The sequence below is a fragment of the Pseudomonas sp. UV AK001 genome (assembly GCF_046097675.1).
Taxonomy (GTDB): domain Bacteria; phylum Pseudomonadota; class Gammaproteobacteria; order Pseudomonadales; family Pseudomonadaceae; genus Aquipseudomonas; species Aquipseudomonas kribbensis.
Genome location: NZ_JBJUVZ010000005.1, coordinates 1 through 399,875 on the forward strand (window position 1 = coordinate 1; position 399,875 = coordinate 399,875).

At 61.4% G+C, this 399,875-nt stretch carries 336 protein-coding genes, 2 tRNA genes, 3 pseudogenes and 1 riboswitch; of the genes and pseudogenes, 171 read left to right on the top strand and 170 right to left on the bottom strand.

Annotated elements, in window-relative coordinates; translation table 11 throughout:
* From ACKLNA_RS15500 to ACKLNA_RS15555, 12 genes are all read left to right on the top strand, one after another.
* On the top strand, positions 1-94 hold a 94-nt coding region (locus ACKLNA_RS15500; RefSeq protein WP_408986549.1), incomplete at its 5' end, for a hypothetical protein.
* Positions 95-355: 261 nt separating this feature from the next.
* Complete coding sequence (gene hutI / locus ACKLNA_RS15505; protein WP_408986353.1) at positions 356-1,561, top strand: imidazolonepropionase; 1,206 nt, start codon at positions 356-358, stop codon at positions 1,559-1,561.
* 10 nt (positions 1,562-1,571) lie between these two features.
* On the top strand, positions 1,572-2,372 hold the full coding sequence (hutG, locus tag ACKLNA_RS15510; RefSeq protein WP_408986354.1) for an N-formylglutamate deformylase: 801 nt from the start codon (positions 1,572-1,574) through the stop codon (positions 2,370-2,372).
* A 204-nt stretch (positions 2,373-2,576) separates the two neighbouring features.
* A complete protein-coding gene (locus ACKLNA_RS15515; RefSeq protein ID WP_408986355.1) occupies positions 2,577-3,524 on the top strand; it encodes a choline ABC transporter substrate-binding protein in 948 nt (315 codons plus the stop codon).
* Entirely contained in the window at positions 3,524-4,429 is a 906-nt protein-coding gene (locus ACKLNA_RS15520) for an alpha/beta hydrolase (RefSeq protein WP_408986356.1), read from the top strand. The genes ACKLNA_RS15515 and ACKLNA_RS15520 overlap by 1 nt, the downstream gene beginning before the upstream one ends.
* Positions 4,430-4,533: 104 nt before the next feature.
* Complete coding sequence (pip, locus tag ACKLNA_RS15525) at positions 4,534-5,505, top strand: prolyl aminopeptidase (protein ID WP_007952436.1); 972 nt, start codon at positions 4,534-4,536, stop codon at positions 5,503-5,505.
* Positions 5,502-5,939 (top strand): D-aminoacyl-tRNA deacylase, encoded by a 438-nt coding sequence (gene dtd / locus ACKLNA_RS15530; protein ID WP_248743166.1) that lies wholly within the window; start codon positions 5,502-5,504, stop codon positions 5,937-5,939. The genes pip and dtd overlap by 4 nt, the downstream gene beginning before the upstream one ends.
* Before the next feature lie 321 nt (positions 5,940-6,260).
* Entirely contained in the window at positions 6,261-8,075 is a 1,815-nt protein-coding gene (locus ACKLNA_RS15535; RefSeq protein ID WP_085711291.1) for a glucan biosynthesis protein G, read from the top strand.
* Entirely contained in the window at positions 8,068-10,638 is a 2,571-nt protein-coding gene (gene mdoH, locus ACKLNA_RS15540) for a glucans biosynthesis glucosyltransferase MdoH (protein WP_119429550.1), read from the top strand. The genes ACKLNA_RS15535 and mdoH overlap by 8 nt, the downstream gene beginning before the upstream one ends.
* 189 nt (positions 10,639-10,827) lie before the next feature.
* Entirely contained in the window at positions 10,828-11,625 is a 798-nt protein-coding gene (locus tag ACKLNA_RS15545; protein WP_085711037.1) for a transporter substrate-binding domain-containing protein, read from the top strand.
* A 141-nt stretch (positions 11,626-11,766) separates the two neighbouring features.
* The gene (locus tag ACKLNA_RS15550) at positions 11,767-12,726 is read left to right on the top strand and encodes an amino acid ABC transporter permease (RefSeq protein WP_007952431.1); all 960 of its coding nucleotides are present in this window, start codon (positions 11,767-11,769) and stop codon (positions 12,724-12,726) included.
* Complete coding sequence (locus tag ACKLNA_RS15555; protein WP_114881121.1) at positions 12,719-13,453, top strand: amino acid ABC transporter ATP-binding protein; 735 nt, start codon at positions 12,719-12,721, stop codon at positions 13,451-13,453. Before ACKLNA_RS15550 ends, ACKLNA_RS15555 begins: the two co-directional genes overlap by 8 nt.
* 50 nt (positions 13,454-13,503) lie before the next feature.
* Here the strand turns inward: ACKLNA_RS15555 and ACKLNA_RS15560 are convergent, their stop codons facing one another.
* From ACKLNA_RS15560 to ubiE, 11 genes and pseudogenes are all read right to left on the bottom strand, one after another.
* Complete coding sequence (locus tag ACKLNA_RS15560) at positions 13,504-14,376, bottom strand: methyl-accepting chemotaxis protein (protein ID WP_371856501.1); 873 nt, start codon at positions 14,374-14,376, stop codon at positions 13,504-13,506.
* A pseudogene (locus tag ACKLNA_RS15565) lies at positions 14,359-15,420 on the bottom strand (methyl-accepting chemotaxis protein); the annotation flags it as partial. The gene ACKLNA_RS15560 and the pseudogene ACKLNA_RS15565, both read right to left, overlap by 18 nt.
* 105 nt (positions 15,421-15,525) lie before the next feature.
* Positions 15,526-16,233, bottom strand: a complete 708-nt coding sequence (locus ACKLNA_RS15570) for a 16S rRNA (uracil(1498)-N(3))-methyltransferase (RefSeq protein WP_085711040.1) — start codon at positions 16,231-16,233, stop codon at positions 15,526-15,528.
* Positions 16,230-17,018 carry a twin-arginine translocase subunit TatC gene (gene tatC / locus ACKLNA_RS15575; RefSeq protein WP_065261773.1) on the bottom strand — a complete coding sequence of 263 codons (789 nt, stop codon included), beginning with the start codon at positions 17,016-17,018 and terminating at the stop codon, positions 16,230-16,232. Before tatC ends, ACKLNA_RS15570 begins: the two co-directional genes overlap by 4 nt.
* Complete coding sequence (gene tatB, locus ACKLNA_RS15580; protein ID WP_408986357.1) at positions 17,015-17,467, bottom strand: Sec-independent protein translocase protein TatB; 453 nt, start codon at positions 17,465-17,467, stop codon at positions 17,015-17,017. Before tatB ends, tatC begins: the two co-directional genes overlap by 4 nt.
* Positions 17,468-17,477: 10 nt before the next feature.
* The gene (locus ACKLNA_RS15585; protein ID WP_007952423.1) at positions 17,478-17,756 is read right to left on the bottom strand and encodes a twin-arginine translocase TatA/TatE family subunit; all 279 of its coding nucleotides are present in this window, start codon (positions 17,754-17,756) and stop codon (positions 17,478-17,480) included.
* Positions 17,757-17,781: 25 nt separating this feature from the next.
* Positions 17,782-18,114, bottom strand: a complete 333-nt coding sequence (locus ACKLNA_RS15590) for a phosphoribosyl-ATP diphosphatase (RefSeq protein ID WP_007952422.1) — start codon at positions 18,112-18,114, stop codon at positions 17,782-17,784.
* Positions 18,107-18,508, bottom strand: coding sequence for a phosphoribosyl-AMP cyclohydrolase (hisI, locus tag ACKLNA_RS15595; protein ID WP_025110285.1), 402 nt, complete (start codon positions 18,506-18,508; stop codon positions 18,107-18,109). Before hisI ends, ACKLNA_RS15590 begins: the two co-directional genes overlap by 8 nt.
* Positions 18,509-18,588: 80 nt before the next feature.
* Positions 18,589-20,193 carry a ubiquinone biosynthesis regulatory protein kinase UbiB gene (gene ubiB, locus ACKLNA_RS15600; protein ID WP_085683997.1) on the bottom strand — a complete coding sequence of 535 codons (1,605 nt, stop codon included), beginning with the start codon at positions 20,191-20,193 and terminating at the stop codon, positions 18,589-18,591.
* Positions 20,190-20,813 carry an SCP2 domain-containing protein gene (locus ACKLNA_RS15605; protein WP_007952419.1) on the bottom strand — a complete coding sequence of 208 codons (624 nt, stop codon included), beginning with the start codon at positions 20,811-20,813 and terminating at the stop codon, positions 20,190-20,192. Before ACKLNA_RS15605 ends, ubiB begins: the two co-directional genes overlap by 4 nt.
* Positions 20,813-21,583 carry a bifunctional demethylmenaquinone methyltransferase/2-methoxy-6-polyprenyl-1,4-benzoquinol methylase UbiE gene (ubiE, locus tag ACKLNA_RS15610; RefSeq protein WP_007952418.1) on the bottom strand — a complete coding sequence of 257 codons (771 nt, stop codon included), beginning with the start codon at positions 21,581-21,583 and terminating at the stop codon, positions 20,813-20,815. Before ubiE ends, ACKLNA_RS15605 begins: the two co-directional genes overlap by 1 nt.
* A gap of 165 nt (positions 21,584-21,748) precedes the next feature.
* Between ubiE and ACKLNA_RS15615 the strand changes: the two genes are divergently transcribed.
* The 3 genes from ACKLNA_RS15615 to ACKLNA_RS15625 all read left to right on the top strand — a co-directional run bounded on the left by ACKLNA_RS15615 (position 21,749) and on the right by ACKLNA_RS15625 (position 23,472).
* Positions 21,749-22,024 carry a polyhydroxyalkanoic acid system family protein gene (locus ACKLNA_RS15615; RefSeq protein WP_085711042.1) on the top strand — a complete coding sequence of 92 codons (276 nt, stop codon included), beginning with the start codon at positions 21,749-21,751 and terminating at the stop codon, positions 22,022-22,024.
* A 160-nt stretch (positions 22,025-22,184) separates the two neighbouring features.
* A complete protein-coding gene (locus tag ACKLNA_RS15620) occupies positions 22,185-22,607 on the top strand; it encodes a phasin family protein (protein ID WP_085711043.1) in 423 nt (140 codons plus the stop codon).
* Positions 22,608-22,617: 10 nt separating this feature from the next.
* The gene (locus ACKLNA_RS15625) at positions 22,618-23,472 is read left to right on the top strand and encodes a phasin family protein (RefSeq protein ID WP_408986358.1); all 855 of its coding nucleotides are present in this window, start codon (positions 22,618-22,620) and stop codon (positions 23,470-23,472) included.
* Positions 23,473-23,530: 58 nt separating this feature from the next.
* Here ACKLNA_RS15625 and ACKLNA_RS15630 read toward each other — a convergent pair whose 3' ends face one another.
* From ACKLNA_RS15630 to ACKLNA_RS15675, 10 genes are all read right to left on the bottom strand, one after another.
* Positions 23,531-24,151 (bottom strand): TetR/AcrR family transcriptional regulator, encoded by a 621-nt coding sequence (locus ACKLNA_RS15630; RefSeq protein WP_085711045.1) that lies wholly within the window; start codon positions 24,149-24,151, stop codon positions 23,531-23,533.
* A 30-nt stretch (positions 24,152-24,181) separates the two neighbouring features.
* Positions 24,182-25,864, bottom strand: coding sequence for a class II poly(R)-hydroxyalkanoic acid synthase (phaC, locus tag ACKLNA_RS15635; RefSeq protein WP_408986359.1), 1,683 nt, complete (start codon positions 25,862-25,864; stop codon positions 24,182-24,184).
* Between the two features lie 139 nt (positions 25,865-26,003).
* Entirely contained in the window at positions 26,004-26,858 is an 855-nt protein-coding gene (phaZ, locus tag ACKLNA_RS15640) for a poly(3-hydroxyalkanoate) depolymerase (RefSeq protein ID WP_408986360.1), read from the bottom strand.
* A 140-nt stretch (positions 26,859-26,998) separates the two neighbouring features.
* Complete coding sequence (phaC, locus tag ACKLNA_RS15645; RefSeq protein ID WP_408986361.1) at positions 26,999-28,678, bottom strand: class II poly(R)-hydroxyalkanoic acid synthase; 1,680 nt, start codon at positions 28,676-28,678, stop codon at positions 26,999-27,001.
* Positions 28,679-28,935: 257 nt separating this feature from the next.
* The gene (locus ACKLNA_RS15650; RefSeq protein ID WP_085711048.1) at positions 28,936-29,313 is read right to left on the bottom strand and encodes a gamma-butyrobetaine hydroxylase-like domain-containing protein; all 378 of its coding nucleotides are present in this window, start codon (positions 29,311-29,313) and stop codon (positions 28,936-28,938) included.
* Positions 29,314-29,389: 76 nt separating this feature from the next.
* Positions 29,390-30,727, bottom strand: coding sequence for an ATP-dependent protease ATPase subunit HslU (hslU, locus tag ACKLNA_RS15655; protein ID WP_085711049.1), 1,338 nt, complete (start codon positions 30,725-30,727; stop codon positions 29,390-29,392).
* 54 nt (positions 30,728-30,781) lie between these two features.
* Entirely contained in the window at positions 30,782-31,312 is a 531-nt protein-coding gene (gene hslV / locus ACKLNA_RS15660; protein ID WP_007968352.1) for an ATP-dependent protease subunit HslV, read from the bottom strand.
* Between the two features lie 155 nt (positions 31,313-31,467).
* Positions 31,468-32,184 (bottom strand): SPOR domain-containing protein, encoded by a 717-nt coding sequence (locus ACKLNA_RS15665; protein WP_085711050.1) that lies wholly within the window; start codon positions 32,182-32,184, stop codon positions 31,468-31,470.
* 1 nt (position 32,185) lies between these two features.
* A complete protein-coding gene (argS, locus tag ACKLNA_RS15670; RefSeq protein ID WP_408986362.1) occupies positions 32,186-33,922 on the bottom strand; it encodes an arginine--tRNA ligase in 1,737 nt (578 codons plus the stop codon).
* 142 nt (positions 33,923-34,064) lie between these two features.
* Complete coding sequence (locus tag ACKLNA_RS15675) at positions 34,065-36,284, bottom strand: primosomal protein N' (protein ID WP_408986363.1); 2,220 nt, start codon at positions 36,282-36,284, stop codon at positions 34,065-34,067.
* Positions 36,285-36,453: 169 nt separating this feature from the next.
* On the opposite strand from ACKLNA_RS15675, the gene rpmE reads away from it, so the two are divergent.
* The 3 genes from rpmE to ACKLNA_RS15690 all read left to right on the top strand — a co-directional run bounded on the left by rpmE (position 36,454) and on the right by ACKLNA_RS15690 (position 38,949).
* A complete protein-coding gene (rpmE, locus tag ACKLNA_RS15680; RefSeq protein WP_007952398.1) occupies positions 36,454-36,672 on the top strand; it encodes a 50S ribosomal protein L31 in 219 nt (72 codons plus the stop codon).
* 41 nt (positions 36,673-36,713) lie between these two features.
* On the top strand, positions 36,714-37,496 hold the full coding sequence (locus ACKLNA_RS15685) for a thermonuclease family protein (RefSeq protein ID WP_408986364.1): 783 nt from the start codon (positions 36,714-36,716) through the stop codon (positions 37,494-37,496).
* A 184-nt stretch (positions 37,497-37,680) separates the two neighbouring features.
* Entirely contained in the window at positions 37,681-38,949 is a 1,269-nt protein-coding gene (locus ACKLNA_RS15690) for a malic enzyme-like NAD(P)-binding protein (RefSeq protein ID WP_085711053.1), read from the top strand.
* 350 nt (positions 38,950-39,299) lie between these two features.
* Here ACKLNA_RS15690 and ACKLNA_RS15695 read toward each other — a convergent pair whose 3' ends face one another.
* Entirely contained in the window at positions 39,300-41,747 is a 2,448-nt protein-coding gene (locus ACKLNA_RS15695; RefSeq protein WP_408986365.1) for a penicillin-binding protein 1A, read from the bottom strand.
* Between the two features lie 216 nt (positions 41,748-41,963).
* Here ACKLNA_RS15695 and ACKLNA_RS15700 point away from each other — a divergent pair, with 216 nt between their 5' ends.
* From ACKLNA_RS15700 to hemE, 11 genes are all read left to right on the top strand, one after another.
* Positions 41,964-43,028 (top strand): pilus assembly protein PilM, encoded by a 1,065-nt coding sequence (locus ACKLNA_RS15700; protein ID WP_085711055.1) that lies wholly within the window; start codon positions 41,964-41,966, stop codon positions 43,026-43,028.
* Positions 43,028-43,594 (top strand): PilN domain-containing protein, encoded by a 567-nt coding sequence (locus tag ACKLNA_RS15705; protein WP_408986366.1) that lies wholly within the window; start codon positions 43,028-43,030, stop codon positions 43,592-43,594. Before ACKLNA_RS15700 ends, ACKLNA_RS15705 begins: the two co-directional genes overlap by 1 nt.
* The gene (gene pilO, locus ACKLNA_RS15710; RefSeq protein WP_408986367.1) at positions 43,591-44,214 is read left to right on the top strand and encodes a type 4a pilus biogenesis protein PilO; all 624 of its coding nucleotides are present in this window, start codon (positions 43,591-43,593) and stop codon (positions 44,212-44,214) included. Before ACKLNA_RS15705 ends, pilO begins: the two co-directional genes overlap by 4 nt.
* On the top strand, positions 44,211-44,735 hold the full coding sequence (locus tag ACKLNA_RS15715) for a pilus assembly protein PilP (protein ID WP_134825217.1): 525 nt from the start codon (positions 44,211-44,213) through the stop codon (positions 44,733-44,735). The genes pilO and ACKLNA_RS15715 overlap by 4 nt, the downstream gene beginning before the upstream one ends.
* A 13-nt stretch (positions 44,736-44,748) precedes the next feature.
* Positions 44,749-46,827, top strand: a complete 2,079-nt coding sequence (gene pilQ, locus ACKLNA_RS15720; protein WP_085711059.1) for a type IV pilus secretin PilQ — start codon at positions 44,749-44,751, stop codon at positions 46,825-46,827.
* A 4-nt stretch (positions 46,828-46,831) separates the two neighbouring features.
* Positions 46,832-47,350 (top strand): shikimate kinase AroK, encoded by a 519-nt coding sequence (gene aroK / locus ACKLNA_RS15725; protein ID WP_011332081.1) that lies wholly within the window; start codon positions 46,832-46,834, stop codon positions 47,348-47,350.
* 142 nt (positions 47,351-47,492) lie between these two features.
* Positions 47,493-48,593, top strand: a complete 1,101-nt coding sequence (aroB, locus tag ACKLNA_RS15730; RefSeq protein ID WP_119429530.1) for a 3-dehydroquinate synthase — start codon at positions 47,493-47,495, stop codon at positions 48,591-48,593.
* Between the two features lie 10 nt (positions 48,594-48,603).
* Entirely contained in the window at positions 48,604-50,196 is a 1,593-nt protein-coding gene (locus ACKLNA_RS15735; RefSeq protein ID WP_408986368.1) for an AAA family ATPase, read from the top strand.
* A 350-nt stretch (positions 50,197-50,546) separates the two neighbouring features.
* Positions 50,547-54,992: a glutamate synthase large subunit gene (gene gltB, locus ACKLNA_RS15740; RefSeq protein ID WP_408986369.1), complete on the top strand. Its 4,446-nt coding sequence runs from the start codon at positions 50,547-50,549 to the stop codon at positions 54,990-54,992.
* 33 nt (positions 54,993-55,025) lie between these two features.
* The gene (locus tag ACKLNA_RS15745; protein ID WP_007909438.1) at positions 55,026-56,444 is read left to right on the top strand and encodes an FAD-dependent oxidoreductase; all 1,419 of its coding nucleotides are present in this window, start codon (positions 55,026-55,028) and stop codon (positions 56,442-56,444) included.
* A gap of 190 nt (positions 56,445-56,634) precedes the next feature.
* Entirely contained in the window at positions 56,635-57,702 is a 1,068-nt protein-coding gene (gene hemE, locus ACKLNA_RS15750; protein ID WP_007952372.1) for a uroporphyrinogen decarboxylase, read from the top strand.
* Positions 57,703-57,774: 72 nt separating this feature from the next.
* On the opposite strand, the gene ACKLNA_RS15755 is transcribed toward hemE, so the two are convergent.
* The gene (locus ACKLNA_RS15755; protein WP_408986370.1) at positions 57,775-59,049 is read right to left on the bottom strand and encodes an MFS transporter; all 1,275 of its coding nucleotides are present in this window, start codon (positions 59,047-59,049) and stop codon (positions 57,775-57,777) included.
* Positions 59,050-59,167: 118 nt separating this feature from the next.
* Here ACKLNA_RS15755 and ACKLNA_RS15760 point away from each other — a divergent pair, with 118 nt between their 5' ends.
* Positions 59,168-60,064, top strand: coding sequence for a LysR family transcriptional regulator (locus tag ACKLNA_RS15760; RefSeq protein WP_039766450.1), 897 nt, complete (start codon positions 59,168-59,170; stop codon positions 60,062-60,064).
* Here the strand turns inward: ACKLNA_RS15760 and ACKLNA_RS15765 are convergent, their stop codons facing one another.
* Entirely contained in the window at positions 60,065-60,502 is a 438-nt protein-coding gene (locus tag ACKLNA_RS15765) for an excinuclease (protein WP_408986371.1), read from the bottom strand.
* Positions 60,503-60,620: 118 nt separating this feature from the next.
* Here ACKLNA_RS15765 and ACKLNA_RS15770 point away from each other — a divergent pair, with 118 nt between their 5' ends.
* Together ACKLNA_RS15770 and ACKLNA_RS15775 are read left to right on the top strand one after the other, a co-directional pair.
* Positions 60,621-60,926, top strand: coding sequence for a type II toxin-antitoxin system RelE/ParE family toxin (locus ACKLNA_RS15770; protein WP_102620197.1), 306 nt, complete (start codon positions 60,621-60,623; stop codon positions 60,924-60,926).
* Positions 60,923-61,210, top strand: coding sequence for an addiction module antidote protein (locus ACKLNA_RS15775; RefSeq protein WP_408986372.1), 288 nt, complete (start codon positions 60,923-60,925; stop codon positions 61,208-61,210). Before ACKLNA_RS15770 ends, ACKLNA_RS15775 begins: the two co-directional genes overlap by 4 nt.
* 47 nt (positions 61,211-61,257) lie before the next feature.
* Here ACKLNA_RS15775 and ACKLNA_RS15780 read toward each other — a convergent pair whose 3' ends face one another.
* From ACKLNA_RS15780 to ACKLNA_RS15880, 21 genes are read right to left on the bottom strand one after another with little or no spacing between them, the layout of a single operon-like run.
* Positions 61,258-61,698 (bottom strand): excinuclease, encoded by a 441-nt coding sequence (locus tag ACKLNA_RS15780; RefSeq protein WP_119429522.1) that lies wholly within the window; start codon positions 61,696-61,698, stop codon positions 61,258-61,260.
* A 20-nt stretch (positions 61,699-61,718) separates the two neighbouring features.
* Positions 61,719-62,954 carry a beta-ketoacyl-ACP synthase gene (locus ACKLNA_RS15785; protein WP_085711068.1) on the bottom strand — a complete coding sequence of 412 codons (1,236 nt, stop codon included), beginning with the start codon at positions 62,952-62,954 and terminating at the stop codon, positions 61,719-61,721.
* Positions 62,954-63,682: a 3-oxoacyl-ACP reductase FabG gene (gene fabG, locus ACKLNA_RS15790; protein WP_408986373.1), complete on the bottom strand. Its 729-nt coding sequence runs from the start codon at positions 63,680-63,682 to the stop codon at positions 62,954-62,956. Before fabG ends, ACKLNA_RS15785 begins: the two co-directional genes overlap by 1 nt.
* Positions 63,675-64,139 (bottom strand): hotdog family protein, encoded by a 465-nt coding sequence (locus tag ACKLNA_RS15795; protein ID WP_408986374.1) that lies wholly within the window; start codon positions 64,137-64,139, stop codon positions 63,675-63,677. The genes fabG and ACKLNA_RS15795 overlap by 8 nt, the downstream gene beginning before the upstream one ends.
* The gene (locus ACKLNA_RS15800; RefSeq protein WP_408986375.1) at positions 64,136-65,332 is read right to left on the bottom strand and encodes a beta-ketoacyl-[acyl-carrier-protein] synthase family protein; all 1,197 of its coding nucleotides are present in this window, start codon (positions 65,330-65,332) and stop codon (positions 64,136-64,138) included. Before ACKLNA_RS15800 ends, ACKLNA_RS15795 begins: the two co-directional genes overlap by 4 nt.
* Entirely contained in the window at positions 65,329-65,811 is a 483-nt protein-coding gene (locus ACKLNA_RS15805; RefSeq protein ID WP_408986376.1) for a hypothetical protein, read from the bottom strand. The genes ACKLNA_RS15800 and ACKLNA_RS15805 overlap by 4 nt, the downstream gene beginning before the upstream one ends.
* The gene (locus ACKLNA_RS15810) at positions 65,811-66,536 is read right to left on the bottom strand and encodes a class I SAM-dependent methyltransferase (protein ID WP_408986377.1); all 726 of its coding nucleotides are present in this window, start codon (positions 66,534-66,536) and stop codon (positions 65,811-65,813) included. The genes ACKLNA_RS15805 and ACKLNA_RS15810 overlap by 1 nt, the downstream gene beginning before the upstream one ends.
* Entirely contained in the window at positions 66,533-67,780 is a 1,248-nt protein-coding gene (locus tag ACKLNA_RS15815) for an NAD(P)/FAD-dependent oxidoreductase (protein ID WP_408986378.1), read from the bottom strand. The genes ACKLNA_RS15810 and ACKLNA_RS15815 overlap by 4 nt, the downstream gene beginning before the upstream one ends.
* Entirely contained in the window at positions 67,767-68,927 is a 1,161-nt protein-coding gene (locus tag ACKLNA_RS15820; protein ID WP_408986379.1) for a sodium:proton antiporter, read from the bottom strand. The genes ACKLNA_RS15815 and ACKLNA_RS15820 overlap by 14 nt, the downstream gene beginning before the upstream one ends.
* Positions 68,924-71,263 carry an MMPL family transporter gene (locus tag ACKLNA_RS15825; protein WP_408986380.1) on the bottom strand — a complete coding sequence of 780 codons (2,340 nt, stop codon included), beginning with the start codon at positions 71,261-71,263 and terminating at the stop codon, positions 68,924-68,926. The genes ACKLNA_RS15820 and ACKLNA_RS15825 overlap by 4 nt, the downstream gene beginning before the upstream one ends.
* Complete coding sequence (locus ACKLNA_RS15830; protein WP_408986381.1) at positions 71,247-71,849, bottom strand: outer membrane lipoprotein carrier protein LolA; 603 nt, start codon at positions 71,847-71,849, stop codon at positions 71,247-71,249. Before ACKLNA_RS15830 ends, ACKLNA_RS15825 begins: the two co-directional genes overlap by 17 nt.
* On the bottom strand, positions 71,846-72,271 hold the full coding sequence (locus ACKLNA_RS15835; RefSeq protein WP_085685400.1) for a thioesterase family protein: 426 nt from the start codon (positions 72,269-72,271) through the stop codon (positions 71,846-71,848). The genes ACKLNA_RS15830 and ACKLNA_RS15835 overlap by 4 nt, the downstream gene beginning before the upstream one ends.
* Positions 72,264-73,808: a histidine ammonia-lyase gene (gene hutH / locus ACKLNA_RS15840; RefSeq protein WP_408986382.1), complete on the bottom strand. Its 1,545-nt coding sequence runs from the start codon at positions 73,806-73,808 to the stop codon at positions 72,264-72,266. Before hutH ends, ACKLNA_RS15835 begins: the two co-directional genes overlap by 8 nt.
* Positions 73,789-74,736: a glycosyl transferase gene (locus ACKLNA_RS15845; RefSeq protein WP_408986383.1), complete on the bottom strand. Its 948-nt coding sequence runs from the start codon at positions 74,734-74,736 to the stop codon at positions 73,789-73,791. The genes hutH and ACKLNA_RS15845 overlap by 20 nt, the downstream gene beginning before the upstream one ends.
* On the bottom strand, positions 74,733-75,467 hold the full coding sequence (locus ACKLNA_RS15850) for a glycosyltransferase family 2 protein (RefSeq protein WP_408986384.1): 735 nt from the start codon (positions 75,465-75,467) through the stop codon (positions 74,733-74,735). Before ACKLNA_RS15850 ends, ACKLNA_RS15845 begins: the two co-directional genes overlap by 4 nt.
* Positions 75,460-77,139, bottom strand: a complete 1,680-nt coding sequence (locus ACKLNA_RS15855) for an AMP-binding protein (RefSeq protein ID WP_408986385.1) — start codon at positions 77,137-77,139, stop codon at positions 75,460-75,462. The genes ACKLNA_RS15850 and ACKLNA_RS15855 overlap by 8 nt, the downstream gene beginning before the upstream one ends.
* A complete protein-coding gene (locus tag ACKLNA_RS15860; RefSeq protein WP_085711081.1) occupies positions 77,136-77,681 on the bottom strand; it encodes a hypothetical protein in 546 nt (181 codons plus the stop codon). The genes ACKLNA_RS15855 and ACKLNA_RS15860 overlap by 4 nt, the downstream gene beginning before the upstream one ends.
* Positions 77,678-77,932 carry an acyl carrier protein gene (locus ACKLNA_RS15865; protein ID WP_007909503.1) on the bottom strand — a complete coding sequence of 85 codons (255 nt, stop codon included), beginning with the start codon at positions 77,930-77,932 and terminating at the stop codon, positions 77,678-77,680. Before ACKLNA_RS15865 ends, ACKLNA_RS15860 begins: the two co-directional genes overlap by 4 nt.
* Positions 77,933-77,941: 9 nt before the next feature.
* The gene (locus tag ACKLNA_RS15870) at positions 77,942-78,202 is read right to left on the bottom strand and encodes a phosphopantetheine-binding protein (RefSeq protein ID WP_169428534.1); all 261 of its coding nucleotides are present in this window, start codon (positions 78,200-78,202) and stop codon (positions 77,942-77,944) included.
* On the bottom strand, positions 78,183-78,992 hold the full coding sequence (locus ACKLNA_RS15875; RefSeq protein ID WP_248738577.1) for a 1-acyl-sn-glycerol-3-phosphate acyltransferase: 810 nt from the start codon (positions 78,990-78,992) through the stop codon (positions 78,183-78,185). The genes ACKLNA_RS15870 and ACKLNA_RS15875 overlap by 20 nt, the downstream gene beginning before the upstream one ends.
* A complete protein-coding gene (locus ACKLNA_RS15880) occupies positions 78,968-79,693 on the bottom strand; it encodes a beta-ketoacyl synthase chain length factor (protein ID WP_408986386.1) in 726 nt (241 codons plus the stop codon). Before ACKLNA_RS15880 ends, ACKLNA_RS15875 begins: the two co-directional genes overlap by 25 nt.
* Positions 79,694-80,063: 370 nt before the next feature.
* On the opposite strand from ACKLNA_RS15880, the gene ACKLNA_RS15885 reads away from it, so the two are divergent.
* Complete coding sequence (locus ACKLNA_RS15885) at positions 80,064-80,834, top strand: ParA family protein (protein WP_408986387.1); 771 nt, start codon at positions 80,064-80,066, stop codon at positions 80,832-80,834.
* Positions 80,835-80,879: 45 nt separating this feature from the next.
* Here ACKLNA_RS15885 and trxC read toward each other — a convergent pair whose 3' ends face one another.
* Entirely contained in the window at positions 80,880-81,314 is a 435-nt protein-coding gene (gene trxC / locus ACKLNA_RS15890; RefSeq protein ID WP_114881153.1) for a thioredoxin TrxC, read from the bottom strand.
* Positions 81,315-81,508: 194 nt separating this feature from the next.
* Between trxC and ACKLNA_RS15895 the strand changes: the two genes are divergently transcribed.
* Both ACKLNA_RS15895 and ACKLNA_RS15900 read left to right on the top strand, forming a co-directional pair.
* Entirely contained in the window at positions 81,509-81,805 is a 297-nt protein-coding gene (locus ACKLNA_RS15895; RefSeq protein WP_408986388.1) for a type II toxin-antitoxin system HigB family toxin, read from the top strand.
* On the top strand, positions 81,802-82,203 hold the full coding sequence (locus tag ACKLNA_RS15900; RefSeq protein WP_408986389.1) for a type II toxin-antitoxin system HigA family antitoxin: 402 nt from the start codon (positions 81,802-81,804) through the stop codon (positions 82,201-82,203). Before ACKLNA_RS15895 ends, ACKLNA_RS15900 begins: the two co-directional genes overlap by 4 nt.
* A gap of 132 nt (positions 82,204-82,335) precedes the next feature.
* Here the strand turns inward: ACKLNA_RS15900 and selO are convergent, their stop codons facing one another.
* From selO to ACKLNA_RS15925, 5 genes and pseudogenes are all read right to left on the bottom strand, one after another.
* Positions 82,336-83,799 carry a protein adenylyltransferase SelO gene (selO, locus tag ACKLNA_RS15905; RefSeq protein ID WP_408986390.1) on the bottom strand — a complete coding sequence of 488 codons (1,464 nt, stop codon included), beginning with the start codon at positions 83,797-83,799 and terminating at the stop codon, positions 82,336-82,338.
* A 48-nt stretch (positions 83,800-83,847) separates the two neighbouring features.
* Positions 83,848-87,201, bottom strand: coding sequence for a mechanosensitive channel MscK (gene mscK / locus ACKLNA_RS15910; RefSeq protein ID WP_408986391.1), 3,354 nt, complete (start codon positions 87,199-87,201; stop codon positions 83,848-83,850).
* Positions 87,202-87,235: 34 nt separating this feature from the next.
* Complete coding sequence (locus ACKLNA_RS15915; protein WP_085711091.1) at positions 87,236-88,978, bottom strand: potassium/proton antiporter; 1,743 nt, start codon at positions 88,976-88,978, stop codon at positions 87,236-87,238.
* 157 nt (positions 88,979-89,135) lie between these two features.
* Positions 89,136-90,008, bottom strand: a complete 873-nt coding sequence (locus tag ACKLNA_RS15920; protein ID WP_371850982.1) for a methyl-accepting chemotaxis protein — start codon at positions 90,006-90,008, stop codon at positions 89,136-89,138.
* A gap of 30 nt (positions 90,009-90,038) precedes the next feature.
* Positions 90,039-90,788 (bottom strand): annotated as a pseudogene (locus ACKLNA_RS15925) (MCP four helix bundle domain-containing protein); the annotation flags it as partial.
* A gap of 251 nt (positions 90,789-91,039) precedes the next feature.
* Here ACKLNA_RS15925 and ACKLNA_RS15930 point away from each other — a divergent pair.
* The 3 genes from ACKLNA_RS15930 to ACKLNA_RS15940 all read left to right on the top strand — a co-directional run bounded on the left by ACKLNA_RS15930 (position 91,040) and on the right by ACKLNA_RS15940 (position 93,607).
* Positions 91,040-91,270, top strand: a complete 231-nt coding sequence (locus ACKLNA_RS15930) for a hypothetical protein (RefSeq protein ID WP_408986392.1) — start codon at positions 91,040-91,042, stop codon at positions 91,268-91,270.
* A complete protein-coding gene (locus ACKLNA_RS15935; protein WP_408986393.1) occupies positions 91,267-91,569 on the top strand; it encodes a cell division protein ZapA in 303 nt (100 codons plus the stop codon). Before ACKLNA_RS15930 ends, ACKLNA_RS15935 begins: the two co-directional genes overlap by 4 nt.
* Positions 91,570-91,669: 100 nt before the next feature.
* Positions 91,670-93,607 (top strand): methyl-accepting chemotaxis protein, encoded by a 1,938-nt coding sequence (locus tag ACKLNA_RS15940; protein ID WP_408986394.1) that lies wholly within the window; start codon positions 91,670-91,672, stop codon positions 93,605-93,607.
* A 237-nt stretch (positions 93,608-93,844) separates the two neighbouring features.
* Here the strand turns inward: ACKLNA_RS15940 and ACKLNA_RS15945 are convergent, their stop codons facing one another.
* Both ACKLNA_RS15945 and putA read right to left on the bottom strand, forming a co-directional pair.
* A complete protein-coding gene (locus ACKLNA_RS15945; protein ID WP_408986395.1) occupies positions 93,845-95,647 on the bottom strand; it encodes an acyl-CoA dehydrogenase in 1,803 nt (600 codons plus the stop codon).
* A gap of 143 nt (positions 95,648-95,790) precedes the next feature.
* Positions 95,791-99,744, bottom strand: a complete 3,954-nt coding sequence (putA, locus tag ACKLNA_RS15950) for a trifunctional transcriptional regulator/proline dehydrogenase/L-glutamate gamma-semialdehyde dehydrogenase (RefSeq protein WP_408986396.1) — start codon at positions 99,742-99,744, stop codon at positions 95,791-95,793.
* A 459-nt stretch (positions 99,745-100,203) separates the two neighbouring features.
* Between putA and putP the strand changes: the two genes are divergently transcribed.
* The 5 genes from putP to ACKLNA_RS15975 all read left to right on the top strand — a co-directional run bounded on the left by putP (position 100,204) and on the right by ACKLNA_RS15975 (position 106,228).
* Positions 100,204-101,688, top strand: a complete 1,485-nt coding sequence (gene putP / locus ACKLNA_RS15955; protein WP_085711096.1) for a sodium/proline symporter PutP — start codon at positions 100,204-100,206, stop codon at positions 101,686-101,688.
* Positions 101,689-101,915: 227 nt separating this feature from the next.
* Positions 101,916-103,931 carry a type VI secretion system tip protein VgrG gene (locus ACKLNA_RS15960; RefSeq protein WP_408986397.1) on the top strand — a complete coding sequence of 672 codons (2,016 nt, stop codon included), beginning with the start codon at positions 101,916-101,918 and terminating at the stop codon, positions 103,929-103,931.
* On the top strand, positions 103,876-104,628 hold the full coding sequence (locus tag ACKLNA_RS15965; protein WP_408986398.1) for a DUF4123 domain-containing protein: 753 nt from the start codon (positions 103,876-103,878) through the stop codon (positions 104,626-104,628). The genes ACKLNA_RS15960 and ACKLNA_RS15965 overlap by 56 nt, the downstream gene beginning before the upstream one ends.
* A 333-nt stretch (positions 104,629-104,961) precedes the next feature.
* Positions 104,962-105,282, top strand: coding sequence for a hypothetical protein (locus ACKLNA_RS15970; RefSeq protein ID WP_408986399.1), 321 nt, complete (start codon positions 104,962-104,964; stop codon positions 105,280-105,282).
* A 106-nt stretch (positions 105,283-105,388) separates the two neighbouring features.
* Complete coding sequence (locus ACKLNA_RS15975; protein ID WP_408986400.1) at positions 105,389-106,228, top strand: 23S rRNA (adenine(2030)-N(6))-methyltransferase RlmJ; 840 nt, start codon at positions 105,389-105,391, stop codon at positions 106,226-106,228.
* A gap of 49 nt (positions 106,229-106,277) precedes the next feature.
* Here the strand turns inward: ACKLNA_RS15975 and msrA are convergent, their stop codons facing one another.
* From msrA to aceE, 5 genes are all read right to left on the bottom strand, one after another.
* Positions 106,278-106,943, bottom strand: a complete 666-nt coding sequence (gene msrA / locus ACKLNA_RS15980; RefSeq protein WP_085732613.1) for a peptide-methionine (S)-S-oxide reductase MsrA — start codon at positions 106,941-106,943, stop codon at positions 106,278-106,280.
* Between the two features lie 105 nt (positions 106,944-107,048).
* On the bottom strand, positions 107,049-109,745 hold the full coding sequence (locus ACKLNA_RS15985) for a bifunctional diguanylate cyclase/phosphodiesterase (RefSeq protein WP_085711103.1): 2,697 nt from the start codon (positions 109,743-109,745) through the stop codon (positions 107,049-107,051).
* A 239-nt stretch (positions 109,746-109,984) separates the two neighbouring features.
* Entirely contained in the window at positions 109,985-111,382 is a 1,398-nt protein-coding gene (locus ACKLNA_RS15990; protein ID WP_408986401.1) for an alkaline phosphatase D family protein, read from the bottom strand.
* Positions 111,383-111,660: 278 nt separating this feature from the next.
* Entirely contained in the window at positions 111,661-113,625 is a 1,965-nt protein-coding gene (gene aceF / locus ACKLNA_RS15995) for a dihydrolipoyllysine-residue acetyltransferase (protein ID WP_408986402.1), read from the bottom strand.
* Between the two features lie 11 nt (positions 113,626-113,636).
* Positions 113,637-116,282: a pyruvate dehydrogenase (acetyl-transferring), homodimeric type gene (gene aceE, locus ACKLNA_RS16000; RefSeq protein WP_408986403.1), complete on the bottom strand. Its 2,646-nt coding sequence runs from the start codon at positions 116,280-116,282 to the stop codon at positions 113,637-113,639.
* 262 nt (positions 116,283-116,544) lie between these two features.
* Between aceE and ACKLNA_RS16005 the strand changes: the two genes are divergently transcribed.
* The 16 genes from ACKLNA_RS16005 (at position 116,545) to ACKLNA_RS16080 (ending at position 134,559) form a co-directional block, all read left to right on the top strand.
* Positions 116,545-116,670 (top strand): hypothetical protein, encoded by a 126-nt coding sequence (locus ACKLNA_RS16005; RefSeq protein ID WP_256579510.1) that lies wholly within the window; start codon positions 116,545-116,547, stop codon positions 116,668-116,670.
* The gene (gene glnE / locus ACKLNA_RS16010; RefSeq protein ID WP_408986404.1) at positions 116,667-119,609 is read left to right on the top strand and encodes a bifunctional [glutamate--ammonia ligase]-adenylyl-L-tyrosine phosphorylase/[glutamate--ammonia-ligase] adenylyltransferase; all 2,943 of its coding nucleotides are present in this window, start codon (positions 116,667-116,669) and stop codon (positions 119,607-119,609) included. Before ACKLNA_RS16005 ends, glnE begins: the two co-directional genes overlap by 4 nt.
* 51 nt (positions 119,610-119,660) lie before the next feature.
* Complete coding sequence (gene waaF / locus ACKLNA_RS16015; RefSeq protein WP_408986405.1) at positions 119,661-120,695, top strand: lipopolysaccharide heptosyltransferase II; 1,035 nt, start codon at positions 119,661-119,663, stop codon at positions 120,693-120,695.
* A 1-nt stretch (position 120,696) separates the two neighbouring features.
* Positions 120,697-121,758: a lipopolysaccharide heptosyltransferase I gene (waaC, locus tag ACKLNA_RS16020; RefSeq protein ID WP_408986406.1), complete on the top strand. Its 1,062-nt coding sequence runs from the start codon at positions 120,697-120,699 to the stop codon at positions 121,756-121,758.
* Complete coding sequence (locus ACKLNA_RS16025; RefSeq protein WP_114881172.1) at positions 121,758-122,879, top strand: glycosyltransferase family 4 protein; 1,122 nt, start codon at positions 121,758-121,760, stop codon at positions 122,877-122,879. The genes waaC and ACKLNA_RS16025 overlap by 1 nt, the downstream gene beginning before the upstream one ends.
* Positions 122,880-123,686, top strand: coding sequence for a lipopolysaccharide core heptose(I) kinase RfaP (rfaP, locus tag ACKLNA_RS16030; RefSeq protein WP_408986407.1), 807 nt, complete (start codon positions 122,880-122,882; stop codon positions 123,684-123,686).
* Positions 123,686-124,420 carry a lipopolysaccharide kinase InaA family protein gene (locus tag ACKLNA_RS16035; protein ID WP_408986408.1) on the top strand — a complete coding sequence of 245 codons (735 nt, stop codon included), beginning with the start codon at positions 123,686-123,688 and terminating at the stop codon, positions 124,418-124,420. Before rfaP ends, ACKLNA_RS16035 begins: the two co-directional genes overlap by 1 nt.
* Positions 124,417-125,169, top strand: a complete 753-nt coding sequence (locus ACKLNA_RS16040; protein WP_408986409.1) for a lipopolysaccharide kinase InaA family protein — start codon at positions 124,417-124,419, stop codon at positions 125,167-125,169. Before ACKLNA_RS16035 ends, ACKLNA_RS16040 begins: the two co-directional genes overlap by 4 nt.
* A complete protein-coding gene (locus ACKLNA_RS16045; protein ID WP_408986410.1) occupies positions 125,169-126,620 on the top strand; it encodes a lipopolysaccharide kinase InaA family protein in 1,452 nt (483 codons plus the stop codon). The genes ACKLNA_RS16040 and ACKLNA_RS16045 overlap by 1 nt, the downstream gene beginning before the upstream one ends.
* 159 nt (positions 126,621-126,779) lie before the next feature.
* Positions 126,780-127,115, top strand: a complete 336-nt coding sequence (locus ACKLNA_RS16050; protein ID WP_248743109.1) for a YceK/YidQ family lipoprotein — start codon at positions 126,780-126,782, stop codon at positions 127,113-127,115.
* A gap of 172 nt (positions 127,116-127,287) precedes the next feature.
* Positions 127,288-129,045, top strand: coding sequence for a carbamoyltransferase (locus tag ACKLNA_RS16055; RefSeq protein WP_007952261.1), 1,758 nt, complete (start codon positions 127,288-127,290; stop codon positions 129,043-129,045).
* Complete coding sequence (locus ACKLNA_RS16060; RefSeq protein WP_408986411.1) at positions 129,029-130,159, top strand: glycosyltransferase; 1,131 nt, start codon at positions 129,029-129,031, stop codon at positions 130,157-130,159. The genes ACKLNA_RS16055 and ACKLNA_RS16060 overlap by 17 nt, the downstream gene beginning before the upstream one ends.
* Complete coding sequence (locus ACKLNA_RS16065; RefSeq protein WP_408986412.1) at positions 130,159-131,055, top strand: antimicrobial resistance protein Mig-14; 897 nt, start codon at positions 130,159-130,161, stop codon at positions 131,053-131,055. The genes ACKLNA_RS16060 and ACKLNA_RS16065 overlap by 1 nt, the downstream gene beginning before the upstream one ends.
* An 8-nt stretch (positions 131,056-131,063) precedes the next feature.
* Complete coding sequence (locus ACKLNA_RS16070; protein WP_408986413.1) at positions 131,064-132,509, top strand: PIG-L deacetylase family protein; 1,446 nt, start codon at positions 131,064-131,066, stop codon at positions 132,507-132,509.
* Positions 132,506-133,660, top strand: coding sequence for a glycosyltransferase (locus ACKLNA_RS16075; protein WP_408986414.1), 1,155 nt, complete (start codon positions 132,506-132,508; stop codon positions 133,658-133,660). The genes ACKLNA_RS16070 and ACKLNA_RS16075 overlap by 4 nt, the downstream gene beginning before the upstream one ends.
* Positions 133,661-133,674: 14 nt before the next feature.
* Positions 133,675-134,559 carry a glycosyltransferase gene (locus ACKLNA_RS16080; protein WP_408986550.1) on the top strand — a complete coding sequence of 295 codons (885 nt, stop codon included), beginning with the start codon at positions 133,675-133,677 and terminating at the stop codon, positions 134,557-134,559.
* Positions 134,560-134,604: 45 nt separating this feature from the next.
* On the opposite strand, the gene ACKLNA_RS16085 is transcribed toward ACKLNA_RS16080, so the two are convergent.
* Together ACKLNA_RS16085 and ACKLNA_RS16090 are read right to left on the bottom strand one after the other, a co-directional pair.
* Positions 134,605-135,825 (bottom strand): acyltransferase family protein, encoded by a 1,221-nt coding sequence (locus ACKLNA_RS16085; RefSeq protein ID WP_408986415.1) that lies wholly within the window; start codon positions 135,823-135,825, stop codon positions 134,605-134,607.
* Between the two features lie 2 nt (positions 135,826-135,827).
* Positions 135,828-137,693 (bottom strand): O-antigen ligase family protein, encoded by a 1,866-nt coding sequence (locus ACKLNA_RS16090; RefSeq protein WP_408986416.1) that lies wholly within the window; start codon positions 137,691-137,693, stop codon positions 135,828-135,830.
* A gap of 154 nt (positions 137,694-137,847) precedes the next feature.
* On the opposite strand from ACKLNA_RS16090, the gene msbA reads away from it, so the two are divergent.
* The 3 genes from msbA to hldE all read left to right on the top strand — a co-directional run bounded on the left by msbA (position 137,848) and on the right by hldE (position 142,102).
* Positions 137,848-139,650 carry a lipid A export permease/ATP-binding protein MsbA gene (msbA, locus tag ACKLNA_RS16095; protein ID WP_408986417.1) on the top strand — a complete coding sequence of 601 codons (1,803 nt, stop codon included), beginning with the start codon at positions 137,848-137,850 and terminating at the stop codon, positions 139,648-139,650.
* A gap of 164 nt (positions 139,651-139,814) precedes the next feature.
* Positions 139,815-140,519 (top strand): sulfotransferase family 2 domain-containing protein, encoded by a 705-nt coding sequence (locus ACKLNA_RS16100; RefSeq protein ID WP_408986418.1) that lies wholly within the window; start codon positions 139,815-139,817, stop codon positions 140,517-140,519.
* 158 nt (positions 140,520-140,677) lie between these two features.
* Complete coding sequence (hldE, locus tag ACKLNA_RS16105) at positions 140,678-142,102, top strand: bifunctional D-glycero-beta-D-manno-heptose-7-phosphate kinase/D-glycero-beta-D-manno-heptose 1-phosphate adenylyltransferase HldE (protein ID WP_248738544.1); 1,425 nt, start codon at positions 140,678-140,680, stop codon at positions 142,100-142,102.
* Between the two features lie 66 nt (positions 142,103-142,168).
* Here the strand turns inward: hldE and ACKLNA_RS16110 are convergent, their stop codons facing one another.
* The 4 genes from ACKLNA_RS16110 to ACKLNA_RS16125 all read right to left on the bottom strand — a co-directional run bounded on the left by ACKLNA_RS16110 (position 142,169) and on the right by ACKLNA_RS16125 (position 145,620).
* On the bottom strand, positions 142,169-143,137 hold the full coding sequence (locus ACKLNA_RS16110; protein ID WP_408986419.1) for a metal ABC transporter ATPase: 969 nt from the start codon (positions 143,135-143,137) through the stop codon (positions 142,169-142,171).
* 31 nt (positions 143,138-143,168) lie between these two features.
* Entirely contained in the window at positions 143,169-143,981 is an 813-nt protein-coding gene (locus ACKLNA_RS16115; RefSeq protein WP_408986420.1) for an aldo/keto reductase, read from the bottom strand.
* On the bottom strand, positions 143,978-145,153 hold the full coding sequence (locus tag ACKLNA_RS16120) for an NAD(P)/FAD-dependent oxidoreductase (protein WP_408986421.1): 1,176 nt from the start codon (positions 145,151-145,153) through the stop codon (positions 143,978-143,980). Before ACKLNA_RS16120 ends, ACKLNA_RS16115 begins: the two co-directional genes overlap by 4 nt.
* 134 nt (positions 145,154-145,287) lie before the next feature.
* A complete protein-coding gene (locus ACKLNA_RS16125; protein WP_408986422.1) occupies positions 145,288-145,620 on the bottom strand; it encodes a DMT family transporter in 333 nt (110 codons plus the stop codon).
* Positions 145,621-145,722: 102 nt separating this feature from the next.
* Between ACKLNA_RS16125 and ACKLNA_RS16130 the strand changes: the two genes are divergently transcribed.
* Together ACKLNA_RS16130 and waaA are read left to right on the top strand one after the other, a co-directional pair.
* Entirely contained in the window at positions 145,723-146,625 is a 903-nt protein-coding gene (locus ACKLNA_RS16130) for a LysR family transcriptional regulator (protein WP_408986423.1), read from the top strand.
* Between the two features lie 11 nt (positions 146,626-146,636).
* Entirely contained in the window at positions 146,637-147,917 is a 1,281-nt protein-coding gene (waaA, locus tag ACKLNA_RS16135; protein ID WP_408986424.1) for a lipid IV(A) 3-deoxy-D-manno-octulosonic acid transferase, read from the top strand.
* A gap of 30 nt (positions 147,918-147,947) precedes the next feature.
* On the opposite strand, the gene ACKLNA_RS16140 is transcribed toward waaA, so the two are convergent.
* The gene (locus ACKLNA_RS16140) at positions 147,948-149,381 is read right to left on the bottom strand and encodes a TolC family outer membrane protein (RefSeq protein ID WP_408986425.1); all 1,434 of its coding nucleotides are present in this window, start codon (positions 149,379-149,381) and stop codon (positions 147,948-147,950) included.
* A gap of 206 nt (positions 149,382-149,587) precedes the next feature.
* Positions 149,588-149,693: riboswitch (TPP riboswitch) on the top strand.
* A 146-nt stretch (positions 149,694-149,839) separates the two neighbouring features.
* Here ACKLNA_RS16140 and thiC point away from each other — a divergent pair.
* Both thiC and cytX read left to right on the top strand, forming a co-directional pair.
* Positions 149,840-151,729 (top strand): phosphomethylpyrimidine synthase ThiC, encoded by a 1,890-nt coding sequence (gene thiC / locus ACKLNA_RS16145; RefSeq protein WP_085711132.1) that lies wholly within the window; start codon positions 149,840-149,842, stop codon positions 151,727-151,729.
* Positions 151,730-151,869: 140 nt separating this feature from the next.
* On the top strand, positions 151,870-153,162 hold the full coding sequence (gene cytX, locus ACKLNA_RS16150) for a putative hydroxymethylpyrimidine transporter CytX (protein WP_408986426.1): 1,293 nt from the start codon (positions 151,870-151,872) through the stop codon (positions 153,160-153,162).
* Here the strand turns inward: cytX and ACKLNA_RS16155 are convergent.
* Positions 153,131-153,877 carry an RsiV family protein gene (locus ACKLNA_RS16155; RefSeq protein WP_408986427.1) on the bottom strand — a complete coding sequence of 249 codons (747 nt, stop codon included), beginning with the start codon at positions 153,875-153,877 and terminating at the stop codon, positions 153,131-153,133. The genes cytX and ACKLNA_RS16155 overlap by 32 nt on opposite strands.
* A gap of 230 nt (positions 153,878-154,107) precedes the next feature.
* On the opposite strand from ACKLNA_RS16155, the gene ACKLNA_RS16160 reads away from it, so the two are divergent.
* From ACKLNA_RS16160 to ACKLNA_RS16200, 9 genes are all read left to right on the top strand, one after another.
* Complete coding sequence (locus tag ACKLNA_RS16160; protein ID WP_134825273.1) at positions 154,108-154,725, top strand: NUDIX domain-containing protein; 618 nt, start codon at positions 154,108-154,110, stop codon at positions 154,723-154,725.
* Positions 154,716-155,168 carry a DUF1249 domain-containing protein gene (locus ACKLNA_RS16165; protein ID WP_085711136.1) on the top strand — a complete coding sequence of 151 codons (453 nt, stop codon included), beginning with the start codon at positions 154,716-154,718 and terminating at the stop codon, positions 155,166-155,168. Before ACKLNA_RS16160 ends, ACKLNA_RS16165 begins: the two co-directional genes overlap by 10 nt.
* A 116-nt stretch (positions 155,169-155,284) precedes the next feature.
* Complete coding sequence (gene cpdA, locus ACKLNA_RS16170) at positions 155,285-156,100, top strand: 3',5'-cyclic-AMP phosphodiesterase (RefSeq protein ID WP_408986428.1); 816 nt, start codon at positions 155,285-155,287, stop codon at positions 156,098-156,100.
* Positions 156,101-156,196: 96 nt separating this feature from the next.
* Positions 156,197-156,805, top strand: a complete 609-nt coding sequence (locus ACKLNA_RS16175; RefSeq protein ID WP_408986429.1) for a YqiA/YcfP family alpha/beta fold hydrolase — start codon at positions 156,197-156,199, stop codon at positions 156,803-156,805.
* 50 nt (positions 156,806-156,855) lie between these two features.
* A complete protein-coding gene (gene parE, locus ACKLNA_RS16180; RefSeq protein WP_114881197.1) occupies positions 156,856-158,763 on the top strand; it encodes a DNA topoisomerase IV subunit B in 1,908 nt (635 codons plus the stop codon).
* Positions 158,763-159,752: an esterase-like activity of phytase family protein gene (locus ACKLNA_RS16185; RefSeq protein WP_408986430.1), complete on the top strand. Its 990-nt coding sequence runs from the start codon at positions 158,763-158,765 to the stop codon at positions 159,750-159,752. Before parE ends, ACKLNA_RS16185 begins: the two co-directional genes overlap by 1 nt.
* Positions 159,749-160,273: a TIGR02281 family clan AA aspartic protease gene (locus ACKLNA_RS16190; protein WP_114881199.1), complete on the top strand. Its 525-nt coding sequence runs from the start codon at positions 159,749-159,751 to the stop codon at positions 160,271-160,273. The genes ACKLNA_RS16185 and ACKLNA_RS16190 overlap by 4 nt, the downstream gene beginning before the upstream one ends.
* Positions 160,274-160,280: 7 nt before the next feature.
* Positions 160,281-162,545 carry a DNA topoisomerase IV subunit A gene (parC, locus tag ACKLNA_RS16195; RefSeq protein WP_085732649.1) on the top strand — a complete coding sequence of 755 codons (2,265 nt, stop codon included), beginning with the start codon at positions 160,281-160,283 and terminating at the stop codon, positions 162,543-162,545.
* A gap of 231 nt (positions 162,546-162,776) precedes the next feature.
* Positions 162,777-163,487 (top strand): membrane integrity-associated transporter subunit PqiC, encoded by a 711-nt coding sequence (locus ACKLNA_RS16200; RefSeq protein ID WP_408986431.1) that lies wholly within the window; start codon positions 162,777-162,779, stop codon positions 163,485-163,487.
* 360 nt (positions 163,488-163,847) lie between these two features.
* Here ACKLNA_RS16200 and ACKLNA_RS16205 read toward each other — a convergent pair whose 3' ends face one another.
* The gene (locus tag ACKLNA_RS16205) at positions 163,848-165,359 is read right to left on the bottom strand and encodes an AhpA/YtjB family protein (RefSeq protein WP_085711144.1); all 1,512 of its coding nucleotides are present in this window, start codon (positions 165,357-165,359) and stop codon (positions 163,848-163,850) included.
* Positions 165,360-165,493: 134 nt separating this feature from the next.
* Between ACKLNA_RS16205 and serB the strand changes: the two genes are divergently transcribed.
* Positions 165,494-166,708, top strand: a complete 1,215-nt coding sequence (gene serB, locus ACKLNA_RS16210) for a phosphoserine phosphatase SerB (protein WP_007952163.1) — start codon at positions 165,494-165,496, stop codon at positions 166,706-166,708.
* Between the two features lie 40 nt (positions 166,709-166,748).
* Here serB and ACKLNA_RS16215 read toward each other — a convergent pair whose 3' ends face one another.
* Complete coding sequence (locus tag ACKLNA_RS16215; protein WP_408986432.1) at positions 166,749-168,503, bottom strand: molecular chaperone; 1,755 nt, start codon at positions 168,501-168,503, stop codon at positions 166,749-166,751.
* A 222-nt stretch (positions 168,504-168,725) separates the two neighbouring features.
* Between ACKLNA_RS16215 and ACKLNA_RS16220 the strand changes: the two genes are divergently transcribed.
* Positions 168,726-169,127, top strand: coding sequence for a lectin OAA (locus tag ACKLNA_RS16220; protein WP_085711146.1), 402 nt, complete (start codon positions 168,726-168,728; stop codon positions 169,125-169,127).
* A gap of 60 nt (positions 169,128-169,187) precedes the next feature.
* On the opposite strand, the gene asd is transcribed toward ACKLNA_RS16220, so the two are convergent.
* Genes asd through ACKLNA_RS16235 form a run of 3 tightly spaced genes read right to left on the bottom strand, consistent with a single transcriptional unit; the run spans position 169,188 to position 172,460 of the window.
* Entirely contained in the window at positions 169,188-170,048 is an 861-nt protein-coding gene (asd, locus tag ACKLNA_RS16225) for an archaetidylserine decarboxylase (protein WP_065258758.1), read from the bottom strand.
* A gap of 18 nt (positions 170,049-170,066) precedes the next feature.
* On the bottom strand, positions 170,067-170,882 hold the full coding sequence (rhdA, locus tag ACKLNA_RS16230; RefSeq protein WP_134825282.1) for a thiosulfate sulfurtransferase: 816 nt from the start codon (positions 170,880-170,882) through the stop codon (positions 170,067-170,069).
* Positions 170,883-170,921: 39 nt separating this feature from the next.
* Entirely contained in the window at positions 170,922-172,460 is a 1,539-nt protein-coding gene (locus tag ACKLNA_RS16235) for an HDOD domain-containing protein (protein WP_408986433.1), read from the bottom strand.
* Positions 172,461-172,626: 166 nt separating this feature from the next.
* Here ACKLNA_RS16235 and motA point away from each other — a divergent pair, with 166 nt between their 5' ends.
* Positions 172,627-173,478: a flagellar motor stator protein MotA gene (gene motA / locus ACKLNA_RS16240; protein WP_085711149.1), complete on the top strand. Its 852-nt coding sequence runs from the start codon at positions 172,627-172,629 to the stop codon at positions 173,476-173,478.
* Positions 173,479-173,481: 3 nt separating this feature from the next.
* Complete coding sequence (gene motB / locus ACKLNA_RS16245) at positions 173,482-174,558, top strand: flagellar motor protein MotB (RefSeq protein ID WP_134825284.1); 1,077 nt, start codon at positions 173,482-173,484, stop codon at positions 174,556-174,558.
* A gap of 48 nt (positions 174,559-174,606) precedes the next feature.
* On the opposite strand, the gene rsgA is transcribed toward motB, so the two are convergent.
* A complete protein-coding gene (gene rsgA / locus ACKLNA_RS16250; protein WP_085711151.1) occupies positions 174,607-175,638 on the bottom strand; it encodes a small ribosomal subunit biogenesis GTPase RsgA in 1,032 nt (343 codons plus the stop codon).
* Between the two features lie 107 nt (positions 175,639-175,745).
* On the opposite strand from rsgA, the gene orn reads away from it, so the two are divergent.
* The 8 genes from orn to ACKLNA_RS16290 all read left to right on the top strand — a co-directional run bounded on the left by orn (position 175,746) and on the right by ACKLNA_RS16290 (position 187,932).
* Complete coding sequence (gene orn / locus ACKLNA_RS16255; protein WP_007950739.1) at positions 175,746-176,288, top strand: oligoribonuclease; 543 nt, start codon at positions 175,746-175,748, stop codon at positions 176,286-176,288.
* Positions 176,289-176,433: 145 nt separating this feature from the next.
* Positions 176,434-177,045 (top strand): trimeric intracellular cation channel family protein, encoded by a 612-nt coding sequence (locus ACKLNA_RS16260; protein WP_064379088.1) that lies wholly within the window; start codon positions 176,434-176,436, stop codon positions 177,043-177,045.
* Positions 177,046-177,168: 123 nt separating this feature from the next.
* On the top strand, positions 177,169-178,200 hold the full coding sequence (locus ACKLNA_RS16265) for a hypothetical protein (protein ID WP_408986434.1): 1,032 nt from the start codon (positions 177,169-177,171) through the stop codon (positions 178,198-178,200).
* Positions 178,201-178,563: 363 nt separating this feature from the next.
* Positions 178,564-179,100: a hypothetical protein gene (locus tag ACKLNA_RS16270; RefSeq protein WP_408986435.1), complete on the top strand. Its 537-nt coding sequence runs from the start codon at positions 178,564-178,566 to the stop codon at positions 179,098-179,100.
* 74 nt (positions 179,101-179,174) lie between these two features.
* Positions 179,175-179,972 (top strand): leucine-rich repeat domain-containing protein, encoded by a 798-nt coding sequence (locus ACKLNA_RS16275; RefSeq protein WP_408986436.1) that lies wholly within the window; start codon positions 179,175-179,177, stop codon positions 179,970-179,972.
* Between the two features lie 278 nt (positions 179,973-180,250).
* The gene (locus ACKLNA_RS16280; protein WP_408986437.1) at positions 180,251-181,198 is read left to right on the top strand and encodes a hypothetical protein; all 948 of its coding nucleotides are present in this window, start codon (positions 180,251-180,253) and stop codon (positions 181,196-181,198) included.
* A 118-nt stretch (positions 181,199-181,316) separates the two neighbouring features.
* Positions 181,317-186,095, top strand: coding sequence for an RHS repeat-associated core domain-containing protein (locus ACKLNA_RS16285; RefSeq protein WP_408986438.1), 4,779 nt, complete (start codon positions 181,317-181,319; stop codon positions 186,093-186,095).
* 346 nt (positions 186,096-186,441) lie between these two features.
* Positions 186,442-187,932 carry a leucine-rich repeat domain-containing protein gene (locus ACKLNA_RS16290; RefSeq protein ID WP_408986439.1) on the top strand — a complete coding sequence of 497 codons (1,491 nt, stop codon included), beginning with the start codon at positions 186,442-186,444 and terminating at the stop codon, positions 187,930-187,932.
* Positions 187,933-187,942: 10 nt separating this feature from the next.
* Here the strand turns inward: ACKLNA_RS16290 and queG are convergent, their stop codons facing one another.
* Complete coding sequence (gene queG / locus ACKLNA_RS16295) at positions 187,943-189,013, bottom strand: tRNA epoxyqueuosine(34) reductase QueG (protein WP_408986440.1); 1,071 nt, start codon at positions 189,011-189,013, stop codon at positions 187,943-187,945.
* Between the two features lie 63 nt (positions 189,014-189,076).
* Here queG and ACKLNA_RS16300 point away from each other — a divergent pair, with 63 nt between their 5' ends.
* From ACKLNA_RS16300 to ACKLNA_RS16355, 12 genes are all read left to right on the top strand, one after another.
* On the top strand, positions 189,077-190,576 hold the full coding sequence (locus tag ACKLNA_RS16300) for an NAD(P)H-hydrate dehydratase (protein WP_408986441.1): 1,500 nt from the start codon (positions 189,077-189,079) through the stop codon (positions 190,574-190,576).
* Positions 190,564-191,034, top strand: a complete 471-nt coding sequence (gene tsaE / locus ACKLNA_RS16305; RefSeq protein WP_408986442.1) for a tRNA (adenosine(37)-N6)-threonylcarbamoyltransferase complex ATPase subunit type 1 TsaE — start codon at positions 190,564-190,566, stop codon at positions 191,032-191,034. The genes ACKLNA_RS16300 and tsaE overlap by 13 nt, the downstream gene beginning before the upstream one ends.
* Positions 191,035-191,085: 51 nt before the next feature.
* Positions 191,086-192,471 carry an N-acetylmuramoyl-L-alanine amidase gene (locus ACKLNA_RS16310; protein ID WP_371320912.1) on the top strand — a complete coding sequence of 462 codons (1,386 nt, stop codon included), beginning with the start codon at positions 191,086-191,088 and terminating at the stop codon, positions 192,469-192,471.
* Entirely contained in the window at positions 192,468-194,375 is a 1,908-nt protein-coding gene (gene mutL / locus ACKLNA_RS16315; protein ID WP_408986443.1) for a DNA mismatch repair endonuclease MutL, read from the top strand. Before ACKLNA_RS16310 ends, mutL begins: the two co-directional genes overlap by 4 nt.
* Positions 194,375-195,346 (top strand): tRNA (adenosine(37)-N6)-dimethylallyltransferase MiaA, encoded by a 972-nt coding sequence (gene miaA / locus ACKLNA_RS16320; protein ID WP_408986444.1) that lies wholly within the window; start codon positions 194,375-194,377, stop codon positions 195,344-195,346. The genes mutL and miaA overlap by 1 nt, the downstream gene beginning before the upstream one ends.
* Before the next feature lie 93 nt (positions 195,347-195,439).
* Positions 195,440-195,700 carry an RNA chaperone Hfq gene (gene hfq / locus ACKLNA_RS16325; protein ID WP_007902656.1) on the top strand — a complete coding sequence of 87 codons (261 nt, stop codon included), beginning with the start codon at positions 195,440-195,442 and terminating at the stop codon, positions 195,698-195,700.
* 12 nt (positions 195,701-195,712) lie between these two features.
* Entirely contained in the window at positions 195,713-197,014 is a 1,302-nt protein-coding gene (hflX, locus tag ACKLNA_RS16330) for a ribosome rescue GTPase HflX (RefSeq protein ID WP_064379099.1), read from the top strand.
* Between the two features lie 96 nt (positions 197,015-197,110).
* On the top strand, positions 197,111-198,283 hold the full coding sequence (hflK, locus tag ACKLNA_RS16335; protein WP_085711157.1) for an FtsH protease activity modulator HflK: 1,173 nt from the start codon (positions 197,111-197,113) through the stop codon (positions 198,281-198,283).
* Complete coding sequence (gene hflC, locus ACKLNA_RS16340) at positions 198,283-199,152, top strand: protease modulator HflC (protein ID WP_408986445.1); 870 nt, start codon at positions 198,283-198,285, stop codon at positions 199,150-199,152. Before hflK ends, hflC begins: the two co-directional genes overlap by 1 nt.
* 313 nt (positions 199,153-199,465) lie before the next feature.
* On the top strand, positions 199,466-200,653 hold the full coding sequence (locus ACKLNA_RS16345; protein ID WP_114881212.1) for an ATP phosphoribosyltransferase regulatory subunit: 1,188 nt from the start codon (positions 199,466-199,468) through the stop codon (positions 200,651-200,653).
* 54 nt (positions 200,654-200,707) lie between these two features.
* Entirely contained in the window at positions 200,708-201,997 is a 1,290-nt protein-coding gene (locus ACKLNA_RS16350; protein WP_085711159.1) for an adenylosuccinate synthase, read from the top strand.
* A 140-nt stretch (positions 201,998-202,137) separates the two neighbouring features.
* Positions 202,138-204,072: a methyl-accepting chemotaxis protein gene (locus ACKLNA_RS16355; protein ID WP_408986446.1), complete on the top strand. Its 1,935-nt coding sequence runs from the start codon at positions 202,138-202,140 to the stop codon at positions 204,070-204,072.
* 41 nt (positions 204,073-204,113) lie between these two features.
* Here the strand turns inward: ACKLNA_RS16355 and ACKLNA_RS16360 are convergent, their stop codons facing one another.
* The 4 genes from ACKLNA_RS16360 to ACKLNA_RS16375 all read right to left on the bottom strand — a co-directional run bounded on the left by ACKLNA_RS16360 (position 204,114) and on the right by ACKLNA_RS16375 (position 207,232).
* The gene (locus tag ACKLNA_RS16360; RefSeq protein ID WP_408986447.1) at positions 204,114-205,679 is read right to left on the bottom strand and encodes an ABC transporter permease; all 1,566 of its coding nucleotides are present in this window, start codon (positions 205,677-205,679) and stop codon (positions 204,114-204,116) included.
* Positions 205,679-206,689, bottom strand: a complete 1,011-nt coding sequence (locus ACKLNA_RS16365) for an extracellular solute-binding protein (RefSeq protein ID WP_114881215.1) — start codon at positions 206,687-206,689, stop codon at positions 205,679-205,681. The genes ACKLNA_RS16360 and ACKLNA_RS16365 overlap by 1 nt, the downstream gene beginning before the upstream one ends.
* Before the next feature lie 187 nt (positions 206,690-206,876).
* Positions 206,877-206,963: transfer RNA gene (locus ACKLNA_RS16370), tRNA-Leu, on the bottom strand.
* 182 nt (positions 206,964-207,145) lie between these two features.
* A tRNA-Leu gene (locus ACKLNA_RS16375) sits at positions 207,146-207,232 on the bottom strand.
* 225 nt (positions 207,233-207,457) lie between these two features.
* Here ACKLNA_RS16375 and rnr point away from each other — a divergent pair.
* The 7 genes from rnr to dnaB all read left to right on the top strand — a co-directional run bounded on the left by rnr (position 207,458) and on the right by dnaB (position 214,758).
* Positions 207,458-210,088, top strand: a complete 2,631-nt coding sequence (gene rnr, locus ACKLNA_RS16380) for a ribonuclease R (RefSeq protein WP_408986448.1) — start codon at positions 207,458-207,460, stop codon at positions 210,086-210,088.
* Positions 210,085-210,852: a 23S rRNA (guanosine(2251)-2'-O)-methyltransferase RlmB gene (gene rlmB, locus ACKLNA_RS16385; protein ID WP_096819812.1), complete on the top strand. Its 768-nt coding sequence runs from the start codon at positions 210,085-210,087 to the stop codon at positions 210,850-210,852. Before rnr ends, rlmB begins: the two co-directional genes overlap by 4 nt.
* A gap of 306 nt (positions 210,853-211,158) precedes the next feature.
* The gene (gene rpsF / locus ACKLNA_RS16390; RefSeq protein ID WP_007950702.1) at positions 211,159-211,587 is read left to right on the top strand and encodes a 30S ribosomal protein S6; all 429 of its coding nucleotides are present in this window, start codon (positions 211,159-211,161) and stop codon (positions 211,585-211,587) included.
* A 28-nt stretch (positions 211,588-211,615) separates the two neighbouring features.
* Positions 211,616-211,846 (top strand): 30S ribosomal protein S18, encoded by a 231-nt coding sequence (gene rpsR, locus ACKLNA_RS16395; protein WP_002551829.1) that lies wholly within the window; start codon positions 211,616-211,618, stop codon positions 211,844-211,846.
* A gap of 37 nt (positions 211,847-211,883) precedes the next feature.
* Positions 211,884-212,774 carry a hypothetical protein gene (locus ACKLNA_RS16400; protein ID WP_085711164.1) on the top strand — a complete coding sequence of 297 codons (891 nt, stop codon included), beginning with the start codon at positions 211,884-211,886 and terminating at the stop codon, positions 212,772-212,774.
* Positions 212,775-212,793: 19 nt separating this feature from the next.
* Positions 212,794-213,240 (top strand): 50S ribosomal protein L9, encoded by a 447-nt coding sequence (gene rplI / locus ACKLNA_RS16405; protein WP_003186385.1) that lies wholly within the window; start codon positions 212,794-212,796, stop codon positions 213,238-213,240.
* Positions 213,241-213,360: 120 nt separating this feature from the next.
* Complete coding sequence (dnaB, locus tag ACKLNA_RS16410) at positions 213,361-214,758, top strand: replicative DNA helicase (RefSeq protein WP_085711165.1); 1,398 nt, start codon at positions 213,361-213,363, stop codon at positions 214,756-214,758.
* A gap of 9 nt (positions 214,759-214,767) precedes the next feature.
* On the opposite strand, the gene ACKLNA_RS16415 is transcribed toward dnaB, so the two are convergent.
* Positions 214,768-217,335 carry a hypothetical protein gene (locus tag ACKLNA_RS16415; protein ID WP_408986449.1) on the bottom strand — a complete coding sequence of 856 codons (2,568 nt, stop codon included), beginning with the start codon at positions 217,333-217,335 and terminating at the stop codon, positions 214,768-214,770.
* Between the two features lie 157 nt (positions 217,336-217,492).
* Between ACKLNA_RS16415 and ACKLNA_RS16420 the strand changes: the two genes are divergently transcribed.
* The 4 genes from ACKLNA_RS16420 to ACKLNA_RS16435 all read left to right on the top strand — a co-directional run bounded on the left by ACKLNA_RS16420 (position 217,493) and on the right by ACKLNA_RS16435 (position 226,865).
* Positions 217,493-219,805 carry a YgiQ family radical SAM protein gene (locus ACKLNA_RS16420; RefSeq protein WP_085711167.1) on the top strand — a complete coding sequence of 771 codons (2,313 nt, stop codon included), beginning with the start codon at positions 217,493-217,495 and terminating at the stop codon, positions 219,803-219,805.
* A gap of 313 nt (positions 219,806-220,118) precedes the next feature.
* Positions 220,119-223,394 carry a DUF2126 domain-containing protein gene (locus ACKLNA_RS16425; RefSeq protein ID WP_408986450.1) on the top strand — a complete coding sequence of 1,092 codons (3,276 nt, stop codon included), beginning with the start codon at positions 220,119-220,121 and terminating at the stop codon, positions 223,392-223,394.
* An 88-nt stretch (positions 223,395-223,482) separates the two neighbouring features.
* Positions 223,483-225,969, top strand: a complete 2,487-nt coding sequence (locus ACKLNA_RS16430) for a circularly permuted type 2 ATP-grasp protein (RefSeq protein ID WP_408986451.1) — start codon at positions 223,483-223,485, stop codon at positions 225,967-225,969.
* Positions 225,969-226,865 carry a transglutaminase N-terminal domain-containing protein gene (locus ACKLNA_RS16435; protein WP_408986452.1) on the top strand — a complete coding sequence of 299 codons (897 nt, stop codon included), beginning with the start codon at positions 225,969-225,971 and terminating at the stop codon, positions 226,863-226,865. The genes ACKLNA_RS16430 and ACKLNA_RS16435 overlap by 1 nt, the downstream gene beginning before the upstream one ends.
* Before the next feature lie 66 nt (positions 226,866-226,931).
* Here the strand turns inward: ACKLNA_RS16435 and ACKLNA_RS16440 are convergent, their stop codons facing one another.
* Both ACKLNA_RS16440 and ACKLNA_RS16445 read right to left on the bottom strand, forming a co-directional pair.
* Positions 226,932-227,111 carry a hypothetical protein gene (locus tag ACKLNA_RS16440; RefSeq protein ID WP_085701299.1) on the bottom strand — a complete coding sequence of 60 codons (180 nt, stop codon included), beginning with the start codon at positions 227,109-227,111 and terminating at the stop codon, positions 226,932-226,934.
* Positions 227,112-227,179: 68 nt separating this feature from the next.
* The gene (locus tag ACKLNA_RS16445) at positions 227,180-227,767 is read right to left on the bottom strand and encodes a TIGR00730 family Rossman fold protein (RefSeq protein ID WP_408986453.1); all 588 of its coding nucleotides are present in this window, start codon (positions 227,765-227,767) and stop codon (positions 227,180-227,182) included.
* 339 nt (positions 227,768-228,106) lie between these two features.
* Between ACKLNA_RS16445 and azu the strand changes: the two genes are divergently transcribed.
* The gene (gene azu, locus ACKLNA_RS16450) at positions 228,107-228,553 is read left to right on the top strand and encodes an azurin (protein WP_065258792.1); all 447 of its coding nucleotides are present in this window, start codon (positions 228,107-228,109) and stop codon (positions 228,551-228,553) included.
* Positions 228,554-228,609: 56 nt separating this feature from the next.
* On the opposite strand, the gene nadE is transcribed toward azu, so the two are convergent.
* From nadE to ACKLNA_RS16475, 5 genes are all read right to left on the bottom strand, one after another.
* The gene (nadE, locus tag ACKLNA_RS16455) at positions 228,610-229,437 is read right to left on the bottom strand and encodes an ammonia-dependent NAD(+) synthetase (protein ID WP_007950678.1); all 828 of its coding nucleotides are present in this window, start codon (positions 229,435-229,437) and stop codon (positions 228,610-228,612) included.
* Positions 229,438-229,441: 4 nt separating this feature from the next.
* Positions 229,442-230,665 (bottom strand): nicotinate phosphoribosyltransferase, encoded by a 1,224-nt coding sequence (gene pncB, locus ACKLNA_RS16460; RefSeq protein ID WP_114881226.1) that lies wholly within the window; start codon positions 230,663-230,665, stop codon positions 229,442-229,444.
* Between the two features lie 79 nt (positions 230,666-230,744).
* Positions 230,745-230,975, bottom strand: a complete 231-nt coding sequence (locus ACKLNA_RS16465; RefSeq protein ID WP_408986454.1) for a hypothetical protein — start codon at positions 230,973-230,975, stop codon at positions 230,745-230,747.
* Entirely contained in the window at positions 230,968-231,237 is a 270-nt protein-coding gene (locus tag ACKLNA_RS16470) for a hypothetical protein (protein ID WP_408986455.1), read from the bottom strand. Before ACKLNA_RS16470 ends, ACKLNA_RS16465 begins: the two co-directional genes overlap by 8 nt.
* A gap of 136 nt (positions 231,238-231,373) precedes the next feature.
* Complete coding sequence (locus ACKLNA_RS16475; protein WP_408986456.1) at positions 231,374-232,834, bottom strand: alanine/glycine:cation symporter family protein; 1,461 nt, start codon at positions 232,832-232,834, stop codon at positions 231,374-231,376.
* A gap of 176 nt (positions 232,835-233,010) precedes the next feature.
* Between ACKLNA_RS16475 and ACKLNA_RS16480 the strand changes: the two genes are divergently transcribed.
* The gene (locus tag ACKLNA_RS16480; RefSeq protein WP_408986457.1) at positions 233,011-233,820 is read left to right on the top strand and encodes a helix-turn-helix domain-containing protein; all 810 of its coding nucleotides are present in this window, start codon (positions 233,011-233,013) and stop codon (positions 233,818-233,820) included.
* Between the two features lie 42 nt (positions 233,821-233,862).
* On the opposite strand, the gene ACKLNA_RS16485 is transcribed toward ACKLNA_RS16480, so the two are convergent.
* Positions 233,863-234,768: a LysR family transcriptional regulator gene (locus tag ACKLNA_RS16485; protein WP_408986458.1), complete on the bottom strand. Its 906-nt coding sequence runs from the start codon at positions 234,766-234,768 to the stop codon at positions 233,863-233,865.
* Between ACKLNA_RS16485 and ACKLNA_RS16490 the strand changes: the two genes are divergently transcribed.
* The 10 genes from ACKLNA_RS16490 to ACKLNA_RS16535 all read left to right on the top strand — a co-directional run bounded on the left by ACKLNA_RS16490 (position 234,767) and on the right by ACKLNA_RS16535 (position 245,880).
* Entirely contained in the window at positions 234,767-234,919 is a 153-nt protein-coding gene (locus tag ACKLNA_RS16490) for a hypothetical protein (RefSeq protein ID WP_170931610.1), read from the top strand. The genes ACKLNA_RS16485 and ACKLNA_RS16490 overlap by 2 nt on opposite strands.
* A 10-nt stretch (positions 234,920-234,929) precedes the next feature.
* Positions 234,930-236,420 (top strand): aldehyde dehydrogenase family protein, encoded by a 1,491-nt coding sequence (locus ACKLNA_RS16495; RefSeq protein ID WP_114881228.1) that lies wholly within the window; start codon positions 234,930-234,932, stop codon positions 236,418-236,420.
* Positions 236,421-236,593: 173 nt separating this feature from the next.
* Positions 236,594-237,877 (top strand): NAD(P)/FAD-dependent oxidoreductase, encoded by a 1,284-nt coding sequence (locus tag ACKLNA_RS16500; RefSeq protein WP_408986459.1) that lies wholly within the window; start codon positions 236,594-236,596, stop codon positions 237,875-237,877.
* Positions 237,878-238,241: 364 nt separating this feature from the next.
* Positions 238,242-239,375 carry an ABC transporter substrate-binding protein gene (locus tag ACKLNA_RS16505; protein ID WP_127796765.1) on the top strand — a complete coding sequence of 378 codons (1,134 nt, stop codon included), beginning with the start codon at positions 238,242-238,244 and terminating at the stop codon, positions 239,373-239,375.
* A gap of 145 nt (positions 239,376-239,520) precedes the next feature.
* Positions 239,521-240,435: an ABC transporter permease subunit gene (locus ACKLNA_RS16510; RefSeq protein ID WP_007950661.1), complete on the top strand. Its 915-nt coding sequence runs from the start codon at positions 239,521-239,523 to the stop codon at positions 240,433-240,435.
* 3 nt (positions 240,436-240,438) lie between these two features.
* Positions 240,439-241,740 carry a high-affinity branched-chain amino acid ABC transporter permease LivM gene (gene livM / locus ACKLNA_RS16515; protein WP_408986460.1) on the top strand — a complete coding sequence of 434 codons (1,302 nt, stop codon included), beginning with the start codon at positions 240,439-240,441 and terminating at the stop codon, positions 241,738-241,740.
* The gene (locus ACKLNA_RS16520; RefSeq protein ID WP_065258801.1) at positions 241,737-242,609 is read left to right on the top strand and encodes an ATP-binding cassette domain-containing protein; all 873 of its coding nucleotides are present in this window, start codon (positions 241,737-241,739) and stop codon (positions 242,607-242,609) included. Before livM ends, ACKLNA_RS16520 begins: the two co-directional genes overlap by 4 nt.
* Positions 242,606-243,322 carry an ABC transporter ATP-binding protein gene (locus ACKLNA_RS16525; RefSeq protein ID WP_007950655.1) on the top strand — a complete coding sequence of 239 codons (717 nt, stop codon included), beginning with the start codon at positions 242,606-242,608 and terminating at the stop codon, positions 243,320-243,322. Before ACKLNA_RS16520 ends, ACKLNA_RS16525 begins: the two co-directional genes overlap by 4 nt.
* Positions 243,323-244,079: 757 nt before the next feature.
* A complete protein-coding gene (locus ACKLNA_RS16530; protein WP_007950653.1) occupies positions 244,080-244,844 on the top strand; it encodes an SDR family oxidoreductase in 765 nt (254 codons plus the stop codon).
* A 130-nt stretch (positions 244,845-244,974) separates the two neighbouring features.
* On the top strand, positions 244,975-245,880 hold the full coding sequence (locus ACKLNA_RS16535) for a cation diffusion facilitator family transporter (RefSeq protein ID WP_408986461.1): 906 nt from the start codon (positions 244,975-244,977) through the stop codon (positions 245,878-245,880).
* Between the two features lie 39 nt (positions 245,881-245,919).
* Here ACKLNA_RS16535 and ACKLNA_RS16540 read toward each other — a convergent pair whose 3' ends face one another.
* The 7 genes from ACKLNA_RS16540 to ACKLNA_RS16570 all read right to left on the bottom strand — a co-directional run bounded on the left by ACKLNA_RS16540 (position 245,920) and on the right by ACKLNA_RS16570 (position 251,081).
* The gene (locus ACKLNA_RS16540) at positions 245,920-247,053 is read right to left on the bottom strand and encodes an AGE family epimerase/isomerase (RefSeq protein ID WP_408986462.1); all 1,134 of its coding nucleotides are present in this window, start codon (positions 247,051-247,053) and stop codon (positions 245,920-245,922) included.
* A 100-nt stretch (positions 247,054-247,153) separates the two neighbouring features.
* Positions 247,154-247,726 (bottom strand): HupE/UreJ family protein, encoded by a 573-nt coding sequence (locus tag ACKLNA_RS16545; protein ID WP_408986463.1) that lies wholly within the window; start codon positions 247,724-247,726, stop codon positions 247,154-247,156.
* Between the two features lie 27 nt (positions 247,727-247,753).
* Entirely contained in the window at positions 247,754-248,368 is a 615-nt protein-coding gene (gene ureG / locus ACKLNA_RS16550) for an urease accessory protein UreG (protein ID WP_007950645.1), read from the bottom strand.
* A gap of 23 nt (positions 248,369-248,391) precedes the next feature.
* On the bottom strand, positions 248,392-249,066 hold the full coding sequence (locus ACKLNA_RS16555; RefSeq protein ID WP_408986464.1) for an urease accessory protein UreF: 675 nt from the start codon (positions 249,064-249,066) through the stop codon (positions 248,392-248,394).
* On the bottom strand, positions 249,063-249,563 hold the full coding sequence (gene ureE / locus ACKLNA_RS16560) for an urease accessory protein UreE (protein WP_408986465.1): 501 nt from the start codon (positions 249,561-249,563) through the stop codon (positions 249,063-249,065). The genes ACKLNA_RS16555 and ureE overlap by 4 nt, the downstream gene beginning before the upstream one ends.
* A gap of 204 nt (positions 249,564-249,767) precedes the next feature.
* The gene (locus ACKLNA_RS16565) at positions 249,768-250,400 is read right to left on the bottom strand and encodes a TetR family transcriptional regulator (protein WP_007950628.1); all 633 of its coding nucleotides are present in this window, start codon (positions 250,398-250,400) and stop codon (positions 249,768-249,770) included.
* Between the two features lie 174 nt (positions 250,401-250,574).
* A complete protein-coding gene (locus ACKLNA_RS16570) occupies positions 250,575-251,081 on the bottom strand; it encodes a hypothetical protein (protein ID WP_085711183.1) in 507 nt (168 codons plus the stop codon).
* A gap of 375 nt (positions 251,082-251,456) precedes the next feature.
* On the opposite strand from ACKLNA_RS16570, the gene ACKLNA_RS16575 reads away from it, so the two are divergent.
* The gene (locus ACKLNA_RS16575; RefSeq protein WP_085711184.1) at positions 251,457-253,532 is read left to right on the top strand and encodes an AsmA family protein; all 2,076 of its coding nucleotides are present in this window, start codon (positions 251,457-251,459) and stop codon (positions 253,530-253,532) included.
* A 102-nt stretch (positions 253,533-253,634) separates the two neighbouring features.
* On the opposite strand, the gene ACKLNA_RS16580 is transcribed toward ACKLNA_RS16575, so the two are convergent.
* Both ACKLNA_RS16580 and ACKLNA_RS16585 read right to left on the bottom strand, forming a co-directional pair.
* Positions 253,635-254,165 carry a bacterioferritin gene (locus ACKLNA_RS16580; RefSeq protein ID WP_085711185.1) on the bottom strand — a complete coding sequence of 177 codons (531 nt, stop codon included), beginning with the start codon at positions 254,163-254,165 and terminating at the stop codon, positions 253,635-253,637.
* Positions 254,166-254,255: 90 nt separating this feature from the next.
* Positions 254,256-255,185, bottom strand: coding sequence for a LysR substrate-binding domain-containing protein (locus tag ACKLNA_RS16585; RefSeq protein WP_408986466.1), 930 nt, complete (start codon positions 255,183-255,185; stop codon positions 254,256-254,258).
* A gap of 108 nt (positions 255,186-255,293) precedes the next feature.
* Here ACKLNA_RS16585 and ACKLNA_RS16590 point away from each other — a divergent pair, with 108 nt between their 5' ends.
* The 3 genes from ACKLNA_RS16590 (at position 255,294) to ACKLNA_RS16600 (ending at position 257,220) form a co-directional block, all read left to right on the top strand.
* Entirely contained in the window at positions 255,294-255,932 is a 639-nt protein-coding gene (locus ACKLNA_RS16590) for an FMN-dependent NADH-azoreductase (RefSeq protein ID WP_408986467.1), read from the top strand.
* Positions 255,933-256,238 carry a DMT family transporter gene (locus ACKLNA_RS16595; RefSeq protein ID WP_408986468.1) on the top strand — a complete coding sequence of 102 codons (306 nt, stop codon included), beginning with the start codon at positions 255,933-255,935 and terminating at the stop codon, positions 256,236-256,238.
* Positions 256,239-256,329: 91 nt separating this feature from the next.
* Positions 256,330-257,220, top strand: coding sequence for an alpha/beta fold hydrolase (locus ACKLNA_RS16600; RefSeq protein ID WP_408986469.1), 891 nt, complete (start codon positions 256,330-256,332; stop codon positions 257,218-257,220).
* Here ACKLNA_RS16600 and ACKLNA_RS16605 read toward each other — a convergent pair.
* Positions 257,217-258,110 (bottom strand): DMT family transporter, encoded by an 894-nt coding sequence (locus ACKLNA_RS16605; protein WP_114881242.1) that lies wholly within the window; start codon positions 258,108-258,110, stop codon positions 257,217-257,219. The two genes, ACKLNA_RS16600 and ACKLNA_RS16605, sit on opposite strands and share 4 nt — an antisense overlap.
* 98 nt (positions 258,111-258,208) lie before the next feature.
* Here ACKLNA_RS16605 and ACKLNA_RS16610 point away from each other — a divergent pair, with 98 nt between their 5' ends.
* From ACKLNA_RS16610 to ACKLNA_RS16620, 3 genes are all read left to right on the top strand, one after another.
* The gene (locus ACKLNA_RS16610; protein ID WP_085711295.1) at positions 258,209-259,003 is read left to right on the top strand and encodes a helix-turn-helix transcriptional regulator; all 795 of its coding nucleotides are present in this window, start codon (positions 258,209-258,211) and stop codon (positions 259,001-259,003) included.
* Between the two features lie 63 nt (positions 259,004-259,066).
* Positions 259,067-259,372, top strand: coding sequence for a PsiF family protein (locus tag ACKLNA_RS16615; RefSeq protein WP_065258819.1), 306 nt, complete (start codon positions 259,067-259,069; stop codon positions 259,370-259,372).
* 321 nt (positions 259,373-259,693) lie between these two features.
* Positions 259,694-260,707: an AI-2E family transporter gene (locus ACKLNA_RS16620; RefSeq protein WP_085711192.1), complete on the top strand. Its 1,014-nt coding sequence runs from the start codon at positions 259,694-259,696 to the stop codon at positions 260,705-260,707.
* 108 nt (positions 260,708-260,815) lie between these two features.
* Here ACKLNA_RS16620 and ACKLNA_RS16625 read toward each other — a convergent pair whose 3' ends face one another.
* The gene (locus ACKLNA_RS16625; RefSeq protein WP_408986470.1) at positions 260,816-262,084 is read right to left on the bottom strand and encodes an Hsp70 family protein; all 1,269 of its coding nucleotides are present in this window, start codon (positions 262,082-262,084) and stop codon (positions 260,816-260,818) included.
* 292 nt (positions 262,085-262,376) lie between these two features.
* Here ACKLNA_RS16625 and ACKLNA_RS16630 point away from each other — a divergent pair, with 292 nt between their 5' ends.
* A complete protein-coding gene (locus ACKLNA_RS16630) occupies positions 262,377-263,327 on the top strand; it encodes a DnaJ C-terminal domain-containing protein (RefSeq protein WP_248738498.1) in 951 nt (316 codons plus the stop codon).
* Between the two features lie 23 nt (positions 263,328-263,350).
* Positions 263,351-263,656 carry a chaperone modulator CbpM gene (locus ACKLNA_RS16635; protein ID WP_085711194.1) on the top strand — a complete coding sequence of 102 codons (306 nt, stop codon included), beginning with the start codon at positions 263,351-263,353 and terminating at the stop codon, positions 263,654-263,656.
* 5 nt (positions 263,657-263,661) lie between these two features.
* Here the strand turns inward: ACKLNA_RS16635 and ACKLNA_RS16640 are convergent, their stop codons facing one another.
* Positions 263,662-264,789 carry a sensor histidine kinase gene (locus tag ACKLNA_RS16640; protein ID WP_408986471.1) on the bottom strand — a complete coding sequence of 376 codons (1,128 nt, stop codon included), beginning with the start codon at positions 264,787-264,789 and terminating at the stop codon, positions 263,662-263,664.
* 178 nt (positions 264,790-264,967) lie between these two features.
* Between ACKLNA_RS16640 and ACKLNA_RS16645 the strand changes: the two genes are divergently transcribed.
* The gene (locus ACKLNA_RS16645; RefSeq protein ID WP_408986472.1) at positions 264,968-271,999 is read left to right on the top strand and encodes an NEL-type E3 ubiquitin ligase domain-containing protein; all 7,032 of its coding nucleotides are present in this window, start codon (positions 264,968-264,970) and stop codon (positions 271,997-271,999) included.
* Between the two features lie 47 nt (positions 272,000-272,046).
* On the opposite strand, the gene ureC is transcribed toward ACKLNA_RS16645, so the two are convergent.
* The 11 genes from ureC to urtA all read right to left on the bottom strand — a co-directional run bounded on the left by ureC (position 272,047) and on the right by urtA (position 282,356).
* Entirely contained in the window at positions 272,047-273,747 is a 1,701-nt protein-coding gene (gene ureC, locus ACKLNA_RS16650) for an urease subunit alpha (protein WP_408986473.1), read from the bottom strand.
* A 141-nt stretch (positions 273,748-273,888) separates the two neighbouring features.
* Positions 273,889-274,194, bottom strand: coding sequence for an urease subunit beta (locus ACKLNA_RS16655; protein WP_096819774.1), 306 nt, complete (start codon positions 274,192-274,194; stop codon positions 273,889-273,891).
* A complete protein-coding gene (locus tag ACKLNA_RS16660) occupies positions 274,194-274,727 on the bottom strand; it encodes a GNAT family N-acetyltransferase (protein ID WP_119429414.1) in 534 nt (177 codons plus the stop codon). The genes ACKLNA_RS16655 and ACKLNA_RS16660 overlap by 1 nt, the downstream gene beginning before the upstream one ends.
* Before the next feature lie 5 nt (positions 274,728-274,732).
* Entirely contained in the window at positions 274,733-275,266 is a 534-nt protein-coding gene (locus ACKLNA_RS16665) for a GNAT family N-acetyltransferase (RefSeq protein WP_114881247.1), read from the bottom strand.
* Positions 275,267-275,275: 9 nt separating this feature from the next.
* Positions 275,276-275,578, bottom strand: a complete 303-nt coding sequence (gene ureA / locus ACKLNA_RS16670) for an urease subunit gamma (RefSeq protein ID WP_039766748.1) — start codon at positions 275,576-275,578, stop codon at positions 275,276-275,278.
* 224 nt (positions 275,579-275,802) lie between these two features.
* On the bottom strand, positions 275,803-276,642 hold the full coding sequence (locus tag ACKLNA_RS16675) for an urease accessory protein UreD (RefSeq protein ID WP_408986474.1): 840 nt from the start codon (positions 276,640-276,642) through the stop codon (positions 275,803-275,805).
* Positions 276,643-276,672: 30 nt separating this feature from the next.
* Complete coding sequence (gene urtE / locus ACKLNA_RS16680) at positions 276,673-277,371, bottom strand: urea ABC transporter ATP-binding subunit UrtE (protein WP_085711201.1); 699 nt, start codon at positions 277,369-277,371, stop codon at positions 276,673-276,675.
* Between the two features lie 14 nt (positions 277,372-277,385).
* Positions 277,386-278,258: an urea ABC transporter ATP-binding protein UrtD gene (gene urtD / locus ACKLNA_RS16685; protein WP_408986475.1), complete on the bottom strand. Its 873-nt coding sequence runs from the start codon at positions 278,256-278,258 to the stop codon at positions 277,386-277,388.
* Entirely contained in the window at positions 278,255-279,334 is a 1,080-nt protein-coding gene (gene urtC / locus ACKLNA_RS16690) for an urea ABC transporter permease subunit UrtC (protein ID WP_408986476.1), read from the bottom strand. Before urtC ends, urtD begins: the two co-directional genes overlap by 4 nt.
* A complete protein-coding gene (gene urtB, locus ACKLNA_RS16695; protein WP_408986477.1) occupies positions 279,334-280,836 on the bottom strand; it encodes an urea ABC transporter permease subunit UrtB in 1,503 nt (500 codons plus the stop codon). The genes urtC and urtB overlap by 1 nt, the downstream gene beginning before the upstream one ends.
* A 254-nt stretch (positions 280,837-281,090) precedes the next feature.
* Positions 281,091-282,356, bottom strand: coding sequence for an urea ABC transporter substrate-binding protein (gene urtA / locus ACKLNA_RS16700; RefSeq protein ID WP_408986478.1), 1,266 nt, complete (start codon positions 282,354-282,356; stop codon positions 281,091-281,093).
* Positions 282,357-282,676: 320 nt separating this feature from the next.
* Between urtA and ACKLNA_RS16705 the strand changes: the two genes are divergently transcribed.
* Positions 282,677-287,494: a DUF4329 domain-containing protein gene (locus ACKLNA_RS16705; RefSeq protein ID WP_408986479.1), complete on the top strand. Its 4,818-nt coding sequence runs from the start codon at positions 282,677-282,679 to the stop codon at positions 287,492-287,494.
* A gap of 45 nt (positions 287,495-287,539) precedes the next feature.
* Here the strand turns inward: ACKLNA_RS16705 and ACKLNA_RS16710 are convergent, their stop codons facing one another.
* From ACKLNA_RS16710 to cbiE, 12 genes are all read right to left on the bottom strand, one after another.
* The gene (locus ACKLNA_RS16710; protein WP_408986480.1) at positions 287,540-288,550 is read right to left on the bottom strand and encodes a FecCD family ABC transporter permease; all 1,011 of its coding nucleotides are present in this window, start codon (positions 288,548-288,550) and stop codon (positions 287,540-287,542) included.
* Complete coding sequence (locus tag ACKLNA_RS16715; protein ID WP_408986481.1) at positions 288,547-289,494, bottom strand: ABC transporter substrate-binding protein; 948 nt, start codon at positions 289,492-289,494, stop codon at positions 288,547-288,549. Before ACKLNA_RS16715 ends, ACKLNA_RS16710 begins: the two co-directional genes overlap by 4 nt.
* Complete coding sequence (locus ACKLNA_RS16720; protein WP_408986482.1) at positions 289,491-290,279, bottom strand: ABC transporter ATP-binding protein; 789 nt, start codon at positions 290,277-290,279, stop codon at positions 289,491-289,493. Before ACKLNA_RS16720 ends, ACKLNA_RS16715 begins: the two co-directional genes overlap by 4 nt.
* Positions 290,280-290,291: 12 nt before the next feature.
* On the bottom strand, positions 290,292-292,418 hold the full coding sequence (locus ACKLNA_RS16725; protein WP_408986483.1) for a TonB-dependent receptor: 2,127 nt from the start codon (positions 292,416-292,418) through the stop codon (positions 290,292-290,294).
* Between the two features lie 161 nt (positions 292,419-292,579).
* Positions 292,580-293,959 (bottom strand): PepSY-associated TM helix domain-containing protein, encoded by a 1,380-nt coding sequence (locus tag ACKLNA_RS16730; RefSeq protein ID WP_408986484.1) that lies wholly within the window; start codon positions 293,957-293,959, stop codon positions 292,580-292,582.
* 80 nt (positions 293,960-294,039) lie between these two features.
* A complete protein-coding gene (locus tag ACKLNA_RS16735) occupies positions 294,040-296,160 on the bottom strand; it encodes a TonB-dependent copper receptor (protein ID WP_408986485.1) in 2,121 nt (706 codons plus the stop codon).
* A gap of 84 nt (positions 296,161-296,244) precedes the next feature.
* Positions 296,245-296,691: a DUF2946 domain-containing protein gene (locus ACKLNA_RS16740; protein ID WP_408986486.1), complete on the bottom strand. Its 447-nt coding sequence runs from the start codon at positions 296,689-296,691 to the stop codon at positions 296,245-296,247.
* A 21-nt stretch (positions 296,692-296,712) separates the two neighbouring features.
* Complete coding sequence (locus ACKLNA_RS16745) at positions 296,713-297,192, bottom strand: copper chaperone PCu(A)C (RefSeq protein WP_408986487.1); 480 nt, start codon at positions 297,190-297,192, stop codon at positions 296,713-296,715.
* Between the two features lie 48 nt (positions 297,193-297,240).
* Positions 297,241-297,642, bottom strand: coding sequence for a DUF2946 domain-containing protein (locus ACKLNA_RS16750; RefSeq protein ID WP_248743033.1), 402 nt, complete (start codon positions 297,640-297,642; stop codon positions 297,241-297,243).
* A 177-nt stretch (positions 297,643-297,819) separates the two neighbouring features.
* Positions 297,820-298,548, bottom strand: a complete 729-nt coding sequence (locus ACKLNA_RS16755; RefSeq protein ID WP_408986488.1) for a cobalt-precorrin-6A reductase — start codon at positions 298,546-298,548, stop codon at positions 297,820-297,822.
* Positions 298,545-299,642: a cobalt-precorrin-5B (C(1))-methyltransferase gene (locus ACKLNA_RS16760; protein ID WP_408986489.1), complete on the bottom strand. Its 1,098-nt coding sequence runs from the start codon at positions 299,640-299,642 to the stop codon at positions 298,545-298,547. Before ACKLNA_RS16760 ends, ACKLNA_RS16755 begins: the two co-directional genes overlap by 4 nt.
* Complete coding sequence (gene cbiE, locus ACKLNA_RS16765; RefSeq protein ID WP_408986490.1) at positions 299,635-300,846, bottom strand: precorrin-6y C5,15-methyltransferase (decarboxylating) subunit CbiE; 1,212 nt, start codon at positions 300,844-300,846, stop codon at positions 299,635-299,637. Before cbiE ends, ACKLNA_RS16760 begins: the two co-directional genes overlap by 8 nt.
* Before the next feature lie 144 nt (positions 300,847-300,990).
* On the opposite strand from cbiE, the gene cobG reads away from it, so the two are divergent.
* The 5 genes from cobG to ACKLNA_RS16790 all read left to right on the top strand — a co-directional run bounded on the left by cobG (position 300,991) and on the right by ACKLNA_RS16790 (position 312,790).
* Positions 300,991-302,289 (top strand): precorrin-3B synthase, encoded by a 1,299-nt coding sequence (gene cobG / locus ACKLNA_RS16770; protein WP_408986491.1) that lies wholly within the window; start codon positions 300,991-300,993, stop codon positions 302,287-302,289.
* Entirely contained in the window at positions 302,282-302,908 is a 627-nt protein-coding gene (locus ACKLNA_RS16775; RefSeq protein ID WP_085609238.1) for a precorrin-8X methylmutase, read from the top strand. The genes cobG and ACKLNA_RS16775 overlap by 8 nt, the downstream gene beginning before the upstream one ends.
* Complete coding sequence (locus ACKLNA_RS16780; RefSeq protein WP_408986492.1) at positions 302,905-303,639, top strand: precorrin-2 C(20)-methyltransferase; 735 nt, start codon at positions 302,905-302,907, stop codon at positions 303,637-303,639. The genes ACKLNA_RS16775 and ACKLNA_RS16780 overlap by 4 nt, the downstream gene beginning before the upstream one ends.
* Complete coding sequence (cobJ, locus tag ACKLNA_RS16785) at positions 303,639-305,342, top strand: precorrin-3B C(17)-methyltransferase (RefSeq protein ID WP_408986493.1); 1,704 nt, start codon at positions 303,639-303,641, stop codon at positions 305,340-305,342. Before ACKLNA_RS16780 ends, cobJ begins: the two co-directional genes overlap by 1 nt.
* A 299-nt stretch (positions 305,343-305,641) precedes the next feature.
* Positions 305,642-312,790 (top strand): TcdA/TcdB pore-forming domain-containing protein, encoded by a 7,149-nt coding sequence (locus ACKLNA_RS16790; RefSeq protein ID WP_408986494.1) that lies wholly within the window; start codon positions 305,642-305,644, stop codon positions 312,788-312,790.
* Positions 312,791-312,938: 148 nt separating this feature from the next.
* Here the strand turns inward: ACKLNA_RS16790 and ACKLNA_RS16795 are convergent, their stop codons facing one another.
* From ACKLNA_RS16795 to gcbA, 13 genes are all read right to left on the bottom strand, one after another.
* Positions 312,939-313,535: a MarC family protein gene (locus ACKLNA_RS16795; RefSeq protein ID WP_085732729.1), complete on the bottom strand. Its 597-nt coding sequence runs from the start codon at positions 313,533-313,535 to the stop codon at positions 312,939-312,941.
* Between the two features lie 97 nt (positions 313,536-313,632).
* The gene (locus ACKLNA_RS16800; RefSeq protein ID WP_408986495.1) at positions 313,633-316,410 is read right to left on the bottom strand and encodes a response regulator; all 2,778 of its coding nucleotides are present in this window, start codon (positions 316,408-316,410) and stop codon (positions 313,633-313,635) included.
* Between the two features lie 102 nt (positions 316,411-316,512).
* Entirely contained in the window at positions 316,513-317,805 is a 1,293-nt protein-coding gene (gene purD, locus ACKLNA_RS16805; RefSeq protein WP_408986496.1) for a phosphoribosylamine--glycine ligase, read from the bottom strand.
* 156 nt (positions 317,806-317,961) lie between these two features.
* A complete protein-coding gene (purH, locus tag ACKLNA_RS16810; RefSeq protein ID WP_408986497.1) occupies positions 317,962-319,569 on the bottom strand; it encodes a bifunctional phosphoribosylaminoimidazolecarboxamide formyltransferase/IMP cyclohydrolase in 1,608 nt (535 codons plus the stop codon).
* Positions 319,570-319,651: 82 nt separating this feature from the next.
* Positions 319,652-319,972, bottom strand: coding sequence for a DNA-binding transcriptional regulator Fis (gene fis, locus ACKLNA_RS16815; protein ID WP_003186237.1), 321 nt, complete (start codon positions 319,970-319,972; stop codon positions 319,652-319,654).
* Positions 319,969-320,979 (bottom strand): tRNA dihydrouridine synthase DusB, encoded by a 1,011-nt coding sequence (gene dusB, locus ACKLNA_RS16820; RefSeq protein ID WP_085711228.1) that lies wholly within the window; start codon positions 320,977-320,979, stop codon positions 319,969-319,971. Before dusB ends, fis begins: the two co-directional genes overlap by 4 nt.
* Before the next feature lie 185 nt (positions 320,980-321,164).
* Positions 321,165-322,436, bottom strand: coding sequence for a DUF3426 domain-containing protein (locus tag ACKLNA_RS16825; protein WP_408986498.1), 1,272 nt, complete (start codon positions 322,434-322,436; stop codon positions 321,165-321,167).
* A 30-nt stretch (positions 322,437-322,466) separates the two neighbouring features.
* Complete coding sequence (gene prmA / locus ACKLNA_RS16830) at positions 322,467-323,345, bottom strand: 50S ribosomal protein L11 methyltransferase (protein WP_085732735.1); 879 nt, start codon at positions 323,343-323,345, stop codon at positions 322,467-322,469.
* A gap of 166 nt (positions 323,346-323,511) precedes the next feature.
* Complete coding sequence (gene accC / locus ACKLNA_RS16835) at positions 323,512-324,870, bottom strand: acetyl-CoA carboxylase biotin carboxylase subunit (RefSeq protein WP_085711231.1); 1,359 nt, start codon at positions 324,868-324,870, stop codon at positions 323,512-323,514.
* Positions 324,871-324,887: 17 nt separating this feature from the next.
* The gene (gene accB, locus ACKLNA_RS16840; protein ID WP_007951023.1) at positions 324,888-325,355 is read right to left on the bottom strand and encodes an acetyl-CoA carboxylase biotin carboxyl carrier protein; all 468 of its coding nucleotides are present in this window, start codon (positions 325,353-325,355) and stop codon (positions 324,888-324,890) included.
* A 24-nt stretch (positions 325,356-325,379) separates the two neighbouring features.
* Positions 325,380-325,835, bottom strand: a complete 456-nt coding sequence (aroQ, locus tag ACKLNA_RS16845) for a type II 3-dehydroquinate dehydratase (protein ID WP_007951022.1) — start codon at positions 325,833-325,835, stop codon at positions 325,380-325,382.
* A gap of 174 nt (positions 325,836-326,009) precedes the next feature.
* Entirely contained in the window at positions 326,010-327,956 is a 1,947-nt protein-coding gene (locus tag ACKLNA_RS16850) for a methyl-accepting chemotaxis protein (protein WP_408986499.1), read from the bottom strand.
* Positions 327,957-328,007: 51 nt separating this feature from the next.
* Positions 328,008-329,678 (bottom strand): diguanylate cyclase GcbA, encoded by a 1,671-nt coding sequence (gene gcbA / locus ACKLNA_RS16855; protein WP_085711233.1) that lies wholly within the window; start codon positions 329,676-329,678, stop codon positions 328,008-328,010.
* Between the two features lie 326 nt (positions 329,679-330,004).
* Between gcbA and ACKLNA_RS16860 the strand changes: the two genes are divergently transcribed.
* From ACKLNA_RS16860 to ACKLNA_RS16910, 11 genes are all read left to right on the top strand, one after another.
* Complete coding sequence (locus ACKLNA_RS16860) at positions 330,005-331,153, top strand: DUF2515 family protein (protein WP_408986500.1); 1,149 nt, start codon at positions 330,005-330,007, stop codon at positions 331,151-331,153.
* Positions 331,153-331,872 carry a hypothetical protein gene (locus ACKLNA_RS16865; protein WP_408986501.1) on the top strand — a complete coding sequence of 240 codons (720 nt, stop codon included), beginning with the start codon at positions 331,153-331,155 and terminating at the stop codon, positions 331,870-331,872. Before ACKLNA_RS16860 ends, ACKLNA_RS16865 begins: the two co-directional genes overlap by 1 nt.
* Positions 331,851-332,357, top strand: a complete 507-nt coding sequence (locus tag ACKLNA_RS16870; RefSeq protein WP_408986502.1) for an Hcp family type VI secretion system effector — start codon at positions 331,851-331,853, stop codon at positions 332,355-332,357. Before ACKLNA_RS16865 ends, ACKLNA_RS16870 begins: the two co-directional genes overlap by 22 nt.
* Complete coding sequence (locus ACKLNA_RS16875; RefSeq protein WP_408986503.1) at positions 332,354-332,830, top strand: hypothetical protein; 477 nt, start codon at positions 332,354-332,356, stop codon at positions 332,828-332,830. The genes ACKLNA_RS16870 and ACKLNA_RS16875 overlap by 4 nt, the downstream gene beginning before the upstream one ends.
* A gap of 136 nt (positions 332,831-332,966) precedes the next feature.
* Positions 332,967-334,034, top strand: a complete 1,068-nt coding sequence (locus ACKLNA_RS16880; protein WP_085711234.1) for a DUF2333 family protein — start codon at positions 332,967-332,969, stop codon at positions 334,032-334,034.
* A 3-nt stretch (positions 334,035-334,037) separates the two neighbouring features.
* A complete protein-coding gene (locus ACKLNA_RS16885) occupies positions 334,038-334,595 on the top strand; it encodes an NUDIX hydrolase (protein ID WP_408986504.1) in 558 nt (185 codons plus the stop codon).
* A 187-nt stretch (positions 334,596-334,782) separates the two neighbouring features.
* The gene (locus tag ACKLNA_RS16890; RefSeq protein WP_408986505.1) at positions 334,783-335,154 is read left to right on the top strand and encodes a translation initiation factor Sui1; all 372 of its coding nucleotides are present in this window, start codon (positions 334,783-334,785) and stop codon (positions 335,152-335,154) included.
* 219 nt (positions 335,155-335,373) lie between these two features.
* Positions 335,374-337,287, top strand: a complete 1,914-nt coding sequence (gene speA / locus ACKLNA_RS16895) for an arginine decarboxylase (protein WP_408986506.1) — start codon at positions 335,374-335,376, stop codon at positions 337,285-337,287.
* Between the two features lie 232 nt (positions 337,288-337,519).
* On the top strand, positions 337,520-338,860 hold the full coding sequence (locus ACKLNA_RS16900) for a type VI secretion system Vgr family protein (protein WP_408986507.1): 1,341 nt from the start codon (positions 337,520-337,522) through the stop codon (positions 338,858-338,860).
* Positions 338,857-339,651, top strand: a complete 795-nt coding sequence (locus ACKLNA_RS16905) for a DUF4123 domain-containing protein (RefSeq protein WP_408986508.1) — start codon at positions 338,857-338,859, stop codon at positions 339,649-339,651. Before ACKLNA_RS16900 ends, ACKLNA_RS16905 begins: the two co-directional genes overlap by 4 nt.
* A gap of 17 nt (positions 339,652-339,668) precedes the next feature.
* On the top strand, positions 339,669-340,544 hold the full coding sequence (locus ACKLNA_RS16910; protein ID WP_408986509.1) for an alpha/beta hydrolase: 876 nt from the start codon (positions 339,669-339,671) through the stop codon (positions 340,542-340,544).
* On the opposite strand, the gene ACKLNA_RS16915 is transcribed toward ACKLNA_RS16910, so the two are convergent.
* Together ACKLNA_RS16915 and ACKLNA_RS16920 are read right to left on the bottom strand one after the other, a co-directional pair.
* On the bottom strand, positions 340,538-341,887 hold the full coding sequence (locus ACKLNA_RS16915) for an MATE family efflux transporter (protein ID WP_408986510.1): 1,350 nt from the start codon (positions 341,885-341,887) through the stop codon (positions 340,538-340,540). The genes ACKLNA_RS16910 and ACKLNA_RS16915 overlap by 7 nt on opposite strands.
* A 37-nt stretch (positions 341,888-341,924) precedes the next feature.
* Positions 341,925-342,218, bottom strand: a complete 294-nt coding sequence (locus ACKLNA_RS16920; RefSeq protein ID WP_248738457.1) for a hypothetical protein — start codon at positions 342,216-342,218, stop codon at positions 341,925-341,927.
* 145 nt (positions 342,219-342,363) lie between these two features.
* Here ACKLNA_RS16920 and ACKLNA_RS16925 point away from each other — a divergent pair, with 145 nt between their 5' ends.
* From ACKLNA_RS16925 to ACKLNA_RS16945, 5 genes are all read left to right on the top strand, one after another.
* A complete protein-coding gene (locus ACKLNA_RS16925) occupies positions 342,364-342,666 on the top strand; it encodes a MazG-like family protein (RefSeq protein WP_011332275.1) in 303 nt (100 codons plus the stop codon).
* Complete coding sequence (locus ACKLNA_RS16930) at positions 342,666-343,415, top strand: methyltransferase (RefSeq protein WP_408986511.1); 750 nt, start codon at positions 342,666-342,668, stop codon at positions 343,413-343,415. Before ACKLNA_RS16925 ends, ACKLNA_RS16930 begins: the two co-directional genes overlap by 1 nt.
* A gap of 12 nt (positions 343,416-343,427) precedes the next feature.
* Entirely contained in the window at positions 343,428-344,039 is a 612-nt protein-coding gene (locus ACKLNA_RS16935) for a DUF4136 domain-containing protein (RefSeq protein WP_085732749.1), read from the top strand.
* A 54-nt stretch (positions 344,040-344,093) separates the two neighbouring features.
* Positions 344,094-344,651, top strand: coding sequence for a DUF4136 domain-containing protein (locus tag ACKLNA_RS16940; RefSeq protein ID WP_085711244.1), 558 nt, complete (start codon positions 344,094-344,096; stop codon positions 344,649-344,651).
* A gap of 149 nt (positions 344,652-344,800) precedes the next feature.
* Complete coding sequence (locus ACKLNA_RS16945) at positions 344,801-346,798, top strand: pilus assembly protein TadG-related protein (RefSeq protein WP_408986512.1); 1,998 nt, start codon at positions 344,801-344,803, stop codon at positions 346,796-346,798.
* Here the strand turns inward: ACKLNA_RS16945 and ACKLNA_RS16950 are convergent.
* The gene (locus tag ACKLNA_RS16950; RefSeq protein WP_408986513.1) at positions 346,795-349,545 is read right to left on the bottom strand and encodes an ATP-binding protein; all 2,751 of its coding nucleotides are present in this window, start codon (positions 349,543-349,545) and stop codon (positions 346,795-346,797) included. The two genes, ACKLNA_RS16945 and ACKLNA_RS16950, sit on opposite strands and share 4 nt — an antisense overlap.
* Positions 349,542-349,988 (bottom strand): TadE/TadG family type IV pilus assembly protein, encoded by a 447-nt coding sequence (locus ACKLNA_RS16955; RefSeq protein WP_265812438.1) that lies wholly within the window; start codon positions 349,986-349,988, stop codon positions 349,542-349,544. Before ACKLNA_RS16955 ends, ACKLNA_RS16950 begins: the two co-directional genes overlap by 4 nt.
* Positions 349,989-350,063: 75 nt before the next feature.
* Here ACKLNA_RS16955 and ACKLNA_RS16960 point away from each other — a divergent pair, with 75 nt between their 5' ends.
* Together ACKLNA_RS16960 and ACKLNA_RS16965 are read left to right on the top strand one after the other, a co-directional pair.
* Positions 350,064-350,534 carry a prepilin peptidase gene (locus ACKLNA_RS16960; protein ID WP_408986514.1) on the top strand — a complete coding sequence of 157 codons (471 nt, stop codon included), beginning with the start codon at positions 350,064-350,066 and terminating at the stop codon, positions 350,532-350,534.
* Positions 350,535-350,659: 125 nt separating this feature from the next.
* On the top strand, positions 350,660-351,436 hold the full coding sequence (locus ACKLNA_RS16965) for a response regulator transcription factor (RefSeq protein WP_134825358.1): 777 nt from the start codon (positions 350,660-350,662) through the stop codon (positions 351,434-351,436).
* A 37-nt stretch (positions 351,437-351,473) separates the two neighbouring features.
* Here ACKLNA_RS16965 and ACKLNA_RS16970 read toward each other — a convergent pair whose 3' ends face one another.
* The 8 genes from ACKLNA_RS16970 to cpaB are packed head-to-tail and all read right to left on the bottom strand — an operon-like array spanning position 351,474 to position 358,927.
* The gene (locus ACKLNA_RS16970; RefSeq protein ID WP_408986515.1) at positions 351,474-351,746 is read right to left on the bottom strand and encodes a DUF3613 domain-containing protein; all 273 of its coding nucleotides are present in this window, start codon (positions 351,744-351,746) and stop codon (positions 351,474-351,476) included.
* Positions 351,747-351,762: 16 nt separating this feature from the next.
* Entirely contained in the window at positions 351,763-352,485 is a 723-nt protein-coding gene (locus ACKLNA_RS16975) for a tetratricopeptide repeat protein (protein ID WP_408986516.1), read from the bottom strand.
* 15 nt (positions 352,486-352,500) lie between these two features.
* The gene (locus tag ACKLNA_RS16980; RefSeq protein WP_408986517.1) at positions 352,501-353,385 is read right to left on the bottom strand and encodes a type II secretion system F family protein; all 885 of its coding nucleotides are present in this window, start codon (positions 353,383-353,385) and stop codon (positions 352,501-352,503) included.
* A gap of 1 nt (position 353,386) precedes the next feature.
* Complete coding sequence (locus ACKLNA_RS16985; RefSeq protein WP_408986518.1) at positions 353,387-354,271, bottom strand: type II secretion system F family protein; 885 nt, start codon at positions 354,269-354,271, stop codon at positions 353,387-353,389.
* A gap of 18 nt (positions 354,272-354,289) precedes the next feature.
* A complete protein-coding gene (locus tag ACKLNA_RS16990) occupies positions 354,290-355,558 on the bottom strand; it encodes a CpaF family protein (RefSeq protein WP_408986519.1) in 1,269 nt (422 codons plus the stop codon).
* The gene (locus tag ACKLNA_RS16995; RefSeq protein ID WP_085711254.1) at positions 355,555-356,745 is read right to left on the bottom strand and encodes a pilus assembly protein; all 1,191 of its coding nucleotides are present in this window, start codon (positions 356,743-356,745) and stop codon (positions 355,555-355,557) included. The genes ACKLNA_RS16990 and ACKLNA_RS16995 overlap by 4 nt, the downstream gene beginning before the upstream one ends.
* Positions 356,742-357,965: a type II and III secretion system protein family protein gene (locus ACKLNA_RS17000; protein ID WP_408986520.1), complete on the bottom strand. Its 1,224-nt coding sequence runs from the start codon at positions 357,963-357,965 to the stop codon at positions 356,742-356,744. Before ACKLNA_RS17000 ends, ACKLNA_RS16995 begins: the two co-directional genes overlap by 4 nt.
* A gap of 20 nt (positions 357,966-357,985) precedes the next feature.
* On the bottom strand, positions 357,986-358,927 hold the full coding sequence (gene cpaB / locus ACKLNA_RS17005; protein WP_408986521.1) for a Flp pilus assembly protein CpaB: 942 nt from the start codon (positions 358,925-358,927) through the stop codon (positions 357,986-357,988).
* A gap of 332 nt (positions 358,928-359,259) precedes the next feature.
* On the opposite strand from cpaB, the gene ACKLNA_RS17010 reads away from it, so the two are divergent.
* The 3 genes from ACKLNA_RS17010 (at position 359,260) to ACKLNA_RS17020 (ending at position 360,270) form a co-directional block, all read left to right on the top strand.
* On the top strand, positions 359,260-359,469 hold the full coding sequence (locus ACKLNA_RS17010) for a Flp family type IVb pilin (RefSeq protein WP_085711257.1): 210 nt from the start codon (positions 359,260-359,262) through the stop codon (positions 359,467-359,469).
* Between the two features lie 117 nt (positions 359,470-359,586).
* The gene (locus tag ACKLNA_RS17015) at positions 359,587-359,799 is read left to right on the top strand and encodes a Flp family type IVb pilin (RefSeq protein ID WP_408986522.1); all 213 of its coding nucleotides are present in this window, start codon (positions 359,587-359,589) and stop codon (positions 359,797-359,799) included.
* Positions 359,800-359,862: 63 nt separating this feature from the next.
* Entirely contained in the window at positions 359,863-360,270 is a 408-nt protein-coding gene (locus ACKLNA_RS17020) for a response regulator (protein ID WP_085732763.1), read from the top strand.
* Positions 360,271-360,351: 81 nt separating this feature from the next.
* Here the strand turns inward: ACKLNA_RS17020 and ACKLNA_RS17025 are convergent, their stop codons facing one another.
* From ACKLNA_RS17025 to ACKLNA_RS17040, 4 genes are all read right to left on the bottom strand, one after another.
* Positions 360,352-362,022, bottom strand: coding sequence for a ShlB/FhaC/HecB family hemolysin secretion/activation protein (locus ACKLNA_RS17025; RefSeq protein ID WP_408986523.1), 1,671 nt, complete (start codon positions 362,020-362,022; stop codon positions 360,352-360,354).
* A gap of 134 nt (positions 362,023-362,156) precedes the next feature.
* The gene (locus ACKLNA_RS17030; RefSeq protein WP_408986524.1) at positions 362,157-363,731 is read right to left on the bottom strand and encodes a collagen-like triple helix repeat-containing protein; all 1,575 of its coding nucleotides are present in this window, start codon (positions 363,729-363,731) and stop codon (positions 362,157-362,159) included.
* Positions 363,732-364,034: 303 nt separating this feature from the next.
* Positions 364,035-364,889: a MaoC family dehydratase gene (locus ACKLNA_RS17035; RefSeq protein ID WP_408986525.1), complete on the bottom strand. Its 855-nt coding sequence runs from the start codon at positions 364,887-364,889 to the stop codon at positions 364,035-364,037.
* 2 nt (positions 364,890-364,891) lie between these two features.
* Entirely contained in the window at positions 364,892-366,244 is a 1,353-nt protein-coding gene (locus tag ACKLNA_RS17040) for a 3-oxoacyl-ACP reductase (protein WP_408986526.1), read from the bottom strand.
* Between the two features lie 177 nt (positions 366,245-366,421).
* Here ACKLNA_RS17040 and ACKLNA_RS17045 point away from each other — a divergent pair, with 177 nt between their 5' ends.
* Positions 366,422-367,699, top strand: coding sequence for an acetyl-CoA C-acetyltransferase (locus ACKLNA_RS17045; RefSeq protein WP_408986527.1), 1,278 nt, complete (start codon positions 366,422-366,424; stop codon positions 367,697-367,699).
* A 49-nt stretch (positions 367,700-367,748) separates the two neighbouring features.
* Here the strand turns inward: ACKLNA_RS17045 and ACKLNA_RS17050 are convergent, their stop codons facing one another.
* A complete protein-coding gene (locus ACKLNA_RS17050) occupies positions 367,749-368,516 on the bottom strand; it encodes a methyl-accepting chemotaxis protein (protein WP_371850984.1) in 768 nt (255 codons plus the stop codon).
* 90 nt (positions 368,517-368,606) lie between these two features.
* Positions 368,607-369,797: pseudogene (locus ACKLNA_RS17055) on the bottom strand (cache domain-containing protein); the annotation flags it as partial.
* A 343-nt stretch (positions 369,798-370,140) separates the two neighbouring features.
* On the opposite strand from ACKLNA_RS17055, the gene ACKLNA_RS17060 reads away from it, so the two are divergent.
* Both ACKLNA_RS17060 and ACKLNA_RS17065 read left to right on the top strand, forming a co-directional pair.
* Positions 370,141-371,037 carry a PA4780 family RIO1-like protein kinase gene (locus ACKLNA_RS17060; protein WP_085711266.1) on the top strand — a complete coding sequence of 299 codons (897 nt, stop codon included), beginning with the start codon at positions 370,141-370,143 and terminating at the stop codon, positions 371,035-371,037.
* Between the two features lie 56 nt (positions 371,038-371,093).
* Positions 371,094-372,311, top strand: coding sequence for an MFS transporter (locus tag ACKLNA_RS17065; RefSeq protein WP_408986528.1), 1,218 nt, complete (start codon positions 371,094-371,096; stop codon positions 372,309-372,311).
* Here ACKLNA_RS17065 and cueR read toward each other — a convergent pair.
* The 3 genes from cueR to ACKLNA_RS17080 all read right to left on the bottom strand — a co-directional run bounded on the left by cueR (position 372,265) and on the right by ACKLNA_RS17080 (position 375,563).
* On the bottom strand, positions 372,265-372,678 hold the full coding sequence (gene cueR, locus ACKLNA_RS17070) for a Cu(I)-responsive transcriptional regulator (RefSeq protein WP_408986529.1): 414 nt from the start codon (positions 372,676-372,678) through the stop codon (positions 372,265-372,267). The two genes, ACKLNA_RS17065 and cueR, sit on opposite strands and share 47 nt — an antisense overlap.
* Complete coding sequence (locus ACKLNA_RS17075) at positions 372,675-375,068, bottom strand: heavy metal translocating P-type ATPase (RefSeq protein WP_408986530.1); 2,394 nt, start codon at positions 375,066-375,068, stop codon at positions 372,675-372,677. The genes cueR and ACKLNA_RS17075 overlap by 4 nt, the downstream gene beginning before the upstream one ends.
* 108 nt (positions 375,069-375,176) lie before the next feature.
* Positions 375,177-375,563, bottom strand: coding sequence for a hypothetical protein (locus tag ACKLNA_RS17080; protein ID WP_114881306.1), 387 nt, complete (start codon positions 375,561-375,563; stop codon positions 375,177-375,179).
* Positions 375,564-375,711: 148 nt separating this feature from the next.
* On the opposite strand from ACKLNA_RS17080, the gene ACKLNA_RS17085 reads away from it, so the two are divergent.
* Complete coding sequence (locus ACKLNA_RS17085) at positions 375,712-375,909, top strand: heavy-metal-associated domain-containing protein (protein WP_408986531.1); 198 nt, start codon at positions 375,712-375,714, stop codon at positions 375,907-375,909.
* A 117-nt stretch (positions 375,910-376,026) separates the two neighbouring features.
* Positions 376,027-377,229 (top strand): multidrug effflux MFS transporter, encoded by a 1,203-nt coding sequence (locus ACKLNA_RS17090; protein ID WP_408986532.1) that lies wholly within the window; start codon positions 376,027-376,029, stop codon positions 377,227-377,229.
* A gap of 11 nt (positions 377,230-377,240) precedes the next feature.
* Here ACKLNA_RS17090 and ACKLNA_RS17095 read toward each other — a convergent pair whose 3' ends face one another.
* From ACKLNA_RS17095 to ACKLNA_RS17105, 3 genes are all read right to left on the bottom strand, one after another.
* Positions 377,241-377,414 (bottom strand): hypothetical protein, encoded by a 174-nt coding sequence (locus ACKLNA_RS17095; RefSeq protein WP_408986533.1) that lies wholly within the window; start codon positions 377,412-377,414, stop codon positions 377,241-377,243.
* A gap of 166 nt (positions 377,415-377,580) precedes the next feature.
* Entirely contained in the window at positions 377,581-378,594 is a 1,014-nt protein-coding gene (locus ACKLNA_RS17100; protein ID WP_408986534.1) for a zinc-binding alcohol dehydrogenase family protein, read from the bottom strand.
* A gap of 31 nt (positions 378,595-378,625) precedes the next feature.
* Entirely contained in the window at positions 378,626-378,919 is a 294-nt protein-coding gene (locus tag ACKLNA_RS17105) for a putative quinol monooxygenase (protein WP_408986535.1), read from the bottom strand.
* 117 nt (positions 378,920-379,036) lie between these two features.
* Here ACKLNA_RS17105 and ACKLNA_RS17110 point away from each other — a divergent pair, with 117 nt between their 5' ends.
* The 3 genes from ACKLNA_RS17110 (at position 379,037) to ACKLNA_RS17120 (ending at position 382,517) form a co-directional block, all read left to right on the top strand.
* Entirely contained in the window at positions 379,037-379,966 is a 930-nt protein-coding gene (locus ACKLNA_RS17110; RefSeq protein WP_085711274.1) for a LysR family transcriptional regulator, read from the top strand.
* A gap of 307 nt (positions 379,967-380,273) precedes the next feature.
* Positions 380,274-381,008 carry an ArsR/SmtB family transcription factor gene (locus ACKLNA_RS17115; protein WP_408986536.1) on the top strand — a complete coding sequence of 245 codons (735 nt, stop codon included), beginning with the start codon at positions 380,274-380,276 and terminating at the stop codon, positions 381,006-381,008.
* 126 nt (positions 381,009-381,134) lie between these two features.
* A complete protein-coding gene (locus ACKLNA_RS17120) occupies positions 381,135-382,517 on the top strand; it encodes an MFS transporter (protein WP_408986537.1) in 1,383 nt (460 codons plus the stop codon).
* Positions 382,518-382,638: 121 nt separating this feature from the next.
* On the opposite strand, the gene ACKLNA_RS17125 is transcribed toward ACKLNA_RS17120, so the two are convergent.
* From ACKLNA_RS17125 to ACKLNA_RS17135, 3 genes are all read right to left on the bottom strand, one after another.
* The gene (locus ACKLNA_RS17125) at positions 382,639-383,592 is read right to left on the bottom strand and encodes an adenosine deaminase (protein ID WP_408986538.1); all 954 of its coding nucleotides are present in this window, start codon (positions 383,590-383,592) and stop codon (positions 382,639-382,641) included.
* A gap of 80 nt (positions 383,593-383,672) precedes the next feature.
* Positions 383,673-384,638 (bottom strand): 2-oxoglutarate and iron-dependent oxygenase domain-containing protein, encoded by a 966-nt coding sequence (locus ACKLNA_RS17130; RefSeq protein ID WP_408986539.1) that lies wholly within the window; start codon positions 384,636-384,638, stop codon positions 383,673-383,675.
* 73 nt (positions 384,639-384,711) lie between these two features.
* Positions 384,712-385,785, bottom strand: coding sequence for a BMP family ABC transporter substrate-binding protein (locus ACKLNA_RS17135; protein ID WP_408986540.1), 1,074 nt, complete (start codon positions 385,783-385,785; stop codon positions 384,712-384,714).
* Between the two features lie 285 nt (positions 385,786-386,070).
* Between ACKLNA_RS17135 and ACKLNA_RS17140 the strand changes: the two genes are divergently transcribed.
* Positions 386,071-387,162, top strand: coding sequence for a calcium:proton antiporter (locus tag ACKLNA_RS17140; RefSeq protein WP_408986541.1), 1,092 nt, complete (start codon positions 386,071-386,073; stop codon positions 387,160-387,162).
* 57 nt (positions 387,163-387,219) lie between these two features.
* Here ACKLNA_RS17140 and ACKLNA_RS17145 read toward each other — a convergent pair whose 3' ends face one another.
* The 3 genes from ACKLNA_RS17145 to ACKLNA_RS17155 all read right to left on the bottom strand — a co-directional run bounded on the left by ACKLNA_RS17145 (position 387,220) and on the right by ACKLNA_RS17155 (position 389,834).
* The gene (locus tag ACKLNA_RS17145; protein WP_408986542.1) at positions 387,220-388,578 is read right to left on the bottom strand and encodes an 8-oxoguanine deaminase; all 1,359 of its coding nucleotides are present in this window, start codon (positions 388,576-388,578) and stop codon (positions 387,220-387,222) included.
* Between the two features lie 183 nt (positions 388,579-388,761).
* Positions 388,762-389,448: an SDR family oxidoreductase gene (locus ACKLNA_RS17150; RefSeq protein ID WP_408986551.1), complete on the bottom strand. Its 687-nt coding sequence runs from the start codon at positions 389,446-389,448 to the stop codon at positions 388,762-388,764.
* A gap of 35 nt (positions 389,449-389,483) precedes the next feature.
* Positions 389,484-389,834, bottom strand: coding sequence for a MerR family transcriptional regulator (locus ACKLNA_RS17155; protein ID WP_408986543.1), 351 nt, complete (start codon positions 389,832-389,834; stop codon positions 389,484-389,486).
* An 83-nt stretch (positions 389,835-389,917) separates the two neighbouring features.
* Here ACKLNA_RS17155 and ACKLNA_RS17160 point away from each other — a divergent pair, with 83 nt between their 5' ends.
* Positions 389,918-390,346 (top strand): hypothetical protein, encoded by a 429-nt coding sequence (locus ACKLNA_RS17160; protein WP_408986544.1) that lies wholly within the window; start codon positions 389,918-389,920, stop codon positions 390,344-390,346.
* Here ACKLNA_RS17160 and ACKLNA_RS17165 read toward each other — a convergent pair.
* The 6 genes from ACKLNA_RS17165 to ACKLNA_RS17190 all read right to left on the bottom strand — a co-directional run bounded on the left by ACKLNA_RS17165 (position 390,314) and on the right by ACKLNA_RS17190 (position 396,701).
* Entirely contained in the window at positions 390,314-391,240 is a 927-nt protein-coding gene (locus ACKLNA_RS17165) for an ABC transporter permease (protein WP_096819685.1), read from the bottom strand. The genes ACKLNA_RS17160 and ACKLNA_RS17165 overlap by 33 nt on opposite strands.
* Positions 391,240-392,346, bottom strand: a complete 1,107-nt coding sequence (locus tag ACKLNA_RS17170; protein ID WP_408986545.1) for an ABC transporter permease — start codon at positions 392,344-392,346, stop codon at positions 391,240-391,242. Before ACKLNA_RS17170 ends, ACKLNA_RS17165 begins: the two co-directional genes overlap by 1 nt.
* Positions 392,347-392,357: 11 nt before the next feature.
* Positions 392,358-393,908 carry an ABC transporter ATP-binding protein gene (locus tag ACKLNA_RS17175; protein ID WP_408986546.1) on the bottom strand — a complete coding sequence of 517 codons (1,551 nt, stop codon included), beginning with the start codon at positions 393,906-393,908 and terminating at the stop codon, positions 392,358-392,360.
* 537 nt (positions 393,909-394,445) lie between these two features.
* Entirely contained in the window at positions 394,446-395,027 is a 582-nt protein-coding gene (locus tag ACKLNA_RS17180; RefSeq protein ID WP_408986547.1) for an IMPACT family protein, read from the bottom strand.
* A gap of 8 nt (positions 395,028-395,035) precedes the next feature.
* Positions 395,036-395,686 carry a TetR/AcrR family transcriptional regulator gene (locus tag ACKLNA_RS17185; protein WP_408986548.1) on the bottom strand — a complete coding sequence of 217 codons (651 nt, stop codon included), beginning with the start codon at positions 395,684-395,686 and terminating at the stop codon, positions 395,036-395,038.
* Between the two features lie 94 nt (positions 395,687-395,780).
* Positions 395,781-396,701, bottom strand: a complete 921-nt coding sequence (locus tag ACKLNA_RS17190) for a LysR family transcriptional regulator (protein WP_007958517.1) — start codon at positions 396,699-396,701, stop codon at positions 395,781-395,783.
* A 139-nt stretch (positions 396,702-396,840) separates the two neighbouring features.
* On the opposite strand from ACKLNA_RS17190, the gene ACKLNA_RS17195 reads away from it, so the two are divergent.
* Positions 396,841-398,190 carry an aspartate aminotransferase family protein gene (locus tag ACKLNA_RS17195; RefSeq protein ID WP_114881323.1) on the top strand — a complete coding sequence of 450 codons (1,350 nt, stop codon included), beginning with the start codon at positions 396,841-396,843 and terminating at the stop codon, positions 398,188-398,190.
* A 76-nt stretch (positions 398,191-398,266) separates the two neighbouring features.
* Complete coding sequence (locus tag ACKLNA_RS17200) at positions 398,267-399,760, top strand: CoA-acylating methylmalonate-semialdehyde dehydrogenase (RefSeq protein ID WP_085711290.1); 1,494 nt, start codon at positions 398,267-398,269, stop codon at positions 399,758-399,760.
* The last annotated feature ends 115 nt before the right edge of the window (positions 399,761-399,875 follow it).

A 399,875-nucleotide genomic window follows, 5' to 3' on the forward strand; every position in this document is an offset into this window, starting at 1 on the left:
ATTCTTTGCGCCGGACATCAATGCCGCGACCGAGCTGCTGGCTTCGCGGGTTCTGACTGAGTTGGTTCCGGCTAAGTTGCTGCCTAGTTTGTAAGCGTTTTTCCAGGGGGATTTTTGTCGTCTGGGAAATCGATCCCCCTCATCGGAACGCCGCCCGCCCAACCCCCTCCCCCAGGGGGGAGAGGGGAAAGGGAGCCGATCTTCATCGTTTTCAGAACCTGAGTTCGACTCAGGAATTTCAGGTCGATGTACCTCGAAAGAACAACGCGGTCAGTCCCCTCTCCCTCCGGGAGAGGGCTAGGGTGAGGGGGCTTTTGAGGCTGCCCACCAAACAGAATTTCAACGGAGGCCAACAGTGAAAACCCTCTGGCAACACTGCCACGTCGCAACCATGGCGCAAGGCGTCTACTCGATCATCGAGGATGCGGCCATCGTGACGTCCGGTGCACACATCGAGTGGATCGGCCCGCGCACTCAATTGCCGTCGGGCGAATACCCGGCGGTCAACGATCTGCAAGGCGCGTGGGTCACCCCCGGCCTGATCGACTGCCACACTCACACCGTGTTCGGCGGTAACCGCAGCGGTGAGTTCGAGAAGCGCCTGCAAGGCGTCAGCTACGCCGAGATCGCCGCAGCCGGTGGCGGCATCGCCAGTACCGTGCGTGCAACGCGCGAAGCCTCGGAAGACGAACTGTTCGCCAGCGCCGCCAAACGCCTGAAAAGCCTGATGCGCGATGGCGTGACCACAGTCGAAATGAAGTCCGGCTACGGCCTCGATCTGGCCAGCGAGCGCAAGATCCTGCGGGTCATCCGTCGCCTCGCCGCCGAGCTGCCGATCAGCGTGCGCAGCACCTGTCTGGCCGCCCATGCGTTGCCGCCGGAGTACAAGGATCGTGCTGACGATTACATCGATCACATCTGCGCCGAGATGCTGCCCGCGCTGGCGGCCGAAGGGCTGGTGGACGCGGTGGATGCCTTTTGTGAATACCTGGCGTTCTCCCCGGAGCAGGTCGAGCGGGTGTTCGTCACCGCGCAAAAACTCGGTCTGCCGGTGAAGCTGCACGCCGAGCAACTTTCGTCGCTGCACGGTTCCAGCCTGGCGGCGCGCTATCACGCGTTGTCCGCCGATCACCTGGAGTTCATGGATGAAGACGACGCCATTGCCATGGCCAAGTCCGACACCGTCGCGGTGTTGTTGCCGGGTGCGTTCTACTTCCTGCGTGAAACCCAATTGCCGCCGATGGACGCCCTGCGCAAGCACAAGGTGAAAATCGCCATCGCCAGTGACCTCAACCCCGGCACGTCGCCGGCGCTGTCGTTGCGTCTGATGTTGAACATGGCCTGCACCTGTTTCCGCATGACCCCGGAAGAAGCCCTGGCCGGCGCCACGATTCATGCGGCGCAAGCCCTGGGCATGGCCGAGACCCACGGTTCGCTGGAAGTCGGCAAGGTGGCGGATTTCGTCGCCTGGCAGATCGACCGGCCGGCGGATCTGGCGTACTGGCTGGGCGGTGAACTGGACAAACGCGTCGTGCGTCACGGCGTTGAATCAAGTCTGTAGGAGAGCGGTTGTGGATAAGGTTCTGAACTTCAAACAAGGTCGCGTGCCGCTGCTGATCAGCATGCCCCACGCCGGCGTGCGCCTGACCCCGGCGGTCGAGGCCGGATTGATCCCGGACGCGAAAAGCCTGCCGGACACCGACTGGCATATTCCGCAGCTCTACGATTTCGCCACCGAACTGGGCGCCAGCACCCTGGCGGCCGAGTATTCGCGGTTCGTCATCGACCTGAACCGGCCATCCGACGACAAGCCGTTGTATGCCGGCGCCACCACCGGGCTGTACCCGGCGACGCTGTTCGATGGCATTCCGTTGTTCAAGGAAGGCAAGGAACCGTCGAAAGAGGAACGTGCGACCTATCTGGAGCAGATCTGGACGCCGTACCACCGCACCTTGCAGGAAGAGCTGGCGCGGCTGAAGGCCGAATTTGGTTACGCACTGTTGTTCGATGCGCATTCGATCCGTTCGGTGATCCCGCACCTGTTCGACGGCAAGCTGCCGGACTTCAACCTCGGTACCTTCAACGGTGCCAGTTGCGACCCACAACTGGCCACGCAACTGGAAGCAATCTGCGCACGCCACGGCGATTACAGCCATGTGCTGAACGGACGCTTCAAGGGCGGCCACATCACCCGTCACTACGGCAACCCGGCCGAGAACATCCATGCCGTGCAACTGGAACTGGGTCAGTGCACCTACATGGAAGAGTTCGAACCGTTCCGCTACCGCGCCGATCTGGCGGAGCCGACGCGGGTGGTGCTCAAGGAGTTGCTGCAAGGGCTGCTCGCGTGGGGCGCAAAGCACTACAACTGAGTCTGCTCTGATCGTTCCCACGCGGAGCGTGGGAACGATCTGCAGTGAGTGAGCGATCTGGGGGCGCAGCCAAACAGTCGCCACCGTGCAAATCCCGGTCGCCACAGGTCGCTTTTCCGTCTCGCCTGCTGCGTAATGTTTCGGCCACGGTGCAAGAAGACTCCGATCCGAACAATAAACCGCTGCCGCACGAGACGATCCCACATGAAAAAACTGTTCACTCGTTGTGCGTTAATCCTCACCGGCAGTGCGCTACTCAGCGCCGGCGCCATGGCTTCCGACGATGCTTCCTGCAAAACCGTGCGCATGGGTGTGGTCAACTGGACCGACGTGATCGCCACCAGCGGCATGGCCGACGTGCTGCTCAACGGCCTCGGCTACGAAAGCAAACAGACCAGCGCCGTGCAGCAAATCATCTTCGCCGGCATCCGCGACAAGCGCCTCGATATCTTCCTCGGCTACTGGAAACCGGCGATGGACAAGAACATCGCGCCGTTCCTCGCTGCCAATCAGGTCAAGGTCATGGACAAGCCAAGTCTGGCGGATGCCCAGGCGACGCTGGCAGTGCCGGACTACGTGGCGGCGGCCGGGCTGAAAACCTTCAGCGACATCGCGAAATTCAAGGATCAGCTCGGCGGCAAGATCTACGGCATCGAGCCCGGTAGCGGCGCCAACACCACGATCAAGACCATGATCGAAACCAACCATTTCGGCCTGAAGGATTTCAAGATCATCGAATCCGGTGAAGCCGGCATGCTCGCCGCCGTGCAGCGGGCAGCGAATCGCAAGGAATTCGTAGTGTTCGTCGGCTGGACCCCGCACCCGATGAACATCAACATGAAAATCACCTACCTGACCGGCAGCGAAGACGTCTACGGCCCGAACGAAGGTGCCGCCACCGTTTCCACGGTCACCGCGCCGGACTACGCCGAGCGTTGCCCGAACGTCCATCGACTGCTGGAAAACCTGACGTTCACCGCCGCTCAGGAAAGCCAGTTGATGGTGCCGATCATGGAGCGCAAGACACCTCAGGAGGTGGCGAAGACCTGGCTGCGTGAGCATCCCGAAGATCTGCAGCGCTGGCTGGCGGGTGTCAGCAGTTTCGACGGCAAGGACGGCGTGGCCACGGTCCAGGCCAGTCTGAAAAACTGATGAGCACTTATCCACTGTCGCCGGCGATGACGGCGTTCGTCGCCAGAACCGAAAGCTTCGCCAGTGATGACAGCAGCTTCGCCGGATTGCGCCGTGGCTATGACGAGATGTGCCGGGCGTTCACCCCGCCGCGGCCGGCAGGGCTTGAGGTTGAGGACTTTCGGTTGGGGGCGGTGCCGGTCCGGGCCTATCGCCCACCCGTGGTGTCACCGCCCTGTGTGGTGTACCTGCATGGCGGTGGCTGGGTGGTCGGCGGGCTGGACTCCCACGACTTCATCTGCTGCGAACTGGCCATGGCGCTGGGGGCTATGGTGGTGGCGGTGGATTACCGATTGGCACCGGAACATCCGTTTCCCGCCGGGTTCGACGATTGCCTGAGTGTCTGGCGTGCCCTGCGCAGCGGATCGTTCGGCTTCGACCCCGAGTGCATGCTGGTGGCCGGCGACAGCGCAGGTGGCAATCTCGCCGCTGCGTTGTGCCTGGCCCTGCGCGATACCGGCGAGCCGATGCCCAAAGCCCAGGTGCTGATCTATCCCGGACTGGGCGGTGACGAGCATCTGCCCTCACGCAGCGAATGCGCCGATGCGCCGCTACTTTCCAGCAGTGACGTGGTTTGTTATCACGCGTTGTACCTGCATGGCACGCCACAACCGAATGCCCGGGCCATGCCGTTGCTCGCCGATGACTTCAGCGGATTGCCCCCGGCCTGGATCGGCGTGGCGCAGTTCGATCCGTTGCGCGACGACGGTGTGCGCTACGCCGAACGCCTGTCCGCCGCCGGGGGCGAGGCCACGCTGTATTACGGCGAAGGGCTGGTGCACGGCTGCCTGCGGGCGCGGCATCAGGCCGCCGAAGTCGATCGCCTCTACGAAAACCTGCTGGGGTTCATGGCTGACAAAATGTGACAGCGCACGGGCATGCTCATTGACGTAAATCGGGTTTATGATGCCGGACGGCAGAATAATAGAAGTCCCCCCAGGGATGACCTCGACCCCTTACGGAGCGCGCAATGCAGACTTTGTTTCCGCAGATCAAACCTCACGCACGGCACGATCTGGCCGTCGACGACACCCATACGCTGTACGTCGACGAAAGCGGTTCACCGGAAGGTTTGCCGGTGGTGTTCATCCATGGAGGCCCGGGCGCCGGGTGCGATGCCCAGAGCCGTCGCTACTTCGATCCGAACCTGTATCGTATCGTCACCTTCGACCAGCGTGGCTGCGGGCGCTCCACCCCCCACGCCAGCCTGGAAAACAACACCACCTGGGATCTGGTCGAAGACCTCGAGCGCATCCGTAAACACCTGGGCATCGATAAATGGGTGCTGTTCGGCGGCTCCTGGGGTTCGACCCTGGCGCTGGCTTACGCGCAGACTCACCCGGAGCGCGTACATGGTCTGATCCTGCGTGGGATCTTTCTCTGCCGTCCGCAGGAAATCGAATGGTTTTATCAGGCCGGGGCCAGCCGTCTGTTCCCTGATTACTGGCAGGACTACCTCGCGCCGATCCCACTGGACGAGCGCGACGATCTGCTCAGCGCCTTCCACAAACGCCTGACCGGCAACGACCAGATCGCCCAGATGCATGCCGCCAAGGCCTGGTCGACCTGGGAGGGGCGCACCGCGACCCTGCGCCCGAACCCGCTAGTGGTCGACCGTTTCTCCGAGCCGCAGCGCGCCTTGTCGATTGCGCGGATCGAATGCCACTACTTCACCAATAACGCCTTCCTCGAACCGAACCAACTGATTCGCGACATGGGCAAGATCGCTCATTTGCCGGGCGTGATCATCCACGGCCGTTACGACGTGATCTGCCCGCTCGATAATGCGTGGGAGCTGCATCAGGCCTGGCCGAACAGCGAGCTGCAGGTGATCCGCGATGCCGGTCACGCCGCCTCCGAACCGGGCATCACCGATGCGCTGGTACGCGCTGCCAGCAAAATGGCCCGGCGCTTGCTCGACCTGCCGCCCGAAGAAGCATGAAGGGGCTTTTGCAGCGCGTGAAAGGCGCGCGGGTCGAAGTGGCGGGGGAGGTGGTCGGCAGCGTCGATCAGGGTTTGCTGGTGCTGGTGGCGGTCGAACCCGACGACACGCAGGCCAGCGCCGACAAACTTCTGCATAAGCTGCTTAACTATCGAGTATTCAGTGACGCCGAAGGCAAGATGAATCTGTCTTTGGCGGATGTGGGCGGCGGGCTGCTGCTGGTCTCTCAGTTCACCCTGGCTGCCGACACCAAAAGCGGGCTGCGTCCGAGTTTCTCGACCGCCGCCCCTCCGGCGCTGGGCGAGGAATTGTTCGACTATCTATTCAGCAAAGCGAAACAGATGCATGGCACTGTGGCATCAGGTAGATTCGGCGCGGATATGCAGGTGCACCTGGTCAACGATGGCCCGGTAACCTTCCTGTTACAGACATGAAAGCGCTTGAAACAAGTTTTTAAGGGCTTTTCGACTGAAAACAGGGAATTTTCGCGATAAATACTTTGTTACCCCTGATGCGTTGTCACGCGGGCTACTAGATAATCGCGCGCTACGGGGATCAGCGTTCGTTGGTCCATTTTGACTTAGGTAGAGACTTGTCCGGATCCGATTGGGGAATCATTTTGCCCCAGCGGAGTCGGAACAATGCTCGCCAACTTGGCAAGGGTGCCCTGCAAGGCCGGTATTTTTGTACCGAAAACCTCACAGGCACTTCATCTGGCCGTTGGTTTATTGATCTGTTTTCGGCGAGGGTTGCTCGTGATTGTTAGTCCCTGTAATGCAGCAAAATTGTCTGCCAAACGCTTGCGCAGCGCTCTGGTAGCGGGCTCGGCAGTACTCTGCCTGCTCAGCGCCGGCCAGCTTTGGGCATTCAATCTTGACGATGTGTCGGCCAAGGCCAAAGAGCTGGCCGGGCAGAAATTCGAAGCCCCGCGCAGCAACCTGCCGAACGAATTCCGTGACATGAAGTTCGCGGACTACCAGAAGATTCGTTTCCGCACCGAAAAAGCCGAATGGGCCGACCAGAAGAACCCGTTCAAGCTGTCCTTCTACCATCAGGGCATGCACTTCGATACGCCGGTGAAAATCAACGAAATCACCGCGAACACCGTCGAAGAGATCAAATACGATCCTAGCCGTTTCGATTTCGGCGATCTGCAGTTCGATCCAAAGGCCACCGAACAACTGGGCTATGCCGGTTTCCGTGTCCTGTACCCGATCAACAAGGCTGACAAGCAAGACGAAATCATGACCATGCTGGGCGCGAGCTATTTCCGCGTCGTCGGCAAGGGTCACACCTACGGTCTGTCGGCCCGTGGCCTGGCCATCGATACCGCTCTGCCGTCCGGCGAAGAATTCCCGCGTTTTCGCGAGTTCTGGATTCAGCAGCCGAAGCCGGGCGACAAGCACCTGGTGATCTTCGCCCTGCTCGATTCGCCGCGCGCCACCGGCGCCTACCGCCTGATCCTGCGCCCGGGCAGCGACACCATTGTCGACGTCAAAGGCCAGATGTTCCTGCGTGACAAGGTTGGCAAACTCGGCATCGCGCCACTGACCAGCATGTTCCTGTTCGGCGCCAACCAGCCGTCGAAAGTGCTCAACTACCGTCGCGAATTGCACGACTCCAGCGGTCTGTCGATCCATGCCGGTAATGGCGAGTGGATCTGGCGCCCTCTGAACAACCCTAAACACTTGGCCGTGAGCCAGTTCAGCGTCGAAAACCCGCGCGGTTTCGGTCTGCTGCAACGTGGCCGTGACTTCAGCCACTACGAAGACCTCGACGACCGCTACGACAAGCGTCCAAGCGCCTGGATCGAGCCGAAGGGCGACTGGGGCAAAGGCACCGTCGATCTGGTCGAGATCCCGACCGCCGACGAAACCAACGACAACATCGTTGCGTTCTGGAACCCGGAAAAACTGCCGGAGCCAGGCCAGCCGCTGGACTTCGCCTACCGCATGCACTGGACCATGGACGAAGCGGCGATTCATGCGCCGGACAGCGCCTGGGTCAAGCAGACCCTGCGTTCGACCGGTGACGTCAAGCAGTCGAACCTGATCCGTCAGCCGGATGGCAGTGTTGCCTATCTGGTCGACTTCGAAGGCCCGTCCCTGGCGGCCCTGGCCCCGGATGCGGACGTTCGCAGCCAGGTCAGCGTCGGGGACAACGCCGAGCTGGTCGAGAACAGCGTGCGCTACAACCCGGAAACCAAGGGCTGGCGCCTGACCCTGCGGATGAAGATCAAGGACGCGAGCAAGTCGACCGAGATGCGTGCCGCGCTGGTGCAGAACATCGTTCCGGCCGATCTGGCCAAGACCTCGCTGCCGGCTTCCAACTCCTCGGTTGCCAAGGCCGACAAGATCGCCGCCAAGCAACAAGAGAAAGCCGACAAGGAAGCCAAGGCCGCCGAAGCCAAACAGGCCGACGCCAAGCCAGCGGCAGATGCCAAGGACAAGGCCAACAAAGACGCCAAGCAGCCAGCGGCTGCGGACGCGGCCCCAGCCACACCGGAACCGGCCTCGACTGAAGAAGTCCTGACCGAGACCTGGAGCTATCAGTTGCCTGCCGATGAGTAACTCTCAAGTACAGCCAGAGACTCTGTCCGAGTATCTGGCGCATCTGCCGATGACAGACGAGCAGCGCGCGGAACTCGCGGGCTGCCAGTCCTTCAGCGAATTGCATCAACGCCTGTCGTCCTCGACGTTCGACGCACCGACCGAAGCCGCCCAGGCTTCGGTGGGCAAGCGCCTGACCCTGAGCACTGCCGAAGAGCTGGAAGACGCGGAAATGCTGGTGCTCGACGCCAGCGGCCGGGTCAGTCTCAAGGCCACGCCGCCGATCCGTCGGACCAAGGTCGTGCCGGAGCCGTGGCGCACCAACATCCTGGTGCGTGGCTGGCGTCGCCTGACCGGCCGGACCAACCCGCCGCAGCCGCCGAAAGACCAGAATGTGCTGCCGGCCGCCCGCTGGCGCACCGTCGGTTCGATCCGTCGCTACATCCTGCTGATCCTGATGCTCGGCCAGACCATCGTCGCCGGCTGGTACATGAAAGGCATCATGCCGTACCAGGGCTGGTCGTTCGTCGATCTGGAAGAAGTCCTGCATCAACCGCTGCTGCAAACCGCCACGCAAGTGCTGCCGTATGCGCTGCAGACCAGCATCCTGATCATGTTCGGGATTCTGTTCTGCTGGGTGTCGGCCGGTTTCTGGACCGCGCTGATGGGCTTCCTCGAGTTGCTCACCGGTCACGATAAATACCGGATCTCCGGTAAAAGTGCCGGCAACGAGCCGATTCCGAAAGACGCGCGCACCGCACTGGTGATGCCGATCTGCAACGAAGACGTGCCTCGGGTGTTCGCCGGTCTGCGCGCGACCTTCGAGTCCGTCGCGGCCACTGGTGACCTGGATCGCTTCGACTTCTTCGTGCTCAGCGACAGTAACGACACCGATATCTGCGTTGCCGAACAGCAGGCCTGGCTGGATGTCTGCCGTGAAGCCAAGGGCTTCGGCAAGATTTTCTATCGCCGCCGTCGCCGTCGCGTCAAACGCAAGAGCGGCAACCTCGACGACTTCTGCCGTCGCTGGGGCGGTGACTACAAGTACATGGTCGTGCTCGACGCCGACTCGGTGATGAGCGGCGAGTGCCTGACCAGTCTGGTGCGCCTGATGGAAGCCACGCCGGACGCCGGCATCATCCAGACCGCGCCGCGCGCTTCGGGCATGGACACGCTGTATGCACGCATGCAGCAGTTCGCCACTCGCGTTTACGGCCCGCTGTTCACCGCCGGCCTGCACTTCTGGCAACTGGGTGAATCCCACTACTGGGGTCACAACGCGATCATCCGCATGAAGCCGTTCATCGACCACTGCGCCCTGGCGCCGTTGCCGGGTAAAGGCGCGTTCTCCGGTGCGATCCTCTCCCACGACTTCGTCGAAGCCGCGCTGATGCGCCGTGCCGGCTGGGGCGTGTGGATTGCCTACGATCTGCCGGGCAGCTACGAAGAACTGCCGCCGAACCTGCTCGACGAACTCAAGCGTGACCGTCGCTGGTGCCACGGCAACCTGATGAACTTCCGCCTGTTCCTGGTAAAAGGCATGCACCCGGTGCACCGCGCGGTATTCCTGACCGGTGTTATGTCCTACCTGTCGGCGCCGCTGTGGTTCTTCTTCCTGGTGCTGTCCACCGCGCTGCTGGCGGTGAACACGCTGATGGAACCGCAGTACTTCCTCGAACCGCGCCAGCTCTATCCGCTGTGGCCGCAATGGCACCCGGACAAGGCGATCGCGCTGTTCTCGACAACCATCGTGCTGCTGTTCCTGCCGAAGCTGTTGAGCATCATCCTGATCTGGGCCAAGGGCGCGAAAGAGTTCGGCGGCAAGTTCAAGGTGACCCTGTCGATGCTGCTGGAGATGCTGTTCTCCATGCTGCTGGCGCCGGTGCGGATGATTTTTCACACCCGTTTCGTTCTGGCCGCGTTCCTCGGCTGGGCCGCGACCTGGAACTCGCCGCAGCGTGACGACGACTCCACGCCATGGAGCGAGGCGGTCAAGCGCCACGGTCCGCAGACCCTGCTGGGCTTCTTCTGGGCGCTGCTGGTGATCTGGCTGAACCCGAGCTTCCTGTGGTGGCTGGTGCCGATCGTCGGCTCGCTGATGCTGTCGATTCCGGTGTCGGTGATTTCCAGCCGTGTGGGCCTGGGCCTCAAGTCCCGTGACGAGAGCCTGTTCCTCATCCCCGAGGAATACAATCCGCCACAGGCGCTGCTGGCCACCGATCAGTACACCCACGAAAACCGCTGGCATGCGCTGAACGACGGCTTTGTCCGCGCCGTGGTCGACCCGCAGCAGAACGCCCTGGCGTGCTCGCTGGCGACCTCCCGTCACGGTCAGGCCGAGCCGATCGAGTGGCTGCGTCAGGAGCGTGTACGTCACGCGATCAAGGTCGGCCCGGCCGGGCTGAACAACCATGATCGCCTGCAACTGCTGAGCGACCCGGTGGCCCTGGCCCGTCTGCACGAACAAGTGTGGGCCGAAGGTCACGCCGAGTGGCTGGACGCATGGCGGGCCTCGGTGAAAGCCGATCCCCATGCGCCGCTGCTGCCGCTCAAGCCTGTGAGCCTGCAGGCACAACCGGCCTGATGAAGAAACCCCGCGAAAGCGGGGTTTTTTTTGCCTGCCGAATGCTGGCATCGGTCAGCCACTCATGAAAAAACCTTGTGCAAACGGACGAGTGCGTTAGCATCCGTCCCCGAATTGGCGCACCCGGACGCTTTTGTCCATCACTGTCGGTTTTCGCGCCGCAAACGCAATGGTTTTGGGGACTTGAAGATGAAGAAGTATCTGTCGATGCTGCTGGTCGGCGTCACGGCACTGGTTGCAGTCAATGCGGCGCAGGCCGGCGCAATCGATGACGCGGTCAAGCGCGGCACCTTGAAAGTCGGCATGGACCCGACCTACATGCCGTTCGAAATGACCAACAAGCGCGGCGAGATCATCGGTTTCGAAGTCGACATCCTCAAAGCCATGTCCAAGGCCATGGGCGTCAAGCTGGAGCTGGTTTCGACCGGTTACGACGGGATCATCCCGGCACTGATGACCGACAAGTTCGACATGATCGGCAGCGGCATGACCCTGACCCAGGAACGCAACCTGCGCCTGAACTTCAGCGAACCGTTCATCGTGGTCGGCCAGACCCTGCTGATCCGCAAGGAGCTGGAAGGCACCATCAAGTCCTACAAAGATCTGAACACCGCCGACTACCGCATCACCTCCAAACTCGGCACCACCGGCGAAATGGTCGCCAAGAAGCTGATCGCCAAGGCCAAGTATCACGGCTACGACAACGAGCAGGAAGCCGTGCTCGACGTGGTCAACGGCAAGGCCGACGCCTTCATCTACGACGCGCCGTACAACGTGGTCGCGGTGAACAAGGTCGGCGCCGGCAAGCTGGTGTTCCTCGACAAGCCGTTCACCTACGAGCCACTGGCCTTCGGTCTGAAGAAGGGTGACTACGACAGCATCAACTTCATCAACAACTTCCTGCACCAGATCCACGAAGACGGCACCTACGATCGCATCCATGACAAGTGGTTCAAGAGCACCGAGTGGCTCAAGGACATGGAATAACACTGGGTCAGTTAGACCGAGTTGCCCCATTCGCGAGCAAGCCCGCTCCCACAAGGATTGTGTGAACACCACAAATCCACTGTGGGAGCGGGCTTGCTCGCGAAGAGGGCCTCCAGAGCAACACAGAATCCGGAACCTGTAATGAAACAAAAAAAAGCCCAATGGCCCTGGCACGTCCTGACCGTGCTGGTGCTGGTCGGCCTGGCTGGCGCGCTGTATTACGCCACGTCGCTGATGTCCTACGAATGGCGCTGGAACCGCGTGCCGCAGTACTTCGCCTATCAGGCCGAGGAAACCCAGCGCGCGACCGACATCTCCACTGTCAGCGAACTGGTGCGCAAGGGCGGCAGCGCGCAGGTCACCCTGCGCAACGATGCCGGTGATGAGCAGCACCTGACCGTCGACGAAAACAGCCTGCAATTCGCCCAGGGCGACGATGTGGCCGAAGGTGACGTCGTGGGTGTGACCCGGCATTGGGCGGCGGGGCCGCTGCTGTGGGGCCTGTGGACGACGCTTTGGCTGTCGGTGGTGTCCGGCGTGCTGGGCCTGCTGATCGGTCTGGCGACCGGGCTGTGCCGCTTGTCGAGCAACCCGACCCTGCGCGACCTGTCGACGATCTATGTCGAACTGGTACGCGGCACGCCGCTGCTGGTGCAGATCTTCATTTTCTACTTCTTCATCGGCACGGTGATGAACCTGTCCCGGGAGTTCGCCGGGATCGCCGCGCTGTCGCTGTTCACCGGCGCCTACGTGGCGGAAATCATCCGTTCCGGCGTGCAGTCGATTGCCCGTGGGCAGAACGAAGCAGCCCGCTCGCTGGGTCTGAGCGCCGGCCAGTCGATGCGCCATGTGGTGCTGCCGCAAGCGTTCAAACGTGTGCTGCCGCCGCTGGCCGGGCAGTTCATCAGTCTGGTGAAAGACACCTCGCTGGTGTCGGTGATTGCGATTACCGAGCTGCTGAAAAGCGGCCGTGAAGTCATCACCACCTCGTTTTCGCCGTTCGAAATTCTGTTCTGCGTGGCCGGCCTGTACCTGTTGATCAACCTGCCGCTGTCGAAAATCGCCAGCCGGCTTGAGCGGAGGCTCGCGCAAAGTGATTGAAGTCCGCGATCTGGTAAAAGTCTTCGACACCCGTGGCCAGGTAGTCCGCGCCGTGGATCACGTCAGCACCAACGTCGCCAAGGGCGAGGTGCTGGTGGTGCTCGGCCCGTCCGGTTCCGGCAAGTCGACCTTCCTGCGCTGCCTCAATGGCCTGGAAGAGTTCGATTCCGGTTCGGTGAGCATCGACGGCCTGCAACTGGCCGACCCGAAAACCGACGTCAACGCCTACCGCCGCGAAGTCGGCATGGTGTTCCAGCATTTCAATCTGTTCCCGCACATGACCGTGCTGGAAAATCTCTGCCTGGCGCAGAAAGTCGTGCGAAAGCGCGGCCAGAAAGAAAGCGAAGCCAAGGCTCTGGCGCTGCTGGAGAAGGTTGGAATTGCACAGAAGGCCCGCGAATACCCTTCGCGTCTGTCCGGCGGTCAGCAGCAGCGCGTGGCGATTGCCCGGGCGCTGGCGATGGACCCCAAAGTCATGCTGTTCGACGAGCCGACCTCGGCCCTCGACCCGGAAATGGTCGGTGAAGTGCTGGACGTGATGAAGAATCTGGCCGTGGAAGGCATGACCATGGTCTGCGTGACGCACGAAATGGGCTTTGCCCGGGAAGTAGCGGATCGGGTGCTGTTCTTCGATCACGGCAAATTGCTGGAAGATGCTTCGCCGACGGAATTCTTCGACGCGCCGAAGGATCCGCGAGCCCAGGCGTTCCTGCGGCAAGTCCTCTAAACGCAGGACAAAAAAAATCGCAGCCAATGGCTGCGATTTTTTTGCGCGGTTTAAACCTTGAACCGGCCCACCAGCGTTTGCAGGTGAGTGCCCAGGCGCGCCAGTTCGACGCTGGACGCCGCCGTCTCTTCACTCGCTGCCGACGTCTGATCCGACACATCCCGCACGTTCAGCACACTGCGGTTGATTTCTTCGGCCACGGCGCTCTGCTGTTCGGCCGCCGCGGCGATCTGCTGGTTCATCGCCTGAATCGCCGAAACGGTGCGGGTGATGCTTTCCAGCGAACCACCGGCACGGCGGGTCAGCTCGACGCTGCTGTCGGTCAGGGTGCGGCTGTTGTCCATGATCGTCGCCACTTGCTGGGTGCCGTTCTGCAGGCCGACGATCAGCTCTTCGATCTCTTCGGTGGACTTCTGGGTGCGCTGGGCGAGGCTGCGCACTTCATCGGCGACCACCGCAAAACCGCGACCGGCTTCACCGGCACGGGCCGCTTCGATGGCGGCATTGAGAGCCAGCAGGTTGGTTTGCTGGGCCACGGACTTGATCACGTCGAGGACGCTGCCGATCTTGTCGCTTTCGCGCTTGAGCTCGCCCATGGCCTCGGTGGAATGGCCGACTTCAGTGGCCAGACGTTCGATCTGGGCAATGGCTTCACCGACGACCTTGTCGCCTTCACGGGCCTGCTGGTCAGCGGCGACAGCGGCCTCCGAAGCTTCCTCGGCGTTGCGCGCGACTTCCTGCACGGTGGCGGCCATTTCGTTCATGGCGGTGGCGACCTGATCGGTCTCGACCTTCTGATTATTCACGCCGGCGCTGGTCTGCTCGGTCACGGCGGACAGCTCCTCGGCGGCGCTGGCGATCTGGGTGACGCCGTCGCTGATGCCACCGATCAGTTCACGCAGGCCCTGGGTCATGCTCTGCATCGAACGCTGCAACTGGCCGAGTTCGTCGCGGCGCTGGGAGATCAGGTTGTGGGTCAGGTCGCCGGAGGCTACGCGCTCGGCGACTTTCAGGGTCTGGTTCAGCGGAATGATGATCTGCCGGGTGATCGCCCAGGCAGCCAGCAACCCGAAGGCCACGGCCAGCAGGGTAGCGATCAGCAACTGGTTCTTGGCGCTGGCGGCATCGGTGTCGCGCACGACAGTCTGGGATTCGGTGAGTTGCTTGCTGACATCGAGCAGGATATCGCCCTGCACCGACATGCGGGCCAGAGCCTTGGCGCTGGCCACCTGGGAGTCGCGGAACTGGCTGACGGCAGCGCGATAAGCCTTGAGCGAATCGGTGGCCTGTTGCAGGTTGGCGATGTGTTGCTCAGGCAGCTTGGCCGGCAGGGTCTCGAGGTTTTTCAGGGCGTTGTCGATGGCGTCGAGTGCTGGTTGCTCGGCTTCGGTCTTGCCGCTGTAGGTGTAGCCACGGACCTGGAAGCGCGCCTGCTGGATCAGCTTGCTCAGGTCGATCACCGCATTGAACTGGGCAACGCTGTCGCCCTGCAGCATGGATTTTTCGACTTCGGCGACCTTGGCCACGGCGTTGTCGGCGGTGGCGCCGAGCTTGCTGCGGGCATCTTCGCGGTTGGCGCCGGCCTGCACCATGTCGGCGAAGGCGCGTTTGTACTCGGCGACGGCCGCCAGTTGCTGATCGACTTTCGTTGCGTCCGACGGTTGCTCGATCAGGCTGCGAGCGGTTTGCAGGCCGCTGTCGAGTTTGCCGAGCAGGTCATTGACCGCGCCCGGGCCTTGTTCGCCACGGCGCATTTCGTAGTCCAGACGCGCCAGACGCAGGTCCTTGGTCAGCTCGTTGAGGCTCGAGATGAAACCGAGTTTGTCACCGCGGCTGATGATGCCGCTCATGCCGGTCCAGCCGGTGAAGGTGATCAACAGCGTCAGCAGCAGCACCAGGCCGAAACCGATGCCCAGCTTGCGTTTGACGCTGACGTTTCCAAGATTCTCGGCTAACCAACGGTACATGCGACGACTCCCCTCGGACCACTAATTGGACTTATGGAGACTGTATCGGCTGGATGATGGCAATCTGTAACGCGATTTGTCCGGCGCCGAATGGCGCCGGCAGATTCAGAACAGACGGGCGAGCAGGGCGGTGACGGCGGTTTCGACCCGCAGGATGCGGTCGCCCAGTTGCACCGGTTGCAGGCCGGATTTGCCCAGCAGGTCGATTTCGTAGGGAATCCAGCCACCCTCGGGGCCGATGGCCAGGGTCACCGGTTCGCTCAGGGCGCGGGGGCAGGGCGGGAAGTTGCCGGGGTGGCCGACCAGGCCGAGGGTGCCGTCGGTGATGGCCGGCAGGCGATCTTCCACGAACGGCTTGAAGCGCTTCTCGATGATGATTTCCGGGAGCACGGTATCGCGGGCCTGTTCGAGGCCGAGGATCAGGTTCTCGCGAATGGCTTCAGGCTCCAGGAACGGCGTCTGCCAGAAGCTCTTCTCGACGCGATAGCTGTTGACCAGAATCACCTTCGACACACCCATGGTCGCCACGGTCTGGAACACCCGGCGCAGCATCTTCGGGCGAGGCAGGGCGAGTACCAGGGTCAGCGGCAGTTTGGCCGGCGGTGGCTGATCGAGAGTGACCCGCAGCTCGGCTTCGCCTGCTTCCAGACGCAGCAGCTCGGCCGAGCCCATCAAGCCGTTGATGCGCCCGACCCGCAGGCTGTCGCCGACTTCCGAGCGATGGACTTCCTGCATGTGGGTCAGGCGCCGGTCGCGCAGCACGACGCGGTCGGCCGCAATGAAGTCGGCCTCTTCGAGCAACAGCAGGTTCATGGCTGGGTCGCTGGCGGCTGGTCGTTGTGGTCGTCGACGGTTTCGTCCGGGCGCTCGCGCTTGCTGACCAGGCTGCCGAACAGAATGCCGACTTCAAACAGCATCCACATCGGTACGGCCAGCAGGGTCTGGGAGAAGATGTCCGGCGGGGTCAGGATCATGCCGACCACGAAGCAGCCGATGATCACGTACGGGCGGATCTTCTTCAGGTATTTGACGTCGACCACGCCGATCCACACCAGCAGCACCACGGCCACCGGGATTTCGAACGCCACGCCGAAGGCGAAGAACAGCGTCATGACGAAATCGAGATAGCTGGTGATGTCGGTCATCATTTCCACGCCGGCCGGGGTGGCCGAGGCGAAGAACTTGAAGATCAGCGGGAACACGAAGAAGTAGGCGAACGCCATGCCGGTGTAGAACAGCAGGATGCTGGAAATCAGCAGCGGCACCGCGACGCGCTTCTCGTGCTTGTACAGGCCCGGCGCGATGAAGCCCCAGATCTGGTGCAGGATCACCGGGATCGCGAGGAACAGCGAGACCATCATCGTCAGCTTCAGCGGCGTCAGGAACGGCGACGACACGTCGGTGGCGATCATTGTCGCGCCGGCCGGCAGGTACTGGCGCAGCGGCGTCGAGACGAAGGTGTAGATCTGCTGGGTGAAGGCGAACAGCCCGGCGAAGATGATGAAGATCGCCGCGACGCAACGCAGCAGGCGGGTGCGCAACTCGGTGAGGTGCGAAACCAGCGGCATGTGCTGGTCGTTTTCGGGGAGATCGCTCATGGGGCTCGCGGCGGCAATGTTGGGTCGTGAGGGGCCGGCGTGGTTGGCGCGGCGGCTGGAGCAACGGGTTCGATCGGCTTCATGACCGGAGCAGTTTCAGCGCTTGCGGCAGAGACGTGTTCGACGCTCGCAGGTTGCTCAGCAACGGGAGCCGCAGGCGTCTGCTCTGCCACTGGCTGCACAGGCGTCGGCTCCTGCTGAACCGGTGGCGTGAAGATTTTCCGCGCCTCCTGTTCCAGCGACAGGATGTGTTCGTTGTGCAGTTGCCGACGGATTTCGTCGGCACCGATTTCACGTTCAACTTCCTGTTTGATCGCGTTGAAGCTGCGCTTCAGCCGTCCGACCCACAGGCCGGCGGTGCGCGCGGCACCCGGCAAACGCTCGGGGCCCAGCACCAGCAGGGCAACGAGGCCGACGAGCAGCAGTTCAGAGAAGCTGATACCAAACATTAGTCAGTGCTCACACGTCTTTGCGGATCGGCTCTTCGACTTTCTGCGCCTGCACGTCGATGGTGTGCGGCGGGTTGGCCTGAGCGGTGGCTTGCGGCTGGACCGGTGGCACCGGCTGCGCAGGCGTGACGGTCGGATCGGCCGGTTTTTCGTCGTCGTTCATGGCTTTACGGAAGCCCTTGATCGACTCGCCGACGTCGGTGCCGAGGTTTTTCAGTTTCTTGGTGCCGAACACCAGCACCACGACAACCAGAATGACGATCCAGTGTTTCCAGTCAAAAATGCCCATGTTGCTGTTCCTCTCTAAAAGTTGTTCAGGCGGACGGACGCGAGGCTTTCTCGACGTGTCCGGACAGGCCGAAGCGACGATCCAGTTCGTCGAGTACAGCCTGCGGATGCTGCCCCAGCTGGGCGAGCATGACCATGCTGTGGAACCACAGGTCGGCGGTCTCGTAGATCACGTCGCTGCAGTCACCGCTGACGGCGGCGTCCTTGGCGGCAATGATCGTTTCGACCGACTCTTCGCCGACCTTTTCCAGAATCTTGTTCAGGCCCTTGTGATACAGACTAGCTACATATGAGCTGTCGGCAGCAGCGCCCTTGCGCTCTTCAAGTACCTGAGCGAGGCGGGTCAGGGTGTCACTCATGTTTGTGTCCTGCGGAGTAGATTGCGTGCGGGTCTTTCAGGACCGGGTCGACCGTTTTCCAGTCGCCGTTTTCGAAGACGCGGTAGAAGCAGCTCTGACGGCCGGTATGGCAAGCGATGTCGCCAATCTGTTCAACCATCAGGATGATCACGTCGGCGTCGCAGTCCAGACGCATTTCATGCAGGGTCTGCACATGGCCGGACTCTTCGCCCTTGCGCCACAGCTTGCCACGGGAACGTGACCAGTAGATGGCACGGTTTTCGGATGCGGTCAGCTCCAGGGCTTCGCGGTTCATCCAGGCCATCATCAGCACGCGTCCGGTCTTGTGATCCTGGGCAATCGCCGGCACCAGGCCATCGGCGTCCCACTTGATCTCGTCCAGCCAGTTTTTCATCTTCGACTCCGACAGCGAACCCACACTTCAATAGTCGGGCTCAGGCGTTGAAACAGTGTGCCAGCCGATCACGCAACTGGCTATCGGCGAACGACCAGATACAAGCCGACTGCCACCATGATCCCGGCGGGCCAATGCCCCAGTTCATTCAGCGGGCCACCGGCGGCGAGGATCGTGCCGCCCGCCAGATGGGCGCTGCCGAGCAGGCGCAGGAACCAGTCGTCCTTGCGCTTTTTCCACGGCGGTGGCGGGTCGTTGGCGTGTGGCTGGGACATGCGCTCGAGCAGGTCGCGGGCCATGTTGGCCAGGTGCGGCAGCTGTTCGAACTGGCTCTGCACGTTGCCGATCAAGGCTTTCGGGCTGACGCGCTCGCGCATCCAGCGTTCGAGGAACGGCTGTGCGGTGTTCCACAGATCCAGATCCGGGTACAGCTGACGGCCCAGGCCTTCGATGTTCAGCAGGGTCTTTTGCAGCAGTACCAGTTGCGGCTGCACTTCCATGTTGAAGCGGCGCGCGGTCTGGAACAGGCGCATCAGCACCTGACCAAATGAAATATCTTTTAACGGTTTTTCGAAGATCGGTTCGCACACGGTACGGATCGCCGCTTCGAATTCGTTGAGTTTGGTTTCCGCCGGCACCCAGCCCGAATCGATGTGCAGTTGCGCCACGCGGCGGTAGTCGCGCTTGAAGAAGGCGAACAGGTTGCGCGCCAGATAATCCTGGTCTTCCGGGGTCAGGCTGCCGACGATGCCGCAGTCGATTGCGATGTACTGCGGGCTCCACGGGTTGACGGTGCTGACGAAGATGTTGCCCGGGTGCATGTCGGCGTGGAAGAAACTGTCGCGGAACACCTGGGTGAAGAAGATCTCCACGCCGCGTTCGGCGAGCATTTTCATGTCGGTGCGCTGGTCGGCGAGGGTCGCCAGATCCGTCACCTGAATCCCGTAGATGCGCTCCATCACCAGCACTTTCGGCCGGCACCAGTCCCAATAGACTTGCGGCACGTAGAGCAACGGGGAACCTTCGAAGTTGCGCTTCAACTGGCTGGCGTTGGCCGCCTCGCGCAACAGGTCGAGTTCGTCGTAGATGGTTTTTTCGTAGTCGCTGACCACGTCCACCGGGTGCAGCAGGCGGGCGTCGGCGGAGACCTTTTCGGCGGCGCGGGCGAGGATGAACAGCCACGCAAGATCCTGGGCGATCACCGGTTTCAGGCCCGGGCGGATCACCTTGACCACCACTTCTTCACCGGTTTTCAGCTGTGCGGCATGCACTTGCGCCACCGAGGCCGAGGCCAGTGGTTCGACGTCGAAGCGGCTGAACACTTCGCTGATCTTCTTGCCCAGCTGTTCTTCGATCAGTTTGACCGACAACTGCGAATCGAACGGCGGCACGCGGTCCTGCAGCAGCATCAGCTCATCGGCGATGTCTTCCGGCAGCAGGTCGCGGCGGGTCGAGAGGATCTGCCCGAACTTGATGAAGATCGGCCCCAGGTCCTGCAACGCCAGGCGCAGGCGTGCGCCACGACTCAGGTCCAGCGGCTTGCGCGGGAACCAGCGCCACGGCAGGACATAGCGCAGCGCCAGCAGGAACCACGGCAAGGGCAGATCGAACAGCAGATCATCGAGGCGGTAGCGGATCACGACGCGCTGGATGCGCAACAGACGGCGGACGGCGAGCAGCTTCATGCGTTATCGCTTGGGTCGAGGGATCGGGAAAGGCGCTCGAAGCGCGCCTCGAGACGTTCCAGATCGAGTTTGATCCGGTCCAGTTCGCTGAAGCGGGCTTCGGCTTCGCGCTGCCCGACGAGGGTGCGCGATTCTTCGGCCAGGTATTCGGCGAGGTTCTGGTTGAGGCTGGCAAATCCTTGTTGATACCAGCGGGCGCGGCTGCGCAGGTGACCGCCGACCAGTTGCGTGGCGACCGGGCCGAGCCAGCGCGAGAGTTCGTACTCCCAGTCCAGCTCAAGGTCCTGCAGCACCCCCGCCAGTTCCAGCAGCACGCCGCTGTCGCCGTCGAGTTCGACTTCCGGTGCGTGCAGCACCGCCGTCTTATCCTTGCTCAGGGCCAGTTTCACCAGGCTCGAAGCCGGGGCGCGCAGGGTGCAGTCGACACCGGTTTCCCAATGGGACGCCAGCATCAGACCTTCGTCGCTCGGCAGGATGAACAGTTGCAGCGCCGGGCTGCGGCAATCCACGGCAATCACTTTGCCGGTCAGATGCGCCAGCCTCGGCAGCGCCGTGCTGTCGAGACGCAGCACGCGATTCAGGCCGAGTTCGACGCTGGCCAGCAGCCCGGTCAGCAGCATCAGGGCTTGATGCCGCGGTGCAGGGCAACGATGCCTGCGGTCATGTTGTGATAGGTCACGCGGTCGAAACCGGCGTCGACCATCATCGACTTCAGGGTTTCCTGATTCGGGTGCATGCGGATCGATTCGGCCAGGTAGCGATAGCTTTCCGAGTCGTTGGTGATCAGCTTGCCCATCAGCGGCATGAAGGCGAACGAGTAGGCGTCGTAGGCCTTGGACATCAGCGCGTTGGTCGGCTTGGAGAATTCCAGCACCAGCAGGCGGCCGCCGGGCTTGAGTACGCGCAGCATGGAGCGCAGGGCGTCTTCCTTGTGCGTCACGTTGCGCAGGCCGAAGGCGATGGTCACGCAGTCGAAATGGTTATCCGGGAACGGCAGTTTTTCCGCGTCGGCCTGGACGAACTCGACGTTGCCCGACACACCGACATCCAGCAGGCGGTCACGGCCGACCTTGAGCATGGATTCGTTGATGTCCGCGAGAACCACCTGACCGGTCGGGCCGACCAGGTGTGAGAACTTTTTGGTCAGGTCGCCGGTGCCGCCGGCGATATCCAGCACGCGGTTACCGGCGCGCACGCCCGACAGTTCGATCGCGAAGCGCTTCCACAGACGGTGCATGCCGCCCGACAGAAGGTCGTTCATCAGGTCGTACTTGGCGGCCACGGAGTGGAACACCTCAGCGACTTTTTCCGCTTTCTGGCTTTCCGGAACGTTTTTGAAGCCGAAGTGAGTGGTGGGTTCGGCATCGCTGCCTTTGCGCTGATCAGTCATATCGCTGTCACCAAAAGAGAATGCGCGACATTCTAATCCCCAAGCCATGCTTTGTCTTGGAATGGCTAAAGGTAAGATGGGCAACCTTCGGGACGATTTGCCGCAGTGGCGGTCAAGATTCGTTGCAGGCATTCATAGCCCCATTCAAAAAGCAGGAGTCATTCAATGGCCCATATCAGTGTTGAGCGTGCCCACAGCCTGGGCAAGGAAGTTGCCCGCGAGAAAGCCGACAAACTGGCGCAGAAACTCTCCGATCAATATGGCCTCGAGCCGCAGTGGGCGGGTGACACCCTGAACCTCAAGCGTTCGGGCGTGAAGGGCGCGGTGCATGTGGCCGAGGATTCGATCCGGGTCGACGTGGAACTGGGCCTGATGATGTCGGCCATGAGCGGCATGATCAAAGCCGAGATCGAAAAGGCGCTGGATAAAGCGCTGGTCTGATCAGGACAAACGGGGAGCTTCGGGCTCCCCTTTCTTTTCTCGTGCACCTGCCTTTTATGTCAGTTGTTAGGGTGCCGTTTCTAATTTTTCTCCCTACTTTGTGCCTGAGCCCGACACTCGTCAGGGCAGTTCCTCAAACCTTCTGCGCGTGAGGTGCACCATGGCCAAAGCTATTTTGAAGAAAAAAATCGACGCCTCGACTTCTGCCCTGAGCGACGTCAAATCCTATGCCCGCAAGATCTGGCTGGCAGGCCTGGGTGCCTACACCAAGGTCGGTCAGGAGGGCAGCGAGTACTTTCAGGAGTTGATCAAGGCTGGTCAAACTGTTGAAAAGAAAGGCAAAAAAGCCGTCACCGAAAAACTCGAAGCGGCCAACGCCGAGATCGACGAAGCCAGGAGCGAAGTCAGCTCTTTCAAAGGCCGCGTCGAAGTTCAGCTCGACAAGGTCGAGAAGGCGTTCGACACGCGTGTCGCCAGTGCCTTGAATCGTATCGGCATTCCGTCTAAACATGACGTTGAGGCACTCTCTGCTAAGCTCGATGAGCTGACGGCATTGCTCGAACGCGTCGCGCGTAAATCTTAAGGAGAACGGGATGGCTGGCAAAAAGAACACCGATAAAGAAGGCAGCTCGTGGATCGGAAAAGTCGAAGACTATTCCCGCAAGATCTGGCTGGCTGGTTTAGGCGTGTACTCGAAGATCGACACTGACGGCAGCAAGCTCTTCGATACATTGGTCAAAGACGGCGAGAAAGCCGAGAAGCTCACCAAGGCTGCAGTCGGCAAGAAAGTCGATGCTGCCAAGGACACCGCGAGCTCGGCCAAATCGCGCATCAGCGGCGTGAAAGATCGCGCGCTGGGTACGTGGGATCAACTGGAAGGGGCTTTCGACAAGCGCCTGAACAGTGCGATTTCGCGCCTGGGCGTACCGAGCCGCAACGAGGTGAAGGATCTGCACAAGAAGGTCGATACCCTGACCAAGCAGATCGAGAAACTCACCGGCCTGAAAACCCAGCCTGTCGCGGCCAAAACCGCAGCAGCCAAGCCTGCGGCCAAAACCGCTGCCAAGCCACTGGCTAAAGCCGTCGCCAAACCGGCAGCAAAACCAGCAGCCAAAACCGCTGCGGCCAAGCCTGCAGTAAAAGCCGCAGCCAAACCGGTCGCCGCCAAGGCCGCCGCCAAACCTGCTGCAAAACCAGCGGCCAAGCCAGCAGCGAAAACCGCTGCCGCCAAACCCGCTGCCAAGCCTGCCGCCAAGCCGGCTGCAGCGAAAAAACCTGCAGTGAAAAAACCGGCCGCGCCGAAAGCCGCTGCGCCGAAACCAGCTGCACCAAAACCGGTGACCACACCGCAAGCACTGGCCAGCACGTCGAACTCCGCCTCGGCTCCAACCCCGGCGCCAGTTTCGACTGTTGCATCGACTCCGTCGACGCCGACCAGTCAGTCCTGATATTCAGGGCACAAGAAAACGCCCGGCCTGTGAAGGTCGGGCGTTTTTGTTTGTGCGGTCACTCGTGATCTTCGAGATATTGCAAAGCCATCCGCTCCGTCGCCACCTTCACCGGCGGCAACAAGTGCGGCGCAACCAGCATCATGATCTGGTAAACCACCAGCCTCACTTCACCCTCGCGATCAAGAATCCGCTGATAGTCCAGCGAGAACAGCAGCGTCATGGTGATCTGCTCCACCAGTTGCCCCAATGCCTGGGTATCGCTGACCAGTTGCCCCGAGGCCTTCAACCGCGCCAGCAGTGACGCCAGCGTGCGCTTCAGGACGTTGAGAAAGTTGCGAATGCCCTTGGCCAGTTTCGGCAGGCGTCCGGCCAGGTTCGACAGGTCCTGGAACAGGAACCGGTACTGTGCCAGCCGCTCGACGATCAAATGCAGGAACAGCCAGTAATCCTCCGGTGCCAGTTCGACATCGGCGGGCGGGTCGAGCAGGGGCGCCAACTCGCTCTGAAAGCGCTCGAACAGCCCGAGAATCAGCGGCTCCTTGCCGTGGAAGTGGTAGTAGAGGTTTCCGGGGCTGATCCCCATTTCATTGGCAACCTCCATGGTGGAGACGTTCGGCTCGCCCTTTTCGTTGAACAACTGCAGGGCACATTCGAGGATCCGTTCGCTTGTTTTCATCCAGTCTTCTTAAAGGGCGGTTGGGGCCGGTCAGCGCACGCGCACGTAAGTGCCGGGCGCCGCCTCCATCGGTGGATAGTTCGCGTTGCCAAGGGCCATCTGGGTTTCGCGCAGGGTGCCGGAGCGCTGCTGGACCCAGTCCAGCCACTGCGGCCACCAGCTGCCGTCGACTTTTTTCGCGTCGTAGTACCAGGCGCGTGGGTCGCTGCTCATCTTGCCGTTTTCGACGTAGTTAGCCTTGGGGTTGCTCGGCGGGTTGAGAATGCTCTGGACGTGGCCGCTGTTGGACAGCACGAAGCGCCGCTCGCCACCCAGCAGCAGGGTCGAGCGATACACCGCGTCCCAGGGCGTGATGTGGTCGTTCATGCCGGCCACGCTGAAACTGTCGACCGTGACTTTCTGCAGGTCGATCGGTGTGCCGCAGACTTCCAGGCCGCCCGAATGAATCAGCGGGTTGTGCTTGAAGAAGTCCAGCAGGTCGCCATGAAACGCGGCGGGCAGACGGGTGCTGTCGTTGTTCCAGTAGAGGATGTCGAACGCCGGCGGCTCCTTGCCCAGCAGGTAGTTGTTGACGAAGTAGCTCCAGATCAGATCGTTGGGCCGCATCCAGGCGAACACCCTGGCCATGTCGCGACCGTCCAGCACGCCTTTCTGATAGGAGCGCCGCTTGGCCGCCTCGAGGGTCTGCTCATCGGCGAACAGCGTCGCCGGGGAGTCGATCTGACTGTCGAGCAGGCTCACCAGATAGGTCGCGCTGGAGACCCGCCGCAGCTGCCGCTTGGCCTGCAAGTGCCCCTGCAGCGCAGCGATGGTCAGCCCGCCGGCGCAGGCACCCATCAGGTTGACCTCGCGGGCGCCGGTGATGGCCCGGCAGATGTTCATCGCTTCTTCCACGGCCTCGACGTAGGTCGACAGGCCCCATTCGCGATGACGAACGTCCGGGTTGCGCCAACTGATCATGAAGGTCTGCAGGCTGTTCTTCAGGGCGTACTGGACGAAGCTGTTGCTCGGGCTCAGGTCGAAAATGTAGTACTTGTTGATTTGCGGCGGCACAACCAGCAGCGGTTTCGAATACTGCTTTTCGCTCATCGGCTTGTACTGGATCAGCTCGAGCAGTTCGTTGCGAAACACCACCGAACCGGTGGTGGTGGCGACCGTCTTGCCGACTTCGAAAGCCTGTTTGGTCACCTGACGCGGCAGGCCGTCGTTGTGCAGCAGGTCATCGAACAGATGGCTCAGCCCGCGCACCAGACTGTGGCCGCCGGAGTTGAACAGCTCCTTGATCGCCAGTGGATTGAGCAGCGTGTTGGAGGGCGCCACGGCGTCGTTGATCAGGGAAAAAGCGAAGTGCGCACGGGCGCGGTCGTCGTCGCTCATGCTGCTTTCGTCGATCCAGCTCTTCACCTGTTTCTGCCAGCTCAGATAGGCCTGCAGGCCCCGGCGGTAAAACGGGTTGAGACTCCAGGCCGGATCGGCGAACCGGCTGTCATTGGGGTTGGTCGGGTGCAGGGTTTCACCGAGCAGCACGCGTCCGAGCGCGCCACCGAGTTTCAACGCGTGCTTCGCGCTGTGAATGGGGTTGCGCAGACCATGGGCGGCTACGCTGCGCAACGTCGAAATCAGGTCGCGGCCTCGCAGGCCGGTCATTGCACTTTGTGCATTGATGAAAACGGCGGGACTGGGCACTACGCCCGTCGCGGGTTTGTCGCGCATGACTCAACACTCCTTCGTCTTCAGGTCAAAAACAAACACACCGAACCAGAACACCATAGACGCTGTTGCGGCTTGTTGCCTGCGCGGCGTCCTGCCACGCGTGTTGCAAGTAGCTGTCCAGAAAACCGGACCGGGCCGGTTATCTGCCCAGCGGTGTCGGGTGGGGGTGCATCACTGCGCGAAGGCGTTCCTCCTGGAGAAATTTCATGATGATCGGCGCCACGGCTTCGGCCCGGGTGATGAGGAACAGATGCCCGTCATCAATGATGTGCAATTGCGCGTTGGGGATGCGCCAGGCGAGCAGGCGCATGTTGATCAGCGGGATCAGCGGATCATCGTCGCCGGCCAGCACCAGGGTCGGCTGGTGGATCTTGTGCAGCCAGTGAATGCTGGTCCAGCCAAGACCCGCGAACAGCTGCCAGTAGTAGCCGAGCTTGCCCGCCGAACGCACCTTGGCCGCGTGACTGGCGGCGAGCGTCGGGTCGCGACGGAACGAGCCGCCGTAGATCATCGGGGCGATGCGGATCACATGGGACGGCTGGATGTAGCGACGCGGACTGGCCATCATCCACAGCACCTTCGGCTTGCCCGGCACCATCACCGCGCCTGCCGCCGTGGCGGCCAGTACCAGCTTCTTGCAGCGCTCGGGATAGTCATGGGCGAACTGCTGCGCCAGCGCGCCACCCCAGGACACACCGATCACATTGACCTGGCCGTAGTCGAGGTAATCGAGCATCCGTGCCGTGAGTTTGGCCAGGCCCGGAAAGCGATACGGCCGGCTCGGCGTCGAAGAACCACCGACACCGGGCACGTCGAAGGCGATCACTTCCAGGTCCGGATCCAGCGCCGCGACAAAAGGAAACACCAGCTCCAGGTTGGCGCCGATGCCGTTGAAAATCAGCAAGGGCGTCAAGTGAGGCTTGCCGGGGCGAACCGCCGTGCGGATGGTCTGGCCATCCAGCTCGACGGTACGGAAGATGAACGGTTGCGGCATGCTTCAGGGCCCTGTGGGTGAAATCTCTATCTCATCTTTAACTGTGGGAGCGAGCTTGCTCGCGAAAGCGGCGGATCAGTCGACTTCAATGTTGAATGTCAGTCCGCCTTCGCGAGCAAGCTCGCTCCCACAGATGTCGGTTACCGCTCGTGTACGTATGTGCCCGGCGAGGCTTCGCCTGCCGGGAACGCCTTGTTACCCAGCTTCGTCGGGGCCTTTTTCAGTTCGCCCGAACGCGCCGCCTGCCAGGCCTGCCAGTGCAGCCACCAGGAGTCGGCGTGCTTGGTCGAGTTTTCCTGCCAGTCATCGGCATTGGCGGTCATTTCGTCGCTGGTCATGTAGCGCGATTTCGGGTTGCCCGGCGGGTTCAGAATGCTCTGGATATGCCCGCTGCTGGACAGCACGAATTCCACCTTGCCGCCAAACAGCTGCGCCGACTTGTAGCAGGACTTCCACGGGGTGATGTGGTCGTTGGTGCCGGCCAGCGAGAAGATGTCGGCCGTGACCTTTTTGAGGTCGATCGGCGTACCGCACACTTCCAGTGCATCGGGGCGGGTCAGTGGATTGTTTTTGAACATCTCGATCAGGTCGCCGTGGAACGCCGCCGGCAACCGGGTGGTGTCGTTGTTCCAGAACAGGATGTCGAACACCGGCGGCTCGTTGCCCAGCAGGTAGTTGTTGACCCAGTAGTTCCAGATCAGGTCGTTGGGGCGCATCCAGGCGAAGACCTTGGCCATGTCTTTGCCTTCGAGCACGCCGGCCTGGTACGAATGACGCTTGGCCATCTCCAGGGTCTGCTCGTCGACGAACAGGGCGACGTCACTGTCCAGGGTGGTGTCGAGCACGCTGACCAGCAGGGTCAGGGCATTGACCTTGTTTTCGCCGGTGGCGGCGTAGTGGCCGAGCAGGGCGGTACAGGTGATGCCGCCGGAGCAGGCGCCCAGCATGTTGACGTCCTTGCTGCCGGTGATCGCGGTGACCACGTCGACGGCTTCCTTCAGGGCTTCGATGTAGGTCGAGAGGCCCCACTCGCGCTGTTCCTTGGTCGGGTTGCGCCAGCTGACGATAAAGGTCTGCACATTGTTGCGCAGGCAGAAGCGCGCCAGGCTCTTGTCCGGGCTCAGGTCAAATACGTAGAACTTGTTGATCTGCGGCGGCACTACCAGCAGCGGGCGCTCGTGTACTTGCTCGGTGATCGGCTTGTACTGGATCAGCTCCAGCACGTCGTTGCGAAACACCACCGCGCCTTCGCTCACGCCCAGGGTCTTGCCGACCTCGAAGGCGCCCATGTTGACCTGGCTCGGCATGCCGCCGTTGTGTACCAGATCCTTGGCCAGATGCGAGAGGCCGTCGAGCAGGCTCTTGCCGCCGGTTTCGAAGAAGCGTTTGACCGCCGCCGGGTTGGCCGCGGTGTTGGTCGGCGCCATGGCTTCGGTCATCAGGTTGATCACGAAGTGGCCGCGCGCGATGTCCTTGGGCGAGAGGCTGCTGTCGTCGATCCAGGCATGGAGTTCCTTGCGCCACGCCAGGTAGGTTTGCAGGTAACGTTTGTACAGCGGGTTCTGACTCCACGCCGGGTCGACAAAGCGACGGTCATCGCTTGCCGGTTGCAGTTCTGATTTGCCGAACAGCACGTTCTTCAGTTCGATGCCGAAATGAGTGACGTGTTTGACACTATGGATCGGTTGTTTGATGGCCTGGGTCAGCACCATTCGAGCAGAGGCCAGCAGATCCTTTCCGCGAAGCCCAACGACAGGATTCAGCCCCAGGGTGTTTTCCGAGGCTTGGTACTTCAAATCATCGTTATTCTTGTTACTCATCTACGACGCTCCATTGTCCTGAGACGAGTACCCGGTTTCTGCTGTGCAGTTCCACAGCCAATGCCAGGTACTACTGCTCGGGTGACCGTTGATTCTGCATAGCTGCTTTACAGTCGTAGAGCACTGCAGGGAACTTGCCAGCTCCATTGGTTACCCGAGTTTAATTTTTTTCGCAAGCAGCCGATCCCGGGCCGCTTCAGCGGAGCATTCAAACAGATGAATTTAGAAAATGCCCTCTAAACAGCCCGAGGCGCGGACTAGAGCATCAGCTTGACGACGGACTCGTCCGGGTCGCGGGTTTTGCCGGCGGCTTTGAGCTCGGCCAGATAATCCGCCCAGAGTGCGTCATAACGTCGCCCCAGTTCGTAGAGGTAATCCCAGGTGAACAGGCCGCTGTCATGACCGTCGTCGAAGGTCAGTTTCAGTGCGTACTGACCGGCCGGTTCTACCTTGGTCAGGCCGACGTGCAGCTTGCCGAATTGCAGGATCGGTTTGCCGTGGCCCTGGACCTCGGCGGAGGGGGAGTGCACGCGCAGGAACTCGGCGGGCAGGGTGTATTCCTCGCCGGACGCGTATTTGAGCGACAGGGTTTTCGAGGCTTTGTGCAGTTTGATGTCGGTGGGGAGTTGGGTCATCGCCGGCGTTCCGTCAGGTGAAAAAAATTGTGGGAGCCGATGGCTCCCACAGTTTCACGACCACTGTAAGTATGGCTTACAGGATATAACGGGACAGGTCTTCGTTCTGCGCCAATTCACCCAGGTGGCTGTTGACGTACTCGGCGTCGATCAGGATCGCCTTGTCGTCGTGGGCGCTGGCCAGATCACCGGCACTGAACGACACCTCTTCCAGCAGACGCTCGAGCAGCGTGTGCAGGCGACGGGCACCGATGTTCTCGGTCTTCTCGTTGACCTGCCAGGCGATCTCCGCCAGACGCTTGATGCCTTCAGGCTGGAACTGGATGTTCAGGCCTTCGGTCTTCAGCAGCGCGCAGTACTGCTCGGTGAGCGAGGCGTGCGGTTCGCTGAGGATGCGCTCGAAGTCTTCCGGGCTCAGGGCCTTGAGTTCGACGCGGATCGGCAGACGTCCTTGCAGCTCCGGCACCAGGTCGCTCGGCTTGCTCAGGTGGAACGCACCGGAGGCGATGAACAGGATGTGGTCGGTCTTGACCATGCCCAGCTTGGTGTTGACGGTGCAGCCTTCGATCAGCGGCAGCAGGTCACGCTGTACGCCTTCGCGGGAGACATCGGCGCCGCCGACATTGCCGCGTTTGGCGACCTTGTCGATTTCGTCGATGAACACGATGCCGTGCTGCTCGACCGCTTCCAGGGCCTTGGCCTTCAACTCTTCTTCGTTGACCAGGCGACCGGCTTCTTCATCGCGCACCAGTTTCAGCGCTTCCTTGACCTTGAGCTTGCGGGCCTTCTTCTTGCCCTTGCCCATGTTGGCGAACAGGGACTGCAGCTGGTTGGTCATTTCTTCCATGCCCGGCGGCGTGGCGATCTCGATGCCGGCCATTTCGGCGACTTCGATCTCGATTTCCTTGTCGTCCAGCTGACCTTCGCGCAGGCGCTTGCGGAACAGCTGGCGAGTGTTGGAATCCTGGGTCGGCGCGTCTTCGTTGCCGAAGCCCATGCGTGCCGGCGGCAGCAGGGCGTCGAGGATGCGGTCCTCGGCGGCGTCTTCGGCGCGGTGGCGCACGCGGGTCATTTCCTGCTCGCGCAGCATCTTGATCGCGGCATCGGCCAGATCACGGATGATCGATTCGACGTCACGGCCGACGTAGCCGACTTCAGTGAACTTGGTCGCTTCGACCTTGATGAACGGCGCGTTGGCCAGCTTGGCCAGGCGACGGGCGATCTCGGTTTTACCGACACCGGTCGGGCCGATCATCAGAATGTTCTTCGGGGTCACTTCAACGCGCAGCTCTTCAGGCAGCTGCATGCGGCGCCAGCGGTTGCGCAGGGCAATCGCGACGGCGCGCTTGGCATCGTCCTGGCCGATGATATGGCGGTTGAGTTCGTGGACGATTTCGCGGGGAGTCATGGACATAATAATTGACGGTCCTCAAGCAGAAACAAGCCGTGGCACAGGGGCGCGTCAGGCTTATTCAGCGAGATCCTGCTCCTCAATGGTCTGGGTGTGGTTGGTGAATACACAGATGTCGCCGGCGATGCCGAGAGCGGTCTCGACGATTTCGCGGGCCGACAGGTCGGTCTTCTTCAGCAGGGCGCTGGCGGCGGCTTGCGCATAGGCGCCACCGGAACCCATGGCGATCAGGCCGTCTTCGGGTTCGACCACGTCACCGTTGCCGGTGATGATCAGGGAGGCGTCCTTGTTGGCGACCGCGAGCATCGCTTCGAGGCGGCTCAGGGAGCGGTCGGTGCGCCATTCTTTTGCAAGTTCGACGGCGGCGCGGATCAGGTGGCCCTGATGTTTCTCGAGCTGGCCTTCGAAACGTTCGAACAGGGTAAAGGCGTCGGCGGTGGCACCGGCGAAACCGGCGATGACCTGGCCGTGGTACAGGCGACGAACTTTCTTCGCGTTGCCTTTCATCACGGTGTTGCCGAGAGAAACCTGGCCGTCGCCGCCCATGACGACTTTGCCGTGGCGGCGGACTGAAACGATGGTGGTCAAGGGAAGAGTCTCCACACTGCGGGGCGAAAATGCCTTATGCCCATTCATATGGGGGTGGTGGAGAGGATTTCAACTGCGGGGAGGGAGAGGGGACGAGCGGTGGTGTTGCGCTGATCCTCCCCACGCAGCGCGCGGGAAGGATCATTCAGGGGGAATCAGCGGCTCTGGCGTTGTTGTAACAACAGGTTGCTGAACCCTGCGCCCGCCAGTTGTTTCTGGGCGGTGGTCAGTTGTTCGCGGTTGCTGAACGGGCCGACCAGTACGCGATACCAGGTTTCATCCTTCACCGTCCCGGATTCAACCGCGACCGCTTGGCCGAGCAGAATGATCTGCGCGCGGACCTTGTCGGCATCTGTCTGCTTGCGGAACGAGCCGGCCTGAAGGAAGAACTTGGTCACTGGCGCAGCCTTGGTCACCGGAGGCGCTGGCGGCGGGGTGATCCCGGCCAGTGCAGCCTGGGCGCGCGCCGTGTCGATCTTCGCCGCTTCCGCCGGGGTGACCGGCGTAGTCGGGATCGCCGGCACCTGTGGCGTCGGCAGGGTTTTCTCCGGCACGGCGTCAGGCGGCACGATCACTTCCGATTCCGGCAGCAAGGTGTAGAAGTCGTACTTCGGCTTCACCGGTTGCGTCGGGCTCGGCGGGGTCTTGTTGGCCTCGGCGATCTTGGTGGCTTTCTGTTGTTGCTGTTGCTCGACCTTCTCGCGCTTGACCGTGTCGCTGCCCTTGCCCGGCTCCAGTTTCATCAGGAACACGATGAACGCACCGACCGTCAGGCCGATGGCCATCCACAGCCAGCCCGGAATCGGCTGCTTCGCTGGAGCTTGGTAACGGCTGGCGCCACGCTTGGGTGCAGGTTTTTTCTTGGCAGCCAACTTACATACGCTCCAGGGTTTCCAGGCCGAGCAGTTCCAGGCCTTGCTTGAGGGTACGGCCGGTCAGCGCGGCAAGGCGCAGACGGCTTTGCATTTGTGCCGGGGTCTCGGCGGCGAGGATCGGGCAGTTCTCGTAGAAGCTGGAGAACAGGCCGGCCACGTCGTACAGGTAGGTGCACAGGGTGTGCGGCGTGCCCTTTTCCGCGACGTTGTTCAGCACTTCACCGAACTGCGCCAGTTTGGCCGCCAGTTCCTGTTCGTGCGCGGCTTCGAGGACGATCTGGCCGTCGACTTCGCTGAAATCCTTGCCCAGTTTGCGGAATACGCCGGCCACGCGAGTGTAGGCGTACAGCAGGTATGGCGCGGTGTTGCCTTCGAAGTTGAGCATCAGGTCGAAGTTGAAGCTGTAGTCGCTGGTGCGGTGCTTCGACAGGTCGGCGTACTTCACCGCGCCGATGCCGACTACTTTGGCGATGGCGCGCAGTTCGTCTTCAGCAAGCTCAGGGTTCTTTTCCTTCACCAGGCTGTAGGCACGTTCTTGCGCTTCGGTCAGCAGATCGATCAGCTTCACGGTGCCGCCGTCACGGGTCTTGAACGGACGGCCGTCGGCGCCGTTCATGGTGCCGAAGCCCATGTGCTCCATTTCCATCGGATGGGTCACAAAACCGGCCTTGCGCGCCACGGCGAACACTTGCTGGAAGTGCAGGGCCTGACGCTGGTCGACGAAGTACAGCGCACGGTCGGCCTTCAGTTTGCCGCTGCGGTAGCGCACGGCGGCCAGGTCGGTAGTCGCGTACAGGTAGCCGCCGTCAGCCTTGACGATGATCACCGGCAGCGGTTCGCCTTCGGCGTTCTTGAATTCGTCGAGGAACACGCACTGGGCGCCGTTGCTTTCGACCAGCATGCCGGCGGCTTTCAGGTCGTTGACCACGTTGATCAGGTCGTCGTTATAGGCGCTTTCGCCCATCACGTCGGCCATGGTCAGTTTGACGTTAAGCAGTTCGTAGATCTTCTGGCAGTGCGACAGCGAGATGTCCTTGAACTTGGTCCACAGCGCCAGGCATTCGGCATCGCCGGCCTGCAGCTTGACCACCAGGCCACGGGCGCGATCGGCGAACTCCGGGGATTCGTCGAAGCGCTGCTTGGCGGCGCGGTAGAAGTTTTCCAGGTCCGACAGTTCGTCGCTGGTGATCGGGTTTTCCTGCAGATACGCCATCAGCATGCCGAACTGGGTGCCCCAGTCGCCGACGTGGTTCTGACGGATCACGGTATCGCCGAGGAATTCGAGCACACGGGCCACGCCGTCGCCGATGATGGTCGAGCGCAAGTGGCCGACGTGCATCTCTTTAGCCAGGTTCGGCGCCGACAGGTCGACCACGGTGCGTTGCGCCGGGCCGGCCTTGCGCACGCCAACGTGAGCGTCAGCCAGGGCGGCGTCGAGGCGCGAGGCCAGCGCTTGGGTGTTCTGGAAGAAGTTGATGAAGCCGGGGCCGGCGATTTCGGCCTTGGTGACGTTCTCGTCGGCCGGCAGGGCGGCGATGATTTTTTCTGCCAGGTCGCGCGGCTTCATGCCCGCAGGCTTGGCCAGCATCATCGCGATGTTGCTGGCGAAATCGCCGTGGGTCTTGTCCCGGGCGTTTTCCACCTGGATCGCCGGCGTCAGGCCTTCAGGCAACACACCTTCGTTGACGAGTTGGGTGAGGGCTTGTTGGATCAGCTGGCGAATGGTGTCTTTCATGGTCTTCTCTTTCGACCGCAAGCGCGGCGGCGCATCGATGCGCGGGTGGAAAAACTGGGCATTATCCGTTGCGAAGACGGGCTTGCCAACCTTAGCAGGCAGGATGTGGATGTGTGGTGATAATTCGAGCGGTTTTGCCCGGTCAGTACAGATCCACCGGATCGACATCCAGCGACCAGCGCACCGCCCGGCCGCTCGGCATCTGTTCCAGCACCAGCAGCCAGCTCGCCAGCAACCGGTGCAGTGGCGCCCGGGCCGTGGCCTGCAACAGCAGCTGCGCGCGGAAACGCCCGGCGCGGCGCTCCATCGGCGCCGGCACCGGCCCCAGCAGTTCAATGCCGCTCAGGTTTTGTTCGGCCAGCAAACGCTCGGCCTCGCTGCACGCTTCATCGAGAAAACCTTCGGCCTGCCCCGGCTTGTGCGCCTCGGCGCGCAGCAGGGCGAGGTGGGCGAACGGCGGCAGACCGGCGGCGCGGCGTTCGCTCAGGGCCTGCTCGGCGAAGGCGAAGTAACCCTGTTCGGTCAGTTGCACCAATAAAGGATGGTCGGCCAGGTGGGTCTGGATGATCACCTTGCCCGGCTCCTCCGCCCGCCCGGCGCGCCCGGCAACCTGCACGATCAACTGCGCCATGCGCTCGCTGGCGCGGAAGTCGCCGGAGAACAGTCCGCCGTCGGCATCGAGGATCGAGACCAGGGTGACCCGGGGAAAGTGGTGCCCCTTGGCCAGCATCTGGGTGCCGACCAGAATGCACGGCTGACCTTTCTGGATCGTGGCGAACAACTGGTTCATCGCATCTTTGCGCGACGTGCTGTCGCGATCGACGCGCAGCACCGGATAGTCCGGGAACAGAATCGCCAGCCGTTCCTCGGCCCGTTCGGTGCCAGCGCCCACCGGCCGCAGATCGACCTTGTTGCACTTCGGGCACTGGCGCGGCACGCGCTCGACGTAACCGCAGTGGTGGCAGCGCAACTCGCCATAGCGCTGGTGCACGGTCATCCGCGCATCGCAGCGCTGGCACTCGGACATCCAGCCGCAGTCGTGGCACAGCAGGGTCGGGGCAAACCCCCGGCGGTTGAGGAACACCAGCACCTGCTGGCCGGCGGCGAGGGTCTGGCCGATGGCTTGCTGCATCGGCCCGGAAATGCCGCTGTCCAGTGGACGGCTTTTCACATCCAGGCGCAGGAACCGTGGCTGTTTGGCGCCGCCGGCCCGTTCGTTCAGGCGCAGGAGTCCGTACCGGCCGGTGTAGGCGTTGTGCAGGCTTTCCAGTGATGGCGTCGCGGAGCCGAGCACGATCGGGATGTTTTCCTGCCGTGCGCGCACCAGTGCCAGATCCCGCGCGTGGTAGCGCAGGCCTTCCTGCTGTTTATAGGAGCCGTCGTGTTCTTCGTCGATGATGATCAGCCCCGGATTTTTCATCGGGGTGAACAGCGCCGAGCGGGTGCCGATAATAATGTCGGCTTCGCCATCGCGGGCGGCGAGCCAGGCATCGAGGCGATCGCGGTCGTTGACCGCCGAGTGCAGCAGGGCGATGCGCGCATTGAAACGTTGTTCGAAGCGGGCCAGGGTCTGCGGGCCGAGGTTGATCTCCGGGATCAGCACCAGCGCCTGTTTGCCGGCTTCGAGGGTTTCGCGGATCAACTGCAAATAGACTTCGGTCTTGCCGCTGCCGGTGACCCCGGCCAGCAGGAACGCGTGATAACTGTCGAACCCGGCGCGAATCGCTTCATAGGCGGCACGCTGCTCGCTGTTGAGCGGCAGCTCGGGCTGGGCCAGCCAGTGCTCGTGACGTATGCCGGGGGCGTGGCGGCGCACTTCGACCTGCACCAGATCCTTGGCCAGCAGCAGATCGAGGCTGTCCTTGCTCAGCATCAGTTTGCTCAGCAACTGATGGGCGACGCCGTGGGGATGCTGGGCCAGCGTTGCCAGGGCTTCTCGCTGGCGCGGGGCGCGGGCGATGCGCGGGTCATCGAGGCTGGCGCCGGGGGCAGCGGACCAGAAGCGCTCCTGTCGCGCCTCAGCCAATTCGCCCTGACGCAGCAGCACCGGCAGTGCCCAGCTCAAGGTGTCGCCAAGACTGTGCTGATAATACTGGGCAGTCCACAGGCACAGCTTGAACAGCGCGGGTGGCAGCGGTGCGGTAGCGTCGAGCAGGGCCAGCGCCGGTTTGAGCTTCTCCACCGGTACTTCGCTGGTGTCAGTGACTTCCACCAGAATCCCGATCATCTCCCGCCGACCGAACGGCACCCGCAGGCGCATGCCCGGTTGCAACTGCGCACGCAGCACGCCGGCCGGGGCCCGATAGTCGAACAGGCGGCGCAGGGGCGAAGGCAGGGCGAGGCGCAGAATGGCGTCGGGCACGCGGGGGGATCTCAATGGGCGGGTGGGTAAAGAAGGGCCGGAGCCTAGCAGACGGTCGGTCTCAGTGACAGCTTGCGTGATCGGGATTGTCTGGTAGAATCCGCGGCCTAATTACGTGCGGTATTCAACAATCGTGTTGGATGGCGGCACGCCAGCTGAGGAAAACACCATGAAAGCCGATATCCACCCGAATTACCCAGAAGTTGCAGTAACTTGCAGCTGCGGCAACAAGTTCGAAACCCGTTCGACCTTCGGCAAAGCCCTGGCGATCGACGTTTGCAACGAGTGCCACCCGTTCTACACCGGTAAGCAGAAGACTCTGGACACCGGTGGTCGCGTTCAGAAGTTCGCCGACCGTTTCGGTGCTTTCGGCGCGAAAAAGGCCTAAGGCCTCTCATTCTGGAAAACCTCAGCGGCTTTTCCGGTCTGATGAAAAAGGCGTCCCTTGTGGGCGCCTTTTTTGTGTCCGTGATTTGGCTGTCCGGCGCCCAGGCGTTCTGCCCGAAGCCCTCGGGGCTGTCGAGCGTGGTGGTGCAGCGGGTTGTCGATGGCGACACGGTGCGCCTGAGTGACGGCCGCAGCGTACGCCTGATCGGCCTCAACACGCCCGAGCTGGGCAAGCAGGGGCGCAGCGACGAACCGTTTGCCGTGGCGGCGCGCAAACGCCTGGAAGCCTTGGTGGCCGACAGTGGCGGTCGGGTCGGTTTGCGCCTTGGCGCGCAAGCAAAAGACCATTACGGGCGTACGCTCGCCCATCTCTACAGCGTCAGCGGCGCCAGTCTCGAAGCGCAAATGCTCGCCGATGGCCTTGGATTCCAGGTCGCAGTGGCACCGAATGTCGATCTTGTCGATTGTCAGCAAGCCGCCGAACGCAGCGCGCGGCAGGCCGGGCTTGGCTTGTGGAAGCGCTCGCCTGTACTGAAAGCGGAGCAGATCGAACGCTCGGGTTTCGCCATCGTCAGCGGGCGTGTGAGCAAGGTTCAGCGCAATCGTGGCGGAATCTGGATCGAGTTGCAGGACAAGCTTGTACTGCGTGTTGCACCCAATCTGCTGGAGCGCTTCGCTGGCAGTTCCCTGCAAGCGCTGAAGGGCAGGCAGATCGAGGCCCGGGGCTGGGTGGTCGACCGTTCCCGGCGGGGCGGATTGAAACCCGGTCAGGCTCGCTGGCTGTTGCCGCTGACCGACCCTTCGATGTTGCAATCGTCCCGCTGAAGAAAAAGTTGTAGACATTTTTTCTGTCGATTGTGAACAGTCTAACCCTTGTGCGCCGTGGCTCTTGGCCCAAAGTCGTAGGGCAGGGCGCTTGACAGGGGTGACCGGGCAGTCTTGTGGGGACTTTGCGAGGCGCGTATCCTCGCTGACCAGTCTGTCCAACAGTAAAAAGCGGAATGCCAAAATGTCTGATCTGAAAACTGCCGCTCTCGAATATCACGCCAATCCTCGTCCAGGAAAGCTGAGTGTCGAGCTCACCAAGGCCACTGCTACCGCCCGCGACCTGTCGCTGGCCTACAGCCCCGGCGTAGCTGAACCAGTGCGCGAGATCGCCCGCGATCCTGAACTGGCCTACAAGTACACCGGCAAGGGCAACCTGGTTGCAGTCATTTCCGATGGCACCGCGATTCTGGGCCTGGGTAACCTCGGCCCACTGGCTTCCAAGCCAGTGATGGAAGGTAAAGGCGTGCTGTTCAAGCGCTTCGCCGGCATCGACGTCTTCGACATCGAAGTCGACTCCGAAAGCCCGCAAGCTTTCATCGACACCGTAAAACGCATCTCCATCACCTTTGGTGGCATCAACCTGGAAGACATCAAGGCGCCTGAGTGCTTTGAGATCGAACGCGCTCTGATCGAGCAGTGCGACATTCCGGTATTCCACGATGACCAGCACGGCACCGCGATCGTGACCGCTGCGGGCATGATCAACGCCCTGGAAATCGCTGGCAAAACCCTCGGCGAAGCCAAGATCGTCTGCCTGGGCGCCGGCGCTGCCGCTATCTCCTGCATGAAACTGCTGGTGAGCATGGGCGCCAAGGTCGAGAACATCTTCATGATCGACCGTACCGGCGTGATCCACGCTGGCCGCGACGACCTGAACCAGTACAAGGCCGTGTTCGCCCACGCTACCGAGAAGCGCACCCTGGACGACGCCATCGAAGGCGCTGACGTATTCGTCGGCCTGTCGGGCCCGAACCTGCTGAGCGCCGAGCAACTGAAGCGCATGGCGGCCAACCCGATCGTCTTCGCCTGCTCCAACCCGGATCCGGAAATCTCCCCGGAACTGGCTCACGCCACCCGCAACGACGTGATCATGGCCACTGGCCGTTCGGACTACCCGAACCAGGTCAACAACGTACTGGGCTTCCCGTTCATCTTCCGCGGTGCCCTGGACGTTCGCGCCAAGCGCATCAACGAAGAAATGAAGATCGCTGCCGCCAACGCCCTGCGCGAGCTGGCCAAGCTGCCGGTTCCTCAGGAAGTCTGCGACGCCTACGGCGGTATCTCCCTGGAATTCGGTCGTGAGTACATCATTCCGAAGCCAATGGACAAGCGCCTGATCACCGTGATCTCCGACGCCGTGGCCAAGGCTGCGATCGAGACCGGCGTAGCGACCCTGCCGTATCCGAAGAACTACCCGCTGAAAAGCGTGGATGACGTGTTCAACGGCTAAGTCGTTGTAGCGCTTCGTGAAGAGCCCCGTTTTTTAAGCGGGGTTTTTTTTGGTCGTGAAAATGCGTTCCAGCTTCAAGGGCGGCCCTCACCCTAACCCTCTCCCAGGGGGAGAGGGGACTGATCGTGGGATGCTTGAGAGATACGCCGACGTGAAGGTCTTGCTGTGAATCCATAATCGACTCGGTTATTCAGGTCGACGTACAGCGCCAGACACCTCGGTCGGTTCCCTCTCCCCCTGGGAGAGGGCTAGGGTGAGGGCGGCCTTTGATGTGAAACGCCATTCTCGGTACGACAGAAAACAAAAAGCCCCGCACTTCTCACGAAGGCGGGGCCTTTTGCGGATCAGGATCAGAACAAATCGATCGGCGCCTGTTCATCCGCCGGCAGCGGGCTGCCCGGTGCTGTGCCGTTGCCGATCTCGTTGACCGACGGCGGCGTGTCTTCGGCCTTGAAAAGTTCGAAATAGGCGCCTGGCGTGCTTGGAGAGGCTGCGCGGCCGCTGACCGGGTCTACCCGCAGGCTGAGGATGCCTTCCGGCTCCGGCTGGACATGCGGCGGCTTGTCCTTGAGCGCGGCGCTCATGTAGTTCATCCAGATCGGCAGCGCCACGGTGCCGCCGAACTCCCGGCGACCGAGGCTTTCCGGCTGGTCGAAACCGGTCCAGACCGTGGTCACGTAATCGGCGTTGTAACCGGAGAACCACGCATCCTTGGATTCGTTGGTAGTACCGGTTTTGCCGGCGATATCGCTGCGGCCCATGGCCAGTGCGCGACGACCGGTGCCGAGCTTGATTACGTCCTGCAGCATGCTGTTGAGGATGTAGGTGGTGCGGCCATCGACGATGCGCTCGGCGACTGCCGGAGTTTGTGGCACCGCTGCTGCGCCCGGTGCTTCACCCGGAACCGGTGCTGCGTCGACGGTGATCGGTTGGGTCGCCGGTGCCGCGATGCCGTCGGTGGCCGCGCCGCCCTGTGGCACGGTCGGCGGGTTGGCGACGAACAGCGTGTCGCCATTGCGGCTTTCGATCTTGTCGATGATGTACGGGGTGATCTTGTAACCACCGTTGGCGAAAGTGCTCCAGCCGGTGGCGATTTCCATCGGGGTCAGGGTCGCGGTGCCCAGCGCCAGGGACAGGTTTGGCGGCAGATCCTGCTTGTTGAAACCGAAGCGGGTGATGTAGTCGATGGTTTTGCCTACGCCCATCGCCTGCAGCAGGCGGATCGAAACCAGGTTGCGCGACTTGTACAGCGCTTCGCGCAGGCGAATCGGGCCGAGGAAGGTGTTGGTGTCGTTCTTCGGGCGCCAGACCTTGTCCAGATACTCGTCGACGAACACGATCGGCGCGTCGTTGACCAGCGTGGCGGCGGTGTAGCCGTTATCCAGCGCGGCACTGTAGACGAATGGCTTGAAGCTCGAACCCGGCTGACGCTTGGCCTGCATGGCACGGTTGTAGTTGCTCTGCTCGAAGGCGAAACCGCCGACCAGCGAGCGAATTGCACCGTTCTGCGGATCCAGCGACACCAGCGCGCCCTGGGCCTGCGGAATCTGGCTGAACTTCAGCGAATTGTTCGGCTGGCGCTGTACGCGCACCAGATCGCCGACCTGCGCGACATCCGATGGCTGACGCGGCGCGGCGCCCATGCTGTTGGTATTGAGGAACGGACGGGCCCATTTCATGGTGTCCCACGCTACGTGCTCTTCACCGGTGCGGGTCAGCACTTGCAGGCCGTTCTTGTCGACCTGGGTGACGATGGCCGGTTCGAGGCTGCTGATGGTGCGTTGCTTGGTCAGCTCGACGGCCCAGGCTTCGCGGGTCTTGCCCGGCAGGCGCGACTCAGGACCACGGTAGCCGTGACGCTGGTCGTAGGTCATCAGGCCTTCGTGCAGCGCGGTGTTGGCCATTTCCTGCAGGTTGCTCGGCACAGTGGTGGTGACGCGGAAACCTTCGGTATAGGCGTCGCTGCCATAGCGGCCGACCATTTCGGCGCGGGCCATCTCGGCGATGTACGGCGCGTTCACTTCCGGGGTCGGTACGTGGTAGCTGGCGTTCAGCGGCTCGTTGATGGCAGCGGTGTAGTCGGCCTCGGTGATCTTGCCGAGCTTGTACATGCGCCCGAGGATCCAGTCGCGACGCTCCTTGCTGCGCGCCGGGTTGGCCAGCGGGTTGAAGCGCGAAGGGGCTTTCGGCAGGCCGGCGATCATCGCCATCTGCGCCAGGCTGACCTCGCGGATCGACTTGCCGTAATACACCTGCGCCGCCGCCTCGATGCCGTAGGCGCGGTTGCCCAGATAAATCTTGTTCACGTACAGCTCGAGGATCTCGTCCTTGGTCAGCTGGCGTTCGATCTGCAGGGCCAGGAGGATTTCCGTGGTCTTGCGCGAGAAGCTGCGTTCGCTGGTCAGGAAGAAGTTCTTCGCCACCTGCATGGTGATGGTGCTGCCGCCGGACTGGATGTGCCCGCTCTTGACCAGCTGGGTCGCGGCACGCATCAGGCTGCTCGGATCGACGCCATAGTGGTTGGCGAAGTTGTCGTCTTCAGCACTTAGTAACGCATTGATGAAATTGGGGGGAATGTCGGCGAAACGGATCGGAGTACGGCGCATTTCGCCAAACTCTGCGATCAACTTGTTGTCGCTGCTGTACACCCGGAGCGGAATCTGCAACTGAATGCTTCTCAGCGCCTCCACAGATGGCAAACCCGGACTAAGGTAAAGAAACGCGCCGCTGAGAACTAAAAGCAGTCCGCAGAAAACGGCGACGATGGACCAACCGAAGAATTTCAGCAGACGAATCAAGGCTTTTGGACATCCAGGGCAAAGAATGAATTGGGCGACAGGGTTCCGGGAACACACAGAACGGCCCGCGCCGGCAGTAAAAAGCGGAAAAAATCGCTGGGCATTATAAGCACTTTTCCGCTGGGGGCGTCATTTGCGCTTCTGTCAAGACGGGGCGAGGGAACGCAATGCGCATTACAGAGTCCGTAACTCACGGAAAGTCATAGGGAATTGGTAGTGCTAGGACTCTTCAATAAAAAGACCAATACGTTGCTGGGGATCGATATCAGCTCCACTTCGGTGAAGCTGCTGGAGCTGAGCCGTCAGGGCGAGCGCTACCGGGTCGAGGCATACGCGGTGGAGCCGTTGCCGGCCAATGCCGTGGTCGAGAAGAACATCGCCGAGCTTGAAGGCGTCGGGCATGCCCTGTCCCGGGTGCTGGCCAAGGCGCGCACCGGGCTCAAGAGCGTGGCGGTGGCGGTGGCCGGCTCGGCGGTGATCACCAAGGTCATTGAAATGGACGCCGGGCTGTCCGACGACGAGCTGGAAAACCAGCTCAAGATCGAAGCCGACCAGTACATTCCCTACCCGCTGGACGAGGTCGCCATCGACTTCGAAGTCCAGGGCGTTTCGCCGCGCAACCCCGAGCGGGTCAACGTGCTGCTGGCCGCCTGTCGCAAGGAGAACGTCGAAGTCCGTGAGGCGGCGCTGGCCCTTGCCGGCCTGACGGCGCGGGTGGTGGATGTCGAGGCGTATGCGCTGGAGCGCTCGTTCGGCCTGCTGGCCACGCAACTGGCTGCCTCCCAGGAGCGCCTGACCGTTGCAGTGGTCGATATCGGCGCGACCATGACCACCCTCAGCGTCCTGCACAACGGGCGGATCATCTACACCCGCGAGCAACTGTTCGGCGGGCGCCAGCTGACCGAGGAAATCCAGCGCCGCTATGGTCTGACCCTCGAGCAGGCCGGGCTGGCCAAGAAGCAGGGCGGTCTGCCGGACGATTATGTCGGCGAGGTCCTGCAGCCGTTTCGCGAAGCGCTGGTGCAACAGGTGTCGCGTTCCCTGCAGTTCTTCTTTGCTTCCGGCCAGTACAACGCGGTCGATCACATTCTGCTGGCCGGCGGCACGGCGTCAGTGCCGGGGCTGGACCGGCTGATCGAAGAGCGACTGGGCACACCGACCCAGGTCGCCAATCCGTTTTCCGACATGGCCTTGAGCAGCAAGGTCAACGCCGGGGCCCTGGCCAGTGATGCGCCGGCCCTGATGATTGCCTGCGGGCTCGCGCTCAGGAGTTTCGACTGATGGCGCGGATCAACCTTCTCCCCTGGCGCGAGGAGCGCCGCGAAGAGCGGCGCAAACGCTTTCTGCTGACCCTGACCGGCGTGGTGGTCGGTTCGGTCGGTGCGGTATTCATTGCCGCTCAGATATTCAGCACGGCCATCGAGCATCAGCAGGCGCGCAACGATTACATCGGCAAGCAGATTGCCGTGGTCGATGAGCGGATCAAGCAGATCAGCGAACTCAAGGCGCGCCGCCAGCAACTGGTGGAGCGCATGCGCATCATCCAGGACCTGCAAGGCAACCGGCAGGTCAGCGGGCGGATCTTCGATCAACTCGCACGGACCCTGCCCGACGGCGTCTATTTCACCAGCGTGAAGATGGTCGGCAAGACCCTGTCGATCAGCGGTGCGGCGGAATCGAACAACCGGGTCTCCGACCTGATGCGCAATCTGGAGGCGTCCGACTGGTTCGATGCGCCGACGTTGAACGAGGTCAAGGCAACCACGGCGGGGCAGCTGGATCAGGCCAACGTGTTTCAGTTGACCGTCCATCAGACCCGGCCGAAAAGCCTGGAGGACGACCAATGAAACCGTCCGAATGGCTGGCCAGTCTGCGCAATATTGACTTCAACGACCTGGATACGAGCAACATCGGCTCCTGGCCACCGGCCGTAAAAAGCCTGGCCGGGGCGTTGCTGATGATTCTGGTGCTGGCCCTGGGCTACAACTTTTTCGTCAGTGACATGGAAAGCGAGCTCGAAACCAAACGCACGGAAGAAGCCACGCTCAAGGAGCAGTTCTCCAGCAAGGCGCACATGGCGGCCAATCTGGAGCTGTACACCCAGCAGATGAAGGAGATGGAAAACTCCTTCGGCGTGCTGTTGCGGCAATTGCCCAGTGATACCGAAGTGCCGGGATTGCTGGAGGACATCACGCGCACCGGTCTGGGCAGCGGTCTTGAGTTCGAAGAGATCAAGCTGTTGCCGGAGGTGACGCAGCAGTTCTACATCGAATTGCCGATCCAGATCACCGTCACGGGCGGTTATCACGACCTCGCCACCTTCGTCAGCGGCGTGGCCGGACTGCCGCGGATCGTCACGCTGCACGACTTCGAGCTGGCGCCGGCCAACCCGGAAGGCGGGACCAAGTTGCGCATGAGCATCCTCGCCAAGACGTACCGCTACAACGACAAGGGGCTGCAAAAATGAGCCCGATCCGTTTTCTTCTGTTGTCGGCATTGATGCTGGGGCTGAGCGGTTGCGGTGGCAACGACTTCGGCGATCTCGACGCCTACATGAATGAAGTGCGTCTGCGGCCGCCGGGCAAGATCGAGCCGACGCCGACCTTTCGCTCCTACCCGACGTTCACCTACAGCGCCGCGAACCTGCGCAGCCCGTTCTCGCGTCAGGTACGGGTCGATCTGGCCGGGCAGCAACACGGCTCGCGCAACGTCAAACCGGACCCGAACCGGGTCAAGCAATACCTCGAAGGTTTCAACATCGAGCAGTTCGAGATGGTCGGCACGATTTCCAATGCCTCCGGTTCCTTTGCGCTGCTGCGCGGGGCGGGCGGGGTGCACCGGCTGAAGGTCGGCGATTACCTGGGGCGCAACGACGGACGCATCGTCGCGATCAGCGCCTCCCAGGTCGATGTGGTCGAAATCGTTCCCGATGGCGAAGGCGCCTGGCTGGAGCGGCCGCGCACCATTCCTTTGAAAGAGCACTCATAGTGGAAGTCGAACAATGAACAGGATTTTCTCCACCCTCGGTTTTTCGCTATGGATAGCGCTGCTTTCACCGATGGTTCACGCGGCCAACCTGAAGACGCTGGACGTTGCCGCGCTGCCGGGTGATCGCGTCGAGCTGAAGCTGTCGTTCGACGGCCCGCCGCCGCAGCCCAAGGGTTACACCACCGATTCGCCGGCGCGGATCGCGCTCGACCTGCCGGGAGTGGCCAGCCAGCTCGCGACCAAGACCCGCGACCTCGGTAGCGGCAATGCGCGCTCTGCCACGGTAGTCGAGGCCAATGACCGTACCCGGTTGATCATCAACCTGACGCAACTGGCGCCGTATGACGCCCGGGTCGAGGGCAACACGCTGTTCGTGGTGGTCGGGCAGGGCACCAAGGCCAGTGCGCCGCGCCCTGTTGCGAAGACACCGCGTGCCACGCCGGTGGCAGCGCCGGCGCGGACTTACGCACCCGTCGCCAGAGCCATCCGTGGCGTTGACTTCCAGCGTGGCACGGCGGGTGAGGGCAATGTGGTCATCGACCTGTCCGACCCGACCATCGCGCCGGACATTCAGGAGCACGACGGCAAGATCATCCTCAATTTCGCCCGCACTCAGTTGCCCGAACCGCTGCGGGTTCGCCTTGACGTCAAGGACTTCGCCACCCCGGTGCAGTTCGTCAATGCTGGCGTCAGCGGCGATCGGGCGACCATCACCGTCGAACCCGGCGGCACGTTCGACTATTCCACCTACCAGACCGACAACAAGCTGACGGTGAGTATCCGTCCGCTGACCATCGACGACCTGCAAAAGCGCAACGCCGACCGCAACAGCTACAGCGGTGAAAAGCTGTCGTTGAATTTCCAGGACATCGACGTGCGTTCGGTACTGCAACTGATCGCGGACTTCACCAATCTCAATCTGGTGGCCAGCGATACGGTGCAGGGCGGGATCACCTTGCGCCTGCAAAACGTGCCGTGGGATCAGGCGCTGGATCTGGTGCTCAAGACCAAAGGCCTGGACAAGCGCAAGGTCGGTAACGTGTTGCTGGTGGCGCCGGCGGATGAAATCGCCGCCCGCGAACGGCAGGAACTGGAGTCGCAGAAGCAGATCGCCGAACTGGCGCCGCTGCGTCGTGAACTGCTGCAAGTGAACTACGCCAAGGCTGCGGACATCGCCAAGCTGTTCCAGTCGGTCACCAGTGCCGAGGCCAAGGTCGATGAGCGGGGTTCGATCACTGTCGACGAACGCACCAACAACATCATTGCCTACCAGACCCAGGATCGCCTCGACGAACTGCGGCGCATCGTGGCGCAACTGGATATTCCGGTGCGCCAGGTGATGATCGAAGCGCGGATCGTCGAGGCCAACGTCGATTACGACAAGAGCCTGGGTGTGCGCTGGGGCGGGTCGATCCAGAACAAGGGCAACTGGAATACTTCGGGGGTCAGCAATGGCTCGTCGACCACCATCGGCACGCCGGGCAGCACCAGCACCAACTCGCCGTTCGTCGACATGGGCACGGTCAACAATACGTCCGGGATCGGCATCGCGTTCATCACCGACAACGTCCTGCTCGACCTAGAGCTGACCGCGATGGAGAAGACCGGCAACGGGGAAATCGTCTCGCAGCCCAAGGTCGTAACCTCTGACAAAGAGACTGCGAAAATCCTCAAAGGCACCGAGATTCCGTATCAGGAAGCCAGTTCCAGCGGCGCTACATCGGTGTCGTTCAAGGAGGCCTCGCTGTCGCTGGAGGTCACGCCGCAGATCACCCCGGACAACCGCATCATCATGGAGGTGAAGGTCACCAAGGACGAGCCGGATTACCTGAACAAAGTGCAGGATGTACCGCCGATCAAGAAAAACGAGGTCAACGCCAAAGTGCTGGTGAACGACGGCGAGACCATCGTGATTGGCGGGGTTTTCTCAAATACTCAAAGCAAGGTCGTAGATAAGGTGCCATTTCTTGGCGATGTGCCGTATCTTGGCCGCCTTTTCCGGCGTGATGTGGTTTCGGAGAAAAAATCCGAGCTGCTGGTATTCCTCACTCCGCGTATCATGAATAACCAGGCGATTGCTGTGAGTCGTTGATTCTGTGCGAAATTTGATTCTTGTAGGACCGATGGGGGCTGGAAAAAGCACCATCGGCCGATTACTGGCCAAAGAGCTGCGCCTGCCGTTCAAGGATTCCGACAAGGAAATTGAACTGCGTACGGGCGCCAATATCCCGTGGATCTTCGACAAGGAAGGCGAGCCCGGTTTTCGTGATCGTGAGCAGGCGATGATCGCCGAGCTGTGCGCATTCGACGGCGTGGTGCTGGCGACGGGCGGCGGCGCGGTGATGCGCGATGCCAACCGCAAGGCCCTGCACGAGGGCGGGCGGGTGGTGTATCTGCACGCCTCTGTCGAACAGCAGGTCGGCCGCACCTCCCGCGACCGCAATCGCCCGCTGCTGCGCACAGCCAATCCCGAGAAAACCCTGCGCGACCTGCTGGCGATCCGCGATCCGCTTTATCGGGAAATCGCCGATCTGGTGGTGGAAACCGACGAGCGGCCGCCACGCATGGTGGTACTCGACATTCTTGACCGTCTGGCGCAACTTCCACCCCGTTAAAGCGCCGCCCGAAATGCGCTATCCTCGGCGTCCTGTCGAGGGTTGTGGCGGATCGCACGCAAGCGGCGTCACACCTTTCAAGACCGGGGACATCCGATAATTCAAGGCAGGACGCCTGCTTCCATCTTCACTGTGGGGACACATGCAGACACTCAAGGTCGATCTAGGCGAGCGCAGCTACCCGATTCATATTGGCGAAGGACTGTTGGATCAGCCTGAATTGCTGGCTCCGCACATCCATGGGCGGCAAGTGGCAATCATCTCCAACGAGACGGTTGCGCCGCTCTATCTCGAGCGTCTGACCCGTAGTCTGTCGCAGTTCTCGGTGGTTTCCGTGGTGCTTCCGGACGGCGAAGCCTTCAAGAACTGGGAAACTCTGCAACTGATCTTCGACGGCCTGCTGACCGCCCGTCATGACCGTCGCACCACGGTGATCGCCCTCGGTGGCGGTGTGATCGGCGACATGGCCGGTTTTGCAGCTGCCTGCTATCAGCGCGGGGTCGATTTCATCCAGATTCCTACCACGCTGCTGTCCCAGGTCGATTCGTCGGTGGGCGGCAAGACCGGGATCAACCATCCGTTGGGCAAGAACATGGTCGGCGCCTTCTATCAGCCGAACGTGGTGCTGATCGATACGGCGTCCCTGAAAACCCTGCCAGCGCGCGAGCTGTCGGCAGGCCTGGCGGAAGTCATCAAGTACGGCCTGATCTGCGACGAGCCGTTCCTGACCTGGCTCGAAGACAACGTCGATGCCCTGCGTGCGCTGGACCAGAAAGCCCTGACCTATGCCATCGAGCGCTCCTGCGCGGCCAAGGCGGCGGTGGTCGGCGCCGATGAGAAAGAAACCGGTGTGCGCGCCACGCTCAACCTCGGCCACACCTTCGGCCACGCCATCGAAACCCACATGGGCTATGGTGTCTGGTTGCACGGTGAAGCGGTCGCTGCTGGCACGGTAATGGCGATGGAAATGTCCGCGCGCCTCGGCTGGATCAGCGAGCAGGAGCGTGATCGCGGCATTCGTCTGTTCCAGCGTGCCGGTCTGCCGGTGGTTCCGCCGGAAGAAATGACCGAAGCCGATTTTCTCGAACATATGGCAATTGACAAAAAAGTGATCGACGGTCGTCTGCGCCTGGTGCTGCTGCGCCGGATGGGCGAAGCGGTAGTGACCGACGATTATCCGAAAGAGGTTCTACAGGCCACGCTGGGAGCGGATTACCGCGCTCTGGCTCAGCTTAAAGGTTAATAAGATTCCGATGACTAGTTTGCATGCCGACGAGGCGTTCCTCGGCCATTTCCAGTTAAGTCATGACCCTTTCGCTCCACGGGTCCCGGGCTTCAAATTCTTCCCGGCCCAGCGCAAACCGGTGCTGGGTCAACTGCACCACCTGGCGCGTTACAGCCAGTTGCTGCTGGTGGTCACCGGCCCTCAGGGCAGCGGCAAGACGTTGCTGCGCCAGGCGCTGGTGGCGAGCACCAACAAGCAGTCGGTTCAGAGTGTCGTCGTCTCGGCCCGTGGCGCCGGCGATGCAGCCGGTGTGCTGCGTCAGGTCGCCCAGGCGCTGAATGTGGCCCAGGCCGAAGTCGGGGCGATCCTCGATCAGGTGGTGCAACTGGCGCTGACCGGCCAGGAGGTCTACCTGCTGGTGGATGACGCCGAGCAGCTCGACGAGTCCGCCCTCGAAGCCCTGATGGCTTTGGGTGCGGGTGCGCCGGAAGGCCGTCCGCATGTGTTCCTGTTCGGTGAGTCGTCGCTGATCGCTCAGCTCGAGGCCCTGCACCTCGAAGAAGAGCGCTTCCACGTCATCGAATTGCAGCCGTACACCGAAGAAGAAACCCGCGAATATCTCGACCAGCGGCTCGAAGGCGCCGGCCGTGGTGTCGAACTTTTCACCGCGGATCAGATCTCTGATATTCACGAAAGCTCCGAGGGTTGGCCCGGCAACATCAACCAGGTCGCTCGCGATGCACTGATCGAAGTCATGATTGCCAGCCGCTCTGCGGTGAAGCGTCCAAGTATGGGGTTCAACATGCCGAAGAAACACGTATTGGCGATTTCCGCCGTCGTCGTGGTGGCGGTCGCTGCCGCCTGGCTGATGCCCGGTCGCAACAAGGCGCCGACCACCGGCGCGCCGGCCAATGAACAGGCTCAGCTGCCATTGGGCCAGGGTGGTGCGCCGAACGTGGAGTTCGCCGGTAACACCCAGCCGATGCCGTTGCCGCTGGTCGGCAATTCGCAACCGGTCATGCGCAAGCCATTGGCCGAAGCGGCCGGCGGGATCACCGAAGGTGACGACGGCGTACCGCTGGAAGGCTCCAGCAACACGCCGCCAACCGTAACCACTTCTGCGCCACCGGTCGGTGTACCTGCCGGTCCTGCGCCGACGCCGGTTCCGGTTCCTGCGGCCAAGCCGACGCCGGCACCGACCCAGGTAGCCACGGCCAAGCCTGCTCCGGCTGCGCCAGTCGCCAAGCCAGCCCCGGCGCCTGCCAAGCCTGTCGCTGCGGCCAAACCGGCCGATAAAGCCGCCGAGAAACCGGTCACCGTCGCCAAGGCCGCCGGTGGCAGCTGGTACGCCGGTCAAGCCCCGGGCAACTACGTGGTGCAGATCCTCGGCACCAGCTCCGAAGCCGCTGCGCAAAGCTTCGTCAAGGAGCAGGGCGGCGAGTACCGCTATTTCAAGAAAGTCCTCAACGGCAAGCCGCTCTACGTGATCACCTATGGCAGCTTTGCCAATCGTGATGCAGCCGTTTCTGCCATCAAGGCCTTGCCAGCGAAGGTTCAGGCTGGTAAACCTTGGCCTCGCACTGTCGCCAGCGTCCAACAGGAACTGGCAACAACTCGCTGAAGATTCGGCGGCCTTACCCAGGCCGCCTCTCCAAGCACCTCAAAATCTCTACAAGTGCGCGCCGTCTCTACAGACCGCGTGCCTTGTGGTGTCTGCGTCACAGTAGTCTTTGAGTCGTTGCGGTCAGAATTAAAAAAGTTTTGACTAGCACAGCAGATCGCTTTAAACCTTTCACAAATGCGACATAGATTTGCGACATTTCGTCGTCAAATTTGTGAGCGTCTGTGTCGCTGTGTACAATGACCACCCTTTTGCCCCCGCAAAGCCGGCGTACGTTCGGCGCGAGATGCAAGTGGTTGAATTGAAAAGAAATTTGCCTCGAAAAGAGGCAGCCTGGTGAGAAAGTGTCTATGAAAGCAGGTCTGTACCAACCAGATGAATTCAAGGATAACTGCGGTTTCGGCCTGATAGCCCATATGCAGGGCGAACCCAGTCATACCCTATTGCAAACGGCCATCGAGGCCCTGACCTGCATGACCCACCGCGGTGGGATTAATGCCGACGGCAAGACCGGTGACGGTTGCGGTCTGCTGATTCAAAAACCCGACGCCTTCCTGCGCGCGATTGCCCAGGAAACCTTCAGCGTCGAGTTGCCCAAGCAATATGCCGTGGGCATGGTCTTCTTCAACCAGGATCCGGCCAAGGCCGAATCCGCTCGCGAGAACATGAACCGCGAGATCCTGGCCGAAGGCCTGCAACTGATCGGCTGGCGCAAAGTGCCCATCGACACCAGCGTCCTCGGCCGCCTCGCCCTTGAGCGCCTGCCGCAGATCGAGCAGGTGTACATCGGCGGCGAAGGCCTGAGCGATCAGGACATGGCGGTCAAGCTGTTCAGCGCCCGTCGTCGTTCGTCGGTGGCCAACGCCGCCGACACCGACCACTACATCTGCAGCTTTTCCCACAAGACCATCATCTATAAAGGCCTGATGATGCCGGCCGACCTGGCCGCGTTCTATCCGGACCTGGGTGACCAGCGCCTGCAAACCGCGATCTGCGTGTTCCACCAGCGCTTCTCCACCAACACCCTGCCGAAATGGCCGCTGGCCCAGCCATTCCGCTTCCTCGCCCACAATGGCGAGATCAACACCATCACCGGCAACCGCAACTGGGCCCAGGCCCGTCGCACCAAGTTCACCAACGATCTGATGGATCTGGAAGAGCTCGGCCCGTTGGTGAACCGTGTCGGTTCCGACTCTTCGAGCATGGACAACATGCTGGAGCTGATGGTCACCGGTGGCATCGACCTGTTCCGTGGCGTGCGGATGATCATTCCGCCAGCGTGGCAGAACGTAGAAACCATGGACCCGGATCTGCGTGCGTTCTACGAGTACAACTCGATGCACATGGAACCGTGGGACGGCCCGGCCGGCGTGGTAATGACCGATGGTCGCTACGCGGTGTGCCTGCTCGACCGTAACGGTCTGCGTCCGGCGCGCTGGGTCACCACCACCAACGGTTTCATCACCGTCGCCTCGGAAATCGGCGTCTGGAACTACCAGCCGCAAGACGTGATCGCCAAGGGCCGTGTCGGTCCTGGCCAGATCCTCGCCGTGGACACCGAAACCGGTCAGATCCTCGACACCGACGCGATCGACAACCGTCTGAAATCCCGTCATCCGTACAAGCAATGGCTGCGCAAGAATGCCCTGCGCATCCAGGCGACCATGGAAGACAACGATCACGGTTCGGCTTTCTACGATGTCGATCAGCTCAAGCAATACATGAAGATGTATCAGGTCACGTTCGAAGAGCGTGATCAGGTACTGCGTCCGCTCGGCGAGCAAGGCTACGAAGCCGTCGGTTCGATGGGCGACGACACGCCGATGGCCGTGCTGTCCCAGCGCGTGCGCACGCCGTACGACTATTTCCGCCAGCAGTTCGCCCAGGTGACCAACCCGCCGATCGACCCGCTGCGTGAAGCGATCGTGATGTCGCTGGAAATCTGCCTCGGCGCCGAGCGCAACATCTTCCAGGAATCGCCGGAACACGCTTCGCGCGTGATCCTCAGCTCGCCGGTCATTTCCCCGGCCAAGTGGCGTTCGCTGATGAACCTCGACCGCCCGGGTTTCGAGCGGCAGATCATCGACCTCAACTACGATGAAAGCGTCGGCCTCGAAGCGGCGATCCGCAACGTCGCCGATCAGGCTGAAGAAGCCGTGCGTGCCGGTCGTACCCAGATCGTCCTGAGCGACCGCCATATCGCGCCGGGCAAACTGCCGATCCACGCCTCGATGGCCACCGGTGCGGTGCACCACCGCCTGACCGAAAAAGGCCTGCGCTGCGACTCCAACATCCTGGTGGAAACCGCCACCGCACGCGATCCGCATCACTTCGCGGTGCTGATCGGTTTCGGCGCCTCGGCGGTCTATCCGTTCCTGGCCTACGAAGTGCTGGGCGACCTGATCCGTACCGGTGAAGTGCTGGGCGACCTCTACGAGGTGTTCAAGAACTACCGCAAAGGCATCACCAAAGGCCTGCTGAAGATCCTGTCGAAGATGGGCATCTCGACCATCGCCTCCTATCGCGGCGCGCAGCTGTTCGAAGCCATCGGTCTGTCCGAAGAAGTCTGCAATCTGAGCTTCCGTGGCGTGCCGAGCCGCATCAAGGGCGCACGTTTCGTCGACATCGAAGCCGAGCAGAAAGCACTGGCCACCGAAGCCTGGAGTCCGCGCAAGCCGATCCAGCAGGGCGGTCTGCTGAAGTTCGTCCACGGTGGCGAATACCACGCGTACAACCCGGACGTGGTCAACACCCTGCAAGCCGCCGTGCAGCAGGGCGACTACGCCAAGTTCAAGGAATACACCTCGCTGGTGGACAACCGTCCGGTGTCGATGATTCGCGACCTGTTCAAGGTCAAGACCCTCGACACGCCGCTGGACATCAGCGAAGTCGAGCCGCTGGAATCGGTGCTCAAGCGCTTCGACTCCGCCGGTATCTCGCTGGGCGCCCTGTCGCCGGAAGCTCACGAAGCCCTGGCCGAAGCCATGAACCGCCTCGGTGCGCGTTCCAACTCCGGCGAAGGCGGTGAAGACCCGGCGCGCTACGGCACCATCAAGAGCTCGAAAATCAAGCAGGTTGCGACCGGCCGTTTCGGTGTGACCCCGGAATACCTGGTCAACGCTGAAGTGCTGCAGATCAAGGTCGCCCAAGGCGCGAAGCCGGGCGAGGGCGGGCAACTGCCGGGCGGCAAGGTGAACGGGCTGATCGCCAAGCTGCGTTACGCAGTACCGGGCGTGACCCTGATTTCGCCGCCGCCGCACCACGACATCTATTCCATCGAAGACTTGTCGCAGCTGATCTTCGACCTGAAACAGGTCAACCCGAAGGCGCTGGTTTCGGTGAAACTCGTGGCTGAAGCGGGCGTCGGCACCATCGCTGCCGGTGTGGCCAAGGCCTATGCGGACTTGATCACCATCTCCGGCTACGACGGCGGCACCGGTGCTTCGCCGCTGACCTCGATCAAGTACGCCGGCGCACCGTGGGAACTCGGCCTGGCCGAAACCCACCAGACCCTGCGCGGCAACGACCTGCGCGGCAAGGTCCGGGTGCAGACCGACGGCGGCCTGAAAACCGGCCTCGACGTGATCAAGGCAGCGATCCTCGGCGCCGAAAGCTTCGGCTTCGGTACTGCGCCGATGATCGCGCTGGGCTGCAAATACCTGCGTATCTGCCACCTGAACAACTGCGCCACCGGCGTTGCGACCCAGAACGAGAAGCTGCGCAAGGATCACTACATCGGTACCGTCGACATGGTGGTGAACTTCTTCACCTATGTCGCCGAAGAAACCCGTGAGTGGCTGGCCAAGCTCGGCGTGCGCTCCCTCGAAGAGCTGATCGGCCGCACTGATCTGCTGGAAGTCCTCGAAGGCCAGACTGCCAAGCAACATCACCTGGATCTGACTCCGCTGCTGGGCAGCGATCACATCCCGGCGGACAAACCGCAGTTCTGCGGCGTCGAGCGCAACCCGCCGTTCGACCAGGGCCTGCTGGCCGAGAAAATGGTCGAGATGGCGACGTCGGCGATCAACGACCTCAGCGGCGCCGAGTTCGATCTGGACATCTGCAACTGCGACCGTTCGATCGGCGCGCGGATCTCCGGCGAAATCGCGCGCAAGCATGGCAACCAGGGCATGGCCAAGGCGCCGATCACCTTCCGCTTCAAGGGCACTGCGGGCCAGAGCTTCGGCGTGTGGAACGCCGGCGGCTTGAACCTGTACCTGGAAGGCGATGCCAACGACTACGTCGGCAAAGGCATGACCGGCGGCAAACTGGTCATCGTGCCGCCGAAGGGCAGCGTTTATCAGACTCAGAACAGCGCCATCATCGGCAACACCTGCCTGTACGGCGCCACTGGCGGCAAGCTGTTCGCCGCCGGCACCGCGGGCGAGCGTTTCGCCGTGCGTAACTCCGGTGCCCACACCGTCGTGGAAGGCACTGGCGATCACTGCTGCGAGTACATGACCGGTGGTTTTGTCTGCGTCCTGGGCAAGACCGGTTACAACTTCGGCTCTGGCATGACCGGCGGTTTCGCCTACGTGCTCGACCAGGACAACACCTTCGTTGACCGGGTCAACCACGAACTGGTGGAAATCCAGCGGATCAGCGGCGAGGCGATGGAAGCCTATCGCAGCCACCTGCAGAACGTGCTGAACGAGTACGTCGCGGAAACCGACAGCGAGTGGGGTCGTGAGCTCGCCGAGAACCTCGATGACTACCTGCGTCGTTTCTGGCTGGTCAAGCCGAAGGCTGCCAACTTGAAGTCGTTGCTTTCCAGCACCCGTGCCAACCCGCAGTGATATGCGCCTGAAGAGTTTGATGAGGTTTTAACAATGGCTGAACGTCTGAATAACGACTTCCAGTTCATCGATGTCGGGCGCAAGGATCCGAAGAAGAAACTGTTGCGTCAACGCAAGAAAGAGTTCGTGGAAATCTACGAACCGTTCAAACCCCAGCAGTCGGCCGACCAGGCCCACCGCTGCCTGGGTTGCGGCAACCCGTATTGCGAATGGAAGTGCCCGGTGCACAACTTCATTCCGAACTGGCTGAAACTGGTGGCCGAGGGCAACATCCTCCAGGCCGCCGAGCTGTCGCACCAGACCAACACCCTGCCGGAAGTCTGCGGCCGGGTGTGCCCGCAGGATCGTCTGTGCGAGGGTGCGTGCACCCTTAACGACGGCTTCGGCGCGGTGACCATCGGTTCGGTCGAGAAGTACATCACCGACACCGCGTTCGCCATGGGCTGGCGTCCGGACATGTCCAAGGTCAAACCGACCGGCAAGCGTGTCGCGATCATCGGTGCAGGCCCGGCGGGCCTCGGTTGTGCCGACGTGCTGGTGCGCGGTGGCGTGACCCCGGTGGTGTTCGACAAGAACCCGGAAATCGGCGGTCTGCTGACCTTCGGCATCCCTGAGTTCAAGCTTGAGAAGACCGTGCTGAGCAATCGCCGCGAAGTCTTCACCGGCATGGGCATCGAATTCCGCCTCAACACCGAGGTCGGCAAGGACGTGACCATGGAGCAATTGCTCGCCGAATACGATGCCGTGTTCATGGGCATGGGCACCTACACCTACATGAAGGGCGGTTTTGCCGGTGAGGATCTGCCAGGCGTGTATGACGCGCTGGACTTCCTGATCGCCAACGTCAACCGCAACCTGGGCTTTGAAAAGTCGCCGGAAGATTTCGTCGACATGAAGGGCAAGAAGGTTGTGGTGCTGGGCGGCGGCGACACGGCGATGGACTGCAACCGCACATCGATCCGCCAGGGCGCCAAGTCGGTGACCTGCGCCTATCGTCGTGACGAAGCGAACATGCCGGGCTCGCGCAAAGAGGTGAAGAACGCCAAGGAAGAAGGCGTGAAATTCCTCTACAACCGCCAGCCGATCGCCATCGTCGGCGAAGACAAGGTCGAAGGCGTGAAAGTGGTCGAGACCCGTCTCGGCGAGCCGGACGCCCGTGGCCGTCGCAGCCCCGAGCCGATCCCGGGTTCCGAAGAGATCATCCCGGCCGACGCCGTGGTCATCGCGTTCGGTTTCCGCCCGAGCCCGGCGCCGTGGTTCGAGCAGTTCGAGATCCAGACCGACAGCCAGGGCCGCGTTGTTGCGCCTGAGCAAGGTCAGTACAAGCACCAGACCAGCAACCCGAAAATCTTCGCCGGTGGCGACATGGTGCGAGGTTCCGACCTGGTGGTGACGGCGATCTTCGAAGGCCGTAATGCGGCGGAAGGGATCCTGGATTACCTGGGCGTCTAAACCCGGTTCGAAACTGCACCGCAATACCTGTGGGAGCTGGCTTGCCAGCTCCCACATTGTTTTCAGGGTGTTGCTGGAATCCGCGAAATCATTGCGACAAATTGACCCGATAGACAAAAGGCTGACCTGCATCCGTGCCTTTTGCGTCGCGCTCTGAGAAAATGCCCGCACTTTTTTTCCGGATGCCGACATGACTGCCCTGAAGAACGACCGTTTCCTCCGCGCCCTGCTCAAGCAACCCGTAGACGTCACCCCTGTGTGGATGATGCGCCAGGCCGGCCGCTACCTGCCGGAATACCGCGCCAGCCGCGCCCAGGCCGGTGATTTCATGAGCCTGTGCATGAATCCGGAATTCGCCTGCGAAGTCACGTTGCAACCCCTCGACCGCTATCCACAACTGGACGCGGCGATCCTGTTCTCCGACATCCTCACCATTCCCGATGCCATGGGCCAGGGCCTGTACTTCGAGACCGGTGAAGGTCCGCGCTTCAAGAAAGTTGTCAGCACCCTGGCCGACATCGAAGCCCTGCCGATCCCGGATCCGCACAAAGACCTCGGCTACGTGATGGACGCGGTCAGCACCATCCGCCGCGAACTCAACGGCCGCGTGCCGCTGATCGGTTTCTCCGGCAGCCCGTGGACCCTCGCCACCTACATGGTCGAAGGCGGCTCGTCGAAAGACTTCCGCAAGACCAAGGCGATGCTCTACGACAACCCGCAAGCCATGCACCTGCTGCTGGACAAGCTGGCGCAGTCGGTGACTTCGTACCTCAACGGCCAGATCCAGGCGGGCGCGCAAGCTGTGCAGATCTTCGATACCTGGGGCGGCAACCTGTCGGCGGCGGCGTATCAGGAATTCTCCCTGGCCTACATGAAAAAAATCGTCAGCGGCCTGATCCGCGAGCACGACGGTCGCAAGGTGCCGGTGATCCTGTTCACCAAGAACGGCGGTCTGTGGCTGGAAAGCATCGCCGACGCCGGTGCCGACGCACTGGGCCTGGACTGGACCTGCGACATCGGCAACGCCCGCGCCCGCGTCGGCGACAAGGTCGCGCTGCAAGGCAACATGGACCCGACCGTTCTGTACGCCAAGCCGGAAGCGATCCGCACCGAAGTCGGGCGCATCCTCGCCAGCTACGGCAAGGGCAGCGGTCACGTTTTCAACCTCGGCCACGGCATCACGCCGGAAGTCGATCCGGAACACGCCGGCGCGTTCCTGCGTGCGGTGCACGAGTTGTCGGCGCAGTATCACGAGTGATCTTTGCCCAGCTCCAATGTTGGAAAACAAAAACGCCCGGCTTATGCCGGGCGTTTTTTTTGTGGGCGTGAATCAGGCTTTGACGCCACCCAGCGGCGGCAACTTCGCAAGCTTCAACGCCACCAACAGCGCCACCAGCAGCAACGCGCCAATGAACAGGCCAATCCCGTTCCATCCGGCCATGTGCCAGAACACCCCGCCCGCCGTCCCGGCGATGCTCGACCCGGCGTAGTAACTGAACAGGTAAAGCGACGAGGCCTGGCCCTTGGCCTTGAGCGCCCGGCGGCCGATCCAGCTGCTGGCCACCGAATGGGCGCCGAAGAAGCCGAAGGTGAAGATCAACATGCCGACGATCACCAGTGGCAGCGGTGTAAACATGGTCAGGGCGAGGCCGGCGAACATCAGGGCGATGGTCGCCCACAGGACTTTGCGGCGGCCCAGTTTGTCGGCCAGTGAACCGATTTTCGCCGAGCTGTAGATGCCCGATAGATAGACCACCGACAACAGCCCCACAAACACCTGGTCCAGGTGATACGGCTCGGCCAGCAGGCGGTAGCCGATGTAGTTGAACAACGTGACGAACGCGCCCATCAGCACGAACGCCTCAAGAAACAGCAGCGGCAGACCGGCGTCGCGAAAGTGCATGGTGAAGCCGTCAAGCAGACTGCGCGGATGCAGCGAACGGGAGCGGAAGTTGCGTGATTCGGGCAGGATTTTCCAGAACACCGCCGCCGCAATCAGCGCCAGACCGCCGATCACCATCATCGCCGTGTGCCAGCTGACGAAGTCGATCAACACACCAGTGATCAGACGCCCGCTCATCCCGCCAATCGCGTTGCCGCCGATGTACAGGCCCATCGCCAGCCCGATGTGCTGCGGATGGATTTCCTCGCTCAGGTACGTCATCGCCACAGCCGCCAGGCCGCTCAACGACAGCCCGATCAGAGCGCGCATGATCAGTACGCCATGCCAGCTCGGCATCATCGAACTGGCGATGGTGCACAGGGCCGCAGCAAACAGCGCGGCGACCATCACCGGTTTGCGCCCGACCCGGTCGGAAATCGGGCCGGTGATCAGCAGACCAAAGGCCAGCATGCCGGTGGCCACTGACAGGATCAGGCTGCTCTGCGCCGCGTTGATCGAATATTCGTGGGACAGCAGCGGCATCATCGGCTGCACGCAGTACAGCAGGGCGAAGGTCGCGAAGCCGCCGCTGAACAATGCCAGCACTGTGCGCATGAACGCGGGCGTGCCTTTCTCGATGTAGATCTCTTGCAGTTCGGTCAGCACATCGTCTGCCGCAGCGGGCGGGACTTCATGGGCCAGTGGAGCGACGGCGGTTTTCACATCAGACCTCGGAGGGCGCGGACAAGCAGGCAATGAAAAAATCATATAGCTGGCTAATGTTTCTATCCAATATATTGTTCGACCTGTTTGATAGCTTTCACGACCTAATGGGGTGTCCATGGAATTGCGTCATCTGCGCTACTTCATCGCCGTTGCCGAAGAACTGCACTTCGGCCGCGCCGCACAGGTGCTGGGCATCTCCCAGCCACCGCTGAGCCAGCAGATTCAGGCGCTGGAACAGGAAGTCGGCGCACGGCTGTTCGAGCGTACCAATCGTCGGGTCGAGCTCAGCGAAGCCGGGCGACTGTTTCTGGAGGAAGCGCGGCTGGTGCTGGCCCAGGTCGATAAAGCGGCGGATGTGGCCCGCCGCGCGCAGCTTGGAGAACTGGGGGAACTGAAGATCGGCTTCACCTCGTCGGCACCGTTCAACTCGACCATTCCCCAGGCGATTTTTTCCTTCCGCCAGCGTTTCCCGGCCGTGCACCTGAATCTGCGGGAGATGAGCAGCACCATGGTGGCCGACGCACTGGTGGACGAGTCGATCGAGGTCGGCATCATGCGTCCGTTGGGTTTGCCTGATTCGTTGAGCGTGGTCGAACTGATGCGCGAGCCCTTGGTGGCCGTGCTCAGCTCCAAACATCCGCTGGCCCAGGGCAGCGAGGAAGGCTTGTTTCTGTCGGCGTTGGCGCTGGAGCCGTTCGTGTTCTTCCCCCGCAGCTACGGCAGCGGTCTGTATTCGCAGTTGATCAGCCTGGCCCGTGACGCCGGTTTCAGCCCGCACTTCGCTCAGGAGGCGGGGGAAGCCATGACCATCATCGGCCTTGTGGCGGCAGGCCTGGGCGTGTCGGTGATGCCGGCCTCGTATCAGCGGATGCGCATCGACGGCGTGGTCTATCGGCCGCTGCTGGATCCCGAGGCCGTGACCGCGGTGTGGCTGGTGCAGCGCAAGGATCAGAAATCGCCGATGGCCAAGGCGTTTGTCGAATTGCTCACACGCAAGGTCGAGGCCGGCTGATCAAGGCAGCCGCACCAGATCCCCTTTCAACGCCACCCGCGTCACAAACACCCCGGCGCGACATTCGTATGTGTTCAGATCCTTGCGCACATGCTGGTCGTAGTAGCTGACGATATTGGTCACTGCATTCGCCCCGACACGTTTGGCCTGGGCCTGCAGCGCAATCAGGTTCGATTGCAGCACCCACTCGCAGGAGTCGTGATCGCTCTTGTTGAAGCCGTTGGTCTTCAGATCGCTGACCACACCGCGCTGCAACATCCGCTGAGTCCCCTGAGGTCCATTGCCGATCAGGTAAAACTTCACACTGCCATCCAGCCGCCCGGCCCGAATCGCATCCGACAGCACGGTTTCGAACGGCATGTACATCAGGTTGGTGGCGTGGCTGGCGCCGGGAAGCAGGCTGAAGAGGGCGGCGGCGATCAGGGCTTTCGCTTGCATGGTCATCTCCTTGACGTAACGCGCAGCAAATTACGGGTATGGCGAGTGTAGACGCCGTATATCGGACAGAGAGAAGTCCATGTAGAGTGCGTGTAGCTTAGCGGCTACACTTGCGGCCATGACTGAGATACTTCGAAGCTCCACATTCTCGAGCTGGCTTGTGAAGCTGGCTGATAGTCGCGCCAGGATGCGTATTCAGGTGCGAATTGATCGCATGGCTGATGGGAATTTCGGTGATGTCAAAGCCATTGGCGAAGGGATCAGCGAAGCCCGAATTGACTATGGCCCGGGATATCGGGTCTATTTCATGCAGCAAGGTCGTCAGCTGGTCATCCTCCTTTGCGGTGGAGACAAGAGCAGTCAATCTCGAGACATCAAGCAAGCCAGGCTCATCGCGGAATCCTGGCAGGAGCAAAACCCATGACCGAACAATTCACTCGTTGGGACTCAGCCGAGTACCTCAAGACAGAAGAGGACATGGCCAACTATCTGGACGCCTGTATGGAGGAGGCGGGGGACGACCCGGCTTTTATTGCCAAGGCACTTGGCACTATCGCTCGGGCGCGTGGCATGAGCCAGGTCGCGCGCGATGCAGGGCTGTCACGGGAAAGCCTTTATCGCGCACTGTCAGGCGAGGTAAATCCCGAGTTTGGAACGATCCTCAAAGTCATGAAAGCGCTGGGGCTGAAGTTGCACGCCAGCACATGATCTGAACTGAAAGGGCGCCGAAAGGCGCCCTTTGTCGTTTCCGGCGGTTACTGAACCGTCGCCAGATCACCCTTCAACGCAACGCCGGCCATGATTGCGCCGGCGTGGCATTCGTAGTTTTTCGCGTCCTTGCGCTCGTTGCTCTTGTAGAAGCTGACGATGTTGGTCACGGCATTGGCGCCGGCGTTTTTCGCCGCCTGGTGCAGGCTGATGATCGCCGATTGCACGACCCACTCGCAGGCTTCCTGGTCGGACTTGTTGAAGGCGTTGGTCTTCTTGTTGGTCACCGCGCCAGGGCTGACGACGCTGACTTTGCCGGCCGGGGCGTTGCCCGCCAGATAGAACTTCACGCTGCCGTCGATCTTGCCGGTGCGGGTCGCTTCGGCGACCGCTTTGTCGAATGGCAGATAGACCGCCGTGTCACGGGCCTGGCTGACGGCCGGCAAGGCACAGATGAGCAGGGCGGCAGCGAGTTGGTTGAAGCGCATGGAGGTCTCCTTGACCCGGATTAATTCGGTTGCGTCCAGCGGCGGAAAATCAGCGAGGTGTTGACCCCGCCGAACGCGAAGTTGTTGTTCATCACGTAGTCGTGGTGCATCTGGCGGAATTCGCCGCGCAGGTAGTCGAGCTTGCCGCAGTGCGGATCGACTTCGTCGAGGTTGAGGGTGTGCACGTACAGGTCGCGATTGAGCATTTCGATGCTGAACCATGACTCCAGCGCACCGCAGGCACCCAGCGTGTGGCCGAGGAAACTCTTCTGCGAGCTGATCGGCATGTGTTCGCCGAACAGGCTGCTGGTGGCCAGGGTCTCGGCGATATCGCCCTGTTCGGTGGCCGTGCCATGACCGTTCACGTAACCGATGGCATCAGGCGTGAGGCCGGCGTCTTCCAGTGCCAGCTCCATCGCACGGCGCATGGTGACCTGTTCCGGGCGGGTGGTGTGCTGGCCATCGGCGTTGCTGCCGAAGCCGACGATTTCGGCATGAATGTGCGCACCGCGAGCGAGGGCGTGTTCCAGTTCTTCGAGCACCAGCATGCCGCCGCCTTCACCGATCACCAGGCCGTCGCGGCCCTTGTCGTATGGGCGTGGCGAGGTTTGCGGCGCATCGTTTTTCAGGCTGGTGGCGTACAGCGCGTCGAACACCATGGCTTCGGTCGGGCACAGCTCTTCCGCACCGCCGGCGAGCATCAGCGGCAGGCGGCCGAACTTGATCGCCTCGTAGGCGTAGCCGATGCCCTGGCTGCCGCTGGTGCAGGCGCTGGAGGTCGGGATCAGGCGACCGGTGAGGCCGAAGAAGATGCTGATGTTCGCCGCTGTGGTGTGCGGCATCATCCGCACATAGGAGTTGGCGTTGAGGCCTTCGGCCACCGAGTTGAGCAGCATGTTGCCGAACGCCTTGATCTCGTCGGTGCTACCGGTGGACGAACCGCAGGCCACGCCCATGCGCCCGTCCTTGATCGACTCATCGCCCAGCAGGCCGGCATCGGCCAGCGCTTTTTCCGCAGCGCCGACGGCCAGCCGCGAGACCCGGCCCATGCTGCGCAGTTGTTTACGGGTCCAGTGCGCCGGCACCAGAAAATCATCGATCGGCCCAGCCAGTCGGGTGTTGAGTTCGCTGAAACGATCCCACTCGTCCATCCGGCGGATGCCGCTGCGGTTGGCCGCAAAGTTGCCGGCGATGGTGTCCCAGTCGCTGCCCAGCGAGGTGATGCCGGCCATGCCGGTGACGACAACGCGCTTCATCAGCACAAGCCTCCGTTGACCGCCAGGACTTGGCGGGTGATGTACGACGCTTCCGCCGACATCAGGAAATTCACCGCACCGGCCACCTCTTCAGGAGTGCCCATGCGTTGTGCCGGGATCATTTTCATCAGTTCTTCCACCGGCACGTTTTCGTCGAGCATGGCCGTGTCGATCAGGCCCGGCGCGACACAGTTGACTGTAATTTTGCGCTTGGCCAGTTCGATCGCCAATGCCTTAGCGGCACCGATCACGCCAGCCTTGGAAGCGCTGTAGTTGACCTGGCCCCGGTTGCCGATCAGCCCCGAGACCGAGGTAATGCAGACGATGCGACCGGCGGCGCGACGACGGATCATCGGCATCATCACCGGGTGCAGAACGTTGTAGAAACCGTCGAGGTTGGTGCGCAATACCACGTCCCAATCGTCGTCGCTCAAGGCAGGGAACGCGCCGTCGCGGGTCAGGCCGGCGTTCAGCACCACGCCGTAATAGGCGCCGTGAGTTTCGACGTCGGCTTCGAGGATGGCTTTGCAGGTTTCGCGGTCAGCCACGTCGAACTGCAGAATGCGCGCATTGCGCCCGAGCGCTTCGACTTCGGCTTTCACCGCTTGCGCTTCGGCCACGCCACTGCGGCAATGCAGGACGATATCGTGGCCAGCCTGGGCCAGGCGCAGGGCGATGGCGCGGCCGATGCCACGGCTGGAGCCGGTGACCAGTACGAATTCAGTCATCGTTCGACTCCTTCAATTGTTCAAGATATTGCGCCGCGTGCGGCGGGCGGAACACGTTCAGCCGGGCGCTGGCTTCGATGCCGGGCGCATTGATGTGGCATTCGAACACGCCCATGCCGTTGTCATCTTCCAGCGAGCGGATGCCGTGGATGGTCAGTTCACAACCGACGGGAAACGCCTCGACATTGCATTCGAATTTGCGGGTGCCGAGCAGAAAGCCCAGCTCCACCGCATTGCCTTTCTGCCGGGCATGGCAGCCAGCGAATGCAGCGACGCTCTGCGCCATCAGCTCGACGCCGACCCACGCCGGCAGGCTGCCGTCGGGCAGGTTGAACAGGCCATCGGGCTTGACCGTGAGAGTGGTGTGGATCTGCTCCTCGTCGAAGCTGAGGATCCGGTCGATCAGAATCATGTCGCCAGCGTGGGGCAGCAATTCGGCGAGCGGCCAGTCAGTCATGGGGCGTCTCCGATAATCAGGCTGACGTTATTGCCACCGAAGGCAAACGAGTTGCTCATCAGGTAGCGGGGTGCAATGGACGCCAGGCGCTCGCTCGCGGTCACCCACTTCAGCGCTGGCAGGTCCGGATCGGCCTGACCGTCCCAGACGTGCGGCGGCAAGGCGTGCTCGGGGTTGTCGGCACTCAGGCTCAGCCAGCAGAACGCGGCCTCCAGTGCGCCGGCAGCGCCGAGAGTGTGACCGGTCATCGGTTTGGTCGAGGAACAGGCCACGCCCTGCGGGAACAGGGTGGAAACGGCCAGGCTTTCCATGGCGTCGTTGTGTTGGGTGGCGGTGCCGTGCAGGTTCAGATAACTGATTTGCGTGGCTTGCAGCCGCGCGCGATCCAGCGCCTGTTGCATCGCTTGCAACGCGCCCCGGCCGGACGGCTCAGGTGCGGAAATGTGATGAGCATCGGAACTGGCACCGGCGCCCAGTACGGCAATGGCCGGGCCGTCGCCGCGCTGTCTGCTCATGACGAACAGCACCGCAGCCTCGCCGATGTTGATGCCGTTGCGGTTGGCTGAAAACGGGTTGCAGCGCTCCCCGGAAACAGCTTCCAGCGACGAAAAACCATTGAGCGTCAGTTTGCACAGACTGTCGACACCCCCGCAAAGCACCGCATCGCACAGCCCCAGATCGAGCAGGCGCTTGGCGCTCATCAGGGCCCGGGCGCTGGAAGTGCACGCGGTGGAAATCACGTAGGTCGGGCCGCTCAGTTGCAGCCAGTCGGCGAGGAAGGTCGCCGGGGCGCCGAGTTCCTGCTGCCGGTAGTCGTAATCGGCCGGGAACTGCTGGTTGCGAATGTAATGCGCCAGACCCTGGCTGGCCTCGTCGATACCCGAGGTGCTGGTGCCGAGCACCACGCCGATGCGGTCCGCGCCATAGGTCCGAATCGCAGCGTCGATGTCGTCGCGAATCTGCAACGCCGCTTCCAGCATCAACTGATTGTTGCGGCTCTTGTGCGCCGCCATCTGCGGCGGAATGGGCGCCAGATCACCGCGTACGGCGGCCACCGGCAACTCGCGTTCCGGCACCCAGCCAGCCTCGTGGCGCATGCCCGAGCAATCACCGGCGAACAGGTGGTGGGCGACTTCTTGCTTGTCACGGCCCAGGGCGCAGATCACGCCGAGGGCATTGAGGTAGGCGGTCATGGCGTCGATTCACCTAGGGGAGACACGCGATAGTGCGGGCCTTGGGGCAGATTCAATTCGAAGCTCGACGGTTGTGAATATCGGACGTCCCAGCGTGCCGGCAAGGAGCGTTGCCCGTCGTGTTGCTGCGCGGTGGGGTAATTGCGTGACAGCTCGCCGGCAGGCGTCAGGGCGAATAGCAGCGCCGCGAACAATTCTCGGGCTTCCGGATTCGGCGGCAGCAGTCCGTCGGCCTGCCAGCGTCCGTCGATCAGTTGCTGACGGGCCTGGGGAATGCCCAGCGGATCCATCATCGACCAGCGGATTCCCGGACCCTCGCGCTGGATCACCAGCAACCAGTCCTGACGCTGTCCGGCTTGCTGGCGCTCGATGTGCAGTTGCAGCGGCAAGGGCAGCGTCGGGTTATCCACAGGCAGCGGCGCCTTGCTGGCGCAAGCGGTCAGCAGCAGGACGCAGGCGAGCAGCAGAACACGCAGCATCAGACAGCCTCTTCCAGCGGTTTGCGCGCCACGACGTTGACCAGGGTTTCTTCACGCTGGCCAAACGGCTTCGGTTTGCGCAGGCCAAAACGTTCTAGCAGGCCGAAATCCTTCGCCCGGCTCCACCACAGGTACGGGTAGGAAACATTCCGTTCGCCGAATTCGAAGCCCTGCTGGCGGATCATTTCCAGATACTGCGCCGCACTCTTCTGCACATGCATCGGATGACGGAACAGCCAACGGATGACCCACGTATCAATGTAAGCCTCGGTGGACTCGGCGAACAGCAGATAACCACCCGGCTTGAGCACCCGGTGGAACTCGGCCAGGGCCTTTTCCTGTTCCACCAGATGATGAAAGGTCTGGTGACAGAACAGCAGATCGACGCTCGCATCCGGCACATTCAGTGTCGCGCAGTCGCTGCCAATCAGTTCGACCTCGAAACCCTGACGCGCGGCTTCTGCGGCGCTCAATTCCAGGCTGTGCGGGTCGGCATCGACGCCGATCAAACGCTGTGGGGCGAAAGTCTGGCGCAGGTGGCCGAAGGATTTGCCCTGGCCGCAGCCTGCATCCAGCAGCACCGGATTGGCCGGCAGCGACTCGCTGAACAGTCCGCGCAAATCGTTGATCGCCACGCGCAACACATGGTGCTGCCAGGTGTGGCTGCGCAGGAACCAGAAGCCGAAACGGGTTTCCTCGACGTAGCTGTCGCTCAAGTAATTCATGGGGCGTCCTTTGCACAGAATTCGGAAATCGTCTTCAGCCGGCGGCGTGCTTCGCTGACGAACGGGTTGCGTTCGTCCCAGGCGTAACCGGCGAGAATCGAGCAGATCATGCGACGGATGTCCGGGGAGGCCTGCTCATGGAAAATCACGTCCTGGAAAGTACCGGCATACCAGCCCTCGACGTAGGCGCGGAAGGTGTCGACGCCGCGTTTCAAGGGTTCGGCGAACTCGCTTTGCCAGTTCACGGTTTCGCCCTGCAACTGCCGGTGCAATACGCCGGCGGCCATGCTCGCCGAGCGCATGGCGATGGTCACGCCGGAAGAGAACACCGGATCGAGAAACTCGGCGGCGTTGCCCAATAAAGCAAAGCCCGGGCCGTGCAGGGTTTTCACGTTGGCCGCATAGCCGCCGAGGGTGCGCGCCGGCGTGTCCCACACGGCGTTGTTCAGCACCTTCGCCAGGCTTGGCGTTTCAGCAATGAAACCGCGCAGGCAGGCATCGAGATCGGCGTCGCGACCATTGAAATGTTCGGCTGCCGCGACCACGCCCACCGAGCAGCGACCGTTGCTGAACGGGATCGTCCAGAACCAGATGTCGCGATGTTGCGGATGGGTGGTGACGAGGATTTTCTCGCGGTCGAAGGCCGGATGATCGATGTGATCTTCGACGTGGGTGAACACGGCCTGGCGCACCGGGAAATTCGACGGTGCTTCCAGGTCCAGCAAGCGTGACAAAACGCGGCCGTAGCCGCTGGCATCGAGAACGAAACCGGCCTCGACACGGTACTCGCTGCCGTCTTCGCGACGCACATCGAGTCGCGGACGCGGGCGGTCGAAATCGACGCTGACGATGGCATCGCCATAACGGATTTCCACGCCTTGCAGCGCGGCTTGATCGGCCAGCAGTTTGTCGAAGTCGGCGCGTTGTACCTGGAAGGTGGTCGGTTTGCCGCCGGTGAACGTGTCGCCGAAATCGAACGCGCTGTAGCGCTCGCCCCAGGCGAATGCCGCGCCGGTCTTGCGCTGGAATCCGGCGGCGTTCACCGCTTCAAGCATGCCCGCTTCTTCGACGAAATCCAGGCAATGGCTGAGCAGGCTTTCGCCGATGGAAAACCGCGGGAAATGCTGGCGCTCGATCACCAGCACGTCGTGCCCCTTGCGCTTGAGCAACGCGGCGGCAATGGCGCCGGAGGGGCCGGCGCCGATGATCACGACCTGACGGGATTCCATTTCAACGATTGGCACGCGAGCTCCTGGATACGGCAATAGGGTTCAGTGACGCACGGTGCAGGCCGATGAAGGCCGGCAGCAGCGTCGCAATCAGGCCCATCAGCATCAGCGCAAAGTACAGCGCCGGGCTGATGAGCTGTTGTTGCAACAGCAGGTTGAGAAAAACGATTTCGCTCAAGCCGCGAATGTTCAGCAGTACGCTCTCGCGCCAGCGACTGGCGCCCTCGAACGATGCGCCGGCCCAGCCGAGGCCCAGCCAGTTGCCGAGCAGTTTGCTGGCGATCGGCAACAACAGCAGCGCTGCCCATTGCACCGCGCCGAGGCTGGCGAGGGCGCTGTGCACATCGATCTGCGCGATGCCGAAAGTGAGGATCAGCGGAATCGCGATCCACGTCTGCAAACGGCTCATCCAGCGCGCCGGCAGCGGCAGCACCAGCGGCACTTTCAGCACGGTCATGCACAGCAAATAGCCGATGCCGAAAATCAGCGCATTGAGCTTGTAGTGTTCGGCCAGCACCAGCAGCGCAAAGAAACCCAGGCTGTAAGTCAGTGGCCGGCGGATGCCGAACACACGCAGCAGCAACGGCACGCAGGCCAGCCCCAGCGGCAGCAACAGGCTGCTCAGGTGCAGACTGCCCTGGGCGAGGCCGAACAGGGTCCAGCAGGTCAGGTCGATCAGGATCGCGGTCTGCACCAGGCGCCGGGTCGCGGCGGGCGGATAGTCGATGTGGCGCAGATACAGATACAGCACCGGGATTGCGGTGATGGCGAACACCAGGCCGATGGCCAGCGAGTTGATCCACGGTTGCACCGGCAGCAGCCAGTACGCCGTCGCCAGCCCGCAGGCGAACGGCACGGCGAAACTTGGCAGGGCGATTTTCACGCTCTGGCGATCCAGACGCAGGTCGATCACATCGCTGAGAATGTGCCCGAGCAGCAGCGCGAAGCTCAGGCTGTAGAGGTTTTTCAGCCAGTCCGGCGCAATCAGATCGGCGCCACTGAGCTGCCAGCCCGGTTCGATCCAGAAATACATCAACAGCGGCAGGATGAAGCTGGCCAGCAGCAACTGGCTGACAATCGGAATCAACCCGAAATACCGGCCGACGCGGGTGGCCACGGCAAACAGCGCCAGGGCCATGCCCCAGAAGACTGCGACCATCATGCTACCGGCTCCGCGACTGTCGCGGCATGGGCATGTCGCCCGGCCCACGGCGCCAGCATGAAGCTGAAGGCCAGCCCGAGGCTCACCGACAACCCGAAATTGCTCACCGCCGGCGTACTCGACACCGCCAGCAGGCCGAACGACAGCCAGGTCGTCAGCGCCGCCAGCAAGGTGCCGAGCAGGCTCACGGCCGCGCCGCCAACCTGCTCGCGCATGAGGATTGCGTAATCGACGCTGATTGCCGTCACCAGCAGCAGGCCGAACAGGCTGAACAGGGTCAGCGGCTGACCGAGCCAGCCGAGGCTGGCCAGGCTGCACAGCGCCGCGAGCAGCGGCAGGGAAACGATGCGCAACGCGCCACCGAGACCGAACGGCAGGATCAACACCAGCACGATCAGCACGCAGGAGGCGAGTTTCAGTTCGGCGGCGCTGATCTGGGTTTCGGCAAACACCCGGTTCAAGTCACCAAGGCGATCCACCAGCTCCACGCCGGGCAGGTCCAGCGCCTGCACCCGCAGCAGCGCCGGATTGTTCAGGCCTTGCAGGCTGACCATCGCCGCCACACCGCCCTCGACCGGTCCGAGCCACAAGGTGCGGTAAGGCTCACCGAGCGGACCGCTGAGCGCGGTGTCGATGTCTTCGGCGGGCAGTGACTGCAACTGCGCCAGTTCGGTTTGCAGGGCTGCCGGCGGAACGCCGACTTCAAGCAGTGGCTGCCAGAACTGCGGCAATTTGTTCAGCGCTTCGCGAACCTGCTGTTGCTGGCTCGGCGGGCCGACCAGTTGGTTGAGCGCCAGAAAACCCTGCAACTTGTCGAGGTTGACCAGTTGCTCCAGGCGCTCACTCAACGCGGCCTGACGTTCCAGCAGTTGCTCCTGGTTTTCCGCGCGTACGAGGAAGAACTGGCTGGTCGGTTGATAACCGGTGATGCGGGCGATGGTCTGCGCTTCATCGGTCAGATGCTGCGGCGCGCCGACCCACTGGCGGATGTCGTTCTTGCTCTGCAGTTGCACCAGACCGCCGGCGCAGAAGGCGATCAGCAGGGCGAACAGAATCGGTGTGCGCACGTGTTCCAGCAGGGTTTCCCGAAGGCTGACCATGCGTTCGGCCAGACGCAACGGCCACTGCGCCGGGCGCAATTCGACGCTGCTCAACAGCGCCGGCAGCAGGCACACCGCCGACAGGTAGGCACCGAGCAGGCCGGCGGCGGAGAACACGGCGATCTGGGTCAGGGCCGGGAACGGCGTCCAGGCCAGTGCCAGATAACCGATGGCGCTGGTGATCAGGCTCAGGGTCAGGCCCGAGACGGTCAGGCGCAGCGCCGGCCAGCTGCGCCAGGGTTTGAGGCTCCAGCTCTTGGACAGGTAGTGCAGCGGGTAATCCACCGCCACACCGATCAGGCTCGAACCGAGCACCAGCGTCATCACATGCAGGTGCCCGAACAGCGCCACGCAGGCCACCGCCCCGAACAACATGCCCACCAGCACCGGAATGAACGCCAGCAACACCCGCCAGCGACGGAAAGCGAGCAACAGCAGCAACAGAATGCCGAGCGTGGCGCCGCCGCCGACCCAGGAAATTTCCCGGGTCGCTTGCTGCTGACCGTTGGCCGCGTAGAGCAAACCGCTGGCGGCCAGCAGTTGCACATCGGATTTCGCCGCTTGCTCGCGGCTGTGTTGCAGCAGAGCGGCGACTTGCAGCGGCAGGTTCATGTCGAAGGCATTGCCAGTGGTGCGCGCACGCAGCAGCACCCAGCTCTTGCCGTCGGCATCGGCGATCAGCGCGCCGCTGCCGATGTCCAGTTGCACCGCGCCGTGCTGTGGCTGGCTGTTCTGAATGCGTCCGGTCAGGCCCAGCCAGTCGTCCTGGCTCGGCACCAGACTGAAACCGGTGAACGGGTCGAACAGTGCCTGCACCCGTTGCTGGATGAAGGCATCCGGGTGTTCGATCAGCAGTTGCCGATCATCCGCCGAGAGCATCGCCAGTCGTCCTTGCAGCAACTGCGTGCGCAGGGCGGGAAGGTCGGCTTGCAGATTCCACTGCACTTTTTCGAACAGACCGCTGGCCTGCCATTGCTCGCCCAGCGTCTGGGCCATGGCGACGGCTTGCTGGCGATCGGTATGCCCGACCAGCACCAACATTTCCCGGTTGAGCGGTTCCTGCATGCGTTGTTCGGCACGTTGCTCGACCGCGTCCGGATGGGTGCCGGGCACCAGTTCCATCAGGTTCGCCGACAGCGGTGCGCCGTCGCGCCACTGCCAGGCACCCAGTGCGACGACGGCCAGCAGCAGGATCAGGAACAGCCAGGGCAGCCTGCGTTCACTCGGCAAAGTCATGTTGCTCCGCGTCGCTCAACGGTTGGCCGGCGGTGCTGTCCTGCATGCGCAGCACAGTGCTGTCGCCCTGGGTTTCCAGCAGTTCGATGGTATTCACCAGCGTGCCGCCGGTGATGTTGATCTGGTTGAACACCTGCTTGAGCAGCACCGAGCGCGGGGTCAGTGTCAGGTGCCATTTTTGCGCGTCGCCGCTCAGGGCCAGTTCGAAATCCCGTTGCAGACCGCTGCTGTCACCTTGCAGCACGGCGAGGAACAAACGGTTCTGTTCGGCGCCGGCGCTCTTGCCGGGCAACAGTTGCCAACCGCTGACGTCACGGCGGGCGATGCCTTTGGCGTTGATGCGGTAGTCCTGCTGCAGCGGGGTTTTCAGCAGCCAGAGCAGACCGTAATGCTTGGCGAGGACAAAGTTGCCCTTGCTGATCAGCGGCTGGGGCAGGGCACGCAGGTGCTTTTCCTGGATGAACTGGCCGTGGATCACGTCCGGTTTCGCCAGTTGATCGCTCAGCTGTTGCAGGTCGAAGGCATTGGCCAGCGACGACAGCGTCAGCAGCGCCAGAGCCCCAAGGGATTTCACAAACACATTCATCGCAGCATCCTTTCCACGGCATCGGTGAAGACTTTCGGCGACGCCAGTTGCATCTCGCGGCTGCTCACCTCGACAGCGACCTGCACCGAACTGGCGCGGGTCAGGCGCTCGCCGGTCTCGGCGTCGGTGATCAGGTAGTGAATCTTCAGGCGGTTTTCCCACTCCACCAGGCTGGCGCGCACGTTCAGCCGCTGACCGAACACCGCGCCGCGCACGTAGCGCAATTGCAGGTCGATCACCGGCCAGGCGTAGCCCGAGTCGACCATCTGGTTGTAGTTGTGGCCGATCTTGTCGAGCAACGCGCAGCGCGCCACTTCCAGGTATTTCACGTAATGGCCGTGCCAGACGACGTGCATGGTGTCGACGTCAAAGAACGGCACGAGGATTTCCGTATCGGCGTGAAGCACTCCGGCGCTACGCATGCAGCCTCCAGTGTTGCTCGGCGATGCGTTTCAGGCACAGGCGCAGTTCGCCTTCCAGGGCGCGGTCTTCGATCACCGGCGGGAAGTCTTTGGCCAGCGCTTCGTGCATCGCGGCCAGCGACGGAGGCAGTGGTCGTGCGTCTTCATCACGGCCACGCAGCCACACACCCTGATTGGCCGCGAGCAGCGTGGCGGCGGCCACCTGTTCGGTCAGCTCCAGCACGCGAATGGCGTCGCGAGCGGCGATGGTGCCCATGCTCACCTTGTCCTGGTTGTGGCACTCGGTGGAACGCGAGAAGACGCTGGCCGGCATGGTGTTTTTCAACGCTTCGGCGGTCCAGGCGCTGGCGCCGATCTGCACAGCCTTGAAGCCGTGGTTGAGCATCGCGCGGTCGGCGCTGGCGCCGGACAGGTTGCTCGGCAAACCGTGGTTGTAACGCTCGTCCACCAACAGCGCGAGTTGCCGGTCGAGCAGGTCGGCGACGTTGGCCACGAGGTTTTTCAGGCTGTCCATGGCGAACGCGATATGCCCGCCGTAGAAGTGCCCACCATGCAGCACGCGCTCGGCTTCGGCGTCGATGATCGGGTTGTCGTTGGCGCTGTTGAGTTCGGTCTCGATGAACGAACGCAGCCAGTTCAGGCTGTCGGCCAGCACGCCGAGCACGTGCGGTGCGCAGCGCAGCGAGTAGCGGTCCTGCAGACGATGCAGCGGCGCGGTCGGCGCGTCGATCGCCAGATCCTTGCGCAGCCACGCGGCAACCTTCATCTGCCCCGGATGGGGCTTGGCGGCGAACAGGCGCTCGTCGAAGTGTTCCGGATTGCCTTGCAACGCCACCACGTTCAAAGCGGTGATACGCGTGGCCAGTTGCAGCAGGTAATCGGCGCGGGCGTAAGCCAGGCAGGCGAGGCCGGTCATCACGGCGGTGCCGTTCATCAGTGCCAGCGCTTCTTTCGGGCGCAGCACCAACGGGGTCCAGCCCAGTTCGCGGTGCACATCGGCGGACTGGCGGCGTTCGCCACGGAACATCACTTCACGCTCGCCGGACAGGGTCGCGGCAACGTAGGACAGCGGCGTCAGATCGCCGCTGGCGCCCACCGAACCCTCTTCGGGAATCAGCGGCAGGATGTCGTGTTCAAGGAAGGCATGCAGGCGTTCCAGCAGTTCGATGCGCACCCCGGACACGCCGTGGCACAGCGACTGCAAACGGGCCGCCAGCACCGCGCGGGTGGCCTGGGCGTCGAGCAGTTTGCCCAGACCGCAGCCGTGGAAGGTGTACAGGTGCTGCGGCAGCGCTTCGACGTGATGCAGCGGCACCGCGACCACGCAGGAGTCGCCGTAACCGGTGGTCACGCCGTAGATCACGCCTTCCTTGTCCAGCAGCGAATCGAGGAACCGCGCGCCCTTGGCGATGCGTTCACGGTAGTCGGCGTCGCTCTGCAACTGCACGGGCGCCTGACGGTTGGCCAGGGCCAGCACGTCTTCGATGCGCAAAGGGCGTTCGCCGAAGGTTACCGGCTCATGGGTTGGCGTCGTCATCGGTCTTCCAGAAAGGGTAAAAGTTGAACCATTGCCTGGGGGCTTCGAGGCAATAGTGACTCAGGCGTTCGGCGTAGCGGGTCGCCCACTGATGAATGACCTGTTCGCGGTCGCGGCGGGTCCAGGTCACGGCCTCGGTGAACGGCTCGAGGGTCAGGCGATAGTGTCCGTCAGGTTGCTTAAGGCACATCAGCAGATTGACCGGGCATTTCAGCAGGCCGGCCAGCAGCCACGGACCTTGCGGGAACCGCGCTGGATGACCGAGGAAATCCACGGTGACGCTGCGGCCGCCATGCAGCGGTACGCGGTCGCCGGCAATCGCCAGCCATTCGCCGCGCTCCAGGCGTTCATTCAGTTGCAGCATGACCCCCGGGTCCAGCTCGCTGACCTGGATCAGCCGCAGATTGGTCGCCCCGGCTTCGCCCAGCAGGCGGTTGAATTGTTCGGCGTGCTTGGTGTGCACCAGCACGTTCATGGTGACCTTTTCGCCGATCTCTGCCAGCGCCCGGCACACTTCGAGGTTGCCTAGATGCGCGCCCACCAGCATTTGCCCGCGACTGCCGCGCAACTGATTGCGCAACAGCGCCGGGTCGATGATTTCGATCTGCTCGATGCTCAACTTGCGGTTCCACACGTCGAGCTTGTCCAGCAGCGAATCGGCGAACGCCATGAACTGCCCGAACACGCGCCACAGGCTCGGGCGCAATTCCTGGCGTCCGCTCCAGTCGGCGAGGCGTTGCTGATACTGCCAGGCACTGCGTCGGGCCGTGCGGCCGAACAGGAAGAAGTACAGGACGATGCCGTACAGCAACGGGCTCAGCAGGCGTCGGCCAAGGACCCTGGCGGCGAACGCGGTGAATTTCATCAGCAGGAAACTGCCGCGCTCTTCGCGGTCGGCCCAGTGCTTCTTGTCGGTTTCGACCGTCATGCGCGCCACCGTCGCCAGAGGATCGCGGGCGAGCGCAGCAACATGCCGAAGAACAGGCGCGTGTGCATGCTCGAAATCAGCACGTTGTCGTGGAACATCCGAAAGTGCGACACACCGTCCAGCGGGTAGTGCACGCTGGTTTGCAGCCAGCGCATCGGCTGGTTGCGCCAGGACAGGCGCACGAGGATGTCCGAGTCGAAATCCATGCGCTTGCCGATCCGCGCCGAGTCGATCACTGCCAGTGTCGGCTCCAGCGGATACACCCGGAAGCCACACATCGAGTCGCGGATCTGCAGCGACAGGGTGTTGATCCACACCATCACGTGAGTCAGGTAACGGGCGTACAGGCGACCCTTGGGCACGCTGGTGTCGTACAGCGGATAACCGCAGATCAGCGCTCGCGGATGGGCGCGGGATTCTTCGACGAAACGCGCGACATCCTGCAAGTCGTGCTGACCGTCGGCGTCGACCTGCAAGGCGTGGCTGAAACCCAGCCGCGCGGCTTCGCGCAGACCGGTCATCACCGCGCCGCCCTTGCCCTGATTGGTGGTGAGGCGCACCAGATACACCCGCTCGCGCTCGGCCAGCACATCCAGCACGGCTGCGCAGGATTTGCTGCTGGCGTCGTCCACCAGAATGCACGGCAAGCCTTGGGCGAGCAGGGCATCGACCACGGTGGCGATCGCGGTTTCGTGGTTGTACACCGGGATGACCGCACAAGGATTATGCATTGCCAGTCCCCAGCAGAATCCGCCCGCTGGAGCAGGTGGCGGTGTCGTTGCGGTAGGCGAAATACAGCTTGCCGCGTTCAGGGTCGAAGCGCAGGTGCAGCTGGATTTCATCGCCGGGGCGCACCAGTTGCTGGAACTTCAGCACTTCCATGCCGGCGAACGCGCCGGACAGGTTCAACAGTTGGCGACCAAGGTTCAGTGCCCACTCGACCTGCACCACGCCGGGCAATACCGGGGCCTTGGGGAAGTGACCGCTGAAATAGGCCAGATCTGGCGGCACACTCAGTTGCAGGCTCCACTCGCCATCGGTTTCGGTTTGTTCCAGCACCTCCGGTGCCTTCGGACGCGGCGCCAGCAGCAAGGCTTCGACGTCGGCCTGGGGCAGCTTGCCCTGAGGGTTCAGCGGCAGTTGTCGCAGCAAGCGCCAGCGCCGGGGCAGGGCGAGGGCTTCGCAATGCTCGCCGAGGTGACGGCGCAGGGTTTCGGTGAGGCTGCGGCGGCCGTGTTCACGCAGGGCAAACAGGCCGGATTCGCTGAGCACCAGCAAGGCACCGAGGGACGCGCGGTTTTCCTGCACCACACCGAGCCGTGCTTCGGCGACCCAATCGTGGGCGACCAGGGCTTGTTCCAGCATCGGCAGGGAGATGCGTTTTTCTTCCAGTTTGACGATCCGGTCCAGCCGCCCGAGCAGTTCGAAGCGACCATCGGCTTCGATGCGTGCGGCATCGGCGGTGTGTTCGACATGCCCGGCGGGCAGGTACGGCGAGGCGATCAACAGGGCGCCGTCGCCGTCCTGGCTCAGCTCGACACCAGCGAACGGCTGCCACAGCTGTTGGCCCTGACGCCAGGCGATGCCGCCGGTCTCCGAGCTGCCGAGGATTTCCGTCGGCCACTGCCGCAAGCGCTGGTGCAGGCTCTGCGCGGCATCTGCCGGCAACGCGCCGCCGGAGGAAAACACCCGGCGCACGGCGCTCAGGGCCGGCCAGTCGAGGTTGTCGCCCATGCGCTTGAGCAACGCCGGGCTGGCCACCCAGGCGAAGGCCGGGTGTTCGCGGCTGGCGCGCTGCATGTCTTCCGGAAAGGCCAGTTGTTTGCGCAGGAACGGGCGGCCGGCACACAGCGGCCACAGCACACGGAACAACAGACCGTAAATGTGTTGGGTGGCGACGCTGCCGATGATGCAGGCCTCAGCGAGATCTGCGCCCCACAGTTTTTCCAGGGCTTCGACTTCGTTGGCCAGTTGCCGCAGGGATTTGTCGATGCGCTTGGGCTCGCCGCTGGAGCCGGAGGTGCACAGGCTCAGGCGGCACTGGTCGAGATCCAGTTCGGCGCCTGTCAGTGCGGTGTGCTGCAAATCGCTCAGGTGTGCGTCGTCTGCATGATCGGTCAGCCACAGGTCGACTTCGTTCGACCAGCGCTGGCGGGTCTGCGCTTGCAGATCCGCAGGCAGCAAGACGCTGATGCCGGCACGCCAGGCACCGAGCAGGGCGATGGCCAGTTCTGCGGCATCTTCCAGGTGCACGGCCAGACGTCGCACGCCCCTGGCTTGCAGGCCGGCGGCCAGGCTCAGGGCCTGTTCGCGCAGGTGTGCGTGATCGAGTGCCGGCGCGACGGTGACGGCGCGCTGCGGCAGATCCTTGAGCAACAGCTGCTCAAGTTTTATCCAGTTCATGGGCGACCTCTTACCCGTTGTCGTATCAGCCATTCAATGGCAAACATCAGGCCGATCAATCCGTAGGAGATCAGGCCGGTGTACAACATCCACCAGTGCAGCGGCGCCCAAAGGGTCAGCAGGGCCGCGCACAAGCCGTTACAGAAAAAAAACACGCTCCAGGCCACGGTGACCTGGCGGGTGTAGCGGATCGCCTCGGGCGGCAGTTGCGGCTCGCGAATGCGCGCCAGACGTTCGACCATCGGCGGGCCGTATTTCAGGCTCAGGCTGAACAGCACCAGCATGAAGCCGCTGATCAGTACCGGATACCAGCGCAGCAACAGCGGGCTGTCGAACAGCGCCAGCAGCAGGCAGAACACGATGGCCACGCAGGCCATCCACAGACTGCCGGGCTTGCGCTCGCCGGTCAGGGCGCGGGCCAGCCACAGGCTGCCCAACAGCAGGCCGAACTGCCACGGCGCAAAATGCTCCATGCCGAAATACACCGCAAAGGGATACAACAGGCCCGCCAGCAGCAGGCCGAGGCCGATCAATCGGCTCATGCGGCCGGTTGAACCAGACGGTAGACCGCCTCGACCACGTCGCCGACGGTACGCACCGACTTGAATTCCTCGGCGGCGATTTTCTTGCCGGTCTGGCGCTTGATGTGGTCGATCAGGTCGACGGCGTCGATGCTGTCGATTTCAAGGTCCTGATACAGGTTCGATTCCAGGCTCACACGGGCCGGGTCCAGTTCGAACAGCTCGACCAGGGCATCGCGCAGGGTGTTGAAGATGTCGTCACGAGTTTGCATGGTCCGGTCTCAAGCTGCCTGTTTTGCCGTGACGAACGCCGCGAGGCTCGCCACGTTGGTGAAATGGTTGCGGGTGTCCTTGGCATCGGCGTCGATCTTGATGCCGTACTTTTTCTGGATCGCCAGGCCAAGCTCCAGGGCGTCGACGGAATCCAGGCCCAGGCCCTCGCCAAACAGTGTCTGGTTGTCGCCGATGTCGTCGACGCTGATGTCTTCGAGGCCCAGGGCATCGATGATCAGCAGTTTTATCTCACGGTGCAGATCGCTCATCTTCGGCGAGCTCCTTGATAAAAAAATGGTGCAGAAAGTCGTTGAGCTTGCGCGAGGCCTGCGGTGCAGGGCCCTGAGCGGCAAAGGTCTGTGGGTCTATATCGGCCCCGACGCGAAAACTGAAGTGAACTCGGCGGCTCGGGATGCGATACCACGGCTCGGCCTTGGTCAAAGTGGTCGGGCTGACCTTGATGATGACCGGAGTCAGGATTTTCGCACCGCGCAGCGCGATGGCCGCTGCACCCCGATGAAAGGCCGGTGCCTGACCGGGCTGAGTACGCGTGCCTTCGGGGAAAATGATCAGGGTCTGGCCATCCTGCAATGCGCCGGCGGCGGCATCGAGCATGTCCATGCTGCCGTCGTTGCTGATGTATTCGGTGCTGCGCAGCGGGCCACGGGTGAAAGGGTTTTCCCACAGCGTTTTCTTCACCACGCAATTGGCGTGGCGCACCAGACCGATCAGGAACACCACATCGATCAGCGACGGGTGGTTGGCGATGATCATCTGTCCCGGCCGACCGAGGCGTTCGGCGCCCTGGATGTCATAGGTCAACACGCCGGTACGGGCCATGAACCGGACGAAAAACCAGAACAGCCGACTGACGGTCTGCCGCGCCCGCTCGCGATGGGTTTTCGCATCACCCGGCAGGCAGCCCAGTAGCGGAAAAACCAGCAAACGCAGGCACAGCCCGCCCAGCCCGAAGAGGGCGAAGCTGAGGGCAGTGGCCAGCAGACGCCAGTAGTAGGCGTCGCGGTTTTTTTCGGTCACGGGTTGCGTTGCCAGGTCCATACACGATTTTTCCAGGCATGTTGGCAAAAGGATTGCTGGCCGAGCAGGGTTTGCAGCAGATTCAGTGCATGGGGCCATTGCGCTTTGGACAGTGCTTCGGGGGCGCTGTTCAGGGTCAGCCGCCAGTCGGTACCGGGGGTCAGCAGCAAGCCGACCGCGTACGGAAACGGCACATCATCGATCCACGCCGAATAGGCTTGAGGCGGCTGTTCTTCGGTGATCACCAACAGTACGGCGGGCGCGCCTTCCTCCAGCAGGGCGGCGGCTTCCAGCACGCCGTGTTCGAGTCCGTCGCCAGCGGCGGCGAGGGCCGTCATCTCGCTGGTTTCGCCGCGCATGATCGACCACAGGCCGATGATCGCGTTGTGCACGGAGAGACTGAACTGGGTCGGTGACAGCGGCTGCTCGTTGGCCAGGTCACTGAGGATGTCGAAGGTGCGCGGCGTTTCGCCGTGACGGGACACGAACACCAGCGGCAGGTTTTCCTGACCGTCTGCCAGTGGCCAGCCGACACTGAAGGCCATCCGCGCCAGGCGGCTGAGGCGGCGGCGCTGCATGGCGGGAAGGAACGACACATCGGGCGCTGCATCGCTGCTCGGGAGCACGACCGGCTGTCGGCTCCAGGCTTGCCAGGCGTCCACGCTGTCGAGCCCGGGAGCCCAGGCGCGCCATTGGGCGATGTTGAAGTTGATCACGGACATTCATCCCGCCCCTGCGGGCTAAATTTGACGCTGTTTTGCCAGCGCCGCGGACGCGCTGACCTTGCCGGAAGTGGCGTGGCGCTTGGCCCCGGGTGGCGCGCATTATCCCGGTGCGACGAGTGTGTAGCAAATGCTGGTTACATTTTGCGCTCTGAAATGGACCGAAGGGTACATTGCAAAAAATATCACTTGGCCATTATCCGGATTGTGAAGGGATTGTCTGTCGGGCATATCGGCGGTCGAAGGCAGCATTTGCGCCGTGACTATTGAGATATTTGCGTCTGACCCTGTAGTCCGTGTCCGCGAAGGTAGCGAAGCGGGGCCGGGCACCACTACACTCGGTCATTCTTTGATACACGGAGGTTTTGTCATGCGGCGCGTGGTGTTCAATCAGAAAGGTGGCGTGGGCAAATCCAGCATCGCCTGCAATCTGGCGGCGGTCAGCGCCAGCGAGGGTTATCGCACGCTGTTGGTGGACCTTGATGCCCAAGCCAACTCCACTCAGTACCTGACCGGGCTCACCGGTAATGACATTCCGATGGGCATCGCCGACTTCTTCAAGCAGACCCTGTCTTCGGGCCCGTTTTCCAAGAAGAACAAGGCCGATATCTACGAAACCCCGTTCGACAACCTGCACATCATCACCGCCACGGCGGAGCTGGCCGACCTGCAGCCCAAGCTCGAGGCCAAACACAAGATCAACAAGCTGCGTAAGTTGCTGGAAGAGCTGGACGGCGAATACGACCGCATCTACCTGGATACCCCGCCAGCCTTGAATTTTTATGCGGTATCCGCGCTGATTGCCGCTGATCGTGTGCTGATTCCCTTCGATTGCGACAGCTTTTCCCGCCAGGAGCTGTACGGGCTGATGTCAGAGATCGAAGAGTTGAAGGACGACCACAACGAAGGCCTGGAAGTCGAAGGCATCGTGGTCAACCAGTTCCAGGCCCGGGCCAGCCTGCCGCAGCAGATGCTCGACGAGTTGATCGCCGAAGGGTTGCCGGTGTTGCCGGTTTACCTCGCCAGCTCAGTGCGCATGCGCGAATCGCACCAGGCCAGCACACCGCTGATCCATCTCGATCCGCGACACAAGCTGACGCAGCAGTTCGTCGAGCTGCACAACCTGCTCGAAGACGCCTGAAAAAAGCCAGCGTGGGAGCAAGCTCCCACGCTGGCTGGTTTTGTGTCAGATGCCCTGACTGCGCAACCACGCCATCAGTTGCGGCAGCGGAAACGCGCCACTCTGCCGCGCCACCTCCCGGCCATTTTTGAACAGAATCAGGCTCGGAATCGAACGAATCCCCAACTGCGCCGACAACTGCTGATTGGCCTCGCTGTCCAGCTTGGCCAGCCGGCATTTGCCCGCCAGTTGCGCCGCCGCCTGCTCGAACACCGGCGCAAACGACTTGCACGGCCCGCACCAATCCGCCCACACATCCACCAGCAACGGCAGATCGCCCTTGATCTGGCTGGCGTAATCGCCTTGCTTGAGTTCGAACGGCTTGTTCAACAGCACCTCGGACTTGCAGCGCCCGCATTTCGGATGGTCGCCGAGGCGTTCGGCGGGAATGCGATTGAGGCCGTTGCAGGAGGGGCAGGGGATAAGGAGTGGGTCGGTCATGATCGGGATCCGGTGGAGAGCTGATAAGTCCTAGTTGGAGACGTTTGCTCATATTTTCAATCGTGCAGTGTTTGGCTGTGAGCCTAGGCTGAGATGGATCGATTGAGCCCGTTGGTCTGCTTGGTCGTATCGCAACTTGCGATAATTTTGATCTGTGATTAACTCCCCATAGCAGAGTGCGATAAGGATGTTGCATGCATGTCATCACCGGAAAACGAATACGAGAAGCGAAGGCCAAATGGCCTAACGCAGCCACCGCACTGGACCACTGGCTTGCAGTGGCGAAAGGGAGCAGATCGCCAGATTTTTCAGCGCTGAAGGCCCTGTTTCCAGCTGTCGATAAAGTGGGTGAATTTCACGTATTCGATATAGGCGGTAATAAGCTGAGGTTGATTGCCTATGTCAGATATCGACCTCAAAAGTTGTACATCAGGCATGTGTTGGATCATCGCGAATATGACCGCGGAAAATGGAAGGAGGCTAAGGCATGAGTGTTCTGATCAAAAAAGCTGCTGAGCACTGGGAGTTCGTCTCGCCATTGCTGCGCAAGCCGAAAAGCGAAGACGACTACGACAGGCTCGTTCATGCACTTGACGAGTTGCTCGAAATGACGGGCGATGATGAGTCTCATCCTTTAATGAGTCTGGTAGATATCATCGGTGACTGGATTGAAGAATGGGATCGTGTGCATCACCCGACGCCGAAACCACCGGGTTTTGAAGTACTGGGATATTTGATGCGTGAGCATGGTTTGACCCAGAGCGATTTGCCGGGTGTGGGCACTCAGTCTGTTGTTTCGGAAATCCTCAGTGGAAAGCGCCAGTTGAATCTGCGGCAGGTCCGCTGGCTGGCCGAGCACTTCAAGCTACCTGTGGACGTGTTCATCTGAAAGCAAACCGTTGTGTTCAGAGTCGTGGCATTTGCACTCTGAGCATGTCGCGCGGCTTTTTCAGCCGGCGCTGTCATCTAGCAGGTTGTCTGACGCGAGGGTGCACGGCTCCGAGACAGGAGGCCGTGCGCTTCATGAGGAACAACTGATCTCCAAATGCTTGCCCCACTCTGGCGGCCGTTCCGCATAGCTTTCCATTTCAGGCTGCTCCTTGAATGGATTGCTCAACACCGCATGCAGTCGGCGAACCTCTGAGTAGTCACCCTGTTCGGCCGCATCAATCGCCCTCTGCGCCAGGTAATTGCGCAGGATGTACAACGGATTCACCGCATGCATCCGCGCACGGCGTTGTTCCTGATCGCTCGCATCATCGCGTGCGACGCGGTCGACATACCGCTCGCCCCACGCATCGAAGCCTCGGATATCCACAAAGTCGTCGCGCAGCCGGGCAACCGCCTGGTCTGCTGACTCCTCGCCCAGGCGGCGGAAGAACAGCGTGTAATCGACGCCGCTGTTCTGCATTAATTGCAGCAGTTGCTCCAGCAGTTGCTGGTCGTCGTCCTCGGCCGTGGTGAAGCCGAAACGGCGGCGCATCAGGTCGAGGTAGTGCGCCTGGAACAGCGGCAGGTACAGGCCAAGGGTTTCGCGCAGGGCCTCGACGCTGATGAACGGTGTCAGGGCCTGGGCCAGGGCGCTGAGGTTCCACTGGCCGACGGGCACCTGATTGCTGAACGAGTAACGGCCCTGATCGTCGGAGTGGTTGCAGATGAAGTTCGCGTCGAAGTCGTCGAGGAAGGCGAACGGGCCGAAGTCGAAGGTGATGCCGAGGATCGACATGTTGTCGGTGTTCATCACCCCGTGGCAGAAACCGTAGGCCTGCCACTTGGCGATCAGTTCGGCGTTGCGCTCAACGATTTCGCGGAACATCGCCAGATAGGGTTCCGGTTGTTCCAGGCATTCGGGGAAGTGCATCGCCAGCACGTGCTCGCCGAGCAGTTTCTGCTGCTCGGGGCGCTTGGTGTAATAGAAATATTCGAAATGGCCGAAGCGAACGTGGCTAGGCGCCAGGCGCAGCACCATCGCGGCGCGTTCCTGTTTCTCGCGCCATACCGGGGTGTCGGAACCGATCACGCAGGCGGCGCGTGAAGACGGGATGTTCAGCGCATACAGCGCTTCGGACGCGAGAAACTCACGGATCGACGAGCGCAGCACCGCGCGGCCATCGCCCATGCGCGAAAACGGTGTCTGCCCGGCGCCCTTGAGGTGCAAGTCCCAGTGTTCACCGGCTTCGTTGTAGACCTCGCCCAGCAACAACCCGCGACCATCGCCCAGTTGCGGCGTGTACCCGCCGAACTGATGCCCGGAATAGACCATCGCCCGCGGCTCTGCGTCGGCCCACAACTTGTGGCCGCCGAACAGTTCGGCGAATTCCTGGGTGTCAGCCGCCGCCGGTTGCAGATCCAGCAGCGCCAGGGCCGCAGGGCTGGCGACCACCAGTCGTGGATTGTCGATCGGTTCGGGCAGCACATGGGCCGAGAACGCGTCGCCCAGGCGGGCGAAGCGGTTGTCGAAGGTCAGTTCGTCGAGGGCTTTCAAGGGCCGGCTCCAGCAGAATGTCCGAGCATTCTGCTGGGAATGGCCGGGTTAGTCGAGTTTGGCGGGCGGCGGCTCTTGCAGCGGTTTTTGCTCGCCGCTGACGGGGACGATGGTTTTGCTGTCGTCTTCGACCGGCACCAGTTTGTACTCCTGACCGTGAAGGTTCTTCAGGTAAACCTCCATCTGCCGGAACGAGATGTTGATGTGCTGCTTCTTGAACTCGCGGTTGATGAAGCGGTTGACCTCGTCGATCACCGGGTTGCGGTCACCGAGGTCGCGCACATGCATGCGCAGCTCGTGGTCGAGGGTGCTTTCGCCGAAGTTGAGGAAGTACGCGTGCGGCTCGGGTTCTTTGAGTACGCGCGGGTTTTCCCGGGCGGCCTTGAGCAGCAGCTCCTTGACCAGATCCAGATCCGAACCGTAATCCACACCGAGTTTCAGCGTCACCCGGGTAATGGTGTCGGTCAGCGACCAGTTGATCAGTTGCCCGGTGATGAACGTCTTGTTCGGGACGATGATGTCCTTGCGGTCGAAGTCGGTGATGGTCGTGGCGCGGATGCGGATCTTGCTCACCGTGCCCGACAGGTTGCCGATGGTGATGGTGTCGCCGATCCGCACCGGGCGTTCGAACAGGATCATGATGCCGGAGATGAAGTTCGCGAAGATCTCCTGCATCCCGAAACCGAGACCCACCGACAGCGCCGCCACCAGCCATTGCAACTTGTCCCAGCTCACGCCGAGGGTCGACAGGGTCGAGACGAAACCGACCCCTGCGATCACGTAGGACAGCAGCGTCGTGGTCGCGTAGGCACTGCCCTGGGCCAGATTGAGTTTCGACAGCACGAACACTTCCAGCAGACCCGGCAAGTTGCGTGCGAGCGCAAAGGTAATGCCGATGATGATCAGCGCGCCGAGCATGTCGCCGATGCTGATCGGCACCATGCTCATGTTGGCGCCGGTGCCGCTGGTGTACTCGTAGAGGGTGATGTTGTCGAGGTACGAGAACACCGTGATCAGGTCGGCCCAGACCCAGTACAGCGCGGCGATGAAACCGCCGAGCAGGGCCAGGCGAATCAGGCGCAGGGACTGTTCGTTGACCTTCTCGATGTCGAGGGTCGGTTCTTCGATCACCGCTTCGCCGTCGCCGGCTTCTTTGGCTGCCTGGCGTTTGGCCAGGGCGCGCTGGTAGGCCAGGCGCCGAGCCGCAACCGCCAGACCACGGACGAAAGTCGCCTCGATCACCAGCCAGAACATCAACAGGTACAGGGTGTTGATCAAACGGTCGCTGAGTTTCAGCGCGGTGTAGTAGTAGCCGAAGCAAACCGCGACGAACAGCGCGATGGGCAGCAGGGTGAACATGATCCCCACGGCCTTGCGGAACAGCGAAGCGTTTTCGTGGGTCGGGCTGCTGATCAGCAGGCGACTGAGCAGCCACGCCATCAGGGCGTAGCAGGTCAGCACCACCGGCATGCCGATGACGTCATCGGCCAGCGCCGCCGGCTGCAGTTCGGCGACTGCCACCACCGCCACGAGAGCCATGACCACCAGACCGAGACGCCGTACCCAGCCCTGGAGGAATTCGACCTGCGGCTTCTCCCAGCGGAAGTGCAGTTCAGCCACACCGCCCGGCGCAAGGATCCGGTAAGCGGTGTAGAACACCAGCCATGCCTGACCCATTTGCAGCAGGGCGGCGCCCATGTTGGCGTTCTGGCCCCGGGCGTCGATCTGCAGCGCCAGCCCGCACAGCGCAAGACCCAGCGCCACCGGCATCGCCAGCAGAATGTTGATCAGGATCGCCTGAGGCGTGTGCCACTGGCTGTCGCGCTTGAAGTGGCCGATGTCCTGGTGAACCTTGTTCAGGCGTGCATACAGCTGCTTGCGCCGCCACAGCAAGGCGCCGATCAGCAGTGCCAGCGGCAGGAACAGCAGCGGACGCTGAGTCAGGCCGTCGGTCAGTTCGCTGAGGCTGGAGGCCAGCGGCAAGGTGTCGATCTGGCGTTTCAGGCGCTCCGGCACACCGCGCAGCCATTCGGAGTCCAGCGGTTTGTTGCTGGGAATCCAGAACATCTGCTCGTCGAGGGTCGCGCGCAGGCTTTGCGCGGTGCTCAGCAGTTGTTTCTGATTCAGTTGCAGGGTGATCGATTCATTGAGCATCGCGCTCAGTTCCCGACTCAGCCGTTCCAGCAGATCGACGCGGGTATTGGCCAGATCCAGCAGGTTTTTGCGAAGTTGCGGTGTGACTTGCTCTGGCGGCTGGGTGGACAGCAGGGTGTCGACGTAAGTCGCCGGATTGCTCAGTTGTTCGCGCTGCTGGTTGATTTCGAACTGGTACAGGCGAATGTCGGCGATCTGATCCGCCAGGTCACGGTCGACCTTGAGTCGTGGCAGCGCCTGCTTCTGTTTATAGAGAATCTTCGACAGCAACAGGCTGCCCTTGAGCACGTTGATCTGCTCGTCGAGGGCCGAATCGCTCTGGGTCACGCTGTCCAGTTGCTGTTTGGTCTGCAGGTTCTGCTGGGTCAGCTCGTTGAGGCGGTCGGTGCTTTTGAGCAGGTAGTCGGAGAGCTTGAGGTTGGCCGCGCTTTCCGTGGCGAGCAGGGTACTGCTGCCGGACTTCTGAGCCTCGATCGATTGCTGTGTCACGGTTTCCTGAGACAGGGTCAGACGCTTCTGGTTGATCAGGGTCTGCAGTTCCTGGATCTCGTGGTCCAGACGGTCGGACTTTTCCGTGAGCAGGTCATGCTGGCTGTTGCCCAGATCCTGCAACTGGTTGTTGCCGGCCAGTTCCTGGCGGCGCAACGGGATCAGTGCATTGAGCGCTGACAGCTCGGCGTTGAGCAGGTCGCGTTGCTCGGCACTCAGGGTCTTGCCGCTGTCCTTGCCGGTCTTGAGGATGTTGTTGATCTGCTGGATGCGGGTCTGGCTGCTGGCGATTTCTGCCTGGGCGCGCTCCGGACGGGTCTGGGCGGTGATGATCAGGCTATTGGCATCCGCCAGGGCTTTTTGCAGGTCGCTTTGCTGGGTCGAGCGCTCGGTGAGCATCTGTTCCAGCTGCTGGATGTTCTCTTTGGTGAAGCGCTGCGCCACCGGTACCACGGCGGTGGCCTTGAGGCGTGCCAGTTCGCGGGTGTTCTCGATGGTCTGTTTTGGCGCCGTGGCCAGTTGCTGCTTGAGGTCGATCAGCTTCTGATCGTAGTCACGCCGGTTGTTGAGCTGGTTCAGCGTGTTTTGCAGGAGCGTTTGCAGGGCCTTTTTGTCGGCCTCGGGCAGTTTGCTGTCGGTGAGCTTGTCCAGGTTCGCCTGCACGGCTTCGCTGGACGGCGGTTCTGCGGCCTGCAGCGGGCCGACAGTAAGACTCAGGCCCAGCAGGGCCGCGAGGAAAAAGGAGCGCAGGGTAGGCATAGAGACCGGTCAAGCAAGTGAGAGTGGAGGCAGTTTAGAGGAAGAGCCCGGGACCCGGGCGACTTCCTTCGGGGAATCTGACGCCCACTTTGGCGATCTTGTTCCCGTCCATGACCGCCACCGTCCAGTGGGTATTGTTCCACTCCACCTGGTCGCCAACGATCGGTGCACCGCCGACTTTCTGGGCGATGAAGTGGCCCAGGGTCATGTCCGGATCGATGCCTTCGGCCGACAGGCCATAAAGGGCCGCAACCGCTTTGAGCTGGGCGTCTCCTTCGAGTACGAAGTCGCCGAAGAAGCGCAGATCGAGGCCCCGTTGCGGTGCCTGGCTGAACAATTTTCCGAGGGCCGGAAGGTTGTGTTCATGGCCGATAACACACAGCAAATCATCGACTTCCAGCACCGTACTACCCGACGGATGGAGCAGTTGCTGACCACGAAACAGGGCGGCGATACGGGTGCCTTCGGGCATTTTCAGCTCGCGCAGGGGGGAACCGATGCACCATTTCTCCGCACCGAGCTTGTAAACGAACAGCTCCCACTCGCTGGTGATGTGCACTTCGAGGGCCGAACGGGAGATCGGCGCGGGTTCCGGCGGCACCGTCACCTTGAGCAGTCTGGCCACCCACGGCAGGCTCGTGCCCTGCACCAGCAAGGACACCAGCACGATGAAGAACGCGAGGTTGAAGTACAGCTGCGCATTCGGCAGCCCGGCCATCAGCGGAAACACCGCCAGAATGATCGGTACCGCGCCACGAAGGCCGACCCAGGAAATGAAGGCCTTCTCGCGACCGTGGAACGCCTTGAACGGCAGCAACCCGACCACCACCGACAGCGGCCGTGCGAACAGAATCATCCACAGCGCCAGACCCAGAGCGGGCAGGGCGATCGGCAGCAAGTCATGCGGAGTGACCAGCAAGCCCAGCACCAGGAACATGCCGATCTGCGCCAGCCACGCCATGCCGTCGAGCATGTGCAGGATGCCGTGGCGGCTGCGCACCGGACGGTTGCCGATCACCAGACCGCACAGGTACACGGCGAGGAATCCGCTGCCGTGCAGGGCGTTGGTCAGGGCGAACACCACCAGACCGCCGGCGATCACCAGGATCGGATAGAGGCCGGTGGCGAGGTTGATCCGGTTGACCAGTTGCAGCATCAGCCAGCCGCCACCGAGACCGATCACGCCACCGATGCCGAACTCGCGGATCAGGTGGGTCAGCAGGCTCCAGTGCAGGCCGGTCTGGCCGCTGGCGAGCATGTCGATCAGGGTCACGGTGAGGAACACCGCCATCGGGTCGTTGCTGCCGGATTCGATTTCCAGGCTGGCGGTCACCCGTTCGTTCAGGCCCTTGCCACCGAGCAGCGAAAACACCGCCGCGGCGTCTGTGGAGCCGACGATGGCGCCGATCAGCAGGCCCTGAATCAGATTCAGGTCAAACAACCACGCGGCGGCCATGCCGGTGAGGCCGGTGGTTATCAGCACACCGACCGTGGCCAGCGACAAGGCCGGCCACAAGGCCACGCGGAAACTGGATACCCGGGTGCGCAAGCCGCCGTCGAGGAGGATCACCGCCAGTGCAAGGTTGCCGACCAGATAGGCCGTCGGGTAGTTATCGAAAATGATGCCGCCGCCATCGACCCCGGCAGTCATGCCGACGGCGAGGATGATCACCAGAATCGGGATGCCGAGACGCGACGAAAGGGAACTGACAAGAATGCTCGCACCTACCAGCAACGCGCCGATCAAGAACAGGCTGTTGATGGTCGTCGCATTCAAAGGCAGTACTCCAGAAGCGGAAAGACGGGCACAAACTGACCATGCAGTCTGCGTGCCAGCGATTCTAACCTGTTGAAATGTGATGCTGTCAAAAAGGTTTTTCAGCGGGGTGAAAGATCGTCCCCACGGGCGTGGGAACGATCAGTCTTGCGCAGGGTTAGAGGCTGAACCGCCCAACCATATTGTTCAGATCCAGCGCCAGGCGCGACAGCTCGTTGCTCGCCGCACTGGTCTGATTCGCGCCGGTCGCCGATTGCACCGACAGATCGCGGATGTTCACCAGGTTGCGATCCACTTCCCGCGCGACTTGCGCCTGCTCTTCGGCGGCGCTGGCGATCACCAGGTTGCGCTCGTTGATCTCGACGATGGCGGTGTTGATGGTGTCCAGCGACAGGCCGGCGCCACGGGCGATGTTCAGGGTCGATTCGGCGCGCTCGGTGCTGTTGCGCATCGAATCCACGGCGTGTTCGGTGCCGCTCTGGATGCTGCCGATCATGCGCTCGATTTCGCTGGTCGACTGCTGCGTGCGGTGCGCCAGGGCGCGAACTTCGTCTGCCACCACGGCAAAACCACGACCGGCTTCACCGGCACGGGCCGCTTCGATGGCGGCGTTGAGTGCCAGCAGGTTGGTCTGGTCAGCCAGGCCACGAATCACGTCCAGCACTTTGCCGATGTCGCGGGATTCGTTGGCCAGATCACCGATCAGGGTCGCGGTGCTCTGCACGTCGGCGCTCATGCGTTCGATGGCGCTGACGGTTTCCTGCACCAGATCACGACCGTCGCCGGCGGAAGTGGTGGCGTTCTTCGAGGCTTCCGAGGTGCTGACCGCGTTGCGTGCAACTTCTTCCACCGCGCTGGTCATCTCGTTGACCGCCGTGGCGGCCTGCTCGATTTCGTTGTTCTGCTGGGTCAGGCCACGGGCGCTTTCGTCGGTGACGCTGTTCAGCTCTTCGGCGGCGGAGGCCAGTTGAGTCGCCGAGCCGGAAATCCGCTGCAGGGTGTCGCGCAGCTTCGATTGCATTTTGGCCATGGCCGCCAGCAGGCGCCCGGCTTCGTCGGTGCCGTCGACGTGGATCGGCTGGGTCAGGTTGCCTTCGGCGATGGTTTCCGCCGCATCCAGCGCTTTCGAGATCGGCTTGGTGATGCTGATGGTCAACAGCCAGGCGAACAGGAAGGTCAGGCCGGTGGCGATCACCAGCAGCGTCACCACCAGACTGAAGGCCGAAGAAAACTGCTCGGCGGCTTGCTGGTTGGTCTGGCTGATCTGCTCGCCGTTGATCTGCATAAGGCGGTTAAGCACGGTGTTCATCGCTTCGGAGTTGTCGAGCAACTGGGTGTTCAGCAGGTTGCGCAGCTCATCCACCTGGTTGTTGCGCGACAGGGTTTTCATCCGGTCTTCGATCTGGCGGTACTGGCCCAGCAACTGCACGTATTGGTCATAGGCCGCACGCTCGGCCGGGCTGCCGATCAACGGCTCGTACTCGGTCTGGGCCTTGCGGATCTGCTGGTTGCGCATTTCCAGCAGCTCGACGGTTTTCTGCTGGATATCCGGCTCGCGGTTCACCAGCAAGCGGTACGACAGCACCCGCAGACGCAGGGTCAGCTGGGTGAACTCGTCGAGGTTCTTGATGCTCGGCACGCTGGTGGTGGTGATGTTTTCGGCGGCGCCGCGAATCTTGCTCATCTGGTTCAGGGCGAACACGCCGAGAATCAGCATCAGGCCGCCGATCAGGGCGAAGCCGGTGAACGCCCGGGGGGCGATATTCATATTGCGAAGGGACATGGTGCGATTACCAGGGAAGGGCCGCATCCATGCGGGCTGAGACTGCTGTTGGATGACTTATCGGTCATACGACTAAAGTCTTGAGGCGGTGCGCGTATTTGTCGCATAAGGGGTCGGGCGACGAAGTGCAGGAACCAGATCGGCAGATCACAGTCTCTAACACTCGCAGGAATGGTCGACTGCCAGGAAAATCAAGGCCTTGCGCCGGTTTAATCCTGGCATCCACGACGACTTTTCTTTATCGTACGCGCCCTTTGAAAAAGCCCTGGAATATCAAAATGTTGGAAGCATCCCTCAGCCAATTGGAACAGCTCGTCAGCGACCTGGTGCAACAGAACCAGACCCTGACGGAAACCAACCAGACCCTGTCCACGGAACTGGCCCAGGCCAAGGATGAAAACGAGAGCCTGCAACTGAGCCTGATGGAACAGGAAGAAAAGCACGGCGCCACCGCCGCCCGCATCCAGGCCCTGGTTGATCGCGTCAACGCAGGTCCTGTCAGCGCATGAACCACGGCACAGCAGGGGTAAAAGTCATCTCCATTCTCGGGGAGGACTATTCGATCAAGGCACCGGCCGGGGAAGAACAGACCCTGCTGGACGCTGCATTGATGCTCAAGGCTGCGCTGGCCGACACCAAGCGCAAATACCCGACCCTGATCGGTGACCGCCTGCTGGTGCTGGCGGCGATGAATCTGTGTTCGCAGCAGATTGAAATGAAGAAGCAGCATCAGGAAGAACTCGAGCGTTACCAAGAGCAAGTCAGCGCCACGGTCGAGACCATCGCCAAGACCATCAATCAGGGTTGATGGGGTTGCGCACAACCAAAGAATAAGATTGTCGATTTCGTTGTATACAATCGGCACGGCTGTTGCAGTGTTTCAGCCTCTTATTCTTTGGGGGTGCTCCATGCAGTTCTGGCGTCGCAGTATTCAATGGCAGCTGATTCTCGGCATGGGCACCGCTCTGCTGGTCAGCATCCTGATCGTGGTTGGCATTTATACCCTGGTGGTCAACCGCCTCGCCCAGAGCTATCTGGTCGAACAGGCGTTGCCGTCGAGCATCGAAGCGACGCGCAACGACATCGAGCGAATCCTCGTTCAACCCCTCACCGCCGCGAAGGACATCGCCAGCAACACCATGGTCCGCGACTGGCTGGCCACGGGTGAAGACTCCGCCAAAACGGCGGGCTTTGCACAGTATCTGGAAGGCATCCGCGCCGAACACAAGGCTTTCACGGCGCTGATCATCGGCACCGAATCCAATCACTACATCACCGAAAAAGGCCTGGATCGCACCCTCAGTCGATCCAAACCGGCCGATGCCTGGTTCTACTCTTTCCTCGACAGCAACCAGCCGCGAACTCTGAACATCGACAACGACGGAGCCACCGGAGAGCTGGCGCTGTTCATCGATTTGAAGGTCGAGCAGGCCGGCAAAGTGGTGGGTGTCGCGGGGCTCGGGTTGAGCATGAAAGAGCTGTCCGAGCTGATCCACAACTTCAGTTTCGGTGAACGCGGCAAGGTCTATCTCGTGCGTTCCGACGGTTTGATTCAGGTCCATCCCGAGGCGCAGTTCAGCGGCAAACGCACCCTCACGGAGCAGATCGGCGCCAGCGCGGCGCAAGCGGTCATGGGCCACAAAGTGGCGACCAGCAGCAGCTTCCAGCGCGACGGTGAAGACTTCCTCGCCTTCAGCCTGCCTTTGCGCGACCTCGGCTGGACGCTGGTGGCCGAAGTGCCACAGTCGCAGATCTACGCCGAAGCCCGGCGGGCGATGTGGATGAGCAGCGGCATCGGTCTGGCGGTGGCGCTGGTTTGCCTGGCACTGGTGATCTGGCTGGCCCAGGGATTGGTGCGACCGATTCGTCAGGTAACAGCTGCGCTGGTAGCAATCGGTAGCGGTGGTGGAGATTTGACCCATCGGTTAGATTCCAGCCGCGCAGACGAGCTGGGCGACCTCGCTCGGGGCTTTAACCGTTTCCTCGACAGTCAGCGCGGGATGATCGCCGAGGTGCTGACCACCAGTGAGCGTCTGCGCGTTGCGGTCGGCCAAGTTGCCAGGGTTGTGGATAACACCGCCGAGCGCTCCGGCCGCCAGCAGGAAATGACCGACATGGTCGCCACCGCCGTCCACGAAATGGGCCTGACCGTGCAGGAGATCGCCCAGAACGCCGGCAATGCCGCGCTCGCCTCGCAAACTGCCCGTGATGAAGCGATGCAGGCGCGGGAAGTGGTCGGCGGCTCGATTCGCCATATAGAAAGCATGTCCGATGAAATTGGCGTCGCGGCCGGCGCGGTGGGTGAGTTGGCGCATCAGGTGGCGTCGATCGATCAGGTGTTGGCGGTGATTCGCGGTGTTTCCGAGCAGACCAATCTGTTGGCATTGAATGCGGCGATTGAAGCGGCGCGGGCCGGGGACATGGGGCGTGGTTTTGCGGTGGTGGCCGATGAAGTACGGACGCTGGCGCGCCGGACCCAGGCGTCTACCGACGAGATCCAGCAGATGATCGGCAGCCTCAAGCAGGGCGCGGAGAATGCTGTGTCTTCAATGCGCACCGGTCAGGCCGCGACGGGAACCGGCGTTGAATCGAGTCAGCGCACCGGAGCGTCGCTGACCGCAATTACCGGGCAGGTCGAGCGCATCAGCGACATGAACCATCAGGTGGCGACGGCAACTGAGGAGCAGTCGGCGGTCACCGAGGAGATCAACCGCAACGTGCAGGGGATTTCCGATCTGGCCCGGGCGACGGCGGGGGAGGTTCGGGCTTGCCGTGAGGATTGTCAGATGTTGCAGCGCTTGGCGGATGATCTGGCGCGGCAGATGGGTGGGTTCAAGTTGAGTTGAGTTAAGTGCCAAGAGCCAAAGAGCCCCTCACCCTAGCCCTCCCGAAACGTCGGACCGCCCGGAGGGAGAGGGGACCGATTGGGGGATATTGAAGAGGTTCACCGACTTGAAAGATCGGCTTTGAATCCATAATCGACCCGGTTTTTCAGGTCGATGCATAGCGCAAGACACCTCGGTAGGCCCCCTCTCCCTTTGGGAGAGGGCTGGGGTGAGGGCCGGGGCTCACTCGGTCAATGATCAGAACCACGCATCCTGCATCCCCAGACACGTATCATCCCGCGCCTCCAGCAACGCCAGCTCATGCTGACACCCCGGCACTTCCCACGTCAGGAAATACCGCGCCGCCTGCAACTTGCCCTTATAGAAGTCGACATCCGCCGCATTCCCCTTGGCCAGACCTTCCTCGGCGCGAATCGCCTGTTCCAGCCAGCGCCAGCCAATCACCGTGTGCCCGAACACTTTCAGGTACAGCGCCGAATTCGCCAGGCTGCTGTTGATCTTGCCCTGAGCCAGATCCGTCAGCAGGCCGATGGTCACGCTCTGCAGACGCGCGACCAGTTTCTCCAGCGGCTCACGCAGTGCGGTCAACGATTCGTACACCACCGCGCGTTCGGCGGTGTCGGCAATCAGGCGGATCAGTTGCTTGAGCCCGGCGCCACCGTTCTGCGCCAGTTTGCGTCCCAGCAAGTCCAGCGACTGAATGCCGTGGGTGCCTTCGTGGATCGGGTTCAGGCGGTTGTCGCGGTAGTACTGCTCCACCGGGTATTCGCGGGTGTACCCGTGGCCGCCGAGAATCTGGATCGCCAGTTCGTTGGCTTTCAGGCAGAACTCCGATGGCCAGGATTTGACGATCGGCGTCAGCAGATCCAGCAGTTCATGGGCCTGTTTGCGTTCGGCTTCGGTTTCCAGTGTCGTGGTGTCATCGAACAGTCGCGCCGCGTACAGGCCGAGATCGAACGCACCTTCGACGTAGGATTTCTGCGTCAGCAGCATGCGTCTGACGTCGGCGTGCTGAATGATTGGCACCGGCGCCGTCGTCGGATCCTTGCTGTCCGGCACCCGGCCCTGTGGGCGTTCGCGAGCGTACTCCAGCGAGTACAGGTAACCGGCGTAACCGAGCATCACCGCGCCCATGCCAACGCCGATTCGCGCCTCGTTCATCATCTGGAACATGTAGCTCAAACCGTGATGCGGCTTGCCCACCAGATAGCCGACACACTCGCCGTTATCGCCGAAGTTCAGCGCCGTGGACGTCGTGCCGCGCCAGCCCATCTTGTGGAAAAGCCCGGCCAGCAGCACGTCGTTGCGTTTGCCGAGGCTGCCGTCATCGTTGACCAGAAACTTGGGCACGATGAACAGCGAAATACCCTTCACCCCGGCCGGCGCGTCCGGCAGCTTGGCCAGCACCATGTGCACGATGTTTTCCGAGAGCGGGTGATCGCCACCGGAAATGAAGATCTTGTTGCCCTTGAGGCGATAAGTGCCGTCGGACGCTGGTTCGGCGCGGGTACGAATATCCGACAGCGACGAACCGGCATGGGGTTCGGTCAGGGCCATGGTGCCGAAGAAGCGGCCGTCGATCATTGGTTGCAGGAAGCGTTGCTTCTGCTCTTCGGTGCCGAAGCTTTCGATCAGGTTGGCCGCGCCCATGGTCAGGAACGGGTACGAGGTCGACGCCGCGTTGGCCGACTGAAAGTGAGCGAAGCAGGCTTGGGACAGTAGCGTAGGAAGTTGCATGCCGCCGGCGTCGAAACTGCGCGCCGCGTTGAGGAATCCGGCTTCTAGGAAGGCATCCACCGCCGGTTTCACTTCGGGAATCAGAATCGCCTGACCGTTCTCGTAGCGCGGCTCGTTTTCGTCACCCTTGCGGTTGTGCGGTGCGAAGTACTTCTCGGCGATGTTGCGCGCCGTGCCGATGGCGGCATCGAAGGTTTCGCGGTTGTGTTCGGCAAACCGCTCGCGCCGGGTCAGGCCCTCGGCATCGAGGACTTCGTACAGCTCGAAAGCCAGATTGCGGGAACTGAGCAGCGTCTCGGACATGGCGGCCTACCTTTTTTTGAATGGACCGAGTCTAGGCGTGCGAATAAAGGCTGAACAGGAAGATTGATAACGGTGATGGAGAGGCCAAAAAAATGGGCGCCGGTGAGGGCGCCCATTTTTTATGTTGCTGACAGAGTCGGCGATTAACCGATGGTCATCAGACTGGCGTTACCGCCCGCTGCTGCGGTATTGACGCTCAGTGCCCGCTCGATCACCAGACGCTCCAGCGCAATGTTGGTCTCGCCCTGGGACAGGCCCTGAACCCCGACGATGGCGCCGGCACGCTTGGCGATCTGCTGGCAGACCGCGCGCAACTGGTCGGAGTGGCCGTGATGCAGAACCGCATCGAACACCACGTCGTCCTTGTTCCAGTCGGAAACCAGTTTGATCCGCACCTGAATCTCCTTCGGCAGGCGTGCGAACAATGCCTTGCTGGTGTCGGATTCCGGCCAGACTGCCGAACCGCCCACTGCCAGTACGGCGGCGAGTTGAGTCAGCAGATCACCTTCGATGTCCGCCAGGCACAGCACGTGCTCGCGCGGCAGGATCGCGTAGCTGTTCTTCTCGCCGGTCGGGCCGGCCAGTACGCGGGTGATACCGCTTTGCGACTGGGCTGCGTACTGCACACACAGGGTGCTCAGGTCGGCGAACTTGTTGCTGTCGGCCCAGGCTTTCAGGGCAACCAGCGGTTTGCTCAGGGCATCGCGCAGACGAACGTCCGGTGCCACGGCAGCATCACCGCGAGCGAAGGATTGTTCGATGGCGTCGGTAGGACGTGTTGACAGCAGACGGTACAGGTACAGGGGGCCACCGGCCTTCGGACCGGTACCCGACAGGCCTTCGCCACCGAACGGCTGGACGCCGACCACGGCACCCACGATGTTGCGGTTGACGTAGACGTTACCGGCGTTGACGTTGTCGATCACCTTGGCGATGGTCTCGTCGATGCGGGTGTGCACGCCGAGGGTCAGGCCGTAGCCGGAGGCGTTGATCTGGGCGATCAGCTGGTCGATCTCTTTGCGCTTGTAGCGCACCACGTGCAGTACCGGGCCGAAGATCTCGCGTTGCAGTTCGTCGAAGCTTTCCAGTTCGATCAGGGTCGGCATGACGAAGGTGCCGCGTTTGACTTCCTCGGTATCGGCGATGGCCACCTGGTACACGTTGCGACCTTTGTCGCGCATGCCCTGGATGTGTTTCTCGATGCCGGCCTTGGCTTCGGCGTCGATCACCGGGCCGATGTCCACGGACAGACGCTCCGGGTTGCCGAGACGGCTTTCAGCCATCGCGCCCTTGAGCATTTCGATGACGCGATCAGCGGAATCTTCCTGCAGGCACAGGACGCGCAGGGCCGAGCAACGTTGACCGGCGCTGTCGAAGGCCGACGACACCACATCGATCACTACTTGTTCGGTCAGTGCCGAAGAGTCGACGATCATCGCGTTCTGGCCGCCGGTTTCGGCGATCAGCGGAATCGGACGGCCCTGGTTGTCGAGACGACCGGCGATGTTGCGTTGCAGCAGGCGCGCGACTTCGGTGGAACCGGTGAACATCACGCCTTTGACGCGCTCGTCACCCACCAGACCGGCACCGACGGTTTCACCGCGACCCGGCAGCAGTTGCAGCACGCCTTCCGGAATTCCGGCTTCGAGCAGCAGACGCACGGCTTGTGCGGCGACCAGCGGAGTCTGTTCGGCCGGTTTGGCCAGCACCGGGTTACCGGCGGCCAGTGCGGCGGCAACCTGACCGCTGAAGATCGCCAGCGGGAAGTTCCACGGGCTGATGCAGACCACCGGGCCCAATGGGCGGTGGGCGTCGTTGCTGAAATCGTTGCGAGCCTGCACCGCGTAATAACGCAGGAAGTCGACGGCTTCGCGGACTTCGGCGATGGCGTTGGCGAAGGTCTTGCCGGCTTCGCGGGCCAGCAGGCCCATCAGCGGCTGGATCTCGCCTTCCATCAGGTCAGCGGCGCGTTCCAGAATCGCGGCACGCTCGGCGGGCGGGGTGGCCTGCCAGATCGGTGCAGCGTTCAGGGCACATTGAATGGCGTTGTCGACGTCTTCGACGGTGGCTTCCTGCACATGGCCGACCACGTCACGCAGATCAGACGGGTTCAGGACTGGTGCCGGCGCTTCGTTGCTGGAGGCGCAACCGAGCATCGGCGCGGCTTTCCAGTTGTTGTGCGCGGTGGCCAGCAACGCACAGGACAGCGATGCCAGACGATGTTCGTTGGCCATGTCGATGCCGCTGGAGTTGGCGCGCTCGGAACCATACAGGTCACGCGGCAACGGAATGCGCGGGTGCGGCAGGCCGAAACCACCTTCCACGGTCGCCATCTGCTCAATCTGCGCAACGGGATCGGCCACCAGTTCCTGGATCGAAATCGACTGGTCGGCGATGCGGTTGACGAACGAAGTGTTGGCGCCGTTTTCCAGCAGGCGACGTACGAGGTACGCCAGCAGGGTTTCGTGGGTGCCGACCGGAGCGTACACGCGGCACGGACGGTTCAGCTTGCCTTCGGAAACCTTGCCTACAACCTGCTCGTACAAAGGTTCGCCCATGCCGTGCAGGCACTGGAATTCGTACTGGCCCGGGTAATAGTTCTGACCGGCAATGTGATAAATCGCCGACAGGGTGTGGGCGTTGTGCGTGGCGAATTGCGGGTAGATGACTTCCGGTACCGACAGCAGCTTGCGGGCGCAGGCGATGTAGGAAACGTCGGTGTACACCTTGCGGGTGTAGACCGGATAGCCTTCCAGGCCTTCGACCTGGGCGCGCTTGATTTCGCTGTCCCAGTACGCGCCTTTCACCAGACGGATCATCAGGCGATGACGGCTGCGGCGAGCCAGATCGATCACGTAGTCGATCACGTACGGGCAACGCTTCTGGTAAGCCTGGATCACGAAACCGATGCCGTTCCAGCCGGTCAGTTGCGGCTCGAAGCACAGGCGCTCCAGCAGGTCCAGCGACAGCTCGAGGCGGTCCGCTTCTTCGGCGTCGATGTTCAGGCCGATGTCGTATTGCTTGGCCAGCAGAGTCAGCGACAGCAGGCGCGGGTACAGCTCGTCCATCACGCGCTCGTACTGGGCGCGGCTGTAACGCGGGTGCAGGGCTGACAGTTTGATCGAGATGCCCGGGCCTTCATAAATCCCACGGCCGTGGGACGCTTTGCCGATCGAGTGAATGGCTTGTTCGTACGAGGCCAGGTACTTCTGGGCGTCGTGTTCGGTCAGTGCCGCTTCACCGAGCATGTCGTAGGAATAACGGAAGCCCTTGGCTTCGAACTTGCTCGCGTTGGCCAGGGCTTCGGCGATGGTTTCGCCGGTCACGAACTGCTCGCCCATCAGGCGCATGGCCATGTCGACGCCCTTGCGGATCATCGGCTCGCCGCTCTTGCCGATGATGCGGCTCAGGGACGAAGTCAGGCCGGCTTCGTTGTGAGTGGAAACCAGCTTGCCGGTCAGCAGCAGACCCCAGGTCGCCGCGTTGACGAACAACGACGGGCTGTTGCCCAGGTGCGGCTGCCAGTTGCCGGTGCTGATCTTGTCGCGGATCAGCGCATCGCGAGTGCCTTTGTCCGGGATACGCAGCAGCGCTTCGGCCAGGCACATCAGCGCCACGCCCTCCTGGGACGACAGGGAAAATTCCTGCAGCAGGCCCTGAACAATGCCCGCACGACCGCCGGCACTCTTCTGGTTACGCAGTTTTTCCGCGATGGTTGCGGCGAGTTTGTTGGTGGCTTCGGCCATTGGCGCCGGCAGGCGGGCCTGCTCGATCAGCATCGGCACCACTTCCGGCTCCGGGCGACGGTAAGCGGCGGTGATTGAGGCGCGCAGCACCGATTGCGGCAGGATGCTTTCGGCGAATTCGAGGAAGCATTGGTGAGCGTGATCGGTGTGGACTTCGCCCGCGTCGTCGGCGTCCTTGGCGGTCAAACCGTTCAGCTCGGTCAGGGTTGCACCACCCTCGAGTTTTTCCAGGTAATTGAAAATTGCCTGCTTGATCAGCCAGTGCGGTGTGCGATCAATCGAGGTTGCGGCGGCCTTCAGGCGCTCGCGGGTCGGGTCATCGAGTTTGACCCCAAGGGTGGTGGTAGCCATATTTTTATCCTCATAGGTGCCGCAGTTGCGCGACAACAGCTGGCGGCAAGATTAGCCGCGAGCCGGAAGAGGTGCAACCGGGTGCAACCCTTTTTTTGTCGGAATATTCGGCAACTTGTCAGGAATAAATTTCAGCTTCGCGATGATCGCTCTAGATAGGTGCTTTCAAGGCACATGGCGGGGTGTGACTGTGCCGCAACGGTGCAAAAACGGCGGTTTGCGGCGGAAAAAACGACGTAGGTGCAACTAATTCTCAAGAAACTGGTTGCACCTGTTTTGCTTTGTTGCATAGGATTCGCGCCCAAGGTGCAACCGGGATAACCCGGTTTACCGGCCAATGGCTTTCCTGGGGAAACATTGGTCATAAATGCGCGGCCGTGCGAATCGTCTGTCAGACGTCAGTCTGCAAACGGTGCAACCGCCGCCGCTACATAAAAACAAAGCCAGGGCACGTACGTAATGAGCGCAAGCAATCCAACCCTGATCACGTTCGTGATCTACATCGCAGCAATGGTGCTGATCGGCTTCATGGCCTATCGCTCCACCAACAACCTTTCCGACTACATTCTGGGCGGCCGCAGCCTGGGCAGCGTGGTGACCGCATTGTCCGCCGGCGCTTCCGACATGAGCGGCTGGTTGCTGATGGGCCTGCCGGGCGCCATCTACATGTCCGGTCTTTCCGAAAGCTGGATCGCCATCGGCCTGATCGTCGGTGCCTACCTGAACTGGCTGTTCGTCGCCGGCCGTCTGCGTGTTCAAACCGAGCACAACGGCGATGCGCTGACCCTGCCGGACTACTTCGCCAGCCGTTTCGAAGACAAAAGCGGCTTGCTGCGGATCATCTCGGCAGTAGTGATTCTGGTGTTCTTCACCATCTACTGCGCTTCCGGCATCGTGGCCGGCGCCCGACTGTTCGAAAGCACCTTCGGCATGTCCTACGAGACCGCGCTGTGGGCCGGTGCTGCGGCGACGATTGCCTACACGTTCGTCGGCGGTTTCCTCGCGGTGAGCTGGACCGATACCGTACAAGCCACCCTGATGATCTTCGCCCTGATCCTGACGCCGATTATCGTTCTGCTGGCTACCGGTGGCGTGGACACCACGTTCCTGGCCATCGAAGCCAACGACCCGAGCAACTTCGACATGCTCAAGGGCACCACTTTCATCGGCATTATCTCGCTGATGGGCTGGGGCCTGGGTTACTTCGGCCAGCCGCACATCCTGGCGCGTTTCATGGCCGCTGACTCGGTGAAATCCATCGCCAACGCCCGTCGCATCTCCATGACCTGGATGATCCTGTGCCTGGGCGGCACCGTAGCCGTGGGCTTCTTCGGTATCGCTTACTTCTCGGCCAACCCGGACGTGGCAATGCCCGTGACCGAGAACCACGAACGAGTGTTCATCGAGCTGGCGAAAATCCTCTTCAATCCGTGGATTGCCGGTGTCCTGCTGTCGGCCATCCTGGCTGCCGTGATGAGTACCCTGAGCTGCCAGTTGCTGGTGTGTTCGAGCGCCCTGACCGAAGACTTCTACAAGACCTTCCTGCGTAAATCCGCCTCGCAAGTCGAGCTGGTATGGGTCGGTCGCGCCATGGTGCTGCTGGTTGCACTGATCGCCATCGCGATGGCCGCCAACCCGGACAACCGCGTGCTGGGTCTGGTGTCCTACGCCTGGGCCGGTTTCGGCGCAGCCTTCGGTCCGGTCGTGCTGATCTCGGTGATCTGGAAGAAAATGACCCGCGACGGCGCACTGGCCGGCATCCTGGTCGGCGCGATCACCGTGATCGTGTGGAAACACTTTGAAGTGCTGGGCCTGTACGAAATCATCCCGGGCTTCATCTTCGCCAGCCTGGCCATCTACTTCGTCAGCCTGATGGGCCAGCCAAGCACTGGCATGGTTCAGCGCTTTGAAGCGGCCGAGAAGGACTTCCATCTGAACAAGTGATGGGAATGAGCTGAGGCTCACAAAAGAACGGCCCGTTTCCTATAGGAAGCGGGCCGTTTTTTATTCTCTGCGTTTTTTCTGAAGGAAAAGTCTGTAGTCGAATGCGTCGATTATTGAAGGGGAGATCGAAGTTTCAAGTAGGGAAAATCTGATTTTACGGTCACCCAATCTGCACCCCTTGCCCCTCATGCAGAATCGCCCGCCTTCATACTGCAGAGAGACATCGGATGTTCGCGCCTGCCAATCAACCGCGTTTCACGTTGACCGTCGAAGGCGCCCAGTTTGACCTCAAGGTCCTTGAGTTCACGGGCAAGGAAGCCATCAGCCAACCCTTTCGCTTTGACCTGGAACTGGTCAGCGAGCGACCGGATCTGGATCTCGAAAGCCTGCTGCACTGTCAGGCATTTCTGAGTTTTGATGAAGGCGGTTCCGGTATCCACGGTCAGATCTATCGGGTCGGGCAGGGCGATTCCGGCAAGCGTCTGACCCGCTATCACGTCAGCCTCGTTCCGCGTCTGGCCTATCTCGGCCACCGGATCAATCAGCGCATCTTTCAGCATCAAAGCGTGCCGCAGATCGTGACGCAGATCCTCAAGGATCACGCGATCCTGCGCGATGCCTTCGAATTTCGCCTCGGCAGCGATTACCCGCCCCGTGAATATTGCGTGCAGTACGCCGAGAGCGATCTGGCGTTCATCCAGCGCTTGTGTGCCGAAGTCGGCATTCATTTCCACTTTCAGCACAGCACGGACGGGCATCTGTTGGTGTTCGGCGACGATCAAACGGTGTTTCCGCGTCTGGCCGAGCCGACGCTTTATCTGCCGGGCAGCGGCATGGCTGCGGCGGCCCCGGCGATCAAGCGCTTCACCGTCCGTGTGGAAACCCGCACCAGCGTGGTCACCCGGCGTGATTACGATTTCACCAAGCCGCGTCTGCCGTTGCAGAGTCGGGTGGAAAGCGAACAGCGCCCGGTGCTGGAGGATTATCACTTTCCCGGCCAGTTCACCGAACGCGAAACCGGCAAGCAACTGGCCCGGCGCACCCTTGAGCGACATGTCGCCGATTACCGTCAGGCCGAGGGGCGCAGCGATCAATCTGCCTTGGTCAGCGGACATTTCCTGCAACTGAGCGAGCATCCGCGCCAGGATTTGAATGACCTCTGGCTGCTGACTTCCGTCGAGCACCATGGCCGGCAGCCGCAAGTGCTGGAGGAATCGGTCACCAGCGACGGTGATGAATTCCAGGGTTACCGTAATACCTTTCTCGCCACCCCGTGGGACGTATTCTTCCGCCCACCGATCGGGCCGGAAAAACCACGGATGCTCGGCTATCAACCGGCCGTGGTCACCGGCCCGAAAGACAGTGAAATCCATTGCGACGAGTACGGCCGGGTCAAGGTGCAACTGGCCTGGGATCGCGACGGCGAACTCAACGAGCACTCCAGCTGCTGGTTGCGGGTCGCCAGCGGCTGGGCTCACGACCGTTATGGCAGCGTGCTGATTCCTCGGGTCGGGATGGAAGTGCTGGTGGGGTTTATCGATTCCGACGCCGACAAACCGCTGGTCATGGGTTGCCTGCCGAATGCCGCGACGCCGGTGCCGCTCGATCTGCCGGCCGACAAGACCCGCAGTATCTTCCGCAGCCAGAGTAGTCCCGGCGGCGGGGGCTACAACGAACTGCGCATCGAAGATCGCAAAGGCGCCGAGGAAATCTACCTGCGCGCCCAGCGAAACTGGACCCAGCATGTGTTGAATGATCAGCAGGTGCAGGTGGATAACCAGCGCAGCGTTGTCGTGACTGGCCTTGCTAAACATGAATTGAAGGCCGATGAGCAGCGCATCACCCACGGCCAGCGCCAGACCGAAGTGAAGCAGGATGATCACCTCACAGTGACCGGTGACCGGCACATCCGCGTGAGCAATCAGGCGATCAACGCCAGTGCGCAATTCCACGTCAGCGCCGGCCAGCAGGTGGTGATCGACGGCGGGGCGAGCGCGACGATCCAGGCGGGCGGGCAGTGGATCAATATCGGCCCCGGCGGGATCTTCAGCAGCGTGCCGATTGTGGTGGGTGGTGCGCCGATGGCGGCGATGAGCGCCGCGCCGACAGTGCCGGGGTTGCCGGAGAAACTGGCGGCGGCACCGGCAGCAATTCTGACTGCTGCACAAATCATGAGTCTTAAAGGAGATGCGCCGTTCTGCGAAGAATGCGAGCGCTGCAAGGAGGGAGTCTGTGCGGCCTGATCAATGGTTGAAGGGAGAGCCGCTGAAACCGTCGGAGCAGCTGTTCGCGATTTTCAGTAGCGCCAGTGTGGTGGATCCGCTGAAAGCCTGGCCTTCGAATGCGCAGATGCCGAAACCGGTCTGGGCGGAAACGATCTATGCCGAATGGGATGCGGTGATGCCCTACGTGGGAATCGTCGACGCGGGCAGTGAGTTTCTGGATTGGGTGGCGACCACGGAGTCTCGTGACTGGGGCTGGCTGGCGGTTTCTTCGGCAAGTCTTGAGACGGTGGTCGAGCATTTTCGCAGTCTGACTCAGGTATTGATACCGGACGGGAAAGCGGTGTTTTTCCGGTTCTGGGATGGGCGGTTTTTGTTGCCGATCCTTGAGTCTTCCGAGGTGGATGCCGGGCAATTGCTGCCGGTCCTCACGCGAGGCTTGATCAAGGGTCAGGCCGTGGAAATCGGGGGCAGGGCGCAGGCCTCGGATCGAGATTTTCCTTGGTGGTCGGTACCGGAAAAGCTGCTCTCACAATTCGGCGGTGATGCCCGGATCAACAACGCCTTGCAGTGGTTGAGCGAGGAGCAGCCGGCGTTGTTCGAGGCGTTTCCCGCCGATGTTTTGCGCTGCAAGATTGTCAGGTTTTTTGCAGTTTCGGCGTCGGACGAATCGTCGACTTCGGCGTTGTTGGACTACTTGCGGGACGAGTCAGAGTGAAATTTCCGGGCAAAGGCTTCAGACGTTTCCTGCGAGTTGCGGCGGTTTTCGTGAACTGGTGGGCGCGGTGGTGCGGGGATAGTCTTTTGGCTGTCACTGCGAGAGTGGTGACAGGGCGTAGGAACCCTTGGAAAACTCACCGTGTATTCGCTCTGCTCTTTGATTGCGGCACTTGAACGTGCCCATGACATTGTTCGCGGCGGCTGTGCGCGGGAACGCTTCGGCGTAGCTGAGTTTGGTGGGTTCCTCAGTTTCCTACTCTCGCGTACAGCTGCCACCCAAACCTGTAGGAAGGTCGTTGGCAGCCTCACTTAACCTGCCGAGGTGCAAAAAATGTCGACGTTAAAACCCGATCCTCCCTACGAACCATTCATCCCTCACCCCAACAACCGCCTCATGGCGCTGACCAGCAACTGCAACGACATGCCCACCCTGTTCATCGACACCCACGCCCCGCTCGATGTCCTGATGGACGCCGCCAACTACCGTATCCGCGCCGTGATCCAGGTCCTTGAAAACATGTGCATGCGTGGCTCGGTCGAGTGCGACTCCGTCATCCTGAGTGACTTCGCCCAACTCTGCGTGATTCCACTGCGTGACGGTTGTGATGTCTTGGATGTGATTGGCAAGCGCCTGCGCGCCATACCGTCCTGACTCGATCGTTCCCACGCTCTGCGTGGGAACAAACGCCCACTCAGCCCCCAACCCCTGACTTGCCGCCCGGTAAAAGGTAAACTTCACGGCCCTCGCAGGAGCAGCCATGAATTATCGTCACGCCTTCCATGCCGGCAATCACGCCGATGTGTTCAAACACCTGACCTTGACCCGCCTCATCGCCCTGATGTCGCGCAAGGAGCAGCCGTTTGCCTATCTCGACAGCCACGCCGGCATCGGTCTGTATGACCTGCAGGGCGATCAGGCGAATCGTACCGGCGAGTACCTGGAAGGCATCGCACGCTTGTGGGACCAGCCGGATCTGCCGGCGCTGACCGCCGACTACATGAAAGTGCTGCACGAGATGAACCCGGACGGCCAGTTGCGCTATTACCCGGGTTCGCCGGAGCTGGCGCGGCGTCTGACCCGACCGCAGGATCGGGTGATGCTCAACGAGAAGCACCCTGAAGACGGCCTGTTGCTCAAGGACAACATGGCCGGCGATCGTCGGGTGAAAGTGCATCTGGGCGAGGGCTGGCATGTGGCCCGCGCGATGTTGCCGGTGCAGGAAAAGCGTGCGGTGATGCTGATTGACCCGCCGTTCGAACAGCTCGATGAAATGCAGCGTTGTGCTGCGTCGATGAAAGAGGCCATCGGCCGGATGCGCCAGACCGTGGCGGCCATCTGGTACCCGGTGAAGGACCAGCGCGCATTGCGTCGCTTCTATCAGGATCTGGCCGGCACCGGTGCGCCGAAGTTGCTGCGGGTCGAGCTGCTGGTGCATCCGCTGGACACGCCGAACAGCCTGAACGGCTCTGGCCTGGCGATTGCCAATCCGCCGTGGGGGCTGGAGGAAGAATTGCGTGAGCTGCTGCCGTGGCTGTCCAAGAAGCTGGGCCAGACCCAGGGTGGGTGGCAGATGGACTGGTTGATCGCCGAGAGCTGATCAACCGTCAATCGCTCCCACGCCAAGCGCGGGAGCGATCAGGGCGGGCTCAGTTACCTGCCAGGCTCGGTGGCATGCAAACGCCGGTGCCGCCAATCCCGCAGTAGCCTTCCGGATTTTTCGCCAGATACTGCTGGTGATAGGTCTCGGCAAAGTAAACGGTCGGGGCCTGTTCAATCTCGGTGCTGATTTCACCCAGACCCGCCTTCGACAGCTCGGCCTGATAAACCGCCTTGCTCTTCAGCGCCGCATCCAGTTGCTCAGGATGGGTCGCGTAGATCACCGAACGGTACTGGGTGCCGATGTCATTGCCCTGACGCATGCCCTGCGTCGGGTTATGCAATTCCCAGAACATTGCCAGCAGCTCTTCGTAGCTGACCTTGGCCTTGTCATACACCACCAGAACCACTTCAGCGTGGCCGGTCAGGCCCGAGCAGACTTCTTCGTAGGTCGGGTTCGGCGTGTAACCGCCGGCGTAGCCGACCACGGTGCTGACCACACCTTCGCGCTGCCAGAAGCGGCGTTCCGCGCCCCAGAAGCAACCCAGACCGAAAATCGCGAAGTCGACGTCCTGAAAGAACGGGCCCAGCAACGGCGTTTCGGTGAAAACAAAGTGTTTTTCAGGCAGGGCCATCGGGGTTTCACGGCCAGGCAGAGCTTGTTCTTTAGTCGGTAGCACGTTTTTGTTCACCAGAATTTCCGAGCGCAGAACCATGATCGTTCCTCTCAGTCAGGATGGGATGTAAATAAGCAGACCACCAGTGTGCCCAATGATGCCAAGTTAATCACCAGGCAAAGTGTGCGGATAGTGTCCGGTGGGTTACAGGCAGAGCGGGCCGCGCGGGTAGCGCTTGAGCGCCTGGATCAGCTCGCCGCCCGGAATCGGCCGGTCGAACAGGTAGCCCTGGCCGACGTCGCAGCGGTGCCGGCGCAGGAATGCCAGCTGCTCGGCGGTCTCGATGCCTTCGGCCACGACCTTGAGTTTCAGGTTGTGGGCCATGGCGATCACGGCGGAGGTGATTTCCATGTCGTCCTGGTTGTCCGGGATTTCATGGATGAAGCTGCGATCGATCTTGATGATGTCGATCGGGAATTTCTTCAGGTAGCTGAGCGACGAGTAGCCGGTGCCGAAGTCGTCCATGGCCAGGGTCAGGCCCAGGCGCTTGAGCTGGTCGAGCTGCAAGTGGGTGTCTTCGGTGGCTTCCAGCAGCAGGCCTTCGGTCAGTTCCAGCTCCAGCAGATTGGCCGGCAGGGCTTCTTCCTTGAGGATGTTGGCGATCGAGGCCACCAGGTCCGGGTCGGAGAACTGCTTGGGTGACAGGTTGATCGCCACTTGCAGGTTGCCCATGCCGGCGGCGGTCAGCGCTTTGCTCATGCGGCAGGCCTGGCGGGCGATCCACTTGCCGATCGGAATGATCAGGCCGGTTTCTTCGGCGACGCTGATGAACTGGTCCGGGCGGATCATGCCGCGTTCCGGGTGATTCCAGCGCAGCAGCGCTTCCATGCCCAGCAACCGACCGCTGCGCAGGCACAGTTTGGGCTGGTAGAACACGTCCAGCTCGTTCTGGGTCAGGGCGCGACGCAGGTTGTTCTCGACGAACAGCTTGTAACTGGCCTCGGCGTTCAGCGCTTCGGTGAACACCTGCACCTGATGTTTGCCGTTGGCCTTGGCCTTGTGCAGGGCGAGGCCGGCGTTACGCATCAGGGTCTGCGGGTCGCGGCCGTGCAGCGGCGCGCAGGCCAGACCCACGGAGCCGGTGACGCTGATCAGCTGGTTGTCGACGAACATCGGTTTGTCGAGGGTCATCAGCAGCTGGCTGGCGATCTGTTGGCCGGCTTCGAGGTCAGTGTTGTCGAGCAGCACTGCGAATTCGTTACTGGCGAACCGCGCCAGGCTACCGCTCGGGCTCAGGCTGTTGCGCAGGCGCCGGGCCAGGCTGATCAGCAACTTGTCGCCGGTCTGGTGGCCGAGGCTGTCGTTGATCCGCTTGAAGTTGTCGATGTCCACCAGCAGCAGGCTGATCGGGGTATCGCTGTCTCGGGCGAAGCGTTCATCCAGATTGCGGATAAATGCAGGCCGGTTACCGAGGTTGGTCAGGTTGTCGGTGTAGGCCAGGCGCTCGATGCGCTGCTGCGCCAGTTTGGTCTGGGTAATGTCTTCGTAGATGCCGATGTAATGCGTCAGCTCACGGTTGTCGCCATAGACCTTGGAAATCGACAACTGGCCCCAGTAGGGTTCGAGGTTCTTGCGGCGGCTCTTGAATTCGCCCTGCCAGCTGTTGCTCTTGGCCAGCGCCGAGGGGGCGTCGAACAGCAGCTCGCTGAGGTTTTCCAGGGCCGGCAACTCCGACAGGCGCTGGCCGTGGACTTCCTCGGTGGTGTACTGGGTGATTGCGGTGAAGCTCGGATTGACGTACTCGACCACGCCATCGCAATTGACCAGCAAAAAGGCGTTGGCGCTTTGCTCGACCGCACGCTGGAACAGATGCAGGGCACTGGTGGCGGTACGGCGGTTGTGGTTGTTGATGACCTGGGCGAACTGGTCGGCCAGTTCACCGGCAAAGGCGATTTCGTCGGACTGCCAGGCGCGGGTGACGCCGGTCTGCTCCAGGCACAGCACGCCGACCACCTGGCCGTCGACGCGGATGCTGGCGTCGAGCATGGCGTTGACGTCACGGGGGCGCAGGGCTTCGGCCATTTCCCGGGTACGCGGGTCGCGCATCGCGTTGTGCGCGTCGATGGCGCGGCTGCCGTGCAGCGCCTCCATGTAATCGGGAAAGCCGCTGACGTCGATCACGTCCGGCAGGATGTATTCCTGGGTGGCGCGGTGGTAGGCCGAGATCGGCACCAGTTTCTGGCCTTCGAGGTTCCACAGGCTGGCGCAGTCGATTTCGTAGATATCGCAGGCGCAGCGGGTGATCAGCTCGGCGGCTTCCTGCAGGGAGTTCTGGCTGCTGTAGCGCTGGCGGGCCAGCAACAGGATCAGATCCTGCTGGGCGCGCACCCGCTCCAGATGTTGCAGCTGTTCCTGCTGGGCGCGCTGGTTGAGTTCAAGGGCGATCTGCAGACGAGAGTTCTGGGTTTCCAGGTCCACGGACGGCAGCGTTGGTGCCTCGTCGAATACATCGTCGACCGCCAGCAGGTAGCCGCGCAGCAAATGACGGTTGTGCTGTTTGTAGGCTTCGCCGAGTTCAAGAATGCTCAGGGCGCCGGCGGCGGTGTGCAGGGTGTAGCGCACCAGATAATGCGGGCTCTGGCCGAGTTGCTGCTGGATCGCGTCGTGCAGTTGATAGCGCGCTTCGGGCTCCATCAGGCTGGCGTAGGGCGAACCGACCAGGGCGCAGAGTTCGACGGCCGGCTGGCCAAACTGGCGTTCGCAGTTGGGATCGAGAAACAGCATCGCCCAACTGGCTTCATTCAGGCGCTCGAAACGCAGCATGCCGAGCCGCGAGGGCACAGGCAACTGCGTCACTACCTCGGCCGCCATACGGCTGGCGGCATCGGGTTGGCTCTTCATGAAGGGAACTCGCTTGGAAATTTGCTGAACGCGCCGGGCTCTCGCCCTCTTTACTGTTGCCTGCGGCAAGGTTGCATCATTGCGGCACCGACTGACAAGAGACATGAAGGCCAAGTGCTATAAGAATATGTCGGCTGCGGCGGGCATTTCTCCAGCGGGAGGCGGAAAGTAATGCGTGATCGCAGGGAAAGTACCGTTCCAGAGCCATCGGGCAGCCGGAACGGTCGTGCCGCTGAATTTTATCTCAACGGAATATCGATGGATTGCAGGTGTCTGCCATCACGGTCGTGATAGTTGACCTGGATCCGCCCGGTCTCAACCACCATGTGCGCGAAGTTGTCCGCGCTGACGACCTGGCTGGAGAGCTCATGTCGGTATTCGCCGCCTGCGGTGCGGGCCAGAGGCTGATCCAGGATGAATGTGGAGGCCTTGGCATATGGCAGCAATTTGCTGTTGCACAGAGGGGAGGAGACGATGGTGTGCACTTCGAAATCGGCGTCTTCAGTGTGCGTGAGGCGTGAGGTCAGAGAACCATGGACATCGCCGCTGATGAAGATGACATTCCTGATCCGGTGGCTGCGAATGACTTCCAGCAGACGCAGCCTTTGCTCGGGGAAGGCTTTCCAGGCGTCGTCACCGTGAGCCTTGCGATCGGGATAGAACATGACGCTGGTGACCACGAACTTGACCCGCGCCGGACTTTCGATCAGCCACTTGCACAATGCCTGCTCCTGTTCTTCATCGAGAATGCGCCGGTCAGTCGATGACAAGTTGCGGCGAGTTCGGCTGTCGGTCACAAACCATTCGATATCACCGTCGCTGAACTGATACCAGTAATGATCAAGGGATGAGCGCTTGACTTGTCCGTTAGTGTCCAGTGGATGTACGGGGCTGTGGCTGGCTTGATATAACTCGTAGGCTGCCATTGCGTTGCGATATAACTCATGGTCGTTTTTTCCGGCATTGGCTGGCCAGTTGTCTTCAATCTCATGATCATCGAGGATCATGTAGGTGGATAGTCCGGACATCAAGCGCTGTATGTTTGGCTGAGAAAACGCCGCACGATACTTCTTCAAAATGTCCTGGTATTCGCGATCGGGCGCAATGATATTCAAATCATCGACATAGATCTGGTCTCCGGTCATCAGTGCTGCACTGACCGGAGGCTGGCTGCCTTCTATCAATTGGTTGATAGAGGCGAAAATCCGGTCGCCCGATTGGGGGGAAGAGGGTTTGCCGGCGGTCATTCGCAGGTAGCGGCAGGAGCCGACGATGTAGGCCCGGTCTTGCGTTGCCTCGCTTGAGCGGGTGCGCAGACGGTAGACCTCTCGTGGCCATTGCAGTGGCAGTTCAGCGACGCTTTCTACGGTATGTGCCGGGCTCATCGGGCTGAACCACCCGATCTGGTATTCGTATTCGGTATCGGCGCACAAGTTGTTTATTGCGAATACGGTGGACATGTCGTGCAAGACACTTAAAGTCGCAAAGGTGCTTTTTATCCATTGTTCTTTTCCAGACTTTCGGTAACGAATGCCTGCAAAGACTCTGGTGTTTTCCTGCTGCTCGCCACGCATGAATATGCGTGCGTGATTAGTTGTTGTATGTCCGATGATAGGGCCGACAGTGGGTTTTAGCATGTTCGAATCCATTCGAGTTATTTGGAAGTAGTGTTCGAGAGCGGTAAAGTTGTTTAGTTAACTTTGTTGGGGGAGGTTAGTTGTCTTGCGATAAAAAATATCGATAGGAATTCGACTGGGCTCGTGGCTTATGTCAGCGCAAGTTGTGGGAAAAGTGCGGGCGACAGTTATTTCAGGCAAAAAAAAGCCCCGCCAAACTGACGGGGTTGAGGTACGAGCGTGTGGCGCTCGAAAACGTGGAACGCAGTCGGCCCTCCGTTGCCGGAGGGCCGAGCGCTTTACAGCAGGATGGTGCGGATGTCCGCCAGCAGATCGCCCAGACGCTTGGTGAAGCGTGCAGCAGCGGCGCCGTTGATCACGCGGTGATCGTAGGACAGCGACAGTGGCAGCATCAGTTTCGGCTGGAAGGCTTTGCCGTCCCAGACTGGCTGGATGGTTGCCTTGGAAACACCGAGGATCGCCACTTCCGGCGCGTTGACGATCGGCGTGAAGCCGGTGCCGCCAATGTGGCCGAGGCTGGAAATGGTGAAGCAGGCACCTTGCATCTCGTCCGACGAGAGCTTCTTGGTCCGGGCTTTTTCAGCCAGGGAAGCGGCCTCGGCGGCCAGTTGCAGCAGGCTCTTCTGGTCGACGTTCTTGATGACCGGTACCAGCAGGCCATCCGGGGTGTCGACGGCGAAGCCGATGTTCACGTATTTCTTGCGGATGATCGCCTTGCCGCTTGGGGCCAGCGAGCTGTTGAAGTCCGGCAGTTCCTTGAGCAGGTGTGCGCAGGACTTGAGCAGCAGCGGCAGGATGGTCAGCTTGACGCCGGCCTTCTCTGCGACAGCTTTCTGTGCGTTGCGGAACGCTTCCAGCTCGGTGATATCCGCCGAGTCGAATTGCGTCACGTGCGGCACGTTCAGCCAGCTGCGGTGCAGGTTGGCGGCGCCGACCTGCATCAGGCGGGTCATCGGCACTTCTTCGATTTCGCCGAAGCGGCTGAAGTCGACGACCGGAATCGGCGGGATGCCCGCGCCACCGGTTGCGCCAGCAGCAGCGGCCGGTGCTTCCTTGGCCTTCTGCATCATGGCTTTGACGTAAGTCTGCACGTCTTCTTTCAGGATGCGACCGTGTGGACCGCTGGCGCCGACGGCGCTCAGCTCGACGCCGAATTCACGAGCCAGTTGACGCACGGCAGGGCCGGCGTGAACTTTCGCACCAGGCTTGGCTGGAGCGGCAACCGGAGCGGCAGCAGCAGGTGCAGCGGCCGCCGGAGCAGCAGCGGCTGGCACCGGAGCGCTCGGAGCAGCAGCGGCAGCTGGAGCCGGGGCAGCAGCCGGAGCGGCGCCTTTGACTTTCAGCTTGAGGATCAGATCGCCAGTGCCGACTTCGTCGTCCAGTTTGATGGAAACGCTTTCCACCACGCCAGCGGCAGGCGACGGGATTTCCATGCTTGCCTTGTCGGATTCCAGAGTGATCAGCGACTGGTCGGCTTCAACGCTGTCGCCAGCCTTGACCAACACTTCGATGATCTTGGCCTTGCCGGCCGAGCCGATGTCCGGAACGTGGATGTCCTGAACGCTGTCGGCAACCGGTGCAGCAGGCGCGGCGGCCGGAGCCGGCGCAGCGGCAGCGGCTGGAGCAGCAGCCTGGGCCGGAGCGGCAGCAGCAGGGGCCGCAGCACCCGCCACTTCCAGATCCAGGATCAGGTCGCCGGTGCCGACTTCGTCGTTCAACTTGACGCTGATGGCCTTGACCACGCCAGCGGCAGGCGACGGGATTTCCATGCTCGCCTTGTCGGATTCCAGGGTGATCAGCGACTGATCAGCCTCGACCTTGTCGCCGACCTTGACCTGGATCTCGATGATCTGGGCCTTGCCCGACGAACCGATGTCCGGCACGTGCACTTGTTGAACCGAAGCGGCAGCCGGAGCTGCGGCTGGCGCAGCTGCTGCAGGAGCGGCAGCCGGTGCAGCTTCAGCCTTGGCGGCAGGAGCAGCAGCCGGAGCAGGGGCCGCTTGCGCGGCGCCCTCGACTTCCAGCTCCAGCAGTTCGTCACCTTCTTTCAGGCGATCGCCCAGCTTCACTTTCAGGCTCTTGATGACGCCGGCCTTCGGGGCCGGCACTTCCATGCTTGCCTTGTCCGATTCCAGGGTCAGGATGCTCTGGTCGGCTTCGATACGGTCGCCGACCTTCACAAACAGTTCGATTACTTCACCTTCACCGCTGCCGATGTCAGGTACGCGAATGAGTTCGCTCACAGAGTTTCTCCTCAGCAGTCCAGTGGGTTGCGTTTTTCCGGGTCGATGCCGAACCTGGTAATGGCCTCGGCCACGACTTTAGGTTCGATATCGCCACGGTCAGCCAGTGCTTCCAGGGCTGCCAACACCACGAAATGACGGTCGACTTCGAAGAAATGACGCAGTTTCTTGCGGCTGTCGCTGCGGCCGAAACCGTCGGTGCCCAAGACTTTGAATTCCTTGGACGGTACCCACTGACGGATCTGCTCGGCGAACAGTTTCATGTAGTCGGTAGAGGCGATGACCGGACCTTTACGGCCGCTCAGGCACTCTTCAACGTAGCTGCGCTTAGGCTTCTGGCCAGGTTTCAGACGGTTGCTGCGCTCTACGGCCAGGCCGTCGCGACGCAGTTCGTTGAAGCTGGTGACGCTCCACACATCGGCGCCGATGTTGAACTCTTCACGCAGGATCTTCGCCGCTTCACGGACTTCACGCAGGATGGTGCCGGAGCCCATCAGCTGGACGTGGTGCGCCGCATCGCGGGTGTCTTCTTCGAGCAGGTACATGCCTTTCTTGATGCCTTCTTCGGCACCGGCCGGCATGGCTGGCTGCTGGTACGACTCGTTCATCACGGTGATGTAATAGAAGATGTCCTGTTGCTCTTCGGTCATCTTCTTCATGCCGTCCTGAATGATCACCGCCAGCTCGTAGCCGTAGGTCGGATCGTAGGTGCGGCAGTTCGGGATGGTGGCAGCCAGCAGGTGGCTGTGACCGTCTTCGTGCTGCAGGCCTTCACCGTTCAGGGTCGTACGGCCGGCGGTGCCGCCGATCAGGAAGCCACGGGTGCGGCTGTCGCCGGCAGCCCAGGCCAGGTCGCCGATACGCTGGAAGCCGAACATCGAGTAGAAGATGTAGAACGGCAGCATTGGCTGGTTGTGGCTGGAGTACGAAGTACCGGCGGCGATGAAGGAACTCATGGCGCCTGCTTCGTTGATGCCTTCTTCAAGGATCTGACCTTTCTGGTCTTCCTTGTAGAACATCACCTGGTCTTTATCGACTGGCTCGTAGAGCTGGCCGACGGACGAGTAGATGCCCAGCTGACGGAACATGCCTTCCATACCGAAGGTACGGGCTTCGTCCGGGATGATCGGAACGATGCGCGGGCCGATTTCCTTGTCCTTGACCAGTTGCGCGAGGATCCGCACGAAAGCCATGGTGGTGGAAATTTCACGGTCGCCGGAACCGTCGAGGATCGCCTTGAGGGTGTCCAGATTCGGAGTCGGTACGCTGAAGCTCTGTGCACGACGCTGAGGCACGAAACCGCCCAGTGCGGCGCGGCGCTCGGCCAGGTAACGGGCTTCGGCGCTGTTTGGCTCAGGCTTGAAGAACGGCAGGTTTTCCAGCTCTTCGTCTTTCACCGGGATGTCGAAGCGGTCGCGGAACAGCTTCAGGCTGTCGACATCGACTTTCTTGGTGTTGTGCGCAGTGTTCTTCGCTTCGCCCGCACCGGTACCGTAACCCTTGATGGTCTTGGCCAGGATGACGGTCGGCTGTTCCTTGTGGTTGACCGCTTCGTGGTACGCCGCGTAGACCTTGTACGGGTCGTGGCCGCCACGGTTGAGCTTCCAGATCTCGTCGTCGGACAGGTCGGCAACCATCGCCTTGAGTTCTGGCGTGTTGAAGAAGTGTTCACGCACGAACGCGCCGTCTTTGGCCTTGTAGTTCTGGTATTCGCCGTCGATGACTTCGTCCATGCGACGTTGCAGGATGCCGTCGACGTCCTTGGCCAGCAACGGGTCCCAGAAACGGCCCCAGATGACTTTGGTCACGTTCCACTGAGCACCGCGGAACACGCCTTCGAGTTCCTGGATGATCTTGCCGTTGCCGCGAACCGGGCCGTCGAGGCGCTGCAGGTTGCAGTTGATGACGAAGATCAGGTTGTCCAGCTTCTCGCGGCCGGCCAGGGAGATGGCGCCCAGGGATTCCGGCTCGTCGCACTCGCCGTCGCCCAGGAAGCACCAGACTTTCTGTTTGCCCGGCTGGATGAAACCGCGGTGTTCCAGGTACTTCATGAAGCGCGCCTGGTAGATCGCCTGGATCGGGCCCAGACCCATCGATACGGTCGGGAACTGCCAGAAGTCAGGCATCAGCCAAGGGTGCGGGTAGGACGACAGGCCCTGACCGTCGACTTCCTGACGGAAGTTGTTCATCTGGTCTTCGGAAATGCGGCCTTCCATGAACGCACGGGCGTAGACGCCTGGCGAGGTGTGACCCTGGAAGTAGATCAGGTCGCCGCCGTGTTCGTCGGTCGGGGCCTGGAAGAAGTAGTTGAAACCGATGTCGTACAGGGTCGCGCTGGAGGCGAAGCTGGAGATGTGACCGCCCAGGTCAGAATCTTTCAGGTTCGTACGCATTACCATGGCCATCGCGTTCCAGCGTACCAGCGAGCGAATGCGGCGTTCCATGAACAGGTCGCCAGGCATGCGTGCTTCGTGGGTAACAGGGATGGTGTTGCGGTAAGGCGTGGTGATGGCGTAAGGCAGTTGCGAGCCGCTGCGGGTCGCGAGTTCGCCCATACGGGTCATCAGATAGTGAGCACGGTCTTCGCCTTCTTTGTCGAGAACCGATTCCAGGGCGTCCAGCCATTCCTGGGTTTCGACGGGATCGAGGTCTTGCATGGCTTGCTCCAGGGCGGAAAGGCTTCCAGAATCGGTTGCCTGAGTTTGCGACTGGCCTTGTGGGCAGACGATTTAAAATTCTTGGATTGCCGACAGGTTGTTCCGGCGGCGTGTAGTTTTACTACAAATCATCCGGCATTTCAGCCTTTCGAATGTATAGACGAGTAGTAAAACTACAGATGAAAGGCTTGTGGCCTCCGACTGCGTTGTGAGAATAATCGTTAAGGTTGGTCTTTAGCCATCCGAAAAAGGTGAAAGTTTGATGTTGGCTGCCAAAGAAAAAGAAATTTCAGCTATTTCTCACTTTTGTTCGACAGTCCTTCGCGTAGCGGTTTTTCAATTATCACTACAAGCGGCCATTTACACGCCGATCAAGGATAGACCATGACCCTGCCCGCGCTTGCCGAACTGCCCGCCATTCTCCTGCCGTTGGTCAGCCGATCCGAGCAGTCGTTCCGTACGGCCGTCGCCGGATTGACCGAAGGCGATCACGGCTTCTCCACCTGGACTCCGGAGCGCTGGGCGCAGTTCGCCCGCGTCACTGGCGCCAGCGATTTCGTGATTGAACAGAGTGTTCGTGACCCTTTGATGTTGCTGTCGCTGGTGCAGTCCGGCGAACTCGACCGGCCGTTCGCCCCCGGCGAGTTGTGCGGGCAGATCGCCGCTGCGGTGAACGCTGCACAAACAGAAGACGAACTGGGCCGCGTCCTGCGTCGTCAGCGTGCCCGGCATCAGGTGCGGATCATCTGGCGCGACCTGACCCGTCAGGCCGATCTGGTGCAGACCTGCCGCGATCTTTCCGACATGGCCGACGCCAGCATCGACCAGGCCTATCAATGGCTGTACAGCCGCCATTGCCAGCAATTCGGCACGCCCACCGGCCGGCGCAGCGGCGATCCGCAGCAAATGGTCATCCTCGGCATGGGCAAGCTCGGCGCGGTCGAGCTGAACCTGTCTTCGGACATCGACCTGATCTTCGCCTACCCCGAGGGCGGCGAAACCGTCGGCGTGAAGCGCGCGCTGGATAACCAGGAATTTTTCATCCGCCTCGGCCAGCGCCTGATCAAGGCCCTCGACCCGATGACCGTCGACGGCTTCGTGTTCCGCGTCGACATGCGCCTGCGCCCGTATGGTTCGTCCGGCGCGCTGGTGCTGAGCTTCAATGCGCTGGAGCAGTATTACCAGGATCAGGGCCGCGACTGGGAACGCTACGCGATGATCAAGGCGCGGGTCGTCGCGGGCGATCAGGTGGCGGGCGCGCAGTTGCTCGACATGCTGCGACCGTTCGTTTACCGGCGCTATCTGGACTTCTCGGCGATCGAAGCGCTGCGCACCATGAAGCAGCTGATTCAGCAGGAAGTCCGGCGCAAGGGCATGGCCGACAACATCAAGCTGGGCTCCGGCGGCATTCGCGAAGTCGAGTTCATCGCCCAGGCCTTTCAGTTGATCCACGGTGGTCGTGATCTGAGCCTGCAACAACGTCCTCTATTAAAGGTGCTGGGCACGCTGGAAGGGCAGGGTTACCTGCCGCCGGCGGTGATCAGCGAGTTGCGCGAAGGTTACGAATTCCTGCGTTACACCGAACACGCGATCCAGGCGCTTGCCGACCGTCAGACCCAGATGCTGCCGGACACTGCACAGGATCAGGCGCGCATCGCCTTCATGCTCGGTTTCGCCGATTGGGACGCCTTCCATGAAAAGCTGATGTTCTGGCGTGGCCGGGTGGCCTGGCACTTTGCGCAAGTGATCGCCGATCCCGATGAAGAAGAGGGCGCCGATTGCGAAGTGGTGGTCGGCGGTGAATGGCTGCCGCTGTGGGAAGAGGCGCAGGACGAAGAAGCCGCCTGCCGGCAACTGGAAGAGGGCGGTTTCGCCGACGCCACCAAAGCCTTGAAAGCGCTGGCCGGTCTGCGCAGCAGTCCTCAACTGCGGGCGATGCAGCGTCTGGGGCGCGAACGCCTCGACGCCTTTATTCCACGTCTGCTCGCCCAGGCGGTGGAGCATGACAACCCTGACTTGGTGCTAGAACGAGTTCTGCCACTGGTCGAAGCGGTGGCCCGGCGCTCGGCTTATTTAGTCTTGCTGACGGAAAACCCGGGCGCGTTGCGGCGCTTGCTGACCCTGTGCGCCGCCAGCCCGTGGATCGCCGAGCAGATCACCCGTTTCCCGCTGCTGCTCGATGAATTGCTCAACGAAGGCCGCCTGTTCAAGCCGCCCTTGGCGCCGGAACTGGCAGCCGAGCTGCGCGAGCGCCTGACCCGGATCCCGGAAGATGACCTCGAGCAACAGATGGAAGCCTTGCGCCATTTCAAACTGGCGCACCGCTTGCGCGTCGCCGCGTCGGAAATCGCCGGCAGCCTGCCGTTGATGAAAGTGAGTGATTACCTGACCTGGCTCGCCGAAGCGATTCTCGAGCAAGTGCTGGCCCTGGCCTGGCGTCAGACCGTGGCCAAGTACGGCACGCCGCTGCGCACCGACGGCACGTTGTGCGATCCCGGCTTCATCATTGTCGGTTATGGGAAAGTCGGCGGGATCGAGTTGGGGCATGGTTCGGACCTGGATCTGGTGTTTATCCACGACGGCGACCCCCAGGCGGAAACCGACGGGGCGAAACCGATTGATGGCGCGCAGTTCTTTACCCGGCTCGGTCAGCGGATCATTCACTTGCTGACGGCGCAGACCAACTCCGGGCAGCTGTATGAAGTGGACATGCGTCTGCGACCGTCCGGTGCGTCGGGGCTGTTGGTCAGTTCGTTGGGGGCATTTGCCCGCTATCAAGAAAATGAAGCCTGGACGTGGGAGCATCAGGCTCTGGTGCGGGCGCGGGTGCTGGTGGGCAGTCAGGATGTCGGCCAGGCATTCGAGAAAGTACGGGCCCAGGTATTGGGCAAGGTGCGGGATCTGGCGAAGCTGCAACAGGAAGTGAGCGAGATGCGCGCGAAGATGCGCGATAACCTCGGCAGCAAGAGCACCGCCGCCGGTACCGGGGCGAATGCCTTCGACGCCGCGGCGCCGTTCGACCTCAAGCAGGACGCCGGAGGTATCGTCGATATTGAATTTATGGTGCAATACGCGGCCCTGGCGTGGTCGCAAAGCCACCCGCCGCTGCTGCGCTGGACGGACAATATCCGCATTCTGGAAGAGCTGGAACACGAAGGGCTGATGCCCGTCGAAGACGCCAGCCTGTTGCGCGAGGCCTACAAGGCCTATCGTTCCGCCGCCCACCGGCAGGCCCTGCAGAAGGACGCCGGCGTGATACCGGGCGACCAGTTCGCGGACGAACGGCGGCAGGTGATGCGGATCTGGCGAGAGCTGGGGCTAAGCTGATTCTCGAGACGGGGAGGCGTAAGGCCTCCCCGGTTCGTTTATGGAAACCACATGAATATTCTGATCGTTGGGCCCAGTTGGGTCGGTGACATGGTGATGGCGCAGACACTGTTTCAGTGTCTCAAACAGCGCCACCCGCAGTGCGAAATCGACGTGCTGGCCCCCGAGTGGAGCCGGCCGATCCTCGAGCGCATGCCCGAAGTGCGCAAGGCCTTGAGCTTCCCGCTCGGCCACGGCGCGCTGGAGCTGGCGACCCGTCGGCGGATCGGCAAATCCCTGGCCGGCCAGTACGACCAGGCGATCCTGCTGCCGAACTCGCTCAAATCCGCGCTGGTGCCGTTCTTCGCCGGCATCCCGAAACGCACCGGCTGGCGCGGCGAATTTCGCTACGGCCTGCTCAATGACGTGCGCACGCTGGATAAAGAACGTTATCCGCTGATGATCGAGCGTTTCATGGCGCTGGCCTACGAGCCGAACGCCGAGCTGCCGAAACCCTATCCGCGCCCGACCCTGCAGATCGACCCGGTCACCCGCGAGGCGGCGCTGGCCAAGTTCGGCCTGACCCTCGATCGCCCGGTGCTGGTGTTGTGCCCCGGTGCCGAATTCGGTGAAGCCAAACGCTGGCCGTCCGAGCATTACGCCAAGGTTGCCGAAGCGCGGATTCGCGAAGGCTGGCAGGTCTGGCTGTTCGGCTCGAAAAACGATCACTCGGTGGGCGAAGACATCCGCGCGCGCCTGATTCCGGGCTTGCGCGAAGAGTCCGTGAACCTCAGCGGCGGCACTTCGCTGGCCGAGGCCATCGACCTGATGTCCTGCGCAGATTCTGTGGTCTCCAACGATTCCGGTCTGATGCACGTTGCTGCAGCGCTGAACCGTCCGTTGGTGGCGGTCTACGGTTCGACTTCGCCGGGCTTCACCCCGCCGCTGGCCGAGCATGTGGAAATTGTGCGCCTGGGCCTCGATTGCAGCCCTTGCTTTGATCGCACCTGCCGTTTCGGCCATTACAACTGCCTGCGCCAGCTGATGCCGGACGCGGTCAACGATGCCTTGCAGCGTTTGCAGGGTTCCGTGGTCGAGGTTCATTAAGTTGCGGGTATTGCTGATCAAGACTTCATCGCTGGGCGACGTGATTCACGCGTTGCCGGCGCTGACCGACGCCGCCCGGGCCATTCCCGGGATCAAATTCGACTGGGTGGTGGAAGAAGGCTTCGCCGAGATCCCGACCTGGCACCCGGCCGTGGGCAAGGTCATTCCCGTGGCGATCCGCCGCTGGCGCAAGAGTCTCTGGAAAACCATCACCAGCGGCGAGTGGAAACGCTTCAAGCAATCCGTTCGGGCGAACAAATATGACCTGGTGATCGACGCTCAAGGCCTGCTGAAAAGCGCCTGGCTGACCCGCTATGTCAAAGCGCCGGTGGCCGGCCTCGACAAGGGCTCGGCCCGGGAGCCGATCGCCGCGCGTTTTTATGACCGCAAACTGGCGGTGGCCCGTGGTCAGCACGCTGTCGAGCGTGTGCGTCAGTTGTTCGCTATCGCCTTGGGTTACGACTTGCCCAAAGGCCTGGGCGATTACGGCCTCAACGTCGAGCGTCTGGTCGAACTGCCGCGCAAGAATGCCTACGTGGTGTTCCTGCATGGCACCACCTGGGACACCAAGCACTGGCCGGAAAGCTATTGGCGTGAGCTGACCGAGCGGGTCGGCTACCTCGGCGTCGGGATCAGGCTGCCGTGGGGCAACCCGCAAGAGAAGGCCCGGGCCGAGCGCATCGCTGCCGGTTTCAAGCACGCCGAAGTCCTGCCGAAGCTGAACCTGGCCGGGGTCGGCAAGGTGCTGGCCGGCGCCCAGGCCTGCGTTGCGGTGGACACCGGTCTCGGCCATCTCGCTGCGGCACTGGACGTGCCGACGATTTCGCTGTTCGGCCCGACCAATCCGGGCCTGACCGGCGCCTACGGCAAGCTACAGATTCACCTCGGCAGCGACTTCCCGTGCGCGCCTTGCCTGCAAAAGAAATGTACGTATCAACCGACCGCGCAGGATGCCCGTCAGTTTGACCTGAAACGCGAGTTGCCTCTGTGCTTCACGCGTCTGAATCCCGAGCGTGTCGCCAGCCGACTGAGCACGTTGTTGATGGCTGAGGAGCTGCGTTGATGCAATTGGCATTTGTCCTTTACAAGTATTTCCCGTTCGGTGGTTTGCAGCGCGACTTCATGCGCATCGCCCTCGAATGCCAGAAGCGTGGCCACCAGATCCGCGTCTACACCCTGATCTGGGAAGGCGACGTGCCGCCCGGGTTCGAAGTGCTGGTGGCGCCGGTCAAGGCGTTCTTCAATCACCGCCGCAATGAAAAGCTCAGCGCATGGATGGAAGCGGACCTGGCCAAGCGCCCGGTGGACCGCCTGATTGGCTTCAACAAGATGCCGGGGCTGGACGTCTATTACGCCGCCGACGGCTGCTTCGAAGACAAGGCGCAGAACCTGCGCCATTCGCTGTATCGCCGCTGGGGCCGCTATCGCCACTTCGCCGAGTACGAGCGCGCGGTGTTCGCCAAAGACGCGAAGACCGAAGTGCTGATGATTTCCGAAGTGCAGCAGCCGCTGTTCATCAAGCACTACGACACGCCGCTGGAGCGCTTCCACCTGCTGCCGCCGGGCATCGCCCAGGATCGTCGCCGTCCGAAGGATGCCGACGAGATTCGCGCCGGTTTCCGCGCCGAATTCAACCTCAAGGACGACGAACTGCTGCTGGTGCAGATCGGCTCCGGGTTCAAGACCAAAGGCGTCGATCGCAGCCTGAAAGCGCTGGCCGCATTGCCCGCCGAACTGAAGAAACGTACCCGGCTGTTTGTAATCGGCCAGGATGACCCCAAATTGTTCCAGATGCAGAGTGCAACTTTGGGTCTGGGCGACAACGTGACGTTCCTCAAGGGGCGCAGCGATATTCCGCGCTTCCTGCTCGGTGCCGATCTGTTGATCCACCCGGCGTACAACGAAAACACCGGTACGGTGCTGCTTGAAGCGCTGGTCGCCGGGTTGCCGGTGCTGGTCAGCGCGGTCTGCGGTTATGCCCATTACATTGCCGAGGCCGACGCCGGGCGAGTGCTGGACGAACCGTTCGATCAGGCGCAACTGACGCAATACCTGACCGACATGTTGAACGACGACGCTGCACGGGCGGCCTGGAGCCGCAACGGTCTGGCCTTCGCCGAGACGGCCGACCTCTACAGCATGCCGCAGCACGCGGCCGATGTGATTCTGGCGGAGCACGCATAAATGAAGTTGATGCTGGCTGAACCGTTCAAGAGCCTCTGGGCCGGCCGCGATGCGTTCGCGGAAGTCGAGGGCTTGCAGGGCGAGGTGTACCGCGAGCTGGAAGCCCGCCGGACTTTGCGCACGGAAGTCGACGGCAACGGATTTTTCGTCAAGATCCACCGTGGCATCGGCTGGGGCGAGATTTTCAAGAACCTGCTGACCGCCAAGCTGCCGGTGCTCGGCGCGGGCCAGGAGTGGAAGGCCATCCAGCGTTTGCAGGAAGTCGGCGTGCCGACCATGACCGCCGTTGCGTACGGCGAGAAGGGCAGCAACCCGGCGGATCAGCATTCGTTCATCGTCACCGAAGAGCTGGCGCCGACCATCAGTCTCGAAGACTTCAGCATCGATTGGGTCAAGCAGTCGCCGCAGCCGAAACTCAAGCGGGCGCTGATTGCCGAGGTCGCACGCATGACCGGCATGATGCACCGTGCCGGGGTCAATCACCGCGACTGCTACATCTGCCATTTCCTGCTGCACACCGACAAGCCGGTGACCCCGGAAGATTTCAAACTCTCGGTGATCGACCTGCACCGCGCCCAGACCCGTCCGGCGATCACCCGGCGCTGGCGCGACAAGGACCTGGCGGCGCTGTACTTTTCCGCGCTGGACATCGGTCTGACCCGTCGCGACAAGCTGCGCTTCCTCAAAGGCTACTTCCAGCAACCGCTGCGCCAGATCCTGGCTGAAGAAGCGTCGTTGCTGAGCTGGCTCGAAGGCAAGGCCAACAAGCTCTACGCGCGCAAGCTGCGATACGGGGATGCGCTCTGATGGCGGGTTGGAACCTTGAACCCGGATACAGCGACCTCGCAGCGGATTTTGGCAGTCTTGAAGCGGTATTCGCGCTGGAAGGCGAGCGCCTGACCCGCGATCCGCTGTCCGAAGTCATCCGTGTGCAGCGCAACGGCGTCAACTATTACGTCAAACGCTACTCCGGCGCCGGCAAGGGCTTGCGCCGCTATCTCGGCAAGCCGCGGGTAAAGATGGAGTGGCAGAACCTCAAGCGTTTCGCCAAGTGGGGCATTCCCACTGCCGAAGTGGTGGCCTGGGGCCTGGAGCGCAACGGCATGGCCTACGATCGCGGGGCGATGATTACCCGTGAGCTGCCGCGTACCGAGGACCTCTCGGCGCTGGCCGAGCGCAACGATCCCAAGCTGCGCAATCACAGCTGGGTCGACGGCATCAGCCGGCAACTGGCCGTCTATACCCGGACGATGCACGATCATCGCTTTACCCATAACGATCTGAAATGGCGCAACCTGCTGATCGACGATCAGGCCCAGCTGTTTCTCATCGATTGCCCGAACGGCGATTTCTGGCGCGGTTTCTGGCTCAAGTACCGGATCACCAAGGATCTGGCCTGTCTCGACAAGGTCGCCAAATATCACCTGTCGAACACCCAGCGCCTGCGCTTCTACCTGCAATACCGCCAGCGTGACCGGCTCAATGCCGCCGACAAAAAACGGATTCATCATGTGGTGAGATTTTTCGAGGGACGCGAATGACCGATTTTCTCGCCGCTGAAGACCGTGCGCTGCTGGAGCGCCACGGTCTCGGCACGTTCGACGCGCTGTGGGCCAAGCAGCTCGAAGCGGTGGATGAGCCGAACACCGACGGTGGCGGCTGGAGCAGTGTGTTTCGCCTCGAACTCGAAGGTCACGGCTATTACCTCAAGCGTCAGAGCAACTACCTGACCCGCACCTTGCATGCGCCGTTCGGCGAGCCGACGTTCGCCCGGGAATTTCGCAATATCAGCCGTTATAACCAGCTCGGTATTCCGGCATTGCAGGCGGCGTTTTTCGGTCAGCGCAAAGTCAACGGCGAAGTGCGCGCGATCCTGCTGACCCGCGCCCTCGACGGTTGGGATGATCTGGATTCGCTGTTGCAGTGCTGGTCGGATCTTGATGCATCGCAGCAGTCGGCGATTCTCAAGGCCTGCGGTCAACTGGCGCGGTTGCTGCACGGTGTGCGTCAGGTGCATGGCTGCTTCTATCCGAAGCATATTTTTATGCGGGCCGAAGGCGCCGGTTATCAGGCGCAACTGATCGATCTGGAAAAGACTCGCCCTCTGCTGTTCGGTCAGCGGGATCGGGTCAAGGACCTGGAGCCGCTGCTGCGTCGTGCTCCGGAATGGAGCGATGCCCAGTTGCGCGAGTTGCTGGCGGCGTATCTCGATCAGTCGGTCGACAGTTCGCTGGTCGACAGCTGGGTTACGCGGCTGACCGCGCGGCGCAGTCGCAAGGAGACCCGCTGATGCAGCTGTCCGACCTGAAAAACGCCGGACGCACGCCGAGCCTGCCGCTGACGGTTTCGCTGGCCGATGCGGCCGGGCCGGCCGATCTGCAATTGCTCAGCCTGTTGCGGGTGTTGCCGGGGCAGCGTTATGTCGGTGCCGGTGTGTGGCGCGGGCGTCCGGTGCTCGCCAAGTTGCTGGTCGGCAGCAAGGCGGCGCGGCATTTTCAGCGTGAGCTGGAGGGCGTGAAGCTGCTCGCCGCCCAGGGCATGACCACGCCGTTGCTGCTGGCTGACGGCCTGAAGGACGGCGAGGGTGGCTGGCTGCTGTTCGAATTCCTCGAAGGCGCCGAAAGCCTGGGCGATGCCTGGAACAAGGTCGAATCCTTGCCGGTGCTGGCGGATGAGCAATCGGCAGTGCTGGCCGAAGCGCTCGGCGCCATCGCTCAGTTGCACGGCAAAGGCCTGTGGCAGGAAGACCTGCACCTGGACAACCTGCTGCGCCACGGCGGTCAGTTGTACCTGATCGATGGCGCTGGCATCTGTGCGGAAAACGCTGGTCAGCCATTGTCCCGGCAGAAAGTGCTGGAAAACCTCGGGGTGTTTTTCGCCCAGTTGCCCAAGTCGCTGGAGCCTTTCACCGAAGAATTGCTCGTTTATTACCTGTTGAGCAACAGCGAGCACGCACTGCCGCTGGAAGCCTTGCAGAAGCAGATCGACAAGGTGCGCGCCTGGCGCTTGAAGGACTTTCTGATCAAGGTCGGTCGTGAATGCACGTTGTTCAGCGTGCGACGCGGGGCTTTTGGCCTGCGCTCGATCCGTCGCGAGGAAGAGCCCGCGATGCTACCGGTGCTGGAACAGGCCGATGCCTTGCTCGATCGGGGTCACCTGTACAAGACCGGTGGCGCGGCCAGCGTCGGCAAGGTCGAAGTGGCCGGGCGGCCGCTGGTGATCAAACGCTACAACATCAAGAATTTTGCCCATTGGCTCAAGCGCTTCTGGCGCCCGAGCCGTGCCTGGCACTCCTGGCGCGAGGGCAATCGCCTGGCGTTCCTCGGTATCGCCACGCCCAAACCGCTGGCGGTGCTGGAAACCCGGTTTTTCTGGCTGCGCAGTAAGGCGTACCTGATCACCGAATACCTGGCCGGGCCGGACATCATCGAGCGTTTTGCGCCGTATGTTGAAAGCGGTGAAGCGCCGGAAGCCGAGTTGCAGGCACTGGATCAGCTGTTCGCGCGGTTGATTGCCGAGCGCATCAGTCATGGCGACTTCAAGGGCCACAACCTGTTCTGGCATGAGGATCGCTGGGCGTTGATCGACCTGGATTCGATGTGTCAGCACAGCTCGGCGGGCAGCTTTGCTCCGGCCTATGCCCGAGATCGCGCGCGGTTCATGCGCAACTGGCCCGAGAGCAGTGCGCTGTATCAGGTGATTGATCAGCGTTTGCCCAAGGATGCATCGGCTGCTGTGTGATTTCTTTCGCAAGCCGGTAAGACGTTTCCGCAATAAAAATCGGGTAAGGCATGTGGTGACAGATCCTTGTGACTTGTCCTACGGCCTTCCCGGAACCCATGAACTGCCCCCCGCAAAGCCCCGATGCTAGTTTGCCCCGACGTTCCCGGAGGGCAAACCTTGACCATCAAAACGGCTTTCACCATTGGCGCATTTTCTCTGGCCCTGTCCGGCTGTGGCACCGCCGTCACCGTGTTGCAGGACGACGAAGACGCCACGCGCGGCCTGCGCAAGCAAAAGACCTACTGCCAGTCCATTCCGCGCATTTACAGCGGTCTTGCTCACGACTTCTGCCTGCTGCACGCGCCGCCTGATCCCACCGGCATTCTGGTGCCGGTCGTCCTGCTCGACCTGACCCTGTCCGGCGTCTTCGACACGGCTTTCCTGCCTTACACGATCTATCGCCAGGCAGTGGACGGGAATATCAGTGTTTATTGGCGGCCAGGTCGTGGATAGGCCGATGGACAAGGGTTCTGCGGGGTGAACGACATGGGGCAATTCGCACAGGGTCATTCCCGCCACGTTTACGCTATAATCCCGCCCTTTAGCTGTCTCTCGCCCGGTGCGAGGGCACATCATTTTTCAAGGCGCATCGCGCCTGAATGCAGACTAAAGAGGCTAGACCCCTGTGGCATTGACGATTCTTGGCCTGTCCGGCGCCCTTAGCCATGATCCTTCAGCAGCCTTGTACATCGACGGCAAGCTGGTCGCGGCGGCTGAGGAAGAGCGCTTCGTACGCGATAAACATGCAAAGAACCGCATGCCCTACGAATCGGCGAAGTTCTGCCTGGAGCAGGCCGGCATCAAGCCGTCCGACGTTGACGTGGTGGCGATTCCGTTCGCCCCGATCAGCATTTTCGGCAAGGCCCGCTGGCAGTACGCCAAGCGTTACTGGTACGCCCCGGATCGTGCACTCGACGCGATCCTGATGGGCAACCGTCGCTACAAGCGCTATCGCAACAAGATCGTCTGGTGCCTGGAGCAACTGGGCTTCGATCCGAAGAAAATCAAGATTGAACCGGTTGAACACCACCTGGCCCACGCTTCCAGCGCCTACCACTGCTCGGGCTTCAAAGAGAAAACCGCGATCCTCGGCATCGACGGCAAGGGCGAGTACGCCACGACCTTTTTCGGTTATGGCGAAAACGGCAAGATCCACAAGATCAAGGAATTCTTCGATCCGGACTCCCTCGGCGGCCTGTACGGCGCGATCACCGAGTTCCTCGGTTTCGACATGCTGGACGGTGAGTTCAAGGTCATGGGCATGGCGCCGTACGGCGACGCCAGCAAATACGATTTTTCACGTCTGGCCTCGTTCGAGAACGGCGAGCTGGTGATCAACACCGACTACGCCAACGTGATCGGCCTGCGTCGCTATAAAGAGAAGGGCAAGGGTTACTACTTCTCGCCGAAGCTGATCGAGTGGCTGGGGCCGAAGCGCGAAGGCGACATCGCCGACGAGCCGTACATCCACTACGCCGCCAGCATTCAGGCGCTGTTCGAAAAAATCGCGCTGCAGATGATCGACTACTACCTGGGCGACGTGCTCAAGGAAACCGGCAAACTGGCCTACGCCGGTGGCTGTGCGTTGAACGTCAAGCTCAACCAGAAAATCATCGCCCGCGACGACGTCAAGGAGCTGTTTGTACAGCCTGCCTCCGGCGATGCCGGCACCGCCGTCGGCGCAGCGGCCTATGTGTCGAACGCCCGTGGCGTGCCGGTCGAGAAGATGGAACACGTCTACCTCGGCCCGTCGTACAGCAACGAAGACGTGATCGCCGCGTGCGCCCGTCACGAGAACAAGCCGACCTGGCGCAAGCTCGACAACATGCCGGAGCAGATCGCCAAAATCATGGTCGATGGCAACCCGGTGGCCTGGTTCCAGGGCCGCATGGAGTTCGGTCCACGTGCACTGGGCGGTCGTTCGATCATCGGTTGCCCGAGCGTGGCTGGCGTGGCTGACCGCATCAACCACCAGATCAAGTTCCGCGAGCGCTGGAGGCCTTTCTGCCCGTCGATGCTCGACACCGTTGCGCCACAGATGATCAAGATTGATCACCCGGCGCCGTTCATGACCTTCACCTTCGAAGTGGCGGAAGAGTGGAAGACCCGCGTGCCGGAAGTCGTCCACGAAGACGGCACGTCCCGGGCCCAGGTGCTCAAGCGCGAATACAACCCGCGCTACTACGACATGATGAAGGCGCTGGAAGTGCTGACCGGCAACGGCGTGTCCCTGAACACCTCGCTCAACCGCCGTGGTGAACCGATGATCTGCTCGCCGACCGACGCCCTGAACATGTTCTTCGGCTCGGATCTTCAGTACCTGATCATGGAAGACATCCTGGTGGTCAAAGAAGGCGCAAACGCTTATGACACGCTCGGCTGAACGCCATGTGCTGCAGTTCTGTCACGGCTATGACGGGCCGTTCCTCGACTGCGCGCGGCAGTACGCCAGCCTGTTCGCGGGCACCGGTTATCGGGTCACCACGGTCTTTCTGACCGGGGCGGCCGATAGCGAGGTGGCCGCGGCCTGCGCCTCCGATGAAGTGTTGTTCATGGAATACAGCTCCAAGGCCATTCGTGGCCTGAAGCTGGGCGCCATCGGCGATCTGCGCAAGATCGCCGCTTCACGCAATTTCAGTTTCTGCATTGCCCATCGCTTCAAGCCGATCTACATCGCCTTGCTCGGCACTTCGCTGCCGGTGATTGGCGTGCACCACGCGTTTGGCGATTACAAACGCGGCTCGCGCAAATTGTTTGCGCACATTTTCCGCAAGCGCCTGAGCCTGCTCGGTGTGTCCGACGCGGTGCGCGACGACATGCGCCGCTGCCTGCCGAAATGGCCGGCAACGCGTATCCAGACTCTCTACAACCGCATCGACGTTTCGGCGTTGCAGATGAGTCAGGTGTCCGCCCGTGAAGCCCGCGAGACCCTGGGTCTTGCAGCGGATGCGTTCATTGTCGGCAACGTCGGTCGTCTGCACCCGGACAAGGATCAGGCCACGCTGCTGCACGGTTTTGCCGCGGCATTGCCCGGTCTTCCGCCCAACAGCCAACTGGTGATTCTCGGCAAGGGTCGTCTTGAAGATGAACTCAAGGCGCTGGCCCGCGAACTGGGTGTCGGTGATCGCGTGCTGTTTCTCGGTCAGGTGCCGGACGCGCGCAATTACTTCCGCGCATTCGATGTGTTTGCCTTGAGCTCCGACCACGAACCGTTCGGCATGGTGCTGCTGGAGGCCATGGCCGCCGGCGTGCCGTTGCTGGCCACGGCGTGCGGAGGGGCTAAGGAAGTGGTCGAAGGCGTGGGCATTCTGTTCCCGCTCGGTGATGCCGAGCATCTGGCCCAGGGCCTGAAACATTTGGCCGGCATGGACGAGCAGCAGCGTCGTCAATGCGCCGAGATGATGTTCGATCGCCTGCGCGAGCGCTTCTCCGACCGCGCTGTACGCGACACCTTCTGGCATTTGCCGCAAGTTACCGATCTGGCACCGAGGGGCTGATGCTCAACCGATTTCAAGGCTGGCGCGAACGTGGCTGGTCGCCCGTTGACGCCTCAACTTATGCACAGGCCTGGCAGCGTTTTGGCGGCAGCGTCGCGACACATCCCATGGTTGTCGAGCGTCTGGCGGACCTGGCCGGCATCCCGGTGCGTTATCTGGCGTGGGAGCAGCAGGGCGAAGTCAAAGCGGCGATCCCGACCTGGGGCCGCGATCTGGCCTTGTCCAAGGACGTGCTCAAGCGCAACGGCAAGAAAGGCCTGTTCGATCTCGGCAACGCCGAACTGATCCTGCCGGCCGCCGCCGATGCCCAGGCCCCGCTGCGCCATCGCGGGCGCTACCTGTCGGCGCTCAACGAAAACCGCTTCAGCGGCCTCAAGTTGCAGACCGAACAACTGGCTATGGCCCGCACTCCCGAAGAACTGTCGAAGAAGTTTCGCTACAACCAGCGCCGCGAACTGCGCCTGCTGGAAGAGGCGGGCGGGGTTGTGCGGCCGGTCGCTGAGTTCTCCAGCGCCGAACTGGCCGCGATCTACTGCGACCTGTTCCAGCGCCGCTGGGGTTTTCCGGCCACTGGCGCGGCACGCATGGCCGAGGTCATCGAGCTGCTACGCGAGCTGTTGATCGGCTCGGTGATCTTCCTCAACGATGCACCAATCGCGATTCAACTGGTGTACCGCGTCGAAGCGCCGGAGTGGATCAGCGTCGAATACATCAACGGCGGCGTCGACCCCGAAACCCGCGAATTCAGCCCCGGCAGTGTCTTGAGCTTCCTCAATACGCAATCGGCGTGGGAGCACGCTCGGGCACTCGACAAGCCGCTGCGTTTTTCCTTCGGTCGTGCCGACCGTGAATACAAGGACCGCTGGTGCAATCCTGTGCCGGTCTTCACCGTATGAGTCAGCCCATGAGCCGCAAACAGCAACTGCTCAAGCGTCACCGGCGCAATAAACGGATCAGCCTGCTGATTGCTCTGATCGTGTTGATCGCCCTCGGCGTGCTGGTGGCCTGGTGGGTGCCGCTGGTGCTGGCGGTGATTGGCTGGATCGCTCACGAAGCGTGGTTCGCCGATCACCTGTTCTATTCGCCGAAAGACGATTACCAATACAGCTTTCCGCCGTTCACCCCGCAGCCAAAAGTGCATTTGCACGGTGAGCAATTGCGCCTCGACGAGGGCGTGATGCTGGTGGACGACGCCACGCTGATCCTCGCCGTGCGGGTGAAAAGCACCTGGCTGGGACGCTTCTTTGATCCGCGCGTCGAGCTGGCGGGTGGATCGAATCCGGATGCCCAGACCTTCGAACGAGGCGTCAACGGCCTGCGTTATCTGAACCTCAGCGGTCAGGCGCAAGCCCTGTCGCAAGGCCGGTTGCGTCTGCGCGGGCGCTTTTGCCGGGTGTCCGGTGAGCCCGTGCTGTGGGCGCTGGAACAACCGGACTACCGCCAGCAGCGGGTAATGGTCATCGCCCCACACGCCGACGATGCCGAACTGGCCGCCTACGGTCTGTACAGTCAGGCCAAAGAAGCCTGGATCGTGACCCTGACCGCCGGCGAGATCGAAGCCGAACACTATCAGCGGATGGGCCTGAACAAGGTCGAGGCATCGCGACTCAAGGGACGCTTGCGTGCCTGGGACAGCCTCGCCGTGCCGCGCTGGGCCGGCGTTCCACAGGAAAACTGCGTGCAGCTCGGTTACTTCTGCCTGCAACTGGCGGCGATGAAGGCGACGCCGAGTCAACCGGTGGGCTCGCGGGAAGCCGATCTGAGCGACACGCGAATCTTTCGTCAGTTGAATCCGTTTGCCCTGCCCGGCGATGCCGATGGTGCGCCGACCTGGAACAATCTGCTGGCCGATTTGCGTGACGTCCTGTCCCGTGCCCGTCCGGATGTGATCGTGTTGCCACACCCGACACTTGATCCGCATCCCGACCATATCTGCGCCCAGGAAGCCGTGCTGGAAGCCCTGCACGGTCTCGATTACCAACCGATCCTGCTCGGCTACGCCAACCATTTGCACGACAACGACCGCTGGCCGATGGGCGACAGCGGGCAGGGCATCGCCTTGCCGCCTACGTTCGATGCGACTCTGGCGATGCAGCCGCTATGCATGCCGCTGTCGGTCGAGTTGCAGCGGGACAAGGCCATGGCACTGGGCATGATGCATGACCTGCAACCACCGGCGCCGTTCAAGCGGCGCCTGCGTCGGTTGTTTCAGCGACTGCTGGCCGGTCGGGCGCCATCGGTCTACGGCGAGAACGAATTTTTCCGCAAAGCGGTCAGGCGCCAGGAGCTGTTCTGGGTGCTGAAGCAAAGCGAAACAGGCGCGACGGGATCGCACCGGGGAGAGTCATGAGTCAACGCGCAAAGGTGCTGCAGCTGCAGCCCGACTACAACGTCAAATCCCATGATTTCGCCGACCTCGCCGAACAGATCGTCAAGGCCCTGCCGACGGATCGTTATGAGGTGACGGCGGCTTTTCTGCGTGGCAAGCCCGGGCCGGGTGAAGCCGTCAGCCGGGCCGACCGTTCGGTGTATTTCGAGTTTTCCGACAAGTCCCTCAAGGGCATGCGCCTGCGTGCGATGTGGCAGCTGTACAAGTTCTGCCGGCGGGAAAAGTTCGACGTGGTGATCTGCAACCGCTTCAAACCGGTGAACATGATGCTGACCCTCAACCGCTGGTTGAAAGTGCCGTTGTGCATCGGTATTTCCCACGGTTTCGGCGAGTACGACCGCTTCTATCGCCGTCGTCAGACTCAACGCCTGATCGACCGGCACTGGCGTTTCGTCGGCGTGTCGCCGGCGGTCAAGCAGTACCTGCTGGACTGCGATTGCGGTTTCACTGACCAGAACACTTATGCAATCACCAACGCCATCGACATCGAACAGGCCGAAGGCTTGCAGCACAGCCGCGAGCGTGCCCGCGAGCTGCTGGGCATCGACCCGAAGGTGCGCCTGATCGGGGCGCTTGGGCGGCTGGTGTCGGTCAAGGGCCACACTTATCTGTTGCAGGCTTTCGCCCAACTGAAAGACAAATACCCGAACACCCAACTGGCAATCATCGGTGCCGGACGTCTGCAAGCGCCGCTGGCGGCCGAGATCGAACAGCTCGGCCTGAGCGGTCGTGCCCACCTGCTGGGCTTCAAGGAAAACGCCCTGCAATACGTGCGTGCGTTCGATATCTGGACCATGCCGTCGCTGGCCGAAGGCCTGGGCCTGGCTCTGCTGGAAGGCATGAGCGGGCACTTGCCGGTGATCGCCTCGAACGTACCGGCCATGTTGCCGCTGATCGAAGGGGCCGGTGGCCTGGCGATCACGCCCAAGGATGTGTCGAGCCTGGTCGCGGCGCTGGACACCTACCTCGGGCTGCCGGATGACGAGCTCAAGGCCAAGGGTGAGCAGGCCTATCGTTATTTGCAGGAACAGCACGACATCGAAGTCTTCCGCCAGGAATACCTGACCCTGATCGACTCCGGCCTGGCGCAAGCCCGCAAGGAGCAGCCATGAGCGAGTCAGCAGCCCTGAGCGATGCGCAGCCCCTTGTCACCGTCATCATCGCGTCCTACAACCACGGACCGTATATCGAGGAAAGCATCCTCAGCGTCATCAGCCAGAGCTACAAGAACATCGAGCTGCTGGTGGTCGACGACGGATCGAAGGATGACAGTGCCGAGCGCATCAAGGCGTTGCAGGAAAAGCACGGCTTCGATTTCCGGGTGCAGCAGAACCAGGGGCTGACCAATACGCTCAATGGCGCGATCGCGCGGGCCAAAGGCAGTCTGATCGTGCCGTTCGGTTCCGACGACATCATGTACCCGGACCGCATCGCCACCCAGGTCGCGTACATGGATGGCAAGCCGGAAGTGGGTATCTGCGCCGGCAACATCGAATTGATGGACGCCGACGGCAACCTCTACCCGGAAAAGCGTCAGCGCCGGGACGTGCCGTTCCGTCGCCTGGACTTCGATGACATGTTCCTGGAGCGCAAGCCGTATCCGCCGGCACCGACCCTGATGATCCGCCGTGAAGCACTGGACAAGGTGGGCGGGTTCGATCCGACGATTCGTCTCGAAGATCTGTACATCGAGCTGAAAGTGACCCGCGCCGGTTACTTCATCGATGGACTGAACGTAGTGATGGCGCGCTATCGCAAGCACGCCACCAACTCCTACAAGAACCACCGCTTCATGATCGAGAACATCCTGCGTACCTACGCGCTGTTCAGCGATCATCCGCTGTACGACGAGGTGCGTAACAAGTCGCTCAATTCGATGTTCCTGAAAACCGCCAACCGCGACCGCAAACTGGCGCGGGAGCTGCTGGCACAGATTCCGTTCAAGGCCTGGAACAAGAAAACCTGGCGCGGTCTGGGCCGGTTGCTGTTTTCGCCGCTGGAAAAGGACTGAACCACGGACTGGAAAGAAGGCTCGACGCTGAGACAGGTGCCCTGTTCAGCGTTCCCGGGCGGCTTCCTTGGCCAGTTTTCTCGGACGCTGCTTCTGGCGTAACCAGTTCACGAATGTCTTTCCGGCTTCGATTCCAGGCTTCTCGATGTACAGGAATGTCAGGCTGGCAATGACGATCAGCAGACAACTGCAGACGACCATCAACAGCAGATAGAGAACCGGCCTCTGTGGGTTGAAGGACATCAGGTGAGGCAGCTGCTGCACCATGATCCAGAGCACATAACCGTGCAGCAGATAAGTGCTGTAGCTGATCTCACCCAGCCAGCGGACACTGCGCAGGCGCAGAGCCCCCCAAAGCGGATTTCCCGACGCCACGATGACGAAGAATGTGCTCAGCAGCAGAAGCGGCAACAAGCTGAAGGCGCGCTTGAACAGTGTCATCGCCAGAGTCAGTGCCAGCAGGGCAACCGCTGTGGCTACATGGGTCCGGCCCCATGCCACCAGGTGGGGGCGTCGTACCCAATAGGCCGCCGCGATGCCGCCAAGAAAGCTCGCCAGAAAATGCTTCTTCAGCGAATGCTCCCAGCCGACGACCTGGTACAGGGCGTAGATCCCGATCAGGCACAGTACGACTTGCACCCAGTGCCCGCGATAGATGAACACCAGCCCCAGCAGTGGCAGTGCCAGATAGAAGAACACCTCATAAGCCAGTGTCCAGGTCACGTTGGAGATCAACATGCCACTCTGGTGGTACTGATTGATATCCGGCCGTTCGAATGTCAGCCAGCCAAAAACCTGCCCGGCCAATTGCGCGGGAGAGTCCTTCAGTTCCCAGTCCTGCAGGTTGAACACGGTGACAAACACAATCAGCATCAATGGCAGGTAAAGGGGATAGAGCCGAAACACCCGTGATACCGCAAATGCCAGCCAGTCGTGCTGGCGCCCCTGTTTGAGCAGGCGGCTCCAGAACAGAAACCCGGTGATCATGAAAAACAGCGCAACACTGGCCTGGCCCAACTGCGAGTAGAAGTTGCTCGGCGGAAAGTCGATCACGCCGGTGTGCAGGTAGAACCAGGTAATGATGGCGTGATGTATGAAAACGCCAAAGGCCAGATAGCCGCGCAAGCCGTCGATAGTGCTGTAGCGGCTTTCACCGTTGTGCTGCAGGTGTCGGGCGGCTTTGGGAATCAGGCGCAGAAACATTCCCGACGTCGCAATGGCGAGCAGAAACGCTACCGCGGCAAAGACAGGATTGGTTTCTGTCATGGTCAGTTGGCCCGAACAGGGCGTCCTTGCTGTTGCACTTGCCTGTGCAGGTTATCCACAGCTGCCTGGGAGGCCGTCGTCGAATAACCCTGGAGCAGGGCATCGAAGTGGTCCACGAACAGCCAGCGCTTGTCTTCCGTGTAGCGCTGCATGTGGCGCAGGTTGCGTTGACGCAATGAAAGGCTCAATGGGGACGGGTAGATCCGCAGGTCGGCCAGGTCGATCAATCCGAACTCACCGTCCTCCAGCACCAGAACGTTGCCCAGGTGCAGCGAGCGGAAATACACGCCCTGTTCATGCAGGCGGGCCATGAACTTGCCGAAGCGCTCGACCAGTGCCTGCCGTACGGCCGGCGCGGTGATGCCCTGAAGTACCTGGCGCAAGGTGTGGCCCGGCAATGGCGCGTAATGTACCGCGCTGCTGCCGTCGTCGAGGCGATACAGGTTCAGCACTTGCGGGGTCGGGATGCCCGTCCGGCGCAATTGTTCGCTATTGACGGCGAAGCGTTCGGAGTAAGGATTGAAGTTGCCCGAGGTGTACCAGCGACGGCGACGGAACAGCTTGAGGAAGCTGCCATCGCTCAGGCGCAGGACCTTGGGGCCGAGGCCGTCTTCCTCGATCACCTGGGCATCGGCCGCCAGTTGCTGCAGGCCGGTGGCCGACAGTTTCTGTACCGGTACGGTCAGCAGGCGTCGGGCTCGCTGATTGATGCTCAGTGCAGCAATCAGCGCCAGAGGAATCCACAGCAGGAACCAGTGTTCCTTGGGGCGCGAGATGATGCCGCCGCCCTCGGTCAATCCGGCCCCGATGCCGAAAACCAGCCAGGTGGAAGCAATGATCAGCAACGGCTGAACCCGCTGACGCCAGCTGCTCAGCAAGCCCCACGCCTGGAAAAACAGCCATGGCAACAAACCAAGGATCCCGACGTAGTAAAGGACGCCCAGGACAAAACTGTGGGGTTCCTCAAAGTTGTAGCCTACGCCCGGATCGATCGCCAGACCGGCGTTATAGCCATGGCCGATCCACGGGTGCTCGGAAATCTTTTGCAGGGCGATCTGCCAGATTTCGAAGCGGTAAGAGTCGCCACGCTCGGTAATCATCTTCGAGAACAGGCAGACCACACTGATACCTACGGTGGCCAGGGCTCCCAGCATCACCAGAGAGCGACGGTTCCAGCAGATGAAGCTCAGCCAGAGCGCAGCCATGGTCAGTGCGACCAGTGGCGTTCTTGAGCCGGTGGCGATGACTGCTGCAAACATGACCAGCATCGCCGGCAGGCTGAGCCAGAGCAGGCGGCCATGCCTGCACGACATGCTGACGCTCATCCAGTAGGCACAGAAGAAGCCGAACAGGTGGGAACTGAGCAAGGGATTGTCGAAAGCGCCACCACCAACAAGACGCGCGCCAGGCTCGTAATGATGGGCGAACCGGACCAGAAAACAGGCGGTGGCGATCAGTGCGACCACGGCCGCGACGAATAACATCGGCGCAAGAATATCGCTGCGGTACCGCACAAGCAGGTAACAGCCGACAAACAGCAGCAAGGTATGCAGCGGTGGCTTGAACATGCCACCGAACGATTCGCCGTCGACTGGTCCCCAGCTCAGACTGAACATCGCCCAGGCGACGAACACCAGCAACGCAACAATCATCGGTTCGCGCACCAGTTCCTTGAACCCCTGGGGGCGCAGGCACAGGGCAATCAGCGCCGGAATGCTGAACAGACCATAAAACAGCTTGTGGTGCAGGCTGCGGCCAGGCAGGAAGAACAGCGCGCACAGGAGCAGGAAGTAGCCGACGGGAAGTATCCACAGGCTGATGAAATCGAAGACTCGACTGGACGTACTGCTGAAGCCGCGAAGTTGCATGCTGTGAGATTCAATCCTGAAGTTGATCGGCCATTTCGTTGCTGGCTATTTGATGCTGAAAAAGACGCATAACAATAACAGCCTTTGCCCGATTGCCAGAACCCTTAAGAAGCTGTGCTAAAGTCAGCGTCCTTTTTATCGACTTTCGCGTGATATGACCGACTCCAGTCCCGCCGCAAGCCCTTCGAGCTTGAAAATCTACTTCCGCCTGCTCGGCTACGTCCGGCCGTATATCAGTCTGTTCCTGATCAGCATCGTCGGTTTTCTGATTTTCGCATCGACCCAGCCGATGCTCGGTTACATCCTCAAGTATTTCGTCGACGGTCTGTCCAATCCCGAGGCGGTGCTTTTTCCGACCGTGCCTTACCTGCGTGACCTGCAACTTTTGCAGGCCGTACCGTTGCTGATCATCCTGATCGCTGCCTGGCAGGGCCTGGGGTCCTATCTGGGCAACTACTTCCTGGCCAAGGTTTCCCTGGGCCTGGTCCACGACCTGCGGGTGCAGTTGTTCAACAACCTGCTGGTATTGCCGAACCGGTATTTCGACAAGCATAACTCCGGTCACCTGATTTCACGCATCACCTTCAACGTCACCATGGTCACGGGGGCGGCAACAGATGCGATCAAGGTCGTAATCCGTGAAGGCATGACGGTGATCTTCCTGTTCGCCTCCCTGCTGTTCATGAACTGGAAGCTGACACTGGTGATGGTTGCGATCCTGCCGTTGATCGCCGTGATGGTGCGCACCGCCAGCAAGAAATTCCGCAAGCAGAGCAAGAAAATCCAGCTGGCCATGGGTGACGTGACCCATGTGGCGTCGGAAACCATCCAGGGTTATCGCGTCGTGCGCAGCTTCGGCGGCGAAGCCTATGAAGAGAAACGCTTCCTCGATGCCAGTCAGAGCAATACCGACAAACAACTGCGCATGACTCGCACCGGCGCCATCTACACGCCGATGCTGCAACTGGTGATCTACACCGCCATGGCCGTGCTGATGTTCCTGGTGCTGTTCCTGCGCGGTGACGCTTCGGCAGGTGACATGGTGGCCTACATCACCCTGGCGGGCCTGCTGCCCAAACCGATTCGCCAGTTGTCCGAAGTCAGTTCGACCATCCAGAAAGGCGTGGCCGGTGCCGAAAGCATTTTCGAGCAGCTCGACGTCGAGCCGGAGGTCGATACCGGCACGGTCGAGCGCGATGCGGTCAGCGGTCGTCTCGATGTGCGCAACCTGAGCTTCACCTATCCGGGGACCGAGCGTCAGGTGCTCGACAACATCAGCTTCTCGGCCGAGCCCGGGCAGATGGTGGCGCTGGTCGGCCGCTCCGGCAGCGGCAAGTCGACGCTGGCCAACCTGATCCCGCGCTTCTACCATCACGACAAGGGCGAGATCCTGATCGACGGTGTGGAAGTGGAGCAATACAAGCTGCTCAACCTGCGCCGCCACATCGCCCAGGTCACCCAGCACGTCACGCTGTTCAGCGACACTGTGGCCAACAACATTGCCTACGGCGATCTGGCCGGGGCGCCGCGTGAAGACATCGAGAAAGCCGCGCGTGACGCCTATGCCATGGACTTCATCGCTCAGTTGCCTGAGGGGCTGGACACCCAGGTCGGCGAGAACGGCGTGCTGCTGTCCGGTGGCCAGCGCCAGCGCCTGGCGATCGCCCGTGCCTTGCTCAAGAACGCGCCATTGCTGATTCTCGACGAGGCCACTTCGGCTCTCGACACCGAATCCGAGCGCCACATCCAGGCAGCACTGGACCAGGTGATGAAGGGCCGCACCACGCTGGTGATTGCTCACCGTCTGTCGACCATCGAGAAGGCCGACCTGATTCTGGTGATGGATCAGGGCCGGATCGTCGAGCGTGGCACTCACGGCGAACTGCTGGCGCAGAACGGCTACTACGCGCGCCTCAATGCCATGGGGCTCGATGCCCCGGCCGAAGACATTGCCTGAGTCAGCCTTGCAAATGCCGGGCGCGCAATGCGCCCGGCAGTTTGTATCCGGATCTTTACCGTTCTTGACCAAACCTGCATAAAACCCGACACCGCGCTTGTTAAGGTTCCTGAACGAACTTTGACTTTCATCGAAGGGGCCATCCCCGTCGCGCGGGTACTTTCATGTTGCAACGCTATCTGTGGAAGCTGCTGCCCAAGCCGCAGCGGGCCTTTCTGCTGGGGCGCCTGTCGGTGGTCGATCGACAGGCGGTGAACAAGTCAATGTCGGCCAACCTGCGCTTTCCCGAAGCCTTCGAACAACGCTCCTGCCTGTTCATTCACGTCCCCAAATGCGCCGGCAGCAGTGTGTGTACCGCGATGTTCGATGGTTGGCGGCCGGGCCATCTGCCGCTGTACTGGTATGAAGAGCAGTTTCCCGCGCAGTTCGCTACTGCGTACAAATTCGCTTTCGTCCGCGATCCGCTGGAGCGTGCCTATTCGGCATACGCTTTTCTGCGGGGCAACGAGCTGAGCGGACGCGATCACGCCGCGCAGCAACTGGTCAGGCATTACCGCGACTTCGATGACTTCGTTGCGCGCTGGCTGCATACGGAAAACATCGCGCGACAATTACACTTCGCTGCGCAAACCGACTTTCTCACCGACTCACTGGGCCGTCTGGCGCTGGACTTCATCGGTTACCAGGAACATCTGGAGCGGGATTTCCAGCTGGTGTGCGAGCACCTGGGCCTTACCAGCCGATTGCAATACGTCAACTGTTCCCGGGAGCGGCGTCCGTTGCCGGCCCGGGAATTCTGCTCCCCGCGTACCCGACGCCTGGTGCGGCGGGTCTATGCACGTGACTACGAGATGCTCGGTTACGAATGAGTTGCCACCGGGTTGGCGCCTGCCATCGACTGGCAGCGCTCCTGTACAAAAAACGAGCAAAAAAGCCTGTCGTTTCATCCTGTTGCAGCCGCCGCACAAGCCTTCGCCAACCCTGTGTTAATATCGCGCCCCTGTTCATTTTGTATGTGGGTTGCTCCATGAAGTTGTCCATGCCGCGATTCGATCAAGCCCCTGTCTTGGTGGTCGGCGATGTCATGCTCGACCGTTACTGGCATGGTGGTACCTCACGGATTTCCCCTGAGGCGCCGGTTCCGGTTGTAAAGGTCGAGCAAATCGAAGACCGCCCGGGCGGTGCCGCCAACGTTGCCTTGAACATTGCCGCGCTGGGTGCGCCGGCGTCGCTGGTCGGTGTGACCGGTGACGACGAGGCTGCCGACAGCCTGAGCAACAGCCTCAAGGGTGCGGGCGTGCGCGCCTTGTTCCAGCGCATTGCGCACCAGCCGACCATCGTCAAGCTGCGGGTCATGAGCCGGCACCAGCAATTGCTGCGTATCGACTTCGAAGAACCGTTCGCCACTGACGCCCTGGCCCTTGCTTCCCAGGTCGACGACCTGCTGGAAGGCATCAAGGTGCTGGTGCTGTCCGACTACGGCAAAGGCGCCCTGAAAAACCATCAGGCACTGATCCAGGCCGCCCGGGCCAAAGGCATTCCGGTGCTGGCCGACCCGAAGGGCAAGGATTTCTCGATCTACCGTGGCGCGAGCCTGATCACCCCGAACCTCAGCGAGTTCGAAGCCATCGTCGGCGGTTGCGTCGATGAGCACGAACTGGTGAGCAAGGGCGCGAAACTGATGCACGACCTCGAACTCGGCGCACTGCTGGTGACTCGCGGCGAGCACGGCATGACCCTGCTGCGTCCGGATCATCCGGCGCTGCACCTGCCGGCCCGGGCCCGTGAAGTGTTCGACGTGACCGGTGCCGGCGACACGGTGATTTCCACCCTGGCGGCCGCGATTGCCGCAGGCGAAGAACTGCCGCACGCGGTGGCGCTGGCCAACCTGGCGGCCGGCATCGTGGTCGGCAAACTGGGTACGGCGGCGATCAGCGCCCCGGAGCTGCGTCGTGCCATTCAGCGCGAGGAAGGTTCGGAGCGCGGTGTGCTGGGTCTGGAGCAACTGATTCTGGCGGTTGCCGATGCCCGTGCGCACAACGAGCGGATCGTGTTCACCAACGGCTGCTTCGACATCCTGCATGCCGGGCACGTGACCTACCTCGAGCAGGCACGAGCGCAAGGCGATCGTCTGATCGTGGCGATCAACGACGACGCCTCGGTCAGCCGCCTGAAAGGGCCGGGCCGACCGATCAACAGTGTCGACCGGCGCATGGCGGTTCTCGCTGGCCTGGGCGCGGTGGACTGGGTGATCAGCTTCCCTGAAGGCACCCCGGAAAACCTGCTGCGCGAGGTCAAGCCGGACGTGCTGGTGAAGGGCGGCGACTATGGCATCGACCAGGTTGTCGGCGCCGACATCGTCAAGGCCTACGGCGGCACCGTGAAGGTGTTGGGGCTGGTGGAAAACAGCTCGACCACGGCGATTGTGGAAAAAATCCGCAAGTCCGAGTGATGCAAACATGAAGACCGCGCCTGCGATGACTCTCTGGAGTCACTCGCAGGCGCGGTCTTTTGCTGTTCAGGAATTCACTTTCTTGCGCGGCACGATCTTCTTCAGCAGTTGCTTCGCCTTGCCGCGCAACCGCGCCAGCCCCGTGTCCTTGGCCGGTGGCGTCAGACCCTGCTGGCGCAGCCAGTCCTTCCAGCGAATCCGCTCATCGCGCACCAGCCAGCCGTCCTGCCGGGCGAAGCTTTCGGCCAGATACAGGCCTCGGGTGCCTGCCGGGGATAACTGACCTTTCTTCAACGTATACAGTTCAGGCAGTGGCTCGCCGTCCTGCAACGGCATCAAGTAGAGGTCGGGTCGTTTGCGGTCGAGCCGGGCGACCAGTTGATCGCCTTCCAGCCGTTCATCGACATGAAACAGACTGAGGTTCTTGGCTTCTTTCGGTACATCCAGTCGCAGGTCGTAGATCAATTGCAGGGACGCAGTCGGCAAGTGCACGTAGGCCCGTGGCCGTTCGAGCAATTGCAGATTGGCACAGCGCACCGGCCGCGCCGAACCGGACAGCGGCGTCAGGCGAAAGGGCAGGGCCTCGCGATAATGCAGCGCCGACGCGTACGGCGCCGGCAGCCAGGTGTCGTTGAAACGCCCGCCGAGCCAGCCTTCCGGGGTTTCCAGCAGGCATTCTTCGGCGATCTCCTGAATGGCCGTGTGCAACGGGATATTCAGTTCATGCGCCGGCACATAGCCGGAAATCAGCTTGAGCACGACATCGCCGCGATCCTGCCGACGCTGGCGCACCAGCACCCAGTAATCGCGATTCTGCCAGTGCAGGGTCAGGCGCACCGAGACGCCGAGATTGGCCAGCTCCAGCGCAAAGCGTTCGGCATCCGCCACGCTGACCGGTTTGCGCCGCTGCAGGGTCTGGGCGAAATTCAGCGGCATGCCGACGCTCTGATACGTCAGGCCTTCGGGTGTCGCTTCGACGAACAATGGCAGCGTCTTGAAGTTGCTCGGGTTCTTTCTGATGAGCGTACGCGGCATGTCGGCTCCTGCTTAAGGCCGCGGGGCGGCGTCAGTGACCACGAAGGACCTGGGCAACGGTCGCAACGTTATGGGCGAGGTGCAGCGGATTGATTGTCCCGACGATGGCACTGGCCACGCCGGGCCGGGCGAACAGCAACTCGAAGCTGGCGCGCACCGGATCCACCCCGGGACTCAGGCACACGTGACCGCTGGCCAGGGCCTTCTTCACCAGAATGGCTTTGCCGTGGGCAGCAGCATAGTCAATGACAGCCTTCTCGTTTTGTTCGTTCAGATTGTAGGTGACCATCGCGCAGTCGCCTTGCTCCAGCGCTTTGAGGCCACCGTCGACGGTTTTGCCGGAGAAGCCGAAGCCGCGAATCTTGCCCTCGGCCTTCAGCGCCGCGAGGGTTGCGTAGACGTCGCTGTCATTGAGGATGGTCATGTCGTTGCCATCGGAGTGCACCAGCACCAGATCGATAAAATCCGTTTCCAGACGTTGCAGGCTGCGCTCCACCGACATCCGGGTGTGGGCGGCGCTGAAATCGTGGGTCGACTGGCCGTCGACAAACTCTTCGCCAACCTTGCTGACGATCACCCAATCCTTGCGCTCACCCCGCAGCAACGGGCCCAGGCGCTCTTCACTGCGGCCATAGGCCGGCGCGGTGTCGATCAGGTTGATGCCCAGCTCCCGCGCCTGCTTGAGCAGCATGCGCGCGGCGTCGTCATCGGGGATCTGGAAGCCGTTGGGGTATTTCACGCCCTGGTCGCGGCCGAGTTTGACGGTGCCCAGGCCCAGCGGCGAAACCAGCAGGCCGGTGCTGCCCAGTGGGCGATGCAGATCGTGCAGGGTCGGCAGGCTCATGGCAGCAGTTGCTCCCAGGCTGGAACGCCCATCGGTGGTTTCGGCAACTCGGGCAACGGGGCCGGATGGCTCGGCTGGATGCCGTCGCGTTCCAGTGAGGCGATCACCCGGTCGGCGAAGTCCGGCGCCAGGGCGAGTTTGGTTGGCCAGCCGACCAACAGGCGACCTTCTTCGGCAAGGAACGCGTTGTCCGGGCGAGTCAGACCGGTTTGCAGCGGTTCGGCGCGGTCGACGCGCAGGGTCGCCCATTGCACGTTGCTCAGGTCGATCCACGGCAGCAACTGTGCGATTTCCTTTTGCGCAGTGGCGATCTGCTCGGCCGGCTCGCGAGCCACGCCTTCGGACTCGGCAATATCTCCGCCCATGTACCAGACCCACTGGCCGTCGGCGGCCGGGTGGGTGGTCACGGTGATTCGCGGTTTGGTGCCGCCACCCAGGCAATGGGCGTACAGCGGCTTCAGACCCGGGCCCTTGGCGATGATCATGTGCAGCGGCCGGCGTTGCATGGCCGGCTGCGTCAGACCGAGAGTTTCCAGCAGCGTCGCAGTACCTGCACCGGCACTGAGGACGATGCGCTGGGCGCGGATCTCGCGGCCGTCGACCTTCAGGCCCACCAGTACGCCGCTTTCCAGCAGCGGCTCGATGTTCTGACCGGCCAGCAAGCCGTCACCGGCGAGGTCGGCCAGGCGCTGGATCACGCTTGGCACGTCGACTACCAGTTCGGCGAGACGGTAGACCTTGCCCTTGAAGCGTTTGTCTTGCAGGGCCGGCGGCAATTGATCGCCCTTGACCTGATCGACCCGGCCGCGCACCGCTTTGCTGGCGAAGAAACTGGTGAGGTTGCCGGCCAGGGTGCCCGGCGACCACAGGTAATGGGCTTCGGACAGCAGGCGCACACCGCTCAGGTCCAGTTCACCGTTGCCGGCCAGGGCTTCGCGCCAGCGGCGCGGCATGTCGGCGATGGCTTCCGAGGCGCCGGTCAGTGCGCCATGCAGCGCATACTTGGCGCCGCCGTGGATGATGCCCTGGGATTTCACGCTCTGTCCGCCACCGAGGCTGGCGCTTTCCACCAGCACGGTCGAGAAACCCTGGCGGCGCAGGCGCGCGTTCAACCAGAGACCGGCGACACCAGCGCCGACAATCAGCACGTCGGTGGAAATGGGAGATGGCATGCAACGACCTCAGTGTTCAAGACGAGGGCGCAGTATACAGACTCGGGGAAAAGGGGATTTGTCGATGATCAACAGGGCTGACGCAAATCCAAATGTGGGAGCGAGCTCGCTCCCACAGGAATAGTGGTTGATGTTCAGTGGCCAGCGGTTTTCGAGAACAGCTGGATGACGACCACGCCGAGTACGATCAAGCCCATCCCGAGCATCGCCGGTACGTCCAGCTTTTGCCCATAGATGAACAGCGCCGCAACGCTGACCATCACGATGCCCATGCCGGCCCACACCGCGTAGGCCACGCCCACCGGCACGCTGCGCACCACCAGGGTCAGCATCCAGAACGCAATGGTGTAACCGACGATGACCAGCACCAGCGGCAAAGGCGTGCTGAAGCCTTTGACGGCCTTCATCGAAACGGTAGCGATCACTTCGGCGCAAATGGCGATGGCCAGATAGACGTAAGCGTTCATGTTCAATTCCTCGTGTGAAGCGTTGCTTTCTGAGGCGGCATTCTAGTGACTGCTCGGATGGGGTAAAGTCATTACCTATCTGTTTTGAAGATGGGTTGCCCGATGGACATGCAGTGGAATCTGGATCAGTTGCGCGTGTTCGTCGCGGTCGCCGAACAGCGTTCGTTTTCCGCCGTGGCGCGCCAGCAGCGCAAGGCGCAATCGGCGATCAGCAGCGCGATTGCCATGCTGGAAGACGACCTCGGTGTCAGTCTGTTCGAGCGTAGCAGCGGTCGCCAGCCGAGTCTTACCGAAGCGGGCGAAGCCTTGCTCGAAGAAGCGCGGGAAGTGCTGCGTCAATGTGAGCGCCTGAATGGTCGCGCCATGGCCATGGTGCGTGGCCAGGAAGCGCAATTGCGCGTGGCTCAGGATGAGGCGATGCCGTATCAGGCGCTGGTGGAAAGCTTCGGTGCACTGGCCGAACAGTTTCCGAGCCTGGAGGTGCAACTGACCAGCGCCGCACAGGGCGAGGTATCGCGCAAACTGGTGGAGCGTCGGGCCGATCTCGGGCTGCTGTTCTATCACGATGAAATCCCCGAAGCGCTGGAGCGTCGGGTGCTGGGCAGCGTGGAGATGGTCACGGTGTGTGGCGTCAATCATCCGCTGGCGGCGCAATCCCGGGTCAACTGTCAGCAGCTGGCGCAGCATCGGCAACTGCTGATGTCGACCCAGACCAGCGTCTACCCCGGCAGCGAACCGGCCAGTCCGCAGGTCTGGCGCGCCGACAGTTTCTACGTGATGGCCGAATGGCTGGTGCGCGACCTCGGCTGGGCCTGGCTGCCGCGTCATGTGGTGCAGTACTCGGCCTATCAGGGCCTGATGGTGGAGCTCGACAGCGAATGGACGCCGCCGGCGCTGGTGGTGGAGCTGGTCTGGCGCCGTGACGAACCGCTGGGGCCGGCCGCCCGCTGGCTGGCGGAGCGATTTGCCATACACCTGCGGGCGATCGGCGGCAAAAGCCGATAAACTCCGCCGCCATGAATAGAACTCTCTACACCGCGCTGTTTTACCTGGGGCTGCCATTGGTGGCGATTCGGCTGTGGCTACGCTCGCGCAAGGCGCCGGCGTATGCCAAGCGGATTGGCGAACGATTCTCCTACGGGATGCCGACGCTGCAACCTGGCGGCATCTGGGTTCATGCCGTGTCGGTGGGCGAAAGCATCGCCGCCGCGCCGATGATCCGCGCGCTGCTGCAACGTTATCCAACGCTTCCGGTCACCGTGACCTGCATGACGCCGACCGGCTCGGAGCGCATTCACGCACTGTTCGCCAACGAGCCGCGTATCCAGCATTGCTACCTGCCTTACGATTTGCCCTGCGCGGCGGCGCGTTTTCTCGATCGTGTGCAGCCGAAGCTTGCCGTGATTATGGAAACCGAGCTCTGGCCGAACCACATTCACCAATGCGCCAAACGCGGGATCCCGGTGGCGCTGGCCAACGGGCGCCTGTCCGAGCGTTCGGCCAAAGGCTACGGCCGGTTCAGCAAATTGACCGCACCCATGCTTGCCGAGATGAGCCTGTTCGCCGTGCAGACTGAAGCCGAAGCCCAGCGCTTCCGTGATTTGGGCGCACGCCCGGAGACGGTCGAAGTCACCGGCTCGATCAAGTTCGACCTGACCATCGACCCGCAACTGCTGCAACGCGCCGCTGAACTGCGCGGCCAATGGCAGGCGCAGGAGCGCCCGGTGTGGATCGCCGCCAGTACCCATGAAGGCGAAGACGAGGTGGTGCTCAATGCCCATCGCCGTTTGCTGGCCAACCATCCCGATGCGCTGCTGATTCTGGTGCCGCGCCATCCGGAACGTTTCAACTCGGTGTTCGAACTGTGCCAGCGCGAAGGTTTCGCCACGGTGCGTCGTTCGACCGGCGCCAACGTCGATGCCGCAACCTCGGTGCTGCTCGGCGACACCATGGGCGAGTTGCTGTTCCTCTATGCCTTGGCCGACAGCGCGTTTGTTGGCGGCAGCCTGGTGCCCAACGGCGGGCACAACCTGCTGGAACCGGCGGCGCTGGCGAAACCGGTGATCAGCGGCCCGCACCTGTTCAACTTCCTCGATATCGCCGCGCAGTTGCGCAGCGCCGGGGCCTTGGCCGAGGTGGATGACGCCGAAGGTCTGGCGACGGAAGTGCAGCGCCTGTTCGAATTGCCCCGCGACGCACAGCGCATGGCCGAAGCCGGGCTGAACGTGATGCACCGCAATCAGGGCGCGTTGCAGCGATTGCTTGATGGCCTGGGAAGGTTGATCGACCGCCCATAAAAAACGCAGCCTCAGGGCTGCGTTTTTTGTTTAAGGCCGGGCCTTGAGCTGTTCTTCGGCGGCCTTGGCCAGGTCCGGCGGCAGGAAGTCCTTGTCCGGGTTGTAGTCGGCTTTCAGATAACGGGTCAGGTCCTGCAGGTCACCCGGGTTCAACGTCCCCGCCACCTGCTTCAGGCGCAGGTTGTCGAGAATGTAGTCGTAACGGGTGTTGTTGTAGTTGCGCACCGAGGTGTAGAGCTGACGCTGGGCGTCTAGTACGTCGACGATGTTGCGCGTCCCCACCTGATAACCGATTTCCGTGGCTTCCACCGCGCTCTGGTTGGAGATGATCGACTGGCGGCGTGCCTGCACCTGTTCGACGTCGGTGTTCACCGCGCGGTGCAGGTTGCGGGTGTTTTCCACGATCTGCCGGCGCAGGCTTTCGCGCTGCTGTTCGCTCTGATCCAGTTGCGCGTAAGACTGGCGCACCTGGGAGCTGGTCAGCCCGCCGCTGTAGATCGGGATGTTCAGTTGCAGACCCACGGTGCTCTGCTCGACGTTGCCGTGATAAGGCGTACCGAACGCGCTCGGGTTGGAGAACCCGAGGGCGTCGTTGTCGCCTTTTTCGTATTTGGCCACGGCGTCGAGGGTCGGCAGGTGGCCGGCCTTGCGTTGCTTCAACGTCTGTTCGGCGGAGCTCACCGCAAAGTTGCTGGCCAGCAGATTGAGGTTCTGTTTGGCGGCGGTGTCGACCCAGGCCTTGGCGTCGTTCGGCGCCGGCGGCAGGATCGGCAGGGTGTGGACGATGCCCTGAATCGAGTTGTACTGACGGTTGGTCAGGGTGATCAGCGCTTCGAACGCATCATCCACCTGACGCTGGGCAACGATCCGGTTGGCCCGGGCGGTGTCGTAACTGGCTTGCGACTGCAGCACGTCGGTCTTGTCCGACAGGCCCACGTCGAAGCGCTCGTTGGACTGGTCGAGCTGGCGCTTGAACGCGGCTTCTTCAGCCTTGGTCGAGGCCAGGTTGTCCTGGCTGCGCAGCACGTTGAAGTAGCTTTCGGCCGATTGCAGTATCAGGTTCTGCTCGGTGGCCGACAGTTGCAGCGCGGCCTGCTCGTTGACGTCCTTGGCGGCCTGGTACTGGAACCAGCGATCGGCGCGGAACAGCGGCTGTGCCAGCGTCGCCTGATAGGAGTGCGCGCTGCGGTTGGCGATGGCCGATGGCTGGTCGATCGAGGTGCGCACGCTGGCGGTTTCGGCGCCGCCGGAAAGGTTCGGCAGCAGCCCGGCGCGGGCCTGGGGCACCACTTCTTTCTGGGCGCCGTACTGGGCGCGGGCGGCGGCAAGATCGGCGTTGTTGTCGACCGCTTCCTGATAGACGCTGACCAGATCGGTCCTGGTCGACAAGGGCGCTTCTGCTGCCCAGACCATTGCGTTGGACGCACAAGACACGGCAACAGCCAGTGAGAGTTTGCGCAGCATGAGGCGATCCCTAGCATGAATATTATGGAAATAATCCGGGCGCCAAAGGTAAGGCGCGGGCCGCATAGCGTCAAGGCGCAGCAGGGCAAGGCGAGTGTAGTAGCGCATTGAGGCGCTCACAATCCTGTCGGCCGCCGCAATTGCGCCATTCATCATGGTGTTTGCAGCGGTGTTGGCGTTCTTTGCCGGTTGTGTCTAGACTGGCCGGGTTCTTGTCGGGGTGCCTTGCTATGAGGCTGAGATCGAATAATTTCGGATCCCGTTGAACCTGATCAGGTTAGCGCCTGCGTAGGGAACAAGATTTCTCGTCACCCGGCGAGTCCTCTTGTGCTTCGTCCGGGAAATTGTTCGACAATCGAACGCTCGACGACGATGCACAGCACCAGTCCTGGTGCGTCCGTGCCTTTCAGGTTCTGCTCCGACAATCCACTGCCTGGATGCTGTCTGGAGAGCCCGTGATGACTACAAAATCTAAAAACGCGATCAACCTGAGTGACTCGGCCAAGGTCGACGAGCAGTCGGTTCAGCCGTTCACCCGTTCGCAAAAAGTCTACGTTCAGGGCTCCCGCCCGGACATCCGCGTGCCGATGCGCGAAATCACCCTCGATGTGACCCCGACCGACTTCGGCGGCGAAATCAACGCACCCGTTACCGTCTACGACACCTCCGGCCCGTACACCGATCCGAACGTGGTGATCGATGTGCGCAAAGGCCTGGGCGATGTGCGTTCGGCGTGGATCGACGACCGTGGCGACACCGAGCGCCTGCCGGGCCTGAGCTCGAATTTCGGTCAGGAACGCCTGGCCGATCCGGAGCTGACCAAGCTGCGTTTTGCCCACGTCAACAACCCGCGCCGCGCCAAGGCCGGGGCCAACGTCAGCCAGATGCACTACGCCCGCAAAGGCATCATCACCGCCGAGATGGAATACGTCGCCATCCGCGAAAACATGAAGCTGCAAGAAGCCCGCGCCGCCGGCCTGCTGAACCAGCAACACGCCGGCCACAGCTTCGGCGCGAGCATCCCGAAAGAAATCACCCCTGAGTTCGTGCGCGAAGAAATCGCCCGTGGCCGCGCGATCATTCCGGCCAACATCAACCACGTCGAGCTGGAACCGATGATCATCGGCCGTAACTTCCTGGTGAAGATCAACGGCAACATCGGCAACAGCGCACTGGGTTCGTCCATCGAAGAAGAAGTGGCGAAACTGACCTGGGGCATTCGCTGGGGTTCGGATACGGTGATGGACTTGTCCACCGGCAAGCACATCCACGAAACCCGCGAGTGGATCATTCGTAACTCGCCGGTTCCGATCGGCACCGTGCCGATTTATCAGGCGCTGGAAAAAGTTAACGGCGTTGCCGAAGACCTGACCTGGGAGCTGTTCCGCGACACGCTGATCGAGCAGGCGGAGCAGGGCGTCGACTACTTCACCATCCACGCCGGCGTGCTGTTGCGCTACGTGCCGCTGACCGCCAAGCGCGTGACCGGCATCGTCTCCCGTGGCGGTTCGATCATGGCCAAGTGGTGCCTGGCGCACCACAAAGAGAACTTCCTCTACACCCACTTCGACGAAATCTGCGAAATCATGAAGGCCTACGACGTCAGCTTCTCGCTGGGCGACGGCCTGCGTCCGGGCTCGATTGCCGACGCCAACGACGAAGCGCAATTTGGCGAACTGGAGACCCTCGGCGAACTGACCAAGATCGCCTGGAAGCACGACGTGCAATGCATGATCGAAGGCCCGGGCCACGTGCCGATGCAGTTGATCAAGGAGAACATGGACAAGCAGCTGGAGTGCTGCGACGAGGCGCCGTTCTACACCCTCGGCCCGCTGACCACCGACATTGCACCGGGTTATGACCACATCACCTCCGGTATCGGGGCGGCGATGATCGGCTGGTTCGGTTGCGCGATGCTTTGCTACGTGACGCCGAAGGAGCACCTGGGTCTGCCGAACAAGGATGACGTGAAGACCGGGATCATTACCTACAAGATCGCGGCCCACGCAGCGGACCTGGCCAAAGGACATCCGGGCGCGCAGATCCGCGACAACGCCTTGAGCAAGGCGCGGTTCGAGTTCCGTTGGGAAGACCAGTTCAACCTCGGCCTGGACCCGGACACCGCCCGTTCGTATCACGATGAAACCCTGCCGAAGGACTCGGCGAAGGTCGCGCATTTCTGTTCGATGTGCGGGCCGAAATTCTGCTCGATGAAGATCACTCAGGAAGTCCGCGAATACGCGGCCAACCAGCGGATCGACGCGGTCGACGTGGACGTCGCCCAAGGCCTGGCGGAACAGGCCGAGCGGTTCAAGAAGGAAGGCAGTCAGCTGTACAAGAAGGTTTGATCTGACCTGAAAGGGTGGGGCCTGTAATGGCCCCTTCGCGACCAAGCTCGCTCCCACATTTGAATGCATTCCAAAGTGGGAGCGAGCTTGCTCGCGAATACGGTCGACACAACAACAAATGTCCCTCTGAGATAACACCCTTGAGCATTCAACCCGGTACCTATTCCCCCGACCTCGCCGTGCCCGCCGACAAGCGTGTATTCGGCGGTCGCGATCTGTTTTCCCTGTGGTTTTCCCTCGGCATCGGCCTGATGGTCTTGCAGACCGGTGCACTGCTGGCGCCGGGGCTGGGGCTGTCGGGATCGCTGATGGCGATTTTCCTTGGCACCCTGGTTGGCGTCCTGTTGCTGGCCGCCGTTGGCGTAATCGGCAGCGACACCGGCCTGTCGTCGATGGCCGCGCTGAAACTCAGCCTCGGCAGCAAAGGCGCGAGCCTGCCAGCGCTGCTCAACCTGCTGCAACTGATCGGTTGGGGCTCGTTCGAAATCATCGTCATGCGCGACGCGGCGAGCCTGCTCGGCACCCGTGCGTTCAGCGAAGGTTCGCTGTGGGCCAGTCCGATGTTGTGGACCTTGTGCTTCGGTGCACTGGCGACATTGCTCGCGGTCAGCGGTCCGCTGACGTTCGTGCGCAAGATCCTGCGCAAATGGGGCATCTGGCTGATTCTGGCCGCGTGCATCTGGCTGACCTGGAACCTGTTCGCCAAGGCTGACCTGGGTGCTTTGTGGGCACAGGCCGGGGATGGTTCGATGCCGTTCGCTGTGGGCTTCGACATTGCTATCGCGATGCCACTGTCGTGGCTGCCGTTGATTGCCGACTACTCGCGTTTCGGCAAGCGGGCGAAGAACGTATTCGGTGGCACGGCCATCGGTTTTTTCATCGGCAACTTCTGGCTGATGAGCCTGGGCGTCGCCTACACCCTGGCCTTTGCGCCGAGCGGTGAAGTCAACGCGCTGTTGCTGGCACTGGCCGGTGCAGGTCTGGGGATTCCGCTGCTGCTGATTCTGCTGGACGAGTCGGAAAACGCCTTTGCCGACATTCACTCGGCGGCGGTGTCCAGCGGGATTCTGCTACGTCTGAAAGTCGAGCATCTGGCGTTGGCCATCGGTGTGATCTGCACCCTGATCGCGCTGCTCGCGCCCCTGGCGCAGTACCAGAATTTCCTGCTGCTGATCGGCTCGGTGTTCGCGCCGCTGTTCGGCGTGGTGCTGGTGGATCACTTCATCCTGCGCAAGCGCAGTGGCCAGGTGGCTTCGGCCGCATTGCGCTGGCCGGCCCTGTTGGCCTGGCTGGGTGGCATCAGCACCTATCACCTGCTGGCCAATCTGTATCCGGATGTCGGCGCAACCCTGCCGGCGCTGGTCCTGGCAGGGCTGCTGCAACTCGTGCTGGGCCGGGCCTTCAGTTACGGCCGGGAAACAGCTCGGGCTTGATGATGCCGTTCAGACGCGGGTAAGGGATCTTCAGTTCGACGTGGCCCAGCGCGTAAGGCGCGATGGTGCTCACGTCGTACTTGAGGATCACGCCGCCGTAAGTCAGCGCCACGTGCGGGGTTTTGACGAACGGCCAGTTCTTCACGTACTCCGCTTCCTGATCGAGCTTGGTGCTGATCAGCCAGCTGTTATGCGCGACCTGCGCAGCCTTCCAGAACGCTTCTTCCTGACCCGGCACCAGCATGTCCGACAGGCTCAGCACCTTGTGCTGCTGGCGCGAATAGTTGATGAAGCCGCGGCCCGGGGTGCCATGGGCGCCGCCGGTGTCCAGGTAGCTCGACACTTCGACAATCACCAGACCGTCATGCTGCTCGCGTACTTTCGCCTGCAAATAGCTGCTGTTGCGCGGTCCGGCCGTGCGCAGGAACTGCTCGCGGTAGGCCGCCAGGGTCGGCGCCACCGGTTCGTTCGGCTCGGTGCGGGTGAATTGCAGCAGGCGTTTTTCGATGATGCCGTCCAGCGCAGGCTCGGCCGGGAAGTGCAGGGTGTCGATGTTCACCAGCGGGCAGTCCGGGTTGGAGCAACCGGGTTTCAGGGTTTCCGAGGCGTCGCGGGTGGTTTCCAGCGGCGTGCGGTAGTTGGGCTGGAACAGGCTGGCACAGGCGCCCAGGGTCAGGGCGATGGCCGCCACGGAGGCGATTTTGAAAAGCGACATGGGCGTCCTTTCTGAAACAGGGGAAGGCAAAAAGTTACCGCTTCGACTCTCTGTGAAGCGGTCAGTTCGCCACTAAGCTAATTAGAGTGGGTTTCGCCTCCACCGTCCATCCCGCTGACGGTAAAGGGGCTGCATCAAACATCGCGGGCGCGTTAGGATGGCGCGAAGTCGAGGTTGCCCGTCACAAAAAAAGCAGCCTCGTATTGGAATTGCAGTAAACGAGGATGCCCATGACCGATCTTGCCAAAGCCACTCCCGCCGCCATCGATATCGTGCGGCGCGAACAATGCTACAAGGGCTTCTACAAGCTCGACCGTGTGCATTTGCGCCACGAACTGTTCGCCGGCGGCATGAGCCGCGAGATCAATCGTGAAGTGTTCGTGCGACACGATGCCGTGTGCCTGCTGCCCTACGATCCGCAGCGCGATGAAGTGGTGCTGATCGAACAGTTCCGCGTCGGCGCCATGGGCAAGACCGCCAACCCGTGGCTGGTGGAACTGGTCGCCGGTCTGATCGACAAGGAAGAAGTGCCGGAAGAAGTTGCTCGCCGCGAAGCGCAGGAGGAAGCTGGACTCGACATCAAGGCGTTGTGGCCGATGATGCAATATTTCCCGTCTCCTGGGGGCAGCAACGAATTCGTGCATCTGTTTCTGGGGCGTTGCAGCACCGAGGGTGTCGGCGGCCTGCATGGGCTGGAGGAAGAAGCAGAAGATATCCGCGTCACGGTCTGGGCATTCGAAGATGCGCTGCAGGCCGTACGCGACGGCCGGATTGCCAATGCGGCGAGCATCATCGCCTTGCAGTGGCTGGCGCTCAATCGCGCCGAAGTGAGGGGGTTATGGTCGTAAACAAACTGCGCGATCGTTATCGTGTCGACCTCGTGGGCCTGCAAGCCGCCTGCGAGGCCAACTACGCGCGGCTGATGCGACTGTTGCCGGACATGCGCCGCGAACCTGAAGCACGGCGCATCGCCGTGACCCAGGGCGACCAGATGCTCGGCGTGCTGGCCATCGAAGTGTTGCAGACCTGCCCGTACACCACGACCCTGCAAGTGCGTCAGGAACACAGCCTGCCGTGGCTGCCGGTGCCGCAGCTGGAAGTGCAGGTCTATCACGACGCGCGCATGGCCGAAGTCATCAGCGCCGAACATGCGCGGCGCTTTCGCGGCGTCTATCCTTACCCCAATGCGGCCATGCATCAGCCGGACGAAAAGGCCCAGCTCAATCTGTTCCTCGGAGAATGGCTGAGTCATTGCCTGGCCTGCGGTCACGAATACGCCGCCGTTCGATAGCGTCTATAACAGCGGCAAGTTGTGAACTGTGTCCGGTTCGGCGGTTTCTTCCCGGGGCCTTCCCCCAGCATAATTGCGAACCTTTCCGACCCGGCGTCCAGCCCTGGGAGAACGCCTTGCCGAGCGTATCGACTCTGACCACTGCCGATGCGGCGTTGCTGGTGCAACTGTCCGACAGTCATCTGTTCGCCGAGGCGGACGGCGCGCTGCTGGGCATGAAAACTCGCGAGAGCCTGCAAAAGGTCATCGAGCTGGTGCTCGAACAACAGCCGCAAATCGACCTGATGATTGCCACGGGCGACCTGTCCCAGGACGGCACGCTGGAGTCCTACCAGCAGTTTCGTCAACTGACCGCGCAGATCGATGCTCCAGCCCGCTGGATCCCCGGCAACCACGACGAACCGCAGATCATGCAAATGGCCGCGGTGCAAAGTGCGCTGCTGGAACCGGTGGTGGATGTCGGCAACTGGCGCGTGACCCTGCTCGATTCGGCGGTGCCGGGCTCGGTGCCGGGGTACTTGCAGGATGACCAGTTGCAACTGTTGGCCCGTGCCCTGAGCGAAGCGCCGGAGCGGCATCATCTGGTGTGCTTCCATCATCACCCGGTGTCGATCGATTGTGCCTGGATGGAGCCGATCGGCTTGCGCAATCCCGAAGCGTTTTTCGAGGTGCTCGACCGTTTCCCACAGGCCCGGGCCGTGTTGTGGGGGCATGTGCATCAGGAGATCGACCGCGAGCGCAATGGCGTGCGACTGATCGCCTCGCCATCGACCTGCATTCAGTTCGAGCCGCGCAGTGTCGACTTCAAGGTCGGCGAGCAGGCGCCGGGCTATCGCTGGTTGCGATTGCTGCCGGACGGGCGGATCGAGACGGGCGTGGAGCGTGTCACCGATTTCCGGTTCACGGTCGACTACGGCTCCAACGGCTACTGATTCAGGGGGGCAGCGCTGATTTCCTCGGGTGCTGGCCCAACGCCCCTCGACTCCCTGTAAACTCCGCTTTCTTTAGCCGACACCCAGGGAGCTCAAATGTCCGGTTCGATCCTCTATATCCACGGTTTCAACAGCGCGCCGGCCTCGAAGAAGGCCTGTCAGCTGGTCGAGGTGATAGAGCGGCTGGGTTTGAGCGATCAACTGCGTGTCCCGGCGTTGCATCACCACCCCCGTGAAGCCATCGGTCAGCTGGAGCAGGCAATCGCCGAGCTGGGCCGACCGTTGCTGGTGGGAAGCTCGCTCGGCGGCTACTATGCGACTCATCTGGCCGAACGCCATGGCCTCAAAGCCCTGCTGGTCAACCCGGCCGTCAGTCCGCACCGGATGTTCGACGGATACCTGGGGACGCAAAAAAACCTGTACACCGACGAAACCTGGGAATTGACCCACGACCATGTGACGGCCCTGGCCGAACTGGAAGTGCCAGCGCCGCAGGATTCGCAGCGTTATCAGGTGTGGTTGCAGACCGGGGACGAAACCCTGGACTATCGCCACGCCCAGCAGTATTACCGGGCCTGTGCCTTGCGCATTCAGGCCGGCGGCGACCACAGTTTTCAGGGGTTTGCCGGGCAGTTGCCGGCGTTGCTGAGTTTTGCCGGCATTGGCGCCGATTTGTTTCAGGCAATCGATTTCACCGCGCTGTGAGCGGTTGCCCTATTAACTCCTTATTCACCGAACACTGACGACGAGACCTTATGGCCACTCCCAGCGCTAGCTCCTATAACGCCGACGCCATCGAAGTCCTCTCGGGCCTCGACCCGGTGCGCAAACGCCCCGGCATGTACACCGACACCAGTCGGCCGAACCACCTCGCCCAGGAAGTCATCGACAACAGCGTCGACGAAGCCCTGGCCGGCCACGCCAAATCGATCCAGGTCATTCTCCACGCCGACCACTCGCTGGAAGTCTGTGATGACGGCCGTGGCATGCCGGTCGACATCCACCCGGAAGAGGGTGTGTCGGGCGTTGAGCTGATCCTCACCAAGCTCCATGCGGGCGGCAAGTTTTCCAACAAGAACTACCAGTTCTCCGGCGGTCTGCACGGGGTGGGTATTTCCGTGGTCAACGCCTTGTCGACCCAGGTGCGGGTGCGGGTCAAGCGTGACGGCAACGAATACGAGATGACCTTCGCCGACGGCTTCAAGGCCACCGATCTGCAAGTGATCGGCACCGTCGGCAAGCGCAATACCGGGACCAGCGTGTTCTTTGCGCCGGACCCGAAATACTTCGATTCGCCAAAATTTTCCATCAGCCGCCTCAAGCACGTGCTCAAGGCCAAGGCCGTTTTGTGCCCGGGGTTGCTGATCAGCTTCGAAGACAAAGGCACCGGCGAAAAGGTCGAGTGGCATTACGAAGATGGCCTGCGCTCCTATCTGGTAGACGCGGTCAGCGAATTCGAGCGCCTGCCGGACGCGCCGTTCTGCGGCAATCTGGCCGGGACCAAGGAAGCGGTCGAGTGGGCGCTGCTGTGGCTGCCGGAAGGTGGCACCTCGGTCACCGAAAGCTACGTCAACCTGATCCCGACGGAGCAGGGCGGCACCCACGTCAACGGTCTGCGTCAGGGCCTGCTCGACGCAATGCGCGAATTCTGCGAATTCCGCAGCCTGTTGCCGCGCGGCGTGAAGCTGGCGCCGGAAGACGTCTGGGAACGCATCGCCTTCGTGCTGTCGATGAAGATGCAGGAGCCGCAATTCTCCGGCCAGACCAAGGAGCGTCTGTCGTCCCGTGAAGCGGCGGCGTTCGTCTCCGGTGTGGTCAAGGACGCGTTCAGCCTGTGGCTCAACGCCAACCCGGAAACCGGTCTGGCGCTGGCGGAGCTGGCGATCAGCAACGCCGGCCGTCGCCTGAAAGCGAGCAAGAAAGTCGAGCGCAAGCGCATCACCCAGGGCCCGGCGCTGCCGGGCAAACTGGCGGACTGCGCCGGGCAGGACCCGATGCGTTCCGAGCTGTTCCTGGTGGAAGGTGATTCCGCCGGCGGTTCGGCCAAGCAGGCGCGGGACAAGGAGTTCCAGGCGATCCTGCCGTTGCGCGGCAAGATCCTCAACACCTGGGAAGTCGACGGCAGCGAAGTGCTGGCCAGCCAGGAAGTGCACAACATTGCGGTAGCCATCGGTGTCGATCCGGGCGCCGAGGACATGAGCCAGCTGCGCTACGGCAAGATCTGCATCCTCGCCGACGCCGACTCCGACGGTCTGCACATTGCCACCTTGCTCTGCGCCTTGTTCGTCCAGCATTTCCGCCCATTGGTGGATGCCGGTCACGTCTACGTGGCGATGCCGCCGCTGTACCGCATCGACCTGGGCAAAGAGATCTACTACGCCCTCGACGAAGCCGAGCGCGACGGGATCCTCGACCGTCTGGTGGCCGAGAAGAAACGTGGCAAACCGCAGGTCACCCGATTCAAGGGCCTGGGTGAAATGAACCCGCCGCAGCTGCGTGAAACCACCATGGACCCGAACACCCGGCGTCTGGTGCAGTTGACCCTTGGCGAAGACTTCGCCCAGACCTCGGAAATGATGGACATGCTGCTGGCGAAGAAGCGCGCCGGCGACCGCAAGTCCTGGCTCGAATCCAAGGGCAACCTGGCCGAGGTTCTGGCCTGATGCGCTTCGGCTGGGCCCTGGCGGGTGCGTTGCTGCTGGGCTCGATGACGGTGTCGGCCGAGCCCGTGCAGGAACTGCGCGTGCTCTTCGAACATCCGGTCGAAGGCATGCGCGGCGGCAACCTTTCGGGGCTGGCAATGTGTGGCAACGAGCTGTGGACGGTTTCGGACCGCGACGATGATCAGATCTATCGTCTCGATACCCGCGATCCGGTCTGGCAGGCCACGGCCGTGCGCATCGATCCCCCGCCAGTGCCCGACAGCGGCTTGCCGTGGGGCATCAAATCGCGGACCTGGGCGGCGTCGTTCGTCCGTGGCGGCGATCTGGATTTCGAAGGGATCACCTGCGACAGCGCCGGCAATCGCTACATTGTCAGCGAAGGCCACGCCGCCGTTTTGCAAGTCCCGCCGCAGGGGCCGTCCTCGTGGCTGAAGATTTCGCCGATGATGGTCCGCGAGGCTCGGGCCAGCGGCATGCTGCTGCAGTTCAATGCGATCTTCGAAGGCCTGGCGATCAATCCGGCGGGGGATCAGATGTGGCTGGCCGCCGAACGGCAAAACCGTGGCTTGTTGCTGATCAAGCGTCAGCAGACGGTGTGGGACTGTGACGGTCGCTGCGTATTGCTCAGCGAGGGCGGCATGGAAATGCAGCCGCCGCAGTTTCCAAAAGCCAGACCGGTCAACCGGGACTTTTCCGACCTGTCACTGTTCAACGGCAAGCTGTTCACCCTTGAGCGCAATGCCTACCAGATCTGCCGTCGCGATCCGCAGACGGCCAAGGTCGAGCGCTGCTGGTCGTATGCCGACGAACTGTTGCAGGGCAACCGTCGCTACGCCCAGAACTTCGGGCTCGAAGAGGCATTGGTGATTGATGCCGACGGTGCCTGGATCGGCGTCGACAACAATTTCGGCCCTCGCGCCGATGGCGAAGTCCGCCCGATCGTCTGGCGTTTCGCCGCCCCCGAGGGTGGCTGGAGTGCCAAGCCTTGAGCCAGCAGCCACCGGGCAAGCGCGCCGGTCGGGTACTGATGATTCTGGCCTGGTGCGCGGCGCTGTTTCTGGCCACGCGGTTTTTCGGCCAGTGGGAAGACCGCCAGCGCAATCCCAATGTGGTGGTGAGTTCGGAGCAGGTGGGTGGCGTGATCGAAGTGAAACTGGCGGGTAACGCCCAGGGACATTTCGTCGCCAGCGGACTGATCAACGGCCGGCCGGTGGAGTTCATGCTCGACACCGGCGCGACCGACGTGGCAATCCCGGCCGAGGTCGCGAAAGACCTGCGGCTGGAAGAAGGTTTCGGTGTGACCCTGAGCACGGCCAATGGCCTGAGCCAGGGCTATCGCACCCGTATCGACCGCCTGCAACTGGGTGACATCGTGCTGCGGGACGTCCGCGCACTGGTGGCGCCCGGTCTGCATGGCGACCAGGTGCTGCTCGGTATGAGCGCCCTGAACAAACTTGAATTTACCCAGCGCGGTGGCACCATGCTGCTGCGCCAGACAACGAACCGATGAGGCCCGCATGAGCGACTCCCTTGATCTCAGCCTGGACGGTGTAGAACGCCGGTCACTGGCTGACTTCACCGAAAATGCCTACCTCAACTACTCCATGTACGTGATCATGGACCGTGCCCTGCCGCATATCGGCGACGGTCTGAAACCGGTACAGCGGCGTATCGTCTACGCCATGAGCGAGCTGGGGCTGGACGCCGATTCCAAGCACAAGAAGTCGGCGCGTACCGTCGGCGACGTGCTCGGCAAGTTCCACCCCCACGGCGACTCGGCGTGCTACGAAGCGATGGTGCTGATGGCCCAGCCGTTCAGCTATCGCTACACGCTGGTGGATGGCCAGGGTAACTGGGGGGCGCCGGACGATCCGAAATCCTTCGCCGCCATGCGTTACACCGAAGCGCGGCTGTCGCGTTATTCCGAAGTGCTGCTCAGCGAGCTGGGCCAGGGCACTGCGGACTGGGGCCCGAACTTCGACGGCACCCTGCAGGAACCGCTGGTGTTGCCGGCACGTTTGCCGAACATCCTGCTCAACGGCACCACCGGTATCGCCGTGGGCATGGCCACCGACGTGCCGCCGCACAACCTGCGCGAAGTCGCCACCGCCTGCGTGCGCCTGCTCGATGAGCCGAAAGCCACGGTCGAACAGCTCTGCGAACACATTCAGGGCCCGGATTACCCGACCGAAGCGGAAATCATCACCCCGCGCGCCGACCTGCTGAAAATGTACGAAACCGGCAAGGGTTCGGTGCGCATGCGCGCCGTGTACCACGTCGAAGACGGCGACATCATCGTCACCGCGCTGCCGCACCAGGTCTCCGGGGCCAAGGTGCTGGAACAGATCGCCGCGCTGATGCAGGCCAAACCGTCGAAAGCGCCGCAGATCGCCGACCTGCGCGATGAATCCGACCATGAAAACCCGTGCCGCATCGTGATCATCCCGGTCAACAGCCGCGTCGATCACGAAGCGCTGATGCAGCACCTGTTCGCCAGCACCGAGCTGGAGTCGACCTACCGGGTCAACGTCAACATCATCGGTCTGGACGGCAAGCCGCAGCTGAAAAACCTCCGGGCGCTGCTGGTGGAGTGGCTGGAATTCCGCGTGCTGACCGTGCGTCGCCGCCTGCAATTCCGCCTCGACAAGGTCGAACGTCGTCTGCACCTGTTGGACGGCTTGCTGATCGCTTACCTCAACCTGGATGAAGTGATCCACATCATCCGCACCGAGGATCAGCCGAAAGCCAAACTGATCGAGCGCTTCGCCCTCAGCGAAATCCAGGCCGATTACATCCTCGACACCCGTCTGCGTCAGTTGGCGCGACTGGAAGAGATGAAGCTGCGTGACGAACAGGACGAACTGCTCAAGGAACAAGCCAAGCTGCAAGCGCTGCTGAGCAGCGAAGCCAAGCTGAAGAAGCTGGTTCGCAGCGAACTGCTCAAGGACGCCGAAACCTACGGCGATGACCGTCGGTCGCCAATCGTCGAGCGCGCCGAAGCCAAGGCACTGACCGAGCACGATCTGCTGCCGAACGAGAAAGTGACCGTCGTGCTGTCGGAAAAAGGCTGGATTCGTTCGGCCAAAGGCCATGAGATCGACGCCACCGGCCTGTCGTACAAGGCTGGCGACGGCTTCAAGACGTCGGCGGCGGGGCGTTCCAACCAGTCAGCCGTGGTCATCGACTCCACGGGCCGCAGTTACTCGGTGGCCGCCCATACCTTGCCTTCTGCACGGGGCCAGGGCGAGCCACTGACCGGCCGTCTGACGCCGCCGCCCGGCGCCACGTTCGAATGCGTACTGATGCCGGAGGACGACGCGCTGTACGTGATCGCCTCTGACGCCGGCTACGGTTTCGTGGTGAAAGGCGAAGACCTGCAAGCCAAGAACAAGGCCGGCAAGGCCCTGTTGAGCCTGCCGAACAACGCCAAGGTGATCGCGCCGCGTCCGGTGGCCGACCGCGAGCAGAACTGGCTGGCTTCGGTCACGACCGAGGGTCGCCTGCTGATCTTCAAAATCAGCGATCTGCCACAATTAGGGAAGGGCAAGGGCAACAAGATCATCGGTATCTCCGGTGAACGTGTGGCCAGTCGCGAAGAATATGTCACGGACATCGCCGTTCTTCCGGAAGGCGCCACTTTGGTGCTGCAGGCCGGAAAACGTACCCTTTCGCTGAAAGCCGATGACCTCGAACACTACAAGGGTGAGCGTGGTCGTCGTGGCAATAAACTGCCACGGGGCTTCCAGCGAGTGGATGCGCTGCTCGTCGAAAACCTCAATTAAGCGGCCAAGGGGCATTCGCACTGATTTCTCCGGCGGAGAAAATGAGTGAGAACGCCTCTCTAGAGCGTCCGATCTTCGATTTAACCCGTAGATCGGCGCTTTGGCGCTGGAGTCGGAACGCATATTCACGGATGATATGGCCTTTCCAAGCGCCGGCGTGGCCGAGCGTTCTTCATATTTTTTGAGTATTTTCACTGTGGTCAGCCTTGTGGCGGCCACCTGGACGGGATGATGACTTCTCTGCGCCCCCTTATTTTCCTGCTCGCCGGCGTTCTTGGCCTGGCGGGTTGCAGCGTCCACCAGCCGGTGTCGCTGTATCAGCTGGACAGCGGAAGTCCGGCTCAGCCTGCGCAAAGCGCGGGCATGGCAGTTTTGCTGGGCCCTGTGACCGTTGCCGATTACCTGCAACGTGAAACCCTGTTGCAGCGTCAGCCGGACGGCAGCCTGCAGGCTGCGGTCGATGGCCGCTGGGCCGGCAGCCTTTCGTCGGATATTGATCAATTGCTACTGCGTCAGGTTGCCGGTCATCTGGACAGTCAACGCGTAGTGCTGGCACCGGCCACCGCCGGGTTCACCCCGGATGTGCAGGTGCTGTTGACCATCACGCGTCTGGATTCCGGTGCCAAGCAACCGGCGATTCTCGACGCGCAGTGGCGCCTGATCGACCGTCGTGGCCAGGTGCGGGACAACCGCATCGTTCATCTGCAAGAACTGCACAGTGGCGGCACGGCTTCGCAGGTTCAGGCCCAGGGCATCCTGTTGCAGCGCCTGGCCGAACAACTGTCGGTCGCGCTCAAGCCTCTGGCCAACCAGCCACCGGTTGCCGAAGCACCGCGCAAACCGGCACCAAAACCGGCCGCGCCGGCGGCGGAAGCCGAGAAACAGCCGAAGATCCCGATGGCTTCGCCGATTCGTACGGATATGGAAGTGTTCCGCTTCTGAGGCTGGAACGAGTCAGAACAGAGCCCGCCTAGTGCGGGCTTTGTTGTTTCTGGGATTGGAAGATCAAAAGCTACCCTCACCCCAGCCCTCCCGAAACGTCGGACCGCCCGGAGGGAGAGGGAGCCGACCGAGGTGTCTGGCGTCATACATCGACCTGAAAGATCTTGGCGATTATGGATTCAAAGCTGGGCGTTCAAGTCGCTGCAGCTCCTCAATATTCCCGGATCGGTTCCCTCTCCCTCGGGGAGAGGGCTAGGGTGAGGGGCTCTTCAGGACTAGGGGCAATCACGAAAGCGCCACGCACAAAAAAGCCCACAGACAACCACTTGTCTGTGGGCTTCGTTGTAACCGGCCTAAGGCTTAGGCCCGGCGCTCATGCATCCGCGCCAGTTGTCGCTCGAGCATCGACGGATAAGGTTCCATCAATCGCTCCACGCAGCACGCACCCTCAGGGCTGGCAATCGGCCGGATCCGCGCACGCTGGCGGATCAGCGCGTCGTCACCGATCTTGCGTTCCACCAGCAGCAGGTTGCGGCTGTGTTGCGACAGCGCCAGGGCATCCTGGGCAGAGTCGGTCAGCAGCAGGTCGATCTGGCTCAGACCGAACAGCTCATCGCCGAGGGTCAGGCCCAGCTGCAATTGCAGGGTGATGCCGCTGTCGGCGACTTCGATCTGCAACTGGTGGCCCAGCGCCCGCAGCAGTTCGCCGCAGCAGATGGCGTTGGTCAGGTAATCGTCGCCGCTGTCCTCGGTGTGGAACAGCATCAGCGTGCTGCCGTCGTTCAGGGTTTCGATTTCACCCTGATACAGCGAAGCAGCCTGCTCCAGACAGTCGCGATAGCGCTCCTGCAATTCTTCCAGGCGTGCCCGTGGCAAACGGCGCAATTGCTCTTGCGAACCCAGTTGCACGGCCAGCACCGCGGTATGTTGCGGCACGCTCGGAGTTGGCTGGCGAACGGCAGGTTGCGCAGGTTCGTTCAGCGATTCGTCACGCAGATCGGCAAACGGGTCTTCGTCATCGTCGTCTTCAACGGTGCTGACCACATGGCGTGGCGCAGGTTTCTGCGCGGCCATCGGGCGGGTTTCGTCAAAGCTCGGATCACGCAGGTTGCGCACTTCGAATTCCGGCTCGACGTCATCGTCCTCGAATTCGGGTTCCGGCTCAGGTTTGGGTGCTGGCTCCGGGGCAAAGTTGGCGTGCAGTTGACGGGCAAGATCGCCGATCTCGTCCTGACGCTCGGTCCCCGGCGTGTATTCGTCGATCCGGCGCAGCCATACCCGCAGTTGCAGCAGCGGCGTGGAGATGTGACGACCAAGACGCAAACTCAGGGCAAGCGACAGGGCCAGCAGGATCGCGCTCAGAATGCCCATGCTCTGCAGGCTGATGGTCATCGGCTGCTGGAACTGGTCCATGTCCAGGCTGATGCGCAGTTGCCCGGCGGTTACGTCCTGGAAGGTGATCTTGCTCTCGTACATGCCCTCGGCTTCGCCCAGCAGGCTGTGCTTGGGGCGCTGACCGGACTCGGCGAGGATGCGGTTGTCCACGCTGTAGATGGCGGCGTGGGCCACCAGCTTGTTCTTGGTCAGGTTGTTGAGCAGCACGTTGAGGCTGAGGATGTCGTTGGACACCAGCAGTTCGGTCGCGGAAGTGGCGGTCTGCGTGGTCAGGCTTTCGCCCAGCGCATCGGCCTGCTCGTGCATGGCCTGCTTGAACTGCAAGCCCATCACGCAGGCATAGATCACCAGGGCCAGGGCGACCAGGATCACGTTATGGCTGGCGATGCGCAATGCAATCGGTACACGGCGGTGGCGCAGTGCACGGAAGATCAGCAGGAAGAAGTTATCGGTTTTAACTGGCGTGGGCCGGTTCACTGAGCTCGGCTCTTTTGTCCGTGAAGTTGACGCGCAGTATAGCGACAGGCCCTAGACCGGCAAAGCGCTGGCGGTGCCCGATGGTCACTGAAAGTGGGTAGAATGCGGTTTTTTTCCAGTTGCGGGGGTGCGCGTTGCGCGAAATCGTCCTGATTAACATCACGGGAGTCGACCGTCCGGGTCTGACGGCGGCCATTACCGGTGTTCTGGCCCAGGGTGGTGTGAATATCCTCGACATCGGTCAGGCGGTGATTCACGACATGCTGTCGTTCGGCATCCTCGTGGAAATCCCCGACTCCGAGCAGGGCAAATCGGTGCTCAAGGACATCCTGTTCAAGGGCTACGAGCTCGACCAGCAGGTGCGTTTCACCCCGGTGTCCGAAGAGGATTACCAGCAATGGGTGGGCAATCAGGGCAAGAAACGTCACATCGTCACCCTGCTGACCCGCAAGGTCACCGCCGGCCAGTTGCAGGCCGTGAGCTCGATCACCGCCAAATATGGCCTGAACATCGACCATATCGACCGTCTGTCGGGTCGCATGCCGCTGGACACGCCGGCCGACAAGGGCAAGGGCTGCATCGAGTTCTCCGTGCGTGGCGAGGCGGCCGATCCACAGGCCCTGCGCGCCGAGTTCCTCAGCGTGGCCCAGGAACTGAACGTCGACATCGCCTTCCAGGAAGACTCGCTGTTCCGTCGCAACCGTCGTCTGGCGGTGTTCGACATGGACTCGACCCTGATCGAAGCCGAAGTCATCGACGAACTGGCCAAGGCCGCCGGTGTGGGCGATCAGGTGTCGGAAATCACCGAGCGGGCGATGGCCGGCGAGCTGGATTTCCGCGCGAGCTTCAAGGAGCGTCTGGCATTGCTCAAGGGCCTGGATGTCAGCGTGCTGGATTCGATCGGCGCCTCCCTGCGCCTGACCGAAGGCGCCGAAACCCTGTTCGCCGAACTCAAGCGTCTGGGCTACAAGACCGCGATCCTGTCCGGCGGCTTCACTTACTTCGCCAAGCAACTGCAGGCCAAACTCGGCATCGACTACGTGTTCGCCAACGAACTGGAAGTGGTCGACGGCAAGTGCACTGGCGTTGCGATCGAGCCGATCGTCGATGCCCAGCGCAAGGCCGATCTGCTGAAACAACTGGCTGAAAAAGAAGGTTTGCGTCTGGAACAGACCATTGCCGTGGGCGACGGCGCCAACGATTTGCCGATGCTGGCGATTGCCGGTCTGGGCGTGGCTTTTCGCGCCAAGCCGCTGGTCAAGCAGTCGGCGAAGCAGGCCATTTCCACCCTGGGGCTGGATGGCGTGCTGTACCTGCTGGGCTTCCGGGATCGCGACGGACAGCTCTGAACCCTTGCACAGGATCGCAGCCTTTGGCTGCGATCCTTGTTCAAAGGGATTTCCACAATGAGTCGAAATCCTCCTCGCTCCCGCCATTCTGCGCGGCTTCCAGCGAGCGGTAGGCAAACTGATTGAAACTGTGTGTGCTTGCCACCCGCCGATCCAGCCCGGCGCGGTGTTCTTCGCCCTGGGTGTTGATCAGCACTTTGTTGCCTTCCTGAAACGGCAATCGCGGCGCCAATAGCGTTGCGGGCAAGTCGATGGCGCTGATTTCCGGCAACAGCAGACCTCGCAGGTAATGGCTGTGATCGTCCCGGGTGCGCACCAGTTGCAGTCCGCAGGGCTGGGCGTGTGGCGCTACCAGCTCGATACCCATTTGTGTCCCGGCACCGCGCACCTGACGGATCCAGCGCACCACGGCAATGCTCCAGCCCTGATTCGTGGTGTCCTGAATGCCGACCATTTCCCCGGTCTGCAATTCGGCAGGTACTTCTTTTGGCCACGCCAGGCAGTAGCCGCCTGGACTGTGATTGATGACCGGCAAGGCATACGTCGGGTAATGCGGCGGGCTGTCAGCGTCGCCTTCGTCGTCCGCCAGCGGTTCGTAGCGGATTTCCTCGTAAGGCAAAAACTCATCGGACTTGCTCTGCGGCGCGGCATCGAAGGCCTGGCTCCAGCTGTCCTTTTCCCCTTGCACCACCGCACGGCTGAAGTTCGCAGCGCGCGAGCCGGGATGTTTGAGCAGTTCGCTGAATGTGCGTTCACCGCCGAGATAGAAGTGCAGAGCGCTCATGCCGACGCACACGGTCAGGTTGCCCTGGCCGACGGTGCGCTGAAAACTGCGCTCGGCGGCCTCGCCCCAGGTGGCGTGCAGATGTTGCAGGGTGTCGAGGGTCAGGCCGGCCGGCACCGGCAGCGGCGTCGACGTGTCCTGATGCAGCAGGTGAGCTTCGATGGCATTCACCAGTGGTTGCGGATCGAAGCCGAGCAGCCCCGACTGCTGTTCGCTGCGAAATTTGCTGCGATAACGCGGGCCGGCGTCGATCTCTGCAGAAATGGCGAACAGTCCTTCGCCCGAGGCGCCGGGGTGCAGTTTCAGCCAGGCGCTCCAGGGTTCAAGCACCTGCGCGAGTTGGGCGATCGGATTCTGCCGCATCTGATTGCAGCGGGCGCTACCCAGCAGCAGGGTGGCGATATAGGTCTGTTCGACACTCAGTTCACCGGCGAGGCTGGCCAGATCGTCACGGACCCGACGGTGTTGCAACTGCAAGTCGCAGGCACAGCGAAACAACTGGTGCAGCTCAAACCACAGCTGCTCCGGCGCCGGGCTGTACAACTGCGTGGCGCGCACCAGTTGTCCTTTCAGTGCATGAACGGCGCGTTGCAATGCCTCGCTCAGCAGAGCGGCGCGGTCTTTTGAGTATTTGGGGGCGATGCGCAGAACAATCTGCTTGTAACCGATGGCCAGCTGACTTTGCAGGGCCTGGCACAGGTTGCTGATCTTGCGCGAGCGCTCGTCGAGCATGATCGCCTGATGCAGAAAGTGTCGCTCAAGGTGCTGGCAGACGAAGTACACCTCGGGCCGCAGCAGCTCCAGCAGGTGCAGGCGGTTGTCGCTGGGCGTCAGCAGTTGATTGAGTTCGCCGAGGCCCTGATAGAGCTGACGTGCGGTTTCGCCGATGTTGGCTTTCGGCAGGCCGGCGATCCAGCGCTTGAGGTCGCGCGGGGTCGCTTCACAGAAAGACAGGCGCAGCTGCGTTGGCGTCGGTGCGCTCAGTTGCGGTTGGAATCGAGACTCACTCATGCCGTGACCAGCTCCGGCGGCGAATAGGGCAATGCCAAAAACTCTAGCAGTTGTGGTCCGTTTCGCAGGCGCTTGTCGGGCTTTTTTACCGTTGGTCTGCTGGCCTGATGCCATTTCGGCAGGCGCTACTAGGCTCTCTGGCGTGCGATCGGAAACGCACGGTTGCACGGCTTGCCGCCAACGTCGGGCAGGTCTCTGAAAAACTTCAAGGAGATGAGGTTCATGTCTAAATACGCAGTGGCAAACCAATGGGGCGGTAGTTCGGCACCTTGGCATCCGGGTGGAACCTGGGTTCTTGGGGCGCGGGACAACCAGAAAGTCGTCGCCATCGACATCAAGTCCGGCGACGGCGGCAAAACCTTCAATGGCACCATGACTTACGCCGGCGAAGGCCCTATTGGCTTCAAGGCTCAGCGCACTGGTCAGAACCAGTACAACGTCGAGAATCAGTGGGGTGGCAACGATGCCCCATGGCATCCGGGTGGCAAATGGGTGATCGGCGGTCGGGATAACCAGAACGTTATCGCGTTGAATGTCACCTCGAGTGACGGCGGGAAAAACCTCAGCGGCACCAATACCTACGCCAACGAAGGGCCGATCGGCTTCCGTGGGCAGATAGAGTAACGGCGCCGTTCAGGTCGTGTCCGCCCCTTCGCAGACGTGCGCAGGGGCGGATCAGCAGATTCAGGCGTTCGACAGTGCCAAGGCCTGACCCATCTGTACCGGCGAGCCGGCTTTCAGTTCTTCAACCCATTTCACCTGATCCGGCCCGAACAGCACGATCGCGGTCGAACCCAGCTTGAAGCGACCCAGCTCCGCACCTTTTTCCAGATGAATCGGTGCACGGGCGGCTTCGTCGTAACGGAAGGTTTTCAGCTCGCGTTTCGGCGGCGTCACCAGCCCGGCCCACACGGTTTCGATCGAAGCCACGATCATTGCGCCCACCAGCACCACGGCCATCGGCCCGCGCTCGGTGTCGAAGATGCACGCCACACGCTCGTTGCGGGCGAACAGTTCAGGGACGTTTTCTGCGGTGGTCTGGTTGACCGAGAAGATCCGGCCCGGAATGTAGACCATCTCGCGCAGAGTGCCGGCCAGCGGCATGTGCACGCGGTGGTAATCCTTCGGCGACAGGTAAACGGTGGCGAACTCGCCGCCCATGAACGGCGCAGCATTGGCTGCGTCGCCACCCAGCAGTTCCAGCACGCTGAAGCTGTGGCCCTTGGCCTGGAAGATGCGGCCGTGCTCGATCGGGCCGAGCTGGCTGATCGCGCCGTCGGCCGGGCTGAGGATCGCGCCCGGCGTCTGATCCAGTGGACGTGCGCCGTCTTTCAGCGCGCGGGTGAAGAAGGCGTTGAAGTGCTCGTAAGCGGTCACGTCTTCAACCAGCGCCTGGGACATGTCCACCTGATAACGCTTGGCGAACCAGGTGGTGAAGGCATTCTTGAACCAGCGCACGCGGCACTCGGCGATGCAGCCGGCCAGGCGCGACAGCAAGTGGTGAGGCAGCAGGTACTGGCTGATGATAAACAAACGCTCTTTCATGACTGTCCTTAAAAATCCTTAAAGCTCGACGGGGGTGTCGGGGTGGTTGCCCCATTCGCCCCAGGAACCGGCGTAGCCCTTGACCCGCGGATAACCGAGAGCCTTGGCCACCAGATAAGTGAAACCGGACCGGTGATGGGTCTGGCAGTGAGTGATGATTTCTTTGTCCTTGGTGATCCCGAGGTTTTCGAGGATCTGCGGCATGTCGGTGCGGATGCGCAGTTGGCGCGCCTGATCCATGCCGGCCGTCCATTCGAAATTGACTGCGCCGGGGATGTGCCCGCCCTTGGCCGCCAGCACTTTCTCGCCGGAATATTCCAGTGGCCCGCGCGCGTCCCAGATCGCCAGGTCGGCGGCACCGAGGCGGCTTTGCAGGTATTCGCGGGTGGCGGTCGGTTCGTCGTGCAGGGTCAGGGCCACCGGACCGCCGACCGCAGGAGGGACCTGGATCGACATCGGCGAACCTTCCGCCAGCCATGCCGGCAGACCGCCGTCGAGGTAGTGGTACTTGTCGTGACCGATCACGTCGAGCAGCCAGATGAAGCGTCCGGCCCAGCCGCCGCCTTCGTCGTCGTAGACCACGTAGACCGCGTCCTTGTTGTGGCCCAGCTCGCCGAACAGTTCTTCGAGTTTTTCCTTTGTCGGCAGCAGGCCCGGAGCCGGTGCCTGGCCCAGCTGGGTGCGCTTCGGATCGACGAAGCGTGCGCCGGGAATATGACCCTCGGCATAGCGGGCGGCACTGGTCAGATCCACCAGAATCAGGTTGCGGGCGTCGAGGCGCGGGAGCAGGTCGCTCGGCTCGATCACCAGCGCCAGGCCAGAGAAGTCAGACATGTGAGGTCTCCAGAGCACAAAGGGGAAGGATTGTAGCTGTCATTGGCCGCGCTGGCTAAAGCTGTGCAGGGCTTTCTCGATGCACTGCGCGGTTTTGCCGAAGGCTTGCACGGTGATGTCGGCGAACGGCCCGCCGCCCTGGTCGGCGACCACGATCATGATCACCCGGCCGTTATGGACCAGCGAGCGCAGGAACAGGTGTTCGCCACGGAACAGCGTACGCAGGGACGGCGGCAGCAGGGCGGAAAACTGGGCGTTGTTCTCCGGAGTGATCCGCACCTGTGCCTGCTGAGCGAGCAAGCGTTGCAGCACCGTGCTTTGGCTGACGACGAAATTGAGTGCAGCGGCTTCCTTCGGCAACCCGGAAGTCTGATGCACACGCAGACTGGACTGCGTGCGGTCGGCCATCAGGATCATCACCCGGCGCATGCCGCTGGCTACCAGCGCGTCGCGGGCGGCAATGGTCAGGTGCATGGCATTGGTGAAACGGCTTGGCTCAGCCAGCAGTTCGGCACATTGCCGGCGCCATTTGGCCAGGTCTTCGGCGTTGGGTGCGGCGGCCGGCAGCATGCCGGCCGGCAGGCGCCGGGTGCCCCATGGCCACAAAAGGGAAACCGCCGGGTGCCACAGATCCGGCATCGAGTGCCGGCGCGCACTGTTGGCGGCCTGCTGGTGCAGCTGTTGCTGCACTTCTTCCATCGGGATTTGCAGATAGAGGCTGGTCAGGTACTGCCAGCGCTCGCTGTGCGGACTGTCCCAGGCCTGTTGCGCCGACAGCGCCAGACCATTGGCCAGCAGCACGGTATTGGCCGGCTGATTGAGCCAGTTGCGCAGGGTCGGGTCGTCATCGAGGCGGTTCTGTTGGCGCAACGGATGATCGACATCGCGAGCGATGCGCAGGACCTTGACCAGTTCGCGCTGCTCGGTGAGCAGCAATCGGTACCCCTGCTGCACCCAGATCGGCAGGCGCCAGGCTTCGACCAGTGCCGCACCGACCTTCAGCAGGCGCACGCCGAACAGTTGTTTTTCCACGTCGCGGGCCGATTCGCCCTTGTGGATGACCCGTACTTCCCACTCTTCGAGCAGTTTGGGAAAGGTCAGCGCCAGCGGCCACAACGGCGACAGAAACAGCAGGCTGCCCCAGTGAATGTCCTGCCACAGCCGCGCCAGGCGACTGGCAAAAAAGCCGTTGGCCTGTTGTGTGGCGTGCTGACTGATCATCTGTATCTGGCGCAGGGCCTGGGGGATTTGCGCCTGCGGTTCGGCGGGCAGGCGTGCCAGCAGTTCTTCGGTGCGGGCGAGGCCAAGGCGATTGATCGCCACCTCAAGGTTTTCCGCCGGTGCGGTCAGGCTGCCCTGGGTATGGCGGTTGGCTTCGCGGATGATGCTCAGGGCCAGCGCCGGGCTGTCCTGCATCAGGTCGGCAATGTCGCGCAACGAGCTGCGATTGTCGCGGATCGCCCGGCAGACCTTGTCATGGGCCTCTTGCGGCACCGGCAGGCGCACGCCGTCGAGCAGCTTCACCCAGCCATCGAGTGTGGTCGGTCTTGCGTGTGGGACGTTCGTTTCATTAGCCATGTCTGGACGGGATCTTGATCTGCTGTAGACGCGCCCGGCACGGGCTAAATTGGCTTTTCGCCTGAACTGGCTATAGTCTGGCGCAGTTTTGCCGATAAGTAGAAGAAGAGATTTTTTAACTTCCGAATATGACCTTGAACCCGACTTAAGTAAGTACTTTCTACCTATGGCTAAAATTATCGGCATCATCGTCGTATTCGCGAGCGTGCTCGGCGGATACGTGCTTTCCCACGGCAAGATTGCCGCCCTGATCCAGCCCTTCGAGGTGATGATCATCGGCGGTGCGGCACTCGGAGCATTCCTCCAGGCCAACCCCGGTTACATGACCATGCACGTGCTCAAGAAATCCCTGGGCATGTTCAGCTCGCGTTTCAGCCACACGTTCTATCTGGAAGTGCTCGGTCTGATCTACGAAATCCTCAACAAGAGCCGCCGTGAAGGCATGATGGCCATCGAAGGCGACATCGAAGATGCCGCTGCGAGCCCGATCTTCGCCAAGTACCCGGCGGTGCTGAAAGACGAACGCATGACCGCGTTCATCTGCGATTACCTGCGCATCATGTCGTCCGGCAACATGGCGCCGCACGAACTCGAAGGCCTGTTCGACATGGAGTTGTACAGCCTCAAGGAAGAACTGGAACACCCTTCCCACGCGGTCAACGGCATTGCCGACGGTATGCCCGGTTTCGGTATCGTCGCGGCGGTACTGGGTATCGTGGTGACCATGGCGTCCCTGGGTGACGGCGATCAGAAGTCCATCGGTCTGCACGTAGGTGCGGCACTGGTCGGTACCTTCTTCGGTATCTTGGCGGCCTACGGCTTCTTCGGCCCGCTGGCGCATTCCCTGGCCCACGATGCCAAGGAAGAGCTCAACGTCTACGAAGCCATCAAGGCCTCGCTGGTGGCTTCGGCTTCCGGCATGCCGCCGTCGCTGGCCGTGGAATTCGGGCGCAAGGTTCTGTACCCGGCTCACCGTCCTAGCTTCGCCGAGCTGGAACAAGCGGTTCGCGGTCGCTAAGTCATGGAAAATAACCAGCCGATAATCATCAAGCGCGTCAAGCGCTACGGTGGCGGGCATCACGGCGGGGCGTGGAAGATCGCCTTCGCCGACTTCGCGACGGCGATGATGGCGTTCTTTCTGGTGTTGTGGCTGCTGTCCACCGCAACGCCGGAACAGAAGATCGCCATTGCCGGCTACTTCAAGGACCCGGTCGGCTTCTCCGAGAGCGGTACGCCGTACATCATCGACCTGGGCGGTACGCCGACCCTGGCGCCGGAAAACACCCTCAACCCTGAAGTGAAGTCTCAGCCGCAACCTGACAAGGTCACGGTTGACACCGATCAGGTTGAAGGCATGGCCGAGCAGGTCGAGAAGGAGCGTCTGGAACTGTTGCTGCAGGAACTGCAGAACAAGGTCGACGAGAATCCGCAACTGCAGAAGTTCAAGGATCAGATCCTGTTCGAGATCACGCCGAACGGCTTGCGCATCCAGATCATGGACGCCGAGAACCGGCCGATGTTCGACTCCGGTTCTGCACGCCTGAAACCGTACTTCGAAGACATTCTGCTGGCCATGGCCGACACCATCAAAGCGGTGCCGAACAAGATCAGCATCAGCGGTCACACTGATGCCAAGCCGTACACCGGCACCGGCGACTTCGGTAACTGGGAGCTTTCGGCCAACCGTGCCAACGCCGCCCGACGTGCGCTGGTGGCGGGCAGCTATCCGGACGGCCAAGTGGCTCGGGTGGTGGGTTACGCCTCGTCGGCACTGTTCGACAAGGAAAACCCGTTCAACCCGGTCAACCGCCGCATCGACATCGTGGTATTGACCAAAAAGGCCCAGGCCGCCATCGAAGGTTCGCAAGGCGCTGAGCCGGCGAAACCGGCCGAAGGGCAGAACGGCGCCGATCCGGCCAAACCGGTCGACCCGAACGCCTTGCCGGCGGATCAGCAACCGGTGCCGGCCCACGAGTTGCGCGAACGGTTGAACCTGTTCGACGACCCGCTGCCGAAACCGGCCGAGCCGGGCAGCGCGGCGCCAGCCCCGGCGCCTGCTGCACCGGCCCCTGCACCGGCGCCCGCGCCGAAGCAGTGACCCACAAAAAAGCCGCGAGATGATCGCGGCTTTTTTGTGTCTGGCTGCTTAGTAGCCGTTTTCGGGAAGGCTGGCGATGATCGAGCGGTAGCTGTTCATCCGCTGCTGCTGGATGCGTCCGTCTTCAAGGGCCTTGAGCAAGGCGCAACCCGGTTCGCGATCGTGCTTGCAGTCGCGGAAGCGGCAGGTGCCGAGCAGGTCGTCGAACTCGATGAACCCCGCCTCGACATCGGCACGGCTGACGTGGCCCAGGCCGAATTCGCGGATGCCCGGGGAGTCGATCAGTTCACCGCCACCGGGGAAGTGAAACAGCCGTGCAGTGGTCGTGGTGTGAGTGCCCTGGCCGGACCATTCGGACAGCGGCCCGACACGGGTTTCGACGTCCGGCAGCAGGCTGTTGACCAGCGACGACTTGCCGACACCGGACTGACCGACGAACACGCTGATGCGACCGTCGAGCAGCGTTTGCAATTGCTCCATGCCGTTGCCGTGGTGCGCCGACACTTCCAGCACCGGATAACCCAGGGTGCGATACACCGCCAGAAGTGCGTTCAGCGCCGGGGCGTTCTGCTCGTCGATCAGGTCGAATTTGTTCAGCAGCAGCAACGGGCGGATGCCGGCGTGCTCGGCTGCGACCAGATAGCGGTCGATCAGGTTCGCATGGGGCTCGGGCAGCGGGGCGAAGACGATGACGATCATGTCGACGTTGGCGGCCACCGGTTTGAGCTGGCCACGGCTGTCCGGGCGGCACAGTTCGGTGGTGCGTGGCAGTTGCGCGACGATCACACCGATGCCCTGGTTGCCGGCACGCCAGACCACCCGGTCACCGGTCACCAGTGCGGGCAGGTTGGCCCGCAAGTGGCAACGGAAGACCTGGCCGGCCAGTTCGCCGTCAACGGCCTCGACCTCGACCTGCACACCGAAGTGGGCGATCACCAGGCCGTGCTGTTCAGGGCCCAGGTCGCCACCTTCGAGCGCCTCGACAGCCGAGGACTCGCGTTTGGCGGCGCGGGCGGCGCGCTCGCCCTGGATCTTTTCGATGCGCCAGTTTTGACGACGATTGAGTTGGCGTTTGGCCATGGGTGTTCCGTCTGAAGAATGCAGCGATTAGGTAAAACGGCCGCGAGTTTAGCACGCCCGGGCACCGCCCTAGGCTAAACTGCGCAGCATTGCCTAGGAGCCGAATTATGCAAAACCCGCAGAACCTGATCTGGATCGACCTGGAAATGACCGGTCTGGATCCGGAAAACGACGTCATCATCGAAATGGCCACCATCGTCACCGACAGTGACCTGAACACTCTGGCCGAAGGCCCGGTGATCGCCATCCACCACAGCGACGAAGTGCTGGCCCGCATGGACGAGTGGAACACCCGCACCCACGGCAACTCCGGCCTGACCCAGCGTGTACGCGACAGCCGCGTGAGCATGGCCGAGGCTGAAGCCGAAACCATCGCCTTCCTCGAAAAGTGGGTGCCGAAGGGCAAGTCGCCGATCTGCGGCAACAGCATCTGCCAGGATCGTCGCTTCCTTTATACCCACATGAAGTCGCTGGAAAGTTACTTTCATTACCGCAACCTCGACGTTTCCACCCTCAAGGAACTGGCCGCGCGCTGGGCGCCGGACGTGCGCGACAGCTTCAAGAAGGGCAGCACTCACCTGGCACTGGATGACATCCGCGAGTCCATCGCCGAGCTGCAGCACTACCGCAAGCATTTCATCAAGTTCTGATATCGGCGACCTTTGTGGCGAGGGAGCTTTCTCCCGCCTGGCTGTGCAGCAGCCAGATCCCCTCGTCACAGACGTTCAGCAAAACGCACTTCTGGTGTCGCCCTGAAATGGCTAGACTGCGCGCCTTCCTGCCAGGACCGCCGCCATGTTGCTGATGCTCTACCTCGTCGCCATTACTGCCGAAGCCATGACCGGCGCACTGTCCGCGGGCCGTCGCGGCATGGACTGGTTCGGCGTGGTGTTGATTGCCTGCGTCACGGCATTGGGTGGCGGTTCGGTGCGCGACGTGCTGCTCGGGCACTATCCGCTGACCTGGGTCAAACACCCGGAATACCTGGTGCTGACCACGGTCGCAGCGATGATCACCGTGTTCACGGCACGCTGGATGCGCCATCTGCGCTCGCTGTTTCTGGTGCTCGACGCGGTCGGTCTGGTGGCATTCACCCTGATCGGCTGCATGACCGCCCTGGAAATGGGCCACGGCATGCTGGTGGCTTCGGTCAGCGGCGTGATCACCGGGGTGTTCGGCGGCATCCTGCGCGACATCTTCTGCAACGACATCCCGCTGATCTTCCGCCGCGAACTCTACGCCAGCGTCTCGTTTGCTGCGGCGTGGTGTTACATGCTTTGTCTGTATCTGAATGTGCCGAGTGAACAGGCAATTCTGATCACTCTGTTCGGTGGCTTTCTACTGCGGTTATTGGCGATTCGCTTCCATTGGGAAATGCCGAAGTTCGTTTATAACGACGAGCATTGACGACTGGCTACAGCTTCTTACACTTGATTTAAGTTCGCTTTTGAATGACGTGATATTGATATCCGGCTCCGCCCAATAAAATGCGGATGCATCGGAACTGATATCAGTCACAGGAGTGAAAAAATGAGTGAGTTTAATGAGCTGTCTGCAGAGCGCTCAAGTAATTCGGCTTCTCTGGAAAGTATTGAGTTGAAGGTGAAGTTCGATTCAGGGGTCGCAACGCGAAACAAGGTGTTGTTTGGCAACGGGCGTATGCAAGTTAAAGTGCAGGTGCTGGTCTCCGGTTTCGATGAAAATGGTCAACATATTTCTGTACCGGCTGATGTACTGAATACGGTAGAACTTATTCATTACAATACCGGGAAGACATTGCGGGACGGCTGGAAAGCCAGTGCCGACCAGGGACGGTATACGCTGGAGGCTCCTGTCTCTGCAGATTTGATGGACGCACCGGGCGATGAGTCGCAATACCATGGCCATCCTCATGTGCGCACCTTCTGGGTTTCATCGGCGGGAGTCGGTACCACACAGATCGCAGCGCGTGTTTTACTCAACGGAAACGTTATTCAAAGCAACGGTACTGGTCTGCTCGATCGTCAGGACAGCAGTATCACGCTGGATGCGCAATTGCCGGTCAGCTACTCGCTTGAGCAGTTTCACTTGAAAAGCGTACGGCGCGGAAATGAAGCGCCAGGTAACCGGATCTCCAATTACTACCTCGGACTCAATCATCAGGGGCAGCAAATAAAACTGGTGGACTGGGTGGCGTCGCGAGGTACAGGTAACTTGGTTTTTGCTCACGGTAACTGGCTGGGAGCACCTGCGACCAATCATCTGAAAGGTATTCTGGCAAGTCCTGATCAGACTGATGTCACGGTAAAGTTGCCTGTCAATGACAACACTTTTTTAGACTTCATATTTTCAGGGCCTGCCAGTGTCTCTTCAAAGGTGAGTCAGGAATATCTTGTACGGGTCAACGATCGTCACGGTGAGTTGACTATTGTGCAGGCTATTTCCGAGTATACGTACAGCTACACCAAGTATACGGTGGATGAGGCGTTTCATTTTTCCGCAATTGATCAATACGGGTCTGAACACAAACTGGCCATTCGAACCGATGCCACGGAAGGTTTGTTCATTCTTGAACGGGGGTAAAGCTGCATCAGGGCAGTAGATATATAAGCTCACTGTAAAAGAGTAAGTCAGTAAGCTGCGATATCGATGATCCCTGCCGGCAATTCGGCAGGGACACTATTGTCCGCCAGTTTCTCACCGTAAAGGGGCTGACTCAATTTCGCTCAAGGATGAGAATTGATACTCAAAAAGACGCCAAAGGGTTTTGCTCCTGCACCCTCCCCGAAACCACCTACTCCCCGTACTCCAAGTCATGAAGCACCGCCGCGAGCGGATGTCGATGTGCCCGATGTGTCACGCCGCTCTGTCTCGTCACCTGTGACAACAAACCCTGGCCATTCAGGCAGGCAGAATGGCCCCCCGTCGTTGGTTGTCGAGAACGGCATGATTGTTTCCGAATTTCCATCCCAGGTGCCTGCAACCGCACCGATGCTTCCGGTGTTGGCCGATTTCTGGATCAGCGCCGCAGCGGTATTGCCCGCACACGATGTTCAGGGATTCAGAATCATCAAGCAGCGCCGGTACATCGAATTGACCGACGGGCATTTTGTCCAGGTTGCCAGGGATCCCGTTACGGGAGACTGGCGAGCAATGCTGGCAAGTGAGCTCGTTCCTTCCGGGCCGTTTCTGTTGCCTGATCAACACCGCCGGTACTGGCACCCGAAAGACAGCAACGGGGCGCAAAAGCTTGCCGGTGCAGACGACGATGTTGAAACCTTCGCGCGGGGACCCTCCTCGGCACTGTCAGGCCGCCTGATTTCGCAAGCATCTGTCGAACGTCGAGTGCGAGCGCTTTATCCCGGACTTCCGGACGACGAAGTGATTGCTATCATCGGAGATCGATTAAACAGTGATCCGCACTCCGTTCTTGTGCGACTGGAAAAAGAGTCTGTAGCGTTGCGTGAAGAACTGAAGAACTGAAGAACTGAAGAACTGAAGAACTGAAGAACTGGCTAGGGAGGGCGCGCTGAACTCATCCCGGCACTGAGTCCGGATTGAGTGCTGGAGCCCTCGCCAGCCAACGACAGAAGCGTGAAAAATTCAGTCAGGATCTACTAGCGATCTGGCGGCGTGAGTCGGTGCCGGGACAGGGTTCTGCCGATCACAGTTTTTCGACGTTCATCGATTTCTCCGGGGAATTGCCACACTTGTCCGCCCGGTTTGAATGGGTGACAGAGCTGGTGCTGACCGCGCGCAATACCGAAGTATCGTTGGGTCGGTTTTTAGACAGTTTCCCCAACGTTCGCTACCTGATTCCGGAGTCTGTGCGAATGGAGGAACTTTCTCCGGCGATCTTCCAGATGCGGGATTTGCAGCACCTGGTATTGAACGGAAATTCACTTCGTCTTTCCGAGAGCAATGCCGAGGGCCTGTCCGGGATCGAAATCCTCACGTTACTGAATTTGAGGGAAAACCCCTTGGACATTGCCCCGCCTGTGGGATTCATGCAGGGATTGCGAGAGTTGTTTTTGCGCGATTGTGCGATTGGCGAGTTTTCTTCCGGGATGGAGCGATTATCAGCATTGACTCGCGTGGATTTGCGAGAGAACAACATTGCCACCGTCGGCGATGAGTTGTTCGACATTCCGGATGCGCAGAATCTTCACCTGGATTTAAGGGTAACCCGCTCGGCGTGGTGGCGCGGGAGCGAATCACACACTATCTGGAAAATGCCAGTCTCGATCGTAAAGTGCAGATTCGCTCGGATGAAGACAATCTCGATGTCAATGACTCTCCAGAATCAAGCGACAGTTCTGATAGCGGGGTGGAATCCGACATCTGACAAAGACTGAACAGCCGTTTTCTTGCAATCAGTCTGGTTGTATAAAATAGATGGTCCACTTTTTTCTTTGTCTTTTTGGCTTTGAAGAAGTTGGCTTTTTTGTTGTGTTTTTTATATTTTATAAGGCTGGTTTTGTAGTTTGTGTTTCAGGTTGATACTTCCGATTGCTGTGTTTACATGTTGTCAGCTATTGCGGCTGTTATAGGCTTTGGTGATGTGTTTAATATTTGGTTGTGCCCTGATTTGTCTTGAGAGGGGTTGATTAAATATTGATACAGGAAGTTATTTATGTTTGAAGAAATTGTCAGTGTTCAGAGGCTCGAAGTCAAATTTGATTCGGCACCCACACTTCGTCATAAGCAACTCTATGCCAACGGTCGGATGCAAGTACGGGTGCTGGTCTTGATTTCGGGTGGCGATGCCCAGGCCAACGAAGTGTCTCTGCACGGGCATCCGGCCATGCAGACCCTTCGCCTGATCTCCTACAACGGCGCGCGGCCGCTCTCGGGGGACTGGAACGTCGAGACCCGGGAAAATCGCTACGCTCATGACATGGCGGGCGGCATCGCCCGGGCCACTCCACTGGTACCGGCTGCGCATAATCGCATTACCGACCCTGCCGAACCCGTTCAGGTCTATGAGTTCTGGGTTAGCAGCTCCAGGCCGGGCTCACTGCAAATCGCCGCCGAAATCACCCTGGGCGATGAAGTATTTCGAAGCAACGGGCAACTGGGGAGTGACAGCAGCGTGACGTTGGAGGCGATATCGCCGGTCCAGTATCCAGTGAGCCACTTTGCCCTGGTAAAGGTCAGTGAAAGAGTCATTGATCGTTTCGACGCGATTCATCGATACAGCCTGAGTCTCTATGCTGACCGTCGTTCCATTAATCTTCTGGACTGGACCAGCACGCAAGTACAAAAAGATGACGAATACGCGACGTTGTTCTTTGCTTCCCAAAATATTAATGATTCCCACCCGGGGGAAAGAACTTACTGCGGCTACATGGCGCCGGTCTATGGTGCCAGTGCGACCATTCGCGGTCCGAAAGGATATGTCGGGACGCCAGTCAATCAGCAGCCGGGTAATCTGACGCTATTGAGCTATCTCTCTCCCGACTATCAGAGTCAGCCGGTTCGGGATCAGGTTTTTGAACTGACGGTATTCGATGAGTTCGGTACGGCGCACTGGCTTCGTATAAAGCCGGATTTTTCCGCACGCGCATTCAAGTTGGTTTGAACGGCGATTTTTTAGAAGATTGTCGCGAGCTTCTTTTGTTCGGTTTCAACGCAGTCGGTTTGAACTTCGAAGTTCATCGAGTGGGTTGGTTGTTGTGTGGTGAATAAGGAATTTATATATGGAGAACAAATCTCCGGTCTCCGTGCATTCCAATGCATTCAATTTTGGTGAGTTTGTAACGGGCGGTGTTGATCCTCGGACAGGCTTGTATACCTGCTCCTTGTCTTTGGGAGCTGTTCGATCTGCGGGTCTTAACGGACCTTCGTTCGGACTCGCCCTGGGTTTCAACCCGCTTGATACCCGAAACACCGGATTCGGGCTGGGCTGTTCGCTGGCCACGACCCGTTATGACACGCGCAGCAAGATGATGACCCTGTTCAGCGGTGAGCGTTACAAGGCCGTCGAAACGGTCGCGGGTCTCCAGTTCAGGGAAATGAAGCTGGAAAGCGTCAAGGTCGTGAAAACCGGTGCCGGACGTTTTGATGTTCGTTACAAGGACGGACATCGGGAGGAGTTGACGGTGCAGGAGGGCAGTCTGGTCGCAGTCCCGACGCGGATCGTCGCGGCCAACGGCGCAGGCATCACACTGCTGTACAAAGTGGTCAATCAATACCCGGAGCTGATCGAAGTCAGGGATGACCAGCGGACGCTGCTGAAAATCTCCCGCAAGGGCACTCTGGTTACATTGAGCCAGAACCCGGATACGGCATCCACGGCTGACTTCACAATGAAACTCGATAGCAACGACCGGGTCGTGGAGATCGGTTTGCCAGTGGGCCGGGGCTGGGATCTCGAATATTCGCTCATCGATGAAGTCGGTTACCTGAAACGGGTCGTGACACCGCTGGGGGCCGTCGAAATCATTCGCTACAAGGAGCAGGGGCATCTGCTGCCCGCCAGCGATGCCAGTGCGACGGGGACGCTGCCTCATGTCATGGCCCATGACATTTATCCGGGTCACGGTCAGCCGAAAACGAGCAGAATCTACACGTTTTCGGACCGTAATTTCCTTGGGCATGGTTTGTCGGTGGAGCCATCCGACGACGGTGACCCGCTCTACTCGGCACCCTGGAGTTACCAGTATGCGTCCGAGGAGCGCCTGGTGGTCGATGGCAAGGTGCACAGTCACACTAAACGGACGTACAACAAATTCCATTTGCTGGTTGCGCAGGTGACGACGTGCGGGGAGGCGGTAACTTCGCAGTTCACCGAGTATCACCTCGCAACAGGAAAGCCTTTCAACGAACAACCGGCACACTTTCGTCTGCCCCGGGTCCAGAGACTGAAGTTCGAAAACCGTCTCGGCAAAAAGCAACGCGAGGAGACCACGATTACCGAGTTTGATGCGGTGGGCAACCTGCTCAGGCATGTGGGGCCCGACGGTGTCACGACGCTGTCCGAGTTCTATCCGGCGGTCGAGTCGCCGGACTGTCCGGTGGATCCGCTCGGCTTTGTCCGTTTCGAGAAGCAAAGGACGGTCATCGCCGCACCCGGCGGCGGGGCCTCGACCTGTACCCGTTTTCGCCATGCCTTGCACCCGGCATTGCAAGGCTCGACGCTGGCCAGCGTCGTGGTCATCGAAGAACGGTTCTTCGAAAAGGTGGAAGACAAGGAGGTTCTTCGTTCAAAGGTCGAGCACAGTTATTTCGATACACCGGCGGACCAGCTCCGACATGGTGCATTGCAGGAGCAGCGCATTACCCGGAACGGTCGCACCACCCGAACGGCGTTTTCCTCTCGGCTGGAAGGTGCTCGCCTTCATCTGACCCACACTGTTCACGGTTTCGATGGTACTTCGCAAAGCACGACGCAAGTCCTGTCGTCATACAGTGGATTGACCTTGTCGGAGACCGACATGGACGGTGGCCGGATCGACTATGAGTACGATGCCATTGGTCGATGCGTGCGCAAGACGCTCTCCCCGGACGCCGCCCATGCGGCTTCGACGACCTGGGTTTATCAGGAGGCAAGCAGCACTTCGCCAGCGACAGTGGCCGTCACGGATCCGGCGGGAGGTATGCAAACGGTCACTCATGACGGTTTGGGGCGCGTGATCGGCATCAAGGAGCTTGATTGCGACAATCCAGATGAGGGAGCGTCGCAAGAAAGCCTTATGCGCACGGTGTACTCCGCACTTCACGACAAGGCGGGGCGACTGGTGGAGCAGACCCGCACAGACTGGTGGGACGGCATTGCCCGTCCGGCCATTACCCGACTGGTCTATGACAGTTGGGGACAAGTGAAACAGACGCGTCATGCTGACGGGCGCGTAGAGCATCGCGAATTCGATCCGGTCGCTCTCCGGGAAACCCTCTGGCAGGAGGGAATGGGCAAGACGGTCTCGTTCTTCAACGCTTTCGGCAAGCCGAAAAGTATTGAGATGCTCGACCGGAAGGGGGAGAGCCTGGGCAAGTCGGTCCTTGAGTATGACGGTTACGGCAGAACCCGCAGCCAGACCGATCAGGAAGGCAACAAGACGCTCTACCACTACGACGTCTTTGATCGATTGGTTCGCAGCGAATTGCCGGACGGCCATGCGGTCGAGACTGAATATTCCGATCACAGCGCCGAAACATTGCCGGTAAGGATCAAGGTCGACACTCTGGAGTTGGGCCGACAGGTATTCGACGGGCTGGATCGCCTGACTGAAAGTACGGTAGGCGGGTGCACATTCACAGCGGGGTATGTGTCGGGCTCCAGCCAGGCCGGATGGCATATGGGGGCTGACGGTAAAAAAGTCGAATTCACCTGGTCGCAGGGAGTGAACAGGCTGGCTGAGCGCAAGGCTGACGGATTGCTTGCGCGCTTCACCTACGACGCCTTGCATGGCAAGCCTGAAACCTGCATCGAGCAGGGGCGTGAACATCGTTTCGTCTACTATCCTTCCGGACGCTTGAAGTCCGAAGCAACCATATACGGTGAACATCGCCAGACAACATCCCACACCTGGTCGCTGGCCGGGCGGCCGCTGACTTTCACTGATGGACTGGGCAACGAACACAAGTCTGAATATGACAGTTGGGGGCGCAAATCCGCTTTCACCCAGGGCCGCTTGCGGTTCGAATACACCTATGACACCGCAGGCTTGCTGGCGCTAATTGACGCCCGGGATACATCGACCGCCCTGCGCATGAAGACGCATCTGAGCTACGACGATATCGGGCGTGAAACGACCCGTCGGTTTGAAGTCGAGGGTCAGGAAAGTCAGACACTGACATCGAGTTACACCCTCTCCGGCAAGCTGGCGCAGAAAGTCTTGAAACGCGGCACTCAAATACTGCGCGATGAGCGCTTTACCTATGACGTGCGTGGGCGACTGAGCCATTACACCTGTGAAGGCACGCAACGGCCACGGGATCCCTACGGCAAGGAAATCGTCGAGCAGACATTCACCTTCGATGCGCTGGACAACCTCCTCACGCTGCAAACCCGCTTCCCCCAAGGCATCAATCTGACGACTTTCAGCTACAGCAAGGTCGACTTCACCCAGCTCACGGACATCAGTCATTCCCACGCTGATTACCCGCAACCGGTCACTCTGCAATACGACGCCAATGGTCGGATGATCAAGGATGACCAGGGGCGTACGCTGACGTATGACCCGCTTGGGCGTCTGACAGGTGTCAGTAATGCACAGGGGCAGAAGGTGCGGGGCTATCAGTACGACGGTTTCGACCGGCTGATGGCGCTGTCGCAGCCGGGTAGCGCGGACACTCAGCGTTACTATCGCGGTGGACGTGCCATCAACGATGTGTGTGGCAGCGACCTTTGCAGTGTCGTGCGCCACGAAGGCCTGTTGCTGGGGCAGTTCAAGGTCGGCGTGGATGCGGGTGTACGGATGTTCGGCACCGATCAGCAACAAAGCGTGCTGACGCAACTGCAGAATGGCCGGGTTACCGATATCGCCTACAGCCCGTATGGGCATCGGGAGGCGGAAGGCGGTTTATTCAGTCTGCCAGGTTTCAATGGCGAGCAGTTTGATCCCGTCACCGGTCTGTATTTGCTGGGCAATGGCTATAGGGCCTACAGCCCGACCCTGATGCGCTTTCTGTCACCCGACAGCATGAGTCCGTTCGGAGCAGGAGGGGTGAATGCCTATGCATATTGCCTGGGTGATCCGGTCAACCGCGTTGACCCTACGGGGCATGTTTCCTGGGAGTCGATTGCCGGGATTGCACTGGCAGGCCTGGGGATTGCGATCAGTGTTCTGACGCTGGGAGCCGCCACGCCGCTGGGCCTGCTGGTGGCGGGGCTGGGAGTCGCCTCGGGCATTACGGCTATCGCCAGTGAGGTGGCACATGAACTGGCGCCGGATTCTGCGGCGGGTGACATTCTCGGTTACATCAGTCTGGGGCTTGGGCTGGCATCCCTTGGCGTCGGGCTGGCGGGTGCGGCAGTCAAAGGAGCCAGCAAACTGGCAGGGGCCTTCAAGTCAGGGTTGAGCGGAGACTCTCGCGAAGCCGCCAGGGCCATGGCGAGGGGAATGGGGGGGCGAAGCACTCCGGGAACGAGTGCCGGGCCAGGAACATGGACCTACAAGACCCAAGGCTTCAGAGGGAGGGTGGACGGGCAGAGAACGGGAAGAGGCGCCATTCCTGGTTTTGAGGATCTTGATGACATTTCAAGGGATAAATTCTTCCGGTTCAAGGATGCAATCAAGGATCATGGCAGGTCGCCGAGCGAAGCCGCCAGCGCGCTTGGGGGGAAGACTGGTTACAATGAAATGGTGCCTTTCAGGTCTCCCAACGCTAGCCAGCTCCGTGATCCGGGTTACTTCAATAACACGGGGTACACCGAAATAAGGCTTAGCCAGGCCACGCGCTTGTTTTTCTTTGCGGACCGCGACACCCGGACGGTGACCATGCATGCCTTCGGACACACCGTGCGAGGCGCTTGACGGGGCGCTGAGCGGGATCATTCGCAGCGAACCATGAGTTGGTCAATGTTCCACCGCGCTTTCAACGGTTCTGGCAGCTGTTGAAAGTGCGGTTACCAAGTCAGGTGACGCTTGAAGCCTGTTCGTCACAGGTTGGCCCTCTTTTGCGCGAGACGCAGCTGCTCCTGAATTTGAGATAAATGTAACGGCAGTAGACATATGTACTCCGGCACGCTGCCGGCATTTCCGTAGGCTGTTTTCTTTAGCGACAAAAAAAGAATCCAAGTGGGAATGACTGACCCGCATACCCGGCATCGATCGCACAGAGTTGTTTGATCAGTGCACCCAATCTCAAGGATGAGCGTTCATGGCTGACAAATCACCCAAGATCAAACCCGGTTTCAGCGGAAAAAATGATACCGCCGTCGATGGTTTCCATCGTACGCCCTCGATCGATCTTCCCCGTCCACCCTCGCTACATCGCCTGGATCTGCAGCTGCCTTCTGCCCGGCCGGACTCTGTTGCAGCGATGCAGATGGGCGGCGCCGCACCGGACATGGTGATTTCCGCCATCGAGAGAGTGGCAGACGTTACCTTGAGACCTTCGATCGCGGATTACTGGATACCAACCCGGAAAGTCTTCGGCGAGGCTGATGCACAGGGCATTCGAGTGTTCAAGCAGCGCCAGTTCGTGGCTGTTTCCAGCGAACATTTCGTTCAAGTGGTTCGGGAAGCCGAGAGTGGCCTTTTTCGCGCCACGCTCGCCAGAGAGCTCAAGGCTTCCGGTCCGCAGATGGTGCCGGATGCCGAGGGCCGGTTCTGGCACCCAATAGAGTCGAGATACCTGCCGGATGGCGTCGATGCTCCTTCGGGATCGTTGCGCAGTGTAGATGAGCGTCTGGCAGCATTGTTTCCAGTCCTGTCCCAGGACGCCCGGGCAACTTTGCGGCGCGAGCGATTGAAAGGCGATCCTTTGCGGGCGGTGGCCCGGCTCGAAGCGGAATACTTCGCTTTGGTGGAGGATCTTGGGACCTGGGCCAGGCAGGTGCCGTCCCGGCATCCGGTTACGGGGTTGGCCCTGACAAGTGCCGAAATGGCTGCGCAACGAGCTGGTCGAGAGCGCTTTGCGCAGGAACTTCAGGATAACTGGTCCCGGAAGGCTACCAGCACCAATCCGTACACCCCTGCGACTCTGGATTACGATCTGGATGTCCTTGGAAGCCTGCCTCACTTATCGGCGGACTTCAGCCATGTTCGTGAGCTAAGCCTCTCCAGCACCACCCCGTTGGACGGCAGCTCCTTTCTTTCAAGCTTCCCGGGTGTGCGTTATCTGACTCTCTCGGGCCTGGCGCTGAAATCGTTTCCCGTGGAGGTTTATCAAATGAGGGAACTGATGACCCTGACCCTGGACAACTGTGATATTCGGCTCTCCGAAGCAACCGTCGAAGGTCTTGCCCACATTGAAGGTTTGACGCTGCTGGACTTGAGCAACAATCCGCTTGTACTGCCACCTGATATCCGGTTCATGCGGCGTCTGGACAGTCTTTATCTGTCTAATACAGGGCTGGCTGAAGTGCCGGTCGGGCTGTTTGAGAGCGAGAGCCTGGCGTTTGCAGATTTGGGAAATAACGAAATTACCCGTCTTCCAGACGAGCTCTTCGAACTGCCCGATGTTCAACCCGTCAATTACAACTTTCGAAGTAATCCGCTGGATGAGGCCACTCTGCAGCGAGTCAAAACTTATCTTGAAGGGACGGGGCTGGACAGGAAAATCCTGATTCAAGTTGACGGAGACATTCAGGTGGCGCCGCAGGTTTTTCAGTTTGAAGGTGAGGACAGCGGTATGGAGAGCTCGTGAGACGGAGCGCTCAGTTACTTTTCTTCGCATGCTGGCGCAGCGCCCACTCCACATGCTCTCTAACCAACTCTGACGGATGATCCCGTCGCGCCTTCAACGCTTCCAGCACCGGAATCGTTGAAGGCGCATTGCCCAACCCCACCGCCAGATTCCTTAACCAGCGCTCATACCCGGCACGCCGCAATGGCGATCCTTCAGTGCTGCTCAAAAACTTCTCTTCATCCCACAAAAACAGTTCTGCCAGTTCGGCGTTGTCCAGATTGTGCCGTGGCTTGAAATCGCTTTCGCCGGACGGGCGGGCGAAGCGGTTCCACGGGCAGCAGATCTGGCAGTCGTCGCAGCCGAACACGCGGTTGCCGATCAGCGGTCGCAAGTCTTCGGGAATGGCGTTCTTCAATTCGATGGTCAGGTAGGAAATGCAGCGTCGTGCATCCAGCACATACGGGCCGACGAAGGCGTTGGTCGGGCAGATGTCGAGGCACGCGGTACAGCGCCCGCAATGTTCGGTGCTGTGGGGTTCATCCACCGGCAGCGGCAGGTCGACGAACAATTCGCTGAGAAAGAAATAACTGCCGGCCTTGCGGTTCAGCACCAGAGTGTTTTTACCGATCCAGCCCAGGCCCGCCTGTTCGGCGATGGCTTTTTCCAGCACCGGAGCGCTGTCGACGAAGGCGCGGAAGCCGAACGGGCCGATTTCGGATTGAATCTTGTCCGCCAGTTGTTGAACGCGTTTACGGATCAACTTGTGATAATCGCGGCCCAAGGCATAACGCGAGATGTAGGCCTTTTCCGGTTTCGCCAGCATTTGCGCCATTTGCGTGTCGCCCGGCAGGTAGTCCATGCGCAGCGACACCACGCGCAAGGTGCCCGGCACCAGCTCTTCGGGGTGCGAGCGTTTGCTGCCGTGGGCGCCCATGTAGTCCATTTCGCCGTGGTAGCCGGCCTCGAGCCAGCGTTGCAGATGCTGCTCATGCTCGGCCAGGTCCAGACCGCTGATGCCGACTTGCTGGAAGCCCAGCTCGCGGCCCCAGTCCTTGATGGATTGGGCGAGGGCGGGAAGATCTGTGGTGATGGCGGACATGAGGCGAGAGAAACCGGAGCTGAGGTGCGTATAATTCTGCCAGACATCGGAGCCTGAAGACGCATGCCGCACACTAAAGATCAATTACCCGACGCGCTGTACCGCGCCGCGCAGGTGCGGGCACTCGACGCACGGCTGATTGCCGCCGGTACGCCGGGCTTCGAATTGATGCAGCGTGCCGCCCATGCCACCTGGCGCGCACTGGTACGCCAATGGCCTTCGGCGAACGAACTGACGGTGCTGGCCGGCCACGGCAACAACGCCGGCGATGGTTATCTGATCGCTGCGCTTGCCCGCCGTGCGGGTTGGGCGGTGCAGGTGCTGGCCGTCGGCGATCCGCAACGATTGCAGGGTGATGCGGCCCTGGCGCATGCCGAGGCGGTGGCCGAAGGCGTTGCGATTGCTGCGTGGACTGCTTCTGGTGAATTGCGCGGAATTCTTGTCGATGCGTTGCTTGGCACCGGTTTGAACGGTGAGGTGCGCGAGCCGTACTTGTCTGCGATCGAGGCAATCAATGCCAGCGACCTGCCCGTGGTGGCGGTCGATATCCCTTCCGGCCTGTGTGCCGACACCGGTCATGTGCTGGGCAGCGCGGTACGCGCCGATCTCACGGTGACCTTCATCGGTCTCAAGCCTGGCCTGTTTACCGGGGACGCGGCGGATCATGTCGGCGACCTGCTGTTCAACGATCTGCAAGCGCCTGCCGAAATCTACAGTGACATTGCCGTCGCCGCCCGCCGGCTCAACGCCGCTAATCTGCCGCGTCTGGCAGCCCGTGCACCGGCCGTGCACAAGGGGCGTTTCGGCCATGTTCTGTTGATTGGTGGCGATCACGGTTTTGGAGGGGCGATTCTGCTGAGTACCGAAAGCGCCTTGCGTAGCGGGGCGGGGATGGTGTCACTGGCAACTCGTCCGGAACATGTTCCGGCGGCGTTGAGCCGGGTTCCGGAAGCCATGGCGTTGGGCGCTTCATCGGCCAATCAACTGATGGGGCTGCTGGAAAAGGTGTCCGTATTGGTGGTCGGCCCGGGGCTCGGACAGGCGAGCTGGGGCCGGGCGCTGCTGTCGGCCGCCGCCAACGCGGCGCTGCCGCAAGTATGGGATGCCGATGCGTTGAACCTGCTGGCCTCCGGTTTCGTCAGTTTGCCAAAGGATTGCGTGATCACGCCGCATCCGGGGGAGGCGGCGCGACTGTTGGGGATCAGCACTGCCGAGGTGCAGGCGGATCGGCCGGCGGCGGCGCTGGCGTTGAGCAAAAAATACACAGCGGTGGTGGTGCTCAAGGGCGCCGGTAGTCTGATCGCTCATCCCGACGGGCGTCTGGCGTTGTGTCATCAAGGCCATCCGGCCATGGCCACTGCGGGCCTCGGCGATGTGCTGGCCGGTCTGGTCGGCGCGTTGCTGGCTCAGGGCATGAATGGGTTCGACGCAGCGTGCCTGGCGGTCTGGCTGCACGCCAACGCCGGGGCGCAACAAGGTAAATTCGGCCGTGGGCTGGCGGCCAGTGATCTGATTCCAGCCATTCGTCAGTTGTTGGAGGAGCATGCACCGTGTCTGAAGTAACCCTGTACCTGGCCGATGAACAGGCAATGAGCGACTTTGGCGCACGGATCGCCCGGATGACCGGCGGCCATGGTCTGATTTTTCTCGAAGGCAACCTCGGCATGGGCAAAACCACGCTGTCGCGGGGCATCATTCGCGGGCTGGGGCATGTCGGTGCGGTGAAAAGTCCGACCTTCACCCTGGTCGAACCCTACGAGATCGGTGACATCCGCGCCTTCCACTTCGACCTGTACCGCCTGGTGGATCCGGAAGAGCTGGAGTTTCTCGGCATCCGCGACTATTTCGAAGACGACGCCCTGTGCCTGATCGAGTGGCCCGATAAAGGTGCAGGCTTTTTGCCAAAGCCTGACCTGACCATTACCATTAGCCCGCAAGACAGCGGGCGTTCGCTGACTATTTTGTCCCAGGGCTCGCGTGGCGAGGCCTGGTGTGCCGCTTTGGCGTTGGAATCCAAATAAATGATGGGGTTAGGTATGCGCTTTCGCGCGTTGGTGGCTGCCGCTGGACTGATGTTGATGGCAGTAACCGTCAACGCTGTGGCCGAGACGAAGGTCAACAGCGTGCGCTTGTGGCGGGCGCCGGACAACACGCGTCTGGTGTTCGACCTGACAGGCCCGGTGCAGCACAGCGTCTTCACCCTCACCGCACCGGATCGACTGGTGATCGACATCAATGGCGCCACCCTTGGCGCGCCGTTGAAAGTCTCCACCGCCAACACACCGATCACCGCCATGCGCTCGGCCCAGCGTACGCCGACCGATCTGCGGGTGGTCATCGACCTGAAGAAAGCCGTCACCCCGAAAAGCTTCTCGCTGGCGCCGAACGCGCAATATGGCAACCGTCTGGTGGTCGACCTGTTCGATAACCCGGCCGATGCCGCGCCGCCGCCAACCCCTGCGCCGGCACCGACGGTTGCCACTGTTCCGGCCGTTCCGGTAACCCCGGCCGAACCTGCGATCAAACTGCCCCCGGCCCCGGCCGGCAAACGCGACATCATTGTGGTGATCGACGCCGGTCACGGCGGCGAAGACCCGGGTGCGTCCGGTTCACGCGGTCAGCGCGAGAAAGACGTAGTGCTGCAGATCGCCCGTGAACTGCAACGCCAGGTCAACGGCATGAAAGGCTTCCGCGCCGAACTGACCCGTACCGGCGACTACTTCATCCCGCTGCGCGGCCGTACCGAAATCGCCCGCAAGAAGGGCGCCGACCTGTTCGTTTCGATCCACGCCGACGCCGCGCCATCTGCAGCGGCCTTCGGGGCTTCGGTGTTTGCCTTGTCCGACCGTGGCGCAACGTCGGAGACCGCCCGTTGGCTGGCCGACAGCGAAAACCGTTCCGACCTGATCGGTGGTGCCGGCAACGTCAGCCTCGATGACAAGGACCGCATGCTCGCCGGCGTTCTGCTCGACCTGTCGATGACTGCCTCCCTGACCTCCAGCCTCAACGTCGGCCAGAAGGTCCTGACCAACATCGGCCGCGTCACGCCGCTGCACAAGCAACGTGTGGAACAGGCCGGGTTCATGGTGCTGAAGTCGCCGGACATCCCGTCGATCCTGGTGGAAACCGGCTTCATCTCCAACGCCAACGAAGCGAACAAGCTCTCGGCCTCGAGCCACCAGCAGGCGCTGGCGCGTTCGATCAGCAGCGGCGTGCGTCAGTTCTTCCAGCAGAACCCGCCGCCGGGCACTTACATTGCGTGGCTGCGTGATTCGGGCAAGATCGCCCAAGGGCCGCGTGATCATCGGGTCAGCCCCGGCGAAACCCTGGCCATGATTGCGGTGCGTTATCAGGTATCGGCAGCGACTCTGCGCAGTGCCAACAACCTGAGCAGCGATGAGCTGAAGGTCGGTCAGCACCTGACCATTCCGGGCACTGAACTGGCGTCCAAAGAATGAATCAGGTTCTGAACGCAGCGCGTATCGAACTGCTCAGCCCACGGCTGGCGAACCAGATCGCCGCCGGCGAGGTGGTCGAGCGCCCGGCCTCGGTGATCAAGGAGTTGCTGGAAAACAGCCTCGACTCCGGCGCCAGACGCATCGACGTCGATGTCGAGCAGGGCGGCGTCAAGCTGCTGCGGGTGCGCGACGATGGCAGCGGCATTTCCGCCGATGACCTGCCGCTGGCGCTGGCCCGTCACGCCACCAGCAAAATCCGCAACCTTGAAGACCTCGAACAGGTGATGAGCCTGGGCTTCCGGGGCGAGGCACTGGCGTCGATCAGTTCCGTGGCGCGCCTGACCCTGACCTCCCGCACCCGCGACGCCGATCAGGCCTGGCAGGTCGAAACCGAAGGCCGCGACATGGCGCCCCGCGTTCAGCCGGCGGCGCACCCGGTCGGCACCTCGGTGGAAGTCCGTGACCTGTTCTTCAACACCCCGGCACGGCGCAAATTTCTCAAGACCGAAAAAACCGAATTCGATCACCTGCAGGAAGTGATCAAGCGTCTGGCGCTGGCGCGTTTCGACGTGGCGTTCCATTTGCGCCACAACGGCAAGACCATCCTCAGTCTGCACGAGGCCCACGATGATGCGGCCCGCGCCCGGCGTGTGGCGGCGATCTGCGGTTCGGGCTTCCTGGAGCAGGCGCTGCCGATCGAGATCGAGCGCAACGGCCTGCACCTGTGGGGCTGGGTCGGTCTGCCGACCTTCAACCGCAGTCAGGCGGATTTGCAGTATTTCTTCGTCAACGGCCGTGCGGTGCGCGACAAACTGGTGGCTCACGCGGTTCGTCAGGCTTATCGCGATGTGCTGTTCAACGGCCGGCATCCGACGTTTGCGCTGTTTTTTGAAGTCGACCCTGCAGCGGTCGACGTCAACGTGCACCCGACCAAACACGAAGTGCGCTTCCGTGACGGGCGCATGGTGCATGACTTCCTTTATGGCACGCTGCACCGTGCGCTGGGCGATGTACGCCCGGAAGATCAGCTTGCCGGCTCGGTCACTACTGCCATCGTGCGGCCAACCGGTCTCGAGGCCGGTGAATTCGGCCCGCAGGGTGAAATGCGTCTGGCCGCCAATGCGTTGCTGGAGCAGCCGCAAGCACAACCGGCGTTCAATACCTCGTCGGGCGCGAGCACTGGCGGCGCCTATCAGTATCAATACACGCCACGTCCGCAACCTGCCGTCCCGGCTGCCGAGGCCCAGGCCGCGTATCGCGAGTTTTTTGCTCCGCTGCCCGAGGCGAATGCCAACGCATTGCCGGCCGGTCAGGAAGACATTCCGCCGCTGGGCTACGCACTGGCGCAGCTCAAGGGCATCTACATTCTGTCCGAGAACGCCCATGGCCTGGTTTTGGTGGACATGCACGCCGCTCACGAGCGGATCATGTATGAGCGCCTGAAGATCGCCATGGCCAGCGAAGGTTTGAGCGGCCAGCCGTTGCTGGTGCCGGAGTCGCTGGCGGTCAGTCAGCGCGAGGCCGATTGCGCTGAAGAACACGCGGCGTGGTTCCAGCGTCTCGGGTTCGAGTTGCAGCGTCTGGGCCCGGAAACCCTGGCGATCCGGCAGATTCCGGCCTTGCTCAAGCAGGCCGAGGCCAACCGTCTGGTGGGCGACGTGCTGTCGGACTTGATGGAATACGGCACCAGCGACCGGATCCAGGCACACCTGAACGAACTGCTCGGCACCATGGCCTGCCACGGCGCGATCCGCGCCAACCGCCGCCTGGCCTTGCCGGAAATGAACGGCCTGCTGCGCGACATGGAAAACACCGAGCGCAGCGGTCAATGCAACCATGGCCGACCGACCTGGACCCAGCTGGGCCTGGACGATCTGGACAAACTGTTCCTGCGCGGTCGTTGATGAGCCAGCTTCCTCCAGCGATTTTCCTGATGGGCCCGACCGCTGCGGGCAAAACCGACCTGGCCATCGAGCTGACCAAGGTGCTGCCGTGCGAGTTGATCAGTGTCGACTCGGCGCTGGTCTATCGCGGCATGGACATCGGCACCGCCAAGCCATCGAAAGAACTTCTGGCCGAGTATCCACATCGCCTGATCGACATTCTCGACCCGGCCGAGGCTTATTCGGCTGCGGATTTCCGCCGCGATGCCCTGCAAGCCATGGCCGAAATCACCGCGCGCGGAAAAATTCCGCTGCTGGTGGGCGGCACGATGCTCTATTACAAGGCTTTGGTCGAAGGTCTGGCGGACATGCCAGCGGCGGATCCCGAGGTTCGCGCACAGATCGAAGAAGAGGCTGCACGCCTTGGCTGGCAAGCCCTGCACGATCAACTGGCAGCAATCGATCCGGAATCGGCGGCGCGTATTCACCCGAACGATCCACAACGCCTGAGTCGTGCGCTGGAAGTTTACCGGGTCAGCGGTCAGAGCATGACTGAACTGCGGCTGAAGCAATCTGTACAAAGTACCGAAGCCGCGGCATCGGGACGGCAACAATTGCCCTATACTGTCGCGAACTTGGCCATTGCTCCGGCAAATCGTCAGGTACTGCATGACCGCATTAAACAAAGATTCACAAATATGCTGGAACAGGGATTCATCGACGAGGTCGTAGCCCTGCGTAATAGAAGTGACCTGCATGCCGGGTTGCCGTCTATACGTGCGGTAGGCTACCGCCAAGTCTGGGATTACCTGGATGGCAAGCTGACGGCGGCCGAAATGCAGGAGCGGGGCATCATCGCCACGCGCCAATTGGCCAAACGCCAGTTTACCTGGCTGCGCAGCTGGGACGATTTGCACTGGCTCGACAGTCTGGATTGCGACAATCTGCCACGCGCCTTGAAATACCTTGGGACCATCTCCATATTGAGCTGAGTCCTTGCAATTGCCGTCTATCCTTGGGGGTGTGGCGGCAAAAGCCATCTGATTACCTATTTTTTATATTGAATCCTTAAAGGAGTGCGGCACATGTCAAAAGGGCATTCGCTACAAGACCCTTACTTGAATACTTTACGTAAAGAGAAAGTTGGGGTTTCCATCTACCTGGTCAACGGTATCAAACTGCAAGGCACGATCGAGTCGTTCGACCAGTTCGTTATCCTGCTGAAGAACACCGTCAGCCAGATGGTTTACAAACACGCTATCTCTACAGTCGTGCCGGTTCGTCCAATTCGTCTGCCAAGTGCAACCGAATCCGAAGCAGGTGACGCTGAGCCAGGTAACGCCTGATAGGAGTCTCCTTTGTTCTTTGAGCGCCACGGTGGTGGTGAGCGAGTCATCCTCGTTCACTTGGATGGACAGGACCCTGAGGCGCGCGAAGATCCGCAGGAGTTTCAGGAACTGGCAAATTCGGCAGGCGCCGAGACCGTTGCGTTTTTTAACGTACCGCGTCATCGGCCAACCGCCAAATACCTGATCGGCAGCGGCAAGGTCGAGGAACTTCGCGATCTGGTACACGCCGAAGAAGCCGATCTGGTCATCTTCAATCACACCCTTACGCCCAGTCAGGAACGTAACCTCGAACGTGTGTTCGAGTGTCGCGTGATCGACCGTACCGGTCTGATTCTCGATATTTTTGCCCAACGCGCCCGTACCCATGAGGGCAAGCTCCAGGTTGAACTGGCCCAGCTTGACCACATGAGCACCCGGCTGGTTCGCGGCTGGACTCACCTTGAGCGACAGGGTGGCGGTATCGGCATGCGCGGCCCGGGTGAAACCCAGCTCGAAACCGACCGACGCCTGCTGCGGGTTCGCCTGCGCCAGATCAAGGGCCGGCTGGAAAAAGTTCGCAGTCAGCGCGAACAGTCGCGTCGCGGCCGTTCTCGTGCGGATATCCCTACCGTGTCTCTGGTGGGCTATACCAACGCCGGCAAATCCACGCTGTTCAATAACGTGACGAAGTCCGAGGTCTATGCGGCCGACCAGCTGTTCGCCACGCTGGATCCGACCCTGCGCCGTCTGGAACTGGACGACCTGGGGCCGATCGTTCTGGCCGATACCGTGGGTTTCATTCGTCACTTGCCGCACAAGCTGGTCGAGGCATTTCGGTCTACGCTCGAAGAGTCGAGCAATTCCGACCTGCTGTTGCACGTGATCGATGCGGCCGAACCGGATCGCATGTTGCAGATCGAGCAGGTAATGGTGGTGCTGGGCGAGATTGGTGCCCAGGACTTGCCGATCCTCGAGGTCTATAACAAACTCGATTTGCTTGAAGGCGTTGAGCCACAAATCCAGCGCGACGAAAACGGCAAACCTCAACGGGTCTGGTTGTCGGCGCGTGATGGCACTGGTCTGGAATTGCTTGAGCAAGCCATTGCCGAATTGCTGGGCAGTGATTTGTTTGTCGGAACCTTGCGTCTACCCCAGCGGTTTGCGCGTCTGCGTGCACAGTTCTTCGAACTGGGCGCGGTACAGAAAGAAGAATACGACGAAGAAGGTGTCAGCTTGCTGGCCATTCGATTGCCGCGCTCGGAGCTCAATCGACTGGTCAGTCGTGAAGGCGTTGTGCCGACGGAGTTCATCGAGCAACACACTTTGCAATAAAAGCCTGAAAAAGCGGTTGTGCCGCAACGGCAGGCATTCTGTAGCATTGGTCGGCGCGCCGTGGGTGCGTCTTTGCTTTATCAGATGGAGAGCGCTATGGCTTGGAATGAGCCGGGTGGCAACTCGAACAATCAGGATCCTTGGGGTGGCAAGCGCCGCAATAACGGCGACCGCAAGGGACCACCAGATCTCGACGAGGCCTTCCGAAAGCTGCAGGAAAGCCTGAACGGGTTGTTCGGTGGTGGTAAAAAACGGGGTGGTGATGACGGTGGCGGTTCGGGCAAGAGTGGCGGCTTCGGCGGCCTGCTCGGCATCGGCCTCGTCGTGCTGGCGGCCGTGTGGCTGTACAGCGCGGTGTACGTGGTGGACGAGCAGGAGCAGGCCGTGGTGCTGCGCTTCGGCAAGTACTACGAGACCGTCGGCCCGGGCCTGAACATCTACTTCCCGCCGATCGACAAGAAGTACATGGAAAACGTCACGCGCGAGCGTGCCTACACCAAGCAGGGCCAGATGCTGACCGAAGACGAGAACATCGTCGAAGTGCCACTGACCGTGCAGTACAAGATCAGCAACCTGCAGGACTTTGTGCTGAACGTCGACCAGCCGGAAATCAGCCTGCAGCATGCGACCGACAGTGCGCTGCGCCATGTGGTGGGTTCCACCGCGATGGACCAGGTGCTGACCGAAGGTCGTGAGCTGATGGCCAGCGAGATCAAGGAACGTCTGCAACGTTTCCTCGATACCTATCGCACCGGTATCACCGTCACCCAGGTCAACGTACAGAGCGCAGCTGCACCGCGTGAAGTGCAGGAAGCCTTCGATGACGTGATCCGCGCCCGTGAAGACGAGCAGCGTTCGCGCAACCAGGCTGAAACCTACGCCAACGGTGTGGTGCCGGAAGCCCGTGGTCAGGCCCAGCGCATCCTCGAAGATGCCAACGGCTACCGTGACGAAACGGTCTCCCGCGCCAAGGGTGAGGCCGATCGCTTCACCAAGCTGGTTGCCGAGTACCGCAAGGCGCCCGAGGTCACTCGTCAGCGTCTGTACCTGGACACCATGCAGGAAGTCTTCAGCAGCACCAGCAAGGTTCTCGTGACCGGCAACAAGAATGGCCAGAGCAACCTGCTTTACCTGCCGCTGGACAAGATGATTCAGAACAGCTCGGGCAGCAGTGCACCGGTCACCGGTTCAGCCGCCGCCAGCAACAACACGGATGTCGTGCCGCATGTCACTGACCTGCCGCAGACACGTACAAGGGAGACCCGCTGATGAGCAATAAATCGCTGATCGCCCTGATCGTTGGCGTTGTTGTGGTACTGGTTGGCTGGAACTGCTTCTACATCGTGGCTCAGACCGAGCGTGCGGTGCTGCTGCAGTTCGGTCGCGTGGTTCAGGCCGATGTCCAGCCGGGTCTGCATGTGAAGGTGCCTTACGTTAACCAGGTGCGTAAATTCGACGCACGTCTGATGACGCTGGATGCACCGACGCAACGCTTCCTGACCCTGGAAAAGAAAGCCGTGATGGTCGATGCCTACGCCAAGTGGCGCGTGAAAGATGCCGAGCGCTTCTACACCGCGACCTCCGGCCTCAAGCAGATCGCCGACGAGCGTCTGTCCCGTCGTCTGGAATCGGGCCTGCGTGACCAGTTCGGTAAACGTACCCTGCACGAAGTGGTGTCCGGTGAGCGCGATGCGCTGATGGCTGACATCACGGCGTCGCTGAACAAGATGGCGGAAAAAGAGCTGGGTATCGAAGTGGTCGATGTCCGGGTCAAGGCCATCGATCTGCCGAAAGAAGTGAACCGCAGCGTGTTCGAACGTATGAGCACCGAGCGTGAGCGTGAAGCTCGCGAGCACCGCGCCAAGGGTAACGAGCTGGCCGAGGGCATCCGTGCCGACGCCGATCGTCAGCGCCGCGTGCTGCTGGCTGAAGCCTATCGTGAATCCGAAGAGATTCGCGGTGACGGTGACGCCCAGGCCGCTGCGATCTACTCCAAGGCCTACGGTCAGGATCAGGAGTTCTACGGTTTCTACCGCAGCCTGCGTGCCTACCGTGAAAGCTTCGCGAACAAATCCGACGTCATGGTCCTCGACCCAGGCAGCGACTTCTTCCGTTACCTGGAAAAGTCCAAGCCTTGATACGACGTTGACCTGAATCATTCCGCCCGGCGGCTAAAACCTCGGGCGGGGTGATCCTTTCGGAAAACGTGTGTATGATGCGGCAGCCGGGAAATTCCCGGCTTTTTTGCGTCTGCACGTTTGATTGCTGTTTTTGTTGCAGAAGATCGGGTTGAATGACCCGGCAGTTTTTCGAGGAAAGTGATGGGCGAAGCCGGTAACAGGCCTTTCGCCGCGTCGTTCATGCGCGTGCGTTTTGAACGGGCCGGTCATTTTCTGCTTCACTCAAGGCTCGCCCTCGGGCTGGCCGCCCGGATCTAAGGGGAATGGCGTAATGGCAACGGTAGACCGCTGGCTGCTGCCAGATGGCATCGAAGAAGTACTGCCACCGGAAGCGGCGCGCATTGAAGTCGCGCGTCGTCAGGTGTTGGATCTGTTCCAGAGCTGGGGTTACGAGTTTGTCGTGACTCCCCATATCGAGTACCTGGAATCCCTGCTGACCGGCGCGGGCCAGGACCTGGATCTGCGTACCTTCAAGGTCATCGACCCGCAATCGGGCCGGCAGATGGGTTTCCGTGCCGACATCACGCCGCAAGTGGCGCGCATCGATGCGCACACCCTGCGTCGCGAAGGCCCGAGCCGTCTGTGCTACGCCGGCAGCGTGCTGCATGCCCAGCCACGTGCCTTGTCGTCCTCGCGCAGCCCGATCCAGTTGGGCGCCGAGTTGTACGGCGATGCCAGCCCGAGCAGCGACGTTGAAGTCATCAGCCTGATGCTGGCCATGCTGCAACTGGCCGATGTGCCGGATGTGCACATGGATCTGGGTCACGTTGGCATCTACCGTGGTCTGGCCCAGGCGGCCGGTCTGTCGGGTGAAGTCGAGCAGCAGCTGTTCGATGCGTTGCAACGCAAGGCCATCGACGAGGTCATTACCCTGACCGAAGGCCTGCCGGCTGATCTGTCCGGCATGCTGCGTGCGTTGGTCGACCTGTGCGGCGGCCGTGAAGTGTTGAGCGCTGCCCGTGAGCGTCTGGCCAATGCGCCGGCGCCGGTACTGGCGGCGCTGGAAGATTTGCTGGCGATTGCCGAGCGACTGTCGGCGCGCTTCCCGGAGCTGCCGCTGTACTTCGATCTGGGCGAGCTGCGCGGCTACCACTACCACACCGGTGTGGTGTTCGCCGTGTTCGTGCCGGGTGTCGGCCAGTCCATCGCTCAGGGCGGTCGCTACGACGACATCGGCGCCGACTTCGGTCGCGCCCGTCCGGCAACCGGCTTTTCCACCGATTTGAAAACCCTGGTGACCCTGGGGCGTGCTGAGGTCGAGCTACCGTCTGGCGGTATCTGGATGCCTGACAGTACGGATGCGGCACTCTGGCAGCAGGTTTGCCAGTTGCGCAGTGAGGGTCAGCGTGTCGTTCAGGCATTGCCTGGACAACCTTTGGCCGCCGCCCGTGATGCGGACTGCGACCGGCAATTGATCCAGCAGAACGGGCTTTGGCAAGTATCGCCACTGGCTTCTTGAGTTTTCCTGCCGGCCAACGCCGGCACCAAGTTTGCGCGAATGAGGACAAGTGTTATGGGTAAGAATGTCGTAGTCCTGGGCACCCAGTGGGGTGATGAGGGCAAAGGCAAGATCGTTGATCTGCTGACCGAACATGCTGCCGCCGTAGTGCGCTACCAAGGTGGCCACAACGCTGGCCACACACTGGTGATCGACGGTGAAAAAACCGTCCTGCACCTGATCCCGTCGGGCGTGCTGCGCGAAGGCGTGCAGTGCCTGATCGGCAACGGCGTGGTGGTTGCACCTGACGCCCTGCTGCGCGAGATCACCAAGCTGGAAGAGAAAGGCGTACCGGTGCGCGAGCGCCTGCGTATCAGCCCGTCCTGCCCGCTGATCCTGTCCTTCCACGTGGCGCTGGACCAGGCCCGTGAAAAGGCCCGTGGCGAGCTGAAGATCGGCACCACCGGTCGCGGCATCGGCCCGGCTTACGAAGACAAGGTTGCACGTCGTGGCCTGCGTGTGGGCGACCTGCTCAACATGCCGCGCTTCGAAGACAAGCTGCGTGAACTGGTGGACTACCACAACTTCATGCTGGTCGGTTACTACAAAGAGCCGGCCATCGAGTTCGAAAAGACCCTGGCCGAGTGCAAGGAGTACGCCGAGCTGCTGAAGCCGCTGATGCTGGACGTCACTGCCGAGCTGCACGACCTGCGTCGCGCCGGCAAAGACATCATGTTCGAAGGCGCCCAGGGTTCGTTGCTCGACATCGACCACGGTACCTACCCGTACGTGACCAGCTCCAACACCACCGCCGGTGGTGTGGCGACCGGTTCGGGCGTTGGCCCGATGTTCCTGGACTACATCCTGGGCATCACCAAGGCTTACACCACTCGCGTAGGTTCGGGCCCGTTCCCGACCGAGCTGTTCGACGAAGTCGGCGCGCACCTGGCCAAGCAGGGTCACGAGTTCGGTGCGACCACCGGCCGTGCCCGTCGTTGCGGCTGGTTCGACGCCGTTATCCTGCGTCGCGCTATCGATGTGAACAGCATCTCGGGCATCTGCCTGACCAAGCTGGACGTACTCGACGGCTTGGAAACCATCAACATCTGCACCGGCTACAAAGACGCGCAAGGCAACGCTGTTGCGCCGACTGACGCTGACAGCTATGTGGGCCTGCAGCCTGTGTACGAAGAAGTGCCGGGCTGGACCGAATCGACCGTGGGTGCCAAGACCCTGGAAGAGCTGCCGGCCAACGCTCGCGCCTACATCAAGCGCGTTGAAGAGTTGATCGGCGCGCCGATCGACATTATTTCGACGGGCCCGGACCGCAACGAAACCATCGTTCTGCGTCATCCGTTCGCTTGATAAGTCGTTGATGTAAAAACACAAAGGCCCCTTCATCGGGGCCTTTGTCGTTTATGCCTGTTGGACGGCATGACCTTTGCTGTGAATCTGTCTACAAGAGTGCCATCAAATTAATGGCGTCAGAAGTAGAGGGATTCACAGTGTCGGCCGTTCTCTCACTGTTACAAAGCCGTTTGTTGCGGCCCGTATTCGTTACCCTTGGTATCGCCCTTTTGGTGCAGGTGTTGGTGGCCGTCGCCCTGACGCGGAGCACCGTCACCGCGCTGGAAGCCGATCTGGGCACTCGCCTGGGCGCCGACAGCCAGAAGCTCTCCGGTGAGCTGGAGCAGGCCGGGCGTGAAGTCACGTCGAGCCTCGATACCTTGTCCACCAATACTCGCCAGCGTTTGACTGCCGGCCTGTCCTCGCGTCTGAAGGAGGAGCAGGCACAACTGCGTGCGACCCTGGAAAAAGACCTGAAGGACTCGGCCAACGACATGGCCCAGTTGCTCGCCTCCGTAGCGCCTCGCGCCATGTGGGACAGCGATGTGCCGACCCTGTCCGAATTCGCCCGCCGGGCCCAGCGCAATCCCAACGTGCTGTTCGTGGTTTACGACGACGCCACCGGCCAGCATCTGACCCGCTATCTCAACCGCGAAAACCCGATCAACAAGGCCCTTCTGGAAAAAGGCCAGGGCGAGCGGGCGCTGGATAAGGTGCTGGATGCGGCGAAGCATGATCCCTCGGTCTATTACCTCGAAGCCTCGATCAATCCCAACGGCGTGGAGATCGGCAAAGTGCTGATGGGCGTCTCGACGGCCTCGGTGGACACCGATCTGGCGGCACTCGATCAGCGCTTCTCGGCGCTGATCGCCAGCAGTGATCAACTGGTCGGCGACAGCCTCAAGGGCGCCGCCGCCGACAGCGCCACGGCCATGCGCGCGCGCCTGCAGTCGGCGCAATCCACCGCCGCCGAGATGAAAGCCAACACGACCAACACCGTACAGGACGCCGCTGCCACACTACGCTGGCGTATCGGTATGGGGCTGGCGCTGGTCGGCGCCGGCGTGCTGTTGCTGTTGGCGGTGGTGCTCGGCCACCGTGTGGTCAATCGCTTGAAGATGCTCAACGCTGCCATGGATGACCTGGCGGCAGGCGAGGGCGACCTGACCAAGCGGGTGCAGATCAACAGCAAGGACGAAATTGGCGACATGGCATCGGCAGTCAACCGCTTTGTGGATAAGTTGCAACCGATCGTGCGCGAGGCCGGGGATGTGGCCCAGCGCACCGGTGTGGAAATCGGCGCCATGACTTTGCGCAACGCCGGTGCCGATGCGGCGGCCGGGATGCAGCGCGATGAAGTGGCCGAAAGCCTGCGCGCGCTGTCGCAAATGGCCGACGAAGCACAATCGGAAAGCCATGCGATGCAGGCGGCGCTGAAGCAGGTGGTGGATATTCGTCAGGCCACCGATGAGAACACCCGCACGTCGGCCAAGGTCGGCAGCCTGATCGAGGCGCTGGCGGGGCAGGTCGACACCGGGGCGAAAGTCATCGAGCGGCTGGCGCAGCAGAGTGAGCAGATCGAAGTGGTGCTGACCGTGATTCACGGCATCGCCGAACAGACCAATCTTCTGGCGCTCAACGCCGCCATCGAGGCGGCCCGGGCCGGTGAGACCGGTCGCGGCTTTGCGGTAGTGGCAGACGAAGTCCGCGCGCTGGCGAGCAAGACTCAAAGCTCCACCGGTGACATTCAGGCGCACATCGTGGCCTTGCAGCAGGGCGCCCGTGAGGCGGTTGAGGCGATTGGTCAGGCCGGGCGTCAGGCCAGCGAAGGTTTGCTGGTGCTGCGTGACAGCGCGCGGTTGCAGCAGTCGGTGCAGGCGTCGGTCGAGCAGGTGCATGCGGCGATTGGTCTGGCGACTCAGGCAGCGGCGCATCAGGCTCAGGGTGCGCAGGCCGTGCGTGGTCGGGTCGAGACGATTCATGCCCAGGCCGAGAAAGCCGCTCAGGCGGTGGTCGAAACCACGGCCAGCGGCAAGGTGCTGGATGGTCTGGCGGCGCAGCTCAAGGCCAGCCTGGGGCAGTTCCGGGCCTGATATGACAGGCAAAAAAAATCGCAGCCTCGGCTGCGATTTTTTTATCGGCTCAAATACATCCGGGTCGTCAGCAAATAGACGGGCAACCCCGACACCACGATCAACAACGCTGCATAAGGCGCTGCGGCTGCGAACTCGACATTCGCGGTGTGTGCCCAGACTTCGGTTGCCAATGTGTTGAGCCCGGTCGGACTCAGCAGCAACGTCGCCGTCAGTTCCTTCATCGCATCCAGAAACACCAGCGCAAACGCCGCGCCCAGTGCCGGAAAGATGATCGGCAGGGTCACTCGGCAGAACGCCGTGAACGATGACGCGCCCAGTGTGCGGGCGGCTTCTTCCAGTTGCGGAGCTGCCTTGTTCAGCGCTGTGCGGATCGGCGCCTGGGCCAGTGGCAGGAACAGCAGCGCATACGCGATCAGCAACAACATGGAAGTCTGATACAGCGCCGGCACGTAGTGCAGGGCGAAATACACCAGCGTCAGCGCAATCACCAGCCCCGGCAGGGCATGCAACAGATAGGGCAGACGCTCGGCCCAAATCGCCAGTTGGCCCTTGTAGCGCACCACCAGCAATCCGACCGGCACCGCCAGTAGCAGACACAATCCCGCGCCACCCAGCGACAGCGCCAGCGACGACAGCAACGCTTCGGTGATTGCCGCCACCGGGAACGCGGCAGACGATCCTACCGCGAGCCAGTACGCCAGCATGCCCAACGGAATCCCGCTGCCGACAATCGCCAGCATCAGGCAATACAACTGACCGGCGACCGTCCACGGCCCGAGTCGCACTTGTTCAGCCCGCCGCGCCGCGCCCTGGCCGGTGCGCACATGACGGCCCTTGCCGCGCACGCGCAACTCCAGCCACAACAGCATCAAGCACAGCGCCAGCAATACCGCCGACAGCATCGCCGCGTTGGCATTGCTGAATTCCAGTTCGAATTGCTGATAGATCGCGGTGGTGAAGGTTTGCAGGCCAATGATCGACAGTGCGCCGAATTCCACCAGCATGTGCAGCGCGATCAGCAAAGAACCGGCCAGCAGCGAAGGCCAGAGCAGGGGCAGTGTGACGCGGAAAAACACGCCCCAGCGATTCTGGCCCAGCGTCCGTGCCGATTCTTCAAGGGAGGGGTCAAGGTTGCGCAGGGTGGCGGCCACTGGCAAAAAGATCAGCGGGTATTTCGACAGGCTCATCACCAGAATCGCCCCGCCGAGTCCTTCGAACTGCGCACTGAGCGAAACCCAGGTAAAGCTGCTGACGAATGCCGGCACCGCGAACGGCAAACACAGAATCACACCCCACAAACGCCGGCCCGGCAGGTTGCTGCGCTCCAGCAACCACGCCAGCGACAGGCCGATCACGCCGCAAGTCACGGTTACGCCGACCATCAGCGCCAGCGTGTTGCGCAGCAGGCCGAACACGTAAGGGCGCCACAGCAAATGCAGCGCCTCGGACCAACCCGCCTGCCAGGCTTTGAGGCCGACATAGGCCAGCGGCAACAGGCTCATCACTACCAGCAGCAACACCGGCAGCACCAGCCAGATCGACGGCCGCTTGCGCCGTGGCACGTAACCCCCGCGCGTGGCGGGGGCGGATAACGAGGCGCTCATCAGTTCAGGCCAACTTCGCGTTCCAGATCCAGCGCTTCTTCGGCATTTCCGAGATCGGCCGGGGTAACGTCCGGCGCTTCCAGTTCACTGAAAGGCTTGAGGCCGCGATCCGATTCCATGCCGTTGTGCAGCGGATACTCGGCAGTCGTCTGGGTGATCACGCGCTGGCCTTCTTCGCTGGCCATGTAGGCGAGAAACTGCTGGGCTTCTTTGGGATGTTTGCTGGATTTCAGCACCGCTGCGCTGGAGACAGTGATCAAACCGCCCACATCGCCACCGGTGAAGTAATGCAGCTTGGAATCAAGCTTGCCTTTCTCCCGTTGCAGGGCGAACCAGTAGTAATTGTTCACCAGCACGGTGGCGACTTCACCGTTTTCCACAGCCTTGAGGGCGACCATGTTGTTGCTGTAGGTCTTGCCGAAGGCGCGCAGGCCGGTCAGCCATTCTTCGGCGGCTTCACGACCGTGTTTTTTGATGATGGCGACGGCTTGTTCCTGGAAGGCACCGCTGGTGGGCACGAAACCGACCTTGCCTTGCCACTGCGGATCGGCGAAATCCAGCACCGACTTGGGCAGGTCTTTTTCATCGACCAGTTTCGGGTTGAAGGCGACTACGCGAACCCTTGCAGTGACACCGATCCAGGTGCCATTGCCGGCAACGTATTTTTTCGGCAGGACGGCCAGAGTGGCATCGTCGGTCTTGGCCAACAGGCCGAGTTCGCCGAGGTTGTTCAGTGGCGGGGATTCTTCGGTGTAGATGACGTCGGCGGGAGAGCGGTCGCCTTCTTCGATAATCTGGCTGGCGAGCTGGTTACTGCTGCCCTTGCGCACATTGACGTGAATGCCGGTCTTGGCTTCGAAGGCTTTGGCGATTGCGTCGCCGACTTCCTTGTGTTGACCGTTGTAGAGTGTCAGGGAAACCGTATCGGCAGCCTGGGTGAGGGGAGTGGCGAGTGCCAGGCCGAGCAGGGTGAAGGTCAAGCCGCGGCGCAGGGTATTTCGAAACATCATTCGCAGGGTTCCTCACTGTCGCATTGCAAAAACTTGCAACAATGATAAACGATATCGTTTCTCAAATGCTCCTTGCGAGCAGGATAAGGGTTTGGTAGGGCGGTCTGAGTTTTCAGGAAGCCAGAAACGCAAAAACCCGCTTTCGCGGGTTTTTGTGAGATTCAAGATCGTGACCTTGAATTTGAATTGGTGCCCAGAAGAAGACTCGAACTTCCACGACCGTAAGGTCACCAGCACCTGAAGCTGGCGTGTCTACCAATTTCACCATCTGGGCTTCATCTTCAGCGTTGCCGCTGTTGATGTGGCGCACTATACGGAGCGCCTTTTGATCTGTAAACCCCTGATTTGATTTTAATAAATCAATTTCAGAAAAAAGACGGAACGCAGAATGCAAAAAACCCGCTTTCGCGGGTTTTTGTGTGAGCCTTGAAACTGATCTAGTCTCAAACTCGAAATTGGTGCCCAGGAGAAGACTCGAACTTCCACGACCGTAAGGTCACCAGCACCTGAAGCTGGCGTGTCTACCAATTTCACCACCTGGGCATCTCGACGGCGTCTGTACGTCGTCGATGGCGCGCACTATACGGAGCGTCTTTTTAACTGTAAACCCCTGCCAGCAAAAAAATTGGTTTTTTTTACCAGCGGTGTTCAAAACGCCTTTCAGACGTCGATACAAGGCTCCAGACGCGCCTTATAGAGTCGGAAATTTCCCGTTTGATGGCGCCTATGCCAAACTAACCCGCATATAGACAAGGTGAAAACTCTCTAATGGCCGATTGGCAGTCCCTCGATCCCGAGGCCGCTCGTGAAGCGGAAAAATATGAAAACCCTATTCCCAGCCGCGAACTGATCCTTCAGCACCTTGCTGATCGGGGTTCGCCTGCTGCCCGCGAGCAACTGGTCGAAGAATTTGGTCTGACCACAGAAGACCAGGTCGAAGCCCTGCGCCGCCGCCTGCGCGCCATGGAGCGCGACGCTCAACTGATCTACACCCGCCGTGGTACTTATGCACCGGTGGACAAGCTCGACCTGATCCTCGGCCGCATCAGCGGTCACCGCGACGGCTTCGGCTTCCTGGTGCCGGACGACGGCTCCGACGACCTGTTCATGAGCCCGGCGCAAATGCGTCTGGTGTTCGACGGTGACCGTGCTCTGGCCCGTGTGTCCGGCCTGGACCGTCGCGGTCGCCGCGAAGGCGTGATCGTCGAAGTGGTGTCCCGTGCCCACGAAAGCATCGTCGGCCGTTACTTCGAAGAGGGCGGCATCGGCTTCGTGGTCGCGGACAACCCGAAGATCCAGCAGGAAGTGCTGGTGACCCCGGGCCGCAACGCCAATGCCCAGATCGGTCAGTTCGTCGAGGTGAAAATCACCCACTGGCCGACTCCGCGCTTCCAGCCGCAAGGCGATGTGATCGAAGTCGTCGGCAACTACATGGCGCCGGGCATGGAAATCGATGTCGCCCTGCGCACCTACGACATTCCGCACGTCTGGCCTGAAGCCGTTCTGAAGGAAGCCGGCAAGCTCAAGCCGGAAGTCGAAGAAAAAGACAAAGAGAAGCGCGTCGACCTGCGCCATCTGCCGTTCGTCACCATCGACGGTGAAGATGCCCGCGACTTCGACGACGCGGTCTACTGCGAATCCAAGCCAGGCAAACTGCGCCTGTTCTCCGGCGGCTGGAAGTTGTACGTGGCGATTGCCGATGTTTCCAGCTACGTGAAGATCGGCTCGGCCCTGGACAACGAAGCCCAGGTGCGCGGCAACTCGGTGTACTTCCCCGAGCGCGTGGTGCCGATGCTGCCGGAGCAGCTCTCCAACGGCCTGTGCTCGCTGAACCCGCATGTCGATCGTCTGGCCATGGTTTGCGAGATGACCATCTCCAAATCCGGCGAAATGACCGACTACTGCTTCTATGAAGCGGTGATCCACTCCCACGCACGTCTGACCTACAACAAAGTCAGTGCGATGCTGGAAACACCGAAGGCCACCGAGGGGCGCAAGCTTCGCGGCGAATACACCGACGTTCTGCCGCACCTGAAACAGCTCTACGCGCTGTACAAGGTATTGCTGGCTGCCCGTCACGTCCGTGGCGCGATCGATTTCGAAACGCAGGAAACCCGGATCATCTTCGGTTCCGAGCGCAAGATTGCCGAAATCCGTCCGACCACCCGTAACGACGCGCACAAACTGATCGAGGAATGCATGCTGGCGGCCAACGTGGCCACTGCCGAATTCCTGAAAAAGCACGAAATTCCTGCGTTGTACCGCGTCCACGATGGCCCGCCACCGGAGCGTCTGGAAAAACTGCGCGCGTTCCTCGGTGAGCTCGGCCTGTCCCTGCATAAAGGCAAGGACGGCCCGACGCCGAAGGACTATCAGGCACTGTTGGCGAGCATCAAGGACCGTCCGGATTTCCATCTGATCCAGACCGTGATGCTGCGCTCCCTGAGCCAGGCGGTGTACAGCGCCCAGAATGAAGGCCACTTCGGCCTGAATTACGAAGCCTATACCCACTTCACCTCGCCGATCCGTCGTTACCCGGACCTGCTCACGCACCGGGCGATCCGCAGCGTGATCCATTCGAAACAGGACACCCCGCACGTTCGCCGTGCCGGTGCCATGACGATTCCGAAGGCGCGCATCTATCCGTACGACGAGGCGGCGCTGGAGCAACTCGGCGAGCAATGCTCGATGAGCGAGCGCCGTGCCGACGAAGCGACCCGCGACGTGGTGAACTGGCTCAAGTGCGAGTTCATGAAAGACCGCGTGGGCGAATCGTTCCCGGGCGTGATCACTGCCGTGACCGGTTTCGGCCTGTTCGTCGAGCTGACCGATATCTACGTCGAAGGTCTGGTGCACGTGACGGCGCTGCCGGGCGATTACTACCACTTCGACCCTGTGCATCACCGCCTGGCGGGCGAGCGCACCGGTCGCAGCTTCCGTCTTGGCGATACCGTTGAAGTACGCGTCATGCGCGTCGATCTCGACGAGCGCAAGATCGACTTCGAGATGGCCGAAAAAACCATCAGCGCGCCAATCGGCCGCAAGAAACGTGGCGCCGAAACAACGGCTCCAGCGGCCAAGGCTGTGGAAGAAAAGGCTCCGGCCAAAACCGCCAGCCGTCGTCCGGCCAAGGAAAAGGTCGCCGAGGCTTATCGCCCGAGCGATGCCGTGGCGAAAAACGCCGAGCTGCGCAAAAGCCGTGAGATGAAGAAGGCCTTGCTGGCCGACGCCAAAAACGGTGGTAAAGCGGCGTCCGGGGGAAAGACCGGGCGGTCGGCGCCTGAAAAGGCCTCCGGCAGCAAGCCAGGCAAACCGAGCAAACACCGCAAGGGCCCGCCAAAAGCGGGTTCCGCTCCAGCCAAAAGCGGCGGGGCACGTAAACCGAAGGCGAAGTCATGAGTCAGTTGGAAAAAATCTACGGCGTTCACGCGGTAGAAGCGTTGCTGCGTCACCACCCTAAACGCGTCAAGCAGATCTGGCTGGCTGAAAGCCGCAACGATCCACGGGTGCAGACGCTGATCGAGCTGGCCAACGAAAACCGCGTTCAGATCGGTCAGGCCGAGCGCCGCGAAATGGACGCCTGGGTCGAAGGCGTGCACCAGGGCGTGGTGGCGGACGTCAGTCCAAGCCAGGTCTGGGGCGAAGCGATGCTCGACGAGTTGCTCGACCGCACCGAAGGCGCGCCGCTGTTGCTGGTGCTCGACGGCGTGACCGATCCGCACAACCTCGGCGCCTGCCTGCGTTCGGCGGATGCTGCCGGTGCGCTGGCGGTCATCGTGCCGAAAGACAAGTCGGCCACTCTGACGCCTGTCGTGCGGAAAGTGGCCTGCGGTGCGGCGGAAGTGATTCCGCTGGTGGCCGTGACCAACCTTGCGCGCACCCTGGAAAAGCTTCAGCAGCGCGGTCTGTGGGTAGTCGGCACGGCAGGTGAGGCCGAGGTCAGCATCTATGACCAGGACCTGACCGGCCCGACCATCCTGATCATGGGCGCCGAAGGCAAAGGCATGCGTCGCCTGACTCGCGAGCACTGCGACTACCTGGTGAACCTGCCGATGGCTGGTAGCGTCAGCAGTCTCAACGTGTCGGTTGCGACCGGCGTTTGCCTGTTCGAGGCCCAGCGCCAGCGCGGTGCCAAGGCCAAGGCTGCTGCCAAGAAGCCTTAAGCCTTACGCCGTCCAATGTGGGAGCGAGCCTGCTCGCGAAAGCGGAGTTACATTCAGCATTAATGTTGGATGTTGAGCCGTCATCGCGAGCAAGCTCGCTCCCACAGTGCTTTGTGGTGTGGCCCGGATTGGTGGCTGTTCAAATAATCACCAATTGCCTTGCACCTCTTCTGTCCCTTCTCTACAATTGCGCCCCTTGCTGTGACGGCAGGCACCCATGTGCCCCGCGCCGGCAAGTCCATAAGTGTCATTCACTCCTTGTCTGACCGTTTTTGAGCGGCAGGCTACAACCCGTAAGGAGCATTCATGCGTCATTACGAAATCATCTTTCTGGTCCACCCTGACCAGAGCGAGCAAGTCGGCGGCATGGTTGAGCGTTACACCAAGCTGATCGAAGAAGACGGCGGCAAAATCCACCGTCTGGAAGACTGGGGCCGTCGTCAACTGGCCTACGCAATCAACAATGTTCACAAGGCTCACTACGTGATGCTGAACGTTGAGTGCACCGGCAAGGCCCTGGCCGAGCTGGAAGACAACTTCCGCTACAACGATGCAGTGATCCGTAACCTGGTCATCCGTCGCGACGAAGCCGTTACCGGCCAGTCCGAGATGCTCAAGGCTGAAGAAAACCGCAGTGAGCGCCGTGAGCGTCGCGAACGTCCTGAGCACGATGGCAGCGCCGATGGCGATGACAGCGATAGCGACAGCGACAACAGCGATAACGCTGACGAGTAATCCACGGACCTTTTAAGGAGCCTATCAAATGGCACGTTTCTTCCGTCGTCGTAAATTCTGCCGCTTCACCGCTGAAGACGTGAAGGAGATCGACTACAAAGATCTCAACACTCTGAAAGCCTACGTATCCGAGACCGGCAAAATCGTTCCAAGCCGCATCACCGGTACCAAAGCTCGTTATCAGCGTCAGCTGGCCACCGCTATCAAGCGCGCCCGCTTCCTGGCCCTGCTGGCCTACACCGACAGCCACGGCCGCTGAGACCGGGTAGTCGACAAGTAAGTAAGGGATCGAATGCATGCGTGCCTTGGCTGAATTCATCATGCGGGGGCGTATGCAGGCCACGCTGGTCGTGGCCGGATCTGCGGCATTGCCGCTGTTGTTCTGGTTGAGTGCCGCTGCAGGTTGCCTTGTGCTCCTGCGGCGCGGTTCGGACGCCTTGAGCGTCCTGGGTGTGGGAGTGTTGTCAGCGTTGGTGAGCTGGCACTACCTCAAAGACCCGACGGCACTGATAGTGCTGCTCGGGGCTTGCGGTCTGGCGCTGGTTTTACGCGCCGAACACACCTGGAATCGCGTGCTGCTGGTCAGCGTGGCCGTGGGGTTGTTGATTGCCGTGAGCCTGGGAACCGTTTTCGGTTCCTTCACCGAAGCGCTGGCGCAGACGTTTGAACAAGTCTTGCCGCTGGCGATGGGTGAGGTCTACGAGAAATTCTCGGCAGACCAGAAGGCGATTCTCACGGGATTGGCGGTTCCACTGTCGATCATTTCGACAGCGGTGTCGTTGCAGGTCTTTAGCGTGCTGTGCCTGATTCTTGGGCGCTACTGGCAGGCGTTGTTGTATAACCCCGGCGGTTTCGGTCGCGAGTTTCGCGCCATCCGACTGCCGAAAGGCGTTGCGCTGTCGCTTCTGGCCGTCATGTGTGTGGCTCCGTTCTTCGGTCTGCACGCACTGGTTCTGTTGCCGTTGTGCAGTGTGCCGCTGTTCTTCGCCGGTCTGGCCCTGGTTCACGGGCTGGTGGCGCAGAAACGGCTGGCCGGTTTCTGGCTGGTGGGGATATACGTCACGCTCGTGCCTTTCATGCACTTGCTCGGTCCGTTGCTTGTGGTCTTGGCCATTGTCGACAGCCTGATTGATTTTCGCGGTCGTCACGTGTCGAAAGACACCGATAACGCGAACGGTGAAGGTTAAAAGTTAAGAGGATTTCCACATGCAACTGATCCTTCTGGAAAAAATCGCCAACCTGGGCAACCTGGGCGACAAAGTAAACGTTAAGGCCGGTTACGGCCGTAACTACCTGCTGCCTTTCGGCAAAGCCACCGCTGCGACCGCTGCCAACCTGGCTGCGTTCGAAGAGCGTCGCGCTGAGCTGGAAAAAGCCGCTGCCGACCGTAAAGCATCGGCTGAAAGCCGTGCTGCCCAACTGGCCGAGCTGGAAGTGACCATCACTGCCACCGCTGGCGACGAAGGCAAGCTGTTCGGTTCGATCGGTACTCACGACATCGCTGACGCACTGACCGCCTCCGGCGTTGAAGTTGCGAAAAGCGAAGTTCGTCTGCCGAACGGCACCATCCGCAACGTGGGTGAATTCGACGTGGCTGTGCACCTGCACGCCGAAGTTGAAGCCACCGTACGCGTTGTCGTGGTAGCAGCTTAAGCAACACCCTGATCGACTGGCGGCTTGTCCGTCAGACGGTTAACATCGGGCACGATCCTGTCTACAGGTCGTGCCCTTTGTCTTTCTGCAATCCCTGCTTTTCCTGAATAAAAAGTGGCCATGAACGAAATCTCCGCTCCCGAGCAATACGATCTGCAAACCGCCGCGCTGAAGGTGCCGCCGCATTCCATCGAGGCCGAACAGGCCGTGCTCGGTGGTCTGATGCTGGACAACAACGCCTGGGAACGCGTGCTCGATCAAGTCTCCGACGGCGATTTCTACCGGCATGACCACCGTCTGATTTTCCGCGCGATCGCCAAGCTGGCCGATCAGAACTCGCCGATCGACGTCGTGACCCTTGCCGAGCAACTGGACAAGGAAGGTCAGACCTCGCAGGTCGGCGGCCTGGGTTACCTCGGCGAACTGGCAAAAAACACACCGTCCGTCGCCAACATCAAGGCCTATGCGCAGATCGTCCGCCAGCGTGCGACGTTGCGTCAGTTGATCGGCATCAGCACCGAAATTGCCGACAGCGCCTTCAACCCTGAAGGTCGCACCGCCGAGGAAATCCTCGACGAAGCCGAACGACAGATCTTCGCGATTGCCGAGGCCCGGCCAAAAACCGGCGGCCCGGTGGGTGTGAATGACCTGTTGACCAAAGCCATCGACCGCATCGACACCTTGTTCAACACCGCCGACTCGATCACCGGCCTGTCCACCGGCTATACCGACCTCGACGAGAAGACCAGCGGCCTGCAACCGGCCGACTTGATCATCGTCGCCGGCCGTCCGTCGATGGGTAAGACCACCTTCGCGATGAACCTGGTGGAAAACGCCGTGTTGCGCAGCGACAAAGTGGTGCTGGTGTACTCCCTCGAGATGCCAGGCGAATCGCTGATCATGCGTATGCTGTCGTCCCTCGGTCGTATCGACCAGACCAAGGTGCGTTCCGGCCAGCTGGAAGACGACGACTGGCCGCGCCTGACCTCGGCGGTCAATCTGCTCAACGATCGCAAGCTGTTCATCGACGACACCGCCGGCATCAGCCCGTCGGAGATGCGTGCCCGGACCCGCCGCCTGGTGCGCGAGCACGGCGACATCGGCCTGATCATGATCGACTACCTGCAGCTGATGCAGATCCCGGGCTCCAGCGGTGACAACCGGACCAACGAGATTTCCGAGATCTCCCGATCCCTGAAAGCCCTGGCCAAGGAATTCAACTGCCCGGTAGTCGCCCTGTCGCAGCTCAACCGCTCCCTGGAACAACGTCCCAACAAGCGTCCGGTGAACTCCGACTTGCGGGAATCCGGAGCGATCGAGCAGGACGCCGACGTGATCATGTTCGTGTACCGGGACGAGGTGTATCACCCGGAAACCGAACACAAGGGCATCGCCGAAATCATCATCGGCAAGCAGCGGAACGGCCCGATCGGCTTCATCCGCCTGGCCTTCATCGGTAAATACACGCGCTTCGAAAACCTCGCGCCGGGCAGTTACAACTTCGACGACGATGAGTAACGCGTTTGATCACGTCAGGTGATCGAACAGTTTCTGGGCAACTCGCGGACTGATGAACTCCCGCCAGATCCGCTGGTGGGGTCGGCCAGCCTGTTCTTCGCGCTGTTGAAACGCGCTGCCGAGCTTGCTTTGTTCCAGGGTTTTCAAGTGTGCACCCTTAAGCGTGTAGTCCAGCGCCGGGCGATCTTGCCTGTCGTAGTGAAAGTGGGCTTCCCACAATGGTGCGTTGTTTGAGCGGTCGTTGATCAAGTAGACATCGAGGAACGACTTGTCCCTTCCCTTGCCCATTTGTTTGCGCTCTACCGTTTTCACTACTTTCAGCTGTGAGTGATCGAGCAGGAAGTTCAGGCGCAGTACATCCAGCACATCCTTGTTTTTGTACATCCGTATCAGAATGTTTTGTCCTTCGGCGTCCATTGATGCGGCGGCGGTTCTGAGCCGACTGATCAAACCGCTGGCCTCGGCGTCCTCTGTTACCCGCTCAGTGGCCTCCAGACGTTGCGCCAGATCCCTGAAGCGATCCGTCTCGGCGCCCAGAAGTTCGACGATATTGGTCGGATTGGCGTTGCGGTCTTCCATTATCCGGGCCTGGGTAACATGTTCATCCACGCGTGCAAGGCTTTCAGTCGCGTCGCTCACAAGTTGTGATCTGGGCGTGAGAGTGGTGGCGGGGCGAACCCGTCGCCACTCACCTTCGATTTTCTCGTAGCGTGAAGGTGGTTGGTTCGGCTTGAAAAGATCGGGAACCTTGAGAGTGACGTTGCCATCCGCTGCGGTCTCCTGCACTCCGACAAGCACCCGGTAAGTGCCATGATGGCGTGTCCGGAACAGTTTTCGCGGGGCGGTTACCTCAGCCACTCCGGTGGGCTGCTCCGAAAGAAAGTCGAAATCGATATCCTGATCGTAGAGAGGTAATTGGCTGTTGCTGACCACCTGTTCATGGAATGCGTTCAGGCGGTTGTCTACTTTCGTTTCGAACGTATCCATCAAAGACAGTGCCTGTCTGACGTACTCCGCCTTTACCGGATCCGCTGAAGTATCCAGAGATTCGAACCGGGCTCTGTCACTCCTGATGTTTTCCAGCAACAATTGCAGCGCCAGCGGTTCCGAGAAGCCAGAGACATCGTGTATATCCTTTTTCAACAGGTGCAAGGCCGTGACACTGCGCGTACCGAAAGTTGGCGTGCCTTCGGGGGCATCGAAAATCAGGCGAAGGCAGATGCTGTATTGGTTGTAACGGATCTGGTCTACGGTGGGTACTCCACGGTTCAATTCATCCAGTTCGGAAGTGGCACTGCGATCGGCTTTGCGGACCTGCTCCATCACGACTTGACGATCGTCCATGATCTTCAGTTTTTTGTTGAGATGAGCAAAGTCGTTTTTCAGCGACTCGACCGTTATCGCGTTCAGGTCCGGATGCCCCCTGCGATCCATGACGGCAATCAACTTGTTGAAATAGTCGACTCTCTCCAATTGAAGAGTATGCAGTTCGCTTTTATAAAGGCCGCCGGCCTTCAGCAGGATTAGCCAATCCTTGTTTTCGATCAGTGACTTGGCGTATTCGGCCTGCATTCTTGTGTGCTTGATGATATGTACTTCAAGCCTGATCAGCGCCTCTTTCTCTGCCTGGCTTCCCTTGGGAAGATATAGGGTGCTGTCCCTGAGTTCTACAAAGCGCTTGTCGGATGTGCCTAACGCCTCGAAGGCGCTTCTGATAGGGGCATACCGTTGAAGCAAATAGGCTTTGTTGTCCCGAGTCTGTGCCGTACGACGCATGCCTCCCTTGAGTCCATCCAGACTTGTGGTCCAGATGCCATCGGGATTGCGGGTGATGGCCAACGTTTCGCCGGATCGGCTTGCGCGATAGATGTTTTCGCTGTCGGCGGCGACCGGGTCCTTCGGGTTGACGACGCGCCAGACATTGCGCTCGGGAGAAGAGGCGTCAACGTCGCGCATCACCTGATGAGCGTGGCCCTCGATGATGACGTAGCGCTTGCCTTCGAAACCATGCAGACCGTCGCTGTCCGGGGCGGCTCCGGAGAAGTCCAGAGGGGTCCTGAAAGTCTCCAGCCGACTGGCTGAGAGTGGGAGTGGGATCTTTTCGAAGTCGATCAGCGGGTGCCATCGGTTGCTATGGGGATCATGGAAGAGAATCGGGCCCGAGGGCCTTGATTCACTTCCAAGTCTGGCCCTATAGAGAGCGGTGTCGGGATCGAGGCTGATCTGCAGGATGCTGCCATCGTGCATATCGACGAACTGCCGGCCCTTGAACCTTCTGAATCCTGATGCGTCGGCGACCGGCAATCGGTAGTTCGGTCCAACCCTGTAGGCATCAAGTAAAGGTAGTGTGGTTATTGCGGTCGTTTCGCTGACGCTTACCGATGGCGCTGGGGAGATCATGTCCGGGTCTGTGCTGTGCGGGATTCTGCCCGATGTCTGTCCATTGATGAGGCTGTGCTCGACAGGACGGAAAGCGTGCGAGGCGTCGTGCCGTGGAAGATGGTCATGGGTTGGTCGCAAAGGCGGGTTATGCACCTCGACGCTGGTTACGCCTTTTGACGGTGGTTTTGCAGGCATCTGTATTCATCCTTGAATAAGTTGAAAGGCATCTTTTGGAACCGGTGTGTGGCAGGTGGGACAAATGGGAGAGAAACCGACCACGGCCGTCGGAATTGGTCAAAATTTGTGCTATATTCCGCGCCCGCGATTTTTCATCTCAACACCGGTCATCGACATGCAAGCAGCCAAGCCGTTATTTGACTATCCAAAATATTGGGCCGAATGTTTCGGGCCAGCCCCGTTCCTGCCGATGAGCAGGGAGGAGATGGATCAGCTCGGCTGGGACTCCTGCGACATCATCATTGTTACGGGAGATGCCTACGTCGATCACCCGTCGTTCGGCATGGCGATCATCGGCCGGCTGCTGGAGTCGCAAGGCTTCCGCGTCGGGATCATTGCCCAGCCGAACTGGCAGTCCAAAGACGACTTCATGAAGCTCGGCGAGCCGAACCTGTTCTTCGGCGTCGCGGCCGGCAACATGGACTCGATGATCAACCGCTACACCGCGGACAAGAAAATCCGTTCCGACGACGCCTACACCCCGGGCGGCATGGCGGGCAAACGTCCGGACCGCGCGAGCCTGGTCTACAGCCAGCGGTGCAAGGAAGCCTACAAGCACGTGCCGATCGTGCTCGGCGGCATCGAAGCCTCCCTGCGCCGCATCGCCCACTACGACTACTGGCAGGATCGTGTGCGCAATTCGATCCTGATCGACGCCAGCGCCGACATCCTGCTGTACGGCAACGCCGAGCGGGCGATTGTCGAAGTCGCCCAGCGTCTGTCCTACGGTCACAAGATCGAAGACATCACCGATGTGCGCGGCACCGCGTTCATCCGTCGCGACACGCCGGCGGGCTGGTACGAAGTCGACTCCACGCGCATCGACCGTCCGGGCAAGATCGACAAGATCATCAACCCGTACGTCAATACCCAGGACACTCAGGCTTGCGCGATCGAGCAGGAGAAGGGCCCGGTTGATGACCCGGAAGAAGCCAAGGTCGTGCAGATCCTGGCCAGCCCGAAAATGACCCGCGACAAGACCGTGATCCGCCTGCCGTCGATGGAAAAGGTGCGTAACGACCCGGTCCTGTACGCCCACGCCAACCGCGTGCTGCACCTGGAAACCAACCCGGGCAACGCCCGTGCGCTGGTGCAGAAGCATGGCGAGATCGACGTCTGGTTCAACCCGCCGCCGATTCCGATGACCACTGAAGAAATGGACTACGTGTTCGGCATGCCTTACGCACGTGTTCCGCATCCTGCGTACGGCAAGGAAAAGATCCCGGCCTACGACATGATCCGCTTCTCGGTGAACATCATGCGTGGCTGCTTCGGCGGCTGCACCTTCTGCTCGATCACCGAGCACGAAGGCCGGATCATCCAGAACCGTTCCGAAGAGTCGATCATTCGCGAAATCGAAGAGATCCGCGACAAGGTCCCGGGTTTCACCGGCGTCATTTCCGACCTCGGCGGCCCGACCGCGAACATGTACCGCATCGCCTGCAAGAGCCCGGAAATCGAATCCGCGTGCCGCAAGCCGTCCTGCGTGTTCCCGGGCATCTGTCCGAACCTGAACACCGACCACTCGTCGCTGATTCAGCTGTATCGCAGCGCCCGTGCCTTGCCGGGTGTGAAGAAGATCCTGATTGCCTCGGGCCTGCGTTACGACCTCGCGGTCGAGTCGCCGGAGTACGTCAAGGAGCTGGTGACCCACCACGTCGGCGGTTACCTGAAGATCGCCCCTGAGCACACCGAGGAAGGTCCGCTCAACCAGATGATGAAACCGGGGATCGGCACCTACGATCGCTTCAAGCGCATGTTCGAGAAGTACACCAAGGAAGCGGGGAAAGAGCAGTACCTGATTCCGTACTTCATCGCCGCGCACCCGGGCACCACCGACGAAGACATGATGAACCTGGCCCTGTGGCTCAAGGGCAACGGCTTCCGTGCCGATCAGGTGCAAGCGTTCTATCCGTCGCCGATGGCCACCGCCACCGCGATGTACCACTCGGGCAAGAACCCGCTGCGCAAGGTCACTTACAAGAGCGACGGCGTGACCATCGTCAAGAGCGAGGAGCAGCGTCGTCTGCACAAGGCGTTCCTGCGTTATCACGACCCGAAAGGCTGGCCGATGCTGCGTGAAGCGCTGATCCGCATGGGCCGCGCCGACCTGATCGGGCCGGGCAAGCACCAGTTGATCCCGACGCATCAGCCGGCCACCGACAGCTACCAGAGCGCCCGTCGCAAGAACTCGACGCCGGCCGGCAGCCATAAAGTGGCGAAGGACGTGAAAGAGAAGACCACCAAGATCCTCACCCAGCACAACGGCCTGCCACCGCGCGCCAGCGACGGCGGTAACCCTTGGGACAAGCGTGAACAGGCCAAGGCTGCGGCATTCGCCCGCAACCAGCAGGCCGCCAAGGAGCGCAAGGAAGCGGCGAAAGGCAAAGGGCCGAAGCCGGCTCGCAAGCCGGTCGTACCGCGCTGAAACGCAATTGAGCTGAACAGAACGCCAACCTTCGGGTTGGCGTTTTGCTGATCGTTCCCACGTCGAACCGTCTGCGTGGGAATGCCTCTAGGGACGCAGAGCGTCACGGGCTGCATTCCCACGCGGGAGCGTGGGAACGATCAAGTACCAGGCCGCTTTCGCAACATTTGCGTGCAACTGTGCCAAAGCATTTCACCGCGTCGCCCGATTTTGGTGCTGTACTGCCCTGAGCATTCCGGGAAAGCGCCCAGGCCTCTGCATGGCATAAGTCTTGCGCGCTTTCGAATACGCTTGGGCTCGCAGGAGGCACGCCGTGTCGATTCATGTCGCATTGCATCACGTCACGCATTACCGCTACGACCGCGCTGTCGAACTCGGCCCGCAGATCGTGCGGCTGCGCCCGGCTGCCCACAGCCGCACGCGGATTCTGTCTTATTCGCTGAAAGTCTCGCCCGAGCAGCACTTCATCAACTGGCAGCAGGATCCCCAGGGCAACTACCTCGCCCGGCTGGTGTTCCCCGAGAAAACCGCCGAACTGCGGATCGAGGTCGACCTGCTGGCCGAGATGGCGGTGTTCAACCCGTTCGACTTTTTCCTCGAGCCCTACGCCGAGAAAATCCCCTTTGCCTACGCCGCCGATGAACGCAAGGAACTGGCGCCGTACCTCGAAACCCTGCCGCTGACGCCGAAATTCAAGGCCTATCTGGACGCCATCGACCGCACGCCGCTGCCGGCTGTGGATTTTCTGGTGGCGCTCAACCAGCGCTTGAGCGAGGACATCAATTACCTGATTCGCATGGAGCCGGGCGTGCAGACCCCGGAGCACACCCTGGAGCACGCCTCCGGCTCCTGCCGCGACTCCGCATGGTTACTGGTGCAACTGCTGCGCAATCTCGGGCTGGCGGCGCGTTTCGTCTCCGGTTACCTGATTCAACTGACCGCCGATGTGAAAAGCCTGGACGGCCCCTCCGGCACCGAAGTGGACTTCACCGATCTGCACGCGTGGTGTGAGGTGTATCTGCCCGGCGCCGGATGGATCGGCCTCGACGCGACCTCCGGGCTGTTCGCCGGCGAAGGGCATATCCCGCTGGCCTGCAGCCCCGACCCGTCCTCGGCGGCGCCGATCAGTGGTCTGGTGGAGCCTTGCGAGTGCGAATTCAGCCACGAAATGTCGGTTGAGCGGATCTGGGAAGCGCCACGGGTCACCAAGCCCTACACCGATGAACAGTGGCTGGCGATCCAGGCGCTGGGCCGGCAGATCGATGCCGACCTGCTGGAAGGTGACGTGCGGCTGACCATGGGCGGCGAACCGACCTTCGTGTCCATCGATGACCCCGACGGCGCCGAATGGAACACCGCCGCTCTGGGCCCGGACAAGCGCCGGCTCTCCGCCGAACTGTTCCAGCGCATGCGCAAGCACTACGCGCCCAAGGGATTGGTGCATTTCGGTCAGGGCAAGTGGTATCCCGGAGAACAACTGCCGCGCTGGTCGCTGAATTGCTACTGGCGCCGCGACGGTGTGCCGATCTGGCACAACAACGCATTGATCGCTGATGAGCAGCAGGATTACGGCGCCACCGGTGAACTGGCCGGGCGTTTTCTGGCGAGCGTCGCCGAGCGCCTGAAACTGCCGACACGTTTTGTGTTCCCGGCCTACGAAGACAATTTCTATTACCTCTGGCGCGAGGGTGCGTTGCCGAGCAACGTCAGCGCCGAAGACTCGCGTCTGGAGGAGCCGCTGGAGCGTGCGCGACTGCGCAAGGTGTTCAATCAGGGCCTCGATAAAGTCATCGGTCAGGTGCTGCCGCTGGCGCGCACCGCCAAGGGCGATCAATGGCAGAGCGGGCGCTGGTATCTGCGGGACGAGCATTGCCGATTGGTGCCCGGGGATTCACCGCTCGGCTATCGCCTGCCGCTGGGTTCGCAGCCCTGGGTGAAGGCGGCGGAGTATCCGTTCATCCATCCGAACGATCCGAATCAGGACTTCCCCGAACTGCCCGACTCTGCGCAACTCAATCGACACGACGCGCCGGGTGCGGCGGATGAACGAGTGCCGAAGATCGACGAGTCCGCCGACTGGCTGACCCGCACCGCGCTCTGCGCTGAAGCCCGGGAAGGGCGGTTGTACCTGTTCATGCCGCCGCTGGAGCGGGTCGAGGATTATCTGGAACTGGTGGCTGCCATCGAAGCCACTGCCGAAGAATTGCACTGTCCGGTGCTGCTGGAAGGCTACGAGCCGCCGAGCGATCCGCGTCTGAGTAACTTCCGCATCACCCCGGATCCCGGCGTGATCGAGGTCAACGTCCAGCCTTCCGCGACGTGGGACGAACTGGTCGAGCGCACGGAGTTCCTGTACGAAGAGGCGCGTCAGACGCGACTGTCCACCGAGAAATTCATGATCGACGGGCGCCACACCGGCACCGGTGGCGGTAACCATTTCGTGCTCGGCGGGGCGACGCCGGCGGACTCACCCTTCCTGCGCCGCCCGGATCTGTTGCGCAGCCTGATCAGCTACTGGCACAACCATCCGTCGCTGTCCTACCTGTTTTCCGGTCTGTTCATCGGCCCGACTTCTCAGGCGCCGCGAGTCGATGAAGCGCGCAACGATGCGCTGTACGAGCTGGAAATCGCTTTCGCGCAAATGCCGGCGCCGGGAGAAGAATGCCCGCCATGGCGGGTGGACCGGCTGCTGCGCAATCTGCTGATCGATGTCACCGGCAACACCCATCGCGCCGAGTTCTGCATCGACAAGTTGTATTCACCGGACGGTGCCACCGGGCGTCTTGGTCTGCTGGAGTTGCGTGCGTTCGAAATGCCGCCCCATGCGCGCATGAGCCTGGCCCAGCAGCTGTTGCTGCGGGCGCTGGTGGCGCGATTCTGGCGCGAGCCCTATGCGCCGCCGAAACTGGCGCGCTGGGGCACCGAGTTGCATGACCGTTTCCTGCTGCCGCACTTCATCGAGCAGGACTTTGCCGACGTCATCGTCGAACTCAACAATGCCGGTTATCCGCTGCGTGCCGAATGGTTTGCCGCGCATCTGGAGTTTCGCTTTCCCAAGGTCGGCGATTACGCCGTCAACGGTATCGAGCTGGAACTGCGTCAGGCCCTTGAGCCCTGGCATGTGCTGGGCGAGGAGGGCGCGGCGGGCGGTACGGTACGCTACGTCGACTCATCGCTGGAGCGTTTGCAGGTCAAGCTCACGGGGCTGCCGCCGCAGCGTTATCTGCTGACCTGCAACGGCATTCCGGTGCCTCTGCAACCGACTGGGCGAGTCGGCGAATTTGTCGCCGGCGTGCGTTTCCGTGCCTGGCAACCGGCCAACTGCCTGCAACCGACGATCCCGGTGCACGCGCCGCTGGTGTTCGACCTGCTCGACACCTGGATGCAACGCTCGCTGGGCGGCTGCCAGTACCACGTCGCCCATCCGGGCGGGCGCAATTACGAGACGTTGCCGGTCAACGCCAACGAAGCAGAGAGCCGGCGCATGGCGCGTTTCTTCCGCATCGGACATACGCCGGGGAAACTTCCGATACCGAATCTGACTATCTCCGACGAGTTCCCGATGACACTCGATTTACGACGCTTTTGATTTGTACGCGACTCCCGGATTTTTCGTATATCCGGGTGTCATGTGCCTGCGTTAGTCTGACCGAACCTTGCCGGCTGCCGAGCTTTCCATGCCTGACCTGCTTGACCGCTACCCGCTGACGGCGGGCACCTATCACGAACTGCTCGACGACAGTGGAGCGGTGCGTCCGCACTGGCAGCGACTGTTCGACCAATTGCAGCGCAGCACCCCGGCGCAACTGGTGCAACGTCAGGCCTTGCTGACCCGGCAGATTCAGGAAAACGGTGTCACCTACAACGTCTATGCCGACCCCAAGGGCGCGGATCGTCCGTGGGAGCTGGATTTGCTGCCCCATGTGATCGCTGACGATGAGTGGCAACAACTGTCGGCCGGGATCGCCCAGCGTGCGCGGTTGCTCAATGCGGTGCTGGCGGATCTGTACGGGCCGCAGCGGCTGATCAGTGAGGGGCTGCTGCCGGCGGAACTGGTGTTCGGTCACAACAACTTCCTCTGGCCCTGTCAGGGCATTGCGCCCCCGGACGGGGCCTTTCTGCATCTGTATGCCGTGGATCTGGCGCGCACGCCGGACGGGCGCTGGTGGGTGACGGCGGATCGTACCCAGGCGCCGTCCGGTGCCGGTTATGCGCTGGAAAACCGCACCATCGTGTCCCGCGCCTTCCCCGAGTTGTACCGGGATCTGAAGGTGCAGCACCTGGCCGGTTTCTTCCGCACCTTGCAGGAAACCCTGGCCCGTCAGGCCCCCTGCGATGATGACGCGCCGCTGGTGGTGTTGCTGACCCCGGGGCGTTTCAATGAAAGCTATTTCGAACATCTATATCTCGCTCGCCAGCTCGGTTACCCGCTGGTGGAGGGCGGTGACCTGACGGTGCGTGATGCCACGGTCTACCTGAAAACCCTCAGCGGCCTGCGTCGGGTCCACGCGATCATGCGCCGGCTCGACGATGACTTCTGCGATCCGCTGGAGCTGCGCACGGATTCGGCGCTGGGCGTCCCCGGATTGCTTGAGGCGGTGCGTCAGGGCCGGGTGCTGGTGGCCAATGCGCTGGGCAGCGGCGTGCTGGAGTCGCCGGGACTGTTGGGCTTTTTGCCGAAGATCAATCAGTACCTGTTCGGTGAAGAGCTGATCCTGCCTTCCATCGCCACTTGGTGGTGCGGCGAGGCGCCGGTGCTGGCCCAGGCGTTGGAGAAATTGCCGGAGTTGCTGATCAAACCGGCCTTTCCATCCCAGAGCTTCGCCCCCGTTTTCGGGCGTGATCTAAGCGAAAAACAGCGCCAGAGTCTCGCCGAGCGCATGCAGGCCCGGCCTTACGCCTATGTCGCGCAAGAACTTGCGCAACTGTCCCACGCACCGATCTGGCAGCCCGAGGACGGCCAGTTGCAACCGCGAGCCATCGGCATGCGCATGTATGCGGTGGCCAGTCATGACGGTTATCGGGTGTTGCCCGGCGGCCTGACCCGGGTGGCGGCCGAGGCCGATGCCGAAGTGGTGTCGATGCAGCGTGGTGGCGCGAGCAAGGACACCTGGGTGCTGGGTGACCGGCCGCCAAGCGGCGAACAGTGGAAAACCCAGCGCAGTATCGGCGTGCACGATCTGGTGCGCCGCGATCCGTACCTGCCGTCGCGGGTGGTGGAAAACCTGTTCTGGTTCGGCCGTTACTGCGAGCGCTGTGACGACAGCGCTCGGCTGTTGCGGATCATGCTGGCGCGCTACGTCGACGGTGATGACCCGCAGGCCCTGCAGGCTGCCGTAGAACTCGGTGAGCGGCTGATGCTGCTGCCGGACGAGGGCGAGCTGCCGGTGCGCTTGCTCGCAGCGTTGCTTGGCGAGGACTGGTCGTTCAGCCTGCGCTCCAACCTGCAACGCTTGCAGTGGGCGGCGTCGCAGGTGCGCGGCAAGCTCTCGCGGGAGAACTGGCAGGCGCTGGTGGAGTTGCAGCGCGAAGCGACGGAGCTGGACACCGACGAACCGGATTTCGGCGAGCTGCTGGATTTTCTCAACCGGCTGGTGATGTCGCTGGCGGCGCTGTCCGGGTTTGCCCTGGACGACATGACCCGCGACGAAGGCTGGCGCTTCCTGATGATCGGCCGGCGGATCGAACGCCTGCAATTTCTCAGCAGCAGTCTCGCCGGTTTCCTGCGCGGCGCCGGGGCGTTCGATCAGGCCGGGCTTGAGTGGTTGCTGGAACTGGGCAACAGCAGCATCACCTATCGCTCGCGTTATCTGGCGGTGGCGCAGTTGATCCCGGTACTCGACCTGTTGCTGCTGGACGAGCAGAACCCCCATGCGGTGTTGTTCCAGTTGAAACTGGTGACGCGCACCCTCAAGCGTCTGAACGATGATTTTTGTGTGCCGAGGGAGGCCGGGTTGCCAGAATTGGTCGAGCGTCTGGCGCGCTTCGATCTGGGTTGCCTGGAAAATCCATTGTTCGGCGAATCCAGCGTGCGTGCCGCGCTCGACGGGCTGGCGGATCTGCTGCAAGACATTGCCGACGCCAGCGGCCAGGTCTCCGATCGTCTGGCCCTGCGCCATTTCGCCCATGTCGATGATGTCAGCCAGCGCACGGTGTCCGTCTGATGAATGCCCATTACCAGATCCTTCACGACACCTGCTATCACTACGACAGCCCGGTCTCGCTGGCGCAGCAGCTGGCGCATCTGTGGCCTCGGGAATGCGCCTGGCAGCGCTGCACCGAAAGGCAATTGCTGATCAGCCCGGATCCGACCACGCGTCGTGACGAGCAGGACGTGTTCGGCAATCCGCTGACGCGCCTGGCTTTTGAGCGGCCTCATGATGAATTACAGGTCAACGCACGGCTGACGGTAGAGGTGCTGGCGCGTCCGGCGCTGGATTTCAATCTGTCCCCGGCTTGGGAACTGACGCGCAATGCGCTGACCTACAGCAGCCAGCCGTTGTCCACCGAGCTGCTGGAGGCCTGCCGTTACCGGTTTCAGTCACCTTATGTTCACTTGAAACGCAGCTTCGTCGAGTTCTCCGAAAGCTGTTTTCCACCCGGGCGGCCGCTGTTGCTGGGCGTACAGGCGTTGATGGAAAAGATCTTCGACGAATTCACCTTCGATGCCGAGGCGACGCAAGTCGCGACGCCGCTGGTCGAGGTGCTGGAGCGGCGGCGCGGGGTCTGTCAGGACTTCGCCCACCTGATGCTGGCCTGCGTGCGTTCCCGGGGATTGGCGGCGCGCTACATCAGCGGCTATTTGCTGACACGGCCGCCACCGGGGCAGCCGCGACTGATCGGCGCCGATGCGTCCCATGCCTGGGTTTCGGTGTTTTGTCCGGTATTGGGCTGGGTGGATTTCGATCCGACCAACAATGTGCAACCGGCACTGGAGCACATCACCCTGGCCTGGGGCCGGGATTTTTCCGATGTGTCGCCGTTGCGCGGGGTGATTCTTGGAGGGGGGAGCCATGATCCGGAGGTCCGGGTCACGGTGATGCCACTGAATGAGTCATGAAGCACACTGCAGGAGCGGGCAAGCCCGTTCCTGCAGGTTTTGCGTTCATTGGTCCTGCGGTATTGCTCAGGCCTCGGGCGCCTGGTCTTTCGGTGCCTCAACATCATCATCGGTCGCCACTTCACCGTCAGGGTTCAGTGCCGCTTCTTCAGCCATCTGTTTCTTGCGCTGAAGCTTTTCCTCTTTCTTCTGTTCCTTGGCCAGGTCACGCTGACGCTTGGCGAAGGAGTAATTGGGTTTGGCCATGGGCGATCCTCTGGGGTCGAAGGTGAGGTTGAGCGGCGCGTATTCTGCCCTGTATCGGTGCCCGGGGGTTAACCGGGTTTCTGGTCGACCCACTTTGGCGTGACGGTCGGCTGCCATTGGTCGAGAGCATCGAGCAACGATTGTGGCGATTCACTCACTTGCAGCATGTCACGGTGCGGTGCGCGAACGAAGCCTTCGCCGACGATGTGATCGAGAAATGCGGTGAGCTTGCTGTAGAAACCGTTCACTTCCAGCAGGCCCAGCGGCTTGCCGTGGTAACCGAGCTGGCCCCAGGTCCAGACTTCGAACAGCTCTTCCAGGGTGCCGAGGCCTCCGGGCAGGGCGATGAACGCATCGCTGAGTTCGGCCATGCGGGCCTTGCGCGCGTGCATGCCGTCGACCACTTCCAGGCGGGTCAGGCTTTTGTGACCGATTTCCTTGTCCATCAGGCTCTGCGGGATGATGCCGATCACTTCGCCGCTGGCGGCCAGCGCGGCGTCGGCGACAATCCCCATCAGGCCGACGGCGCCACCGCCGTAGACCAGCGTCAGCTTACGCTCGGCGATAGCCGTGCCGAGGGCGATGGCGGCTTCGGTGTATGCCGGGGTGGTGCCGGCGTTGGCACCGCAAAATACACAAACGGATGTGAGAGACATGCCTTCCTCCTGGGTCAATCCGTCACAGGGTAATGGCTGGCACGCCTCGATCCAAGGGCTAGACTTCGCGTTTCGGGGTTTCACAGGTGCCGCTGGCGCCACAGGCGTAGGCGGCGAGCAGACTGCACAACAGGCTGTTGAAGGACATGACTGATGCTCCAGTTGAGTTGAGCCCTGAAGATACGTCCCGGCCAAACGTCTGGCTGTTAGATTGTTTCGATGAGTGTCATAGCCTGAAAGTTGTATACAATTTTTGACTCAAGTCATAGGAACTTGCGAAGATTTCAGGCAGTCTTTCCACCATTCGTGTTTTTGTTAACCCTGCCTTGGAGATTCACCATGTTTTCCAAAGTTGTTGCGGTATCCCTGCTGGCGCTGGCCAGCAGCCAATTGATGGCTGCCGAGTGCAAAACCACCGTTGACTCCACCGACCAGATGTCCTTCAACACCAAGGAGATCGTGATCGACAAGAGCTGCAAGACCTTCACCGTCGAGCTGACCCACTCCGGCAGCCTGCCGAAGAACGTCATGGGCCATAACCTGGTAGTCAGCAAGACCGCTGACATGCAGCCGATCGCCACCGACGGCCTGGCCGCCGGCATCGACAAGAACTACCTGAAGGACGGTGACGAGCGCGTCATCGCCCACACCAAGATCATCGGCGCCGGCGAAAAAGACTCGCTGACCATCGATGTATCGAAACTGGCTGCCGGCACCGATTACGGCTTCTTCTGCTCGTTCCCTGGCCACATCTCGATGATGAAAGGCACAGTGGTTGTGAAGTAAGAAAACCGCAGTCCAAAAAAAAGCGTCCCGAGGGACGCTTTTTTTATGCCCTGGATTCAAGGCGCAAACGGCATGACCCGCTTGTGATGGGTCTTTTTGTAGGTGTTGACGATGATGTCGAACGCCTCCTGACGCACCGGCTCACCGTGCAGGAAGGCGTCGATCTCGGCATAGGTCACGCCGTGGGAGGCCTCGTCCGGCTTGCCCGGCGACAGGTCTTCCAGATCCGCCGTCGGCACTTTTTCAACAAGCGATTCCGGTGCGCCGAAGCTGCGGGCGATGGCGCGGACCTGGTTTTTCACCAGACCGCTGAGCGGGGCCAGGTCGCAGGCGCCGTCACCGAACTTGGTGAAGAAACCCATCACCGCTTCCGCCGCGTGGTCGGTGCCGATCACCAGACCATGGGCCGCGCCGGCGATGGTGTACTGGGCGACCATGCGCATCCGCGCCTTGGTGTTGCCGAGCACGAAATCCACCGACACCGCGTGCTTGCCTTCGAAGGCTGCGACTTCGCTGGCCAGGGATTTCACTGCCGGGCCGATGTTGACGGTGTGACGCTCGTCCGGGGCGATGAAGTCCACCGAGGCCTGGGCGTCGTGTTCGTCGAACTGCACGTCATAAGGCAGGCGCACGGCGATGAACTTGTAGGCCTCGTCACCGGTGCGCTCGCGCAGTTCACGCATGGCGCGCTGGGCCAGGAGCCCGGCGGTCAGCGAATCGACACCGCCGCTGATGCCCAGCACCAGGGTCTTGAGCCCGGAACTGGTCAGGCAATCCTGGATGAAGGTGATGCGCCGGGCGACTTCCGCTTCGAGGGCCTGGTAGTCGGCGAACGGCGGCTGAACGTTGAGCTGTTCAGCAATCTCACGCTGTACGGCTTGCATGAATTCACTCCTTGCTAGAAAGGCTGGAAACGGCAGGAACCTGGAAAACGTGTCGCAAGTAGGCGACGAAATTCGGGTCTTTGCAGTGGGTCTTGCCCGGCTCGTCGGAGATCTTCGCCACCGGTTGGCCGTTGCAGGCGGTCATTTTAAGCACGATGCTCATCGGTTCGACACCCGGAATGTCACAGGTCAGGTTGGTGCCGATGCCGAAGCTGACATTGATCCGACCGCGCAGCGCCCGGAAGATCTCCAGCGACTTGGGCAGCGTCAGGCTGTCGGAGAACACCAGGGTCTTGCTCATCGGGTCGATGCCGAGCTTGTGATAGTGAGCGATGCATTTTTCGCCCCACTGCACCGGATCCCCGGAATCATGGCGCAGACCGTCGAACAGCTTGGCGAAGAACAGATCGAAATCGCCGAGGAACGCGTCGGTGGTGATGCAGTCGGTCAGGGCGATCCCCAGCAAGCCGCGGTACTCGCGAACCCAGCAATCGAGGGCGGCGATCTGGCTGTCGATCAGTCGCGGGCCGAGTTGCTGGTGAGCCATGATCCATTCATGAGCCATGGTGCCCAGGGGTTTCATGTCCAGTTCGCGGGACAGGTGCACGTTGCTGGTGCCGACGAAACGCCCGGGGAAATCGTGCTTGAGCACGTTCACCACTTCTTCCTGCACACGGTAGGAAAACCTGCGGCGGGTGCCGAAATCGGCGACCTGCAACTGCGACAACTCTTCGGACGAGGCGTTGGCGGTCAGCCAGTCGAACTTGCGGTACAGCTGTTCGCGAGCCTGTTCCAGCACGGTTTCGCGGTAGCGATAGCGGTTGCGCACTTCGCTGACGATCGCCAGCAGTGGCACTTCGAACAGAATCACATGCAGCCACGGCCCGCGCAGACGGATGAACAGCTCGCCGTTCTCGATGCCGGTGTGCAAGTAACGAAGGTTGAAGCGGAACAGACCGAGGAACCGCAAAAAATCCGGCTTGAGGAACGAGATGCGCTCGAGAAAGCTCAACTGATCGGCGCTCAGGCTCAGTTCGGCCAGACGCTCGACCTGGAAGCGGATCTCCGCCAGATACGGGCGCAGATCTTCACTGTTACGGCAACGGAACTCCCATTCGACTTCGACGTTGGGGTAGTTGTGCAGCACCGCCTGCATCATCGTCAGTTTGTAGAAGTCGGTGTCGAGCAGGTTCTGCACGATGCGATCGGCAAACACACTCTCGCTCATAACGGGGTCTCCAGACGGGCCGCGCGTTGGCGCGGTATCAATCAATGGCGCTAGTGGCGCATATCCTGGATGAAGATTGCTAGCGATTTTTTGTTCGGTGGCCTGCTTTTGTTTTTGACGGCTTTTGCTTTTTTTTTCCTGAAGCAGCTTTTTGTTCGGGATACACATCGAGGGAGGCTTGAATGACCAGCTCAAGTCGTTCCCAACTTTTTATGTACTCTGCGAGACGCGAATGCCTAGGGATGAGGTTGGTTTCAACCGCTTTGATCATTGCTGCCCTGAGCATTGCATAGGTTGCTTTTTCAGCCATGAGTGAAGTCTCCCTTGAAGGAAACCTGGTCGAGTGTGTCAACGCCATCTTGAAGTAATACATAAACGGGAAGTATCAGTCGGTACAGATCTGAGTCATTGATGTCCTTGATGGTTACGGATGTCAGGGTCTCCAGAAGGCTGACAGCAGCGCGGATTCTGAAGCAGGCATCTTCGAACAACTGGCCGGGAGCGGCGTGTGTATCTATTAAATAAGTTGGACTGTTGGTCGCATTGGCTTTAAGTGGAAAATAACGATTCATCGGAGGCGTCCTGATAATTTTTGTCTGTATGGTTCAAAGAGCTGTTTGTTCTTCAAGCCGATTTGTTGCGGTGTTTTTATTTACTAATTTGCTGAGCCATTACGAAGTCGAATAGCTCAGCACTCGGCTCTATTCTTTAAGCGGATTGTGTACTTGCTTTACTGGATGTCGATGGCGAACTGCGAATAATCATGTGTAGTTCTCCTGGCTGCGGCGGCCAGGCCAGCGGGTCGAGATCAAGATCAAGAAACTTGCTGGAATCGAAAATGGGCGTCTTGATTCCGAAACGACGCTGCTCGTCGTAATCTCGCAAGATCCGGAGACAAACTTTAAACAGCAGTGCCATGGCTACAAGGTTGACCAGCGCCAGCAACGTCATGGTGATGTCGGCGAAAGCAAGCACGGTCGAAAGGTCCTCTACCGCCCCCCAGAACACCAGAACCAATACCAGCGAACGGTAGATAAACAGCGTTTTTCGGGGTTCGCCAAACATGAACCGAAGGCTGTTTTCCCCCAGATAGTAGTTGTAGAGCATCGCAGTGAAGACAAATAGCGCCAGCACCACGCTGATGAACATTCGCCCCCATTCACCGACCACGGCTGCCAACGAGTTTTGTGCCAGCGCAACGCCGTCACCCTCAAAGCCCGGCGCGTAGAAACCCGAAAGCAAAATGAGTAATGCCGTGCAGGTACAAATCACGAACGTATCGATGAAAACGCTGAATGCCTGCACGACGCCTTGCTCCACCGGATGGTCGACTTTCGCCACTGACGCGACATTGGGAGCGCTGCCCAGTCCCGCTTCATTGGAAAACACACCACGTCTTACACCCATGACGATTGCACTGCCGATCAATCCACCAAAGGCTTGATCCAGACCGAACGCGCTTCGGATGATAGTCATCAGCATTGATGGAACCTGATCGAACTGCAGGACGATCACGTAACTCGTCACGCCGATGTAAGCGAGAACCTTCAACGGCACCAACAAGTCGGCTACGGCAGCTATTCGTTTTATCCCACCAATAAAAACTGCCCCGAGCAGGAGGGACAATGTGAGTCCTGACCACATGGGCGCCAGACCGAAAGCGTCTTTCAACGAGTGCGAGACTGCATGCGATTCGAGTCCATTGATTGCAAATCCAAACGTCACTAGCAGTAGAAGCGCTGCAATTGTTCCGAGCCAGCGTTTGTCCAGACCGTGCTCGATGTACCAAGAGGGGCCGCCTCGAAACAGGCCATTCCCATCGCTACGTTTGTAGAGTTGGCCCAGTGTGCATTCGAAGAAGCTACTCGACATGCCGAGAAAGGCTGTCATCCACATCCAGAACACTGCGCCTGGGCCTCCCATGCTCACAGCAATTCCGACCCCGACGATATTCCCCGTGCCCACCCGCCCGGCGAGGCTGAGGGTCAATGCCTGAAACGAACTCAGATGGTGGCTGCCGCTGCGCCAACTGCCCAGTAGAACGGTAAACATGTGCAGGAAGTATCTGAACTGGACAAACCGTGATCGGATGGTGAAATAGCTACCCAGTCCAAGGACTACAGGGATCAAAACCTTTCCCGTAAGAAAGTCATTGATGATGTCTAGCATTCAAAGCTCCTTGCTATTGAAAGTGCTGGCGTTTTTTATTAGCTGGTTAAGTCCTGAAACCTTTCAGGGCTCGTAATATCCAGCCATATTTCGCTGGATGCAATTTCGCAAGTTGCTTAAAAGTGATGCGACTTGCTGCTATGGTTGCGCCTTCTAAAAATGTTTCAAGGATACTTATGTGGGAGTTTCTTCCAGCTAACTTAAGACTTCTATGTAGTCACTACAGATCTGTCGCAGAAGTCTGTAGGAAGATTCGGATTAATCGTGGGCAATTCAATAAATATCTTTGCGGTAAAAGCATTCCTACAGCCTTCAACCTGAAAAGAATCTGCGATTTTTTCGGGGTTGAGGAGTTTGAAATCGCTCTTCCAACCGAGCAATTCATCACACTGATTGGCGTGAAATCGAGGAAAGCCAGCACCGTCGATGAACAAACGGCACCGCAGAGAATGCTAGGACACTTGCGTCAACGATCCTCGCCGGAGCTCAAGGCGCACGTCGGCTATTACTATGAGTACTACCACGCTATGACGGAGCCTGGATCGGTTTTGTGTTCACTGGTGCACGTCCGAGAAGATGGGTCAGACATTGTCTATGAGCGAAACGAGCGCTTACAGATCGCGGGTACCGAAGGCGAATTTGAACGGTATCGATACGTTGGGTTCGCTTACTACCTGAGAGATCGCCTGTTTCTTATCGACTACGAGTCGCTGACCTCGAACGAGATCAGCCAAACCATTCTCATACCTAGCTTCAAAAGCTGCATCACACGGCTCAACGGTCTGAAAATGGGTGTGTCCGCCGCTGACCATCGTGCTCCGGCTTGTTCGCGGGTCGTTTGGGAGTATCTGGGACCGGAAATCAATCGGATCGATGCCTATCGCCGGGTGCGTCTTTATGACGTTGATGATCCGGTTATCGATGACGACCTGCGTGCGCGACTCACTCAAACCAAGTTTTTTGATGGCCTGTTTGTAATTGCGTGACGATTCGCCGAGCCGGCGCAATACAACGCGTTTTCACTCAGGTCAGTCGGCATCAGGACTGTCGATCTGCTCCAGCATCCACTTCACGAAATCCCGCACCTTGGGCACTTCCGCCGCGTGTTCCGGGTAGGCCAGGTAATACGCGTCGGTGCTGGGCATTGCATGCTGCCAGGGAATGACCAGTTTGCCGTCGGCCAATTCCTCTTCCACCAGGAACCTCGGCAGCAGGGCAACGCCGCAGCCGACCTGCGCGGCGCGGATGCACATATAAAAGGTTTCGAAGCGCGGGCCGTGGTAGCTGTGTTCGGTCTGGTAGCCCTGGCTGTCGAACCAGTCGTGCCACGCCTGTGGGCGCGAAGCATTCTGCAGCAGGACCAGATCGGTGAGTTGCGTTGGATCAGTCAACGGCGTGTCCGGCAGGCTGCCGGGCGCGCAGACGGGCACCAGCTCCTCGCCGAACAGCTTCAGGCACTCGGTGCCGGGGCGTGAACCCTGGCCGAAATAGAACGCCAGGTCGCTGCGACCTTGCAGCAAGTCATCGGCTTCCTGTTCGTTGCACAGGTCCAGATGAATCGACGGATGACGCAGGCGCCAGCCCTTGAGGCGCGGCACCAGCCAGCGAGCACCGAAAGTCGAGGGCGTGGAGACCCGCAGGACTTCGGTTTCGCCGCCGTAGGAACGCAGGTAATGGGTCGACATCTCGACCTGGGTCAGGATTTTTCTGACTTCCACCAGGTACAGATCGCCGGCCGGGGTCATCTGCAAACGGCGGCGTACCCGGCGGAACAACAAGTGTTGCAGCAATTCTTCGAGTTGCGCCACCTGCTTGCTCACAGCGCTCTGGGTCAGGTTCAGTTCCTCGGCGGCCCGGGTGAAACTCAGGTGCCGGGTCACGGCCTCGAAGCACTGCAGCGCGGTGATCGACGGCAAGTGGCGTTTGTTCAGCATGGGCGATCCTTTTCTTGTCTTTCTGCGCAGCATGAATAAACGGAATGATATCTCGCGTAAAGGTCGTTTGTTGCATGGCCTTCCTGAAGCTACAACTAAAGGCCTGCCCGGTCGTGAAAACGCGACCGCACACATTCAGTTTTTTGCTTGAGGAGTGACCCATGGTTGCCGCATTGCTTGATCGTCTTGGTGTGAACCCGGCCCTGTACCAGAACGGCAAAGTGCCGGTGCATTCGCCCATCGACGGCAGCCGCATCGGCGCCGTGAACTGGGAAGGCCCGGCCGAAGTCGAGCAGCACATCAGTCGCGCAGATCATGCGTTCGAACAATGGCGCAAGGTGCCGGCGCCGCGTCGCGGCGAGCTGGTGCGCCAATTCGGTGAAGTGCTGCGGGAATACAAGGCCGACCTCGGCGAGCTGGTGTCGTGGGAAGCGGGCAAGATCACCCAGGAAGGCCTTGGTGAAGTGCAGGAGATGATCGACATCTGCGACTTCGCCGTCGGCCTGTCCCGTCAGTTGTACGGTTTGACCATCGCCTCCGAGCGCCCGGGCCACCACATGCGTGAAACCTGGCACCCGCTGGGCGTGGTCGGCGTGATCAGTGCGTTCAACTTCCCGGTAGCGGTGTGGGCGTGGAACACCACGCTGGCGCTGGTCTGCGGTAACCCGGTGGTGTGGAAACCGTCGGAGAAAACCCCACTGACCGCGCTGGCCTGTCAGGCACTGTTTGAACGGGTACTGAAGAACTTCAGCGATGCCCCGGCGCATCTGAGCCAAGTGATCATCGGTGGCCGCGATGCCGGCGAAGCGCTGGTGGATGACCCGCGTGTTGCGCTGATCAGCGCCACCGGCAGCACCCGCATGGGCCGCGAAGTGGCGCCGAAAGTCGCCGCACGCTTCGCTCGCAGCATTCTCGAACTGGGCGGCAACAACGCGATGATCCTCGGCCCGAGCGCCGATCTGGACATGGCCGTGCGCGCCATTCTGTTCAGCGCCGTCGGCACTGCCGGTCAGCGTTGCACCACGTTGCGTCGCCTGATCGCCCATGAGTCGGTGAAAGAAGAAATCGTTACCCGCCTCAAGGCTGCCTATTCCAAGGTCCGCATCGGTCACCCGCTGGAAGGCAACCTGATCGGCCCGCTGATCGACAAGCACAGCTTCGAAAACATGCAGGACGCCCTGGAACAGGCGCTGAGCGAGGGCGGCCGGGTGTTCGGCGGCAAGCGCCAACTGGAAGACCAGTTCCCGAATGCCTACTACGTGTCGCCGGCCATCGTTGAAATGCCGGAGCAGAGCGACGTGGTGTGCAGCGAAACCTTCGCCCCGATCCTGTACGTGGTCGGCTACAGCGATTTCGACGAAGCGCTGCGCCTGAACAACGCCGTGCCGCAAGGTCTGTCCTCGTGCATCTTCACCACCGATGTGCGCGAGGCCGAGAAATTCATGTCGGCGGTCGGCAGCGACTGCGGCATCGCCAACGTCAACATCGGCCCGAGTGGCGCGGAAATCGGCGGCGCGTTTGGTGGTGAAAAAGAAACCGGTGGTGGTCGTGAGTCCGGTTCGGATGCGTGGCGCGCCTACATGCGCCGCCAGACCAACACCGTGAACTACTCGCTGGAGTTGCCGCTGGCGCAGGGCATTACGTTCGACTGATCCCTTCGGTCAAGTGGAGATCCCCTTGTGGGAGCGGGCTTGCCCGCGAAAGCGGTGGTTCAGTCGACATTAATGTTGGCTGAAACGCCGCTTTCGTCGGAGCGTCGTCCGGAGCAGGCTCGCTCCCACATTGTTGAACTGTGTGTTTGTTAGGTTTCTGTTGGAGTCTGGCAATGCCGTTACGCGAAGAATGTCTGTGGGAAAAACTCACGCCGCAACGACCGGATAACTCGGCGCTCAGGGGCGAAGTCAAAGTCGATGTCTGCGTGATCGGCGCCGGGTTTACCGGATTGTCGGCCGCGCTGCATCTGTTGGAGAAAGGCAAAAGCGTCTGCGTGCTCGAAGCCCATCGCGCCGGGCAGGGTGGCTCCGGGCGCAATGTCGGACTGGTCAACGCCGGGATGTGGATCCCGCCGGACGAGATCGAGGCCGGCTTCGGCGAGGCGGTCGGCAGTCAGCTCAACCGCATGCTCGGTGCGGCGCCGGCGCTGGTGTTCAGCCTTGTGGATAAATACAACATCGATTGCCAGTTGCGCCGCGAAGGCACCCTGCACATGGCGCACAACGCCAAGGGCGAGGCGGATCTGCGCAGTCGCGAAGAACAGTGGAAACGCCGCGGTGCGCCGGTCGAACTGCTGACCGGCAAGGCCTGTGAACAGGCGACCGGGACGCAGAAGATTGCCGCCGCGTTGCTCGACCGGCGCGCCGGCACGCTCAATCCGATGGCGTATGTCACCGGGCTGGCGAAAGCCGTGGCGGGGCTCGGCGGGCAGATGTTCGATCATTCCCCGGTCACCCGACTTGAACGTCAGGGCCAGCAATGGTCGGTGCAGACCGGTCAGGGTTCGGTGCTCGCCGGGCAAGTGGTGATCGCCTCCAACGCCTATACCGAAGGCGACTGGACCGAGCTCAAACGCAATTTCTTTCCCGGTTACTACTATCAGGTCGCTTCGGTGCCGCTCACCGAAGATGCGGCTCAGGAAATCCTCCCGGGCGGGCAGGGCTCGTGGGATACCCGCCAGGTGTTGAGCAGCATCCGCCGCGACAAGGACGGGCGTCTGTTGCTGGGCAGCCTCGGTAACGGCAATCAGAAACCGACCTGGTTTCTCAAGGCCTGGGCCGACCGGGTGCAGCAGCATTACTTCCCCAACCTCAAGCCCGTCGAATGGGAATGCACCTGGACCGGGCGCATTGCCTTCACTCCCGATCACCTGATGCGCCTGTTCGAGCCGGCGCCGGGACTGGTGGCCGTCACCGGTTACAACGGCCGTGGCGTGACCACCGGCACCGTGGTCGGCAAAGCCTTCGCCGACTACCTGTGTAACGGAAATCCTCAGGCCTTGCCGATTCCCTTTGCACCGATGCAGCCCCTGACAGGCGTTGGCCTGCGCAGTTGCCTGTACGAGGCCGGGTTCTCGCTGTATCACGCGGGCCAGTGCCTGCGCATCGTCATCTGAGTGTTGAAATATGTTGCCGGAAGCGGCGCTTTTCGATGTAGCGACTAGCCTGTAATGGTGCGGGTTGTAGCAGTCCCGCACCAGCAGTGTGCAGTTCGGTGACGCGGGCTGTTACAGGCTGGTTGCACGTCGTTTGGCGCCGCGGTTGCAATGATGGCGCGTGCGGGTTGCGCCTGAAAAAACAAATGGTTTCACCTTCCGCGGTTTAGACGGTTGCACGCCCAATGAAAATGGGAACGAAACAGTCGAAATAACAAGAAAGCAGCGACTTTTTGAAGAATAAAAAACCGATGGCACGGCCCTTGCTCTGAGCAATCCAGTGAAGTCGCAGTGCCAACTAAAAAAAACCTTGGAGCACCACCTCATGTCCCAGACGTTTTACAAGAAAGGCTTTCTGGCCCTCGCAGTGGCTACTGCGCTGGGTGTTTCTGCGTTTGCACAAGCTGATGTGAAAATCGGTGTGGCGGGCCCCATGACTGGCGCCAACGCGGCATTTGGCGAGCAGTACATGAAGGGGGCACAAGCGGCGGCCGATGCGGTCAACGCGGCGGGCGGCGTCAACGGGGAGAAAATCGTCCTGGTCAAAGGCGATGACGCCTGCGAACCGAAACAGGCGGTGACGGTCGCCAAGGACCTCACCAACCAGAAAGTCGCCGGTGTGGTCGGCCACTTCTGCTCTTCCTCCACCATTCCTGCGTCCGAGATCTACGACGAAGCCGGCATCATTGCGATCACCCCGGGTTCCACCAACCCGCAGGTGACCGAGCGCGGCCTGAGCGCCATGTTCCGTATGTGCGGCCGTGACGACCAGCAGGGCATCGTGGCCGGCGACTACATCGTCGACGTGCTCAAGGGCAAGAAAGTGGCCGTGCTGCACGACAAGGACACCTACGGTCAGGGCCTGGCCGATGCGACCAAGGCACAGCTGGAAAAGCGCGGCGTGAAGCCGGTGCTGTACGAAGGCCTGACCCGTGGCGAGAAAGACTTCAGCGCCGTGGTCACCAAGATCCGCGCGGCCGGTGCCGACGTGGTCTACTTCGGCGGCCTGCACCCGGAAGCCGGTCCACTGGTCAAGCAACTGCGCACCGAAGGCTTGAAAGATGTGAAGTTCATGTCTGACGACGGCATCGTGACCGACGAACTGGTGACCACCGCTGGCGGCCCGCAATACGTCGACGGCGTGCTGATGACCTTCGGCGCCGACCCGCGCCTGCTGCCGGAAAGCAAGACTGTCGTGGATGCCTTCCGCAAGGCCGGCACCGAGCCTGAAGGCTACACCCTGTACGCCTACGCCTCTGTTCAGGCCCTGGCCGCCGGCTTCAACGGCGCCAAGTCCAACAAGGGCGAAGACGCTGCCAAATGGCTGAAAGCCAACCCTGTGAAAACCGTGATGGGCGAGAAGACCTGGGACGCCAAGGGCGACCTGAAAGTCTCCGACTACGTGGTCTACCAGTGGGACGCAACCGGCAAATATCACCAGCTGGAAAAACAGAAGTAAGGGCTGACGCGATCGGCTGACCTCCGCAGAACTCCTGTGGGGGCAGTCCGGTCGTGGCTGACATTGCTCCGACGTAAATCTGTATTTTTCCTAGAAGAACCGCGCGCCCCCGGGTGTGCAGGTTCTCACTGCGTGAGATTGCGTTATGGATGGTATTTTCCTGCAGCAACTGGTCAACGGCCTGACCCTCGGGTCGGTCTATGGCCTGATCGCCATCGGCTACACAATGGTCTACGGCATCATCGGCATGATCAACTTCGCCCACGGCGAGGTTTACATGATTTCCGCTTACCTCGCGGCAATCAGTCTGGCTCTGCTGGCTTACTTCGGTATCGAATCCTTCCCGCTGCTGATGCTCGGCACACTGGTCTTCACCATCGTCGTCACGGGGGTGTATGGCTGGGTCATCGAACGCATCGCCTACAAACCACTGCGCAACTCCACCCGACTGGCTCCGCTGATCAGCGCCATCGGTATCTCCCTGATCCTGCAAAACTATGCCCAGATCAGCCAGGGCGCCCGTCAACAGGGTGTTCCGACGCTGCTCACCGGTGCGTGGCGCATCGACGTCGGTTCGGGCTTCGTCCAGCTGACCTACACCAAGATCTTCATTCTCGTCGCGGCGTTCGTCGGGATGGGCCTGCTGACCTATGTGATCAAGTACACCAAGCTCGGCCGCATGTGCCGCGCGACCCAGCAAGACCGCAAGATGGCCTCGATCCTGGGGATCAACACCGACCGCGTGATTTCCTACGTGTTCATCATCGGTGCAGCGATGGCGGCCCTGGCCGGCGTGCTGATCACCATGAACTACGGCACGTTCGACTTCTACGCAGGCTTCGTCATCGGCATCAAGGCGTTCACCGCCGCAGTGCTCGGCGGGATCGGCTCGCTGCCTGGCGCCATGTTGGGCGGGATCATCCTCGGGATCTCCGAGTCGCTGTTCTCGGGCCTGGTCAACTCCGACTACAAAGACGTGTTCAGCTTCTCGCTGCTCGTACTTGTTCTGGTCTTCCGGCCTCAGGGCCTGCTGGGCCGTCCTCTTGTGTCGAAGGTGTAAGCGATGTCTTCAACCACTACAAAATCCATCGATGTCAAAAAAAGCCTGGTTGAGGCGATTCTCGCCGGTCTGATTGCCCTGATCGTGTTCGGGCCGATTGTCGGCGTCGTTCTCGACGGCTACAGCTTCAACCTCGAACCGACCCGCGTGGCGTGGATCATTGCCATCGTCATGGCCGGCCGTTTTGCCCTCAGTCTGTTCCTGCAAACCCCCAAGGGCCTGAAAATCCTCGAAGGATTCGAGAGCACCGGGTCCGGTGTGCATGTGCTGCCCGCCGATCACAAATCCAAGCTGCGCTGGATCATCCCGCTGCTGATCGTGCTGGCCGTGGCCGTGCCGTTCGTTTCCAACTCCTACCTGCTGGGCGTGGTCATCCTCGGGTTGATCTACGTGCTGCTGGGATTGGGGCTGAACATCGTGGTCGGTCTGGCCGGTCTGCTCGACCTGGGTTACGTGGCGTTCTACGCCATCGGCGCCTACGGTCTGGCGCTCGGGTATCAGTATCTCGGCCTGGGCTTCTGGACCGTGCTGCCGCTGGCGGCAATCACGGCAGGGCTGGCCGGTTGCATCCTCGGTTTCCCGGTGCTGCGCCTGCACGGTGACTATCTCGCGATCGTGACCCTCGGTTTCGGTGAAATCATCCGTCTGATCCTCAACAACTGGCTATCGCTGACCGGCGGTCCGAACGGCATGCCGGCGCCACTGCCGACGTTCTTCGGCCTGGAATTCGGCAAGCGGGCGAAGGATGGCGGGGTGCCGTTCCACGAGTTCTTCGGCATCGCCTACAACCCGGACGTGAAGTATTACTTCATCTATGCGGTGTTGTTCCTGGTGGTGCTGGCCGTGCTGTACATCAAGCATCGTCTGGTGAAGATGCCGGTCGGTCGCGCCTGGGAAGCTCTGCGTGAAGACGAAATCGCCTGCCGCTCGATGGGTCTCAACCACGTGCTGGTCAAGCTCTCGGCGTTCACCATCGGTGCATCTACCGCCGGTCTGGCGGGTGTGTTCTTCGCGACCTACCAAGGCTTCGTCAACCCGACCTCGTTCACCTTCTTCGAATCGGCGCTGATCCTCGCCATCGTCGTGCTCGGCGGCATGGGTTCGACCATCGGTGTGGTGATTGCGGCATTCGTGCTGACCGTCGCCCCGGAACTGCTGCGCGGTTTCGCCGAATACCGTGTGCTGCTGTTCGGGATCCTGATGGTGTTGATGATGATCTGGCGACCGCGCGGGCTGATCCGCATCAGCCGTACCGGGGTCACTCCACGCAAAGGTGCCATTCACTATGAGAGGACTGCGCCATGAGTGAAGTCGTACTCTCTGTTGAAAAACTGATGATGCACTTCGGTGGCATCAAGGCCTTGAGCGACGTCAGCCTGAAGGTCAAACGCAACTCGATCTTCGCCCTGATCGGCCCCAACGGCGCCGGCAAGACCACGGTGTTCAACTGCCTGACCGGGTTCTACAAAGCCTCCGGCGGCAAGATCGAACTCAACGTGCGCGGCCAGCAGACCAACGTCATCAAACTGCTGGGCGAGTCGTTCAAGCCGACCGATTTCGTCTCGCCGAAAAACTTCGCCAGTCGCCTGTACTACAAGATGTTCGGCGGCACCCACCTGGTGAACCGCGCGGGCCTGGCCCGGACGTTCCAGAACATTCGCCTGTTCAAGGAAATGTCGGTGCTGGAAAACCTGCTGGTGGCCCAGCACATGTGGGTCAACCGCAACATGCTGGCCGGCATCCTCAACACCAAGGGTTACCGCAAGGCCGAAAGCGACGCGCTGGACTGCGCGTTCTACTGGCTGGAAGTGGTGGATCTGGTGGACTGCGCCAACCGTCTGGCCGGTGAGCTTTCCTACGGTCAGCAACGCCGTCTGGAAATCGCCCGGGCCATGTGTACGCGGCCGCAGATCATCTGCCTCGACGAACCGGCCGCCGGCCTCAACCCTCAGGAAACCGAAGCGCTGAGCGCGATGATCCGGCTGCTGCGCGACGAGCACGATCTGACCGTGGTGCTGATCGAACACGACATGGGCATGGTAATGAGCATTTCCGATCACATCGTGGTGCTGGACCACGGCATCGTCATCGCCGAAGGCGGTCCGGACGATATCCGCCACGATCCGAAGGTGATTGCGGCTTACCTGGGCGCCGACGAAGAGGAAGTCGTATGACGCAACCCATCCTCGAACTCAAGGATCTGGACGTGTTCTACGGCCCGATCCAGGCCCTCAAAGGCGTCTCGCTGCAGATCAACGAAGGAGAAACTGTCAGCCTGATCGGCTCCAACGGTGCCGGCAAGTCGACGCTGCTGATGTCGATCTTCGGCCAGCCACGGGCGGCGGGCGGGCAGATCCTCTATCAGGGCGTGGACATCACTCACAAGTCATCGCACTACATCGCCTCCAACGGCATCGCGCAGTCGCCGGAAGGGCGGCGGGTATTCCCCGACATGACCGTCGAGGAAAACCTGCTGATGGGCACCATCCCGATTGGCGACAAGTACGCCAAGGAAGACATGCAGCGCATGTTCGAACTGTTCCCGCGGCTCGAAGAGCGTCGCACCCAGCGGGCGATGACCATGTCCGGCGGTGAACAGCAGATGCTCGCCATCGCCCGGGCCCTGATGAGCCGGCCCAAACTGTTGCTGCTGGATGAGCCGAGTCTGGGACTGGCGCCGATCGTGGTGAAACAGATCTTCGCCACCCTGCGGGAACTGGCGAAAACCGGCATGACCATTTTCCTCGTCGAGCAGAACGCCAACCATGCGTTGAAACTCTCCGACCGGGCCTACGTGATGGTCAACGGCGAGATCCGCCTGACGGGCACCGGCAAGGAATTGCTGGTGAACGAGGAGGTGCGTAACGCCTATCTCGGCGGGCATTGAGTTCTCGGGCTTTCCACAGCGATAAAGAGCCCCGAGACGCGAGTCCCGGGGCTTTTTTGTATCCAGAATTCATCACGATCCACGCCATTCCCGAAATTGTGGAAAACAAAATCCCCAACCTGCCAAAGCGCGACATATAGACGCTGCAAATGGCTGTTTTTCCACAGTTTTGACTTGTCCCCGTTTGCTGTGGAGCCGGCTGTGAATAACGTGGGAGTAGCTGGCTGAAAGCCTTTAAAACCGTGGCTTACAGGCGTGTGATTGTTTTTTGATCAGGGTTTTTGCCGGTTGCTGGAGACCCGTTTGTCAACCCTTTTATGGCCATGGCAAAACAGGCGAATGCATGTGGGCAAGCCTGTGGATAAGTCTGTGATTAAACTCTGGAAAGACTGCGCTAAGGGCCGTGATTACTGGCCCTGCGCAATCACGGCGGTGACCGGCCGGTCGTGCAAAATGCCTTGCCCGGCACAATCGACGGATCAGGGTCAAGCGAAAAACTTTGCTTTTGCCGCGCAAAGCCTTGTGTGGCGCGGCTTTGCGCATTTCCACTTGCCCCCGGAAACTGTGGAAGGGACTGTGGATAACGTGCGTGCATGTGGCTACAGGCCACGCCACTCAAGGCGTTGCGAGCATTGATCAAATAATGAGCAGAAATGCACGCCAGCCGATGGTTGCTCGTGAATGCGGGGCCGGGCATGCTGCCTGCTGATTTTCTATTCCAATGGCTGCCCCGGGTGGCCGAAGCAAGGAGAACACGATGTCCAACACCCTGTTTATCACCGGCGCGACGTCCGGTTTTGGTGAAGCCTGTGCCCGTCGTTTTGCCGAGGCCGGCTGGAAACTGGTGCTGACCGGTCGTCGTGAAGAACGCCTCAACGCGCTGTGCGCCGAGCTGTCGAAGCAGACCGAAGTGCATGGCCTGGTGCTGGACGTGCGTGATCGCAAGGCGATGGAGGAGGCGATTGCCAACCTGCCGCCGTCCTTCGCCAAGCTGCGCGGCCTGATCAACAACGCAGGTCTCGCGCTGGGTGTAGACCCGGCACCGAAGTGCGACCTCGATGATTGGGACACCATGGTCGACACCAACGTCAAAGGCCTGATGTACAGCACTCGCCTGTTGCTGCCACGCCTGATCGCCCATGGTCGCGGCGCCGGCATCGTCAATCTGGGTTCCATCGCCGGCAACTACCCGTACCCGGGCAGCCACGTTTATGGCGCGACCAAGGCGTTCGTCAAACAGTTCTCGCTGAACCTGCGTTGTGATTTGCAGGGCACCGGCGTGCGGGTCAGCAACATCGAGCCGGGGCTGTGCGAGAGCGAGTTCTCGCTGGTGCGTTTTGCCGGCGATCAGGCGCGTTACGACGCGACCTACGCCGGTGCCGAGCCGATCCAGCCGCAGGACATCGCCGAAACGATTTTCTGGGTGCTGAATGCGCCGGCGCACATCAACATCAACAGCCTGGAACTGATGCCGGTGAGCCAGACCTGGGCAGGGTTTGCCATCGAGCGCAACAAGGCTTGATACGTTTTTGCCCTCTTCACCAGCGGACTGGCGAAGAGGGCAAATCGGCCAGAATCTGGCAGTAAGGTAGACTCATCCCTCAACAACCCCACCGCACCCAGCGGTTATCAAGGTTTTTCGAGGAGTCAAAGTGAGTAACCGAGGTGAGCAGTCGCTGCTCAAACAATCGACCCTTCTGATGTTCGCCGTGTCGATCGCCGGGATCGCCACCGGTTTTGTTTCGGGTTCCCAGTCCATCCTGTTCGATGGTTTTTTTTCGCTGATTGCCACGTTCATCAAAGTCCTGATGCTGATCACGGCGAAGCTGATCGCCAAGCAAAGCAACCAGCGCTTCCAGTTCGGTTTCTGGCATCTGGAGCCGATGGTGCTGTTGATCGAGGGCAGTTTCCTGCTGCTGATTGCGATCTACGCGTTTCTCAACGGCGTGTTCGGCATCATCAATGGCGGTCGTGAAATCGAGCTGGGGCTGGTGATTATCTATGCGGCGGTGTTTACCGTTGTCGAGTTCGCCTACTTCTTCTACGTGCGCCACCGCAATCGCCAGCTCAAGTCGAGCTTGATCCAGTTCGACAACATCAGTTGGCTGGTGGACGCGATGCTGTCCGTGGGCCTGTTGATCAGTTTCCTGGCGGCGCTGCTGCTCAAGTCCCAGGGCTATGGCGAATGGGCGAAGTTCGTCGACCCGCTGATCCTGATCGTGCTGGCCCTGACCATGCTGCCGCCGGCGTTCAAGATCCTCGGCCCGGCGCTGCGTGACGTGCTCGGCATTGCGCCGGACACGCTGGATGAGCAGGTGCGCGAGGTGATGGAGGCGGCGAAGGTCGAGCATGGTTTCGATGACTACGTGTCCTATGTGCAGAAGCACGGGCGGGCGCGGTTCATCGAGATTCATGTGGTGTTGCCGGCGGATTACCGGTTGCAGAGCGTCGGCCAGCTGGATGTGCTGCGCGAGGAGATTTCCGCGAAGCTGGGCAAACCGGACGCGGCACGCTGGCTGACCATCAGCTTTACCGGCGACAGGAAGTGGATTGCCTGATGTTGTGTGGCGAGGGAGTTTGCTCCCTCGCCATTGCCGTCAGCTCAGATAGTCGGCGAGGCCGCGATAGCAGGTCGCCAGGTGATACGGCGTGGTCGACGGCATGTCCTTGCGGCTGACCTCGCCCTGTTCGTCGCGGCATTCATGCCAGCCACCCGCATGCAGGAAGCGCTGCTGCAACGCCTGCAACTGGCGCAGCACGGCGGCTTCGCTGTCCGGGCGCAAGGTCAGGGCGCGCAGGTATTCGGCCTGGGCCCAGATGCGCTGGGTCGAATCTTTCGGGCGTCCGTCCATATTCAGGTCGAGCATGGCCCGCACCGCGCTGGACGATTGCACCACGCCATACTGCTCGGTGAAGGCAAAGGCCCGGTCCAGCGCGGCATGCAGTTTCGAGCCGCGCAGCAGCGGCGAGGACTCCAGCAGGAAATACCACTCGAACTGATGGCCCGGCTCATACCAGTTATCCACAGCCCCCAGCGGTTTCTCCATCAGCACACCGGCCTGCGGATCGACGAAGTGCTTGTGCATGGCTGTGCATAACTCGCTCAGCGCCTGCAGGGTCTGGGGATCTTCGCGCACGGCCAGAGTAGCCAGGAATGCTTCGGCCAGGTGCATCAGCGGATTTTGCAGCGGGCCGGTTTCCAGGGTGATCCAGTCGCGGTCGAGGCAGGCTTCGTAGAGGCCGTCACCAGTGGCGAAACGCCGGCCGATGACTTCCAGTGCAGCGTTCAGGGTCGATTCCACCAACGGTTCGCGAGACTTGTCCCAATAGTGGGCGCAGGCGAACAGGATGAAAGCGTGGGTGTAGAGGTCCTTGCGCTGATCCAGCGGTTTGCCCTGCGAGTCGATGCTGTAAAACCAGCCGCCGAACTCGGCATCGTGGAAGTGCCGTTGCAGGGAGCGAAACAGCGCGGCCGCCCGGACTTCGGCGTTATCCACAACCCCGATCAGGCTGGAAAACAGGTACAGCTGCCGTGCGCAGGCCATGGCTCGATAGCGCTGCGGTGGCAGCGGCAGATGCGCGGCGTCCAGTGCCTCGTAAGGCAATGCCATGTCGGCGTTCCAGCCCGGTCCTTGCCAAAGGGGCACGATCACGTCCAGAAAGTGCTGTTGCACTTCACCGAACAGGGTGGTCAATTCAGGCAGGGAGGTGGAGCGGGAAGCGTGGGGCATGGGCGGACGTCGTCACGGCAGGGGCGATTGCGCGACATGGTAGCAGAGAGTGGCGATCGATCGTTCCCGCGCCATGCGCGGGAACGATCAGAGGTGCCATTCAGCCGGCCAGCAACCACGCGCCGGTTACTGCCGAAGCCGCTCCGGCCAGTCGCACCAGCGGCGCGGCAGTCTGAGGCAGAAAACGCACGACCGCATAACCCGCCGCATGCAGTGCAGCTGTCGCGACCACGAAACCGGCGGCATACGCCCACGGGCTCGACATGTCCGGCAGCTCCAGACCATGGGCCACGCCATGGAACAGCGCAAACAGCGCCGTCGCCGCCACCGCCATCACCAGCGGCGGACGCACGGCCAGCGCCACCGCCAGGCCCAGCGCCAGCACCGACGCGGCAATCCCGCTTTCCAGCGCCGGCAACTCCAGCCCTTCAAAACCAAGCAGGCCACCAATAAGCATGGTGCCGACGAAGGTGCACGGCAGCGCCCAGCGCGCTGCGCCTTGCTGCTGCGCCGCCCACAAACCAACGGCCACCATGGCCAGCAAATGGTCGAGGCCGCCGATCGGGTGGCTGATACCGGCCACCAGGCCAGAGTCGCCATGGCCGGGGTGAGCAAAGGCCAGTGCCGGTGTCAGCAAGAGTGCGACGGCGCCAAGAATGCGTTTGAGTGTCATGGAGAAGCTTCCTTGTTGATCAGTGAATCAGGCTGCGGTCAGCAGGCCCTGGCGTTCGATGAAGGCAATGATGTCTTCCAGGCCCTGACCGGTTTTCTGGTTGCTGAACACGAACGGCTTGCCGTTGCGCATACGTTGGGTGTCGCTGTTCATCATCTCCAGCGAGGCGCCGACCAGCGGCGCGAGGTCGATCTTGTTGATCACCAGCAGGTCGGATTTGCAGATGCCGGGCCCGCCCTTGCGCGGCAGCTTGTCGCCGGCCGAAACGTCGATCACATAGATAGTCAGGTCGGACAGTTCCGGGCTGAAGGTTGCGGAAAGATTGTCGCCACCGGACTCCACCAGAATCAGGTCCAGCCCCGGAAAGCGCCGGTTCAGTTGATCCACCGCTTCGAGGTTGATCGACGCGTCTTCGCGAATCGCCGTGTGCGGGCAGCCGCCGGTTTCCACGCCGATGATGCGTTCCGGTGCCAGGGCTTCGTTGCGCACCAGAAAGTCGGCGTCTTCGCGGGTGTAGATGTCGTTGGTCACCACGGCCAGGTTGTAGCGCTCGCGCAGCGCCAGGCACAGGGCCAGGGTCAACGCGGTTTTGCCGGAACCGACCGGGCCGCCGATACCGACGCGCAGGGGTTGTGTGTTCATGTGATTCTCCAGACTGAAAGGCCCTAGGAACGGAACAGGCGGCTGTACTGGCGCTCATGGGCCATGCACGCCAGGGACAGACCGAACGCGGCGCTGCCGAGGTGTTCGGGATTGATTCGGGTGGCGTCCTGCTGGGCCTGTTGCAAAAGCGGCAGCAATTCGCTGGTCAGGCGCTGGGCGGCTTGCTGGCCCAGCGGCAGGGTTTTCATCAGCACCGCGAGCTGGTTTTCCAGCCAGCTCCACAGCCAGGCGGCGAGGGCGTCCTGCGGGCTGATCTGCCAGGCGCGTGCGGCCAGCGCCCAGCACAGGGCCAGATGGGGTTCGGCGCAGTGTTCGAGAAAGTCCCGCGCGGCCTGATCGAGTTCGGGCAAGCCGTTGAGCAATTGCTGCAACGAGTAGCCCATCTGCCGGCTCTCCAGATGCAGCTCGCGGGTTTCGCGGCTGGCGCGGTGGCTTTCGCAGAGCTTGCGCAATTCATCCCAGTGCTCGTCCGCCGCCGCCTGGCAATGGGCGAGCAGCAGCGGCGCTTCAAATCGCGCGAGGTTGAGCAGCAATTGGTCGCTGATCCAGCGCCGGGCGCTGTCCGGGTTATTCACTCGGCCGTTATCCACAGCCATTTCCAGGCCCTGGGAATAGCTGTAGCCGCCAATCGGCAATTGCGGACTGGCCAGGCGCAACAGCGCCCAGGCCGGGTTCACAAACGGACGCCGAACTGGTGGAGTTTCGGCGCGTAGTTGAAGTCTTCTTCACCGTGCCGCGAATGGTGATGGCCGCCACCGTAGGCGCCGTGTTCCGGCTGGAACGGTGCTTCGATGGATTCCACCTGCGCGCCGAGCTGTTCGAGCATGGCCTTGAGCACGTAATCGTCGAGCAGGCGCAACCAGCCATCGCCGACTTGCAGCGCTACGTGGCGATTGCCCAGGTGATAGGCCGCGCGGGTCAGTTCGAAGGCGTTGGCGCAGGTGACGTGCAACAGTTGTTCGGGGCGGGCGCAGACCCGGACGATCCGGCCATCTTCAGCCTGCAGGCATTCGCCGTCATGCAGCGGCGGCTGGCCGCGCTCCAGAAACAGTCCGACGTCTTCGCCTTCGGCACTGAAACAGCGCAGACGGCTTTTGCTCCTGGCTTCGAAGGTCAGGTGCAACTCGGCGGCCCAGACGGGTTGGGGGTCGATTCTGCGATGAATCACCAGCATCGGAAAGCTTCCTGCTAAGAACAATGCTCAGGCTAGAGCAAGGGGCTTGCCAATCGGACGAGACGTAGGAAAACCCTGTCGGAGACTAGCGGATGTTTCAAGATGTTGCAGGATTGTGAGGTGTTTTGGTGCATGAAGTTTTTTACATGCACCAATTTGCGGCGCAAAAAAAATCGCAGCTCCAGGCTGCGATTTTTTGCGTTCTCACTCGGTACTGCCGAGCCCTTGCCAGTGCTTGAGCCCGATAAAGATGAAGCGCAACTGCTGGGTGATCTTCGCCTGGGGCGTCAGATGCTCGGGCAGGGCTTCGGCGGGCGGGTCGATGATGTCCGGCAGGGTGGCGAACACCGATTTGACGATCAGGTCGGCCATCACGCTCAGGCCTTCACGATTCAAGTGCTGGAGCTTGGGCATCAGGGCCAGATCCGCGGCCAGGTCGGAGCTGATGTCCTCCCGCAAACGGCCAATCGCCTGACGTACCGGCAACGATCCGCCGTACTGCTCACGGGCCAGAAACAGAAATTGCGAACGGTTGGCACTGACCACGTCGAGGAAAATCCGCACCGAGGCATCGATGATGCCGCCCATGACAAATTCGTTGTGGCGCACCAGGCGGATGGTTTCGCGGAAGGTCTGGCCGACTTCGCTGACCAGTACCAGACCGAGTTCGTCCATGTCGGCGAAATGCCGGTAGAAACCGGTGGGCACGATGCCGGCGGTTTTCGTCACTTCACGCAGGCTCAGGCTGCCGAATCCTCGGCCGCTTTCCATCAAGTGGCGGGCAGCGTCCATCAGGGCGTTGCGGGTCTGTTGTTTCTGTTCGGCGCGGGGCAGCATCGCAAGGGTGTGTTCTTAGGCAAGACAAGCGCCGCACTCTAGCAAATCGGCTTTGTCGGCGTCGAACGGCAGCGGGGGAGAGGGAGCAGGGAAATCTCGACTTCTTTATACAGGCTGCTGAAAAGTCAAAAGCCCAATCCGGGGATTGGGCTTTTTTTCCAGGCCGCCACGGGCTTAGCTCAAAGCGCTGTTGCGTTCGATCACGCGGTCACCACCACCTTCGGCCAGGGTTTGACCTTGTGGGGTTTTGTCGTAGCCGTCAGACGCCAGGGTCTGGCCTTGTGGGGTCTTGTCGTAGCCATCGGAAGCCAGGGTCTGACCTTGTGGGGTCTTGTCGTAGCCATCGGAAGCCAGAGTCTGACCTTGTGGAGTCTTGTCGTAACCGTCCTGGACCAGACCTTTCTCTTCCAGACGATCACGGCCACCTTCGGCTAAGGTTTGACCTTGTGGGGTTTTGTCATAGCCATCTTGAACCAGGCCTTTTTCTTCCAGGCGGTTACGGCCGTTTTCAGCCAGGGTCTGGCCTTGTGGAGTGCGGTCCGAACCGTCAGCCGCGACAGTCTGGCTGAACACCGAGTGGCTGGATTTCACTTGCGGGGTAGCCTGATCGGCGGCTGGCAGAGCGAAAGCGGTGCTGGCCAGCATCGAGAGGGTAAGACTGAACAGAAGTTGGCGTTTCATGATGGGTTGCTCCTTGGGAGGGCGATAAAGTGGGTACGAAGCCAATGCTACTCTCGATAAGTCGATATAAAAGTTCATAAACACAATGGTAATAATCAACAGAATTGATTGTTCGCTTGGGAGGCTCTAGGTCGGGCGTTTCAGGCGGGCGGTTTTGCACTGGGGTGGGTATTTTCCACCCACTTGCGCCCCGCAAAAGTGCGGGGCCGGTAACGCCGATTCGACCGAACGGTCAGAATGGCCACCGTTTTTTGGCCCCGATGGGGCTTTCGATTAAACCTGCGGGCGGTTTGTCAGTCGTAGACTTCATGAGGGCCTTGCAAGGCCCGTTGTATCAGCGGCGTCGATCCGCAGTCGTTTTCAGGAGTTTTGTGCATGACGCGCACCCGTAAAATCTTCGCCTGGACCTTCGCCACCCTCGTGCTGTTGCTGGCGGTGCTGGTCCTGATCATCGTGTTCTTCGACTGGAACCGGATCAAACCGCCGCTCAACGCCAAAGTTTCGGAAGAACTGCACCGAGCGTTCGCCATCAACGGCAACCTCGCCGTGGTCTGGCAGCGTGAGCCGGACGAGGGCGGCTGGCGCGCCTGGGTGCCGTGGCCGCATGTGGTGGCTGAAGACCTGACCCTTGGCAACCCGGACTGGTCGAAGCAGCCGCAGATGGTCACCCTCAAAAAGGTCGAGTTGCGCATTTCGCCGCTGGCCTTGCTGGCGCAACGGGTGACGATCCCGCGCATCGACCTGACCGAACCCAACGCGCAATTGCAGCGTCTGGCCGATGGCCGCGCCAACTGGACGTTCAAATTCGATCCCAAGGACCCGAACGCCGAACCGTCGAACTGGGTGGTGGACATCGGCGCCATCGGTTTCGACAAGGGGCACGTCACCCTGGACGACCAGACCCTCAAGACCAATCTCGATCTGTTGATCGACCCGCTGGGCAAGCCGATTCCCTTCAGCGAAATCGTCGGCGACAAAGCGGCGAAAACCGCGCTGGAAAAGGGCGGTGCACCGCAGGATTACGCTTTTGCACTGAAAGTCACCGGCCAGTACCACGGACAGAAACTCACCGGACAAGGCAAGGTCGGCGGCCTGCTGGCCCTGCAGGACGCAGCCAAACCGTTCCCGTTACAGGCCCAGGCGAAGATCGGCGATACCAGCATCGAACTCGCCGGCACCCTGACCGATCCGCTGAACCTCGGTGCCCTCGATCTGCGCCTGAAACTGGCGGGCGCCAGCCTCGGCAATCTCTATCCGCTGACCGGCGTGACCCTGCCGGACACGCCGCCGTATTCCACCGACGGTCATCTGATCGCCAAGCTGCATGAGCCGGACGGCGCGCAGTTCCGCTACGAGCAGTTCAACGGCAAGATCGGCGGCAGTGACATTCACGGCGACCTCGCCTACGTCGCCAGCCAGCCACGGCCCAAACTCAGCGGGGCGCTGCTGTCCAATCAACTGCTGTTCGCCGACCTTGCGCCGCTGATCGGCGCGGATTCCAACGACAAGCAAAAGGCCCGTGGTGGCGAGAGCAAGCAACCGGCGGACAAGGTTCTGCCGGTGGAGGAGTTCAAGACCGATCGTTGGCGGGCGATGGACGCCGACGTCGAATTCACCGGCAAACGCATCGTTCACAGCGAGAAACTGCCGTTCACTGACCTCTATACCCACCTCAAACTCAACGACGGCGAACTGAGCCTGGAACCGCTGCGCTTCGGCGTGGCCGGCGGCAACCTCGATGCGCAGATCCGCCTGAACGGCCGCACCGAACCTTTGGAAGGCCGGGCGAAACTGACCGCGCGCAAGTTCAAGCTCAAGCAACTGTTCCCGACCTTTGAGCCGATGAAAACCAGCTTCGGCGAGCTCAACGGCGATGCCGATATCAGCGGTCGTGGCAACTCGGTCGCCAAGCTGCTGGGTGGCGCCAACGGCAATCTGAAAATGCTGATCAACGATGGCGCGATCAGCCGTGAGTTGATGGAACTGGCGGGCCTCAACGTCGGCAACTACGTGGTCGGCAAGGTATTTGGCGACAAGGAAGTGAAGATCAATTGCGCGGCGGCGGACTTCGACATCAAGACCGGCCTGGCGACCACGCGGCTGTTCGTGTTCGATACCGAGAACGCGATCATCTACATCGACGGCACGGCGAACATGGCCACCGAGCAACTGGACCTGACGGTGACACCGGAATCCAAGGGCTGGCGTCTGATTTCCCTGCGCTCGCCGTTGTACGTGCGCGGCAAGTTCATCAAGCCGGATGCCGGTGTCAAAGCGGTGCCGCTGATGCTGCGCGGTGCTGGCATGGTGGCGCTGGGCGTGATCGCTGCACCGGCGGCAGGGCTGCTGGCGCTGGTGGCGCCGAGCGGTGGTGAACCTAATCAGTGCGCGCCGTTGCTGGAGCAGATGAAGGCGGGCAAGGCACCCGTGACCGTCAAACCCACCAAATGATTCTTTAGCGTTTATCGGAAAGCTATCGCGGGCAAGCCCGCTCCCACAGGTCCAGTGAAAACCCTGTGGGAGCGGGCTTGCCCGCGATTGGATCTGGAGGAATCAGAGGTCTTTCAGGATGTCCGCCATGTCATCCGCATGCTCTTCTTCCTGAGCCAGGATGTCTTCAAAGATCCGGCGCGTGGTCGGATCCTTTTCGCCGATGTACTGAATGATCTCGCGATAGCTGTCGATGGCAATCCGTTCGGCCACCAGGTCTTCATAGACCATTTCCTTCAGGGTTTTGCCCGCCACGTATTGCGCGTGGGACATCTTCGACAGCAGATCCGGGTTGAACTCGGGCTCGCCGCCCAGTTGCACGATGCGCTCGGCGAGGCGGTCGGCGTGAGCCGCTTCCTGAGTGGCGTGCTCGAGAAATTCATCGGCGGCGACATTGGCTTTCAGGCCGTTGGCCATGAAGTAGTGGCGCTTGTAGCGCAAGACGCAGACCAGTTCCGTGGCCAGCGATTCGTTGAGCAGACGCAGCACTTCTTCTCGATTGGCGCTGTAGCTTTCGGTCACCGCGCCGTTTTCGACGTGTTGTCGTGCGCGCTCGCGCAGGGTTTGAACATCAGACAAATGCAGGTCACTCATTTCAGTCTCCTGGAGGCTAATCCGATTGGCGCCACGTTCTGCCGACGTGATCGCTACCCAGGTTGTGAGTGATGCGCGCTGCAAAAAGTTTTATGTATTTTTCGCGGATCTCGGCGTCAGTCCGGACAGTTGCGCCTCTTCCTGCAGCCAGGCGAAGAATGCCCGCACCGGCGGATGCCGCTCGCGCCCCGGCACGCACAGTGCGCTGTAACCCGCGCCATCGACCTGCACCTCGCCCTTGTACGGCACCAGCAAACCGCTGGCGACGCTCTCCGACACCAGAATATTGCTCGCCAGTACCAGCCCTTGCCCGGCGATGGCGGCTTGCAGGGCGTAGTGCTCTTCGTCGTATTCACGGATCACCGGGTGCTGGTTCATCCAGTTTTCCCCGGACCTGCCGCACCACGCTTCCCAGCCATGGGCGTACAGCTTCGAGTTGTGCCAGTGCACGCTGATCAGCGATGGCGTGCGACGGGCGGCCAGCGCCACTTGTTCCGGCGAGCCGTACACGCCGAACGATTCATCGAACAGACACAACCCGTAGAGGTTCGGGTAATCGTCGAGGCTGTAGCGCAGCACCAGATCGACGCTGGCGTCCTGATGCAGGTCGATCACTTCGCAATGGGTGTCCAGCCGCACATTGATGTTCGGATGCTTCGCGTAAAACCGCCCCAGGCGCGGCACCAGCCACAGCGCGGCGAACGCGGCGGTGGTCGACAGCGTCAGGCTGCTGCCGCTGCGTTGCGGGCGCAGGGTGTCGACGCTTTGTGCCACCTCCAGAAATGCGCCGTGCAGGCTGCGGAACAGCCGCTCGCCGCCCTCGGTCAGGCGTACCTGGCGCGGCAGGCGTTCGAACAGCGCCACGCCGAGCCAGTCTTCCAGCGAACGAATCTGATGAGAAATCGCCGTCGGCGTCACCGCCAGTTCTTCGGCGGCCGCCTTGAAGCTCAACAGGCGTGAAGCGGATTCAAAGGCGCGCAGGGCGGTCAGTGGCAGTGAAGCGAACATGGAAAACTCCACGGATGAAATCAATTCATCCAGACTGATTTTTGCTCATTTGAGGTGAAGAGGTGATGCCTGCAATCTGGCGCCACACAGTCACTCAAGTCTAGTCCCAAGGAGTTTCAGATGAGCAAGATTCTTGCGATCCATGCCAGCCCACGCGGTGAGCGTTCCCATTCGCGGCGCCTGGCGGAAAGTTTTCTCAGTGCCTGGCAAGTCCGTCATCCACAGGCGCAAGTCACTCGCCGCGAAGTGGGCAGGGCACTGATTCCGGCGGTCAACGAGGCGTTTGTTGCAGCAGCTTTTCACCCGGAGCCCGAGGCCCGGCCGCTGTCGATGCAGGCCGATCTGGCCCTCAGCGATCAACTGGTGGGCGAGTTGTTCGATCACGACCTGCTGCTGATTTCCACGCCGATGTACAACTTCAACGTGCCCAGCGGCCTCAAGGCCTGGGTCGATCAGATCGTGCGTCTGGGCCTGACCTTCGACCACACTTTGGACAACGGCATCGCCCAGTACACGCCGCTGTTGCGCGGCAAGAAAGCGCTGATCGTCACCACGCGCGGCGGTTTCGGTTTCGGCCCGGGCGGTGAACTGGAGGCGCTGAACCACGCCGACCCGTGGCTGCGCACGGCGCTGGGGTTCATTGGCATCAACGACGTCACGGTGGTCGCGGCCGAGGGCGAAGAATCCGCCGAGCGCACTTTCGCGGTGTCGGTGGCCGAGGCCGAGCAGCGTTTGCTCGACCTGGCCCGGGAGTTCTAGGTGGCCTGGCTGTTTCTGCTGATCGCGGCCGGGTTCGAAGTCACCTTCGCCATGGGCATGAAATACGCCGAAGGTTTCACCCGGCTGTGGCCGTCGCTGATCACCGTGGTTGCGGCGGTGGGTGGGGTTTATTTCCTGACCCTGGCCATGCGCGAGCTGCCGGTGAGCGTCGCCTACCCGATCTGGACTGCCATCGGTTCGCTCGGCACGGTGTTTCTCGGTTTCGCGCTGCTGGGCGAGAGTCTGACGCTGGTGAAATTGTTGTCGGTAGGGCTGATTGTGGCGGGGGTGGTGGGGCTGAAGTAGGCTGGTCGTGGACTTGTCATCATCGAGGAGGATGCTTGGCGGGCGTTTTGCACGTCATGCATCCACCCACCGACCACAGGGATGTCTGCCCATGTCGCAGGAATCGGCCACACGTTATCCACTGGTGCTGGTGCCGGGAATGCTCGGTTTCATCCGTCTGGTGCTGTACCCGTACTGGTACGGGATCATCAAAGCGTTGCGTCGGGGTGGGGCGACGGTGATTGCGGTGCAGGTGTCGCCGCTCAATTCCACCGAAGTGCGCGGCGAGCAGTTGCTGACGCGCATCGATGAAATTCTGCGCGAGACCGGTGCAGCCAGGGTCAATCTGTTCGGCCATAGCCAGGGCTCGTTGACGGCGCGTTATGCGGCGGCCAAACGCCCGGATCTGGTGGCCTCGGTGACTTCGGTGGCCGGGCCCAATCATGGTTCGGAACTGGCCGACTATCTGGCGAAGCATTATCCGGCGGACAGCGCCAAGGGCCGAATCCTCGAGGCGCTGTTGCGTTTTGTCGGCTGGCTGATGGCGCTGCTGGAAACCGGCTATCACGGGCCGAAACTGCCGGTGGATATCCACGCCTCGCACAACTCCCTGACCACTGAGGGCGTGGCGCTGTTCAACCAGCGTTATCCACAGGGCCTGCCGGAAACGTGGGGCGGGCACGGGCCGGAAGAGGTCAACGGCGTGCGCTATTACTCGTGGTCCGGCACCTTGCAGCCGGGCAAGACCGACCGTGGCGGCAACCTGTTCGACGGCACCAACCGCAGCTGTCGGTTGTTCGCCAAAACCTTCGTGCGCGAGCCGGGGCAGTGCGACGGCATGGTCGGACGCTTCAGCTCGCACTTGGGCACGGTCATCGGCGATGATTACCCGATGGATCACTTCGACATCGTCAACCAGTCACTGGGACTGGTCGGCAAAGGCGCGGATCCGGTGCGGCTGTTTGTCGAGCATGCGGCGCGGTTGAAGGCCGCCGGGGTCTAGGCGGCGCTTGGAGTGCGGGAGCGACCGAGAACTGTGGTCCAGCGCTCGGAAAGAATCACCCCGCCCAGCGTCAGCAAGCCACCGACCAGGTGATACATCGCCAGTTGTTCCTTCAGCACCACCGCTGCAATCAGCGCGGTGATCAACGGCAGCAGGTTGAAGAACAGCGTGGTCCGGCTCGGCCCCAGACGCTGCACGGCCTGCATCCACGCCAGCGGCGCAAGCATCGAGGCCAGCAGGCACGCATACAGCACCAGCGGAATGTTCTGCAGGGTCAGGCCGGTCTTCGGCGACATGGCGTACAGCGGGAACAGCACCACCACCGCCACCAGCACCTGCAGGTACAGCAACACCAGCGGCGGCAGGCGCAGCTGCCATTTTTTCAGCAGGGTGCTGTAGATCGCGTAGGCGAGGGTGGCGATCAGCATCATCGCGTCACCCAGGTTTACCCCGTGTTGCAGCAGCGCGCCGAGGCTGCCGGACGACACCACCACCAGCACCCCGGCGAACGACAGCACCGCACCGACCAGCGCGCCGGCGGTCAGGCGCTGGCCTAGGCTGATGATTGCCATGGCCAGCGACATCAACGGCATCAGCGACAGGATGATGCCCATGTTGGTGGCGCTGGTCATGGTCGCGGCGAAGTAGGCCAGGCTCTGATAGACCGCCATGCCCAGCACGCCGAGGATGAAAATCTTGCCCAGGTTCGGGCGGATCTGTGGCCAGTGTTCAATTACCTTCTTGAGCATGAACGGGGTGAACAGCAGGCCGGCGAGCAGCCAGCGGTAGAAGCCGATTTCGGCGGGAAAGATCGCCCCGACGGCCAGCTTGTTGATCACGGTGTTGCCGGCCCAGATGAAAATCGCCAGCAGGGGAAACGCGTATTGCATGGGAGGAGAAACCAGTACGTTGATGAACGGTGATTATCCCCTGTCTGGATGCAGGCCTATACTGCGAACCGGACAACCTGCCTCTGATTCCGGACAGCATGAACAGTAAACACATCGATCTGCTGGATTTCAGCGAACTGCCGTCGGCGGTGTACTTCCGCTACGCCGACTTCAACGCCCACGAATACGCCGCGCCGCACCGCCACCCGTGGGGCACGCTGGAGTACGCGGCCCACGGCGTGCTGCACATGGATGTCGACGGCAGCCGCTTCATGTCGCCGCCGCAATACGCGGTATGGGTGCCACCGCAGGTCGAGCACAGTTTCTACAGCCATCAGCCGGTGAATTATCGGGCAGTGTGCCTGGCGCCCGAGGTTTGCGCGGATTTGCCGGCGCAGGCTTGCACGCTGGCGATCAGCGATATTCTCAAGGCCATCCTCAAGGACTTCGCCGCCCGGGATGTGAAGATCCCCGCGTTCGACGCCGACCAGCGTCTGGCCCAAGTGCTGGTGGATCAACTGCGCCAGGCGCCGGTTCATCAATGTTATCTGCCCTATGCCAGCAGTCCCGGGCTGCTGACCATTCTCGAAACCCTGCAGGCCGAGCCCGGCAACAACGAGCCGCTGGCGCACTGGGCGGCGCAGGTGCATGTCAGCGAACGCACCCTGGCCCGGCAGTTTGTGCGGGAGCTGGGGATGAGTTTCGGCGAGTGGCGCCAGCGGCTGCGCTATCTCGCCGCCATCGAGGCACTGGAAAGTTCGCGCAGCGTGCAGGAAATCGCCTTCGATCTTGGTTACAGCAGCGGCTCGGCGTTCATCGCCATGTTCGCCCGTCAGGCCGGATGTACACCGGAACAATACCGGCGCAGTCACCTGGAGAGCAGGAAGGTGTAACAAGCTTTGACTACACTCAGCCGGAGGCCGTATCCATCGATGCGGCGACAAGGAGAAAACTCCATGAAGATGCTGCGTGTCCCTTTGTTGATGATCGGTCTGCTGCTGTGCTCCCAGGGTTTCGCCGCCACGGCCCAACAGAACAAGATGACCACCTGCAACGCCGACGCCACGGCCAAGAGCCTGAAGGGCGACGAGCGCAAGGCCTTCATGAGCACTTGCCTGAAGGCAGCGCCGGCGGCCAATGACGCCAAGACCCTGACCCCGCAGCAGGAAAAGATGAAGACCTGTAATGCCGACGCCAAAACCAAGGCCCTGACCGGTGATGCGCGCAAGGCGTTCATGAGTGATTGCCTGAAGAAGAAATGAGGTGGATTCGACGGGATGGGTTCGACTCGCGAACCGGCCCTCACCCTAACCCTCTCCCAGGGGGAGAGGGGACTGACCGCGTTGTCTCCAGACATTCTTCGACCTGAAACATCCGGTCGATTATGGATTCGATACAGTACTTTCAGGTCGCCGGATTTTCCGAGCATCCCGCAATTGGTTCCCTCTCCCTCCGGGAGAGGGCTAGGGTGAGGGCTGGTTATCAAGCCAATCCCCAAACCCACAAACACCGCATATCCCTAGTGCTCCCCAAGGATCGCTGGCAGACTGCCAATCCTTTTACGCCGTTCGTTTTGAGGCTGTATGCCAACGTTTTCTGAGCGTCATGTTGTGTTCTGGGTCAGTTGCATCATCATTTTCGGCGGATTGCTGCTGGTACTGCCGCTGCGTTTGTTGCCCAGTCTGCTGGCCGGTCTGCTGGTGTTCGAGCTGGTCAACATGCTCACTCCGCAACTGCAACGGCTGATCGAAGGCCGCCGCGCGCGCTGGCTGGCGGTGGCGTTGCTGGGCACGCTGGTGGTGAGTGTGCTGGCGCTGATCTTTGCCGGGGCCATCAGTTTCCTGCTGCACGAGGCGGAAAATCCCGGGGCTTCCCTCGACAAATTCATGGGTGTGGTCGACCGTGCGCGCGGGCAACTGCCGCCGTTCCTCGACAGCTACCTGCCCGCCAGCGCCGCCGAATTCCGTGTGGCCATCGGTGAATGGGCGAGCAAGCACCTGTCCGAGCTGCAACTGGTGGGCAAGGACGCGGCGCACATGTTCGTGACCCTGCTGATCGGCATGGTGCTCGGCGCAATCATCGCCCTGCAGCGCGTGCCGGATGTCACCAAGCGCAAGCCGCTGGCGGCCGCACTGTTCGACCGTCTGCACCTGCTGGTTCAGGCGTTCCGCAACATTGTCTTCGCGCAGATCAAGATTTCCCTGCTCAACACCTTCTTCACCGGGATCTTCCTGGCGGTGATCCTGCCGCTGTTCGGGATCAAGCTGCCGTTGACCAAGACCCTGATCGTGCTGACGTTCCTGCTCGGTCTGTTGCCGGTGATCGGCAACCTGATGTCGAACACGCTGATCACCATCGTCGGCCTGTCGCTGTCGATCTGGGTGGCGGTTGCCGCGCTGGGTTACCTGATCTTTATCCACAAACTCGAATACTTTCTCAACGCGCGCATTGTCGGCGGGCAGATCAGTGCCAAGTCCTGGGAGTTGCTGCTGGCGATGCTTGTGTTCGAGGCCGCGTTCGGCCTGCCGGGGGTGGTGGCGGGGCCGATTTATTACGCGTATCTGAAGAGTGAGTTGAAGCTGGGCGGGATGGTTTAGAAGCAGCTGCGAGTTTCGAGCGGCAAGCTGCAAGAAAAAGGCAAGAGCGGTGGCCGCTCTTGCCTTTGCTTTTACTTGTAGCTTGAAGCTTGCAACTTGAAGCTGCCGTTAAACGCCATAACGCTTCATGGCCTCAATCGCCAGTCCGCTACCAATGCTGCCAAAGATATTTCCTTCCACATGCCGCGCATTCGGCAGCATCGCCGAAACGCTGTTGCGCAGCGCCGGGATGCCGCTGGAACCGCCGGTGAAGAACACCGTATCGACCTGACCCACCGCCACATTGGCGTCCGCCAGCAATTGCGTGACGCTGCCACGCACGCGCTCAAGCTGCGACTCGATGGCTGATTCGAACAGGGCGCGGGTCAACTCCACGTTCAGCCCGGATTCGATCCGGTCCAGCGGCACGTGACGGCTGTCGTTGTGGGTCAGATGAATCTTGGTTTCTTCCACTTCCATCGCCAGCCAGTGCCCGGCGCGCTGTTCGATCAGCTTGAACAGACGGTCGATGCCGCCGGTGTCCTCGATGTCGTAACGCATGCTGCCCAGAGCCAGGGTCGATTTCTGCGAATACACCGAGTTGATGGTGTGCCAGGTCGCCAGGTTCATGTGGTGGCTGGTCGGCATGAATGCGCCGCTCTTCATGCGGCTGCCGTAGCCGAACAGCGGCATCAGGCCCTGCAGGCTCAGTTGCTTGTCGAAGTCGGTCCCGCCGATGTGCACGCCGCCGGTGGCGAGAATGTCGTCGTGACGGTTATCCATGCCCCGACGCTCTGGCGACAGGCGCACCAGCGAGAAGTCCGACGTACCACCGCCGATGTCGACGATCAGTACCAGCTCTTCCTTTTCGATGGTCGACTCGTAGTCGAAGGCCGCAGCGATCGGCTCGTACTGGAACGAAACGTCCTTGAAGCCGAGCTTGCGCGCCACTTCCACCAGGGTGTCTTCGGCTTCCTGGTCGGCCAGCGGATCGTCGTCGACGAAGAACACCGGACGGCCCAGCACCACCTGCTCGAACTCACGACCGGCGGCGGCTTCGGCACGGCTCTTGAGCTGGCCGATGAACAGCCCGAGCAGGTCCTTGAACGGCATCGCGGTGCCGAGGACGCTGGTGTCGTGCTTGATCAACTTGGAACCGAGCAGGCTCTTGAGCGAGCGCATCAGCCGGCCTTCGTAGCCTTCCAGGTATTCGTGCAGCGCCAGGCGACCGTAGACCGGGCGGCGTTCCTCGATGTTGAAGAAGACCACCGACGGCAGGGTGATCTTGTCGTCTTCCAGCGCGATCATCGTTTCCATGCCGGGGCGCAGCCAGCCGACGGTGGAGTTGGACGTGCCAAAGTCGATGCCGCAGGCACGGGCTGGAGAGGCGTCTTTCATGTCTTTCGGTTCCGGTCAAAAAAACGGCCGCGCAGTGTATGTCAGTGCGCGACAGATTCGAAGGCCGGTCATCCGCTATTTCGCGTCTAAGCTTGCTTGAAAGTCGGCGCTTTGCCCCAAACTTGCTGGCATGGGCCGGCAGACATACCGGCGGTCGCAAGAACCGCCGTCCACTGCCGATAAACTTCTGCTGCGCCACCCGGTCACAACCTTGAGATCGGTCAACCGGCCTTGCGCGAATCGGCGCATGCTGGCAACGGCGCGAAATCGATAACGGATGGTGATTCCTTCGATGGACTTCAAAGACTATTACAAGATACTCGGCGTGGAGCCGACGGCTGACGACAAGGCAATCAAGGCTGCCTATCGCAAGCTGGCGCGCAAATACCACCCCGATGTCAGCAAGGAAAAAGACGCCGAGGCCAAGTTCAAGGACGCCTCGGAAGCCTATGAAGCGCTGAAAAGCGCCGACAAGCGCGCCGAATACGACGACCTGCGTCGCTACGGCCAGCACGGTCAGCCGTTCCAGGGCCCACCGGGCTGGCAGAGCCGTGGCGGCTTTGGTGGCGGCGGTGGCGAAACGGGTGATTTCTCGGACTTCTTCAGTTCGATCTTTGGCAATCGCGGCCCCGGTTTCGGTGGCGGCGCTGGCCGGCAATCCCGCAGCGCCGGGCGCCGAGGGCAAGACGTGGAACTGGAACTGCCGATTTTCCTGGAAGAAACCCTGTCGAACGAATCGAAAAAGATCAGCTTCCAGGTACCGCAATACAACGCCAGCGGCCAGCACGTCAGCAACACCAGCAAGAGCCTGAACGTGAAGATCCCGGCGGGCGTGACCGACGGCGAGCGCATCCGCCTCAAGGGCCAGGGCGCACCGGGCATCGGTGGCGGCGCCAATGGCGATCTGTACCTGACGATTCGTTTCGCGCCGCACCCGAAATTCGATGTCGAAGGCGAAAACCTGATCATCACTTTGCCGCTGGCTCCGTGGGAACTGGCGCTGGGCACCGAAGTGGCCGTGCCGACCCTGACCGGCAAGATCAACCTCAAGGTGCCGGCCGGCAGCCAGAACGGCCAGCGCATGCGCGCCAAGGGCCACGGTCTGCAGAACAAGGCCGGCGAACGCGGTTACCTGTTCGTCCAGCTCAAGGCCGTGATGCCGAAAGCCGCCGGCGATGACGTCAAGGCGCTGTGGCAGGAACTGGCGAAGAAGGCCGCCTTCAATCCGCGAGAGAACTTCTGATACTGACGACGGAGTAGCCCATCATGAGCAGCCCCCTGATCGTTCAACTGGACATGGCAGAATTCTGTGAGGCGGCCGATCTGTCGGACGTCTACGTGATCGAAATCGTCGAACACGGCATCCTCGAACCTCAGGGCGCGCAGCCCCGGGAATGGCGCTTCACCGACTACGAACTGGCACTGGCCAAACGCGCCGCCAAGCTGCGGCGCGACCTGGAGCTGGAATGGGAAGGCGTCGCCCTGGCGCTGGACCTGCTGGAAGAGGTGAAGGAACTGCGGGCCGAGAACCGCATGCTGCGTCAACGGTTGGGGCGGCTGGTGGTCGAGTGACCGCTTCAGCTCCTTCTTGGCAGCATCACGCTGAACAGCGTCCCTTCGGTTTCGCTTGAGCTGACTTCGATCGTCCCGCCGTGGGCGGTCACCACTTCCTTGACGATGAACAGCCCCAGGCCAAGGCTGGTCGATGGTTGGCCGAGTTCTTCGTCGGCGCTGCGCACCAATGGATCGAAAATCGTGCCGATGGCTTCATCCGGGATCGGCTCGCCATAGTTGTGCACCGACAGATGCACCGCGTCGTTCTCGCCGCGCAGGGTCACAATCACTTCCCGCGGATTCGAACCATGCTGCAAGGCATTGCCGATCAGATTCTGCAGCAGCTGATCCAGCCGCCCGGCATCCCAGACACCTCGGGTATCGCCGTCGATCTTCAGGGTCGGATCGCATTCGGGATTGCCGGCGCAGGCTTCGGCGATGGCCGCCCGCACCGTGTCGGCCAGATCCATCGGCGCCGGTTCGATGGGCAGGCTCTTGCCCAGACGGCTGCGTACCAGTTCCAGCAGATCGCTGACCATGGCCGCCATGTGCCGCGCCCCGTGTTTGATATTCAATGCGCAGGTCAGCGCATCGCCTTCCAGGGTGGTTTTGCGCATCAGCAGTTCGGTCGACATGCTGACCGCTTGCAGCGGTGCGCGCAGGTCATGGCCGAGGATGGCGAGGAAAATGTCGCGGGAGCGATTGACCTGCTCGGCGTAGGCGGCGGTCGATTCGGCGAGGGCTTCGTCGATGGCTTCGTTGAAACGGATCATGTCCTGGAAGTACGCCATGTCCGGCGACTGCAACGTGCCGACCCACAAGCGGATCACGCAGGCGCGCAGGTGACGGAATTCCGAAGTCATCTGCACCAGGTCGAAGCCCACGGTATGGCGCAACTCACCGTGACTGGCGCCGGCCTCGTCCAGGCTCGGGGTTTTCTCCGGGCCTTCGCCCTTGGCCTTGGCGATTTGCTCGCTGGCGGTCTGTGCGGTGTCCATGTCGCGGGCGGCGGCCAACAGAATGGCCCGGGCATGATCACGCAGCGCCGCCTGGTCCAGGGTGTCGGCTGCCGGAGTGATGGTCCTGGCGAACTGTTCCCATTCCTCGACGATGTGATCCGCGTGTTGCCTGATGAATTCGGATAAACGCATGACCGGGTTCCTGGAAATTCAAGGCGGGGCGTTCGAATATTAGCCCCTTTGTGCGGGAATGAAAGCGCCGCTCGAGCCTGAAATTTCCGCTGACAAGACGCCGTGCGGCAAGACATATGTACCTCAGTCACGGCGGTTCTCCATGGTCTGCTTTCGCTCCATTTCAAGGAGTGAACCCATGTCCGAAATCCCTGCCGTTTTACCTTCCCCGGACACCGTTGCGCCGCCGGGTCCGGTCGTGACGCAAAGCCTGCACGCCGACTGGCTTCAGCAGTCCAGCCCCGAGTGGCTGGTCAAAGCTCCCATGCGCCAGCGCGAGGCATTGAAGAATGCCGACTCCGCCCCGCCGGACTGGTACAGGCGCGCATCCCGCTCGCAACGCAAGGCCGTGGGTGATGCTGCGGCCGACAGCCTCGCCACCCAGTCGCGCCTGGACAAGGCCATGTCGACCTTTCAGGACATCGACAGCTTCGCCGCGCCATTGCTGTCCCAGGCGCTCAAGGACCGTTTCAACTTGACTCTGGACGTCAACAAGACCTGGCTGGTCCTGAACAAACCGGTGGAGATGGGGATTCTTGCCATCGACATCGATTTTTTCGAAGTCCTGAAGCTGCCCTTGCTACAGGCAGCCCTGCATAACTTCGAAGCCCGTGAATGTAAAAGCGGGGTCTTTCATCACACATCGGGATTTTACCTCGAAACCTCGACGCCAGAAGCCCTGGAACCGTTGAGTACCCGTCTGACGGTCGAACAGTTCACCGGCCTGTGCCGTTCGCTGGACATCGGGGCAAAGTATCAGGCGTATCTCAAGGACTTCCTGCACCCCAAAGACGCAGTGGCCGAACATGTGCTGCGCGACAAATTCATCGACGCGCACAAGACCGCCCTGCGTGCGGCTGCCGAGCTGGCCCTGGTCAAGGGCGACATCGGGCGTGAAGACTACGCGTCGATTCGCTCGGTCCTCAATGGCGAGCTGGCGCCTCGTCAGGGGCATCGGCAGATATGGTTTCGTGATCTGGGCCTGATGGGCCGACGCATGACCGGCTGCGTGCTGTTCGCGATCTGCGAAAAATACCGCAACAGCGACGACTCGATCCTCTATATCCCGGGCGACCCTTTCCACCCGCTCAAGCGCTACAAGGGCCGGGAAATAGAGGCGATGTTCAAGCAGCGCTTCACCGCGCGTGATGCCAGTCAGGCTCATCCGGCAGAGCCGAATGCCTACCAGCGCTTTTTCAGCCAGTTCGTCGCCTATGCTGAGCGGCCATACTTTTTCAGTCAGTTCACCGACGACACGCCCGACCGGACATTCGAAGAGAAACTGGAGCCCTACGCTCCGTTGTTCAATGAGATTTTCAAGGCCCTCAAACCGATTAACGGGCTGTTTTTCGGTATTCGCGAATTGCCGCCGGCGCCTCCGGTCGCGCAGGTGCCGAATGCGGATCCGTATCTGAATCCGGTGGACCTGTCCCGCAAAGGCCACGGGATCTGGGCGGATAATGTCGATCTGTGGAACTACCTGTTCGACCAGCATCGCGACCGCTTGATTGCCGATGCTCGCAGCCATGCGGTACCCACGGCGGATGTCGATGCCAGAGTGCGCTCGGAAAAGTTCGCCGTGCTGCTGAACATCGGCATGCTGTTGCTGACCGGCGTTTCGATGTTCGTGCCGGTGCTGGGTGAAGTGATGATGGTGGTGATGGCCGGGCAACTGCTCGAAGAAACCTTTGAAGGTGCCATCGAGTGGAGTGAGGGGGATCACAAGGCGGCCAAGGCGCACCTGATCGATGTTGCGCAGAACCTCGCGATGATTGCCTTGATGGCGGGTGCCGGCAAAGGCCTGGCTCGGCTGACGGCTGCCAGACCGGTACCGGTCATCGAGAACCTGCATCAGGTGCAGATGCCCGACGGTGCCACCCGTTTATGGAAGCCTGATCTGAGTGGTTACGAAAGCCCGGTCACGCTGGATTCACGTGCAGCGCCGAACGCGCTGGGGCAGTACCAGGTCGGGCAAGATCACTACATTCGACTTGAAGGCAAGACGTACCGACAGACTTATGACGAGTCGCTCAAGGCATGGCGCATCAATCACCCCGGCGATCCGCAGGCTTTTCAGCCGCCGCTGACACACAACGGCGCGGGCGCCTGGCGACACACACTCGAACGCCCGCAGAACTGGGATCGACTGACTCTGCTACGGCGTATTGGCAACAGCGTAGACGCTTTCGCTGACGAGCAGTTGCTGACCCTGGCCGATATCGCCGGTGTCAGCGATGGAGCCTTGCGCAAGATGCACCTGGACAATGCCTTGCCACCCCCGGAACTGGCGGACGCCCTGCGTCTGTTCAGCGCCGAGCAGGATGCCGCACTGATTGCCGAGCAGATTGGCGGCACGCAACCTGTCGACAGTCGTTATCTGCATGTGTTGCCGTTGCTGCCCGACATGCCACGCTGGCCATGGGGACGGCAACTGAACGTCTACGAAACGCCCGACCTTTCAGGGGCGGTGCGTCGTTACGGGGTAAGACGGGGAGGCAAGGCGCCGATCCGGATCAGTCGCACCGACGTGCTCAACGGTGCATTGCCTGCGCGAATTCTGGCAGCGCTGGATGAAGCCGAAATCGTTCGCTTGCTCGGTGGTGAGGCCGCGCGGGTTGAGGCCATGAGACCGCAGGAACTCGCCCGACAGATGGCCGACTACATCGATGCGCACAAGCCGGTGTTGTTTGAGAGTCTTGTTCGCGGCCTTGAACCGGTGGCGCCCAGGGTGGCAAAACTGCAACGAGCCCGTCCGGCTCTGACCGAGCGGGCAGCGCAGGCCGTACTGCGCCAGGCCGACGCCGAAGAACTCGCACGGCTGGATAGCTCTACACGAGTCCCGTTGCACCTGCAGGAACTGAGCCATTGGTACGCAGGAGAAAGCCGCCTGACCCGGGCCCTGGCAGGGTTGCACAGCGAAACCATGGCGACGGACGACAGTGCCAGACTGGCCCTGCGCACGTTGAGCCAGTTGCCGGGCTGGCCGGACACTGTGCGTCTGGAGCTGCGCCAGGGCAGCATCGAAGGAGCGCTGAAGGATGCCATCGGCAGCGAAACCGCATTGCATCGCAAATTCCTGGTCAGGAACGGTGATGCCTGGCAGGCCTTCAATGACCGCGGCGAATCGCTCAACAGTGTGCCCGCCAAGGGGGACAATTTTTATGCTTCGCTGATGCATGCCTTGCCCGATGAAGCTCGGCGTTCGATCAGGCTGCCGCATGTGGGGCAAAGCGGTGAGCTGCGAAAGGCGATCACTGACTATGCACTCGAACATCGCATTGAAAGCGCGCGCCTGTTTCAGCCGGATTCCGCGCCGTGGTTCAAGCCTCCGCAGCGCATCGCCTCCGGATTGGTCGGTTATCCGGCCAGCGGTGATGGGCCGGGACCGGATTCTGTGTTGACGGGGCACGTGCAGAATGTCTATCCGGGACTGACGGACGCCCAGGCTCGCGGCTTCATTCTTGAGCAGTGGCGCCTGGGCAAGACCGACCAACAGATTTTTCATCTGCTCAACAACCGTATGAGTGAATGGCGGGAGCTGGAAACGACGCTCGACCAGTGGCTGATGTCGCGTGATCTGCACCCGCAGTTGACTCGCGACATCGCCACCCGTGCGGTCGAGGGCATCAAGGATTGTTGGCGTAACGCGCCGCTGGCTGAGCAGACTGCGCAAGCGGCGCGACTGACCATCATCAGTGATGCGGCGTTGCCCCCTTTGAGCGCCAACTTCGCTCACGTCCGGGAACTGACACTGCACACACCGGTGGTCGGCGACCTGCTTGCAACGTTTCCCAACGTCGAGAAGCTGACGCTGAGTTCAAGCGTTGCGGAATTCGACAAAGTGGTTGCGTCCCTGAAAACGCTGCGGCACATGACCCGTCTGAAACTTTCGACACCGCTTACCGGGCAAGTGTCTACTCGCATACGGGAGCTGGTTCGCCTTGAAGAGCTTGAGTTGCACTGTTCTGGCAGCGGGATGAATCCGGTTGTGCCCACCAAACTGGATGTCAGTGGCATGCGGCAGTTGCGCAGACTGGAAGTCGTCAGTCCACAAATGTACCAGTGGCCGAGTGGTGTTCTGGATTTGCCGCGACTGGAGCGCCTGAACCTGCGATCGACGTCGATCAATAACCTGCCGGTCGAGATTTACGAAGGCCATCAACGCCTGTTGTCCGGTCTGTCACTGGACTGGTCGAAATTCACGCGTCCGGTGTTCAAGCCGATCTACGAATTCATCCGCGTTCAGCCACGACACCTGATTGACCTGGACGAAATGGTCGCCGACTACTGTCGCGGTGAACTCAAGCGATTTGTTGGCATGGAGCCAAGTCTTTTCGATGTCTTGAGTGAGGGTTTCAAGGCTCAATGGCCAGACCACGGCAGTCGCTTCGCGGCTATCGAAACCCTGAGCGAGCAGTTCAGTGAACTCGACCGGCTCCAGGAGTGGGTCGGTCCTGATCCGACCGTGTTCAACGGTGGCGCCGCACGTAAGGCAGTCGTCGAGTCCTTGAAAAACAGTTGGCGCGGGGGGTTGTTCCAGCGTTATGGCGCACGCACTGAAAGCGTGTTTTTCAACCTCTATGTCAGCCTGCCCAACGATGCGTCGGTGCTGGACATTTTCGGCTCCCCCGTCGAGACGCTGCCGAGCCTCTCCCCCGAAGGATTCACTCATGTCAAAAGCCTGTATCTGGCAGGATTGCAGGCACCGGTCGAACAGTTGCGCGGTTTTCTCCAGACCTTTCGCAACGTCGATACACTCGACCTGAGCCGCTGTGGCTTGAGCGAGTTGCCGCTGGATGCAAGCTCCCTGCCAGCACTCGAAAGCCTGAACCTGCACAACAATCCGCTGACCCGGATCGACGTACGCGGCATGACTCGCCTGAAGGCACTGGACCTGAGTGCTACAGCCCTGAGCGAGTGGCCTGCCGGGGCCGATGACTTGCCCGGGTTGACCTGGCTGGATCTCCGCGACAGTCAGCTCACCTCGTTACCGCAGACGTTGCTGGCGCGCGATACGCTGTTGCTCGATACCAGCCTGACCGGTAATCCATTGGGACCGGAAGCCGAAGCGGCCCTGGACGCATCTCGGGAGCGTATCGAAGTCGCTCGCGGCTTGATGCCCGGCTCGCTGCGACGTTTCGCACAGGAAGAGCCGCGTCATCGTACGCCGCCGACAGAAAGCGGTTCGGTGATCGCCCGTAGACTGTTGCCTCTGTCGTCACCTTTGCCCGCGAGCGAAGGTCCGACCGGATATGCGCCTCGTTTGCGCCGCATGCGTCCGGATTACGGACCGTCACAGGCACAACAGGCTATCGAACGTATGCGGGGCAACGGATTGACCGAGGTCCAGATCGGTGTGCAGATCGACGCCTGGGAAAAGACTTTCGAATCTATGACCCGGAGTTTGAACGATTGGCTGTTCACCCATGAAACCCGTGGCATGGACTGGGTCGTCTCGTCGCGTACCCGACAGTTTGCCGCGCAACGCATCATCGAATGCTGGCGCCGCGGGGCGATTGGCTGGAATGGTATTGCCGATCTTGAGTTGAATCTTGATGGCCTGCAGGTGGGCAACCTGCCGGAGTTGCCTGATGCAATGCCGGCGGTGAGCAATCTGAACCTGGCGAGGGTCAAGCTCACCAGCGATGGCTCCAACGGTTTTCTCAAGGCATTTACGCAGGTGCGTCGACTCAACCTCAGCGGCAATCATGTGCCGCACATTCCGGCACCTGTCGGGGAGATGCATGGTCTGTTACGGCTTGAACTGTCGTTCACCGGCCTTGCTGACTCCGCGACCCTGCTTCCAACGCTCGAAAGGCTGACGCAGCTGCAATGGCTGGATTTGAGTCTTAACAACCTGCACACGTTCAACGTCACTCGCCTTGGGCGCCTGGAGCGACTGGACTTGAGTGACAACCTGCTCAACACCTGGCCGGAAGGCGCATTGCAAGCCTCACATCTGCGGGCGATCGATCTGAGCAACAACGAAATCCAGACGATTCCCGAGGAACTGTTTGACGGTACTCACGACCCTTTGCTTGCCAGCACCAACATGGCGGAAAACCGCGAAATATCCCAGCAAAGCCTCATCCGTCTGCGTCAATACGCCGACGCGCATGGTCGCCGTGATGTCCTGGGAATGACCTACGCCGATATCGATCGGATGATCGAAGACGTTGACACTACCAGCGACACTGACAGTGACATCGAAGTCGTGGACAGTGAGCCGGAGGAGGATGAGGTGCTGCCGACACTCGCCGAAAGCGACCTCGACCTGCAGGTGACACCCTGGATTGAAAACGTGGCGCCTGAGGATGCCGTGCGTCATCGGGGCATGTGGCAGCGACTGGCAGCAGAACCCGACAATGCCGCGTTTTTCCATCTACTGTCGCGGATGCCGGACACTGAAGAGTTCCGGGTTTTTCGCGCCGATCTGACTCGAAGGATCTGGGGCATAGTCGAGGCCGCTGATGGCAGCCAGGAATTGCGGGACACTCTGTTTTCCATGGCTGCCACGCACACGACCTGCGTCGATGGGCGCACGCTGGCGTTGAGTGAAATCGAGGTCAAGGTGTTCGAGTACAACGCCTTGCGCCATTTGCAGCCTGGCCTTGCGGAAAAGGGACGCGCCTTGCTCGACCTGTCACGGCAGCTGTTCCGTCTGGGTGAGGTGGAAAAACTCGCCGCTCGCAGCATGGACCGTCATGCCGACCCGGCGGAAGTGCGTCTGCAGTATCGAATCGGCCTGACCTCAGGCTGGGAAGACGGCCTGCAGTTGCCGGGACAACCCGGTCACATGCGGTTTGCCCGGCCGATCAGGGGCGATGAACTGGTTGCCGCACGTGCTGAGGTGATGAAGGCAGAGAAAAGCGGACGGTTTTATGAGGACCTGATCAGCCGCGAATACTGGGTGCAGTACCTGAACGAGAAATATCCGGAGGCGTTTGCCGCGCTCGGCCGCGATGCCGATGAACAACTCGAACGGCTCGAAAATGAACACGAGGACGTGAGCAGCACAGCCTATCGGGAGGCGGTGCAGATGCTTGAAGTCGAGCGGAGCATTGAGCGCAATATGAAACTGATCGAGTTGTCGCACCTGGAGACCGGCGAGCCGATGCCCAGCGGAGCCGGCAGTACTTCTCGGGACCTGATGGACACGTCGACCCGCTGACCGCCAAAGCCCCGGGCATCGATCGCATCGACGACCGGGGCTCTGTCTCAGAACAGAAAGTAACGCTGGGCCATCGGCAGGGTCTCGGCCGGTTCGCACCAAAGCAACACGCCGTCGGCCTTGACCTGATAGGTCTGCGGGTCGACGTCGATCTGCGGCAGGTAATCGTTGTGGATCAGGTCGGTTTTCTGCACGTCGCGGCAGCCTTTGACCACGGCGATTTTCTTCTTCAGGCCCAACGCTTCGGGCAGTCCGGAATCCTGTGCCGCCTGGCTGATGAAGGTCAGGCTGGTGGCGTGCAACGAGCCGCCATAACTGGCGAACATCGGGCGGTAATGCACCGGTTGCGGGGTCGGGATCGAGGCGTTGGCGTCGCCCATCAGGCTCGCGGCAATGGCGCCGCCCTTGAGGATCAGCGTCGGTTTCACGCCGAAAAATGCCGGGCGCCACAGCACCAGATCCGCCCATTTGCCGACTTCCACCGAACCCACTTCATGGCTGATGCCGTGGGTGATCGCCGGGTTGATCGTGTACTTGGCGATGTAGCGTTTGGCGCGGAAGTTGTCGTTGCCTTCGCCGTCCTGAGGCAGCGGGCCGCGCTGCTTTTTCATCTTGTCGGCGGTCTGCCAGGTGCGCGTGATGACTTCGCCGACGCGGCCCATGGCCTGGCTGTCGGAACTGATCATCGAAAACGCGCCGAGGTCGTGGAGGATGTCTTCGGCGGCAATGGTTTCGCGGCGGATACGGCTCTCGGCGAACGCCACGTCTTCAGCGATGCTCGGGTCAAGGTGGTGGCAGACCATCAGCATGTCGAGGTGTTCGTCGATGGTGTTGCGGGTGAACGGCCGGGTCGGGTTGGTCGAACTCGGCAGCACGTTGGCGAAACCGCAGGCCTTGATGATGTCCGGCGCATGGCCGCCGCCGGCACCTTCGGTGTGATAGGTGTGAATGGTGCGACCCTTGAACGCGCCGAGGGTAGTTTCGACGAAACCGGATTCGTTGAGGGTGTCGGTGTGGATCGCCACCTGCACGTCGTACTGGTCGGCGACGCTCAGGCAGTTGTCGATGCTCGCCGGCGTGGTGCCCCAGTCTTCGTGGAGCTTGAGGCCAATAGCGCCGGCCTTGACCTGCTCGATCAGCGGCTCCGGCAGGCTGGCGTTGCCCTTGCCGGTGAGGCCGATGTTCATCGGGAACGCATCCGCCGCCTGGAGCATCCGCGCCAGGTGCCATGGCCCGGAAGTGCAGGTCGTTGCGTTGGTGCCGGTGGCCGGCCCGGTGCCGCCGCCGATCATGGTGGTGACGCCGCTCATCAGCGCTTCTTCGATCTGCTGCGGGCAGATGAAGTGGATGTGGGTGTCGATGCCGCCGGCGGTGAGGATCATGCCTTCGCCGGCAATCACTTCGGTGCTGGCGCCGATGGCGATGGTCACGCCGGGCTGGACGTCCGGGTTGCCGGCCTTGCCGATGGCGGCGATGCGCCCGTCCTTGAGGCCGACGTCGGCCTTGACGATGCCCCAGTGGTCGATGATCAGCGCGTTGGTGATCAGCGTGTCGACCACTTCGGCGGCCAGCAACTGGCTCTGGCCCTGGCCGTCGCGGATCACTTTGCCGCCGCCGAATTTCACTTCTTCGCCGTAGGTGGTGAAGTCCTGTTCGACCTCGATCCACAGCTCGGTGTCGGCCAGGCGCACCTTGTCGCCGACGGTGGGGCCGAACATGTCGGCGTAGGCTTGACGCGAGATCTTCATGTGTTCGCCTTGGAATTCAATTGGTTTTGAGACTGCTCGCTTCGCTCACAGAATCGCGAGCAAGCTTGCTCCCACAGAGGGAATGCGATCACCTGTGGGAGCGAGCTTGCTCGCGAAGGGGCCTGCGCAAACGGCATAAATTCAGAGGTCACCCATGACCCGCCCGGCAAACCCGAACACCCGGCGATGCCCGGCGTAATCCACCAGTTCCACCTCGCGGCTCTGGCCCGGCTCGAAGCGCACGGCGGTGCCCGCCGGAATGTTCAGGCGCATGCCACGGCTGGCGGCGCGGTCGAAGGTCAGGGCGTCGTTGGTTTCGAAAAAATGATAGTGCGAGCCGACCTGGATCGGCCGGTCGCCGCTGTTCGCCACTTTCAGGCTGATCGTACGGCGACCGACGTTGAGTTCGATATCGCCGGGCTGGATCCGGTATTCGCCGGGAATCATCAGTTCGCTCCTTGCAGGACTTTGTAATAGAGGGCCGTCGGGCGATAGGTGCCGTTCGGGTCGCAGGCGTAGTCGGGGATTTCCCCGGCGCGGGTGTAACCCAGGGCCTTGTAGAAATCTTCGGCGGGGGAGCCGGCCTCGGTGTCGAGGTAGAGCATGCCGCGCTTGTACTGGCGGGCCGTCAGCTCCAGCGCTTCCATCAACTGCTGGCCGAGGCCGCGACGTCGGGCCTGTTCGCGCACCAGCAGTTTCTGCACTTCGGCACGGTTCAGGCCGTTGGCCTTCTGGCACAGGCCCAGTTGCACGCTGGCCTGCACCTGTTCGTCCTTGACCACCACCCACAGCAAGACGTTGCCCTTGTTCAGGTTGTCCTGCACTTCATCGAAATAGGCGCGGGCCTGCGCGGCATCGAGATCGGCCATGAAGCCGACGCTGGCGCCATAACCCACAGCGTCCAGCAGCAGCTCGATCAGGCCCTGACGATAGTGCGCAAAACTTTCGGCATTGACGCGTCGCAGTTGGGCGGGGTTCATCGGTGTCACTCCTTGTTGGCGGGCGGCGGCTCCGCGCCAGGATTGAGGGTCAGTTGCATGAACGTCAGGTCGAGCCAGCGGCCGAACTTGGTGCCGACCTGCGGCATCTGCCCGGTGGTGATGAAACCGGCGCGCTCGTGCAGGCGGATCGACGCCGCGTTGCCGCTTTCGATGGCGGCGACCATGACGTGCTTGCCACAGGTTTTCGCGCGTTCGATCAGCGCGGTCATCAATTGCGGGCCGAGGCCGTTACCGCGCTGGTCGCTGCGCACGTAGACCGAATGCTCGACGGTGTGACGGAAACCGTCGAACGGCCGCCAGTCACCGAACGAAGCGTAGCCGAGGGTGGTGTTGTCGGCGTCGACGATCACCAGGATCGGATAACCCTGGGCCTGGCGGGCGCTGAACCAGGCTTGACGGTTACCCAGATCGACGGCGGATTCATTCCAGATCGCCGTGGTATTGAGCACGGCGTCGTTGTAGATGTCGCGGATCGCCGGCAGGTCGGCATGCAGGGCATCGCGGATGGTGTAAGTCATGGCGCGGCCTCAGACGATCGGTTGGTGGACGGTGACCAGTTTGGTGCCGTCGGGGAACGTCGCTTCGACCTGGATCTCCGGGATCATTTCCGGAATGCCTTCCATCACTTGATCGCGGGTCAGCAGGGTGGTGCCGTAATGCATCAGCTCGGCCACGGTCTGGCCGTCCCGGGCGCCTTCGAGCAGCGCCGCCGAGATGTAGGCCATGGCTTCCGGGTAGTTGAGCTTCACGCCGCGGGCCAGTCGCCGCTCGGCAACCAGGCCGGCGGTGAAGATCAGCAGCTTGTCTTTTTCGCGTGGGGTCAGGTCCATCGTTTTAAATCCATTTGGGCAGATTTGTGTGGTTCTTTCGGTGAGTGGGGTGTCAGTTGGAACCGCCCCCTCACCCTAGCCTCTCCCGAGGGAGAGGGGACTGATCTCAGTTGTTTGTTATGGCCAGTTCAGTCAGCAACATTTTTGAGTTAACAAATTCTTTTCAGGCACCTCGGTCAGGCTCCCTCTCCCTCCGGGAGAGGGCGGGGGGTGAGGGCTGGTTTTCAGGTGTTCCATATTCTTGGCGGTACTGCCTCGCGTCCCATCAATTTCGGCCGCAACAAGCGCCACAATTCAATCAGCCAGGCCCGCGCCAGCAACGCTTCACTGGCCAGGCAACGGGCGATCAAAAGACCGGGCAATTGCGTCAGATCCCCGCGCACTTCATGGCCCAGCGAGCGGCAGCGCTCCAGCAATTCAGCATCGACTTCACCGGTCACCAGCAACGTCGCAAACACCGGATGGCCGTCCAGTCCTATCGGCGAATCAAGCAAGCCGTCATCGCCGACGATGCGCTGGCGCTCATGCCACAGCAGCCGGCCATCGCGGCGAATATCCAGATGGGCCTGGAAATGCCCGAGGTCGAAACGCTCGCCACTGGCCGGGCGCCCGAGGGCTACCACGTCCCAGTAAAAAAGCCGCGCATCGCCTTCAAGATCGATCGAGGTCGTGAGTTCTGCCTGGGCGGCGCTGTAGACGATGGTTTCCTGGGGCAGCCACTCCAGTGTCGCGCCGGCGGCGACATGCAGGTTCAGCGATTGATAAGCGGGGCCTGCCGCGCGATACCACTTGGCCGCGCCGGGGCTGGTGATTTGTGCCCAGGCGCCCGGTTCGACGCGGGCGCTGATGTTCAGCCGGTCGCCGCCGGCAATGCCGCCCGGCGGGTGGACGATGATGTGCTGGCAGACCTCGGGCCCTTCGGCATACAGATGCTTTTGCACCCGCAGAGGGCCGAGGTGTCGACGACGGACAGGACGTGTGCAATCGCCGAAGCGGGCATAGGCCAGCTCAAGCTCGGCATGCCAGCTCGGGGTAAACAGGGCAGTCGCTAAAGGTAAGTTCATGTTTTCTGATTATCGTTAGGACGCTACAGGTTAGATCGTAACCAGTCCGCGCACACCCTCGCTTTCCATATTTTCTCCACGGCCCTGCTGCACGATCTCGCCCCGGGACATCACCAGGTATTGATCGGCCAGTTCGGCAGCGAAATCGTAGAACTGCTCCACCAGCAGAATCGCCATGTCACCCCGTGCTGCGAGCTTCTTGATCACCGCGCCGATTTCCTTGATGACCGACGGCTGGATGCCCTCGGTTGGCTCATCAAGAATCAGCAGCCGTGGACGGCTGGCCAGTGCGCGGCCGATGGCGAGTTGTTGTTGCTGGCCGCCGGACAGGTCGCCGCCGCGCCGCTGTTTCATTTGCAGCAGCACCGGGAACAGTTCGTAGATGAACGCCGGAACCTCCTTGGCTTCGCTGCCGGGGAAACGCGACAGGCCCATCAGCAGGTTCTCTTCCACAGTCAGCCGGCCGAAGATCTCCCGACCCTGGGGCACGTAGGCGATCCCGGCGTGCACCCGTTGATGCGGCTTGTACGTGGTGATCGGTTTACCTTCCCAGTTCACCGCGCCTTCCTTGGCCGGTAGCAGGCCCATCAGGCATTTGAGCAGCGTTGTCTTGCCCACGCCGTTGCGCCCGAGCAGGCAGGTGACTTCGCCGACCTTCACGTCAAAGCTCAGGCCGCGCAGGATGTGGCTTCCGCCGTAGTACTGGTGCAGTTTGTCGACTTGCAGCATGTTGGAATTCCTCTTCAGCGCCCGAGATAGACTTCGATCACGCGCTCGTTGTCCTGCACCTGTTCCAGCGATCCCTCGGCCAGCACGCTGCCCTGATGCAGCACCGTGACGTGGTCGGCAATCGAGCCGACGAAGCCCATGTCGTGTTCCACCACCATCAGCGAATGCTTGCCGGCGAGCGACTTGAACAGCTCGGCGGTGAACTCGGTTTCGGCGTCGGTCATGCCGGCCACCGGTTCGTCGAGCAGCAGCAATTGCGGGTCCTGCATCAGCAGCATGCCGATCTCCAGAAACTGTTTCTGCCCGTGGGACAGCAGCCCCGCCGGGCGATTGACCGAGGTGGTCAGGCGAACGGTGTCGAGCACTTCGCTGATTCGGTCTTTCTGCTCGCCGCTCAACTTCGCCCGCAGACTGGCCCAAACCGACTTGTCGGTTTTCTGCGCCAGCTCCAGGTTCTCGAACACGCTCAGCGCTTCGAACACCGTGGGTTTCTGGAACTTGCGACCAATGCCGGCCTGGGCGATCTGCACTTCGCTCATCTGCGTCAGGTCGAGGGTTTCGCCGAACCACGCCTTGCCGTGGCTCGGCCGGGTCTTGCCGGTGATCACGTCCATCAGGGTGGTCTTGCCCGCGCCGTTGGGGCCGATGATGCAGCGCAGTTCACCGACGCCGATGTACAGGTTCAGAGCGTTCAGCGCCCGGAAACCGTCGAAGCTGACACTGATGTCTTCCAGGGTCAGGATGGTGCCGTGACGGGTGTTCAGCCCAGGCTCCACGCGCTGGCCGAGACCAACGGCATCACGGCTGGTGCCGGCGTCCTTGTTCGGTTCCAGCGGCGGGAAGAAGGCCGGTTCCAGCATGAATTCAGCGCTCGCCGTGACTCTCATGATTCACCTCGTTTCTTCAGCAGACCGATCACGCCTTTGGGCAGGTACAACGTCACGACGATGAACAGCGCGCCGAGGAAGAACAGCCAGTATTCGGGGAAGGCCACGGTGAACCAGCTCTTCATGCCGTTGACCACACCGGCGCCGAGCAGCGGACCGATCAGGGTGCCGCGCCCGCCAAGGGCTACCCACACGGCGGCTTCGATCGAGTTGGTCGGCGACATTTCGCTGGGGTTGATGATCCCTACCTGCGGCACGTACAACGCACCGGCCAGACCACACAACACCGCGCTCAACACCCAGACGAACAGCTTGAAACCCCGTGGGTCGTAGCCGCAGAACATCAGGCGATTCTCCGCATCCCGCAACGCAGTCAGCACCCGGCCGAACTTGCTGCGGGCCAGCCGCCAGCCGATGAACAGACTCGCCACCAGCAACAGCACCGTCGCCAGAAACAGCACCGCGCGAGTACCCGGTTCGGTGATGCCGAAACCGAGGATCGTGCGGAAATTGGTAAAGCCGTTGTTACCGCCGAAGCCGGTCTCGTTGCGGAAAAACAGCAGCATCCCGGCGAAGGTCAGGGCCTGGGTCATGATCGAGAAATACACACCCTTGATCCGCGAACGGAAGGCGAAGAAGCCGAACACCAGCGCCAGCAACCCCGGCGCCAGCACCACCAGACACATCGCCCAGAGGAAGTTGCCGGTACCGCTCCAGTACCACGGCAACTCGGTCCACGACAGGAAGGTCATGAACGCCGGCAGACCATCACCGGCGGCCTGACGCATCAGGTACATGCCCATCGCATAACCGCCGAGGGCGAAGAACAGACCGTGGCCCAGCGACAACAGACCGGCGTAACCCCAGACCAGATCCAGCGCCAGGGCGACGATGGCGTAGCAGAGAATCTTGCCGACCAGTGTCAGGGTGTAAGCCGAAACGTGCAGCGCGCTGTCCGCCGGCAACAACGACAGCAGCGGCAGGGCGATCAGTAGCGCGAGGACTACGGTGCCAATGGCAACAGTGACTGTCGGGCCGGCCTTTTGTGTGGCCGTGACTAGTAGAGGCTGGTTCATCAGTCGATCACCCGTCCTTTCAGTGCGAAGAGGCCTTGCGGACGTTTCTGGATGAACAGAATGATCAGCGCGAGGATCAGGATCTTGCCGAGCACCGCACCGATCTGCGGTTCGAGAATCTTGTTGGCGATGCCCAGGCCGAAGGCGGCGAAAACACTGCCGGCCAGTTGCCCGACGCCACCGAGCACCACCACCAGGAACGAGTCGATGATGTAGCTCTGGCCCAGATCCGGGCCGACGTTGCCGATCTGGCTCAGCGCCACGCCACCGAGTCCGGCAATGCCCGAGCCGAGGCCGAAGGCGAGCATGTCGACGCGCCCGGTGGGCACGCCGCAGCAGGCAGCCATGTTGCGGTTCTGGGTGACGGCGCGCACGTTCAGACCGAGGCGGGTCTTGTTCAGCAGCAGCCAGGTCAGCACCACTACGAACAACGCGAAGGCGATGATCACGATGCGGTTGTACGGCAGCACCAGATTCGGCAAAACCTGAATCCCGCCGGACAGCCACGCCGGGTTGGCCACTTCAACGTTCTGCGCGCCGAACACCAGACGCACCAGTTGAATCAACATCAGGCTGATGCCCCAGGTGGCGAGCAGGGTTTCCAACGGGCGGCCGTAGAGATGACGGATCACCGTGCGCTCCAGGGCCATGCCGATGGCGGCAGTAACGAAGAACGCTACCGGCAGCGCGATCAGCGGATAGAACTCGATGGCATTCGGCGCGTAGCGCTGGAACATCAGCTGCACGACGTAGGTCGAGTAGGCGCCGAGCATCAGCATCTCGCCGTGGGCCATGTTGATCACCCCCAGCAGGCCGAAGGTGATCGCCAGGCCCAGTGCGGCAAGCAGCAGAATCGAACCAAGGGACATGCCGCTGAACGCCTGACCGAGCAGTTCGCCGATCAGCAGTTTGCGTTTGACTTGGGCGAGGCTGGTTTCGGCGGCGGTGCGAACGTTGGCGTCGGTTTCGACACCGGGTTCGAGCAGGCCTTCGAGGCGAGTGCGGGCCAGCGGGTCGCCGGTTTCACCGAGCAGACGCACGGCCGCGAGACGCACCGCCGGGTCAGTGTCGACCAGTTGCAGGTTGGCTAGTGCCAGGCTCAGGGCGGCGTGGACGCTTTCGTCTTGTTCACCAGCCAGTTGCCGGTCGAGGAATTTCAGCTGCGCCGGTTTGGCGCTTTTCTGCAATTGCTGCGCGGCGGTCAGACGGGTTTTGGCGTCGGCGGCGAGCAATTGGTGGCTGGCCAGAGCGGTGTCGATCAGACCCCGCAGGCGATTGTTCAGGCGCAGGGTCTTGGTTTGGCCGTCGACGGTCAGTTCGCCTTGTTGCAGGGCGTTGATCAGTTCGACACGGGCCGGGTCGGGCTGCGCGGCCCAGGCTTCCAGCAGTTTGGCTTGCTGCGTCGGATTGGCGGCGACGAAGTCTTCGGCGTCGCTGGCGTGGGTCATCATGGGTAGCAGTAGCAAGATGGCCAGGATGATGCGGTAAAAGGCAGTGGGCATGGGTGGTGCTTCCTGTGTTGCGGTGGCCGATGGAGCGGTGTCCGACTGCGAAATCCAGCCCTCACCCTAGCCCTCTCCCGGAGGGAGAGGGGACTGACCGAGTTGTTGTTTCGAACTACATCGACATGCAATACCGAGTCGAACTCAAGTTCTGAGCAACGTGAAGATCTGCTCCCTTTCCACCTCGCCCCCTTGGGGGAGAGGGCTGGGGTGAGGGGGATGGGTCTCAAGCCGTTCCTCACTCCAGAGCTGGCTCAGTTGCTCTTCACCGCATACTCCGGCTTCTTGTCGTTACCCGGAATGAACGGGCTCCACGGCTGTGCACGAATCGGCCCTTCGGTCTGCCACACCACGTTGAACTGACCGTCGGCCTGGATCTCGCCGATCATCACCGGTTTGTGCAGGTGGTGATTGGTCTTGTCCATGGTCAGGGTATAGCCGGACGGCGCAGCGAAAGTCTGGCCGCCGAGGGCTTCGCGGACCTTGTCGACGTCGGTGGATTTGGCTTTCTCGGCCGCCTGCGCCCACATGTGGATGCCGACGTAAGTGGCTTCCATCGGGTCGTTGGTCACCGCTTTGTCGGCGCCCGGCAGGTTGTGTTTCTTCGCGTAGGCCTTCCAGTCATCGACGAACTTCTTGTTCACCGGGTTCTCCACCGACTCGAAGTAGTTCCACGCCGCGAGGTTGCCCACCAGCGGTTTGGTGTCGATGCCGCGCAGTTCTTCTTCGCCCACCGAGAACGCCACGACCGGTACATCGGTAGCCTTCAGGCCCTGGTTGGCCAGCTCTTTGTAGAACGGCACGTTGGAGTCGCCATTCACGGTTGAGATCACCGCAGTCTTGCCGCCGGCCGAGAACTTTTTGATGTTGGCGACGATGGTTTGATAGTCGCTGTGGCCGAACGGGGTGTAGACCTCTTCAATGTCCTTGTCCGCTATGCCTTTGGAATGCAGGAACGAACGCAGGATCTTGTTGGTGGTGCGCGGGTAGACGTAATCGGTGCCGAGCAGGAAGTAGCGCTTGGCGCCGCCGCCTTCTTCGCTCATCAGGTATTCAACCGCCGGGATCGCCTGCTGGTTCGGCGCGGCGCCGGTGTAGAACACGTTCGGCGACATCTCTTCGCCTTCATATTGCACCGGGTAGAACAACAGGCCGTTGAGTTCTTCGAACACCGGCAGCACCGATTTGCGCGAAACCGAAGTCCAGCAGCCGAACACCACAGCGACCTTGTCCTGGGTCAGCAGCTGCCGGCCCTTTTCCGCGAACAGCGGCCAGTTCGACGCCGGGTCGACCACCACCGGTTCCAGCATTTTGCCGTTCACCCCGCCCTTGGCGTTGATCTCCTCGATGGTCATCAACGCCATGTCCTTGAGCGAGGTTTCGGAGATCGCCATGGTGCCGGACAACGAATGCAGAATCCCGACCTTAATGGTCTCGGCGGCCTGTACCGTCCAGGTCATGCCCATCGCGGCAATGGATGCCGTGAGTGTGAAAGCCTTGATCAAACTGCGACGCTTCATTGTGCGATCTCCACGAACGTTAAAGTTTTTTATGGTTGGCAGATGCGAACGACTGAAGGCTGTTTTGCAAGGGCTGTGCCCGGTCGGGTGAAGCGCTGTTCTGAGGGTGCCTATGGGAAAGAACACCTGGGGAGTGCACTGAAAGCAGGCAGAGCAGTGGTGCGCATGCACGGCGCATGCGCACAAATGGTGCCTTCTGCCGCTGCGCAGGACGTACAGGAATGGATACATAAACGATAAAGATGTACTGCGTATCGACGAGCGCGCACCACCACACTCATTCACACGACTTTCCGCTTCTTCAACCCAGGATTTTTGTCATGAATGATGTGTCGGGCCAGACAGGCCGCGCTTCCCGTCCCGCTCGGAAATTACGGTTACCACAGTTGAGTCCGGCCTTCCTGGCCCAGGAGGATGCCGCTTACTGGGCTCATACCCGAATCCCGGCCAGGCCGACCGTTGAGTATGGAAGCGTCATTTTGCTCAGACCGGATGGCCTTTTTCTGGCAACGCAACCGATTCCGGGAGAAGTCACCCGTTTTGACTTCGGCACCATTATCGAGATCGATGCCAAGGGGGAGTATGTGCATCCGCAAGGGTATCGATGTGTTGCAAACCTGCATTGCCATCCCCCCCTGTACGACGAAGTGCGCAAGGCAAATCCGGGGGTGGATGAATTGCACCTGCGACTGTTCATCAGTTTTTTCTCCGCTATCGACTTTGTGGCCGATGTTGCAGAGCGTGACTTTTTCCCCAGTGCTTATCTGTCCGGTCCGGATGGAACCTTGCTCAAATACTCGCCCAGTGGTTCGAAAGAAGAGTTCAGTTATTTCCTGTGGCGCCGGGCCGGTTCGCCAGTCGGTAATCCGGTGGGAACTTATGACGTCATGAGCATCATCAACAAGCTGGCTACGGCAGGAGAGTTGAAGGTCATCGTTTCGAACGCGGACTGGGGCCATTCCGTCGGACGCGTACCGGCGGACTGGAAAGCAGGGCGTCCTTTTGCCACAGGCTCCGTGACGGAACAGCCGCTCATGACCCGCGTTTGCCCGACAGCAGAACGAGCCATCCTGGCTGCGCTCAAGTCCAGAGTTGCCGAGACGTCGGGGTTGGTACTCAGGAGTCTCACAGGCAAGCAGTTTGTAGCAACCCATGCTCGCCAGGCGGGATTGTCGAGTTGGGATCCGGCAACATGGTTTCCCGTTGGTGAAAATAAACGACTGACATTGCCCAAAGGCTATGTGCTGGAGGGCTTTTACTGCGCCTCTCGCCCGGATCCTGCGTTGTTTCCTCCCACTCAGCACTGGTTGTACGAAAACTTTTTCTCGCCGCAGGAGATGGCGTTCGCCATTGCGGGTAATGCCCGCAGCAAGCACCTGTCCGCAGGTGGCCAGGCGTTGTCGCTGTACCTGCTGGCAATTGACGCCTCGATGTTGAAGTACACCTTCAGCGGCAGTCAGCTCGAAGCGGCGTTAAGTGTCGAGGAGTCTGATGGAACCGTGCATGACAACGGCCTGCAGGCCAGGATCAAGAGCGGGATATTGCGTCCTCGTGAGTACGTTTCGGTAGTGATTCTGGCCGGGCGTCTGGAGGTGTTGCGCGGAAGCGCGCTGTGGGCGCGCCTTGGAGAGGTGGACCTCAATTGGGCTCCATTTGCGAACTTTGCGTGGCCAACGTTGAGCCAGGCGTTTTTATCCGCCGATGATGCCGTTCGATATGCCCATGAGCAGATTGACCAGCGGCGTGACCGGCAGTACTGCGGTTATGTATTTCAGACCGACAGCAAGCGCTTTGTGGTGACCGGTCCGCTGGAGGGGGATATCGCCGTGCTCGGCCGGGGCACGCTTTATCCTGTCGATAACAAGGGCCGTACCATTTTTCCTGACGATCATCTTATGCATGCTCGTTATGTGTCCCATGTTGCGCTCTCGCAACTGGACCCGGTGGATGTCAGCACAGGCAATCCGGCAAAGCAGGAAGTCAGCTTGAGCCCGATCAATGGCGATGCTCGATCCTTTCGAGCATTCGGTGTGCGTTCTCCCATGTTCCACGTAGATGTCTCGCAGGCTGCCGAGCCAGGCAAATGGACAAGACGGGATCTTGCGATGAGTCTGCAAATGCTCAGTGTCGAAGAAAGCAGACAGGTTTTTGCGGATCAGATCCCGCTCTATGTTTCAGCTGGGCAAAATGGTCTGGTCAGGTTCGAGCCTTTTTCAACCCGGGCGGCCAGTGACTTTGAAAAACGTCTGGGCTCTGAAAAGAGTCCGGGACCGCTGGCACAGGCGCTGAGCAACGGAGCCATCACACCGGAGGCTTTCATTCGGGAACAGGTGTCAGCCGGACGGTTGACGGTCTTGCTCAACAGTGAACTCTGGGGGACGAGAGGGCCAATAACGCCGGCCTGGCATGCGCCCGTCGTGCCCTGGTTGTGGAAGCGTCCCGAGCAGGTCGCCTTCGGGGCAGTGTGTGCTTCGGCGGATGAAGCTGCAGAGGAAAGGCATGCCCGTGACACCAGCCAGCATGATTCCGAAAGGGCGTGGTTCGGGTTTGTCCTCAAGCACAGGAGCCGCGAGGAATATGTCTCCACGGAGTTGTTCCCCGTCGACCAGCACCGGAGCACCGTATTCCAGCTGCGAAGCATGTTTGCCTCGCAAGCGACGCCACCTTGGTACCAGTTACCGGAAGGGTTTGAGCGTCATGCTTTTTTTTATTCGCGACAGCGTGTCAAGCATCCTTCGAGCAAACCAGCTGCGTGGTTGTCGCAGCATTTCATCCCGCCGGAAGACCTTTCCATTGCGACGTACGATCCCAACTGCCGTCCTGTTATCGACTCGATTCTCAATGTCCCGCTGTACATGTCGATGCAGGACGGTGCCCTGTTGAAATACGAGCGCAGCAAAACGGCCCTCTTGTTCAAAAGAGATCAGCCCGATCTGCGACTGACGATGATCGAATGGAAGCTGGCCCAGGGCAGGTTACTTCCCGAAGCGTTTGTCCGGCTTGTCGCAGACAGCGGTAAGCTCAGCGTCTTGCGAACCAGCCTGTGTTGGGACCGGGTGGGGCAGGTCGATGCGTCTTGGGAGCCTTGGAAGAATCTGGAGCGTCGCGGCCTCGGTCCGGTATTTCAAAGCCCTGACGATGCAGCTGTGCATGTGCGTTCGTTGATACCGCACTCAGCGACGAGACCCCATGGTGGCCTGATTCTGAGACGGTTCGACGGCTTGTATGTGGCGACGCTGCCCATCGAGGTGTCCCGGGAGAATTTCGATGTCACAGAGATCTTCCCGGAAAAAAGCGAAAGCACAGGACTAATCCCCGGCGGGTGCACGGTGATGGCGCGTTATCGATCCCGGGTTCCAAGGGGGATAGCCGTCGTGCTGTCCTCGGTCGAGAAGCAGATCTACCTCAACATGCTGTCGGTTGACACACTTTATTCGGCGTTCACGCGTGCCTCCATGGACCGGCTGGATGAATACATGTTGAGCCCCGACGGCTCGCTGATTTGCTACCGGACCGGTTTCCGGGATGGTATCTATGCTGACATTGTGCAGGTGCTGACCGACTACAAAAGGGTGCCGGCGAGTCTCGACGGAACAAAAATCAAACAGTTGATTCGCAGCGGCGAGCTTAAACCCGCTGCATGGATCGATGCCCTGGCCAAAGCTGGCCATCTGCGGGTCATCGTCGGCAGTCAACTGTGGGGGCTGCCTCGTCGGGTGAACAGCTGGGTTCCGTTTTCCGGGGATCTGCTGCCTGCGGCCGACTACACCAAAGCGTTGAGCGCGCCGGTCTGCAGTCCTTTCTTCCTCCAGGCAGATGCTGCTGCCCGATACGTCCATGAAGTCGAGGTCAGCAGGCGTGAACAGACCTTCGGCTTCATTTTGCGATCTGCGGACGATTCATTCGTGGCCAGTCTGCCTGTTGAGGTTCAGCGTTCGTCGATGGCACTGGATCGGGTCTTCGAACATGGGCAACTGCAACGTGGCTTTACGCTGGACGCTGTCTACGTTCGCGCGGCATACCCGCCGCTGGGTGCGCGTCACGATGATTTCAGACATTTCTTCATATCTCCGAACGAGGTACAGCAGGCCTGTGCTCGGGCTGGAACTCCCCAGGGTTACAAGCCCGTTTACCTATCCTGTGTCGACGGGGCGCTGCTGAAGCTGGAGCTCAGTCCGTTTGAGCCAGGAGTGCTTGTCGATCGCTACGGACAGATCGAACTGCGCCCCAACTCGTTTGCGTCTATGGCCGACGCCGCGAACGACGAGCGTGATATCGCCAGGGGGGCATTCATTTTCGCGGATTACGTTCGGCGCATGATCCGGGCCGGCACGCTTACCGTCATTGAAACCGGCACGATCTGGTCACGCCACGGCGTGGTTGGCGAGGACTGGCAGCCACGCATGGTCGACCTGCCCATCGATGTCAGGTGGGGGGGCGATCATGCACCGGCACTGGGACCGGTGTTCCATGATGTCGACGATGCCGCCCGTTATGCCCATGAGCGTACGGCAGCCGAGCCTGTGTTTGATGCCGGCTATGAGGGTGGTGTTCTTGCAAGGTTCGTGACCAGCCGCTTCGTTCCGCTTGAACCTGTTGCCTACACCGCCGAACAGGAAAGTCCGCTCGTGCGGTTATTCCGCACGACGACGAAACCCTCTTCGCCTCATCCGCATTATCCGGCTGCGCGATACCCGGACGGATACACGTTTGTGGCCAGTCACCAGTTTCACTTGTCGGGCAACACGACGTTGGGGGCGGACGAGGACAAGGTTCAGGCCAATTTCGCTTCGCCGGACAGGATTTATGCACATACTCACGAACTGAAGGAGAAAGGCTTCGCAATCCGCAATTTCTATTATTCAACGCCTGGCGGTGTGCTGCTCAAGTACACCCCTACCTATACGTCGGCGGAAAGGACTTTGCTGCTGACGCTCCCGGTGCAGTTCGCAGGCGGTCAGTGGCGCAGCCATTTGAGCCCGGGAAAATTCATTTCCAGGCTCGCGCAGACCGGTGAGTTAAGTGTATTGGTGAGCGGTTATTACTGGCGGCAGAGCGGGCGCATCGGGAACATGTGGAGAACCCTGCGCTCGCAGCCGCCAAGCCAGGGCATTGTCCGGAGCAGGGATGAACTCTGATACCTGATCGGAATTGAATCTTGCCTGCCCTGATGGTGTGCTGTGTCAGCGGCGGCGCATCAGGCCGATGAAGAACAGCCCGCCGAGGGCCGCAGTGGCGACGCCGATGGGCAGGTCTTCCGGGGCGATCAACGTGCGCGCGGCGACATCGACCCACACCAGAAACACACTGCCGAGCAACACGCACACCGGCAGCAGGCGCCGATGTTCTGCACCGATCAGACGCCGGGCGATGTGCGGCACCATCAGCCCGACAAAACCGATGGAGCCGCTGATCGATACCAGCACCCCGGTCATCAGCGAAGCGATCACGAACACCCGCAGACGCACCGACCGGGCATTCAGGCCGAGGGTGACGGCGGTCTGTTCGCCGGCCATCAAAGCGTTCAGCGGACGGGCCATGCCGATCAGCAGAATCAGCCCGAGCAGGACGCTGAGCGCCGGCACCGCCAGCAATTCCCAGCGCGCCAGACCGAGGCCGCCGAGCATCCAGAACATCACCGCCGAACTGGCGCGGTGGTCGCCCATGAACAACAGCAGATTGGCGATCGCCATCATCACGAACGACACCGCCACGCCGCACAACAGCAGACGATCACTGTCCAGCCGACCCTGACGGTTGGCGATGCCCAGCACCAGAAACATGCTCGACAGCGCGCCGATGAACGCGGCAATCGGCAAGGTAAACAGACCGACAATTTCACCGACGTGCAGCACCACGATCACTGCACCGAGGGTGGCGCCGGAGGTGACGCCGAGCAGGTGCGGATCGGCCAGCGGATTGCGCGTCACCGCTTGCAGCACCGCACCGATCAACGCCAGCCCGGCGCCGACCAGCGCACCGAGCAACATGCGCGGCACGCGGATCAGCCAGACGATGTGCTCCTGGCCGGCGCTCCAGTCCGGCACGCCGAGGCCGAACAACTTGTGCAGCAGAATCCGCCACACCACGTCCACCGGCACCCGCGCCGGGCCGAAGCCCAGCGACACCACGCACGACACCAGCAGCACCGCGCCGAGGGCAATCAGCAGCCAACCGTAGCGACGATTGATCATTCGCCGTGGAAACCTTTGGCCAGGGTTTCAACCGCCAGCACGTTGTCGATCCCCGGCGTGGCCTGCACGTAAGGGATGACGATGAAGCGCTGGTTCCTGATCGCGTCCACCGACTGCAGCGCCTTGTTCTTCAGCAAAAATTCAATCTTCTGCTCGGCGGTGATTTCGCTGTAGTCGACGATCACGATCACCTGCGGATTGCGCTCGACCACGGTTTCCCAGTTGACCCGGGTCCAGCTCGCTTCGACGTCATCGAGAACGTTGCGCCCGCCGGCGGCGTCGATCAGCGCTTGCGGCATGCCGAGGCGGCCGGAGGTCATGGCACGGTCTTCGCCGCTGTCGTACAGGAACACTCGCGGCTTTTCGGCGGGCAGGTCCTTGCGGATTTCCGCGACCTGATTTTGCATGTCGGCGATCAGCGCGTCGGCGCGGTCCTGCACGTCGAAGATCTTTCCGAGGTTGCGCAGGTCGTTGTAGGTGTCGTCCAGCGTGGCGGCCGGGCGCTTCATCACGAAGGCGCAGGATTCGGTCAGCTCATAGACATTGATGCCCAGCGGTTGCAGGGTTTGTGGTGTGAGATCACCACCGACGCGCATGCCGTAATCCCAGCCGGCGAAGAAGAAATCGACGTTGGCGTTGAGCAGGGTTTCCACCGACGGGTATTTGGCTGCCAGCTCCGGCAAACCGTCCAGAAGAGACTGCATTTCCGGCGTCACCGACTTCCAGCCACTGACACCGCTGTAACCGGCCATCTTCGACTTGAGGCCGAGGGCGAGCATCATCTGGGTCATGTTGATGTCGTGGCTGACCGCGTGTTTCGGTGCTTCCTTGAAGGTCACTTCGCGGTTGCAGCTGTGGATCGTCAGCGGGTACTTCGTGGCCTCGGCGAAGGCGTGGGTGGTGCCCAGCAGCAGAGCAAGGCAAAGCAGGGAGCGCACAGTCATGGTCGGGTTATCCAGGTGATTCGCGGGTAGCCGTGGAGGGGGTGTGGATCGATCAATGCTTCGACGCCGAACACGTCGCGCAGCAATTCAACAGTGAGCACTTCTTGCGGGGTGCCACTGGCGACGATGCGACCGTGATTGATCACGTACAAGCGATCGCAGAATGCGGCGGCCAGGTTCAGGTCGTGGATGCTCGCCAGGGTGCCGATCTGCAAACGCTTGACCAGTTGCAGCAGCTCCAGTTGATAACGCGGGTCGAGGTGGTTGGTCGGCTCATCGAGGATCAGCAGTTGCGGTTGCTGGGTCAGGGCGCGGGCCAGGATCACCCGCTGTTTTTCACCGCCGGACAGTGTGGCGAACGCGTGATCTTCGAAGCCATCGAGGCCTACCGATTTCAGTGCCTGAGTGGCGAGGTGGCGGTCTTCCAGCGTGTCGCCGTCGAACAGGCCCTTGTGCGGCGTGCGGCCCATGGCGACCACTTCTTCGACGGTCAGGCCGAAAGCATCGGGGAATTCCTGCAGCACCACAGCGATGCGTTGCGCACACCAGCGCGAGGATTGCTTCCAGACGTTGTGGTGCCCGAATCTTACCTCACCGTGCTCCGGCTGACTGAAGCGGTAGGCGCAGCGCAACAGGCTGGTCTTGCCGCTGCCATTGGGCCCGATCAGCCCGACGAACTCACCGGCGGCCACTTGCAGCGAGGCGTCACGCAGCTGGAACTGGTGATGGCAGTGGCCGTGGCCCAGGGGTGTCCAGGCGAGATCGGTGAGGGTCAGTGAGGTCATTTCGTTCCTGTTCTAGAAGGTGTAATCAGCCGTGACAAAGAACGAACGAGGCTCACCCAGAATCCACTGCTGGCCCTCATTGTATTGGCTTTGCGCGTACGTCCGGTCAAACAGATTGTTCACCTGCAAGCCCAGCGTGGTGTTGCGCAGGGCTTTCCACGACAGCGTCGCATCGACCACGGTGTAGCTCGGCAGCTCGTTACGGTTGGCCATATCGGCGTAGCGCGCATCGACATAACGCACGCCGGCACCGGCTTTCACGTCATCCGTAATGGTTTTGCTCAGCCACAGATTCGCGGTGCGGCGTGGCACGTCCACCGGACGATTGCCATTGCGCGACACCGGTACGCCGCCAACCACTTCTTCGAAATCGTCGTACTTGGCTTTGACGATGGCGGCGTTGGCCTGCAGTTGCCAGGCGTTCGGCAGTTGCAGATCGAGGCTGGCTTCCAGGCCGTTCGATGATTGCTGGCCGACCTGCTGCTTGAGCGTCGGGTTGCCCGGATCGTCGGTCAGCAGCTTCTTCTTCACGATGCGATACGCCGCCAGGGTGAACTCGCCGCGCTGATCCCAGAACAGCTGCTTCAGGCCGATCTCGGTTTGCCGGGCGGTGGACAAATCGTATTGCTGCTGGCTCGGGCTCAGGGAAATCAGGCCGCCGATGCCGTCGGTGCTGGTGGCGACCTGGCCGTAGAACGAAGTGTCCTGGGTCATCGCGAACACCAGACCGGCCTTCCAGTTGTTGCCGGTCAGGGTCTTGTCGCTCTGGCTGTCGTCGACCAGATTGGTGCGATCCACGTGCACGTAATCGCGGCGCACACCGGTCACCAGCGACCAGCGCTCGCTCAGTTGCGTGCGGTTCTCGGCGAACACCGACATCTGTCTGGTGGTGCTGTCGAACTGATCGCGATACGGATCGGCGCTCTCGAAGTAGCCGGTTTGCGGGTGGTACAGATCCAGCGGCTGGCCGTTCGGCAACAGGTCGTTGAACGGCGAGTTGCTGTCGAGCTGAAAACGGATGCGGTTGTAATCAACGCCGGTCACGGTCTGGCTGTCGAGGCCGAACAGCGAATGCTTGAAGGTGAAGGTCTGACGGACACCGACCTGTTCCTGCTTGTGGCCGATACCGAAGTAGCCGCTGCGGCTGAGTTGCTGGCTGCCGGTGTCGAAGTTGTAGTTCTCGGCGTTCTGCCAGCGGCGCTGGGCCTTGAGGTAGTACAGCTCGTTGCTGGCGCTGACCGCGTCGTTGATCTGCCAGTCCGTGGTCAGGCGCGTCCATTGATCGTTGTAGTGCTGCTTGTCGTCGCGCACGTTGTAGTTCTTGTTGCGCAGGCTGTCCTTCAGCTGGCCGTTGATCAACGGCGTGCCGAAGTAGTTTTGCGGACGTTGATCGCCGTAATCGTGGGCGAAGGTGAAGGTCAGATCATCGGTGGCCTGCCAGCGCAGGGCGGCGCTGATGAAATCGCTGGACGAGTCGCCGCGATCGACCCAGCCGTTGCTGCGCAGGCGATTGAGGTTGAGGCGATAGCTCAGGGTGTCGGTCAGCGAACCGCCGCTGTCGAACGCCTGCTGCTGGCGGTCGAACGAGCCATAGCCGACGCGCACGTGGTTTTCGATCTCGCCTTCGAACGGCTTCTTCGGGATCACGTTGACCACCGCGCCGGTCGCGCCTTCGCCATACAGCACCGAGGCCGGACCGCGCAGCACGTCGACGCGCTCCACCGACCAGGTGTCGACCGGGAATGTCACGGTGCCCATGCCGGTGTACATGCGGTTGCCGTCATACAACTGCATCACCGAACTTTGCCCGGTGAATCCCCGGGCCTGCAACGAAGTGCCGCCATCGCCCGGCGTACCGGTGCGGCTGATGCCGGTGCTGCGCGACACTGCGTCCTGCACGCTGCGATCACCACGGGCGCGGACCTGTTCGCCGCTCAGGCTTTCGACGCTGGCCGGAGTTTCCATGGCGCTGAGGTTCAGACGCGAGCCGGCGCTGGTCGGCGTGGTCAGGCTGACGGTCTGGTCGTCATTGGCCAGGGCGGTGATGGTGCCGGTGGGCAACGTCAGCTGCGCGTTGTCGGCATGGGCGCTGTTGTTCAGGGCGAACAGACAGAGGCTGGACAAGAGGTACTTGTTCATCGGGGCGGTGGATCACTTCTTCAAATGAAAAGCCCGCAGGCTCATGACCATGCATGGCTGCGGGCAGAGCAGCAATTAGCGTTATACAGTAACACTAAAAATTGCCGGAGTTTAAGCCCCGGCAGTTTAAAGATCTGTCTAGGTCGCGCATCTCGCCTGTTTCATGATGAAGTTGAGGCAGATTCAGTTTGCCGGCCCAGACGCGACAGCAGCAGCCGATCCAGCAGCCACACCACCACCAGCGAAGCGCCCACCAGCGGAAACACCAGCGCCAGCACCAGCATGATCGCCACCCCGGTTTTCCACTTCGGCAGATCGTGGCGCAGCGGCGGTACGCCGAATTTTCCTTGCGGGCGACGCTTCCACCAGATCACCACGCCGCTGACGGCGCTGAGCAGGATCATCAGGCAGATCAGCAGCACGATGATCTGGTTGAAGGTGCCGAACATCTTGCCTTCGTGGAGCATCACACCGATTTCCGTTGCCCGGGCCACGGCGCCGTAGTGCTCGAATCGCACATCGGCCAACACCTTGCCGGTGTACTGATCGACGTGCAGCGTGGCGTCGTTGCGCGGGTCGTCGGCGAACACGGCGATGGTGAACACGCCGGTGGCGGTGGTCGGCAGGGTGATGCTGTAGCCCGGCTCGACCTTGCGCGCGATGGCGATGTTCTGCACATCCTGCAGGCTGATGATCGGCGCGGCGGGACCGTGTTGCATGCCGCCATGGGCCATGTGTTCGGCGTGGTCGCCGGACATCGGCATCGGGGTGTTTTCCATGGCCCACGGTACGGTCTGGCGGGCTGCGTTGTTGAGGCTGCCGGCCTCGACGTCAGAGGTCGGCACGTTATTCCACATCGCCGCCGGGAACACGTTCCACACCTGGGCGTACTGCTTGCCCCAGAAGCCGGTCCAGGTCATGCCGCTGAGCAGCATCACCAGCAGCAATGCAGCGCCCCAGAATCCGGTGACCGCATGCAGGTCACGCCACAACACGCGGCCGCGACTGTTCAGGCGTGGCCACAGAATTCCGGCGGCCTGACCTCGCGGCCACCACAGGAAAACCCCGGACACCACCAGCACCACGCCCCAGCCGGCGGCAAGTTCGATCAGCCGGTCACCGACGGTGCCGATCATCAATTCGCCGTGGATCGCCCGGGCGAGTGCTTGCAGGTTCTGCTTGGCATCCTGCTCGCCGAGGATGTCGCCGTGGTACGGATCGATGAACACGTTCAGCTCATGGCCGGCATTCTTCACCACGAATTGCGCGCTGCGTTCGGCGTTCGCGGGTGGCAGGTACTGGGTGACCTGGCCTTGTGGATAAGCGTTTTTGACCTTTTGCAGCAGGTCATCGGCCGGTACGGTGTGATGCCCGGCCGGGACGTTCAGCAGGCTGCTGTACATCAGCGAGTCGAGTTGCGGTTTGAACAGGTAAATGATGCCGGTCAGGGCCAGCATCACCATGAAAGGCGCGACGAACAATCCGGCATAGAAATGCCAACGCCAGGCCAGGTTGTAGAAATTCGGTTTGGGCTGTTTCATCACGAGTGCTCCGCTTGGCTTGGATCTTCTAGTTGTCTGCTGTCACTCGCTCCCTCAACGGGAGCGAGTGCCCTTGAGGGTTAGAAACTCATGTCCACCTTGGTCCAGAGCGTGCGCCCCGGCTCGTTGATGGCTTGCGGGTCATTGGCCGGGTAGCCGAACCCGGCGTTGCCCGCCAGGTTCAGGTGTTCGGCGTAAGCCTTGCCGAACAGGTTGTCGACGCCGGTACTGACCTTCCAGTTCTTGTTGATCCGGTAGGCACCGTTGAGCGAGAACACGCCGAAGCCCGAACTCTTGTCGTAATCCTTGCCGACCACGTTGCCCTTGTTCTGGTCGATACGGTTTTGCGCGGCAACCACCCTCCACAGTGCGCCGGCGCTCCAGTTGTCTTCGCTGTAGGTCAGGCCGAAACGTGCGTCCAGCGGCGGCATCTGCGGCAGGGCCTTGCCGTCGCTGCTGTTCTTGCCCCAGGCGTAGGCCAGGGTCGCATCGGCTTTCCAGTTGTCGGTGAGCTTGTAGGCGGCACCGAGTTCACCGCCCATGATCCGCGCGTCGATGTTCTCGGCGCGGGAGGTGCTCATGCCCATCATCGTCGGGGTGTAGTCGAACAGGATGTAGTCGCGCACCACGCCGATGTAGCCCGAGGCCCAGGCTTCGAGGTCGGCGTCCTTGTAGTTCACGCCGAAGTCGAGCTGAGTGGTTTTTTCCGGTTTGATCGAATCGAACGCATTGACTGAACCCGCCGGGCCGGACTTGGGCGAAAACAGCTCCCAGTAATCCGGGAACCGTTGGGCGTGGCCGAGGCCGGCGTAGAGCGTGGTCGGGCTGTCGGCCAGGTCATGCTCGTAACGCACGAAGCCGCTCGGCAGGGTGTCGGCGCGGGTATCGCCGGCGGTCGGGTTCGGACGGGACATCATTCCCGAACCGGTGGTCTGGCGGAAATCCCTGGCCGAGGCGCGGTCGACCCGGGCACCGGTGATCAGCCGGTCGCGGTCGGCGGCGTACCAGGTCATCTCGCTGAACACGCCGTAGTTATGGAAGTCGGCGTCCTTGGTATACGGCTGATCCTTGTAGGTATCGATGCCCATGCCGCTGCGCTGACGGTGTTCGTTGGTCTGCGCATCGAGGCCGGTGATCAGCTGGATATCGGCCCAGCGCCAGGTGGCCTTGATCCGCGCGCCGAGGGTGCGGCGGTCGACGTTGGACGCCATGGGGCCGGCCATCATCCCGGTGCCGGACGGCGTGCGCAGGGTGTAGTTATCCATCACGTGGTCGGCGTAGTTGTAGTAGACCTGGGCTTCGAGCTTCTCCAGCACGTCGGTGATGTTGGATTTCTCGAAACGCAAGCCGAGGCTTTCCCGCAGGAACTGCGAGCCGTCCATGCCGCGTCCGGCGTAGCGCGCCTCGCCGTCGCCCTTGCCGGCGGTCAGTTCGATCAGGGTGTCGGCGTCCGGTGTCCAGCCCAGCGCCACATCGCCGTTCCACTTGTCATAGCGCGAGGCGACGGTGTCGTTATTGCCGTCGCGGTAGTCGTCGGAGTGCGCGGTGTTGCCGATCACTCGCACGTAACCCAGCGGGCCGCCGGCCGCTGCATCGACGACTTTGTCGAAACGTCCGTTGGAGCCCGCCAGCACGCTGGCATTCACCCGTGTGCCGAGTTCGCCGAAGCTCTCCGGCTCACGGTCGAAGAGGATCGTGCCGGCGGATGCGCCCGGTCCGTAGAGCACGGTTTGCGGTCCTTTGATCACCGTGAGTTTGTCGTAGGTCTCTGGCGAGATGTACGAGGTCGGCGCGTCCATCCGGCCAGGGCAGGCGCCGAGCATCATGCTGCCGTTGGTGAGGATGTTCAGGCGCGAACCGAACATGCCGCGCAGTACCGGATCGCCGTTGGTGCCGCCGTTGCGCACCAGGGCGAAGCCGGGAATGGTCTTCAGATAGTCACCGCCATCGCTGGCGGGCACCGGTTGGCGCGGGTCTTTCGGATTGGTGACGATGGTCAGCGGGGAGCTCGGGGCGATGGCGGTGATCACCGTCGGGCTCAGTTCTTCGGTGTGGCCGGCGTGTTCATCGGCGTGGACCAGCGGGGACAGCAGGACGCCGCAAAGGACGGCGGTAGCGTGCCTGAAACGGATGCGCGATTCGTTCAGGGCGAAGGACGCCGGGGCAGAACCCGAGCGTGGGACAGCAGAAAACCTGGACATGACAATTTCCATCAAACAGTCGTAAACGACACGGCCGGCAGCCTGAAGCTGTCTTCTCGACCGTGTGCAATCAGAGGTGGGTGTTTACGCTGCGACGGGCGGGGCGCGGCTGCGGGCGCCGGGGAAGAAGGTCTGCCGGGCATGGCCCAGACGCGGGGAGGGTGGGGTGAAAGTGTTGACGTGGGGAATGCTGAACGTGGCGAAACTGCCGCCGCCGGTCAGCGCCGGGCAGTTGAACAGCAGGCTGCAGTAGCCGCACTTTTCCCACAGCACATGGTGCGACGATTGCGGCGGGCAGTGTTCGGCCGAGGGTTTGGCCTCATGCGCGGAATGATCCATGCCCGCCATGTCCATCGACATGTCCATGCTCGTTGGCATGGATGCCGAGGCGTGCTGATCCATCGGCATCGACTGGGAAATCAGCGGGCCGATGAAGATCATCAACATGGCGAACAGGGCGATCCAGCTGCCGCGTGTCAGGTGTTCGGTCTGACGGCGTTGCATGGATGCCCCGGCGCTGCGCGGGCGCACGGGCGGAGTCTGCCGAAGTGGTTACTGGGCGTGCGCGTGTTCCGGCATGTCCTGCGGTGGTTTCTTCTGCACGGCGACTTCGACGGTCACGTCACCGGCCTTCTCGAAGTGCATCGTCAGCGGGAAGCGCTTGCCGTCGGTCAGCAGGCTGCGGTCGGTCGGATTCATCAGCATCACGTGATAGGCCATCGGCGCGAAGGTCACGTTCTCGCCGGCCGGGATGGCTACGTTCGGCACCTGTTGCATTTTCATCAGGTCACCCTGCATCACGTGTTCGTGCAGCTCGGCTTTTGAAGCGATGGGCGAGTCGACACTCAGCAGGCGATCAGCCGTCTTGCCGGCGTTGTGAATGATGAAATACGCGGCAACCGTCGGTGCATTCGGCGGCAGTTCCTGCGACCACGGGTGGGCGATTTCCAGCTCGCCGGCCTTGTATTCGTGGGCATGGGCGAAGCACGCCGGCAGCAACAGCGCAGCGATGACGATGAATTTGTTCAACATGGCAGTTCTCCAGAACGATTTGAAACGCAGGTCAAATGCGGGAACAAATCAAACCAGAGGGGATGCGCGGGGATTGAGGCTCGGCCATTGCTGGCGCGGTGTCGGGGTTTGCAGCAAGGCGGGCGCCACACTGCGATTGCTTTCGTATCGGGCGAAATACAGCTGCGGCGAATGCCCCGGCAACGCCACCACCGGCGCCGATCCGGAACAGCACCAGCAATGCTGCATGGTCGAATGATTGTCACCGCTTTGCGGTGCTTTCTGATCGAGGCTGCCGATGTCGATTGCCACCATCTTCGTGCCGCTGCCGGTGCAGAAACTGCTCCACAGCAACTGCTCGGCCGGCGTCTGCGCCGCCTGAGCCATCGCTCCCGTCAACGGCATGGCGAGCATGTTGAACAGCACTGCGAAGCAGGCGATCCAGGCAAATGCGAGCCGGTGTCGGGTCATGGGACAGGTCCGTAGGGTGGGCGATCAGGCGCGGCTATTTAGCCTGATCAGGGCCGATAAGTAAAAAAGCGTCGTGCGGTTTGGTGTCGCAGCGCACTTTCAAGAGAGTGTAGCGGCTCGAATTTGCATTGCATGGGACTTGCGTCAACAACTGAAGCTATCGCGAGAGGAAAAAACTTAGCCCCGATCACGTTTTTCAAGAGCCGAGATGACGTCAGCAACCGTCCAAAACTCCCGATCAACCCCCGCCAACACCGGCCGCCTCAACACCATCACCGGCACCCCAAGCTCCCGCGCCACTTCCAGCTTCGGCTCGGTCGCGGTGCTGCCGCTGTTCTTGCTGATCAGCACGTCGAACTGCCGGCGTTCGAACAGGGCCCGTTCATCTTCCAGCAGAAACGGTCCACGGGCGCCGATGACTTCGCAGCGTTCGTTGCCGGGGTAGACGTCGAGGGCGCGCAGGGTCCAGAACTGGTGCGCGGGGATTTCATCGAGGTGTTGCAGCGGTTCGCGGCCGAGGGTGAACAGGGGGCGGCGGAAGGGTTCGAGAGCGGTGATCAGTTCCGCCCAGTCGGCGACTTCGCGCCAGTCATCGCCCGGTTGCGGTTGCCACGCCGGGCGGCGCAGGGCCCAGCAGGGGATGCCGGTGAGTTGCGCGGCGGTGGCGGCGTTGTGGCTGATTTGTGCGGCGTAGGGGTGAGTGGCGTCGAGCAGCAGTGTGATGCCTTCATCGCGAATGAACTGCGCCAGCCCCTCGGCACCGCCGTAGCCGCCGACGCGCACCTGACAGTTGAGATCGGTCGGCACACGGCCGACGCCAGCAAGGCTGTAAATGTGTTCCGGCCCCAAAGTGCGCGCGATGGCCAACGCTTCAGTCACGCCGCCCAGCAACAGAATCCGTTTCATGCAAAAGCCCCCGCATGGCCGACGATGCCGCCCTGACGATCAATCGCAAACACCTCGACCTGCACCTGCGCCGGCACCACGCTGCGGGCGAATTCCAGTGCATGGCGGCAAACTTCATCGCCCAGGGCAACGCCCGCCGCACTGGCCATCGCCAGTGCCTGCTGACTGGTGTTCGCCCCGCGAATGGCTTGCTGCAAGGCGTCATCGGCGCCAATCGCCGCCGCCCAGTCGGCCAGTTGCGGCAGGTCGATGCTCGAATGGCGCGAGTGCAAATCCATGTGCCCGGCCGCCAGTTTGCTGATCTTGCCGAAGCCGCCGCACAGGCTGAGTTTATCCACAGGCACCTTGCGCAGGTGCTTGAGCACGGCGCCGACGAAGTCGCCCATTTCGATCAGGGCGATTTCCGGCAAGTCGTAGACCCGACGCATGGTGTCTTCGCTGGCATTGCCGGTGCAGGCGGCGATGTGCAGGTAGCCGTTGGTTTTCGCCACGTCGATGCCCTGATGGATCGAGGCGATATACGCCGCGCAGGAAAACGGCCGGACGATGCCGCTGGTGCCGAGGATCGACAAGCCGCCGAGAATGCCCAGGCGCGGGTTCATGGTTTTCAGCGCCAGGGCTTCGCCGCCCTCGACGTTGACCGTTACCTCGAAGCCGCCGCGATAGCCGGATTCTTCGGCGAGCAGCGTCAAGTGATCGCTGATCATCTTGCGCGGCACCGGGTTGATCGCCGGTTCGCCGACGCCCAGCACCAGCCCCGGCCGAGTGACGGTGCCGACGCCTTTGCCGGCGATGAAGCGGATGCCCGGCTCGGCAATCAGTTGCACCCGCGAATAGAGCAGGGCGCCGTGAGTCACGTCCGGGTCGTCGCCGGCGTCCTTGAGGGTTCCGGCTTCGGCGCCGTTCTCGGTCAGCCGACAGAACTCAAGACGCATCTGCACCTGCTTGCCCTTGGGCAACACAATTTGCACGGCATCAGCCACTACTCCGCCGAGCAGCAGGCGGGCGGCGGCGAGGCTGGTGGCCGTAGCGCAACTGCCAGTGGTCAGGCCGCTGCGCAGGGGCGCGGGTTGTTCGGCGGTTTCGTCACGCATCGAGGGGTTTGACCAGATCGAGCAGGGTGATCGGCAAGGCCTGGCGCCAGGTGTCGAACTCGCCCAGCGGCTGCGCCTGGGCGATGTGGATGCGGGTCAGTTCGCCGCCGTGGCGTTCGCGCCAGCTCATCAAGGTCATTTCGCTTTGCAGGGTCACCGCGTTGGCCACCAGTCGGCCACCGGGTTTGAGCTGTTCCCAGCAGGTTTCCAGCACACCTTCGCGGGTCACTCCGCCGCCGATGAAAATCGCATCCGGACGTTCCAGCCCGGCGAGGGCCTGGGGTGCGCTGCCGCGAATCAGTTGCAGGCCGGGAACACCCAAGGCGTCACGGTTGTGTTCGATCAGTTGCTGGCGACCATCGTCGGCCTCGATGGCCAAGGCGCGGCAACTCGGGTGAGCGCGCATCCATTCGATGCCGATCGAACCGCTGCCGGCGCCGACGTCCCACAGTAGCTCGCCGGGTGTCGGGGCGAGGCGGGCGAGGGTGATGGCGCGCACGTCGCGTTTGGTCAGTTGCCCGTCATGTTTGAAGGCCGAGTCCGGCAGGCCGGCCAGGCGCGACAGGCGCGGTGTCTGCGGATCGGCGAGGCACTCGATGGCGATCACGTTGAGATCGGCAATGTCTGGGTCGTTCCAGTCGTTGGCGGTGCCGTCGATTTGGCGTTCGGCGCTGCCGCCCAGATGCTCCAGAACGCTCAGGCGACTGGGGCCAAACCCTCGCTCGCGCAGCAATGCTGCAACGGCTGCCGGGCTTTGACCGTCATTGCTCAGCAGCAACAGGCGCACGCCGCTAAACAGTTGTGCGTTGAGGGCCGCAAGCGGGCGAGCCACCAGCGACAACACGCTGACGTCCTGCAGCGGCCAGCCCAGTCGGGCGGCCGCCAGTGAGCAAGAGGATGACGATGGCAAAACCAGCATCTCGGCCCCTGGCACCTGCCGCGCCAGGCTTGCGCCAACGCCGTAGAACATCGGGTCACCACTGGCCAGCACACACACCGCTTCGCCGCGACGCTCGAGCACCGGGGCCAGGGAAAACGGGCTCGGCCACAACTGGCGCTCGCCACGGATGCACACCGGCAACAGGTCGAGCTGACGCTGACCGCCGATGATCCGCGAAGCGCCCATCAGGGCGCGCCGGGCATTCTTGCCCAGGCCCTTGAAGCCGTCTTCACCGATTCCTACTACTGTCAGCCAGGGTGACATCTGTAGCCCCTCAAAAAAGTGTCCGCAAACGCGTCGTTCCGACGGGCAGACTTTTCATGCCGTCGGACAAAGCAGGCATAATACCGCGCCTTCGTCCGCGAAGCGCCTTTCCCACTGAGCTGCCAGCCCTTGAACGAACGCCCGATGTCCAACGCCATACGCCCCTCGGCCTGTCCGGGGTTGCTGCGTATCGTCCAGGCGCTGGATGGCGGGATCTGCCGGATCAAGCTCGATGGCGGTTCGATCACGGCCGATCAGGCCGATGCGGTGGCCCATGCCGCCGAGCGGTTTGCCGGCGGGGCGATCGAGGCGACCAACCGGGGCAATCTGCAGATTCGCGGCATCGGCGACCAGTCCGCTGCATTGATCGACAGCCTGCTGGCCGCCGGTCTCGGGCCGCGAACCGCTGCGGGCGACGACGTGCGCAACCTGATGCTCAGCCCGGCTGCCGGCATCGACCGACAGATGCGCTTCGATACCCGTCCATTGGCCGGGCAGATCCTCGAGACCCTGCAAAGCCATCCGCGCTTCCATGAGCTGAGCGCCAAGTTCGCCGTGCAACTGGATGGCGGTGAAGCACTGGCGATGCTCGAGCATCCCCATGATCTGTGGTTGTCGGCATTCAAAAGCGGTGAAAACACGTTGTTGGCGTTCGGCCTGGCGGGTTGCCCGACGGATCGACCGTTGGCTGCCGTGGCGCTTGTGGACGGACATGCGCTGGTGGTCGCGGCGCTGGAATTGTTCCTCGATCTGGCCCGACCGGAGCAGACGCGAATGCGCCATCTGCTGGATGAATGCCCTGCACCGATGTTCCTGGAAAAACTCGGTCAGCGGATCAGCCTGAAAGCCGCCGCTGGTTGGCAGCGCGAAGCCGGACCTGAAGGTTTGCACCTCGGCATTCACCCTCTGCAATCGTCCGGTCAGTTCTATGTCGGTGCCGCACCGGCGCTCGGCCGCCTCGGTCCGGATATGCTGCGTGGCGCCGCACAACTGGCCAGAAGCTTCGGCGACGGCAGTCTGCGCTTCACCCCATGGCAGAGTCTGTTGTTGCCCAATGTGCGGGAAACCGATGCGGTTCAAGTGCTCGACGAATTGAGCAAGCTGAACCTGCTGACCCATGTCGAAGATCCTTTAGCGCACCTGATCGCCTGCACCGGCTCCAACGGTTGCGGCAAAGGCCTGGCCGACACCAAACACGATGCCCGCCTTCTGGCTACTCTGTTGCCACACGCCGTGGATGTGCACCTGTCCGGTTGCCCGCGTTCCTGCGCCGCCGCGCACCGGGCTGCGGTGACTTTGCTGGCGGTCGCTCCCGGTCACTACGATCTCTATTTTCGCGATGCAGCGATGCCCGGTTTCGGCGCGCTGCACGCTCACAACCTTACTATCGAAGCGGCCGCGACCCTGCTCGCCGCCCGCTCACGGAGCCCCCTTGATGCTTGATTACATCCGCGACGGTCAGGAGATCTATCGCAACTCCTTCGCGATCATTCGCAGCGAGGCCAATCTCGCGCGCATCCCGGCCGACCTGGAAAAACTCGCGGTGCGGGTGATCCACGCCTGCGGCATGGTCGAGGCCATCGACGGGCTGCAATTCTCCGAAGGCGCGGGCAAGGCCGGGCGCGATGCGCTGGCCGCCGGTGCGCCGATCCTGTGCGATGCGCGGATGGTCTCCGAAGGCGTGACCCGTGCGCGCCTGCCGGCCAACAACGAAGTGATCTGCACCCTGCGCGACGACAGCGTGCCGGAGCTGGCGCGCGAGCTGGGTAATACTCGCTCCGCTGCCGCTCTGGAACTGTGGCGTCCGCATCTGGAAGGCAGCGTGGTGGTGATCGGCAATGCACCGACCGCGCTGTTCTATCTGCTGGAAATGCTCGACGCCGGCGCCCCGAAACCGGCGCTGATCCTCGGCTTCCCGGTGGGCTTCGTCGGTGCGGCTGAATCCAAGGCCGAGCTGGCCGCCAACAGCCGTGGCGTGCCGTTCGTGATCATGCAGGGTCGCCTCGGCGGCAGTGCCATGGCCGCCGCTGCGGTCAATGCCCTCGCCACGGAGATCGAATGATGCAGGCCAAAGGACGTTTGATTGGTTTGGGCGTAGGCCCCGGTGATCCGGAACTGATTACCGTCAAGGCCCTGCGCCTGCTGCGCGAATCGCCGGTGGTGGCGTACTACGTGGCCAAGGGCAAGAAGGGCAATGCGTTCGGCATCATCGAAGCGCACCTGCAGGACGCGCAGAACCTGCTGCCGCTGGTGTACCCGGTGACCACCGAAGTGCTGCCGGCGCCGCTGTCTTACGAGCAAGTGATCAGCGATTTCTACGATGACGCGGCAGAGGAAGTAGCCGCGCATCTGGATGCCGGTCGCGACGTGGCGGTGATCTGCGAGGGTGACCCGTTCTTCTACGGCTCCTACATGTATCTGCACGACCGCCTCGCCAGCCGTTACGAAGCCGAAGTGGTGCCGGGTGTCTGCTCGATGCTTGGCGGCGCATCGGTACTGGGTGCGCCGCTGGTGTATCGCAATCAGAGCCTGTCGGTGCTGTCCGGCGTGCTGCCTCATGACGAGCTCAAGCGCCGTCTGGCCGATGCCGATGCGGCGGTGATCATGAAGCTGGGGCGCAACTTCCCGAAAGTGCGCGACGTGTTGGCAGAGCTTGGCTTGGCCGAGCGTGCGCTGTATGTCGAGCGCGCAACCATGGCCAACCAGAAGATCGTGCCGCTGGATGAGGTCGAGCCGATGTCGTCGCCGTACTTCTCGCTGATCATTGTTCCCGGCGAACGGTGGCAAGGCTGATGACCCATTCCACACCGGCCATCGTCATTCTCGGTCAGGGCGCGCTGGCCACGGCCCGTCGTCTTCAGCAGGTCTATCCGGCTGCGCAGATTCATGGCCTCTCCGGGCGTGTCGAAGGGGCTGACCTGATTTACAGCGAGTTCGGCGCAACCCTGCGCGAGCTGTATCAGCAGGACACACCGATCATTGCCCTGTGCGCGGCCGGCATTGTCATCCGCACACTGGCGCCGTTGTTGCTGGAGAAAGGCGTCGAGCCCCCGGTGCTCGCCGTAGCTGAAGACGGCAGCGCCGTAGTGCCGCTGCTCGGCGGTCTTGGCGGAGTGAATGTCATGGCCCGCGAGATCGCGGCTGCGCTTGAGGTGGCGGCGGCGATCACCACCAGCGGCGAACTGCGTTTCGGCACCTGCCTGCTCAACCCGCCCGGCGGTTATGCCCTCGGCGATCTGGAGCAGGGCAAACGCTTTGTCTCTGATCTGCTCGCCGGTCACAGCGTGCGCATCGACGGCGCCGCGCCGTGGCTTGAGCAGGCGCAACTGCCGGAAGATCCACAGGCGCAGCGCTCGATTCATGTCGGCAGCGATGCCCGCGTGGCGAGCGTCAGTGAGTTGCTGATTTATCCGCGCAGCGTGGCGGTTGTGGTCGGTTCAGGAGTGACTGACCTGCCGGGCTCCATTCGCGGTGCGTTGCAGCAGGCCGGTGTGGCGATTCAATCGCTGGCCTGTCTGGTGGCGGCTGACGTGCAGATGGCCAGTCCGGCATTGCGTGAAGCGGCGCTTGAGCTGGGAGTGCCGTTGCGCTTTGTCGCGCCGGCGAGTGACATCGGTGAGTTGGCTCGCGATGCAGTCCCTGATGCTCGAATCATCACAACATCCCACGACCTCGCCATCGCCGTGGCCGAACAACCGTTGGACGTTTCGCAGGTCGGCCGTCCACGCGGACGTCTGGCCGTCATCGGTCTCGGCCCTGGTGCGGCAGAGCTGATGGTGCCGGCGGTAAAAGCCGAACTGGCTCGAGCCACCGATGTGCTCGGCTACGAAACCTATGTGCGCATGGCCGGCCCGTTCCGTGACGATCAAGTGCAGCACTGCACTGACAATCGCGAAGAAATGCAGCGCGCCCGCCACGCTTTCAGGCTGGCCGCTGAGGGCCGTTCGGTGATTGTGGTTTCGTCCGGCGATCCCGGCGTGTTCGCCATGGCGGCGGCGGTGCTCGAAGCGTTGCACGAGTCGACGGATCCGGCGTGGCACAGCGTCGATCTGGAAATCCTGCCGGGTGTCTCCGCCTCGCTGGCCACCGCCGCTCAGGCCGGTGCGCCGCTGGGCCATGACTTCTGCGTCATGTCTCTGTCGGACAACCTCAAGCCGTGGTCGATCATCGAAAAACGTCTGGATCTCGCTGCCGAGGCCGATCTGGCATTGGCGTTCTACAACCCGATTTCCCGCGCCCGTCCATGGCAACTGGGACGCGCGCTGGAAATCGTCGCGCAGCACCGCGCGCCGCAAACCCCGGTGGTGCTCGGACGTGACATCGGCAGGCCGGGCCAGACCCTGCGTACCACGACACTGGGGGCGTTGACTCCGGATCAGGTCGACATGCGCACCATGGTGCTGATCGGTTCGTCCACTACTTGCACATTCGCCCGTGCCAATGGAGAAAGTTGGGTTTATACGCCACGTTGGTACGGGGAAAAACCAGTGTCCTGATTGCGCTATGGAGCACTGAGGGAAGTTGTAAGTAACTTCAAGTCAGCGTGACATTCTGTCTTGAGTATCTGGTTTAAATGTCGGGAGTCAAAACAAAGCCGTGACCTCTTTCAGAGGCACGGCTTTGTTCGTTTTCAGATTGCTTGTTTAACAGACTCGAGTGTTACCGGGCTTTTAATTTTTCGGGAAATTTATTGTTCGATGTTTCGGCTGACATCGGTTGATTTTTTATAGATTTGAGCGCGTTGTTTTTGCCCGATAGCTTTAACCGACTTTTGATTGTTAAAGGAAGGGTTGTGATGGGGACTATTGGAAGGCATGTAGATGGGCGCGCGTTCATTGCGGCGGAAGATTATTTAACGCTTCAACGGGCATTGAGCGAACTTTCCGGCTCTGCCGAATATGCAGCGTGGGGCGCCTATTTTGATGCGGTTAACAATGCAAGGGATACAACGCAAAAACTGCTATCGGCAAAGCTCTTCCGGGAAACACTTGATTCATTGTTGAGTCGCAAGTCAACACCAGTGCCCATGGATGTCAATCGTATTCAAATGGGATTGAATCGGTATGTTGAGAGACTGTCGGCTACTGTGGATATTCTCAACGGTGTCGGCAGTCCTGTGCCGAGAGTCATGCACTTCGTTTGGGTCGGTGGTAGTGAGGTCGGTAACAATCAGCGTGATTACATGAACATTTGGCGCGAGGTTCTGAAATCCCGGGATTACAGATTCAATCTTTGGTACGACAGTGATGCATTGCTGTCTTTTGAAATGAATCGGGTGATTCTGGAGAGCGCGCGAGCGAGTGCGATGGAGTCGGGAGGCGACAAACTCACCAATCCTGGCCAGTTGTCGAAAATGATTGAAGACCGCGCGCGGGGGCTGAAGTGGCAGATGTTCGACTATATCAACCAGCCGCAATGGGCCGGCAGGGCGGACGATGCGCGTATCGATCTGATGAGTCGCGCCTATGGCAAGGATCGTTCGGCGCTTGAAGTGTTTCGCCAGCGGTGCCTGGAGACGCATCTGGCCATGGTAGGGCCGGACTTGCAGTTACGTGATGTTCGCCAGGAGTTCGCCGGGCATTTTTTACAGGACGTCTATCAACGCGAAATCGCCATGCGTGGAAACTTCGCGGCAGCGAGCGACATCGTGCGGTTGCAGGCCGATCATCAGGAGGGTGGACGTTACAGCGATATGGATTACTTGCCACCGCTGGCCGACCATTTGGGCGGTGTGGATATCAGTCGCTTTAACGGTGACCAGCGACTCGCGGTCCTGAAACTTTTACTGGATCACAACGAAGCGTTGATGCCGGGGCGAGATCCATCCCGCTACCTGGAGATAAGGGGTGAAATTCCCTCTTCCAACATTGAGGCGTTAACCCGGCTTGCACTTAAAAAACCGGGTGTTCATGAGATCTTCGTTGCACCGCCGGAACCATCGGTGCCGCAGGATGCCATCCGCCTGGGGACCGCCCATGGAAGTGCTCTCGCGGGGGAAATGAATGCGCATTTCATTGCCCATCCCGGCAGTGCCATGATCATGGCCATCATGCAGATGATCCGTGCTAATTATGATTGTGTGCTGGAAGTTGAGCGTCGCTCAATTGCCGCAGGTATCGATGTTTTGGATGAGGGGCAGCTGTTGCCCATCATTCAGGATGTGGTTAATGAAATGCAGGAGCACAGTAAGTTTCCTGATTCAAAGATCCATTATTCGTCATTGAAGCTGATCGATGCCATCCGTACCTATTATCAGGACGGTATACGAATCAATGCACGAGGCACGATCGCGCTGACTGGGCCGGGCGCGGCTGCCGCAGGACTGACCCGTTATATTGAGCAACATCTGCTCCCCGATCAGGTCACTGAAGTTCGTCATTGTCTGAAGTTGGGCGAGGGATATAACGTTTATACCGAAGAGGAAATGATTTCTGGCTGGACGGTAAACGGTGACGCAAATGAATGGCTCAAGAAAGAACAGGAAAAGTGGCGCACCGGCAAACTCAAATCACGTTACGTCGGCCAGTTGAACGAACTGCTCAAACCGCAGACCCTGACATTCAAACAAGGTTGGCCGGTGGTCGAAGGCAGGCCGGTTCTGTTGACCTCTGTATTGCAACAGCTGATAGAGAAGTTGGGTGAGCCATTCATTCGCGTGATGAAAGACAAGTTGAGTGGTGAGATTACATTCAGCCAACCGTTCTCCATCGGCTTCGACGTGCGCCAGCAAATCCTTGCGCAGCCTGTCAGCGACTTGCCCGTTTCCCATGGTTCGGAGTCCACCAGCAATCTGAACGAGCTATTCACCCGTGTTGCCCACGGCTCGCTTGCCCTTGAACAGTTGAGCCCATTGCTGCATGTCATGCTGGGAGGCATCTTCGGTGCAACTCTCCTGGATACGGCCGGGGTTTCCAACGTATGGCAAGAGGTGTTGAAGGTTGCCGGTGAAACCATGGAGGGTGGGTTGTTCGCTCGCTACAGCGCTATCGAAAAAGCCCTGCGAGAGCATTCCTCGGCGGAATTCGCCCTGGGCCTCGCGCGAGGCAGTGTCTCGTACACTCACACGGCACGTGAACTCAAGGTCCTCGCACTCAATGACCCGCTGACCATGACCCAGTGGGGGGAACGCATTGGACAAATCAATCGCACCGCGCAACGGGAGTATCACACTCAGGTCGTCAAGCGTGGTGCGCAGATTCGTGAAGCATTTCTTCAGGCTGGTGCCGTTACGACCAAGCAAATGCCGCAGGATTTGCTGATACAGGCATCCGATGACCCCGGTCGTCGATGTTACCCACTGACCCTGTTTATGGCGGCGGCACTGCCCCTTGGCGAGTCTGCCGTACGGGCGCTGATCGGCAGGGTGGCCGTCGCGAGCCAGGCTCCCGAGGACGCTGACTCGCGAGCCTTGTTGCTGGCATTGGATGAGCTGCACGAAGTGCCGCTGAGCGAGGTCGGTAAACCCTTGGGCAGCCACGGACTGGACAGCGTCGTGCAGTTGCTTGAAACAAAAGTTGCGCCTGCGATCATCCTGCTGGATACCGGCAATCACGCATTGCTGGTAGCGAAAATCAAGGTGGGTGACCAGCATGCCTATCGTTTTTATGAGCCGAACTTTGCGATCTTCGAATTTGCGGATGCGTCGACCCTGAAGCAGGGCGTGATGCGTTACCTGACTGCTGAAAACGGGGCAATCGCCAGGCTGTACGGGCTGTCGGTGGGAGAAGGAAGCCATCCACAGTTCAATCTTGTGGAAGTGAATACCGCGGCGATTGCCCACAAGGTTTTGTCGACGAATCTGCGGCTGGACAGTTTTTTGCAGAACGCCCCATTGGCGGATGCGCAGGCCGCTACGGTCTGGGAAAAGCACGCTGTTGAACGGACGCGCGCACTGCACGATTCCTCTCGCATGGGCGCCAGTCTGGCGCATCTGGATGCTCGCTACTGGGCCGGTGAACTTGAACAGGCCACCGCAGCCTTGCGCATCGAGCACAAGGTTGGACGTGGATACTTCCCCTTGCTGGAAACGGTGCAAGAACAGCCCGACGGCAGTAGCCGGGTGACGCTGGTGGACGCGAGTAACCCGCAAATCAAACTGGATGTCACTACTACGGATTCGCGTCTTGGCAACGTCAGAAATCACCTTCAGCGCCAGGTAAAGGTTCTGGTAGGCAACAGTGGCATTACAGGTGAAGCCGATGGCGGCAGCCGCTTGAGTTTCGCCTTTGCCATCCAGGCCCTGATTACCGAAATGCGCCATCGTGAATATCAGGCCGGGGGAGAGCAGTTGCCCGCGTTGACGATTGCCCTCCAGGTGCAGGTTTATCTGAGTTACGCCCAGTTGAGTTATGGGGTGTTCAGCGATTCGCTGCAGATCATCAGACTGGTTCGCCTGGTGGCGGCCAGTGAACAGGCGCTGCGTCAGTCATCGATGGCCGCACGACATTTGAGCCGGGCAGGCAGCGCCATCGGATTTGTATTTTCTGTGGCCACCATTGGCATGGATATCTACGGTCTGGCAACCGCGAGCAATCAGGAGCAGCGTTCTCGGTTGGCCACGCAACTGGTGTTCGATGTCGCTGCGCTGGCGCTGGATATCGTGGCTCTGGCCGCAGGTGGGACTATCGGCGCTGCCGCCGCGATCCTTTCGGTGCCATTGCTCGGTATCGGCATTGGGGTGACGGCCATCGCCAGCAATCTGGGGCAGATCAGCGACAAGGCCAAAGGCGTCGGGGCGCATCTGCGCAAAATCCAGGATGCCTATGGTCCCGGTGTCTATACACGCAAGGACGGTGTGCTGAGCTTCGAGCCCGAAGCTGTCATCACCGAACTGGACTTGCAGGGCAACCGGATCCGGTTCGACAGTCAGCGGTTTTATCCCATGGATCGCGGTGGGCTTGAGCTGCCGCAGTTCAATAACCATCCGAAGCAATTGCATCGGGCGATCAATATTCGCGAAGCCCTCGGGTCCCCGTCGGTGGTCAGTCTGATCCGCACCGCGCCCGGTGATGTCCAGGCCGTTGTGCTGCCATGTACGCCATTGTGTTACTACGGTTATGAGTACCAGATTGGAACGGCTGGTTATGCCTACCTGCCGCAGCCGGGAGAGCTTCAGCGTGAGCCACAGCTGTTCAGTGAAAAGCCTGCATCGAGTTTCATCAACAGTCTTAGTGTATTTGGATCGGTTGTTGAACTGATTCACAGGCCGACGATGGAAACCTGGTACCCGAGCCTGCGCAATAGCGCTGTCACTAAACTGGAGTACGACGAAAACGGCACTCAACGATTCTATTTTTTTGTCAACACGCCATTCCCGCACATTCTCTACAAACTGCACCCGTTCAATAAGCCAACGGAGATTGTCGTGAAGCTGGACAACCGGGTGCGTCAGTTGGTGGTTCCGGCATTGCCGAAGGAATGGCAAGGCTGCATCTCCTACAAGATTCTCACGCCTGCACCGGGTAAGCGCCAGCTATGGCTGACGCCAGGGCTCGTCGCGGTTTCCCTGCACGGTGATGATGCCGTGCAGTGGGGGCTTCATGCCCCGTGGGTCCGTGAAGACAGCTTTCGATTTGCCGAGGGATTTTTAAGTGTCGGCGGGATCCGCATCGAAGGTCACGTGGACTTTATCGAGTTGGCCCATGGCGAGTTGTTCAAGGTTGACCTGCCGCGCAAACGACTGATTCTGGCCTCCGTCACGCTTGAAAATGCAAGTGCACAAGCAGGGGCATCGGGACCGGGTGTTTTGCAAGGCAGCCAGCCGGCGATCACCGCTGTGCTCAGTCGAATTCGTGCGTTGGCAGCAGCGCAACGCGTCGCCGCCTATGTGGCGCTGCACAAGTTTCAACTGCCATTGAGCCCGACTGCACACCCGGTGTTCGTCGCGGCCTGGTACGACGTGGCGCAGGCCCGGCTGTTAAGCGCGCGCAACCTGCCGGAGTCTGTAAATGAAGGCGTCGTGCTGGCGACGGCGAGCGCTGAGCACGCTTGGTTTTACCACCCCGGGCATGCGACGGTCTGGCGCGTCGATACGGTTACGGGCACCGTGAATCATCGCTATCGCCTGATGAACCCGGTGGGTGGCTCTCGGATTGTTGGCTGTCAGCAGACTGCCCACGGCATAAATGTCCAGCAAACGATGCTGGAGGTCGATAACGGGGTAGAGGTTACGTTCGAATACCTTCTGAATCACTGGGCAGTCATCCTCGTCAGCATCAATATCTCGGCAGCCCGGGAGGAGCTCATACCCAAAACATCGGCGGATTATTGGCATTCGTTGATCAAGCGCTTCGATACACCACGAGTCTATGCCGATGCCACGCCTGGCATGGCGCCGAGTCTGTCCTCCTGGGGGGCGACGCAGTTTGTCCAGTTACGCAGTAATGTTCTCGATACGCTGCACGATCTGGCCTGGATGCGTCTGGCAGACCGTATGTATTTCCGGTTGGCCCGGCCCGGTGGCCTTGAGACGGACACGATTCTGCTGGTCTGGAATGATGGCCTGGGCGACCGTCCGTTGTTCTACAGTCAAAAGTCCCGGCTGTTGTACCGTGGCGGTGAATCGCAAGACGCGCAAGACATCGCCACCGATGTCGTCGAGGTCAGCGAATACGGCGCGCTTTACATCGTCACCCGGGAGGACGGTCGGCTGTTCGAGATCGATAAGCAGGGAGTCCTGAAATTCGTGGGTGTCGGGCCGCGGTGGTTCAAGGAAAACACCGATTGGCTGGCAGCATTGCCGGCGCTGGTCAAAGATTATCGAGATGCACCTTTCTCGATCATCGGTCTGGGCAATGCCTCCGGCAAGTATTCGATTGCGGCGTGGTGCATCGATGAACAGGTCGTGTTGATGGAGGTCGGTTCGGGGGCGAATGTGACCTTGCTTGGGCTGACTCCGGACAGAAACGCGGCGTGGTTGCTGGACAGCCGGGGCGGGCAGCTTTATCGCCAACCGACCGTTGGCATCGAGTCGCTGCGCGCCGCGTTTGGCACAGGAACGAAACTGACCTTTTCAGAGCAATTGCCAAGGGCTGAGCGGGTCTGGCCGCAATGGTCGTTTGCTCAAGTGCAGCTCAACGGCCAAGGCCTGATCGGACAAACCCATGACGGCATCAATGTTGAGTTGCAGGATCGCCAGCCTGCTCGAATCGTCAGCATGGAGAATGGCTGGTCATCCATCCGTGGCAAGACAGATAAGCAGTTACAGGCAGGTTTGAGGTGGTTGTTGGCCAGGCATTCCCATGCGCCAGTCTTGCTGGTCGCAAGCCTGGGCGGTCGCCAGAAGTATTACCTGCCCGAGACTGATCATTTGTTTGAGGTATCAGGTCAACACGAGGGCGGGAGGTTAGTGTTTCTGGGCACGCGACAAGGAACGGTGCCGATTCTGTTCGACACGGTTGAAGGGCGGATTTTCAGCATTCAATCCAGTGAAACCGAGCGGACAGGAATAAACGCCAGCCATGGTCACCGTGAAGGCGAAGTACTGTCTCTCGAGTTGAGAGATGGCGTCACTGACGTTGTGGCGTTGCTGCCTGATGGCGTAGCGAAACTGATTTTGGGTTTCGGTTCGCAGACGTCGGGTTATCGGGTGTCGGATGAAGCCTGGCAACGTCTTGACTGCATCGTGATCGATCGGCGACTGGCGACGAATATTCCAATTCCGGGCACCGGGCTGTTGAGTCTTGATCTGACTGACTGTGCACGTCTGCTGATCTCCCGGACCAGCGGGCACCTGGTGTTCACCGATCCGGACAGTGGTCACACTCTGATAGTGCGAGATATCGATTCACAGGAGGGTGAGTTGCAGATGCCAATGGCATTGGCAGTGACGATTGATGGCAAGCAGCACACATTCAGCATCGAGCAATTGCAGAAGGCTTATTCACAGACACTGCGCGATGAACCCACTGCCATGTTGGGTACTGTGATTAAAGAAATGATCTGAGCAATAAATCAAAAGCTGAAAGTCTTCGCACCCAGGGCGGAGACTGAATGTACACCCTTGTTGGCAGAGTGCGAGGGCGAAAGGCTGATGCAAAAAAGCGGCTCATCGTGAGCCGCTTTTCATTCCGGTCTTTGCTACAGGGCAGGCATCATGGCACCAGATAACCTTTCACTCCGGTAAAGATGATCTGCGCCGCCAGCGCGCATACGAACAGGCCCATCAGGCGGCTGACGATCTGCAACCCCTGATCGCCAAGAATCCGCTCGATCCGGTTCGACAGATACAACACCACGCCGACAGTAAAACTGGCGAGCGCGATGCTCATGATCGCGATCAGCTTGTCATCCCAGTGCGGCTGGCTGACGCCCATCACCAGCAGCGCACCGATGGTGCCGGGGCCGACCGTCAGCGGGATGGTCAACGGGACGATGGTCACATCCTGCTGCACATTGTCGGCCTGCACCGCCGACTTGCCCTGGGCCATGCCCAGCGCCGAGATGAACAGCACGCTGCCGGCACCGATGCGGAAGGCATCCACGGTGATGCCGAATACATCGAAGATCACCCGCCCGAACAGGTACAGCAACACGCTCGATACCAGGGTGGCGATCGCTACTTTCCATGCCAGGCGCCGTTGCTCCTTGCGTGAATAACCCCGGGTCAGGCTGATGAAGCAGGACAACACGAAGAACGGGCTGTAGAGCACCAGCATCTTCAGGTAAACGCTGAACAACACATGGAGCATGGTTAAAACTCGCGCGGGCGGAAGTTGAACGGAGTCTATCAGGCGGATCTGGCGTCATCACGGCAAGATCCGTTGGGAAGGTGGCCGCTCGCCGAGATCAGGGCGTTCGTGCCGTCGTGCGATTTTGTTGATCACGCTGGGCCACCCAGTGCTCGATCAGCTCGCGCAGTTGCGACAGCTCCACCGGTTTGGCCATGTGCCCGTCCATGCCGGCCTGGCGCGCACGCTCCTTGTGTTCGGCGAGGATGTGCGCGGTCAGTGCGACGATCGGCGTACGGATGCGCTGATTGCCGACTTCCCAGGCCCGCAGTTGCTGGGTGGCGGAGAAGCCATCGAGGATCGGCATTTCGCAATCCATCAGCACCAGGTCGTAGCGCTGGGCCTTCATGGCCTGCAAGGCTTCTTCGCCATTGCTGGCGGTGTCCGGTTGCAGGTTGAGTTTGCCGAGCATGCCGCGAATCACTTTGGTGGAAATCGTGTTGTCTTCGGCGACCAGAATGCGGAAATCGCTCGGGACCTTGACGGCTGTTGCCGGGCCGCTCGGTTGTGGCTGGAATACGGCCTGGCCGCGGTTGCGCTGGTTCAGTTCGTCGGCCAGCGTGGTCTTGAGCGTGTAGCCGGCCACCGGTTTGGCCAAAATGCGTTTGATCCCCGAATTGCGCGCGATGATCTTGCTCGGCGCATTGCTGATGCCGGTGAGCATGATCAGCAGGATGTCGTGGTTCAGGCTCGGGTCTTCCTTGATTTTGGCGGCCAGTTGCATGCCGGTCATGCCGGGCATGTTCTGGTCCAGCAGGACCACGTCGAAGTAATCACGCAAATGCGCCTTGGTGCGCAACAGGGCCAGCGCTTCCTTGCCTGACGGCACCGCACTGACGTTCAGGCCCCAGGCGCTGCACTGTTGCACCAGCACTTTGCGGCAGGTGTCGTTGTCGTCGACCACCAGTACCCGCGCGCCCTGCAGCGGACTGTCGAGGTCGGAGGTCGGGTGCTCCAGACGGTCGGGATCCAGCGGCAGGGTCAGCCACAGCGTGCTGCCCTGGGTGGCGCCGCTCTTGATGCCGAACTCGCCCTGCATCAGACGAATCAGTTGTCGTGCGATCACCAGCCCGAGATTGCCGCCCAACCGGTTGGCCGACAGGAAGTGCTTGCTGTGCAGCTCGGCGTGCATCAACGCATCGCGTTCTTCCTGGTCCATCGGCTGGCCGCTGTCCTGCACGGCAATGCGCAGGCGCGGTTGGGTGCTGCGCTCATCGAGGGCGACCACCACCAGCACTTCGCCTTCTTCGGTTTTTTTCAGGGCGTTTTCCAGCAGGCTCAGCAGCGTCTGGCGCAAACGTGTCGGGTCGCCGCTGATGACCCGTGGCACTTGCGGCTGGATGAAACTGATCAGCTCGACGTTCTGCTGCTCGGCCTTGGCGCGATAGATGCTCAGGCAGTCGTCGATCAACGCATTGAGGTCGAACTGCACGTCGTCCAGTTCGATCTGCCCGGACTCGAGGCGAGAGATGTCGAGGATCTCGTTGATCAGGGTCAGCAGCTCGTTGCCGGCGCTGTGGATGGTCTGCACGTAGTCGCGCTGCTTGACCGACAGCGGCGTGCCGAGCAGCAGTTCGGTCATGCCCAGCACACCGTTCATCGGGGTGCGGATCTCGTGGCTGATCTTGGCCAGGAATTCGGCCTTGGCATTGATCTCGGCGTTGCTCGCGGCAAGGTCGCGGCTGATGCTGAAACGGCTTTCGGTGATGCTGCGCTGGCGCTCGCCGAGGGCGATGCTCATCAGCAGGCCACTGATGCAGATGAAACCCATCAGGGTCATGATCAGGCCTTGTGGCGCAACCAGGGTCAGCCCCAGCAAGGCCGGGAGGATGATCAGCGTACCGATGTTGAACACCACCATCGCGGCGACGAACAGCCGGGCGGGGCGGTAGCCTTTCTGCCAGTGATAGAACGCCACCAGCAACATGCTCAGCCCGGCCAGCGCCACCAGCGCGTAAGTGATGATGTTCAGCGGCAGGGTGTTGACGAACAACAGCAGCAGGCTGCAGATCACGATGAACAGGATGTCGCCCAGCAGCAGCTTGTTCAGCGGATGAGGGCCGAGCGGGGCGAAGAAACGGTAGGCGAACATCAGGCCGGCGGGCGCGGTCAGCAGCAGGGCCAGGTAGGCGCCGGGGGTCTGGATTGCATGCCAGTTCGGCAACCAGGGGCCGGCCAGGTTGAGCAACAGCAACAGGCTCAGGCTCAGCAGGCCCTCACACACCGCCAGCCACAGGCTGCTGCGCGAACGGGTGTAGGCGTAGCGGATCAGGTTGTGCAGGATCAGCATGGCGAGGCAGCCGAACAGCAAACCGTAGATCAGCGTCTGGTTATGGTTGGCCGCGCCCATCACCGCCGATTGCAGGGTGATGTACGGGCGTAACTGGTGGTCGGAGACCAGTCGCAGATAGACGTCGAGGGACTTGTCGCTTTGCGGCAACGGCAACAGAAAGTCGCTGCTGGGCAACGGCCGTTCGACCTGAGCCTGGGTAGTGCCGGTTTCCCGCTGTTCGATCAGCCGGTCGCCATCGAGCACGTACAGGTTGAGGTGCGACAGGTCGGGGGCGAAGATCCGCAGCACTTGCTCGTGCTTGCCGGGGGCCAGTCTGAAGCGCAGCCATAATGCGCCGTCGGGTTCGGCCGCGGTGAGGCGGTCAAGCTCGATGGGGCTGAATTGATTGGTGTAGCGGGCGGAGCGGATGTCGCTCAGCTGGAGGTTGCCCTGATCGTCGAGCAATACCGACCAGCCACTGCCTTGCGCGGCCTGGGCCGAGAGCATGCAGAGCAAGGTCAACAGTGTGACGGTGAAACCTATGGCAATCCTGAGCCAGCGCACGGCGAAATCCCTTCGTAGGTTGATGCCAGAATATAACGATGCGCAGCGTCGGAACAGTCCGGCAAGGACCAAGGGCCCTTGCCGGAAACACAGCGTAGCTTATTACTGAGATTCGCCGCGTTCACGGGCAATGGCGCGGTAGCCAATGTCGGTGCGGTAGAAGCAGCCTTCCCAGTCGATGGCCTTGGCCAGTTTGTAGGCCTGCTCCTGGGCAGCACCCACGCTGGCGCCCATGGCGGTGGCGCAGAGCACCCGACCACCGGCTGTCACGACGTTGCCGTCCTTGAGCGCGGTGCCGGCGTGGAAGACCTTGCCTTCCAGGCTCGCTGCCGCGTCCAGACCGTTGATCGGCGCGCCCTTGGCGTAGTCGCCCGGGTAACCGCCGGCCGCCAGTACGATACCGACGCTTGGACGTGGATCCCACTGCGCTTCGACTTTATCCAGTGCCTGGGCCAGTGCCGCTTCAACCAGCAGTACGAGGCTCGACTGCAGGCGCAGCATCACCGGTTGGGTTTCCGGATCGCCGAAACGGCAGTTGAACTCGATGACCTTCGGATTGCCGGCCTTGTCGATCATCAGACCGGCGTACAGGAAACCGGTGTAGACGTTGCCTTCCTCGGCCATGCCGCGCACGGTCGGCCAGATCACCTGGTCCATCACGCGCTGGTGCACGTCGGCGGTGACCACCGGGGTAGGGGAGTAGGCACCCATGCCGCCGGTGTTCGGGCCGCTGTCGCCGTCGCCGACGCGTTTGTGGTCCTGGCTGGTGGCCATCGGCAATACGTTCTTGCCGTCGACCATGACGATGAAGCTGGCTTCTTCGCCGTCGAGGAATTCTTCGATCACGACGCGGGAACCGGCGTCGCCAAAGGCGTTGCCTGCGAGCATGTCGCGCACGGCGTCTTCGGCTTCGGCCAGAGTCATGGCGACGATCACGCCTTTACCGGCGGCCAGGCCATCGGCCTTGATCACGATCGGCGCGCCTTTTTCACGCAGATAGGCCAGGGCCGGCTCGATCTCGGTGAAGTTCTGGTAGTCGGCGGTCGGGATCTTGTGACGTGCGAGGAAATCCTTGGTGAAGGCTTTTGAGCCTTCCAGCTGCGCAGCACCGGCGGTCGGACCGAAGCAGTCCAGGCCACGGGAGCGGAACAGATCGACGACGCCGGCAACCAGCGGTACTTCCGGGCCGACGATGGTCAGGGAGACGTTCTTCTCCGCGAAGTCAGCCAGTTGCTCGAGGGCCAGCACGTCGATGGCGACGTTTTCGCACTTGGCTTCAATCGCGGTGCCGGCGTTGCCCGGGGCGACGAAAACCTTCTGCACACGCGGATCCTGAGCCACTTTCCAGGCCAGGGCGTGTTCGCGGCCACCGCTGCCAATGATCAAAACATTCATTTCAAAAACCTCGGATGACGCTAATTCTGTTGAGCGCCGCTGGGGCGCTTTTCTGTGGGAGCGAGCCTGCTCGCGAAAGCGGTTGTGTCAGTCACATCTGAAGTGAATGTGCCGCCGTCTTCGCGGGCAAGCCCGCTCCCACAGTGGATCGTGTACTTAGTGACGGAAATGACGCATTCCGGTGAACACCATCGCAATACCGGCTTCATCGGCAGCGGCAATCACTTCAGCATCACGCATCGAACCACCCGGCTGGATCACTGCAGTGATACCCACCTTGGCCGCATTGTCCAGGCCGTCACGGAACGGGAAGAACGCGTCCGAAGCCATCACCGAGCCAGCCACTTGCAGACCGGCGTGCTCAGCCTTGATCGCCGCGATACGCGCGGAGTTCACGCGGCTCATCTGGCCGGCGCCGACACCGATGGTCTGACGGTTCTTGGCGTAGACGATGGCGTTGGATTTGACGAACTTGGCCACTTTCCAGGCGAAGATCAGATCGTGGACTTCCTGCTCGGTCGGGGCACGCTTGGTCACCACTTTCAGGTCGTCGGCGCCGATCATGCCGATGTCGCGGCTCTGAACCAGCAGGCCACCGTTGACGCGTTTGTAGTCCCAGGCCGGAACGCGATCCGCCGACCACTCGCCGCAGGCCAGCAGGCGCACATTGGCCTTGGCAGCGACGATTTCACGGGCTTCTGCGCTGACGCTCGGGGCGATGATCACTTCGACGAACTGACGCTCGACGATCGCCTTGGCGGTCTCGGCATCCAGTTCACGGTTGAAGGCGATGATGCCGCCGAATGCCGATTCGGTGTCGGTGGCGTAGGCCAGTTCGTAGGCCTGACGGATGCCGCCTTCGGCGTCCGGGCTCACGGCCACGCCGCACGGGTTGGCGTGCTTGACGATGACGCAGGCCGGTTTGACGAAGCTCTTCACGCATTCCAGCGCGGCGTCGGTGTCGGCCACGTTGTTGTACGACAGCTCTTTGCCTTGCAGCTGGGTGGCGGTGGCGATGCCGACTTCGGCAGGCTTGGCTTCAACGTAGAACGCCGCGCTCTGGTGCGGGTTCTCGCCGTAGCGCATTTCCTGGGCCTTGATGAACTGGCTGTTGAAGGTGCGCGGGAATTCGCTGCGACCTTCGGTGCTGAGGGTTTCGGCAGCCTGGTTCACGGTGCCCATGTAGTTGGCGATCATGCCGTCGTAGGCAGCGGTGTGTTCGAACGCCTTGAGCATCAGGTCGAAACGCTGAGCGTAGGTCAGGCCACCGGCCTTGAGGTTTTCCAGGACGTTGGCGTAATCGCTGGCATTCACCACGATGGCCACGTCTTTGTGGTTTTTCGCCGCCGAACGGACCATGGTCGGGCCACCGATGTCGATGTTCTCGATGGCGGTCGGCAGGTCGCAGCCTGGTTTGCTGATGGTGGCTTCGAACGGGTACAGGTTGACGGCTACCAGATCGATCGGCTTGATGCCGTGCTCGTTCATGATGGCGTCATCGATACCGCGACGACCGAGGATCCCGCCGTGGATTTTCGGGTGCAGGGTTTTCACCCGACCGTCCATCATTTCTGCGAAACCGGTGTAATCCGCGACTTCCACTGCGGCCACGCCGTTGTCCTGCAGCAGTTTGAAGGTCCCGCCGGTGGAAAGGATTTCCACGCCCAGGGCTTCCAGCTCCCTGGCGAATTCGAGGATCCCGGTCTTGTCGGAAACACTGATCAAGGCGCGGCGGATCGGCAGGCGGGTAGTCTGGTCGGTCATCTCAATTTCCATCAAAAGCAAGGGAAGTCAGCAAAAAAGGCGACCGGTTTTACGCGGGCGCCTTTCTGGTTGGATTGAATGCTTACAGCAGATCGTATTGCTTGAGTTTCTTGCGCAGCGTGCCGCGGTTGAGTCCGAGCAGCTCGCTGGCCTTGGTCTGGTTGCCCTTGACGTAGTTCATCACGCTTTCGAGCAGGGGAGCCTCGACTTCGGAGAGCACCAGGTTGTACACGTCCGTGACGGCTGCGCCCTCAAGGTGGGCGAAATAATTGTGCAGCGCCTTCTCGACACTCCCGCGAAGGGTCTGGCCTTCTTCGCTCGGGGTATTGAGGTGCTGTTTCAAATTCACGTTGTCGCTCACGGGTGTTGTTCCACTCACTAAAGTCTCGGTCATCATCGTCATGCGGCCACCCCTTCTCCGTCCCCTGTCAGGCTCTTGTAACGTTCGGCGAAGAACTCCCGAACGTTGGCGCATTGTGTTTCCGTACCATCCAAACGATTGAAACGGGCGCGAAACTCCTTGGCGCCCGGCAAGGTTGCGAGATACCAGCCCACATGCTTTCGGGCAATGCGTACGCCCATCACGTCCCCATAAAAGGCGTGGAGGGCAGCCAGATGCTCAAGCAGAATGCGTTCCACCTCGGACAGCTCCGGCGCCGGCAGTTTTTCGCCGGTACGCAGGAAGTGTTCGATCTCACGAAAAATCCACGGCCGCCCTTGGGCAGCCCGGCCGATCAGCAGGCCATCGGCACCGGTCGCGTCGAGCACGTAGCGGGCCTTTTCCGGCGATACGATGTCGCCGTTGGCAAAGACCGGAATCGACACCGCCTGCTTGATCGCAGCAATGGTGTCGTACTCGGCTTCGCCGGTGTACAGGTCGGCGCGGGTGCGGCCATGCACCGCCAGCGCCGTGATCCCGGCCTGCTCGGCGATCTTCGCCACCGTCAGGCCGTTCTTGTTGTCGCGATCCCATCCGGTGCGGATCTTCAGGGTTACCGGCACATCAACCGCAGCCACCACGGCGTGCAGGATCTCGGTAACCAGTGCTTCATCCTTCAACAACGCGGAGCCGGCAGCCTTGTTGCAGACCTTCTTCGCCGGACAACCCATGTTGATGTCGATAATCTGTGCACCCAGTTCGACGTTGGCCCGGGCTGCATCCGCCAGCATCTGCGCGTCGCCACCGGCAATCTGTACCGAGCGTGGCTCGGGATCGCCTTCGTGGATCATGCGCATGCGCGACTTGCGGGTGTTCCACAGGCTCATGTCACTGGTGACCATTTCCGAGACTACAAGCCCTGCGCCCAAACGCTTGCACAGCTGACGAAAGGGCTGGTCGGTGACACCCGCCATGGGGGCGAGGATCAAGCCGTTCTGCAATGTATATGGGCCGATGCGTACCGCCGACATAGGACTTCCCTGAAGTGGGGCCGGATCATGAGAGTTCGAAAAAGGGTTGGCATGATACCCGCTCTCGATGACTGGATAAAGGCTGAATTGAACAAAATCTGAACAGTCATTTCGTTATTGCCTGCGGTTTGGTCGCGCAGGGCAAAGTCAGAAAACTGCCGTCAATCCTGGAGCGCTGAAGTGTTTCACTCGGGGGAGTGGAAACTCAGACTGTAGTTCACCGCTTTCGGTCCCGGATCGAGGATGTCCAGAGCGATGTGGATGGGCGTCTGCGGCGGCATTTCCGCCATGCCCTCGAGATCGCCGTTGAGGTATTCACCGGGTTTGAACCGGCGACTGGCGATCAGGTGGCCGTTGAGGTCGGCAAAGCGCAACTCCAGCAGCGGAAACGGTTGCGAGAACGGGGCGCGGTTGTAAATGATCGCGTCCACCACCAGCGCACCGCTGAATTCCGGATGGCTGCGCACCACCAGGTTGCTGCTCTTGATCTTGGCGATATCGACTTTGGACGGCACCGTGCAGCCGACTTGCGGGCACAGTTGCTGGAACCACGGGCGGTACTGGTCCTGGCGGGCCAGTTCGTCGAAGTGATAGGCGATGTACTGGCCGGCGAGACCGGCGGCGGCGAGCAGCACCAGCAACAGCCACAACAGGCGTCGGCCCCAGGGCGAGCGGCGCTTTTGCCAGTCCAGTTGCAGCGGATCGTCGGTCAGGTCCTGCAAAACCTCGGCGCGCACGCCGGGTTCGTCACGTTCGCGCTTTTTGCGTGGAGGTTCGATTGCAGGCAGATCGTCGTCGACGTCATCGCTGGCTGACAGGCGCTCATGGCGGGCAGAAGGATCGATCGGATCGTGCAGGCGCAGTTGCGGAATGGGAGGCTCGTCGTCGAGGTCTACCGGTTCCAGCGACAGCGAAGGCTCGGTGCGTTCCGGTTTTTCCGGTTCGAAGTCGACGACTTCGGCTTCGTGTTCAGGCTCGACTGTCCGCTCGTCCGCCGGTTCGCTGAACAGGCTGTCCGACCAATGTTCGTCTTCCGGCTCGTGACTGTCGCGACGCGCGCTGAGAGATTCTTCGCGCGGGCGGCCGAATTCAGTGGTCGGCTGGATTTCCCGCTGCTCGAGACGAGCCAGTTCCTGATCCAGATCAAGGCTGTCGAGATCGAGCTCGGCCGCGCTCCACTGCTTCTGGCTGATGGCGCGAGGTTCGGGTGGTTCGATTGGCTCGGGTTGTCTGGCGACGACCGGCGCTTCGATAACCGGTGCCGGTTCGACAATGGCCGGCGCTACCGGCGTGACTGCTTCCTTGCCTGCGCGTTGCTCAAGCAGCTGTTTGGCGGCGTTGAACACTTGCAGGCAGGAGCCGCAACGAACCACCCCGCGGGCCACGCTCAATTGAGTGTGGCTGACGCGGAAACTGGTTTGGCAATGCGGGCACTGGGTGACGAAGCTGTCGGTCATGCGGCGATCCGGATTGAGCAGGCGGTCATTCTAGCGCCGACGGCCAGTGATGCGCACCCAGCCATCACGATTGGCGATCGGGTCAAGATCGAAGTCCTGCGCGTAGGCGGCGGCGACTTCTTCGCCCTGTTCGGCGAGGATCCCGGACAGCGCCAGACGGCCGCCGGACTTGACCAGGCCAGACAGTTGCGGTGCCAGGGAAACCAGCGGGCCGGCCAGGATGTTGGCCACCAGCACGTCGGCTTTGACCTGTGGCAGATCTTCCGGCAGGTACAGCGGGAACAGCTCGTCGGCAATGCCGTTGCGACCGGCGTTGTCGCGGGAAGCTTCAAGCGCCTGCACGTCGATGTCGGTGCCGACCGCTTCTTTCGCGCCGAGCAGCAAGGCGGCGATGGCCAGAATCCCAGAGCCGCAGCCGAAGTCCAGCACGTTGCAGTCTTTCAGATCCTGGCCGTCCAGCCACTCCAGGCACAGGGCGGTGGTCGGGTGGGTGCCGGTACCGAACGCCAGGCCCGGATCCAGCAGCAGATTGACTGCATCAGGTTGCGGCGCGGCGTGCCAGCTCGGCACGATCCACAGGCGCTGACCGAACTGCATCGGCTGGAAGCCGTCCATCCAGCTGCGTTCCCAGTCCTGGTCTTCGATGACTTCGCTGTGATGCTCGGGCAGCGGGCTACCGGTCAGCAGTTCCAGATGGGCGAGTACCGGGGCGGCTTCGGTGCCGCCCTCGAACAGGGCCAGCAGGTGGGTGTGCGCCCACAGCGGGGTGGTATTGAGTTCCGGTTCGAAGATCGGCTGATCTTCGGCGTCCATGAAGGTCACCGAAACGGCGCCCACTTCAAGGAAAGCGTCTTCGTAGGTTTCGGCTTGTTCTGGGCTGATGGCGAGACGGACTTGCAGCCAAGGCATGGCGGGCACCTGTGAAAAAGATTGATTGCAGCCTAGCGGCCTGCGAGAAGCGCGCAAGTTTACGCGAGCGCGACGGTTTTGTGGGAGCGGGGAATGTGTGAGCAGATGAAACCTGCAGAAACAACAAAGCCGCCCGAAGGCGGCCTTGTCATGTGCGGGCTTGAGCTTAGTGCTTGTCGCCAGCCAGCTTGTGCTCGAGGTAGTGAATGTTCACGCCCCCTTTGCAGAAGCCTTCGTCACGGGTCAGATCACGGTGCAGCGGGATGTTGGTCTTGATCCCGTCGACCACGATTTCGTCCAGGGCGTTGCGCATGCGGGCCATGGCTTCGTCGCGGGTGGCGCCGTAAGTGATCAGCTTGCCGATCAGCGAGTCGTAGTTCGGGGGAACGGCATAACCGCTGTACAGGTGCGAATCGACGCGAACGCCGTTGCCGCCTGGGGCGTGGAAATGCTTGACCGTACCCGGGCTCGGCATGAAGGTCTTTGGATCTTCAGCGTTGATCCGGCATTCCAGCGAGTGACCGCGGATAACCACGTCATCCTGAGTGAACGACAGCTTGTTGCCAGCGGCGATGCTGAGCATCTCCTTGACGATGTCGATACCGGTGACCATTTCCGAAACCGGGTGCTCCACCTGAACACGGGTGTTCATTTCGATGAAGTAGAAACGACCGTTCTCGTACAGGAACTCGAAAGTGCCGGCGCCACGGTAGCCGATGTCGATGCACGCCTTGACGCAGCGAGCCAGGACTTCCTTGCGCGCGTTCTCGTCGATGCCCGGTGCCGGCGCTTCTTCGAGAACTTTCTGGTGGCGGCGTTGCAGCGAGCAATCGCGGTCGCCCAGATGGATGGCGTTGCCCTGGCCGTCGGACAGTACCTGCACTTCGACGTGACGCGGGTTGGTCAGGAATTTTTCCAGATAGACCATCGGGTTGCCGAACGCCGCGCCAGCTTCGGAGCGGGTCAGTTTGGCCGAGGCGATCAGGTCTTCTTCCTTGTGCACCACGCGCATGCCGCGACCGCCACCGCCGCCGGCGGCCTTGATGATCACCGGATAGCCGACTTCGCGACCGATGCGCAGCGCCGTTTCTTCGTCTTCCGGCAACGGGCCGTCAGAGCCTGGAACGGTTGGAACGCCCGCTTCGATCATCGCGTGCTTGGCCGATACCTTGTCGCCCATCAGGCGAATGGTCTCGGCTTTCGGGCCGATGAAAGCGAAGCCGGAGTTCTCGACCTGCTCGGCAAAATCGGCGTTTTCCGCGAGGAAACCGTAGCCTGGGTGAATGGCGGTAGCGCCAGTCACTTCAGCGGCCGCAATGATTGCCGGGATGTGCAGGTAGGAGTGCGCGGCAGAAGCCGGGCCGATGCAGACGGATTCGTCTGCCAGACCCAGGTGCATCAGCTCTTTGTCGGCCTTGGAGTAAACGGCGACGGTCTTGATGCCCATCTCTTTGCAGGCACGCAGAATCCGCAGGGCGATCTCACCGCGGTTAGCGATCAGAACTTTTTCCAACTTCGCAGTCATCAAAGGCTCTCCGCAGTTCAAACGATGGTGAACAGCGGTTGGTCGTACTCAACCGGCTGGCCGTCTTCGACGAGGATGGACTCGATCACACCGCTGGTTTCAGCTTCGATGTGGTTCATCATCTTCATGGCTTCGACGATGCACAGGGTGTCGCCTTTCTTCACGGTCTGGCCGACTTCAACGAAGGACGGCGAGGTTGGCGAAGATTTGCGATAGAAGGTGCCGACCATCGGCGAACGGGCAACGGTGCCGTTCAGCGCTGGAGCAGCAGCGGCAGCTGGAGCGGCTGCAGCAGCCACCGGAGCGGCAGCGGCGGCAGGTGCAGCGGCCGGAGCCTGCATCGGAGCCGGAGCGTAGTACTGCTGCGCCGGGGTCTTGCTGTGGCGGCTGATGCGTACGGACTCTTCGCCTTCCTTGATCTCGAGCTCGTCGATGCCGGACTCTTCCAGCAATTCGATCAGTTTCTTAACTTTACGGATATCCATGAATCATCAACTCCCAAGGGTCGGTCAGGGGCGTATAGCTTGTTGTTCAAGCTGCTCTAGTGCAGCCTCCAGGGCCAGTCGGTAACCGCTGGCGCCAAGGCCGCAGATCACTCCCACCGCTACGTCGGAGAAGTAAGAGTGATGGCGGAAAGGTTCGCGTTTGTGCACGTTGGACAAATGCACTTCGATGAATGGGATGCTCACTCCCAGCAGCGCGTCACGTAATGCGACACTTGTGTGCGTAAAAGCTGCCGGATTGATAAGAATGAAGTCCACACCTTCGCCGCGTGCGGCATGGATGCGGTCGATCAATTCGTACTCGGCATTGCTTTGCAGGTACAGCAGATGATGGCCGGCTTCACGGGCGCGGCGTTCCAGATCCTGATTGATCTGCGCCAGGGTGGTCGACCCGTAGGTCCCGGGTTCCCGGGTGCCGAGCAGGTTCAGGTTGGGGCCGTGCAGCACCAGTAGCGTTGCCATCTGCGTGTTCCTTGTTATGGGTGAGCCTCGTCAGAACCCGGCGACTATGCCGCAAAGACTTTGTGACTGTCCAGTTCTCTGCAATAGCCAGCACGATCTCCGATGTTTGCGCGAAATATGTGACTGAGTGATCAGATCCGGTCATTCACGCCGCCAAACCCGGCACAATCGCGATCAGACGCGGAATGCCTGCACCGCTGTATGCAGTTGTCCACCCAATACCAGCAGATTCTCCCCCTGTTCCCGTCCTTCACCGATGCGTAGCAGGTTATCCCCACCCAATTGGTGAATCCGTTCGCTGTGATCGCGGATTTCGCTGACCGCGCCGCTTTGCTGCGCGGTGACATCGGCGATGCGCACCGCCGTGTCGGAAATGGTCTGTATGGCGCCGACGATCTTGTCCAGCGCACCGTCCGCCGATTGCGCCTGATTGGCCGTGGCTTCGGCGTGTTCGACTTGGGCGCGCATGCCTTCGACCGATTGTCGGGCGGCGGTTTGCAGGCCGGCGATCAAGGTCTGGATTTCTGCGGTGGCGCCGGCGGTGCGTTGTGCCAATGAGCGGACTTCTTCGGCCACCACGGCAAAACCACGGCCCATTTCCCCGGCGCGGGCGGCTTCGATTGCCGCGTTCAGCGCCAGCAGGTTGGTCTGATCGGCAATCGAGCGGATCACTGTCAGTACGCCGCCGATGGTCGCCGACTCTTCGGCCAGATGCTCGATCATCTGTGCATTGCCTTGCACTTCTTCTACCAGTGCATGCAGGCCGGTGAGGCTCAGGCCGATGACTTTTTGCCCATGTTCGACAGCCTGTCCTGCGTGATGGCTGGCGTCCGCAGCCTGACGCGCATCGCCGGCCACTTGCTGGATGGTCGCTTCCAGTTCGCTCAGGGAGTCACGGATCAGTGCGGTATCGCCGGCCTGATGCTCGGCGCCGCTGTGCAAGTCGTTGCTCAGTTCGGCCAGGGTGCGGCTGCTGCCCGCCACTTGTTCGGCATTGCCGCGAATGGTCCCGACCAGATCCACCAGATAGGCACGCAGGCGATTGAGCGAGGCTTCGATGTCGTGGAGTTCGCGGTTGGTCTTGCCCAGATGGATATCGCGGCTGAAGTCGCCTTCGGCCCAGGTCGACAGCGCAGGGGCGAGGTTGGTCAGGGTGCGGGCCAGGCGTCGCTGCAGGGTGTCGATCAGCAGGGCAATCAACAGGATCAGGCCGATCATCACGCCTTGCATCAGGCGCACTTCGCTCTGAATCTGGCCATGCTGGGCGCGCACCACCGGTTCGAGTCCGGCGATGGCTTGTTGAACGGCGGCGATCTTCTGATGGGTCGCGGTGCTGAGGTCGGTGCGTTTCTGGATCTGGTCGCGGGTACGTGCCAGTTCCGCCGGATAGCGATTGAGCAGACTGTTTAGGTCGCGTTTGAGGCCTACGCCGGCGTCTTCGGCGACAGCCTTTTCGGTGCTCTCAATGCCCATCATCGAGGCGAAATCGTCGCTGCCGGATTCGCTGCTGGCGACCACGCCGAGCAAGGGCAGGGTATCGATTGCCTGAGCCTGGGTGCGGATGTTGCTGACCTCGCGTTCGACATCGGCGGCCAGTTCACTGCGCCCGCTGCTGACCAGTTTGTCCCGGGCCAGCGACAGCTTGCCCAAGTGCTGAGACGCGGCGAGCAACGGTGTCAGGTACGCCACGTTGCCGCTGGCATAAGTGCTGAGCTGATCGAGACTGGCACTCAGTTCCCGTTCGGCTTGCAACAGCAACGCCTGAGGATCGCCGGCCAGTTTGCCGGCAGCGAGGAGGTCGGTCTTGCTGAATTCTTCGAGGCCCGACAGGCTCGGACGCAGCGTCTCGGCCAGTGCCGGTGGCAGTTCGCCGAGTTCTTTCTGCAGGCTGTCGATGGCCTGGCTGGCACTGCTCAGGCGCAGGGCATCGCCGCTGCCGAGGTAGTCTTCTACGTTGCGCGCCACTTCATTCTGAAATTGCTGGGACAGCCCGAGGTAGCGCTCCATCAACAGATACGGGCGTTCGAGGGCTTTTTGCGACCACCAGAGCGTGGCGCCGAGGGCCACGCAGACGGCGACCAGCAACAGCGTGTTGAGATTGGTGAGCAACTTCAGGCGCATGACGGCTACCAACGGCAGTAATGGTAAGCGCCTGAATTTATTGCGGTTCTGTTACAGGGTTATGACCGAATCGGTGGATTCCGGTGAAAAAGTGGCACTTTGCTTTGAGTCCCGCGCGGTCTGCACCCGATTGCGGCCTTCACCCTTGGCGCGGTACAGCGCCTCGTCGGCCTGGCTGGCCATCATCAGGCTGTCGGAGTCGTCGTGCATCTCCACCACCCCGGCGCTGAACGTGCACCACAGATCCTGCGGCTGGGCCGGGTAGTGAATCTCGGCAAAGCGCTGGCGGATTTCGTCGAGCACTTTGTGTGCAGCTTCTATATCGGTGTCAGGCATGACGATGGCGAATTCTTCGCCGCCATAACGGCCGATGAAATCGGTCTTGCGCAAACGCTGCTTGAGGAACAGCGCCAGGCTCTTGATCACCCGGTCGCCCATGGGATGGCCATGGCTGTCATTGACCCGTTTGAAGTGGTCGATGTCGAGCATCGCAAAACTCAGTGGTTTGTTTTCGCGGCGGGCGCGGAACGAGCAGTCTTCCAGCAACTGAAGAATGTGTGTGTGGTTGTACAGGCCGGTGAGGCTGTCGCGCACCATCCGCGCCTTGAGATTGCGCGCGCGTGCCGCGCGGTTGCGCACCGTGGTGATCAGGTGGCGCGGTTTGATCGGTTTGGTCAGGAAGTCGTCGCCGCCTTCGCTCATGGCGTCGAGCTGCTTGTCCAGGTCGTCTTCGGCCGACAGGTAAATGATCGGCACGCTGACATAACGGTCGTTGTGACGGATGACCTTGGCCAGTTCGGTGCCGGTGCAGGCCGGCATGTACATGTCGAGGATGATTAGGTCCGGCTGGAAGTCCGCCAGCTCGGCCATGGCCTGAATCGGCTCGATCAGCGTGCGAGTGACAATCCCGGCGCTGTTGAGCAAGCGTTCGGTGTGCATCGCCTGAGCGCGGGAGTCGTCGATGATCAGCACTTTATAAGGCTCGTACTGGGCGACGCAGGTCAGGACTTCGATTTTCTCCAGCAGGCTCGAGGCTTCGAGGGTGCCGGTGAGGAACTCCTGACCGCCGGCGCGCACGGCGGCGAGGCGGGTCGGGGTGTCGGTTTCGTGCAGGCTGAAGAACAGCAGCGGCAACGGTTCTTCCAGACCTTGCTGGGCTTCGGCCGCGAGTTTCAGGCCGACGCCGGCGCCGCTGAAGTCCACGTCCATGACGATCGCGGCCGGCAGACGCTCGACCATCGACGAGCGGAACGCCGACACACTGTCCAGCGCCTGGGCGCTGAGACCGAAAAATTCTAGTTGTTTGGCCAGCCGTTCGGCGCGGTCGTGATCCTGAAGCATCACGTAGATCGGTTTGCGCAGGGGCGGCAGAAAGGTCTGGTCGAGCTGGTCACCATGGCGCAGGCCAGTGCGCGACAAGCGCTGCATCAAACGGTTGAGGTCGGTGATCAGGCCGCTGCTCAGGCGCCCGCGATTGGCATCCACCGCTTCCAGCGACTGGCTGATGTGGTGGGCCAGTTGGGTGTGCTCGGGCTGTTCGAAGCGCTCGGCAAAACGCAGCAGGCGCAAATTGGCCTCGCTCAGTTCGGCGAGGTCGGCAGTGGACCACTCACTGCGTTGCAGGCGCTGCCATATCTCAAGAATCTGACGTGCCTGATGAATTACCCGCTGGGCAAAGTGGTGCTTGAGGCGCTCACGGCTGGGGTCTTCTGGCTCGGTCATATCCTGACTACTAGTTAGGGTGCATGCTGAGATCGACTGGTGGCTCTATGCTAGCACCTCTTTCCGGTTACATGAGTGTCGTACGTCAATAATCTGCGGTACGTCACCATTCAGTTTCTGACCGATGGGTTTTTATTGGAGCCCTGGCGTCGACGAAGTCCCCGTGAAACGGGGGTGTTCAGGACCTTTCCCATTCTTTGTGAAGAAACTTCATGCAACTTGAAGGGTGGATTCTGTCGGGGATTTCTGATTTTTCGCAGAGCCGGTTTTGAACGGATCTCCGGCTGATAGGGTCAGGGAAACCCCTACGAGATATTTGCCCGGATATGACTCAGTGTTTCAACGAGTACCCCGGCGACGGCCAGCGTCTGAATCACAACACCACGCCTGTTGCCGACTGTCAGTGCAACGAAGAAGTGTTGTATGGCGAGAAGGTGCGGGTGACCGAAGTGCCGGTGCTGACCTGTCAGTGCGTCTGGCGCCGCTTTCAGCAAGAGGCCGAGAAGGTCGTTGCCCCTGACGGGATGCTGATTGCCGATCCGGTGCAACGCAATCGGGCGATCAACGCCGCTTATGCCCGGTTGTGGCTGCATGATTCGCGATTCCAGTGGGCGGGGCTGGCGGCGTTCGCATCCAAACAGGTGGGCTGCGGGTTGCTGCATGCGTCAGACAGCATCGAGCTGATCCGGCAGGAGCATGAGGCGCGGCAGCAGGTACGGGACGGGCGCCGTGAGTCCGGGCTGTTGACCCCGGACAAAATTCCCGGGCAGGCCGAGGCCTGGAAAGAATACGAACAGGCGAGGGCGCGCAATCCCTTGCCTTCGCTGGACTTTCGCGCGCCGGGTGAAGAGTTGTCATTGGTGCAGCAACAGTACCGGCATGTGTACGACATGATGGCGATGGGCAATACCACGTTGTTTCTGGATGTCTATCCGCTGCATCGGTTTTATGCGGTGCGTGGGTTGGCGGAGCTGAAGAAGTGTTTGGAAACACGGGTAGGCATTCATGGGCATGCAAAGTTTCCAGTGATTTGGCCGGTGGGCCAGGAAACGCTTCCTTTTGGGCAAGCATTTGAGCAAATCCTGAACGCCTTCGAGGCGATAGATGCGGGGAAAATTGCCTCAAGCGTGCAGCATCTGGCCTGGCACGAACAGCAAAACATTCTTCAGCCGAGCATCTACGAAAACCGTCAATTGGTAATGCTGCTGCGTAGCAACCATTTTTCCTACGTGACTGGATTCCCTTCCGGTGTGGCCCAGGCCATCGAGCTGACCCTCACCAGTCAGTGTCAGCGGGTCGATGACGGTCGCACCATCGATTTCGGCCGCGACCCGATGGCGGACCTGTCCGACATCGATCAGCGAATGGCTTTTGTCCTGCGGGCGGCAGACCGTTTTCACCAGATGCTCAATGACAACAACAGGGACGCACTGGCGCAATCCATCCGAGAAATCGCTGCCAGGGAGGACGCTTGATGCGCTTGCGATCCTGTCTGTCCAGATGGCGCAGTTGGGCATGGCTGATGCTTTGTGGTGTTCTGGCCGTGGCTGCCGCACGCCAGTTGACGCAGCCATTGTGGGGCGACTCCGTGATCGCCATGTCCATAGGCGGAACCTATGAATACATGCGTGACCATTCGACCGCACCCCTCGCTATATGGGGCCATGTTGGCAGGCCCGTTTGGGGGGGCGCTTCCAGGACAGATGCGCGCCTGCGATTTGTCGATCCGCAGTACGGGTTCGAAACGCCACCAGCGCGGTTCTTTACGTTCACGTTCAAAGGCAACCTGGTCGGTAATATTCGTATGTCTCCTCAGATCGAACCCTTGTTGATCGATGATGCCTTGAAGGTCGTTCTCGATCTGCAAGCCCAATGGTGCGCGAAAGGGTGGAGGCCGCTGGGGATCCCGTTATATCCCACCATCGCGGACACCCCGGAGTGGCGAGCCTATCTAAGACCGGGGATACGGACTGGTGCCACTTACTGGAAGGCCGGCGACCAGTACGAAGCGATGTTGTTTCTTGGACGATTCGCCGATTCCAGACACCCCGACCAGGAGCGCTATCTCATCACCCTGGAACTCAGCAAACCCTGGCGATTCGGGGATATGGAACACGTCGCCGAAGTACCTCATCCCTTTCCCCCGCCTCAACCGCAAAAAGGAGCGATCCCATGCCAACCCCTGCCTTCATGACCCTCCACGGCAGCCGCCAGGGTCTGATCAGCGCCGGCGCCTTTACCGAAGCATCTTTGGGCAACAGCTATCAGACCGGGCGCGAGGACAAGATCATGCTTCAGTCCCTGAGTCATGGCATTGTCGTGCCCAGAGGCGCCGGTGCCGGGCGACGGCTGCACAAGCCTCTGGTCATCACCAAAACCCTCGACAAGGCATCGCCGTTGATCCAGATCGCAATGTGTTCCGGTGAACTGCTGAGCAAGTGTCGTGTGGAGTTGTATCGCACATCGGCCCACGGCACTCAGGAGCACTTCTATACGATAGAACTGGAGGACGCGCTGATCGTCAGTGCCGAAGTATTGATGCCGGATTGTCAGGACCCGGGCGTTTCCCACCTGACGCAACGGGAAAAAGTCCAGTTCAGCTATCGACGCATTTACTGGCGGCACGAGATCAGCCGGACGATGGGCTCCGATGAATGGCAGAGCGAGGGCCAGGCATGAGGCTGATTCATCGATCACACGTTACCCAGCTCGAGCGCCGGCAGGTTTATCCGGTGGATCAGGCGCTGGAGAGGGTATGCAAAGTGTTGCTTGACCGGCAACCGCTCGAAGGTCTGGATCAGTTGCGGGCCGGCCTTGCGATCGATCTGGACAGCGAGGTGCTGGAGCAGGTCGAACAGGGTGAATGGCTGTTGCTCATGGTCGACGCAGAGACTGGCGACTGGCCGGTCGCCGCGGCAGTCTTCGATCAGGCGGTGCTGGATCTGATGAACAATCCTCCGCCCCAGCCAACCCGCACCCCGCGGATCTTTCGCCTGGTCGACAGCATGACAGGCGAACCCCTGGCACAGCAGCCGTATATTGCAACGGTTGACGGGGTTCCCACCCAGCGCCGCACTGACGCCTCGGGCATTGCACATCTATTTACGGCGGATGATGTCCGGCAGATTTCAATGAGGATCTTCAACATCTGAAGCGTGCGTCTATCCTTTCGCTCACCGGCAGTGCCCGGTTGTTTCAATTCGATGCCCAATCGTGGGTGCCGGGTCGAGGCACGTTGTTGTATGGTTGCTGTCGAACCGTTGAACCCAAGATTGAAAGGATATCGCCATGCTGGACTGGAAGAATCGCGCGGGCAGCGCGCCCGAACGTGCCGCCGAGCCGAAATCCGCCGCCCGCAGCTATGTGGGCGGCCTGTTGTTCAGCCGCGCATTGGCCACACTGGTCGGTATTTACCTGTTGGTGACCATCGCCCTGGGCTGGTACTGGAGCGAGGAACCGGCCCTGTTCCCCGTGGCGCAGAACGCCCAGCTGGCCGCCGAGAAGGAAGGCAAGCAGATGGTGGTCGGCTACACCACCGTCGAAACCCTCAAGACCGTCGCCGGCACCCTGCTGAACAAGCCGGGCGGCTACATTTCCAACGACCGTTTCCCGCCGGGCCTGTGGATGGACAACATGCCGAGCTGGGAATATGGCGTGCTGGTCCAGGTGCGCGACCTGACCCGTGCCCTGCGCAAGGACTTCGCCCGCTCGCAGTCGCAATCGGCTGAAGACGCTGATCTGGCCAAGGCCGAGCCGCGCTTCAACTTCGACAACAAGAGCTGGATCCTGCCATCCAGCGAGTCGGAATACCAGGAAGGCATCAACTCCCTGAGCCGTTATCAGGCACGCCTGTCTGACCCGACGCAAAAGAATGCGCTGTTCTACGCCCGCGCCGACAACCTGAACAACTGGCTGGGCGACGTCGGTACGCGTCTCGGTTCTCTGTCGCAACGACTGTCGGCCAGTGTCGGTCGCGTCAAACTGAATACAGCACTGAAAACCGAAGTCCCGGCGGTGGGTGAAGTGCCGCAGGTCGACGAGGAAGTCGTCGAGACCCCGTGGATGCAGATCGACAACGTGTTCTATGAAGCCCGTGGCCAGGCCTGGGCGCTGTCGCACCTGTTGCGTGCCATCGAAGTCGACTTCGCCGACGTGCTGGCGAAGAAGAACGCCACGGTCAGCGTGCGTCAGATCATCCGTGAGCTGGAGGCTTCCCAGGAAACCGTCTGGAGCCCGATGATCCTCAATGGCAGCGGCTTCGGCATTCTGGCCAACCACTCGCTGGTGATGGCCAACTATATTTCCCGGGCCAACGCCGCCGTGATCGATCTTCGTCAATTGCTCAACCAGGGCTGAGTCATGAGCGACAACGCCAGAGAGGCGGCCCACCGCGCCGCCTCGGATGCCGAACAGATCGCCTGGGTCGACGAACAGGACAACCTGCTCGGATCCCTCGTCCGTTCCGCCTTGCGCGAGCGCGGGCTGATCGGACGCGGCACCTACATCATGCTGTTCAACTCTGCCGGTGAACTCTGTGTCCATCGGCGGACCCTGAGCAAAGCCATTTATCCCGGCTACTGGGACGTGGCGGCCGGCGGCATGGTGCAGGCGAACGAGACCTACGCCGAGTCGGCGGCCCGTGAGCTGGAAGAAGAGTTGGGGGTGAGCGGTGTCGAGCTGACGGCCCATGACCATTTCTATTTCGAGGATCCCGGCAATCGCCTGTGGTGTTCGGCGTTCTCGGCGGTGTGGGACGGGCCGCTGATCCTGCAGCCGGAAGAGGTGCTCGAAGCACGCTTCATTCCGGTCGATCAGGTGATGCTGGAAATCGAGCAAAAGCCTTATTGCCCGGACTCTCTGGCAGCTTTGAAGCGCTATCTGAAGGCTCAGCAAAGCGACGTCGCAAAGAACTCATAAATTGGCGCCGATTGGCACTTAGCAATCGGCGTTTTTGCCGTTACACTGCGCGACCTTTTCAAGCTGTGCCGGCCTGCTTTACAGGAGCAACCGGTGCAGTAGCGCTGCCCCTGCCTGAGTGGGGCTTCGCGGTCGATAGCCTTGCCCAAGGCTGCGATCAGTCTTTGTCCTCCCGAGAGGATTGCCGGTGGCCAAAAAAGCCGCATCCTTCGCCGCCCTGGGCGGCCTGGTATTTTCCACCGACGCAGGTCGTCATTGCCCGGAATGCAGTAAACCGGTGGACACCTGTATCTGCAGACAAACCGTGATTCCGGCCGGCGACGGCATTGCCCGCGTGCGTCGCGAGAGCAAGGGCCGTGGCGGCAAGACGGTGACCACCATCACCGGCGTGCCCCTGGCCGAAGACGCACTCAAAGAGCTGGCGACAACGCTGAAAAAGCGTTGCGGCACCGGCGGTGCTTTGAAAGACGGGGTCATCGAGATCCAGGGCGATCATGTCGAGCTACTCTTGGCCGAGTTGACCAGGCACGGTTTCAAGGCGAAGAAGTCCGGCGGCTAGCAGCCTCTGTGAAAACCACCAGCGGCTTGATCCGGCTCTGATTGTCATCAGTCCCGGCGTCGTCTCCATGGTTTTCACAGAGCCTGTTCATGACCGGTTTCTAAACTCAACGCTGTCAGCGCGGTCTACCGCCCCGCTGACGAACCGTCATTTTCATTCTTTAGACTGCGCCGGCCTGCAATCAGGCGACGCACTATGACTTCTTTATAGGGGACTTCGATGTCCGTACGACGCACACGCAAAGACGATGGCAGCCAATGGACAGTTGCGGACAGCCGCAGTGTTTACGGGATTCGCCATTGGGGGGCCGGGTATTTCGCGATCAATGACGCCGGTCGCGTCGAAGTTCGTCCGAACGGCCCGAGCAGTTCACCGATCGACCTGTTCGAACAGGTCGACCAGTTGCGCAAGAGCGGCCTGTCGTTGCCGCTGCTGGTGCGTTTTCCCGACATCCTGCAAGACCGCGTGCGTCAGCTGACCGGTGCTTTCGACGCGAACATCGAGCGTCTGGAATACCAGAGCAAATACACCGCGCTGTACCCGATCAAGGTCAACCAGCAGGAAGCGGTGATCGAAAACATCATCGCCACCCAGAACGTCTCCATCGGTCTGGAAGCCGGCTCCAAGCCTGAACTGCTGGCCGTGCTGGCACTGGCGCCGAAGGGCGGCACCATCGTCTGCAACGGTTACAAGGACCGCGAGTTCATCCGTCTGGCGCTGATGGGCCAGAAGCTCGGTCACAACGTGTTCATCGTGATCGAAAAAGAATCCGAGGTCGGTCTGGTGATCGAAGAAGCCGCTTCGCTGCGGGTCAAGCCACAGGTCGGCTTGCGGGTGCGCCTGTCGTCGCTGGCCTCGTCGAAGTGGGCGGACACCGGTGGCGAAAAATCCAAGTTCGGTCTGTCGGCGGCGCAACTGCTGTCGGTGGTCGAGCGTTTCCGCGCGGCGGGTCTGGATCAGGGCATCCGTCTGCTGCACTTCCACATGGGTTCGCAGATCGCCAACCTGGCCGACTACCAGCACGGTTTCAAGGAAGCTATCCGTTATTACGGCGAGCTGCGCAACCTCGGTCTGCCGGTCGATCACATCGACGTCGGCGGCGGTCTGGGTGTGGACTACGACGGTACTCACTCGCGCAACGCCAGTTCGATCAACTACGACATGGATGACTACGCCGGTGTCGTGGTCGGCATGCTCAAGGAGTTCTGCGACGCGCAGAGCCTGCCGCATCCGCATATCTTCTCCGAAAGCGGCCGTTCGCTGACCGCCCACCACGCGATGCTGGTGGTGCAGGTGACCGACGTCGAGAAGCACAACGACGACGTGCCGCAGATCGAGAACAAGGAAGCGCTGCCGGAAACCGTGCAGTGGCTGGTCGACCTGCTCGGCCCGACCGACATCGAAATGGTCACCGAAACTTACTGGCGCGCTACCCACTATATGAGCGACGTGGCCGCCCAGTACGCCGACGGCAAGCTGACCCTGGCCGAGAAAGCCCTGGCCGAGCAGTGTTACTTCGCCGTGTGCCGTCGCCTGCACAACTCGCTGAAGGCGCGTCAGCGTTCGCACCGTCAGGTGCTGGACGAACTCAACGACAAGCTGGCCGACAAGTACATCTGCAACTTCTCGGTGTTCCAGAGCCTGCCGGACACCTGGGCGATCGATCAGGTGCTGCCGATCATCCCGCTGCACCGTCTCGACGAAGAGCCGCTGCGTCGTGCGGTGCTGCAGGATCTGACCTGCGACTCCGACGGCAAGATCAACCAGTACGTCGACGAGCAGAGCATCGAGACCAGCCTGCCGGTGCACGGGCTGAACGAAGGTGAAGACTATCTGCTGGGCGTGTTCCTGGTCGGCGCCTATCAGGAAATCCTCGGCGACATGCACAACCTGTTCGGTGACACCGACTCGGTGAACATCTACCAGAACGCCGACGGCAGCGTGTACCACGCCGGGATCGAGACCCACGACACCATCGAAGACATGCTGCGCTACGTGCACCTGTCGCCGGAAGAGCTGATGACCCACTACCGCGACAAGTGCGCCAGTGCCCGCATCAGCGCCAGCGAGCGCACCCAGTTCCTCGATGCATTGCGCCTGGGTCTGACCCGTTCCTCCTACCTGTCTTCCTGACGGCGGGTTCCGAATCCATCAGGTTGTCTGAAATTGTTCCGCACGCAGCGGAAGTTTCAGATGGCCTGATGCGACTTCTCTTTTTCTTCCAGCGAAATGACCTTCATCCTCACAAGAAAAGTGATGTCGTCTGCTTTTCACGTAGGCCAATTCCTAATTTGTACTTCGGCTCTCTACTCGGCCATGGCTCTCAGCGAGAATCCCCGGCCGCCCCTCCTGTAGAGAATCGCCCATGTTCGATCCAGCCGACGAGCCGTCGTTTTGTCTCGATGTCGCGGGTCTGTCCGCCCCCCTCGAAGTCCTGGCCTTTACCGGTTGCGAGGCAATCAGCGAGCCTTTTGCGTTCGAAATCGATCTGTTGATCAGCGATCCTCATCTCGATCTTGCCGGTCTTTTGTATCGCCCCGCACGCCTGTGCTTCGGGCCTCCTGGCAATGGGGTGCACGGACAATTGCAGGGCCTTGTCCAGCACGAACATGGCCATGGCGCCCGGTTGTGCCGGGCGCGGCTGGGGCCGAAGCTGGGTTGTCTGGGGCTGCGCCATAGCCAGCGAATGTTCAGTGGCCGATCGGTGCCACAGATTCTTGATCAGGTGCTCAGGGAGCATGGCATCACCGGCCATCAGCGCCGGTTCGAATTGCAGGCCGATCATCCGCCCCGCAGGTTCTGTACTCAGTACGGTGAATCGGATCTGCAACTGGTGCAGCGTCTGTGCGCGCAGTCGCGGATTCACTATCACTTCGAGCATGGGCGCGAGAGCCATTGTCTGGTGTTCGGCGACAACCCGGCGCGGTTGCCGCGAGCGGGGGAGGTTCCATTCGATGCTCGAGCGTCGGTTCCAGCGGTGCGCCGCTGGCGGATTCGAGAACAAGCCAGCGGGGCCTCTGAAGCCTCCGTGCGTTCCCGAACGGCGCAGGGGCATTCGGACGTGCCAACCTTGCGTAGCGGTCGGTGGTTGAATCTGTCCCCGCAGCCGTTTGCCGAGTGCGACACGCACTGGCTGCTGACGCGTATCGAGCACCGGGCCGATCAGATGCTCGAACCGGCCTACAGCAACCGGCTCCGTGCCGTCGACGGCCTGCTGGCGTGCGGGCCGGTCGTCGAGCGTCCGGTGTCGAGCATGGGCAGTCTGCAGCGGGCCTGGGTGGTGGCGGTCGATGAACCTCAGCCTGATCGCTCGCGGCCGGTGGCGGTGCAGTTTGACTGGCTCTATCAGGGCGAAGGTGCGAAACCCAGCCATTGCTGGCTGCCACTGGCCCCTGCGTTGGCGGATACGGCACTGACGTCATTGCGTGAAGGCGTCGAGGTGGTCGTGAGCTTTATCGAAGGTGATCCCGAGCAACCGGTGATCAGCGGTGTTCTACAGCCGACGGCAACCGCCGGGAGCCATGAGGATGACGAACCGCCGCTGCCCGACACCCTGGCAAGTGAAGGCCTGGCGCCATGGCTGGGTGCGTGCGAGCCTTTGCTGCTGTTATGCCTGATGCCGGGTGGCGGCAGCTACCGGCACTGTCGGGAGTCGGTCTGCAGCTGCCGGCTGGTCGCCGGACTCAGCCCTGGCGATGGACGATGAGCGGCAAGGCACCGGGTCAGCGTGCGCAATGGCTGTTGCTGGATGTCATGCATGCACCGCAGGCGTTGAGGGTGTTGCGCCAGGCATTCTCCGGCGTATCGAGCCGTAAGCTGTTTGACGGTACGGAGTTTCAGCCCGTGTGCGAGCAAGGGCCGTTGTTGATCGATCTGCGCGATTGCCCGGCGCTGTCGGCGTTGTGCCACACCGACCCGCACACCTGGTGCGGGCTGTTGCTGGGCAGCGATGCCACGATCGAATCGCTGCGTGCACATTTGCAGCGGATGCTGACGGTTTCTGTGGGCCTGAATCATCGTGCGCTGCTCAATTATTACGACCGGCAGACCGCCAGCTACTTTTTCGACGCCTGTGATGCCCGCCAGTTGAGCTGCTGGCTCGGGCCGGTCAACTGGCTGCGCTGGTTCGGCGGTACCTGGGTGGACCGGGCGAGCGGCAGCCTGGGCTGGCAACAATTGCGCAACCCGGGCCTGGACGTAGAGCCACTGGAAATAGAACAGGGGCTGACCCGTCATCAACGCGAGCGCCTGCATCGCTGCCTGCTGGAGCAACACATCTGGCGCTGGAGCCAATCGACGGGAACCGATTACCGCACGCTGTCCTCTCACGTTGAACAAGGCCTGGCATTGGGTTTCAGCGAACGGACGGTGCTGGACGACTGGTTGTGGCTACGCTTGCTGCATCCGCGCGCAGAACTGGTGCAACCGCCACAAGGGTTGACCCAGCAAGAGCGGCTCGATCATCTGCGTCGCCGCTGGCAGAACAATCCACCCTGAGACGAGGTTTCGCGCGCATGGCCCACTCTTTACGGCATTGGTTTTGCGCGATCCCTGCTGGTTTACTGCTGTTGCTGCTCAGCGGTTGTTCGCCGCTGAAAATGCTCAACGGCCTGACGCCTGCGGACAGCTACGTCAAAACCGCAGACATCGCCTATGGAGAGGATCCGCGTCAGAAGCTCGATGTCTACGTGCCGCGCCATCTGCTCGAAGACGCCCCGGTGGTGGTGTTTTTCTATGGCGGCAGCTGGAACAGCGGTGACCGTGGCGATTACCGGTTTGTCGGCGAGGCGCTGGCCTCCCGGGGCATTGTGACGGTGGTGGCGGACTATCGGTTGTACCCGCAGGTGCGTTACCCGTTGTTTCTCGAGGACGGAGCCCGCGCCGTCGCGTGGGCCAAGGCCAATATCCATGAATATTCCGGCAATCCCCGGCGGCTGTACCTGATGGGACACAGCTCCGGAGCCTACAACGCATCGATGCTGGCGCTGGATTCGCGACTGCTGGGCGCGGTCGGGATGTCCCCCGCCGACCTGAGTGGCTGGATCGGTCTGGCCGGGCCTTACGACTTTCTACCGATCAAGAATCCCGAGGTGCGCCCGGTGTTTTTCTGGCCGGACTCGCCGCCGCAATCGCAGCCGATCCGGCATGTCAGCCACGGCGCGCCACCGGCACTGTTGATTGCCGCGAGCCGCGACAGCCTGGTCGATCCGGCCCGCAATGCCGGCGGCCTGGCGCGAACACTGCGCGAGGCCGGCGTGCCGGTGCAGGATTTGTACTATGCCCGGCCCAACCACGCGACGCTGGTGGCGACAATGTCTCGGCCATTACGTTGGCTGGCGCCGGTACTGGATCAGGTTGTCGGTTTTATCCGGCACACGCCGCCTCAGTGAAGGGCGCCGGCAAACCAGCCGTCGTTGCGCCGCAACCGCCACGCCAATATGCCGAGGGTGAGGCTGCGCAGCACCATGAACAGCAGGAAAGATATCCACAGGCCGTGATTGCCCAGCCCGCTCAATGCCCAGGCGAACGGCAGCAGCAGGGCGACCGTCAACAGCATGCCATTGCGCATTTCCCGGGCGCGGGTAGCGCCGATGAACAGGCCGTCGAGCAAGTAGCTCCACACGGCAATCAACGGCAGCACGGCGAGGTAGGGCAGATAGATGAACGCGGTTTCGCGCACGCTATGAATGTCGGTCTGCATTTCGATGAACAAGTGCCCGGCGAACAGAAACAACGCAGCAAAACCCAGGCTCGCCAGCAACGACCAGCCGCCGGCCACCACCAGCGAACGCCGCAGGGCCATGCGATCGCGGGCGCCAATGGCATGCCCGCACAACGCCTCGACCGCGTGGGCCAGTCCGTCCAGCGCATGGGCGGTCAGCAGCAGACCGTTGAGCAGCAGCGCATTGGCCGCGACCGTAGCGTCACCCAGCCGTGCGCCTTGTACGGTGATCAGGAAAAACACCGATTGCAGCGCCAGGCTGCGGATGAAAATGTCGCGGTTGACCCCCAATAGCGGCCGCCAGCTCTGCCAAACCCTCAATGCCGCCCAGACGATTTGCCCGGGGTAAGCGTGCAAGGCCTTGCGGGTGAGCGCCAAGCCGAGCAGGGCGCCGCACCATTCGGCGACCACCGAGGCCCGGGCCGAACCGACCACGCCCCAGTCCAGACCAATCACGAACCACAGGTTCAGCACGATGTTGATCAGGTTGGTGGTCAACAGAATCGCCAGCGGCGCCCGGGCGTTCTGGGTGCCGAGGAACCAGCCGACCAGCGCATAACTGGCCAGCGCCGCCGGCAGCCCAAACAGGCGGGTGTGGAAGAAATCGCGGGTCAGTTGATTGAGCTCCGGCGATGGCTGCATGAAGTGCAGGGCGACCCCACTCAGCGGCACACCCACGGCCCCCAGCAGCAATGCCAGCCCCATCGCCAGCAACAGACCTTGCAGCAGGATCTGCCGCAGCGCCGCACCATCACTGCGCCCGGCCGCCTGCGCGGCGAACCCGGTGGTGCCCATGCGCAGGAAGCCCATGGCCCAGGCCAGCACGGTGTACAGGCTGGCCCCGACCGCCACCGCGCCCAACTGATGGGCGTGAGGCAGGTGACCGATGACGGTGCTGTCGACCAGCGCCACCAGCGGCACGGAAATGTTGGAAAGGATCATGGGGGCGGCGAGGGCCCAGACCCGGCGATGGGTCGGGCGGTCGCGCCAGTCGGCGGTCAGGTTGGACATGCGGGCTCCTTGGGGAGCGGCATTGTAGCGGGAGGTGTCAGTGAATGATCCAGCTCAGCAGCCACAGTCCCAGCAGCAACCAGATGATTCCGGCAATGATCGACGCATTCATGAACGCCCGGATTGCCGACCACAGCAGCATCAGGCCGACGATCAACGCAATGATGCTGATGATCGAAGTGTCCATGCCCAGGGCCTTCGCCAGTCCGTCGACGAAGTTGCCGCCGGCATGGCTCAACAGATTGAACAGGCCGCTCAGGCCATCGACGATGAAGCGGATGATCGAGCCGAGCGCCTGGCCCAGCCATTCGAAAAAGCTTTCTACCTGCATGTTTGCATCCTGATGAAAGAGCTGAGCCTTGGGCCGCGCCGGGGGCGGCCGAGTTCCCTGCAAGCATAGAGGGTTTGCCGGGTGGTGGCTGCCCCTTGCCTTCGCGCAGCTTCCCCCCGAAGCTATACGCCTTCAGGAGAACCCGATGAACCTTGTTGAACTGACCGAACGCCTGCACGCCATTCGCGACCGCAATGACTGGCGGCAATTTCACAGTCCGAAAAACCTGGCCATGGCCGCCAGTGTGGAAATGTCCGAGCTGGTGGAAATCTTCCAGTGGCTGACCGAAGACCAGTCCCGCGAACTGCCGGCGGACAAACTGGCCCACGCCGGCCAGGAAGTCGGTGACATCGTCCTTTATCTGTTGCTGCTGTGCAGCGAGCTGGGGCTGGACATGAATGAAGTGGTGCGCAGCAAGCTCGCCGACAGCGAACGGCGGTTCAGCTGATGAGCGACCGTCATTTCGATCAGTTGGCGACCCGTTTCGCCGAGAAGATCTACGGCGGCGCCAAAGGCGCGATCCGCCTCGCGGTGTTGCAGGCCGATCTTGCCGAAGCCTTGCCGGATCGTCCGTTGCGGGTGCTGGACATCGGTGGCGGCCTGGGCCATATGTCGCTGTGGCTGGCGGAGCACGGGCACGACGTGACCTTTACCGAGCCGGCCGAGCCGATGCTCGAAGGCGCGCGCCAGCGTTTCGCCGAGGCCGGGCAGACCGCGACGTTCATCCAGGCGCCGTGGCAGGAACTGCTCGGTCAACTCACCGAACCCTATGACGTGGTGATCTGCCACGCGGTGCTTGAATGGCTCGCCGAACCCCACGCGATCCTGCCGGTGCTGCATCAATTGACCAAACCCGGCGGCTGGCTGTCGCTGGCGTTCTACAATCGTGATGCGCTGGTCTACCGCAACCTGCTCAAAGGCCATTTCAAGAAAATGCGCAGGAACGACATGGCCGGCGAAAAGCAGAGCCTGACCCCGCAGCAGCCGCTGGATCCACGGGAACTGGCCACGCAACTCGAAGGCTTGTGGCAGGTCGAAACCCAGAGCGGGATCCGGGTTTTCCACGATTACATGCCGGTGGAATTCCAGGCCCGTGCCGAGTTGATTGATTTGCTCGAGATGGAGCTCGCCCACCGTCGTCACCCAAGCTTCGCCGGGCTTGGGCGCTACTTGCACTGGATCTGCCGGCCGATCTGATCGGAGCATGAAATGAAAGGTCATTCCGGGTTATTGCTGATCTGTCTGGGGTTGGCCGCGTGCCAGGGCAGCAACCCTTATGTGGCGCAGTCGCGGCCGTTGCCGCCGGCGCCACCGCAAGCCGCGACCACCTTCGACCGCAGCGCTTATCCCGCGCCACCACGGGATTACGGGCGTTACCGCAGTTGGGCGTGGCTCAACGGGCGTCTGCCACCCGGCAGTGCCTGGGCGGATTCGGCGCAAGTGGCCGAGGCGGTCAGCAGTGCGCTGGATCAACGCGGCTTGCGCCCGTTGCACGACAACCGCCCGGCGGACCTTTTTGTCAGCGCTAACCTGAGTCTGGAAACCCGCTTGCGCCAGGTCCAGGACGATTACGGTTACTACGGCGGATACGGTGGCTATGACCGTTACGGCCGGGGTTACGGGATGTACAACACCGTGCCGATCGTGCGCACCTATCAGGAGCAGGTCGTGGTGGTGCGGGTCGACCTGTTCGACGCCGGCACCGGTCAGCCGGTCTGGAGTGCCAGCGCCGAAACCGGCACCCAGGGCAACCAGAGTGACCGTGCCGATGCGATCCGCGAGGCTGTCGAAAAGGCCATGTCGGCGTATCCTCCCAGTTAGCTTCCCGTGAACCGGAAGCTCCCTCAGGTTCATGTTTTCCACCGGAGAAAAACCATGTTCCGCCGTTTTGCTTTACTGGCCATGGCCGCGCTGCTCAGTGCCTGCGCCGCCAACCAGGTCAATCATGACTTTGACGCCAGCCGCGACTTTGCCGCCTACCGCAGCTGGAGCTGGAAAGAACCCGCCCTGCAATACCGACCCGACGATCCACGGATCAAGAGCGATCTGACCGAACAACGGATTCGCCAGTCCGTCGCCGATCAATTGGACCAGCGTGGTCTGCGTCCGGCCGCCGCGGGCACCAAGGGTGACTTGAATGTGCAGACCTACCTGATCGTCGAGGATCGCCAGCAGCAGGTCACCACCAATTACGGCGGTGGTTGGGGTGGGCCGTGGAACGGCTATTGGGGCGCACCGATGTACAACGAAACCCGCAACATCACCTACAAGGTCGCGACGATCCAGATCGATCTGCTCGACGGCAAGGACGGCAAACTGGTGTGGCGCGGCAGCGATGAACAGATGCTCAGCCGCACGCCGAATCCGGCGGATCGCAGCAGCGCCATCCATGAGACGGTGACGCGGATTCTGTCGAATTACCCTCCGCGCTAGGTGAGCGCCATGAACGGGAGCCCGAGGGCTCCCGTTTTTCTTTTCCGCAGAGCGGCTGGCGCGTTGCCAGCAGTGTCGTTGCACCGGGTCTACACTGACATCCACCAATGGAGCTTGCGCCCGGCCGTGCGCCGGCAAAGGAGTGCGCCATGTCGCGTCTTTCGCAGTGTCGCGGCCCCGCCCGACAGCGCGGGGCCATCGGCTTGATGGCGGCCGCGACCCTCAGTCTCGCGCTGATCCTGATGTTGCTGGTGGTGGACACCGGCCGTTTGTACATGGAGCAGCGCAAGTTGCAGCGGCTGGTGGATAACGCGGCGCTGGAGGCGGTCAGCCGTGGCGGCAATTGCCTGCCGGGCCTCACGGCGGCCAGTTACGCGGGGCAAAGTGCGACACGCAACGGTTTTGTCACGGATGCGAACAACGTGCTGGTGGTCGACTGCGGCAAGCTGGTAACGGCCTCCAGCGGTTTGCGCACGTTCAGCGTGGACGCCACCCAGGCGGTGGCGGTCAAGGTTGCGGCCAACCACACCGTGACCACCAGTTTCGCCGGCGGCGTGCAGTCACTCTTCAGCGGCACGCCGTTGAGCCTGAACACCGTGCTCTATGCCTCGGCCGTGGCCGCGCAACCCCAGCCGACCGTAGCCCAACTGAACATCCGCAGCAACCTGGCCAACATCAGCACCGCCCAGTCGAGCATCCTCAATCCACTGGTCTCCGGCCTGCTGGGCGGCAGTGTGAATCTGACGGCGGTGGGCTGGAACGGCCTGCTCAACACCGACATCAACCTGCTCAGCTACCTGAATCAACTGGCGATCAACCTCAACGTCGCCGCCGGCAATTACACCCAGTTGCTCAATACTCAGACCACCGTGACGCAATTGATCCAGGCCGCGATTACGGTGGTCCAGCTCAATGGCGCAACCGCCGATGTGATTACCGCGCTGGGGCAATTGCAAGTGGCGGCGATCAATGCCGCGCCGCTCAAGCTGGGCGATATCCTGCAGCTGCAGACCGGCACCACGGCGGCCGGGCTCGACGCCAATCTGCAACTGCTGCAACTGATCCAGGGCGTGATCCAGCTGGCCAACAGCAACAGCGCGGTGGCCGCCACCCTGCCGATCAGCGTGCTGGGGCTGGCCAATGTCACGGTGCGGGTCAAGGTCATCGAGCCACCGCAGTTTTCCGCCATCGGCGATCCGGCGCTGGCCAAGGCCAACCCCACCGGGCCGAACCGTATTTATGTGCGCACGGCACAGATCCGCACGATGCTCTCGGTGAATCTGCCGGTGTTGTCCGGAGTGACCGGGCTGACCAACGCCGTGCTGGGACTGGTCGGAACCCTGACCCCGACGCTCAATGCGTTGCTCAGCCTGAATCTGGTCGCCACCCTGAATTCGGTGGGTTGCCTGCTCGGCGCCGGTTGCCAGCAATTGGACCCGTTGCTGCTGCCCTCGCCGGAAATCGACATCAGCCTCGATGCCGGCGGCGCCATCAGTTACGTCACTGACTACAGCTGCCCCACCGGCAACACCGGGACCAAGAGCCTGACGGCCCACACCATCACCTCCGTTGCCGATCTCAAGGTGGGCAAGATTGATCCGACCAACGCCTTTTCGTCCTCTGCCGAGCCGACAGTCACGCCGTTGCCGCTGGTGGATCTGGGCACAGTGACCTGCCACAAGATTCTGGGGATCGGCAGTTGTGACGAAAGCACCCACGTGCAATACGGCGCCGGCGGCATCGCGATCATGGTCAACACCAGCGTGGCGCAGAACACTCAGGATCTGGTGTTTTCCAGCGGCACGCCGTTCCCCACGCCGCCCAACCTGAAACTGCCGCCGAGCGTGATTTCCGCTGCGCCCACCAGCAATATCGTCAACAGCCTGGCGAGCACGCTGGCGGGGATCAACCTGATCGTCTACAAACCCCAGGGCAGCAATCCGCTGGGGGCGATCATCACCGGCGTTGCCAGCCTGATCAGCGATGTGACGACGATCCTGCAACCGCTGATCACCAACCTGGTCAGCCCGCTGCTCGACCCGTTGCTGAACAACCTGCTCAAGAGCCTGGGCATCAATCTGATGGACGTGGACGTCGGCGCCAACATGACCTGCGGCCAGACCGGCAAGGCCTATCTCGTCATCTAGTCATCGGGGGCGATCGGCAGTTCGATGCAGAACCGTGCGCCGTCCGCCGAGTTGCGCACGCTCAGATGGCCGCCCATGTTCTCGATGATCCCGTAACTCACCGACAACCCCAGACCGGTGCCGACACCCACCGGTTTGGTGGTGAAGAACGGCTCGAAAATCCGCTCCAGCAGACGCGGATCGATGCCACCGCCGTTGTCCTCGACCCACAGGCGCACCTTTTCTTCATCCCGTTCGGCGTAGATCGAAATCCACGGTTTGAACCCTGATTCCGACTCGCGCTTGCCCAGAAGCGCATCCCGGGCATTGACCATCAGGTTTATCAGCACCTGTTCCAGTTGATCGACGTAACCGCGCACCTGAACCTCGAACGGGGTTTCACTGATGCGCAAATCCACTCCTTTGCCGCGCATGCCTTCGGCCAGCAGCGACAGCGTGCCTTCGATGGCGCTGGCCGGGTTGAACAGTTGCTGTTCGATCTCCGAACGGCGGCCGAACACCCGCATGTGATCCACCACTTTCGCGGCACGCTGGACCTGGGCGTCGATGCGGTTGAGTTTGTCGGTCAGGTAATCGATTTGCACATCGCCGTTGCTCAGGCGTTTCTGCACGTTGACGATGGCCATACGCATGACGTTCAGCGGCTGATTGATTTCGTGGGCGAGACCTGTGGCCATTTCGCCGAGGGTGGCCATTTTCGCGCTCTGGGTGAGTTGCTGCTGGGAGCGGCGCACTTCGGTGTTGTCGCGGCCGACGGCCTGCACTTCGATCAGTGTCCCGCGTTCATCGAACACGCCGCGATCCGACCACACCCACCACGCATGCTCGCGCCCCGGCAATTGCAGGTTGATTTCGGCGGTGCTGACGGGGGACTCCGGGGTCAACAACGCCAGACGCTCGACGAAGTCTGCACGTTGGACGTCCGACATCCAGCTGCCCAGATTGACCCCGGGTAATTCTTCGGGCGCGCATTCAAGATACTTCGCCAGCGGCCGGTTGCCGAAGGTCAGGATCAGATCCGGGCGATAACGACAGATCATCGCCGGTGAGTCCTCCACGAGAATGCGGTAACGCTCTTCACTCTGTCTGACCTGTTCGGCAGCCAGCGTCGCCTCGGTGACGTCCAGCCAGAGTCCAACGGCTTCCACCGGCAGCCCGAGATCATTGCGCAGCAGGCGGGCCTCGTCGAGCAGCCAGTGGTAATCGCCACGGCTGTCACGCAGGCGATAGCGGGCGCGTACCGAACCTTCGCGCAACAGCTGTCGGGTGCGTTCGAAATACAGCGCCCGGTCATCCGGGTGGATCCGCGCCACCAGCGCACCGGCATCGCAGTCTTCCAGGCTCCAGCCCAGCAACGGCTGCAGACTGGCGCTGAAAAACGCCGGCAGCAATGCGCCTTCGACGTAGTGCTGGACATAGATGACCGCAGGCGAGCTGGCGATCAGGTTGTCCAGTCGCGCATGGGCCGCAGCGGCCAGTTGCTGCTGGTTCTTGATGTCGCTGATGTCCAGCATGAAGCCCGCCAGCCGACGGTGATCGCCGGTGCCGCTGACCTGCCCCTGAAGGCGATACCACGCCGGCGCCTGACTGGCGTCGTGAGGATGCAGACGCACGCATAGATCGAGGATTTCCCCATGCATCTGCAGGGCTTGCAGGCGGCTGCGCACTTCTTCGCGGTCAGCGGGGTGGATCAGGTTCAGCCAGTGTTCCAGGGTCAGCGTCGAGCTGTCCTGTTGCAGCGTGACGGCCAGCGTCGGGGCCAGCTGAATGTGTTCGCCAGTGCTGCCGATTTCCCACCAGCCGGTGCCCAGCAATGTCTGCAACGACTCGAGGCGTTCCAGTTGCAGTTGATGCTGCTGCTCACGCAAACGCCCGAGCAACGGCCCCGCCAGTGCGCCGGCCAGCATCAGCCAGTCACGGTCGGTCAGATACGGTGCGGTCTTGTCCACCGCATAAAAGCCGCAGAGCAGCCACGCCATGACGCCTCGATCATCGCTGTAGGGCACGGCGAAACCCTCGGCATTGCCGAACAGCCCCTGCACCCGTGAATGTTCATACTGGCCGTAATGCGCGCCGAGGCGTTGCGGGCCGGTGCCATTGAGACTGTCCAGCGGCGTGCCGAGGCGCTGGCCGTCGTGCCACAGCGCGGGCGCATCGTGGGCGTGGAACTGGCAGTGAACCTGCCACACCTGTTCCTGCTCATTGAGCAAGGCGAGCGCCACACACGGGATCTGCCAGCGTTGGGCGATGATCTGCAGTTGATCGCTGACGACCACCGGCAGTCGTCCCAGGCTGCAACTGCGCAACTGCTTGCTGATCTGCCCGGCAATCCCTTGGCACGCCTCGCGTTGATGCGCTTGCTGGCGTTCGGACAAGAGGTCGGCAATGTCGATCAGTTGCAGCAGCCAGCCGTTGCCCAGAGGCTGGGCCCAGCCGCGCAGGTGCAGGGTCTGTTCGCCCAGGCCGGGGAAATCCAGGTCCAGCAGCAGCCCTTGCCATTCCTGTGGCCGGCCTTCGATCGCCAGGGTGCTGTGGGGCAGCAGTAAATCGTGCAGTGGCAACGGTTTGTCATGGGGCATCTGCTGTGCCAGCAACAGGCGCAAGGGGCCGGCCATCTGCAACACGGCGCCTTCGCCATCGAGGTACAGATGCAGGCCCGTCGCGGGTGAGCCGAGTACGTCCGGCAGATCGCCGGCCAGCGGCGCGCGCTTGAGCAGGCGGCCGAACAGATTGTCCCCGGCCGTCAAAATTTCAGGCTCGAGCTGGCGGTCAGGTTGGTGGGCAGGCTGGGTACGGCGCCGACGCCCGGCAACACCAGAAACGGAATGACCTGATTGAGTTTGCTGACGGGGTAATTGACGCTGACGGTGATCGTACCCTGCGTCGTGTCATAGATCGCTGACGTGTCCACGCCGACTACCACGTTCAGGGCGCTGGGCAGGCCTGAAAACTGCTGGGTCAGGGCGGCATTGGCGGTGTTGACGACAACTGTCGAGTAGTTGGGCGTCGTGGGGTCGACCGCCACGCTGCGCCGTACCGCTTCGGCCGTGGCCTGATTGAACGTCTGCATCAGCACGAACGGCAGGGCATAGCTGACCAGGCCGTAAAACACCGCGAAAAAGATCACGAACACCAGGGCGAATTCGATCGCCACCGCGCCTTTTTGCGCCTTCCGAGAGCCGGTTTTCATCCGTGCGTCTACCCTGACAGTCACTGCGTAGTATCAGCATAGAATCATTCAGCCAAAACGGACGGTTTTTACCGGATGCAAAGCCTTGTTCTTCTGATCTGGTTGACCTTGTGTGCGGCCCAGGATGCCCGGCAACGGAGGATCGCCAATGCCATGACCTTGGGTGTTGGCGCCCTGGCACTGGTTTATCTGCTGTATTTCGGAACGACCTGGACCGGTGCCGCAGCGGAGCAGGGCGGCTGGGCCTGTCTGGTGGCGCTGGCGTTCACCCTGCCGGGGTATTTCATGGGGCGCATGGGGGCCGGCGATGTGAAATTAATGACAGCCCTCGGCCTTGCGACGGACGGTCTTTCGTTGCTCGGGGTTTTTATCGGCGCCGGCGTCGCAAGCGTCGTCTGGATCCTGCTGGCGCCAAGAGTCTGGCTGCATATGAGTCAAGGGCTTAGGCATCGTCTTCGATATATGGCGCCATCCATGTCAAAAAAGCTGCCATTTGCGCCGTTCGTGCTGATCGGTTTCCTGCTTGTACTACCTTGGATCCATTAGTCGCCAAACGCCACTAGTCTTATGTACATAGTCGGAAAGTGCGTCTACTTTCAAAGGTACTGGTTATACGGCCAACGGCTGACAGTACAGGAATGGTCAGTTTTGGCCCGGGCATGGAGTGGCACGTGAACAAGCTTACATCTGCGGTAAAAGTCCTCGTTGTCGATGATCAGGCGCTGATCGTCGAGGAGCTCTGTGAGTTCCTCGAGAGCAACGGCTATCGCTGTGTCCCCTGCGGGTCCGGCAAAGAGGCCGTCGAGCGTTTTGCCGAGGACCCGGCGATCGGTCTGGTGCTGTGCGATCTGCACATGCCGGACCTCGACGGCATCCAGCTGGTGCAGGAACTGCAGCGACAGGCCGGCAAGGCGCGGGTGTTCGAAGCGATCATGCTCACCGGCCGCGCCGACAAGCAGGACGTGATCAAGGCACTGCGCGCCGGGATTGCCGACTACTACCAGAAACCGGTCAACCTCGACGAACTGCTCGAAGGCCTGCAGCGGCAGGAGGCGGTGCTGCAGGAGCGGCAGAAAACCCTGCAATTGGGGCACTTGAATCAGAAGCTGCAAGACCTGTCGTCGTCCATCGATGATCTTTATCAGGATCTGGACAAGGTGCGCCGCGGGCCGGCTCCCGTCAGTGAGCAGGCATCGGGTGACACCGACGCGCTGGAGATCCCGGCCATCTTCAATCAGTTGTCACCGCGGCAACTGGACGTGGCGCGTCTGGTGGGCAAGGGGCAGACCAATTACCAGATCGCCTGCGAGCTGGGCATCACCGAAAACACCGTCAAGCTTTACGTCTCACAGGTGCTGCGCCTGACCCACATGCACAACCGCACCCAACTGGCGCTGGCCTTGTCGCCAAGTGCGGCGGCGTTGCGGCAGCGGGTGACCGCGCACTAGTCCGTTGTGCCTGGCCGCCATCGTGGGGCCAGGGACGTCAGTTCTTCCTCTCGATCTTGCCCCCGGCGTCGGGGTCATAGAAATCGGGGATGTCATATTTGTATTTCTTCAGCCAGCGCTGCATGGCCAGTTCACGTTCGGTGGCCGTGGCCGCCTGCGGATCGGGGGAGGCGGCCTTGTTGCGGCTTTGCAGCAACAGCCAGCCTTCGGTTTCCTGCTGCTGGGCCGAGGCGGGGCCGGCGTCGATGGCCAGCGCGCCGAGTGGCAGGCTCAACAGACTTATGCAGCACAGTGTTTTGCAGATGTTCATGTGGCCTCCCTGAGGTTCACTTGATCGTCGCCGGTTGCGGGTCGGCCGCCACCGCGACCTGATTGCCGGTGGCAGGTTTTGCCTTGATCGGGGACTTGAGTTTTTCCGCCCGCTCCTGAGCGTCGGTGAACTGTTCCGGGGTCAGGTGCGCGCGACTGACGATTTCGGCGGCCTGCTGCCAGTTGTTCTGGTAGATCAGCAGGGTGATCAGGTTCAGCGTCGCCAATTGATTGTTCTGCTTGAGCTCGATGGCCGTGAGGAATTCGAAGCGCGCGTCTTCAAGCCGCAACTGATTGAGGTACACCACGCCCAGATCGTTGTGGATGTTTTCATTGGTCGGCGCCAGTCGAACGGCCCGTTGCAGATGAGCCTGCGCCTGACCGTTATCGCCGCGTGCGGCATACAGCTGACCCAGACCGTGTTCGGCGTCGGCGCTCAGGCAAGTGCCGAGCAGGCCGCGATACAGCGGTTCGGCTTCGCTGCGCCCCAGCAGACGATAGACCTTGGCCTTGCGCAGACGCACCTCCACGAGGTTGTCGGGCAGGCCTTGCAGGTTGGCGAGGCTGGCGTGCAGCTTGCCGTCATTGGCCAGATCGTCCACCAGATTCAGCGACAACTCCTGCTCGGCGCTCAGCTTGCTGCAACTGGTGGGCGCCAGCATGGCCGTCCACGGCGCCTGACCATCGGTTGCGCAACCGCCCAGCAGCAACAGGCTTGCCACCACCATCAGTGCTTTCATCAAACGCTCTCCATGTCAGGACGCAAACGCCCGGGTGATTGCGGTAAATCCAGGGCCCGCCAGTACGATCAGCAAGGCCGGAAACAGGAACAGCATCATGACCACCGACATCTTCGCCGACATCTTCGAGATGTATTCCTGCAAACGCGTCAGGCGTCGGTCATCCAGAAGTTGCTTGAGCGCCAGCAGCGATTTCATCGCGCCGCCGCCCTGTTGAATCAGTTGTTGCAGGATCACGCAGGTGTCGGTGAATTCATCCACCGCCAGCATCGCCGCCGCCTTGTTCAGCTCCTGGCCCAGCTCCAGCCCCGAGTCGACACGGGCGAGGATCAGGCGCAATTCGCTGGTCAGTTCCGGCAGCAGCTTCTGCCCCTCGATGCTCAGCACGCGCAGTGCCTGTTCGACCGCCATGCCGGACTCGAACAGGATGCGCAGCAGAGGAATGAACGTCGAAACCTCCACCGAAATGATTTTTTGCCGCCGGGCGGCGGCATAAGCCAGCAGGCGCTTGGGCAGCAGGTAACCGGTGCCGGTGGCGAACATCGGCACCAGCCAGCCCTTGGGCGCCTGGGGAAAGAACACTTCCTGCAGAAACAAACCGATGCCCAATGCCAGTAACGGCGTGCCGATCTGGCAGGCGGCAAACAGCGAGCGCTCACTGGCCCGGCGCCAGCCGAGGCGGTTGAGCAGGGTCTGGGTTTCGCTGTCCATGCTCACCGAACGCTGGCCGAACCGGCTGTTGCCCAGCGCTCGCAACAAGGTACGCAAACGGCTCTCGCGCACCAGATGGCCCTGCAGGCGCTGGTTGACCTGACGTACCCGGCGACGTTCGGTCAGCAAGTGGTTGCCGACCAGCAACAGCGCCCCGAGCAGCAGCATGAGACTGGCCAGGATCACCATCTCAGACACTCCTCAACATGCGCCACAGCGCCAGGCTGCCGATGACCTGCAGCACCACCGCGATGATCAGCATGGTCTGGCCGCCGGGGTCTTTCCACATGCCGAGCATGTAACCGGGATTGGTCAGCATGAAGTAGCTGACGATGATCACCGGCAGCGATCCCAGCACCCACGCGGTCAAGCGGGTTTCGCCGGTCAGGGCGCGCAACTGGCGGGCGCCCTGATCGCGTTCGCGGATCAGCTTGATCAGGTTTTCCAGCAACTCGCTGGCATTGCCGCCGTAGCGGTGATTGACCTTCAGCCCCAGGGCAAACATGCGCAGTTCGTCCTGTTCGTAGAGCTCGGCAAAGTCGCTCACCGCATCCGGCAGGTTCACCCCCAGTTGCACGTTGCGCTGCACCCGGCCCATTGCGGTCTTCAGCGGATCCTCGCTGGAGTCGATGCCACCCAGCACGGCATCGTTCAGGGTGCGCCCGGATTTGAGGCTGCGCACCGTGTGGTCCAGCAGCTGCGGCAGTTGCTCGATCATGCGGTTGAGCCGGCGGCGATACAGCCACGCGATGTACAGGCGCAACACCAGGGGCGGCGCCAGCATCATGATCAGCAGGCCGACCCACTCGGCGGTCAGGTAACCCAGCATCATCGCGATGGCCCATAACGCCAGCCACAACCCCAGACGCTCGCCGGGGCGGCCCAGGCCGGCCCGCAGGAACATGCGTTCGAGCCCCGTCCACGAAGTTTTACCGGGGGCTGTCTGCGGTTGCCCGGCGGCCAGTCGCGTGAGCACCCGTTCGTTGGCGGTTTTGCGCACGCCATGCAGGAACAGACGAATCGACAGCCCCAGCAGCATCAGGCAAATGACGATGAGAATCACCGGCCCCATCATGACGAAAGCTCCATGCGCTCAGCCCAGGCTCGACTCGTGCCGCAACTTGTCGCCGGCCGGATTGACCGCTTCGCGCAGGAAGCCGAACCCGGTGCGTCGATCGAGGCGGAACAACGTGTTGGTGACGTAGATGTCTTCGCGCACGCCGACCACTTCCACCACCTCGCTCACGCAACGGCGGCCGTCGGGCATGCGGGTCAACTGGATGATTATGTCGAGCGCGGCACAGATCATTTGTCGCAACGTGCGTTCGGCCACCGTGCGACCGGTCAGGCCGACCAGGGTTTCCAGACGCAGCAACGCATCCTGGGCATTGTTGGCGTGGACTGTGCTCATCGAGCCGTCGTGACCGGTGTTCATCGCCGTGAGCACGTCGAGCACTTCGACGCCACGGATCTCGCCGAGGATGATCCGGTCCGGGCGCATCCGCAGGGCGTTGCGGATCAGGTCGCTGGCCTTGACCTCGCCATGCCCCTCGGCGTTCGGCGGCCGGGTTTCCAGGCGCACCACGTGCGGGTGGCCAAGCTGCAGTTCCGCGACGTCCTCGATGGTCACCAGCCGTTCATGGGGGTTGATCAGCTGACTGAGAATGTTCAGCAACGTAGTCTTGCCGGTACCGGTGCCGCCGCTGATCAGGATGTTGCAGCGTTTGCCCACGGCCTCCTGAAAGCAATCGAAGATCGCCAGGTCGATGGTCTGCATGGCGATCAGGTCGCTGCTCTTGAGCATGTCCTTGCGGAATTTCCGGATCGACAGACACGGCCCGTCGAGGGCGATCGGCGGAATGATCGCGTTGACCCGGCTGCCGTCGGGCAGGCGCGCATCGACCATCGGCGACGACTCGTCGAGCCGTCGTCCGAGCGGCGCGAGAATGCGCTGCATGACCCGTTCGACGTGGTGCGCATCGATAAAACGCAGGTCGCTCTGGTGCAGCACGCCGTCACGCTCGATGAATACCCGGTGCGGGCCGTTGACCAGGATCTCGGTCACGGCGGAGTCGCGCAGCAACACTTCCAGCGGGCCGAAGCCGGTCAGTTCATCGACGATTTCTTCCGCCAGCCGCTCCATCTCGTAACGGGAAATCGCCAGGTGCAGACGGGCGATGTATTCGGCGACCTTGTCGGTGACGAACTGCGCCAGCAACTGCCGCGAACCTTCGAGCAGGTTTTTCCCCGACTCTTCGATGGCATCGATGATGTAGCGATGCAGCACCAGTTTCAGGCCTTCGTGGTCGGTGTTGCCCGACTGACCGCGAGCCGGAGCACCGAAGAGTTTTTCCGGACTCATGAGCTGCCCCGCAACCGGTCGAACCAGGTGACCTTGGGTTTGGCCAGGCCTTCGGACCGTTTGGCCAGACGTTCGCCAAGCGCCCGCAGGCTCTGGGTGAGTTTTTCCCGGGGGGCCAGTTCGAACAGGCTGACGCCCTGATTCTTGGCATTCAGGCGCAGCTCCGGACTCAGGGCCAGCACGGCGATCACTTCCAGATTGAAGGTCTTGCCGAGGGTGTCCGCATCCGGCGCGACGTTACTCAGATAGCGGTCGACCAACAGCCTTCCGTGATCGAGCTTCATGCCTTTTTCCCGCCACAGGTTGAACATTGCCAAGTTGCGCCGGCAATTGAGGACGTTCTGGTCGGTGTACCAGATCAGCTTGTCGCAATGGCTGACAAAGGTGCGCAAGGCTTCGCTGTCAGGCTGGCCGGTGAGGTTCACGACAATGTGCTGGAAGTGCTGGCGCAGGGCGCTGAGCAACATGTACAGCTCGGCGGCGCTGGTGCTTTCCAGCGGCTCGTCATTGTCGGCGTACGCGAGAATCCGCAGCCCGGCTTCGGCGCTGGTGAAGGCGCTGTCGATCAGCGTCGCATCGAGCCTGCGCAAATGGCGCAAGGCATCGCCGAAGTGGAACGAACTCTCCAGCCCCAACAGCGCCAGACTGTCGCCACGGGGCAGGCCGAGATCCAGCAGCAGCGTCTGCTGCCCGCTCTTTTGCACCACCAGCGCCATATGGTTGGACAACAGCGCGCCGTCGGAACTGCTCTGCACGCCGTACAGGACCGTCAGGCCACCCAGTTGCGTGTTGTGGGTCACCGGCGGCATGCGTTTGCTCAGGCGGCGCACCAGCCCCGCGACTTCGCTGGAGCGTGAACCGTAGGCGACGAAATCCCGTGCCCCGGCGCGCATCGCGTTGAGCACCAACTGATTGTCCATGCCGTCGCCGAGGGCGACGATTGCCAGCATCGGCTTGGCTTCCAGCGCGCCTTCGATCAGCGCGCTCTGGGCCACCACGTGTTCACGGTCGAGGCCGACGAACACCAGGCTGGCGAAGGTGACATCCACCAACGCGAGCAATTCATCGAGGCTGCCCGTACCGGCGCTGACCACTTGCCCCAGCGGCGCGAGCGCACTTTGCAGCCACTCCAGATCGGTGCTGTTGCGGGTGATGGCGAGAAAGGTCTGGCTCAGGCTCTGGCTCATTGGGACAACCCGCTGCGCTTGTCGAAGTTGCCGTTTTCCATGAAGAACATGCGATAGAAGTTCGGGTCGTAGTTGCGCAGTTTTTCTCCCGGCAGCGACGGCAGTTGCGCTTCCGCCGACAGTGGACGCACCAGATGCGGGGTGACGATCATCAACAGTTCACGCTCTTCGCGTTTGATCTGCGAGCTTTTGAAAAACGCCCCGAGCACCGGGATATCGCCGAGCCCCGGAAACTTGTCGACCTGGGAACTGTTGGTGGTGCTGATCAGGCCGCTGATGACAAAGCTCTCGCCATCGGCCAGGGAGATGCTGGTGTCGGTGCGGCGGATGGTCAGCGCCGGTACCGTGGTGCCGGCGATCTGCACGGAGTTGCTGAAGTCCAGTTCGCTGACTTCCGGTGCGACTTTCAGGGCGATGCGGTCGTGGCTGATGATCGTGGGCGTCAGGGTCAGGCGGATGCCGAACTCCTTGTACTCGATGGACACGCTGTCGCTGCCGGAGCTGGGGACCGGGATCGGGATCTGGCCACCGGCAAGGAAACTCGCGCTTTGCCCGTTCAGCGCCACCAGGCTTGGCCGTGCCAGGGTGTAGGCGAAACCGCTGCCTTCAAGGGCGTTGATGATCGCCATGGTATTGCCGCCGATCCACGAGAAGTTGAACAGCGAGTTGTCCACCGGCAGTCGCGGCTGGGGCACGCCATCGATGGGCGGCAGTGTTCCGGGGGAGCCGAACAGGAAGTTGCCGCGGGTGCCGATCAGTTTGGCCGAGGCCTGCTTGAGTTTGGTGCGGCTGACTTCAACGAAGCGAATGTCGGTCTGTACCTGCGAAGGCAGCTGCGCGTCATCTGAAGGCAGCGGGCCGGCGCCGGTGAGGGCGTTCGTGGCAGCGCCCTGAACAAATACCATGCTCTGGCGCGGCTCGCTGGAGCAGCCGGTCCAGACCATCAGGCTGGTGGCACCGGGGGCTACACCCGTGAGCAGGAACGACGAGTTGCCGGTGGCGTGCACGTCGGCGATTTTCGGATCGCCGATGGCCAGGCGGGTGATTGCCACCGGCGATTGCAGATCCTTTTGCCAGCCTTCATTGACTTCGATCACCGGCGGCAAGCGGCTCAGGGCCGAACAGTTGCCGGTGGCCGCCTGGGCGGCGTTGATCGACAGTCCCGTCAACAGCAAGGCCCGGAGCAGGGGATTGAAGGTCGGCCAGAAACGACTCTGCATGCACTTGGATCCTTGCTCAGTCATGGGTTCTGTTGGGTGATCTGATTGCCGCGAATCACTTCCACCGCCGGCCGCGTTGCACCGCTATGCTCGCCGCTGGACGGGACTTTCGGCGCGGCGCCCAGCGCAAGCTGGGTGAACTGGAAGAGTTGGCTGTTGGCGGCGACCAGTTTGTCCGGTGCCTGGTTTTCGCCGGCCCAGTATTTGGCCAGACGCTGTTCCTCACTGCTGCGCACGGCCAGGCGCAAGGTCCCGACCTGGGTGGCGAGCATCATCCGGCTCAGCAGTTGTTCCGGCACCGCCAGCACCACGGTGCGCGCGGTGAGCCGGCGCTGATCCTGTTTGAGCTTGTCGTCGGCGCTCAGTGCAGGTGTGGCCGGCTGACCGTCGTTGGTCAGGCCGTATTGTTCGCCGACGCCGAGTACGCGCATCGCCGGCACCACAATCTGCGCCGACTGCTGCGGGTTGCTGGCGTCCTGGCGCAGGTACAGCAACACATCGACGTAATCGCCGGGCATCAGTTGCCCGGCGGCACCGATGACTTCATCCACCGACACCGCCAGCGCGCGCTCGTCGCTGTGAATCATGCGCGCCAGCGCGCCGCCGGCCTCGAAGCTTTCAGCGTTGAGCCAGGTGCCGGCACTCAGGTGGCGCCAAGGCGTGCGGCCCACGGCCTGATCGATTGCACTCAGGCTGCCGGCCGGGGCGCTGCGCAGTTTCTCGATGGCCAGGTCGGCGGCGGTCAGGGGGGTGAATGGAGGGACGTCATGCACCAGCACCACCACAGGCTGGCGGGTCTGGTCTTCGGCAGCGGCGACGGTCTTTTCCACGGTGACCACCGCAGGCGCTGGTGCCTCGGCAACCGGCGCCGGTTGCCGGCTGAGCACCAGGCCCCAGTAGCCGACGACGATGGCCCCCAACAGAAGCACGGCGGCAAGTCCCATGGTGACACGACTGTTCATGACGGCTCTCCCTTTCCTGCTGCACTACCAGCCCGCACTTCCAACCAAGGGAACATCGCAATCAGGCAGCTATGAACATCCAACTATTTCGCTATTTCCACGCTAGCTGAAACAAGCCAAAACGCCATTACTGGCCGGCAAATAACCTACGAAAGTATGGGTGTTGGCCAATTAGCAGTCGAAATCACGGAGGTTGACGAAGCGGTTAATGCTTTGTGATTAACCCGTTCTTACAGTTGTTGACGGGGGCTTTGTTGACAATGCTCAGATAGCACGGTGGAAGCTTTGCCGCTGTCGCGACATCGGCGCCATGGGCGCAAAGGAGTGGACGTATGATTCTCGATTATCTGCTGGCCAGGGCCCGTTTGTTTTTCAAGAGTGAGGAAGGGGCTTCGGCTATCGAGTACGCGATCGTGGTAGCGATGGTGGCGGTGGTGGTCGTGGTGTTCGTAACACCGATGGGCACCAAGGTCTTCAATATTTTCAGCGCGATCCTGACCTCGCTCGGTGGCACTGCTCCGACCAAGCCCGGCATTCCTTGACCGAACGCTCTCTCCCTCTGTGGATGCCTGTCTGCTGCTGAACAGGAGCGTTCAGGCATTGCCCCGATCATTGGCTTTCCGGTGCCCGGAAAATCCCGGGCATGAAGGAGAATGTCCATGCTCTTCGAATACCTGATCATGCGTGCCCGGTCGTTCCTGGCAAGCACCGAAGCCGCGTCGGCCATCGAGTACGCAATTGTGGTGGCGATGGTCGCCATTGTGGTTGTGGTGTTCGTGACGCCGGTAGGCGCCAAGGTGCTGGCGATCTTCAACAGCATCCTCGTGGCGCTGGGCGGTACGGCACAGACTGCGCCGACGCAGTTGCCCTGACTCGATGGGTGGCGAATCTCGCACTACACTCGGTTCCACCTTCAGTTTCTCAGGGATTGACCAATGACTGCTTCTTCACTGCCCCGCCAACAGTTGCTTCTGGTTGACGATGAAGAGGACGCATTGCTGGAGTTGGCGGAGTTGCTGGAGGGCGAGGGCTTCGTCTGTCATACCGCGACCTCGGTGAAGCTCGCCCTGCATCATCTGACCCGCCATCCCGACATCGCCCTGGTGATCACCGATCTGCGCATGCCGGAGGAAAGCGGCATGTCGCTGATCAAGCGCCTGCGCGAACACACTTCGCGCCAGCATCTGCCGGTGATCGTGACCTCGGGGCATGCGGACATGGAGGACGTCAGCGACATGCTGCGGTTGCAGGTGCTGGATCTGTTCCGCAAGCCGATCTATCACGTGCGGCTGCTGGAAACCCTCGACAACCTGTTCCCCAAGCCCAGGGTCAATGTTTCCTGAATCCTGAGACCGCTGCAGTGACCGTCAGTGGTCTCAAGGCTGACGGTCACTGCGAAAGAACTTCAATCCGACGCCCGATGGCTACAGCTGATAGCTGAAACTGATGCTGTAGCGCGGCCGGCGGTTGTAGGTATCCAGCGCTTCATCCGACATGGGTTTGGCCGCTTCCAGGGCGATGTTGTAGTACTTGGCATCGCCAAATCTGAGGCCCACGGCTGCCGATGAGAGGCTGTTGGCCTGCACCGGCAACTGGTTGAACCAACTGCGGGAACGGTCGAGCACGACATAGGGTTGCAGAATGCGCACCCAGTTGCCGTCGCGGTTGAAGCTGTAGTTGATCTCGTAAGCCACGCCCCAGCCCTTGTCGCCGGACGCCTGATCGTCCGGGTAGCCACGACCGAAATTCTGCCCGCCGAACACCGCGCGCTCGCTGTCGGGCAGGGTGTCGTCGGTCCAGTACAACGCGCCGGACAGCACGCCTTGCCAGTTATCGAAGAACTTGTCGCTCTGCACCCCGGAAAGGCGCAGGCGCAGGAAATTGAGATCGATGGCGCTGTTGTTGGTGTGCGCTCCCATGCTGTCCAGCCCTTGATAGACGCCGCCGCTGAGAATCCGCAACTGGCGGGCGTCGGCCTTGCGCCAGTCGCTTTCGAAGGCGAGGGCGCGGATGTCGGTGCGTTCTTCGACACTCAACGGATAGCCGATGACGTTATAGCGGGTCTTGTCGTTGACCGCGTACAGGCGCGCCCCGGCAGTCAGCAGTTCGTTCGAGGCGGCAATCAGCGGCAGGCTGAAGCCAACCGAGTACCGGTCATTCTCGCGGTGGGGCTTGAGTTCCAGGCCATTGTCCAGCGCGACGTTGGTGCCGGGGTCGGCACGGTAGCGCGAGGCGGACAGGTTCAGTTGCGTGCCTTCGGCGTCGAGGAACTGGCTGTAGTCCAGACGGTAGTAATGCTCGTGATCCTTTCCCGGTGGAAACAGCCCGCTGAGCGTCAGCTGTTCGCCCATCGACGTCTGTGAGTTGCTGCTCACACCGAGCAGGGCCTGGGTGCCCTTGCGGTTGTCTTCGGTGGTGCTCAGGGAGCTGGTGAACGGTTTGCGACTGGCCTGGGCGACCAGTGTGGTCGCGCCATCGGTGGTCCCCGGCGGTGGCACCTGGGCCTGGATCGTGACGCCGGGAATGCGGGTCATCAGGGTGGTGTAGCGTTCGAAGGTCTTGCGCGTCAGGGGACGTTCGGCCTGGATTTTCGCCGCCAGCCTGTCGAGCAGCCCCTTGACCCGGCCCACGTCGCCCTGCACCTGCACATCCCGAACATAGCCTTCCACCAGCACCACGCGCGCCACACCGTTATCGAAACTCTGTTTCGGCAGGAAGGCGTAGGACAGCAGATAGCCGTCGTTCTGGTAGCGGCGGGTGATATTGCGGGTGGCTTCGATCAGGTCGGCGAGGCTGGACTCATGGCCGATCAGAGGCTTGTAGATCTCTGCCAGTTCGTTGAGCGGATAGATCGTGCCGCCTTCGATCTGCACGGTTTTCAGGTTGATCTTCGTGCCCATCATCAACGGCTCGGCCGCTGCGGCACCGGGTTCCGGAACCTGCAGCGGCGCGGCGCTCGGACGGTAAGCGTCGGCGGGCAGGTTCGGCACCGGCAGGTTGCGGATGGTTTCGTTACTGTTCAGAAAGCTGGGAAGGGTGTCGGCGAGGGCTGTGGAACTGAGACTGAGCAACAGCAGGGATGCCATTACGCGCATAGGACACTCCATGTTCAAACCGCAGCACCGGGCAGGGTTTTCCTAAGAAAAAAAGCGGAAGACTCACGGGAATCTTCCGCCTTCAACCAAGCGTAGGCGCTGTAGGTGCGGCCGTCGAATCGGCCAGGTGCAATTCAGCGTTTGTTGCCGCCCAGCGCGCCGGTCAGGCCACCGAGCACACCGCCCAGCCCGCCGCCGACGCCAGTGCCGGTGCCGGCACCGGTGCCACCGGTGGATGCGCCACCGTTGACCAGACCGCCGACCGCGGCCACCGTGCCGCCCACGTTGCTGACCAGGCCTCCGACGGCGGTGGTGACCGGGTTGTTGGTGGCGGCGATGGCGCCACCGAGATTACCCACAGCACCGCCGACCTGACTGGTGATGCCGGCCACCGGAGCACCTAGTCCGGTGGCGCCGCCGACGTTCTGGGTCAGGTTGGTTACGGCGCTGGTGACAGGTGCTAGCCCGCCGCCGACGCCGCTGCCCAGACTGGCCAGAGGCGCAGTAGGGCTGGTGATCGGCGAGCCCGAGCCGCCGAGCACGGTGTTGAGCGAAGCGACCGTATTGCCGGCCGAGACCAGTACGTTACCCGGTGCGCCGAGTGTGCTGTTGCCTGCACCCAGCCCGGCGCCGACATTGACCACGGCGCCGCCGACGGTTTGCAGCAGGCCATTGTTGCCGACGCCGCCGAGTCCGCCACCCACGCCGGTGCCCGATCCGGTGCCGTTGTCCACCAGCCCGCCGGCCTTGCCGACGGTAGTGCCAACATTGCTCAGGGCGCCGCCGACGGTGTTGGTCAGGGCGTTGCCGTTGCCCGCTGCGGTGACGTTGTCGCCCACGCCGTCGACGGTGCTGCCGACTTTCTGCAGGACGCCGTTCAATGGCGCACCCAGTCCGGTCGCGCTGCCCAGTTTGTCGGTGGTGCTTTCGACCATGGCGATCACCGGAACGAGACCGTTGCCGACGTCCTTGGTCACCGAGCCGAGTGGGCCAGTCGTTGTGGCCGTACTCAAGGTATCGCCGAGCATGGTGACTTTTTCACCAACCCCGTTGAGCAACGGTGCAACTTTGGTCACCACACCGCCGACCACGGGAACGCTGCCGGTGGCGGTGGCCAGTTTGCCGCTCAGATCCGATACGCCGTTGCCGACATCCTGCACCACGCCGCCGACCGCCGAGGCGGTGACACCCAGACCGTTGTCGGTGGTGCCGAGTTTGCCGAGACCGTTGGCCACGCCGTCGCCCAATGTGGTGACCACGTTGCCGGCAGTCCTGGCGGCGCTTTGCACGACACCGCCGACGACAGGCACGCTACTGAGCGAGTCGCCGACCTGACCGACACCACTGCCGACACCGGCAACGGTGCTGCCGACGTCCTGCACCAGGGTCGAGGTGACCAATGGTGTCGGAGTGCTAGGGTTGGTGGGATTGGTCGGATCCGTCGGGTTGGTTGGATTGGTGGGGTTGGTCGGATTGGTTGGATCTGTTGTACCGGTGCCACCCGTCCCGCCAGTACCTGCTGTTCCGCCGGTGCTGCCAGTGCCTGATCCTGAGCCGGATGTTCCGCCAGTGCCGGCGGTGGAGCTGTCCGGAGTCGAGCTGCTGGAACTGCTGTGATGACCGCCACCGCCGCTGCTGCAGCCGGCCAGGCCAAGGGAGAGGATCAATGCCAGTGCTGTTGCCGATTTGCACCACACTTGAGTTTTCATGATGGTAATTCCTTGCACCTGTCACAACGTTCGTTGTCTTCGATGGCCCGCCGATTCTGCCGTCGGCAATGCCTTCGCCCGTTGTGCTCATATCAATCGCAAGGCTGGATCCACACCATTCTCGACTTGGTATTAACGCCTTTATATAGATCGGTGAACCTGCTGCTTAACGACTAATGCCGAGGATATAAGCGCGCAAAAAAAAGCCTTGGGAATCAAGGCTTGAGGTTTGGTGTATGACTGGATTGCGAAAGCAAAAACTTAAGTTATATACACACAATTAATCATGTTCCCCGCGGGAATTCATGCGATCGGTTGCCAGTGGCCGACCATGTGTTCCAGATCTGCAGCGCCGATCAGACGCAATTCACCACTGGAGCCTGCTGCACTGGCGAATAACGAAACCTCACTCGGCAGGCGTACCGGCTTGCGAAAGTGCACGGTGATTTCCAGGTTGGCCCGCGGCAGATGATCCGCCAGTGCCGCCAGCATCCGCGCCTTGTTCCACAGGCCATGGGCGATGGCGGCGGGGAAACCGAACAGCCTGGCGCTGGCAGCGCTCAGGTGGATCGGGTTGTAGTCGCCGGAGACTTTCGCGTACTGCCGGCCGATGTCCGCCGCAGCCTTCCATTGCGCAACCTGCGTCAACGGCCGCGTCGGTTCCCAGGCTTGCTCCGGCGCCTCGCCTTCAAGCTTCACGCCGCGACAGAGCATCCGGCTTTCGGCCTCCCATAGCGGGCCGAGCTGATCGCCGAGCGTGGTCAACAGATCGAACGTCGCACCTTTCGGATGGGGTTGCAGGTTATGCACCCGGACGCTGACGTGTGCCCGACTGATCCCGCCCATCGGCCGAAGGACGCGGATGCGGTTGCTCAGATGGATCAACCCCAGCAACGGAAACGGAAAGTCCTTCGCCGTGAGCAATTGCATTTGCAACGCAAACGCCATGACGTGTGGATAAGTCGGCGGCAGCAAACCGTCATCGGCAAAACCGCAGACCTTGCGATAGGCCGCGAGATTTTTTTCGTCGACCTCGACCCAACATCGCAGTCCGCTGTCGGGTAACGTGGTGCCGGTGATTTTGCGCCGGGTCGCCGCGCGGACATACAACCCCGGCAGACTCGGCTCGCGGTGCAGCGTGTGCCATTCGATGCTCATGCCTAAGCCCCCAGAACACTTTGTCCACAGACCCGCAGCGCCTGCCCGGTAAACGCGCCGGTGCCCGGTTGTGCCAGCCAGGCCACCGCTTCGGCGACGTCTTGCGGCAGACCGCCCTGGCCCAGCGAACTCATGCGCCGGCCGGCCTCACGCAGGCCGAACGGAATGTGCGCGGTCATCTGGGTTTCGATGAAACCCGGCGCCACGGCGTTGATGCTGATGCCACGTTCCAGCAGCGTAGGCGCCCACGCCTGAGCCAAGCCGATCAACCCGGCCTTGCTCGCCGCGTAATTGGTCTGCCCGCGATTGCCGGCAATGCCGCTGATGGAGGCCAGCAAAATCACCCGCGCGTTGTCGCGCAAAGTGCCGCTGTCGAGCAGGGCCTTGGTCAGCACTTGCGGTGCGTTGAGATTGACTGCCAGCACCGCGTCCCAGAACTCGGGCGTCATGTTGGCCAGGGTCTTGTCGCGGGTGATTCCGGCGTTGTGCACCAGAATGTCGAGGCCGTCCGGCAACTGTTCGATCAGCTGCGCGGCGGCGTCTTCGGCACAGATGTCGAGGGTGATGGCGCGCCCGCCGAGGCGCGCGGCCAGAGCTTCCAGATCGGTTTTCGCTGGCGGTACGTCAAGCAGGATCACTTCGGCGCCGTCACGGGCCAGGGTTTCGGCGATGGAGGCGCCGATGCCGCGCGCCGCGCCGGTGACCAGCGCCTTGCGCCCGGCCAATGGGCGTGTCCAGTCGGTTACCGGCGTGGCGCAAGGATTCAGGCGAATCACTTGCCCGGATACGAATGCACTTTTCGGCGAGAGGAAAAACCGCAGCGGCCCTTCAAGCTGATCCTCGGCGCCTTCGCCCACGTAAATCAATTGCAGCGTGCCGCCGCTGCGCAGCTCCTTGGCCAGCGAGCGGGAGAAACCTTCAAGTGCCCGCTGAGCACTGGCGGCAAACGGTTCGCGCAGGGTTTCCGGGGCGCGGCCGAGGATCACCAGATGCGCGCTGCTGTCGAGGTTCTTCATCAATGGCTGGAAGAACTCGCGCAGCTGCTTGAGCTGGTCGGTGTGCTGCAGATCGCTGGCGTCGAACACCACGGCCTTGAGCTTCGGGCCATGGCCGGGAATCCATTGGGTGGCGGACGCAGGCTGGTCGCCGTAGCGGTAAATGGCATCGGTCAGCCGGTTGGCGAAGGCGCTGACCCGTTCGGCCAGCGGCCCGCCGCCGATCAGCAGCGCACCTTCCACCGGCCGCAGGCGCCCGGCCTGCCAGCGTTCCAGCCGCACCGGCGACGGCAGGCCCAGGGCCCCGACCAGACGGTGGCCGATGGACGAGTTGGCGAAGTCGATATAGCGGTCAGACATGGAACGCTCTCCAGAAGATGGGGTTCAAAGTGTGGACTGCGAAGGGCAATCAATCGTTCGATCCACACATTTAGGCCTACGCTAGAACAGCAGAGTAGTTTGCCCCCGGTTTTTTTGGGGCCCGGCGGGATTTTCAGTGCCCGATTTTCAGACTGGATATTTCACAAGGAGTTTTTCATGAGTCAGCTGCGCCGCGTCGCGATCATTGGTGGCAACCGCATTCCGTTCGCCCGTTCCAACGGCCCATACGCCACCGCGAGCAATCAGGTGATGCTCACCGCTGCCCTGGAAGGCCTGATCGAGCGTTACAACCTGCACGGCCAGCGCATGGGTGAAGTGGTCGCGGGGGCGGTGCTGAAATTGTCACGGGATATGAACCTGACCCGCGAATGCGTTCTCGGCTCGCGTCTGTCACCGGCGACTCCGGCCTATGACATCCAGCAGGCCTGCGGCACCGGCCTTGAAGCGGCGCTGCTGGTGGCGAACAAGATCGCTCTCGGCCAGATCGATTGCGGCATTGCCGGCGGTGTCGACACCACGTCGGACGCGCCGATCAGCGTCAGCGAAGGCCTGCGCAAAATCCTTCTGCAGGCCAACCGCGCCAAGACCACTGGCGACAAGCTCAAGACCTTCCTGCAATTGCGTCCGAAACACTTGATCCCCGAGTTCCCGCGCAACGGCGAACCGCGCACCGGCCTGTCGATGGGCCAGCACTGCGAGCTGATGGCGCAGACCTGGAACATCCCTCGCGAAGAGCAGGATCAACTGGCCCTAGAAAGCCATCACAAACTGGCGGCGTCCTACAGCGAAGGCTGGCACAACGACCTGATGACCCCGTTCCTCGGTCTGACCCGCGACAACAACCTGCGCCCTGACCTGACCCTGGAAAAACTCGCGACCCTCAAACCGGCCTTCGAGAAAAGCGCCAAGGGCACGCTGACCGCCGGCAACTCCACACCGCTGACCGATGGCGCGTCGGTGGTGTTGCTGGGCAGTGAAGAATGGGCGAAGGAACGTGGCCTGCCGATCCTCGCGTATCTGCGCGACGGCGAAGCGGCGGCGGTGGATTTCGTCAACGGCGCTGAAGGGCTGCTGATGGCCCCGGTGTATGCGGTGCCGCGCTTGCTGGCGCGCAATGGGCTGACCTTGCAGGACTTTGACTACTACGAAATTCACGAGGCATTTGCCGCGCAGGTGTTGTGCACGTTGAAGGCCTGGGAAGATCCGGAATACTGCAAGACCCGGCTGGGGCTGGATGCGCCGTTGGGCTCGATTGATCGCAGTCGTTTGAACGTCAAGGGCAGCTCGCTGGCGGCAGGGCACCCGTTTGCCGCGACGGGCGGGCGGATCGTGGCCAACATGGCGAAGCTGCTGGATGCGGCGGGGCGGGGGCGGGGGTTGATTTCGATTTGTGCGGCGGGGGGGCAGGGGGTGACTGCCATCATCGAGCGCTGAAAGAACAGGAATTCCCTCTCCCAAAGGGAGAGGGAATTCCAAAGGTTACTCAGGTGCGAAACCTGCGCACCAACCCATCCAGCTCGTTCGACAACCCCGCCAGACTCTGCGAATCCAGCCGCGCCGAGTTGGCCAGCTCCGCCACCAGTTGCGCATCACCATGAATCTGGCTGATATGCCGATTAATGTCCTCAGCCACCTGATGCTGCTCTTCCGCCGCCGTGGCGATCTGAGTGTTCATGTCACGAATCACATCCACCGATTCGCGGATCTGACCAAAGCTTTCCCGCGCCTCACCGATCCGTGCCACCGATTGCTGCGACACATCGAGGCTGGCGCGCATCTGCTGGGTCACGGCGCTGGTGCGTTTGGCGAGATTGCCCAGCAGCCCGTCGATTTCCGCCGTCGAGTCAGCCGTGCGTTTGGCCAGTGCGCGAACCTCATCGGCCACCACCGCAAAACCACGCCCTTGCTCACCGGCCCGCGCCGCTTCGATGGCCGCGTTGAGCGCCAGCAGGTTGGTCTGTTCGGCGATGGAGCGGATGGTGCCGAGGATCGACTGGATATCGTTGCTGTCGCGTTCCAGTTGCTGCATCGACTGCGCCGACTGTTCCAGCTCCTGGCTCAGTTGATCGACGCTGTGCACCGCCGCATCGATCTGCTGCTGACCTTCGCGGGCCTGGCGCTGGCCGCTGTCGGCCGACTCCGCTGCCTGGCTGCACGAACGGGCGACTTCGTTGGCGGTGGCGACCATTTCGTGGAATGCGGTCGAGACCATGTCCACGGCTTCGCGCTGGCGTCCGGCGGCTTCGGCCATGTCGCCGGAAACCCGGGTCGAACTCTGCGAAGTGGCGAGGATTTTCCCGGCCGCGCCGCCGATGTGCTGGATCAGGCTGCGGATCGCAGTCAGGAACTGGTTGAACCAGTTGGCCAGTTGCGCGGTTTCGTCGCTGCCACGGATGTCGAGGTTCTTGGTCAGGTCGCCTTCGCCCTGGGCGATGCCTTCCAGACCGCTGGCCACGCTGCGGATCGGCCGCACGATCAGGCTGGCGAAACTGGCGCCGACCACGGCGAAAATCACCGCCAGTACAGCCGCGATGATTGCGATCAGCCAGGTGAGCTTGGTGGCCGAGCTCATCACGTCGTTCTGTTTGATCAGGCCGATGAAGGTCCAGCCCAGTTGTTCCGACGGCCAGACGTTGGCCATGTAGCGCTCACCGTTGAGCTCGACTTCCACCAGTCCTTTGCCGGCCTTGGCCAGTTGCGCGTAGCCCTCGCCGAGGCTGTCGAGGGGCTTGAAGTTGTGTTCGGGCTGCTTCGGATCGACCAGCACCGTGCCGCTGTTTTCCAGCAGCATCAGGTAGCCGGTTTCGCCCAGCTTGATCTGTTTGACGATCTCGGTGAGCTGCTTGAGCGTGACGTCGATACTGACCACGCCACCGTTGCTGCCAAGCTTGTTGTCGATGGTGCGCACGGTGCTGACGTAGGTCGCATCGTCCTGCGCCCAGTAATAGGCGGCGGTGCGGAACGGTTTTCCGGGTTTGGCCTGCGCGGCCTTGTACCAGGGGCGCTGGCGCGGATCGTAGTTGCTCAGCTTCGGATCGTCAGGCCAGGAGACGTAACCGCCGGCAGCGGTGCCGACAATGGCGTAGGCATAGGCCGGGTGGCTGTTGCCCAGATCCTGCAGGAAGGAGAAGACCTTTTTGTCCATTTCGCCCTGCGGAACGCTTTCGGCGTTGGCGCTCATGTAGGTCTTGAGGCTGTCGTCGGTGTTCCTGATCAGCGGTTGGGTCGCCAGGTAATCTACGTTCTGGCTGATGCCGTCAAAAAACAGCTGCATGGCGTTGCTGACTTGGCGGATCTCGCGCCCGCTGCTGTCGACAAAGCCTTCCCGGGCATCGCTGCGCAGGTTCAGTACCACCAGCGTGGCGACCAGCACCACGGGCAAACAGGCGATGATTGCAAACGCCCAGGTCAACTTCTGTTTGATGTTCATCCGCGCTCCAGATTTTCTTGTAGGCCCACGCAGTGCAGATGACTCGCGGTTTATTGGCAGCCGAAAAACGTTGTTTTCCACTCCACTCCTTGAGTGCGACATCGAAGTTTTTTTGGAACGATTGTCGGACAAATTCCTCTGTCTCTGAGGACTTCGGCTGCCGAAGAGGGAAATTGAGGCTGTAAGAGAAAATTCTTACGAAAGGAACGAAGCTGGATGTCAGATTCTGTCGCAAATGCCCTCAAGTCCTTGCGCCAACAAGTTCGGTGGGCTCGGCTATGATTCGCAGCGGTCGATACAAGGGCGGTGGATTGACGTATTTGATCCGGCACAGTGTGTGCATCCACAGGTTCACAGGTCGGCAACCCTTCCCCGTGATGCGGGGATTGCCGTATAACGAGTGACATTCGCGTGTTTGGCAATAAAGGACCCACAATAAAAGCTGATGAAGACTCCAAAACGCATTGAACCCCTGATCGAGGACGGTCTGGTCGACGAAGTGCTGCGTCCACTGATGAGTGGCAAAGAAGCAGCTGTTTATGTGGTGCGCTGCGGCAATCAGTTACGTTGCGCAAAGGTCTACAAGGAGGCGAACAAACGCAGTTTCCGCCAGGCGGCCGAGTACCAGGAAGGCCGCAAGGTTCGCAACAGCCGACAGGCCCGGGCAATGGCCAAGGGCTCCAAGTTCGGGCGCAAGGAAGCCGAAGACGCCTGGCAGAACGCCGAAGTCGCGGCGCTGTTCCGCCTGGCCAACGCCGGGGTGCGGGTGCCCAAGCCGTACGACTTCCTCGAAGGCGTGCTGTTGATGGAGCTGGTGGCCGATGAATACGGCGATGCCGCGCCGCGTCTGAACGACGTAGTGCTGGAGCCGGATCAGGCCCGCGAATACCACGCGTTCCTGATTTCCCAGATCGTGCTGATGTTGTGTACCGGTCTGGTGCACGGTGACCTCTCGGAGTTCAACGTGCTGCTGACACCGACCGGCCCGGTCATCATCGACCTGCCGCAAGCGGTGGACGCCGCCGGCAACAACCACGCGTTCAGCATGCTCGAACGTGACGTCGGCAACATGGCGTCGTACTTCGGCCGCTTCGCCCCGGAGTTGAAGAAAACCCGGTACGCCAAGGAAATGTGGGCGTTGTACGAAGCGGGTACGTTGCACCCGGCCAGCGTGCTGACCGGCGAGTTCGACGATCCCGAGGACCTGGCCGATGTCGGCGGGGTGTTGCGCGAGATCGAAGCCGCGCGTCTGGACGAGGAGCGCAAGCAAGCGATCCGTGCGGCAGAGGATGCGCCGAAAGGCAAGTCCGACGAACCGCCTCCGCCACCGTGGATGCAGTGAGCATCTGAAAAGGAAAACCCGGCTTCGGCCGGGTTTTACACATTCAAGGATTGATTGTGACCACCACCTCCCGCAATGCTCGGCTGATCATCACGGCGCGGCTGATTTCCGATTTCGGCGCTTTCCTGAACATGGTGGCGCTGGCCACTTATGTCTACCTGCTGAGCAACAGCGCCATGAGCGTCGGGATCTTCCTGGCCAGTCGCGTGGGCGGGGGGATTTTCGCCAGCCTGATCGGCACCGCGTTTTACCGCCGATGCAGCGGTCGCTTGCCGTTGATTGCCTTCGATCTGCTGCGCGCCGCTGTGCTGGGGTTGCTGCTGATCGTACCGGTCGGCCAGCAGGCATTGCTGTTGCCGTTGATCGCGTTCGGTCTGGGCTTCGGCAATTCGATGTTCGCCATCGGCCTCAACAGTCAGTTGCCGCAACTGATAGCGCCTGCGCAGTTGCTCAAGACCAATGCGTGGATCACGTCCGCTTCTTCCATGGCGATGGTCGGTGGCAGTCTGGTGTCCGGGTTGCTGGTCGCGGGGTTTGGCTTTGAAACCGTGTTCGCGTTGAACGCGCTGACTTATCTGCTGGCGGCAGTGTTGATTGCGCCGCTGCGGTTCAGCGCACCGGAGCCGGTGATCGAATCCAGCGCTAAACAGGGTGAGTGGTCGGCGTTGTTGCAGGGATTGCGCAGTGCCCCGGTGGTTGCCGCGATGCTGGCTGTGACGATGGCCGACACCTTGGGCAGCGCTGCGCACAACGTTGGATTTCCGATCATTTCCAGACTGCTCACGCCGGACTCGGCGAGCACCACGCTGGGCCTGATGCTCGCGGTGTGGGCCTTCGGCAAACTGCTGGGCGCACGAATCGCCAGTCGCCTGAAGGGCTCTGACAACATCCATCTGGAGCGCCGCTATTTCGGCGGCGTGTTGCTGATGTCCTGCGGTTTCATCCTGATGTTCCAGCAGCACAGCGTCGTCGGGCTGTTGCTGTTTTCGCTACCGGCCGGATTGGGTGACGGGTTCTCGGAAGTCGGCCTGATGTCACGTCTGCAACGGGAACCGGAGCCCCTGCGCCTGCCGATCTTCAGTTTCCTGACGCTGTTGCAGATGACCGGGTTCGGCGTCGGCATGCTGATCGCCGCCCCGTTCTACAACTGGTGGGCGCCGGGTGCCGTGGTGCTGCTGTTCCACGGCATTCCCCTCGCCACTGTGCTGTCGATGAAAGTCTTGCTGCTCAGGCGCGGGCGGGTTGCGTGCAGCAGCCCGACGCCAGTTCCTTGAGGATCGGGCAGTCCGGGCGATGGTCGCCGTTGCAGTGTTCCACCAGATCCTGCAGGGTGTCGCGCAGCTCGCCGAGTTCGCGAATCTTCTGATTCAGCTCGTCGATGTGCTGGCGGGCCAGGGCCTTCACATCGGCGCTGGCGCGCTGGCGGTCCTGCCAGAGGGTCAGCAGCTTGCCGACTTCCTCCAGCGAAAAACCCAGGTCCCGGGAGCGCTTGATGAACGCCAGGGTATGCAGGTCATCGTCGCCGTAAACGCGATAGCCGCTGTCGGTGCGATGGGCAGCCTTGAGCAGACCGATCGACTCGTAATAACGGATCATCTTCGCGCTCAGGCCACTGTGGCGGGCCGCTTGGCCGATGTTCATCGGTTGTCCTCCAGATCCTCGGGTTTCCAGGTTTTCAACAGTAGCGCATTGCTCACCACACTGACGCTCGACAGGGCCATCGCCGCACCGGCCAGCACCGGATTGAGCAAGCCGAACGCCGCCAGCGGAATGCCGATCAGGTTGTAGACGAAGGCCCAGAACAGGTTCTGGCGGATCTTCGCGTAGGTCTTGCGGCTGATTTCCAGCGCGGCCGGCACCAGCCGTGGATCGCCGCGCATCAGGGTGATGCCGGCGGCGTGCATGGCCACGTCGGTGCCGCCGCCCATGGCGATGCCGATGTCCGCTGCGGCCAGCGCGGGGGCGTCGTTGATGCCGTCGCCGACCATGGCCACGACCCCGGTCTTTTTCAGTTCGGCGACGGTGGCGGCCTTGTCCGCTGGCAACACCTCGGCGTGGACGTTCTCGATGCCCAGCGCTTCGGCGACGACGCGAGCGCTGCCTCGGTTGTCACCGGTCAGCAGGTGGCTGTGGATATGTCGCGCAGCCAGTTGTTGCACCGCGTGCAGCGCGCCGGGCTTGAGGGTGTCGCCAAACGCGAACAGACCGAGTATGCGGGGGACGGGGCTTTGTTCGATCAGCCAGGACAGTGTGCGACCTTCTGTTTCCCAGGCCTTGGCGGACTCCGCCAACGTGCCGGCGTCCAGACCGGTTTCTTCCAGCAGCCGACGATTGCCCAGCGCCAGACGTCGACCGTCGAGCTGGCCGGCGATGCCGCGACCGGTCAGGGACTGGCTGTCGCTGACATCGGACACCGCCAGATTGCGTTCGGCACAGGCATCCAGCACTGCTTTGGCCAGTGGATGTTCACTGCCGCGTTGCAGTGCGCCAGCCGCTGTCAGCAGGGCGTTTTCATCACTGTCGATTGCCCTGAAGTGGGCGATACGCGGGGTGCCGGAGGTCAGGGTGCCGGTCTTGTCGAACACCACGCTGTTGACTTCATGGGCGCGCTCCAGCGCTTCGGCGTCCTTGATCAGAATCCCGTGCCGCGCCGCCACGCCGGTGCCGGCCATGATCGCAGTGGGTGTTGCCAGTCCGAGTGCACAGGGGCAGGCGATCACCAGCACCGCGACGGCGTTGATCAGCGCGGTTTCCAGTGGCGCGCCGTACAGCCACCAGCCGATCAGCGTGGCCAGGGCCAGCAGCAGAACCGTCGGCACGAACACCTGACTGACTTTATCCACCAATTTCTGGATCGGCGCCTTCGCGGCCTGAGCGTCCTCCACCAGACGGATGATCCGCGCCAGCACGCTTTCCGCACCGAGCGCGGAAGTGCGCACCAGCAGGCGGCCTTCGCCGTTGATCGCGCCGCCGGTGACCTTGTCGCCCGGCTGCTTGGGCACCGGCAGGCTTTCGCCGCTGATCAGTGCTTCGTCGGCGTGGCTCTGACCTTCCAGCACTTCGCCGTCCACCGGGAAACGTTCGCCGGGTTTGACCAATACCAGGTCGCCGAGGCGCAGGGCGCTGATGGCAACGTCCTGTTCACGGCCATCGATGACTTGTATCGCCCGCTCCGGCCGCAACGCCTCCAGAGCGCGGATGGCGCTGGCGGTCTGGCGTTTGGCGCGGCTTTCCAGGTATTTGCCGAGCAGCACCAGCGCGATGACCACTGCCGAGGCTTCGAAATACAGGTGCGGCATGCCTCCGTCGGCGGTCGCCCATTCATAGAGACTCAAGCCGTAACCGGCGCTGGTGCCGAGGGCCACCAGCAAGTCCATGTTGCCGGCGCCGGCGCGCACGGCTTTCCACGCGGCCACATAAAAACGTGCACCGAAGATGAATTGCACCGGAGTGGCGAGGGCGAATTGCGCCCAGGCCGGGAGCATCCAGTGAATACCGAACGGTTGCAGCAGCATCGGCAACACCAGCGGCAAGGCGAGGGCGATGGCGCAGATCAGCGCCCAGCGCTCGTGGTTCAGGCGTTGCTGGCGATTGTCGGTTTGAGGGTGCTCCAGTTCGAAGAGGCTGGCCGAATAACCGGCCTTGCTCACGGCAGCGATCAGGGTTTGCGGGTCGACTGCGCCGAGCAGCTCGAGGTGGGCGCGTTCGTTGGCGAGGTTGACGCTGACGCTTTTCACCCCCGGCACTTTGTTCAGGGCACGTTCGACGCGGCCGACGCAGGAGGCGCAGGTCATGCCGTCGATGTTCAATTCCACGGTTTGCTGCGGCACGCTGTAACCGGCGCGCTCAACCGCTTCCATCAGCGCCGGCAGGCTGTCGCCGGGGGCCTGCACCCGGGCCTGTTCGGTGGCGAGGTTGACGCTGACGGCACTGGCGCCGCTGACTTTGCTCAAGGCGCGCTCGACGCGGCCGGCGCAACTGGCGCAGGTCATGCCGCTGATGGGTAGATCGAACGTGATGGAATCGGACATCGGTCGTACTCCCTGTAGTGGATGCCTACAGGATCAACCTTGCCATGCTGGCAAGGTCAAGGCCAAAAAAAGGGGGGAGCCTGCCGGCTCCCCCTTTCGGGCCCTGGCTCAGTATTCGAGCGCGGCTGGCCGCAGGTACAGTCCCCTTTGATCGTTGGACGCGATCCGGTACTTCACCACACTGCCGGCCTTGAGCGTGATTTCCTGCGCCGGCGGTGCCAGCATCCCCGGCTTGCAGCCCGGCATCTGGCTTGGCTCCAGTTTCAGACGAATGGAAACTTTGCCGTAGGGCAGATTGAACGATGTGGTCTGTTCCTGAAGCAGCCGCCCGGCCAATTGGTCCTGGATATACACGCCGATCTCGCAGGAAGTCGGCACTTCCAGACGCTCGCGGGAGATGATCAGAACGGCGTAATCCTCGCCGGTTGCGTTGGCCTGGGGCAGGCAGGCAAAGAAGCTGAGTAGGCCAAACAGGCTGAAAGCTGACCAGCGCATGGCTGAATCTCCTGAATTGATGTCATGGATGCACGCAGCTTGGCCGAGCGCGGCGCCGATTGCCAGCCCGGCAGTTGTTTACAGAACTTGACCTTGCCATCGTGGCAAGCTCGACACTGCCGGCAACCTCACTCAAAGGAGTCATTCCATGCAAGTGTTCAGTGTTGAAGGCATGTCCTGCGGTCACTGCGTCAATGCCGTTACCCAGGCGGTGCAGAGCAAGGATCCGGCGGCCAGCGTGCGGGTCGATCTGGCGGCGAAGGAAGTCGGTGTCGAAAGTGCGTTGAGCGCCGAGCAAGTGATCGAGGCGATCAGCGAAGAAGGTTATGCCATCAGACTCGCCTGAACTTTTTAATAGTTAGCGAGCTACCGGATTGTTCAAGGCGTCCTCGCGCGGCTAGACTGTCGGGCTGCACTCTTTACCAAAGTGCCCGCCCAACTGCCTGCCAAACCTGGACGCCTGATGAACTTCCGTACCATTCTGATTCTCGGTGCCTTGACCGCTTTCGGTCCGCTGGCGATCGACTTCTATCTCCCCGCGTTTCCCTCCATGGCGCTGGCGTTCGGCACCGATGAGAAACACGTCCAGCTGACGCTGTCGGCTTACTTCTTTGGCTTGTCCATCGGCCAACTGGCCTACGGGCCGGTGGCGGATCGTTTCGGGCGGCGGATTCCATTGCTCACGGGCCTTGTGCTGTTCACCCTGGCGTCATTGGCCTGCGCTTATGCGCCGAATCTGGAATGGCTGATCGGTGCGCGGTTCGTTCAGGCACTGGGCGGTTGTGCGGGGATGGTGATTGGCCGGGCGGTGGTCGCCGACAAATGCGATGCCGTGGGATCGGCGAAGGTCTTTTCGCAACTGATGCTGGTGATGGGGCTGGCTCCGATCCTGGCGCCGATGCTCGGCGGTCTGCTGGTCAACACCACGGGTTGGCAGTCGATCTTCCTGGTGCTGACCGGCTTCAGTGCCTTGGCCGGTCTGGCGGTTGCCCTCGGCCTGCCGGAAAGTCTGCCGGCCCATGTTCCGCGCCAGCCACTGTCCGGTGCGCTGCGTCAGTACGGTCGCCTGCTGACCGATCCGATCTACATGGGACATGCCCTGACCGGTGGCATCGCCATCGCCGGGATGTTTGCCTACATTGCCGGCTCCCCCTTCATTTTCATCAAGCTGTACGGCGTTCCGCCCGAGCATTTCGGCTGGCTGTTCGGCACCAACGCGGCGGGCTTCATTCTGGTGGCGCAGATCAATGCGCGATTGTTGGCCAAGCGCGGCCCGGCGTTTCTGTTGTCGCGGGCGGTCTGGGTCTACTTCGGTGCCGGGCTGACATTGCTCGCGGTCAGTGCCCTGCACACCGAGGCATTGTGGCCGCTGCTGATTCCATTGTTCATTTGCGTGGCGAGTCTTGGCTGCATCAGCCCCAATGCGGCGGCGAGTGCGATGAACGGCCAGGGCGCTCGCGCCGGCAGTGCTTCGGCATTGCTCGGGTGCATGCAATTCAGCGTCGCCGCCGGGGCTTCGGCGCTGGTGGGAGTCTTGCACGACGGCACCGCCGTGCCGATGGCCATGGTCATCAGCCTGTGCGGTCTGTTGGTGGTCAGCGCGGCGATGCTCACCCGGCGCATGCAGAATGCCCGGGCGCTGGCAAAGGCGCAGGCCGAAGTCTGAACGGAAGAAACTCAGCCGACAGCGCGTTGCTGGGTAGTGTCGGGAATCTGATGGGGCGCGTGCAGACGCGCTTCGAGGGTGCGGGTGAAGGCCAGGGCTTCGGCTTCACTGCGGAATGTCACGGCGTGCTGGTCAAGGCGAACTTGCCATTGGGACTTTGCCACTTCTTTTATCAGGATCTTCATTGCTGACCTCCCGTACGTAAAAGATTGCATCGCAGAGGTTTCGATTGTAGACCCGAATACGATCGCAATTGTGACAAGGGTCAAGCATCTGACTGACGGCAAAAAGTGACCGCAGCCCCCGAGTCAGCAACTTCTGGCGCTGACGAAGACTGCGGCCTCCGGAGTTTTAGAAACTTTCTAAAACAATTTTCCCCTTGGCCTTGCCGCTTTCCAGCAATTCGTGGGCACGGCGCAGGTTGCTCGCGTTGATCTTGCCGAAGTGTTCACCCACCGTGGTTTTCAACGTGCCGGCATCGATCAGGGCAGCTACCCGGTTGAGCAGTTTGTGCTGCTCGATCATGTCCGGCGTTTCGAACAGCGAGCGGGTGTACATGAACTCCCAGTGCAGCGACAGGCTCTTGCGCTTGAGCTTGGTGACGTCCAGCGACTTCGGATCATCGATCAGCGCCAGTTTGCCTTGCGGCGCCAGGGCCTCGACCAGTTGGTCCAGGTGCTGGTCGGTCTGGGTCAGGCTGGCGACGTGGGTCACGTGGCCCAGGCCGGCGCGATTCAGTTCTTCGCTCAACGGCTGGCTATGATCGATCACCAGGTCGGCGCCCAGTTCTGTCACCCACTCGCGGGTTTGCGGACGGGAGGCGGTGCCGATCACTTTGAGCCCGGTCAACTGGCTGGCCAGTTGGGTCAGGATTGAACCCACACCGCCTGCCGCGCCGACGATCAACAGGCTCTGACCTTCGTCAGTGTTGCCCTCGCGAACCTGCAGACGTTCGAACAACAGCTCCCACGCCGTGATGGCGGTCAGCGGCAGGGCGGCGGCTTCGGCAAAACCGAGGGTTTTCGGCATATGGCCGACGATCCGCTCATCGACAACGTGCAGTTCACTATTGCCACCGGCCCGGGCGATGGAACCGGCGTAGAACACCTTGTCGCCGGCCTTGAACAGCGTCACTTCACTGCCGACCGACTTGACCACACCGGCCACGTCCCAGCCCAGCACCTTGGCGGCACCGCCTTCCGGCGCGACGTTCTGGCGAACCTTGGTGTCGACCGGGTTGACCGAAATCGCTTTGACTTCCACCAGCAGGTCGCGCGGGCCGGCCACCGGCTCCGGCAGTTCGATGTCTTGCAGGGATTTTTCGTCGCTGATGGGCAGGGAGGCGTAATAGGCGATGGCTTTCATGGATGACTCCAATAACTAATAGAAGAAGGGCTCAGGCGATGGCACCCAGGCGTTTTAACTGGAAGTGTTCGATGCAGTGGCCGGCGGTGGCCTGGAAGTTCTGAAAATGCGCGCTGGCATTGTGTGCCTGAAGGACTTCCTCGCTGGCCCAGTGCTCGATCACATAAAAGGTCTGCGGATCGGCCAGGTCGCGGTGCAGGTCGTACTGGCTGCAGCCATCCTCGGCACGGCTCGGCTCAACCAGTGCGCGCAGGGCGTTTTCGAGGGCGTCCTGCTGGCCGGGTTTGGCGATCAGGGTGGCGATAGCGGTGAAGGGCTGGGACATGGTCGACTCCGGAACGGGATGAATTCGATGGGAGGCATGATTGGCTATTTCTACGCGAGATAAAACCGGCTAAAAGAGCAGTCTCTTTCAATATTTTTTTGATAATCGAGGCTGATGATGTTGCGGTTCGATGACCTGCAGTTGTTTGTCCGGGCGGCGGATCTGGGCAGTCTGTCGGCGGCAGCCCGGGTGATGGACATGTCCGCCGCCGTGGCCAGCGCGGCGCTCAAGCGTATCGAGCAACAGCTCGGCGCACGGCTTCTGGCGCGTTCCACTCGCAGTCTGCGGCTGACGTCCGAGGGTGAAGGTTTCCTCGAATACGCCCGGGCGGCGCTGAGCAACCTGGATGAAGGACGTCGTTTGCTGGCCAGCGGTCAGGATCAGGTCAGCGGGATCCTGCAGCTGTCGGCCCCCTCGGATTTCGGCCGCAACCTGCTGCTGCCGTGGCTCGATGAATTTCAGCGCGAACACCCGAAACTGACCGTGCGTCTGCTGCTGGGCGACCGCATTGCCGACCTGTTTCGCCAGCCGGTGGACATCGCCTTGCGTTATGGCGAACCGGAAGACTCCAGTCTGGTCGCGTTGCCCATCGCCGCGCAGAACCGGCGGGTGCTTTGCGCCTCTCCCGGCTATCTGGCGAAACATGGCGAGCCGACTCAACTGGAGCAGCTCGCGCAGCACAATTGTCTGTTGTACATGCTGGGCAGTCGGGTGCATGACCATTGGAGTTTTCACGATGGCAAGCGCGAAGTCGGCCTGACCGTCAGTGGCGACCGCTTCAGCGATGACGCCGATGTGGTGCGTTTATGGGCCGTCGCGGGGGCGGGCATCGCGTACAAATCCTGGCTGGATGTGGCCGGTGATGTGCTTGCGGGGCGATTGAAAGTGCTGCTGCCGGGGCTGCTCTGCGAGCGGGCTCCGCTGAATCTGCTGTGCGCCCATCGCGCACAATTGAGTAAGCCGGTGAACCTTCTGAGGGAGATGCTCGCCAGTCGTTGCGCGGAATTGAGTAGCCGATTTCCCGCTTTTCCGCAGGTTGATCATTAGTCGCAGGTAAAAAGCGAAATTTCTGTCAGGAACAATCACCAGATGGACCTGCTCCGGAGCAGGATGCTGCGGGCAACCCGCTTATACTAGCGTCCGCCTGAAGCCTGCACCCGCACGCAGGCACAGGCATGATCGGACTGACACCGGCCGGGTAGCGGTGACGGTCGTGTCGAGTACTGCCAATACCGGGTGGCAATGTGTTGCCTTGCCTCGGATCAAGGCGTTTTTGCGCGGCTTGGCCGACGACTGATTACTGGTCAAGATGTCTCTGAGCAGTAGACGATACGATTCAACAGGGAGTGAATACATGGAACATGCACCTTGCATCAGCCAGATCGCCACGTTGCTGGCCGATCCCAAACGCAGCGCGATGATGTGGGCGTTGATGGATGGTTCGGCCCGGCAGACCGAGGAACTGGCGCTGCTGGCGGGGCTGTCGCCCTCGTCGGCCAGTGCGCATCTGGGGCGCTTGTCCGCTGGCGGTCTGTTGAAGGTCGAGGCTCGCGGGCGCAAGCGCTTCTTTCGCCTGGCGGCTCCGGAAGTCGGTGCGGCCATCGAGGCTTTGGCCAGCGCCACGCTCGCCAGTGCCCCGCGGGAAATTCCCGATGTCTTCAAACGCGCCACACCTATCGCCAAACCCCAGTCCGCGCCATCTTCCCTGCTGCGTGCGCGCTTTTGCGACGACCATCTGGGCGGTACGCTGGCGGCCGACCTGTACCAGCGCCTGCTCGATGCCGGATGGATCGAACAGCTCGAGCATCGGGTGGTGGTCACCCATAAGGGAGCGACACAATTGGCCAGTCGCGGGGTCTTCATCCAGGCGCTGGCCCACCGTAACGCACAGGTCGCTTGTGCATGCCCGGACTGGAGCGAGCGTCGCCCGCACATGGGCGGCTCGCTGGGCGCGGCGTTGTTGCAGCCGTTCATGCAGTCCGGTTGGTTGACGCTGCCCAACGATTCCCGCGCCCTGCAACTGACGGCGGCGGGACAGCGGGAAATTCATCGATTCGCCCAGGAGACCGAGCTGGAAATGGCGCTGTAGAGCGCATCGCTCCAATGGCCGGATGACTCGCGTCGCCTACGGCTGCGAGCAGGTCGCATCTGGCACGAAGGCTGAACGGCTATCGCGCACACTCGATCCGCAGACATTTCGGATGGAGGAGGTGGCATGGACACGGGTAGCTTCAGCGCGGCGGATCGACTGGAACGCCTGCCGGTCAGCGGTTATCACCGGATCATTTTCATCATCATCGCCCTGGCGTTTTTCTTCGACTCCATGGATCTGGCGATGATGACCTTCCTGCTCGGCTCGATCAAAACCGAATTCGGCCTGAGCAGCGCCGAAGCCGGGCTGCTGGCCAGTTCGAGCTTTTTCGGCATGGTGCTGGGGGCATCGCTTTCCGGGTTGCTGGCCGATCGTTTCGGTCGCAAACCGGTGTTTCAGTGGAGCATCGTGTTGTGGGGGCTGGCCAGTTACCTGTGCTCCACGGCGCAAACGGTCGAGAGCCTGACCCTGTTCCGCATCCTGCTGGGGATCGGCATGGGCATGGAGTTTCCGATTGCCCAGTCGATGCTGTCGGAGCTGATTCCCGCCCAGCGTCGTGGGCGCTACATTGCCTTGATGGATGGCTTCTGGCCGTTGGGGTTTGTCGCTGCCGGTGTGCTGTCGTATTTCCTGCTGCCGCTGATTGGCTGGCGCGACATCTTTCTGGTGCTGGCAGTCCCGGCGGTGTTTGTGCTGGCGATCCGTTTTTTCATTCCCGAATCGCCACGCTGGCTGGAGCAGGCCGGCAAGCATGACGCGGCGGACAAGGTGCTGTGTGCGATTGAGGATCGGGTGCGGGCATCGCTCGGCGGAGCTGCATTACCGGAACCGGTTCGCCTGCCTCGGGTAATCACACCGCCGGGCAATTTCCTGTCGGCCCTCGGGCAGATCTGGTCGCCGCTGTACCGCCAGCGCACGATGATGCTCTGGAGTCTGTGGTTCTTTGCATTGCTCGGGTTCTACGGGCTGACCTCCTGGCTCAGCGCGTTGCTGCAACAGTCGGGGTTCGCGGTCACTCAGTCGGTGTATTACACGGTGCTGATTTCCCTCGGCGGGATTCCCGGATTCCTGATGGCGGCATGGCTGGTGGAGCGCTGGGGGCGCAAACCGGTGTGCATCATCACGTTGCTCGGCGGCGGGGTGATGGCGTTTCTGTACGGCCAGAGTGCGGTGTTCGGCGGCAATGTGGCGCTGCTGATCGGCTCGGGCCTGTTGATGCAGTTTTTCCTGTTCGGCATGTGGGCGGTGCTCTACACCTACACGCCGGAGTTGTACCCGACTTCGGCACGGGCGACGGGCTCGGGTTTCGCCTCGGCCATCGGGCGCGTGGGCTCGCTGCTCGGGCCGTTGGTCACCGGGCTGGTGTTTCCGATTACCGGGCAGGGCGGGGTGTTTGCGCTGGGGGCGTTGTGCTTCGCGGTGGCGGCAGGGGTGGTGTGGCTGTTCGGGATGGAGACGCGGGGTAAAACCTTGGAGGAACTGACCGAAGCAGAAGTTATTGGCTGAACCCTAAACCAACTGTGGGAGCGAGCTTGCTCGCGAAAGTGGTGTATCAAACAACATCTTCGTTGAATGACGGACCCTATTCGCGAGCAAGCTCGCTCCCACATTGGTTATGCGTTGTTGCTTATGGTTTTACCAACCGCGCATCCAGGCTGTTCTGCGCCAGGCGCTTGGCCTGATCCTGGGTCATGCCCAGATGTTCGTGCAGCGCATGGAAGTTCTCGGTGACATAACCGCCGAAGTACGCCGGGTCATCGGAGTTCACCGTGACCTTCACGCCGCGCTCGAGCATGTCGAGGATGTTGTGCTGCGACATGTGATCGAACACGCAGAGCTTGGTGTTCGACAGCGGGCACACGGTCAGCGGGATCTGCTCGTCGATGATTCGCTGCATCAGGCGCTCGTCTTCGATGGCGCGCACACCATGGTCGATGCGCTGGATTTTCAGCAGGTCGATGGCTTCCCAGATGTACTCCGGCGGGCCTTCCTCGCCGGCGTGGGCGACGGTCAGGAGGCCTTCGTGGCGGGCACGGTCGAACACACGCTGGAACTTGCTCGGCGGGTGACCCATCTCGGAACTGTCCAGACCCACGGCGACAAACGCATCACGGAACGGCAGTGCCTGGTCGAGGGTTTTCTGCGCTTCGTCTTCGCTCAGGTGGCGCAGGAAACTCAGGATCAAACCGCTGGTGATGCCCAGTTGCTGCTCGCCATCCTTCAGCGCGGCGGCGATGCCGTTGAGCACCACTTCGAACGGGATGCCCCGGTCGGTGTGGGTCTGCGGATCGAAGAACGGTTCGGTGTGGATCACGTTCTGTTCTTTGCAGCGCAGCAGGTAGGCCCAGGTCAGGTCGTAGAAATCCTGGGAGGTGCGCAATACGTCGGCACCCTGGTAATACAGATCGAGGAATTCCTGCAGGTTGTTGAAGGCGTAGGCCTTGCGCAGGGTTTCGACGTCGCTCCACGGCAGGGCGATCTTGTTGCGTTCGGCCAGGGCGAACAGCAGCTCGGGCTCCAGCGAGCCTTCGAGGTGCAGGTGCAGTTCGGCCTTGGGCAGGGCGTTGAGCCAGTCGTACATATTCTTTTCTCATCAGGTGCAATGACGGCATTCTACAGATGCGCGCCGAAACAATTGGCAAAACCTGACCAACCGATCCATCACACCGCTTCCTGCTCCCGTCGGTAGGCGTAGGTATCGGCGAAGCGCGACAGCAGGAATTCGGCGCAGGTGGTGGTCGGATATTTCGCCGGATGTCGGTCGTCCTGGCAACCGGGCAGGCACTCGATGCGGGTGTCCGGGTGCGGCTCGGCGAAGAACGGCATCGAGTAGCGATCCACGCCCAGCGGGCTGATGACCCGGTGCGGGGTCGAGCGATAACGGTCGTTGCTCCAGCGCGCCATCATGTCGCCGAGGTTGACCACGAAGGTGCCCTCAATTGGCGGTGCGTCGATCCACTGGCCCTTGACGTTTTTCACCTGCAAGCCGCCGGCCGCGTCCTGATACAACAGCGTGATGCAGCCGTAATCGGTATGTGCCCCCGCACCTTGCTGTTCGGCGGAACTGGCGGTGTGGCGCGGCGGGTAATGAATCATTCGCAGGACGCTGACCGGCTCATTGAAGCGCTTGTCGAAGAAATCGCGCTCGATGCCCAGCGCCAGGGTCATGGCCCGCAACAGGGTTTGCGCGAGGGCCTGCATGTCGCGGTAGTGCTGTTCCATCAGCGCTTCCCAGCCAGGAATGGCCGGGTGACGGTTGGGGCCACGCAAGGGTTTTTCCGCCAGCACCTCGGGATGATCGGCCGGAAGGTGCAGGCCCATGTCGAAGGTTTCCTTGAGGTCGCTGGGCTTGTCCGGGTCCAGTTGTTCGGTGGCGATAGCGCCGTAGCCCCGATGATGACGGGTCCGGGTGATGTCGATCTTGAGTTTTTCCGCCGTTGGCAGCGCGAAGAAGTGCCGGGCGTGATCGAGCAGGGATTCGATGCGCTGCACCGGGATCGGATGCCCCTTGATGTAGAAGAAGCCCCATTCGCGGCAGGCGTGGTCGATCTGTTCGGCGACGGCGGGCCAGACGTTGTGGTCGTTGGAGTACAGCGGCGAGATGTCGATGATTGGAAGGCTGTTCATGCACAATCCTCAATAACGCTGAGCAACTATTGTGGGAGCAAGCTCGCTCCCACAGGTTTGTGGCTGGAGGTGATTACTTCGGCATCTCGGCCTTCATGCCTTCGACGTAGTAGTTCATCGACGCCAGCTCCACGTTGGTCGCGCTCTTGCCCGCCGGGATTTTCTCGACCCCGGCCTGATCCTTGATCGGCCCGGTGAACGGCTGCAGGGCGCCGCTCTTGATGTCGGCAATGATCTGCTCGGCTTCGGCCTTCACCGGTGCCGGCACCAGATCGCTGATCGGCAGTTCGACCGTGCCTTCCTTCAACCCGCCCCAGTAGTCCTGGGATTTCCAGTTGTGGTCGATCACGCTTTGGGTCGCCTGAATGTAGTGCGGCGCCCAGTCGTTGACGATCGAGGTCAGCACCGCTTTCGGCCCGAAGTGCGCCATGTCGGAAGCGTAGCCCACGGCGTACACGCCACGCCGCTCGGCGGCCTGAATCGGCGCCGGGCTATCGGTGTGCTGGAACACAACGTCCACGCCCTGATCGATCAGCGCGTTGGCGGCATCGGCTTCCTTGCCCGGGTCGAACCACGAGTTGACCCACACAACCTTGATCTCGGTGCCGGGGTTGTACTTGTTCAGGGCCAACTGGATGGCGTTGATGTCGCGGATCACTTCCGGGATCGGAAACGAGGCGACGTAACCGATTTTTTTGCTCTTGGTCATCTTCGCCGCGAGGAAGCCGCCGACATAACGGCCCTCGTAGGTGCGCGCCAGATAGGTGCCGAGGTTCTTGTCCTGCTTGTAGCCGGTGGCGTGTTCGAAGGTCACCTTGGGGAACTGTTTGGCGACTTTCACCGTCGGGTTCATGTAGCCGAAAGAGGTGGTGAAGATCAGGTCGTAATTGTCCTTGGCCATGTTGCGGATCACCCGCTCGGCATCGGCGCCTTCGGCGACGTTTTCCACGTAGTTGGTGGTGATCTGCGTGCCGAGTTTTTCCGCCAGCGCCTTGCGCCCCTGTTCATGCTGATACGTCCAGCCGTGGTCGCCGATGGGGCCGATGTAGACGAAACCGACTTTCAGTGGATCGGCGGCACTGGCGCCCAGGCTGAGGCCGAGGCCCATGGCGATGCACAGCAGTGTTTGCAGTGGACGTTTTTGCATGAACGCGAACTCCCTTTTGTTATGTGTGGGGAGGGCAATGCAAAAGACTGACCAAGCGGACAACAAATCGAGTCGAAATCGCGGCGAGGCCTTCGCGAGCAGGCTCGCTCCCACAAAAGCATCGCGATCCCTGTGGGAGCGAGCTTGCTCGCGATGAGGCCGGCCGGGCCGAAAAAGTGCATGTCCGTAAAGAGACGCTATCCACTGGTGCGCTAAGGTGTAACGAACCATCAGCGCCGCTTCGCAGTCAGTTACTCATTCGCCCCCGGCAACCGAAGGCCCGCCATGCTCACGATCCTCAAGCAAGAAAGCTTTCTGCTGCTGGCCCTGATCGCGGCCGTCGTTGCGTATCCGCTGGAGCACTGGTTGCTGCACAGTGGCCAGGTCGTCGCGCTGACGGCCGGGCTGGTGCTGATCGCCTTCATCGTCGCTGCCTCGATGCGTGTCGCCCATCAGGCCGAACTGCTCGCGGAAAAAGTCGGCGACCCTTACGGCACGATGATCCTGACCCTTGCTGCCGTGCTGGTGGAGGTTGTGATCCTGGCGATCATGATGAGCAACGAAGCCTCGCCGACGCTGGTGCGCGACACGATCTATTCGGCGGTGATGCTCGACATCAACGGCATCCTCGGCCTCGCGGCATTGATGGGCGGGATCAAGCATGGCGAGCAGTCCTACAACGACGATTCGGCCCGCAGTTACAGCGTGATGATCCTCACCGCCATGGGCGTGTCGATGGTGGTGCCGGAGTTCATTCCCGAGGCCAACTGGAAAATCTATTCGGCGTTCACCATCGGCGCGATGGTGGTGCTTTATGCGTTGTTCCTGCGGATGCAGGTCGGCCCGCACAGCTACTTTTTCAGCTACAGCTACCCGGACAAACGCCGCAAGAAACAGCCGCCGGAAGAGGAACCGGAAAAGGTCAATCTGCCGCTGTCGATCGGTATTCTGGTGTTCGGTGTGGTGGTGATCGGCGCACTGGCCGAGGTGATGTCCAAGACCCTCGATCTGGGCCTGGAAGGGACGGGCGCACCGCCGGTGATAACGGCGATTCTGGTGGCGGCGATCTCGGCGGCGCCGGAGATTCTGACCGCGTTGCGTGCAGCGTTGGCCAACCGCATGCAATCGGTGGTCAACATTGCGATGGGCGCATCGTTGTCGACGGTGATCCTGACCGTGCCGGTGATGGAGGCGATGGCGCTCTATACGGGGCAGCCGTTTCAGATGGCGATGACCCCGGTGCAGACGGTGATGATCTTCATCACGCTGATCGTCAGCGCGATCAACCTCAATGACGGCGAGACCAATGCCATCGAAGGCATGACGCACTTTGTGTTGTTTGCGACGTTCATCATGTTGTCGCTGCTGGGGTTGTGATCGATCGTTCCCACGCGGACGGTTCGACGCCTCGACGTGGGAACGATCAGGAGGGGATCAGGTACCGGCGATCAACTGCCGAGCCGCCTGGCTGTGATCGGCAATCAGGCCTTTGAGATCCAGCCCTTCAACCTGCCCGTCAACCACGCGCCACTTACCGCCGACCATCACCCGATCCGCCCGGTCCGCACCGCACAACAGCAGTGCCGAGATCGGGTCATGGCTGCCGGAGAAGCGCAACTCATCGAGCTTGAACAGCGCCAGATCCGCCTGCTTGCCCACCGCCAGCTCGCCGATGTCGGTGCGGCCCAACAGGCTCGCCGAACCCTTGGTTGCCCAGCCCAGCACGCGTTCCGGGGTGATCTTCTCGGCGCCATAACGCAGGCGCTGGATGTACAGCGCCTGACGCGCTTCGAGGATCATGTTCGACGCATCGTTGGACGCCGAACCATCCACGCCAAGACCGAACAGTGCGCCGGCATCGGTCAGTTCGATGCTCGGGCAGATGCCGGAGGCCAGGCGCATGTTCGAGCTCGGGCAATGGCAGATGCCGGTGCCGGCGGCGCCGAGGCGGGCGATTTCGTCGGGGTTGAAGTGGATGCCGTGGGCCAGCCACGTGCGCGGGCCGAGCCAGCCAACGCTGTCCAGATAATCCACGGTGCGCAGACCGAAACGTTGCAGGCAGAAATCTTCTTCGTCGAGTGTTTCGGCAAGGTGAGTGTGCAGACGCACATCGAGTTTGTTCGCCAGTTCGGCGCTGGCGGACATGATTTCCGGGGTCACCGAGAACGGCGAGCACGGCGCCAGGGCGATCTGGATTTGCGCGCCGTCGCCACGTTCGTGGTACTCGTGAATCAGCCGCTGACTGTCATCGAGAATCACTTGGCCTTCCTGCACGGTCTGCTGCGGAGGGAGGCCGCCGTCCTTCTCGCCGAGGCTCATCGAACCGCGGGTAAGCATGGCGCGCATGCCCAGTTCGCGCACGGTTTCGACTTGCACGTCGATGGCGTTTTCCAGGCCGTCCGGGAACAGGTAGTGGTGATCGGCAGCGGTGGTGCAGCCCGACAGCAGCAACTCGGCCAGCGCGACTTTGGTGGCAAGGGCGAGTTTTTCAGGCGTCAGGCGCGCCCACACCGGGTACAGGGTTTTCAGCCACGGGAACAATGGCTGGTTGACCACCGGCGCCCAGGCGCGGGTCAGGGTCTGATAGAAGTGGTGATGGGTGTTGATCAGGCCCGGCAGGATCACGTGTTCACGGGCATCGAACACTTCATTGCACGGGGCGGAAGGCTGTTGGCCGGCGCCGAGCACTTCGGTGATCACACCGTCTTGCAGCACCAGACCGCCACGGGCGTCGAGGCCGTTGGCCGTGAAAATGGCGAGGGGATTTTTTAACCAGATACGGGTCGCAGGCATTGTGGCCGGCTCCTCTGAAAGTTGGGTTCAGGGTTGCCAGCTCAGTGTTGCCCTGTCTGCTGATCCAGGGTCGCCGCGAAGGACGAGGTGCGGAGTTTCGAACAAAATGTTGCGACGGGCAAGCCCAACCCGACCAGACACCGGGATAACCCTGTGGGAGCGAGCCCCCACAGGGTCCAGTGTTTACCAGGGAATGGTTTCACCCTTGTAGTTCACGAAGTGATGGCCGCCCTTGCCGGCAAATGCGTCCACCTGATCCACCAGGCCACGGGTGCTGGTGTCCACGTCGATGTCGGCGCCTTCGCCGCCCATGTCGGTTTTCACCCAGCCCGGATGCAGCGACAGCACGGTGAGTTTCTGATCGCCCAACTGAGTGACGAAGCTGTTGGTCATCGAATTCAGCGCCGCTTTACTGGCCTTGTACAGCGCCAGTTCCGGCGCGTCGGGCATGGTCACACTGCCCAGCACCGAGCTCATGAACGCCAGCACGCCGCTGCCGTCGCGGATCTGCCCGACGAAGCGCTGGGCCAGATTGATCGGCGCCACGGCGTTGGTGAAGAACAGCTGGCCGACTTCCGCCAGCGTCGCGCCGCCCGGGGTCTGCACGTCAGGGCCTTTGACCCCGGCGTTGACGAACAGCAGGTCGAAGGTCTCGCCCTTGAGCTGCTGGCTCAGGGCAATCACCGCTTGCTGGTCGTCCATGTCGAGTTTTTCGATCTGCACGTTGCCCAGTGCTTTCAGCGCTTCGGCGTTCGCAGGGTTGCGAACCGTGGCGGTGACTTGCCAGCCATCGGCCAGCAGGGTTTTCACCAGCCCCAGGCCCAGGCCCCGGGAGGCGCCGATGATCAGTGCGTGCTTGGCAGGATTCAGTGCGGACATGATGGGCTTCCTTGAAAGTTGAAAGATCACGGGTTCAATGGACAGCGTTGACCGAGCCGTTGCTGCAACTCGTGGCGCAGCTCACCGAGTTCGGCCATGCGGGTTTCGATCAGCTTGAGCTTGTCTTGCAGCAATTGCGTGACGGCGCTGTCCGGATCCGGCGATTGCCACAGCGCGCCAACGCTGCTGCCGATCTCGCCGAGAGTAAAGCCCAGACGCTGCGCCGTCTTGATGTACAGCACCAGTTGCACCATCTCCGGCGGATAGTCGCGATAACCGTTGGCACTGCGCTGGGCCGCGATCAGTCCGCGCTCTTCGTAGAAACGCAGCGTGTCACGGCTGACATCGCAGCTTTGGGCCAGCTCACCGATGCGCATCAAGGACATCTCGAAAGTGTTTGACCCTGGAGCATACTCCAGGCTTTACCGTGGTTGCTCCCTGAATTTTCGGAGCAAGGACGATGTGGACTTCAACGCAGTATCGCAACGTGGTGCGTGGCAGTGCCTGGTATGACTTGATCGTGACGGTGGCGTTTGCCACGCCGTGGAGTTTTGCCGCGTTGCATGGGGTTTTGACAGCGCTGAGTCAGGCGCTGAACCTGTCCGGCGAATTGCCGCCGTTCGAGCCAGTGCATCTGTTGATGGCGAACCTCTTGGGCTCGGTGGTTTGTGTGTGGGCGGTGCTGCGGATTCGCGATCCGCAGCAGGTTTATGGACGCTATGACGCGGTGGCGCGGTTTCTGTTCACCGCATGGCAGGCGTATGCCCTGGCCCACGGCGCCAGTTCGTTGCTGGTGGGTTTCCTGGTCTTCGAACTGGCGTGGGGCATTGCACAAGTGTTGCCTGTTAAAAGCCCCTCAGTGTCCGGCCTGCCACGGCTGGCCCAGTGACACCGGCGCATACAACCGCGTACGCACCGCATCTCGCGACAACAGCACCAGTACCAAAATGGTCGCGACGTACGGTAGCATCGCCAGCAGGCTCGATGGAATCGCCAGCCCCAACCCCTGCGCAACCAGGTGCAGGATGCTGGCGAGGCCGAACAGATACGCGCCGAGCAACAGTCGCCACACCCGCCAACTGGCGAACACCACCAGCGCGAGGGCAATCCAGCCGCGTCCGGCGGTCATGTTCTCGGCCCACATCGGCGTGTACGCCAGCGAAAGATAAGCCCCGGCCAGTCCGGCCATCGCGCCGCCGAACAATACGGCCAGCGTACGCACGGTCAGCACGGGCAGGCCCATGGCACTGGCTGCATCGGGATTTTCGCCGACCGCTTGAATGATCAGCCCGACACGGCTTTTCACGATCACCCAGGCCACCAGCGCAAACAGCGCGAACGACAGGTACACCAGCAGATCCTGGGCAAACAACATGCGGCCGATCAGCGGAATTTCACTCAGGTAGGGAATCGCCAGCGGCTCGAAACCGGCCAGCGGTTTGCCGACCCACGCCGCGCCGACAAAGGTCGACAGGCCTACGCCAAAAATCGTCAGCGCCAGCCCGGTCGCCACCTGATTGGCGTTGAACACCAGCGCCACCAGCGCAAATAGCGATGACAGCAACATCCCCGCAAGCATCGCCAGCACCACGCCAAGCCACAGGTTGCCGCTGTTGAACGCGACGATGAAACCGATCACCGCACCAAACAGCATCATCCCTTCCTGCCCGAGGTTGAGCACGCCGCTCTTCTCGCAAATCAATTCACCCAGCGCCACCAGCAACAGCGGTGTGCCGCAACGCACCATGGCGTAGAAAACATTGCTCAGCAGATCGATATCCATCACAGCGCTCCGGCGGTTACGGCGGTGGTTGAAGTGCGCCGCACCCAGCGCAGGTTCAGGCGTGGCCGGTAGAGGATCAGCACGTCACAGGCCAGCAGGAAAAACAGCATCATTCCCTGGAACAACTGGGTGATCGCCTGGGGCAGGTTCAGCGTCATCTGTGCGCTTTCGCCACCGATGTACAGCAGTGCCATCAACAGGCTGGAAAACAGAATCCCGACGGGATTGAGCCGCCCGAGAAACGCCACGGTGATCGCCGCATAGCCGTAACCCGGCGAGACCTGCGGCACCAGTTGCCCGATCGGCCCGGTGACTTCGCAAACACCGGCAAGTCCCGCCAATCCTCCGCTGGTCAGCAGCGCGAGCCAGATCAGACGCTTCTCGCGAAACCCGGCAAACCCCGCCGCGCGTTTATCCAGCCCGAGCACTTTGATCTGGAAACCGACAAAGCTTTTCTGCAACAACACCCACACCGCCACCAGCGCCAGCAGAGCGAAATACACCCCGGCGTGAACCCGGCCATCCTCCATCAACAACGGCAGGCGGCTGGCGTCGCCGAACATTGCCGACTCGGGAAAGTTGTACCCGGCCGGGTCCTTCAACGGCCCGTGGACGCAGAACAGCAACAGGTTCAGCGCGATGTAATTGAGCATGATGCTGGTGAGGATTTCATTGGCGTTGAAGCGCGTACGCAGCCAGGCGGTCAGCCCGGCCCATGCGGCGCCGGCGAGGGTGCCGGTCAGCAGGATCAGCACCAGTGCCCAGCGGCTTTGCATGTCGATGATGTTCACCGCCAGCGCACTGCCGGCCAATGCACCAAGCAACAATTGACCTTCGGCGCCGATGTTCCAGATCCGCGCTTGATAGGCCACCGCCAGGCCCAGGGCGCAGAGCAGGATCGGCAACGTCTTGACCAATAATTCGGACACGCCATACAAGTCGCTGACCGGCGCGATCAATAAGGTGTGCAAGGTTTGCAGCGGATCGTGACCGAGGGCGATGAACAGCAGCGAGCCGCAGCCGAGGGTCAGCACCGCCGCCAACAACGGCGAGCACCACAGCATCAGGCGCGATTGGCGGCCACGGTGTTCGAGGGAAAGCAGCATGAAAAACTCCGTTAAACCGCAGCGGGTTGAGGTTGAGGGCTGTGGAACTGGCCGGCCATCCAGCCACCGACATCGCTGATTCGGGTTTGCGCCGTGTCTTGCAGCGCCGTCATCCGCCCGCCGCAGAGCGCGCCGAGGCGGTCGCTGATCTGGAACAGTTCGTCGAGGTCTTCGGAAATCACCAGAATCGCCGCGCCGGCATCGCGCAGGGCAATCAGGGCGCGATGGATCACCGCCGCCGCGCCGACATCCACGCCCCAGGTCGGGTGCGCGGCGATCAGCAGTTTCGGCTGCTGGAGGATTTCCCGGCCGAGGATGAATTTCTGCAGGTTGCCGCCGGACAAACTGCGAGCGCTGGTTTGGGTGTCCGGGGTTTTCACCCCGAAGCGCTGGATGATCGCCTGGGCGAGGGATTCGACTTTGTTGCGCTCGATCAAACCGAGGCTGACCAGCCCTTGCTGAAAGGCTGTGAGCAGGGCGTTGTCCGCCAGGCTCAACTCCGGCACCGCGCCGTGACCGAGACGCTCGGCAGGGACGAATGCGAGACCGAGTCTGCGCCGTGTATCCGGGCGCAGATCGGCCACCGCATGTTTGCCAAAGCGAATGGTGGCGGCGGCATTGCGGGGCAGAGTCTGTTCGCCGCCGAGCAGGGCCAGCAACTCATCCTGACCGTTGCCGGCGACTCCGGCGATGCCAACGATTTCGCCGCTGCGCACCTGCAAGTGGATGTCGGTCAACGAACAGCCGAACGGATCGGGGTTGTGCCAGTTCAATCCGCTGACCTGCAGGAATGTCCCGCCGCCACTGGCTTTCGGGTACTCACCGATCAGCGCCGCCGACTCGCCGACCATCAGTTGCGCCAGTTGCTGGTCGGAGCATTGCGCCGGTACGCAATGCCCGGCCACCCGACCACCGCGCAATACCGTAGCGCTGTGGCACAAGGCGCGCACCTCGCCGAGTTTGTGGCTGATGAACAGAATGCTGCAGCCTTCGGCCGCCAGCCGGCGCAGGGTTATGAACAGATCGTCGGCTTCCTGCGGGGTGAGCACCGAGGTCGGTTCGTCGAGAATCAGCAGGCGGATGTCCTGCATCAGGCACCGCACGATCTCCACCCGTTGGCGCTCGCCGATCGACAGGCTGTGGACAAGTCGCTCCGGTTCCAGCGCCATGCCATAACGACGGGACACTTCGCGGATTTTCGGTTCAAGCTGTTTCGGCGTTCCGGCGGCCGGCCCCATCGCCAGCGCAATGTTCTGCGCCACAGTCAGGGTTTCGAACAGCGAGAAATGCTGGAACACCATGCCAATGCCCAACTGCCGGGCCTGGGCCGGGTTGCGCATGTTCACCGGTTGCCCTTGCCAGAGCATTTCGCCCGCGTCGGCCTGGGTGACGCCGTAGATGATCTTCATCAGCGTGCTTTTGCCCGCGCCGTTTTCACCAAGCAGCGCGTGGATTTCACCGGGGGCGATGCTCAGGTCGATGGCGTCATTGGCGAGGCAACCGGGATAACGTTTGCTGATCCGGCGCAGTTGCAGGCGCGGGGTGGACGTGGGATTTGGCATGACAGGCTCGGGTCGCTTGGAGTTGTGCCTGTGGATAAAGCAATTTCCTGGCCATTGAGTCAGGAACCCTTCAAGCGTTTGCCCGGCGCCCCTTCAGGTAGAGCCATGAAGGCAGAACTGCTCCGATTCGCGGCACCAATTCAGCGCAAAGCCTTTGATCAGGCTCCAGTTTTGTTCGTGAAATTCTGGTTAAAAAACGAGCAATCGCGGCGGAGCCAAGCTGCACCTGCGGCAACGGGAGTCATGAACGGGTTATCCACAGGTTGCTCCACAGTATTTGTGTGCAATCGGACAACCTTGGCATAAGCGCAGCGGTGCTATCTCCTAATGGCGATAAACAGATCTAACTGATTGTTTTTGCTTGGAATTAAACTTTTTTCATGTGCTTTGGGCGAAAAGTGTACAAATCGCGCGAAGCCACGTGACAGAAGGGTTACAGCGGTGTGTGCTCAGGTTATCCACAGTCGGGTGCACAGGTGATGTGGGCAACTCTCTGGAATATGGGAATTTGCTCGTGCCCCGAAATATTGCAGGTGTTCAGCGCTGGAGCAGGATGCGTCCGCGGCTGAGGTCGGCCAGCTGGTTTTGCAGCAATGGAATCTGCGCCTCACCCACCGCCAGCTGTAATTCGACGCCGTTGGCGGTGAAGGTTTCTTCCACCACCAGACCGCCGAGATCCGCCACTCGCAACTTCACCAGTGCCAGTTCGGCAAATGCGCAGGCACAGCGCAGGGGCACACGGCTGATCAATTCGATTTTCGCCGCGGCTTGCAGGCATTTGTTGGCGCCGCCGCCATAGGCCCGGGCCAGGCCGCCGGTGCCCAGTTGAATGCCGCCGTACCAGCGGATCACCAGCACCGCGACCTGATCACAATCCTGCGCCTCGATGGCTGCAAGAATCGGTCGCCCCGCAGTGCCACCGGGTTCGCCGTCGTCGTTGCTGCGGTATTGGTCACCGAGTTTCCACGCCCAGCAGTTGTGCGACGCGTTCAAGTCGCTGTGCTGCTCGATGAAGGCTTGCGCTTCGGCAGGGCTGCCGATCGGCGCGGCGAAGGTGATGAAACGGCTTTTGCGAATCTCTTCGCGGAACTCGCAGAAGCCGCTGAGGGTGAATGGCATAAAACGACTTATATAGAAGAAGTGAGGCCGCAGCCTTTGAGAATGATGCGGATCAGGTTGTTGCCGGCGTCTTCCATGTCCTGTTTGGTCAACTTGCTGCGACCGCTGACCCGGCATATCTGTGTGGCGAAGTCGGCGTAATGCTGGGTGCTGCCCCACAGCAGGAAGATCAGGTGTACCGGATCCACCGGGTCCATCTTGCCGGCATCGATCCACGCCTGGAATACGGCGGCCCGGCCCTGGAACCAGGCGCGGTAGTCCTGGTTGAAATATTCGGTGAGGCATTCGCCGCCGCTGATCACTTCCATCGCGAAGATTCGCGACGCTTGTGGCTGACGGCGGGAAAACTCCATTTTGGCGCGGATGTAGCGGGTCAGTGCTTCGGCCGGATCGTCCTCGGCCGTCAGGGTGTTGAAGGTGCTGTCCCACAACTCGAGGATGTTGCTCAGCACCGCCACGTACAACCCGAGCTTGTTGGTGAAGTAGTAATGCAGATTCGCCTTGGGCAACCCGGCCTTGGTGGCGATGGTGTTCATGCTGGTGCCTTTGAACCCGTGACGGGCGAACTCGTCTTCGGCGGCTTTGATGATGGTCTCTTCGTTCTTCTGACGAATGCGGCTGGCAGGTTTGCCGCCGTGAGCGGGGACTTCAAAGGTCATAGGCACTTCCGGGTTTGTCTGTGGGGTGCAACCAGTTGCGTTGATAGCGCAACCATCGGCCTGCGACAAGCCCCGGGCAATAAAACGCCGGTCATCAGCGGGTGGCGGCGAGGCTTTCGAGAAAACTTTCCAGCACCAGATGCGGACGGCGGCCCTTGCGGGTCACCGAAGCCAGGCTCAAATCATAGAAGCGGGTACTGGCCTTGAGCGCACGCAGCCGTCCCTGTTGCACCCAGAGACTGGCGTAGTGATCCGGCAGATAACCGATGTAGCGACCGGTCAGAATCAGGAATGCCATACCCTCGCGGTCGGAGGCGCTGGCGGTGCAATTGAGCGCTTGATAGTGGGCCTGAATTTCCGCCGGCAAACGAAAGGTTGGTGCGATGGCGTCCTGACTGTTCAGGCGTTCGTCGTCCAGTTGTTTGTCATCCACATAAAACAGCGGATGGCCCACCGCGCAATAGAGCAGCGAACGTTCGCTGTACAACGGCTGATACTCCAGCCCGGACAGCGCACTGGCCTGCGGCACCACGCCGACATGCAGGCGTCCGTCGAGCACGCCTTGTTCGACTTCGTTGGGGGCGATCATGCGGATCTGGATCTGCACGTCCGGCCCGCGCTCTTTCAACTGCGCGAGCGCGTGGGTGATGCGCATGTGGGGCAGGGTGACGAGGTTGTCGGTCAGGCCGATGATCAATTCGCCGCGCAAGTGCTGGTGCAGGCCGTTGACCTCGGTGCGGAAACTTTCCAGTGCACTCAATAGCTGCAGCGCCGATTGATAGACCTCGCGGCCCTCTTCGGTCAGGGAGAAACCGGCGCGGCCGCGCTGGCACAGGCGCAGGCCGAGGCGTTGTTCCAGATCGCTCATCTGCTGACTGATTGCCGAGCGCCCGATGCCGAGCACGGTTTCCGCCGCCGAGAAGCCGCCGCACTCCACCACGCTGCGAAAAATCCGCAGCAGGCGAATATCAAAATCACTGACCTGGGCCAGCGGATCGGGGCGGCGGCTGCTCATCTTGTTATTCTCATTGTTTAGCAAGGTTCTAACTGAAGGTTAGAAAAGTTGGATTTCACCGACTTTATCGGCGTGGCAACTTAGCTGCAACAACGACTTTTATCTCCCTGAAGCTTATTGCCCTGCGAGGTTTTGCCCGATGAACATGCCTGAAAACGCGCCGTCGCCACTGGCCAGCCAACTGAAGCTGGACGCGCACTGGATGCCGTACACCGCCAACCGCAACTTCCAGCGCGACCCGCGCCTGATCGTTGGTGCCGAAGGCAGCTGGCTGATCGACGACAAGGGCCGCAAGGTGTACGACTCGCTGTCCGGTCTGTGGACCTGCGGCGCCGGGCATACCCGCAAGGAAATCCAGGAAGCGGTGGCCAAGCAGTTGGGCACTCTCGATTACTCGCCGGGCTTCCAGTACGGCCACCCGCTGTCGTTCCAACTGGCCGAGAAAATCACTGACCTGACCCCGGGCAACCTGAACCACGTGTTCTTCACTGACTCTGGCTCTGAGTGTGCCGATACAGCAGTGAAAATGGTCCGTGCCTACTGGCGCCTGAAAGGCCAGTCGACCAAAACCAAAATGATCGGCCGTGCCCGTGGCTACCACGGCGTGAACATCGCCGGCACCAGCCTCGGTGGCGTCAACGGCAACCGCAAGCTGTTCGGTCAGGCGATGATGGATGTCGATCACCTGCCGCACACTCTGCTGGCGAGCAATGCCTTCTCCCGTGGCATGCCGGAGCAGGGCGGTATCGCGCTGGCCGATGAACTGCTGAAGCTGATCGAACTGCACGATGCTTCGAACATCGCTGCAGTGTTCGTTGAGCCTCTGGCCGGTTCCGCTGGCGTGTTGGTTCCACCACAGGGTTATCTGAAGCGTCTGCGCGAGATCTGCGATCAACACAACATTCTGCTGGTGTTCGACGAAGTGATCACCGGTTTCGGCCGTACCGGCACCATGTTCGGCGCCACCACTTTTGGCGTGACCCCGGATCTGATGTGCATCGCCAAGCAAGTCACCAACGGCGCGATTCCTATGGGCGCGGTGATTGCCAGCTCCGAGATCTACCAGACCTTCATGAACCAGCCGACCCCGGAATACGCCGTGGAATTCCCGCATGGCTACACCTATTCGGCGCACCCGGTGGCTTGCGCCGCAGGCCTGGCAGCACTCGACCTGCTGCAAAAGGAAAATCTGGTACAGAGCGTGGCCGAAGTTGCACCGCACTTCGAAAATGCCCTGCACGGCCTGAAAGGTGCGAAGAACGTAATCGACATTCGTAACTACGGCCTGGCCGGTGCGATCCAGATCGCGGGCCGTGACGGCGACGCTATCGTGCGTCCATTCGAAGCCGGCATGGCGTTGTGGAAAGCCGGGTTCTACGTGCGCTTCGGCGGCGACACCCTGCAGTTCGGCCCAACCTTCAACAGCAAGCCGCAAGACCTCGATCGTCTGTTCGACGCGGTCGGCGAAGTGCTGAACAAGCTCGACTGATTTTTCCTTCTATATAGCTACGCAAATAGCAGGCGTCCCTTGTGGGCGTCTGCGCACAAGAATTCAGGAGTTTTCGATGAGCGTTATCCCGCATTTGATCAATGGCGAACTGGTGACCGAGAACGGTCGCGCGGTTGACGTTTTCAACCCGTCCACCGGTCAGGCGATCCACAAGCTGCCGCTGGCCAGCCAGGAAACCATCCAGAAAGCCATCGATGCCGCCAAGGCTGCGTTCCCGGCCTGGCGCAATACGCCACCGGCCAAACGTGCCCAGGTCATGTTCCGCTTCAAGCAACTGCTGGAGCAGAACGAAGCACGCATCTCGCAATTGATCAGCGAAGAGCACGGCAAGACTCTGGAAGACGCTGCCGGTGAACTGAAGCGTGGCATCGAGAACGTCGAGTTCGCCTGCGCAGCGCCGGAAATCCTCAAGGGTGAGTACAGCCGCAACGTCGGTCCGAACATCGATGCCTGGTCTGACTTCCAGCCGCTGGGCGTGGTGGCCGGCATCACCCCGTTCAACTTCCCGGCCATGGTGCCACTGTGGATGTATCCGCTGGCGATCGTCTGCGGCAACTGCTTCATCCTCAAGCCGTCCGAGCGTGATCCAAGCTCGACCCTGCTGATCGCGCAACTGCTGCTGGAAGCCGGCCTGCCGAAAGGCGTGCTGAGCGTGGTGCACGGCGACAAGACTGCGGTGGACGCGCTGATCGAAGCGCCGGAAGTCAAAGCGCTGAGCTTTGTGGGTTCGACGCCGATTGCCGAGTACATCTATGCCGAAGGCACCAAGCGCGGCAAACGCGTACAGGCACTGGGCGGCGCGAAGAACCACGCGGTGCTGATGCCGGATGCTGATCTGGATAACGCGGTGAGCGCGCTGATGGGCGCGGCTTACGGTTCTTGCGGCGAGCGCTGCATGGCGATTTCGGTGGCCGTGTGTGTGGGTGACCAGGTAGCGGACGCACTGGTGGCCAAACTGGTTCCTCAGATCAAGGCGCTGAAAATCGGTGCCGGCACTTCTTGCGGCCTGGACATGGGGCCGCTGGTCACCGGTCAGGCTCGCGACAAAGTCAGCGGCTATGTCGAAGACGGCGTGGCGGCGGGCGCGACCCTGGTGGTCGACGGTCGTGGTCTGAGCGTTGCCGGTCATGAAGAAGGCTTCTTCCTGGGTGGCTGCCTGTTCGACAACGTCACCCCTGAGATGCGCATCTATAAAGAAGAAATCTTCGGGCCGGTACTGTGCATCGTTCGGGTGAACAGTCTGGAAGAGGCGATGCAGCTGATCAACGATCACGAATACGGCAACGGCACCTGCATCTTCACTCGTGACGGTGAAGCGGCGCGTCTGTTCTGCGACGAGATCGAAGTCGGCATGGTCGGTGTCAACGTACCGCTGCCGGTGCCGGTGGCTTACCACAGCTTCGGCGGCTGGAAGCGTTCGCTGTTCGGTGACCTGCATGCCTATGGTCCGGATGGCGTGCGCTTCTACACCCGTCGCAAGGCGATCACCCAGCGCTGGCCACAACGTGCGAGCCATGAAGCTTCGCAATTCGCATTCCCTAGCTTGTAAGTAGAAGGGCACTGCATTGAAGGCCGACCTTTTAAGGTCGGCCTTCTTGTTTTCGGGCTTTTTTGACCGATGTGACAGATTTATGAAAATAGGGGTTGACGGCAGATTCTGAGTC

Excerpts from the sequence above, each read along its gene's own strand:
- ACKLNA_RS15515 (WP_408986355.1), top strand. The coding sequence starts at position 2,577 with ATGAAAAAACTGTTCACTCGTTGTGCGTTAATCCTCACCGGCAGTGCG.
- ACKLNA_RS15520 (WP_408986356.1), top strand. The coding sequence starts at position 3,524 with ATGAGCACTTATCCACTGTCGCCGGCGATGACGGCGTTCGTCGCCAGA.
- pip (WP_007952436.1), top strand. The coding sequence starts at position 4,534 with ATGCAGACTTTGTTTCCGCAGATCAAACCTCACGCACGGCACGATCTG.
- dtd (WP_248743166.1), top strand. The coding sequence starts at position 5,502 with ATGAAGGGGCTTTTGCAGCGCGTGAAAGGCGCGCGGGTCGAAGTGGCG.
- mdoH (WP_119429550.1), top strand. The coding sequence starts at position 8,068 with ATGAGTAACTCTCAAGTACAGCCAGAGACTCTGTCCGAGTATCTGGCG.
- ACKLNA_RS15545 (WP_085711037.1), top strand. The coding sequence starts at position 10,828 with ATGAAGAAGTATCTGTCGATGCTGCTGGTCGGCGTCACGGCACTGGTT.
- ACKLNA_RS15550 (WP_007952431.1), top strand. The coding sequence starts at position 11,767 with ATGAAACAAAAAAAAGCCCAATGGCCCTGGCACGTCCTGACCGTGCTG.
- ACKLNA_RS15560 (WP_371856501.1), bottom strand. The coding sequence starts at position 14,376 with ATGCAGAGCATGACCCAGGGCCTGCGTGAACTGATCGGTGGCATCAGC.
- ACKLNA_RS15570 (WP_085711040.1), bottom strand. The coding sequence starts at position 16,233 with ATGAACCTGCTGTTGCTCGAAGAGGCCGACTTCATTGCGGCCGACCGC.
- tatC (WP_065261773.1), bottom strand. The coding sequence starts at position 17,018 with ATGAGCGATCTCCCCGAAAACGACCAGCACATGCCGCTGGTTTCGCAC.
- tatB (WP_408986357.1), bottom strand. The coding sequence starts at position 17,467 with ATGTTTGGTATCAGCTTCTCTGAACTGCTGCTCGTCGGCCTCGTTGCC.
- ACKLNA_RS15585 (WP_007952423.1), bottom strand. The coding sequence starts at position 17,756 with ATGGGCATTTTTGACTGGAAACACTGGATCGTCATTCTGGTTGTCGTG.
- ACKLNA_RS15590 (WP_007952422.1), bottom strand. The coding sequence starts at position 18,114 with ATGAGTGACACCCTGACCCGCCTCGCTCAGGTACTTGAAGAGCGCAAG.
- hisI (WP_025110285.1), bottom strand. The coding sequence starts at position 18,508 with ATGAAAAACTGGCTGGACGAGATCAAGTGGGACGCCGATGGCCTGGTG.
- ubiB (WP_085683997.1), bottom strand. The coding sequence starts at position 20,193 with ATGAAGCTGCTCGCCGTCCGCCGTCTGTTGCGCATCCAGCGCGTCGTG.
- ACKLNA_RS15605 (WP_007952419.1), bottom strand. The coding sequence starts at position 20,813 with ATGCTGCTGACCGGGCTGCTGGCCAGCGTCGAACTCGGCCTGAATCGC.
- ubiE (WP_007952418.1), bottom strand. The coding sequence starts at position 21,583 with ATGACTGATCAGCGCAAAGGCAGCGATGCCGAACCCACCACTCACTTC.
- ACKLNA_RS15615 (WP_085711042.1), top strand. The coding sequence starts at position 21,749 with ATGGCCCATATCAGTGTTGAGCGTGCCCACAGCCTGGGCAAGGAAGTT.
- ACKLNA_RS15620 (WP_085711043.1), top strand. The coding sequence starts at position 22,185 with ATGGCCAAAGCTATTTTGAAGAAAAAAATCGACGCCTCGACTTCTGCC.
- ACKLNA_RS15625 (WP_408986358.1), top strand. The coding sequence starts at position 22,618 with ATGGCTGGCAAAAAGAACACCGATAAAGAAGGCAGCTCGTGGATCGGA.
- ACKLNA_RS15630 (WP_085711045.1), bottom strand. The coding sequence starts at position 24,151 with ATGAAAACAAGCGAACGGATCCTCGAATGTGCCCTGCAGTTGTTCAAC.
- phaC (WP_408986359.1), bottom strand. The coding sequence starts at position 25,864 with ATGCGCGACAAACCCGCGACGGGCGTAGTGCCCAGTCCCGCCGTTTTC.
- phaZ (WP_408986360.1), bottom strand. The coding sequence starts at position 26,858 with ATGCCGCAACCGTTCATCTTCCGTACCGTCGAGCTGGATGGCCAGACC.
- phaC (WP_408986361.1), bottom strand. The coding sequence starts at position 28,678 with ATGAGTAACAAGAATAACGATGATTTGAAGTACCAAGCCTCGGAAAAC.
- ACKLNA_RS15650 (WP_085711048.1), bottom strand. The coding sequence starts at position 29,313 with ATGACCCAACTCCCCACCGACATCAAACTGCACAAAGCCTCGAAAACC.
- hslU (WP_085711049.1), bottom strand. The coding sequence starts at position 30,727 with ATGTCCATGACTCCCCGCGAAATCGTCCACGAACTCAACCGCCATATC.
- argS (WP_408986362.1), bottom strand. The coding sequence starts at position 33,922 with ATGAAAGACACCATTCGCCAGCTGATCCAACAAGCCCTCACCCAACTC.
- rpmE (WP_007952398.1), top strand. The coding sequence starts at position 36,454 with ATGAAAGCCGATATCCACCCGAATTACCCAGAAGTTGCAGTAACTTGC.
- ACKLNA_RS15685 (WP_408986364.1), top strand. The coding sequence starts at position 36,714 with ATGAAAAAGGCGTCCCTTGTGGGCGCCTTTTTTGTGTCCGTGATTTGG.
- ACKLNA_RS15690 (WP_085711053.1), top strand. The coding sequence starts at position 37,681 with ATGTCTGATCTGAAAACTGCCGCTCTCGAATATCACGCCAATCCTCGT.
- ACKLNA_RS15705 (WP_408986366.1), top strand. The coding sequence starts at position 43,028 with ATGGCGCGGATCAACCTTCTCCCCTGGCGCGAGGAGCGCCGCGAAGAG.
- pilO (WP_408986367.1), top strand. The coding sequence starts at position 43,591 with ATGAAACCGTCCGAATGGCTGGCCAGTCTGCGCAATATTGACTTCAAC.
- ACKLNA_RS15715 (WP_134825217.1), top strand. The coding sequence starts at position 44,211 with ATGAGCCCGATCCGTTTTCTTCTGTTGTCGGCATTGATGCTGGGGCTG.
- pilQ (WP_085711059.1), top strand. The coding sequence starts at position 44,749 with ATGAACAGGATTTTCTCCACCCTCGGTTTTTCGCTATGGATAGCGCTG.
- aroB (WP_119429530.1), top strand. The coding sequence starts at position 47,493 with ATGCAGACACTCAAGGTCGATCTAGGCGAGCGCAGCTACCCGATTCAT.
- ACKLNA_RS15735 (WP_408986368.1), top strand. The coding sequence starts at position 48,604 with ATGACTAGTTTGCATGCCGACGAGGCGTTCCTCGGCCATTTCCAGTTA.
- gltB (WP_408986369.1), top strand. The coding sequence starts at position 50,547 with ATGAAAGCAGGTCTGTACCAACCAGATGAATTCAAGGATAACTGCGGT.
- ACKLNA_RS15745 (WP_007909438.1), top strand. The coding sequence starts at position 55,026 with ATGGCTGAACGTCTGAATAACGACTTCCAGTTCATCGATGTCGGGCGC.
- hemE (WP_007952372.1), top strand. The coding sequence starts at position 56,635 with ATGACTGCCCTGAAGAACGACCGTTTCCTCCGCGCCCTGCTCAAGCAA.
- ACKLNA_RS15760 (WP_039766450.1), top strand. The coding sequence starts at position 59,168 with ATGGAATTGCGTCATCTGCGCTACTTCATCGCCGTTGCCGAAGAACTG.
- ACKLNA_RS15765 (WP_408986371.1), bottom strand. The coding sequence starts at position 60,502 with ATGCAAGCGAAAGCCCTGATCGCCGCCGCCCTCTTCAGCCTGCTTCCC.
- ACKLNA_RS15770 (WP_102620197.1), top strand. The coding sequence starts at position 60,621 with ATGACTGAGATACTTCGAAGCTCCACATTCTCGAGCTGGCTTGTGAAG.
- ACKLNA_RS15775 (WP_408986372.1), top strand. The coding sequence starts at position 60,923 with ATGACCGAACAATTCACTCGTTGGGACTCAGCCGAGTACCTCAAGACA.
- ACKLNA_RS15780 (WP_119429522.1), bottom strand. The coding sequence starts at position 61,698 with ATGCGCTTCAACCAACTCGCTGCCGCCCTGCTCATCTGTGCCTTGCCG.
- ACKLNA_RS15785 (WP_085711068.1), bottom strand. The coding sequence starts at position 62,954 with ATGAAGCGCGTTGTCGTCACCGGCATGGCCGGCATCACCTCGCTGGGC.
- fabG (WP_408986373.1), bottom strand. The coding sequence starts at position 63,682 with ATGACTGAATTCGTACTGGTCACCGGCTCCAGCCGTGGCATCGGCCGC.
- ACKLNA_RS15795 (WP_408986374.1), bottom strand. The coding sequence starts at position 64,139 with ATGACTGACTGGCCGCTCGCCGAATTGCTGCCCCACGCTGGCGACATG.
- ACKLNA_RS15800 (WP_408986375.1), bottom strand. The coding sequence starts at position 65,332 with ATGACCGCCTACCTCAATGCCCTCGGCGTGATCTGCGCCCTGGGCCGT.
- ACKLNA_RS15805 (WP_408986376.1), bottom strand. The coding sequence starts at position 65,811 with ATGCTGCGTGTTCTGCTGCTCGCCTGCGTCCTGCTGCTGACCGCTTGC.
- ACKLNA_RS15810 (WP_408986377.1), bottom strand. The coding sequence starts at position 66,536 with ATGAATTACTTGAGCGACAGCTACGTCGAGGAAACCCGTTTCGGCTTC.
- ACKLNA_RS15820 (WP_408986379.1), bottom strand. The coding sequence starts at position 68,927 with ATGATGGTCGCAGTCTTCTGGGGCATGGCCCTGGCGCTGTTTGCCGTG.
- ACKLNA_RS15825 (WP_408986380.1), bottom strand. The coding sequence starts at position 71,263 with ATGACTTTGCCGAGTGAACGCAGGCTGCCCTGGCTGTTCCTGATCCTG.
- ACKLNA_RS15830 (WP_408986381.1), bottom strand. The coding sequence starts at position 71,849 with ATGAATGTGTTTGTGAAATCCCTTGGGGCTCTGGCGCTGCTGACGCTG.
- ACKLNA_RS15835 (WP_085685400.1), bottom strand. The coding sequence starts at position 72,271 with ATGCGTAGCGCCGGAGTGCTTCACGCCGATACGGAAATCCTCGTGCCG.
- hutH (WP_408986382.1), bottom strand. The coding sequence starts at position 73,808 with ATGACGACGCCAACCCATGAGCCGGTAACCTTCGGCGAACGCCCTTTG.
- ACKLNA_RS15845 (WP_408986383.1), bottom strand. The coding sequence starts at position 74,736 with ATGACGGTCGAAACCGACAAGAAGCACTGGGCCGACCGCGAAGAGCGC.
- ACKLNA_RS15850 (WP_408986384.1), bottom strand. The coding sequence starts at position 75,467 with ATGCATAATCCTTGTGCGGTCATCCCGGTGTACAACCACGAAACCGCG.
- ACKLNA_RS15855 (WP_408986385.1), bottom strand. The coding sequence starts at position 77,139 with ATGAACTGGATAAAACTTGAGCAGCTGTTGCTCAAGGATCTGCCGCAG.
- ACKLNA_RS15860 (WP_085711081.1), bottom strand. The coding sequence starts at position 77,681 with ATGAGCCGATTGATCGGCCTCGGCCTGCTGCTGGCGGGCCTGTTGTAT.
- ACKLNA_RS15865 (WP_007909503.1), bottom strand. The coding sequence starts at position 77,932 with ATGCAAACTCGTGACGACATCTTCAACACCCTGCGCGATGCCCTGGTC.
- ACKLNA_RS15870 (WP_169428534.1), bottom strand. The coding sequence starts at position 78,202 with ATGAGCGATCTGCACCGTGAGATAAAACTGCTGATCATCGATGCCCTG.
- ACKLNA_RS15875 (WP_248738577.1), bottom strand. The coding sequence starts at position 78,992 with ATGGACCTGGCAACGCAACCCGTGACCGAAAAAAACCGCGACGCCTAC.
- ACKLNA_RS15880 (WP_408986386.1), bottom strand. The coding sequence starts at position 79,693 with ATGTCCGTGATCAACTTCAACATCGCCCAATGGCGCGCCTGGGCTCCC.
- ACKLNA_RS15885 (WP_408986387.1), top strand. The coding sequence starts at position 80,064 with ATGCGGCGCGTGGTGTTCAATCAGAAAGGTGGCGTGGGCAAATCCAGC.
- trxC (WP_114881153.1), bottom strand. The coding sequence starts at position 81,314 with ATGACCGACCCACTCCTTATCCCCTGCCCCTCCTGCAACGGCCTCAAT.
- ACKLNA_RS15895 (WP_408986388.1), top strand. The coding sequence starts at position 81,509 with ATGCATGTCATCACCGGAAAACGAATACGAGAAGCGAAGGCCAAATGG.
- ACKLNA_RS15900 (WP_408986389.1), top strand. The coding sequence starts at position 81,802 with ATGAGTGTTCTGATCAAAAAAGCTGCTGAGCACTGGGAGTTCGTCTCG.
- mscK (WP_408986391.1), bottom strand. The coding sequence starts at position 87,201 with ATGCCTACCCTGCGCTCCTTTTTCCTCGCGGCCCTGCTGGGCCTGAGT.
- ACKLNA_RS15920 (WP_371850982.1), bottom strand. The coding sequence starts at position 90,008 with ATGGCCAAAATGCAATCGAAGCTGCGCGACACCCTGCAGCGGATTTCC.
- ACKLNA_RS15930 (WP_408986392.1), top strand. The coding sequence starts at position 91,040 with ATGTTGGAAGCATCCCTCAGCCAATTGGAACAGCTCGTCAGCGACCTG.
- ACKLNA_RS15935 (WP_408986393.1), top strand. The coding sequence starts at position 91,267 with ATGAACCACGGCACAGCAGGGGTAAAAGTCATCTCCATTCTCGGGGAG.
- ACKLNA_RS15940 (WP_408986394.1), top strand. The coding sequence starts at position 91,670 with ATGCAGTTCTGGCGTCGCAGTATTCAATGGCAGCTGATTCTCGGCATG.
- ACKLNA_RS15945 (WP_408986395.1), bottom strand. The coding sequence starts at position 95,647 with ATGTCCGAGACGCTGCTCAGTTCCCGCAATCTGGCTTTCGAGCTGTAC.
- putA (WP_408986396.1), bottom strand. The coding sequence starts at position 99,744 with ATGGCTACCACCACCCTTGGGGTCAAACTCGATGACCCGACCCGCGAG.
- putP (WP_085711096.1), top strand. The coding sequence starts at position 100,204 with ATGAGCGCAAGCAATCCAACCCTGATCACGTTCGTGATCTACATCGCA.
- ACKLNA_RS15960 (WP_408986397.1), top strand. The coding sequence starts at position 101,916 with ATGTTCGCGCCTGCCAATCAACCGCGTTTCACGTTGACCGTCGAAGGC.
- ACKLNA_RS15965 (WP_408986398.1), top strand. The coding sequence starts at position 103,876 with ATGCGCCGTTCTGCGAAGAATGCGAGCGCTGCAAGGAGGGAGTCTGTG.
- ACKLNA_RS15970 (WP_408986399.1), top strand. The coding sequence starts at position 104,962 with ATGTCGACGTTAAAACCCGATCCTCCCTACGAACCATTCATCCCTCAC.
- ACKLNA_RS15975 (WP_408986400.1), top strand. The coding sequence starts at position 105,389 with ATGAATTATCGTCACGCCTTCCATGCCGGCAATCACGCCGATGTGTTC.
- msrA (WP_085732613.1), bottom strand. The coding sequence starts at position 106,943 with ATGGTTCTGCGCTCGGAAATTCTGGTGAACAAAAACGTGCTACCGACT.
- ACKLNA_RS15985 (WP_085711103.1), bottom strand. The coding sequence starts at position 109,745 with ATGAAGAGCCAACCCGATGCCGCCAGCCGTATGGCGGCCGAGGTAGTG.
- ACKLNA_RS15990 (WP_408986401.1), bottom strand. The coding sequence starts at position 111,382 with ATGCTAAAACCCACTGTCGGCCCTATCATCGGACATACAACAACTAAT.
- aceE (WP_408986403.1), bottom strand. The coding sequence starts at position 116,282 with ATGCAAGACCTCGATCCCGTCGAAACCCAGGAATGGCTGGACGCCCTG.
- ACKLNA_RS16005 (WP_256579510.1), top strand. The coding sequence starts at position 116,545 with ATGTTGGCTGCCAAAGAAAAAGAAATTTCAGCTATTTCTCACTTTTGT.
- glnE (WP_408986404.1), top strand. The coding sequence starts at position 116,667 with ATGACCCTGCCCGCGCTTGCCGAACTGCCCGCCATTCTCCTGCCGTTG.
- waaF (WP_408986405.1), top strand. The coding sequence starts at position 119,661 with ATGAATATTCTGATCGTTGGGCCCAGTTGGGTCGGTGACATGGTGATG.
- ACKLNA_RS16025 (WP_114881172.1), top strand. The coding sequence starts at position 121,758 with ATGCAATTGGCATTTGTCCTTTACAAGTATTTCCCGTTCGGTGGTTTG.
- rfaP (WP_408986407.1), top strand. The coding sequence starts at position 122,880 with ATGAAGTTGATGCTGGCTGAACCGTTCAAGAGCCTCTGGGCCGGCCGC.
- ACKLNA_RS16035 (WP_408986408.1), top strand. The coding sequence starts at position 123,686 with ATGGCGGGTTGGAACCTTGAACCCGGATACAGCGACCTCGCAGCGGAT.
- ACKLNA_RS16040 (WP_408986409.1), top strand. The coding sequence starts at position 124,417 with ATGACCGATTTTCTCGCCGCTGAAGACCGTGCGCTGCTGGAGCGCCAC.
- ACKLNA_RS16045 (WP_408986410.1), top strand. The coding sequence starts at position 125,169 with ATGCAGCTGTCCGACCTGAAAAACGCCGGACGCACGCCGAGCCTGCCG.
- ACKLNA_RS16060 (WP_408986411.1), top strand. The coding sequence starts at position 129,029 with ATGACACGCTCGGCTGAACGCCATGTGCTGCAGTTCTGTCACGGCTAT.
- ACKLNA_RS16065 (WP_408986412.1), top strand. The coding sequence starts at position 130,159 with ATGCTCAACCGATTTCAAGGCTGGCGCGAACGTGGCTGGTCGCCCGTT.
- ACKLNA_RS16070 (WP_408986413.1), top strand. The coding sequence starts at position 131,064 with ATGAGCCGCAAACAGCAACTGCTCAAGCGTCACCGGCGCAATAAACGG.
- ACKLNA_RS16075 (WP_408986414.1), top strand. The coding sequence starts at position 132,506 with ATGAGTCAACGCGCAAAGGTGCTGCAGCTGCAGCCCGACTACAACGTC.
- ACKLNA_RS16085 (WP_408986415.1), bottom strand. The coding sequence starts at position 135,825 with ATGACAGAAACCAATCCTGTCTTTGCCGCGGTAGCGTTTCTGCTCGCC.
- ACKLNA_RS16090 (WP_408986416.1), bottom strand. The coding sequence starts at position 137,693 with ATGCAACTTCGCGGCTTCAGCAGTACGTCCAGTCGAGTCTTCGATTTC.
- msbA (WP_408986417.1), top strand. The coding sequence starts at position 137,848 with ATGACCGACTCCAGTCCCGCCGCAAGCCCTTCGAGCTTGAAAATCTAC.
- ACKLNA_RS16100 (WP_408986418.1), top strand. The coding sequence starts at position 139,815 with ATGTTGCAACGCTATCTGTGGAAGCTGCTGCCCAAGCCGCAGCGGGCC.
- hldE (WP_248738544.1), top strand. The coding sequence starts at position 140,678 with ATGAAGTTGTCCATGCCGCGATTCGATCAAGCCCCTGTCTTGGTGGTC.
- ACKLNA_RS16110 (WP_408986419.1), bottom strand. The coding sequence starts at position 143,137 with ATGCCGCGTACGCTCATCAGAAAGAACCCGAGCAACTTCAAGACGCTG.
- ACKLNA_RS16115 (WP_408986420.1), bottom strand. The coding sequence starts at position 143,981 with ATGAGCCTGCCGACCCTGCACGATCTGCATCGCCCACTGGGCAGCACC.
- ACKLNA_RS16120 (WP_408986421.1), bottom strand. The coding sequence starts at position 145,153 with ATGCCATCTCCCATTTCCACCGACGTGCTGATTGTCGGCGCTGGTGTC.
- ACKLNA_RS16125 (WP_408986422.1), bottom strand. The coding sequence starts at position 145,620 with ATGAACGCTTACGTCTATCTGGCCATCGCCATTTGCGCCGAAGTGATC.
- ACKLNA_RS16130 (WP_408986423.1), top strand. The coding sequence starts at position 145,723 with ATGGACATGCAGTGGAATCTGGATCAGTTGCGCGTGTTCGTCGCGGTC.
- waaA (WP_408986424.1), top strand. The coding sequence starts at position 146,637 with ATGAATAGAACTCTCTACACCGCGCTGTTTTACCTGGGGCTGCCATTG.
- ACKLNA_RS16140 (WP_408986425.1), bottom strand. The coding sequence starts at position 149,381 with ATGCTGCGCAAACTCTCACTGGCTGTTGCCGTGTCTTGTGCGTCCAAC.
- thiC (WP_085711132.1), top strand. The coding sequence starts at position 149,840 with ATGACTACAAAATCTAAAAACGCGATCAACCTGAGTGACTCGGCCAAG.
- ACKLNA_RS16155 (WP_408986427.1), bottom strand. The coding sequence starts at position 153,877 with ATGTCGCTTTTCAAAATCGCCTCCGTGGCGGCCATCGCCCTGACCCTG.
- ACKLNA_RS16160 (WP_134825273.1), top strand. The coding sequence starts at position 154,108 with ATGACCGATCTTGCCAAAGCCACTCCCGCCGCCATCGATATCGTGCGG.
- ACKLNA_RS16165 (WP_085711136.1), top strand. The coding sequence starts at position 154,716 with ATGGTCGTAAACAAACTGCGCGATCGTTATCGTGTCGACCTCGTGGGC.
- ACKLNA_RS16175 (WP_408986429.1), top strand. The coding sequence starts at position 156,197 with ATGTCCGGTTCGATCCTCTATATCCACGGTTTCAACAGCGCGCCGGCC.
- parE (WP_114881197.1), top strand. The coding sequence starts at position 156,856 with ATGGCCACTCCCAGCGCTAGCTCCTATAACGCCGACGCCATCGAAGTC.
- ACKLNA_RS16185 (WP_408986430.1), top strand. The coding sequence starts at position 158,763 with ATGCGCTTCGGCTGGGCCCTGGCGGGTGCGTTGCTGCTGGGCTCGATG.
- parC (WP_085732649.1), top strand. The coding sequence starts at position 160,281 with ATGAGCGACTCCCTTGATCTCAGCCTGGACGGTGTAGAACGCCGGTCA.
- ACKLNA_RS16200 (WP_408986431.1), top strand. The coding sequence starts at position 162,777 with ATGACTTCTCTGCGCCCCCTTATTTTCCTGCTCGCCGGCGTTCTTGGC.
- ACKLNA_RS16215 (WP_408986432.1), bottom strand. The coding sequence starts at position 168,503 with ATGAGTGAGTCTCGATTCCAACCGCAACTGAGCGCACCGACGCCAACG.
- ACKLNA_RS16220 (WP_085711146.1), top strand. The coding sequence starts at position 168,726 with ATGTCTAAATACGCAGTGGCAAACCAATGGGGCGGTAGTTCGGCACCT.
- asd (WP_065258758.1), bottom strand. The coding sequence starts at position 170,048 with ATGAAAGAGCGTTTGTTTATCATCAGCCAGTACCTGCTGCCTCACCAC.
- rhdA (WP_134825282.1), bottom strand. The coding sequence starts at position 170,882 with ATGTCTGACTTCTCTGGCCTGGCGCTGGTGATCGAGCCGAGCGACCTG.
- ACKLNA_RS16235 (WP_408986433.1), bottom strand. The coding sequence starts at position 172,460 with ATGGCTAATGAAACGAACGTCCCACACGCAAGACCGACCACACTCGAT.
- motA (WP_085711149.1), top strand. The coding sequence starts at position 172,627 with ATGGCTAAAATTATCGGCATCATCGTCGTATTCGCGAGCGTGCTCGGC.
- motB (WP_134825284.1), top strand. The coding sequence starts at position 173,482 with ATGGAAAATAACCAGCCGATAATCATCAAGCGCGTCAAGCGCTACGGT.
- rsgA (WP_085711151.1), bottom strand. The coding sequence starts at position 175,638 with ATGGCCAAACGCCAACTCAATCGTCGTCAAAACTGGCGCATCGAAAAG.
- orn (WP_007950739.1), top strand. The coding sequence starts at position 175,746 with ATGCAAAACCCGCAGAACCTGATCTGGATCGACCTGGAAATGACCGGT.
- ACKLNA_RS16260 (WP_064379088.1), top strand. The coding sequence starts at position 176,434 with ATGTTGCTGATGCTCTACCTCGTCGCCATTACTGCCGAAGCCATGACC.
- ACKLNA_RS16265 (WP_408986434.1), top strand. The coding sequence starts at position 177,169 with ATGAGTGAGTTTAATGAGCTGTCTGCAGAGCGCTCAAGTAATTCGGCT.
- ACKLNA_RS16270 (WP_408986435.1), top strand. The coding sequence starts at position 178,564 with ATGATTGTTTCCGAATTTCCATCCCAGGTGCCTGCAACCGCACCGATG.
- ACKLNA_RS16280 (WP_408986437.1), top strand. The coding sequence starts at position 180,251 with ATGTTTGAAGAAATTGTCAGTGTTCAGAGGCTCGAAGTCAAATTTGAT.
- ACKLNA_RS16285 (WP_408986438.1), top strand. The coding sequence starts at position 181,317 with ATGGAGAACAAATCTCCGGTCTCCGTGCATTCCAATGCATTCAATTTT.
- ACKLNA_RS16290 (WP_408986439.1), top strand. The coding sequence starts at position 186,442 with ATGGCTGACAAATCACCCAAGATCAAACCCGGTTTCAGCGGAAAAAAT.
- queG (WP_408986440.1), bottom strand. The coding sequence starts at position 189,013 with ATGTCCGCCATCACCACAGATCTTCCCGCCCTCGCCCAATCCATCAAG.
- ACKLNA_RS16300 (WP_408986441.1), top strand. The coding sequence starts at position 189,077 with ATGCCGCACACTAAAGATCAATTACCCGACGCGCTGTACCGCGCCGCG.
- ACKLNA_RS16310 (WP_371320912.1), top strand. The coding sequence starts at position 191,086 with ATGTTGATGGCAGTAACCGTCAACGCTGTGGCCGAGACGAAGGTCAAC.
- mutL (WP_408986443.1), top strand. The coding sequence starts at position 192,468 with ATGAATCAGGTTCTGAACGCAGCGCGTATCGAACTGCTCAGCCCACGG.
- miaA (WP_408986444.1), top strand. The coding sequence starts at position 194,375 with ATGAGCCAGCTTCCTCCAGCGATTTTCCTGATGGGCCCGACCGCTGCG.
- hfq (WP_007902656.1), top strand. The coding sequence starts at position 195,440 with ATGTCAAAAGGGCATTCGCTACAAGACCCTTACTTGAATACTTTACGT.
- hflK (WP_085711157.1), top strand. The coding sequence starts at position 197,111 with ATGGCTTGGAATGAGCCGGGTGGCAACTCGAACAATCAGGATCCTTGG.
- hflC (WP_408986445.1), top strand. The coding sequence starts at position 198,283 with ATGAGCAATAAATCGCTGATCGCCCTGATCGTTGGCGTTGTTGTGGTA.
- ACKLNA_RS16345 (WP_114881212.1), top strand. The coding sequence starts at position 199,466 with ATGGCAACGGTAGACCGCTGGCTGCTGCCAGATGGCATCGAAGAAGTA.
- ACKLNA_RS16350 (WP_085711159.1), top strand. The coding sequence starts at position 200,708 with ATGGGTAAGAATGTCGTAGTCCTGGGCACCCAGTGGGGTGATGAGGGC.
- ACKLNA_RS16360 (WP_408986447.1), bottom strand. The coding sequence starts at position 205,679 with ATGAGCGCCTCGTTATCCGCCCCCGCCACGCGCGGGGGTTACGTGCCA.
- ACKLNA_RS16365 (WP_114881215.1), bottom strand. The coding sequence starts at position 206,689 with ATGATGTTTCGAAATACCCTGCGCCGCGGCTTGACCTTCACCCTGCTC.
- rnr (WP_408986448.1), top strand. The coding sequence starts at position 207,458 with ATGGCCGATTGGCAGTCCCTCGATCCCGAGGCCGCTCGTGAAGCGGAA.
- rlmB (WP_096819812.1), top strand. The coding sequence starts at position 210,085 with ATGAGTCAGTTGGAAAAAATCTACGGCGTTCACGCGGTAGAAGCGTTG.
- rpsF (WP_007950702.1), top strand. The coding sequence starts at position 211,159 with ATGCGTCATTACGAAATCATCTTTCTGGTCCACCCTGACCAGAGCGAG.
- rpsR (WP_002551829.1), top strand. The coding sequence starts at position 211,616 with ATGGCACGTTTCTTCCGTCGTCGTAAATTCTGCCGCTTCACCGCTGAA.
- ACKLNA_RS16400 (WP_085711164.1), top strand. The coding sequence starts at position 211,884 with ATGCGTGCCTTGGCTGAATTCATCATGCGGGGGCGTATGCAGGCCACG.
- rplI (WP_003186385.1), top strand. The coding sequence starts at position 212,794 with ATGCAACTGATCCTTCTGGAAAAAATCGCCAACCTGGGCAACCTGGGC.
- dnaB (WP_085711165.1), top strand. The coding sequence starts at position 213,361 with ATGAACGAAATCTCCGCTCCCGAGCAATACGATCTGCAAACCGCCGCG.
- ACKLNA_RS16415 (WP_408986449.1), bottom strand. The coding sequence starts at position 217,335 with ATGCCTGCAAAACCACCGTCAAAAGGCGTAACCAGCGTCGAGGTGCAT.
- ACKLNA_RS16420 (WP_085711167.1), top strand. The coding sequence starts at position 217,493 with ATGCAAGCAGCCAAGCCGTTATTTGACTATCCAAAATATTGGGCCGAA.
- ACKLNA_RS16430 (WP_408986451.1), top strand. The coding sequence starts at position 223,483 with ATGCCTGACCTGCTTGACCGCTACCCGCTGACGGCGGGCACCTATCAC.
- ACKLNA_RS16435 (WP_408986452.1), top strand. The coding sequence starts at position 225,969 with ATGAATGCCCATTACCAGATCCTTCACGACACCTGCTATCACTACGAC.
- ACKLNA_RS16440 (WP_085701299.1), bottom strand. The coding sequence starts at position 227,111 with ATGGCCAAACCCAATTACTCCTTCGCCAAGCGTCAGCGTGACCTGGCC.
- ACKLNA_RS16445 (WP_408986453.1), bottom strand. The coding sequence starts at position 227,767 with ATGTCTCTCACATCCGTTTGTGTATTTTGCGGTGCCAACGCCGGCACC.
- azu (WP_065258792.1), top strand. The coding sequence starts at position 228,107 with ATGTTTTCCAAAGTTGTTGCGGTATCCCTGCTGGCGCTGGCCAGCAGC.
- nadE (WP_007950678.1), bottom strand. The coding sequence starts at position 229,437 with ATGCAAGCCGTACAGCGTGAGATTGCTGAACAGCTCAACGTTCAGCCG.
- pncB (WP_114881226.1), bottom strand. The coding sequence starts at position 230,665 with ATGAGCGAGAGTGTGTTTGCCGATCGCATCGTGCAGAACCTGCTCGAC.
- ACKLNA_RS16465 (WP_408986454.1), bottom strand. The coding sequence starts at position 230,975 with ATGGCTGAAAAAGCAACCTATGCAATGCTCAGGGCAGCAATGATCAAA.
- ACKLNA_RS16470 (WP_408986455.1), bottom strand. The coding sequence starts at position 231,237 with ATGAATCGTTATTTTCCACTTAAAGCCAATGCGACCAACAGTCCAACT.
- ACKLNA_RS16475 (WP_408986456.1), bottom strand. The coding sequence starts at position 232,834 with ATGCTAGACATCATCAATGACTTTCTTACGGGAAAGGTTTTGATCCCT.
- ACKLNA_RS16480 (WP_408986457.1), top strand. The coding sequence starts at position 233,011 with ATGTGGGAGTTTCTTCCAGCTAACTTAAGACTTCTATGTAGTCACTAC.
- ACKLNA_RS16490 (WP_170931610.1), top strand. The coding sequence starts at position 234,767 with ATGGGCGATCCTTTTCTTGTCTTTCTGCGCAGCATGAATAAACGGAAT.
- ACKLNA_RS16485 (WP_408986458.1), bottom strand. The coding sequence starts at position 234,768 with ATGCTGAACAAACGCCACTTGCCGTCGATCACCGCGCTGCAGTGCTTC.
- ACKLNA_RS16495 (WP_114881228.1), top strand. The coding sequence starts at position 234,930 with ATGGTTGCCGCATTGCTTGATCGTCTTGGTGTGAACCCGGCCCTGTAC.
- ACKLNA_RS16500 (WP_408986459.1), top strand. The coding sequence starts at position 236,594 with ATGCCGTTACGCGAAGAATGTCTGTGGGAAAAACTCACGCCGCAACGA.
- ACKLNA_RS16505 (WP_127796765.1), top strand. The coding sequence starts at position 238,242 with ATGTCCCAGACGTTTTACAAGAAAGGCTTTCTGGCCCTCGCAGTGGCT.
- ACKLNA_RS16510 (WP_007950661.1), top strand. The coding sequence starts at position 239,521 with ATGGATGGTATTTTCCTGCAGCAACTGGTCAACGGCCTGACCCTCGGG.
- livM (WP_408986460.1), top strand. The coding sequence starts at position 240,439 with ATGTCTTCAACCACTACAAAATCCATCGATGTCAAAAAAAGCCTGGTT.
- ACKLNA_RS16520 (WP_065258801.1), top strand. The coding sequence starts at position 241,737 with ATGAGTGAAGTCGTACTCTCTGTTGAAAAACTGATGATGCACTTCGGT.
- ACKLNA_RS16525 (WP_007950655.1), top strand. The coding sequence starts at position 242,606 with ATGACGCAACCCATCCTCGAACTCAAGGATCTGGACGTGTTCTACGGC.
- ACKLNA_RS16530 (WP_007950653.1), top strand. The coding sequence starts at position 244,080 with ATGTCCAACACCCTGTTTATCACCGGCGCGACGTCCGGTTTTGGTGAA.
- ACKLNA_RS16540 (WP_408986462.1), bottom strand. The coding sequence starts at position 247,053 with ATGCCCCACGCTTCCCGCTCCACCTCCCTGCCTGAATTGACCACCCTG.
- ACKLNA_RS16545 (WP_408986463.1), bottom strand. The coding sequence starts at position 247,726 with ATGACACTCAAACGCATTCTTGGCGCCGTCGCACTCTTGCTGACACCG.
- ureG (WP_007950645.1), bottom strand. The coding sequence starts at position 248,368 with ATGAACACACAACCCCTGCGCGTCGGTATCGGCGGCCCGGTCGGTTCC.
- ureE (WP_408986465.1), bottom strand. The coding sequence starts at position 249,563 with ATGCTGGTGATTCATCGCAGAATCGACCCCCAACCCGTCTGGGCCGCC.
- ACKLNA_RS16565 (WP_007950628.1), bottom strand. The coding sequence starts at position 250,400 with ATGCTGCCCCGCGCCGAACAGAAACAACAGACCCGCAACGCCCTGATG.
- ACKLNA_RS16570 (WP_085711183.1), bottom strand. The coding sequence starts at position 251,081 with ATGAAACGCCAACTTCTGTTCAGTCTTACCCTCTCGATGCTGGCCAGC.
- ACKLNA_RS16575 (WP_085711184.1), top strand. The coding sequence starts at position 251,457 with ATGACGCGCACCCGTAAAATCTTCGCCTGGACCTTCGCCACCCTCGTG.
- ACKLNA_RS16580 (WP_085711185.1), bottom strand. The coding sequence starts at position 254,165 with ATGAGTGACCTGCATTTGTCTGATGTTCAAACCCTGCGCGAGCGCGCA.
- ACKLNA_RS16590 (WP_408986467.1), top strand. The coding sequence starts at position 255,294 with ATGAGCAAGATTCTTGCGATCCATGCCAGCCCACGCGGTGAGCGTTCC.
- ACKLNA_RS16600 (WP_408986469.1), top strand. The coding sequence starts at position 256,330 with ATGTCGCAGGAATCGGCCACACGTTATCCACTGGTGCTGGTGCCGGGA.
- ACKLNA_RS16605 (WP_114881242.1), bottom strand. The coding sequence starts at position 258,110 with ATGCAATACGCGTTTCCCCTGCTGGCGATTTTCATCTGGGCCGGCAAC.
- ACKLNA_RS16610 (WP_085711295.1), top strand. The coding sequence starts at position 258,209 with ATGAACAGTAAACACATCGATCTGCTGGATTTCAGCGAACTGCCGTCG.
- ACKLNA_RS16615 (WP_065258819.1), top strand. The coding sequence starts at position 259,067 with ATGAAGATGCTGCGTGTCCCTTTGTTGATGATCGGTCTGCTGCTGTGC.
- ACKLNA_RS16620 (WP_085711192.1), top strand. The coding sequence starts at position 259,694 with ATGCCAACGTTTTCTGAGCGTCATGTTGTGTTCTGGGTCAGTTGCATC.
- ACKLNA_RS16625 (WP_408986470.1), bottom strand. The coding sequence starts at position 262,084 with ATGAAAGACGCCTCTCCAGCCCGTGCCTGCGGCATCGACTTTGGCACG.
- ACKLNA_RS16630 (WP_248738498.1), top strand. The coding sequence starts at position 262,377 with ATGGACTTCAAAGACTATTACAAGATACTCGGCGTGGAGCCGACGGCT.
- ACKLNA_RS16635 (WP_085711194.1), top strand. The coding sequence starts at position 263,351 with ATGAGCAGCCCCCTGATCGTTCAACTGGACATGGCAGAATTCTGTGAG.
- ACKLNA_RS16640 (WP_408986471.1), bottom strand. The coding sequence starts at position 264,789 with ATGCGTTTATCCGAATTCATCAGGCAACACGCGGATCACATCGTCGAG.
- ACKLNA_RS16645 (WP_408986472.1), top strand. The coding sequence starts at position 264,968 with ATGTCCGAAATCCCTGCCGTTTTACCTTCCCCGGACACCGTTGCGCCG.
- ureC (WP_408986473.1), bottom strand. The coding sequence starts at position 273,747 with ATGAAGATCTCGCGTCAAGCCTACGCCGACATGTTCGGCCCCACCGTC.
- ACKLNA_RS16655 (WP_096819774.1), bottom strand. The coding sequence starts at position 274,194 with ATGATTCCCGGCGAATACCGGATCCAGCCCGGCGATATCGAACTCAAC.
- ACKLNA_RS16660 (WP_119429414.1), bottom strand. The coding sequence starts at position 274,727 with ATGAACCCCGCCCAACTGCGACGCGTCAATGCCGAAAGTTTTGCGCAC.
- ACKLNA_RS16665 (WP_114881247.1), bottom strand. The coding sequence starts at position 275,266 with ATGACTTACACCATCCGCGATGCCCTGCATGCCGACCTGCCGGCGATC.
- ureA (WP_039766748.1), bottom strand. The coding sequence starts at position 275,578 with ATGGACCTGACCCCACGCGAAAAAGACAAGCTGCTGATCTTCACCGCC.
- ACKLNA_RS16675 (WP_408986474.1), bottom strand. The coding sequence starts at position 276,642 with ATGAACTTACCTTTAGCGACTGCCCTGTTTACCCCGAGCTGGCATGCC.
- urtE (WP_085711201.1), bottom strand. The coding sequence starts at position 277,371 with ATGCTGCAAGTCGACAAACTGCACCAGTACTACGGCGGAAGCCACATC.
- urtD (WP_408986475.1), bottom strand. The coding sequence starts at position 278,258 with ATGAGAGTCACGGCGAGCGCTGAATTCATGCTGGAACCGGCCTTCTTC.
- urtC (WP_408986476.1), bottom strand. The coding sequence starts at position 279,334 with ATGAACCAGCCTCTACTAGTCACGGCCACACAAAAGGCCGGCCCGACA.
- urtB (WP_408986477.1), bottom strand. The coding sequence starts at position 280,836 with ATGCCCACTGCCTTTTACCGCATCATCCTGGCCATCTTGCTACTGCTA.
- urtA (WP_408986478.1), bottom strand. The coding sequence starts at position 282,356 with ATGAAGCGTCGCAGTTTGATCAAGGCTTTCACACTCACGGCATCCATT.
- ACKLNA_RS16705 (WP_408986479.1), top strand. The coding sequence starts at position 282,677 with ATGAATGATGTGTCGGGCCAGACAGGCCGCGCTTCCCGTCCCGCTCGG.
- ACKLNA_RS16710 (WP_408986480.1), bottom strand. The coding sequence starts at position 288,550 with ATGATCAATCGTCGCTACGGTTGGCTGCTGATTGCCCTCGGCGCGGTG.
- ACKLNA_RS16715 (WP_408986481.1), bottom strand. The coding sequence starts at position 289,494 with ATGACTGTGCGCTCCCTGCTTTGCCTTGCTCTGCTGCTGGGCACCACC.
- ACKLNA_RS16720 (WP_408986482.1), bottom strand. The coding sequence starts at position 290,279 with ATGACCTCACTGACCCTCACCGATCTCGCCTGGACACCCCTGGGCCAC.
- ACKLNA_RS16725 (WP_408986483.1), bottom strand. The coding sequence starts at position 292,418 with ATGAACAAGTACCTCTTGTCCAGCCTCTGTCTGTTCGCCCTGAACAAC.
- ACKLNA_RS16730 (WP_408986484.1), bottom strand. The coding sequence starts at position 293,959 with ATGAAACAGCCCAAACCGAATTTCTACAACCTGGCCTGGCGTTGGCAT.
- ACKLNA_RS16735 (WP_408986485.1), bottom strand. The coding sequence starts at position 296,160 with ATGTCCAGGTTTTCTGCTGTCCCACGCTCGGGTTCTGCCCCGGCGTCC.
- ACKLNA_RS16745 (WP_408986487.1), bottom strand. The coding sequence starts at position 297,192 with ATGTTGAACAAATTCATCGTCATCGCTGCGCTGTTGCTGCCGGCGTGC.
- ACKLNA_RS16750 (WP_248743033.1), bottom strand. The coding sequence starts at position 297,642 with ATGACCCGACACCGGCTCGCATTTGCCTGGATCGCCTGCTTCGCAGTG.
- ACKLNA_RS16755 (WP_408986488.1), bottom strand. The coding sequence starts at position 298,548 with ATGAAACGGATTCTGTTGCTGGGCGGCGTGACTGAAGCGTTGGCCATC.
- ACKLNA_RS16760 (WP_408986489.1), bottom strand. The coding sequence starts at position 299,642 with ATGCGTGACGAAACCGCCGAACAACCCGCGCCCCTGCGCAGCGGCCTG.
- cbiE (WP_408986490.1), bottom strand. The coding sequence starts at position 300,846 with ATGTCACCCTGGCTGACAGTAGTAGGAATCGGTGAAGACGGCTTCAAG.
- cobG (WP_408986491.1), top strand. The coding sequence starts at position 300,991 with ATGTCCAACGCCATACGCCCCTCGGCCTGTCCGGGGTTGCTGCGTATC.
- ACKLNA_RS16775 (WP_085609238.1), top strand. The coding sequence starts at position 302,282 with ATGCTTGATTACATCCGCGACGGTCAGGAGATCTATCGCAACTCCTTC.
- ACKLNA_RS16780 (WP_408986492.1), top strand. The coding sequence starts at position 302,905 with ATGATGCAGGCCAAAGGACGTTTGATTGGTTTGGGCGTAGGCCCCGGT.
- cobJ (WP_408986493.1), top strand. The coding sequence starts at position 303,639 with ATGACCCATTCCACACCGGCCATCGTCATTCTCGGTCAGGGCGCGCTG.
- ACKLNA_RS16790 (WP_408986494.1), top strand. The coding sequence starts at position 305,642 with ATGGGGACTATTGGAAGGCATGTAGATGGGCGCGCGTTCATTGCGGCG.
- ACKLNA_RS16795 (WP_085732729.1), bottom strand. The coding sequence starts at position 313,535 with ATGCTCCATGTGTTGTTCAGCGTTTACCTGAAGATGCTGGTGCTCTAC.
- purD (WP_408986496.1), bottom strand. The coding sequence starts at position 317,805 with ATGAATGTTTTGATCATTGGCAGCGGTGGCCGCGAACACGCCCTGGCC.
- purH (WP_408986497.1), bottom strand. The coding sequence starts at position 319,569 with ATGACCGACCAGACTACCCGCCTGCCGATCCGCCGCGCCTTGATCAGT.
- fis (WP_003186237.1), bottom strand. The coding sequence starts at position 319,972 with ATGACGATGATGACCGAGACTTTAGTGAGTGGAACAACACCCGTGAGC.
- dusB (WP_085711228.1), bottom strand. The coding sequence starts at position 320,979 with ATGTCGGCGGTACGCATCGGCCCATATACATTGCAGAACGGCTTGATC.
- ACKLNA_RS16825 (WP_408986498.1), bottom strand. The coding sequence starts at position 322,436 with ATGACCGACAGCTTCGTCACCCAGTGCCCGCATTGCCAAACCAGTTTC.
- prmA (WP_085732735.1), bottom strand. The coding sequence starts at position 323,345 with ATGCCTTGGCTGCAAGTCCGTCTCGCCATCAGCCCAGAACAAGCCGAA.
- accC (WP_085711231.1), bottom strand. The coding sequence starts at position 324,870 with ATGACTGCGAAGTTGGAAAAAGTTCTGATCGCTAACCGCGGTGAGATC.
- accB (WP_007951023.1), bottom strand. The coding sequence starts at position 325,355 with ATGGATATCCGTAAAGTTAAGAAACTGATCGAATTGCTGGAAGAGTCC.
- aroQ (WP_007951022.1), bottom strand. The coding sequence starts at position 325,835 with ATGGCAACGCTACTGGTGCTGCACGGCCCCAACCTGAACCTGCTCGGC.
- ACKLNA_RS16850 (WP_408986499.1), bottom strand. The coding sequence starts at position 327,956 with ATGCGCCTGAAGTTGCTCACCAATCTCAACACGCTGTTGCTGGTCGCC.
- gcbA (WP_085711233.1), bottom strand. The coding sequence starts at position 329,678 with ATGACCGAGCCAGAAGACCCCAGCCGTGAGCGCCTCAAGCACCACTTT.
- ACKLNA_RS16860 (WP_408986500.1), top strand. The coding sequence starts at position 330,005 with ATGACTCAGTGTTTCAACGAGTACCCCGGCGACGGCCAGCGTCTGAAT.
- ACKLNA_RS16865 (WP_408986501.1), top strand. The coding sequence starts at position 331,153 with ATGCGCTTGCGATCCTGTCTGTCCAGATGGCGCAGTTGGGCATGGCTG.
- ACKLNA_RS16870 (WP_408986502.1), top strand. The coding sequence starts at position 331,851 with ATGCCAACCCCTGCCTTCATGACCCTCCACGGCAGCCGCCAGGGTCTG.
- ACKLNA_RS16875 (WP_408986503.1), top strand. The coding sequence starts at position 332,354 with ATGAGGCTGATTCATCGATCACACGTTACCCAGCTCGAGCGCCGGCAG.
- ACKLNA_RS16880 (WP_085711234.1), top strand. The coding sequence starts at position 332,967 with ATGCTGGACTGGAAGAATCGCGCGGGCAGCGCGCCCGAACGTGCCGCC.
- ACKLNA_RS16885 (WP_408986504.1), top strand. The coding sequence starts at position 334,038 with ATGAGCGACAACGCCAGAGAGGCGGCCCACCGCGCCGCCTCGGATGCC.
- speA (WP_408986506.1), top strand. The coding sequence starts at position 335,374 with ATGTCCGTACGACGCACACGCAAAGACGATGGCAGCCAATGGACAGTT.
- ACKLNA_RS16900 (WP_408986507.1), top strand. The coding sequence starts at position 337,520 with ATGTTCGATCCAGCCGACGAGCCGTCGTTTTGTCTCGATGTCGCGGGT.
- ACKLNA_RS16905 (WP_408986508.1), top strand. The coding sequence starts at position 338,857 with ATGAGCGGCAAGGCACCGGGTCAGCGTGCGCAATGGCTGTTGCTGGAT.
- ACKLNA_RS16910 (WP_408986509.1), top strand. The coding sequence starts at position 339,669 with ATGGCCCACTCTTTACGGCATTGGTTTTGCGCGATCCCTGCTGGTTTA.
- ACKLNA_RS16915 (WP_408986510.1), bottom strand. The coding sequence starts at position 341,887 with ATGTCCAACCTGACCGCCGACTGGCGCGACCGCCCGACCCATCGCCGG.
- ACKLNA_RS16920 (WP_248738457.1), bottom strand. The coding sequence starts at position 342,218 with ATGCAGGTAGAAAGCTTTTTCGAATGGCTGGGCCAGGCGCTCGGCTCG.
- ACKLNA_RS16925 (WP_011332275.1), top strand. The coding sequence starts at position 342,364 with ATGAACCTTGTTGAACTGACCGAACGCCTGCACGCCATTCGCGACCGC.
- ACKLNA_RS16930 (WP_408986511.1), top strand. The coding sequence starts at position 342,666 with ATGAGCGACCGTCATTTCGATCAGTTGGCGACCCGTTTCGCCGAGAAG.
- ACKLNA_RS16935 (WP_085732749.1), top strand. The coding sequence starts at position 343,428 with ATGAAAGGTCATTCCGGGTTATTGCTGATCTGTCTGGGGTTGGCCGCG.
- ACKLNA_RS16940 (WP_085711244.1), top strand. The coding sequence starts at position 344,094 with ATGTTCCGCCGTTTTGCTTTACTGGCCATGGCCGCGCTGCTCAGTGCC.
- ACKLNA_RS16945 (WP_408986512.1), top strand. The coding sequence starts at position 344,801 with ATGTCGCGTCTTTCGCAGTGTCGCGGCCCCGCCCGACAGCGCGGGGCC.
- ACKLNA_RS16955 (WP_265812438.1), bottom strand. The coding sequence starts at position 349,988 with ATGAAAACCGGCTCTCGGAAGGCGCAAAAAGGCGCGGTGGCGATCGAA.
- ACKLNA_RS16960 (WP_408986514.1), top strand. The coding sequence starts at position 350,064 with ATGCAAAGCCTTGTTCTTCTGATCTGGTTGACCTTGTGTGCGGCCCAG.
- ACKLNA_RS16970 (WP_408986515.1), bottom strand. The coding sequence starts at position 351,746 with ATGAACATCTGCAAAACACTGTGCTGCATAAGTCTGTTGAGCCTGCCA.
- ACKLNA_RS16975 (WP_408986516.1), bottom strand. The coding sequence starts at position 352,485 with ATGAAAGCACTGATGGTGGTGGCAAGCCTGTTGCTGCTGGGCGGTTGC.
- ACKLNA_RS16980 (WP_408986517.1), bottom strand. The coding sequence starts at position 353,385 with ATGGTGATCCTGGCCAGTCTCATGCTGCTGCTCGGGGCGCTGTTGCTG.
- ACKLNA_RS16985 (WP_408986518.1), bottom strand. The coding sequence starts at position 354,271 with ATGATGGGGCCGGTGATTCTCATCGTCATTTGCCTGATGCTGCTGGGG.
- ACKLNA_RS16990 (WP_408986519.1), bottom strand. The coding sequence starts at position 355,558 with ATGAGTCCGGAAAAACTCTTCGGTGCTCCGGCTCGCGGTCAGTCGGGC.
- ACKLNA_RS16995 (WP_085711254.1), bottom strand. The coding sequence starts at position 356,745 with ATGAGCCAGAGCCTGAGCCAGACCTTTCTCGCCATCACCCGCAACAGC.
- ACKLNA_RS17000 (WP_408986520.1), bottom strand. The coding sequence starts at position 357,965 with ATGCAGAGTCGTTTCTGGCCGACCTTCAATCCCCTGCTCCGGGCCTTG.
- cpaB (WP_408986521.1), bottom strand. The coding sequence starts at position 358,927 with ATGAACAGTCGTGTCACCATGGGACTTGCCGCCGTGCTTCTGTTGGGG.
- ACKLNA_RS17010 (WP_085711257.1), top strand. The coding sequence starts at position 359,260 with ATGATTCTCGATTATCTGCTGGCCAGGGCCCGTTTGTTTTTCAAGAGT.
- ACKLNA_RS17015 (WP_408986522.1), top strand. The coding sequence starts at position 359,587 with ATGCTCTTCGAATACCTGATCATGCGTGCCCGGTCGTTCCTGGCAAGC.
- ACKLNA_RS17020 (WP_085732763.1), top strand. The coding sequence starts at position 359,863 with ATGACTGCTTCTTCACTGCCCCGCCAACAGTTGCTTCTGGTTGACGAT.
- ACKLNA_RS17025 (WP_408986523.1), bottom strand. The coding sequence starts at position 362,022 with ATGCGCGTAATGGCATCCCTGCTGTTGCTCAGTCTCAGTTCCACAGCC.
- ACKLNA_RS17030 (WP_408986524.1), bottom strand. The coding sequence starts at position 363,731 with ATGAAAACTCAAGTGTGGTGCAAATCGGCAACAGCACTGGCATTGATC.
- ACKLNA_RS17035 (WP_408986525.1), bottom strand. The coding sequence starts at position 364,889 with ATGAGCATCGAATGGCACACGCTGCACCGCGAGCCGAGTCTGCCGGGG.
- ACKLNA_RS17040 (WP_408986526.1), bottom strand. The coding sequence starts at position 366,244 with ATGTCTGACCGCTATATCGACTTCGCCAACTCGTCCATCGGCCACCGT.
- ACKLNA_RS17045 (WP_408986527.1), top strand. The coding sequence starts at position 366,422 with ATGAGTCAGCTGCGCCGCGTCGCGATCATTGGTGGCAACCGCATTCCG.
- ACKLNA_RS17050 (WP_371850984.1), bottom strand. The coding sequence starts at position 368,516 with ATGGCCGAAGCCGCCGGACGCCAGCGCGAAGCCGTGGACATGGTCTCG.
- ACKLNA_RS17060 (WP_085711266.1), top strand. The coding sequence starts at position 370,141 with ATGAAGACTCCAAAACGCATTGAACCCCTGATCGAGGACGGTCTGGTC.
- cueR (WP_408986529.1), bottom strand. The coding sequence starts at position 372,678 with ATGAACATCGGCCAAGCGGCCCGCCACAGTGGCCTGAGCGCGAAGATG.
- ACKLNA_RS17075 (WP_408986530.1), bottom strand. The coding sequence starts at position 375,068 with ATGTCCGATTCCATCACGTTCGATCTACCCATCAGCGGCATGACCTGC.
- ACKLNA_RS17080 (WP_114881306.1), bottom strand. The coding sequence starts at position 375,563 with ATGCGCTGGTCAGCTTTCAGCCTGTTTGGCCTACTCAGCTTCTTTGCC.
- ACKLNA_RS17085 (WP_408986531.1), top strand. The coding sequence starts at position 375,712 with ATGCAAGTGTTCAGTGTTGAAGGCATGTCCTGCGGTCACTGCGTCAAT.
- ACKLNA_RS17090 (WP_408986532.1), top strand. The coding sequence starts at position 376,027 with ATGAACTTCCGTACCATTCTGATTCTCGGTGCCTTGACCGCTTTCGGT.
- ACKLNA_RS17095 (WP_408986533.1), bottom strand. The coding sequence starts at position 377,414 with ATGAAGATCCTGATAAAAGAAGTGGCAAAGTCCCAATGGCAAGTTCGC.
- ACKLNA_RS17100 (WP_408986534.1), bottom strand. The coding sequence starts at position 378,594 with ATGAAAGCCATCGCCTATTACGCCTCCCTGCCCATCAGCGACGAAAAA.
- ACKLNA_RS17105 (WP_408986535.1), bottom strand. The coding sequence starts at position 378,919 with ATGTCCCAGCCCTTCACCGCTATCGCCACCCTGATCGCCAAACCCGGC.
- ACKLNA_RS17110 (WP_085711274.1), top strand. The coding sequence starts at position 379,037 with ATGTTGCGGTTCGATGACCTGCAGTTGTTTGTCCGGGCGGCGGATCTG.
- ACKLNA_RS17115 (WP_408986536.1), top strand. The coding sequence starts at position 380,274 with ATGGAACATGCACCTTGCATCAGCCAGATCGCCACGTTGCTGGCCGAT.
- ACKLNA_RS17120 (WP_408986537.1), top strand. The coding sequence starts at position 381,135 with ATGGACACGGGTAGCTTCAGCGCGGCGGATCGACTGGAACGCCTGCCG.
- ACKLNA_RS17125 (WP_408986538.1), bottom strand. The coding sequence starts at position 383,592 with ATGTACGACTGGCTCAACGCCCTGCCCAAGGCCGAACTGCACCTGCAC.
- ACKLNA_RS17130 (WP_408986539.1), bottom strand. The coding sequence starts at position 384,638 with ATGAACAGCCTTCCAATCATCGACATCTCGCCGCTGTACTCCAACGAC.
- ACKLNA_RS17135 (WP_408986540.1), bottom strand. The coding sequence starts at position 385,785 with ATGCAAAAACGTCCACTGCAAACACTGCTGTGCATCGCCATGGGCCTC.
- ACKLNA_RS17140 (WP_408986541.1), top strand. The coding sequence starts at position 386,071 with ATGCTCACGATCCTCAAGCAAGAAAGCTTTCTGCTGCTGGCCCTGATC.
- ACKLNA_RS17145 (WP_408986542.1), bottom strand. The coding sequence starts at position 388,578 with ATGCCTGCGACCCGTATCTGGTTAAAAAATCCCCTCGCCATTTTCACG.
- ACKLNA_RS17155 (WP_408986543.1), bottom strand. The coding sequence starts at position 389,834 with ATGCGCATCGGTGAGCTGGCCCAAAGCTGCGATGTCAGCCGTGACACG.
- ACKLNA_RS17160 (WP_408986544.1), top strand. The coding sequence starts at position 389,918 with ATGTGGACTTCAACGCAGTATCGCAACGTGGTGCGTGGCAGTGCCTGG.
- ACKLNA_RS17165 (WP_096819685.1), bottom strand. The coding sequence starts at position 391,240 with ATGGATATCGATCTGCTGAGCAATGTTTTCTACGCCATGGTGCGTTGC.
- ACKLNA_RS17170 (WP_408986545.1), bottom strand. The coding sequence starts at position 392,346 with ATGCTGCTTTCCCTCGAACACCGTGGCCGCCAATCGCGCCTGATGCTG.
- ACKLNA_RS17175 (WP_408986546.1), bottom strand. The coding sequence starts at position 393,908 with ATGCCAAATCCCACGTCCACCCCGCGCCTGCAACTGCGCCGGATCAGC.
- ACKLNA_RS17180 (WP_408986547.1), bottom strand. The coding sequence starts at position 395,027 with ATGCCATTCACCCTCAGCGGCTTCTGCGAGTTCCGCGAAGAGATTCGC.
- ACKLNA_RS17185 (WP_408986548.1), bottom strand. The coding sequence starts at position 395,686 with ATGACCTTTGAAGTCCCCGCTCACGGCGGCAAACCTGCCAGCCGCATT.
- ACKLNA_RS17190 (WP_007958517.1), bottom strand. The coding sequence starts at position 396,701 with ATGAGCAGCCGCCGCCCCGATCCGCTGGCCCAGGTCAGTGATTTTGAT.
- ACKLNA_RS17195 (WP_114881323.1), top strand. The coding sequence starts at position 396,841 with ATGAACATGCCTGAAAACGCGCCGTCGCCACTGGCCAGCCAACTGAAG.
- ACKLNA_RS17200 (WP_085711290.1), top strand. The coding sequence starts at position 398,267 with ATGAGCGTTATCCCGCATTTGATCAATGGCGAACTGGTGACCGAGAAC.